We start from the raw sequence: 461,373 nt of genomic DNA, 5'->3' as shown, positions 1-461,373 counted from the left end.
CTGCTGCGCGTCCCGCAGCTGGCCGTGCACCTGGACCGGTCGGCCAACACCGACGGCCTCAAGCTCGACCGCCAGAAGCACATGCAGCCGATCTGGGGCCTGGGCGACGACGTCGCGGAGGGCGACCTCATCCGGTTCGTCGCGCAGGAGGCGGAGGTCGACGCCGAGGACATCACCGGCTGGGACCTGATGCCGCACCCCGTCGAGGCGCCCTCCTACCTGGGCCGTGACCGCGAGCTGGTGGCCGGGCCCCGGATGGACAACCTGCTCTCGGTGCACGCGGGGGTCGCCGCGCTCGCCGCCGTCGCCGGACAGCCCGACGCGGAGATCCCGTACATCCCGGTGCTGGCCGCCTTCGACCACGAGGAGAACGGCTCGCAGTCCGACACCGGAGCGGACGGACCGCTGCTCGGCACGGTCCTGGAGCGCTCGGTGTTCGCCCGCGGCGGTACGTACGAGGACCGGGCCCGCGCCTTCGCCGGAACCGTCTGCCTCTCCTCCGACACCGGCCACGCGATCCACCCCAACTACGCCGAGCGGCACGACCCGACGCACCACCCCGTCATCAACGGCGGACCGATCCTCAAGACCAACGTCAACATGCGGTACGCGACCGACGGCAGCGGACGGGCCGTGTTCGCGGCCGCCTGCGAGAAGGCGGGCGTGCCGTGGCAGACGTTCGTCTCCAACAACGCGATGCCGTGCGGCACCACGATCGGGCCGATCACCGCCGCCCGGCACGGCATCCAGACCGTCGACATCGGCGTCGCCATCCTGTCGATGCACAGCGCCCGTGAGCTGTGCGGCGCCGACGACCCGCACCTGCTGGCGACCGCCCTCGCGTCGTTCCTGGCGGGCTGACGGAACATCAACCGTCTTCTCGGACATGGGCGTTGCCGGGCGGGGTATCCGCTCCATACACGGCCCGGATCTTCCGGGGCGTCGAGGAGGCGGAACTCATGGGACTCGGAGGATGCATCCTTCTCATCGGTGCAGGGGCGATACTCGCCTTCGCGACCGACTGGGAGATGGACAGCGTCAACGTCGACATGGTCGGCTGGATCATGATGATCGTCGGCATCATCGGCGTGTTCGTCTACGCGAGTGTCATGCGGCGCCGCCGCATGGTCGTACCCCCCACCACCACAGTGGTTTCCGAGGACGAACGCCACCTGTGACCCGGGCGGGTGCGCCCCCTGAACCGGGCGCACCCCCTCCCCGTCACCGGGCGGCGCCGGATATTCTGGGCCCCTGTCCGTGACCCGGCACCGGGCGCGTCACACCCGGAAGGGGAGCCGCTCGTGGAGTTCCGGCTGCTCGGCACCGTCTGCGTCGACACGCTGACGGGTCCGCTGCCACTCGGCCCCGCCAAACGCCGCAGCCTGCTCGCCGCGCTGCTGCTGCGCGCCAACACCCCCGTGTCCGTGGCCCGGTTGACGGGCTCCCTGTGGGACGACGCCCCGCCGCTGCACGCCCGTACGGTCATCCAGGGCCATGTGTCGCGGCTGCGCGCCCTGCTGACGGGCGCGGACGCGGAGGCCTACGGGGTCGAGCTGACCACGCTCGGGGACGCGTACCTGCTGCGGATACCGGAAACCCTGCTGGACTCCCAGCGGTTCGAGGAACTGCTGATGCTGGCACGGGAGCAGCGCAGCCCAGCCGACAGCGTGCTGATGCTGAAGGAGGCCCTGTCCCTGTGGGAGGGGCCCGCGCTGACCGGTACGTACCCCAGCGCACCGCTCCAGGCCGCCGCGCAGGCGCTGGAGGAGTCCCGGCTCACGACGGTCGAGCAACTGGCCCACGCCTACGCCGAGCTGGGCGAGCACCACCGGGCGGCGGCGGTGCTGCGGGACGAGGCCGTGGCCCATCCGATGCGGGAGTCCCTCGCCGCGGCCCTGATGTCGGCGCTGTACGGCTCCGGCCGCCAGTCGGAGGCGCTGGACTGGTTCCACCGCACCCGGCGGCTGCTCGCGGACGAGCTGGGCATCGACCCCGGCCGCGAGCTGGCGGACACCTACACCCGGATCCTGCGCGGCGACCCGCAGCCGGAACCGCAGCGGGACGGGTCCGGTGGTGCGACGGGTACGGGTACGGGGGGCGGCCCTGCGACAGGGGCTCCTGCCGCAGGGGTATCCGCTGCCGGGCTGTCCGCCTCAGGTCCAACGGCCGCGGGCGTGCCGGGCGGCCTCCGGGGCGCCGAACCCCACCCCGTCGATCTGCTGCCCCGCGCCCCACGGGGCTTCCAGGGCCGGGCCGCCGAGCTGGCCGCGCTCTCCCGGGCGGCGGCCGGCGAGGCGCCCATCTGCCTGGTCACCGGACCGGCCGGGGTGGGCAAGACCGCGCTGGCCCTGCACTGGGCGCGTCGCGCCCCCGCCGCGTTCCCGGACGGGCGGCTCTTCGCCGATCTGCGCGGGTTCGGTGACACCGGACAGCCGACGCCGCTGGAGGTGCTGCGGGAGTTCCTGCTCGCGCTCGGTGTCGCGCCCCGCCGGGTCCCGGAGTCCGTCCAGGGCGCCGCCGCGCTCTTCCGCTCGCTGACCGACCGGCGCAGCCTGCTCGTCGTCCTGGACAACGCCCGCGACTCGGCCCAGGTCAGGCCGTTGCTGCCGGGCGGCACCGACTGCGTCACGCTGGTCACCAGCAGGCACCGGCTGGACGGTCTCGTCGCCTCCGACGCCGCCCGCCCGGTACCGCTGGACGTGCTCGAACCGCCGGACGGCACCGCGCTGCTGGCCGGGGTGCTGGGCGAGGAGCGGGTGCTCGCGGAACCGGTGGCGGCCCGTCGGCTGGCCGAGCTGTGCGGCGGGCTGCCGCTCGCCCTGCGGGTCACGGCGGCCCGGCTGGCGGGCCGCCCGCACCGGACACTCGCCGGGACGGCCGGCGAACTGGCCGACGAGCGCAGCCGGCTGGCCTATCTCGACGTGGAGGACACCGGGGTCTCCGCGGCCCTGCGGCTGACGGTGCAGCAGCTGCCGCCGGACGCCGTCCACCACTTCGCCCGGCTCGGCCACCACCCCGGCAGCCACTTCGACCGGTACACCGCCGCCGCGCTGGCCGGCAGCGATCCGGTCGTCGCGGCGGCGGCGCTGGAGCGGCTCGCGGCAGCCCACCTGGTCAGCGAGACGTGCCCCGGGCGGTGGGAGCTGCACGATCTGGTGCGCCTCTACGCCCGGGGCATCGACCCCGAGTCCGGCCCCGACGCCCTGCTCGGCGTGCTCGACCACTGCATCGCGACCGCGCTCGCCGCCGCCGACACGGCGGAACCGGGCGGCGAGCCCTGCTTCGTCCTGCCGGCGGACTACCGCAGGCCGGCCGCCGTGCGGGACTTCACCGACCGGGCAGAGGCGATGAGCTGGCTGGCCACCGAGCGCGAGGACCTGTCCCTGGCGGCAGCCGCCGCGCGGGGTGCGGGTCTCGACGACCGCGCCTGGCGGATCATCCTGCTCCAGTGGCCGCACGTGGTGTGGCGGGTCCGGGACGGCTGGGCCCCGGCCCTGGGACTGGCGCTGGACGCGGCGGTCGCGCGGGACGACCCGTACGCCCAGTCGCGGGTGCGCAACCTGCTGGGCTGGGTGCTGTCGGAGGAGGGCAGAACCACGGAGGCCGCCGCGCTGCTGGAGCCCTCGCCCGGTCTGGCGCGGCGGGCCGGGGACCGGCTGGGCGAGGCGACGGCGCTGATCAACCTGGCGGTCGTCCAGGCAGAGCAGGGCGGTCTCGACGAGGCGCTGGAGGGCTGTGAGCGGGCGGTCGCGCTGGCCCGGCAGGAGCGCGACGCGCACACCGAGATGCTCGCCCTCCAGCACCTGGCCCGGCTGCGGCTGGTGGCCGGGCGGCCGCAGGAAGCGCTGGACTGCGCCCGGACCGCGTTCGACCTGGGCCCCGAGCACGAGGAGGCCGCCCGTCGCGTCCTCCTGCTGACCGTCAGCGGCGAGGCGCACCTGGCCCTGGGTACGGAGGGCGAGGGCGTCCGGCTGCTGGACCTGGCGGCGGCGGAGGCGGAGCGCGCCGGGTACGACGAGGGCGCGGTGCGGGCGCTGGAGGCGTTGCTGCGGGTGGCCTCGGGCACGGAGTACGTACGCCGGTACGAGCAGGCGGTACGGCGGCTCGCCGAGGACGGCTGAACCCGGCGCCCGGCGGGGTGCGGGCCACGTCAGCGGGACGTTAGCCGCACGTCAGCGGGACGTGAGCGGCGCCCGGAAGACTCATGGATGTCAGCACGCCGGGGCGACTCACCACCGCACCGGGCTCTCGTCTCACCGTCTCACTCGGGGGAAAATTCCATGTCTGCCTTCCGGACCCGCAGCCGCGCCACGGCCCTGGCCGCCACGACCACCGCTGTACTCGCCCTGGCCCTGACCGCCTGCGGCGGCAGTGACAGCGGCACCGGCACCAGGTCGGAGGGCCCGGCGAACAGCGCACCGGCCGCCGCCGCGAAGTCCGCCACCGGCTCCGGCTCCACATCCGGCTCGGGGGACGGCACCACCGCCAAGACCTCCGTGGCCGCGAAGGGCACCACCACCGGGGGCAGCGGGACCGGAGGCACCACCGCCGGAGGCAGCACCGGCGGCGCGGCGAAGGCCGCCTCCGGGTCCGCGGGCACCCCGGCCTGCACCACCAAGGACGTCAGGATCAGTGCCGCCACCCAGGACGGGCCGCCCTACACCCACATCGTCCTGACGGCCAAGAACACCTCGGGCCGCACGTGCGAGATGAAGGGCTTCCCGCAGATCCAGTTCCTGGAGAGCCACAAGCAGAACATCCCGTCGGTCGCCAGGAGCAAGCCGGCGGCCCCCGTCGTACTCGGTGCGGGCGCACCGGCCTACGCGCTGGTCAAGCTGTCGGACGGGGGGGTCGACGAGAACGTCGAGCCCGTGAAGGCGTTCGCCGTGTGGCTCCAGGGCGGCAGCGGCCAGGCCGTCGTGGGAGCACCCGGTCCCGATGGCATCGCGGTCGACCCGGCGACGTACAAGACGGGCTACTGGACGTACGAGCTGCGCAACGGCGCCGACGACTTCTGAGCCGTCCGCACCCGAACCGCTCCCCCGTCCCCCGGTACGGCTGTCAGCCCTGCTCGTCCATCCCCGCGAGGACGAGCGGCAGCCGGGGCGTCCCCTCCGCGACCACGCGGACGGGGACGCCCCAGTCCTGCTGGTGGACATGGCAGGCCGGGTACTCGTTCGCGGGGTCGTCGTCGCAGGACGCGGCCATCGCGGAGACGTGCAGGACGCCCTCGGTCACGCCGTCCGCGAGGACCAGGTCGCGGAACAGGTCGGTGCCCGCGCCCTCTCCCCCGGCCAGCAGCTCCGGCGGGGTCGAGGAGACCAGCAGCCGGGTCGAGGGCCCGTACCGGGTGTCCAGCTTCTGACCGGCGGGCGCCTGGAAGACGACGTCGAGCCGGAGTGTGCCCGGGGCGATCTCGGTGGCGGCGCGCTGGGTGCGGTGCGCGGAGTCGGCGACGCGTACCGCCTCCTCGGGCAGCCGCAGCCGGGTCAGCCGGTGCCGGGCGGACTCGACGACCACGAGATCGCCGTCCACCAGCACGGCGTCGCTGGGCTCGCGCAGATCCGTGGCGAGCGTGCTGACCTCACCGCTCGCCGGGTCGTAGCGGCGCAGGGCGTGGTTGTACGTGTCGCAGACGGCGACCGATCCGTCGGGCAGCGCGGTGACGCCCAGCGGGTGCTGGAACAACGCCTGCTCCGCGGCCCCGTCGCGGTGGCCGAAGTCGAAGAGCCCGGTGCCGACTGCGGTGTGCACGACGCCCTCCAGGTCGACGTAGCGCAGCGAGGACGTCTCCGAGTCCGCGACCCAGAGCCGCTCCGCGGTGGCGGCGAGCCCGGACGGCTGGGCGAACCAGGCCTCCGCGCCCGGACCGTCGACCAGCCCCTCGTTCGTCGTCCCGGCCGCGACCCGGACGGTGCCGTCCTGCGCGTCGTACGTCCACAGCTGGTGGACGCCCGCCATGGCGATCCAGAGCCGGCCGTCGAACCAGGCGACGTCCCACGGCGAGGAGAGGTCCACCTCACGCCCTGCACCACTGGTGGGCGCCCCCTGCCACCACTGGCGGCCGGTGCCCGCGAGGGTGGTCGTCGCACCGGTCGTGAGGTCGAGCGCCCGGATGGCGTGGTTGACCGTGTCCGCGACGGCGATCCGGCCGTCGGGCAGCACGGTCAGCCCCTGCGGCTCGCTGAACCGGACCTCCTCGGGCCCGCCGTCGGTGAAGCCCCGGTCGCCGGTGCCGAAGTGGCGCCGGACGGTTTCGCCGTCCGCCTCCAGCTCGACCAGCCGGTGGCGGGTGGTGTCGGAGACCAGGAAGCCGCCGTCGTCCAGCAGCAGCGCCTTGCCGGGGAACCGCAGATGCGTCGCCACCGGCTCCGGCGCCACGTACGGACCGTCACCGCGCCGCAGGGTGCCCTTCGCGGCGTGCTCGGCCTCCAGCTCCTCGACCAGCTTCTCGATGGCGTGGGCGTGGCCCTCGCCCGCGTGCTGGGCGACGACATAGCCCTCGGGGTCGACGACGACGAGCGTCGGCCAGGCGCGTACGGCGTACTGCTTCCAGGTCGCCAGCTCGGGATCGTCGAGCACCGGGTGGTGCACCTCGTACCGCTCGACGGCGTCGACCACGGCCTGGTGCTCCGCCTCGTGGACGAACTTCGGCGAGTGGACGCCGATGATCACCACGGTGTCGCGGTGCTTCTCCTCCAGCTCGCGCAGCTCGTCGAGGACATGCAGGCAGTTCACACAGCAGAACGTCCAGAAATCCAAGATCACAATGCGCCCTCGCAGGTCAGCGAGGGTGTACTGCTGGTCGCCTGTATTGAGCCAGCCGCCCTTGCCGATCAGTTCGGGGGCCCTGACGCGCGCACGTGTTGCCATGTCAACAGTCAACATCACCGTGGCGCGCACGCATTCCGCAGGTACCTCGGGGAACCTGTGAGCCATGAGACTTCTCGTGCGAGAGCGCCTGTTCGGCATCGGCGACGACTACTGGATCGAGGACGCGGACGGCCACAAGGTCTTCCTCGTCGACGGCAAGGCCATGCGGGTGCGCGACACCTTCGAGCTGAAGGACGCGCAGGGCCGGATCGTCGTCGAGATCAAGCAGAAACTGATCAGCCTGCGCGACACGATGCTCATCGAGCGGGACGGCGAGCAGCTGGCCAAGGTCAAGCGGAAGCATCTGTCGCTGCTCCGCAACCACTACCGGGTGACGCTGGTGGACGGCACCGAGCTGGACGTCAGCGGCAAGATCCTGGACCGCGAGTTCGCGATCGACTACGACGGGGAGCTGCTGGCCCAGATCTCGCGCCGCTGGCTGACCGTCCGGGACACCTACGGAATCGACATCGTGCGGGAGGACGCCGACACGCCCCTGATGATCGCGGTGGCGGTGTGCGTGATCGTGCTCGCGGAGAAGGAGCACGAGGACTGAGCCGGGGCCGACCGCCGGTGCCTGTTTCAGGTGAAAGCGGTGCCTGTTTCACGTGAAACAGGCACCGGCCGGAAAGGGGGTCCCGGTTCAAGGCCCCGGCTCTCCGAGAACGGTCGGCGGCGCGAGTCCCAGCCGGCGGTCCTTGAGGGCCGGGAACTGCTCCCGGGTGGCGGCCACCCGGGACGGGTCGAACTCCACGCTCAGCACCTCCTCGTCCGCGCCCGCCTCCGCGAGCACCTCGCCCCAAGGGTCCACGACGATGCTGTGCCCGGCCTGCGGGACTCCGGCGTGGGTACCGGCGCAGCCGACGGCCAGCACGTACGCCTGGTTCTCGACGGCCCGCGCCCGGGCGAGCAGCGTCCAGTGCGCGCGGCGGCGCTCCGGCCAGCCCGCCGCGACGACCAGGGTCTCGGCGCCCGCGTCGACCAGCCCGCGGAACATCTCCGGGAAGCGCAGGTCGTAGCAGGTGGCGAGGCCGATCACGGTCTGCGGCAGAGCGAGCGTGACCAGCTCCTCTCCGGCACCCATCATGACCGCCTCGCCCTGGTCGAAGCCGAAGCGGTGGATCTTGCGGTAGGCGGCGGCCCGCTCACCCTCGGGGGTGAAGACGAGCGTGGTGTTGTAGAGAGTGCCGTCGTCGGCCCGCTCGACGAAGGAGCCCGCGTGCAGCCAGACCCCGGCGTCGGCCGCGGCCTTGGACATCGCCTCGTGCGTGGAGCCGAGCAGCGGTTCGGCCTCGGTCTCGAACACCTGGTAGGCGAAGGCTCCGACCGGCCAGAGCTCGGGCAGGACCACCAGATCCGCGCCCCGCTGGGCCGCGACCAGCGACGCCGCACGCTCTCTGCGCGCGTCGATGGATTCGTCCGGGTCTACTGCGATCTGGATGAGAGAGGCGCGCACACTACCACCGTCCTGGCATCTGAGCCGTCAACACGGGCCTACGATCGTCACACGAAAGCACTGCCGGGGTGCCTGCTCGCAGCGTAACTTGGACCGACCGAACCTCATCGCAGCCCGCAGCCCGCAGCCCGCCGTCCGCCGTCCGCGCCCAGTTCTCCAGCCCATGCACCGCAGAACCGCCCGAGGGGTCCCGTGACCGTCCATCCCAGCCTCCAGACCTACGCCGATGCCTGGACCCACTCCATCGAGTCGATAGCCGAGCTGGTGAGCCCGCTCACCGAGGGGGAGTGGAACGGCCGTACTCCATGCCCCAACTGGTCGGTGCGTGACATCGTGTCGCACATCATCGGCATGGAGTGTGAGCAGCTCGGTGACCCGCGCCCCATCCACACCCTGCCGCGCGATCTCTACCATGTGCAGAGCGACTTCGCCCGCTACATGGAGATGCAGGTCGATGTGCGGCGCCACCACACCGCACCGGAGATGACCTCCGAGCTGGAGTACACGATCATCCGGCGGTCCCGTCAGCTGCGCAACGAGACGCGTGACCCGGAGACCATGACGCGTGCGCCGCTCGGCGCCGAGCAGACCCTCGAACTGGCGCTGCAGATGCGCGCCTTCGACGTCTGGGTGCACGAGCAGGATCTGCGGACGACGCTGGGGAAGCCCGGCAACCTGGACTCCCCCGGTGCCGTGATCGTCCGGGACACGCTGCTGGCCGCCCTGCCGAAGGTGGTCGCCAAGGACGCGGGCGCACCGGCCAACTCGGCCGTCGTGCTGGATGTGCACGGTCCGGTGGAGTTCCTGCGGACCGTCCGGGTCGACGCGGAGGGCCGCGGCTCCGTGGACGGTGCGCCGTCGCTTGGTCCGGCGGTGACGCTGGCGATGGACTGGGAGACGTACGTACGGCTGGCCTGCGGCCGGGTGCGGGCGAGCGCGGTCGCGGACGGCATCAAGACCGAGGGCGACCAGGAGCTGGCCGCCGCCATCCTGCGGAACTTCGCCGTGACCCCGTAGCGCGTTGGTCCGTAGCCCCGAATCCCGTCCCCGCACTGCGCAGTCATGGCAATCGGCGCGCCCGCCCCGCAGGGGGGACGGGCGCGCCGCCGTTTTCGCGGTCGCACCGGGCGGTCACACGGGTACGTGCACGGCCTCCACGCGGCTGATCACATGGTGCTCGCGCTCCCGGTGCGCGGCCCTGCCCCGCAGCCGCAGGATCTGCGTGATGCCGAGGGCCTCCAGGACGAAGACCGAGGCGAACGCGACTCGGTAGTTGTCGCCGGTCGCGTCCAGCAGCACCCCGACGGCGAACAGCGTGGTCATCGACGCGATGAAGCCGCCCATGTTGACGATCCCCGACGCGGTGCCCTGGCGCTCCGGCGGGTTGGCCGGGCGGGCGAAGTCGAAGCCGATCATCGACGCGGGCCCACAGGCGCCGAGCACCACGCACAGCGTGACCAGCAGCCACATCGGCGCATGGTCGCCGGGGTGCAGGATGGCCGACGCCCACAGCAGAGCCGTCGCCGCGACCGTGCCCAGCGCGAGCGGCAGCCGGGCCGCGTGGTGCCGGGCGATGATCTGCCCGTAGACCAGGCCGACGGCCATGTTGGAGAGCACCACCAGGGTGAGCAGTTCTCCCGCCGTCCCCCGGCTCAGCCCCTGCGCCTCGACCAGGAACGGCATGCCCCACAGCAGCAGGAACACCATGGCCGGGAACTGCGTGGTGAAGTGCACCCACATCCCGAGCCGGGTGCCGGGTTCCCGCCAGGCGGCGGCGATCTGCTTGCGCACGTAGGCCGCTCCGGCGTGCTCCGCGGGCGGCGGTTCGTGGCCCTCGGGGTGGTCCTTCAGGAAGAGCAGCAGCAGGACCAGCACCACGACCCCGGCCAGCGAGCTGCCGACGAAGGTGGTGGTCCAGCCGAGGCCGTGCAGCGAGCGGGCGATCACCAGCGTGGAGACGAGGTTGCCCGCCATCCCGAAGAGGGCGGCGACCTGGCCGATCATCGGGCCGCGCCGGGCCGGGAACCAGCGCGTCCCCAGCCGCAGCACGCTGATGAACGTCATCGCGTCGCCGCAGCCCAGCAGGGCTCGGGAGGCCAGCGCGGCACCGTACGACGGGGAGAGCGCGAAGCCGAGCTGTCCGAGGGTGAACAGGACGGCGCCGATGGCGAGCACCTTCTTGGTGCCCAGCCGGTCCACCATCAGGCCCACGGGTATCTGCATGCCCGCGTAGACGAGCAGCTGGAGGATGGAGAAGGTGGAGAGGGCGGAGGCGTTGACGTGGAACCGGTCGGCTGCGTCGAGTCCGGCGACGCCCAGGCTGGTGCGGAAGATGATGGCGACGAAGTAGACGGCGACCCCGATGCCCCAGACCCGGGCGGCACGCCGGCCGCCGGGCGGATCGCCGGGCAGGGAGAGGGTGGGGGAGGCGGCGGAGCTCACCGGTCCTCACCCCTGACCAGCACCTTGACCCGGCTCACATGACGGCGCACGACGTGCGCGGCACCGTCCGCGTCACCGGACCTGATCGCCTCCAGCAGCTCACCGTGCTCGGTGATGTTCGCGGCGACCCTGCCGGGGTGGGCCTCCATGACGGCGACGCCCATCCGCAGCTGCCGGTCGCGCAGCTGGTCGTAGAGGCGGGACAGGATCTCGTTCCCGGCGTGCCGGACGATCTCGGCGTGGAAACAGCGGTCCTTCACGGAGACGGCCGCCAGGTCACCCGCCTCCGACATCTGCCGCTGCTCGTCGAGGAGCTCCTCCAGCCGGGCGATCAGCTTCGCCGAGGCGGGCACGGCCCGGCGCACGGCGAACTCCTCGACCAGCAGCCGGGTCTCCACGACGTCCGCGATCTCCTGGGCGGAGACGGCGAGCACCAGGGCGCCCTTCTTCGGGTAGAGCTTGATCAGCCCCTCCACCTCCAGCCGCAGCAGCGCCTCGCGCACGGGCGTGCGGGAGACCCCGACGGCGTCCGCGAGATCGCCCTCGGTGAGGAGCGTCCCGCCCTCGTAACGGCGGTCCAGGACCGCTTCCTTGATGTGGGTGTAGACGCGCTCGGCGGCAGGGGGCTGCTTCACCGGCGGACGGACGGGCGACGAGGCTGGGGCAGGCATGCGCACAGCATAGATACAACATGGATGCAGACAACGGCGCGTCCGGATGATGGACTGCGCCGTGCGCGCCGCCAAGGGCCGCGCGGACGGCGCACGGCACCCGGCGCACGACACCCGTCACCCCGCACCCCGCACCTGGCACCTGGCACCTGGCACCTGGCACCTGGCACATGATCCATCTGGCGCCACCTGTTGGAGCCCGGCCGCTTCGAGCCGCTCGACGCCACTCAGGCCGGTCTGCCGGACCTGGTGACCTCCCGCTGGAGTCGGTTCGCCGTCACGGGACAGACGAACAGACATGACGGCACCGCACGGAAACCGTTCACGACGCGCACCCCCTGCGTACGGCGGCCCGCGTCCGACCGCACCGGGCCCGCCGGCCTCGCGGCCGACCACCACCAGGCCTTCCGGAAGGCGCTCGCCCCCTCACGGTGAGGCGACAGCGCACACCGGAGAATTCACCCCCCTTTCCCTACAACCCTTCATCCGACTCATACGTCTCACAACGCGCGGCACCCTCATGTGGCCGCATTCCAGGGGCATTTGGAGCGTTCAAGTTGAATATCGGCATTAAGGACATAAGGCGCGTATCGGCCACCACCACGGTCGCCCTCACCGCAGGTGCCGTCATCGCGGGAGGCGCGTTCGCCACCCAGGCCCAGGCCGCCGCGCCGAAGCCGCCGACGATCGTCGCCAAGGGCGGCTACGTGATGAACAACGGCACCGGGAAGTCCCTGTTCAGCAAGGCCGCGGACACCCGCCGGTCCACCGGCTCCACGACGAAGATCATGACCGCCCGGGTGGTGCTGGCCACGAAGGGCCTCAACCTGGACTCCAAGGTCACGATCCAGAAGGCGTACAGCGACTACATCGTCTCCAAGGGCGCGTCCTCGGCCCGCCTCATCGTGGGCGACAAGGTCACGGTCCGTCAGCTGCTGTACGGCCTGATGCTGCCGTCCGGCTGCGACGCCGCGTACGCCCTGGCCGACAAGTTCGGCTCCGGCTCCACGCGGGCGGCCCGGGTGAAGTCGTTCATCGGCAAGATGAACAGCACGGCCAAGACCCTCGGCCTGAAGAACACGCACTTCGACTCCTTCGACGGCATAGGGAACGGGTCCAACTACTCGACCCCGAAGGACCTCACGAAGATCGCCAGCAGCGCGATGAAGTACTCCACCTTCCGCAGCGTCGTCAAGACGAAGTCGACCAAGCAGAAGGTCACGACGAAGACCGGTGGCTACCGCTACATGTCGTGGACCAACACCAACAAGCTGCTGGGTACGTACAGCGGCGCGATCGGTGTGAAGACGGGCTCCGGCCCGTCGGCCAAGTACTGCCTGGTCTTCGCCGCGACCCGCAAGGGCAAGACGGTCATCGGCACGGTCCTGACGGCCACGTCCGAGTCCACCCGGACCTCGGACGCGAAGAAGCTCATGGACTACGGCTTCAAGAAGTAGTCATGCCGGGCTCTGCCCGACGTCATAAGAGAGGGGCCCCGCGGACAGTCCGCGGGGCCCCTCTTGTGAGCCCGGCATGATCCAGCCGAGAGGCCCTGAGGCCTGTCGGCGGATCATGGCCGGGGGCCCTGATCCGCCGGACAGGCCCTAGCTGTCCTGCCGTTCCTCGGACTCCGTCGCACGCGGGCGACGGCTGCGGAAGCGTTCCAGTACGGCCGCGCCGAGAATCACCAGCCCGATGGCGATGACTCTGCTCGTCTGGTAGCCGGCCGTCGTGTCGTCCGCCGCGTCGGACCACACGAACACCCACAGCGTTCCGGCGATCCCGGCGACGATGAGGAGGACGGCCCCTACCGGGCCGATGCCCCACCACCACGGCGCCTCGGGGTGTGCTTCGGACCGGTCGTGTTCGTCGTTCGCCAAGACGTTCTCCTGCTGATGAAGCGGTAGCGGCCCCCGGCGCCGTCACGGGCCGGGAACATGGAAGGACGCACAAGGCGGGCCCTCGGGTTGCCCGCGGCATGACACCGGTCGGCGCCTGCCCGGAACTCCAGGGCGCGGTAACCCGTTTCGGGGGCATCGGCGCCGGGCCCTCCGACCGGGCCGGCTTGTCAGAGGCGCGCAGTACGGTCGCCCCATGGCAGCCACCATCGACCTGACACTGGACGCCGCGGACGCGCAGGCCCTCGCAGCCTTCTGGAGGACCGCCCTCGGCTACATCGACGAGCCACCGCCCGCCCCCTTCCGGACCCGCGAGGAGTGGCACGCGTCCTTCGACCCGCCGGAGGACGACTCCGTGGACGACGGCGCATGGCTCTGCGATCCCGACGGCAACGGCCCCCGCCTGGCCATCCTCAAGGTCCCCGAGCCCAAGACCGCGAAGAACCGGCTCCACATGGACGTCCGGGTGCCGGGACACGGCACGCCCGACGAACGCTGGGCCCGGATCAGAGCGGAGTCCGAACGCCTGGTGCGGGCGGGCGGCACCGCCCTGGAGACGTTCGACGGGCACCACATCATGATGGCGGACCCGGAGGGCAACGAATTCTGCGTGGCGGCCTCGTCCGCCTGAGGCCCGCCGCCCTGGCCGGTCCGGGCGGGGCCGGCCGGGTCGCGGAAGAGCCTCAACGCCGTAGTGCCGCCACCGCCGCGTCGAACGCCGAGTCGCGGTTCTTCGCGAACTCCTCCTCGGTGAAGACCGGCGTACGGATGTGCGGCGGGATGCCCGCCCCGTCGAAGGTCCGGCCGGAACGGGTCAGGAACTCCTCGTTCGGCAGCCACAGCGCCATGCCGTTCGGCAGCACCCGGTCCAGCGTGTCCGAGAAGACGCCCTGGGTGGGCTCCCCGATCCGGATCGTCCGGCCGGGCCGGTCGATGAGCGCCTGCGTGAAGGTCTCACCCGCGCTGTACGTCGTCCCGGAGGTCAGTACGGCGACGGGGCCGGTGTAACGCGGCCTGCCCTTCGCGGGCTGCACGGGGACGGGCCGGGGCCGGGTGTACTGGGTGCGCTTGCGGTAGGCGACGTACGGGGTGTCCGTCAGGCGCTCCGCGATGTGCACGCCGAGCGCGTCGGAGCCGCCGCCGTTGATCCGTACGTCGATGACCAGCCCCTGGAGCGACGCCGTGCGCCCGGTGGTGAGGACGGCGTCCAGCGCCTTGTCGAGCTGGGCCAGCTGGGCGGCGTACGCCGGGTCCTCCGTGTCGTACCCGGCGAACCCGGAGATCCGCAGATAGCCGAGCCCTTCCGGCAGGTCCGCGTAGCTGATCCGCCCGCTCGCGAACTCCCTGGGCTTCTTTCCGTTGAGGTCGCGCGCCACGATGTGGTTCTTGACCCTCGCGTCCAGCTCCGGCCCCGGCACCGCCGTTCCCGGCCGGTTCCCGGCGAAGTAGCGGTCTCCGTCGAAAACGGCCACATGCGCGTCGTACAGCGGCTTCACCATGTCGCTGAACAGTGCGAACAGTTCGTCGCGCGTCGTGTCCGCGTGCACCTTCGGCCGGTACGTCTCGCGTACGGCGTGCCAGTCGATGCCCTTGGCCCCGAAGAACGGGTAGTTCTCCTCGAAGGACTGCCAGAAGACGTCGAACGTCGTCACCGGGTCCGTGGCGGTGAGGCGCTCGCACGCCTCCGGCAGCCGCCCGATCCGCCGCAGCTCCCTGCGCCCCGCCGAACCGGACAGCTCCAGCGACCCGGCGTCCGGCCGCACGGTGAGGACCGTCCCGTCACCGGCCCTGAACACGCCCTGCCCCGTCTGCTCGGCGGACTCGCCCTCCAGGCAGCTCACCGAGGTCGTCTGGTACTCCTGCAACCGCCCGTCCGCGATGCGCAGGACGGTGCCGTACCCGTTCACCCGCCAGGTGCCGTCGGCCGGCCCCGGCTGCGCCGCCGCGGCCGGCGCGACCGCCCCGCCGGCGAGGGCCAGCGCCACGAGTGCCGTCGCGGCCCTGGATCTCCGAAGTCGCACAGTCTCCACCTCTCCCCGTACGCGATCTGCGTCACAGGTCCGACGATCGCGCATGGCCCGCCGGGGCGACATCGGGCAGGCAGGCGGATCGACAGGGGGGATACCCCCTCACCCCCGGGGGCCGGGGGTGAGCGGTCACACCTCATCCCCCGAGGGCCGGGGTGAGCGATCACGCACCCCCGAGGGCGGGGTGAGCGATCACGCACCCTCCGCCTCGAAGGCCTGTGCCACCGCGAGGCTGTCCTCGTAGACGTGGTGCCGGGTGACGAGACCGTCCGCGAAGGTGAGGTGCAGGGCGAACCGTGCGCGGTAGGCACGTCCGGTGGACCGGGCGGTCTGCCGGATCTCCCCGAACACGACCGCGTCGTCGCCGTCCACCAGGATCCGCTCGATCTCGGTGGCCGCGGCCCCGGGCACGTGGTGCTCGCCCAGCTCGCGGTAGTGCGCGGCGGCGTCGGCCCGGGTGGAACGGTGGCGGATCCACGGGGTGGCGGCCCGGCCGTGCTCGGCCTGTGGCCAGTCCAGCTTCCAGTCACCCCGCTCGGCGTACAGCTCGGCGACGCGCTCGGGGTCCCCCGCCCCGATCCGGCGCAGCAGCTCCTCCACGGCGGCGCGGGTGGTCGTGGGCGGGGACGCTTCAACTGCCATGGACGGTCATCCAGTTCGTGGGCAGCCCCGATCGGAGCGGCGATCGCCATCCTGGCCCGCACCGGCCGCCACCGCGATTACCTCCCGGGTAAGGGCGGTTCCGCGCCGCGGCGCGGAAAACCACTGGATCGCCGCCCTCGCACGCCGCTACCGTGCTGCCGGTCCCCGTCGTCCAGGCAAGGGCGTTCCGTTGTACACCGTTTGAGACCTCCCACGAGCTGATCTGTCGCGCGTCGCACGCACCTGTGCGCCGTGCTGATTCCTGCTGCGGATTTCTCACCCTGAAAACGGTGTACCCCTGTGCTCAACAACTGGGTCGTCATGCCCACTTGCCTTCCGCTCGTCCTGCGCCGCTGCCACGCGTGCGCGTCCGGGACCTTCCGGGCCAACGGCAAGTTCCGCGTCAACGCCAACCACAAGCTCCTCGATGCGTGGCTCCTCGCGCTCTGCACCACGTGCGGGGAGACCACCAAGCTCACGGTCCTGGAGCGGGCGCACGTACGCTCCATCCGGCCCGGACTGCTGGACCGGATGCACGACAACGATCCCGGTCTGGCGGCCGAGTTGCTCCAGGACCCGGCCCTGCGGCGCCGCAACCGCATCGCCCTCGACTGGACCGGTGCCTGGCGCCTGGACACGGGCGAACCGGCCGAACCGGCCGCCGTCACGGACGTCGAGGTGATCGAGGTATCGGTCCGCTTCGCGGCGCGGATTCCGGTCCGGCCGCTGCGGCTGATCGCTGAAGGGTGCGGTCTCTCCCGGGCGGAGGCGGAACGGCTGCTCACCGAGGGCAACCTCGTGTCGGCGGCCAGGCTGAGCGGAAAGCTCTCCGGCGGCTTCACGTTCCTGCTGAAGCGCTGAACGCGGAGATCCCACACCCAGAGGAGACGGAAGCCTGCCGGATCGTCGGCACCGACCGCCGCACCGGCGAACGGTGGCCACGGCCGGCAGGCATCCGGGAACGGCTCCTCCCCGGAGACGGCCGACCATGATCCGAACGGGAGACCGGACAGGCCTAGGGTGTGCGGATGCCTGAGACCTTCGATCTCCGCGTCGAACTTCCCGCCGCCCTCACGGGCCCCGCAGGGGCCTGGCAGTTCGTCGAACGGTTTGCCGCGCGTCTCGGCGCGCCGACCGGGCCGGACGACGGATACCCGGAAGCTGAGCTCGCCGCTGCGGAACTGCGGCTCGGACTGCGGCTTCCGCCGGCGGTGCGGGAGCTGTACGCCAGGTTCGGCCGCCGCCACGACCTGCTGCACGGGACGAGGTCGCTGCTGCCCCCCGAGGAGTTGGAGGTGTCCGGCGACGCCCTGATCTGGCAGGTGGAGAAGTTCTGGCTGTACCAGCTCGCCGTACCGCTCGACCGGTTCGCGGAGACCGACCCGCCCGTGCTGATCGACGGGAGTTCGCAGGCGTACGAAGACTGGGAGCCGTTCGCCGACCGCTTCTCCGCCGTGTGCGTGGAGACGGTGATGTCGGAGAACGCACTCTGCGGAGACTGGGGCGGGTGGCGCCGCGAGTGCCTGGCGTCCGACGCCGCGTACCTGGAGCGGTCACTCACCCGCATGCCGCCGCTGCTCTCCCCCGACGGTCGGGACAACGCGGACCGCTGGTACGCGGGCGCGGATGTCCTGGTGCACGAAGACCGCTCGGACGACCGGTCGGAGCTGGGATGGCTGTACGTCCGCGCGCTGACGCGGGAGGCGCTGGACGGCGTCCGGGCGGCGCTGCCGGGGCCGTGGACCGAGACCGTGGACCACTGAGGGCCACGCGGGTGCTCCGAGCCCGCCGGGCCCGGTCCTGTACGCCGGACCGGGCCCGGGGGCACGCGTCGTCAGCGGGAGCGGATTCCCAGCGCGACGAACTGAGTGACCGCGTCGTCCGCGAAGTTGTCGTCACTGACCAGTACCAGCGAACGTTCGCCGCCGCGCAGCGCCGGACCCCACGTCATGCCCTCGGTGTTGTCGACCGTGGACAGGCCCAGATCGTCGAAGTCCGCGACCAGCTTCTTCCGCATCGGCTGGATTCGCTGTCCGGCCAGCGAGTCGACGTTCCGCACGTCGGTCGCGCCCCGGGTGGTGGCGTCGTAGAGCCGGATCTTGTAGCCGGAGCCCGCGACCCAGCTGCGTTCGAGCACGAGGTAGCGGCTGGGGTCGTCGGGGAACGCGAGGATCGAGGACACCCCGGTGTCCGGACCCCACGGGCTGGTCGGGTCCGACGCGGCGAAGATCTTCTCCAGCGGGTAGGCGAACTGCCCGAGGACGTCGCCCCGGCGGCTCTGCTGCGTGACGCGGACCAGGGCGCCGTGCTCCAGGGTCGGCTCCGGGCCGTCCTGGAGCAGCGGACCCTCGACCGCGCTGGTCAGCACGCGGCCCCGGTCCCCGAACGTGATCGCCTCGACGGCCTTGTTCCGCCGCAGCCCCCGATCGGTCATCGTGTTCTCGTAGTCGGCCGGCAGCGGCAGCTGTCCCCGGTAGGCACCGTGGCGCCCGGCGAACTGGATGGACGGCTGGATCAGCGGTTCACCGGCCGACTTGGGCCGGTCGCCCTCCTGGGCCCACCAGTACCGGCAGCTGCGCGGGTCCACCCGCACCTCCTCCGGGTCCACCGCCTTGCCGTCCCCGGCGCTCGCCGGCGGGTAGACCGAACCGTCCGGCTGACGGAACGGGTGCGTGCCGGTGAAGTCGACGGAGTGCACCCCGGCACCGTCCACCGCGATCCTCGCGGTGTAGAAGCGGGCGGGCTGGAGCACCGAGCGGTCGTCGCTGATCGCGACGTACTCACCCGTGCACGGGTTCCGGTCGAGGCCGGACAGACCGCCGACCGTCGTGCCCTCAAAGGCAAGCTTGTGCGGAACGATCTTCTCGCCCAGCAGCCGGGCCTGCGCCCCGATGCGGGACTTCACAGCGGTGCCCGTCCGCGCGGCGGCGCCGTCCGACTGGGCCGCCACGGCGGGCGCCACCGTCGCCACCAGCACCAGGGCCGCGAGAGAGGCGCGGCGGAACAAGGAAGATTTCATGTAAGCGATCTTGTCCCGGTGCGCCCGGTGCTCGCAGTCACCCATAAGCGTGATGGGGTCACGCAACGGAGTGACGTGAGGGTTGAAACGGTACCGCCCGTGTCCCGCAGACGAGTTGACCTGTCCGGCAGCCTTGCGCGGCGACCGTCAGCCGCTGTGCTCGCGGTCGTAGGCCGCCTGGGCGGCGGCGACCGAGCCGCCGTGCCGCTTGGCCCAGTCGGTGAGCTCCAGCAGCGACGTGTGGAGCTCACGGGCCATTTCCGTCAGCGTGTACTCGACCCTGGGCGGAACGACCGGATGGACGGTGCGTACGAGCAGTCCGTCCCGCTCCAGCCTGCGCAGATTGAGCGTGAGCATGCGTCTGCTGATCCCCGTGATCGACCGCTCCAGCTCCGTGAACCGGACCGGGCCCTGCGCGGCGGCCACCAGGATGCCGATGCTCCACTTCCCGGAGACGTGATCGAGAACCTCCGAGACCGGGCACGCCTCGCTGGCCAGGGCCGTCACATCGATGTGCCTCTGGGACATGAAAGTGCCTTCTTCCGCCCGGTCCGACCGTTACCAATCATGTACTCGGTATCAAATCGTGCACCGAACCGGAAGGCGGCCCAATGCTCCAGGAACTCACAGACCGCGCTGCGATCGTGGACGCCGTCATCGCGTACGCGACGGCCCTGGACACCAGGGACTGGGAGGCGCTGGGCGCACTGTTCACGGACGACGCCTGCTGGGAGTACAGCGGTTCGGGAGAGCGGCTCCGCGGGCCCGACGCGATCGTTGCCAGGATCAGCACCAGCCTGGAGCGGATCGACGCCACCCAGCACCTGAACGGCAACCACGTCGCCGCGGTGCACGGCGACCAGGCCGAGCACACGTGCTACTACCAGGCCCAGCATGTCCGCCACGGCCTGCCCGACGGCGAGAAGTTCCTCGGCGGAGGCCGCTACGAAGACCGACTCCGCCGCACCCCGGACGGCTGGCGATTCACCCACCGCAGGATCACCAACATCTGGAGCGACGGAAACCCCGCCGTGCTCGCGCCCTGACATCAGGCCGCGCAACGGAAGCCGGGGCCGGCTACGTGGTGTACCGCGCCTGCCCCAGGGTCTCCCGGAAGGCGTCCCACGCGGCGGGGGCGAGCAGGAGGACGGGGCCGTCCAGCCGCTTGGAGTCGCGGACGGCGACGGTGTGCGGGATGTTGCGGGCGACCTCGACGCACTCACTGGCCGTCGCGCTGTAGCTGGACTTACGGAAGCGGAACACCTTCACCTGCTCATTTCCTTCGCAATGCTGTCGATGAACTGGACTGAGTCGTAGGGAGCCAAGCTCATTCGTGACGCCTGGTTGAAGAGGTCGACGAACACCTGGCTCTCAGCAGCATCCTCTACCCACATGGTGGACCGAGGAAGGTCCATGTGCACGACGTCCACCGCTTCATCTTCGCCGAACGACAGCACGTTGAACGGGCCACCGATGCAGGGATGGCCACCAGCCCAGAAGGGCAGAACCTGAATGTGTACATTCGGCAGGTCAGCCAGCTGGCACAGATGCTCAAGCTGACGTGACATCACCTGTGGCCCGCCCATAAGTTGCCGGAACGCCGCTTCCCAGATGACCGCATGGATACGAAGCGGCGTATCGCCGTGCAACCTGGTCTGACGCCTGGCCCGTCCAGCGACGACATCCTCGATCCGGTCGATGTTGTCCCAAGACATGTCCGCAACACCCATGGCCCGGGTGTACTCGGCAGTTTGAAACAGGCCTGGAATGATGGCCATCTGCCACTGCCGCACCTTGACAGCGGCATCCTCCATCGCGATGTACTCCACCTGCGTGGCCAACGTGGGGGTGTCGTTCCACCACCCCTTCACCTTGCGGCGCTCCCGGTCGGTCTTGGCGAGCTCCAGCAGATGCGTGACCGCCCTCGGTTCACCGACTCCGTACAGGGCGCACAGAGCGACAATGTCGGGGTCACGCATGGGGACCCAGCCGCTCTCCATCTTGACCACCTTGGTCTGGGTCGCACTGAGTGCTGCAGCCGCTTCGCGCTGGGTCATGCTCGCCGCCACTCGCAGACGCTGAAGCTCTCCACCCAGCCGTCGCCCCAGAACGGTCGAGACCCGATTGTCCATCGCTCTCTTGCCAGACGTCTGCACATCAACCTCCCTGTGAACGTGACCAGTGTGGCAGCTAGTTGAGCGCAGAGAATCGCCCATCACTCATATGGGGAATATATGTCCCGAACCCTTGAGTCCGAGATAGCAGGCCACTACGTTCGGCACCACGCCGCTCACCCAGCGGCACCGCCCGGCGGAAGTGCACCGCCCTGCCCTGCTCAGGAACAGGTCCGGCATCGCCACCGCCTCCCCCTCACCGAGAGGCACGCGTCCATGACCGCAGCCCAGGAGAAGGTCCCTGTCCCCGAGCCCGTCCTCCAGGAGGACCGGCTCGACTACACGCCCACCGCGCGCAGCGTCCACCTCTGCCGGCTCCGGGCCGTGCGGCTGGTGTCCGAGTGGGGGTATCCCAATCACGTGGCGGAAGTGGCGCTACTGGTCAGCGAGTTGGCGACCAACGCCCTGCTGCACGGCTCCGTGCGCGGGCGGCTCTTCCGCGTGCACCTCATCCTCACGGCCGCCACCCTCCGCATCGAGGTCAGCGACCCGCGCGGTGAGCGGTTGCCCGCGGTGCGCGAGGCGCAGGAGGACGACTGCTACGGGCGCGGGCTGTTCATCGTCGACCGGCTGGCCGACCGCTGGGGCGTCGAGCCGCGCATCGTCGGCAAGACCGTCTTCGCCGAACTCGCCCTGCGCAGGCGGGCGGACGGGGAAGCCTCCGCCCGGAACGTCCCATAACCGAAGAAGCGGGCCCGCGCACACCTCGCACGGGCCCACCTCATACACGTAACCGATCAGCCGCCCTGGCCGGCGCTGCCGATCGGGCCGACCAGCACCTGGTCACCGTTGCCGCTGTCGCCCGCGGGCAGCGAGCTCTCGCCCGGCCAGGCGAGGGTGACCGACTTCGTCTCGTTCGGCGGGGTCACCACGAGACCCGTGATGCGGATGCCGGAGCCACCCGTCTTGTTGAGCGGGTAGCTGACGTTGGAGTCGATCTCCTTGCCGCTCTTGAGGGTGTACGGGTCGCCGGGGTCACCCTTGCGCGTGGCGGAGATCGTCCCCGCGTTCGTCTTCAGGTCGACGCCCACGAACCCGGAGATCACGCAGTCCGCGCCGCTGGTGTTCGTCAGCGCCACCGCGATGCTGCCATCGCGGTCGCCGTCGATGAAGGTGTCCAGCGCCGTGATCTTCAGCCCGTCGGTGGTGCACTTGCCGCCCTTGGCGTCGGAGCCGCTCCCGCCGGACGTGGAACCGCCGGACGTGGAACCGCCGGAGGCGGAACCGTTGGAGGCCGGGGCGGACGACTCCTTGCCACCGGCCTCGTCCGTACCGCCCGAGTCCGAGCCACCGCCGGAGGAGGACGCGGCGGACGCGGACGACCCCGATGACGGGTCGGTCTGCCCCGCGGCGTCGTCGTCGTTCTGGCAGGCCGTGAGCGAGAGACCCGCAGCGAGGGCCAGGGCCGCGAAGGTGAGCTTACGAGCGCGCATGGTTTCGTCCTCAGCATCGGTTGGTCAGTACCGGCCCACTCGGTACGGGTCGGTACCAGCGAGCGCTTCTGATCAACAGGACCGGCTGGGAGGGTTCGGCCGTTCCCCCGGCAACCGGCTACTACATGCCTGTTACAAGCGCGCCGAGCCGGGACGGGCCGATGGGTGCGCCAGGAAAAGCCGTCTGACCTGCCGTCATGCCCGGCGGGCGGACATGGCAGTGGGCCCGCGCGCACCTCGCGCGGGCCCACCTGACACACCTGTCTCCGGGGCGGCTACGCCCAGGTGATCAGCCGCTTCGGCTGTTCCAGGATCGCGGCGACGTCCGCCAGGACCTTCGAGCCGAGCTCGCCGTCGACCAGGCGGTGGTCGAAGGAGAGGGCCAGCGTGGTGACCTGACGGGGCTTCACCTTGCCCTTGTGCACCCACGGCTGGAGCTTGATCGCGCCGACCGCGAGGATCGCGGACTCACCGGGGTTGAGGATCGGCGTGCCCGTGTCGACGCCGAAGACGCCGACGTTGGTGATGGTCACCGTGCCGCCCGCCATCGCCGCCGGGGACGTCTTGCCCTCGCGGGCCGTGGAGACCAGCTCGCCCAGGGACGCGGCCAGCTGCGGGAGCGTCTGCTCCTGCGCGTCCTTGATGTTCGGCACGATCAGCCCGCGCGGGGTGGCCGCCGCGATGCCCAGGTTCACGTAGTGCTTCTGCACGATCTCCTGGTTCGCCTCGTCCCACGCGGCGTTGACCTCGGGGTGGCGCTTGATCGCGACCAGCAGGGCCTTGGCGATGATCAGGAGCGGATTGACCCGCACCCCGGCCATCTCCTTGTCCTCCTTCAGCTCCGCGACGAGCTTCATCGTGCGCGTCACGTCGACCGTCACGAACTCGGTGACGTGCGGCGCGGTGAACGCGCTGCCCACCATCGCCTGCGCGATCGCCTTCCGCACGCCCTTGACGGGGATACGCGTCTCGCGCGCACCCGTCGAGGCGACCACGGCCGGGGCCGAGTCCGGGGCCGGGGCGGAGGCCGGCGCCGGGATCTGCGCCTGCACCGGCTCGGGGGCCGGGGCCGGGTTCGCCGCCGCGTGCACGTCCTCGCGGGTGATGACGCCGCCCTCGCCGGTCGGGCTGACCGTCGCGAGGTCGATGCCCAGGTCCTTCGCCAGCTTGCGCACCGGAGGCTTCGCGAGCGGGCGGGCCTCGGGCACGACGGCGCCCGTGCCGTGGCCGTTCATCTCGCCCTGGATCGCGGCGGAAGCGGCTGCGGGCGGAGCGGTCTCCGTGCCCTTGCGGGCGCGCCGCTTCGTGGAGGACTCGGCCACGCCGTAGCCGACCAGGACCGGGGTACGGCCCTTCGGCGCCTCGGCCTCGGCCTCCGGCTCGGCGGCGGGCGCGGGGGCCTCGGCCGCCGGAGCCGGGTCCGGGGCGGCGTCGCCGCTGCCCGGTGCCACGTCCACGACGATGATCACCTGGCCGACGTCCACGGTGGTGCCCTCGTCGAAGCGCAGCTCGTGCACCACCCCGTCGAACGGGATCGGCAGCTCGACGGCCGCCTTCGCCGTCTCGACCTCGCAGACGACCTGGCCGTCGGTGACGGTGTCGCCGGGCTGGACGAACCACTTGAGGATCTCGGCCTCGGTCAGTCCCTCGCCCACGTCGGGCATCTTGAACTCACGGAAGCGAGCGGCGTTCGTAGTTTCGGTCATCGTTGTCACGCCCCAGTCCTCAGTACGCCAGCGAGCGGTCGACGGCGTCGAGCACACGGTCCAGACCCGGCAGGTACTCGTCCTCCAGCCGGGCCGGCGGGTACGGCACGTGGTAGCCGCCGACCCTCAGCACGGGTGCCTCCAGGTGGTAGAAGCACCGCTCCGTGATGCGGGCGGCGATCTCCGCGCCGGAACCGTAGAACACCGGCGCCTCGTGCACCACGACCAGGCGGCGGGTCTTCTCGACCGAGGCCTGGATGGCGTCGAAGTCGATCGGGGACATCGAGCGCAGGTCCACGACCTCGACCGACTTGCCCTCCTCCTGAGCGGCCGCGGCGGCCTCCAGACAGACCTTCACCATCGGGCCGTAGGCGACCAGCGTGAGATCCGTGCCGGTGCGGGCGACCGCGGCGCGGTGCAGCTGGCCGGGGATGGACTCGGTGTCCAGCTCCCCCTTGTCCCAGTAGCGCCGCTTCGGCTCGAAGAAGATGATCGGGTCGTCGCTCTGCACGGCCTGCTGCATCATCCAGTACGCGTCGGACGCGTTGGACGGGGAGACCACCTTCAACCCCGCGACGTGCGCGAACAGCGCCTCGGGCGACTCGCTGTGGTGCTCCACCGCGCCGATGCCGCCGCCGTACGGAATCCGTACGACGACCGGCAGCTTGATCTTGCCGAGCGAGCGGGCGTGCATCTTCGCGAGCTGCGTGACGATCTGGTCGTACGCGGGGAAGACGAAGCCGTCGAACTGGATCTCCACGACCGGCCGGTAGCCGCGCAGCGCCAGGCCGATCGCCGTGCCGACGATGCCGGACTCCGCGAGCGGGGTGTCGATGACGCGGTCCTCGCCGAAGTCCTTCTGGAGGCCGTCGGTGATCCGGAAGACGCCGCCGAGCTTTCCGACGTCCTCACCCATGATGAGGACCTTGGGGTCGGTGTCGAGGGCCTTGCGCAGCGACTCGTTGAGCGCCTTCGCGATGGACATCTTTTCCATGGCCATGGCTACTTGCCCTCCTCGGCGAACGATGCCTGGTACGCGGCGAACTGGGCACGCTCCTCGTCGACGAGGGCGCTCCCGTCGGCGTAGGCGTGGTCGAAGATCGCCATCCGGTCCGGTTGCGGCATGGACCGTACCGCCTCGCGGACCCGCTTGCCGAGGGTCTCGCTCTCCTCTTCGAGGGCGGTGAAGAACGCCTCGTCGGCGGCGCCCTCGTTCTCCAGGTAGCTGCGCAGGCGCAGGATCGGGTCCTTGGCCTCCCAGGAGGCGCGCTCCTCGTCGGCCCGGTACTTCGTCGGGTCGTCGGAGGTGGTGTGCGCGCCCATCCGGTAGGTGAACGCCTCCACCAGGGTGGGGCCCTCGCCCCGGCGGGCCCGCTCCAGGGCGGACCGGGTGACGGCCAGGCAGGCCAGTACGTCGTTGCCGTCGACCCGGACGCCGGGGAAGCCGAAGCCCTGGGCGCGCTGGTAGAGCGGCACCCGGGTCTGCTTCTCGGTCGGCTCCGAGATCGCCCACTGGTTGTTCTGGCAGAAGAACACGACCGGCGCGTTGTAGACCGCCGAGAAGGTGAAAGCCTCCGCCACATCGCCCTGGCTGGAGGCGCCGTCACCGAAGTACGCGATCACGGCCGAGTCCGCGCCGTCCTTGGCGACGCCCATGGCGTAGCCGGTGGCGTGCAGGGTCTGCGAGCCGATGACGATCGTGTAGAGGTGGAAGTTGTTGGTGTTCGGGTCCCAGCCGCCGTGGTTCACACCGCGGAACATCCCGAGCAGGTTGGTCGGGTCGACGCCCCGGCACCAGGCCACACCGTGCTCGCGGTAGGTCGGGAAGACGTAGTCGTCGTCGCGCAGGGCCCGGCCGGAGCCGATCTGGGCGGCCTCCTGGCCCAGCAGCGAGGCCCACAGGCCCAGCTCGCCCTGGCGCTGGAGGGCGGTGGCCTCCGCGTCGAAGCGGCGGGTCAGGACCATGTCCCGGTACAGGCCGCGCAGCTCGTCCGCGGTCAGGTCGATCGAGTAGTCCGGGTGCTCGACGCGCTCGCCCTCGGGCGTCAGCAGCTGTACGAGTTCGGGTCCGGAACTCATGGGCGCCTTCGCGGGCGTCTTCGCGGCGCTGGTCCGCTTGCTGCTGCGTCGCGGTTTACGCGCGGCAGCAGTGCTCTCCACGGTCACGTGCGTGCTCCTCCGTCGGTCCGGCCCCCGGGGTCTGCCGGGAGACCAGTGCGGCTCGCCTGTGTCCGTACCCGTGCACGGGGTGGGGTGCCGCTCGGTCCGGGAACAGGCGTGACAGGTGCCCCGGCGAGCGCCCTGTTATTAGGCACGTTACCCAGTGCCTCGCGTAACTGCGAAACCCTATCTGACCTGCGATTTTGCTTGGATATCCAAGTAAATCGAGGAATTCGGGAACTCTCGCTGGTCACAGCACTGGTAACAGCCTTGCAGGCTGCCGGAACAACGGCACGTTATCCCGCCGGACAGCGGCAGGGAAGGGGGGAGTGTGTGAGACTGCGTTTGTGCGCAAAGAAGGAAAAATCACGGTTTTTCTGCTGGATGACCATGAAGTCGTCCGCCGCGGAGTTCATGAGCTGCTCTCTGTGGAGGACGATATCGAGGTGGTCGGTGAGGCCGGCACCGCCGAGGACGCGCTGGTCCGTATCCCCGCGACCCGGCCCGATGTCGCCGTCCTCGACGTACGGCTGCCGGACGGCAGCGGGGTGGAGGTCTGCCGGGAGATCCGGTCCCGGGACGAGTCCATCAACTGCCTGATGCTGACCTCGTACGCCGATGACGAGGCGCTTTTCGACGCGATCATGGCGGGCGCCTCCGGATACGTGCTCAAGGCGATCCGGGGCAACGAGCTGCTGAACGCCGTACGGGACGTGGCGGCCGGGAAGTCGCTGCTCGACCCGGTGGCCACCGCGCGGGTGCTGGAGCGGCTGCGCGACGGCAAGAAGGGGCGCGGCGACGACAAACTCGCGGGCCTGACCGAGCAGGAACGCAAGATCCTGGATCTGATCGGTGAGGGGCTGACGAACCGGGTGATCGGGGAGCGGCTGCACCTCGCGGAGAAGACGATCAAGAATTACGTCTCCAGCCTGCTCTCCAAACTCGGTATGGAGCGCCGCTCGCAGGCCGCCGCCTATGTCGCGCGGCTCCAGGCGGAGAAGCGCTGAGCCCGTACGGGGCCCGGGGGGCCGATTAGGGACTTTGGTCCCCCGGCACCCGGGGCCGCGGCCTCTTTTTACGTGCATCGCGGTCACGCACAGTGGAGGTCATGTCCACCGAGGAAGAACTCCACGCAATCGACCTGCTCGGCCGGGTCCCCTACGGCCGACTGGCGACGAGCATGCGCGCTCTTCCCTTTCTGACGGTGGCCCGCCATGTGGTGATCGACGGCCGGGTGGTCCTGCGGATGCACGGCGGACTCGGCTACCACGACGCCTGCAACGGCACCGTCGTCGCGTACGGGGCGGACAACTTCAACGTGGCCGCCGCGGCCGGCAGCCGGGATCTGTGGTCCGTGGAGTTCACCGGGCCCGCGCAGACCGTCGAGCCGACCTGCGCCCAGCGCGAGCTCTTCGGTCCCGCCCCCGTCGAGGTGAACGGGGAGCCCTTCACCCCGGCGTTCCTCCGTCTCGACCCGCACTTCGTCCAAGTGCACACTCTGGACTTCCACGCAACTCGCCACAGCCTGCAACACAGCGTGATCTAACATCTGGCGAGTGCCGCGCTCATCTGTAACCCTTACGCCTGTTCCCCCGGTCCGTGAAGTGCTCCGCCGCTACCCGCACGCAGGTGAGCCGCTCACCTGCGAACCGCTGGACCAGGGACTGCTCAACCACGGATACCGGGTCTCCACGACCCGGGGCTCCTACTTCCTCAAGCACCATCTGGACGATTCCACCGGCGACCGCGCCACGATCCTCCGCCAGCACCGGGCCACCCAGCGGCTCCAGTCACTCGGAGTGCCCGTCGCCCCGCCGGTCGAGGACACCGAGGGCGGCACGGTCACCGAGATCGGCGGCCGCTGCTACGCCCTGCACCCCTGGGTCGACGGGCTGCACCGGGCCGGCGCCCAGCTCACCGTGGCCCAGTCGGTACGGCTCGGGGCGCTCCTCGGAGCCGTACACACAGGTCTTGAACAGGTGATGGAGGCCGGCGCGGGGGGTGCGGGCGGTGCGGACACGCCGCCCGGTCATGCCAGCCCCGATCCCGCAGACACCTTCGCGGTGATCGACGAGCTGCTGGCCGCCGCCCGCGGCCGGCGGCCCCGGGACTCCTTCGACGAACTGGCCGAGCACCGGCTCCTGGAGCGGCGCACCCTGCTGGACCAGCACGCGGACCGCCGGCCGCCCGCGCCCGGGGTGCCGGCGACCGGCTGGGTGCACGGCGACTTCCACCCGCTGAACGTGCTCTACCGGGGCGCCGACCCGGTGGCGATCCTCGACTGGGACCGGCTCGGCGTGCAGCCCCGGGCGGAGGAGGCGGTACGGGCCGCCGCGATCTTCTTCGTCCAGCCGGCCGGTGAGCTGGAGCTGGCGAAGGTACGGGCCTACGCACGCGCCTACCGGCGGGCGGCCGGGGCCGGGGCGGCCGAGCTGGCCGCCGCGGTGCACCGGGTGTGGTGGGAGCGGCTCAACGACTTCTGGATACTGCGCTGGCGGTACTGCCTGAACGACCGAAGGGCCGACCCGCAGTTTCCCGCGGTGTCGGCCCTGGCGGTGTGGTGGACCCGTGAGTACGACGCGGTGTGCGAGGCCTTCACGGGGTGAGACGGATGGCGGATGACGGCTACCGGTTGGTGGCTGCCTGGTTGGGTGGCCGTTGCGGTGGCCGGTCACCCGGTGGTGCCGACCGTGCCCTCCGCGGTGCCGACACTGGCACCGTCCGCGGTGCCGCCCGGCTCGCCGCCCGCGCCGCCGGCCGGCGTCGTACCGCCGTCCTGCTCGCCGTTGGCGTTGCCGTCGGTCGTCGTGCCGTCCGTGTCGCCACCCGTGCTGTTGCCGCCGCCGTCCGTCGTCGTGCCGCCCGTGTCGGTGCTCGCGCCGCCGTCCGTCGTGGTGCCCGAGTCCGTGTCGGACGGGGTGGGCGAGGGAGGCGCGTCCGATTTGCTCGGCGGGTTGGACGGGGTGTAGGAGGGCCTGCGGGGCGTCTCCTGCTGGTCGCCGGAGGAGCTCCCGGGCTGCTCGGTATCCTGGGTGTGCTCCTCCGTCGGCGAGGCCGAACTCTTCGTCGGGGACGGGGAGCTGGACGTCGGCGTCGGATCCTTCTTGGGCTTCTCGCCGTCGCTCTTCGTCGCGTTCAGCGCGATGGCGACGCCCGCGCCGATCGCGATCAGTGCCAGCACGACGAACAGCCACAGCTTGCCCCGGCCCCGGCCGCCCCCGGCCTGGTGGCTGCCGTTGGCGTCGTAGCCGCCGTATCCGCCGTCGTCCGGGTTCATCGGCGGCAGGATCGGGCCCTGCGAGGTGTCCCCGTGCTGCGGGTGCCCCATCGCGCGGGTGGCGCCGGTCATGCCCCGGGGCGGGGTGGCGCCGCCCTCGTTCAGCACGACCGGCCCGGTGTTCCACGTGCCGGTGTGGCCGCCCTGGACCTGGAGCATCTGCAGGCTGTACTGGACGAGCCCGCGCATCTCCTCCGCGCTCTGGAACCGGTCGTCCGGGTCCTTCGCGAGCGAGCGCATGACAAGCCCGTCCAGCTCCGGGGGCACCCCGTCGGAGACCTCGGACGGCGGGACCGGGATGTCCTGAACGTGCTGGTACACGACGGAGAGCGGCGTCTCACCCGTGAACGGGGGCCGCAGCGCCAGGAGTTCGTACAGCAGGCAGCCGGTGGCGTAGAGGTCGGAGCGGTGGTCGACGGCCTTGCCCAGCGCCTGCTCGGGGGAGAGGTACTGCGGCGTCCCCATGACCATGCCGGTCTGGGTCATCGTCGACTGCGCGCCGTGCAGCGCGCGGGCGATGCCGAAGTCCATCACCTTGACCGCACCGGAGTGCGTGATGATCACGTTGGCGGGCTTGATGTCCCGGTGCACGATGCCGTGCTGGTGCGAGTAGGCGAGCGCCTCAAGTACCCCGGAGACAATGATCAACGCCTGCTCCGGCGGCGGCGGCTCGGCGTTGAGCAGCAGGTCACGGATGGTGTGACCCTCGACGATCTCCATCACGATGTACGGGACGGTCTGCCCGCCCACGGTGTCCTCGCCGGAGTCGTACACCGCCACGACCGCATGGTGGTTGAGCCCTGCCACCGACTGGGCCTCGCGCGTGAACCGCGCCTTGGAGACCGGGTCCTCCGCGAGGTCGGAGCGCAGCAGCTTCACCGCGACCGTGCGCCCGAGCCGGACGTCCTCGGCCGCGAAGACCTCGGCCATACCGCCCCGGCCGAGCCGGTGGGTCAGCCGGTAACGCCCGTCGCCGACAACACCGCCGATGCCCCAGGAGTCGGTGCCATCCGGAACTCCGCCGCCGTTTGCTTCGGGTTCGGGTGCCATCAGTCCTCGCCGTCGTATCTGTCCGCGCGTCCGCGGTTCTCACGGTGTCCGAGGCCTTTCGTCCGAAAGGCCCCTGCTGCCCTGCCGCATTGCCGCGTGTGCATTGCCACGTCACGCTACAGCCTTCGTCGGACACACCGATTTCGAGAGGGACGGGCCATCCAACCGGCTGGCTGGCCGCCCGCGCAAATTGCATCCGGTTACATCCGGTTCCTGTAACGCTTCCGAGACGCTTCTTGTGCGTAGGGTCACGGAACGGGCAGCTGGCTTGACGTGTCGTACCCCTCGGGCAGACTTGGCCCGTAATACGGATCTTCGCGTGAGTCACGCGCCCGAGGGGGAAGTCAAGTCATGAGCCAGGACGGCGCACAAGGGGCCCAGGGTCGCTACGCGGGCGGTTCGGTCGCCGGCGGCCGCTACCAGCTGCGTGACCTGCTCGGCGAAGGCGGGATGGCGTCCGTATACCTGGCGTACGACTCCGCGCTGGACCGACAGGTCGCGATCAAGACGCTTCACACCGAACTCGGCCGTGAGCAGTCCTTCCGCGAGCGGTTCCGGCGCGAGGCCCAGGCGGTCGCGAAGCTCCAGCACACCAACATCGTCTCCGTCTTCGACACCGGCGAGGACGAGCTCGGTGGCGCGCTGATGCCGTACATCGTCATGGAGTACGTCGAGGGGCAGCCGCTCGGCTCCGTCCTCCAGGCGGACATCCGCAGCTACGGCGCGATGCCCGCCGACAAGGCGCTCAAGGTGACGGCCGACGTGCTGGCCGCCCTGGACACCAGCCACGAAATGGGCCTGGTCCACCGCGACATCAAGCCGGGCAACGTCATGGTGACCAAGCGCGGCATCGTGAAGGTCATGGACTTCGGCATCGCCCGCGCCATGCAGTCCGGCGTCACCTCGATGACGCAGACCGGCATGGTCGTCGGCACCCCGCAGTACCTCTCCCCGGAACAGGCCCTGGGCCGCGGGGTGGACGCGCGCTCCGACCTGTACTCGGTCGGCATCATGCTGTTCCAGCTGCTGACCGGCCGCATCCCGTTCGACGCCGACTCTCCGCTGGCCATCGCGTACGCGCATGTGCAGGAGGAGCCGGTCGCGCCGTCCACCGTCAACCGGTCGATCACCCCGGCGATGGACGCGCTCGTCGCCCGCGCGCTGAAGAAGAACCCGAACGAGCGCTTCCCGAGCGCCGCCGCGATGCAGGACGAGATCCACCGGGTGCTGAGCGCCGGCGGCCGGACGGGCGCCCCGGTGATCGTCGGGGACGCCGGCGCTCCGGCGAACAGCGGCTCCGGCGTCGGTTCCGCCGTCTTCCCGCCGGTCGACCAGTCCACCCCGGCTCCGCAGAACGTCCAGACGCCGTACCAGCCCGGCCCGTACCAGTCGCAGCAGCAGCCCGGCCCCTACGGCACACCGACGCCCGCGCCGTCCTACGGCTACCCCCAGTCGGCCCCGGCCTACCAGAGCCAGGCGCCGATGCAGCCGATGCAGCAGACCCCGCCGCCGTACTCGGTGTCGCCGCAGACGGCGGCCGCCCCCGCGGGTGGCGGCGGTTCCAAGCGAAACGTTCCGGTGATCGTGGGCTCGATCGTGGTGGCGCTGATCGCGATCGGCGGTCTGATCACGGTGCTCTCGATGAAGGGCGGCGACGAGGACAAGCCCACGACGAGCCAGTCGGACCCGGCCGCCGACCACAAGGGTCCGGAGCGGAACCGGACGATGGACACCGACAAGTGCACGGACGCGATGGAGGACAACGACGACCCGAACAAGGTCGACGCCCCGAGCTTCCTGTACAAGGACATCATCTCGGCGCGGCAGTGCGCGGACGCGGCCGGCTGGACGATCAAGCCGATCAAGGTGCCGGGTAACGCCTACGCGGAGGACCAGGTCGTCGACCAGTTCCCGACCGCCGGGACCGCGGTGCCGAAGACCGGCGCCCACTTCGAGCTGCGCATCGCCACTGGGGACCCGGCGTAGGGGGACCCGGCGTAGGGGGACCCGGCGTAGGGGACCCGGCGTAGGGGACCCGGCGTAGGGGACCCGGCGTAGTACGTCCTCGGGCCGGTGAGGGGCTCGGGGGGGCTTCGGTGATGGGCTTCAGTAAGGGGGGCTTCAGCGGGGGGCTTCAGCGGGGGAGCTTCAGCGAGGGAGCTTCAGCGGGTCGGTTCCGCTCGGGCCATCCGTCCGCACCACCTGAGATGCCGGACATATCGCCACATGTGACGCTGACCACATGGCTTCCGGACGCTCCCCCTCGCGGCCCGCACGGCGCGCGGCCTGCCTCGCACTGACGGCGGCCGCGGCCCTGGGGGCCATGACGGGCGGCGAGGCGCGGGCGGCGGGGCCTTCGATGACCGCGCACTCCCCTTCCGCCGCGCCGGGACCGGCCGGACCGTCGCCAGAACGGGCCGGACCGTCGTCGAAATCGGTCGGAACGTCGTCAGAGCGGGCCGGACCGCCGTCAGGACGAGCCGGACCGTCGTCAAGGCAGGCCGGGCCGTCGTCGGGACCGGGCGGGCCGTCGTCTTCGCAGTCGCCCGGGTCCGCCTCCGGGTCGTCTCAGGGTTCCTCGCCGGGCGGGACGCCGTCCGCGACGCCCACCGTGCCGCCCCAGGAGTCCACGCCCGCCCCGCAGGGACCGGGCGCGCCCTCCGGCCCCTCGGCCGCACCCGCACCGCCCGCACCACCGCCCTCCTCCGCGTCCCTGCCGTCCGGGCCCCCCGGCACCCTGTCCGACGCCTCCGGATCGCCCTCGCCGGGCGCCGGATCGCCGCGGCCCGACGGCGGGCAGCCACCGCTGGCCGGGCTGCCCGCCGGGGAGGGGCGGCAGCGCCCCGGGCGACAGCTGACGCCCCAGGAGATCGCGCGGGCCGACGACGCCATCGAGGCCGAGGAGGACCGGTCCAGCGCGACGGACCCCGCCGCCGTACCGGCCGTCACCCCGGACGCCGGCGAGTCGCCGGGGGCCGGCCGGCTCGCGCGTCAGGCCCTCGACGGACAGGCCGTACAGCAGGTCAAGGAGATGTCGCTCGGCGTGGGAATCTGCCTGGTCGGGCTGGGTCTCGGGTTCCTCGCGCTGCGCATGCGGCGCGCCGACTGACCGCCACACCCGGACCACCCCACCCGCTTCGCACCAGGTCACAGACTTGCGTTCGCCAACATACTCGGTATACATACTCAGTATGTCGATCCGCCACGGGCTGCTTGCCCTGCTGGAACGGGGGCCGCGTTACGGCTCCCAGCTCCGCACCGAATTCGAGTCCCGCACCGGCTCCACCTGGCCGCTGAACGTCGGGCAGGTGTACACGACGCTGAGCCGGCTGGAGCGTGACGGCCTGGTCCTCCAGGACGGTGAGGACGACCAGGGACACTCCCTGTACTCGATCAGCGACGAGGGGCGCTCCGAGCTGCGCAGCTGGTTCGAGACCCCCGTGGACCGGAGCAGTCCGCCCCGCGACGAGCTGGCCATCAAGCTCGCCATGGCCGTCGGCGCACCCGGCGTGGACATCAGGGCCGTCATCCAGTCCCAGCGCCATCACACCGTGAAGGCGATGCAGGACTACACGCGCCTCAAGGCACAGGCCCTCACCGATGTGCCCGCCAACCGCGACGAGGTCGCCTGGCTGCTCGTACTGGAACAGCTGATCTTCCAGGCCGAGGCCGAGGCCCGCTGGCTGGACCACTGCGAGGCCCGGCTGGTCCGGCTGGCAGAGGCCGCCGCCACGGAGCCGGAGACCGGCACGCCCGCTCCCGGCCCCGCCCGCACCGCCAAGGCCCGCACCCGCCGCTGAGCCCCGGCCCAGGCCGCCCACAGCCGGAGACCGCCTCACCGGCCCAGGGCGCTGAGTCTCACCGGACCGCGCTGAGACTCACCGGCCCAGTGAGCTGAGGCTCACCGGCCCAGGGCGCGAAGTCTCACCGGCCCGTACGCGAAGCCCCACCGGCCCAGGGCGCGAAGCCCCGGACCAGGGCGCGAAGCCTCACCGACCACAGAACCGCCTTTGTCCCGAGGGGGAACCACCCGTCATGTCACTGCACGCCCCGTCCCCGACCGCTCCGCCCCTGTCGGTGGACGCGCCGGTGCTCGAACTCCGCTCACTCACCCGCACCCACGGCACCGGCGTCGCCGAGGTGCACGCCCTGCGCGGCATCAACCTGTCGGTGCACGCCGGTGAGCTCGTCGCCGTGATGGGCCCGTCCGGCTCGGGCAAGTCCACCCTGCTGACCATCGCCGGCGGCCTGGACACCGCGACCGCCGGCCAGGTCGTCATCGAGGGCCAGGACATCGCCGCGCTCGGCCGCAAGGGCGTGGCCGCGCTGCGCCGCCGCAGCGTCGGCTACGTCTTCCAGGACTACAACCTGATCCCCGCCCTGACCGCCGCCGAGAACATCGCCCTGCCGCGCGAGCTGGACGGCGTCCCCGTCCGCAAGGCGCGCAAGGAGGCCCGTGCCGCGCTGGAGGAGATGAACCTCCTGGAGATCGGTGACCGCTTCCCGGACGAGATGTCCGGCGGCCAGCAGCAGCGCGTCGCGATTGCCCGCGCGCTGGTGGGGGACCGGCGCCTGGTGCTCGCCGACGAGCCGACCGGGGCGCTCGACTCCGAGACCGGTGAGACCGTCCTCGCGCTGCTGCGCAACCGCTGCGACCAGGGCGCGGCCGGGGTGATGGTGACGCACGAACCGCGCTACGCCGCCTGGGCGGACCGGGTCGTCTTCCTGCGGGACGGCTCGATCGTCGACCAGACGCTGAGCGTCGGCGCGGACTCGCTGCTCGCCGCCGGGGGCACCGAGTGAGCGTCTTCACGGGGTGGCGCGCCGCCCTGCGGATAGCCCGGCGCGACGCCATGCGCGCCAAGGGCCGCAGCGCGCTGGTGGTCGCGATGATCGCGATACCGGTGCTCGGCGTCACCGCCCTCGACGTGACGTACCGCAGTGTGGAGACCTCCACCGCCGAGAAGCTGGCGGCTCAGGTGGGGTCGGCCGACGCGCTGTTCAGGGACCCCCAGGCCGGTCCGCTGGACCAGTCGGTCAGCGGGGACGACTACAGCCCCCTCAGCGACGACCCGCCGCCGTCCGAGGACATCCCGGCGATCGACCTGAGGACCACGTTCCCGAAGGGTTCGCGCGCCATCAGCATCCAGTCGGTGCCCGCGAACGTCACCACCGGGTACGGCGTCGCGGACGTCGACATCGTCGAGTTCCGGACCTCGGACGCGATGGCGCGCGGCATGCTCGACCTGGTCGACGGCGCCTTCCCGAAGGGCACCGGCGAGATGGTCGCCACCGAGGCGTTCCTGAAGTCGGCCGGACTGCACGTCGGCTCGGACATCACGGTGCGCGGACCGAACCGGAAATACACCGTCACCGGCACGGTCGAACAGCCGGGCAACCTGTCGGCCAAGGCGCTGTACGCGGACCCGGGCGCGGTCATCGCCCCGTGGAAGGCCAACGCCGGCCGCGACAAGAAGGTGCTGCCGCCGAACCCCCAAGACCTGAGCTGGCTGGTGAAGGCGGGCAACGGAACAGGGGTCACCTGGTCCGACGTGATGGCGGCCAACAAGAAGGGCGCGCTCGTCGTCTCGCGCCGGGTCGTCCTCGACCCGCCGCCGGACTCCGAGGTTCCGCTGGTCAAGAAGCACGGCAGCAACCCGGCGCCCGAGTCCTCCGACGAGCTGAGCGCGGCCCTCATCACCGTCGTCGCCATGGCGGTGCTGGAGATCGTGCTGCTCGCCGGACCGGCCTTCGCCGTCGGCGCGCGCCGCTCACGCCGTCAGCTCGGCCTCCTCGGCACCTGCGGCGGGGACCGGCGCCACGTACGGGCGGTGGTCCTCTCCGGCGGGCTGGTGCTCGGCGGCGCCGGAGCCGTGGTGGGGGTGGCGGCCGGACTGGTGCTCACGGCGGTGTTCCGGCCGCTGATCGAGGAGCAGGCCGAACACCGCTTCGGCTCACTCGTCCTGGAGCCGAAGGAACTGCTGGCCATCGCCGTGATCGGAATGATCACCGGGGTGCTGGCGGCGCTGGCTCCGGCGATCGTGGCGGGCCGCCAGTCGGTACTGGAATCGCTCACCGGACACCGCGGTGTCCGGCGCGGCTCCCGGGTCCTCCCCATCGTGGGCGCCTGCGCCCTGGCCCTCGGCGTCGCGATCGCCGTCCTGGGCGGCACCACCGGCAACTCCACCGAGGTCGCCGCCGGTTCGGTGATCGCCGAGCTGGGACTCCTGTGCTGCATCCCGGTGATCGTCGGGTTCCTCGGACGGCTCGGCCGGGGACTGCCGCTCTCGCCCCGGATGGCGCTGCGCGACGCGGCCCGCAACCGCGGCAGGACCGCTCCGGCGGTCGCGGCGGTGATGGCCGCGGTCGCGGGCTCCGTGGCCATCGCCACGTTCATGTCCAGCAAGGACGCCCAGGGTGAGTACGACTACGTGCCGATGCTCAGCGCGCAGTCGGTCGTGCTGTACAGCCCGGACGGGGAGAACTCCACGGCGGCCGATCAACTGGCACGGGCGGCGGTGGAGCGGAACATGAACCCCATCGGCAAACCCGCGCGGATCTCCCGGGGCTGGGCCGGCAGCGACTGCAACACCTACTACGAGGACGAGAACGCCTGCGGCTCGCTCGAACTGGTCAAGCCCACCGGCCGGGGGCACACCTGCCCGCTCAACACCAAGGGTGCCAAGGAGCTCGCCCTCCGGCTGAGCGACGAGGAGCACCGCAGCATGATGCACTCCCCCGAGTGCGTCGACGAGCGCTACACCATCGACGCGTTCAACACCGGCGGGAGCAACATCGTCGTCGGTGACGCCTCGCTGCTCAAGACGTACGTGAAGCTCGACGACCCGGCCGCCGTCAAGGCGCTGGAGGCGGGCACCCCCGTACTGCTCAACCGGGCGTTCGCGAAGGACGGGCAGGTCACGGTCAAGGCCGTCCACCAGTACAGCGACAAGGACAAGAAGAACCACGCCCTGCATCCGGGCCCGGCCAGGAAGACGACGGACCGGCTGAAGGTGTACGTCGCGGACGCGAAGTACGCCGAGACGCCCGGAATCCGCATGATCATGCCGGAGAAGACCGCCCAGCGGCTCGGACTGCACACCGCGGCGTACGGCAGCGTGTACAACGTCGCCCGCCCGCCGACGGACGCGGAGTCGCAGCGGACCGAGGCGGCGATCCAGCAGGCCGGTGCGAACGTCTACGTGCAGTCCGGAACGGAACCCGGTGACAAAGAGGACATCATGCTGCTGGTGCTGACGCTGTTCGCCGGAGTGGTGACGTTGGGTGCGGCCGCGATCACGACCGGCCTGTCCAAGGCCGACGCGGAGGCCGACCTCACCACGCTCAGCGCGGTGGGCGCGCCTCCGCGGGTACGGCGGACGCTTTCCGGGTTCCAGTGCCTGGTGGTGGCGCTCACCGGGGTGCTGCTCGGGACGGTCGCGGGGCTGGTGCCCGCGGTGGCGCTGCGCCTGATCGACCTCCGCGACGCGCTGGAGACGATGCGGGAGGACCCGATGGAGTCCGCGTACACCCCGATCGTGCTGCCCTGGGTGACCATCGGCTTGCTGGCCGTGGCGGTACCGCTGCTGGCCGGCCTGCTGGCGGCGCTGTTCACCCGCTCCCGGCTGACGCTGTCACGGCGGGCCGGATGACCGGGCGGCAGGCTCCGGCAGCGGGCTGACCGGCCGCTCCGGCGTTGTTCCGGTGCCCCCGAAAACGGTGGATCTCACGTTTCCGGGGGCACCACAGTGCTGTACCGCAGGTGTGCGAGACAATGGACGACATGGAGATGCCGAGGAATGAACGGTCGCAGGAGCACCCCCAAGTCCTCGTGGTGGGACAGGACGGAATGGCGATCGGCGGCGGTGGCACTGACGACGAGTCGCGCGAGATCCCGGTGACGGAGATGGTCGAGCAGCCCGCGAAGGTGATGCGCATCGGCAGCATGATCAAGCAGCTCCTGGAGGAGGTCAGGGCGGCTCCTCTCGACGAGGCCAGCCGCGTCCGCCTCAAGGAGATCCACGCCAGCTCGGTCAAGGAGCTGGAGGACGGCCTCGCGCCGGAGCTGGTGGAGGAGCTGGAGCGGCTCTCGCTGCCGTTCACCGAGGAGTCGGTTCCCTCGGAGGCGGAGCTGCGGATCGCGCAGGCCCAGTTGGTGGGCTGGCTGGAGGGCCTCTTCCACGGCATCCAGACGGCGCTGTTCGCCCAGCAGATGGCGGCCCGCGCACAGCTGGAGCAGATGCGCCGCGCCCTGCCCCCGGGCACGGTCCACGAGGAGGAGGAAGGCGGCGGGGACCCGCACGGAGCGATCCGCTCGGGCCCGTACCTGTAAACCCGGACACCCGCTTGACCCCGTGACCCCGTACCCGTATCCGTACCGGTACCCGTACTGATCAGCCAGGACGTCCGAAGGGCCCGGCACACGTTCTCCGTGTGCCGGGCCCTTCGATGCGGGTGCGGGGTGCGGTGGCGGGGGTGTCGTGGCGGGGTGCGGTGGCGGGCTCAGGCCGCCGCGGGTGAGCGGAGGAGCACCTTGCCGATGTGGGTGCTGGACTCCATCACCCGGTGCGCCTCCGCCGCGTCCGCCATCGGCAGGACGCGGTCCACCACCGGCTTCACGACGCCGTCGGCGATGAGCGGCCAGACGTGCTCCCGTACGGCCGCGACGATCGCCGCCTTCTCGGCGAGCGGGCGGCCGCGCAGCGAGGTCGCGGTGACGGCGGCCCGCTTGCTCAACAGGGCGCCGAGGTTCAGTTCGCCCTTGGCGCCGCCCTGGAGGCCGATGATCGCGAGCCGGCCGTTGACGGCGAGCGCCTGCACGTTCCGGTCCAGGTACTTCGCGCCGATGATGTCGAGGATGACGTCGGCGCCCGCCCCGTCGGTCGCCCTGCCGATCTCCTCGACGAAGTCCTGCTCCCGGTAGTCGATCAGGATGTCGGCGCCCAGTTCCGCGCAGCGCTCCAGCTTCTCCGGCCCGCCCGCGGTCACCGCGACCCGCGCGCCGACCGCCTTGGCCAGCTGGATCGCCATCGTGCCGATGCCGCTGGACCCGCCGTGCACCAGCAGCGTCTCGGCCGGGCGCAGGTGGGCCACCATGAACACGTTCGACCAGACGGTCGCGGTCACCTCGGGCAGCGCCGCGGCGAGGACGAGGTCCAGCCCGGCCGGTACGGGGAGCAGCTGCCCGACCGGCACGGCGACCTTCTCCGCGTACCCGCCGCCCGCCAGCAGCCCGCACACCTCGTCGCCGACCGACCAGCCGGTGACACCGGCACCGATGGCGGAGATCCGGCCCGCGCACTCCAGCCCCGGGTAGGGCGAGGCGCCGGGCGGCGGGTTGTAGAAGCCCTGCCGCTGGAGCACATCCGCACGGTTGACCGCGCTGGAGACGACATCGACGAGGACCTCGCCCTCACCGGGTACGGGATCGGGCACCTCGGCCCACACGAGCGCCTCGGGGCCACCGGGTTCGGGGATCGTGATCGCATGCATGGCCGCGAGGCTACTCCGTGCCGTGCGGACGAGCGCTGCGAGGCGCGGCGGAGCGGGGCTGGACGGGGTGGAGTGGGGCCGGACGGGACGAGGGGGGGCTTGAGCGGGGCTGGACGGGGTGAAGCGGGGCGAGGGGGGCCGAGCGGGGCTGGACGGGGTGGAGCGGGGCTGAGCAGGCCGGGCGGGGCCGAGCGGGGCTGGGCCGGGCCGGGCGACGAGCAAGGCGGGGCCGGGCGGGGCCCATGGGGTGAGGCGGTGGCCGGGCCTGTCGGGTCGGTCAGGGGCGGGGGGCCGTCGGCGGGGTGTGGTTCGTGGGCGCTTCGTTCGTAACCCGCACGATGGTGATCAGCCGGTCCGTCAACTGGAGGGGGCTGGCTGCCGGATCGTCGTAACCGAGCAGCCGGTGGCCGCGCAGAACGCTCACGACGAGATCGTCGGTCTCCCGGACGTTCTTGCCCACCTCGGCCTTTATCACCGGCCGTTCGACCAGATCGAGCCCGCTGCCCTGCTGGATCAGATCCTCCATCACCGTGCCCGCGCTGGGGCTGAGCACGGAGAGGCCGAGCAGCCGTCCGGCCGCGCTGGCACTGGTGATCACGGCGTCGGCACCGGACTGCCGCAGCAGCGGGGCGTTCTCCTCCTCGCGCACCGCGGCGACGATCTTCGCCCCGCGGTTGAGCTGGCGGGCGGTCAGCGCGACCAGTACCGCCGTGTCATCGCGCTGGGTGGCGATGATGATCTGACGCGCCTTCTGCACCTCGGCCCGCAGCAGCACATCGCTGCGCGTCGCGTCCCCGAGTACCCCGGTGAACCCCTCGGCGTTGGCGACCTCTATCACCTTGGACGCCGGGTCGACGATGACGATCTGGTCGTTCCGCAGCCCGGTGGCGCACAGGGTCTGGATGGCCGAGCGGCCCTTCGTGCCGAAGCCGACAACGACGGTGTGGTCACGCAAGTTGGTTCTCCAACGCTTCAGCCGGAAGTCCTCCCGGGTCCGCTCCGTGAGGACCTCAAGGGTGGTGCCGACCAGGATGATGAGGAAGAGCACGCGCAGTGGTGTCACGAACACCACATTGATGAGCCGGGCTCCGTCGCTGTACGGGGTGATGTCGCCGTACCCGGTGGTCGAGAGCGTGACCGTCGCGTAGTAGACCGCGTCCAGCAGGTCGACGCTGTCGTCCGCCGCGTCGTGGTAACCGCCGCGGTCGACCCAGACGATCAGCACCGTGGTGGCGAGCACCATCAGAGCCATCATCAGCCGTTTGGCGACCTGGCGTGCCGGGCCGTCGACGACCCTGCGGGGGAGCATCACCCTGGTGGGGACGACATGCTCCTCGGCGCGCCTGGCCATCGCGTCATGGCCGGGAAGTTTCACGTGAAACACCCTTCAGTCCACGGCGTCGCCGGGGCCCACGGTAGATCGAGGATCTCCACCTCGGTGCCGGACCGTACCCCGCCCGGCTCCACGACGGCCAGCCCGTCCGCGGCGGCGATCCCGCGCAGCATGGCAGGACCGTTGTAATGCAGGGGTACGACGTGATCTGTCCCACCGCCGGTTCCGGCTTGTGCGGACGCCCGGGATGCTTCGACGCGATAGCAGGGTGCTTCGTCGCGATAGACGACCGGGACCAGCCGGGTGTCGTGCGGGTGGCCGTGCACGTCGTCACGGACCGCGGCGCGGTAGAGGCCCTGCGACGTCCGGCCGGCCAGCCCGTTGAGCAGCGGCTCGGCAAGCGTGAGGAGCCCGGACACGGCGGCCAGCGGGTTGCCGGGCAGCCCCACGAGATACGGCCCGCCGGCCCGCAGCCGGGCCAGCAGCATGGGGTGACCGGGGCGGACGGCGACACCGTCGACGAGCAGTTCGGCCCCCAGATCGTCGAGTACGGGGTGCACATGGTCGACCGGCCCCGCGGCGGTGCCGCCGGTGGTGATGACCAGATCGGCCTCGGAGAGGACGAGCGCCTGACGGAGTGCCTCGGCGTCGTCTTCGAGGCGGCGGGGTGCGGAGACCTCGGCGCCCAGCGTGTGCAGCCAGGGGCCGATCATCGGGCCGAGTGCGTCACGGATCAGTCCGTCGTGGGGCAGCCCGGCCGTCAGCAGTTCGTCGCCCAGGACGAGGACGTCGACGCGCGGCCTGGGGCGGGTGAGCAGTCCGTCGTACCCGGCGGCGGCGGCCAGCCCGAGGACGGCGGGCGTCACCAGCGTTCCGGCGGGGAGGAGCTGCTCCCCGGACCGGCACTCCTGGCCGCGCGGCCGGATGTCCTGACCGGGGCTCACCTGCCGATGCGCGTACAGCAGCCCCTTCGACTCGTCGGCCTCGGCGTGTTCGCTGCGGATGACGGCGGTCGCGTCCGCCGGGATACGGGCGCCGGTGGCGATCCGTACGGCGTCGCCGTCCGGGAGCGGGGCGGGGGAGGCGTGGCCCGCGAGGACGCCTTCGTGCTGCCGGATGTGCCACGGGCCCGGTCCCGCGACGGCCCAGCCGTCCATGGCGGAGGTGTCGAAGGACGGGAGATCGGTGAGCGCGGCAAGCGGTTCGGCCAGCACGTGCCCGAGCGCGTGACCGAGGGGGACGCGTGCGGTGCGGGGAGGAGCCCCCTGCCCGGCACGGGCCGCGACGGCACGCGCCTCACCCCACTGCGTCGCGCGGACACGCCGGGGTGCGGGGGCGCTCGGGCCAGGACGCGGGTCGGAGGCGGTGTCGGGGGTGCGCAGGCCAGGACGCCGGTCGGGGGCGGGGGCGCTCGAACCGGGACGCGAGCCGGAGGCCGGGGCGGGGGCGCTCGGGCCAGGACGCCGGTCGGGGGCGGGGCCGCCGGCAGGCGCGGTACCTGGGTCTGGGTCGCGGGACGAGTCGGTGCCCGGGTCGCGGTACGGGTCGCGGTACGGGTCGGTGCCCGGGTCGCGGGACGGCTGTCGGCCGACCAGCGCGAGGGCCTGCGCGACCGCCCGCTCCTCGTCGGCCTCAGCCTCCTCCCTGGCCACCCGCCGGGCTTCGGCATCGGCGGAGTCGGGTGGCTCGGGGGAGTGGAGGGGTTCAGTGGATTCGGCGGACTCGGCACCTCCGGCCGGGCTCTTCGCGGCAGCCGGGGGGCGCCCGGTACTGCCGCCGCGGCCCGTCATGGCGTCCCGGTCTCGTCCGCCCAGCGGAGAGCGAGCGCGGCGGCCTTGCGGGCGGCCTCTGCCACTGCCTCGGCCCCGCCGCCGTCACTGCTCGCCTTCGCCGCCGCGTACCCGACCAGGAAGGTCGTCAGGGGCGCGGCGGGCCTGGCGACGCCGTGGGCGGCGTCACGGGCGAGATCGAGCAGGACGGCGGTGTCGACGTCGAGTTCGATGGCCAGTTCGTTCTTGACTGCGGTGATCCATTCGTCCAGCACGCTCCCATGTTCTCTGATGCGGGCCCGGGCCGAAGCGATGTCCTCCCAGGTGTCGCAGTCGAACGAGGCGAGCGGATCCGCCGCCACCCGGGAAAGCCGGAGCTCGTGCGTCAGCAACCGCAGCGGCAGTCCGGCGAGTCCACCGTGCTCCGCGGCGAGCAGCGCCAGCTCCCGGCGCAACGGCTCAGCCCGGTAGACGGCCACCAGCGGCTGGTCACGGCCGTCCCCGTCGGTACAGACGGCGCCCTCCGTGTCGCCGCGGTCGGCGGCCGCCAGCAGGGACCCGACCGTCTCCGTCCCCAAGAAGGGCAGATCTGCCGAGAGCACCAGAAGGTGCTCCGCCCCGGTGTGCCGCACCCCGGCGCCGAGCGCGGCCAGCGGGCCTCCGCCCCGAGGCTCTTCGCGTGCCCAGGTCACCGCACGCACGGTGGGCCGTCTGCCCCCGACCACCACCGTGGTCCCGGCGTCGGAGCAGGCCGCGAGCACCCGGTCGAGCAGCGCACGGCCGCCGACCCGGAGCCCCGGCTTGTCAGCACCGCCGAGCCGCTTCGCGGCGCCTCCGGCGAGGACGATGGCGTCATACGCGGTCATGCCCCGAGTATGCGTGCCGACCGGGCCCGAGTGCCCGCCCCGGACCGGGATGCCACCGCAGACCCCGGGGCGCCGTCCCAGGTCGGTGCGCTCCCCCGGACCGGGGCGTCGTCCCACACCCCGGGGCGCCGTCCCAGACCGGGGCGCCGTCCCAGACCCGGGGCGCCGTCCCGGACCCGGGGACCTACAACGTCCGCAGGAGCACCGCCGGCTGCTCCACGCAGTCGGCCACGTAGCGCAGGAAGCCTCCCGCCGTACCGCCGTCGCAGACCCGGTGGTCGAAGGTCAGCGAGAGCTGGACGACCCGTCGCACGGCCAGTTCGCCCTCGTGCACCCACGGCTTGGGGACGATGCGGCCGACACCGAGCATCGCCGCCTCCGGGTGGTTGATGATCGGCGTGGACCCGTCCACCCCGAACACCCCGTAGTTGTTGAGCGTGAACGTGCCTCCGGTCAGCTCGGCCGGCTTCAGCGTTCCGGTCCTGGCGGCCTCGGTCAGCCTGGTGATCTCGGCCCCGATCGACTCCGTGCTGCGCGCGTGCGCGTCCCGGACGACCGGAACGACGAGCCCCCGCTCGGTCTGGGCCGCGAACCCGAGGTTCACACCGGGGAGCCGCACGATCTCCCGCGCTTCCTGGTCCACCGTGGAGTTGAGTTCCGGGTACCGGGCCAGCGCGGCGGTACAGATCCGGGCGAGCAGCGCGAGCACCGACACCTTCGGCCCGGCGCCGGGCCCACCGGCGCCGTTCATCGCCGCTCTTGCCGCCATCAGCTCGGTGGCATCGGCGTCCACCCAGCAGGTGGCGTCGGGGATCTCGCGCCGGCTGCGCGCCAGCTTGTCCGCGACCGCGCCCCGCACGCCCCGCAGCGGAACCCGCTCACCGGCGGGGTGTACGGCTGCCTGGTCCGTCGTTGCGGCCTCCTGCGGGGTCTCGGCCCCGGACCGGATGGCGGACTCCACATCGGCCCGCAGGATCAGCCCGTCGGGCCCGGAGCCGGCGAGCCGGCGCAGATCGAGGTCGTGCTGCCGCGCGAGCTTGCGCACCAGCGGGGAGACGACGGCGACCGGCCCCCGTACCCCGTCCGAAACGCCAGAAGCAGCAGAAGCAGCAGCGCCAGAAGCAGCGGGAACAACGCCGGCAGCGGGAGCAACAGGAGCTGTGGGAGCACCAGACGCGGCAGGAGCAACAGGAGCGACAGGAGCAACGGCAGGTGCCGAGAGCCCCTCCGGCCGGACCCGCCTCCGACGCACCGGCGGTGCTCCGGTCCCGTACCCCACCAGCACATTGCCGGACCCGGACGGCTCCGCCTCCGCCTCCCCCGTACTCCCGGTCGGCTCCAGCTCCACGGACCCGACCGCGACCGTCAGCAACGGTGCTCCGACCGGCAGTTCCGCACCCTCCTCACCGAAGCGAGCGGTGACCACGCCTCCGTACGGACACGGCACCTCCACCATCGCCTTGGCCGTCTCGACCTCGACGACCGGCTGATCGATGGCGACGACATCGCCGATCTCCACCAGCCAGCGCACGATCTCGGCCTCGGTCAGCCCCTCACCGAGATCCGGAAGCTTGAATTCGAGTACCTGCGGCATCAGTGCTCCGCCTCCCACTGCAGTCGCGCGACGGCGTCGAGCACCCGGTCCACGCCCGGCAGGTGGTGCCGTTCCTGCATGGGCGGCGGATACGGGATGTCGAAACCGGCGACGCGCAGCACCGGCGCCTCCAGGTGGTGGAAGCAGCGCTCGGTGATCCGGGCCGCGATCTCGCCGCCCGGACCGCCGAAACCGGTGGATTCGTGGACGACGACCGCACGGCCGGTACGCCGCACGGACGCGGCCACCGTCTCGTCGTCGAACGGCACCAGCGAGCGCAGATCGACGACTTCGAGGTCCCAGCCCTCCGCGACCGCTGCCTCCGCGGCTTCCATGCAGACGGGCAGCGACGGCCCGTACGTGATCAGGGTCGCGCTGCGTCCGCTCCGGCGCACGACGGCCCGTCCGATGGGCTCCACGGCGGCGGGCGCCTGCGGCGACCAGTCCGCCTTCGACCAGTAGAGCCGCTTGGGCTCCAGGAAGACCACCGGGTCGTCGGAGGCGATCGACGCCCTCAGCAGCCCGTAGGCGTCATCGACCGTGGCGGGTGTGACGACATGGAGTCCGGGGGTCGCCATGTAGTACGCCTCGGAGGAGTCGCTGTGGTGCTCGACGCCACCGATGCCGCCGCCGTAGGGCACCCGGACGGTGATCGGCAGCGGCATGGCGCCTCCGGTCCGGTTCCGCATCTTGGCGACATGGCTGATGAGCTGCTCGAACGCCGGATAGGCGAAGGCGTCGAACTGCATCTCGACGACAGGACGCAGCCCGTACATCGCCATGCCGACGGCCGCCCCGAGGATGCCGGCCTCGGCCAGCGGGGTATCCGTGCAGCGGTCCTCGCCGAACTCCTTCGCCAGGCCGTCGGTGATCCGGAAGACGCCACCGAGCGTCCCGACGTCCTCCCCGAGGACGTGCACGGAGGGGTCCTCCGCCATCGAGTCACGCAGCGCGCGCCCGAGGGCCTGCGCCATGGTGGCGGGTTTGGCCTTCGCTGTCCGCTCGGTGGCCGTGGCCGCTGCGGTGGTCATCGCCCTGCTCCCCCGTCGTCCGTGCCGTGCTGCTCGTTCTCCGCGTCCAGCTCGACCCGCAGGCGGGCGGCCTGCTCGCGCAGCTGCGTGGTCTGCTCCGCGTACACCTGGGCGAAGAGATCCATCGGGTCGAGCACCGGATCCGCGTTCATCCGCTCGCGCAGTGCCGCCGCCATCCGCTCCGCGGCCGACCGCGCCTCCTCGATGCCGTCGTCCCCGAGCAGACCGCGAGCGGTCAGCTCACGCTCCATGAGCCGGACCGGATCGTGCGCCCGCCAGGCCTCGACCTCGCTGTCGCCGCGGTAGCGGGTCGCGTCATCGGCGTTCGTATGCGCGTCCATGCGGTAGGTGATGGCCTCGACGAGCGTCGGGCCGCCGCCGCTCCTGGCCCGCTCGACCGCCTCGGAGAGCACCTGGTGCACGGCCGCCGCGTCGTTCCCGTCGACCAGCCGGCCAGGCATCCCGTAGCCCACGGCCTTGTGCGCCAGGGAGGGTGCCGCGGTCTGCTTGGCCAGCGGCACGGAGATGGCGAAGCCGTTGTTCTGCACAAGGAAGACGACCGGGGCCTTCCACACGGCGGCGAAATTCAGCGCCTCGTGGAAATCGCCCTCGCTGGTGCCGCCGTCGCCCACCATGGCGAGCGCGACCACGTCGTCGCCCTTGAGCCGCGCCGCGTGCGCCAGACCCACCGCGTGCGGCAGCTGGGTGGCGAGCGGGGTGCAGAGCGGGGCGATGCGGTGCTCGCGCGGGTCGTAGCCGGTGTGCCGGTCACCGCGGAGCAGCGTCAGCGCCTCGACCGGGTCCAGCCCGCGTGCCACGGCCGCGAGCGTGTCGCGGTAGCTGGGGAAGAGCCAGTCCCGCTCCTGGAGCACCAGTGCGGCCGCGATCTCGCAGGCCTCCTGGCCGGTGCTCGACGGGTAGACCGCGAGCCGCCCCTGCTTGGTGAGGGCGGTCGCCTGGGCGTTGTACCGCCGGCCGCGCACCAGCTCGGCGTAGAGCCGCAGCAGCAGCTCGGGGTCTGCGTCGGCCGCGGCGTCCGTACCGAGCACGCGGTACGGCTCGGGGTCCGGGAGCAGCGGTGCCGGGTCGGTGAGCGGCTTCCACGCCGGGGGCGGTGTGGGCCGGTAGGCGGCCGCGCCGGGCAGCTCTTGGACCGTCATGACAAGCACCTCCTGGCATCGAGGGGTGTCGAAATATGTCGAAATATCAATGACTGCGCGAGGCGCGACTGTGGCGCGTCTCACCTACCGATTGTTCGGTCGCGAGCGCATTTTGGCTACAGGCACCATCAGCCTGTGGACAAACGGTTCTCCACAGCCTGGGATGGAGACAGCTCGTCCAGGACAGGGAGGCGCGGGAACATGGCAGCTGAACAAATGGCCGACGGGGGCGAGGACCCCGGCCGGACCCCTCCGGCACGGCCGCTCGACTCCACCGACCGCGCCATCGTCCGGTTGCTCCAGACGGACGGCCGGGCCTCGATACGGTCGGTGGCCGATCGCGTTCACGTGTCGCGCGCCAACGCCTACGCCCGGATCAACCGGCTCATGGACGACGGGGTGATCCGCGGCTTCAGCGCGCGGGTCAACCACGAGAGGGCGGGGCAGGGGGCCTCCGCCTACATCACGCTCAAGATCGTCCAGAACTCCTGGCGCACCGTCCGCGAGCAGCTCCAGGCGCTGCCGGGAGCCACCCACATCGCGCTGGTCAGCGGAGATTTCGATGTCCTGCTGCTGGTGCACACGCAGGACAACCAGTCACTGCGCGATCTGGTGCTGACCAGGATCCAGTCCATCCCGGAGGTGCTTTCCACCCGTACCCTGCTGGTGTTCGAGGAGACGGACCTGGCCCCCGGACCGGACCGCCCCACAGAGCTCACCTGAGGCGCGGCACCCCCGGCCTCGGATGCTCCGGCCTCGGATGCTCCGGCGTCCGAGGCTCCGGCGTCCGAGGCTCCGGCCTTGTTACGACTTCATCCCGTCGAAGGCGAGACGCACGACGGTGTCCGCCAGCTGGTCCTGCTCCGCACCACCGTCCGGCAACGGCCGGTACCACTCCACCAGCGAGTTGACCATGCCGAAGAGCAGCCGGGTCGCAAGGCGTATGTCCACGTCGGAGCGGAGATCGCCGTCCGCGACCGCGGCCTTCAGCAGATCGCCCACGCGCTGGTCGAACTCGCGCCGCCGCTCCAGCGCCCAGCGCTCCGTCTTCGTATTGCCCCGCACCCGGAGCAGCAGTGTGACGTAGGGCAGTTCGGCTATCAGCACCTCGACCGTACGGCGGGTGACGTACTCGACGCGTGCGATCGCGCGCCCCCTCGTCGCACCCGGTTCGTCCAGGATTCCGAAGAGCCCGTCCAGCGCCCGGCTGACCGCTCGCCGCAGCAGCTCCTCCTTGCCGGACACATGGTGGTAGATGGACGACTTGGAGATCCCCGCCGCCTTCGAGAGGTGCTCCATGGACGTGCCGTCGTAGCCGCGCTCGTTGAAGACACGGACGGCGACGGTGAGCAGAGTCTCCGGGGTGTACGTGTCCCGCTTGGCCGTGGTCATGCCAGCGATCCTCCCCTACGAGTTATCCACAGGTTTCGTGGGGCCCCTTGTCCCGACCGATCGTTCGGTTACTCTAACTCTGTCCGCCCGTCCCTGCCCAGCTCGATGAGGAGTTGGTCCGTCATGGCCGCCGAGCTCTCCCCGCACCTGCTGACCGAGAAGCACCGCCCCACGCTCGACCGGGCCCTCGACGCGATCCGCTCGCGTGCGTACTGGTCCCCGCACCCCGAGCACCCCAAGGCGTACGGCGAGGGCGGCGCCCCCGGCAGCCTGGGCGCCGCCGAGGGAAAGTCCGCCTTCGACGCCGTGCTGAACACCCGTATCGACCTCGGTCAGCCGGGCACCGACGGGTGGACGGGCGGGGAGACCTCCCCGTACGGACCGGAGCTCGGCGTCGAGTATCCGCACGCCGATCCGGATGTCCTGATCCCGGCGATGCGCGCCGCAATGCCGGCCTGGCGCGAGGCGGGGCCAGAGACCAGGGCCCTGGTCTGTCTGGAGATCCTGGCCCGGATCAGCGCCCGCACCCATGAGTTCGGCCACGCGGTGATGCACACCAGCGGTCAGGCCTTCATGATGGCGTTCCAGGCCGGTGGCCCGCACGCCCAGGACCGCGGCCTGGAGGCGGTGGCGTACGCCTACGAGGAGCAGACCCGCGCGCCGCAGACGGCGGACTGGTCCAAACCGCAGGGCAAGCGCGATCCGATCGAGCTGCACAAGACGTTCACCGCGGCGGGACGTGGTGTCTCGCTGCTGATCGGCTGCAACACCTTCCCCACGTGGAACGGCTACCCGGGTCTCTTCGCCTCCCTCGCCACCGGCAATCCCGTCCTGGTCAAGCCGCACCCCCGGGCTGTGCTTCCGCTGGCCCTCACGGTCCAGCTGGCGCGCGAGGTGCTCACCGAGGCGGGCTTCGATCCCAACCTGGTCGCGCTGGCCGCCGAGCGGCCCGGCGAGGGCATCGCCAAGTCCCTGGCGCTCCGCCCGGAGATCCGGATCATCGACTACACCGGGTCCACCGCGTTCGGTGACTGGCTGGAGGCCAACGCCCTTCAGGCGCAGGTCTACACGGAGAAGGCCGGGGTCAACACGATCGTCCTCGACTCCACGGACGACTACCGGGGCATGCTCTCCAACCTGGCGTTCTCGCTCTCCCTCTACAGCGGCCAGATGTGTACCACCCCGCAGAACCTGCTGATTCCCCGCAACGGCATCACGACGGACATCGGCGACAAGACGTACGACGACGTGGTCGTCGACATCGCCGCCGCGGTCACCGGTCTCCTCGGTGACGACGCGCGGGCCAACGCCCTCCTCGGCGCCCTGGTCAACCCGGAGGTGCGGGCGCGTCTGGAGTCGGCCGCGCAGCTGGGCGAAGTCGCCCTGCCCTCAAGGGAGGTGGCCAACCCCGACTTCCCGGAGGCGGTGGTCCGTACCCCGCTGATCGTCAAGCTGGACGGCGCCAAGCCGGACGAGGACTCCCCCTACCTGTCGGAGTGCTTCGGTCCGGTCTCGTTCGCCGTCGCGGTCAACTCGACGGCCGACGCCGTGGAGCTCCTGCGCCGGACGGTCCGCGACAAGGGCGCGATGACGGTGGGTGCGTACACCACGTCACCGGAGGTCGAGAGCGCGCTGGTGGACGTCTGCCTGGACGAGTCGGCCCAGCTTTCGCTGAACCTGACGAGCGGGGTGTACGTGAACCAGACCGCGGCGTTCTCCGACTTCCACGGCTCGGGCGGCAACCCTGCGGCCAACGCGGCCCTGTGCGACGGCGCTTTCGTCTCTAACCGCTTCCGCACCCTGGAAGTCCGCCGCCAACGCTGACACCCGCGCCACCCCCTCCCAACCGCCCCGCACCCTCAGCCGACCCCGACCCGCTCTCAGGCGGCCGCACCCTCAGCCGACCCCGGCCCCGTCCCCGCCGGCCGGCACCCTCACCCGACCCTGCTCCCTCCGGACCGACCCGCACCCTCAGCCCGACCCCGGCCCCCTCCCGGTCGGCCGGCCCGCTCCCAGCCGACCCTGCTCACCCCTCCCCGCCGGCCGGCACCTCCACCCGACCCTGCTCCCTCCGGACCGGCCCGCACCCTCGGCCCGTCCGCTCCTGACCGGCCCGCGTCCCCGACCCGTCCGACCTCCACCCGCTCCCGACCGGCCCGCGCCTCCAACCCGTCCAGCCCCCGCTCGCCCCGCTCCCCCCAGCCCGCTCCCCTCCCGGCTCGCCCGCCCCCTCAGCCCGTCCGGCGTTTGAGGACCGGGGGTCCGGGGGCAGAGCCCCCGGTTACGGGAAGGGGCGGGTAGGGGAAGGCCGGCCGCAGGCCCACCCGCACCCGCCCCGGCGCCCGAACCCGCCCTCAGACCCCGCCCCGTCCCTACGCCCCCGCCACAGGAATATCCGCATGCCTCTGCACCCACGCATGCATCGCAATCGCCGCAGCCGCCCCCGCGTTGATCGACCGCGTCGACCCGAACTGCGCGATCGAGCACACCATCGAGGCGTGCTCCCGCGCCTCCTCGGTCAGCCCCGGCCCCTCCTGCCCGAACAGCAGCACGCACCGCCGCGGCAGCGCGGTCCGCTCCAGCGGCACGGCACCCGGCAGATTGTCGATACCGATGATCGGCAGCCCCTCGGCCGCGGCCCAGGCGGTCAGGTCCGCGGTGTCGGGGTGGTGGCGGACATGCTGGTAGCGGTCGGTGACCATCGCCCCGCGCCGGTTCCAGCGCCGCCGCCCCACGATGTGGATCTCCTTGGCGAGGAAGGCGTTCGCGGTGCGCACGACCGAGCCGATATTGAAGTCGTGGCCCCAGTTCTCCACCGCCACATGGAAGTCGTGCCGCCGCAGATCCAGATCGGCGACGATCGCTTCCCGGGTCCAGTACCGGTACGCGTCGCCCACATTGCGCCGGTCGCCGTGAGCGAGCAGCTCGGGGTCGTAACGCTCGCCCACGGGCCAGGGCAGGGGGTGCGGCCCGACACCGATCTCCGTCCCGAACCCGTCGTCGTACTGAGCCGGTTCGCCCACCGCGGACGGCTCGTCCACCACGGCCGACTCGTCCACCACAGACGGCTCGCCCACCACAGGCGACCCCGCCGCCGCGGACTCAACGGTCGACGGATTCCTACTGGTACCGCTGGTACCACTGGTACTGCCGGTGCTACCGGTCTCGCTGCTCACCCGACGAGCGTATGGCCCCCACTGCCGCTGTGCTCCGGTGCCTCCCGGTCCTCGGCCCCGTCCCGGGGTCGCGGGACCTCGCCGCGCCCCTTGGACAGCAGCTCCCGTCCGAGGGCCGCCCGGCCCCCCAGCCACACCAGGAAGACGGTCGGCAGGAAGACGGCGTCCGCGGCGATCATGGCCATCGAGAAGAAGGGCAGCCCCAGCAGCAGGGCGATACCGGCGTGCTCCCCGATCATCACGACGAGCAGGACGTTCTTGACCCGCCGGTTGAACAGGGTGAACGGGAACGCGACCTGCACGATCACCGTGGCGTACGTCAGCACCATCACCATCACCCCGCTTGAGGCGAGGAGGTCCGAGAGCGCGGGCCACGGCGTGAAGTAGTCGAGCTGAAGCGGGAAGTACAGCGCCGTGCCGTCCTGCCACCTCGACCCCTGGATCTTGTACCAGCCGGCGGTGGAGTAGATCAGGCAGACCTCGGCCATGATCACGACGAGGGTGGCGTTGTGCGCGAGGTTGGCGACGACGTCGAGCAGGGTGCGCGGCTCACTGTGCGGCGCGTACCGGTTCACGGCCCACCAGACGCCGTGCCCGGTCCACAGAATCCAGAACAGCACCGGCAGCCATACGGTTCCGCCCAGGTTGTCCGTCCCCGTGGCCCAGACCAGCACGGCCCCGAACGCCACCCACAGCAGCGGACCGGCCATATCCCCACGCGGCGAGCGCCCGCTCTTGTCAGCCTCCACGCCCCCGTCCACTCCCCCTTCCGCGGTCAGCGCCGCCCGCGCTCGGCGCGCCGCACGGCGGGCGTCCAGCGACCAGACCTGGCCGCACCGGGTCAGCACCAGGTAGATCGCCATCAGGTGCAGGACGTTGTCGCCGCCGTCGCCCATGAAGATGCTGCGGTTCTGCAGCGACAGCACTCCGGCCATGAACAGGACGGACATGGCGCGGGTGTGCCAGCCCACCAGCAGCAGCGCGGCGGCGATCAGCGCCAGCGCGTACACGATCTCGAACCAGACGGTGCTGTCCGTCCACATGAGGGTGGTGAAGGCCTGGTTGTTCGAGATCAGCTGTTCCGCCATGTCCCAGCGCCATGGGGCGTCGGGGCCGTACATCTCATGCCGGTGCGGCAGCTCCCGCAGCAGGAACAGCAGGTACGTGGCCGAGAAGCCGATCCGGATGACGGCACTCTGGTACGGGCCGAGGGACGAGGCGGTGATGCGCTGGATGCCACGGGCGAGCCCACGCGTGCGGCGGGACGGGCTCACTGGTCCGGGCATGCTCCTGGGTCCAGGTGTGCTCACTGGTCCGAGCGTGCTCACTGGTCCGTCTCCTTCGGGTCCGCCGAGCCCTCGGGGAGGTCGGCTGCGGTGACGTTCCACCACGGCAGCACCCGGTAGGACGGTTTCGTACTGATCTTCTCGTCGCTCCACGGAGGCGCCGCGACGGACCGCACCTCGGAGCGGACCTGGATCCGTTCGACGGTGCCGCCGTAGTCGTGCTCACCGAGACGCAGCATGACTATCCGGCGGATGTACTGCTCGGAGAGGGTGCCGCGCAGCCCGTTGGCCCGGTTCTTGCTGTCGTGGGACCCGAGGTAGAAGTCCCAGCCCCGGCGGAGTTCGTTCTGCTGGACGTGGCTGGGCAGCGGATTGCCGCGTATCGCCTTGCCGTCCTCGCCCGAGAGGCTCATCCAGGGGGTTGTACGACGGCCGTCGGACCCTGCGATCTCAGCACGCACGTGTACGGCGACGTTCTGCTGCAGCGGATTGGGGGCGAACAGCTTCCAGTTCTGCTCGAACTCCGGATAGATCCATTCGTCCACCCCCTTGCCGTGCTGCTTGGTCAGGGTGTTGGAGGGGGCGACGTGCAGAAACACCATCACCAGCTGCGTGCAGGTGACCAGCCCGATCACCGCGAGCGCCACAGCTGCGGCGACCTGGTACGGAAACGACAGCCCGGCCATTCCGGAACGGGACTCCGGACCAGGGTCCGTACCCGGGACCGGACCGGGTATCGGATTCGGACTCGGACTCGGCTCCGGATCGGCCCGGGGGTCCGGCTCCGCACGGGGGTCGGGAACCGTTGGATGTGCCCCCGAATCGGGACCGGCCAGGCGTCCGTCACTGCCGCCGACGCCCCTGTCGTCGTACGAATCCATCCCGCCCCGATCCCCGTCGATCCCGGTCAGTTATCCACAGGGTTGACACCCTACGGGCCGCAGACTCACCATTGAAGACATTGAACCGAACGATCGGTCGGTAGGGAGTCCGGGATGGCGGCATTGACTGCGGGCCAGGCAGCGCAGGCGACAGCGGGCAGCACCGATGGGGCGGACGGAGCCCCGGCGGCGGCCTTCGCCGCCGCGGTGGCCGCCGACGAGCGCATCGAGCCGCGGGACTGGATGCCCGATGCCTACCGCGCCTCGCTGGTCAGGCAAATGGCCCAGCACGCCCACTCCGAGATCATCGGCATGCAGCCCGAGGCCAACTGGATCACCCGCGCGCCCTCGCTGCGCCGTAAGGCGATCCTGATCGCCAAGGTGCAGGACGAGGCGGGGCACGGCCTCTACCTCTACAGCGCGGCCGAGACCCTCGGCACCGGTCGTGAGGAGCTGCTCGACAAGCTCCACGCGGGCCGCCAGCGCTACTCGTCGATCTTCAACTACCCCACCCTGACCTGGGCGGACGTCGGCGCGATCGGCTGGCTCGTGGACGGCGCGGCGATCACCAACCAGGTGCCCCTGTGCCGCTGCTCCTACGGCCCCTACGCCCGCGCGATGGTCCGCATCTGCAAGGAGGAGTCCTTCCACCAGCGCCAGGGCTACGAGCTGCTGCTGGCCCTCAGCGGCGGCACCGCTGCCCAGCACGAGATGGCCCAGGACGCGGTGAACCGCTGGTGGTGGCCGTCCCTGATGATGTTCGGCCCGCCGGACGATGCCTCGTCGCACTCCGCCCAGTCGATGGCCTGGAAGATCAAGCGCCATTCCAACGACGAGCTGCGGCAGCGCTTCGTCGACATCTGCGTCCCGCAGGCGGAGGTGCTGGGCCTCACCCTCCCCGACCCGGACCTCCGGTGGAACGAGGAGCGCGGTCAGCACGATTTCGGGGCGATCGACTGGACGGAGTTCCAGGAGGTCCTGAAGGGCAACGGCCCGTGCAACGAGGAGCGCCTCACCCAGCGCCGCCGGGCACACGAGGAAGGCGCCTGGGTCCGCGAGGCAGCCGCCGCCTACGCACAGAAGCAACAGAACCAACACGACCAACAGAGCGAGCGCAAGCAGCGCACGCAACAAACGCAGCACAAGCAGCACACGCAGACGACGGTCGTACCGAACGGGGAGGCGACAGCATGAGCAGCTCGACGGAATGGCCGCTGTGGGAGGTGTTCGTGCGCTCGCGGCGTGGCCTCTCCCACACCCACGCCGGCAGCCTGCACGCCCCGGACGCCGAGATGGCGCTGCGCAACGCACGCGATCTGTACACGCGCCGGTCGGAAGGGGTCTCCGTCTGGGTGGTGCCGTCCACCCAGATCACGGCGTCCTCGCCGGACGAGAAGGACACGTTCTTCGAACCGGCCGGTGACAAGCCCTACCGGCACCCCACGTTCTACAAGATCCCGGAAGGGGTGAAGCACCTGTGACCGCGGCCCTCGCCCTGGGCGACGACGCGCTGGTGCTGTCGCACCGGCTGGGGGAGTGGGCGGGCCACGCCCCCGTGCTGGAGGAGGAGGTGGCCCTCGCCAACATCGCCCTGGACCTGCTGGGCCAGGCCCGCCTGCTGCTCTCCCTCGTCAGGGACGAGGACGAGCTGGCGTATCTGCGCGAGGAGCGCGCCTTCCGCAACGTCCAGCTGGTCGAGCAGCCGAACGGCGACTTCGCCCACACCATCGCCCGCCAGCTCTACTTCTCCGTCCACCAGCACGGACTGTACGAGCGGCTGGCGGCCGGTGACGGCGAGTTCGCGGGCATCGCGGCGAAGGCCGTCAAGGAGGTCGCCTACCACCGGGACCACGCCGAGCAGTGGACCCTGCGCCTGGGGGACGGCACGCCGGAGAGCCACGACCGGATGCAGCGCGCGGTGGACGCGCTGTGGCGTTTCACCGGTGAGCTGTCCCAGCCGGTCGAAGGCGTCGAGGTGGACTGGAACGCCCTGCGGAGCGACTGGCTGGCGTCCGTCACCACCGTTCTGGAGCGTGCCACGCTGACCGTGCCGACCGGCCCGCAGACCGGCGCCTGGACGGCTGGAGCGGGCCGTCAGGGCATCCACACGGAGCCCTTCGGCCGGATGATCGCCGAGATGCAGCACCTGCACCGCAGCCACCCGGGGGCGTCATGGTGACCCGCACGGCGCTGGAGGATGAGCTGCGCGGCCTCGCCGGCTCCGTCCCGGACCCGGAGCTGCCGGTGCTGACCCTGGAGGAGCTGGGCGTGCTCCGGGGCGTGGAGGTGCTGGCGCCGGGCCGCGTCACGGTCCGGCTCACCCCCACCTACACCGGCTGTCCCGCGATAGAGACGATGTCCACGGACATCGAGCGCGTGCTGCTCGACCACGGCATGACCGAGGTCTCCGTGGTCACCGTCCTCACCCCGGCCTGGTCCACGGACGACATCAGCGCGGAAGGGCGCCGCAAGCTCACCGAGTTCGGCATAGCGCCGCCTCGGTCGCACGACGCGGCCTCGTCCGCAGCCGGCCCCGTGCCGCTCGCCCTGTCGGTGCGCTGTCCGCACTGCGGCTCCACCGATACGGAGCTGCTGAGCCGGTTCTCGTCCACCGCCTGCAAGGCACTGCGCAGGTGTGTTTCTTGCCGCGAACCGTTCGACCACTTCAAGGAGTTGTAGATGTTCCATCCGCTCCGGGTCAGCGCGATCGAACGGCTCACGGACGATTCGGTCGCTGTCGACTTCGCCGTGCCGCCGGATCTGCGCGAGACCTTCCGCCACAGGCCCGGCCAGCACCTCAATGTCCGCTACACCGTCGACGGTGAGGAGGTCCGCCGCTCGTACTCGATCTGCGCACCGGCCACCGAGCAGCCGGCCGGCCCGAGCCTGCGGGTGGGCATCCGGCTCGTCGACGGCGGCGTGTTCTCCACCTACGCGCTGAAGGAACTCGCGGTCGGCGACCAGGTCGAGGCGATGCCCCCGATGGGCCGCTTCGTACTCACCCCGCGCCCCGGGCAGTTCGCGGCGATCGTGGGCGGCAGCGGGATCACCCCGGTGCTGTCCATCGCGGCGACGCTGCTGTCGCGGGAACCCGACGCCTCGTTCTGCCTGATCCGCAGTGACCGGACCGCGGCGTCGACGATGTTCCTGGACGAGGTCGCCGACCTCAAGGACCGCTACCCGGACCGGTTCCAGCTGGTCACCGCGCTCTCCAGGGAGGAGCAGCAGGCCGGTCTCCCCTCGGGCAGGCTGGACGTCGACCGGCTCACCGACCTGCTGCCCGCGCTGCTGCCGGTGGCCGATGTGGACGGCTGGTATCTGTGTGGCCCGCTCGGCCTGGTCCGGGCCGCCGAGGGCGCGCTGCACGGCCTGGGGGTCGAGCGGGCCCGGATCCACCAGGAGATCTTCCACGTCGACGACGGGCCCGGCGCCGCCGTCCGCCCCCGGATCGAGGCCCCGGCGGACAGCATGCTCACGGCGACCCTGGACGGCCGCTCGGGCAAGTGGCCCGTGCGGGAGGGCGAATCGCTGCTGGAGACGGTGCTCCGCAGCCGCTCGGACGCGCCGTACGCCTGCAAGGGGGGCGTGTGCGGTACGTGCAGGGCCTTCCTGGTCTCGGGCGAGGTACGGATGGACCGCAACTTCGCGCTCGAACCGGAAGAGACGGGGGCCGGCTATGTACTGGCCTGCCAGTCCCATCCGGTGACCGGGGAGGTGGAGCTCGACTTCGACCGGTGAGCGCGCCGCTCGGCGAAGCCGCACCGCACCGCACCTGTTCCCTTCTTGTAGAACCTGTTCTATCTTGACGCTCCGTCAGGTCCGGTACGGGCACAGCGGTTCGCGGGAGGCCAGGACAGTGGACTTCACCTACACCGAGGAACAGCAGGCAGCCGCAGAGGCGGCACGGGCGGTCTTCTCCGGCGTCGCGCCCGACGGGGTTCCCAGCCCCGCACTCGTACCGGGTGCGGTGGCCGAGGACATCGACAGGCCGCTGTGGGCCGGGCTCGCCGCCGGGGATCTGCTGAGCCTGACGCTTTCGCCCGAGCACGGCGGGGCCGGCCTCGACCTGATCGCGCTGTGCCTGGTGCTGCGCGAGTCCGCGAAGGTCCTCGCCCGGGTGCCGCTGCTGGAGACGTGCGCGGTCGCGATGGCGCTCCAGCGGTACGGAGACCAAGGGCTGGCCGCCGAGTTGCTGCCCGGCGTCGGCCGCGGCGAGCTCGTCCTCACCGTCGGTGCCAATGGGCGCACCGGCCACGATCCGGCCGAACTCGCCGTCACCGCCCGCCCGGACGACACCGGGGACAAGGGCGACAGCTCGGAAGCCGGCTGGGTGCTGGACGGTGTGCAGTCGGCCGTGCCGTGGGCGCGGACAGCGGACTGGATCGCGGTGCCCGCCCACACCGGGGACGGCCGCGCCGTTGTGGCCATGGTCCGTCGCGGCCACGACGGCCTCACCATCGCGGAGCAGGTCTCCACCAGCGGCGAACCATTCGGCGAGGTACGGCTGGACGCGGTACGGATCGCGCCCCGCGAGCTGATCGACGCCGCAGGCGCCTGGGAGTGGCTGCGCGCACTGCTCACCACCGGCACCTGCGCGCTCGCGCTGGGGCTGGGCGAGGCGGTGCTGGCCATGACGAGCGAATACACCGGGAAGCGCGAGCAGTTCGGCTTCCCGGTGGCGACCTTCCAAGCCGTCGCCGTACAGGCCGCTGACCGCTACATAGACCTGCGGGCCATGGAGGTGACCCTCTGGCAGGCCGCCTGGCGGATCGCCACCGGCGGGAGTGGCGCGCTGCCCCCGACGGGCGATGTCGCCGTGGCGAAGATCTGGGCGTCGGACGGGGTCCGCCGGGTCGTGCAGACAGCACAGCACCTGCACGGCGGCTTCGGCGCGGACACCGACTACCCCTTGCACCGCTTCCACGCCTGGGCGAAGCAGATCGAGCTCTCCCTCGGCCCGGCCGCCGCCCACGAGGAGACTCTGGGCGACCTGCTGGCCGCACACTCCCTGGACTGACCCGCACCGCCGCCGGGGAGCCGGAAGAGCCGTCCTGGCCGGAGACAGCCAGGAGACACCCAAGCCCCAGTCTCCCGGGCCCAGACCCCGGGCTACGGATCCCAGTCCCCCGGCCCAGCCTCCGGGCGGCAGTTCCCAGGCCGCGGACGCCAAGCCCCAAGCCCCAGGCCCAGACCCCGGCAGCGGGTCCCAAGCCCCCAGACCCCAAGCCCAGCCCCCGAGCGGCGGGTCCCAGGCCCCAGGCACAAAGCCCCAGACCCCGGCCGACGGGTCCCAAGCCCCGGGCGCAAAGCCCCAGACCCCCGGGCAGCGGGCGATTCAGGCCACGAAGGCGGGGTTTCCGCTGTCGGTGACCATCGGGCGACCGGCGGCATCCCAGGCGAGCATTCCGCCGTCGATGTTCACGGCGTCGATGCCCTGCTGCACCAGGTACTGGGTGACCTGGGCGGACCGGCCGCCGACCCGGCACATCACATACACGCGCCGACCGTCCTCCGCCGCCTCCGTCAGCTCACCGAAGCGGCCCACGAAGCCGCTCATCGGGATGTGCAGGGCGCCGTCGACGTGCCCGGCCGCCCATTCCTCGTCCTCCCGTACGTCCAGCACGAGGCCGTCCGCCGGCACCGCCGTCACATCGACCGTGGGAAGCGGGCCGAAATTCATGGGTCATGCCTTCTCTCGTTGGTTACGCTCCGAAATCCCCGGAAACGCTACTGCACCAGGGCTGCCAGCTCCGCCTCACGCCGCGACACCTCGCCCAGCAGTTGATCCGCGATCTCTTCGAGCAAGTGGTCCGGATCATCCGGGGCCATCCGCAGCATGGCGCCGATCGCGCTCTGCTCCAGCTCCTGGGCGAGCACCGTCAGGAGTTCCTTGCGCTGGGTCAGCCAGTTCAGCCGGGCGTAGAGCTCATCGGCCTCACCCAGCTCCGGCTCCGGAGCGGCCGGCCCGGCCGCCCACTCCTGGGCCAGCTCCTTGAGCAGTTCCTCGTCCCCGCGCCCGTAGGCGGCGTTGACGCGGGTGATGAACTCGTCCCGGCGGGCCCGCTCCTCCTCGTCCTGGGCCAGATCCGGATGGGCCTTGCGCGCCAGCTCGCGGTACAGCTTGCGGGCCTCCTCGGTCGGCCGGACCCGCTTCGGCGGCCGGACGGGCTGCTCGGTCAGCATCGCGCTCGCCTCGGGGGACAGCCCGTCGGAGTCCATCCAGTCGTGGAACAGCTCGTCCACACCCGGCATGGGCATCACGACCGCCCGCGCCTCCTGCGCCTTGCGCAGATCCTCGGGGTCGCCGGTCATCGCGGCCCGTGCCTCTGCGATCTGCGCATCGAGCTCGTCGAGACGCGCGTACATCGGACCCAGCCGCTGGTGATGCAGCCGGGAGAAGTTCTCCACCTCCACCCGGAAGGTCTCCACCGCGATCTCGAACTCGATCAGGGCCTGCTCGGCGACCCGCACGGCATGCGCGAGACGCGCCTCGGGCCGCGGCTGCCCGGCGGGCCCGCCGCCGACGCCCTCGGCCGGGACCCCGGCGGGGGGAGCGGTCTCGGCGCCCGCGTCGTCCGGGCGCCCGGCCCGCTCGTCCTGCCGGTTCTGGTCCTGGTCCTGGTCCTGCGAACCGTGGCCCTGCACGTCCTGGTCCTGCACGTCCTGGTCCTGCCGGTCGTCGTCCTGCCGGTCATCGTCGTTCCGGGTGGTCGGCACCCCGGCGGCTTCGTGGGTCACCCGTCCAGCGTATGGCCACGGCCAACGCCCCGGAGACGCGCGGTCCGCGCAACGGGTGTCACATCCCCGGCTCGGCTGCTGTCCGGCCCGCGCCTATCGCCCGCACGAGCTCGGCGTGATCCGCCTCCGTACGGTCCGCGTAGGTCACCGCGAACGCGGCCACCGCCTCGTCCAGCTCGTCGTTCTTGCCGCAGTAGCCCGAGATGAGCCTCGGGTCGGCGGAGTGTGCGTGCGCCCTGGCCAGCAGCGCGCCGGTCATCCGGCCGTAGTCGTCGACCTGGTCGGCGGCCAGGGCCGCCGGGTCGACGCTGCCCTTGCGGTTCCTGAACTGCCTCACCTGGAAGGGCCGCCCGTCCACGGTCGTCCAGCCGAGCAGGATGTCGCTGACGACCTGCATCCGCTTCTGCCCGAGCACCACCCGGCGTCCCTCGTGCTCCACCTCCGGCACCTCGAACCCGGCAGCGGGCAGGTACGGGGCCAGCACCGAGGGCCTGGCCTCCTTCACCTGAAGCACCAGCGGCTCACCCCGGTGATCCAGCAGCAGCACCACATAGGACCGGGTCCCCACGCTCCCCGTGCCGACCACCCGGAACGCCACATCGTGGATCGCGTACCGGGCGAGCAGCGGCACCCGGTCCGGCGAGACGGTGCCCAGGTAGTCACCGAGCCCCGCCGCCACGGCCGCGGCCTCCGCGTCCGGCACCCGGCGCAGCACCGGCGGCGCGTCGACGAAGCGGCGTCCGCCGTCCCCCGACTCCTCGGTGGACTTCGCGGCGAAGCGGGCGCTGGTGTTGTTGCGGGCCTTCTCGGAGACCCGCTCCAGCGTGCCGAGCAGATCACGCGCGTCCGTGTGCGAGACGAGCTCCTCGTCCGCGATGGCGTTCCAGGCGTCGAGCGCGGGCAGCTTGGCCAGCAGCCGCATCGTCCGCCGGTAGGCACCCACCGTGTCGTAGGCACCCCTGCGGCACGTCTCCTCGTCCGCGCCCGCCTCACGGCCCGCGAGCACCAGCGAGGTGGCCAGACGCTTGAGATCCCACTCCCACGGCCCGGTCACGGTCTCGTCGAAGTCGTTCAGGTCGATGACCAGGTTGCCGCGCGCATCGCCGTACAGACCGAAGTTGGCCGCGTGGGCGTCGCCGCAGAGCTGGGCCGCCACACCCGTGACAGGGGTGCCCACCAGATCGTGGGCCATCAGCCCGGCCGAACCCCGGAGGAAGGCGAACGGGGTGGCGGCCATTCGCCCCACCCGGATCGGCGTGAGCTCGGGCACCCGGCCCCGGTTCGACTCCTCGACCGCCCGCACCGCGTCGGGCCTGCCCCCGGGCAGGGCCAGCGACGCGTGCGAGGACCGGGGCACACGCTCACGCAGCGCCTTGCCCGCGTCCCGCGGCGACTGCGGCCCGCCGGGCCCCTCCGGATACGCGCGGCGGGCGAACCCGGGCACGACCGGAATGCGCGGCTCCCCCTCCACGGCCCGCTGTACCGGCACCGCCGCTTCGATCTCACCCATGGCGCACAGCTCCCCCGGCCTCGCCCGAAGCCGCCGTCCGGCGACCCGGTCCAACATCAACTGCCGACGAAGGTACCGCCGTTCACCGGCAGCCGTCTCCCCCTGTGGATGACCGCTCCGAGCACCTGTGGACAACCTCCGGCACAGCCGGTCCCGGTGTTCCTCCCGGCAAGCTCTGCCGGGAGGAACACCAGCGACTAGCAGCCGCCCCCGCCGTCCGTCAGATGCGTCTCCGCCCAGCGCCCCAGCTCCTTGAGCGCGGGCTCCATCGCGGCCCCGGCCTGGGTCAGGCGGTACGAAACCCGCAGCGGCGGCCCCTCGTCGACCTCCCGGACCACCAGACCCGCCGTCCCCAGTTCGGACAGCCGGTCCGAGAGCATGCGCTCACTGATGCCGGGAATCGCTCGCCGCAGATCGGCGAAGTGCACGGGCTGCTGCATCAGCACGGAGACGATCGGCCCCGTCCAACGCTTGCCGAACAGCTCGAAGACGCGGCTGATGCTCACGTCGACCCGTCGGCACGCCTGCTCGCTGTGATCCGCCATACGCCCAGGGTACTGCGCCATCACCAGGGACTTACGATTAGTAAGCCACTATGCTATTACTAGGTACATACGAAAACTAGGCCCGCCTCACCAGCCCGCCTGGCTACTGACCCCCTGGAGACACCCATGGCCACCCTTCTGCACCTCGACTCCGCCGTCTTCCCGCAGGGATCCGCGTCGCGCGAGGTCACCGCCGCGTTCGTGGAGGCCTGGCGCGAGCAGCACCCCGACGGGCAGGTCGTCTACCGCGATCTCGCCGCCGACCCACTGCCGCACCTGGACGCCGCGGCCGCCGCCGCGGGCGCCGAGCACCCGCTGCGCAGCGAACTGGCCGCCGAGCTGATCGCCGCCGACGCGGTGCTGATCGGGGCACCGATGTACAACTTCTCGATTCCGTCGACCCTGAAGGCGTGGCTCGACCACGTGATCATCGCGGGCCACAACACCGGCCCCGACAGCCCGCTTGCCGGTACCCCGATCACGGTCGTCGCCAGCCGCGGCGGTTCCTACGCCGCCGGCACCCCGCGCGAGGGCGCCGAGTTCGTCCAGAACTATCTGGCGACGCTGCTGACCTCCATGTTTGCCGCCGAGGTCGACTTCATCGTCCCGGAGCTCACCCTGGCCCACAGCAATCCGGCGATGGCCGAGCTGATCCCGCTCGCCGAGGTCTCCCGCGCGAAGGCGCTCACCGACGCCACGGAGAAGGCCAAGAGCCTCGCATCCCGGCTCGCCGCCTGAAACGCCGAAACACCCGAAACACCCGAAACACCTGAGGCCGCCTGAGAGATCCCAGGCGCCCGCATGCGTACGGAGGGCCGGGGCCCCATGGGGCCCCGGCCCTCCGTATAACGATCCCAGCACTCCTGCCCCGGCCGACTCCCGCCGCCCTCCCCATCGGCGGACGACAACCGTCAGGCATCAGTCGGCAGGCATCAATCGGGCGTTTCACGTGAAACCAAGACCGGCCAACACCCACACCGGAACGCCCCACAGCGGGGCGGGAGTCGGGCCGGAGCCGGGCGGCGGGGGCCAAACCGAAGAAGCCCCGCAGACCGTGGTCTGCGGGGCTTCTCTCTTGTGCGCGAGGGGGGATTTGAACCCCCACGTCCCAAAGGACACTGGCACCTGAAGCCAGCGCGTCTGCCGTTCCGCCACTCGCGCATGAGTGGTGTTTCCAGAATCTCTCACTTTTCGGTGCGAGCTCCTGGCGACATCTGGAAGATTAGCACGCTGGACAGGGCGGATTCACATCCCTTTGTTTCGTCGAACGCCTGACGGGAACCGGGAACCCGGACCCGGCGCCCCCCACTCCTCCTGAGTGCACCCAAGGTGCGGGACACTGTGAGGAGACCGCCTCTACGATCCGTGTGAGGGGGGACACTCATCCGCAGTGCAGACAAGGGGAACCAGCCGATTTCCCGACGCGTGGATACGATCAGTAAGCAGTACAGGGACGACGACACCGGAGGAGGTGCCCCATGGGAGTCATGAAGCGTTTCGAGCAACGTCTCGAAGGTCTCGTCAATGGCACTTTCGCCAAGGTCTTCAAGTCCGAGGTGCAGCCGGTCGAGATCGCTGGAGCCCTCCAGCGGGAGTGCGACAACAACGCCACCATCTGGAACCGCGAGCGGACCGTCGTCCCCAACGACTTCATCGTCGAACTCAGCGCACCCGACTACGAGCGGCTCAGCCCGTACTCGGGCCAGCTGGGCGACGAGCTCTCGGGCCTGGTCCGGGACTACGCCAAGCAGCAGCGGTACACCTTCATGGGCCCCATCAAGGTCCACCTGGAGAAGGCCGACGACCTCGACACCGGGCTCTACCGGGTACGCAGTCGCACGCTGGCATCGAGTTCGTCACAGCAGGGCCAGCCCGAGCAGCACGGCCTCCAGAGCCAGTCCGGACAGCCCTCCGCCCCGCCCCGTCCCGGCCACGGGCGCTCCGCCGCCCCGCAGGCACCCGGCGGGTACGGCTACCCGCCCTCCTCCGCCCCGCCCATGCCCGCGGCGCCGCCGCCGGGCGCGGGGCGTCCCGCAGCATCCGCATCCGACCGGCGCCCGCCGGCCAATCCCAGCCCCCTGTCGAACACGCAGGTGCGACGCTGGATCGAGATCAACGGCACCCGCCATCAGATCTCCCGCCCGACGTTGGTGATGGGCCGCAGCACCGACGCCGACGTGCGGATCGACGACCCCGGCGTTTCCCGCCGGCACTGTGAGATCCGGACCGGAACGCCCTCGACGATCCAGGATCTCGGGTCTACCAACGGCATCGTGGTAGACGGGCAGCACACAACCCGCGCTACGCTCCGCGACGGCTCGCGGATCGTCGTGGGCAACACCACCATCGTTTACCGGCAAGCCGAAGGGTGAAGCGGGGGCAATGTCAGAGCTGACCCTTACGGTCATGCGGCTAGGTTTCCTGGCTGTTCTGTGGCTGTTCGTGATCGTGGCCGTCCAGGTCATCCGCAGCGACCTGTTCGGAACGCGCGTAACGCAGCGCGGCTCACGCCGCACTGCGAACGACGCACGTCCGGCACAGGCACGCCAAACCGCCGCGGCACCACCGCAGCAACGCCAGCAGCCCGGCCGCCAGCGCCGGGGAGCGCCGACCAAGCTGGTCGTGTCCGAGGGCACCCTCACCGGCACCACGGTGGCGCTCCAGGGGCAGACCATCTCGCTGGGCCGGGCCCATGATTCAACGATCGTGCTGGACGACGACTACGCGTCCAGCCGGCATGCCAGGATCTACCCCGACCGTGACGGCCAGTGGATCGTCGAGGATCTCGGGTCCACCAACGGCACGTATCTGGACCGGACCCGTCTCACCACCCCGACGCCCGTTCCGCTGGGCGCGCCGATCCGGATCGGCAAGACCGTCATCGAGCTGCGGAAGTAGTACGACAATGAGCGAGCGGAGCGAGCGAGCCGCGGCGGCCCGGACATCGGACCCGGCCGGGCTCCCGACCGGAGGGTGGGCAGTGTGGCGCGAGACCGGCTGTACCCCGAACCGACGGGCGAGGTGCGCATGAGTCTTTCCCTGCGCTTCGCCGCCGGATCGCACAAGGGCATGATCCGGGAAGGCAACGAGGACTCCGGCTACGCCGGACCCCGCCTTCTCGCCATCGCCGACGGAATGGGCGGACAGGCGGCGGGTGAGGTCGCCAGTTCCGAGGTGATCTCCACACTCGTCCAGCTGGACGACGACGTACCCGGTTCCGACATCCTCACCTCGCTCGGTACGGCGGTCCAGCGGGCCAACGACCAGCTGCGCATGATGGTCGAGGAGGACCCGCAGCTGGAGGGCATGGGCACCACGCTCACCGCCCTCCTGTGGACCGGGCAGCGGCTCGGCCTCGTACACGTCGGTGACTCACGCGCCTACCTGCTGCGTGACGGCGTACTGACCCAGATCACGCAGGACCACACCTGGGTCCAGCGGCTGGTCGACGAGGGCCGGATCACCGAGGAGGAGGCCACCACCCACCCGCAGCGCTCCCTGCTGATGCGCGCGCTGGGCAGTGGCGACCACGTCGAACCCGACCTCTCCATCCGCGAGGTCCGGGCCGGCGACCGTTATCTGATCTGCTCCGACGGCCTCTCCGGCGTCGTCTCCCACCAGACGATGGAGGAGACGCTCGCCAGCTACCAGGGGCCGCAGGAGACCATCCAGGACCTGATCCAGCTCGCTCTGCGCGGCGGTGGCCCGGACAACATCACCTGCATCGTCGCGGACGTCTTCGACGTCGACGGCAACGACACCCTGGCCGGGCAGCTCAACGACACCCCCGTCATCGTCGGCGCGGTGGCGGAGAACCAGGCCGCCCAGCTCAACGACGGCGGCGCGATGCAGACCCCCGCCGGACGGGCCGCAGGCCTCGGCCGTCCCGTCCCGCCGCCCTCGGGCGGCTTCGGTCCGCCCGGCAGCGGTGACGACTCCGGGTACGACGGGATGCCGGAGGGGTCCTTCGGGTCCTACTCCGACGAGGACTTCGTCAAGCCCGGCGGCCGCAAGTGGCTCAAGAGGTCGCTGTACGTCGTGCTCGCGCTGGCGGTCATCGGCGGCGGTCTGTACGGCGGCTACCGCTGGACGCAGACCCAGTTCTACGTGGGCGCGAAGAACGACAACGTCGCGCTGTACCGGGGCATCAGCCAGGACCTCGCCTGGGTCTCGCTCTCGAAGGTGGAGAACGACCACCCCGAGATCGAACTCAAGTACCTGCCGCCCTACCAGCGCAAGCAGGTCGAGGCGACCATCACCGAGGGCAACCTCGCGGACGCCCGCGAGAAGATCAGCGAACTCTCCGTCCAGGCGACTGCCTGCAAGAAGAACGCACAGCGCCGCGCAGCCGAGAAGAACGCCCCCAGTGACGAGGGCCAGGCCGGCGGTACGGACACGGACACCAACAAGTCGTCCGGAAAGTCCGGCGCCACCAAGACCAACCAGACTTCAGCGACTCCCACTCCTGGTCCCAGCCTCTCGGAGGAAGAGAAGAAGCTGGTCCCGCAGTGCGGTAAGCAGTAAAGCCGTAGGGGGCCTTCAGCACTATGAGCGTTGTCACCAACACGACCACGATCGGCGCGATCGACGCACCGAGCCGGCGCAACACCGAACTGATGATGATGGTCTTCGCCATCGCCATCTCGGTGTTCGCCTACGCCAACGTGGGCCTCGCCATCGACGGGAACCTCCCGTCCGGCATGTTCGGATACAGCCTCGGCCTGATCCTGCTCGGCGGCGTGGCCCACCTCGTGGTGCGCAAGTTCGCCCCGTACGCGGATCCGCTGCTGCTGCCATTGGCCACGCTGCTGAACGGCCTTGGACTGGTACTGATCTGGCGGCTGGACCAGTCGCAGCGGCTGATCGACCGTGCCGAGGGCGCGTGGGGCAAGTTCACCCCTGACGCCCCCAAACAGCTGATGTACTCCGCTGTCGGCGTCGCCCTGCTGGTGGCGGTACTGGTCATTCTCAAGGACCATCGCATCCTGCAGCGCTACACCTACATCTCCATGGTGGCGGCACTGGTCCTGCTGGTCCTGCCGATGTTCTTCCCAGCGGTTAACGGTGCCAAGATCTGGGTCAGTCTCGGCCCCTTCCACATCCAGCCCGGCGAGTTCGCGAAGATCATCATCGCGATCTTCTTCTCCGGCTATCTCATGGTGAAACGTGATGCCCTGGCCCTGGCCAGCCGCCGGTTCATGGGGCTCTACCTGCCCCGCGGCCGTGACCTCGGTCCGATTCTGGTCATCTGGGCGGTATCGATCCTGATCCTGGTCTTCGAGACCGACCTCGGGACCTCGCTGCTGTTCTTCGGTCTCTTCGTGATCATGCTGTACGTCGCAACGGAGCGGACCAGCTGGATCGTCTTCGGCCTGCTGATGTCGGCGGCCGGCGCCGCGGGTGTCGCCACCTTCGAGCCGCACGTGCAGTCACGAGTGACCGCCTGGCAGGATCCGTTCGCCTGCTACACGACCGACGTGAGTGGCGCCTGCGAGCAGATCTCCAACGCCATCATGTCCTTCGGTTCCGGAGGAACCCTGGGCACCGGCTGGGGCCAGGGCCACTCCGACCTGATCGGTTTCGCCGCCAACGCCGACTTCATCCTCTCCACGGTCGGTGAAGAACTCGGACTCGCCGGAATGATGGCCTTCCTGCTGATCTACGGCCTCATCGTCGAGCGCGGCGTCCGGACGGCACTCGCCGCACGTGACCCCTTCGGCAAGCTCCTCGCCATCGGCCTCTCCGGCGCCTTCGCCATCCAGGTCTTCGTCGTCGCCGGCGGTGTGATGGGCCTCATCCCGCTGACCGGCATGACGATGCCCTTCCTCGCCGCCGGTGGATCCTCCGTGATCGCCAACTGGGCCCTGATCGGGATCCTCATCCGGATCAGCGACACCGCCCGCCGCCCCGCCCCGACCCCCGCGCCTACCTCCGACGCCGAGATGACCCAGGTGGTCCGACCGTGAACAAGCCCCTGCGCCGGATCGCGATCTTCTGCGGCGTCCTCATCTTCGCCCTGCTCGCGCGGACCAACTACCTCCAGTACGTGAAGGCCGACGAGCTCAACACCCGCGACGAGAACCGCCGCGTCCGTATCGAGCGGTACGCCCACGAGCGCGGCGACATCATCGTCGACGGCGGCAAGGCCGTCACCGGGTCCAAGGAGACCGAGGACAGCGACTTCAAGTACAAGCGGGTCTGGCAGGACGGCCCCATGTGGGCCCCGGTCACCGGCTACTCCTCGCAGGCGTTCGACGCCTCTCAGCTGGAGAAGCTGGAGGACGGCATCCTCACCGGCAACGACGACCAGCTGTTCTTCGACCGCACCATGTCGATGTTCACCGGCGACAAGAAGCAGGGCGGCAACGTCGTCACCACGCTCAACTCCGCCGCGCAGAAGGCCGCCTTCACGGGGCTCGGTGACAAGAAGGGCGCCGTCGCCGCCCTCGACCCGCAGACCGGCGCCATCCTGGCACTCGCCAGCACGCCCTCGTACGACCCCTCGACCTTCGCGGGCAACTCCAACAAGGACTCCAAGGCCTGGCAGGCGCTCCAGAAGGACAAGGACAAGCCGATGCTCAACCGGGCATTGCGCGAGACCTACCCGCCCGGTTCGACCTTCAAGATCGTCACCGCGGCCGCCGCGCTGGAGAACGGGCTCTACACCGACATCGACGCCAAGACGAAGTCGCCGGTGCCCTTCCGCCTGCCCCAGACCACCCAGGACCTGCCGAACGAGGGCAGCATCCAGTGCGAGAACGTCTCGCTCCGGGAAGCGCTGCGGATTTCCTGCAACACCGTCTTCGGCAAGATCAGCGATGACCTCGGCAACCAGAAGATGATCGACCAGGCCGACAAGTTCGGCTTCAACAAGGACGTCTTCACCCCGGTCCGCGCCACCGAGAGCGTCTACCCCAAGGACAACCCGCCGCAGAACGCGATGGCCGGCATCGGTCAGGCCTCCAACCGCGCCACCCCGCTCCAGATGGCCATGGTCGCCTCCGCGGTCGCCAACGACGGCAAGCTGATGCAGCCGTACATGGTCGCCAAGCGGCAGTCGCCCAGCCTGGACGACATCTACACCCACGAGCCGGAGCAGCTCAGCCAGCCCCTGTCGGGTGAGAACGCCCAGAAGATCCAGGAAATGATGAAGACCGTCGTCGAGTCGGGAACGGGCAGTAACGCCAAGATCCCCGGTGTCACCGTCGGCGGCAAGACGGGTACGGCCCAGCACGGTCTCGGCAACAGCGAGAATCCCTACGCCTGGTTCGTCTCGTACGCGAAGACCGACAGCGGCTCCCCCGTCGCCGTCGCCGTGGTCGTCGAGGACAGCAAGGCCACCCGCGACGACATCTCCGGTGGCGGCCTGGCGGCCCCCATCGCGAAGAAGGTCATGCAGGCGGTCATCGACAGCAAGAAGTGACGCCCGTCACGCCTGATGCCATATCCGCACGTTGGGATACCGGTCGGATATCAGGTAGGGGCTGCGGGCCGATCACGTAGGGCGCGGCCGGTAGCGTATGCGCGAACAGCACACCGCCGGACCGCACACCGGTGCGGTCAGGACTGACGGAGAGGGCTGGAACAGTTATGGAAGAGCCGCGTCGCCTCGGCGGCCGGTACGAGCTGGGCTCGGTGCTCGGCCGTGGTGGCATGGCCGAGGTATACCTCGCCCACGACACCCGGCTCGGCCGCACCGTAGCTGTGAAGACGCTGCGGGCGGACCTCGCCCGCGACCCGTCCTTCCAGGCCCGGTTCCGCCGTGAGGCCCAGTCCGCCGCCTCCCTGAACCATCCGGCGATCGTCGCGGTGTACGACACGGGTGAGGACTACGTCGACGGGGTCTCGATCCCGTACATCGTCATGGAGTACGTGGACGGCTCGACGCTCAGAGAGCTGCTGCACTCGGGCCGCAGGCTGCTGCCGGAGCGCACCCTCGAGATGACGGTCGGCATCCTCCAGGCGCTGGAGTACTCGCACCGCGCGGGCATCGTCCACCGTGACATCAAGCCGGCCAACGTCATGCTGACGCGCACCGGCCAGGTCAAGGTCATGGACTTCGGCATCGCCCGCGCCATGGGCGACTCCGGTATGACGATGACCCAGACCTCGGCCGTCATCGGCACCGCCCAGTACCTCTCCCCGGAGCAGGCCAAGGGCGAGCAGGTCGACGCCAGGTCGGACCTTTATTCGACGGGTTGCCTGCTCTACGAGCTGCTGACGGTCCGGCCGCCGTTCATCGGTGACTCCCCCGTCGCGGTCGCCTACCAGCACGTACGGGAAGAGCCGCAGACCCCGAGCAACTTCGACCCCGAGATCACGCCCGAGATGGACGCGATCGTGTTGAAGGCCCTGGTCAAGGACCCGGACTACCGCTACCAGTCGGCCGACGAGATGCGCGCCGACATCGAGGCCTGCCTCGACGGCCAGCCGGTCGCCGCCACCGCGGCGATGGGCGCGGCCGGCTACGGCGGCTACGACGGGTACGGCAGCGACCAGCCCACCACCGCCCTGCGCCCCGCGGACCAGAACGGCGCCCAGACCTCGATGCTGCCCCCGGTCAACCCGGACGACGGCGGCTACGGCTACGACGACCGGCCCGACCGCCGCCGTCAGAAGAAGAGCAACACCTCGACGATCCTGCTGATCGTCGCCGGCGTCCTGGTGCTGATCGGGGCGGTCCTGATCGGCAAGTCGGTCTTCGGTGAAACCGGCGGCGGCGACAGCAAGTTCGACGCGCCCAACATGGTCGGCAGCACCGTCAAGGAAGCGCAGAGGCTCGCCGACAACGCCACCATCGTGCTCAAGCAGGGCCCGAAGGAAGCGTGCAAGGACCAGCCGAAGAACAAGATCTGCCGGCAGACCCCGACGCCCGACGAGCAGATGTCGGAGAACGAGACCCTGACGGTCTTCGTCTCCACCGGCGCGCCGAAGGTCAGCGTCCCGGACGTCACGGAGAAGTCCGAGGAGAGCGCGCGCAAGCTCCTTGAGGACCAGGGCTTCACGGTCAACGTCAAGTCGGTGGAGTCCGCCGACGCCCAGCCGGGCACCGTCCTGGACCAGTCGCCCAAGGGCAACGCCAAGGCCGAGAAGAACTCCGAAGTCGAGATCTCGGTCGCGACGGAGAAGCTGGTTCTGGTGCCCGATGTGAGTGGCCGTATGTACGAGGACGCGGTCGCGCAGCTCACCGGCAACGGCTTCACAAACATCGGCAAGTCCGAGGTCGACAACGACGAGAAGCCCGCGGGCGAGGTCGTCGGCCAGACCCCGGCGGCCAACGAGAAGGTCGGCAAGGACACCGCGATCCTCCTCAAGGTCTCCAAGGGCCCGCCGCAGCCGACGACGAAGCCCGTTCCCGAGGTCAGGATGAAGAAGGTCTCCGAGGCCAAGCAGATCCTGAACGATGCCGGCTTCACGAACATCCAGTTCGCGGAGGGCAGCTCCGACGACGACAACGCCATCGTCAGCGGCATCGACCCGCAGCCGAACAGCCAGGCCGACCCGGCCAACACCCCTGTCACCCTCACCACGATGGGCGGAGGCGGAGGCGGAGACGGGGACGGGGACGGGAACGGTTTCCTGGGCGGGAACAACGGCCACTAGCCGATAGCCGTCGCGACACAGCACGGGGCCCCGATCACCTCAACGGTGATCGGGGCCCCGTGCTTGTCGGTGCTCGGCTCAGCGCAGCTCCGCCGGCTTCGTACGGTCGCGGTCGACCTTCTCCGTGCGGACCAGCTCGCCCCACACGATGTAGCGGTACTTCGACGTGAAGACGGGCGTGCACGTCGTCAGCGTGATGTAGCGGCCGGGCTTCTTCTTGCCAGAGCCCTTCGGGACCCCCTGGAGCACGTCGACGTTGTACTTCGACGTCTCCGGAAGCTCCTTGAAGACCTTGTAGACGTACCAGGTGTCCTTGGTCTCGAAGACGACCGCGTCCCCGGTCCGCACCTTGTCGATGTTGTGGAACTTCGCCCCGTGGCCGTCCCGGTGGGCGGCCAGGGCGAAGTTGCCCTTCTCGGCCGAGGGGAGCGCTGACTTCACCGGTTCGGTGTAGTAGCCGGCGATGCCGTCGTTGAGGTTCTCGGTGTCGGTGCCCTTCTTGACGAGCACCTCGCCGTTCTTCATCGACGGGACGTGCAGGAAGCCGATGCCGTCCTTGGTGTCCAGCGCCCCCGGGCCGTCGGCCCAGCGGTCGCGGACGGTGTGCCCCTGCTTGGCGGCCTCGCGGTCGGCGAGCACGTTGGTCCACCAGAGGGAGTAGACGACGAAGAGACCGAGCACCAGTCCCGCCGTGATCAGGACTTCACCGAAGACGCTGACCGCGGTCGCGACGGGATGGCGGCGCGTGCGCCGCACCACGGGTGCGGAGTCGCCGATCCGCTCTTGGTCCTCGGTCCTCGCTGCCACCGCACCGCCCCTGTTCTGATGATGTCCGGCCCGTTCAGTCCACGAGCACGTCGGGCTTCCCCTTGCTGCGCGGGCGTTCGTCGACCATCTTGCCCCAGACGATCATTCGGTACGTACTCGTGAATTCGGGCGTACAGGTCGTCAGTGTGATGTACCGACCGGGCTTGGTGAACCCCGACTGCGGCGGCACCGGGCCGATCACCGACACATTGGACGGCGAGGTCTGGGGCAGCACACTCGTCATCTCGTAGGTGTAGTACGCGTCCTGCGTCTCGACCACGATCGGGTCACCGGGCTTCAGCCGGTTGATGTAGCGGAACGGCTCACCGTGGGTGTTGCGGTGGCCGGCCAGCGCGAAGTTGCCCTGCTTGTCCGACGGCATCGCCGTGCGCAGCGGCTTCTCGCTGTAGTGGCCGACCATGCCGCGGTCCAGGACCTTCTCCTTGCTGGTGCCCTCGGCGACCGGCGTGACCACGTCCAGCTTCGGGATGTGGATGATGGCGAAGCCCTGACCGGCCTCGAACACGCCGGGGGCACGCTTTCCGCTGGCCCAGTTGTCCTGGATCTTGTGCGTCTCGTTGCCGGCGATCTGGTCGGCGCGCACGTTGGTCCACCACAGCTGGTACGTGACGAACAGCAGCATCAGCACGCCGAGCGAGATGAACAGCTCACCGACCACCCGGCTGACCACGACGGCCGGGCTGTCCTTGGCCGCCCGCGCGGCCCGTCGTGCCTCGACGCGCGACATCGGCTTCGCGGGGGCGGCGGGCCCGGACGCGGGCGCCGGACGCTGGTCGCCGCGCCTGCGGCCGCGGCCCTTGGCCGCACGCCGCCGCTCGGCCCGGCCGCCCGTGCTGTTCGACTCCTGGTCCGGGGCATCCGTGACGTCCGGGGCATCCACGCGCCCGGCGGCCGGTACCACCGTCATGACTTCCGTGGCGTCCTCGGCCGCCGGCCCGCGCTGCGGCTCCGGGCGGTGCGGCGCCTGCGCTTGCGGCCGCGGCTGCACGTGAGGCGCTATTCGCCGGGGGCCCGGCGTCCGCAGTGCGACCGTCTCGTCGTGGGCGGGTGGCACCGGGGCCGGAGCAGCCGGAGCGGTCGGGGCAGCCGGGACGGGCTCCCGGTGGCCGTACCAGTCCCGTTCGTATCCCTCGGGGTCGTACCACTCACGCGGGGGTTCCTGAGCCGCCTGCGGCCCGTGTGGCGCCTGCGGCGACGGCGTACCGGGGGCTCCCGGACCGGCCGCGCTCGCGGGGGCGTTCTCCGCGCGGAACCAGGGGGAGGCGTGCTCCCCGGGCAACGGGTCGTTCAGCGGGTCCGCCAGCTGGCCGACCGCCGCCTCGAAAGCGCCCGCGGCCCCGTCCGTCCCCTCTTCGTGCGGGCCGGCGTCGCGACCGTGGCGCGGTGGGGTCACGCGACGGCCTTGCCCACCACCGGCGCGAGCCCTGCCGACCTCTCGACGGCTCCGGCGTCACCGCACTGCGCCAGCCAGTTCGCCAGCATCAGATGGCCGTGCTCGGTGAGCACCGACTCCGGATGGAACTGCACTCCCTCGACCGCCAGCTCCCGGTGCCGCAGCCCCATGATGATGCCGTCGGCCGTGCGCGCGGTGACCTCCAGCTCTCCGGGAACCGTGTCCGGCTCCGCGGCGAGCGAGTGGTAGCGGGTCGCGGTGAAGGGCGAGGGCAGACCGGCGAACACGCCCTTGCCCTGATGGATCACCGCGGACGTCTTGCCGTGCAGCAGTTCGGGGGCGCGGTCCACGACACCGCCGTACGCCACCGCCATCGACTGCATCCCGAGGCAGACCCCGAAGACCGGGACGCCGGTCCGCGCGCAGTGCCGGACCATGTCGACGCAGACGCCCGCGTGCTCCGGGGTGCCGGGGCCCGGCGAGAGCAGGACGCCGTCGAAGCCGTCCTGGGCGTGCGCCGTGGTCACCTCGTCGTTGCGCAGCACCTCGCACTCGGCGCCGAGTTGGTAGAGGTACTGGACGAGGTTGAAGACGAAGCTGTCGTAGTTGTCGACGACCAGGATGCGGGCGCTCATCGGCCGGCCCCCGTCGCGGCCGCGCCGTCGACCGTCACATCGCCGAACGGAAGCAGCGGCTCCGCCCACGGGAAGACGTACTGGAACAGCACGTAGACAACCGCCAGGGCGAGCACGAGTGAGATGAACCCGCGCACCCACGCGTTGCCCGGCAGATGACGCCAGATCCAGCCGTACATGCTGACCCCTCCGTATTCGATACGGGACCAGAGTAAAGGTCGGGGGCAGAGCCGTGGGTCAGCTGTGGAAAGCCGCGGGCCTTCCGTCGGTGACGGGCTGGGTCGCGTCCAGGTGCGCCCAGGCGATCAGCCGGTGGCTGCTGCCCCATTCCGGGTCGCACGTCGTCAGCGTCAGATAGCGGCCGGGCCCGTCGAAGCCGGACTTGCGCGGGACGGGGTCGATGACGCCGATATCGCTCGGCACGGTGCGGTAGGGCTTCTTGTCGATGCGGTACGTGAACCACGTCGTCCCGTCCGTCACCAGCACCGGGTCCCCCGGACGCAGCTTCGGGAAGTCCTTGAAGGGGTCGCCGTAGGTGCGGCGGTGGCCGGCCACCGCGAAGTTGCCGGTGGCTCCTGGGCGGGCGGTGCCGCGGTAGTGCCCCAGCCCCTTCTGCAAGGTCTTCACCTCGGTGTTCTCCAGGATGGGCCAGTCCCACCCCTTCCCGAAGCGCGGTATGTAGAGCATCGCGAACGGCTTCCCGTCGCGGTACGCCTTCGGGGCCGGGTTCGTCGGAGTCTTCGGGTTCTGGGTCTTCGGGTTCTTCGGGTCCGGCGATGACGGCGACTTCGGCGAGGGGGATACCGAGGGGGCCGGGGCGGGTGCGGAGATCGTCCCCGAGGCCCACTGGCGTTGCAGGTCGTCGATCTGTCCCTCGGTCGCACCGGCGGCCTTCACCCCGGTCCAGAACAGCACGTACACCACAAAGAGCACGATCAGGGCACCGATGGTGATGCACAGTTCGCTGAACGTCCTGACGATCAGTCGCACCGACACCGGTCGGCCTCCCCGCAGCTGTCGCTACTTCACCGGCTCCGCATAGTGGAGATCCACTGTGCCCGAGTAGCCGGGAAGAGTCACCGCCTGGCGCTCATCGACTTTCCAGCCGAGCCCGTACGCCTTCACGTAGAGCAGATAGTTCTGGATCGCCGGGGAGGCGTTCAGTGCCTGCTTGAGCTTTCCGGGGTCACCCACGGCCGTGATCTTGTACGGCGGTGAGTAGACCCGGCCCTGGAGGATCAGGGTGTTGCCGACGCAGCGCACCGCGCTGGTGGAGATCAGCCGCTGGTCCATGACCTCGATGCCACCGGCCCCGCCCTGCCACAGGGCGTTGACGACCGCTTGCAGGTCCTGCTGGTGGATGACCAGGTCGTTGGGTTGCGGATCGGGGTAGCCGGGGCTGGCAGTGGCGTTCGGCGGGGCGTCGTCGAGGGTGACGGACACGGCCCGGCCGGAGAGCTTCGCGGTGCCGGCCGACCGCTCCAGCGCCTTGAGCCGGGCGTCCTCCGCCTTGGTGCTGCCGTCGTCGCGCTGGGCGAGGGCATCGATGTCCCCGCGCACGGACGCGGCGGATTCCTCCAGGCCGGCGTTCTTCCCGCTGCGCTGCTGGATGAGGTCGGAGAGCTTCAGCAGCGAGGAGTCCGTGCGGATGTCGGTGCCCTTGGCCGTGTTCGCGCTGGTGACGAAGATCAGACCGGCCAGGGCGAAAACGGCAGCGGTGAGCACTCTGACCGGATTCCGGAGGGAGCGCCGGACCGGCCCTGGGGGAGAGTCGGCAGAATTGCTCAACGTACCCTTATCTCCTTCGGCGCCACGGAAGCACTACGCTAACGGACGCCCGGGGGAGGCAGGATTTCCCCCTCGCGCCACGCCCGGCGTCAGCCAACAGTTCCCTGCGCGGTAACGCAGCGCATCGACAGGAGAGTTCCTCGTGCCGAAGTCACGTATCCGCAAGAAGGCCGATTTCACGCCCCCTCCGGCGAAGCAGGCGACGGCCATAAAGCTGACCAACCGCAGTTGGGTGGCGCCGGTCATGCTGGCGCTGTTCCTGATCGGTCTGGCCTGGATCGTCGTTTTCTACGTGACCGACGGCGACCTGCCGATCAAGGCACTGGGGAACTGGAACATCGTCGTCGGCTTCGGCTTCATCGCCGGCGGCTTCGGCGTCTCCACCCAGTGGAAGTAGCTCCACCGAGCGCGTAGCACCACAGCGGCGAGCGCGCAGCACCACAGCGGACCCCGGTTCCGCAAGCCTTGCCCTGAGTTACCCACAGCGTTATCCACAGGCGGGGGAAAAGGTCAGACGATCTGTGGATAACTCCCCGGCCGTTGACGCCGGTGTGACTGCAGCCGCCGCTCGATCGGGCGGTACGCCCCTTGTCCCTGCTGGAAAAACCCAGCTCAGCGACAAGGGGCACAGTTGTACCCACTGAATGCACAAGATCAGGTGGACACTGTGGACAACTTCGATCACAAACGGTCTGCATCGAGCTGACGGCGCACTTTCTACGTCAGCGAGGCCGTTCTGAGGACCACGACCAGGATCACCACGACCAGGGCCACGGCACAGGTGCCGTACTGCACCAGATTCCGCCGCTCGCGTGGAGCGTGCACCATGCCGATCGCGATCAGCGTGCCCGCGACCAGCCCGCCGACATGTGCCTGCCAGGCGATTCCGCCCCAGGGGTTGAAGGTGATGACCAGGTTGATCGCGAGGAGCGCGAAGACCGGGCGCATGTTGTAGTTCAGCCGGCGCATGAGCACCGCGGTGGCGCCCAGCAGACCGAAGATGGCGCCGGAGGCACCCAGCGAGGGCTGGTTCGGCGCGGCGAGCCAGTAGGTCAGGGCGCTGCCCGCCAGCCCGGAGAGCATGTAGAGCGCGAGGAAACGGGCGCGGCCCAGCGCCGCCTCCAGCGGACCGCCGAGCCACCACAGCCCCAGCATGTTGAAGGCGATGTGCCACACCTCCTGGTGCAGGAACATCGACGTGACCAGCCGGTACCACTGGCCCTCCGCGATTCCCTCCAGCGGACCGCCGTAGTAGAAGTTGGCGCGGCCCAGCAGCACCAGATCGTCGACCAGCGCGCCGTTGGCCAGCACCGCGACGAACACCGCGATGTTGATCCCGAGGAGGATCTTGGTGATCAGGCGGGGGTCCGCCGCGACCGAGCCGCCGGCGATCGTGCGCGGCCGATTCGCGGCCGGGCTGTGTCCCGTACCGGATCCCTGCCGGACGCAGTCCGGGCACTGGAAGCCGACCGAGGCGCTGACCATGCAGTCCGGGCAGATCGGGCGGTCGCAGCGGGTGCAGCGGACCCCCGTCTCCCGGCCCGGGTGGCGGTAGCAGGTGACCGGACCGTCCACGGGAGCGGACGCGTTCTGCTCGCCCGGCGGCTGCTGGTCCATCGGTCCCATCGCTTCCCGGTCCCCTCGGTCCTCGTCATCGCGGCGCGGCACACCGAGCCGCCCCGCACGTCCGTTCTGTCATCAAGTACGGACGAGCGGGGCAGTTGGTTCCCGGACGGACCGGAGAGTGAGCGGCCGACTACGTTCGGCGCTTAGCGACGACGCTCAGCGCTTCTCGAACACGACGCTCAGCGCTTCTCGACGACGACCTGTTCGATGACCACGTCCTGCACCGGGCGGTCGGTGCGCGGGTTGGTCGGGGCGGCCGCGATGGCGTCGACGACCTTCTGGCTCGCCGGGTCCACGACCTCACCGAAGATGGTGTGCTTGCCGGTCAGCCAGGCGGTCGGCGACACCGTCACGAAGAACTGCGAGCCGTTGGTCCCCGGGCCGGCGTTCGCCATGGCCAGCAGGTACGGCTTGGTGAAGGCCAGATCGGGGTGGAACTCGTCACCGAACTCGTACCCCGGGCCGCCCGTGCCGTTGCCCAGCGGGTCGCCGCCCTGGATCATGAACCCGCTGATGACGCGGTGGAAGACGGTGCCGTCGTACAGCCGGTCCGTGGACTTCTTCCCGGTCGCGGGGTGGGTCCACTCGCGCTCACCGTTGGCGAGCTCGACGAAGTTCCTGACCGTCTTGGGCGCGTGGTTCGGCAGAAGCCGGATCTCGATGTCGCCCTGATTGGTCTTCAAGGTGGCGTAAAGCTGCTCGGCCACGATCTGCCTTCCGTAAGTCTGCTCTGACGTCCACCGATCCTCGCACGGTCCGCACCCCGCGGCGCCCGTCCCACGCACCCCGCGTCGCCGGACCCGCACACACCGCGCGGGCGCCCCGCGCCGGCCTCCGGCGAAACGAATGCGGCCAAGTGCGTGACGAACCGGCGCGGGCCGGGCCGAACCATGGCATTGTCGTCGACAGGCTCCCCTTGCACCTCATTGCCCGAGGGTGTCCCTCATGACCTGAATAACCCGGATGCCCGCCCCGCGTGCCGCGCAGGCCCCGAGTAGGCATGATCTCGAATTGGGTGGACAGGCGGAGTACCAACCCGCCATCAAGGAGGAGGATCCCGTGACCCGCATCGACAGCGTGCGCGCCGCAACCGACTCGGCGAGGGACAGCGTGCAGCACGCCGCGGTAGCGGCGGCCCCCTACGCCGATACGGCCAGGGAACAGGCCGTTCACTACGCGCACGAGGCCCGCACGCTGCTCGCGCCGAAGGTTTCGAAGGCAGCTCATCAGGCCCGCGTCCAGTACGGCGCGCACCTCGCACCACGTATCGAACTCGCCCGTACGCATGTGCCCCCCAAGGTCGACGAGGCCGCGCAGCGCGCCGCGGTCCGTACCCGTCAGGCCGCCCGGACCGCGGCGGACTACACCGTGCCCCGCGTCGAGCACGCGATGGCCGCGGCCCAGCCGGTCGCCCAGGAGGCCAGTGCCCGCAGCGCCGCCGCACTGGCCGCTCTGCGGGGGCAGGTCACGGCGAAGGAGATCAGGAAGCTGGCCCGTAAGCACGAGCGGCGGGCCAGGGCGGGCCGGACGTTCAAGGGGCTGGCCGTGGTCTCCGTCCTCGCGGGCGGCGCCTACGTCGCCTGGCGCTGGTGGGACAAGCAGGCCAACCCCGACTGGCTGGTCGAGCCGCCCGCCCCCACCGAGGTCGACGACCGTGCCCCGCTGACCTCGGTCGACGGAAGCGGCTCGACGGTCCTCGACCCCGATGTCCAGGCCAAGCAGGCCGACGCGGAGGCGGACGGACCGGACGCCGTGGACGGCACGGACCTGGACGACCGCCCCTGACCTGCGGCTGAACAGCAGCAGCTGGAGCGACAGCGGAACGGTGCGGAACGACGAGCGGGCGCCGGGAGACCTTGAGGTCTTCCGGCGCCCGTCAGTCGTCCTGGTCCGCGACGGGCACGTGCTGCGCGGCGGCCCAGGAGGCCAGGATGCGCAGCCGCTCGTGCGTGGGGGAGCCGGCCTCCGCCGTCCACACGACCAGCCGCTGGTCGGGATCGGTGCTGGCGGTCAGGGTGTCCCAGTCCAGGCTGAGCTCGCCGACGACGGGGTGGTCCAGCACCTTGGTGCCCACGCTCAGCGTGGCGACATGGTGAGCCGCCCACCACTGGCGGAAGTCCGCGTCCCGCACGGAGAGTTCCCCGACCAGGGCCGTCAGCCGGGGATCGTCCGGATACTTCGCCGCCTCCATGCGCAATTGCGCGACGGCCGTGCGGGCAACGCTTTTCCAGTCGGCGTAGAGGGTGCGCATCACCGGATCGGTGAAAAGAATGTGCACGTAGTTTCTGCGCTTCTCCGGAACGGCGCCGAAGTCGGTGACCAGTGCCCCTGCCAGAGAATTCCAGGCAATGACGTCCATTCGCCGTCCCATGACGATCGCCGGGGTGGACGTGAGGTCGTCCAGGACCCTGCGCAATTGCGGCTGGACCCTCTGCATGGCCCGGCGGCGCGGCCGGACGACTTCCTTCCCGGCCAGACCGAACAGGTAGCGCCGCTGGTCCTCGTCCAGCTGCAGCGCCTCGGCAACCGCCTTCAGGACGGGCGCCGAAGCCGGCATCCGGCCCTGTTCCAACCGGGTGTAGTAGTCGGTGGAGATCGCCGCGAGCTGCGCGACCTCTTCCCTTCGCAGCCCGCTCACCCTGCGCGGCCGTCCGCTCTCGGGCAGCCCCGCCGCGCGGGGGGTCAGCTCGGCGCGACGGGACTTGAGGAACTCGCCCAGCTCGTTGAGATGCGGCTGTGGACTCATGCACCCATTCTGGCAGGAAGGGCGCCGCGCCTGAGGGGGAGGAATCTGTCCCAGGATGTTTTCCGCCCAGGAGGAAAGTCTCCTCTTTTCCGGCACACACGCGGATGCCAAGGTGAATGACGTCACCGGATGACACACGTCCGAGTCCTTCGCCGCACGGCCCGCCCTTTGTCGCACGCTGTGCCGTACGGGACTCCTTCTTCCCGAGCCCTTCAAGGAAGCACTTCCCATGAGCAAGGTCATTTTCCTTACCGGTGCCGGACGCGGCCTGGGCACCGAAATCGCCCGCCGGGCCCTGAAAGCCGGCCACCGGGTCGTGGCCACCGGCCGCGACCCGCAGAAGGTCCTCGACGCCCTCGGCGGCGAGCGCGACAGCCTCCTCACCGTCGCCCTGGACATCACGGACCCGGACGCCGCCCGTGCCGCGGTCGAGGCCGCCACCGCGGGGTTCGGCCGGATCGACGTACTCGTCAACAACGCCGCGATGTTCCAGGCCGGCTACTTCGAGGAGATCTCGGACGCCCAGATGCGGGCACAGATCGAGACGAACCTGTTCGGTCCGATGAACGTCACCCGCGCCGTCCTGCCCGTCATGCGCGCCCAGCGCTCGGGGCACGTCATGACCGTCTCCTCGATCGCCGGTCTGGTCGGCCAGGAGTTCTGCGTCGCCTACGCCGCCTCCAAGTTCGGCCTCGAAGGCTGGATGGAGTCGCTGCGCCACGACCTCGAACCGTTCGGCATCGGCACCACGATCGTCGAGCCCGGCTTCTTCCGGACCGAGCTGCTGGTGGACGCCTCCACCAGCTGGGCCGAGCTGTCCCTCGACGACTACGCCGAGCGCACCGCCGAGACCAAGAAGATGTGGCAGTCGATGAACGGCAGGCAGGACGGTGACCCCGGCAAGCTCGCCGACGCCCTGATCGAGGTCATCGGCCTGGAGCAGCCGCCGCTGCGATTCGTCGCCGGGGACGACGCCATCCCCACCGCAGAGGCCAAGGGCAGGGAGATCACCGCCCAGGCCACCGCCTCCCGTGCCCTGGGATCCGGCCTCTCCCACGACGAGAGCGTCTGACCCGCCCCGCCCGTCCCACCAGGGAGCACCGCATGGAATTCGTGACACCGCAGCCCACCGGCAAGGGCCCGGAGGCCTCGTTCAACGGCGACGTCTGGTTCGACGTCATCCACGCCGGCCAGGAACCCTCCCGGCTGCGCGCCAACATGGTCCGCTTCGCCCCCGGAGCCCGCACCGCATGGCACCATCACGCCGTCGGCCAGACCCTCCACGTCGTCGCCGGTATCGCCCTGATCGGCACCCGCGACGGCACCGTCCTCGAAACCCGCCCCGGCGAGACCGTGACCTGTCCGCCCGGTGAGGAGCACTGGCACGGCGCCACCGAGGACCGCTTCATGGAGCACCTCGCCCTGTGGGAGGGCACTTCGGCCGGCGACGACCGGCCGGAGACCACGTGGCTTGAGCACGTCACCGCCGAGCAGTACAACGGCCCGCGCACCCGCAGCAGCTGACCGGCCGGCGCACGGCGAAGGAGCGCAGCGCGCACCACGCACCGGTCCGCGCACCCGTCACGACATCCCGTCCCCGCCCCCAGCCCTGACCAGCCCGGTCTCGTAGGCGAGGACCACCGCCTGGACCCGGTCGCGCAGTTGGCCGCCACCCTCGCCACGTACACCGCGGTCCTCCTCCCAACACCGCTGTGGATCCGGGCGCACCTGGCCCCCGCCACCACTGTCACGGTCCCGTTCACCCATGACCGGACGGCGAACCACCTCCTCGGCTCCGTCTCCCACGTCGACATCGGCAGACCCGGCACCTGGACCGTCGCGGAGCAGGCCCTCGACGCCACCGGCCACCCCGCCCGGTCCCCGCCACCCGCATACGCCGGCTGCGACTCGGTCAAGGACCGCGTCGACGCCCTCGCCGATGCCGGATACGGGCACGGGCAGAAGTCCGGGTACGGGTACGAAAAAAACACCCCTCTGACCGCGTATTCGCAGGTCAGAGGGGTGTTTGCGGGTGGAGCCTAGGAGATTCGAACTCCTGACATCTGCCTTGCAAAGGCAGCGCTCTACCAACTGAGCTAAGGCCCCGGATAGCGGGCACCACCGGACGCACCGGCATTGTGGTCACCGCCGCAGACCAGAGTACCCGCTGATCCCCCGAATCCTCCAAAAATTGGGGCTCCCGGTCGACGACCACGCTCCGTAAGATGCTCGTCGGGGTTCGCAGCAGCGAAGCCTCAGCGAAGGGGAGACGCTATGGACGCGGCACAGCAAGAGGCGACAGCCAGAGCCAGGGAACTTCAGCGCAGTTGGTACGGGGAACCGCTGGGGGCGCTCTTCCGTCGGCTGATCGATGATCTGGGCCTGAACCAGGCACGGCTGGCGGCGGTACTCGGACTGTCCGCTCCCATGCTCTCCCAGCTCATGAGCGGTCAGCGGGCGAAGATCGGCAACCCGGCAGTGGTGCAGCGCGTCCAGGCGCTCCAGGAGCTGGCCAGTCAGGTCGCGGACGGCAGTGTCAGCGCGGGAGAGGCCACCGACCGGATGGAAGAGATCAAGAAGTCCCAGGGCGGCTCCGTGCTCACCGGGACGGGCCAGACGTCTTCGACCAGCGGGGCGCCCACCGTACGTCGCGTGGTCCGCGAGATCCAGTCGCTGCTGCGGTCCGTCGCGGCGGCCGGTGACATCATCGATGCTGCGGACTCCCTCGCCCCGACCCACCCGGAACTGGCAGAGTTCCTCAAGGTGTACGGAGCGGGACGCACCGCGGACGCGGTGGCGCACTACGAGGGACACCAGAGCTAGTCCGGGCAACCGGCCGGGCGACGGCAGGATCCGGGCACGGGGCACACGCGCCGGCCGAGAGCAGGAACGGGGAGCGAGCGCAGCGCAATGGGTGAGGTCTTCGCTGGTCGGTACGAGCTGATCGATCCGATCGGACGTGGTGGGGTCGGGGCCGTCTGGCGTGCCTGGGACCACCGGCGCCGCCGCTATGTGGCGGCCAAGGTCCTCCAGCAGAGCGACGCGCACACGCTGCTGCGCTTCGTCCGCGAACAGGCCCTGCGGATCGAGCATCCGCATGTACTCGCTCCGGCCAGCTGGGCCGCGGACGACGACAAGGTCCTGTTCACCATGGACCTCGTCACCGGCGGTTCGCTGGCCCATGTCATCGGTGACTACGGCCCGCTCCCCCCTCGGTTCGTCTGCACCCTGCTCGACCAGTTGCTGTCCGGGCTGTCGACGGTGCATGCCGAGGGGGTCGTGCACCGGGACATCAAGCCCGCCAACATCCTCATGGAGGCCACCGGCACCGGCCGGCCGCACCTGCGGCTGTCCGACTTCGGCATCTCCATGCGCAAGGGTGAACCGCGCCTCACCGAGACCAACTACGTGGTGGGGACGCCGGGTTACTTCGCCCCCGAGCAGATGATGGGCGCGGAGCCGGACTTCCCCGCGGACCTCTTCGCGGTCGGCCTCGTCGCCCTGTACCTGCTCCAGGGGAAGAAGCCCGACGCGCAGGCGCTCATCGAGCACTTCGCCGCGCACGGCACACCCAGCGCCCCGCAGGGCATCCCCGAGCCTCTCTGGCAGGTGCTCGCGGGGCTGCTGCAGCCGGACCCGCAGGCCCGCTTCCGTACGGCCACGGGCGCGCGCAAGGCGCTGACCGCCGCCGTCGAGATGCTGCCCGAGCCCGGCGCGGAGGACGAGCCGGTGGAGGTCTTCGACCAGATCGGCCCACTGCCCGATGGCTTCGGCCCCACTGGCCCGGCACCCGCCCCGCAGCAGCCCGGCAGCCCCGACTCCCCGACCGGACAGGCTCAGGGACAGGGACAGGGACAGGGACAGGGACAGGCAGCGCAGGTACCGGGGCAGGGGACAGGTCGGCAGGAGGCAGGCCAACAGCACACGGGCCGGCAGCACCCGGAGCAGTCGTACGCGCCGTCTCCGACCTCGATGTCGGAGACGGGCAGCTTCCACCTCCCGCCACCCCCGCAGCACCCCAACTCCGCGCCCCAGGCGCCGCAGCACGCCGCTCCCGCCGCTCACCAAGCGGTGCGGCCCGGCGCTCCGGCCGTCCCTCCCGGCATCCCCGCCCCGCAGCATCCGGCGCATGCGGCATCCCCCTTCCCCGCCGCGCCGAACCCCTCACAGGCGCCCACGGCAGCGGTGCGGCACGAACAAGCTCTCACTCGTCCGTACACCGCTCAGCCGTCGCAGGTTCCCGCTCCCGGACCGGGAGTTGCCGGTGCGGGGGCGCCGCCGCACTACGCGCAGTCGCCGTCGTCGCGGCTCATGCCCCCTGCGCACATCGCGCCACCCGCCCCGCGAAAGCGGCCGGGACCGCCCACGAAGGTGGCGGTCCCGGTGTTGCTGGTGGCGCTGATCTGCTTCGCCGTGGGGATCTGGGCCCTGACCCAGGCCTGACGGTCGGCTCGGCTCCGACTGCCGGACGGGGCGCGGCGGGCGCCGCGCCCCGTCCCCGCTACCAGGCCTGCGGCGGGCCTCCGTACGGATGCTGCTGCCCGCCGTCGGCCGGCCCGGCCGGCGCCGCGGCCGCTGCCTGCCCGCGCCGGGCGAGCAGCATCCACGCGCCGAGCCCGAGCACCAGCACAGCGCCCGCGCCGATGCCGGCCGCGCCGAGCAGCTTCATGTTGCCGCTCTTGCTCTCGGCGGCCTGGGCGCCGCTCTGGCCACTCCTCGCCATGTCCTTGTCGCCCTGCGAGACACCGAAGATCCCGGCGTCGCCCGCGTACGGCGTCTTCCCGGCGTCGCCCTTGACGTTGACCGTGAGAGTCAGCGGGAACGGCTTGGAACCGTAGGCCTTGGCGACCTCCGGGCTCAGCGTGACGGACAGGTAGTACCAGCCCGCGAAGCGCATCGCGCTGACGCCGGTGTCGGAGGCGAGCCTGTTCTCGTACGCCACCGGAGGCACCGGGTCCAGGGAGACCGAGGCCGGTTTGCCCGAGTAGGACATCGGGGACGCGTCGTCGACATGGCCGTGCGCCGGATTGTCCAGGGACAGGGCGAGCGCGCCGCTGACGTACTCGTCCGCGTCCGGGACGGTGCTGTTGCCGAGCGCGGCGGTGGCGAAGATCTGCTGCCCCCAGTCCACCGGAACCCGGTAGAAGAGCGTCTGGCCGGGCTTGACCTGGTCCTTCCACTCACCGGTCTGCAGGCTCGTCGCTTCGTAGTAACTGCTGCCGCCGTGCCTGCGGTTGTCCTTCGCCACCTCGGGCGGCTCCGGTGACGCGGACGGCCAGTCCTCCGGCGCCTCGGTCGGCGTCGCGCTGTTCTTCGCGGGCTCCGGCTCCGAGGCGTACCGGATCTCCAGCTCCCACTCCCCGCGCCCCGAGGTGTCCTTGCTCTCGCGCTCGATCAGGACGTTGTACACACCGGCGCCCTGGCAGCTGCTGCTGTCCTTGTCCACGTTGCGGTAGGCGTAGGCGGCGATGGGGCGCGGGTACTCCGCGGAACCGAAGCGGGCGCTCTCCGAGCTGCACGCCAGGTCCGACTTGTCCCTGACGCTGATCGAGATGCCGTCCCCGTAGGCGACCTTGCCGCCGTCCTTGGGCACGACGACGGCCGAGACGTACGCGTTCGTCGTCGCCTTCAGGTTCAGCCGGTAGTACAGCTTCTGGCCGAACCCGATCGAACTCCGGTAGACCGAACCGGCCGTGAGCTCGTTCGCATCGGTATTGACCTCGGTGCCGCTGACCGCCTTAGCCTCCGGTTCGAAGGCGTACGAGGCTGCCGCGCCGGCTCCGTACGCCTGCCCCGGCAGCGCTGCCACCGCGCACACCGCCGCGACCGCGGCCAGTAGCGCCCGGCCCCTGCTGCGCTGCCTCATCACGCGCTTCCCCTCGTCGTCCGTGCGGCTGCCCCGCGGCGGTTGCGTACATATACGAACACGGCGATGAGCACAGCCATGACGGCCGCCCCGGCAGCAGCCGCGATGCCGGTCCATCCTGCCCCTCCAGCACCACCGCTGTCTGCGGAGGCGGCCGACTCGCCCTTCCTGTGCGGGTCGTTGCCGGTACCGCCGCCGGGTCCGGCGGCCACGGGCGCCCCGTGCTGCGGACCGGTCCGTTCCGCACCGAGCACCGACACCCGCAGCACCAGGCCGATCCGCGGGTTCTCCGCGATCTCGGCGGCCCGCGCGCCCAGCGTCACCGAGATGTAGAAGCCGCCTCCGGCGTGCACCGGCTGGACATTGCCCCGGTCCTCGTAGCGGTTGGTCCAGGAGACCGGGACACCGCCCATCGCAAGCGCCGAGGGCCGCCCGTCGTACATCGTGGCCGAGGTGAACTCGCCTCCTCCGGCAAGGGGATGACGTGCCGGGGTGTAGAGCTGCGTCGCCCCGTAGGAGTACGTGGCGGCGGCCCCCTTCACGGTGGGCTCGTTGGCGAACTCCACGTCGTAGCGCACCTGCTGGCCCCAGCCGGCCGGGACCTTGTACCAGAGCGTCTGGGACGGCAGGATCCGGTCGCGCCAGACGCCCTGCCCGATCCTCCGGGCGTCGTTGAAGCCGGTGCCGCCCCGCACATCGCGGGGATCGTCCGTCGGCAGCACGGCCTCCCTGCCGCCCCGGCCGTACTCCGCCTGCGACTGGGCGGGCGTCACGCCCTGGTCGAGCGGCGCCTCGACCCCGTACACGAGCTCCAGCGGCCAGCGCGCGGCGTCGGAGCCCTTCTTGCTCTGCCGCTCCACCACCAGCCGGTAGCGGCCCGCACGGTCACAGGTGCGGGTTCCCTCCTCCGAGCGGATCCGGGCGACCGCCGACGTCAGCGGGGCCGCCCCCTCCTTCTGCAGGAAGCGCGCGGTGTCAGTCCCGCAGGAGCCGTGCTCGTCGTACTCGATCCTGGTGCTCAGCGCGTCGAACGTGTCGACGGCCGCGCCCGGCTGCGGCACCGCCGTCGCCGCGAAGTCCGCCGTGGACACCGCGTCCAGATCCACCGAGTAGTACCGCTTCTCGCCCGGCCCGATGGTGTCCAGGTACTGGCCCGGTACCAGCGCGGGGGCCCGGCCCGCCGTGGCCGCGCCCGTCACCCGCTCGCCCCGGAAGCGGTACCCGTCGGCGGAGAGCTGCGCGGCGCGCTGGAGCTGACGGGCCAGCGCCTCGGCGTCCGGGGCGTCGTAGTAACGCCCGTTGCCCGCCTGCGCGACGCATTCGAGCTGCTCGCGGGCCGCGCCCCTCACCTGGAAGCCGACGGTGTCGATCCGCAGCCCGACGCCCTCCTTGCCGAGCTGCCCGGCGGCCTCGCAGGGCTGCGGCGTACCGCAGTTGTCCTCTCCGTCGGAGATCAGCAGGACGGTGCGTGTGCCGACGGCGCCGGCCGCGGGCCGCGGCAGATCCCGCGCCGCCTTCCGCAGCGACAGGCCGATGGGGGTGTCGCCCCTGGGGCGTACGGCTGCGACCGCCCGCTTCAGCGCGGTCCGGTCGAGCTTCCGCACGGGGCGCACGAGGCGGGTGTCCGTGCAGCCCTGCGACCGGTCGGCGCCGTACACCCGCAGGCCCGTCGGATGACCCTCGGGAAGGGCGTCCACGACCGTGCCGACGGCCGCGCGGGCGCTCTCCATCCGGGTCCGGCCCGTACCGTCGTCGTCCCCCATGGAACCGGACGAGTCGAGCACCATGACCAGGCTGCCGCTCCCGCCGGATGCGGCCACATCCGCGGCCCTGGTCTCCCCGGGCGCCGCCACGGCCGGCAGCGCACCCGCCACCAGGGCGAACAGCGCCCCGCCGATCAATGTCCCCGCCCGTACCGTGCGGCGGTGGCTGCCAGCCCTCATCCGTTCCCCCAGACCGAATTCCCGGCTTCTTTGCTCAAGCAACCTATTGATTTGCGTAGGTGAACTCAAGAGCACAGGTGTCACGGTCCCGCAACAGCACGAAGCCCCGGCCGCTCAGGCGACCGGGGCTCGCAAACAGGCTGTTCTGTCTCACACACCCGAACCTGCGGGTACGGAGTCAGTCGCCTCCGTCCACAGATCCTGCTCGGCGCGATCCGCCTGGATCTGGCGGTACACGAGGAGCCCGCCGATGGCGGCCAGTGCGACCAGGAGAAGCTTCTTCACCGCGCGACCTCGTCTTTCGTTGGCGTAGGGGACTTCTGCCGCCCGACTATACACACCGGCCGATATCGACCGGTGACCTCCCCGCAACCCAACTGGGGCCTGCGGAAAAGCGATCGTCTGAGGATCGGGTCACCCCCGCCGACACCCTGTCACCACCCCGCCGTCGCACCGTCACCGACGGCCGGAAAAGGGCCCGGCCCCGGCCGATCGGGGCCGGTTGCACCATACGAGTGGTGTTCATCTGAACATCGGCACATCGGCGGCGTCGGTCCGTGAAATCGCGCTCCGGATCCACATCATCAGGAAGGTAAGCAAAACGGACCACCTGAAAGTGAGTGAGGGGCCATGAGCACCTACCGGGCCAAGAACATCTGGACTGCCTTCATCACCGCGTTCTTCGCACTTCTCGCGGCACTGGGCCTCGCGGGTTCCACCGCTTCGGCCACGGAAGCCACGGTCACGGAGCCGGCGACCACGACCCACAAGCACACGGGTGCGACCGCGGCAACCGCGACCACCCCGTCGGTGCGATGGACCCTTCCGCGTGACCGGTCGCTGCCACCCACGATGAAGCAGCGCATCCGCGCCGAGGCACACGGCTCCTCACCCGCCACCCGCCATCTGTCCGCCGACACCACGGACACCACGAACACGACGAACACCACCAGCACCGCTCGCGCCTCACACGGAGCCCCGGCGGGGGACGCGTCCCTGCTGCCCCCCTGAGAGCGGCGCACCTGACTCCCAGAGCCCCCGGGCCGGTTCACACCGGACGGGGGCTTTCCCGTGCGCCCGCCCCACAGCCGGTCACCCCACAGCAGTCACCTCCGTACCGGACCGGCGCACCTGGCGCACCCGGCACGCCCGCCCCGACGACGCGACCGGAGCGGAGCGGCACGCGGACCGACACCACCGGAGCGGGCCGCTACCGCCGGAGCACGCCCGCACCACCGGAGCGAGCCCCCTACTACCGGAACAAGCCCCGCACAACCGGAGCGAGCCCGCACCTCCGTAGCGCCCCCGGCCCTCCGGCCCCTTCGACCCCCAACACCGCACCCTGCCCACGCAGAAGGCCCGGTCTCTCCGAAGAGAGACCGGGCCTTCTGTTTGTCGCTGTGGGGCTAACAGGATTTGAACCTGTGGCCTCATCCTTATCAGGACCCGGCCCTATACAGAGGAGACCCCCAGGTCACCGCCGGTACCCGCCCCACCAGGCCCTACATGGATCTACATCCACAAGCGTTCACAGGCCCTCCCCCGGCTTACTCGGCTGCTGGGGTACTTCTGGGGTAGTCACGGCGTGCTCCGCCGTAGCAGCCGACCGCAAGGGCGCTCAGAGTCGCGCGTCCACACCCTCATCCGGCTCATCATCTTCTTCCTCAAAGTCCGGGTCGGGTTCGAACTCGCCGTAGTAGTCCTCGACCTCAATCTCCAAATCGACGTCGCCTCCAAGAGGCTCTGGCAGTAAAGCGAGCTCTCCGGACTCGACACGCAGTTCGCAGACGAAGCACCGAAAGATCTGCGGCGTCAGCATGACGGTCCACTTCTCGCGGTCCACGAAGCTTCTACCCATCAAGTAGCCCTGCGACGAGCACGCCTGACAGACTTCGTGCGCCGAGAAAGTGTCGAGGTGTCCTGGACCGACCGTGCGAATGACAGTGGTCAGCACGAGCTTCCGATCCCTCTCATTGAAGTGCCCATACCGTTCAAGGAAGACTCGCCGGGCCCTGGCGAGCTTCTGCTCCAGCCGAACCCGAGCCGCCTCTCCCTCCTCCTGAAGCAGCTTGTCGTGCATCGCCTCGTGAGGGTGCCAGTAGCCAGCGCTGATGCCGAGCTCGACGAGCAGGGGGTCAATCACCTTGATGCAGCTGACGAAGACCGCAATGACCTCCCCTCGGTCGTGGTACCCGGCGTGGGCGACGCCGTTGCGCGCATCGGCGAGAGGCCACGGCTCCCTGCTCTGAGGGCGTGGAGGAATCTTGCCCGGCAGGATCCTGGTCACCCGCTCGTACGCCTCACCGAGCTGAATGGTCTTGACGCGTGAGCCTCGTACCTGGACAAGCCCGCCCTGTCCCGCCGCGTAGAGGAGTGAGTTGAAATCCTTCCCTTCGACGATCAACGACGGATGGATCCTCGCCAGGAACGCCTTCAGCAAATGCTCCGTGGCCACCCCAGCGTGATGGACCGCCATCCCTTCCGACGACGGGCCATCAGCGAAGGCTGTGAACGCTGCGTCCATCCACTTACGTGAGGAGAGCACTAGGTGTTCAGCGTCAAGGTGCATGAGTTGGACCGTAGAGGCCAACACCTTTCACCGAACGGCAGTTTCGGAAATCGCGCGACCAGGCGCAGCGGCTTCCTCGTGCCTGTCCGGCCCGGCTTCTTGTCCTCCAAGGCTGCGAGGACCTGGCCCGCGTAGTCGGCCGCGGCGTGGGTGTAGAGCCAGGTGACCTTGCCAGCCCGCTCGTGCCCGAGGATCTCCTGCGCGATCACCTCCGGAACACCGCGATCGTGCAGCCGGGACGCGAACGAGTGGCGCTGGTCGTGGAAGGCCGGCCACCAATCCGTCCGCTCCTTCTCTACCTTCCGCGTGCGGCCGGTCTCCGCGTCCCTCTCTTCGGCCGTGACCTTCTTCGTCTTCATCCGGCCGACACCGGACTGGGTGAGGGCGTCCGTACACAGCCGCCGGAATGCGGAGCGGCGGAGCGGCGCCCGGTACGGCTCGCCCGCGGTCCCGGCCTTCTTCGATCCGCGCCGGACCTTGTTCCTCCCGTGGAACACGAGCTCGTTCTCGCAGAGACCGGCCTCGGGTTCGGATCGTTCGGTACTGGCCTCGGGCTCGTCGGCCAAGAGCTCGCGGAGCACGCGTAGGGCGAGGCCGGTGATCGGCACCGTGCGCAGTCCGGCGTCCGACTTCGGGTTCCGGCACAACTTCTGTGGACTGGTCGCAGACAGTGAACGAAAGGCTCGGGAAACGGCTGGCAGGGACCGTGCTGGTTCTGGCAGGGTCGGAACGTATGGACTGTACCTTCTGCCACCTGATCCGGGGCGATGCCGCACGGTGGGTGGCGCGCGGGCCCGTGGCCAGTGCGTTCGCTCCGCTGAATTCCCTCGCGCCAGGTCACACCCTGGTGATTCCCACCGCCCACTGGGCGGACATCTTCGACGTTCCTCCGGAGGACTTGGCACACACGATGGCACTGGTCCAGCAGGTTGCCGCGGCAATGCGGACCGCGTTGAAGGCCGGAGGCGTCAACGTCCTGAACGCCAGCGGACCGGGATCTGAGCAGTCAGTACCCCACCTGCACTTCCACGTAGTCCCGCGCTGGCCGGACGACGCGTTCTCCACCTGGCCCACCCAGCGGTCCCGTCACCAGATCGCCGATGACCCTGTCACACAGCTCGCCGACGCCATGACTGCCACTCACGCGCGGTGACCCCACCACAGAAGTTGTGCCAGAACCCGACTTCGGGCAGGCCTTCCGCCTGATCTTCCCCCCTCACCTCTGTCAGCCTCGCGAACAGGGATGACCCGGCGGCCGAAGTCGACGTTGCACCAGCGCAGGCCTGCGAGCTCGCCCCAGCGGAGACCGGTCTCCTGGGCCACGATCTGCAAGGTGTGCATGTAGCCGGGCAGGTGGGCTCGGATCAGTCACAGCTGCGCGTGCGACGGAGGCCGCCTATCCTCGGGGCTTCTTCTTCCCCTTCGGCAGCTTGACCCCCTCGGCCGGGTTGAAGGGGACGCGCCGGTCCCGCTTCGCCGCTTCGAGCATCCGGTCGAGGATCTGGAACACCTTCATTACGGAGGAGGCGGCGAGCGGTCCGCCGTTCTTGTCGTGCAGCTGGTTGACCCAGGTCTGGATGCCGAGCCGGCGTCTCCCAGTCCGAGCACGAGTCCTCTTCGCCCTACCACCTGACCGTCGTCGTTCGTGAGACGCAGTGCCCCCTGCCCCGGCTTCGGCCGGCGGCAGGGGGCACTGTTGTGTCCGGGGTCAGCCACGCCGTGTGGCCCCCTGCGGCCAGACCACGTCCACCGCCAGCCCCGCCTCCTGGGCCTGCACCACGGTGTCCGCCGTGCCTCCGCCCTTGCCGGATGGAGGCGTACCGTCCCACACGGCGACGAGGCGGTCGACACGGCGCAGGAGCTCACTGTTCGCCGCCTCGTAGGCCGCCCGATTCGCGGTCTCGTGCGGCAGCGTCACGACGTCTTCGGCTGCCTCTACCAGGTGATCGAAGACGGCTGCGTGCTCCGGCTTCACTTTCGCGGCGCGGTAGTCGCTGGAGGGGATCACAGCAATGAGGCGGCCTCCGAGCGCGGTGACCTCCTCCGCGAAGAGACTGTCAGCCCCGGCCGCGATGCACGAGATCCCAGTCAGGTCCTCGCTGTACGCGGAGAGCAGCTCGCGCAGCGCGGCGCGCACCAGGGGCACGCTCTCGTCGGTCAGGTCCATGTGCCCGGTCACGGCAAGTGTCGTCATCCGCCCGTCCCTCAGCTCGACAGCAAGTCGCGGATACCATCCCGCGCCTCACGCACCGGGCGCGAGGCGCTGTGTCACACGGTGTAGGGGTACAGCTGCCCGAGCTGCGTCCGGAGACGCCCCGACTGTGTTCCCCGCGCGGCCTGCACCGCGAGGGTTGTTTCGGCGGCGGCCGACCGGATGTCGCCGGCGAGGAACTGGCATTCGGCCAGGCCGATGCGGTCGAGGGCATGGGAGCGCCCGGCCTCGGGGCCGCGCGATGCCAAGGCAGTCCGGATTTCGTTGGCTGCCTGGTGGCATGTCGGCGTGGGTCGGTGCGGGCGAGGTCGAGGAGACGGCCCCCGGTGACGCCCGCGAGTTCGGCCTCGTCGAAGTAGGCGATCCAGTAAGGCTCGTCGTCCGTGCTCGCGATGGCGATGTCCTCGGCTGCTTTCGCGGTGGCCCTGCGGAATCCGGCGATGCGGCCCTGCGCGGCGTAGGCCCATGCCTCGCGGGTGTGGAGCATGGCGCGGGCCCGGGGGCCGATGACGTCGCGGGCGCCCTCCTGGGCGAGGTGGATCAGCTGGAGCGCGTCGTGAGCCCGGTCTCGGTAGAGCATCTGGCGAGCCATCCCGGCCAGGACGTTGGCCCCGAAGACGGAAGCGTCCGTCCTCGACCTGGGCTGCGGCAAGGGCGGGAATCTCGCCCACATCACTGCCCTCGGCGCTCGCGCCGTTGGTGTCGACATCTCACTCGCCCAGATCAAGGCCGCCGAAGCACGCTGGTCCGACACCGGCATGGTTCTCCACCGCACGGACGCGACCCGGTACCTCAAGGAGGGTGGCGAGCAATTCGACGCCGTGTTCTCCGTGTTCGGGGCCGCATGGTTCACCGACCCGGCCGTGCTGCTGCCCGCGATCCGTCGGCGCCTTCGGCCGGGCGGGGTCTTCGCCTTCTCCCATCGCCCTCCGATCGAGGGCTGCTATGGGTGCCAGGCCTCGTACATCAACCGGTCCGAGGACGAGGACCCGCTGGTCGTGAAGCGCTGGGACTACGAGCCGGATCGCTGGGTGGAGACCCTCACCGAGCACGGCTTCACCGCGGCGGGCGCGCGCCTCGTGCCGGCGCCGTCCGGCCGCCGCAAGATCGGCACGCTGGTCGTCCGCGCCCACGGCTGACCTCCTCGTGTCGCGGGGCGCGTCAAGCCCGCGAGAGGTCAGGAAGCGACATGTCGCGTCCATGACTACCGTTGCCCTAGATTCGATAACTCGTTCGATATATGAGCTAGATCCACTCACCCTTGGCGGGAGGGTGGAGGGAAGCTACGGAGCAGTAGCGGGGTAACAGGATCAACAAAAGCAGAAGGCCGGTAGATCCTGGGATCTACCGGCCTTCTGAACTGCTGTCTACTGCTGTGGGGCTAACAGGATTTGAACCTGTGGCCTCATCCTTATCAGGGATGCGCTCTAACCAACTGAGCTATAGCCCCGCCGCGCTTTTGTGTCGCGCTGACGTGAAGAAGATTAGCGCACGTCGGGGCCAGTCCCAAAATCGATAGATGCGCCGCTACTCGTCCTCGGCCAGCGTGAGCTCGACACCGCCCACGAAGCCGGCCGACAAGTTGTAGATGAAGGCGCCCAGCGTCGCCAGCGCGGTCGCCAGCACCACATCGATCACGGCGATGACCGACGTGAAGATGAGGACCCTGGGCAGCGAGAGGAACGACTGCAGGTCGAAGCCGCTGCCCTCGTTGGAGCCGGTCGCCTCGCTGATCGTGCCGCCCACGGTGGAGAAGACGCCCATCGCGTCCATCACCATCCACAGGACCGCCGATGCCACCACCGTGCAGATGCCGAGTGCGATGGACAGCAGGAAGCTGACCTTCATCACCGACCACGGATCGGCCTTGGCCACCCGCAGACGCGCCTTACGGGTACGCGGAGTGGTCCGCGCCCCCGTCCGCGGCTTGCGGGCCGCCTGAGCCGGGCCCGCGCCCTGCTGGGCCCCCTGGGGGCGGCCCCCGTGCGTCCCGCCCGGAGGCGAGGGGTAGGCCTGCGGCGGGTGGTAAGGCCCCGCCTGGCCCGTTGCGGGCTCACGCTCGCCGGGCAGGGGCCCGGCCGCGTAGCCCTCGTACTGGGGTTGAGGACCCCGGGTATCCGTCACAGTGCCCCCTTGGGAGTCCGTGGCAGGGCCACGGGCACCGTTCGCGCCGGCTCCGGAAGCGGCCGAACCGGCGCCCGTGGCTCCACTCACGCTCTACTCCTCGTGCTCCCCGGTCGAGGACGTCGTGCCCTCGACAGTGCTCTCACCAGTCGCGTCGGCCGTCTCGGCCTCAGCTGTCACTGCCTCGGCCGTATCGCCGTCGGCGTCGACGGGACCGTCGACCTCTTCGGCCTCACGACCCGCCTCGGCGTTACGAGCGATGCCGACGACGGCATCACGCTTGCCCAGGTTGATCAGTTGGACGCCCATGGTGTCACGGCCCGTCTCCCTGACTTCATTGACTCGCGTACGAATCACACCACCGCCGAGCGTGATGGCAAGGATCTCATCCGTAGCCTCGACCACCAGCGCACCGACCAGCGAGCCCCGGTCCTCCACGATCTTGGCGGCCTTGATGCCCAGGCCGCCGCGACCCTGGACGCGGTACTCGTCGACGGGGGTCCGCTTCGCGTACCCGCCGTCAGTGGCAGTGAACACGAAAGTACCGGGCCTGACGACATTCATCGAGAGGAGTTCGTCTCCCTCGCGGAAACTCATGCCCTTGACGCCCGAGGTGGCACGGCCCATCGGGCGCAGCGCGTCGTCCGTCGCGGTGAACCTGATCGACTGGGCCTTCTTGCTGATGAGCAGCAGATCGTCCTCGGACGACACCAGCTCCGCGCCGATCAGCTCGTCGTCCGAGCCGTCCGGCGTCTCGCGCAGGTTGATGGCGATGACGCCACCGGAGCGCGGGGAGTCGTAGTCCTTGAGCGCGGTCTTCTTCACGAGACCGCCCTTCGTGGCGAGGATCAGGTAGGGCGCGGCGTCGTAGTCGCGGATCGCCAGGATCTGCGCGATCTGTTCGTCCGGCTGGAAAGCCAGCAGGTTGGCGACGTGCTGACCGCGTGCGTCACGGCCCGCGTCCGGGAGCTCGTACGCCTTCGCCCGGTAGACCCGGCCCTTGTTCGTGAAGAACAGCAGCCAGTGGTGCGTCGTCGACACGAAGAAGTGGTCGACGATGTCGTCCTGCTTCAGCTTCGTGCCGCGTACGCCCTTGCCGCCGCGCTTCTGCGAGCGGTAGTCCTCGGTCTTCGTGCGCTTCACATAGCCGCCGCGGGAGATCGTGACGACGATGTCCTCCTCGGCGATCAGGTCCTCCACGGACATGTCACCGTCGAAGGGCACCAGCTTGGAGCGCCGGTCGTCGCCGAACTTGTCGACGATCGCCGCCAGCTCCTCGCTGACGATCTGCCGCTGCCGCTCGGGCGAGGACAGGATCGCGTTGTACTCGTTGATCTTCGCCTGGAGCTCGTCGTGCTCGGCGGTGATCTTCTGGTGCTCCAGCGCGGCCAGCCGGCGCAGCTGCATCTCCAGGATCGCGTTCGCCTGGATCTCGTCGATCTCCAGGAGGCCCATCAGGCCCTCCCGCGCGATCTCCACGGTGTTGCTGCGCCGGATGAGGGCGATGACCTCGTCGATGGCGTCCAGGGCCTTGAGCAGGCCGCGCAGGATGTGCGCCCGCTCCTCCGCCTTGCGCAGCCGGAACCGCGTGCGCCGGACGATGACCTCGATCTGGTGCGTCACCCAGTGGCGGATGAACGCGTCGATCGACAGGGTGCGCGGCACCCCGTCCACCAGCGCCAGCATGTTGGCGCCGAAGTTGGACTGCAGGTCGGTGTGCTTGTACAGGTTGTTCAGGACGACCTTGGCGACCGCGTCCCGCTTGAGCACGACGACCAGGCGCTGCCCGGTGCGCGACGAGGTCTCGTCACGGACGTCGGCGATCCCGCCGACCTTGCCGTCCTTGACCAGGTCGGCGATCTTCTGCGCGAGGTTGTCGGGGTTGGTCTGGTACGGAAGCTCCGTGACCACCAGGCACTGGCGGTTCTGGATCTCCTCGACCGCCACGACCGCGCGCATCGTGATCGAGCCACGGCCCGTGCGGTACGCCTCCTCGATGCCCTTGCGGCCCACGACGAGGGCGCCGGTCGGGAAGTCCGGGCCCTTGATCCGCTCGATCAGGGCTTCCAGGAGCTCCTCCTGCGAGGCCTCCGGGTGCTCCAGGTACCACTGCGCACCGGAGGCGACCTCGCGCAGGTTGTGCGGCGGGATGTTGGTCGCCATGCCGACCGCGATGCCCGCGGAACCGTTCACCAGCAGGTTCGGGAAGCGCGCCGGCAGGACCGTCGGCTCCTGGTTGCGGCCGTCGTAGTTGTCCTGGAAGTCGACGGTCTCCTCGTCGATGTCGCGGACCATCTCCATGGACAGCGGCATCATCTTGCACTCGGTGTACCGCATGGCGGCGGCCGGGTCGTTGCCCGGGGAACCGAAGTTGCCGTTGGAGTCGACCAGCGGCATGCGCATCGACCAGTGCTGCGCCAGGCGCACCAGGGCGTCGTAGATCGAGGAGTCGCCGTGCGGGTGGTACGTACCCATGACGTCACCGACGACGCGGGCGCACTTGTAGAAGCCCTTCTCGGGCCGGTAGCCGCCGTCGTACATCGCGTACAGCACCCGGCGGTGGACGGGCTTGAGGCCGTCCCGCACGTCGGGCAGGGCACGCGACACGATGACGGACATCGCGTAGTCGAGGTAGGAGCGCTGCATCTCCGTCTCGAGCCCGACGGGCTCGACACGCATGCCCACGCCCTCGACGGGCGGAACCTCTTCCGGTGTCACGGGGGCAGGGGTGTTCTCGTCGGCCATTGCTGGTCAAAGTCCTTTCGCGCTGCGGCTGCGGCTCGCTTGTACGGCCGACTCAGATGTCGAGGAAGCGGACGTCCTTGGCGTTGCGCTGGATGAACGAGCGCCGCGCCTCGACGTCCTCACCCATCAGCACCGAGAACAGGTCGTCGGCCTGCGCCGCGTCGTCGAGCGTGACCTGGCCGAGCACGCGGTGGTCGACGTCCATCGTGGTGACACGCAGCTCCTCGGCGTTCATCTCGCCGAGGCCCTTGAAGCGCTGGATCGAGTCTTCCTTGATCCGCTTGCCGTTCTGCTTGCCGAGCGCCACGAGGGCGTCGCGCTCGCGGTCCGAGTACGCGTACTCGAAGTCGTCCCGGCCCCACTTGATCTTGTAGAGCGGCGGGCGCGAGAGGTAGACGTGCCCGGCCTCGACCAGCGGCCGCATGAAACGGAAGAGGAACGTGAGCAGCAGGGTGTTGATGTGCTGCCCGTCGACGTCGGCGTCCGCCATCAGGATGATCTTGTGATAGCGGAGCTTCTCGATGTCGAAGTCCTCGTGGACTCCGGTGCCGAAGGCCGAGATCAGCGCCTGGACCTCGGTGTTCTGGAGGATCTTGTCGATCCGGGCCTTCTCGACGTTCAGGATCTTGCCGCGGATCGGCAGGATGGCCTGGTACATCGGGTTACGGCCGGACTTCGCCGAACCACCGGCGGAGTCACCCTCGACGATGAAGATCTCGCACTTCGTCGGGTCGTTGGACTGGCAGTCGCTCAGCTTGCCCGGCAGCGAGGCGCTCTCCAGGAGCCCCTTGCGGCGGGTCAGGTCACGCGCCTTGCGGGCGGCCACCCGGGCGGTCGACGCGGCGATGCCCTTGCGGATGATGTCGGCGGCCTCGTTGGGGTTCCGGTCGAACCAGTCCGTGAGCTGCTCGTGGACGACCTTCTGCACGAAGGTCTTGGCCTCCGTGTTGCCCAGCTTGGTCTTCGTCTGGCCCTCGAACTGCGGCTCGCCCAGCTTCACCGAGATGATCGCCGTCAGGCCCTCGCGGACGTCCTCGCCGGTGAGGTTGTCGTCCTTCTCGCGCAGCAGCTTCTTGTCGCGGGCGTACCGGTTGACCAGCGAGGTCAGCGCCGCGCGGAAGCCCTCCTCGTGCGTACCGCCCTCGTGCGTGTGGATCGCGTTGGCGAAGGAGTAGACACCCTCGCTGTACTGCGTGTTCCACTGCATGGCGATCTCGGCCGAGAGGAGCCGGTCCTTGTCCTCGGCCTCGATGTCGATCACCGACTGGTGGATGACGTCGCCCTTGCGGGAGTTGAGGTACTTGACGAAGTCGACGATGCCGTTCTCGTAGTGGTACGTGACCGTGCGGGTCGTCTCGTCCTCGGGGACCTCGGTCGCCTCGGCGCTGTCCGCGCCGGCCGTGGCCTTCGCGGACTCCCGCTCGTCCGTCAGCTTGAGGGTGAGGCCCTTGTTGAGGAAGGCCATCTCCTGGAAGCGGCGCGAGAGCGTCTCGAAGGAGTACTCGGTCGTCTCGAAGATGTCGCCGTCGGCCCAGAAGGTGACGGACGTGCCCGTCTCGACAGTCTCCTCGTTCTGCTTCAGCGGGGCGGTCGGGACGCCGAACTTGTAGTCCTGGGTCCAGCGGTAGCCGTCGGTCTTGACCTCGACCGCGACCCGGGTGGACAGGGCGTTGACGACGGACACACCGACGCCGTGCAGACCGCCGGAGACCGCGTAGCCGCCGCCGCCGAACTTTCCGCCCGCGTGCAGCACGGTGAGCACGACCTCGACGGCCGGCTTGCCTTCGGACGGCACGATGCCGACCGGGATGCCACGGCCGTTGTCGATCACGCGCACCCCGCCGTCGGCGAGGATCGTGACGTCGATCGTGTCCGCGTGACCGGCCATCGCCTCGTCGACGGAGTTGTCGACGACCTCTTGGACGAGGTGGTGGAGACCGCGGTCACCGGTCGAGCCGATGTACATGCCGGGTCGCTTGCGGACCGCGTCCAGGCCCTCCAGCACGGTGATCGCGCTGGCGTCGTACGAGGCGGTGACCTCGCCCGGGGCGGGAGCGGCGGTGCTCCCGTCGGGGATGGACGGAATGTTCTCGTTGGGGTTGCCGGAATCGGCCACGAAGCGCCCTTTCTGGCACAGCACAGGCCGTTCTCCGGGCAGGCGGGAGCGGCTGCGTCGTTCGGCTTGTATCGACGAATCCCGCAAGGACGCGGGATTGTCCACCAGTCTACCGGTAGCGCCGACCCGAATGGGGGTTTGCCGGTACCTGAGTCCGCATGTGCCGCCCTGAATCCACGCCTGACGACTCCCCATATCCGGGAAGGGGCCTCAAGGGGCTCACACGGGCGTTGAGCGCTTCGGCCTGTCAACCTCCCGCTACGGTGAGGGACGCCCGCTCCGCACCCCGCGGTTTCCACCACCGCACACCCGTGCGGCACGGAGTCCGCGGGCATCGGGAGCAGGAGGGTCACACCTCGCCGCCGCCCTCTCGGGCAGCACGGTCGCACTGACCTTCAGAACGGGTAAAAGCGCAGGTCAGCCGTAGGTGTCGCCCGGTCCCACGCTGCCCGGCGCACGCAGCGGACCGAACCTCCGCTGCGGCCCTCCCGGCCCCAGGACCTTGATCATCCGTACGGTGCCGTGCCCCAGATCCGCGTTCAGCCGGGCCACCAGCTGAGGCGCCAGCAGCCGCAGCTGGGTCGCCCACGCCGTCGAGTCGCACTGCACCGTCAGCACCCGCTCATCGGGATCCTCGTCATAACGCAGCGGCACACAATGATTGGCCAGATCATCACCTACGATCTGCGGCCAGCGGCCCATCACACCGCCCACCGCCGCGGGCGCCTCCCAGCCGCGTTCGGTGATCAGCCGGTTGATCGCCGCACCCAGCGGCAGCGGATCCCGGCCGTCCGCCCGCGCCCCGGACCGCAGCCCGCCGCCCCGCCGGGCCTGCTTCTTCTGCTGCGCCGCCGCACCGCGGGCCCGCGCCTGCTCCTTCGCCGCGCGCAGAGCCACCCGGGCCAGGTCCACCCCCGAGGGCTCCGGCTGCTTCGAGGCCCCGGAGGACGGTTCCCGCGGTGTCCCGGCCGGACCGCCCTCCGGAAGCTGCTCCGGGCCGCTCACAACCGCTCCACCTCGCCCGCGGAGACCGCGTACCGCGTCCCCGCGAGCACCCCCGGGACGTCGTCGTCCACCGCGGCCGTCACCAGCACCTGCTCGCCCGGCGCCACCAGCTCGGCAAGGCGCTCACGCCGCCGCGCGTCCAGCTCGGCGAAGACGTCGTCCAGGACCAGCACGGGCTCGTTGCCCTCGCTGCGCAGCAGCTCGTACGAGGCCAGCCGCAGGGCCAGCGCGTACGACCACGACTCCCCGTGGCTCGCGTATCCCTTGGCCGGCATCCCGCGCAGCCCGAGCACCAGGTCGTCGCGGTGCGGGCCGACCAGCGTCACGCCCCGCTCGATCTCCTGCTTGCGCACCTCGGCCAGGGCCGCGATGAGCTGCCCGTACAGCTCCTCGCGGGTCCGGGCGGGACCGACGTCCGCGCCGACCGAGCTGCGGTACTCCAGCGTCACCGGGCCGCCGCCGGGCGCCACGTCCGCGTACGCCTTGTCCGTGAGCGGCTGCATCGTCGCGATCAGGTCCAGCCGCTGTGCCAGCAGCTCGGCGCCCACTCGGCCCAGGTGCTGGTCCCAGACGTCGAGCGTCGACAGGTCCATCGAACGGCCACCGTGCCTGCGCGCCATCGCCGCCGACTTCAGGAGCGTGTTGCGCTGCTTCAGCACCCGCTCGTAGTCGGACCGGACCCCGGCCATCCGCGGCGACCGCGCCGTGACCAGCTCGTCCAGGAACCGGCGGCGCTCGCCCGGATCGCCCTTCACCAGCGCCAGGTCCTCCGGAGCGAACAGCACCGTCCGTACGATGCCGAGCACGTCACGGGGCCTGACCTGCGAGGATCTATTGATCCGGGCGCGATTGGCCTTGCCCGGATTCAGTTCGAGCTCGACCAGCTGCGAACGCTCGCCCTGGGTGACGGCGGCCCTGATGACGGCCCGCTCCGCGCCCACGCGCACCAGCGGCGCGTCCGAGGAGACCCGGTGGCTGCCGAGCGAGGCGAGATAGCCGACGGCCTCGACCAGATTGGTCTTGCCCTGGCCGTTGGCCCCCACGAACGCGGTGACGCCCGGGTCGAGAGGCACCTCGACCCGGGCGTACGAGCGGAAGTCGGCCAGCGACAGATGCGTGACATGCATGGTGTACGCCGACCTTCCCGGCTTCCTGCTCCGTGCTGTGTGGTGCGGGCGGACACCAGTTCCGGCCCGCTCCCCTTCGCTGCTACTTCTTGTTCTCGACCGCGTGGCCGCCGAACTGGTTGCGCAGCGCGGCGATCATCTTCATCTGCGGGGAGTCGTCCTGCCGCGAGGCGAACCGGGCGAAGAGCGACGCGGTGATCGCGGGCAGCGGGACGGCGTTGTCGATCGCGGCCTCCACCGTCCACCGGCCCTCGCCGGAGTCGGCGGCGAAACCGCGGAGCTGGTCCAGGTGCTCGTCGTCGTCCAGCGCGTTGACCGCCAGGTCGAGCAGCCAGGAACGGATGACCGTGCCCTCCTGCCAGGAGCGGAAGACCTCGCGCACATCGGTGACGGAGTCGACCTTCTCCAGGAGCTCCCAGCCCTCGGCGTAGGCCTGCATCATGGCGTACTCGATGCCGTTGTGAACCATCTTCGCGAAGTGGCCGGCACCGACCTTGCCCGCGTGGACGGAACCGAAGTCGCCCTCGGGCTTCAGGGCGTCGAAGACCGGCTGGACCTTCGCGACGTTCTCGGCGTCGCCGCCGTACATCAGCGCGTAGCCGTTCTCCAGGCCCCAGACACCGCCGGAGACGCCGCAGTCGACGAAGCCGATGCCCTTGATGCCGAGCTCGACCGCGTGCTTCTCGTCGTCGGTCCAACGGGAGTTCCCGCCGTCCACGACGACATCTCCGGCCGACAGCAGCTCGGCCAGCTCGTCGATCGTGGACTGGGTCGCGGCGCCGGCCGGGACCATCACCCACACGACCCGGGGGCCCTTCAGCTTGCCCACGAGCTCTTCGAGGCTGTGGACATCGGCGACGTCCGGGTTGCGGTCGTAACCGATGACGGTGTGGCCTGCGCGGCGGATGCGCTCGCGCATGTTGCCGCCCATCTTGCCGAGGCCGACGAGACCGATCTCCATCAGAGATTCCTTAAGCGTTGTGCCGATTCGTACCCAGGACCGAGCCTACGCCCGGCCGGGGACAGGGCGACGGGCATGCTCGGCGCTGAGCGTGCCCGTCGGGGCCTGCCGTGACAGGACCGGTGACCGGATCAGCCGGAGAGGCGGACCGGCATGATCAGGTACTTGTACGCGTCGTCCGCCTCGGCATCCACGGCGGCGCGGCCGCTGAGCAGCGCGGGCTTGGTGGACGTCGTGAAGGAGAGCTGGGCGACGGGGGAGTCGATCGCGCTCAGGCCGTCCAGCAGGAAGGTCGGGTTGAAGGCGATCGAGATGTCGTCGCCCTCCAGGACCGCGTCCACGCGCTCCACAGCCTGTGCGTCGTCGCTGGAACCGGCCTCCAGGATCAGCACACCCTGCTCGAAGCTGAGCCGGACCGGGGTGTTCCGCTCGGCCACCAGCGCGACGCGCTTGACGGCCTCGACGAACGGGGCGGTCTCGATGACCGCGACCGTGTTGAACTCGGTCGGGAAGAGCGTGCGGTACTTGGGCAGGTCGCCTTCGAGCAGCCGGGTGGTCGTCCGCCGGCCCGCGCCCTCGAAGCCGATGAGCCCCTCACCCGCGCCGGAACCCGACAGCGCCAGCGTGACCGTGTCACCGCTGGTGAGCGCCTTGGCGGTGTCCAGCAGCGTCTTGGCGGGGACCAGGGCGACGGCGGAGGCGTCGGCGTTCTCCGGCTTCCAGAGGAACTCGCGGACCGCGAAGCGGTAGCGGTCGGTGGAGGCCAGGGTGACGGTGTCGCCCTCGATCTCGATGCGCACACCGGTGAGGACGGGCAGCGTGTCGTCGCGGCCCGCCGCGATGGCCACCTGAGCGGCGGCGGAGGCGAAGACCTCGCCGGGGACCGTCCCGGTCGCCGTCGGCATCTCGGGCAGTGCGGGGTACTCCTCCACAGGAAGGGTGTGGAGTGTGAACCGCGAGGAGCCGCAGGCCACCGTCGCCCGTACACCGTCTGTGGAAATCTCCACCGGCCGGTTGGGCAGCGCACGGCAGATGTCGGCGAGCAGCCGGCCGGAGACCAGCACCGTGCCGTCCTCCTCGATCTCGGCATCCACCGAGACCCGGGCCGAGACCTCGTAGTCGAAGCTGGAGAAGCTGAGGGCGCCGTCCTCGGCCTTCAGCAGCAGCCCCGCAAGAACGGGCGCCGGCGGCCGGGCCGGGAGGCTACGGGCCACCCAGGCCACAGCCTCCGCGAGTACATCGCGCTCCACCCGGATCTTCACCGGAACCGCCTCCTGCTGTTGCTCGCTCGCCCTGCTGGCCTTCGTCGTCTGGTCGGGTCGCTCCACCGATGGGACGGGGAGGACGCCGGGGTCCAGTCTGACGTACGGCACCGACACTCGGTGCTGCTCGGGGTCAAGTCGCGACAAGCGGTCCGCGGAGCTCCGGCGCCGAGTTGTGCACAGGCCCCACTTCGAAGCGGATTCCGGGCTAACTAGAGGTAGTAGTAGTAGTAGGGCCTGTGGAAACCGTGGATAACGTCGTTTCCGCAGGTCAGGCCCTGTTTTTTGTCCACCGGTCCTGTGGGCGGCACCGGTGGACAACCCGGGGTTTCTGTGGACACCCGAAAGTTCTGCACAACCGGTACACAGGGCAGGGGGGTTTCTCCCCAGGTCTGTCCCCAGCTTTACCCAGCTTCCCCACAGCCCAACCGCCCCTCTTGGTGTGACGCCTTTCACTCGGGACGGTGAGAGCCGGTGTCGTGTTGCCGAACAGTGGACAGAGGTGTGGAGAAGCCCGCAGAAGCTGGGGACAAGAAGGCCCGTCCTGTGGGCCGCCGGTGGACAACACTGACGCGACCCTGTGGACGAAAAACTTGTCCACAGGCTGTGGATCATTGTTGACCACAAATCCCCAGGCCTCTGAGCTGGCCTGATGGTGTATCGGCTGCCGTGCCTGTGGAAGCAGTATGGACAACTTTTCAATCCCCAGGCTGTGGAGGGGGGATTGTGCCCAGATCTGTGGAGAACAGCCCCTCCACGGCAGGTATTCGAACAGCGGGGACGGGCCCGCGTCCCGAGAACCCCGTGCACAGCGGTCCCGGACCCAACTGAAGAGGGCGCTCCGGGACCCGATTCGGGTCCCGGAGCGCCCTCTTGGTGCTCGTGGAAGCGTGGTCGTGTGACGAGGTGGTGGTCCGTCAGCCGTTCTTGATGCGGTTGGTGAGCTCGGTGACCTGGTTGTAGATGGAGCGCCGCTCCGCCATCAGCGCGCGGATCTTGCGGTCGGCGTGCATCACGGTCGTATGGTCGCGGCCGCCGAACTGGGCGCCGATCTTGGGCAGCGAGAGGTCCGTCAGCTCACGGCACAGGTACATCGCGATCTGGCGCGCCGTCACGAGCACGCGGCTGCGCGAGGATCCGCAGAGATCCTCCACCGTCAGCCCGAAGTAGTCGGCGGTCGCCGCCATGATGGCCGGCGCCGTGATCTCCGGGGCGGCGTCCTCGCCGCCCGGGATCAGGTCCTTCAGCACGATCTCGGTCAGCCCGAGGTCCACCGGCTGGCGGTTGAGACTGGCGAAGGCCGTCACCCGGATGAGGGCGCCCTCCAGCTCCCGGATGTTGCGGGAGATACGGGAGGCGATGAACTCCAGCACCTCCGGCGGAGCGTTGAGCTGCTCCTGTACCGCCTTCTTACGGAGGATCGCGATGCGCGTCTCCAGCTCCGGCGGCTGCACATCGGTGGTGAGACCCCACTCGAACCGGTTCCGCAGCCGGTCCTCCAGGGTCACCAGCTGCTTGGGCGGCCGGTCGGAGGACAGCACGATCTGCTTGTTGGCGTTGTGGAGCGTATTGAAGGTGTGGAAGAACTCCTCCTGCGTCGACTCCTTGCTCGCCAGGAACTGGATGTCGTCGACCAGCAGGATGTCGACATCGCGGTACCGCTTGCGGAAGGTGTCGCCCTTGCCGTCGCGGATCGAGTTGATGAACTCGTTGGTGAACTCCTCCGAGCTCACGTACCGCACCCGGGTCCCGGGGTAGAGGCTGCGGGCGTAGTGCCCGATGGCGTGCAGCAGGTGGGTCTTGCCGAGCCCCGACTCCCCGTAGATGAAGAGCGGGTTGTACGCCTTGGCGGGCGCCTCGGCGACGGCGACGGCCGCGGCGTGCGCGAAGCGGTTCGAGGCCCCGATGACGAAGGTGTCGAAGAGGTACTTCGGGTTCAGCCGGGCGTGCGGCTCACCGGGGCCCGGTGCGGGTGCGGGCTGTGCGCCCATCGGTCCCGGGACGCCGCCGGGCCGGCCCGTTCCGCCGCCCTGCCGGTGCTGGGGCTCCTGTATGTCGCGCCGCTCGGACCGCTGGGACTCGTAGCCCTGGTGCTCGGGGGGCTGCTGGCGGTAGTCGTGCTGGGGCTGCTGCTGGGAGCGGCCGCCGCCGTACGGCTCGCGCCAGTGCTCGCCGGAGGTGTCGCGGTCCTGGTATCCGCCGAGCCGGGGCTGCTGCCAGGAGAGGTCCTCCTGGGTGCGCGGCCAGGCGCCGGGCTCCGGGCGCTGCTGCTGGTAGTCGGGGTAGGCGGGACGGGCGGTCGGCATGCCGTCGTCCGAGGGGCGGTGCCCGTAACCGTCGTAGGCGTCGTTGTGCTGCCGCTCGTCGTGCTGCGGTCCCTGGTAGCGGTGCTGCTGCTGGGACTGGTGCTGCTGCGACTGGTGCATCGGGGGCGCCGGTGGGTTCGGCGGCTCGCCCGCGGAGTCGTCGACCGTGATCGCGATCCGGATCGGGCGGCCGCACTCACGGGTCAGCGTCTCGCTGATGAGCGGAGCGAGCCGGCCCTCCAGTACGCGCTTGCCCCATTCATTGGGGACGGCGAGCAGCGCGGTGTCGGCGACCAGGGCGAGCGGCTGGCAGCGCTCGATCCACTGTTTGTCCTTCGGCTCGATGCCCTGCTGGCCCTCCCCGAGGAGTTGCTCCAGCACTCGTGGCCACACTGCGGCAAGATCGGCAGGTACGTCAGCCACAAGGCACGCTCTCTCGCTGGTCCCACGAATGTGTATTTCTCGGGACGTATGGGTCGGGATGGGTGAGGACCGGCAGGCGGGAAGAAAAAGAACCGGGGTTCAGCCACGGTAGGTCGGCCGACCCATGCGGTTCAAGTCGTTGTCCACAGGCTGTGCACAATGGGAGGTCCGACAGGGTCGGTTTGACCGGATGGCGTAGCCGCGCGTACCGTGACCAGGTCGAGTTGTCGATGGCTGCTGCCGCCTGCCTCCGATGGGCAAAGATCACGATCTGTGATTGTGAAGCGGTGCACTAGGGCGTTTACGCGAGTCTCTCGTGGGCGCACGGTGACAGCCAGGCGATGTCCCGCCAACACACGATCATTTCTGGAGCCCCCGAGTGAGCAAGCGCACCTTCCAGCCGAACAACCGTCGTCGCGCGAAGACCCACGGTTTCCGCCTGCGTATGCGGACCCGTGCCGGCCGCGCGATTCTCGCGTCCCGCCGTGGCAAGGGCCGCGCCAGCCTGTCCGCCTGATCGCGTACAGGTCGTCATGACGTGCTGCCTACCGAGAATCGGCTGAGGCGGCGCGAGGACTTCGCGACCGCGGTACGACGAGGACGCAGGGCCGGCCGCCCGCTACTCGTCGTCCATCTGCGTAGCGGTGCAACGGACCCGCACGTGACTGGGGAGACTGTTCCCCCGCCGCGTGCGGGTTTCGTTGTCAGCAAAGCCGTGGGTGGGGCGGTCGTCCGCACAGCGGTGAAGCGAAGGCTTCGCCATCTGGTCCGAGAGCGACTGGCCCTGCTGCCCCCCGGTAGCCTGGTTGTCGTACGAGCGTTGCCCGGTGCGGGCGACGCCGACCATGAACAGCTGGCCCGAGACCTGGATGCCGCCCTGGAGCGGCTGCTGGGAGGGGGCGCGCGATGAAGTACCCGCTGCTGGCTCTCATCAAGCTGTACCAGTGGACGATCAGCCCACTTCTCGGGCCTGTCTGCCGTTACTACCCGTCGTGTTCCCACTATGGATATACGGCGATCGACCGGCACGGAGCGATCAAGGGAACGGCGCTGACAGCCTGGCGCATCCTGCGATGCAATCCGTGGTCACCCGGCGGCGTGGATTACGTACCACCACGCAAACGTCCGCGTTGGCACGAACTGCTGCGAGATCTCTTCCGCGGCGGTAAGGGCGGGGACTCCGCCGCTGGTGTGCCTCCCGGGGGATCGGCCACCGATCTTCCGAGCTCGGCCGCAGAGACTTCGCCCAATGCTCAAGGAGCCTGATTAGTGGACACGATTGCCAGTCTGTTCAGCTTCATCACATGGCCTGTTTCCTGGGTCATCGTCCAGTTCCACAAGTTGTACGGGGCGATCTTCGGCCCCGACACGGGATGGGCCTGGGGTCTGTCCATCGTGTCCCTCGTGGTGCTGATCCGTATCTGTCTCGTTCCGCTGTTCGTCAAGCAGATCAAGTCGACGCGGAACATGCAGGTGCTCCAGCCGAAGATGAAGGCGATCCAGGAGCGCTACAAGAGCGACAAGCAGCGTCAGTCCGAAGAGATGATGAAGCTGTACAAGGAGACGGGTACCAACCCGTTGTCCTCGTGCCTTCCCATCCTGGCGCAGTCGCCGTTCTTCTTCGCTCTGTACCACGTGCTCTCGGCCATCGCGTCGAACAAGAAGATCGGTGTGATCGACCAGTCGCTGCTGGACAGCGCGCGTCAGGCACACATCTTCGGTGCTCCGCTGGCCGCCAAGTTCATGGACAGCGCGGACAAGGTCCAGGCACTCGGCGCCTCGCTGGTGGATGTCCGGGTCGTCACCGCGGTCATGATCGTGATGATGTCGGCCTCGCAGTTCTTCACCCAGCGCCAGCTGATGACGAAGAACGTGGACCTGACGGTCAAGACGCCGTACATGCAGCAGCAGAAGATGCTGATGTACATCTTCCCGCTGATCTTCGCCGTCATGGGCATCAACTTCCCCGTCGGTGTCCTCGTCTACTGGCTGACCACCAACGTCTGGACCATGGGTCAGCAGATGTACGTGATCAACCAGAACCCGACGCCGGGCAGCAAGGCGCAGGACCAGTACCTGGGACGTCTGCTGAAGAGCGTCACCGCCCACGGTGAGGTGCGCGGCAGGACCAAGCGCAATACGGTCAAGCGGATCGTGTCCAAGGGCCCGGACCGCAATGACATCGAGCGGAAGTTCATCACCGGACTGGCCAAGCTCGGTCTCGCCGCGCAGGAGGACGGCACGGTGGTGAAGAGCGAGACCGCCGAGGCCGAGGCCGAGGCCGGAGCCGCACAGCGCCGTCAGCAGCCCAAGCGCCAGACCAAGGCAAAGCGTCAGACCGCCGCGGGTCAGCAGGGCGGGGCGAAGGACGCCGACTCCAGCGAGTCGGGGACCGCGACCTCCCTGCAGAAGAAGGCACCGCAGGACGACAAGCCCAAGCCGGCGGGCGGCAAGTCCGCGTCCGGCTCCTCACGCCAAGCCAAGTCCGGACAGCGCAAGGGCCCGCAGCGGCCCAAGCACCCGTCCAAGAAGTAAGAAGGAGTCCATCCGTGACGGAAGGCACCACCTCCACGGCCGCTGAGGGCAGCGACACCTTGACCCGCCTTGAGCAGGAAGGGGAGATCGCAGCGGACTACCTTGAGGGCCTGCTCGACATCGCCGATCTCGACGGCGACATCGACATGGACGTCGAGGCGGATCGGGCCGCGGTCTCGATCATCAGTGAGTCGGCACGTGAACTGCAGAAGCTCGTGGGCCGCGACGGTGAGGTGCTGGAGGCGCTCCAGGAGCTGACGCGGCTGGCCGTGCACCGGGAGACCGGTGACCGGAGCCGTCTGATGCTCGACATCGGGGGTTTCCGGGCGCAGAAGCGTACGGAGCTGGCCGAGCTGGGTGCCAAGGCCGCGGACGAGGTCAAGAGCTCCGGTGAACCGGTGAAGCTGGATCCGATGACGCCGTTCGAGCGCAAGGTCGTGCACGACGCGGTCGCGGCCGCCGGTCTGCGCAGCGAATCGGAGGGCGAGGAGCCGCAGCGCTTCGTCGTCGTCCTGCCGGCCTGACCGGCTCTTCTCCTGTCGGCCCCGTCTGTTCGCAGGCGGGGCCGATCTTTGTCAGCCTGATAGTCAGCCACCATGGTGCGGTAATGCGGTATGGAAGGACGGTTCCCGTGACGGAGGAAGTAGAGCTTCCCCAGGCGCCCGACGAGGCCCGGGAGGTGTTCGGTGAGTGCTTTCCCGAGGCTGTCCGGTACGCGGAACTGCTGGCCGACGCGGGGGTCAAGCGCGGGCTGATCGGTCCGCGCGAGGTGCCGCGGCTCTGGGAGCGGCACCTGCTGAACTGTGCGGTGCTCTCCGAGGTCGTCCCCGATGGCGTCACGGTCTGCGATGTGGGCTCGGGTGCGGGGCTTCCGGGTATTCCGCTGGCGCTCGTGCGGCCGGATCTGAAGATCACCCTGCTGGAGCCCTTGCTGCGGCGGACGAACTTCCTCCAGGAGGTCGTCGAGCTCCTGGGGCTCGATCATGTGACGGTCGTCCGCGGCCGGGCCGAGGAGGTACTGGGAACCCTTCAGCCGGTCCACGTGGTGACAGCTCGGGCAGTGGCTCCGCTGGACCGCTTGGCGGGCTGGGGAGTGCCACTGCTTCGCCCGTACGGCGAGATGCTGGCGCTCAAGGGCGATACCGCCGAGGAAGAGATCAACGGCGCGCGGGCGGCCCTGAGCAAGCTCGGCGTGCTGGAGACCGAGGTGCTTCAGGTGGGTGAGGGCATCGTTGATCCGATGTCCACCGTGGTGCGTGTGGTGGTGGGCGAGAGTCCCGGTGGTGTGAGGTTCGCCGCAAAGAGGGCCAAGGCCGCGAGAGTCAGCCGGACACGCCGTCGTCGCTGATCTGTCCGATCACGCTGTGCGCATGACCGTTACGCACCGTTTGGTGGGCGTATCGGAGATACCTCGCACGGGGAGGTGGACGTACCCCGCGCGGAGTGTCGTGCCCCTGTAGCTACGCTGCAGGGGCATCGTGTTTCACGTGAAACGTCGCTCTCTGCTGCATGGAATTATCAGCCGCGGTCGTGCGGCTGCCACGCCTCGCCATCGCAGGCCCGTTAGGGCTACGGAGTTGTCCACAGAAGTGGATTCGTCCACAGAAGAGCGGGCCTCGCTGGTTCGCGACCCCGAAAGCATGGCAGGCTCTGCTCATTGCGAGCCTGAAGTCGAGGAGAGTGAATCCTTGCGGTCCGACGCCAACATCGCGGGACCGATGACCGACCCGGTCCCCGGTCCCCGATCCGAATCGGCGGTGGACGGTGTTTCACGTGAAACACCGCCACCGATGGACGACACACCCATCGGCCGCGCGGCACAGCTGGCGGTCGAGGCCCTTGGCCGCGCCGGCGAGGGGCTGCCGCGACCTGACCAGACACGCGTCATGGTGGTGGCCAACCAGAAGGGCGGGGTGGGCAAGACCACCTCGACGGTCAACCTTGCCGCGTCACTAGCCCTCCACGGTGCTCGTGTCCTGGTGGTCGACCTTGACCCGCAGGGGAACGCCTCCACGGCACTGGGTATCGACCACCACGCCGAGGTCCCCTCGATCTATGACGTCCTGGTGGAGAGCAAGCCGCTCTCCGACGTGGTTCAGCCCGTCCCGGACGTCGAAGGTCTCTTCTGCGCCCCAGCGACCATCGATCTCGCCGGTGCGGAGATCGAGCTGGTGTCGCTGGTGGCGCGGGAGAGTCGACTCCAGCGGGCGATCCAGGCCTACGAACAGCCGCTGGACTACATCCTCATCGACTGCCCGCCCTCACTCGGTCTCCTGACCGTCAACGCCCTGGTGGCCGGTGCCGAGGTGCTGATCCCGATCCAGTGCGAGTACTACGCGCTGGAAGGGCTTGGCCAGCTGCTGCGCAATGTCGACCTCGTACGGGGGCACCTCAACCCCGAGCTCCATGTGTCGACGATCCTGCTCACCATGTACGACGGCCGGACCAGGCTCGCGTCGCAGGTCGCGGAGGAGGTGCGCACCCACTTCGGCAAGGAGGTGCTGCGCACCAGCATTCCGCGCTCAGTCCGGATCTCCGAGGCGCCGAGCTACGGGCAGACCGTGCTCACCTACGATCCCGGGTCCAGCGGGTCCTTGTCGTATCTTGAGGCGGCACGTGAGATCGCTCTGCGCGGGGTGGGGCTGCATTACGAGGCGCAGCAGGCCCACACGGGCAGTCGGAACAGTCAGCAGAACACTTCGGAGGGGATCCAGTGAGTGAGCGTCGTAGAGGGTTGGGGCGAGGGCTCGGTGCCCTGATTCCCGCCGCTCCGCAGGAGAAGCCGGTCTCGTCTACCCGGTCCGATGTGTCCTCTGCCGGAGCGGGTCCGGTCATGACGGCCGAGCGGGGAGTCGCTGCCGCCAAGGTGACGTCGCTCGCCGCGGTGCCGGAGCCGAGTGCTCCTGTTTCGGATTCGTCCGGAGCCGGCGGACCGGGCGAGGTGGCAGGGGCGTACTTCGCCGAGATCCTGCTCGACTCCATCACGCCGAACCCGCGTCAGCCCCGTGAGGTCTTCGACGAGGACGCGCTTGCCGAGCTGGTGACCTCCATCAAGGAGGTCGGTCTCCTCCAGCCGGTCGTCGTACGGCAGACCGGTGCTGACCGCTTCGAGCTCATCATGGGCGAGCGGCGCTGGAGGGCCTGCCGCGAGGCGGGTCTGGAGCGAATCCCCTCCATCGTCCGGGCCACGGATGACGAGAAGCTCCTCCTGGACGCGCTCCTGGAGAACCTTCACCGGGCTCAGCTCAACCCCTTGGAGGAGGCGGCTGCGTACGACCAGCTGCTCAAGGAGTTCAAGTGCACGCATGACCAGCTGGCCGACCGCATCGGGCGTTCCCGCCCGCAGGTGTCCAACACCCTGCGTCTGCTGAGGCTGTCGCCTCCGGTGCAGCGAAGGGTCGCTGCCGGGGTGCTCTCGGCGGGACACGCACGTGCGCTGCTCTCGGTGGACGACTCCGAGGAGCAGGACAAGCTGGCACATCGCATCGTGGCCGAGGGTCTGTCGGTGCGTGCGGTCGAGGAGATCGTGACGCTCATGGGCTCCAGGCCCACGAGCGCCTCCAAGGCCAAGGGGCCGCGAGCCGGCGGCCGGCTGTCACCGGCGCTGTCCGATCTGGCATCCAGGCTCTCGGACCGCTTCGAGACCCGGGTGAAGGTGGACCTCGGCCAGAAGAAGGGGAAGATCGTCGTCGAGTTCGCCTCGATGGAGGACCTGGACCGCATCCTCGGCAGCCTCGCTCCCGGTGAAGGCCGTGTGCTGGACCGCAGCCCGGCGGAGGAGCCGGCCGAGGACGACGAGAGCTGACGTCTGAACGACGCTGGGCGGGCTGTGTTCCGGTAGAACGGAACTCAGCCCGCCCTTTGCTTTCTCTCGGTGTCAGCTTGATCCCGTCGTGGATACGATGCGTTGAGGTAGGCCACATCCGGTTGATCCGTTTCCGCGAACGGAGCGCACCGTCCGTCGCATGCGATGCGGTGGACGAGGGAAGTGAGGAACAGCCTTCATGGGGCGTCGGCTCGCACCGCTCACGCTGGACAACCTCTCTGATCTGCCCGAGCGCTGTCGTTCCTGTGTGTTCTGGGAACTCGATCCGGTGCGCGGAGCGGCTGCGGTCAAGGCCGGCAGGCCGGAGGTGGAGAAGGAGGCCTGGATCTCCGGTGTCCTGCTGGAGTGGGGATCCTGCGGCCGCGTTGTCTACGTCGATGACGTTCCGGTCGGCTTCGTCCTCTACGCACCGCCGGCCTACGTCCCGCGGGCTGCGTCCTTTCCGACCAGTCCGGTCTCCCCCGATGCCGTTCAGCTGATGACCGCCCTGATCCTGCCGGGATACCAGGGGCAAGGCCTGGGCCGGGTCATGGTGCAGACCGTTGCCAAGGATCTGCTCAGTCGTGGATTCAAGGCGATCGAGGCGTTCGCGGACGCCCGTTGGAAAGAACCGGCCTGTGTGCTGCCTGCGGATCATCTGCTGGCAGTGGGGTTCAAGACCGTACGAACACATCCGTCTCATCCGCGGCTGAGGCTGGAACTGCGCACGACCCTTTCGTGGAAAGAGGATGTAGAGCTGGCTCTGGACCGGCTACTGGGTGCGGTCCAGAAGGAGCCGGTGCTGCGACCGCTGTGATTTCGCGCGGCGCGGGTTCCGCAGGCGCCGTAGAACGTGAAACGGGCCCACCCTCAGAGGGTGGGCCCGTTTCACGTGAAACATCGGGCAGCGGTTCTGCCTTATCAGGCGATGAAGCCTTCGAGGTCGCGAAGGATCGCGGCCTTCGGCTTGGCACCGACGATGGTCTTGGCGACCTCGCCGCCCTGGTAGACGTTCAGCGTCGGGATGGACATGACGCCGTACTTGGCAGCGGTGGCCGGGTTCTCGTCGATGTTGAGCTTGACGATCTCGATCTCGCCGTGCTCAGCCGCGATGGCCTCCAGGGAGGGGGCGATCTGACGGCACGGTCCGCACCAGGCAGCCCAGAAGTCCACCAGTACGGGCTTGTCGCTCTTCAGGACGACCTCGTCGAACGAGTCGTCAGTCACGTTCTTCAGCGCGCCGGCCACGGCGGCCTCCTTAACTTCGCGGGGGTGTGGGTGAGGCTTGGATCAGACGGTGGCTGCGGCGGCGTTCTCTTCGTCGGCGAGCGCGGCAAGGAAGCGCTCGGCGTCGAGTGCGGCGGAGCAGCCGGTGCCGGCAGCGGTGATGGCCTGCCGGTAGGTGTGGTCGACGACATCGCCTGCGCCGAAGACACCGGTGAGGTTCGTGCGCGTCGAGGGGGCCTGGACCTTGAGGTAGCCCTCGTCGTCGAGGTCGAGCTGACCCTTGAAAAGCTCGGTGCGCGGGTCATGGCCGACTGCGATGAACAGGCCGGTGACGGGGAGCTCGGAGGTCTCACCGGTCTTGGTGTTGCGCAGGGTCAGACCGGACAGCTTCTGCTCGCCGTGCACTCCGGCGACCTCGCTGTCCCAGGCGAACTTGATCTTCGGGTCTGCGAAGGCGCGGTCCTGCATGGCCTTGGAGGCTCGCAGCGAGTCGCGGCGGTGGACGATGGTGACCGACTTGGCGAAGCGGGAGAGGAACGTTGCCTCCTCCATCGCGGTGTCGCCGCCGCCGACCACGGCGATGTCCTGGTCCTTGAAGAAGAACCCGTCGCAGGTCGCGCACCAGGAGACGCCGCGTCCGGAGAGGGCGTCCTCGTTGGGCAGACCGAGCTTGCGGTGCTGCGACCCAGTGGTGACGATGACGGCCTTGGCGCGGTGCACCGTGCCCGCGGTGTCGGTCACGGTCTTGATGTCACCCGTGAGGTCCACGGACACCACGTCGTCGGGGATCAGCTCGGCACCGAACCGCTCGGCCTGGGCGCGCATGTTGTCCATGAGCTCCGGGCCCATGACTCCGTCCTGGAATCCGGGGAAGTTCTCCACGTCGGTCGTGTTCATCAGCGCGCCACCGGCGGTGACGGCACCCTCGAAGACCAGCGGCTTCAGAGAGGCGCGCGCGGTGTACAGCGCGGCCGTGTAACCCGCTGGGCCGGAGCCGATGATGATCACATTACGCACGTCGCTCACGGGTTTCTTCCTCGTCTCTGCAGACTGCCTACTGTCCACGCCTACTGGGGCCGGTTCAACGACTCTCACCCCACCCAACGGATCCTACGGGGGATGCATTCCCGACGTTCCAGGGCGGCATCCTGCGTGATGCTCAGGGGCGGGCGTAGGCGTGGGTCAGCAGGAGCTTCCCCTTGACCGCGGGGTCCGCGCCGACGCATCCGGCATCGACGACGTAGGCCTCGACCCGGGTCGTGTCGGTGGGGTGCGGAAGGACGACGAGGAACGCCTCAGCACCTTGGTAGGTGCCCTTCTCTACAGCGAGGACGGCAGCGTCACGCCCTATCCCCTGTTCCACACAGGAAGGGACCGACACCACGGGAGCGCGGAGCGGCGCCTGAGGGGACGCCGAGCCGGCAGGCTCGGTCTCCGGCGAGGACTTCGTGTCGATCGATGGCGCCTGGTTCCGGCCGGGTGACTTGTCTGGGGCCGACGGAGCCGAGCCGGTGCTCAGAAGGCTGTGGACACGCTCTTGGACCGTGGACTGCGAGAACGCCTGAGAGTCGGATTTCTCGGCGCTGGTTCCGTGGTCCGAGGCGCTGACGTCGGCGGAGTTATGCGACGTGGGGACGTTCTGCAGCAGGAAGACGCTCACACCTACTACAGCGGCGCCCAGTGTGGCGCCGAACACCGCCCTGCGGCGGCGTCGGCGTACCGGGCGGCGGCCGGGACCGGTGGCGGCACGTGCGTGCCCGGCGGGGCGGTCCGCGAGCTCCTGCCCGGTGGCGGCCGGCTCTGTTTCACGTGAAACATCTGCCTTCGCGGCACGTGAAACATCTGCCTTGGCGCGTGAACCTTCCGCCTCCGCGGCGGAGGCGGAGGCAACAGCACGGGCCTCGTCGGCGAGCGCGGCATCGATGCGGTCCGCTATGTCGATGGGCATGGTCTGCGGGGCGGGCATGGAGCCCAGCAGGCTGCGGATCTCCTCCAGCGAGGCCCGGACATCGGAGCAGAGCTCGCAGCTGTCCACGTGGCGGCGGACATCGGTGGTGCGAGGCGCGGAGAGCACGCCTTCGGTGAGGTCGGAGATCTCTGAGACGTCCGGGTGCCGGCTCGTGTCGGTTGTCGATGTCATGTTCGCCCACCTCCGCCCTTCACTCCAGCTGGATCGCTTGTTCCCGCGTCTCTTGGCCCTGCTGCCGGTGGGACGGATGCTCTCGCCGTCCGGTTCCTTCCCGCCTCCCGCTCACCGCTGTCCCCGGCTTCGCCGCGGAGATGGGTGAGCAGCGGGGCCAGTCTGGCGCGGCCCCGGGCGCAGCGGCTCTTCACGGTGCCGACCGGCACGTCGAGGATGCGACCCGCCTCGGCCACCGGATACCCCTGCATATCGACGAGGACGAGGGCCGCACGCTGTTCGGCGGGGAGGGTGGCGAGGGCTGCGAACAGTTCGCGGTGCAGATCCTGCCGCTCGGCCGGTGCCTCGGCGGACTCGTGCGGCTCCAGAAGCTGGTCGAGCCGCTCCGGGTCGTTGACGGGCGAGGTCTTCCGGGAGGAGGCCTTGCGGACCCGGTCGAGACAGGCGTTGACGGTGATGCGGTGCAGCCAGGTGGTCACGGCGGACTGGCCGCGGAAGGTGTGCGCGGCGCGGAAGGCGGAGACGAGGGCGTCCTGCACGGCGTCGGCGGCTTCCTCCCGGTCACCCAGGGTGCGCAGAGCAACGGCCCACAGCCGGTCGCGATGACGTCGTGCGAGCTCACCGAAGGCGTCCGGCTCACCGGCTACGTGGCCGGCCAGAAGGTCCTGATCAGTCGAGTCGGCGAATCTGGTGTCTTCCAACAGTGAGCCCCCTCCCTCGTTACTGTCAGCCGGTGACCTTGATGTCCGAGACCTTGCCCCGGAACGTCCCCTCGCTCGGCGGCAGCTTGGTGAGCCAGACCAGAAGGTACCGCGCCTGGACGGACTCACTGGGCTTGAGCGACACGTTTGTGCCTGAACCTTCGGCAACCTTTGTGAAGTTGTTGGGCATCGTCGGTGCCGTGGCGTCGCTGGAGGTGCGCAACTCGACTGATGTGGTGCCGCCCAGGAAGGTCACGTCCACCGTGCGGACCCGCTGGACCTCGCCGAGATCGAGTACGACCCCGACGCCCTCCTTCAGCTTCCCGAAGTCGGCGGAGTAGTAGCCGTCGGTGTGCCAGTACGTGTTCGGGTCTCCGTCGTAGACGTGATCTATGTCCTGGGGCTTCTCGGTCCCGTCGCCGAGCGGGTCGAAGTCCTTGGCGCTGACGATCCGGACGGGCTTGCTCTTCTCGACCGGCGGGGTGTCGCCGTTCTGCGGGTTGCTCTGCGTGGTACCCGGGTCACCCGATTTGCTGTCGTGGTCCAGGAGGGTTTCCGCGAGCTGCCAGCTGCCGAGGCCCAGTGCCGCGATGAGCAGCGCGGAGACGGCCCACTTGAGTGCCCTGCCCGTGCGGCTCTGGAGCGGGGCAGGCGGTACGACGTGCACGGACTGGGTCGGTGCGACGCCGGGTCCGGCGGGACGACCGTAGGTGCCCTGCTGGTACGTGGTCCGCTGGTACTCGGGCGGTGCGGTGAACGTGGGCTCGGGCGGGCGGATGCGCGGCATCGCCGCGACGGCCTTGGCCAGTTCGTCGGGGGTGGTGCACGGCTGCTCCTGGCGGGAGGCCGTGGCGCCGTCGTTGGCGAGTGCCCGCATGGCGATCTCGGAGAGGCCGCGGTGGACGCCGGCCCGTACCTGGTCGGGCGGGATCAGGCCCACGCCCTTGGGGAGCCCGGTGAGACCGTAGGCGTCGCTCTCGTACGGCCAGCGCTGGGTCAGCGCGGCGTAGAGGAGGGCGCCGATCGCCTCGGTGTCGGCACGCTGCGGGCCTTCGGAGGTGATGCCGCGCAGTGCCGCGTTCACCGCGAGGCCGCGGATCCGGTACTGACCGGAGGAGCTGCGGAGCACCGCGCCGGGAGTGAGCCGCAGATGGGCCAGTCCCTCGCGGTGCGCGGCGGCCATGGCCTGGGAGATCTGGCTGACGAGCTGGTAGGCGTCGTGGGCCTCCATCGGCCCCGCGCCCAGCAGTGCGGTGAGCTCCGTCGCGTCCGGAAGCCATTCGTGGACGACGTAGACGAGGTCGTTCTCCTCCACCGCATCGAGGACCTGCACGAAGCGGGGGTCGCCGAGCAGCGCGGAGGAACGGGCCGCGGCCAGCACGGAGCGGGCTCTCGGGTGGTCGGCGGGGAGGAGGTGGACGCCCACCGCGCGGCGCAGTTTCTCGTCGACGGCGCGCCAGCTGCTGAAGCCGTCCAGACGGGTGACGCACTCCTCCAGCCGGTAGCGCCCGGCGAGTTTGTGACCGCTGTGCAGATCGGGGGAGGAAACGGTGACCTCGGAGTCCGCCGGTTCGTCCACCCCTTCCTGGGGGCCTGCGCCCGTTGAGTCCTGGGCTTCTGCCGTGCCGTCGCTCGTGGCCTCGTCCGCCTTGGCGGACAGCGGCTTGTCGCCGCTGTTGTCGGCCACGTCAACGGCAGCCGTGCTACGTTCCGCCACCGTCGTTCCTGCCTCCCCATCCGTTGCGCGATGCCAGCCAGCTCTGCACAGTCACGCCAATTGTGCCCACACTCCGGCACCATGCACGACACGCAGGTGCCGGAGATGGTTGTGCGGGCCGGTGATCTTCAGCGGCCGAGCCGTCCCCGGATCATGCCGACCATGCCGTTGATCTCTTCGATCCGCATCCGCTTCGCCGCGACGACGAAGACACCCAGCAGCACGATCCCACCGCAGACCAGCGCGAGAAGCGAGCCCGATGCGCCGTCGCCGAGCGCGTGGAGAAGGGCGAATCCCACACCGCCGCCGAGCACTGCCGCGGGGATGGCGGCGAGGCAGAGCCGGGCGTAGGTACGCAGCACGTGGGCGCCGTCCAGGTCGCCGCCCAGACGGTCGCGGAGCCGGCGCCACGCGATACCGACGCCGACGGCGTAGGCGAGGCCGTACGAGGCGGCCATGCCGACCACCGCCCACTGGGCGGGCAGGGCGATGTAGCAGATGGCCGAGGCGGCCGCGTTGACCAGGGCGACGATGACGGTGTTGTAGAAGGGGGTGCGGGTGTCCTCGTAGGCGTAGAACCCTCGCAGCACCACGTACTGCACCGAGTAGGGGATCAGTCCGAGGCCGAAGGCCATCAGGATGTAGCCCATGGAACGGGCGGCCTCCGGGCCGGTGGAGGCGTACAGCAGGGTGGAGATCGGAACGCCCAGGGCGAGGAAGGTGAAGGCGACCGGCACGATGGCCACGGCGGAGTTGCGCAGGCCCTGCGAGATGTCGTCGCGGACCGCGCCCGGGTCGTTGTCGTGGGCGGCACGGGAGATGCGGGGCAGCAGGGCGGCCATGACCGAGACGGTGATGATCGCCTGTGGCATGCCCCAGATCAGCTGGGCGTTGGAGTAGGCCAGGAAACCGGCGCCGTTCCTGCCGGACTCCTTGCCCGCGGAGGTCGCGAGCTGTGTGACGACGAGGACACCGGCCTGGTTGGCCAGGACGAACAGGACCGTCCACTTGGCCAGCTTGACCGTCTTGCCGAGCCCGTGACCCCTCCAGTCGAAGCGCGGGCGGAACCGGAATCCGGCCTCGCGCAGGTACGGGATCATGGCGAGGGCCTGGACGATGAGGCCGAGCAGTGTGCCGATGCCCAGCAGCCGGACGCCCTCCGGCGGGATCGTCTGGACGCCCATGTGGGATTCGTGGGAGGTGCCGTAGACCCAGATGAACATGCCGAAGGTGAAGATCATGACGATGTTGTTGAGGACCGGGGTCCACATCATCGCGCCGAACTTCCCGCGGGCGTTCAGGATCTGGCCCATCACGACGTGCACACCCATGAAGAAGATGGTGGGCAGGCAGTACCTGGCGAAGGTGATGGCCACGTTGTTGGCGGCCGGGTCACTGGCGATCGTGTCCGACATCAGCCGGATGAGCCAGGGCGCCGCGAAGACCGCCAGGGCGACGATCACGCCGAGCGCGACCATCACCAGGGTCAGCAGCCGGTTCGCGTAGGCCTCGCCGCCGTCCTCGTCGTCCTTCATGGAGCGGACGAGCTGCGGGACGAACACCGAGTTGAGGCCGCCGCCCACGGTGAGGATGTAGATCATCGTCGGCAGCGTGTAGGCGATGGTGAAGCTGTCGCCGAGCAGGGCCGCGCCGAGGGCCGCGGTGATCACCAGGCTGCGTACGAACCCGGTGAGCCGTGAGACGAGGGTGCCGGCCGCCATGACCGCACTGGACTTCAGCAGCCCGGAGGCCCGTCCGCCGGACTTGGGCGGTACGGGCGCGGGGGCCGGCTCGGGCCGGTGCGGGACGGGGGAGCCCGCCGGCCCCTCCTGGTCCCGGAAGAGGTGGGCGAACGCGTCGGGTTCGTCGCGCCCCGCCGAGGCCTGGGTGACGAGATCGTCCACGCCGACGAACTGGGTGGTTGCCGCGTCGTCGCCGTACGGCAGGTGCCGGGACGGGCCGTCGGGCTCGGGCGGCGGAGTCTGTGCCCAGATCCGCGGGTCGGGGGCGTACGGGGCGGCAGGCGGCTGCTGGTAGAGCGGCTGCGGCTGCTGGTAGGTGCCGGGGGGCGGCGGCGGATGCGCCGCACGGTCGTACAGGGCCTCGTTCACCGGATCCTGCGCCGAGAGGTCCTGCGCCCGGTAGGGGTCGTAGTCGTACGCGGACTGCAGGTACGGATCGGGCGCCGGTGGCACCTCCTCCGGACCAGGGGGCACCGGAGGACCACCGGAAGACCCAGCTCCGCCCGTACCCTGACCGCGATCACCGTCGTACGGCGCGTTCATCGAAACCCCACCTCATCGTCCCCGGCCGACCGGCCACGACAGACATCGCTCAACGGTCCACTTTCTCACCCGTGCCCGACGGCTCCGTGCTTTCAGGACCGGTGTCCGGCGTCGGGTCACTCGGCTGCTCGGGTTCACTGCCGTCGTCGCCCGCCGCGCCGCCCGCGTTCGCCCGCTTGCGATGTGCATACATCCTGATGCCTGCGAGGACCAGCAGCAGCAGTCCGCCGGCGATCACGAGAAGGACGGTCGGCGTCAGCTCGGACACCTTCACGGTGAAGTTCATCTCCGCGCCGTACGGTGTGCCGTCCTCCGTGTACAGCTGGGCGGTCATCTGGACCTGGCCGTTGATGTTGGCCGCGGCGTCGAACTTCACGGACTGGCTGTGACCGCCGGCGATCTGGATCGGCTGCTCGGCCACGGCACCGCCGTCGTTCAGCTTGAGCCGCGTCGCGTTCTCCGACCTCAGCCGCAGCACCAGGTGGTCGACGTCCTGCAACAGCCTGTTCTGCACCGTCACCGGGATCGTGGCGCTCCGCCCGGACAGGGTGACATCCGACTTCGAGATGAGCTGGACCTCGTTGACGAGGCCCTGCAGGTAGGTGCGCACCGAATCCCGGTACTGCTGGGCCTCCAGCGGCCTGCCCCGCCACGACGTCGACATGGAGCGGTTGACCGCGTTGCCGAAGGGGGTCACCACGCGCTCGGGCTGGGTGAGGATGACCTGGAAGTTGTTGAGCGAGGCCTGGGTGGACTTGATGTCCTGGAAGGCTTGGGTGGGCAGCTCCTGGCTGCGCAGCTTCTTCGGGTAGCGGGACGTCCGGGGGACCTGCGTGGTCGCCTTCGCGTCGGGCTTCCCTTCGGCCGCCTGGATCAGTCCCTGGGACTGCGTCCAGCGATCGTCGTCGAGGGCGTGCAGGGCGCGGGCCATCGTCTGGGCCTGGGCGACGGTCGGCATGCGCTGGGGCGCGACAACGACGCTCCGGTCCTTGTCCGTGTCCTGCTCGGCCAGGGAGAGCGTGAGGGCGAGGAACTTCTGCACGGCGAGCGTGGATTCCCCGGCCTTCGTCATGTTGCCCTGGAAGGCGGTGGAGAGCCGGGAGTCGGAGACCACGGCAGTGGTGCCGCCGCCGATCGGCCGGGCGGCGGTGGGCGTGTAGACCAGGCCGCCGTTCTCCTGGAGGCTGTCGCTGCGGGAGATCACGTTGTGGGCGCCGGCCGATGTGGCGACGTCCACGATCGACGGGTCGATGGCACCGTCGACCGGCCACGCGAAGTCCGTCGAGGGCTTCAGGTGCAGGATCGTCTGCACCGTCGTCACGGCCACCTCGCTGGCGTTCTGGAGGTGGCTCAGGGTGCCCGACACGTTCTTGCCGCGGTGCGCGATCGATGCCAGATCGGGATCTCCGAACGGCAGCGCGATGACCTTGCCCTCGGTCACCGCCGCTTCCAGCGAGCTCAGCCACTGCTTGGCCACGTTCTGATTCGTACCGGCGATCGTGGTGTCGCCGGACTTGACCCGGTAGTCCCGGGTCATCGCGTCGACGCTGGCCAGCAGGTCCGGGTCGATGACCCAGGTCACGGGCAGCTGCCTGCCCAGCGACACCATCTGTTCCAGACGGCCGCCCGGCGCGATCTCGGCGGCCAGCTCGTCATCGGCGAACACCGGGGTCTGCTGGGAGTCGGAGCCGGTCTCCGCGGTGAGGTGCGCCGGTGCGATCAGGGGCCAGACGTAACTGATCCGGGGCTTGGCGTCGCGGTCCTCGCTCTGCCACGGGAGGAACGTCCGCTCGATCCCGAGCACCTGGTCGTACAGGGCATGGGACGTTTGGCCCGACAGGGTCACGCCGAGCTGGTACACGCCGTCGTCGCCGAGCCCCAGCTTGCTGACGGGCACGGAGAGGGTGAAGTCCTGGCTGATCCCGGACGGCAGCTTGGCGACCTTGACCGTGTACTTGCCGCCGATCGGTGACGGGTCGGCACCGGGCAGATATCCCGTGCGCTGGTTGGCCGCGTCGATCGACGTCCTGCTGTAGAGCCGGGGGCCTACGCGCAGATCGACCTGAGCCGCGGTGACGGTCTCCTTGCTCTTGTTGGTCAGGGTGCCGGAGACGGTGAGGGTGTCCCCCTTCACCGGGGCACTCGGAGTCACCGTGTCCAGGGACACCGCGACCGTGCCGGAGCCCGTCGGGGCCTTGTCCGGCACGCCCGCCTGCGCTGCCGGAGCGGCCGCCCCGGCCAGCAGGGCGGCGAAGAGGGGAGCCCCGGCAAGCACGGCGGCTGTGCGCCGCAGCCACCGGCGGGCAGGAGAGGGACTCATCCCCTGGAAGTCTGCCGCCTCGGCCACGCGCCTACCCGTCCCTCGTCGTCATGAGCTGCTGTCGATCGTCGTCCGTTGCTGCGTCCACGCATGGTAACGATGTGCGCGGCGGCTAAGTGCTGGGGTGTACAGCACATGATCGGGAGAGTCTCGCAGGGCTGAAGGAAACCATGACGTCCGGGCCGGTCCGGGCACGTACCCTTTTCTGTTGTGCCGAATGCCAATGAAGACAACGCCAGTGTCCTGACCCAGGTGCAGCACCGCGCAGTCAGTGAACTGCTCCGGGTGTCCCCGGTCGCCGACGATCTCGCCCGCCGATTCCAGGATGCCGGATTCAGTCTCGCCCTGGTCGGCGGCTCGGTCCGGGACGCACTTCTGGGCAGGCTGGGGAACGACCTGGACTTCACGACCGACGCCCGTCCCGAGGACGTTCTGAAGATCGTCCGGCCCTGGGCGGACTCGGTGTGGGAGGTCGGGATCGCCTTTGGCACGGTGGGCGCCCAGAAGGACGGCTACCAGATCGAAGTCACCACATACCGGTCCGAGGCGTACGACCGAACCTCGCGCAAGCCGGAGGTTTCCTACGGCGACTCCATCGAGGACGACCTCGTCCGACGTGATTTCACGGTCAACGCGATGGCTGTCGCGCTGCCGCAGAAGGACTTCATCGACCCCCACGGCGGCATCGAGGATCTGTCGGAGCGCGTCCTGCGCACCCCCGGAACCCCCGAGGAATCGTTCTCCGACGACCCGCTGCGCATGCTGCGAGCCGCACGCTTCGCCGCCCAGCTGGACTTCGAAGTGGCTCCCGACGTGGTCGAGGCGATGACGGAAATGGCGGGGCGGATTGAGATCGTCTCCGCCGAGCGGGTCCGTGAGGAGCTCAACAAGCTCCTTCTCTCCGCACACCCTCGGAAGGGACTGGCGCTCCTTGTCGACACGGGGCTGGCGCAGGAGGTCCTTCCCGAGCTCCCCGCGCTCCGGCTCGAAAGTGACGAGCATCACCGTCACAAGGACGTGTACGAGCACTCCCTGACCGTTCTGGAGCAGGCGATCGATCTGGAAGAGGACGGCCCGGACCTCGTTCTGCGTCTTGCCGCGCTTCTCCATGACATCGGCAAGCCGAGGACCCGGCGCTTCGAGAAGGACGGCCGGGTCTCGTTCCATCACCACGAGGTGGTGGGCGCCAAGATGGTCAAGAAGCGGATGACCGAGCTCAAGTACTCCAACGACATGGTCAAGGACGTCTCGAAGCTGGTGGAGCTGCATCTGCGCTTCCACGGATACGGCGACGGGGAGTGGACCGATTCGGCGGTCCGCCGCTATGTGCGGGACGCCGGGCCGCTGCTGGAGCGACTGCACAAGCTCACCCGCTCGGACTGCACCACGCGCAACAAGCGCAAGGCATCCGCCCTCTCGCGGACCTACGACGCGCTGGAAGAACGCATCGCGCAGCTACAGGACAAGGAAGAGCTCGACGCGATCCGGCCGGACCTGGACGGCAACGAGATCATGCGGATCCTGAGCGTCGGCCCCGGACCGGTCATCGGCAAGGCGTATGCGTTCCTGCTGGAACTACGCCTGGAGAACGGCCCGATGGAGCACGACGAGGCAGTGGCAGAGCTCAAGAAGTGGTGGGAATCGCAGGGCTGAGTCCCGCCAGGCGGCACGGGCGGGACGGCTGCCGGTCATGTTTCACGTGAAACACGACCGGCAGCCCGCACGGCGAGGGCGCTGTTTCACGTGAAACAGCGCCCTCGCCCGGTCCTGCTTCCGTTCCTGAGGGTCAGCCGCCGGGCCTGACCGGCATGAGGCAGAGCGCCACGCTGCTCCGGCTGCCGAAGGTCCCGGTATACGCGATGCACTTCTTCGCGTCCCAGACGTGACGAGGTTGCGCACCGCGAGGAAGCCCTTCTTGCCGTCCGGCACGTTCTGCTGCGGGCCCTGCGGAGCATTCGCTGCGAGGCATCCCCGCGCGCACGCTATACGGACTCGCGGATTCGGCTCCAGCGGTACAGGGCCATGGCCACCAGGGCGTAGAGCGCGGCCACTCCGATTACCACCGCGGCCGACCTGCCGTCAGGCGGCAGCATGAGAGCCGCGACACCGGCCGCGCCCACGAAGGCCACGTTGAACAGCACGTCGTAAAGCGAGAACACCCGGCCGCGGAAGGCGTCATCCACCGAGGTCTGCACCACCGTGTCCGTCGCGATCTTCGCCCCCTGGGTGACGAGGCCGAGCACGAACGCGGCGACGAGCATCGGAGTGGGAGTGAACCACAGCCCCAGCGCCGGTACGAGGGCGGCTGCGGCGGCCGTGCACACCGTCATCCAGCGGAACCGCCCGAGCCGCGCCACGGCCCACGGGGACAGCACCGCCGCGGCGAAGAACCCCGCCCCGGACACCCCCACCGCCAGACCGAGCAGCGCCAGCCCATGGGCCTCGGTGTCCGCCCAGGCGTACCGGCACAGCATCAGAACCGTCACCGTCAGCGCCCCGTAGCAGAAGCGGATCACCGTCATGGCGGCCAGCGCCCGTGCGGCGTGCCTGCGTTCCGACAGATGGCGCAGCCCGTCACCGAGACCGCGGGCGGTCGTGGCCAGAGCCCGGCGCAGGGGGAGCCGGCCGCTGCCCCGCTCCGGGCCGAGGAGCCCGGCGGCAAGGGTCAGGGACGCCACCGCGGAGGCGAGGTAGAGCCCCGCGCCCAGCAGCACCACCGCCGCGTCGGAGTCGGACAGCAGCAGCCGTACGACGAAGGCGAGGCCACCGCCTGCCGTCGCGGCGAGCGTGCCCGCGGTCGGGGAGAGGGAGTTGGCCAACACCAGCCGCTCCTGGTCGACGACGCGCGGCAGCGCGGCGGAGAGGCCGGCCAGCACGAAGCGGTTGACGGCGGTGACGCACAGGGCCGAGGCGTAGAAGAGCCAGTCCGGAGCGGAGCCCAGGATCAGGAGTGCGGTGCAGCAGGCGAGCCCGGCGCGCAGCAGATTGCCGTAGAGGAAGACCTGGCGGCGGGGCCAGCGGTCCAGCAGCACTCCGGCGAACGGGCCGATGAGCGAGTAGGGCAGCAGGAGCACGGCCATGGCGGAGGCGATGGCGGCCGCGGATGTCTGTTTCTCCGGAGAGAAGACCACATGCGCCGCGAGCGCCACCTGATAGACGCCGTCGGCCGACTGGGACAGCACCCGTACGGCCAGCAGGCGGCGGAAGTTCCGAAGGCGCAGGAGAACGCGCAGGTCGCGCACGACGGGCATGGGAGCAAGGGTCACATACGTTGAGGGTCCCCGGGCGGATTGCCCGGGGACCCTCAACGGTGCGGGAGCTCAGGAGCGTGACCGCTCCCGGCTGTGCCGCGCCGACATACCTGGGGCCGATCGTCCGGATTCGGTCTGAACCGGACAGCAGACCCTGTTCAGGTGGCGTCAGTTGGAGACGTCGCCCCTGATGAACTTCTCGACGTTCTCGCGGGCCTCGTCGTCGAAGTACTGAACCGGCGGGGACTTCATGAAGTACGAGGACGCGGAGAGGATCGGGCCACCGATGCCGCGGTCCTTGGCGATCTTCGCGGCACGGACGGCGTCGATGATGACACCGGCCGAGTTCGGGGAGTCCCAGACTTCGAGCTTGTACTCAAGGTTCAGCGGAACGTCACCGAAGGCGCGGCCCTCAAGGCGCACGTACGCCCACTTGCGGTCGTCCAGCCAGGCCACGTAGTCCGACGGACCGATGTGGACGTTGTCCGCACCGAGGTCGCGGTCGCGGATCTGCGAGGTGACGGCCTGCGTCTTGGAGATCTTCTTGGACTCGAGGCGCTCGCGCTCAAGCATGTTCTTGAAGTCCATGTTGCCGCCGACGTTCAGCTGCATCGTGCGGTCCAGGACGACGCCCCGGTCCTCGAAGAGCTTCGCCATCACGCGGTGCGTGATGGTGGCGCCGACCTGCGACTTGATGTCGTCGCCGACGATCGGGACACCGGCCTCGGTGAACTTGTCCGCCCACTCCTTGGTGCCGGCGATGAAGACCGGGAGGGCGTTGACGAACGCGACCTTGGCGTCGATGGCGCACTGCGCGTAGAACTTCGCAGCGACCTCGGAGCCGACGGGCAGGTAGCAGACCAGAACGTCGACCTTGCGGTCCTTGAGGACCTGGACGATGTCGACCGGGGCCTCGGCCGACTCCTCGATGGTCTCGCGGTAGTACTTGCCGAGACCGTCGTGGGTGTGGCCGCGCTGGACGGTCACACCGGCGTTCGGCACGTCGCAGAGCTTGATGGTGTTGTTCTCGCTGGCGCCGATGGCGTCCGAGAGGTCGAGGCCGACCTTCTTCGCGTCGACGTCGAAGGCGGCGACGAACTCGACGTCCCGAACGTGGTACTCGCCGAACTGGACGTGCATCAGACCGGGCACCTTGCCGGCCGGATCGGCGTCCTTGTAGTACTCGACGCCCTGGACCAGCGAGGCGGCGCAGTTGCCCACGCCGACGATGGCTACGCGAACCGAACCCATTCCGGTTGCTCCCTGTGTGTAATGGATGTTCCTGATGAGGGCCCCGCGGATCTGCGGAGATCTCACTTGGCGGTGTCGCCGGACGGATCCGGCGGGTTGTTACCCCGCCGGGGCAGGCCGTCCGGCTCTCCTGCGGTGTTCTGCTGAGCTGAGCCCTCGGGCGAGGATCGTCGCTGATCCCGTCCCGACCGCTCGCTCTCGATGAGCTCGTTCAGCCAGCGCACTTCGCGCTCCACGGACTCCATGCCGTGTCGCTGAAGCTCAAGTGTGTAGTCGTCGAGACGCTCGCGGGTGCGGGCCAGAGAGGCGCTCATCTTCTCAAGACGCTCCTCCAGCCGGCTGCGACGGCCTTCCAGCACCCGCATCCGCACCTCGTGCTCCGTCTGTCCGAAGAAGGCGAAACGAGCAGCGAAGTGCTCGTCCTCCCAGGAGTCCGGGCCGGTGTGCGAGAGCAGCTCTTCGAAGTGCTCCTTACCTTCCGCCGTCAATCTGTAGACGATCTTGGCGCGGCGCCCTGCCAGAGAAGAGGAAGGGGCCACCGCGCGGCCGGAGCCGGGCGGAAGTTCTGGCGGAGCGTTTCCCGGCTCCTCGATCAACCAGCCGGTGGCGACCAGCGTCTTGAGGCACGGGTAAAGGGTTCCGTAGCTGAAGGCGCGGAAGATCCCCAGCGATGTGTTGAGACGTTTACGCAGCTCGTAGCCGTGCATCGGGGACTCGCGGAGCAGCCCGAGGACAGCGAACTCAAGGATGCCGGAGCGTCTGCTCAACCTCGCCTCCCCCTTCTCCGAGTGCTCTCGTCCGTCCCTGCGCCGGGCTGTTATGCCGAGGCGATGTACCGAGCTGATGTATCGACTCGATACATCAGCACGATAGATCGGAGTGTCCGCTGGGGCAAGGGGGGCCTTAGTGAACGGCGTCACATAACTAATTCTTGGGAACCGACTTGCGTAATTTGAGGTGAAGTTCGGTCCTAGGAGGGTTTTGACCGTGCGTAGTCTGTCCGGCATGCAGACCACCGGGAACCGCGCGACGCCCGACCGCGTCAGTCTCCGCGGACTGGCCGGATGTGCTGCGGACGTGCCCGTCGCAGGGCTGGTCCGTAATGCGGGGGGACCGGATCTCAACTGCCGCTTCCAGGCGTTCTCGCCTGCCCGAGGAGTAGTCGTTCGATGAGCGAGCACCGTCGCAAAACGCCGCAGCCGCAAGGTGGCGGGCGCGCAGCGACCAGACGAGCCACCCAGCAGTCCTCAGGACGCCGAGCGGCGCCGTCACATAGCGTGACTTCTGAATCACCTTCCGGTCCGCAGGGCGGGGAAGCCCCGTACGGCGGGCGAGCCGCCGCGCGTCGGGCCGCCCAGCGCGGCTCCGGCGGCCGTGGCGGTTCCGACGGCGGAGGACGGCGCCGGGGCGGCGGTGGCGACGACGGGGCCGAGGGCCCCGGCCGGGGCCGAGGGCGCGGGAACCAGCGCCCGGCCAAGAAGCGCTTCATCGACTACCCGCGCGCCGGTAAGCACGGCGTGCGGCGATGGGTGCCGTCGTGGAAGCTCGTCTCCGGCCTGTGCATCGGCTTCGTGGGCCTTCTGATGGGCGTTGCCAGCATCGCGTACGCGATGGTGACGATGCCCAAGGTGAACGACGCCGCGAAGGCGGAGAACAACGTCTACTACTGGTCCGACAACACGCAGATGGTCGCGACCGGTGGCGCGGCCAACCGCCAGGTCATCGCCTACGAGCAGATCCCCGAGGCGATGCGCAACGCCGTCATCTCGGCGGAGAACAAGTCCTTCGAGCACGACAAGGGCATCGACCCGATGGGCATCGGCCGCGCCGTGTGGAACATGGCCAAGGGCGGCCAGACGCAGGGTGGCTCGACCATCACGCAGCAGTACGTGAAGAACTCGCGGCTCTCCCAGGAACAGACCCTGAGCCGGAAGGTCGAGGAGCTCTTCATCACGCTGAAGGTCGGGGAGCAGGGGAACAAGAAGGAGGTCATGGCCGGGTACCTCAACGTCTCGTACTACGGTCGGGGCGCTTCGGGTATCCAGGCGGCCGCCCGTACGTACTACGGCAAGGACGCCACGGACCTGGACCCGAGCGAGTGCGCCTTCCTGGCGACCCTGCTCAAGGGCGCCAGCTACTACGACCCGGCGGGGGCTCCGGACGTCGACCCGGAGCAGGCGACTCCGGCGAAGAACCTGGACCGGGCGAAGAAGCGCTGGCGGTGGATCCTCGACGAGGAGTTCAAGGACGGCCGGCTGTCGAAGGCCGATCACGACAAGTACCGGACGTTCCCGGCGCCCAAGCCGCTGAAGAAGGACGCCCAGCTGGGCGGACAGACGGGCTACCTGGTCGAGCTCGCCCGGAAGTACTTCCTCGCGAACAACGACCAGGGTGTCACCGCGGAGATGCTCAACCAGGGCGGGTACGAGATCCACACGACCTTTGACAGGGAGAAGGTCGAGCAGCTCAACAAGGCCGTCAAGAAGGTCTACGACAAGAGGATCGACCCCAAGAAGCGCCCCGACAAGGACACCCACGTCCAGTTCGGTGGCGGCTCGGTCGACCCGGAGACCGGCGCCATCAAGGCGATCTACGGCGGCAAGGACGCGACCCAGCACTACACCAACAACGCCGACCCGACCGGCGCCGCGGTGGGTTCGACCTTCAAGCCCTTCGTGCTGGCCGCCGCGATGGAACACGGAAGACGGGACCCCGAGCTCGGCGCGGATCAGAACGATTCGCAGCGCGAGAAGGTCTCGCCGCTGAGCATCTACAACGGCAACAACAAGCTGAAGATCAAGAAGTACAACGGCGAGGTCTGGACGAACGAGAAGGGCGAGGAGTGGCTGCAGACCAACGACGGCAACAAGTCCGAGGGCAACATCACGCTTCGTAAGGCGATGGAGGTCTCCGCCAACTCCCCCTACGTCCAGCTGGGTATGGACGTGGGCACGGACAAGGTGAAGGAGGCGGCGATTGCCGCCGGCCTGAAGGACGACGACAACATGGCGAACTCGACCGTTCCGTCGTTCTCCATCGGTACGTCCTCGCCGAGCGTGATCCGGATGGCCGGCGCGTACGCCACGTTCGCGGCCAGCGGCCAGCAGCGCGAGCCGTTCTCGGTCACCCAGGTGAAGAAGCTCGGCAAGGTGATCTACCAGCACGAGACGGTCACCAAGCGCGCCTTCGACAACGCCGTGGCCGACAACGTGACCGACGTGCTCAAGAACGTCGTCGAGCACGGTACGGGTACGCCCGCCAGACTCCCGGGCCGCGATGTGGCGGGCAAGACGGGTACGACGGACGACAACCTCTCCGCCTGGTTCGTCGGCTACACCCCGCAGCTCTCGACGGCGATCAGCATGTACCGGCTGGACGACAACGAGAAGCACAAGAACCGCAAGTTCGAGAAGATGTACGGCACCGGCAATGAGGAGAAGATCCACGGCGCCTCGTTCCCGGCCCAGATCTGGCACGACTACATGGCCGATGCCATGAAGGGCCAGAAGGTCGTGGAATTCCCGAAGCCGGAGCCGATCGGCGAGAAGGTCTACGGCGGCGGCGCGAGCAGCCCCAAGCCGACGCCCAGCTACACGCCCCCGCCGAGCCCGTCCACGACCCCGTCCGACACGCCCCCGCCGAGCGCCCCGGCCTCGCCGCCGTCGCCGCCCGACCCGACGGAGAGCTGCGGCACCTGGGACTGGAACTGCCAGAACGACAACGGTGGTACGTCCGACGGCGGGGACAACGGCGGCGCCGACGCCGGCACGACCGGCGGGGACGACGGCGGCACACCCGGGACCACGGACGGGACAACGGCCGGCGACGGCGATCCCGGCGGCTCCAGCCCACCCGCCGGCGACGGAGGGAACGGCAACGGCAACGGTGGGAACGGCAACAACGGCATCTTCGGAGGTACGACCGGGTAGCGGCCTCCGACCGGCCGGCAGGCCGGCGCGGGGCAGTCCGACAGCCGTGGCGAGGGCCGCCGCACCACAGGTGCGGCGGCCCTCGCCGTTCGCACAGTCCGGTACGGCAGGATGTGCGGCATGCCAAGTGCAGAGGACACGAGTGTGCAGCAGGAACGGTCCGTCGTACGGCCCACGCATGAGGACGAGGTCGCCGCGGCCGGCAGCGAGCTGATCGGCGGGAGGTCGGGCCGCTGGTCGCGGCTCGGCAGTACCGCACTCACCCCCGTGGGCGCCGTGGCGCTGGTCGCGCTGGGGATGTTCGCGCTCGGCATGGTGCAGAAGCTGCCCTGCTACAACTGGGCCTGGTTCCAGGGCGCGGGCTCCCAGTACACCCACGCCTGCTACTCCGATATTCCGCATCTGTACGCCGGGCGCGGCTTCTCCGAAGGCCTGGTGCCCTACTTCGACCGGCTGCCCGGCGATATGCAGTACCTGGAGTACCCCGTGCTCACGGGGGTGTTCATGCAGATCGCGTCCTGGCTGACCCCGGGCGGTTCGATCCAGCACCAGGAGCAGGTGTACTGGCTGGTCAACGCGGGCATGCTGATGATCTGCACCGCGATCATCGCCGTCTGTGTCGCGCGCACGCACCGGCGCCGCCCCTGGGACGGCCTCCTGGTGGCTCTCGCACCCGCCTTCGCCCTCACCGCCACGATCAACTGGGACCTGCTGGCCGTCGCCCTCACGGCCGCCGCGATGCTCATGTGGTCCAGGAGCCGGCCGCTGGCGTTCGGCATCCTGGTCGGGCTGGCCACGGCCGCCAAGCTGTACCCCGTGCTGCTGCTGGGCCCGGCCTTCGTGTTGTGCTGGCGGGCCGGGAAGTGGCGGGCGTTCTGGGTGGCGACGCTCGGTGCCGCGGCCTCCTGGCTGGTCGTCAACCTGCCGGTGATGGTGTTCGCCCCCGACGGGTGGAAGAAGTTCTACACCTTCAGCGAGGAACGCTCGATCGACTTCGGCTCGTTCTGGCTGATCATCACGCAGCGCACCGGTGAGTCCATCGAGGTAAGCACGGTCAACACCGTCTCGACCCTGGCGACGTTCGTGCTGTGCGCCGCCATCGGCGCGCTGACGCTGACGGCGCCGCGCAGGCCCCGGTTCGCGCAGCTCGTCTTCCTCGTCGTCGCGGTGTTCATCCTCGTCAACAAGGTCTACTCACCGCAGTACGTGCTGTGGCTGATCCCCCTCGCCGCACTGGCCCGGCCGCGCTGGCGGGACTTCCTGATCTGGCAGGCGTGCGAGGTCATGTACTTCCTGGGGATCTGGATGTACCTCGCCTACACGACGAGCGGCGACAAGCACCAGGGACTGCCGACGGAGGGCTATCAGCTCGCCATCGCGCTGCATCTGCTGGGCACGCTGTACCTCTGCGCCGTGGTCGTGCGGGACATCCTGATGCCGGAGCGGGACGGCGTACGGGGCGACGGTTCGGACGATCCCTCGGGCGGGGTGCTCGACGGGGCGCCGGACGCCTTCGTGCTGGGCCGTGCGGCCGCGCATCCGCCACGCCATGCCGCGCTCACGGTCGAGGGGCCACGAGTGGAGTGGGGCGCCGGGGGCACGCCGGCCGCCGACTGAGCGACGGGACGGGAGAGGCGCTCCGGGGCCGTCGCGATGCGGCGGCCCCGGGCGGCTCAGCGGTCCACGAGGCGGTCGAACTGCGTGGTGGTGTGGCGCAGGTGGGCCACCAGCTCGTCGCCGACCCTCGGCTCCTCCGCGTCCGAGGGCACGAACAGGATCGACACCTGCATGTGCGGCGGTTCGGCGAACCAGCGCTGCTTGCCGGCCCAGACGAACGGCGACAGGTTGCGGTTGACGGTCGCCAGACCGGCGCGGGCGACGCCCTTGGCGCGCGGCATCACGCCGTGCAGCGCCTTCGGAGCCTCCAGGCCCACCCCGTGCGAGGTGCCGCCCGCGACGACCACCAGCCAGCCGTCGGACGCGGCCTTCTGCTGCCGGTAGCCGAACCGGTCGCCCTTGGCGACGCGCGTGACGTCGAGCACCGCGCCCCGGTACTCCGTCGCCTCGTGGTCGCCGAGCCAGAGCCGGGTCCCGATGCGGGCGCGGAAACGGGTCTGCGGGAACTGCTGCTGGAGCCGGCCCAGCTCCTCGGCCCGCAGGTGGCTGACGAACATCGTGTGCAGCGGCAGCCGGGCCGCCCGCAGGCGGTCCATCCAGGCGATGACCTCCTCGACCGCGTCCGAGCCGTCCGTGCGGTCCAGCGGCAGGTGCAGGGCGAAGCCTTCGAGACGTACGTCCTCGATGGCGGCGTGCAGCTGCCCGAGCTCCTCCTCCTTGACGCCGTGTCGCCTCATCGAGCTCATGCACTCGATGACGACCCGGGCGCCCACCAGGGCGTGCACCCCGTCCACCGACGACACGGAACGGATGACCCGGTCGGGCAGGGGCACCGGCTCCTCACCCCGCCGGAACGGCGTGAGCACCAGCAGATCGCCGCTGAACCAGTCCTTGATCCGGGCTGCTTCGTAGGTGGTGCCGACCGCGAGCGTGTCGGAACCGAAGCGGATCGCCTCGTCGGCCAGCCGCTCGTGGCCGAAGCCGTACCCGTTGCCCTTGCAGACCGGTACGAGTCCGGGGAACTGATCGAGCACGGATTTCTGGTGCGCCCGCCAGCGCGCGGTGTCGACGTACAGGGAGAGCGCCATGGCCGGTCCGGAACCTTTCTGGTGGCTGCGGTGTATCGGAGGTGTGAAGAGCTACTTGAAGAGCCCATTGAAACGAATGAAGCCGGTTTCGTCAGCCTTGCGCCACGGATCCTTGTGTCGCGTATCCGTGCGCCACGGGTACGCGTGCCCCGGATCAGCGGCGGGACATGTAGATGTCGAGCGCCTTGTGCAGCAGCTTGTTGAGTGGGAAGTCCCACTCACCGAGGTACTCCGCCGCCTGACCGCCGGTGCCGACCTTGAACTGGATCAGGCCGAAGAGGTGGTCGGTCTCGTCCAGCGAATCGGAGATGCCGCGCAGGTCGTAGACGGTGGCGCCCATGGCGTACGAGTCGCGGAGCATCCGCCACTGCATCGCGTTCGAGGGCCTGACCTCACGCTTGTGGTTGGCCGACGCACCGTAGGAGTACCAGACGTGACCGCCGACGATCAGCATGGTCGCGGCAGCGACGTTCTCGCCCTCGTGACGGGCGAAGTACAGCCGCATCCGGTTGGGGTCCTCGTTGTTGAGGGCCGTCCACATGCGCTGGAAGTAGCCGAGCGGGCGCGGCCGGAAGTGGTCGCGCTCGGCCGTGATCTCGTACAGCCGCTGCCACTCGGCGAGTTCGGCATAGCTGCCCTGGACGACCTCGACGCCGGCCTTCTCGGCCTTCTTGATGTTGCGCCGCCAGAGCTGGTTGAAGCCCTTGTGGACGTCTTCGAGCGAACGGTTCGCCAGCGGTACCTGGAAGACGTAGCGGGGCTGGACGTCACCGAAGCCGGCGCCGCCGTCCTCGCCCTGCTGCCATCCCATCTTCCGCAGCCGGTCCGCGACTTCGAAGGCGCGGGGTTCGATGTGGGTTGCCTCGACGTCGCGCAGGCGCTTCACGTCGGGGTCCTGGATACCGGCCTTGATCGCGTGGGCGTCCCAGCGGCGGATGACGACGGGCGGGCCCATCTTCACCGAGAAGGCGCCCTGCTGCTTGAGATGCGTCAGCATCGGCTGCAGCCATTCGCTCAGGTTCGGGGCGTACCAGTTGATGACCGGGCCCTCGGGAAGATAAGCGAGGTATCGCTTGATCTTGGGCAGCTGCCGGTAGAGCACCAGGCCGGCGCCGACGAGCTCGCCGCTCTTGTCGAACCAGCCCAGGCTCTCCGAGCGCCACTCGGCCTTCACATCCGCCCATGCCGGCACCTGCATGTGACTCGCCGCGGGCAGACTCTGGATGTACGCCAGATGCTGCTCTCGGCTGATGGTCCTCAGGGTCAGGCTCATGCGGGGCGCTCCTCGGCAGGTGTGTCCCCATCGGTCAGGGGCTCCGGCTCTCGCGCCGAAGCCTACTGTGACCGGGAAGCGCGCGGTCTGGCCCTGTCGTACCCGGACGGTTCCGGCAGGTGGTGCGGAGGGCGGCGCCGGGCTGCGACGCCGCCCCGGGCCCCTGCCGGGACCGCCGGCCGGCGGCGCGCTCAGCCCACCACGCCGCCGAAGAGCCCGCCGTGGGCCATACCGAGGAAGAACCCGATGGCGGAGGCTCCGATACCGAGGATCAGCGGGAACCGCTCCCGCGTCGTCACGGAGATGTACTGCCCGTACGCGCCTACGAGGATTCCGATGAGCCCGGCCCACGAGCTGATCAGATGCAGGCCGTGGAACCACGCCGTTACGAAGGCGAGGATGCCGAGGGCCACTGTGACCGCCACCAGGGCGTCCTGGAGCGGATGAGCCTTTCCGTCCGTGGCGAAGAGGGAGACGGACGAGCGGGGTCGCACTGCGTGTGCCATGGAGTACCTCCTGGCCGAAAGGCGGCGCATCGTGGCGCCGCTCACACCCGATGTGTACAGATTGCGTCTCCTGACCACCGGATTTCAACCGGAAGCCCGTCTACAGGTACTCTGGACGGTCTGCACCGGTGTCTGCCCGGCCACCCCACCTCAGCCCCCTCTCAACCGAGGGCGTTGTCAGTGGCGGCTGTTTTACTCGGAGACACTGTTGCTTACGCATCACGACCCTCCTGCCACGGAACGACCGTGGCCGCTGAGTCCAAAGGAGGTGGGTTCCACATGCGTCACTACGAGGTGATGGTCATCCTCGACCCCGATCTCGAGGAGCGAGCAGTCTCCCCGCTGATCGAGAACTTCCTCTCCGTCGTCCGTGAGGGCGAAGGAAAGGTTGAGAAGGTCGACACCTGGGGCCGTCGTCGGCTCGCTTACGAGATCAAGAAGAAGCCCGAGGGCATCTACTCGGTCATCGACCTGCAGGCCGAGCCTGCGGTCGTCAAGGAGCTCGACCGCCAGATGAACCTGAACGAGTCGGTCCTCCGGACCAAGGTCCTCCGTCCCGAGATCCACTGAGCTTCTAGCTCAGTGGTCATCGGGTTCGAGTAGCAGCAAGCAGCCAGAAGCAATCCCCGCCGAGAGGTTCATCCATGGCAGGCGAGACCGTCATCACGGTCGTCGGCAATCTCGTCGACGACCCCGAGCTGCGCTTCACCCCGTCCGGTGCGGCGGTCGCGAAGTTCCGCGTCGCGTCCACTCCCCGCATCTTCGACCGGCAGACCAATGAGTGGAAGGACGGCGAAGGCCTGTTCCTCACCTGCTCGGTCTGGCGGCAGGCGGCGGAGAACGTCGCCGAGTCGCTCACGCGAGGCATGCGCGTTGTCGTGCAGGGCCGGCTGAAGCAGCGGTCGTACGAAGACCGCGAGGGCGTCAAGCGCACGGTCTACGAGCTGGACGTCGAGGAAGTCGGCCCCAGTCTCAAGAACGCCACGGCCAAGGTCACCAAGACCACCGGTCGCGGTGGCCAGGGCGGTCAGGGCCAGGGTGGATACGGCGGCGGTCAGCAGGGCGGCGGTAACTGGGGCGGCGGTCCCGGTGCTGGTGGCCAGCAGGGTGGTGGCGGCGCTCCCGCCGACGACCCGTGGGCCACGAGCGCGCCGGCCGGCGGCCAGCAGGGCGGGGGTCAGCAGGGTGGCGGAGGCGGCTGGGGCGGAAGCTCCGGCGGTTCCGGCGGCTCTTCTGGAACGTCTGGCGGCGGCTACTCGGACGAGCCTCCCTTCTAAGGGCAGCTCGTACCCCCACTTCTTGATCACACAGGAGAAACACCATGGCGAAGCCGCCTGTGCGCAAGCCTAAGAAGAAGGTCTGCGCGTTCTGCAAGGACAAGACCCAGTACGTGGACTACAAGGACACGAACATGCTGCGGAAGTTCATTTCCGACCGTGGCAAGATCCGTGCCCGCCGCGTCACCGGCAACTGCACGCAGCATCAGCGTGACGTCGCCACGGCTGTCAAGAACAGCCGTGAGATGGCGCTGCTGCCCTACACGTCCACCGCGCGATAAGGGAAGGGTGACCGAATCATGAAGATCATCCTCACCCACGAGGTCTCCGGCCTCGGTGCTGCTGGCGACGTCGTTGACGTCAAGGACGGGTACGCCCGTAACTACCTGGTTCCGCGTGGCTTCGCCATTCGCTGGACCAAGGGTGGCGAGAAGGACGTGGCGCAGATCCGCCGCGCCCGCAAGATCCACGAGATCGCCACGATCGAGCAGGCCAACGAGATCAAGTCCAAGCTTGAGGCCGTGAAGGTCCGTCTGGCCGTTCGCTCCGGCGACGCCGGCCGTCTCTTCGGCTCCGTCACCCCGGCCGACATCGCCTCGGCGATCAAGGCTGCCGGTGGTCCGGACGTCGACAAGCGTCGTGTCGAGCTCGGCTCGCCGATCAAGACGCTCGGCGGACACCAGGTGTCCGTGCGTCTGCACCCCGAGGTCGCTGCGAAGCTCGGCGTCGAGGTCGTTGCTGCCTGATTCAGGCCGCATCTCAGCAGAACAGTGAAGGGCCGCACCTCTTGAGGTGCGGCCCTTCGCCGTTTCCCGGTGGACCCCTGCCTGTTTCACGTGAAACAGGCAGTTTCACGTGAAACAGGCAGGGGTCCACCGGCGGCGGCTCAGCGAGCGGCGCCGGTGACCAGCCACTTGCCCGACCGGGTCCGCAGCCAGAGCGTCGCCATGCGGACGGCCATCATCAGCGTCATCGCGCACCACAGTGCCGTCAGCCCGCCGCCGAGGGTGGGAACCAGCAGGGCCACCGGGGCGAAGACGGCCAGAGTGACGAGCATGGCCCAGGCCAGATACGGACCGTCGCCGGCGCCCATCAGCACGCCGTCCAGAATGAAGACGACCCCGGCGATCGGCTGGGTCAGGGCCACCACCAGCAAGGCGGGGAAGAGGGTGTCCTGGACGGACTGGTCGCTGGTGAACAGCGGCACGAACAGCGGCCGGGCGAGAACGATCAGTAGCCCGAACAGCACGCCGGACGCGATGCCCCACTGCACCATGCGGCGGCAGGCCTCGCGCGCGCCCTTGGCGTCATCGGCCCCCAGATAGCGTCCGATGATGGCCTGCCCGGCGATGGCGATGGCGTCCAGCGCGAAGGCCATCAGGCTCCAGAGCGAGAGGATGATCTGGTGCGCGGCTATGTCGGTGTCTCCGAGCCGGGCGGCGACGGCGGTGGCGATGAGCAGGACGGCGCGCAGCGACATCGTCCGGACCAGGAGGGGGACGCCGGCCTGGGCGCTGGCCTTGATGCCGGCGACGTCGGGCCGCAGGGAGGCGCCGTGGAGTCGGGCGCCGCGGACCACCACGACGAGATAGGCCGCGGCCATCGAGAACTGAGCGATGACCGTGCCCCAGGCCGATCCGGCGATGCCGAGGCCGGCGCCGTAGACGAGGGCTACGTTGAGGGCCCCGTTGGCAGTGAAACCGCCGATGGCGACATAGAGCGGGGTGCGGGTGTTCTGCAGGCCCCGGAGCACCCCGGTCGCGGCCATCACGACGAGCATGGCGGGGATGCCGAGGCTGGAGATCCGCAGATAGGTGGTGGCGTAGGGGGCCGCGGTGTCGGACGCGCCGAAGATCTCCACGAGCCAGGGGGACAGGGGGAGCGTCAGGGCGATGACCGCGAGGCCGAGCAGGATCGCCAGCCAGATGCCGTCCATGCCCTGACGGATCGCGGAGGACAGGTCCCCGGCCCCGACCCGGCGGGCGACCGCTGCTGTGGTGGCGTACGCGAGGAAGACGAAGATGCTGACGCCGGTCGTCAGGAGGGCCGCCGCGACGGCCAGGCCGGCCAGTTGCGGGGTCCCGAGATGGCCGACGATGGCGCTGTCGACCATGACGAACAGGGGCTCGGCCACGAGCGCGCCGAAGGCGGGAACCGCGAGTGCGATGATCTCGCGGTCGTGCCGACGGCGACTGGGTGGCGGGCTCGCCGGTGCCTGGGTCATAGGGGCCAATCTAATCTTCCACAGGTAACAGATGCAATCCCTTATTGATCCTTACATATGGAGGAGTTCGGCGTTCTGCTGCGGGTGTGTTGCCGTGATCTTGAGCCGACTCGGAAAGTTTTTCTCCCCCACAGTCGGTGGATGAGAAAAACGCAGGTCAGACGGGTGATGGTGGAGGTGCTATGAGTTTGTCCACAGTGCTGTCCCCCGGTCCGTGCACAGGTTCTGCGTGGTTCTCCACAGCATCTGGTCCGTCGTCCACATGCCCTGTGGATAACCAGATTGGCTGACGGTGCTCGGAGGCCTAACGTGGTGCGGCGCCCCCACCCCGTTTCGGCCTGGAAACCCGGCAGAACCCGACACACCGCAACCGGAGTCGGGCGTCTTGTTTGTCGGTGCCGTGCCGTAAGAAAGAGTGGCACGGCTAGGTCCGCGGAGCGGACGGGAGGAGGTGGCCGGATGAGTATCCCCGAGCCCTTGGACGACCCCTGGGCCGACACCGGCCCCAGCGACCGGCTGCCCGTCTCCCGTCAGCGCCGGGGCGAGAGCCGTGACCGCGGTGAGCAGCACGACCGCGGCCGGGAGAGCAGCGGCTGGGAGGGCGGTTCCCGGGAGTTCGAGCGGGTGCCGCCCCAGGACCTCGACGCGGAACAGTCGGTCCTCGGCGGCATGCTCCTGTCCAAGGACGCCATCGCCGATGTCGTGGAGATCATCAAGGGCCACGATTTCTACCGGCCCGCCCACGAGACCGTCTTCCAGGCGATCCTCGACCTCTACGCCAAGGGCGAGCCGGCCGACCCGATCACCGTGGCGGCCGAGCTCGTCAAGCGCGGCGAGATCACCAAGGTGGGCGGAGCCCCGTATCTGCACACCCTGGTCCAGTCGGTGCCGACCGCGGCCAACGCCTCGTACTACGCGGAGATCGTTCACGAGCGCGCCGTCCTGCGGCGGCTCGTCGAGGCGGGCACGAAGATCACGCAGATGGGATACGCGGCCGACGGCGATGTGGACGACATCGTCAACTCCGCGCAGGCCGAGATCTACGCCGTCACCGAGCAGCGGACCAGCGAGGACTATCTGCCGCTCGGCGACATCATGGAGGGCGCGCTCGACGAGATCGAGGCGATCGGGTCCCGCAGCGGAGAGATGACCGGTGTGCCGACCGGCTTCACCGATCTCGACGCCCTGACCAACGGCCTCCACCCGGGCCAGATGGTCGTCATCGCGGCCCGGCCCGCCATGGGTAAGTCCACGCTCGCCCTGGACTTCGCACGGGCCTGCTCGATCAAGAGCAATCTGCCCAGCGTGATCTTCTCGCTGGAAATGGGCCGCAACGAGATCGCGATGCGACTGCTGTCCGCCGAGGCGCGGGTAGCGCTCCACCACATGCGCTCCGGCACCATGACCGACGAGGACTGGACCCGGCTGGCGCGACGGATGCCGGACGTCTCCGCCGCCCCGCTCTACATCGACGACTCCCCGAACCTCTCCATGATGGAGATCCGCGCGAAGTGCCGTCGCCTCAAGCAGCGCAACGATCTCAAGCTGGTGGTCATCGACTATCTGCAGCTCATGCAGTCCGGTGGCTCGAAGCGCGCCGAGAGCCGTCAGCAAGAGGTCTCGGACATGTCCCGAAACCTCAAGCTCCTCGCCAAGGAGCTGCAGCTTCCGGTCATCGCGCTCTCCCAGCTGAACCGTGGCCCGGAGCAGCGGACGGACAAGAAGCCGATGGTCTCCGACCTCCGTGAGTCCGGTTCCATCGAGCAGGACGCCGACATGGTGATCCTGCTGCACCGTGAGGACGCCTACGAGAAGGAGTCACCGCGGGCGGGCGAGGCGGACCTGATCGTGGCCAAGCACCGTAACGGTCCGACGGCGACGATCACCGTGGCCTTCCAGGGGCACTACTCGCGCTTCGTGGACATGGCGCAGACCTGACCGGCGAGCGGTGGGACGGACCCTTTGCCCCGTCCAGCGACAAGGCCGCGGGGCAATGGGTGCGGCCACGCGTCGTCGGGGTCCGCCACGGTATCGGTTCGGCCGTCACCTGCCCTTCTCAGCGAATACCGTTCCTGGCCAGCTGATTCAGCAGAGCGTCCACTATGGGGGGCTTCAGACCCAGCGCCAGGAACGCCAGGGGCCTGAGGCCGTGCCGTGCGATCTCGAACCGGTGGAAGGCCATGAAGACCGACGCGCCGATGGACCGGTTCAGCACGGTCACCTCGCTCCACGCCACCGTGTCCTGCACGCCGCCGAAGAGATTGGTGACGACCAGGCCGTCCGCGTGGACATAGCATCGCCTGAGTCCGAACCTGGCGGACATACGACGCCATGCCAGCGTGAGGCCGAACAGGACGAACACCACCGCTGTCAGGACGGAGCCCTTGGCGAACGCCGCCGGGGGCCTGATGGCGATCAAGCCGATGATCAGGATGACGTACAGGACCACGCCGGCCCGCCGCGCCATCTGCGTCAGGCCACCTGCCACTCCCGCGATGGGATAGCTGTCGAGCTTCTCGCCGAGGCCGAGCCCGTTCAGGCCCCCTCGCACGGCGAATCGTCTTCTCTGGAACAGAGCCATGATCTCCCCATGGATTCGGACCGGCCGTCAGCCGTCCCGGTGCGGCTGACGGGACGGCGGCACCAGCGGTAGCGGTTTCACCGGGTTCGAGAGGCTGGGAGAACGTCCCAGCCGTGTTTCACACTGAGTCACGCCGGTCACGGTCGGGACCGCGCCGTGTCCGCATGATGAGTTGAGCGAGCAGACGGGTGCGGGGGACCATCCGCACGACCTTGACGTACTCGGTGCTCGCGTGGGCGCCGGCGCCCACGGCGCCCAGGCCGTCCAGCGTCGGACAGCCCGCAGCCGCGGTGTAGTTGCCGTCCGAGGCGCCGCCGACGGCGATCCCCCGCAGCGGTGCCTCGCCCAGTTCCGCGGCGAGTTGGAAGGCGAGGGCGAACAGTCCGGCGGAGGACCCCGGCTCCATGGGCGGTCGTTGGCTGCCGCCCAGCACCTCCAGCCGGGCGCCGGGCGTCCGCGGCGTGAGCCCCCGTATGAGGGCGTCGACCCGGTCCTGTGCCACCTGGGTCGGCACGCGCACGTCCACCGACACCCGTGCCAGCGCGGGCACCGTGTTGCGCGCGCTGCCGGCCGACAACAGGGTGGGCGTGACGGTGGCGGAGCCCAGGACGGAGTCGGTGCCGTCGCCCGGGACGGGGCCGGTGCGGCCGACGCCACCCATCGCGGCCCCGAGACCGGCGATGGACAGCACCTGGTGAGCGGCCTCGACCGCGGCGTTGATCCCCTTCTGCGGTTCCAGACCCGCGTGCGCCGCCCTGCCGTGTACGACGACCTCGTACCGCGAAGTTCCCTTGCGGGCGGTCTTGAGCGCACCCTCGTCGTCCGCGGACGGTTCCAGAACAAGGGCGGCCGCGCACCCCCGCACGGATTCCTCGATCAGTTGCCGGGAGGTCGCCGAGCCGACCTCCTCGTCCCCGTTGACCAGCACGCCCACCCCGTCCAAGGACGGAAGCGAGGCCAGGGCATGGAACATCTGCACCAGGCCCGCCTTCATGTCCAGGACCCCGGGGCCGCGGGCGATCCCGTCGGTCACCGACCAGGGGTGGCTCTCGATCGACCCCATGGGCCACACCGTGTCGTGGTGCCCTATCAGCAGGACCCGGGGGGTGCCGAACGTCCACCGCAGATGGGTCACACCGTCGATCACGATCGTCTCCGGCCGGGCCCCCAGCAGTCTCGTCCCGAGCGCGCCCACGACCTCTGCGCTCCGCGCCACCGCCGCGTGGTCGGCCGAGAAGGACTCGCAGCGCACGAGTTCCTCCAGATCGGCCAGCATCGCCGGCAACAGGACGGCGGCCTCCCGGGTCATCGGTCCCCTCCCCTGACAACTCCCGCTCGTGATAACCGTCGTGACCACACATTTCCCCCTCGGGCTTCCTGGGCAGCGGTGCGGCGGGGCCGATCCCCTGCGAAGCCCCGCCGTGCGAACGACGTTAGGGCGAGCCGAGCCATTCCACCAGCGACTGGATTGCATAGGACCCATGCGTATGGAGAATGGGTTGGGAAGACGGGCGACGCCCGGAGGATCGTGAAGGGGGAGGGGCGTGTTCGAGGTCGACGCACTGCGGCTGCTCGTGGCCGTGGCCAGGACCGGATCGTTCACCAAAGCGGCAGTTCAGCTCAACTACACACAGTCCGCGGTGTCCCGGCGGATCGCCGCGCTGGAACAGCAGGCGGGCGGGCCCCTGTTCGAACGGCTTCCTCGGGGCGTACGGCTCAATCCCCTCGGCCGGACACTGCACCGGCACGCCGTGGAGGTGCTCGACCGGCTGTCCCGGGCGGCACGGGAGCTGGCCGTCTTGAACGCGGGGAACGGCGGACTGCTGCACACGGGAGCCTTCGCCACCGCCAACATCTCGCTGGTGCCCGCCGCTCTGCGGGCACTCCAGCTCGCCAAGCCGGATGTCGAGGTCATCGCGGTCGAGGGCTGGACCGACACGCTGATGGAGCGCCTCGGGGAAGGGGCGTTGGACCTCGCTGTCGTCAGCGACTACCCGTCCGGCCTGCCGTCGGCCACCGGTGTCACGACGACCGTGCTGTGCGAGGACGAACTGTTCGTGGCGCTCCCGCGCACGCACCGGCTGGCCGGGGTCCCCACGGTCGACCTGCGTGAACTGCAGGACGAGGCATGGCTTCACAGTGCGTACGGCGACCGTCCGACGATGCTCGCCGATGCCTGCGCACGGGCGGGCTTCACCCCCAGGAAGATCATCCGGATCGCGGAATGGACCGGGAAGTTCGGCTACGCGGCCGCCGGGCTGGGGGTGGCGCTGGTGCCCTCGCTGGCCGCCCGGGCGGTCCCCGACGAACTCGTCCTGCGCCCCCTCACCGACCCGGCCCTGCGCCGGACCGTCCATGTGGCGCTGCCTGCGGCCCCGCTGCCGGCGGCACTGACACTGAGGGATCTGCTGCACCGAGCCGTTGACTGAACCAACGGCTCCGGGCTGCTTGAGCTGACCCGCTCCGAGCTCGTCGCCCAGCGGGCTCTACGGCCTGGAGGCCCCGGTGAGTGGGCTGCTGCGTTTGCTTCACGGCTTCTGCGACGGCTCCTGTGCGTGTGGCCGGCCGGCGGTCGGAGCCGGCCACGCCACGTCGTCGAACCCGAGCCACGGCGCGGCGGCGACGGCGGTGGGCGTCACCCCGGTGAACGCCCTGACCTCGCGGTGGAGGTGGGACTGGTCGGCGTAGCCGGTCGCGGCCGCCACCGTAGCGGCGGCCTCACCGGCCGCGAGCAGGTGAGCGGCGTGGTCGAAGCGCACCAGCCGGGCGGCCGGCTTGGGGGCGAGGCCGACCTGGGACCGGAAGCGGGACCAGAGGCGTTCACGGCTCCATCCCACCTCGCTCGCCAGGTCGTCGACCCGGACCCGGCCGCGGCCGGTGAGTATCCGCGACCAGGCGGCAGCGACCTCCGGGTCGTGCGGAGGGCGGGCGTCCAGTCGTCGGCCGAGGACGTCCGCGGCGATCGCGAACCGCTCGTCCCAGGACGTGGCGGCACGCAGTCTGTCCTCGGTCCGTCCGGCGTCGCGGCCCCAGACGTCTGCCAGCGAGGCCACCGAGCCGACGAGTTCGGCGGATGCGCCGAGCACCGCGCCGGCCACGACCGGCGACAGCCGGATCTGGAGGCACCGGCATCGTTCGGACTCCGGACCGCTGACCCGGAGTACGCCCGGGGTCAGTCCGACGACGACGCTGCCGCGTTCACGTCTGCCGTGCACGTCGTAGGCGGGGCCTTCCCCCTCGCTCAGGTCCACGAACAGGGTGACCGAGGGGTGGGCGACCATGGTGATGTCCACGAGCGCGGGGACACGCTGGGCGAACCCGGCCATGGTGATACCGGGAAGCCGCTCCGGCTTCCGCGGGACGGCGACTTCCACTGATGTCCGGTCGGGTGACCCGGTGGTCCACACGGCGCCAGGGTAGCGATCGGCGTCAGCGGGGGGCAGCCGCGAAGGCCAGCAGCAAGGCGACGGTCTTCTCCGGTGCCTCGAACATGGGGAGGTGCCCGACGCCGGGCAGCTGCTCGACGCGCGCGTTCGGCACCGTGCCGTACCGGTGTGCCGAAGCCGGGTCCCAGCGGCGGTCGGCCGCGCCGAAGATCACCAGGACCGGGACGTCGAGGGCGGCGAGGCGCTCGGGAACGCTCCGCTCGGCGATGTACGCGGTGTTCCGGCGCAGCACGGTCCTGAACGTGCGGTAGCCGATGCCCCGGGCCTCGGTGATCAGGTCGTCCGGGATGTCCACCGGGCGGTTGCACACAGAGGCCATCCCCTTGCGGAGCATCGAGTCCGAGCGGATCGGCCAGAGGAGCGGGCCCAGCGGCGGGGCGGTCAGGGCCCGGAGGACGGCGGGCTGCGGAAGGAGCGCTTCGGGACTCGGGCCGCTGCTGATCAGCGCGAGCGAACCGACCAGGTCCGGGCGTTGCCCGGCGAGCGCGGTGGCGATGTACCCCCCGCTGGAGTGCCCGACCGCGGTGACCCGGCCGAGGGCGAGTTCGTCGACTGCCGCGGCCAGGCGGCCCGCCTGCTCGGCCACGTCGTACGACGGAGCGGGCGGGGAGTGGCCGTGACCCGGCAGGTCGATCCGGATGACGTGATGCCGCTCGGAGAGGGCCGGCACCACCGGGCTCCAGGAGCCGCCGGAGAATCCCGATCCGTGGATGAGCAGCAGCGGCGGGGCCTGCCGCGGGCCGCAGCGGACCACGTGCATCCCGTGCGAGTGCGTGACGTCTTCATGTCCCATGTACGGGACGATGCCTGTGCGTACGGCGATCGGTCTTGTACGAATGTCGCCGCTGAGGGCGGTCCCGCCCTCAGCCGGGCCGGAAGAACTTGAGCATCCTCCGGCCGGCGTCCGGCGACATCAACAGGTCCTGCATCTTCGCGGACATCCGGGCGGCGGCGCCGGTGCGTTCGAACATCTCGCGCTCGTACTCCTTGACGGCGGCGGGTACGTCGTCCGGGTGCGCGGCCAGCGCGAGGCCGAGCAGTGCGCCGTCGACCAGTGCCATGTTGGCGCCCTCACCCACCGGCGGCATCAGATGCGCGGCATCACCGAGCAGCGTCACGTCCGGCGCCGAGGGCCAGGTCAGGCCGGCCGGGAGCGTGCTGATCGAGCGCGGTACGACCGTGTCGTCGCAGGCCGCGATCAGTGCGGTGAACCGCTCGTCCCAGCCGGGGAGCAGCTCGATCAGCCGTGCACGGGCGGCGGCCGGGTCGTCGAACGGGATACCGCTGGCGGCGAACCAGTCCTCGGCGGTGTTGTAGAAGCTGATGCCGATGCGAACGCGGCCGTCGCCGTTGCGCTGGGCCGCCAGGGAGATTCCGCCGCCGAGCACCCAGTAGTTGCCGCGACCGACCATCGCCGCGAGGTGGGGATGGGTGCGGTCGATGTCGGGAATGCCGATCTCGACGACGTTCTGGCCTATGTGCGCCGGGCGGGCGTCGGTGAGCAGGGGGCGGACCCGGGAGCGTGCGCCGTCCGCGCCCACCAGCAGGTCATACGGTGCGCTGCCGCCGCCGGCGAAGCGCAGCAGGCCGTTGTCGGCGGACTCGAAGGCGTGCCCCCAGCGCACCGTGCCCTCGGGGAGGGAGTCCAGCAGCAGGTCGCGCAGATCGGCACGGTCGATCTCGGGCCGCTCGGACGGGGCGTCGTCGGGCGTGTCCTCCTGGAGGAGCAGGGTGCCGTCCGGCTCCAGGAGGCGCATGTCCTGCCCCTCGCCCCGGGCGAGCGCGTGGAACCGGTCGATCAGACCCGCCTCACGCAGCGCCCGCTGGCCGGAGTGGATGTCGAGCATGCCGCCCTGACCGCGTGCGTCCCGGGACGATTCCCGTTCGTAGACGGTGGCGTCGATCCCGTTCACATGCAGCACCCGGGCAAGGGCCAGGCCGCCTGGACCGGCTCCGACGATGGCGATGGTCATGGGCATGTACTTTCCCTTCGGCACGGTCATACACCGTATTGACCGATACACTGTATCGCTCGATGCTCTGTAGTGTGAGCGGCATGTTGGTGTGGGAGAGGCCGGAGCCCCAGAATCGCCCGGTACCGGTGCCCTTGAGCCGGGAGGACATCGTGCGAGCGGCGATCCGGCTGGCCGACGCGGACGGTCTGGACGCGGTGTCGCTGCGCAAGGTCGCCACCGCACTGGATGTCCGTCCGATGCGGCTGTACAGCTACATCGCCGGCAAGGATGAGCTGCTCGACCTGATGGTCGACGCCGCCCACGCCGAGATCCGGCCGGTCGGAGACGGCTGGCGCGAGGTGCTCCGCTCTCTCGCCGAAGCCACTCGGCACGCCGCTCACGAGCACGAATGGCTCGCGGACCTGCTGGGCGGCCGGCCCCAGCTCGGGCCAAACGCGCTGGCCAGCGGGGAGACCGTGGTGGCCGCTCTGGGCGACATCGGCCTGGACGCCACCATGCCGGTGGTCGCCGCGGTCAACGCGTACGTGATCGGGGCGGTGCGCCGGGAGAACGCAGAGCGGCGCGCGGAACGGGCCACCGGGATGGACGAGAGGCGCTGGCAGGCATCGCTCGGGCCCTATCTGGAGCGGACCTTCGCCACCGGCCGGTTCCCCGCGCTGGCCACGGTGGTGCGCGATGCCGCCCACCTGGACGCCGACCAGACCTTCCGGCTCGGCCTCGACTTCCTGCTCGACGGCATCGAGGCCCGCCTCTCACGGTGACGCGAAGGGCCCGCCTCCCATGGTGACGCGAAGGGCCCGCTTCTCAGGGTGACGCGCAGCCGGAGGACACGACGGCCTCGCCCCGCACTCTGCCCCTTCCCCGCTGCCTGCCCTGTCCCCGCTGTCCGCTCTGTCAGCTGTGTCGGCTCTGTCGGTTCTGTACGCCGTCGGCAAACACCCCTGGGGCGGCGGCAGTTCCCTGCCAGCATGACCGGATGAACAACAACACGGCGGTTCGTCGCCTCGACCTGGGGTACTTCGTCCGGCCCGCGTCAGAGACCGGTGGCCCTCAGCCGCGAGTTGAATCCGTACTCGCCTACCTGGTCCGGCGTGACGAGGGGCTGATCCTCTTCGACACCGGTATCGGAGACGCCGGTCCTGACACCGAAGCCCACTACCGCCCACAGCGCCGAGAACTCCGGAGGGCGCTCGCGGCCTCCGGAGTCTCCCTCTCCGATGTGTCCCTGGTGGTGAACTGCCATCTTCACTTCGACCACTGCGGGGGCAATCCGCTGCTGGCCGGCAGGCCGATCGTGGTGCAGGACGTGGAACTGGCCACCGCCCGTCGAGGCGACTACACCGTGGACGAACTCGTCGACTTCCCCGGTGCGACCTATGAGGAGATCTCCGGAGAAGCGGAGATCTGGCCAGGAGTATGGATCGTTCCCACCCCCGGCCACACCGACGGTCATCAGTCACTGGTCGTCCGGCAGAGCGACGGCACCGTCATCCTCGCCGGACAGGCACATGATTTCGCGTCCCACTTCGCAGCCGACCAGCTGGCTCACCACGCCGGACTCCAAGGTCTGGAACAGCCGCTTCCCCCCTGCCGGCCATGGCTGGGGCGGCTCCTGGAGTTCGACCCACAGCGCGTGCTGTTCGCGCACGACTGCTCGGTCTGGGAACCGCCTCGCTGAGCAATAAGGGGGGCCCGGGGCTCAGTCGAGTACGGCGGCGACGGCTTCGATCTCGACGAGCTGGTCCTTGTAGCCGAGCACGGTGACACCCATCAAGGTGCTGGGGACGTCATGGTCGGCGAACGAGTCGCGGACTACCTGCCAGGCGGTCACCAGGTCCTCCTGACGGGCTGACGCGACGAGGACCCGGGTGCTGATCACGTCCTGGAGCGACGCGCCCGCGGCGGCGAGAGCGGTCCGCATGTTGTCGATCGCTTTCGCCGCCTGGCCCGCGTAGTCCCCGATCGCCGCCGTGGAGCCGTCATCGTTCAGCGGGCACGACCCGGCCAGGAAGATCAGGCGGGACTCGGCGGGCGCCGTCGCCGCGTAGGCGTACTCGGCGACGTCGGAGAGGGAGTCGGAGCGGATCAGAGTGATGGCACGAGCCATGGTTGTGCGGTCCTTTCCTGGTCGGTACGGAGGGCCGGACGCCCCGCCCGCCGCGTCATGCCGCCGGCCGTCCCGCCGCCGTGGCCGGCTCCCCCAGCGGCAGGCATTCGGCGAGCAGGTCGAGGACGTCACGCCAGGCCCGCCGCGCGTGAAGCGGATGGTGGCCGACGCCGGGCAGCACGGTGTGGGCGACCGTCGGATGGTGGAAGGCGTGCTGGGCTCCGCCGTAGACGGCGAGGCGCCAGTCGACGCCCGCAGCCTGCATCTCGGTGACGAACGCTTCGCGTTGGGCGGGCGCCATGATGGGGTCTTCCGAACCGACGGCGGCCCATACCGGGCAGCGAATACGCGCGGCCTCGCCCGGCCGGCCCGTGTTGAATCCGTTGATCGTCCCGATCGCGCGGAGGTCGACTCCGTCGCGTCCGAGTTCCAGCGCGATGATGCCTCCGGTGCCGTAGCCGATGGCGGCGATCCGGTCGGGATCGGTCCGTGGTTCGGCGCGCAGCACATCCAGCGCCGCGTGCCCGATGTCCCGCAACCGGTCGTGGGAGGCGAGCAGCGGGGTCACATGCGCCAGCATCTGCTGGGGGTCTTCGAAACAGCGCCCGCCGTTGATGTCGAAGGCCAGCGCCACGTAACCCAGCTCGGCCAGGGCGTCGGCCCGGCGGCGCTCGATATCGGTCAGGCCGAGTCCCTCGGGCCCGAGCAGGACCGCGGGCGCGCGGTCGGTGCCGGCCGGGAGCGCGAGGTATCCGATCATCGTCAGTCCGTCGGCCCGGTACTCGACCGTGCGCGTGGTAACCGTCGTCATGTGACTGGACTGTAGTGATCCCCGGCCCCGGACGGGTGGTACTTCACCCTCGGCGGAACACCGCCGGATGCCTTTCGCCGAAGAGCTCAAAGACTGTTGACGGCTGGCCGGGCCGGATCCCCTCCAGTGCCCGGGAAATGAGCTGGCCCCGGCGCGGGCCGGGGCGGTAGTTGTGGACGATGACCACTCCTGCTGAACAGTTGCTTCCGGCTACGCGGCGCGCCCTGCTGCACCGCATCGCCACCGCCCAGTCCGACGGGCGCTCACCTTCGGTTGTCGCCGCTGTCCGGCGGCAGGGGCAGACCGTCTGGAACGGCGCCCGCACCTGTGTCGAGGGCCATGCCCCGGATGACGACACGCAGTTCAGGATCGGATCCCTCACCAAGACGTTCACCGCGGTGCTGGTCCTGCGGTTGCGTGACGAGGGGCTGCTGGATCTGGCCGATCCGCTGGAGAGGCATCTGCCCGGAACGGGGCTGGGTGAGGTCACCGTTCATCAGCTGCTGGGTCACAGCGCGGGACTCGGGGCGGAGTCGCCCGCTCCGTGGTGGGAACGGACGCCGGGCAGTCTGCGGCCCGAGCTCGCGGATGTGCTCGGTGAGCAGACCCGGATGCATACGCCCGGCCGCCGTCATCACTACTCCAACCCCGGGTACACCGTGCTCGGAGCGCTGATCGAGGCCGTGCGCGGAGCGTCCTGGGCGCAGGTTCTGAAGCGTGAGCTCCTGGAGCCGCTGGGCATGCACCGTACGAGTACCGGGCCGGAGGCGCCGCATGCCGGTGGCTGGGCCGTCCATCCGTGGGCGGACGCCATGCTGCCCGAGCCGGCCGAGGACCTCGGACTGATGGCTCCGGCCGGCCAGCTCTGGTCGACCACCGCGGATCTCCTCCGGTTCGCCGCCTTCCTCGCCGAGGGAGACGACCGGGTGCTCTGCGCCGCCTCCGTGGCGGAGATGAAGGTGCCGTCCGCACCCCCTGAGCAGGGGGACTGGGAAGGGAACTACGGTCTGGGGCTCCAGGTGATCCACAGCAAGGGCCGCACGCTCGTCGGGCACACCGGGTCGCTCCCCGGATTCCTGGCCACCCTCTGGTTCTGCGCCGAGGAGGACGTGGCCGCGGTGGTGTTCGCCAACGCCACCTCCGGGGTGCCGATCGGTGAGGTGGCCGCTGACCTCGTGGACATCGTCGCGGAGGCGGAGCCGCGTATCCCGGAGCCCTGGCGCCCGCTGCCCGAGGTGGACGGGGAGCTGCTCGCGCTGACCGGCCCCTGGTACTGGGGTACGCGTCCCAACATCCTTCGCCTGAAAGCCGATCGCGGACTGGAACTCCGAGGCCTCCGCGGCGACGGCCGCGGCGCCCGCTTCACCGCCCGGCCGGACGGCACCTGGATCGGGCTGGACGGCTATTACGCGGGGGAGACGCTGCGGATCGTCCGGAACGACGACGGCAGCGTGAACCATCTGGACCTGGGCTCGTTCGTCTTCACTCGTGAACCGTACGATCCCGCAGCGGCTGTTCCGGGCGGCGTGGACGAGAACGGGTGGCGTGGCCTGGAAAGTTGAGCGTCCCGTTTCACGTGAAACATGGCAGCGGGGGACGGCTCAGGCAGTCAACTCCCGCTCCAGCGGGGTGCGGAAGCGCGGTGTGATCCGTGCTTCCCCCACCCAGCCCGCCAGCCGGGATGCCTCTTCCTCGATGGCCGAGGCGGCATCCCGGCCGGTGTCGGTCAGGAGCCGCCACACGGGTTCGCCGTCGGCGCGCTGTGCCCAGCCTCCGACGATGCGACCGCCCCACCACACCGTGGGGCCGATGTTGCCGGAGTGGTCGAAGAGGGCTGCCCGGTGTTCGGCGGGGAGGTGGAAACCGCGGTCGGCCCAGCCCATCGCGCTCGGGTCGAGCGCGGGCAGCAGCGCCGCCCAGGGTTCCGGCGCCGGTTCGGACACCGTGTCTCCGGGGGCGACCCACCCGGTTGAGCCGTTGTCGAGCCGGACCTCCTCGGCTCCGACGGCTGCCAGCGCCTTGCGGACCTGGCCGAGCCCCCAGCCCGTCCACCACTTGAGGTCGGCCTCGGAGGCGGGGCCGTAGGAGCGGAGCCAGTGCAGGGCCAGCTCCGCCTGCGCCTCGGCGGTCGCCGGAACCGGACGCGGCTCGGCCGCCGTCCAGCGGAACTGGCTGGATGTCCAGGATCCCCGGGGCCGGTCCCGGCGGATCCGGCCTTCGGCGGCCATGATGCGGATGACCCGGGTCGTCACGCCCTGCACCGCTTCGTACTTCTTGCCGGGGAAGACCGTGATCTTCGTACGCAGGGCCGGTACGGCGGCGGACAGTTCGCTGCCCGTGGCTGTCCCGCGGGCGGTGAGGGCTGCCAGGGTGGACTGCTCCGTGGCGTCGAGCCAGCGCTCGTCCAGGCCCTGGCCGTCCTCCGCGAGGTGCTTCAGGAACGTCCGGCGTTCCTTGGCCGCGACCGCCCGGGCGTTCGTCGCCTCGATCCGCGGGGCCAGCGCTTCCGGCACGACGAAGAGGGTGTTGCGCATGGAGAGGAGCCGGACCAGCGAGACGTCCTCGTACAGTGCCTGCTCCACCGCGGTGACGTCCGGCGTGCGGAGCCGGGCGCACACGGACAGGAAGACGGTGGCCGCGTCGGTGGCGTGCAGGGCCACGAGGGCGTCGGCCACGGCCACCGGGGAACCGGTCCGCGTGGCGGGTGCCAGGAGATGGCGCCTGGCCAGCCTGATGCGGCGTTGCCCGTCGCTGATGCGGTGCATCGTCGGCCCCTCGGATGCCGGGTGCGGTCAGAGCGCGAGCTTGAAGCCCACATGGCTGGCGACGAAGCCGAGCCGTTCGTAGAAGCGGTGCGCGTCGCCCCGGCTCGCATCCGATGTCAGCTGGACCAGCCGGCACTCCTGGCGCCGGGATTCGTCCACCGCCCACCGCATCAGCAGGGTGCCGAGTCCGCTGCCGCGTTCGTCCTTGTGGACGCGGACGCCCTCGACGACGGAGCGCGTGGAGCCGCGCCGGGAGAGGCCGGGGATCACCGTCAGCTGGAGGGTGCCGACGACCCGGTCCGCGCGCACGGCGACCATCAGGTGCTGGTTCGGGTCCCCGGCCAGTCGCCGGAAGGCCGCCAGGTAGGGCGTGAGGTCGTCCGGTGACTCGCGTTCGGCGCCCAGCGGATCGTCGGCCAGCATGGCCACGATCTCGGGGAGGTCGTCGATGCCTGCCGCACGTATGTCCAGATCGCTCATGATCAGCAGCCTACGCAGTGGCCTCGGGCCGTGCGGCGGCAATCGGCCTACACGGGGAGCTTGAGCTCCTCGACCGCCCGCACGAGCGGCCTCAGCTCGGGGTCCTTGGCGGCCTCGTCGAGTGCGGCGCGCAGGGCGGTGTCATTGGTCGGCCTGGCCTCGGAGAGCAGGGTGAGGCCGGTCTCGGTGACATCGGTGTAGATGCCCCTGCGGTCGGTGTCGCAGAGGTACCGGGTCAGCAGACCGCGGTCCTCAAGGCGGGTGACCAGGCGGGTGGTGGCGCTCTGGCTGAGTACGACGGCGTCGGCCACCTGCTTCATCTGCAGATGTCCGCCCGGTCCGTTGTGCTGCCGGCTCAGCACGTCCAGCAGTGAGTACTCGCGCACGCTGAGGTCGTGCCGGCTCTGCAGGGCACGCTCGATATGGGCCTCGATCTTCCCGTGGAGCAGGGAGAGCGCGCACCAGCCCTGGGAGAGGGCGGTCAGTGCCGGGTCCGTCGCTGTCATGGGTGTCTCTCCTCCGTGCTGGAGCTGCTTACGTACAGGATAGGCGACCCGCGCAATAGCCCGCGCTTGCAATTAATCAGCGCTTGCAATTATTGTGACCGCTTGTAAGGCGCATACGCAATCTCCAGGGAAGGTGAACCCCATGCCGCTCGCGCTCCTCGCCCTCGCCATCGGGGCGTTCGGTATCGGAACCACCGAGTTCGTGATCATGGGGCTGCTCCCCGAGGTGGCCGCGGACTTCCAGGTCTCCATCCCGACCGCCGGCTATCTCGTCTCGGGCTACGCGATGGGGGTTGTCCTCGGCGCCCCGCTGATGTCCGTGCTCGGTACCCGGATCACCCGCAAACGCATGCTGATGATCCTCATGGGGCTGTTCGTCATCGGCAACGTGGTCTCCGCGACCGCCCCCGTCTTCGGTGTCATGCTCGCCGGCCGCGTGATCGCCTCGCTCGCTCACGGAGCCTTCTTCGGCATCGGATCGGTCGTGGCGGCCGACCTGGTCGCCCCGCACAAGAGGGCCGGGGCCATCGCCATGATGTTCACGGGCCTCACCGTCGCCAACGTCGTCGGCGTACCACTGGGCACCTACATCGGACAGACCGCCGGCTGGCGCACCACGTTCCTCCTCGTCGCCGCCCTCGGTGTCATCGGCCTGCTCGGCGTCGCCAAGCTCGTTCCGGAGCAGCCCCGGCCCCAAGGAGTCCGGCTGCGCCACGAGTTCGCCGCCTTCCGCAACGTGCAGGTACTCCTCGCCATGGCGATGACGGTGCTGGGCTTCGGCGGTGTCTTCGCCGCGATCACCTACATCACGCCGATGATGACCGACATCGCCGGCTACTCGGCCTCGTCCGTCACCTGGCTGCTGGTCCTGTTCGGCCTCGGCATGGTCGGAGGCAACCTGCTCGGCGGCAGATTCGCCGACCGCCACCTGATGCCCCTGCTGTACGTGTCCCTGGGCGCTCTCACCGTGGTCCTGGCGCTGTTCACCCTGACCGCCCACAACAAGATCGCGGCAGCCGTCACCCTCGTCCTGATCGGCGGCTTCGGTTTCGCGACCGTGCCCCCGCTGCAGAAGAGGGTGCTCGACCAGGCGGCCGGTGCTCCGACCCTCGCCTCCGCCGTGAACATCGGCGCCTTCAACCTCGGCAACGCGCTGTCGTCGTGGATCGGCGGCATCGTCATCGCCGCCGGTCTCGGCTACACCGCCCCCAACTGGGTCGGCGCGGTCCTGGCCGCCTCCGCCCTGGTCCTCGCCGTCGTCTCCAGCACCCTGGAGCGTCGCACGGCCGCCCGGAGCCGTTCCGTCGCCGCTCACCTCGCGGAGCCGGCCGCCGCGCCCGCGGCCCGGCGCTGACCCCAGCGCGGGCTTCGCTCCGCTCTCGGCGGACCGCGGACTGCCGTCAGCCGGTCGCCACGCTCAGCGGTGCGAAGCACTGGGTCCAGTCGCCCGGCTGCCGGTCCCCGAGGACCATCACCGTGGTCTCGGAGCCGGGCTGAAGCCCGCGTTCTCCGAGCCAGTCCAGGAGCTCCTGCTGACGGGCGTCGATGTCGGCACGCAGCGGCCGGTCGGTCGCACCGGCCAGCGAGGCCACGAGCAGTTTCGCGGTGGCCGTGTCCCGCGCGACCAGCGGACCGACGACATGGCTGTCCGCGCACGGCCAGAGCGCGGCGTACCCGATCAGCTCACCGCCGTCCTCGGCCACCCGCAGATGGTCGGCGAAGGCGGGGAGGCGGGTCAGGAGGTGTGTCCGGTCGAGCCCGAAGGCGTCCCCGTCCAGCCGGAGCATGGCCTGGAGATCGCCGGCCGAGGCAGGGCGGACCGTGCGTCCCGGCCGAGCCGTCGCGTCCGGACCGCCGGTTCCGGCAGTCGGCCGGAAATGCCCGCTCACGCGCTGGGCGCTGCCCACCGCGGTGAATCCGAGCTTCTCGTAGAGCGGCCGGCCCGAGGCCGTCGCGTAGAGGCTGAGCGGGGCGCCGCCGGTCGTCCCGATCGTCTCGCGCATGAGGTGCCGGGCGACCCCCTGACCGGCGTACCGCTCGGCGACCAGCATCATGCCGATGGCGGCCATGCGGGGGCCGTAGGAGGTCACCACACAGGTGGCCATCAGGCCCTTGCCATCCGGATCGTCGATGCCCAGAGCCGTACCCGCGGTCAGGAGCAGCCCCCAGCGGTGCTCATCACGCGGCCAGCCGCGGTCCTCGCTGAGATCGGCGCAGGGGACCAGATCGTCCCGGGTGAGACGCCGGACGGGTAGGTCGGCGAGCGGGCGGGGCAGTGAGCTGGGCATGAGGGTCAGGCTGTCCGACGCGATGATCGCGCGTCCACCGCTTTAACGGAACTGGCCGAGATCCGCAGCCTCCGGCCCCGCCGGGTCGGGCCCCACGGCTTCAGTACGGAGATTGCCGTGATGAAGAGGTAGGTCGCCGTGGCCACCGACGGGGCGACGACCAGGTTGATGCCGGCCTGGCCGAGCTCCGCCGCCTCGTTGATGCCGGGGCGCAGGGAGAGGACGGACAGCGCTGTCGTGATCAGGGTGAGCCAGAACTTCGTCCAGACCCAGCGGTGGAGCGCCAGCCCCCACGGGGTGCGGAGCGACAGCACCAGGCCGCTGATGAGGGAGAGCAGCGCGACCGGTACGACGAGCCAGTCGCTGAAGATCTTCATGGCGCGGGTGGCGGCCTGCGCGGTGGCCGGGTCCCCGGTCGAGAAGGCGGAGATGGCCAGCGTCAGCAGACCGACGGTGAGTCCGAGCCAGCTGACGGAGATTGCGACGTGTGCGACAAGGAGGCTTCTGCGGGGGCGCCGCTTGAGTGGTTTCACGTGAAACACGGTGCCGGGGGCGGTCCGGCCGGTCATCTGCCCAGGGGAGTATCCGTCCGTACCAGCCTCGGCGTAGCCGGCCGCACGGGGACTCCGCCCGCACCGATCAGCCCAGGTCGGTCGCGTGCATCGCCCGGACACCCTCGATGTTGCCGTCCAGGTAATGCCGCAGAGACAGGGGTACGAGGTGCACGGCGGCGATGCCGACCCGGCTGAACGGCACCCGGACGACGTCGTACTCCCCGCAGGGGGCGTCGATCTCGGGTCCATGGCGCAGGGAGAGGTCCATCGAGTCGAGCCGGCAGACGAAGAAGTGCTGGACCTTGACGCCCTTCACCCCGCTGCCCTCGATGTGTTCCACGGTGTCGACGAAACACGGGACCACATCGGTGATCTTGGCGCCGAGTTCCTCGTCCACCTCGCGGTGCAGGGCGTCGACCACGGTCGCGTCCTCGGGTTCGACCCCGCCGCCCGGCGTGACCCAGTAGGGATCGACCCCCGGCTTGGTGCGCTTGATCAGGATGAGGTCGTCGCCGTCGAGCAGGATGGCGCGTGCGGTGCGCTTGACCACGGGGCGTTCGGTCATGGCAAGAGAGTGGCCCGTTGGACCCCTTCTGAAACACCTGAGGGCTGCCGGACCGTTCTGCGGTCACCAGTCGGCCGCGGCGCGCAGCAGCCACTCGTGCGCGCGAGCGAGATGCGGCAGCGCGAGCGTGCCGGTCCGTGCGGCGAGGAAGTAGGTGCGCAGCGGCGGTACCGGCGGGTCGAGGAGTGCCACCACCTCACCCCGTTCCAGCGCGCCCTCGCAGAGATAGCGGGGCAGGACGGCCAGCCCGGCGCCCGCTGCCGTGCATTCCAGGACGGCCCGGAGATCCGGTGCGATAACGGCCCCGGCGGCTGCGGGCCGGGTGTCGAAGACCGCGGCCCAGTACTGGGAGACCAGCGGGAGGCTCTCGTGCACCTCCACGACCGGCAGCTGTTCCAGGACCACCGGGCCGTTTCGTCGCAGGGTTCCCGGGCCGAGCCGTCCGGCCCAGCGGGGCGCGGCGATCAGTACGTGCTCCTCGTCGCAGAGCGGGGTCGCGGTGAGCAGCCCGCCGCGCGGGCGGGCCGTCACGATGGCCAGGTCGTGGTGTCCGGCGGCCAGCCCCTCCAGCGTCTCGTCGGTGTCAGCGGAGAACGAGCTGCGCAGGGCGAGCCCCTGCGCGATCAGCGGGGTGAGCGCGGGCAGCGCCCGTAGCGAGGTGAACTCCGGCGGACCCGCCAGATGAAGTGTCCGGACGCCCGACTTCTCGTCCAGTTCCGTCTCGGCGATCTCCACCAGCGCGTCCAGATGGGGAGCGGCGCGGTGTGCGAGCTCGTCCCCGATCGTGGTGGGGGTCACGCCGCGGGCCCGGCGCAGGAAGAGGGGGCGGCCCAGCTGGCGCTCCAGTGTGCGTATCTGCGAGGTCACGGCGGGCTGGGAGAGGCCGAGGAGAGCGGCGGCCCGGGTGAACGAACCGGCCCGGTGCACGGTGACGAACGTGCGCAGCAGGGCCAGGTCCATGTCCTGTCCCCTTCCACCGCTGCGACGTGTCGGGCCCGACAACCATAAATATGTCGATAGGCCGCTGCGGCTACTGTGATTGGACACTGACTCAGAGTCAACTAGCCTTGTCATGGCGGTGCTTCGCGTGGGAACGCGGAGGGCCGGGACGGCCCGAGCCACGAGGGGGGAGGCTCGGGCCGTCCGTACCGCACCGGCTGCCGCCGGTACGGCCGCTCAGTGTCCGGCGACCGCCTCGGCCAGCGCCCGTTCCACGTCGGCCAGCAGGTCCGCCGGGTTCTCGGCGCCCACCGAGAAGCGGATGAAGCCCTCCGGCACCGCGTCGCCGCCCCAGCGGGCCCGGCGCTCGGCGGTGGAGCGCACCCCGCCGAAGCTGGTCGCGTCCTCGGCCAGCCGGAGCGCCGAGAGGAAGCGCTCGGCGGTCCCCCGGTCGGCCAGCACGAACGAGACCACGGATCCGAAGCGCCGCATCTGCCGCACGGCCGTCGGGTGCGAGGGGTCGGTGGGCAGTCCGGGGTAACGCAGCCCGGTCACCTCCGGGCGCTCGGTGAGTGCCTCGGCCAGCGCGAGGGCGTTCGCGCACTGCCGCTCGATCCGCAGTTCCAGGGTGGCCAGCGAGCGGTGTGCGAGCCAGGCCTCCATCGGCCCGGGGATCGCGCCGGCCACCTTGCGCCAGCGCCGCACCCCGGCCGCCAGCTCGGGATCGAGGCAGGCCACGTGGCCGAGCAGGATGTCGCCGTGTCCGGTCATGCCCTTGGTGTCGCTGGCCACCGAGAAGTCCGCGCCCAGCTCCAGCGGGCGCTGGCCGAGCGGGGTGGCGAGCGTGTTGTCCACGGCCACCAGCGTCCCGCCCGCGTGCGCGGCCTCCACGAGCCGCCGCACGTCACAGACGTCGAGGCCGGGGTTGGACGGGGTCTCGAGCCACAGGAGCCTGGCGCCCTCCAGGGCGGCCAGCTGGGCATCGCCGCCGGTCGGGGCGGTCCGCACCTCGACCCCGTACGCCTCCAGCTGCGCCCGTACCAACGGGAGTGCCTGGTAACCGTCGTCGGGCAGCACGATCACGTCACCGCTGCGCGCCTGGGACAGCAGTACGGCCGAGACCGCCGCCATCCCGGAGGCGAAGACCGTGGTCTCGACACTCTCCCCCGGCGCTTCCAGCTCACCGATGGCCCGTTCCAGATGGGTCCAGGTCGGGTTGGTGTCGCGGCCGTAGGTGTACGGGCCGGTCGGCTCGCCGGAGAGGTGGAAGTGCGCGGCGAAGACCGGACCGGGGAGAGTCGGCTCGTACTGCTCCGGTTCCGGCAGGCCGGCCCGTACCGCGCGGGTTCCGTCGCCCATGGTGCTCATACTGCGTCCTCGCTTCTCTCCCCGGTCCGTCACCGGTACTGCCTGCACTGTTCCAGGTGCCCGCGGATCAGTCCTCGTCGGGCAGGACTACGTTCAGCGCCCAGGAAACGATCGAGATGATCAGGCCGCCGAGGACGGCGGTCCAGAAGCCGTCGACGTGGAAGCTCAGATCGAACTGGCCGGCCAGCCAGGAGGTGAGCATCAGCATCAGCGCGTTCACCACCAGGGTGAACAGTCCCAGGGTGAGGAGGAAGAGCGGCAGGGTGAGCAGCTTCAGGATCGGCTTTACACAGAAGTTGACCAGGCCGAAGATCAGAGCGACCACGATCAGGGTCAGGACCTTGCGGCCGGTGCTGCCGCCGGTCAGCGTGATGTCCTGGAGCAGCCAGATGGCCACTGCCAGCGCACCCGCGTTGGCGATCGTCTTGACTACGAAATTCTTCATGTGTCTGATCGTGGCAGACACTGATCGGTGGCGGACACCGGCTGGGCAGAGGCAAGGGACGGACAGGCTATGAAGGCATTCAGACTGGACGAGCTGGAGGCGGAGCGGGCCGCCAACGACGGCGCGTATCTGCAGTTCGTCCGTGAACGGAACATGTCTGTCGGCCTGTACGCGCTGAACGCCGGCGAGCTCGATCCGCAGCAGCCGCACAAGCAGGACGAGGTCTACCTGGTCGTCAGCGGGCGCGCGTCGATCACCGTGGGCATGGAAACCACGCAGGTCGGCAGAGGAAGTGTCGTGTATGTGCCTGCCGGGACGGCTCATAAGTTCCACCACATCACCGAGGACCTGCGGGTGATGGTGGTCTTCTCGCCGCCCGAGGGCTGAGAGGACCGGGATACGGAGAGGTCTCTGGGGGGTTCCTGTCTGGGGGATCCCTAAGGGTTCGATCAGGGGAGTTCAAGGGATGCGAGGCCCCCGCCGGCCACCCCTGCCCCTCTAGCATCGAGGCAGGAACTCACAGAGACGAGGTAGGACAGATGGCCGTGCGGGAGATATTCGCGGGAATGCCCTGGTGGGTGAAGTGGATCGCGGTGCCCGTCATCGCGATCATCGTCTTCGGCGGTCTGATCGCCAGCGTGGTCGGCTTCGTCGTCTGGCTGCTCTTCAAGGTCCTGATCATCGTGGTGCTGGTCGGCGGCATCGTCTTCCTCGTGCGGAAGTTCATGTCGTCCTCGTCCTCGTCCTCGTCCTCGTCCTCGTCCTCGTCCTCGCGCGGCGACTGGTAGGCGACCGGCGGACGACCGGTGGCCGCACCACCGGTCGCACGGTTAGCCCAGGTGAGCTAAGCGGAAGACGAAACCGCAACCCTTCAGGACGCTGCGGATAGAGTGGAAATCCGCTGCCGCCGCCTGGGAGAGCACCGTCAGTCACCACCTGACCAGTGGTGGACAGGGCATCCGGCCTCCGGAACCGAACCTGCGGCAGACATGTGGGGGCGGCCTCCACAGGCGGGCTGACCGCCCGTCACCATGCCTGGGGGTGACCGTTGACCACGGCATCGAGTACCGCTGTGCCGACGTTGATCGGATCGGTACAGCGGGCGCTGAGGCTGCTGGAGGCCGTGGGCGCCCATCGCGACGGGGCGCCGGCCAAGCAGCTCGCACGTGAGGCGGGGCTCCCGCTGCCCACCGCCTACCACCTGCTGCGCACCCTCACCCACGAGGGATATCTGCGCCGGGAGAACGGTGTCTTCCTCTTCGGCGAGGCGGCCGAGCGGCTGGTGGGCGACGGCGCTCTGCAGAACCGGCGCAGCCGGATGACCCAGTCCCTGGACCGCTGGCGGGACATCATCGGGGCCCCGGTGTACTGCGCCGTCTACCGCGAAGGCGAGATCGAACTCGTCGCGGTCGCCGACAGTCCGGCCAAACCCGCGGTGGACGAATGGGCCGCCTTCCAGGAGACCGGGCACGCCCACGCGATCGGCCAGTGCCTGCTGAGCCAGCTGGACGAGAAGGCCCGCGAGGACCACCTCGACCGGCACCCGGTGCGTCCGCTGACCCGGTACTCCGTACGCGACCGCTCCGCACTTCTTGAACGGCTGCGGTCCCTGGAGCGGACGGAACCCGTCATCGAGCGGCAGGAATACGCCCTCGGGACGGTGTGCGCGGCCATCCCGATCGCGGCCGGTTTCACGGCTGCGGCGATGGCCATTTCGGTACCTCTCGACCAGGAAGAACGGTTGCTCCCCGCAGTCGAACGACTACGTGGCGAAGTGGCCAGCCTCTTGCGTTCGTTCGTGTTCTCTATCAGTATCTGAAAAATCACTCCTTGTGATCTGCTATCGCGTGCACCACGATGGCGTCAATAGGGCCATGGGGGATCATTCCTGGCCAGATTCATCTACTGCGGGGTTGAACGATGCGCGAGTCGGTTCAAGCTGAGGTCATGATGAGCTTCCTCGTCTCCGAGGAGCTCTCATTCCGTATCCCGGTGGAGCTCCGGTACGAAGTGTGCGATCCGTACGCGATCCGGATGACCTTCCATCTCCCCGGCGATGCCCCGGTCACCTGGGCTTTTGGCCGCGAGCTGCTGCTCGATGGCCTCAATAGCCCCAGTGGCGACGGGGACGTACACATCGGGCCGACCGAGCCCGAAGGACTGTGCGACGTCCACATCCGGCTCCAGGTGGGGGCGGACCGCGCTCTCTTCAGGGCGGGTACGGCACCCCTTGTGGCGTTTCTCGACCGGACGGACAAGCTCGTCCCGCTCGGCCAGGAGTGCACGCTGGGTGACTTCGAGGGCAATCTGGAAGAGGCATTGGGGCGAATTCTGGCCGAGGAGCAGAACGCCGGCTGAGGGGAACCGCCCTCTTGGGTCCCGGGTGCCGGTCGAACACCACACCCGCCGAACGGGTGAATCACTCTCCGTGTGTGACCGTCAGGCCTTCGCCCGTCGCCGTCGTCCTCTGCCACTCCGTACGGGTGCCGAAGCCCCGGCTTCCGCGCCGACCCCCGTACGGTCCGCGGAGACGACCAGTGCCGCGAGCGCGGTGGTCACCGGCACCGAGGCGACCAGCCCGATGGATCCGACCAGCGTCCGCACGATCTCCTCCGCCACCAGCTCGCTGTTGGCCACCGTGCCCACGCCGCTCTGGGCGATCGAGAACAGCAGCAGCAACGGCAGCGCCGCGCCCGCATAGGCGAGCACCAGGGTGTTGACCACCGAGGCGATGTGATCCCTTCCGATTCTGATACCTGCCCGGTAAAGCTGCTTCGCACTCATCGTCGGGTCCGCCTGGTGCAGTTCCCAGACGGCCGATGTCTGGGTGACCGTCACATCGTCGAGCACCCCAAGGGAGCCGATGATGACGCCGGCCAGAAGCAGACCGCTCATGTCGATGTGCGGATACAGGCCGTGGATGAGGCCGGTGCTGTCATCGGTGTTCCCGCTCAGGCCGGCCCAGCCGATGAAGAGCGAGCCGAGCAGCCCGATCAGCAGGAGCGAGATCAGGGTGCCGACGACGGCGACCGAGGTGCGGGCGGTCAGCCCGTGGCAGATGTAGAGGGCGATCAGCATGATGGCGCTGGCCCCGACCACCGCCACGAGCAGCGGATTCGAGCCCTGCAGGATGGCCGGGAGGATGAACAGGGTCAGCACGGCGAACGACAGGGCGAGCGCCACCAGCGCCATGACCCCGCGCAGTCTCCCCACGACGACCACCGCCACGGCGAAGATCCCGGCCAGCAGCGCCATCGGGAACTTCCGGTTCACATCCGTCACGGAGTACTGGAGGTCATGGGGCGCGTCGGGGGCGTACGCGACCACCACGTCCTGTCCCTTCCGCAGCTGTCGCGGTGCGCCGGGCTGGACCACCTCGATGAAGGTGCGCCCCTTGTCCTTGCCGCTCGTGACCTCGACCGTGGCCTTCTCGCAGAGTGCGGCCCCGCCGCCACCGGCCGCCGGGTCCTTCGCCGGCGGGGTCTCGCCATCGACCGGCAGCTGGGCCGCGTTCACGTCCTTGCAGTCGACCTTGTCGATGTTCACCACCTTCGCCTGCTGGGTCTGCCGGTCGAAGCCGACACCGGTCCGTTCGTGCGCCGGCGCACCACCGGGCCAGAGCACCACGAGCCCGACGGCGACCGCGGCCGCGAACGGGATCAGTACGGCTGCGATCACCTTGCGCAGGTGCCTGGACACGGGTGCGGCGGGGCCGTGCGCGTGGGAGTGGGTGTGCTGAGGGGACGGCTGCTCGGGAACGATATGGGGGGACGTCACCGGCCGATCATCGCAAGACGAGCAGGGCCCACTGTTCAGCGCACCCGTGCGGGCGTTAGCGTGGTGGCACCTTTGCACACGCGGGAGCTCGGAGCACCGGGCTGAGAGGGCGCTGATCTCCGTACATCCGTACGGGACAAGCTGCGCCGACCGCCGAACCTGTTACCGGGTAATGCCGGCGTAGGGAGTAGGTCTCATGACCACAGCGGATGCACGCATGCCTGCCTCCAGTCAGAACGACGAGGGCGGTCGGAGCGACGGGGCCGGCCAGAACGACGGGGTGGGCCAGAACAGCGGGGCCGGCCGGAACAACGGGGCCGGTCCGAGCGACAGGTCCGGGAAGTCCATCGGCTGGCACAAGGGGTACGTCCAGGGCTCGCGCCCGGACCTCCGGGTGCCGGTCCGTCAGGTGCACCTCACCAACGGCAAGGACGTGTCGCTGTACGACACGTCGGGGCCGTACACCGATCCCGCCGTCGACACCGATGTGCGGCGCGGACTCGCGCCGCTGCGGGAGAACTGGATCATCGCCCGCGGCGACACCGAGGAGTACGCGGGCCGGGCCGCCCGCCCCGAGGACGACGGGCTCAAGCACACCTCGCCGCGCGGGGGGCTGCGCAATCTGGACGCGGTCTTCCCCGGCCGCCCGCGCCAGCCGCGGCGCAGCCGGGACGGGCGCCCGGTGACCCAGCTCGGGTACGCCCGGCGCGGCGAGATCACCCCGGAGATGGAGTACGTGGCGATCCGGGAGAACGTCACGCCCGAGGTGGTGCGCGAGGAGATCGCCGCGGGCCGGGCCGTGCTGCCGGCCAACGTCAACCACCCGGAGATCGAGCCGATGATCATCGGTAAGCGGTTCCTGGTGAAGGTGAACGCCAACATCGGCAACTCCGCGGTGACGTCCTCCATCGAGGAGGAGGTGGACAAGATGACCTGGGCGACCAAGTGGGGCGCCGACACGGTCATGGACCTTTCCACCGGCCGCAACATCCACACCACCCGTGAGTGGGTACTTCGCAACTCCCCGGTGCCGATCGGCACCGTGCCCCTCTACCAGGCCCTCGAAAAGGTCGACGGCAGGGCGGAGGAGCTGACCTGGGAGATCTACAAGGACACCGTCATCGAGCAGGCCGAGCAGGGCGTCGACTACATGACGGTCCACGCCGGCGTACGCCTCCCGTACGTGCCGCTGACGGCCCGTCGCAAGACCGGCATCGTCTCCCGGGGCGGCTCGATCATGGCCGCCTGGTGCCTCGCGCACCACAAGGAGTCGTTCCTGTACGAGCACTTCGAGGAGCTCTGCACGATCCTCGCCTCCTATGACGTGACGTACTCGCTGGGCGACGGGCTGCGCCCCGGCTCGATCGCGGACGCCAACGACGAGGCCCAGTTCGCCGAACTGCGCACGCTCGGCGAACTGAACGCCGTCGCCAAACGGCTCGGCGTCCAGACGATGATCGAGGGCCCGGGGCACGTCCCGATGCACAAGATCAAGGAGAACATCGACCTCCAGCAGGAGATCTGTGAGGAGGCGCCGTTCTACACGCTCGGCCCGCTGACCACCGATGTCGCTCCGGCGTACGACCACATCACCTCGGGCATCGGCGCCGCGATGATCGCCTGGTGGGGCACGGCGATGCTCTGCTACGTCACGCCCAAGGAGCACCTCGGCCTGCCCAATCGGGACGACGTGAAGACCGGCGTGATCACGTACCGGATCGCTGCCCATGCGGCGGACCTCGCCAAGGGGCACCCGGGGGCGCAGGAGTGGGACGACGCGCTGTCGGACGCCCGCTTCGAGTTCCGGTGGGAGGACCAGTTCAATCTGGCGCTCGACCCGGACACGGCACGGGAGTTCCATGACGAGACGCTGCCGGCCGAGCCGGCGAAGACGGCGCACTTCTGCTCGATGTGCGGTCCGAAGTTCTGCTCGATGAAGATCTCGCACGACATCCGGCGTGAGCACGGTGGCTCGCGGGCGGAGATCGAGGCGGGCATGGCGGAGAAGTCCAAGGAGTTCGCGGCCGCGGGCAACCGGGTCTACCTGCCGATCGCGGACTGAGGCACGGCGCGTCGTACCGGCAGGCTCGCGCCCGGCCGGTACGACGCGCCCGGACCCCCGCCCGGTCAGTCCATCTCGTGTTCCGGTCCGCCGAAATCGGGGCTGGTGAAGTCCGGGCTGGTGAAGGTCGGCCGGGGCGCGGCCGCCGGGCCGTCGTCCGGGCTGGAGAAGTCCGGCCTGCTGTAGCCGATCTTCGGGATCCGGTTGGCCGAGGGGTACGGGGTACGGGCGGCGGGAGCGGCGCCCGGGTCGGCCAGCGCGTCCCGCAGGAACGGCAGGATGCCGCGTTCCAGCAGCGCGTGCCGCCAGGCCTCTCTGGCGCGCGCCACGTCCTCGGGCAGTTCCTCGCCGGGATCGTCGGCGGCCAGCGACGTGGAGCCGTTGCGCAGGGCGGCGACGAGGAGGCCGATGGCGGCGGCGAGCATGGCTGCCGCGGTGAGCGCCACGAACACCCAGCCGACGCCGACCATGGTCCCCGCGAAGGACGGCGGCGGGCTGAGCATCTTCAGGATGTAGCCGACCAGCAGGAAGATCACCGCGGCCGTGCCGGCCAGCACCGGGGCCAGCACGGTGACGACAGCTCCCAGGCCGGCCCCCGACCCGTTGGGGTCGTCGGCGCCGATGAGGCCGGCGGCGTCCTGATCGGGATCGGCCGTGGCGGCCCGCAGCTCCTCGCGGGCCTTCACGTAGTGCTCGTACTCGGTGGCGGCCGTGGCGGTGATCAGGGCGGTGGCGGCCATCGCCATGGTGCGCAGCTGGACCGGGTTGAGCCGTTCACCGATTGCGGCCAGATCTGGTCGTTCATGGGCGTGACGCAGCGCGTCGTCGAGGATCCGCTCGTACTCGGGGCGGTCCTCGGTCAGCAGGTGCGGAGCGCTGTTCATGTGCATCCCCCGATGCTCCGTAGGGCCTGTGTGCCCGATTCAACCGGGCAGTCGGGCGGAAACGGAGGAGAGCCTGCTACTGGTACGCCGATGGTAGAGCGCCCACGGCACAGGGTGACAGGGGGTTTCCGGAAATAGGCCCAGTCGTCGGCACGGTCAGGTCGTTGATGCTCTTCCCCGAGGAGCGTCAGTCATGCAGGGGGAGTTGGACGACCAGTAGCTTTCCGGCCATGGTCACTCCGCCGTCCATGGCGATGGCGAGCCCGTCCGCGTACACGTGCGGGCCGTCCACCAGCGGTCCGGCACTGTCCTCGCCGTCCTCGGAACCGACCTCACCGAGCAGATAGGGAATGGGGCTGTGGCCATGGACGACGCGCCGGCCGCCGTAGGCGGCCATCAGCTGCTGCACGGCCTGCGGGCCCGATTCGTCGCGGAAGGCGAAGCGCTTGGTGAGCTTGCGGAAGAGGTCCCAGCACTCGTCGGCGTCGTTCCGCGTCAGGATGGCGTGCACTGTGTCGTTGACGTCCTCGATGGTGGTGCCGTAGTCGAGGTACGCCGTGGTGTCCGAGTGCATCAGCAGATGCCCGTCCTCCTCGACGACCGCGTCGAGCCGGGACATCCACTGGAGGTGGACGTCCTGGAGCCGCTCCATGTCGCTCTTCTGGCCGCCGTTGAGCAGCCAGGCGGCCTGGAAGGTGGCGGTGCCGGCGCCCGAGTTCACCGGGGTGTCGGAGAACCGCTTGGCGCCGAGGAGCAGCAGCTCGTGGTTGCCCATCAGGGCCTTGCAGTAGCCGCCGGCCGCCGCGGCCTCCGCGGACAGCCGCATCACGAGGTCGATGACGCCGATGCCGTCGGGTCCCCGGTCGGTGAAGTCACCGAGGAACCAGAGCCGCGCGTTGCCCGCGGACCAGTTGCCGTCGCCGTCGATCAGGCCCTGTTCGGTGAGGGCGGCGTACAGCTCGTCCAGATAGCCGTGGACGTCACCGACCACGTACAGGGGACCGAGCTCCGGATCCTGGGCGGGCCGCGGTTCGGGAACGGCCCGCACCTGGACGGTGGCCTCGCGGGTGATCACCGGAAGGTCGCGTGCGGTGGGGGTGTACCCCTCCGGCGTCTCGCCCTCCGGGAAAGCGTTGCCCGGGTGCGGAGACGCCGGCGGTGCCGGGGACTGCGCATAGGGCGGTACGCGGAAGTCGCGCAACGTCGCCGTCCGCACCGCGGGTTCCTGACCGGCCCCCTGTGTCATCGACCCCTCCACCACCGTCGCGCCGCCGTACACCTGACGGGCCCTGCTGGTCGGGGCGGTCCGCGGTGTCGTCCGCCCATCATAGGAATGCGAATCGTGCTCTGTGACGCACCAGGGGTGGTGAATCCGAACGCACGCCGGGTTCGCCGGTCGATTGATCCCAATTGGTCTGATCAATCCCCTGCCGGAGAGCGCGGCGCGCTGACCGTGGTGCGGGGCGGACGGCGCTGGGAGGAGGTGCGGACGATGAGTTCCGTCGGTATCACCTGCTCCACCGGGCCGTCGTGCTCGACGCCTTCGATGGCGTCGATGAGCAGCTGCACGACCGCCGTGCCGATCCTGCGCGGTTTGAGCGAGAGGGTGGTGATGGGCGGTTCGGTCGTCGCGTAGACGGTGGACTCGCTGCAGCAGACCAGCAGCAGGTCCTCAGGGACGCGCAGGCCGTACCGGCGGGCCGCCGCGAGCAGATCGGTGCCGTTGGGGTCGAAGAGCCCGTAGACGGCGTCAGGGCGGTCCGGACGGGCCAGCAGGCGGTCGGCGGCCACCGCGCCCGCGCACGGGTCGTGGGCCGGGTAGGACTCGTACACCGGGTCCTGGCCGACCCGCTCGCACCAGTGGAGGTACGCGGTGGTGGACAGCCGGGTGTACGTGTCCGTGGTGGTGCCGGTGAGCAGCCCGATACGGCGGGCCCCGGCGGCGGCGAGATGGTCGAGGAGGTCGAGCACGGCGGCCCGGTGGTCGTTGTCCACCCAGGCGGTGACCGGGAGGGTCCCGGCCGGCCTGCCGTCGGAGACGACGGGCAGCCCCTGGCGGACGAGTTCGGTGACGACCGGGTCCTGGTCGGAGGGGTCGATGACGACGGTGCCGTCGAGGGCGACGTTCGACCAGACGTCGTGGCGTGAGGTGGCGGGCAGGATGACGAGGGCGTAGCCGCGGGCCAGCGCGGCGGAGGTGGCCGCTCTGGCCATCTCCGCGAAGTACGCGAATTCGGTGAAGGTGAAGGGTTCGTCCCCGTAGGTCGTCACGGTCAGGCCGATCAGGCCGGACTTGCCGGTACGGAGGGTTCGGGCCGCGGCGGAAGGGCGGTAGCCCAGGCGCTCGGCGACCTCGCGGACATGGCGGCGGGTGGCGTCCGGGAGCCTGCCCTTGCCGTTGAGCGCGTCGGAGACGGTCGTGATGGAGACTCCGGCGGCGGCGGCCACATCCCGGATGCCTGCTCGTCCCCGCCTGCCGCCGCGCCGGGGGGTCTCCGTCCGGCTCACCTGGTGCTTCCCTGCTGCTGTCATGGCGAGCCGATAGTAGGGCTCGCACGGGCAGTTGGTCCGATCGCATATGCACGCGTTGACAGGCACGTTTCTGCATGATCATTTAATGCCAATGGCCTTGGTAATCAAGGGTGTTGTCCGTTGAGACCATCATGTGTCGGGCGTCGGACCGGATGGGCCTGTCGTAGGTGTGATGTCTCGAAGAGGTCTCAACTCACCTCTTCGGGGGACGCGCGCTACGGAGTGAGCCACCGGCGCGCGCCAGGGCGAGGAGCGCTCCCCCTCATTCCGGGGCCCACCGGACGAATCCCCGGTCCTGCCATTCGCAGCGGCGCCCAATCCTCTTAAGGTGAGCAGTATTGATGTGTACGGACGGTCGAGGAGGACCCGCGGTGAGCGAGACGAGCCCCAAGTTGCGTGCCGAGCTGGACGGCGTTCCCGCCTACGTGCCGGGCAAGCCGGCCGCGGCGGACGGACCGGCCGCGTTCAAGCTGTCCTCCAACGAGAACCCGTATCCGCCGCTGCCGGGGGTGATGGAGTCCGCGATGGCCGCTGCCGCGCACTTCAACCGCTACCCGGACATGGCGTGCACCGGTCTGATGAACGAACTGTCCGACCGTTTCGGTGTGCCGGTCTCGCACCTGGCCACCGGCACCGGCTCTGTCGGGGTGGCGCAGCAGCTGCTCCAGGCCACCTCCGGGCCGGGCGACGAGGTCATCTACGCCTGGCGCTCCTTCGAGGCGTACCCGATCATCACCCAGGTCAGCGGCGCGACGTCGGTGAAGGTGCCGCTGACCGGCGGTGAGGTGCACGACCTGGACGCGATGGCGGACGCGATCACGGACCGGACCCGGATGATCCTCGTCTGCAATCCGAACAACCCGACCGGCACCGTGGTGCGCCGGGCCGAGCTGGAGCGCTTCCTGGACCGGGTGCCGGGCGATGTGCTCGTGGTGCTGGACGAGGCGTACAAGGAGTTCATCCGCGACGCGGACGTGCCGGACGGCATCGAGATCTACCGGGACCGGCCCAATGTCGCGGTGCTGCGGACGTTCTCCAAGGCCTACGGGCTGGCGGGGCTGCGGGTCGGCTTCGCGGTGGCCCACGAGCCGGTGGCGGCCGCGCTGCGCAAGACGGCGGTGCCGTTCGGGGTGAGCCAGCTCGCCCAGGACGCGGCGGTCGCCTCGCTGCGCGCCGAGGACGAACTGCTGGGCCGGGTGGGGTCTTTGGTGTGCGAGCGGGAGCGGGTGCACAAGGCGCTGGTGGGGCAGGGGTGGACAGTGCCGGAGTCCCAGGCGAACTTCGTCTGGCTGCGGCTGGGGGACCGTACCGTCGACTTCGCCGCGGTCTGCGAGAAGGCCGGTGTGGTGGTCCGGCCGTTCGCGGGCGAGGGCGTGCGGGTCACGATCGGTGAGGACGAGGCGAACGACCTGTTCCTGAAGGTGGCGGAGTCGTACCGCAAGGAGCTGTAGCTCCAGGAGATCCAGGGCTGTGGTCCCGGGCCCCAGGGCTTGGTCCCGGGAGACCCGGGGCTGTGGTGCCAGGAGAGCCAGCCCCCGGAACCGGCCTGTCGGGCCCCGTATCTCGTGCGCGAGGCGCGGGGCCCGTTCGCGTGTCCGGCCCGGCGGTGTGGACGGGGCCGGACCGATGCGGGGCTGTCTGCTTCGAGGGGGAATGGCCGCTGCCTTCCGAAGGGGGTACCCCCCGCGAAGATCCCGAAAGTCTGTGCGCCATAATTGCTTGTGAATGTGAACGCGTTCACAAGCGTGTCCTGGTTCCTCCCATGATCAGTCGGATTCAAAGGACAAAATGCCGGTGCAACTACGGCGACGTAAGGAGAAGACGACGTGGAGCTAGCTCTGGCGCCGGAGACCCTGGCGCGATGGCAGTTCGGAACGACCACCGTCTACCACTTCCTCTTCGTTCCCCTGACGATCTCGCTCGCCGCGCTCACCGCGGGCCTGCAGACCGCATGGGTGCGGACGGACAACGAGAAGTACCTCAGGGCCACGAAGTTCTGGGGGAAGCTCTTCCTGATCAACATCGCCATGGGCGTCGTCACCGGCATCGTCCAGGAGTTCCAGTTCGGTATGAACTGGTCGGACTACTCGCGGTTCGTCGGGGACATCTTCGGAGCCCCACTGGCGTTCGAGGCGCTGATCGCGTTCTTCTTCGAGTCGACCTTCATCGGTCTGTGGATCTTCGGCTGGGACAAGCTGCCGAAGAAGATCCACCTCGCCTGTATCTGGATGGTCTCGCTCGGCACCGTCCTCTCCGCGTACTTCATCCTGGCGGCCAACTCCTGGATGCAGCACCCGGTCGGCTACCGCATCAACAAGGAACGCGGACGCGCCGAGCTCACCGACTTCTGGCACGTGCTCACGCAGAACACCGCGCTCGCCCAGTTCTTCCACACCATCACGGCGGCCTTCCTGGTCGGCGGCGCGTTCATGGTCGGCATCGCCGCCTTCCACCTGGCCCGCAAGAAGCACATCCCGGTGATGCGGACCTCGCTGCGGCTGGGGCTGATCACCGTGGTGGTCGCCGGTCTGCTCACCGCCGTCAGCGGTGACCAGCTGGGCAAGGTGATGTTCAAGCAGCAGCCGATGAAGATGGCGGCGGCCGAGGCGCTGTGGGACGGCCAGAACTCCGCGCCCTTCTCGATCTTCGCGTACGGAGATGTCAGCAAGGGACACAACTCCGTCGAGATCTCGGTCCCCGGAATACTGTCCTTCCTCGCCGACGACAACTTCAACTCCTACGTCCCCGGCATCAACGACATCAACAAGGCCGAGCAGGAGAAGTACGGGCCCGGCGACTACCGGCCCAACATCCCGGTCGCCTTCTGGAGCTTCCGCTGGATGATCGGCTTCGGGATGGCGTCCTTCGCCCTCGGCATCCTGGGACTGTGGCTGACCCGGAAGAAGTTCATGCTGCCACCGGGGATGCGGACGGGTGAGGACGAAGTGCCGCATCTGGTCCTGTTCAAGAACAAGGCGCTGAGCCCCAAGCTCGCCAAGTGCTACTGGATCGTCGCCCTGTGGACCCTGCTCTTCCCGCTGATCGCCAACTCCTGGGGCTGGATCTTCACCGAGATGGGCCGTCAGCCCTGGGTCGTCTACGGCGTGCTCCAGACCCGCAACGCGGTCTCCCCCGGCGTCTCGCAGGGCGAGGTGCTCACCTCGATGATCCTCTTCACACTGCTCTACGCGGCGCTCGCCGTGGTCGAGGTCAGGCTGCTCGTGAAGTACATCAAGGCCGGGCCCCCGGAGCTCACGGACGACGACCTCAACCCGCCCACCAGGATCGGCGGCGACCATGACGACGCCGACCGGCCCATGGCCTTCTCCTACTGAGAGCGCAGGAGCCGAGAGATGGAACTCCACGACGTCTGGTTCGTGCTCATCGCCGTCCTCTGGACCGGCTACTTCTTCCTGGAGGGATTCGACTTCGGGATCGGTGTGCTCACCAAGCTGCTGGCCCGCGACCGCAAGGAACGACGGGTCCTGATCAACACGATCGGGCCCGTCTGGGACGGCAACGAGGTCTGGCTGCTCAGCGCGGGCGGAGCGACCTTCGCCGCGTTCCCCGAGTGGTACGCCACGCTGTTCTCCGGGTTCTACCTGCCGCTGCTGATCATCCTGCTCTGCCTGATCGTGCGCGGTGTCGCCTTCGAGTACCGCGCGAAGCGGCCCGAGGAGAAGTGGCAGAACAACTGGGAGAACGCGATCTTCTGGACCTCGCTGATCCCCGCCTTGCTCTGGGGCGTGGCCTTCGGGAACATCGTGCGCGGCGTGAAGATCGACGCGGACATGGAGTACGTGGGCAACTTCTGGGATCTGCTCAATCCGTACTCGATCCTCGGCGGGCTGGTCACGCTCTCCCTGTTCACCTTCCACGGGACGGTGTTCGCGGGGCTCAAGACGGTCGGCGACATCCGGGTCAGGGCTCGCGCGCTGGCCCTGAAGCTGGGCGCGGTCACCGCGGTGCTGGCCCTGGGCTTCCTGATCTGGACCCAGGCCGACAACGGCGACGGCTGGAGCCTGATCGCGATGATCATCGCCGTGGTCTCCCTGGTCGGGGCGATCGGCGCCGTCGCGGCGGGTCGCGAGGGATGGTCCTTCGCCTTCTCCGGTGTGACCATCACGGCCGCGGTCGCGATGCTCTTCCTGACGCTCTTCCCGAACGTCATGCCGTCCTCGCTGAACGATGCCTGGAGCCTCACGGTCACCAACGCCTCGTCCACTCCCTACACCCTGAAGATCATGACCTGGTGCGCGGGGATCGCCACACCCGTGGTGCTGCTGTACCAGGGCTGGACCTACTGGGTGTTCCGCAAGCGGATCGGTACGCACCACATCGCCGACGCGCACTGAACGCGCAACCACATCGATGCGCGTGTGGAGCGCACCACATCGCTGACGCGAACTCGAACGCGCTGAACGCGGTGCACGCACGCAACGCAGTGAATGCCTTCCTGACCGAGCCGAGTCCCCTGGGGTGTTTCACGTGAAACCGATCGACCCGCGTCTGCTCCGCCACGCCCGTGCCACCCGCCTCTTCCTGGTGGCCGTGGTGGTACTCGGACTGGCCGGAGCGGCGCTGGTCATCGCCCAGGCGATGCTCGTCGCCGAAGTGGTGGTGGGCGGCTTCGAGGACGGGCTCACCGGGTCCGGACTGCGTACGCCGCTCCTGCTGCTCGCGGCGGTCGCGCTCGGCCGGGCCCTGGTCTCCTGGCTCACCGAACTGGCCGCCCACCGGGCCGGTGCGGCCGTCAAGTCGGAGCTGCGCGGCCGGCTGCTCGACCGGGCGGCGGCGCTGGGACCGGAATGGCTGAGCGGGCAGCGCACCGGCTCGCTGGTGACGCTCGCCACCCGGGGCATCGACGCGCTGGACGACTACTTCGCGCGGTATCTGCCGCAGCTCGGGCTCGCCGTGGTGGTGCCGGTGGCGGTGCTCGCCAGGGTGGTCACGGAGGACTGGATCTCGGCGGCGATCATCGTCGTCACCCTGCCACTCATCCCGCTCTTCATGATCCTGATCGGCTGGGCGACCCAGTCGCGGATGGACCGCCAGTGGCGACTGCTCTCGCGGCTCTCCGGCCACTTCCTCGACGTGGTCGCCGGGCTGCCGACGCTGAAGGTCTTCGGCCGGGCCAAGGCCCAGGCCGAGTCCATCCGCACCATCACCTCGCAGTACCGGCTGGCGACCGTACGCACGCTGCGGATCGCCTTCCTGTCGTCCTTCGCCCTGGAGCTGCTGGCGACCCTCTCGGTGGCCCTCGTCGCCGTCACCATCGGCATGCGGCTGGTCCACGGCGAACTGGACCTCTACACCGGCCTGGTGGTGCTGATCCTCGCGCCGGAGGCCTATCTGCCGCTCCGGCAGGTCGGGGCGCAGTACCACGCCGCGGCCGAGGGCCTCTCGGCCGCGGAGGAGATCTTCTCGGTCCTGGAGACCGAGCCGCCTACCGGCGGTACACGGGAGGTTCCGCCGTCACCGCGACTGGAGCTCCAGGGCGTGACCGTCCGGCACCCGGGGCGCACCGAGCCCTCGCTCGCCGGGGCCTCGCTGGTGGTGGAGGAGGGGGAGACCGTCGCCCTGGTCGGCCCGAGCGGCGTGGGCAAGTCCACCCTGCTGAACGTGGTGCTGGGATTCGCCGCACCGGACGAGGGGCGGGTACGGGTCGGCGGAACCGATCTGGCGGACCTCTCCCCCGAACGCTGGCGTGAGCGGATCGCGTGGGTCCCGCAGCGCCCGCACCTCTTCGCCGGCACGATCGCGGAGAACGTCCGGCTGGCCCGGCCGGAGGCGGACGACAGTGCGGTGACGGCCGCACTGCGCGACGCCGGGGCGTACGACTTCGTGGCGGCCCTGCCGGACGGCGCCGCCACCCTGCTCGGTGAGGACGGCGCGGGCCTCTCCGCGGGACAGCGGCAGCGTCTGGCGCTCGCCCGCGCGTTCCTCGCCGACCGGCCGGTGCTGCTGCTCGACGAGCCGACCGCGAGCCTGGACGGTGAGACGGAGGCGGGCATCGTCGAGGCGGTACGCCGACTGGCGGCCGGGCGGACCGTGCTGCTGGTGGTGCACCGGCCGGCGCTCCTCTCGGTCGCCGACCGGGTGGTGACGCTGGAGCCGGGACCGGCGGACGGACCGGCCGGGCCCGCTGTCGCCGCCGTGGTACCGCGCCAGGCAGCGGCCCCCGGCGACCTCATCGGCGGCGAGGCGGCGCGGGAGCCCGAGGTGCCGCGGGACACCGCGGCCCGGACCGGGCACGTGCTGGCCCGGGTCAGGGAGGCCGCCGGGGCACAGCGCGGCCGGCTCGCGCTCGCCCTGCTGCTGGGCAGCCTCGCGCTGGGCTCCGCGGTCGGCCTCATGGCCGTTTCCGGCTGGCTGATCTCCCGCGCCTCCGAACAGCCCCCGGTGCTGTACCTGATGGTCGCGGTGACGGCGACCCGCGCCTTCGGCATCGGACGGGCGGTCTTCCGCTACGCCGAACGCCTCGTCTCGCACGACGCGGTGCTCAGGATGCTCGCCGCGCTGCGCGTCGACGTCTACCGGGGCCTGGAGCGCATCGCGCCCGCGGGACTGCGCCGGACCCGGCGCGGGGATCTGCTCTCGCGGCTCGTCGCTGATGTGGACGCCCTCCAGGACTACTGGCTCCGCTGGCTGCTGCCCGCCGGAACCGCGCTCTTCGTCGGCGCGGCCGCCGCCGGATTCACCGGCTGGCTGCTGCCCGAGGCGGGCGTCGTGCTCGCCGCCGGACTGCTGCTCGCCGGGGTCGGCGTCCCGCTGATCAGCGGCGCCTGTGCCCGGCGCACCGAACGCCGGCTGGCGCCCGCCCGCGCCGAGCTGGCGACCCGGATCACCGACCTGCTGGGCGGGACCGCCGAACTGACCGTCGCGGGCGCGCTGCCCGCACGCTCGGCCCGGACCCGGGAGGCCGACGGCGTCCTCACCCGGATCGCCTCCCGGGCGGCGACCGCCACCGCGCTCGGCGGCGGACTCACCGCGCTGATCGGCGGCCTCACCGTGGTCGCCGCCGCGCTCGTCGCCCTCCCCGCGGTGGCCGACGGCCGGCTGGCCGGGGTGGAGCTCGCCGTCGTCGTCCTCACCCCGTTGGCCGCCTTCGAGGCCGTCACCGGTCTCCCGCTCGCCGTCCAGTACCGGCAACGGGTCAAGCGCAGCGCGGAGCGGGTGTACGAGGTGCTCGACGCCCCGGTGCCGGTGCGCGAACCCGCCGTCCCGGCCGAGGCGCCTGCGTCGCCCTTCCCGCTGGAGGTACGGGGTCTGTCCGCCCGGTACGCGGGAGCGGAGCACGACGCCCTGGGCCGCGTGGACCTCACGCTGGAGGCCGGAAAGCGCATCGCGGTCGTGGGTCCCTCGGGTTCCGGGAAGACCACGCTCGCCCAGGTGCTGCTCCGCTTCCTGGACGCGCGGGCGGGGACGTACCGGATCGGAGGCGTGGAGGCCTCCGCGCTGGACGGGGACACGGTCAGGCGTTTCGTCGGGCTGTGCGCGCAGGACGCCCACATCTTCGACAGTTCCATCCGGGAGAACCTGCGTCTCGCCCGTACCGGAGCGAGCGACGCGGAGCTGTGCGACGCGCTCGCACGGGCCCGGCTGCTCGACTGGGCCCAGGCGCTGCCGGACGGGCTGGACACCCTGGTCGGTGAGCACGGCGCCCGCCTCTCCGGCGGCCAGCGCCAGCGGCTCGCGCTGGCCAGAGCGCTGCTGGCGGACTTCCCCGTGCTCGTTCTGGACGAGCCCGCGGAGCACCTCGACCTGCCGACCGCCGACGCGCTGACGGCCGACCTGCTGGCGGCCACCCGGGGGCGCACGACGGTGCTGATCACCCACCGGCTCGAAGGCCTGGACGCGGTCGACGAGGTGGTGGTCCTGGACGCGGGAGCGGTGGTGCAGCGAGGCCCGTACGCGGCTCTCGTGGCGGTGGACGGTCCGCTGAGCCGGATGCTGGCGCGCGAGCGCGAGACGGTACGGGAGCCGGAGGGGGCGTCGCCGGGCGTGCGGGTCTGAGGGGCTGAGGATCTGCGGGCCTGCGGGCCTGCGGGCCCGCGGGCCCGCGGGCCTGCGGGTCTAAGGGTCTGAGGGGCTGAGGGGCCCCGCCGGGCTTCGGCTTCCCCTGACAACCCGGCTTCGACTTTCCCCAATAAAAGGGACTAACTACGCTCTGGGTATGTCAGAGCAGGGTCCGAAGGACTCGAAGGATTCGAAGCACCGGGAGCAGCCGAAGGAATCGGCGCGTCCCGGGGATCCCGAGCACACCGCGCGCCCGGAGGGGCCGCTCGAAGCCGCGACGGAGGCGACCCGCAGTCTGCGGGGGCTGTCCACCGAACTCACCGCCCGCGTACCGCAGCTGCTGGAAGCCATGCGGTCCGTCGGCACCGGGCTCGAACTGCACACCACCCTCGACCGGATCTGCGAGACGGCGGCCGAACTGGCCCACGCCCGCTACGCGGCCATCGGCGTCGTGGACGAAGAGGGCAGGGGCCTCTCCGACTTCGTCACCCATGGAGTCCCGGAGTCGGTGGCGCGCGAGATCGGCCACCGGCCGGACGGACACCGGGGGCTGCTCGGCGCGCTGATCCACGACCCCCGCCCTGTGCGGCTCGCCGATCTGACGGCCGATCCGCGGTTCGCCGGATTCCCGCCGGGCCACCCCCCGATGCGGACGTTCCTCGGCGTTCCGATCCGGGTGCAGGGCGAGATCTTCGGCAATCTCTATCTGTCCGAGAAGGAAGGCGGGGGCGAGTTCACCGACTACGACCTGCACATGGTGCGGGTGCTGGCCACCGAGGCGGGCATCGCCATCGGCAATGCCCGGCTGTACGAGGCCGCCCGGCAGCGAGAGCGGTGGATCGACGGCTCGGTGGCCGTGACCACCGCCCTGCTCTCCGGCGGGGACGCCGACGACGCGCTCGCGGTCGTGGCCGAACAGGCCCGCCACCTCGCCGCCTCGGCCGCCGGGATCGTGCTGCTGCCCGCCGAGGACGGCGGCCTGGAGATCGTCGCCGTGTCCGAGACGGAGCCGACCGGGGCGCTCGGGGTGATCATCCCGGCGCAGAGTCCGGTGGTGGGGATGCTGCTGGGCGGCGAGGCCGTCTTCGTGGACGACTCGGCCACCGACTCCCGCATGATCACCACGCTGGCGGACCGGTTCGGGCCGAGCATGCTGCTTCCGCTGCACAGCGGTGGCCGGGTGCTCGGGGCGCTCGCCACCCCGCGCGCCCGGGGCGGCCGGCCGTTCACGGAGACGGAGCGGACCCTCGCCGCCCAGTTCGCCTCGCAGGCGGCGCTGGCGCTGATGATGGCGGAGGCGCAGCGGGACCGGGAGCGGCTCGCGGTCTACGAGGACCGCGACCGGATCGCCCGCGACCTGCACGACCTGGTCATCCAGCGGCTGTTCGCCACCGGGATGATGCTGGAGAGCGCTCAGCGCCGGTCGCAGGTGCCGGAGGTGCAGACCGGCGTCGGCCGTGCGGTCGACGAGCTGGACGTGACCATCCAGGAGATCCGTACCGCCATCTTCGCGCTGCAGCAGGAACCGGCCGAGGCACCGTCCGGGCTGCGCACCCGGGTGCTGCGTGAGATCAACATGGCGGCGGTCCCCCTGGGCTTCAAGCCTTCGCACCGGTTCGTCGGTCCGGTCGACGCGCTGGTCGGCGAGCTGGCCGGGAAGAACCTGATCGCGGCGTTGCGGGAGGCTCTCTCCAATGCCTTCCGGCATGCCGTGGCGTCCCGGATCGATGTGGTCGTGGACGCGACCGCCACGCTTCCCGACGGGCGGGACGCGGTGCGGCTCACGGTCGCGGACGACGGCGTGGGCATCCCGCCGGGCGGCCGGCGCAGCGGACTGCGGAATCTGGCCCGCCGGGCGGAGTCGCTGGGCGGGGCCAGCTGGTTCGGACCCGGCCTGGGGGAGGACGGCGGCGGTACGGCGGTGGTGTGGCAGGCACCGCTGTGACGGCCCGGTGCGCACCGCCATGCGGGCGCGCTCGCGCTTGCTCGGCGGTCACTGCCGTGCGTGCGGGCTTGCGCTCGATCGGTGGTTACTGGCGTGCGTGCGGGCTCGTGCTTGCTCGGCGGTCACTGCCGTGGGTGCGTGCGGGCTCGCGCTTGCTCGCCGGTTACTGCCGTGCGTGCGGGCTTGCGCTCGATCGGTGGTTACTGGCGTGCGGGAGGTCGCGCTTGTTCGATGGTCCACTGTCGTGCAGGGGGTCGCGCTTGTTCGGTGGTCACTGTCGTGCGGGGAGTTCGCGCTCGTTCAGTGGTCACTGCGGGAGAGCGCCCGCTGCGCGATGATGCGCTCGATGACGACCGCGACGCCGTCCTCGTTGTTGGTGGCCGTGCGGCCGGTGGCCGCCGCCAGAGCGGCCGGATGGGCGTTGCCCATCGCGTAGGAGGTGCCGGCCCAGCTCAGCATCTCCACGTCGTTGGGCATGTCACCGAACGCGACGACCTCGGCGGGCGAGACGCCACGCTCGGCGCAGCACAGCTCCAGCGTGCTGGCCTTGGAGACGCCGGGACCGCTCACCTCCAGGAGCGCGCTCGGGCTGGACCGGGTGAACGAAGCCCGGTCGCCCGCGGTGTCACGGGCCAGGGCGAGGAAGTCGTCCGGGGCCAGCTCGCCGTGGTGGGCGAGGAGCTTCAGCACGGGTGCGCCGGTGCCGGGCGTCTCCTCGCGGAGCAGCTTCTCCGCGAGGGCCACGGTGGCGCCGGGGTGGAGGTGGAAGGCCGGGTAGGCGGGCTCGTAGTGGATACCGGTGGTCAGCTCGACGGCGAAGGAGGTGCCGGGGGCGGCCGTGCGCAGCGTGTGCACGACGTCGAGGGCGGCCTCCCGCTCCAGGGCGCGGACCTTCAGCAGCCGGCCGCCGTCGTGCAGGTCCGCGACGGCGGCGCCGTTGGCGCAGATCGCCAGCCCGTGGCCGTGGACGTGGTCGCTGACGACACCCATCCAGCGGGCCGGGCGGCCGGTGACGAAGAAGACCTCGATCCCGGCCTCCTCCGCGGCGGCGAGCGCCGCGACCGTACGGTCCGAGACGGTCTTGTCGTCGCGCAGGAGGGTGCCGTCCAGGTCGGTGGCGATCAGCCGGGGAGCGGCGGGGAGAGGGTGATCGGTAGCTGAGGTCACCGTTCCATTCTCACGTACCGGGGTGCACGGGCGTGCGTAGGGGCGCACATCTGAGTGAGCGCGCCTCTGAGCAGGAGGTATTCCTCCGGCATATGCCCTTCGTTCCACTTGCGCCACGGCGGCCGGACTGGACATCCTGCCGGGGCGATCCGCGTGGCTGTTTCCGAGGACCTGATGGGGAGAGCGAAAGTGCGACTGTCTTTGACGGAGCTGCGGTCCAGGGGCGCCGCGTTCCGGGAACTGCACAACGGGCCCGACCCCTTCGTGATCCCGAACCCGTGGAACGCGGGCACCGCCCGGATTCTGGCCGGGCTCGGGTTCTCGGCGCTCGCGACGACCAGTGCCGGTCTCGCCGTCGCTCTCGGCCTGCCGGACGGCGCGAATCTGCTGGACCGCGACCTGGTGCTCGCGAACGCCGGTGAGATCGCCGCCGCGACGCCGCTGCCGGTCTCCGCCGACCTGGAGAGCGGCTTCGCGCAGACCCCGGACGGCGTTGCCGAGACCATTCGCGCCGCGGCGGAGGCGGGGCTGGTGGGCGGCTCGGTCGAGGACGCCACCGGGCTGCCCGGTGATCCGGTCCGTCCGCTCGCGGAGGCGGTGGACCGGGTGGCGGCGGCGGTGGAGGCGGCGCGCGGACTGCCCTTCCCCTTCACCGTCACCGCACGCGCCGAGAACTTCCTCTACGGGCGCCCCGACCTCGACGACACGGTCCGTCGTCTGCAGGCGTACGAGGAGGCGGGTGCCGACGTCCTGTACGCGCCAGGACTGCCGTCGGCCGAGGCGGTGCGCACCGTGTGCACCTCGGTCGGGCGGCCGGTCAACGTCCTTGCGGGGAGCCAGCAGCCGGCGTTGGACGTGGCAGCGCTCGCGGCCTGCGGAGTGCGCCGGATCAGCCTCGGTTCGACCCTGTCCCGGGCCGCGCTGGGCGGATTCGTCCGGGCGGCCCGCGAGGTGCTCGACCACGGGACCTTCGACTTCGCCGCACAGGCCCCGCCGTACGGAGACGTGAACCGGTGGATGACAGGTCCGCGCGACGTCCGGTGACCGGCGGCCGGGCTCCGGCGGCAAGCTTCCCCGGGCGGCCCGGCCGGTCCCCGGCACGTAGGCTCGGATCATGAGTCTGCGCCTGAGCACCGTGATCCTCCCCGTCGACCGCTGGCACGAGGGAGGCCGGGCGAAGTGGCAGCGCGCCGAGGAGCTCGGCTTTCACACGGCGTATACCTACGACCACCTCTCCTGGCGCACCTTCCGGGACGGCCCCTGGTTCGGCGCCCTGCCCACCCTCACCGCCGCCGCGACGGCCACCACCCGTCTCCGGGTGGGAACCCTCGTCACATCCCCGAACTTCCGTCATCCGGTTCCGCTCGCCAAGGAGCTGATCTCCCTCGACGACATTTCCGGCGGACGGCTCACGCTGGGGATCGGGGCGGGCGGGGACGGCTTCGACGCCACAGCGATGGGGCAGAAGGCGTGGACGCCGCGCGAGCGCGCCGACCGCTTCGGGGAGTTCGTGCCGCTGCTCGACCGGCTGCTCACCGAGGACGCGGTGACGCAGGAGGGGGCCTTCTACTCGGCGGTCGAGGCCCGGAACATCCCGGGCTGCGTACAGCGTCCCCGGCTGCCCTTCGCCGTCGCCGCCACCGGCCCGCGCGGGCTCGGGCTCGCCGCCCGGTACGGGCAGGCGTGGGTGACCACGGGCGACCCGAAGCTGTACGAGGAGGGCACACCGGCGCAGTCGGACGAGGCGCTGCGCGGGCAGGTACTGAGGCTCGGGGCGGCGTGCGGGAAGGCCGGGCGGGACGTGGCCGAGCTGGACAAGGTGCTGCTCACGGCGTTCACCCCGGACCGCTCCAGGATGCTTGATTCGGTGGACGCCTTCGTGGACTTCGCGGGCCGGCACCGGGAGATCGGCTTCACCGAGATCGTGGTCCACTGGCCGATCCCGGACTCCGGCTTCGCCGCCGATCAGGGCGTCTTCGAGCGCATCGCGACGGAAGCCGTCCAGCAGCTGGGCTGAACTGCCGCTGTCCCGTTTCCGAGGGGATGAGGAGACGGCTCCGGACCACCGGGGCCCTCCCGCCGCCCCGGGTCAGCCGGGCAGCCGCAGGTACTCCGGGGGCACCGCGTCGGTGAGCCAGACCCCGTTGGCGCTGACGCGGAAGGTGTGACCGGCCAGGTGCATCGCGCCGGTGTCCACGGACAGCACGACGGGCCGGCCGCGCCGGGCTCCGACGCGGTGCGCCGTCTCACGGTCCGGCGAGAGGTGTACGTGGGTGCGGTTCATCGGACGCAGCCCCTCGCTGCGGATCGCGTCCAGGAACCGGCCGACCGTGCCGTGATGGAGGTACGCGGGCGGTTCGGCCGGCGGCAGGTCCAGGTCCACGTCGACGGTGTGCCCCTGGCTCGCCCGGATGCGGCCGCCCTCCACGGCGAAGCGCTGCTTGTCGTTCGTGGCGACCACGTGGTCGAGCTCGGCCCTGGTGAGCGGGAACCGGTGGCGGGCCGTGGCCCGGAGCAGCTCTTCGATGGCCACCCAGCCATGTGCGTCGAGCTGGAGTCCGATCCGTTCCGGCTGATGCCGGAGGTGCTTGGAGAGGTACTTCGACACCTTCACGGTGCGTCTTTCATCCATCCGTCCAGGGTGCCCGCGGAGCCTTCTCCGGCGCATCCGGATTTCGTTCCGGATCCACAGGGGCAAATCTTGTGCACAGGTTTGATCCACAGCCAACTCAAGTTATCCACAGGGAATTTGGCGTTTCTGTGGACAAGTGCCGTACGCTTTAGTCTATTTGGTGAAGTTTCTTTGTTTTTGCGTGAGATGACGTAAGTGTGTCCAATGTCCTGGCCTGTAGCTCGCGTTCGGTGGCCGCGGTGATGAAGGCTGCGGCCTGATCACGGCCAACCAGCCTTTCCACAGCCGTGATTGTTCCGGGCGGCAGCGCCACCGGCACCGGCGGATGTGCGGTGGCTCCCGAGGTGAAGGGCTCCTCCGTGGTGAGGTGGTGTTCCAGATGCCGGGTGGCGAACGTCCGCATCGCCCGCGCGAGTTCGGCGTCCACCGTCTGCTGGGCGAGCGGGCGGAGCCTGCGTACCAGTGACGCGGCCTCGGCGGCGTCCGCGTCGGTCGGCGGCCGATGGCCGAGATAGCGGGCGAAGACGTGCTCGGTCGTGAACTCCAGGAAACGGGAGGCTATCTGCTCGACCTGGCCCCGAAGTTCCCTCAGGTGCCCGGAGATCGCGCTGAGCGGAACGCCCGCGGCGTGCAACTCCACCGCCACCGACAGTTCCTGGGGGCTCGGCACCAGGAACTCGTCTTCGCGGCCGGGGATCGGCTCCAGCACTCCGAGGTCCACCGCCTCCGCGACAGCCTGCTCGTCCTGGGTGCCGCCGAACCTCACGTCCAGCTCGGCCCTGGTGATCCGGTCCGCACGCTCGTCGGTCCACGGCCCGTGGACCTCCGCGACGAGCCCGAGCACCCCGCCGAGGCCGCGCCCGGTGTCCCATGCCTCCAGCAACTCCTTGATGCTGGCCAGGGTGTAGCCACGGTCGAGCAGGTCGGCGATCTGCCGAAGCCGGGCGAGATGGGTGTCCCGGTACACATTGGCCCGGCCCCGCCGTTCCGGCGTCGGCAGCAGCCCGCGGTCCTGATAGGCGCGGATCGTGCGGACCGTGGCGCCGCTGGCATGCGCCAGGTCCTCGATCCGGTACTCCGCGACCGCCCGTCCGGCCGACGGTCCCGGGCCGGTCACAGCGGCGGCTTCAGCCGGGCGATGCCGCGCAGCGTTCCGGGGCTGAGCCGGGACAGGAACCGGGCGGCGTGCGACTCCGGCGTCACCGGGACGACGGCCTGATTGCGGACGACCGCCCGCAGGACCGCCTCTGCGACCTTCTCCGGCGGGTAGTTGCGGGTTCCGTACAGCTTGCTCGTCCGCTTCCGCAGCCGCTGCTCCTCCGCCGCGTCGGCCCCGGCGAAACGGGCGGTCGCGGTGATGTTCGTGTTCACGATGCCGGGGCAGACCGCGCTGACCCCGATCGACTTCTCGGCGAGCTCGGCGCGCAGGCATTCGCTGAGCATCAGGACAGCGGCCTTCGACGTGCTGTACGCCGGGAGCGCGCGCGACGGCTGATACGCGGCCGCGGAGGCCGTGTTGACGATATGGCCGCCCTGTCCGCGCTCGGCCATCTGCTTGCCGAAGAGCCGGCAGCCGTGGATGACGCCCCAGAGGTTGACGTCGAGGACCTGTTTCCAGTCCTCGACGGTCGTGTCCAGGAACGAGCCGGACAGGCCGATCCCGGCGTTGTTGACCAGCACGTCGACGATCCCGTACTCGGCGGCGACCTTCTCGGCCAGCTTCTCCATGGCCGCCTCGTCACTGACGTCGACCGTTTCCGCCCAGGCGGCCGGGGCGCCGATCAGCCTGGCCAGTTCGGCCGTCCGGGCCGCCCCGTCCGCGTCCCGGTCCACGGCCACCACCCGGGCACCCGCCTCCGCGAAGGCGAACGCGGTGGCCCGCCCGATCCCGCCGGCCGCGCCCGTCACCAGGACGAGCTGCCCGCCGAACCGCTCCGCGTGCGCACCCTTCGGGGCGGTGTCCCGCACCGGGACGCCGCCCTGAGACGCGGACTCGTTGGCGGCGGCGAACTCGTTGATCCAGGAGGCCAGCTGGTCGGGCCTGGTGCGCGGCACCCAGTGCTTGGCCGGCAGCGAGCGGCGGATCAACTGCGGCACCCACGCGTCGAGTCCGTCGTAGAGCTGCTCCGAGAGGAAGATGTCACCCGTCGGGGTGATCAGCTGGACCGGCACGTGCGCGTAGGCGTCGGCGCGGGGCCTGCGCAGCCGGGCCCGGACGTTGTCGCGGTAGAGCCAGGCCCCGTGCGCCGCGTCCTCGGGCAGGGAGGCCGTCGGGTAGTCGCCCGGCGGCACCTTCTCCAGCCGCTCCAGGATGCCGGGCCACCGCTTGCCGAGCGGCCCGCGCCAGGCGAGCTCCGGCAGGACCGGGGTATGCAGCATGTACACGTACCAGGACTTGGCGCCCTGGCCCAGCAGCTGGCCGACCCGGCGGGGAGTGGGCCGGGCCATCCGCTGCTTGATCCAGTGCCCGAAGTGATCCAGGGAGGGGCCGGACATCGAGGTGAAGGACGCGATCCTGCCCTCGGTTCGGCTGACCGTCGCGAACTCCCAGGCCTGGACCGAACCCCAGTCGTGCCCGACCACGTGCACCGGCCGGTCCGGGCTCACCGCGTCGGCGACGGCCAGGAAGTCGTCGGTCAGCTTCTCCAGGGTGAAACCGCCGCGCAGCGGAAGGGGCGCCGTCGAGCTGCCGTGGCCGCGCACGTCGTACAGCACGACGTGCCACCGCTCGGCCAGTTGCCGCGCGACCTGCGTCCAGACCTCCTTGCTGTCCGGGTAGCCGTGCACGAGCACGATCGTCGGACGCGCCGCCTCGCCCAGCTCGACGACGCACAGCTCGATGCCGCCCGTGGCCACCCGGCGCTCGCGCGCCCCCGGCAGATCCAGCAGACTCATGCCGCCACCCTCTCCTCGGCCCAGCGCCGCACATGCGGCAGATCGTCGTCCAGCCAGAAGGCGCTCTGTCCGGGGTCCCGTGAGTCGGTGACGACCAGGATCTCCTCGAACTTCGCGCCGGTACCCCGGAATCCGAGATGGGGCTCGACCGCCCACAGCCCCGGCCGCGGCGGATGGCCGGAGAAGCGGTACGGACTCCAGAGCGGCGACCAGCCCTCCCGGTGCCCGTGTACCGCGTCGCTCAGCAGCCCCTTGAGCGACTGGCTGCCGAATCCGAACACCCTTGGCGACCAGCGTCGTTCGGTGACGCGGTCGACCTTGTGGGCGATGACGCCGAACGGATACGCGCGGTGCCGGTTGGCGTAGCCCTGCCTGACCATCAGGCGGTCGACGTCCTCGTATATCTCGCGCAACGGGCGCCGTTCGCGCACCTCGCGCAGGATCAGCTCGCGGTGGACCTCCAGGTCGGCGAGCAGCCTGTCGTGCAGCGGGTTCAGCCCCAGGCAGCCCGAGTAGCCGACGTCGGCGGTGAATCCTTTGTACACAGGCGCCATGTCGAGTATGAACGGCATCCCCGGCTCCAGCCGCCGGTCGGTCGGGAAGAACTGCAGCGGCACCTTGAAGCCGGTGAACGCCGTGCGGTCCCCGAACCAGGCGAAGGGGAGATGGAACCAGTCCCGCACCCCGCGCCGGCTCAGCCACTCGCGCTGCATCCGGGCGGCGTCCCGCTCGGTCACCCCCGGCCGCAGGCGGGCGGCGACCGCTTCCGCGCAGGCGTAAGCGAGACGTTGCACTTCTCTGAACCCCTGGAGCTCCGGGGCCTGTTGGGCGATCACTCGCGAAGCCATGCCACCGTCCGTTCCCTGCCGTGTGCGGTACGTGCCCGTAACGTGACACTGATGAATGTGACAATGTCCGGCGGCTACGTCAAGAGGTCCGCCGGACCTGTGGACAACTCACCCCGCACCCGACGGCGGCCGAACCGGACCGCCGGTCGCGGCAGCCGGAACCGGAGCTCCGGCCTCCTTCTTTCCGGGGTCCCCCTACGGGTCCGTACATCTGGAGTCTGATGAGAAACCAGCCGCCAGGTCTGACGACTGATGTGGCCCGCGCCACTACCGTCGATGACGTGACAGTCATTGCGACCGAAAGCCTGAGCAAGCGGTTCCCACGGGTGACCGCTCTTGACCGGCTCTCCTTGGACATCGGCCCCGGTGTGACCGGGCTGGTGGGCGCCAACGGAGCCGGCAAGTCCACGTTGATCAAGATCCTGCTGGGTCTGTCTCCCGCCACCGAGGGCCGGGCCGCGGTGCTCGGGCTCGACGTCTCGACCAGCGGCGCCGCCATCCGGGAACGGGTCGGCTACATGCCCGAGCACGACTGCCTGCCGCCCGACGTCTCGGCCACCGAGTTCGTCGTCCACATGGCGCGGATGTCCGGGCTGCCGCCCACCGCGGCACGCGAACGCACCGCGGACACCCTGCGCCACGTCGGGCTGTACGAGGAGCGCTACCGCCCCATCGGGGGCTACTCGACCGGCATGAAGCAGCGGGTGAAGCTGGCCCAGGCGCTGGTCCACGACCCGCAGCTGGTCCTCCTCGACGAGCCGACCAACGGGCTGGACCCGGTCGGCCGCGACGAGATGCTCGGCCTGATCCGGCGGGTGCACACCGACTTCGGCATCTCGGTCCTGGTCACCTCGCACCTGCTGGGCGAACTGGAACGCACCTGCGACCACGTCGTCGTCATCGACGGCGGAGCCCTGCTGCGCTCCAGCTCCACCAGCGACTTCACCCAGACCACCACGACCCTCGCGGTCGAGGTCACCGACAGCGACACCCACCCCGACGGCACCGACGCGCTGCGCCGGGCCCTCACGGACACGGGGATCAAGCTGGTGGGCCTCGACGGCCTGGACGCGGAGGGGCTGCCGGGTGCCGGCCACATCCTGCTGATCGAGGCGACCGGCGAGGAGACGTACGACATCGTCCGCGACAGCGTCGCCGCCCTCGGCCTCGGCCTCGTCCGGATGGAACAGCGCCGCCACCACATCGCCGAGGTCTTCCGTACCGAACAGGCTCCGGCAGCGCAGGCCGTGGCGCAGCACGCGTCCGTGGCCGCCGGAGCCGTACAGCAGAAGGGGAGCGGTAGCGATGAGCACTGAGACCGGCGCCGCGATCGGGAGCGAGACCTCCCGGATCCACAACATCGGCTACCGCGCCTACGACGGCCCCCGCCTCGGCCGGGCCTACGCGCGCCGCTCCCTCTTCTCGCAGTCCCTGCGCGGTTCCTTCGGGCTCGGCCGGTCGGCCAAGTCGAAGGTGCTGCCGATGCTGCTGTCCGGCGTGATGTGCCTGGTCGCCGCGATCATCGTGGCGGTGGCCATCAACATCCCCGACTCGACGAAGCTGCCGATCAAGTACACCTCCTACGCGATCTTCCTCCAGGCGGTCATCGGGCTGTTCCTGGCCTCGCAGGCACCGCAGTCGGTCTCCAGGGACCTCCGTTTCAAGAGCGTGCCGCTGTACTTCTCCCGGCCGATCGAACGGGGCGACTACGTCATCGCCAAGTTCGCCGCCATGGCCTCCGCGCTCTTCGTCCTCACCGGAGCGCCGCTCGTCATCCTCTACGCGGGCGCACTGCTGGCGAAGTTCGACTTCGGCGACCAGACCAAGTGGTTCGCCCAGGGGATGGTCTCGGTGGCGCTGCTCTCCGTGCTCTTCGCCGGTCTCGGCCTCGTGATGGCCGCGCTCACCCCGCGCCGGGGCTTCGGCGTCGCCGCGGTGATCGCCGTACTCACCATCTCCTACGGCGCTGTCTCCACCATCCAGGGCATCGCCTGGTCGACGGGGTCCGGGGGAGCCGTCCCGTGGCTGGGGCTCTTCTCGCCGATCACGCTGGTCGACGGGGTACAGACCGCCTTCCTCGGAGCCGACTCCGCCTTCCCCGGAGGGGAAGGTCCCGGGGCCGGTGCCGGAGTGGTCTATCTGATCGTTGTTCTCGCGCTCGTCGCCGGCTCGTACGCCGTACTGATGCGCCGCTACCGGAGGGTCGGGCTGTGACCACCATCGAGATCGACCACACCTCCCGCTGGTTCGGCAACGTGGTCGCCGTCAACGACGTGAGCATGACCGTGGGGCCCGGCGTCACCGGTCTGCTGGGCCCCAACGGTGCCGGCAAGTCCACGCTGATCAACATGATGGCCGGATTCCTCGCCCCGTCCACAGGCACCGTCACGCTCGACGGAAAGGCGATCTGGCGCAACGAGGCGGTCTACCGGGACATCGGCATCGTGCCCGAGCGGGAGGGCATGTACGACTTCCTGACCGGCCGCGAGTTCGTGGTGGCCAACGCCGAACTGCACGGTCTGGGCGACGCCGAGGCGGCCGCCGCGCTGGCCACGGTCCAGATGGAGTACGCGCAGGACCGCAAGATCTCGACGTACAGCAAGGGCATGCGCCAGCGCGTGAAGATGGCCTCCGCGCTGGTTCACGACCCGTCCGTGCTGCTGCTCGACGAGCCGTTCAACGGAATGGACCCGCGCCAGCGGATGCAGCTGATGGAGCTGCTGCGACGGATGGGGGCGGAGGGCCGCACGGTCCTCTTCTCCTCCCACATCCTCGAAGAGGTCGAGCAACTGGCCTCGCACATCGAGGTGATCGTGGCCGGCCGGCACGCCGCGTCCGGTGACTTCCGGAAGATCCGCCGCCTGATGACGGACCGCCCGCACCGCTATCTCGTACGCTCCAGCGACGACCGCGCGCTCGCCGCCGCACTCATCGCGGACCCGTCGACAGCGGGTATCGAGGTGGACCTGGGCGAGAAAGCCCTGCGCATCCAGGCGGTCGACTTCGGACGGTTCACCACGCTGCTGCCGAAGGTGGCACGCGAGCAGGGCATTCGGCTGCTGACCGTTTCGCCGTCCGACGAATCCCTCGAATCGGTCTTTTCCTATCTCGTAGCGGCCTGAGTAGTGGCCTGAAAGGAGCTGTGACGTCATGTACGACCCCACAGTCGCCCGGCTCACCTACCGGGCCCTGCTCGGCCGGCGCCGGGCCGCCATCCTCTTCATCCTGCCCGCACTGCTGGTGGTCATCGCGGTGGCGGTACGGATGTTCGCGGGGGCCGATGACCAGGTCGCCTCGGATGTGCTGGGCGGCTTCGCCATCGCCACCATGGTGCCGCTGATCGGCGTGATCGCCGGAACCGGAGCCATCGGGCCGGAGATCGACGACGGCTCGATCGTCTACCTGCTGGCCAAGCCGGTGACCCGGCCGACGATCATCTTCACCAAGCTGATCGTGGCGATCGCCGTGACGATGGTCTTCTCGGCGGTGCCCACCATGATCGCCGGCCTGATCCTCAACGGCAACGGCCAGCAGATCGCGGTGGCCTACACGGTCGCCGCCCTGGTCGCCTCGATCGCCTACAGCGCGCTGTTCCTCCTGCTGGGCACGGTCAGCCGGCACGCGGTGGTCCTCGGTCTCGTCTACGCCCTGGTCTGGGAAGCCCTCTTCGGCAGCCTGGTCTCCGGTGCGCGCACGCTCAGCGTCCAGCAGTGGTCCCTCGCGCTGGCCGAGAAGGTCGGCGGGGGCGGCGCCATCACCTCCGACGTCGGGCTGCCGCTCGCGACCGTGCTGCTGATCGCGGTCACCGTGGTGGCGACCTGGTACGCGGGCCAGAAGCTGCGCACCCTGAAGCTCGCCGGCGAGGAGTGAGCACGGACAACCTGCGATGCGACAACCCCCGTCCGATGGACGGGGGTTGTCGCATTTCGGACCATATTACGCGTAACTGTACGGATATCGGTTCGTTGTTCCGGATGCGTGGAGGCAACTGGAATCTGAGACGTCGAGCTTTCGTGAATTCGGGGATGGCCGATGCCGGCGGGACACGCCTACGGGCGACACCCATCGGGTCGGCCGTAGAGCAAGTGGCAACCGTGAGCGTCCTCCGCCCCTGAAGCCCGGGGAGAGGGCTGTCCCCGTAGCTCTCACCATCGGAAGGCATGCCCATGCCCACGGACATCGCCCTGCTCGAATCACGCGCGCTGCGCGTCGAGCAGATGGGGCGCGTCGACGCCCTGGACAAGGTGAAGAGCCTTGTCATGCTCCCGGACGGAATTCACGTTCGCACCGAGGACGTGGCTCGGTACTTCGAAGTATCCACAGAGGTCGTCAAGAAGGTGGCCCAGCGGCACCGTGCGGAGATGGAGGAGAATGGGCTGAGGCTGCTGCGCGGCTCTGACCTGCGTGTTTTCAATAGGGACATGATGTCCCTATTGGGCGGGGGGCGGGGAGAAAGTTATCCACAGGCGCCCGCGCAGCTCACGCTCTACACCCGCAGGACCGTCCTCAACGTCGCGATGCTTCTTCGCGACAGCGACATCGCGCGCTGCGTCCGTACGTACCTCCTCGACGCCGAGCAGGACCTGCGGGCGGGATACGCCTCGCTCGAACACCGCGTCACCCGCGTCGAGAGCTGCCTGGCCGGTGTCGGCACCGCCCTCCAGGAGCTGGGACCGGTCCTCAACCGGATGTCGCTCCGGCTCGACAGCCTCGACCGGAGGCTGGAGGTCACCCAGCAGGTGATCGGTGCCCTGAGCGTGCGGCTGGGCGGAGTGTCGGAGGACATCGCGCGGCTGGACGGTCGGATGGACGAGCTCGCGCGGAACCTGAAGGATCTCAGCCGCCGCAACAGGAACCGCTGAGCAGGCTGAGCAGCCCCGGCAGGCTGTTGAAGAGGCTCTGAGGGCTGAGGGCTGAGGGCTGAGGGCTGAGGGCTCCGAGGTTCTGAGGGGCTCCGGGAAAGCCCTGATGTCCGGTGCCACCCGGCGCGAAACCGGCAACACCCGCCGCCCGTAAATGAGTGGCACCGGACATCGGGTGCGCGGCACAGTAGGCGTCACGGCACCCGCCGGGAACGGCACCGCAGACCGGGAGAGGAGCGCGGCGATGACCGAGAGTCCGAGTCCGTCGAGCTCCCCGCGAGGCGTGCCCGAGCGGGCCGCGGAGTAGTCAGCGACTGCTTCGACAGGCCGCTTCGAGCAGCACGCCGGGGCGGTCGTTCACGCGCATCGCGTGCGGCCGCCCTTCCCCTGGAGGATTGGCCGAGTGGTAAGGCAGCGGCTTGCTAAGCCGTCGTCGGGGTGCGAACCCCGCGCGCGTTCGATCCGCGCATCCTCCGCGTCAGGCAGCGAACCCCTCAGGCAGGCGGCCCGTGAAGCACGGCCTCCAAGGCTGCCGGCCCCTAAGACTGCTGGAGCAGCCGCTCCAGCACCACGGCGATCCCGTCGTTCTCGTTGGACACGGTGACCTCGTCGGCCACTGCCTTCAGGTCCTCGTGCGCGTTGGCCATCGCCACACCGTGCCGCGACCAGGCGAACATCGGGATGTCGTTCGGCATGTCACCGAAGGCGATCGTGTCCGCCGCCTTCACACCCAGCCGGCGCGCGGCCAGCGAGAGGCCGGTGGCCTTGCTGAGCCCGAGCGGCAGGATCTCCACGACTCCCGGCCCTGCCATGATCACGTCGACCAGATTGCCGACCGCCGCCCGCGCGGCCTTCGCCAGCGCGTCGTCGTCCAGATCCGGGTGCTGTATGTAGACCTTGTTGAGCGGGGCCGCCCACATCTCGGCCGGGTCCTGGACGTACTGGGCCGGCAGCGGGCCCTCCTGCACGCGGTAGCCCGGACCGACCAGCACCTCGCCGTCCAGCCCGTCGCGGCTGGCCGCCAGCGCCAGCGGACCGATCTCCGCCTCCACCTTGGACAGCGCGAGACCGGCGAGCTGCCGGTCCAGCGTCAGTGAGGTCAGCAGCTTGTGCTCGCCGGCGTGGTAGACCTGCGCGCCCTGACCGCAGACGGCCAGGCCCTCGTAGCCCAGGTCGTCCAGGATGTGCCGGGTCCACGGAACGGCGCGGCCGGTGACGATGATGTGCGCCGCACCGGCCGCGGTGACCGCGGCCAGTGCGTCGCGGGTGCGCCCGGAGACCGTGTCGTCGTCACGCAGCAACGTGCCGTCGAGGTCGGTCGCGACGAGCTTGTAGGGGAAGGTCACTTGGCGACCGGCTCCAGGACCTCGCGCCCGCCCAGGTACGGACGGAGTACCTCGGGCACCCGTACCGAACCGTCGGCCAGCTGGTGGTTCTCCAGGATCGCCACGATGGTCCGCGGGACGGCGCAGAGCGTGCCGTTCAGCGTGGACAGCGGCTGGAGCACCTTCTTGCCGTCGCGGTTGTCACGCATCCTGACGGACAGCCGGCGCGCCTGGAAACCGTCGCAGTTGGACGCCGAGGTCAGCTCGCGGTACTTGCCCTGGGTCGGGATCCACGCCTCGCAGTCGAACTTCCTGGAGGCCGAGGAGCCCAGGTCGCCGGTGGCGACGTCGATCACCTGGAAGGGCAGTCCGAGAGCGGTGAGCCACTGCTTCTCCCAGTCCAGCAGGCGCTGGTGCTCGGCCTGCGCGTCCGCCGGGTCGACGTACGAGAACATCTCGACCTTGTTGAACTGGTGGACCCGGAAGATGCCGCGGGTGTCCTTGCCGTACGTACCGGCCTCGCGGCGGAAGCACGGCGAGAAGCCGGCGTAGCGCAGCGGCAGCTTGTCCGCGTCGATGATCTCGTCCATGTGGTACGCCGCGAGCGGTACCTCTGAGGTGCCGACCAGGTAGTGGTCGTCCTTCTCCAGGTGGTACACGTTCTCCGCGGCCTGGCCGAGGAAGCCGGTGCCCTCCATGGCGCGCGGGCGGACCAGCGCCGGGGTGAGCATCGGGATGAAACCGGCCTCGGTGGCCTGGGCGATCGCCGCGTTGACGAGGGCGAGCTCCAGCAGTGCGCCGACGCCCGTCATGTAGTAGAAGCGCGAGCCGGACACCTTGGCGCCGCGCTCCACGTCGATCGCACCGAGCGCCTCGCCGAGCTCCAGGTGGTCCTTGGGCTCGAAGCCCTCCGCGCCGAAGTCGCGGATGGTGCCGTGCGTCTCCAGGACGACGAAGTCCTCCTCGCCGCCGACCGGCACGTCCTCGTGGACGATGTTGCCGAGCCGCAGCAGCAGGCTCTTGGTCTCCTCGTCGGCCTCGCCCTGCGCCGCGTCGGCCGCCTTGACGTCGACCTTGAGCTGCTCGGCCTTCTTCAGGAGTTCGGCGCGCTCTTCCGGAGACGCCTTGGGGATGAGCTTGCCGAGCGATTTCTGCTCGGAACGGAGCTCGTCGAACCGCACCCCGGACGACCTGCGCCGTTCGTCGGCGGAGAGAAGGGCGTCGACGAGCGCGACGTCCTCTCCACGGGCGCGCTGGGAGGCGCGAACACGGTCGGGGTCCTCACGAAGCAGGCGAAGGTCAATCACCCCTCCAGGCTACCGGTGTCGGCTTCCGTAGCTCGAACCGATATGGACAAGCGTGTCACTTTGCCCGAATTGCCGGTATTGGTAATGCTGGAGGGGAATCCACCGCGCGTGCGTGAGTGGAGTCGTCAATGAAAAGGCCCTATTCCCCTAAATGGGGCAGATGGGTTCATGGACCTTGACGTATCGGCCTTGTCTGGAAGGGGAGTTGGCGCTCGCTTGTCCACAGGCGTGGACAGCTCCCGAAAGTTATCCACAGGCTGTGAAGAAGATCTGTGGACACGAGGGAGATCATTCCGGAAGGGGCCCGAAGGCTCGCGGAATCGCTCTTCAAACCCACCCTGCACGCTCGTTCGGGTGGGAATTCCTCGCCTAAAGAGTTGATCAATGGAATTGAGGTGACACCGGGCGTCCTGCCGGTCTGTGGACGGTTCTGGGTCGACTGGGGAGATTTGTCGACCATGTCGCATTGCGGTGTCGACTTGTCCCCAGGCCGAGCCGCGCGCCTGTGGATAACTTTTCGGGTGATGACAATCCGCTGATCGCATCGGAACCGTGGGTGTGCGAAAGCATCGACGCACGGGACCGACGGCCGGGGAGCACACCGACGAGCGGCGGGAGTGTCAGGCCCGCCCGTCCAGGTTCCGGGCCAGCCAGTCCGAGGCCACCGTGAACTCCGCGTCCGACGTGCCCGCACGCAACGGGCCGACGTCCGCGGGCGTCACACCGGCCCGCGGATACGAGCCGAGGAAGCGGACGTTCGGGCAGATCCGCTTCAGCCCCATCAGCGCCTCGCCCACCCGGCGGTCGGAGATATGGCCCTCGGCGTCCACCGCGAAGCAGTAGTTGCCGATCCCCGCGCCCGTCGGCCGGGACTGGATCAGCATCAGGTTCACCCCGCGTACCGCGAACTCCTGGAGCAGTTCGAGCAGCGCACCGGGGTGGTCGTCGCCCAGCCAGATGACCACCGAGGTCTTGTCCGCACCGGTCGGCGCCGCCGGCCGGGCCGGGCGCCCCACCAGGACGAAGCGGGTCTGGGCGTTCTCCGCGTCGTGGATCTCGGTCACCAGCGGTTCGAGCCCGTACGTCGCCGCGGCGAACTCACCGGCGAACGCGGCGTCGTACCGGCCCTCCTGCACGAGCCGGGCACCGTCCGCGTTGGACGCCGCCGACTCCCACACGGCCTGCGGGAGATGGGCGGCCATCCAGTTGCGGACCTGCGGCTGCGCGGCCGGGTGAGCGGTGACCGTCTTGACGTCGGACAGCTTGGTGCCGGGGCGCACGAGCAGCGCGAAGGTGATGGAGAGCAGCACCTCGCGGTAGATCATCAGCGGTTCACCGCTGGTGAGCTGGTCGAGGGTGGTGGTGATGCCGCCCTCGACGGAGTTCTCGATCGGTACGAGTGCCGCGGCGGCCGTGCCGTTGCGCACCGCGTCCAGGGCCGCCGGCACGGAGACCATCGGGACGAGTTCGCGGGTGGCGGCTTCCGGGAGCGTACGGAGGGCGACCTCGGTGAAGGTGCCCTCAGGGCCGAGATAGGCGTAGCGCGTGGCGGACATACCGTCACCCTAATGCGCCGTGACGGCTCGAAAGCCCAGGACTGTTGAGCCGCTCCTGCTCAGGACTCCAGAAGCCGCTGCCCCACGTACTCCCCGGCCGCCGCCCCGCCCGGCACGGCGAACAGCCCGCTCGCCTCATGGCGCAGGAAGGGGGAGAGCGCGTCTCCCCGGTCGAGTTTGCGCTGCACCGGGACGAAGCCCCGCAGCGGATCCGCCTGCCAGCAGATGAACAGCAGCCCCGCGTCCGGAGTGCCGTCCGTGGCGATGCCGTCGTGGTACGAGAACGGGCGGCGGAGCATGGCCGCTCCGCTGTTGCGCTCGGGGGAGGAGATCCGGGCGTGCGCGTTGGCGGGGATCAGGAGTTTCCCGTCGGGACCGGCCTTGTCGAGATCCATGGCGGTGGTCTCGGTTCCGCCGCTCAGCGGGGCGCCGTCCGCCTTGCGCCTGCCGATGACCCGTTCCTGACGTTCCACCGGGAGCTTCTCCCAGTCGTCGAGCAGCATCCTGATCCGGCGGACGACCGCGTACGAGCCGCCGGCCAGCCATTCGTACGTCGCGTCGCCGCCGCCGGACGGGACGAAGACGCGCCGGTCGAAGTCGTTGTCGGCCGGTTTCGGATTGCCGGTGCCGTCGATCTGACCCATCAGATTGCGGGCGGTCATCGGCTCGGCGGTGGCGCCGGGTGTGCGGTTGAAGCCGTTCATCTGCCAGCGCACGGTGGCCGTCGAAGCGGCCTCCTTCTGTACGGCTCGCAGCGCGTGGAACGCGACGAGCGCGTCGTCGGCGCCGATCTGCACCCAGAGGTCGCCGTTGGAGCGGGCCCCGTCGAGGTGGTCGGCGGAGAACGGCGGCAGCGGGTCGAGCCCCGGCGGCCTGCGGTCGGCCAGGCCCGTGCGTTCGAAGAAGGTGGCGCCGAAGCCGAAGGTGACGGTCAGCGAGGACGGCCCGGCATCCAGCGCGATGCCGGTGTCGTGCCCCGTGCCGTCCGCCGCGCCACCGGCGGTGGGCTCGCCGGCCATCAGCCGCTGTGCGGCGGCTGACCAGCGGCGCATCAGGGCGGCCGCCTCCTTCCGGCCGGCGCCGGCGGCCAGGTCGAAGGCGATGAGATGGCCGCTCGACTGGAGCGGGGTGGTGATTCCCGGCTGATGTTTCCCGTGAAACATCACCTCGGAGGAGCCGACGGAGGTCAGCGCGGTCGGTGCGTCGTCCCGCGTCGCGGCGTAGCCGGCCGCGCCTCCGGCCGCCCCGAGCACCAGCCCGGTGGCCCCGGCCGCTCCGGCGGTGCCGAGCAGCCGACGCCGCGAGAGGGCGCCGGGGCCGTGTGAACCGGCGCCCCCTGATCCGCCGCTTCCCTTCGCCGTCCTGCCTGTCCCCGAGCTGCCTGTGCTGCCCGTGCTGCCTGTGTTGTTCGAACTTTTTCCGCTCACGGTCCTGCTCAGCCGATCTTCACGTTCTTGTCGACGGTCGTCTGGTCGATGTCCGACGTCCGCACCGTCGCCGCGACGGTCCAGTCGCCCGCCATCGGGATCTGCAGGCCGCTGGATGTCCAGTGCCCCTCGGTCAGCCGGACCGGGACCACGGGGAGGGGGCCGATGTCCTTGGACTTCAGGGTGAGGGCGAGTTTCACCTCGGGGACGTCCATGGCCTTCCCCTGGCTGTCCTCGATCCAGAGGTGGAGCGCGTTGGTCCCGGTACGGCCCGGGTCGATGTCCATCCGGACCGTGCCCTTGCCGTTCTGGCCGCCGGTGTCGAACGGCAGCGTGAGGTTGACGGGGCCGCTCACGGCGGGAGCGGCGGCCGCGTTCGACGCACGGGCAGCCTCCTCCTCGGTGCGGCCGGGCTCGGTCGACGTCAGGATGGTGGTCACCGCCAGCAGGGCCACCGCGACACCGACTTCGGCCAGCACCGAGCGGCGGAGGCCGGAGCGGTCGGGGTCGGCGTCACGTACCCGCTTCTTCTCCGCGGTGGCCACGGCGGCCTTCTGCCGGGCGAGCTGGGCGGCCCGTGCGGGGTCCTGCGCCGTGGAATCGCCCGACGACGAAGCCGTTGCGACGTCGGCTTCCATTCCGGCCCCGGCCCCGGTTTCGGCCCCGGTTTCGGCCCCGGCTTCCGCCCCGGTTTCGGCAGCCCGGGTCTCCGTCACCGCGCCGCCGCCGGCCGCCAGCCTTCCCGTCCACCGGCGGGAGAACGACGCGACCCCGACCAGCACCGCGACGAGCCCCACCTTCACGAGCAGCAGCTGCCCGTACCCCGTACCGGTCAGCGCGGACCAGGAGCCGAGCTGGCGCCAGGACTGGTAGATCCCGGTGGCGACGACCACGAGCACAGCGCAGAACGCGATCCGGGAGAAGCGCCGCACGGCGTCGGGGGTGACGTCGGGCGTGCGGTACAGCGCGACCAGCAGGGCCGCGAGCCCGCCCAGCCAGGTCGCCACGGCCAGCAGGTGGAGCACGTCGACCGGCATCGCGATGCCCGGCTGGATACCGGTCGACGCGTGCTCGGCGAGCGCCCAGGTCCCGGCGATCCCGGCGGCGATGACCGCGCCCCCGGCGGCGAGGCCGAAGGTGAGGTCCTTCTTCTCGCGCTCGTCCTCGCGCTTCGCGTACGCCCCGAACAGCACGGCGATGAACAGCGCGCTCGCACCGAGCAGCAGCAGCCGTGAGACGAGCGCGGCGCCGGGCTTGGTGTCGAGGACCGCCTGCAGCCCGTCGAGGTCGAAGGCGTCCGCGAGCTTCCCGGACCCGGTGTAGGGGTTGCGCAGCAGCAGCATGGCGAGGGTGGCCACGGTCAGGGTCATCCAGCCGCGCACCACGAGGCGTTGCAGCGGGCGCGCCCCCGCCCCGCGCTGCCAGCAGGCCAGGACGAAGGCGGCGCCGCCCGCGAGCACGATGAATCCGGCGTACGCGGCGTAGCGCGCGATGCCGTAGAGCGTGCCGACGAGCCCGCCCCCGGCCTCGTTGTCCGGGAGGGCGACGGTCGTCTCCGAGGGAGCGCCGATGGAGAAGGTGAAGGCGCCGGAGACCGGATGGCTGTCGGCGGAGACGGCCTGCCAGGCGACGGTGTACGTACCGTCCGGCAGGCCGGTGTGCAGGGCGACGCCGTATTTCACGGTGGAGCCGCTGTGCAGATCGAGCGGGGCGGCCTCGGTGTCGGCGCGCTTGCCGTTGGGGTCCAGGATCCGGATGGACCCCTTGTCCACGGCCACCTGCTCGGAGAAGGTCAGCGTGACCTGCTTGGGGGCGGTGGCGACCACCGCCCCGTCCTGTGGATCGCTCCCGGTGAGTGCGGCGTGGGCCGACGCGGGACCCGCGACCGCCAGCAGCAGACCGAAAACCACGCCGAGCAGAGCGGCGAGGAGTCCGGCCGCTGCGAGCGGCCTGCGTATGGCGGGTACGGACGGGGGCGGCCCGAAGGGCGGGGCGGTGGCTGTCATGGTCTGTCAGTCCCTCACTGCTTCTTCGGGTTGTGGGTGGTCTCCTTCACGGGAAGGTCGACCTTGATCGGGTCGGCCTTCTCGAAGTGCAGCTCCATGGACACCTTCTCGCCCTGCTTCGGCTGCTGTTTGAGCTTCATGAACATGATGTGGTTCCCCCCGCGTTCCAGGTCCAGCTCGCCGCCCGCGGGCACCGCGAAGGACGTCACCATGCGCATCGCCTGGTTCTTCGTCTCGTGGATCGTGACGTCGTCCGAGAGCGGGCTGGTGACGGAGGTGAGCCGGTCGGAGGTGCCGCCGCTGTTCTGCACGACGAGGAAGGCGGCCGCCATGTCGCTGACGGGCTGCGGCATGAACGCGCCGGTGACCTTCAGTTCCGGCTTGCCGCCGGTGGCGGAACACCCCGCCAGCGCCAGACCCGTCGAGAGGGCCAGGACGCCGGCGAGGGCGGTGCGGCGGGTCACGGAGTCTCCCCCTTGAGGAGCTTGGGGAGGTCCTTGGTGTAGTCGTCGGGCGTGGTGTCCTCGCTGTACAGCACGTACCCCTTGTCGGTCTTCGGGGAGAACGCCAGGACCTGCGAGCCGTGCATCGAGACGATCGTGCCGTCCTTCTCCTTCTTCGGCGCGTCGATGCCGATGCCGATCTGCCGGGCGCCCGCCTGGATGGCCGGGAAATCGCCGGTGAGCCCGATGAAGGAGGGGTCCTGGGCCTTGAGCCAGCTGCCCAGCGAGGACGGGGTGTCGCGTTCCGGGTCGGTGGTGACGAAGACGACCTGGAGCTTGTCCCGCTCGGCCTGCGGGAGGGACTTCTTGGCGATCGCGATGTTGCTCATGATGAGCGGGCAGACGTCGGGGCAGTTGGTGTAGCCGAAGTAGATGAGCGTCGGCTTGCCCTTGGTCTTCTCGCGCAGGTCGTACTTCTTGCCGTGGGTGTCGGTGAGGACGAGGTCCGGCTTGGTGAACGGGTCGTCGAGCACCGTCGCGGCCTTGGTCTTCGCCTCCACAGAGACGTCGGCGATCGGCTTCTTGCTGTCGTTGTCACTGCCGCCGCAGGCGGACAGGGTGAGTGCGGCCGCGGCGACGAGCGCCGCGGCCAGCACAGACTTCTTAACCATGGAGCACTGATTCCTGATGGGTCGGTGTTGCGGGTGGGGCCAGGTCGTGTTCAGAAACACGACCTGGTGGAGGGTCAGGCGGTGCGCCGCCGGCCGGCCAGGACGCCGAAGGCGACACCTGCGACGCCGATGACGATGCCGACGATGCCGAGAACACGGGCCGTGTTGTCGCTGGAGGAGGAAGAGGACTCCGATGCCGTCGTCTTCTCTTCCTCCGACTGGTCCGCGGCGGCGTTCTTGTCGTCGGAGCCGGTGGCCGCCGCGCCGTGCGCCTCGTCGGCGGCGGCCGTCAGCTTGAGGACGGGAGCGGGGCTCTCGGGCTCCTCGGCCCCGTCCTTCTGCTCCTCGATCCAGCGGACGACTTCCTTGTTGTCGTACGTCTGGATGGCCTTGAACACCAGCTGGTCGGCGTCCTCGGGGAGCTGGCCGACGGAGAGCGGGAACTGCTGGAAGCGGCCGGGCTCGATCTTGCCGCCGTCGGCGGTCCAGGTGACCTTGGAGACGGCCTCGTTGATCTTCTTGCCGTGCATGTCGAGCGGCTTGGCCAGCTTGCTCGTGGTCACCTTGATGTCCCAGCCGGGTACGGGCTGCGGCATGACGGAGGCCAGCGGGTGATCGGTCGGGAAGTTGACCTCGACCTTGGTCGTCGCGGCGTCGTCGCGCTCGTTGGGGACCTTGAAGTTGATGACGGCGTAACCGCCCTTGGCGGCCTCGCCCTCCGGCTGGACGCTGACGTGGGCGGAGGCCGTACCGGCGAGGATCAGCACGGTGGACGCGGCGACGCCGCCGGCGAGGGCGATGCGGGAAACGTTCATGTCAGGGATCACTCCACAAAGCACGAAGGAAAGGTGCTCCGCCGCGCGGGTGCGCGACGGCATCGCGACACCTCTTCCCCTCACGAGCGGTGCGTGTGCGCAGCCCGGCGCCCGCACCGGTGAGGTGCCTGCGGGGGTCGTGCGCGCATCGTGTGGAGGGTGTCGCGTCAGGCTGCGAGAGCGAACGCGGACGGCGGCCCGCGCCTGATCACCATGTGCTGGAGGGGGTCCCCGGTGGCCGGGGCCGGTGCGTCGACCGCCGTACGGAGCGTGCGCGGCCCGGTAGCCGGACCGCCCGGAAGGCCGGCCCGCAGGGCGGATACGAGGACGAGCGCCGCGCGCAGCGCCCGCAGCCGGGCTCCGGCCGCGATCTGCTGGGCGCCGTGCGCCGACAGCCGGGCGAGCCGGAACAGGGCGATCTCGCCGCGCCGCAGCAGCCAGCCGGTGGCCAGCGCAGCCAGCAGGTGGCCGAGCAGCATCGGCAGGCTGGGGAACATTCCGGCGAGGCCGGCCGCTCCGGAGCCGGCCATGCCGCCGGAGGGGGCGGCAGCCATGTGCTGATGCGCCTGCGCGGTCACCGACGCGGGGTCGATGCCCGCGGTGGTGACGATGCGACGGGCGTCCGCGGTGTTCAACCGGTCGGGGCCCGCGCCGCAGACGAGGCTCGCCGCGAACCGGATCAGCGAGTCGTCACCGGCTGCGGGCCGCGGCGTCGCGGTGTGCGTGCCGACACCGAAGAGCGTGTGCAGGGCGATCTGTCCGCCGGCCAGGGCCGCGGCGATCGACGGCAGTGAGCGTTCGCGGCCGGCCAGCGCCACCGCCACCGCCAGGATCCCGAGGAATCCGGCGAGCAGGGTCCACCCGGGCACCGCCGCGCAGGCCGCCATCGCGTGTCCGGCCGCGGACAGCGCGACGCAGACCGCGGCGAACACCGCGGCCCTCAAGAGCCGTAGACCGGCTCCGGCGCGTCCCACAGACGTAGACATGGCCGGGTCATCATCGCACTGCGGCCCCGGCCGCCGTACGGCAGGTCCGGAAGGTCACCTTCCGCCCGATTGGCTGCGTGCCGGGCCGTTGGGGATGGTTGCGGACGGGTAGGAGACGTCCTGTGGGCCGGGCATGCACAGTTGCGGCGAGCCCGGGTATCCGCCGAATGAGCGGTCTCACATCCCGTCCGTGCTTACGAACGGCATCGGGCGGCAATACGTATCGGTATGTCGAGCCGCAGCCAGGAGGCTGGAGCATGAGCATGTGGTGGTCACTCCATCTGCGGCGCGAAGCTGCGAGCGTTCCGCTCGCCCGTCGATTCCTGCTGGGCAGCATGGAATCCGCGGGCGTGGACCCGGATATCTCCTTCGACCTGTCGGTCGCGCTCAGCGAGGCCTGCGCGAACGCCGTCGAGCACGGCGGGACCGGCGGAGGCCCGGACGGCGCAGGGGAACACCGGGACACGACGGATGCTCCGGACGCGTGGGAGGAGCCGTCCGGTACGGCCTGCGGGCAGTACCGGGTCACCGCCTATCTGGACGGCGAGAAGTGCCGTATCGAAGTCGCCGATTCAGGCCCCGGCTTCCCCACCCGACGCACGCTTCGCGATGCCGCACAACAAGAGCAGCATCAGCAGTATCAACAGCAACCGCATTATCAGAAGCACTCGCAGTATCAACAGCAGTACCAACTGCAGCAGTCTCAGTCGAAGCAGGCCGGACACCCGCCGCTGGCCGCCGAGGGCGGGCGCGGCCTCTGCCTGATCGAGGAGCTCTCCGACCATGTGCACTTCGGCAACCGGCCGGGGCGCGGCGGCGCGGTGGTGAGCTTCGACAAGATCCTGAAATGGCGGGAGGGCGCCCTGCTCATGGTGTCCTGAGCGGGGCGCCCTCCGGCGGGGCGGAAGGTCAGCCCTTGATCCGGGCCATCCAGGCCTCGACCTCGTCGGCCTGACGCGGCAGCTTGTCCGAGAGGTTCCGGTTGCCGTCCTCGGTGACGAGGATGTCGTCCTCGATCCGGACGCCGATGCCGCGGTACTCCTCGGGGACGGTCAGATCGTCGGCCTGGAAGTAGAGACCGGGCTCGACGGTGAGGCACACGCCGGGCACCAGCGTTCCGTTGACGTACGACTCCGTGCGCGCGGCGGCGCAGTCGTGGACGTCCATGCCGAGCATGTGACCGGTGCCGTGCAGGGTCCAGCGGCGCTGCAGCCCCAGCTCCAGGACCTCGTCCACGGTCCGGTCGCCGAGCAGGCCCCACTCGACGAGCTTCTCGGTCAGGACGCGCTGCGCGGCGTCGTGGAAGTCCCGGAAGCCCGCGCCGGGCTTGACCGCCGCGATGCCGGCGACCTGGGCCTCGTACACCGCGTCGTAGATCTTCCGCTGCAGCGGTGTGAACGTGCCGCTGATGGGAAGGGTGCGGGTCACGTCGGCGGTGTAGAGGTCGGTGGTCTCCACACCGGCGTCGAGCAGCAGCAGCTCGCCGGAGCGCACCGCGCCGTCGTTGCGCACCCAGTGCAGGGTGGTGGCGTGCGGGCCGGCGGCGCAGATCGAGCCGTAGCCGATGTCGTTGCCCTCGATGCGGGCGCGCAGGAAGAACGTCCCCTCGATGTAGCGCTCGCTCGTCGCCTCCGCCTTGTCGAGGACCTTCACGACGTCCTCGAAACCGCGTGCGGTGATGTCGCAGGCCTTCGCCAGCTCGGAGATCTCGAAGGCGTCCTTGACCAGGCGTGCCTCGGAGAGGAAGACGCGCAGTTCCTCGTCGCGCTCCGCGGTTACCTTGTCGGTCAGCGCGGCCTCGATGACGGCGTCGTGGCCGCGGACGTTACGGACCGGGCCGGTGGCCTCGGCCAGCGCGGCGGGCAGCTCCCGCACGTCCTTCGCCGGGATGCCGAGCAGCTGTTCGGCCTCGGTGAGGGAGTGGCGGCGGCCGACCCACAGCTCGCCCTGGCCGTCGAGCCAGAACTCGCCGTTCTCCCGGTCGGAGCGGGGCAGCAGGTAGACGGTCGCCTCGTGGCCGCCGTCCGCCGGCTCCAGGACCAGGACGCCGTCCTGGGTCTGGTCGCCGGTGAGGTACGCGTACTCGGTGGAGGCGCGGAAGGCGTACTCGGTGTCATTGGAACGGGTCTTCAGCCGGCCGGCCGGGATGACCAGCCGCTCGCCGGGGAAGCGCGCGGAGAGCGCGGCGCGGCGCTCCGCGGTGTGCCCGGCCTGCGCGATCGGCTCCAGCCCGTGCAGCTCGGTGTCGGCCCAGCCGGACTTCATGCTCGCGGCGAGCTCGTCGGAGACGCCCGGGTACAGGCCGTTCTTCCGCTGCTTGACCGGCTCTGCCTCTTCGGTCTCCGGGTTCTCCGGGGTGAGCTCCTCAGACACGACTCTGTCTCTCCTTGATACGACACTGGACCCCCTCCATCGTACGGGCGTACGGAAGGGGGCCCAGGGCCGGAAGACCTCTTACCGGAAGACCTCGTACCGGGACACGGTCCGGATCGTGGGGAGCCGGGCGGTTCAGTCGAACCGTGCCGCCAGCAGGACCACGTCCTCGGTGTCGTCGCCCTGCTCGGGCCCGTCGGGCAGCACGGTGCGCATGACGTGGTCGGCCACCGCAGAGGCGTCGTGGCGCAGCGCCTTCGGGACGCTCGCCGCCGCCGAGTGGAGCCGGGTGAACGCCCGGTCCATCGAGTCCCCGGCCCGGCGCAGCAGGCCGTCGGTGTACAGCAGCACGGTCTCGCCGGGGGCCGGTTCGATCTCCACGCTCGGCGCCTCCCAGCAGGCGAGCATGCCCAGCGGCGCGGACAGGGTGGTCTCGACGTACTCGGTCCGCCGGTCACCGATGATCAGCGGCGGGGTGTGTCCGGCCCCGGCCAGCAGGATCTTGCGACGGGCGGGTTCGCAGTAGGCGAAGAGGGCGGTCGCGGAGCGGGCCGGCTCGGTCAGCCGGAGCAGGAGCTCAAGATCGGAGAGCACGGCGACCGGGTCCTCGCCCTCCATCACCGCGTATGCCCGCAGACCGGCCCGCAGCCGGCCCATCGCGGCCAGGGCGCTCGGCCCGGAGCCGCTCACCGAGCCGACGGCGAGGCCGAGCGCCCCCTCGGGCAGGGCGAGCGCGTCGTACCAGTCGTTGCCGCCCTGCGGTGCGGCGTGGTGGCGTACGGCCAGCTCCACGCCGGGGATCCGGGGCATCCGGCTGGGCAGCAGCTCTTCGGTGACGGTGGCGACATCGGTCCTGGCCCGTTCCAGCTCCAGCAGCCGGGCCAGGTGCTCGGCGGCGTACCCGGTGTACAGACCGGCCAGGTGGCGCTGACGCTCCAGCGGCTCGGCGGGTTCGTCGTAGAGCCAGACGGCGGCGGCGAGCCGGCCGGTCCGGTCGGTGCTGATCGGCAGCGCGTAACTGGCGGCGTAGCCGAGCCGGGCGGCTACCTCGCGCCTGCGGGGGTCCAGGCTGGTGTCGCCGAGCAGATCGGGGGTGGTCAGCGAGTTCTCGGAGCCGGGCAGACCTTCAAGGATGCGGCCGTAGGACGTGGCGCTGCGCGGCACCGTCTCGATCTGGCCGAGCTCCGCGTGGGCCAGTCCGAGACCGATGGTGCTGACGGGGCCACGGCGGTCGGAGGGTTCGAACACGATCAGCCCGCGGCGGGCGCCCAGCAGAGCGGCTCCGGCTTCGAGCAGCTCGTGGAGCGCGTCGTCCAGGGTGCTCGTTCTGGCCAGCCGCTCGGTGAGTTCGTGCAGCGTGGTGAGGTCGGAGACCCAGCCCGCCAGACGGTCCTGGATGAAGGCGCTGGGGGCGGCGGGTACCTCGGTGAGAGGCCCGTCAGTGTGCGTCGAAACCGGAACTGAGGGGTTGATTCCAGCCACTTTCGGCAGGTGCGGGGCGCTCATGGTTGTCGGCTCTCCGACTGGTGTGTTTCGTCGAATAGCATCGCAAACCCCCATGTCATTCTGCGCCGCTATCAGTGCATCCACATGTACACGTACAAGTAACGTGATGTCCAGCATTGTCCGCACGGGATTTGTGGTGTCCAAGTGATAACTAACTTGGCCAAAAAATGCACCCAGCGGAAGCTATTTGCGGTCGACTGGGTCTGCTCGGCAGGGGGTGCTCACGGGGTGAAGTCCCGAGAGGAGCGTCATCGCGGGCATGCTGGGTACGTAACCGATGGATGGCCAGGGGTGGTTCCGACCGCCCCCGGAACCTGGCAGCGGGCCCGGACGTCCTCATCTGTGACGGCCACGCCCCACCCCCGAGTGGCGAGGTTGTACGTACGGACGGCAGGCGCGATACGCGCTCCGCGCCTCGCCACGATCTCGACTGGAACCGGCTCGATTCGGCTCAGCACGGCTCACGCTCGGTAGCGACGACCAACCCGTACCGCAGGCTCGACGAGCATGTACACACAGTGAAATTCCGCACACGCGATGTGACGCACGCGTGGTGTGATGTGGACCCTCGGCGTTCAACGGAAAGGAACGAGCGCTCATGCGCGAGATCCTCGGAAGGCGACGCAGGCTCCGGTTCCGGGACAGGCCCGCCCAGCTCGACGCGGCCCTGACCTGTGCTACCGAGTGGCAGTGGCCCGTACTCCCCGGAGTGGGACTGCTGGCGGCCGACGGCCGCGGTGAGCGCGGCTGCGCCTGCCCCGATCCCGAGTGCGCCGTGCCCGGCGCACACCCCTTCGATCCCGGACTGCTCGCGGCGACCACGGACCCGCGGATGGTGCGCTGGTGGTGGACGAGCCGGCCCACCGCGCCGGTGGTACTGGCCACCGGCGGGCGGGCGCCGTGCGCGCTGAGCCTGCCGGCGGCGGCCGGCGCCGGAGCACTGGCCGAACTCGACCGGATGGGGGTGCGGCTGGGCCCCGTGGTGGCGTCGCCGACCCGGTGGTCGCTGCTGGTCGCCCCGTACACCCTCGAACGGCTCGGTGAACTGCTGCACGCGCAGGACTGGGTGCCCAGCTCGCTGCGGTTCCACGGCGAGGGGGGTTACCTCGTCCTTCCGCCGTCCGGTACCGGCGCTGGGCAGGTGCGCTGGGTACGGGCGCCGGCCCGGGTGCCCAGGGTGCGGCTGGCGGGCGGAGCGCCCGTCGCGGCGGCCGCCTCGCCCTGGCTGCCGGATGTGGGGGCGGTCCTGGACGCGCTGGTCGAGGCGAGCAACAGCGCTCCGGACGGTGGAAGCCGGCTCGCCTACTGACGGGGAGGCCGGCTCGCCTACGGGGTGGGGGAAGAGCGGCTCACGTGCGGGGCGGGAGAGCGGCTCGCCCGCGGTGCGGCCCGTCTGCTGGCGAGGGGGAAGGGGTAGCGCCAGGGGCGGTGTGCGGAATTCCGGCGCCCTGTCGGGAATTTCCGCACGCCTGGAAGCGCGCATCCACCAGGAAATGCCTGGCATCCGCAACGGTGTGACCACCGGATCTCCCGGCTCCGTCGGCCGCGCGCCGCGGCCCGTACCGGTCGCGCGCAAAGCCGGTCGCTACAAAGGCGTTCGGCAGTCGGTTTCCTGATGCCTCATACGAAACTCGTTCGAAGAATGTTCGAGTTGTTCTTTAGGGGATCGCCCCCGGTGGCCGTCCGGGTGCCGGTCGGAACCGCTCGGGTCGCCGTGAGACGCCAGGGAGCCGGGGGAGGCAGGGCGATACGGGGAAAGCCAGGGGGGATTGAGGAGACGGAGCCGGTGTCGGCGGGGGCTCGTCCGAGGACCTGCGTCAGGTCTGTGCGCGGTGCGCGCGCCCTGCGGTGCGCGAGTGGGCCCCGCATCCGGAAATGAGGATGCCCGATCGCTGGCGACGGGGGATGCACCAGCGACCGGGCTTCTAGAACGGTAACAAGAGATCTGCCGTTCGCAAATTCGATCTCGCGTATTCGGACAGCGATTTACCTGTCAGTACGGGGAGTTGTGACGCGAGTCACCGTACGGTCCGGGTAGTGGTCACTGTCAGCTGAGTGTCACCTGGCGGTTGGTGAGCCCGCCGCGCGCCCGGCGCTCCTCGGGGGTGAGGGGCGCGTCAGAGGCGAGCGCCGTGGCCAGCCGCTCCGCGAACACCGCTGCGGGCTTCTCGCACTCCTCGGCCCCCATCGCGCTCGGCAGATCCCAGACCGGGACCATCAGGCCGTGCGCGCGGAAGGAGCCGACCAGCCGGGTCCCCTCGCCGAGCGAGGAGACACCCGCCGCGTGCAGCCGGGCGAGGGCGTCGAGGAGCTGCTCCTCGGGGTGCGGCATGACCCACCGCAGGTGGTTCTTGTCCGGCGTCTCGCACCAGTACGCGGCGTCCACCCCGGTGAGCAGGACGGTCGGGATCGCGGCCTCGTTCGCCCGCTCCAGAGAGGCGGACACCTCGGCCGTGGCGTTCTCCGAGTCCGGTACCCAGAACTCGAAGCCGGAGTGCACGACGGGCGCGAACGGCGCATCCGGGTCCAGGACATCCTGCAGCCGGGGACCGTCGGCCGGAACCCGCCGGGCGGCGACGGGCGAGCCGGACTCGGTCCCCAGCGCGCGCTGCAGGGTGTCGGCGAGGTCCCGGCTGAGGTCGCCGGAAGAGGTGTCGTTCTGCAGGGCGAGCAGGACCGAGCCGTCGTCACGCCGCAGCGCGGGCCAGGCCATCGGGAGCACGGTCGCGAGCGTCACGGACGGCACGCCCTCGGGCAGCCCGCCCTTCAGCGTCAGCTCGACCGTGGCGGCGGGGACCAGCTCGCGCAGCGCGACCCAGTCGCATTCGCCGGCCAGTCCCTCGAAGGGGCGCTGGACGAGCTCGGTCACGGCCTGGGCGGCGGCGCGGCCGTGGCAGGCCTTGTATCGGCGGCCAGAACCGCACGGGCAGGGCTCGCGAGCCCCGACCACCGGAATCTCGCCGTCCTTGAGCTGCGGCTTCCCGGCCTTGGTCTGAGGGCGCTTCTTGGCCATGGTGGGCTTTCTCCCGGTTGCGACGGTTGCGACAGTGCGGTCTGGGCCGCGAGCCTAGCCGTCCTTGCGGTGCCCGGTGCGCAGCTGCCCCCGCCGCGGGCAGGCGCGAGCGTGGGAAGGCGGCCTGCTGAGGGCGTCTTCCCGCCGGAGCGTTCCCGGTTGCCGCAGCGCCCGCTTACCGGTGGGGCTCTGTCCCCTCACCCACGGATCACCGACGGATCACCCAGGGATCACCAACGGACCGGCCACAGATCACCGACGGACCGGCCGGTGAGACATGGTCGGGGTCGTCAGCCGGCGTCGTCGAAGGCGTCGGCGAGGCTCAGCCCGTCGGTGAGACCCAGCCCGTTGAGGCCCGGTACGACGGGGACGGGTACTCCGATCGCGTCCGTCGGTCCGATCGCGTCCGCCGGTCCGATCGCGTCCGCCGGTCCGATCGCACCCGTGGCCCGGCCGTTGCCCTGTCCGCCCGGCCGGCCGTCGGGGTGCTGCGGCCCTTCGTCGACCAGCACCCAGACCGTGACCTCGCCGGACGAGTCGTCGCGTACGCCCCACTTCTCGGCGAGCGCGCTGATGATGTTGAGCCCCCGGCCACCGCGAGCCGTGACCGATGGAGTGGCCGGAACCGGTCGGGTCGGACCGCCTCCGTCCGTCACCTCGACCGTCAGCCCGCCTGTTCGGTCGACGTGCCAGGCGGCGCGCACGTCGCCCTCCCCCACGTCGCTGTGCCGGCCCAGCGGCCTACCGTGACGGCAGGCGTTGCTGAGCAGTTCGGAAAGGATCAATACAGCATCGTCGACGACCGAATCCGACACCCCGCGACTGCGCAACTGCTCACGCATCCGGCGTCGTGCCTGACCCACGCCCGCAGGGCCATGGGGTACGGCCATGCTCGACGACGTGGGCACTTCCTGTGCCACCACCAACGCCACCCCCGAGACCTCCTTTGCCCCACGCCAGGTGTGGATGCCCCCCTGGGCTGGGCCGGAAACCGGCCAGTGGTCTGACAGTGACGCACTCGCAACGATCAAATACAGCCCGAATGCGCCGGTGTACTCCCCGTCACTGATATGAAGAGCGGCCCAACTGGGACAAGACCTGCTTCGGGCGGTTCGTGATGATCGCCTCCACCCCGAGCCGGACACACAGCTCGACGTCCTCCGGTTCGTTGACCGTCCAGACGTGGGCCCGGTGGCCGGCGCGGTGCAGGCGGTCGATGTATCCCGGGTGGCTGCGCACGATCCGCATCCCGGGGCCGGCGATCCGGGCGCCGGCCGGCAGCCGTCCGTCCCGCAGCCGGGGCGAGACGAACTGCATCAGGTAGACGGTGGGCAGCTCCGGTGAGGCGTCCTGGATGCGGTGCAGGGAACGGGCCGAGAAGCTCATGACGCGGACCGGTGAGGGGCCCCCGGCCGGCGGCGCGTCGAGCTCGAAGCGCTTCAGCAGCTGCAGCAGCCGCTCCTCGACCTGGCCCGCCCAGCGGGTCGGGTGCTTGGTCTCGATGGCGAGCTGGAGCGGACGCCCGGCGGCGCGCGTCTCGACGAGCAGTTCGAGCAGTCGTTCCAGGGTGAGTACGGAGGTGAGCTCGCCCGGCACCGGGTCCCAGTCGGGGGACTCCGACTCGTCCCGGTCCTTCCACGAGCCGAAGTCGAGCGCGGCGAGCTCGGAGAGCTCCAGGGCGGAGACCGCCCCGCGGCCGTTGGACGTACGGTTCACCCGACGGTCGTGCACGCATACGAGGTGGCCGTCGGCGGTGAGCCGCACGTCGCACTCCAGGGCGTCGGCGCCGTCCTCGATCGCTTTCCGGTACGCGGCCAGGGTGTGCTCGGGGGCGTCGTCGGACGCGCCTCGGTGTGCGATGACCTGGATGGGATGCTGCGTGGTGTGCTGCTGCCGTGCTTGGGTCACCGCGTCATGGTGTCACCGGGAGGCCCGGCTGCGCGAACCTTGCGAAGCAGCGTCGTTTTGTCCGGTGTAAAGGGCCGTGCGCGGATGCACAGGTCCTGCTTACAGTGGTCTGACGTGCTGTGGGAAAAGCTGACTCCAGACACGTACACAGCGGATCTCTTGCCGAACGATGATGTGGAACCGAGGAGTATAGAGCTGTGAGCACAGAGAACGAGGGCAACGAGGGCAACGCGGCCGAGGCCGCCCCGTCCGTTCCGTCCGCACCTCCAGTGCCGGCCGATGCTCCCCAGGGGCCTCCTGGAAGCACGCCCCCGGCCCCTCCGCAGCCGGACGTGACCGCCGCGCAGCCGCAGGTGCCGCCGGCGCACGACCCGGCGACCACGCCCCTGGCCCAGGTCCCCCCGGCGCCGCAGCCCCACACGCCTCCCCCCGTACCGCAGTCGGCGGCGGATGCCGGCTGGCCCCCGCCTCCGCCCGCGGTCCCCGCGTACGCGCACGGCGGCCACGGTGCGCACGGCGCACACGGCGCACACGGCGCACACGGCGCACACGGCGGCGGCCCGGTGTGGGGCCCGCCCGGCCAGCCGCAGACGCACGACGCCCCCCGCAAGCGGGGCGCGGGCGGTCTGGTGGCCGCGGCGGTCGTGGCAGCGCTCGTGGCGGGCGGCGTCGGCGGCGCCCTCGGCTACTGGGCTGCCGACAGCAACGACAGCGCAGGCTCCTCCGGTTCGACCACCGTCGCGGCGTCGGCCAACCCGCAGGACCTCAAGCGCGACCCGGGCACGGTCGCGGGCGTGGCGGCCAAGGCGCTGCCGAGCGTGGTCACCATCGACGCGCAGGGCGGCGACGGCGAGGGCGGTACGGGCACGGGCTTCGTGTACGACAAGGAGGGCCACATCCTCACGAACAACCACGTGGTGGCCTCCGCGGCGGACAACGGCCAGCTCACGGCGACGTTCTCGAACGGCAAGAAGTACGGCGCAGAGGTGGTCGGCCGGGCCGAGGGCTACGACGTCGCGGTCCTGAAGCTGAAGGACCCGCCGAAGGGGCTCACGCCCCTGTCGCTGGGCAACTCGGAACAGGTGGCGGTGGGCGATTCGACGATCGCGATCGGTGCCCCGTTCGGCCTGTCCAACACGGTCACCACGGGCATCATCAGCGCGAAGAACCGCCCGGTCGCCTCCGGTGACGGCTCCGGCGGCAGCAACTCGTACATGAGCGCCCTGCAGACCGACGCCTCGATCAACCCGGGCAACTCCGGCGGCCCGCTGCTGAGCGCCGGTGGCGCGGTCATCGGGATCAACTCGGCGATCCAGTCCACCGGCAGCAGTACCGGCCAGAGCCAGGCCGGCTCCATCGGCCTCGGCTTCGCGATCCCGATCAACCAGGCGAAGAACGTCGCCGAGCAGCTGATCAGGACCGGCCAGCCGGTCTACCCGGTCATCGGAGCCACGGTGACCATGGACGAGAAGACCGGCGGCGCGGTCATCTCGGACCAGGGCGCGAGCGGCACGGAAGCGGTGACGAAGGGCGGCCCCGCGGCCCAGGCGGGCCTGAAGCCGGGCGACGTCATCACGAAGTTCAACGACACGGTGGTCGACAGCGGCCCGACCCTGATCGGTGAGATCTGGACCCACAAGCCGGGCGACAAGGTCACGCTGACGTACAAGCGCGGCGGCAAGACGTCGACCGCTGAAGTCACCCTGGGCGAGCGCAAGGGCGACAGCTGACCGGCTAGGCTGTCCTCGCGTCGAAGCGGGCCGCTGCCCGCCGGCGCGAGGTGGGTTGCCCGAGCGGCCTAAGGGAACGGTCTTGAAAACCGTCGTGGCAGCGATGTCACCGTGGGTTCAAATCCCACACCCACCGCCAGGTGAGAGAAGTAGCAGGTCAGAGGGCGGGTCTCCGAAACGGGGGCCCGCCCTCTGCGTTCACCTTGTTTCACTCTGTGCCCCTGTTTCCCGGTGCCGACCAGGGCGTGTGGGCCATGCGCGGGCCAGGGTGGGGCCTACTCCTCGGCGCGAAGTCCCAGCTCAACGAGCCGGTTGGCCGCAGCCGATCCGCCCTTGAGGAGCTTGGCGTAGAACCGGTACAGCACCGCGAGGCTGTGGCCGGCGCGGTAGGCGGCCTCCACCGGGTCCATGCCGGACTGTGATCCACAGCGAGATGGCCGCGTGCCGCAGGGAGTACGGGACCTCTGCCAACGCGGTCCGAAGTTCCTGTTCGCTGAGCTCTGCCTTCCGTGCCTCGCTCCAGACGTCGGAGTATTCGTTCGACGTCAGACGGCCACCGCGCACTGCCCGAAACAGCCGGCCGTCCGGTGCGACACCGAAGCGCGCGACGTGGGCGCGGACCATCCGCACGTATACCGGCGGGACGGGAACCGCCCGTACGGCCTTCCGCGCCCGGTGCTTCAGGCCGCGCTCGTCATGGGACTTCCCGCTATCGGTCCAGCCGCCCCCGACTTCCGGGTGGCTCTCCGACACGAGCACTTCGCCTCCCGCCTCCGGCTCGCTCTCCGGCGGCAGGATGAAGTCCGATGGCGGTGACCCATCCGGCGGCGACGGCCGCGATCAGGTTCTCCTCGTCCTTCGGGGCCCGGCGCAGGTCCCCGCTCATGCCCTCTACGATCCGCACCAGCATCCGGCCTCCGGTCGACTCCCCGCGCCCTGCGGGCCGGTGAGGAACGGTGCTGGGACGGCCACGCCGGGGCCGAGGCAGCCGATGAGCCTGGCGATGGCGAGATATTCGGTTTCCGCGTTGGCGACGTTGCACAGCCGCATCAGGAGGTCGATGCCCTTGCCGTCGGTGTCCTTGGCCGGCCACGCCGCTCGTAGCGACAGCGCACGGCCTCCCGGAAGGTTCCGAGGTATATGCGCGGGCTCGTCTCGTCAAAGAGGGGGAGAGCAGGCACTAGAACTAGGTGTTCCCGCATCAGCGATCCTCATCGATTCGGTTCACTCCGCTCCGGAGCGCGGGCCCAGCCCAGGTCCGGGTCTGCGCTCTCTCAGAGCCACGATCACCCTCGGGGGGAAAGCGTCCTCAATCCGCTACGTCTATCGCACCGCCAGTCCGCTCAGTTCCTGGCAGGCTCTTCAATAACAAACGACCGGGTTCCCATGCACCACGACTGAAACCAGGATGGGACCATTCCGCCCCGGACAAGAGCATTCAGCTCAGATTGCGAAAAGGGTGATGGGGCATCCAGGGACAGCTGCCCCACTCCATTCATTCGTGTTGAAGCAGCACGCTCGAACCAGTCCTTTCCATGCACGTAATCGACAAGCTCATGAAACTCGTGGAAACTGGGAGAAATGGCCTCATAAAGGAAGCAGCTGACCCACAGGATGAAGTCGCGATCGCTTTGCTTGAACTCCGAACCAGAGATGACTGAGTTATCCAGAGAGGGAAGGCTCGAAGCGAAAATCTTGCAAGAAGAGTGAAAGTCTCCTGCATATAGCATGGCTGGAATATGCTCTCGTGCTAGCGCTCTGGACACCAGTGTCTCCCCGGAGGATTCCTCTGCCCCCCAAACCCGCCACCTAAGATCCATGAACAATGGTCCGGGGGTAGGTTCGCCGAAAGCGCGTGCGTAGAGTAGCCATGGACTTGGAACCTTGGAGAACTGATCAATCGAAACGATCCGGGTATCCAATAGATACCCGAACAAGGCCGGATCATCTACCTTTTCGAAGGTAGCCTCCGAGGCAACATTGAGCAAATCCTCGGCCCAAGCGGGATCAAACATAGAGGTCTTATTTCTGCAATGGAACCTCGCCCATCGAAGTAGCGCCGATTTTGCCCTTTCGGGATGCTCCCGAAGCGTAGAGATGAATCTGTTTCGAGGGTCCCTGTAAAGATCGAACGTAGCTATGGCGGTGACGTAGTCAGACTCCGGTGATCCGTCTCCCCAATGCTGAAAAAGCGCGTCGAAGATGAGTTTTGTCGAGTCCGGTGGAAGTGGGGCAGCGTTCATTATGCGCAAGCACAATGAGATGTATTTCGGTGCGTTTTTCCACCCAATACCACGAGCCTTTTCCATGAGCCCCGCTACGACTTCACGAGCACCACCGTCGTATTTATCATCAGCGCACTGGAAAATGACGTCAGCGAGGACGGAGCTAGAGTCTGCCTCGTAGGCACGCGTTATCTCCGTCACGATCTCGTCGATTGATCGCGCTCGCCTTACAATGGCCTCAGCAGCGAAATACTCCATGAAGGTACGGTGCGTAAAGCCGAAAAGGCGCTGATCTCGATCGTCAGTTCCTTGGTAGGTCAACAACCAGGCGCGATCGGCGCAGAAGTCAAGGAAGCCTTGGGCGCGAGTACTAGCATCTACCTCGTCTACGGATGCCGTCGCAGTGAAGAACTGTGCAATGATTTTTCGTAGCTGCTTCTCTTGGACCCCGGCTTGTGCGCTCTGACTCTTGTAGAAAAAGAGAGCCAGTTCCTGCATAAGCCGCGTGCCGTATTGTCGATGATCTACCGGTTGTTCGATGTGCCGCATTGCGTCCCAGCGCTGGAACAATAGGTCTGCACACGCTTTGTAGACTTCACGTCGGTTTCGTGGGATATAGCCGCGGGCTCGATAAAGTGCACACAACAGAGAAAGCATAAGCGGATTCGTGCGCACATCTGGAACATTCTCAGTCTCCCGCAGGAAGGAATCTTTCTCCGCTTGACTTCGCCCAGTAGCCTCAAACCACTTACTCGTATATTCAACAACTTGATCATCCGAGAAGTCATCCAACTCATAGACCGAGAATTCGCCGCTGAAGGGCGCTTTCCCATAACCAACGCGACGCGCGGTAATTAGCACTGGAATGAGTGGATATCGTGCAGCAAAGGATTCAATGACCCTAACGAACTGCTTGCGACGAACTATGTCAATAATTTCGTCGATTCCATCGAAAATAACAAAGCAACGACCCAATGTGGCCAAGTCATTTAGGGCTTGGTCGCCGATGTCCAGTTGTAGATTTTCTTTAACTGATTTGCTAATGGCACCCAGAATGTAGGCGCCTCCGTCAGTCTTGGCTACTTCCTTGCAGGCCACAACAACAGCAGCGTAGGCGTCATCTGAAGCTTCGTCTTTTGACAACTGGTGAACAAGATGTTGAGTCATTGTGCTCTTACCCACGCCAGGACTCCCGACTACGACACATCGAGGCCGACCTATAGGTGAGGTCAGAAAGGAGTCTTCGCGCTGAACCTGAGAGTTTTGTACCCGCAATGTTCTAGAAACATAGAGGGCGCCATAGTCGAAGCGGAAGTTTTCTACAGAATGACTGATGGCGTGAGCCAAATTGAGTTCCGCGTAGTGGCGCTCGGACGCGGCTCGGATATCGGCCAGATGATTTCTTGCATTTGCGAAACGTGCTGGATCGCCAAGGATATCGACGATCTCACGAAAGGCGATATTGGCCGGGCGTGACTTTCCTTCAATCTTCTCCGTAGAGCCAATATAGGCAGTGATTCTCTCCAGTTCTCCCCTACTGATATGCGATAGGGCTTTGTCGCTCGGAAACACGCTTTCCATGTGAGCAGAGATAATCCCCCAAAGATCTCCTGCAAGATTCGCCCAGATGTAACCCTTGGCGGCGCAAAATTCATCGACTTGGATGATGAATGTTTCACGGTATTCGTTGGAAATTTCTTCGAATGCCTTCCTTTCTCTCACTCCTAGCCTTGCAATCAGCATGAACTGAAATAGGGCTACCGACTCAGGCAATTCAACGAAGGTTCGAATCTGTCCGACCTGATCTTGAGTCAGCAATGTCAGCGGATTTCCATCGAGGCTGTTTAGAAGGAGACCGCCCCGCTCATCTGTTTCCTCTGACCACTCCTCAACTACTGCCCCAGTATCGCGGACAGGGGCGGAGGACCTCTGTACCGCCGCCGCTGCAATCCGCCCAACCGCACCAATGACTACCGGATCCACCATCTCGTCTCCCCTCGAACTGACCACATTTTGGCACTGCTGAGCTATGTAGCGCAGCCAGAAGCCCCAACGCCGCAAGGAGGACGACGCCAATGCCCCAGGGGCGGAGCAGTGGAGCACCCCCAGAGTCAAGCGTCGAGCGAGGTTGCTCGGTTCGACTGCGTGCCATGTGCGGGCCACGGGGGGTGCCCAGACGTCGCTGTGGGCCTTCGGAGCAGGTCAGCGCGGCTCGAACTTGCTGGTGCAGCGGTCTTGAAAACCGTCGTGGCAGCGATGTCACCGTGGGTTCAAATCCCACACCCACCGCAGGTGAACGGCCCCCGGCCAGTACGTATGGTCGGGGGCCTCTGCCATGCCTGCTCCCCGCCGGGCACCGCTGTTCCCGCGGGTTTCCCGCTGTCGGGCACGGGAGGGGCACGCGGGTGGACGGAGGCAATCGCCGGCCGGCTCCCGTTCGGGGCATTGACGTTGGTCGATAGGGTCGTGGCCATGGGGGATGGGAAGGCTCGCAGGTGTGTGTGGTGCGAGAAGCAATTCACGCGGCGTTCGCTGTGGCGGGCCAAGCGCTACTGCAAGCGGTGGCACCAATGCGTGCACTACGGCGCGATCCTCGTGGGCGCCTTGTTCTCCTGAACTGTCAGGTAGTGCACAGACCGGCGGAGTAGCCGCGGAGCACGCCACCGGGCTCCCGTCATGCCGTGGGGCACGTAGCGGGCACGATGACGATGACGACGGGCTCCACCGGCTCCGGCGCGCGGCCCGTCTTCGGGGAGGACGCTCCACTCGGGTGGTCAAGTCGCCCCCTGCGGGCCTCAACAGCGAAGCGGAGGGGCGTTGACGGCTTCCCCGCCGCCGGGCTCCCCGGATGTGTGCAGTCAACCGGCCTTGGCCGGGTCGATGCCGTACAGGGGTGCGGCGGCCACCGCCTGGTCCGCGCCGCAGGTCTCCTGCTCGTCGGCGGGGGCGAGCCACAGCGGTATCAGGCGCGACGCGGAGGGCGCGGCGTCCATGCGCAGGTAGTGGCAGCCGCTGTTGATGCGCAGTGCGAGGACGTAGACGCCGTTGCCGGCGGATTTGCCCGCGACCACGTCCACGGTGTCGTCGTCGGAGACCAGCCGCTTGTCCTTCAGCAAGTCCACTGCGCCTGCGGGGGTGTGAGGGTGTCCCGCGGTCGGTGTCTGCCGGTACATGTTCGTCCCGGTGGGCTGCCGCAGGAGCAGGGCGCCCAGTTGCGCCACGAGGCTGCCGGGATGGTTGTCGGTGCGTGTGGTGGGGCAGTCCGTCGTGGACTGATGCACGCTGTGAGCGCCGAAAGCGAAGGTGTAGCGGTAGCAGCGAACCGGGTACGCCTTTGCGGCCACGGTCTCGGTGCCGGGCGGCAGCAGGCCCAGCATCACCTGTGCTGTGTGGACGCTCCCGCCGGACTTCTCCCGTTCCGTGCCCGCGCTCAGCAGTACTCCGCCGTGTGCTTCGGCGTGGGAGACGAGCGTGCCCTCGGTGAACTGACCTCCGAAGGTCCTGCCCGGCGACCAGAAGCCCACGTTCAGGTCGTGGCGCAGGTCCTCGGCGAGCTCGGCGGCCTGGGCGTCGACGGCCGAGGTGTCCGGAGCGGAGAGCCGTTGCTGGAGCAGGGTGCCCGCCACTCCCGCGGCGCCGGCAACGAGCGCTGTCACCGTGAGAAGCAGGATCTGCCGCCCGATGCCGGGTTTCCCCGTCTGCCCGGCAGGACTGGCCGACCGGTCCTGTTGGGTCTCCACGGTGGGCGTCGTCATGTCATGTCCCCCGTCGGCAGGAGGCCTCGACCGAAGGCCTCGTCGTCGACGTATATTGCCAGCCCCAGCCCCAGCCCCAGCCGTGCCCGGCCGTCCCCCGGCCGGGGCACGGCAGGGACGCCGACCGGAATCACCCCGGAGGTTCGCAGCGGGTCGTGGTGAGGCGGGATGCCGAGGCGATGGTCGCGCGGGCCTCGTGTTCGGGGAGGCCGGTGCGGACGGCGGCCTCGGTGAGGGCGTCCGCCAGGCTGTCCCCGAAGCCGTGTTCGTAGGCGCGGCAGGCAGCCCAGAAGAGCCGGGTGTTGCGCTGGCCCTCCGCTGCCGCGAGGACGAACCGGATCAGTCCCCGGCCCCGGTCGTCGGGGTGGCTGTGCCGGCGACGCGTGGCGGCCGGGGGCGTCAGCAACTGGAGGAGGGCGTCGGGGCAGGGGGCCGGCGGGAGGCTGCCGGTGCCCGGCACCAGCCGGTAGGAGCCGTGGGTGGTGGACGAGCCGGGGCCGACCAGGTAGCCGCCCGTGCCGCGGATGTCGATGCCGGGGGCGAGGCGTCCCGCGGAGTTCGGTACGGCCACTCCCGGCGGTCCGGACAGCCAGATGTGTCGGCCGCCGCTGGGGGTGAGCACCGTGACGGTCTGCGGGATGGTGAACAGGTGGTGCAGCGCCAGCTGTCGCAGGGCGGCCGCGGAGTCGTTGCGGCCGGTGGGGTCGATGTCGAGGTCGATACCGATGAGGTGGTGCGGGGCGCGGCCGCACGCGATGCCGTAACCACTGGCCCAGGGGGCGGCGGCGAAGAGGCGGCGGACGGCGGCAGGGTCGGTGGTGGCGTCGTGGACGCCGTGTCCGGGCAGGCCGCAGGCGCCCCGGCAGTGGCTCGGCCGCTCCTCGTCGCGGTGCGGGGAGCGCAGGGCGGGAAGCTTGGTGGCGGACAACGGGATGACGGGGAGCCCGTGTTCGGCCGCGGACAGCGCGTGGGCCAGGGCCAGGGCGAAGGTTCGGCGGGCATGGATGGCCATGCCTCTATGTTCGTACTAACGTTCGAATAAAGGAAGAGGGGGAGGGGCTGGCGGGTGAGGTGCGAGGTGTCCTGCCGGAACGGTTCTTCCCCTGCGGGGCAAGGGTCGTCGCTGCGTGCCGGACTGACCTGGGAGTTTGTGTCGTCTGGGGGTTTATCAGCTCTTCATCACGCTTGCGAGGGAATCGAAAAGTGTGGGTGGTTCGCCGGAGCGGCGATGGGAAACCTTGATCTCGCGACGTCGCGACCATCACCCGGGCGGTCGGCCAACCGGCCCGGGGCCGGCCTTATTTTCGGTTCCTGGAGGAATAGACATGGCAAGCATCCGTACCGCTCGTGCCCTCGCTGTTGTTGCCGCTCTGCCCCTCGCCGCCGCGTTCTTCGGCGGTGTGGCCCAGGCCGACAACGGTTCGTTCGCGAACGAGGGGTCGAACGCGGGTGTGGCCACGATCAGTGGCAGTGGCGTCGGCGGGGCCAACCTGGGCAATTCGTCCACCTCGCAGCAGCAGGCCATCGGGGACGGAGCGTCGAACCACAGCAACTCCGCTCAGGTGAACGGTTCGGCGTTCACCGCCATCGACCAGTCCAGTCACACCCTCGCGGTGAACTTCACCAATCTCTGGTGATCCGGTACCTGCCGCGTGCCGGGCGGGGGGCCGGATCGCGGTCGGGGGGAACGGCGGCCCGCGTGGCGTCACTTCGGTGGCGGCACGCGGGCCGTTCGTCGTTCCGCCGGGGTGAACCGGCGGCTGGGCCGATGTTCGGCGGCGGACGGGCGGACGGACGGGCTGACCGGCTGACCGGCTGACGGGGCGTGAGGCCGGGGCGTGGGCCGCAGGGTGAACCGTGGGTGGAAGGGGTGGGGAGGGAAGGGGTGAAAAGGGGAGGGCCGGTGACGGCCCGCTGTCGGGTGCCTTGACAGGTGAACGGAATCTGACGGACAGTCAGAAACCCTGATCCGCAGGCTTTTCCCGGGAGGCAGCCGCCGTGCATCTGGCCCCTACGGACCGCCAGCTCCAGCTGCGCGCCGAACTCCGTGCGTACTTCCGCGATGTGATGCCGGAGCCCGGCGCTCGGACCGGCCCCGTGGGCGGGAGTCCGGCCGATCAGCGGCTGCTGCGCCGTATCGGTGCGGACGGAATGCTGGGGCTCGGCTGGCCCGTCGAGTACGGCGGCCAGGGCCGTGGTGCGGACGAACAGTTCGTGTTCTTCGATGAGGCCTACCGGGCGGGCGCACCGGTTTCGATGGTCACCCTCAACACGGTGGGCCCCACGCTGATGAAGTACGGGACCGAGGCGCAGAAGGAGTACTTCCTGCCGCGGATCCTGGCCGGGGAGATCGTCTTCGCCATCGGCTACAGCGAACCCGAGGCCGGTACCGATCTGGCGGCGCTGCGGACCAGGGCGGTACGTCAGGGTGACTCGTGGGTCATCGACGGTCAGAAGATCTTCACCAGCAACGCGCAGAACGCGGACTGGATCTGGCTCGCCTGCCGTACGGATCCGGAGGCGCCCAAGCACCGGGGCATCTCGATCATCCTGGTGCCGACGGACGCGCCCGGCTTCTCCTGGACGCCCATCGAGACCGTCGGCGGGCTGACCACGACCGCCACGTACTACGACGGCGTCCAGGTGCCCGCCACCGGGCTGGTCGGCGCGGAGAACGGCGGCTGGGGGCTGATCACCAACCAGCTGAACCACGAACGGGTCGCCCTGGCCGCGATCGGGATGCAGGCCGAGGACTTCTACGATGCGGCGCTCAGCTTCGCCCGTACGCCCGATCCGGTGACTGGACGGCGCCCGGTTGACGAGCCCTGGATTCGGTCCAGGCTGGCCGAGGCCTATGCCCGGCTGGCGGCAACACGCCTGCTCAACTGGCGTTTGGTGGGAGATGTCGGGGCCGGTGCGCTGGCCCCCGGCGACGCGAGCGGCGTGAAATTCGTGGGAACCGAAAGCGCCGTGGAGGTGTATCGCATGTGCCAGGAAATCACGGGGCACGCCGGAACGATCCGGGGCGGTTCGCCCGGCTCCTTCGGGGACGGGGAGCTGGAACGGATGAACAGGGCGGCGCAGATCAACACCTTCGGGGGCGGGGTGAGCGAGGTGCAGCGGGAGATCGTCGCGACGATGCGGCTCGGCATGAAGAGGGGGAAACGGTGATGGAGGGGCAGGACGGGCAGGGCGGACGGGACGTGCGGGACGGGCAGGGCGTGCGGGACGCGCCGGAAGGGCAGGACGCGCGGGACGCGCCGGAAGGGCAGGCCGGGCAGGACGTGCGGGAAGGGCAGGACGTGCCAGATGCGCGGGATGCGCGGCCCGTGCGGGACGGACTGTACGAGCGGCTCAGGGCGTACGAGGGGCGGGCCGCCGCCGTCGCCGGCAGCGGCAAGGATCCGGTCAACGAGCCCATGATCAGGCACTGGTGCGAGGCCATGGGGGATACGAACCCCGCGTACACCGGCCCCGATGCCGTGGCCCCTCCGGCCATGCTGCAGGCGTGGACGATGGGCGGGCTGTCGGGGCACACGGACCGGGGCGAGGCCTACGACGAGCTCTTCGGCCTGCTCGACGCGGAGGGGTACGTCTCGGTGGTCGCGACCGACTGCGAGCAGGAGTATCTGCGGCCGCTGCGGCCCGGAGACCGGATCACCTTCGACGCGGTGATCGAGGCGGTGTCGGAGCGGAAGACGACGAAGCTGGGGACGGGCTACTTCATCACCACGCGTATGGACGTCCGGGCGCAGGACGAGCCGGCGGGGACGCACCGCTTCCGGATCCTCAAGTACCGCCCTGCGGTGAAGGGAAAGGCGGAGAGCCCGGCGGCGTCGGACAAGTCGGAGAAGGCGACAGAGCGGTCCGGGGAGCGGCTGCGCGGCCGGAGCCTGCGACCGAGGCCGGTCATCAACAGGGACAACGCCGGATTCTGGCAGGGCATCTCCGCGCGCCGGCTGCTGATCCAGCGCTGCGGGGCATGCGGCACCCTGCGCTTCCCCTGGCTGCCCGGCTGCAATGCCTGCGGGTCCTCCGAGTGGGAGACGGTCGAGGCCTCGGGCGAGGGCACCGTCTTCTCGTACGTGGTGATGCATCACCCGCCTTTCCCCGCGTTCAGCACGTCCGGGGAGGCCGGGCCGTACGCCGTGGCACTGGTGGAGCTCGCCGAGGGGGTCCGGATGATCAGCAACGTGATCGGGGTGCCGTACGACAAGGTGCGGGTGGGAATGCTGGTGCGGCTCGAATTCCTGCGCACGGACCCCGAGTTGGAGCTGCCGGTCTTCCGGGGGAGTGAGGGCTGACATGGATTTCACACCCACCGAGGAACAGACCGCCGCGCAGGAGCTCGCCGCCCGGATCTTCGGCGACCTGTCGACGCACGAGCGTCTGGTCGCGGCCGGTACCGGTACGGACGCCGAGCTGTGGAAAGAACTCTGTGCGGCCGGGCTGCCGGGGGCGGTCGAGGAGATCGGACTCCTCGGGCTGGTTCTCCTCCTGGAGGAACAGGGCCGCACGACGGCGCAGGTGCCCTTGGCGTCGAGTTGTGTGTACGGGCTCCTCGCCGTCGCCGGACACGGCACGGACGAACAGCGCGAGCGGCTGCTGCCACGGTTCCGGGACGGCGCGGCCGTGGCGGCGGGGGCCTTTCCGGCAGCCGGCGGCGTACGGGCCGGTTCCGACGGGGAGTTGAGCGGCACGGTGCCGCTGGTGCCGTGGCTGAGGGAGGCCACCCATGTCCTGGTCGCGGCCGCGGACCGGTCGCTGTGGGTCGTCAGGACCGCGGACGCCGGGGTGCTGACCGAGCCCGTGGAGACCACGGCCCCGTGGTCGGCGGGGCGGCTCGTGCTCGACGGGGCGCCCGGCGAACCGCTCGGCGGGGCAGGGGCGTACGAGGAGGTTCTGGCGACGGCCCGGACGGCGTTCGCGGGACTGCAGGCGGGGGTGTGCGCGGGGGCGGTGGCGCGCGCCGTCGAGCACACCGGCACGCGGGAGCAGTTCGGGCGGCCGCTCTCGACCAACCAGGGTGTGCTGCTGCGCGCCGCCGACGCCCATATGGACACCGAGGCGATACGGGTCACGGCGTACGAGGCCGCCTGGCGGCACGACCGGTCGCTGCCCTGTGCCGCGCAGGCGCTGGCCGCCGCGTGGTGGGCGTCAGAGGGGGGAAAGCGGGTCGTGCACGCGGTCCAGCATCTGCACGGAGGTACGGGCGCCGACCTCGACCATCCCGTGCACCGGCACTTCCTCTGGGGGCGCCAGCTCGACGCCTATCTCGGCTGCGGCAGCGAAGTGCTTCAGGAACTGGGCGGACTGCTCGTGGAGGAGGGATCGCAATGAACGTCGGAGAAGAGCTGGCACCGCTGGAGATCGCGGTGACCCGCACCCTGATCGTGGCGGGTGCCGTCGCCTCCCGCGACTACCAGGACGTGCACCATGACGCCGAGCTGGCCCGGGAGAAGGGGTCCCCGGACATCTTCATGAACATCCTGACGACCAACGGCCTGGTCGGACGGTACGTCACCGATCACTTCGGGCCCGAGGCAGTGCTCAGAAGGGTCGCCATCAGGCTGGGCGCTCCGAACTATCCCGGCGACACGATGGTGCTGAGCGGCAAGGTGACCGCAATCGGCGGCGACGGGACGGCCGAGGTGTCGATCGTCGGTGCCAACGGGCTCGGCAGGCATGTCACCGGCACGGTGACCATCAGCGTCCCGGGGGAATCCGCATGAGCGTGCGCAGGGCCGATTCACTCGGCGGACGGGCGGCCGTGGCCGGGATCGGTGCGACCGAGTTCTCCAAGGACTCGGGCCGCAGCGAGCTGAAGCTGGCCGTCGAGGCCGTGCGGGCGGCGCTCGACGACGCGGGGCTGAGCCCTGCCGACGTCGACGGGATGGTCACCTTCACCATGGACACCAGCCCCGAGATCACCGTCGCCCAGGCGGCCGGGATCGGCGAGCTGTCGTTCTTCTCCCGTATCCACTACGGCGGCGGGGCGGCCTGCGCCACGGTCCAGCAGGCGGCGCTCGCCGTCGCCTGCGGGGTGGCCGACGTGGTCGTCTGCTACCGGGCGTTCAACGAGAGGTCGGGGCGGCGCTTCGGCTCCGGGGTGCAGCAGCGGGAGCCCACCGCCGAGGGGGCGGCGCTCGGCTGGAACCTGCCCTTCGGGCTGCTCACCCCGGCCTCCTGGGTGGCCATGGCGGCTCAGCGGTATCTGCACACGTACGGGCTGACCCCGGAGGCCTTCGGCCATGTCGCGGTCACCGACCGGCGCCATGCCGCGCGCAACCCGGCGGCGTACTTCTACGGGAAGCCGATCACCCTTGCCGAGCATGCCGCCTCCCGCTGGATCGTCGAGCCCCTCCGGCTGCTCGACTGCTGTCAGGAGACCGACGGCGGCCAGGCGATCGTCGTCACCAGCGCGGAACGGGCCAGGGATCTGCGGCAGCCGCCCGCGGTGATCGTCGCCGCCGCCCAGGGTGCCGGGCGGGCGCAGGAGCAGATGACCAGCTTCTACCGTGACGGGCTGACCGGGCTGCCGGAGATGGATGTCGTCGCCCGCCAGCTCTGGCGGAACTCCGGCCTGTCCCCCTCCGACATCGACGTGGCGATCCTGTACGACCACTTCACCCCGTTCGTGCTGATGCAGCTGGAGGAGTTCGGTTTCTGCGGACCCGGCGAGGCCGCCGATTTCGTGGCCGCGGACGCACTGCCCCTGAACACCCATGGCGGCCAGCTGGGGGAGGCGTACCTGCACGGTATGAACGGCATCGCGGAGGCGGTCCGGCAGATCCGCGGCACCTCGGTGAACCAGATATCCGGCGCGGCCCGGTCCCTGGTCACGGCCGGAACGGGGGTGCCCACCTCGGGGCTGATCCTGGGCCGGGGGGAGTGAGCGGCGCGGCCGGCCGGCTCGGCGCCGGTCCGGGGGGCGCGGTCTCCGGGGCGACCCTGAGTCCCGCCGTGCGGCCCCTCCACCTACAGGAGGTGGAGGGGGGACCGGCCCTACACCCTGAGGCGGACCCGGTTTCGGGACCTGGGGGCGATCCCCGGGGCAGCGCCCGCTCCTAGCGTGGAGGCATGACCACGCCAGTCTGCACGGACACCTCCAGGGGAGCCGCTGCCAACGCCGGACGCACGCCGCACCACCCGCATGCGCCGCTCGCCGGACACCCGCCGGCGAACGTATCGCCGCTCGCCGGACACCCGCCGCACGCGTCGGCGAACGTATCGCCGCACGCGTCGACACAGATGACGCCGCTCGTGCCGCCGCTCGTGTCGCCGTTCGTACCGGCGGCCCCGCGCGCATCGCACGGGTCCGTCGCCCCGTACGCGGCGCCGCGGACACCGGCCGGTGCGCGCACACCGTACGGGGCGGGCGCTCCGTACGTCCCGTACGCGTCGTTCACGTCGTTCGTGAAGGCCCGCGGCCCGGTGCTGTTGCGCGCTGCCCGCTCACTCACCGCGAACCCCAGCGATGCCGAGGACCTGCTGCAGACGGCCCTCACCAAGACGTACGTGGCCTGGGAGCGGATCGAGGACCACCGGGCCCTCGACGGTTATGTCCGCCGGGCCCTGCTGAACACCAGGACCTCGCAGTGGCGCAAGCGCAAGGTCGATGAGTTCGCGTGCGACGAGGTGCCCGAGCAGGAGACGGTTCCGGGACCCGACCCCGCGGAGCAGCAGTCCCTGCACGATGCCATGTGGCGGGCGGTGCTGAAACTTCCCGACCGGCAGCGGGCGATGGTCGTCCTGCGCTACTACGAGGACCTCAGCGAGGCGCAGACGGCCGAGGTGCTGGGAGTCTCCATCGGCACGGTGAAGAGCGCCGTGTCCCGGGCGCTCGGCAAACTGCGCCAGGATCCGGAGCTGACACCGGTCAGGTGAGGTGCCGGCGCCGCCCGCGAACCGCTCGCCGAGGGCGGTACGGCCGGGTATGCGGGCTGGCCGACGAGGGTGCGGTCATTGCATACGGATGGTGTGATTTTGTCGCACGGTACCGATCCGTACCTCCTGGAGTAGTGACATACCGCTCGGTATGTGCGCAGAATCAGCGGAACCTTACTGCCGCGTAGCGCCCACCGGGAGGACGCAGTGCTCAGCACCATGCAGGACGTACCGCTGACTGTCACCCGCATCCTGCACCACGGGATGACCATCCACGGGAAGTCACAGGTAACGACCTGGACCGGAGAGCCCGAGCCGCAGCGGCGCAGTTTCGCCGAGATCGGCCGGCGGGCCACCCAGCTCGCCCACGCCCTGCGTGACGAGCTCGGTATCGACGGGGACCAGCGCGTCGCCACGCTGATGTGGAACAACGCCGAACACGTGGAGGCGTACCTCGCCGTCCCGTCCATGGGTGCCGTGCTCCACACCCTCAACCTGCGGCTCCCCGCCGAACAGCTGGTCTGGATCGTCCAGCACGCCGACGACAAGGTCCTCATCGTCAACGGCTCCGTGCTGCCTCTCATCGCGCCGCTGCTCCCCCGGCTGACGTCGCTGGAGCACGTGGTCGTGACGGGGGCGGGTGACCGCTCCGTGCTGGACGGTGCCGTGCCCCGGGTGCACGAGTACGAGGAGCTGATCGCCGGCCGCCCCACCAGCTTCGACTGGCCCGAGCTGGACGAACTCCAGGCCGCCGCCATGTGCTACACCTCCGGCACCACCGGGGACCCGAAGGGCGTCGTCTACTCCCACCGCTCGGTCTACCTGCACTCCATGCAGGTCAACATGTCCGAGTCGATGGGCCTGACCGACCGCGACACCACCCTGGTGGTCGTCCCCCAGTTCCATGTGAACGCCTGGGGCCTGCCGCACGCGACGTTCATGTCCGGCGTCAACATGCTGATGCCGGACCGCTTCCTGCAGCCCGCCCCGCTCGCCGACATGATCGAGCGCGAGAGGCCGACCCACGCCGCCGCCGTCCCCACCATCTGGCAGGGGCTGCTGGCCGAGGTCACCGCCAATCCGCGCGACCTCACCTCCATGGCGCGCGTCACCATCGGCGGCGCCGCCTGCCCGCCCTCCCTCATGGAGGCGTACGACAAGCTCGGCGTCCGGCTCTGCCACGCCTGGGGCATGACGGAGACCTCGCCGCTCGGCACCATGGCCAACCCGCCCGGCGGGCTGACCGAGGAGCAGGAGTGGCCGTACCGCATCACGCAGGGCCGGTTCCCGGCCGGTGTCGAGGCCCGGCTGGTCGGGCCCGGCGGCGAGCACCTGCCGTGGGACGGCGAATCGGCCGGTGAGCTGGAGGTGCGGGGCGCCTGGATCGCGGGCGCGTACTACGGCGGTGCGGACGGCGAGGCGCTGCGGCCGGAGGACAAGTTCAGCGAGGACGGCTGGCTGAAGACCGGCGACGTCGGGGTGATCAGCGACGACGGCTTCCTCACGCTGACCGACCGCACGAAGGACGTCATCAAGTCCGGCGGTGAATGGATCTCCAGTATCGAGCTGGAGAACGCCCTGATGGCGCACCCGGATGTGGCGGAGGCGGCGGTCGTGGCGGTCCCGGACGCCAAGTGGGGCGAGCGCCCGCTGGCCACCGTCGTCCTCAAGGAGGGCGCGAGCGCCGACTACCTGGCGCTGAAGGCGTTCCTCGCGGAGCAGGGCATCGCCAAGTGGCAGCTGCCCGAGCGCTGGTCGGTCGTCGCGTCCGTACCGAAGACGAGCGTCGGGAAGTTCGACAAGAAGGTGATCCGCAAGCAGTACGCGGAAGGGGAGCTGGACATCACACAGCTCTGAACCACGCGCCCGTGGAGACGAAGAGGGCGGTACGGGAGTGCACTCCCGTACCGCCCTCTTCCTGTCCTGTCCGTGCGTCGCCGTCGCCGTGTCCGTGCACCGCCCGTGCCGTGTCCGTACCGCTGTGGTCATCGCAGCCGCGCGGCGGTCACAGCAGCGGTACGACGGTCACAGCAGGTACGACGGTCAGTTCGTGCCGATCTTCGCGAGCAGGTCGACGATACGGGCCTGCACCTCGTCGCTCGTCGAACGCTCGGCGAGGAAGAGCACGGTCTCGCCCGAGCTCAGCTTCGGCAGGTCGGACTGGCTCATGTCGGCCGAGGTGTAGACGACCAACGGGGTGCGGTTCAGCTGGCCGTTGGCGCGCAGCCAGTCGACGATCCCGGCCCGGCGGCGGCGTACCTGCATCAGGTCCATCACCACCAGGTTCGGCCGCATCCGGGTCGCGAGCGAGACCGCCTCGCTGTCCGTGGCGGCGCAGGCGACCTGCATGCCCCGGCGCTCCAGCGTCTGCGTCAGCGCGTCCGCGATGTCCTCGTGCTCCTCGATCAGGAGGACCCGGGGCGGGTGCTGCTCGCTGTCGCGCGGGGCGAGCGCCTTCAGGAGCACGGCCGGGTCGGCGCCGTAGGCCGCTTCCCGCGAGGCCTGCCCCAGACCGGCCGTCACCAGGACCGGCACCTCGGCGGCCACCGCCGCCTGGCGCAGCGACTGGAGTGCCTTACGGGTGATGGGACCGGTCAGCGGGTCCACGAAGAGCGCGGCGGGGAACGCCGCGATCTGCGCGTCGACTTCCTCGCGCGAGTGCACGATCACCGGACGGTAGCCGCGGTCGCTCAGCGCCTGCTGGGTGGACACGTCGGGTGCCGGCCAGACGAGCAGCCGACGCGGGTTGTCCAGCGGCTCCGGGGGCAGCTCGTCGTCCACGGGCTGCGGGGAGGGGCGGTTGGCGACCTCGACCGCGCCACCGGGGCCGTCCAGCGGCTCCGGCCCCTCGGCGGCACCCTCGTCGGGGGCGCCTATGGCGTACGCGCGTCCTTCGGCCGCTTGAGCGGGCAGCAGCGTTCCCGAGCCCGGACCCTGCACCGTGCCACCGGGGCCACCCGTGCCGCCGGGGCCGGGACCGCCCGCGCCGGGCTGCGGGTTCGCCTGCTGCGGTGCTGCGGCGGGTGTCGGCGGGGCGGTCCGGCCGGTCTGCTCGGACGGGTCGCTCTCGGGCGGTGCGGCGAGCTTGCGGCGCCGGCCGGCGCCGCCGAGCGTCTGGTTCTGCTGGTGCGCGATGTGCTGGGCGAACGGCACACCCTGCCCGAGCGTCCGCACGCTGAACGCGCGCCCGTGCGTCGAGTCCGAGGACCCCCCGGGCATGGGCGCCTCGGCCGGCAGCGGCTGCCTCCGCGCGTCCGGACCGGGTACGAGGGTCCGCGGACGGGTCTCGTCGGGTCCGGGGAGGCCGTCGGGGTCCGCGGGCCCTGTGGGGACACCGGTACGGCCGTCGGAGCCGCGGGCGTTGCCGCCGGCCGCGCCTGTGGTCCCGGCGGCCGTGCCGGTGGTGTGCGTGGTGTGTCCTGTCCCGGGCCACTCCGCGTCGCTTTCGGGCTGTTCCCCGGGGGCGCCGGGAGCAGCGGCCGCAGCCGCAGCGGAAGCCGTCGGGGCAGCCGCCGCAGCCGGGCCCTGGCCGAGGGCCTGGCTCTGGGCCTGCGCCTGGGACTGGCTCTGCGCCTGGGACTGGCTCTGCGCCTGGGGCTGGCTCTGGGTCTGGGGCTGGCTCTGGGCCGGTAGGCCGTCCTGCTCCCAGTCACCGTCCTGCTCCCAGTCATGGGCCGGTGCGGTGGAGGGGTCCGGCTGGGCGGCCGGAGGAGCGGGTACGGCAGGGACAGCGTGGGCTGCTGCTGCGTCGGCGGTGGCGGGGTTCGCGTCCGAGTGCCGGGCTCGGCGCCGTCCGGTCGGGAGCGGGTGGGGCTGCGGCGGGGTGTGGTCGTGGTCCGCCGGGCCGGACACGGCGTCGTGCCGCCCCGGCGGGGAGGCGTCGGGCTCGGCCGACGACATCCGGTCTGCGGCGGCGGGCGGCAGCGCGAAGGGGACCCGGGGGCCCGTCGGTTCGGCCTGAGCGGCCCGGTCCTGTGCGGCGGAGAGCGCGCGCCGGGCCCGTCGCCCGGTCGGCTGCTGCCGTGCGGGTACGGGCGCGGATTCCGGATCGGGCGGCGCGGGACGGGGCTCCTGTGCCGGGGCCCGCATCCGGGAGGCGTCGTCGGGATCGGAGTACGCCATGGAGCCCTCGGACTCGATGGCGTTCCCCGGCGGAGTGGCGGCCGGAAGAGCCAGCCGGCCCTCTCCGCCCTGGTTCACGCCGCCCCGGCGCGCTCGGTGGCCGCCGGCCGGCACCGGTGTCGGAGCCTCGGCCGGAACGCCCTGCGGCGGCACGGTCTGCCCGCGCTGCGGACGGCCCCCGCCCCCCTGAGCGCCCTCGGCAGCCGTCACCACGGACCCCTCGGACGGGGCCCCGGGAGCAGCGGGCAGCGCCAGGGCCTGCCCCGGTCCCTGCTGCGCGTCGGCGGCCCGAGCGCCGGTCTCCGCCGGACTGGGCCGCCCGCGCCTGCGCCCGGAGCCGCCACTCCGCTCGGCCGGGCTCAGCCCGTCCGGGGTCGCCCCGCCGTGCTCAACGGCACCCGCACCCGCGTCAGCAGTCCCAGCAGCACCCGCGGCGCCGGCGGCGTACGGGTCCACGGACGAGCCCACTGACGGGTCGACCGGGTCGCCGTACGGCGCCGGGGACGCCTCCACGCCTTCGGCCGGCGGCCGGCGGCGGGCCCGCCTTCGGCCGGTCGGCTCGGCCGCCCCGGTGTCCCCGGTCGCGGCTCCGGGCATGCCCACGCCCTCGGAATCGCCCACAGGGCTCTCCAGGAAGGCATCGGTGGAGGCCCTGCGCGCCCGGCGCCGCCCCCCGCCGCCCGTGCTCCCCGCGGCCCCGGGAGCCGCCTCAGCCGGAGAGACCGGAGAAACCGGAGGTGCCTGAGGCGCCTGAGAAACCTGAGGCGCCTGAGAAACCTGAGGCGCCACAGGTGCCTGAGGAACCTGCGGGACGTCCAGACCCTGACCCTGTCCCTGACTCTGCCCCTCCGGACCGGCCAGATCCACCGCCGGACCCATCGACGGGTCCACCGCCGGACCCATCGCCGGAGCCATCGCCGGGTCCACCGCCGGAGCCATGGGAGGCGGCACTGTCCCCGAGCCCGCGCCCAGCGGTACTTCGAGCACGTACGCGCTGCCGCTCATGCCCGGCATCTCGTGTGTCTGGAGCACGCCGCCGTGCGCCCGCACGATCCCGCGCACGATCGGCTCGTGCACCGGGTCTCCCCCGGCGAACGGTCCGCGCACCTCGATCCGTACGACGTCACCGCGCTGTGCGGCCGCGACGACGACCGTGGAGTCGACGTAGCCGCCGCCCGGCACCAGCCGGGCCTTGCCGGTCGAGTCGACCCCGGCGACGTCCGCGACGAGGTGCGCGAGCGCGGTCACCAGCCGCCCCGCGTCGACCTCGGCCTCGATCGGCGGAGCGTGCACCGCGAACTGGGCGCGGCCGGGGCCGATCAGCTCGACCGCGGCGTCGATACCGGCGGTCACCACGCCGTCGAGCAGCACGTTCGTCTTGACGAGCGCCTCCGAGCCGGCGTCCAGACGCTGGTAGCTCAGTACGTTGTCGACGAGCGTCGTCATCCGCGCGTAGCCGGCGGCCAGGTGGTGCAGGATCTGGTTGGCCTCGGGCCACAGCTGGCCCGCGGGGTCGGCGGCGAGTGCGGACAGTTCGCCGCGCAGCTCCTCAAGGGGCCCGCGCAGCGACTCGCCCAGGACGGCGGTCAGCTGGGCGTGACGGGCGGACAGCTCCGCCAGCCGCCCGGCCTGTTCCTGCATCCGGTCGGCCTGCTCCTCCAGCGCGGAGGCGTGGCGCTCGGCCCGGTCGGCCAGCTCGGCCGCGTGCTGTTCCGTCAGACCGGTGGTCTCGGCGGCGTGGCCCGCGGTCAGCTCGGCGACGGCGGCGGTATGGCGTGCGGCAAGCTCGCTGACCTCGGCCGCGTGCTGCTCGCCGAGCTCCTCGTAAGGCCTGCGGTCGGTGAACGTCATCACCGCGCCGACCAGCTGGTCGCCGTCCCGCACGGGCGCCGTGGTCAGGTCGACCGGCACCTGCGCGCCGCTCTTGGACCACAGCACCTGCCCGCGCACCCGGTGCTTGCGACCCGACCTGAGGGTGTCGGCCAGCGGCGATTCCTCGTACGGGAACGGCTCGCCCTCGGCCCGCGAGTGCAGGATCAGCGGATGCAGCTCCTGGCCGCCGAGGTCGGTGGCGCGGAAGCCGAGGATCTGGGCGGCGGCGGGGTTGACCAGGACGACCCGGCCGTCCGTGTCGGTGCCGACGACGCCCTCGGACGCGGCCCGCAGGATCATCTCGGTCTGCCGCTGCGAGCGGGCCAGCTCGGCCTCGGTGTCGACGGTGCCCGAGAGGTCGCGCACGACGAGCATCAGCAGCTCGTCACCCGTATAAGTGCCGTTGTAATTCGTCTGGACGTCGTTGTAGGCGGCCTGCCCGTCCTCCAGGCTGGCGCTCGTCACCTCGACGGGGTACTCGTTGCCGTCGGTCCGCCGCGCGGTCATCCGCGTGGGCTTGGTACGGCCCCGCTCGTCCGCAGCCTCCGGCCTCCGCATCGACCCCGGGATCAGCTTGGAGTCGAACTCCGGCAGCAGATCCAGCAGTCCGCGTCCGACGAGCGCGGTGCCCGGCGTCTCGAACATTTCGAGGGCGATGGTGTTGGCGTTGACGACCGTACCGTTGCAGTTGACGAGCAGAAGCCCGTCCGGAAGGGCGTCGAGTATGGCTGCGAGGCGAGCAGCGCCTCGGGATGGCCTGCTGCTCACGACGACGCTTCCTCCCTGATTACTGCACCTTGCCGACAGCGGCCCCATCTTGCCCCTCGGGCCTCAGGCTGTCACTGGAGGAGTCTAAAGGCAGGGGAGCGGCAAGGGGCGGCGGATGAGGGGGAGCTCTCACCAAGGTTCTGTGCAAGAGGTGCACGACTCTGGCCCATTACGCGCCCCGCACGCGCCCCGCGCGCCCTGTGCAGCCGCTGCTCAGCGGACGTTCGGGAGCACCGGACGCAGGCTGTTCCAGCGCCCGATCTCGCACCCGTTGGCCCGGTCGAACGCGGCATCGATGCTTCGTCCGCGCCAGCTACCGGTGATCCGTGCGGTGGCCGGTCCGCCGAACTGCTGCGTGCACATCGCGTCCCGGGAGACCGGCGAGAACGGGTCCGTGCTCTCGCCGGGCAGCTGCGCCAGCCGCTCGCAGGCCTGCTGCGCCACGGGGTGGCTGCCGCCCGCCGGCTCGCACTCCAGCTCGTAGCTGCCGTCCGCCGCCGGGTCCCCGGAGCCGGAGACGACCACGGTCAGATGCGTCGGGCCGCCCCCGCTCTGGAGCAGGTGCAGCGGCAGCAACGGACGCGGCAGCGGACCGTCCGAAGCCGCGGCGCCGGGCGCGGCGGCGGACAGTACGGCGAGGGACACGACAGTGGTGAGGGTGAGGCGACGCAGCATGCGGGCTCCTGTGGTCGTGCGCGTCGGCGTCAGCGGCCGGCGACCGAGAAGAACGGCGGGGGCGGCGCCCCCGCATGACTAACGCGCGGCACGCCACGGGGTTGCGCGACCGAAGGCGCTTTGCCCTCGCGCCCGACTGCCTAGTACCGTAGGCACCGATTGGTGACGCGGCTCGCTGCTGTGACATCATCTGCACGCACCACCCGCGCTCGCGTGGGTGTGCTGGAGGCGTCGCCTAGTCCGGTCTATGGCGCCGCACTGCTAATGCGGTTTGGGTCTTAAAGCCCATCGAGGGTTCAAATCCCTCCGCCTCCGCGTGATCACCGAAGCCCCGTGCCACTGGCCGGGGCTTCGGTCGTTTCCGGGACGGACCCATCCGGGACGGGCCTGCGCCCGGACGCCGCCGAACGGGTGTTTCCCCAGCTCAGCAGCAGTGCGGCTAATGGATTTCGCGTGACGCCGCAGGTCATGTAATGTTGTTCTCGCAACGCCGACGGGGCAGAAAAGCCCAGGACGCCAAGCACTCGTAGCTTAACGGATAGAGCATCTGACTACGGATCAGAAGGTTGCAGGTTCGAATCCTGCCGAGTGCACAGCAGGCCAGAGGCCCCCAGGAGAAATCCTGGGGGCCTCTCGCGTTGCCCGTACAGCAGCGAAGTGCACCAGCGGGCTCGAAGCGGCCTGAGTCCCGACCCGTGGATACGGTGTCCGCTCATGTCGCGTCGGCTGTGATGCCGGGGCGGCGCGTACGGCCGGAGGGGGCTATATGCGGTTCAGGGTTGGGGCGGTGGGCCTGACAGCGGTAGTGCTGGCGGGCATGGCGGGGTGTGGGGCGCGGGCTGACCGGGGCTCGGGCGACACGGAGGGGCCGGCACCGACGCGTAGCGCGCCGGTGGCGGAGAACGGACACCTTTCTTCCGCGGAGCTGCAGAGCCGATGGTGGACATGGGCTGCCTCGGAGCCTGGAGCAACCAACCCTGTCACTGACCCGGACGGGAGCATGTGTGGACGCAATCAGCCGCCCGACGTGTGGTTCCTGGCCGGCACCGACGGCGGTCGGGCTGTACGCGCGTGCGACATTCCCCACGGTCGTCCGATCGTTGTGCCTGTCGTCAATCTCGTCGGAGACGACCAGAGCTGTGCGGCCTTCATGGGGAGTGCGCGAGGGACCGTGGCACTCGACGGCAAGCCGGTGAAACCGGAGACCTACGAAGGTGACTCGATCATGGTGGAAGGCGTACAGGACAATCAGGTCACCGCGGAGGAAGGGCGCTTCACGGGTACGGGGTGCGGTCTTTGGGCGCAGCTGCCGTCCCTGGCACCCGGCGCGCACTCACTGAAGGTCCACGGGCAGTCGGGCGACTTCTCTGTCGATGTGGACTACGTGCTGACCGTCGCCGCCGCCGCGTCGGCCTAGGCGAGCCGTATCCGCGTGGAGAGGACCCAGGGGTGAATCCCCTGGGTCTTCCGCGCATCGACGCCCCGTGTCACGGCAACCCCCGCTCCCCGCCGGCTCTCGCGCTGTCCGCGTGACAGCCAACCGCACGTGCGCCCTGTGTGCCGGTGTTTGACGGTCAAGAGGGTGGCGGAGCTTGGTGGCCGCAGCTCGTCCGCAGGGGGGCGGCCGAGTGGGGGCTGTCCCGATGGCGGGGTGGGCCGCCTCAGCCCTTCCGGTGAGAGGCGACGGCGTCCTCCCCGAAGGACGCGGTGAGCGCCTGCGCGGTCAGGCCGGGCGGCTTGGTGCGTCCGTCGTCCTCGACCCAGCGGGTCAGGCCTCGGCGTTGACGGCCGAGGGTTCCTGGGCGTTCCCCCGTACGACCGGGCGCCTGCGGGTCGGCATGCCGAAGGTCGGGTTGGCGACGCCCCAGGCCGCGCCCTTGCAGACCAGTTCCTTGTAGAGGGCGGCGAGCCGTCCCGTCAGGGCCGCCCGGACCGCGCGGTCGTCGGCGGTGACGTACTGGATCAGGCCCTCCTTGCGGCCCAGCGAGATGCACTGGTTGAAGTAGCGCAACGGTGTGCGCGGAGGCTTCGTGCCCGTCAGGCGGGCCGCGATGCTGTCGGCGGCCTGCCAGGCCATGGGGATGCCCGAGGCGCAGGACATGCGCAGGGGCTTGTCGCCGGGGCCCGTCGCCAGGGCCGCGTCGCCCACGGCGTACACGTCCGGGTGGGAGACCGAGCGCATGGCTCCGTCGACCACGATCCGGCCGGTGCCGGTGACTTCCAGGGCGGTGGCCTGCGCGACCGGGTGGACGGCGAAGCCCGCGGTCCACACGGTGACCTCGGCCGGGATGGACGTGCCGTCGGCGGTGGTGACGTGGTCGGTCCCGACGCCCGTGACGTCGGTGTTCTCGTGCACCGTGATGCCGAGTCCGTCGGCCACGCGGCGCAGGTGCAGGCGGCCCTTGGGCGAGAGCCAGTCGCCCAGGGTGCCCCGGGCCGCGAGGGCGACGTCGAGGTCGGGGCGGGTCTCCGCGATCTCGGTCGCCGCCTCCAGTCCGGTCAGGCCGCCGCCGACGACGACCACGGGACGGCCGGACTCCAGGCGGGCCAGCCGTTCGCGCAGCCGGAGCGCTCCGGGGCGGCCGGAGATGTCGTGGGCGTGCTCCGCGGTGCCGGGGACGCCGTGGGTGTTCCAGCCGCTGCCCAGGGCGTACACGAGGGTGTCGTAGGCCAGTTCCTGCCGGGCGCCGGCCGCGTCCGTGACGGCGACCGTCCTGCGGTCGACGTCGATGCCGGTGACCTCCGCGAGCTTCGGCTCGACCCCGGTCCCCGCGAGCATCTCGCCGAAGGGCCTGGGGCGGAGGTGCTGGCCGGTCGCCAGCTGGTGCATCCGGACCCGCTCGACGAAGTCGGGCTCGGCGTTGACGAGGGTGATGGCGACGTCTTCGCGGCGCAGGCGCTTGGCGAGGCGCCCGGCGGCGGTGGCTCCGGCGTAACCGGCTCCCAGAACGATGATTCGGTGCTGCATTTCCCTGCTCCTGTCTCGCGCGGGTTCGCCCCTTGAACCGGGCGGCCCGTCGTTCCCTGACAGGGGTGGGGTGTGACGTGGGTCACGTGGGTTTGGTCAGAAGGCGGCGAACAGGGGGTCCCCGTGGTCGCCGGTGGCCGCCCAGTGCCGGGTCGCGCGTTCGAGTTTGTCGGGGTTGACCTGGTTGAGGATCGCGGTGATGCCCTCTGTGGTGATCTCCAGGCACATGATCCCGACGATCCGGCCCTCGAAGACCGCCACGATGGCGGGGGCGCCGTTGGCGGTCGTGACGTGGACGCCGGGCGAGCCGCCGACCAGGGCGCGCTTGGCCTTGCCGGGTTTGAACAGTCCCCGCATGAACGTGGCGACCGCGACGGCACCCTCGAACGCCTTGGCGCGGGCCGGGACCTTTCCGCCGCCGTCGCCGACGGAGACGGCGTCCTGGGTGAGCAGCCGTACGAGCGGTTCGGTCCGGCCGCTGGTGGCGGCGGCGAGGAACTCCCCGACGATCCGCCGGGCGGTCGCCTCGTCGACCTCGGTGCGGGTCCTGCCGTCCGCGACGTGCTTCCTGGCGCGGTGCAGGATCTGCTGGCAGGAGGCCTCGGTGATGTCCAGGATCTCCGCGATCTCGCGGTGCCGGTAGCCGAAGGCCTCCCGGAGCACGTACACGGCCCGCTCGTTGGGGGAGAGGCGCTCCATGAGGACGAGCACCGCGTACGAGACCGATTCGCGCTGTTCCGCGGTGGCGGCGGGACCGAGCATCGGGTCCCCGGCGAGCAGCGGTTCGGGCAGCCACTGGCCCACGTAGGTCTCGCGCCGGGCGCGGGCCGAGGTGAGCTGGTTGAGGCACAGGTTGGTGAGGACCTTCGTCAGCCAGGCCTCGGGGACCTCGATGCGGCCGACGTCGGCGGCCTGCCAGCGCAGGAACGTGTCCTGTACGGCGTCCTCCGCCTCGCTCGCGGAACCGAGCAGGCGGTAGGCGATGGCCTCCAGCCGGGGCATGGAGGCCTCGAACCGTGCCACGTCGTTCGCGCTCAGGGGCATGGCCCGAATCCTAGTCCGGCGCCGTTGTCGGTGTCCGGTCGTAGGGTTCCCCGCATGGAATGGCAGTGCACCGGGCTCCGGTGGCCCGAGGAACGGGGCGGTCCCGTGCTCGGGTGGCGGAAGGGGCGCGAGGTCCGGGGGAGCGCGCTGGCGTACGGGAGCGCGTTCGGGTTCCGCGCCGAGGGGGTGCGGGGCTGCGCAGGGGCGCGGGGGAACGTCTGTCCGGTGGGGGCCGAGGTGCCCGCGCGGAGCACCGGGGGCCGGTGTCCCGAGTGCGGGCGGCTGGACCGGGCGCATTCGGTGGCGGCCGACACGATCCCCGATGACCCGCGCACCTACCGCGTGTACCTGGCCTGGTTCGGGCCCGGGATGGTGAAGGTGGGGATCACCGCGGAGGAGCGCGGCGCGGCCCGGCTGCGGGAGCAGGGGGCGGTGGTCTTCAGCTGGCTGGGGCGCGGTCCGCTGATGGCGGCGCGCCGGGCCGAGGAGCTGCTGCGGGCCGCGCTCGGGGTGCCGGACCGGATTCCGTACGCCCGGAAGCGGGCGGTGCGGGCGCGGCTCCCGGGGGCGCGGGAGCGGGCCGGTGAGGTGGCCGAGCTGTACGGGCGGGCCGTGGCGCTCGACGGGGGCGGCTGGCCGGAGGCGCTGGAGCGGCTGCCGTTCGAGGCCGTCGACCATGCGGGGATCTTCGGGATCGGGACCGGGACCGGAACGGGGACGGGGGCAGAGGGCGTGGTGCGGGTGGTGACCGGGCTGGTGGACGGAGGCGCGGTCGCGGGGCGGCTGGTCGCGGCGGCCGGGCCGGATCTGCGGCTGGACACCGGTGCGGACGGTTTCGTCGTGGTGGACACCCGGCTGATGACCGGCTGGGCGCTGGCGGCGGCCGGCCCGGAGGCCGGGGTGAGTGTGCCGACCGCCGGCATCGGGGGCGGTGTCTCGCAGGACGGGCTGTTCTGAGATCGTCGGGGCGACCGGTGGAGGAGCGGATGGGGGGAAGCGGATGGAGGAGCGTATGGGTGACGAACGTGACGACGTCGTCCGGTTCTGGGAACGGCTCGGGCTGCCCGGACTCATCGACGTCCACACGCACTTCATGCCGGAGAACGTGCTGCGCAAGGTCTGGGCCTACTTCGACTCCGCCGGTCCGCTGACCGGGATGGAGTGGCCGATCACCTACCGGCAGGACGAGGACGAACGGCTCGCGCTGCTGCGTTCGTTCGGCGTACTCCGGTTCACCTCGATGCTCTACCCGCACAAGGCGGGGATGGCGGCCTGGCTGAACGGCTGGGCCGCCGGGTTCGCGGACCGGGTGCCCGACTGTCTGCACACCGCCACGTTCTTCCCGGAGGAGGGCGTGGAGGCGTACGTGACGCAGGCCCTCGAAGGGGGTGCGCGGGTCTTCAAGTCGCACCTCCAGGTCGGGGCGTACGACCCGAACGATCCGCTGCTGGACCCCGTGTGGGGGCTGCTCGCGGAGGCGGGCGTCCCGGTCGTCACGCACTGCGGATCCGGGCCCGCCCCGGGGAAGCACACCGGGCCGGAGCCGATCGGCCGGCTGCTCGCCAGACATCCCCGGCTGCCGCTGATCGTGGCGCACATGGGGATGCCGGAGTACGCGGAGTTCCTGGCGCTCGCGGAGGCGTACCCGCAGGTGCGGCTCGACACGACGATGGCGTTCACCGACTTCACCGAGGGCTTCACCCCGTTCCCGGCGGCGGAACGGGGACGGCTCGCGGCGCTCGGGGACCGGATCCTGCTGGGGACGGACTTCCCGAACATCCCGTACCCGTACGCCCACCAGCTGCACGCCCTGGAGCGGCTGGAGCTCGGGGACGACTGGCTGCGGGCGGTCTGCCACGACAACGCGAAGGCCCTGTTCGACCGCTGAGGCGGTGCGGCCACGCGTTCGCGTCGCTTCACGCGGTCGCGCGTCTTTCTCAGGAAATTCACAGAATCGGAAAAGAACTCTCTCAGGGGCGTCTCACAGGGTGGGGCCATGACGACGACGACCTCGCCCCAGGGGCGTACCGAACTGCTCAGGCCGGACCACAGCCCCGTCCGGGTCCTGGTCGTGGACGACGAGGCACCGCTGGCCGAGCTGCTCTCGATGGCGTTGCGCTACGAGGGCTGGGAGGTGCGCAGCGCCGGGGACGGTGCCGGTGCCATGCGTACCGCGCGTGACTTCCGGCCCGACGCGGTGGTCCTTGATGTGATGCTGCCCGACACGGACGGGCTCTCCGTCCTCGGCAGGCTGCGCCGGGAGCTCTCGGACGTACCGGTGCTGTTCCTGACCGCGCGGGACTCCGTCGAGGACCGGATCGCCGGGCTCACGGCGGGCGGCGACGACTACGTCACGAAGCCGTTCAGCCTGGAGGAGGTCGTGGCCCGGCTGCGCGGGCTGATCCGGCGCTCCGGCACGGCGGCGGTGCGCAGCGAGTCGACGCTCGCCGTCGGGGACCTGCTGCTGGACGAGGACAGCCACGACGTGAGCCGGGGCGGGACCAACATCCACCTCACGGCGACCGAGTTCGAGCTGCTGCGCTTCCTGATGCGCAATCCGCGCCGGGTGCTGAGCAAGGCGCAGATCCTGGACCGGGTCTGGAACTACGACTTCGGCGGCCAGGCCAATGTCGTCGAGCTGTACATCTCGTACCTGCGCAAGAAGATCGACGCGGGCCGGACGCCGATGATCCACACCCGGCGCGGGGCGGGGTATCTCATCAAGCCCGGTGAGTAGCCGGACGGGACGGCCGCGGAAGGGGCCGTGGACGCTGCGGACCCGGCTCGTCGTCTCCGCGGTGTCGCTGATCGCGGTCGTCGCGGCCGTCATCGGCTCGGTCACCGCCATCGCCTTCCACAGCTACATGTACGGGAAGCTCGACGACCAGCTGCGCGACATCGCGGTCCGCGCCGAGCACCTGCCCGGGGCGCCCGTCCCCGGAGGGCTGAAGAACAAGCAGCCGCTCGGCTTCATAGGAGGCGGCGGCCAGCCGTTCAAGACCTTCGGCGCCGTCCTCACGGACGGTGCCGTCACCTCCTCCCTGGTCGTGAAGGCGGGGCGGCCGACGGCGCAGCCGAGCAACGAGCCGCTGACCGGCGCCCAGAGGCACGTCCTGGAGTCGGCCGGGATCCGCGCGGACCGGCACGCGCACGATGTCGAACTGCCCGGACTCGGCGGCTACCGGGCGGAGGCCGTCGCCATGAGCGACGGCACGACCGTGCTCGTCGGCATCCCCACCGCCGAGGTGAGCAAGGCGCTCAGCACCCTGATCCTCGTCGAGGTCTGCGTGACCGCGGCCGGGCTCATCGCCGCCGGGATCGCGGGCGCCGCCATGGTCACGGTCGCCCTGCGCCCGCTGCGCCGGGTGGCCGCCACCGCGACCCGGGTCTCCGAGATACCGCTGCACAGCGGCGAGGTCGCCCTGTTCGAGCGGGTTCCGGACGCCGAGGCCGATCCGCGTACCGAGGTCGGCCAGGTCGGTGCGGCCCTCAACCGGATGCTGGGCCATGTCGGTTCGGCCCTGGACGCGCGGCAGAAGAGCGAGATGCGGGTCCGCCAGTTCGTCGCGGACGCCAGCCACGAGCTGCGCACCCCGCTCGCCTCGATCCGCGGGTACGCCGAACTGACCCGGCGCGGCCGGGAGGACACCGGACCCGACACCCGGCACGCGCTGGGCCGGATCGAGTCGGAGGCGGAACGCATGACGGGCATGGTGGAGGATCTGCTGCTGCTCGCCCGGCTGGACGCCGGACGGCCGCTCTCGTACGAGAGCACTGATCTGTCACCGCTCGTCGTAGACGCGGTGAGCGATGCCAGGGTCGCGGGGCCCTCCAGCCACCCCGGCTCCCCCGGCTCTCCGGGCTCCCCCGGCTCCCAGGACGGGCCGGGGCACACCCACCACTGGCGACTCGATCTGCCGGAGGCGCCGGCCGCCGTCCGGGCCGATCCGACCAGGATCCAGCAGGTGCTGGTCAACCTGCTGGCCAACGCCCGTACGCACACCCCGCCCGGGACCACGGTCACCGCCCGGGTGCGTGCGGGGGCCGGGCACCCGTGGGTCACGCTGGAGGTCCAGGACGACGGGCCGGGCATTCCACCTGAGTTGCTGCCGCACGTCTTCGAACGGTTCGCACGCGGGGACGCCTCGCGCTCCCGGCACGCCGGGTCGACGGGGCTCGGTCTCGCCATCGTGCGGGCCGTGGTCGCCGCGCACGGCGGTGTCGTCGAGGTGCGTTCGGTGCCGGGCGAAACGGTGTTCGCCGTCCATCTGCCGGCGGACCCGGCGGGCCAGTCGCACGCGGACGGGAACCCGTCGCACGCGGACGGGAACCCGTCGCACGCGGACGGGAACCCGTCGCACGCGGACGGGAACCAGCCGCACTCACAGCGGGACCACAGGCTCAGCACACAGGCGTGACAGGGCGGTTGGCGAGTGTCGGTGTCATGCGAACCGACACTCCCTGGAGCGCCCTGCCGGCCCGGGACCACCTCCTGGCCGGTGAGGCCGATGCGGCAGGTGCTCCCGTCCTCGATGTGGTGGTACCCGTCTACAACGAGGAGAAGGACCTCGAACCGTGTGTGCTGCGGCTGCACGACCATCTCGCGCGCACCTTCCCGTACGCCTTCCGGATCACCGTCGCGGACAACGCGAGCACCGACCGGACGCCCGAGGTGGCGCGGCGGCTCGCGCAGGCGCTTCCCGGGGTGCGGTCGTACCGGCTGGAGGAGAAGGGCCGGGGGCGGGCCCTGCGGACCGTCTGGTCGCACTCCGACGCGCCGGTCCTCGCCTACATGGACGTGGACCTCTCCACCGACCTGAACGCGCTGCTCCCGCTGGTCGCCCCGCTCATCTCCGGCCACTCGGACCTGGCCATCGGCTCGCGTCTCGCCCGCAGTTCGCGGGTGGTGCGGGGGACCAAGCGGGAGTTCATCTCGCGGGCGTACAACATCATCCTGCGTTCGTCGCTCGCCGCCCGGTTCAGCGACGCGCAGTGCGGCTTCAAGGCGATCCGCCGCGAGGTCGCGCAGCGGCTGCTGCCGATGGTCGAGGACACCGGCTGGTTCTTCGACACCGAACTGCTGGTGCTCGCGGAGCGGGCCGGGCTGCGCATCCACGAGGTGCCGGTCGACTGGGTGGACGACCCCGATTCGACCGTCCACATCGTGCGGACCGCGACCGAGGACCTGAAGGGCGTCTGGCGCGTCGGGCGGGCGCTGGCCGTCGGCGCGCTCCCGCTGGACCGGCTGGCCCGGCCCTTCGGTGACGATCCGCGCGACCGGGGGATCGGCGGGGTGCCGCGCGGACTGGCCCGGCAACTGGTCGGGTTCTGTGTGGTGGGCGCCCTGTCGACGCTCTGCTATCTGGCCCTGTACTCGCTCTTCCGGCTGGGCGTCGGCCCGCAGCTGGCCAACGGAGGCGCGCTGCTGGTCTCCGCCGTCGCCAATACGTCGGCCAACCGGAGGCTCACCTTCGGCGTACGCGGCCGGGGCGGGGCGGTACGCCATCAGGCGCAGGGGCTCGTGGTCTTCGCCATCGGTCTCGCCCTGACCAGCGGCTCGCTGGCCGCCCTGGGCGCGGCTTCCGGATCGCCGTCCCACGGCACTGAACTCGCCGTGCTGATCGCGGCCAACCTCGCAGCGACCGTCCTGCGCTTCCTGCTCTTCCGCGCCTGGGTCTTCCCGGACCGGGACCGGGACCGGAACGGCGACCGCGACCGGGACGGCGACCGCGGCGGTGACCGCGACCGCGACCGGGACGGCGACCTCGGCGGTGACCGCGACCGCGACCGGGGCGGTGACCGCCACCCCGGCGGTGACCCGGGCGGCCCGGTGCACGCCCCGCCGCCCCGCCCGTCCGCCGAGCCGGCCGGCACCATCCACGCCGAGCCGGCCGACGACACCCACCACGAACTGAGGAACGCCCGATGACCACGCTCGACCACCTCCCGGCACCGCCCCAGAGCGCGGCGGGCCATCCACGCCCCGGCCTCTCGCTGCTGCGCCGCGCCTGGCGGGGCAGGCCGGAGGACCCCGGCTGGGCGCGGCCGGCCTTCCTCTGCGTGCTGCTGGCCATCACGGCGGCCTACCTGTGGAACCTCAGCGCCTCCGGCTACGCCAACTCCTTCTACTCCGCCGCCGCGCAGGCCGGCAGCCGGAGCTGGAAGGCCTTCTTCTTCGGCTCGCTGGACTCGGCCAACGCCATCACCGTCGACAAGCCCCCGGCGACCCTGTGGCCGATGGCCCTGTCGGTACGGGTGTTCGGCCTCAGCTCCTGGGCGATCCTGCTGCCGCAGGTGCTGATGGGCGTCGCGACGGCCGGGGTGCTGTACGCCTCCGTACGGCGCCGCTTCAGTGCCGCCGCAGGGCTGATCACCATGGCGGTGTTCGCGCTGACGCCCGTCGCCGCGCTGATGTTCCGCTTCAACAACCCGGACGCGCTGCTCGCGCTGCTGATGACCGCGACCGTCTACTGCGTGCTGCGCGCGATGGAGGACGGCCGCACCAAGTGGCTGGTGTGGGCGGGTGTCGCGGTCGGTCTGGCGTTCCTGTCCAAGACGCTCCAGGCGTTCCTGATCCTGCCGCCGCTGGCGGTGCTGTACGCGGTGTCCGCACCGGTCTCCGTACGCCGGAGGTTCGGCCAGCTGGGGCTCTCGGCCCTGGCGACGCTGGTCGCGGGCGGCTGGTGGGTGGCGATCGTCGAGCTGTGGCCCGCCTCCTCGCGCCCGTACATCGGCGGCTCGCAGAACAACTCGTTCCTTGAGCTGACCTTCGGCTACAACGGGCTCGGCCGGATCAACGGCGACGAGACCGGCAGCGTCGGCGGCGGGGGCGGTCCCGGTGGCGGCGCGGGCGGCCAGTGGGGCGAGACCGGGATCGGCCGGATGTTCAACTCCGAGATCGGCAGCCAGATCTCCTGGCTGCTGCCCGCCGCGCTGATCCTGCTGGTCGCGGGAGTGTGGCTGACCTGGCGGGCAGGGGAGCACCTCCCGGGCACCACGCGCTGGGGGAGGACCAACACGGCCCGTGCGGCCTTCCTCGCCTGGGGCAGCTCGCTGCTGATGACGGCGGGCGTGTTCAGCTTCATGGCCGGGATCTTCCACCAGTACTACACGGTGGCCCTGGTCCCCTACATCGCGGCGCTGATCGGCATGGGCGTCTCGGTCCTGTGGGAGGAGCGGTCCCGCTGGTGGGCGGGGGCCGCGCTCGCGCTGACGGTGGCGGTGACGGCGTGGTGGGCGTACGTGCTGCTGGGGCGGACCCCGGACTACCTGCCGTGGCTGCGTACGGCGGTCCTGGCCGCCGGGCTGCTGGGCGCGGTGGGCCTGCTGCTCGTGGCCCGGCTGGGGCGTCAACTGACGCTCCTCGCCGTGGGGCTCGGGTTCGCCGCCGCGCTGGCCGGGCCGGTCGCGTACACCCTGAACACCCTGAACACCGGGCACCAGGGCTCGATCGTGACGGCCGGTCCGTCCGCCGGCGGGATGGGCGGATTCGGCGGCGGCCGGGGCGGACCGGGCGGCGGCCCCGGCGGCGGCCCCGGCGGCGGCATGCGGCCCCCGACCGGCAACCAGCAGGGCATGGGCGCGGGAATGCCGCCCACGGGCGGGCAGCAGGGGCAGACCCAACCCCAGCCCGGCACCTCGCAACAGGGCCGGCAGCAAGGGCAGCAGCAAGGGCAGCAGCAAGGGCAGCAGCAAGGCCGGGGGCCCGGTGGGATGCCCGGTATGCCCGGCGCGGGGGAACGCTTCGGCGGAGGCCGTGGCGGTGGCGGCGGCATGGGCGGGCTGCTCAACGGCGCGTCCGTCGACGCGGCGGCCAAGAAGCTGCTGGCGGCGAACGCCGACGACTACACCTGGAGCGCCGCGGCCATCGGATCGCAGAACGCCGCCAGCTACCAGCTCGCCACCGGCGACCCGGTGATGGCGATCGGCGGCTTCAACGGCAGCGACCCGTCCCCGACGCTCTCCCAGTTCGAGAAGTACGTCGAGGACGGCCGCATCCACTACTTCATCTCCAGTGGGGAGGGGGGCGGCATGGGCGGCAACAGCGGCACCTCGTCGAAGATCTCCACCTGGGTGGAGGCCAACTTCGAGAAGGTCACGGCGGGCAGCGCCACGTTCTACGACCTGACCCGGCCGAAGGCGCAGAGCAGCGGCTGAGGCTCAGCGCCGCAGCAGCAGGTCGGCGACGACGGGGCGGTGGTCAGAGGCGAGGGTCTCGGCCACCGCCGCGTCGCGTACCCGGACGGTGTCCTTGGACACCGCCACGTAGTCGATCCGCTGCACCGGGTCCTGGGCCGGGAAGGTGGGGGCGCCCGGCTCGGCGTCCGTCAGCTCCTCCCACAGCGGGGCCAGCTCCGGAGCGGCCGGGGCCGCGTTGAAGTCGCCGAGCAGGATCTGCCGCACCGGACCCCGCTCCTCCTCCCGGTCCTCGGCCATGATCCGGCGGGTGTCGGCCACCTGGGCGATCCGTACGGACGGGTCGCCGCGGTAGTCGAGGTGCGTCGCGTAGACGTGCACGGGCAGCCCCTTCACCCGCAGCACCACCTCACCGAAGCCGGGACCGGGGGCCGGTACGGGGTTCGGGTCCTGGGTGGAGAGCCGGGTGATGGCGTGGTTCTCGGCGCCGACGACGCGGTACCGGGACAGCACCGCGACCCCGAACTCGCGGGGCGGCGCCCCCGGTGTCGCCGGATCGAGGCGGTATATCGGGGCGAACGACACCCGCATGCCGAGCCGCCGGCCCAGCTCGCCCGCCAGGTCCCGCCACTCGCTGCGCGCGTCCCAGTGGACGTCCACCTCCTGGAGCCCGATGACGTCCGCGTGCAGCGAGCGGAGCTCGGCCACCTGCCGGTCGAGATCGAATACGTTGTCCATGCCCGCACCCGCGTGGATGTTGTACGTGGCGACACGCAGGGGCACCGGCCGCTCCCGGCCATGCCCGGCGGCCGTCGCCGGGGGCGCGAGAGCCGCTCCCAACAGGCCCGCGGCAAGCAGGACTTCCACCGTACGGCGACGCAGTGACATACCACTCCAGCCCTTGTCGGATCTCAGCGATCGGCACCGTACCGCGGGAAAGTCGGTTGTAGGCCGCGAAAGGGTAGCTATACGGTGTACAACCGTTTCCCTGTACACCGTATAGGGCTCAGGTGCACGCACCTGACCGCACGCACCTGACCGCACGCACCTGACCGCACGCACCTGACCGCACACACCTGACCGCACGTCCCTGACCGAACGCCCGGGAGTCCGAATGACGGCGTCCGCCGCCGAGCAGAACCACCTCTCGCAGTCGAGTCATCCGCAGCGTTGGCTGATCCTCGGAGTCATCTGCCTCGCCCAGCTCACCGTCGTGCTCGACAACACCGTCCTCAACATCGCGATCCCCTCGCTCACCCGCGAACTGGACGCCTCCACCGCCGATGTGCAGTGGATGATCAACGCCTACTCGCTCGTCCAGTCGGGTCTGCTGCTGACCGCCGGGAGTTCGGCCGACCGCTACGGCCGCAAGAAGATGCTGATCGCCGGGCTGGCCCTCTTCGGCATCGGCTCCCTGGTGGCCGGGCTCGCCCAGACCTCCGCGCAACTGATCGCCGCACGGGCCGGGATGGGCATCGGCGGCGCACTCCTGATGACCACCACGCTGGCCGTCGTCGTCCAGATCTTCGACGACACCGAGCGGGTGAAGGCGATCGGTGTCTGGTCCACCGTCGGTTCGCTCGGATTCGCGGTCGGCCCGCTGATCGGCGGGGTCATGCTCGACCACTTCTGGTGGGGCGCGATCTTCCTGGTCAACATCCCGGTCGCGGTGCTCGGCCTGGTGGCCGTGGCTCGGCTGGTGCCGGAGTCCAGGAGCGGGGCCGGCGACCGCCCCGACCTGCTCGGCGCGCTGCTCTCCACCATCGGTATGGCCGCGGTCGTCTACGCGATCATCTCCGGCCCCGGGCACGGCTGGACCTCCGGCCAGGTGCTGCTGACCGCGTTCACCGGGGTCGCCGTCCTCACCGGATTCGTGCTGTGGGAGCTGCACATCCCGTATCCGATGCTGGACATGCACTTCTTCCGGAACCAGCGGTTCGTCGGCGCGGTCGCGGGCGCGATCCTGGTCGCGTTCGGGATGGGCGGCTCGCTGTTCCTGCTCACCCAGCAGCTCCAGTTCGTCCTCGGCTACGGCCCGCTGGAGGCCGGTCTGCGGACGGCCCCACTGGCGGTGAGCGTCATCGTGCTCAACCTCGCCGGGCTGGGCGCCCGGCTGCTGCCCAGGCTCGGCACGCCCGTCACCATCGCCTCCGGGATGGCGCTGCTCGCCGCCGGGCTGGCCTCGATCGCGCTGCTCGGCGGAAGCGGTTACGGGGGCATGCTGCTCGGGCTGGTCGTGATGGGCGCGGGCATCTCGCTCGCCGCGCCCGCCATGGCCAACGCGATCATGAGCGCGATCCCCCCGGAGAAGGCGGGCGTCGGCGCCGGGGTCAACGGCACCCTCGCCGAATGCGGCAACGGCCTCGGGGTCGCGGTGCTCGGCGCGGTGCTGAACTCCCGGTTCTCCGCGCTCGTCCCGACGGCCGTGGGCGCCGCCTCGCTGCCCGCCGCGCTGGCCGCCGCGAGCGGCGCGGGGGAGCGGCAGCGCATCACGGACGCCTTCGCCTCGGGCCTTGAGGCGAGCCAGCTGACCGGCGCGGTGGCGGTGCTGGTGGGCGGACTGCTGGCCGCGGTGCTGCTGCGCCGTGCGGAGCGGGGAGAATCGGCGCAGGCTGATACCGCCGCGGCGGCGGCATAGCATCAGGCGGGACGTACCGGACCGTACTGCTCCGTTTTTTGGGCGCGGAGCAGGCAGCCACGGGGTAGGTGAGTCCGGAGTACGTGAGCCGGGATCACATATCCGGTCCGTCCCGCCGGTGAGACGAGGAGTGCGCCATGGTGTCCGCGGCCGACCGCGCGAAGGACCCTGCCCGGACGAGTGTGTGGCTGAACCACCGGCCACCGTCGCGCGCCCGGAAATCGGACCAGCCCGCAGGGCTCGACCGGGACCGGATCACCGCCGCCACGGTCCGGCTGCTGGACGCCGAGGGGCTCGCGAAGTTCTCCATGCGCCGGCTCGCCGCCGAGCTGAACGTCACCGCGATGTCCCTCTACTGGTACGTCGACACCAAGGACGACCTGCTGGAACTGGCCCTCGACTCGGTCTACAGCGAGATCGCCCCCCCGCGGCAGGAGGGGCCCTGGGAGGCCCGGCTGCGCGCGCTGGCGAGCGCGTACCGGGAGCTGCTCGTCCGGCACGTCTGGGTCTCCCCGCTGGTGGGCAAGTTCCTCAACACGGGCCCGCACGCGATGCTCATGGCGTACGCGATCCAGGACGTGATCCGGGCGACCGGCCTTCCGCAGGGACGGCAGACCGGTGCGCTGTCCGCGGTCTTCCAGTTCGTGTACGGATTCAGCACCGTCGAGGGCCAGTTCGCCCAGCGCAGCGCGGAGGCGGGGCTCACCCAGGACGAGTACTTCCAGCAGGCGATGTCGGCCATCCAGGAGCAGCCGCAGCTGGGGCCGCTCGTGGCGGAGTCGCAGGACCTCATCGAGGCCCGCGGAGCCGACACCGTGCACGAGATGCACGAGCGTGACTTCGCTTTCGCGCTCGACCTGCTGATCGCGGGGATCGAGGCGATGCGTGAGCGGGAGCGGTCCCCGGGCGCCGAGGAGGGCCGGGCCCGCCCCCCTCAGTAGCCGCGTGCCGGGTCCACGGCGAGCGCCGGAAGGCGTCCCGCGGCGAGGTCGCGCAGGCAGGACGTGAAGTCCGTGACCACGTCCTCCTCGGCCGTGATGCCCGCCGAGTGCGAGGTGACGACCGTACGGGGCAGCCGCCAGCAGGGGTCGTCCGGTGCGGCGGGCTCGTCCGCGAGCACGTCGAGCACCGCCCGTCCCACCGTCCCCGCGCGCAGCGCTGTCTCCAGCGCCGCCAGGTCCACGGTCGCGCCCCGCCCCACGTTGATGAACGAGGCGCCGCCCATCGCCGCGAACCGGTCCGCCCCGAAGCAGCCCTCCGTCGCCCGGGTCAGCGGAAGCGCGGCGACCACCCAGCGGGCGTCCACCGGCTCGTCCGGTCCGGCGATCGCGTCGAAGCCGGGCGGGAGCTCGCGCGGGGTGCGCGCCACGCCCACCGTCCGGATGCCGCAGGCCCGCAGCAGCCCGGCGACGGCCGAGCCGATCCGGCCGGTTCCGTGGATCAACGCGGTCTGCCCGGCGACGAGTTCGGAGGGGATACGGCGCCATTCGGCCCGCTCGTGCTGGGCGGCGAACTCCGGTACGGACTGGCACTCGGCCAGCACCCAGGCCAGCACGTACTGCGCGATCCGCTCGCCCATCCGGCCCACCGTCCGGGTGAGCAGCGCCCCCGGTGGCCACGGCCCGGCGTCCAGCAGGGCGTCGGTGCCGGCGTTCACGCTGTGGAACCAGAGCAGCCCGTCCCCGCGCAGGGCCTCGGGCAGTGCGGCCCCCACGTACACGCAGGGGCCGCCGCCGGTGCTCGCGCCGCGCTCCACGGGACGCCCGGCGGCCCGCGCCAGGGCGTCCGCCGCGGTGTCGGCCACCTCGGGCCCGGCCAGCAGCCGGGCGCGGGCCAGCTCCTCCGGCCGGGGCGGCGACGGGACGGTCACGGGATCAGGCCCTCCGGGCGGGGCGGCGGGACGGGCACGGGGCCGGGTCTCCGGGGCGGCGTGGTGGTCACGGGGTCAGGCCTCCTCGGCGGGCCGGGCCGGGAAGCCGCCCGTCGCGACCGGGCCCCAGCGCTCGGGGGTGATCCGGATGATGGACTTGCCCTGCTTGACCATCGCCGCCCGGTACTCGTCCCAGTCGGGGTGCTCGCCGGAGATGTTGCGGAAGTACTCGACGAGCGGCTCGACCGAGTCCGGCGAGTCGATCACCTCGGCCGAGCCGTCGATCTGTACCCAGGGCCCGTCCCACTCGTCGGACAGCACGATCACGCTGACCCGCTCGTCCCGCTTGGCGTTGCGGGTCTTGGCCCGTTCGGGATACGTCGAGACGACGATCCGGCCCGAGTCGTCGACGCCGCAGGTGAGCGGGGAGCCCTGGGGACGGCCGTCGGACCGGGTGGTCAGCAGGACCGCCCGGTGCCGGGGCCGTACGAAGGCCAGCAGTTCGTCGAGTTCCACGGCGGTGTTGGTCGCGATGTTGGATGCCATGGAACAGACCCTAGGCGGCCGGGACGGAATCGCCCTGCACGGCCTGGATGTCGAGTTCCACCCGGAGCGTCGTGCCGATCGCGGAGATGCCGGCCTGGACCACCTGGTTGTAGTTCATGGCGAAGTCCTCGCGGCGCAGCTCGGCCGTCGCCCGGAACGCCGCGCGCACGCCGCCCCACGGGTCGGGGCCGGTGCCGAGGTAGCTCAGGTCGAGGTCGATGGGGCGCGCGACCCCGTGCAGCGACAGCTCGCCGTGCACGGTCCACCGGTCGGGACCGGCCGGGGTCAGCCCGCTGGAGCGGTAGGTGATCTCCGGGAACCGGTCCGTGTCGAGGAAGTCCGGGGACCGCAGGTGCTTGTCCCGCATGCCGTTGCCGGTGTCGATGCTGGTCGCGCTGATGACCGCGTCCACCCGGGACCGCTGTACGTCCTCCGCGATCTCGATCCGGCCGCCGAACTCGGTGAACCGGCCGTGCACGCTGGAGATGCCCAGGTGCTGGGCGACCGCGCCCACCGAGGAGTGCGCCGGGTCCAGCGACCAGACGCCCGGCGGCGGCAGCTCCACTCCGCCCTGGCGGGCCAGCACCACCGTGCCGGCCTCGACCCGGCCGCTCGCCGTGACGAGGGCGGTCGAGGCGGCGGGGGCGTACCCGACCGCCGTCACGATGACCGTGTACGCGCCCGCGGACAGCGGTTCCTCGGCCCGCACGGCCCCGTCCTCGTCGGCGGCGGCCCGCAGCACCTGCGTACCGGTCATGTCGGTGACCGTCACGACCGCGTGCTGGACGGCCCAGCCGTCCCGCGTCCGTACCTGTGCGCGAAGTCCCATCCCGTTTTCTCTCCTTGCCCGTTGCACAATGGCCCATCCGCTTGACGGAACGGGTCACTCAATGAGTCGGGCCCCGGGGCGGGGACGGCAGGCCGTCCCCTGCCTGCCCTCCCCGCCTCCGGGGCCCATTTCCACCCGGCCCGGACGGCCTCTCCGCTCGAAGCGCCGTCCTGCCGGGGGTCTTGACCTACTCGCCGGGGTGGGCGAGCTCGATGTCGTGGCCGTCGACCCCGTGACCGGCCACGGTCAGGGCGCCCGCCACCGGCGGGTAGCCGGTCGCGATGACCGAGTACTCGCCCGCGTCCAGGTCGGTGAAGGCGTACGCCCCGTCCTCCCCGGTCGTCGAGTTGGCGATGACGTTGCCCGCCGCGTCGATCAGCGTGACGCGGGCGTCCGGCAGCGGCCGCAGAGCCGAACCGGCCCGCACGACGCCCTGGACCAGCGCGCCGGCCCGCAGCGCGGCGTCGACCCGGGTGACACCCTGGCCGCCGACCTCCACGGGCAGCGCCATCGGGCGGAACCCGGCCGCGTTCACCGCGACGGTCACCGATCCGGGGACCAGCTCACCGAAGGCGAACTCGCCCGCCTCGCCGGACTTGCCGGTGGCCAGCACGTCGCCGCGGACATCGGTCACGATGATCATGGCGCCCTCGACCGGCGCGCCGCCCTCGGCGGACCGCACGGTTCCGGCCAGCCCGCTCGTACCGGCGAGCAGGATGTCGTACGTGAGCGGCTCATCGCCGACGACCACGGTGGACGCCTGCGGCTGGAAGCCGTCGGCGGACGCGATCAGCACGTACGAGCCGGCGCCCGGGGCGTCCAGACCGTAGGAACCGTCGGCCTGCGCGGCCGAGATGCCCAGCTGCCGGCCGCCCAGCGAGATCAGCGTGACGGCGGCGTGCCCGACGGGCGCGCCCTCGGCGCCGCGCACCACACCGCGTACCGCGGTGCCCTGCGCGGTCGCCACCGGAGCGGCCTGGAGGGTGTCGGCCGAGGAGGTGACCCCGGCCGTTCCCCCGGAGACCTCGGAGACGGGTGCGGCGGAACCGGACGGGACGCCGGCGAGGACCGCCGCGTCGGCCGGGGCCGCTGCCTCGGCCGTCGCTGCCTCGGCCGGAGCCGGGGCGTCGTTCGCCGCGTTCGTCCGCAGCGCGACCTCCTTGATGAAGATCGTGATGAGGAAGGCGAGCAGCGCGGCCGGGGCCGCGTAGAGGAAGACGTCACCGACGCCGTGTCCGTAGGCGGCCTCGACGACCGTGCGGAGCGGCGCGGGCAGCGTGTCCAGGTTGGGGATGCCCCCGCCGCCGGTGCCCATGGACGCGCCCTGCGGACCGAGGTCGGTCAGGCCGTCCTTGACGTAGTGGGTGACGCGGTTCGCCAGCACGGCGCCCAGTGCCGAGACACCGATGGCACCACCGAGGGAACGGAAGAACGTCACGACGGAGCTGGCCGAACCGAGGTCCTTGGGATCGACCTGGTTCTGGGTGGCGAGCACCAGGTTCTGCATCATCATGCCGATGCCGAGACCCATCACGAACATGTAGACCGCGATGTGCCAGTACGTGGTGTCGTACCGGATGGTGCCGAGCATCCCGAGACCGGCGGTGAGCAGGAAGCCACCGCTGACCAGCCAGACCTTCCAGCGGCCCGTCTTGGTGATGATCTGGCCTGAGACGGTCGAGGAGAGGAACAGACCCGTGATCATCGGGATCGTCATCACACCGGACATCGTCGGCGACTTGCCGCGCGCCAGCTGGAAGTACTGGCTGAAGAAGACGGTGCCCGCGAACATCCCGATACCGACGAACAGCGAGGCCAGCGAGGCCAGCGTGATGGTGCGGTTGCGGAACAGCCGCAGCGGGATGATCGGCTCGCTGGCCCGGGACTCGGTGAAGACGAAGAGCAGCGCGAGGACCAGGGAGCCGGCCAGCATCACGCCGGTCTGCCAGGACATCCAGTTGTACTTGTCGCCCGCGAAGGTCACCCAGAGCAGCAGCAGCGAGACCGCGGCGCTGATGAAGAAGGCGCCGGTCCAGTCGACCTTGACCTCGCGCTTGACGACCGGGAGCTTCAGGGTCTTCTGGAGCACGATGAGGGCGATGACCGCGAACGGCACGCCGACGTAGAAGCACCAGCGCCAGCCCATCCAGCTGGTGTCGGTGATGACACCGCCGAGCAGCGGGCCGCCGACGGTGGCGACGGCGAAGACCGCGCCGAGGTAGCCGCTGTAGCGACCGCGCTCGCGCGGGGCGATCATCGCGGCCATCACGATCTGGGCGAGGGCGGAGAGACCGCCGACGCCTATGCCCTGCACGACACGGCAGGCGATCAGCATGCCGCTGCTGGTCGACAGACCGGCGACGACCGAGCCGAGTACGTAGATGATCAGGGCTATCTGGACCAGCAGCTTCTTGCTGAACAGGTCGGAGAGCTTGCCCCACAGGGGGGTGGTCGCCGTCATGGCCAGCAGCGAGGCCGTGACGACCCAGGTGTACGAGCTCTGGCTGCCGCCGAGGTCGGAGATGATCTCCGGCAGGGCGTTGGAGACGACGGTGGACGACAGAATCGCGACGAACATGCCGAGCAGCAGCCCGGTGAGTGCTTCCATGATCTGCCGGTGTGTCATCGGCGTGCCGTCGGAGGAGTCGTGCCCTCCGTGCTTGGCGTGGCCGCCCCGCACACCGGTTGGTGTGGTCGTAGCCATTTAAATCCTTGTCTTTGCTTCTGTTACACGGGTGTACGGGTGTACGAGCCGTCGTCGCTGTCGGCCGGCCGGGTGCGGCAGTCGCCGCTGTGCCGTCCGGGGGCGCACCCGCCGGATCCGCGACAGGAGAAACTGTCGCGCAGCCGGGCCAACAACGTGTTGAGCTGTCCGACCTCTTCGTCGGACCAATCCTGGAGGTGGTGGGCGAACATTTCGGTGGTCCGGCGGTTCAGGTCCGAGAGCACGTCCTCGCCCGCGGGGGTCAGCCGCAGGATCCGGGAACGCTTGTCCGCCGGGTCCGGGGACCGTTCGATCCAGCCGCGCTCCGCTACGTGGGCGACATGGCGGCTGGTAACCGACATATCGACGTCGAGCAGTTCGGCCAGCCTGCTGATCCGCATTTCGCCGTGCCGGCTCAGCAGAGCCAGTACGGCCGCGGAGCCCGCCGGGCATTCGGCCGGCAGGATGCGCGCGAGCCCTCGTTTCACGGCGCCGATGGCGCTCAGCTGCCGGGCCAGTTCTTCGTACTGACTCCGCGCGGCCACGGGACCCCCAGACATCATCACACCGGTCATCTTGTTGCTTAGGGCAACCATAGAAGCCGTTGGTTGCTGCAGGCAAACGAAATAGGGCTTGCATAAGTAAAGGAACGCAAAAGGCTCGGTAGGGGTGAAGTCAAAGCCCCAGCGTCTGCCGTGCGTAAGTGGTGGATGTGTCTCCTGCCACACTTGAGGCGCCCGCGAGGCCGTCCGGAGCCCGGCTTCCCGCCGGACGGGCCCGGCCCCGCCCCGAGGCCGCCCCGCCCGCGAGCGGTGCGCGATCGCCCCTCGCGCGTATATACGGGAGGGCGGCCGGGCGGAGGCGGCAGTGATTCCCAACTTGCCTGGGCCACAGCGGTGTTGTGCGTCAGCCGGGAGGCCGGGCCCGGAGCCGGGACCGGTGCGGGGCCCGGCGGGCCCGGCGGATCGCGCACCGACCACCCCTGCCGTCCCCGCCCCTCGCCCGGCGCTCCCCCGGCGCTCGCGCACCGTTCGCCCCGCCGCGCCCTCGCGCCTTCAGCGCCCCGGGGGTTGGGCGCCCGCGCCGAGTTCGCTAGGGTCCTGCGACATGGCACACAACCCCCACGCCCCGCAGGGTCCCGAGGGCACAAGCGACCCGGCAGGCAACACGCAGATGTTCCGCGCCTTCGTCGACGAGGGCGAGCCGCAGCGCCGGCAGCAGCCCGCTGCCGTGTCGTCCGGCCCGAGGACCGGACTGATCGCCGCGGTCGTCGCGGTGATCGTCGTCCTCGGCGCGGTCGCCTGGCTCGCGCTCGGCTGACCGGCCCCGGCCACCCCGTCCCCGTCCGCCGATCTCAGTCCGCCACTTCCGCTCCGTCACTTCCAGACGGCGGTGACGTCCCGGGTCTCGACATGCATGCCCAGGGGCACCCGCCAGTCGTCCACACAGACGGTGTACGTCTTCTTCCGCGCCGCTCCCGCGTCGATCGGCGCGGGCAGCGGCGCTGTCGATTCCCGGGTCGCCCAGTCGATGCCCAGCCCGCCGATGATGTGTGTGGCGAAGGTGACGGTGCCCGAACGCAGCGGTGATCCACCGGTGTTGCGGAACTCCACGGTGACCTTCTCGCACCAGCGCTTGTCCGCCGCCGCCCGGACGGGCGCGCCGACCTTCAGCACGGCCGGCCCCGCGGGGGCGCTGGAGCCGGGCGCGGACGGGGTCGCGGGGGCGGTGGAGCCCCCTGGGCCGCCGGAACCCCCCGAACCGCCGGAACCCCCGGAGCCGTTGGTGCCGCTTGAGGGGGTGCGGGACGCGGGGCCGGTGCCGCCTCCGTCGCTGCTGCCGTCCGCCGTATGGCCCGGCGTACCGGGCCGCGCGCCACCGGCGCCACCTGAGCCACCTGCGCCACCTGAGCCACCTGCGCCACCTGCGCCGCCCGTGCCGCCGTCCTTCGCGCCGCCGCCCGAGCCGCTCCCCGCAGCCGGGGAACCCGGCGCGGCCGAGGCGGGTCTCCCGGCTCCACCGCCGCTGCCGGCCCCCTCACCGCCCCCGCGCCTGTCCCCGTCCAGCGGGACCAGCGTGACCTTCCCCGAGGGCGCCACCGCGCCCGAGGGGGTCTTGCCGGGGTTCGCCTGTGCCGCGCCGACCGCCGTGTAGCCGTCGCCGCCCGTTCCGTCGCCGCAGCCTGCCAGGGTTCCGCCCAGGCACAGCACGGCCGCCGAGGCGGCGATCATGGTGCCCCGGCGGCCGTGCGGGCCGGATGTCTGACGTCGCATGGCGCCAGTGTGGCTGACGGTCCGTCAAATCGGAACCCGTACGCGGCCGCACGCGGATCAGTCGGCGATGAGCCCTTCCCTGAGCTGGGCGAGCGTGCGGGTCAGCAGGCGCGAGACGTGCATCTGCGAGATGCCGACCTCCTCGCCGATCTGCGACTGGGTCATGTTGGCGAAGAACCGCAGCATGATGATCTGCCGTTCCCTGGCCGGGAGTTTGGCCAGCAGCGGCTTGAGGGACTCGCGGTACTCGACGCCTTCGAGCGCCGAGTCCTCGTATCCCAGCCGGTCGGCCAGTGAGCCCTCGCCGCCGTCGTCCTCCGGCGAGGGCGAGTCCAGCGAGGAGGCGGTGTAGGCGTTGCCGACGGCCAGGCCGTCGACGACATCCTCCTCGGAGACCCCGAGCGCCTTGGCCAGCTCCGGCACGGTCGGAGAGCGGTCGAGCTTCTGGGCGAGCTCGTCGCTGGTCTTGGTGAGGGCGAGCCGCAGCTCCTGGAGCCGGCGGGGCACCCGCACGGACCAGGAGGTGTCCCGGAAGAAGCGCTTGATCTCGCCCACGACGGTCGGCATCGCGAACGTCGGGAACTCCACGCCGCGTTCGCAGTCGAACCGGTCGATCGCCTTGATCAGGCCGATCGTGCCGACCTGGACGATGTCCTCCATGGGTTCGTTGCGGCTGCGGAACCGCGCCGCGGCGTAACGCACCAGCGGCAGGTTGAGCTCGATGAGTGTGTCCCGCACATAGGCCCGCTCCGGGCTGTCCGTTCCATCTGGCCCCGGTGCGGGACCCAGTGCGGCGAGCCGCACGAACAGTGAGCGGGACAGCGTGCGGGTGTCGATGGCTTCCGACGAGCTGGTGAGCACAACGGGTGCGGGTGCGCTCTTGGTGAGCGTGAGCACCTTCGAGCTGCCCTGTTCTGCGGACATGCCACCCCCTTGAGGTCGCGGACGGTCGCGGTGACCGCGACCATCGGAGGAACGCAGCCTCCACCTGAATACCGGAAGCGAGGCGGCGGCAAACGCGGTTCCCGCAGAATGTCACATGTCGGCAACGCGCTGTAGTGACTTGTCGACAAGTCTTGGGTGAGTCTGTGCAGTTAACAAGGGGTATGCGGTAGGTGGTCCGGCGGGAATTCTCAAGGAGCGTTCTACCCGTTCCGGTTACGCCTCGATCCTGTTTGCGGATCGCAGCCGGGCGAAACTTCTGGCGAGAAGCCTTGACACATGCATCTGTGAGACGCCCAGTTCCGCGCTGATCTGGGACTGCGTCAGATTGCTGTAGTAGCGCAGCAGCAGGATCCGCTGCTCGCGCTCGGGCAGCTGTACGAGCAGGTGCCGGACGAGGTCGCGGTGTTCGACACCGGCCAGGGCCGGGTCCTCGTAGCCGAGCCGGTCCAGCAGTCCCGGCAGCCCGTCACCCTCCTGGGCCGCTTCCAGTGAGGTCGCGTGGTACGAGCGCCCCGCCTCGATGCAGGCCAGCACCTCGTCCTCGGAGATCTTCAGCCGGGCGGCGATCTCCGCGGTGGTGGGTGAGCGGCCGTGGGCCGTCGTCAGGTCCTCGGTGGCGCCGGTGACCTGGACCCAGAGCTCGTGCAGCCGGCGCGGTACGTGGACGGTCCGCACGTTGTCCCGGAAGTACCGCTTGATCTCTCCGACCACGGTCGGCATCGCGAAGGTCGGGAACTGGACACCCCGTTCGGGGTCGAACCGGTCGATGGCGTTGATCAGGCCGATCGTGCCGACCTGGACGACGTCCTCCATCGGCTCGTTACGGCTCCGGAACCGCGCCGCGGCGTACCGCACGAGGGGGAGGTTGGCCTCGATCAGTGCCGTCCGGACCCGGCCGTGCTCCGCGGTGCCCGGCTCCAGCCCCTTGAGCTGCCCGAAGAGGACCTGGGTGAGCGCCCTGGTGTCCGCGCCCCGGGTCCTGGCGGGGGTGGCGGTGTCGTCGGGCGTCTCGGTCTCGATCGTCGGCGCAGCCTGCTGCGATGTCTGCTGAGGCGCTTGTTGCAGCTGTTGCTGTTGCTGCTGCTGTGGAGGCTGGGCTGTCTGCGGCGGCTGGGCGGTCTGGGGAGGCACTTGAGGCGCTGTACTGGCCGGCACGGTGACGCCACCCCTTTGCGGTCAACTTCGGTCAACTCATCCGTCAAAAGCGGTCATAGCATCACAAGACATGTCCACTATGTGCAAGCACCCTATTGCGCCGTGTTGACCGTGTTGGCTTCGAATCGGTTTAAACACAAAGAAAAGCCCCTCACCGCTGTGGTGAGGGGCTCGCAGGGCCGAAGGGGTCAGAACGGGTAGTCGGCGATCACCCAGCTGGCGAATTCACGCCACTGACCGGCGGCCGCCTGGTGGGCCGGATGCTCGATGTAGCTCTTCAGCGCGGCCTCGTCGGCGACGGCGGAGTTGATGGCGAAGTCGTACGCGATCGGCCGGTCCGTGATGTTCCAGGCGCACTCCCAGAACTCCAGCCCGGGAACCTTGTCCGCCAGTTCCTGGAAGGCCCTGGCCCCCGCGACGACCCGTGGTTCGTCGCGCTCGACGCCATCGTTCAGCTTGAACAGGACCAGATGGCGGATCATGGGGTACTCCTAGTTCACGAGCTCGGACATGAAGTCACCGACGCTCTGCGCGGCACTCGAAACGCCCTCGAAGCCTACTTGGACGAGATCGGCGGCTCGGGCCGGGGACGTGATGATCGTGTAGAGCACGAAGACGACTATCAAGTAGAGAGCGATCTTCTTCGCTTGCACCATCGGCCCCTGACTCCCCTTCGATCCCCTGCGCGGTCGGGCGAGTCTATCCGCACGAATGGCCGTATCAGCCTGGTGTTTCCGATCACTCATCCGGACTTTAGGGACCAAGGACCCGGCGACCGGGGTCCTTCGCCCGCCCGCTCGGCTCCCGCCCCGGGGCAGGATGGATGACGAGCCCGGCGGAGGTGGCAGAAACTCCGCGGGGCGAGGAACCGGACCTCACTGTGGGGTCCTCGCCGCGGCACCCCCCGATCGCGGCAAGGACCGGCAGGTCCCGTTCCCATCGGGGGGAGCGGCTTGTCCCCCCGATGCCGTTCCCCCCGACCTGACTCTTCCCGGCCTGGCTCTCTCCGGGCTGACTCTCTCCGGCCCGGCTCTCTCCGGGCTGCCGCTCTCCGCCCGGGACCGCCCGCCCGCTCAGCGCAGTGTGCCGGCGGTCTCGGGCGGCAGGTCCTCCGGGAGCAGCAGGCGCAGGTCGTCCAGGCCGGGCGCGGCCATCGCGCCGATCCGGCCCGCCTGCCGGGTCATCATCGTCTCCAGGATCTGCCGGGCCGCCCGCGCGTTGCCGAAGGCCTGGTCGCGGGGCAGGCCTTCCAGGTAGCCGCGCAGCGCGGTGAGCGCCTCCGGGCCGCAGTCGTAGCCGTAGCCGGCGGCCTGCTTGGACAGGATCTCCACCAGTTCGTCCGTGGAGTAGTTCTCGAACTCCACCGTCCGCGAGAACCGCGAGGCCAGACCCGTGTTGGAGTCGAGGAAGCGGCGCATCTCCCGCGTGTAGCCGGCCGCGATGACGACGACCTCGTCGCGGTGGTCCTCCATCAGCTTCAGCAGCGTGTCGACGGCCTCCCGGCCGAAGTCGGAGGTCGCGCCCTCCGGGGTGAGCGTGTACGCCTCGTCGATGAACAGCACACCGCCCAGCGCCCTCTCGAACGCCTCCTTGGTGAGCTGGGCGGTGTGGCCGACGTAGCGGCCCACCAGGTCGGCGCGGGCCACCTCGATGAGCTGGCCCTTGGGCAGGACGCCCAGGGAGCGCAGCAGGTCGGCGTAGAGCCGGGCGACCGTGGTCTTGCCGGTGCCGGGCGGGCCGGAGAAGATGAGGTGCTGGCTGATCTTCGGCGTGGGCAGTCCGGCGGCCCGGCGCTGTCGGGTCGCGCTGAGCAGGTTGACCAGGGCGGTCACCTCGTTCTTGACCGCTGTCAGGCCGATCATGGCGTGGAGCTGTTCGAGCAGTTCCTCCGAGCCCGGCCCGGTGTCCGCCGGGGTCCCGGCGTCCGGCGCCACGTCCTCGGGCAGCAGGAGCGTCAGGTCGCTCTCCGCCGGGTTCTTCATGGAGCTCAGCCGCAGCGCCTGCCGGTCCACCATCTCCTCGAACACCTGACGCGCGGCGCGGCCGTTGCCGAACGACGCGTCGCGCGGCATCCGCTCGTAGTGCGAGGCGAGGGTGTCCAGGGTCCGCGGGTCCAGCGCGTAGTGGTGGGCCGCGCAGAGGTTCTCGGTGATCGTCACCAGCTCGCCGACCTCGTAGTTGGCGAACTCGATGGTGCGGGTGAAGCGGGAGGCCAGTCCCGGGTTGGAGGAGAGGAAGGCGGCCATCTCGCTCGTGTAGCCGGCGGCGATGACGGCCACCTCGTCGCGGTGGTCCTCCATGAGTTTCAGCAGTGTGTCGACGGCCTCCCGGCCGAAGTCGGCGCCGGAGCCCTTGCTGTCGGAGAGGAGCGTGTACGCCTCGTCGATGAACAGGACCCCGCCGATGGCCTCGTTGAACGCCTCGGTCGTCTTGATGGCCGTACCGCCGATGACCTGCGCGACCAGATCGGCCCGGGAGACCTCCACCAGGTGACCGGAGCGCAGGACGCCCAGATCCGCCAGGATGCCGCCGTACAGCCGGGCCACCGTGGTCTTGCCGGTGCCGGGCGGTCCGGAGAAGACCAGGTGGCGGCTCATCTGCGGCACCGGCATGCCCAGGTGGGCGCGGCGCTCGTTGAGCTGGGTGAGGTTGACGAGCGTGCGCACCTGGCTCTTGACCTCGGCGAGGCCGACCAGCGACTCCAGCTCCTCCAGCGGGCCCTTGGGCTTCTTGGCCGACTCGCCGGGCCCGCCGCTCGCCGCGTCCGGCGGGAGGGTGTCGCCCCACGCGTCCGGGGCCACGTTGCCGGCGCTGTTGAGGTCCTCCACCGTGAGCCGCTCGCTCACCCTCGTCTGCCTGAGACCCGCGCCTCGGTTGTCGCGGACGGTGCAGCCGGTGACGGTGACGGATTCGGCGCTGTCGATCCGGATGCCGTCACCGACACTGCCGATGACCTGGGAGGAGGTGAGGGTGGCGCGGGAGCCGTTGGAGAGCATGACGCCGTGGGCGCCGCAGTCGGTGATGTGGGCGCGTACGACGGTGAGTTCACCGTCGGCGTCCACCGTGATGCCACCGGCCGCGGCGGACTCGATGCGGCAGTCCCGCAGCGCGCCCAGCCCGGCCGCGCCGACGGACACGGTGGTGTCGGTCGCCGCCCGCATGACCGTGTCGCGGATCTCGGGGCTGCCGCCCGAGGCGATCCGTACGGCGGAGCCGCCCGCCCGGTCGATCTCGCAGTGTTCCAGCCGGCCGCGCCCGTCCTCGGCCACCTCGACGCCGTTGCCGCCCGGCGAGCTGATCCGGGCGCGGCGGAGCAGCGGGTTGGCGCCGGTGAGTATCCGGATGCCGGCCCCGGCCGCGTCCGCGACCAGCAGGTCCTCGAACTCCGCCGACGAGTCCTCCTCCAGCAGCACGGCGCCGTTCGGGTCCGCGCAGTCGCGTACCGCGCAGCCGGTCAGGGTCGGCGCGCTGGAGTTGATCACCCGGATCGCGGGCGCGGCGGCGGAGTCGAACTCGCAGTCCCGGAAGGTGCCCCGGGAACGTTCGGTGACGGCGAGACCGCCGCCGTTGGTGCGTGCGGTACGGCAGTTGAGGAACTCGGGGTCGGCGCTCGCGGCCAGCATGATGCCGGGGCCCGAGGTGTCGGACACGGCGACGTGTTCCAGGAACGGGCGGGCGGAGCTGGTGATGTAGACGCCGACGGAGGTGTCGTGCACCGAGGTCCGCGCGACCCTGGTGCCGCTGCTGCCCTCCAGGGCGATGGACGGCTTGTCCGTGCCGGAGATGTCGCAGTCCTCCACCACGCCCTGCGCGTCGTCGGAGGTCAGTACGCCGTTGGCGCGGGCGTCGCGGATCCGGCAGTCCCGTACGGTCGTTCGCGCATCGGCGCCGATCACGACGCCGGAGGTGCCGAGGTTCTCGATGAGGCAGCCGGCGATGACGCTGCCCGTGGGCGCGGAGTCCACGACTCCGGCGCCCTTCGGGTTGCTGACCCGGCAGTCGCGCATGGCGAGCGAGCCCTCCTCGCGGGCCAGGACGGCCGTCCAGCCGGAGCCGATGACCGTGCAGCCGTCCATCGCGACCTGGCCGCGCGGCACGTCGACCACCGGCAGGTCCTCGCTCCCGCCGCGCAGGGTCAGGTCGGTGAGCATGACGGCGTCGGCGACGAGGACCACGGCGGTGCCCCGGCGCGGGCAGATCTCGACGCTGCCCGGATCGCCGTCGGCGACGATGGTGACCCGGGTCCTGACCACGAGGTTCTCCGGATAGCGGCCGGGGTGGACCCGGATCACCGCACCCGTGCGCGCCTTGTCCAGGGCATCACCGATCGTCCGGAAGCCGTCCGGCTGTTCCGACCCGACCCTGAGCAACTGCCGTGACACGCTGGGTCCTCCTCGCTGTGGTGCCGCCGCCGCGTGCCTCTCCCACCCAGGGGACCGGCCGGGGACTGGTTCGCGTCCGGATACGTACGGCTGTGCGCACGCGGTGAAGGCTACGGGAACGGTGGCGCGATGTTCCAGGAGGGACAGCGTGGTTCGGGCCGGATCCGCCGGTACCGGGACTCGCCCGTGCTCCCGGTGGCCGGCCGTGCGCCACGTCCCGCTCCGCGCGACCCGGCGTCCGGCGCCTATCATGCGCGCCATGCCCCGTGCCCGAGTTCGTCCCCGCCGTCACCCCCGCGTCCCGGCCGTGGCCGCCACTCTGCTGATGGCCGTGGCCCCGGTCGCGCTGGGCGTGGTCGGCGCCGTGCCGGCCGTCCCCGCCGCGGCCGATTCGGTGGGGCTGCCCGTCGTGCGGTCCGTCCTGGCGGAGGACGACACCTGCGCCCCGGCCTCCGGCAGGAAGGCCGAGGCCGAGCCCTGGACGCTGGGGGCCCTGGGCGCGTCCCGTGCCCGGCCGCTCTCGCAGGGCGCGGGGACGACGGTCGCGGTCGTGGACACGGGTGTCGCCAAGGGGGCGCCGGCGCTGTCGGGGCGGGTGACCGCGCTCGGGGCGGCCGGCGAGGACTGCGTCGGGCACGGCACCTTCGCGGCCGGCCTGATCGCGGCGGAGCCCGGCGGGGGCGGCGGCCCGGCGGGGCTGGCGCCGAGGGCCCGGATCCTGGCCGTTCGGGGCACGGACGAGCGCGGCGGAACCACGGCCGCCCAGGTCGCAGAGGCGATACGCCGGGCCGCGGACGAGGACGTCTCCGTGATCTACGTGGCCGTGGCCCTGGACGGCGGCAAGTCGCAGCTGACGGACGCCGTCGCGTACGCGAGCGGCAAGGACGCGCTGGTGGTGGCCCCGGCGGCGCCGGACGCGCTGCCGAGGAACACGGAGCCGAGGCCCTGGTACTGGCCCGCGGCGGCGCCGGGGGCGCTGTCCGTGACGGATTACGGCCCGGATGGCGGGCGGCCCGCCAACGCGCCGGTGGTGAGCGGGGTGGACCTGGCGGCGCCCGGCGATGTGGTGGTGAGCATCGGGCCGAAGGGCTCGGGCCATTTCATCGGCTCGGGCGCCTCGTTCGCCGCCGCGCACGTCGCGGGCGCGGCGGCACAGGTACGCGCCCGGTACCCGCAGCTGACGGCCGCCCAGGTCTCCCGCCGGCTGACGGAGGCGGCCTACCCGGCGTCGCCGCCCCGGCTCGACCCGTACGCCGCGCTGACGGCCGTACGGACGGACGCCAGGGGTGCGACGCCCAAGCAGCCCAGGGCGGTGCTCCCGCCCCCGCCTCCGACAGAGCCCCGCACGCGGGCCCTGGTGGTGGCGGGTGTGGGCGGCGGACTGGTGCTGCTGGTGGCGGCCGGTGCGGTGGTCATCCCGCGCGGCCGGGCCCGGAACTGGCGCCCGGCGGGCAGCTGACGGCGGCGCGGCCGGGCAGCTGACGGCGGAGGCCGGCCGGGGAGCCGTGCCGCGGGGCGGCACACTGGCGAGCGCGGGGCAGCGGGGCGGGGGCCGGCCGCCCCGGCCGCCCCGGCCGGCCCCCGCCGTCGCCGTGCCGCTACGAGGCGGTGTCGTCCTCCAGCACCGCCGTCTGCACCTGGATCTGCTTGCGGCGCGTTACCCGCGTACCCCGGCCCGGCGGCAGGTTGCGGCCCTTGACGCTGCCCATGATGAAGCCCTCCGACGGGGGGCACGACAGCAGCAGCGTCGGGGTGTTGACCTCCTGCATACGGCGCAGCATCTGTTCGTTCAGGCCCCGGCCCGCGCCGGCGGCGGAGCGGGCGACGACCAGGTGCAGGCCGACCTCGTAGCCGAGGGCGAGGTGGTTCAGCAGCGGGTCGAAGGGGGCGTTCATCGCGCTGGTGCCCAGCATGTCGTAGTCGTCCACGAGGATGAACAGCCTGGGGCCGTCCCACCAGTCGCAGGTGCGCATCCGGGCCGGTTTGATCTCCGGACCCGGTACGCGGGCCGCGACCGCGCGGGCGGCGCCCGCGATCAGCTCCTTCAGGGCGTCCATCGACACCGCGTGGCCGAGGCGGTACTCGTCCGGGATCGCCTCCACCAGCTCGCGGCGGTAGTCCACGATCATGATCCGTGCCTCTGCCGGGCTGTACCGGTCCATGATGGCCTTGGCCGTCAGCCGCAGCATGTTGGTCTTGCCGCTCTCGGTGTCGCCGACCACGATCATGTGCGGCGTCTCGGAGAAGTCGTGCCACACCGTGGACAGCCGCTCCTCCTCCAGCCCGATGGGCATCTTGAAGTCGCCCTTGGGCGCCGGGAGTTCGGACAGCGGAAGCTTGGCCGGCAGCATCCGCACCGGCGGGGCCGGCGGGCCCGGCCAGCTCTCGCGGACGGCCGCCACCAGACCCGCCACTCCGTCGGACAGGTCGTCCGCCGACTCCGCGCCGTCGATCCTCGGCAGCGCGGTGAGGTAGTGCAGCTTGGTGTCCCGCGTCAGGCCGCGGCCCGGCAGCCGGGGAACGGTCGAGGCGCGCCGCATGTCGATCTCGGAGTCCATCGGGTCACCCATCCGCAGCTCCAGGTGCGTGGCGGCCTGGTCCCGGATGGACGAGGTCAGCTCCACCCAGCGGGCGGTGGTGACGATCAGATGGATGCCGTAGTTGAGGCCCCGGGCGGCGATGGCGCCGAACGTCTGGATGTGGCGGTCGAAGTCCTGCCGCACGGTCGACCAGCCGTCGATCACGAGGAACACGTCGCCGTGCCGGTGCCCGGGGAACTCCCCGGCGGCCCGGCGGCGCCGGAAGTTCGCCATGGAGTCGATGCCGTTGTCCAGGAAGAACCGCTCGCGCTCCGCCAGCAGCGTGGTGACCTCGGCGATCGTACGGCCGACCCGCTCGGTGTCCAGGCGTGCGGCGACCCCGCTGACGTGCGGCAGTCCGGCCAGCCCGGCGAGTGCGCCACCGCCGAAGTCGAGGCAGTAGAACTGCACCTCGCGGGGGGTGTGGGTGAGCGCCAGCGAGGCCATGATCGTGCGCACCATCGTGCTCTTGCCGCTCTGCGGGCCGCCCGCGATGGCGATGTGCCCGCCCGAGCCCGAGAGGTCGAGGGTCAGCAGGTCGCGGAGCTGGTCGAAGGGGCGGTCGATGATGCCGATGGGGATGGTGAGCCGGCCGCGGTGCTGCGATCCGGCGCACGTGAGCCCGAGTTCGGGGTCCGGGGTGAGCGGCGGCAGCACCTGGTCCAGCGTGGCGGGCAGATCCAGCGGCGGCAGCCACACCTGGTGGGCCGGCGGCCCGGCGGTCAGCAGCCGCTCCACGGCGACGGACAGCAGGGTGTCGGTGGTCTCCTCCTGATCGGGGGCCGGCTCCGGCTCCGGGGTGTCCGGCAGCTGGCGCGGCACGACGTAGGCGCTGGTCCACTGGACGGTCTGGCTGGCCACCCGCGCCTGGTTGGCGCTGCCCCGCCGCTGCTGGTAGGAGCCCGAGACGTACGCGGCGCGGAAGCGGGTCAACGCCTCCACCCCCGACTTCAGGTAGCCGCTGCCGGGCTGCGGCGGAAGCTGGTAGGCGTCCGGCACACCGAGGACGCCGCGGCTCTCCATGGCGGAGAACGTGCGCAGGCCGATCCGGTAGGACAGATGGCTCTCCAGCTGGTGCATCCGGCCCTCGTCCAGGCGCTGGGAGGCGAGCAGCAGGTGCACCCCGAGGGACCGGCCGAGGCGGCCGATCATCACGAACAGCTCCATGAACTCCCGGTGTGCGGCCAGCAGCTCGCTGAACTCGTCGACGACGACGAACAGGCTGGGCAGCGGTTCCAGCGGCACACCCGAGGCGCGGGCCTTCTCGTAGTCCAGCGCCGAGCTGTAGTTGCCCGCCGAGCGCAGCAGTTCCTGGCGGCGCATCAGCTCGCCGTGCAGGGCGTCCTGCATCCGGGAGACGAGCGCGGCCTCACCGGCGAGGTTGGTGATGACGGCCGAGGTGTGCGGGAGTTCGTCCAGGCCCAGGAAGGTGGCACCGCCCTTGAAGTCCACGAGGACGAAGTTGAGCGTCTCCGAGGAGTTCGTGAGGGCGAGCGAGAGGACGAGGGTGCGCAGCAGCTCGCTCTTGCCGGAGCCGGTGGCGCCGATCAGCATGCCGTGCGGTCCGGTGCCGCCCTGGGCGGACTCCTTGATGTCCAGCTCCACCGGCTCGCCGTCCGCGCCGACCGCGATCGGCACCTTCAGCCGGTTGGGACCGGTGTGCTGCTGCCACAGGGTGTCCGGCTCGTGGCGGTGCAGGTCGGGGATGTTCAGCAGCGTGGTCAGTTCGACGTTGGCGGACAGCGGTTCGGACGAGTCCGAGGCCGTGCCCAGGCCCATCCGGTACGGGGCGAGCCGCCGGGCGAGCGACGCGGCGCCCACCGGCCCGAGGCTGTCGGGGCTGCCGAGCGTGGTGGTCTGCTCCTTGCGCTCGCGGTCGGTGCGCACCAGCCCCAGGTCGTCCTCCGCGACGGTGAAGCGCAGCGTGCTGCGGCCGGGCCGCCAGGTGAGCGCACCGCTCAGGTCCAGGACGACGGTGTTGCGGAAGCCGGCGCCGTCCGCGCGGTGACCGGCCGGCACGGTGCCGCCGTCCACCACGATCACGGTGAACGGCTCCTCGCGCCCGGGTACGGCGTCCGGGTCGAACTGCGGCCGCTCCATGAACTCCGGTCCGAGCAGGTCCTCCAGCTCGCCCAGGGCGGAGACGGTCATCCGGGTCGGGCCCGCGCCGTCCGTGTCGTGCGGGTGGAGGCTGTGCGGGAGCCACTTCGTCCACTCCCAGTCCGGGCGCCGCTCGTCTGCGACGCACAGCACGATCCACACGTCGTCCGGCGAGTGGAAGGTGGCCAGCTGGGCGATCAGGGCACGGGCCACGGACCGGGTCCGCTCCTCGTCGCCCCGGAACAGCACCCGGGCCCAGGCCCGCAGGTAGATCGCGATGGGCTGCTCGGGGACCGTCGAGTAGGCGCGGATGAAGCTGCGCAGGGCGTGCGCGCTGAGTGGTTCCAGGTCCTCGACCGGGTTGGTGGAGTTCGGGGTCAGCTTCAGACCGAGCTTCTGCTCGCCGACCGCCACCCGGACCTCCCCGAAGTCCTCGTCGCGCGGGCGGCGTTCCCACAGCCGGGTGGTGCCGACCATCGACCACAGGGCGGCGGGCTCGGGGTGGCGCCAGGCCAGGGCCCGCTGCTGGTCCACGACGGCGCCGCGCACCTTGCGCCGGATCTGGGTGAGGTAGCGCAGGTAGTCCCGGCGCTCGCCCTTCAGCTTCTGCTTGCGTTCGGCGGCCTTGCGCATGAACTGGCCGATGAACATCGCGGCGGCGCCGAGCACCATCATGCCCAGGGCGATGTAGATGAACCCGCCGCTGCCCCGCGTCATACCGGGCCGCATGAACATGAACATCATGGAGGCCGACATCATCGCCATGGGGAGGTACGTCCACACGGCGGAGGTGTCGGGCACCGTCTCGGGGAGGACCGGCGGTTCCTGGAGATTCAGCTCCCCGCCGGGCATCTCCGGGCCCCGGCGTCGGGCCGGTCGGCGGAACAGGACCACACTCAAGGAACCTTCTCCTTACGGGGCAGGGATGGCGAGCCGGCGGCGCGGACCCGGTGCCGTCCGTCGTCGTCGGTGCCGGGCCGGGCACGACCGGCACCCGAGGGGCCGGACCGTCGTCCCGCGGCGGCACTCTGTCACAGTCTCGCCGCAGGCCGTCCGCGCCGGATCACGGCCCTGCCGCGTCACAGGGGCGCCGGCCGGGCGGCCGGTGCCACGTCGTGCCGCGGGCCACCGCACCATCCGTACCACGGTGATTTCCTTATCGGGCGGCGAAGTTGCCATCCGGTCTCCGCGCCACGTCGCCACTCCGAATTCCGCGTCGGACGCATGGTGCGCCGACCGCGGCGGCCCGTCCGGTGCGGCGGGCTCCATCGCCCGCAACAGGCGGCTGATACTACGATCATTACGGCGACCGCCAATAACCGGCCCTTTCCCGGGGCTTCGGGACGCGTCCGGCACGAGTGAATACCGGCGGTCCGTCAGTCCGCGTTCCCCCCGCCCGTTCTCAGCAGTAAACCGGAGAAGCGTGAGCCATCCCGATGACTGACACCCAGGTGGCCGGGCTGTGCCGTCTGACGGTACGAGCCCCGGCCAGGAGCATCGATCTCGCCGTACCCGCCGACGTCCCCGTGTCGGACCTGCTGCCGGCGGTGCTCGGATACGCCGGCGACGACCTCGAAGAGGCCGGCATCGACCACGGCGGCTGGGTTCTCCAGCGGCTGGGCGGCGAACCACTGGACGAGGAACGCACCCTCGACTCCTACGGTCTGCGCGACGGCGACACCCTCTACCTCAGACCGCGCACCGACGCCCTGCCCGAAGTGCACCTGGACGACCTGGTCGACGGCATCTCGACGACGATGCGGGACCACCCCTACGGCTGGACCCCCAAGGTCAGCCGCTGGGTGCTGCTCGGCATCGCGGTCGTGGTGCTCGTCGGCGGCATGGTGGTGATCGCGTGGCCCGGCGGCTCCGCGCTGCCCCGGGCCGTGTTCGCCACCGCGGCGGGCCTGCTGCTGCTCGCGGGCGCCGGCGCGGCGAGCCGGGCGGTCGGGGACGCCGGCGCCGGAGCCGCGCTGGGCTTCATGGTGGCGCCGTACCTGGCGCTGGCCGGCTGGCTGCTGCCGGGCGGCGAGCTCGGCGGACCGCACGCGTACGAGACGCTGGGCGCGCGGCTGCTCGCCGCGGGCGCCGCCGCGGCGGGCGGGGCGGTGCTCGCCCTGGCCGTGGTGGCCGCGTTCGCCGCGCTCTTCCTGGGCGTCGCGGTCGTCTCGGTGTTCGCGTCCCTCGTCGCCGTCCTGCTCATCGTGACGGACCTGGCGCCCGTGCACGCGGCCGGCATCGTCGCCGTCCTGGCGGTGATCCTCGGCGCGTTCGTGCCCTCGCTGGCGTTCCGGATGTCCGGGATGCGGATGCCGCCGCTGCCGACCAACGCCCAGCAGCTGCAGGAGGGCATCGAGCCGCACACCACCTCGGTGGTCTCGGCCCGTGCCGTCCTCGCCGACGGCTGGATGACCTCGCTGTACGGGGCGGTGGGCGTCGTCGCCTTCGGCTGCGTCGTCGTACTGGGCCGGGAGGCCGAACTCGCCGAGGTCATCATGACGGTGGCGCTCTCCCTGCTGCTCATCCTGCACGCCCGGGGGCTGGGCAACATCTGGCAGCGCATGTCGCTGGTGGTCCCGGGAGTGACCGGGCTGATCCTGCTGGTGCTGCTCGCCGCCCCGGCCGCCTCGCCCGCCAACCGGCTGGTGACGGCCGCGGGGCTGCTCGCCGTCACGGCGGCGGTCGCGATCACCGCCTGGACCGTCCCGGGGCGCCGGCTCGTGCCGTACTGGGGCCGTGCGGGGGAGCTGCTGCACTCGGCGCTCGCGATCAGCATGCTGCCGCTCGCGCTCTGGGTGCTCGGCGTGTACAGCGCCCTGCGGTCCATCAACGGCTGACCGGAAGGGAGACACGCTGCGATGCAGTCCAAACGCGACCAGGTCCAGGCACACATGTTCGTCATGGGCCGGCTGACCTCGGGCATGCTGCGCGCTGATCCGGACGCCCCGGAGAGCCCGCAGGGCCGTACCAACCGGGGCGTGGTGATCGGCATCGTGATCGCCGTCCTGCTGTCGGCCGGGTCGTTCGTCCTGGGACTGCTCAAGCCCGCCGGCACGGACTCCTGGCGCACGGCCGGGACCCTCGTGGTGAACAAGGACACCGGCTCCCGCTACCTGTACCTGGACGGCCGGCTGCGCCCGGTGCGCAACTACGCCTCCGCGCGGCTGCTCGGGGGTGCGGACATGAAGGCGACGTCCGTCGGCAGCGGCTCCCTGAGCGGTACGCCGCACGGGGCGCCGATCGGAATCAGCGGTGCGCCGGACGCGCTGCCGGCCGCCACGGACCTGGACACCGGTCCGTGGCAGGTCTGCTCGGGCGGTGCGACGGCCTCGACGGCCACCACCGTCGCGGTGGGCGTGCAGGCCGACGCCGCGGGGCTGCCCACCGACCAGGCGATGCTGGTGACGGGCCCGGACAAGACCGGCTATCTGGTGTGGCGGGGCAGCAAGCTCCGGCTCGACCGGGACGGCCGCGCCCGCGAGGCCCTCGGTTACGGAACCACCCCGAGGATCCCCGTCTCGGCGCCCTTCCTGAACGCCCTGCCGTCAGGACCCGACCTGAGCGCGCCCGAGGTACCCGGCAAGGGGCAGGACGGGCCCTCGCTGGGCGGCCGGAAGACCCGCGTCGGCGAGGTGTTCCGGGTCACCGTGCCGGGCTCCGCCGAGCGCTACTACCTGCTCCGCAAGGAGGGCCTGAGCCCCCTCACCGCGACCGGCGCGGCGCTCGTGCTCGGCGACCCGGAGACCCGGCAGAAGGTCTACGGGGGCGGCGCGGCGAAGGTGACCGCCCTGGGCGCGGACGTGCTGAGCGGCCGGCTGGCCCCGGGCGCGGGCGAGAGCGCGCAGGACCCGGACCTGCCCCCGGCGCCGCCGGAGGCGGTGACCCTCGGCGAGGGCCGCACCGTCTGCGTGCGGGTCGAGCCCGGCGGGAGCGGTCCGCGGATCAGCGTGGCCCTGACCGCGACGGGCGGACTGGGCCCGGCCTCGCAGGCGCCGCCCGAGGGGCTCACCCCGGCGTGCATGCCGGTCGGCACGATCGCCGTGCAGCCGGGTGCCGGGTCCCTGGTGCGCGCGCTCGGGGCGAGCGGGAGCCCGCTCGGCACCACGGTCTACCTGGTGACCGACACCGGGATGAAGTACCGGGTGGGGACGGCGGACGCGCTCAGCTCGCTCGGCTACTCCCAGGACCAGGCGCGCGGGCTGCCCGCACCGCTGCTGGCGATGCTGCCGACGGGCCCGGACCTGACGAAGGAGGCCGCCGCCATGGGCCGGAGCGCGAACACGACGCCCCGCTGCGAGCGGAAGTGAGCACCCGGAAACAGGAACGTCGCACGGCGCACCGCACCATGACGCGCGAGGGGCACATCGTGGTGGCGGGTCAGATGAACACCGTGTGACGGGAGAGAAAGTCACCGGAACCGCGAAACGGGACGTGCGGAACGGGCGTCCTGGTAAGTGAAAGCACAACTACGCCTACGTACAGGGCGCAGCCGAGGACGAGGCCGAATCTCCGTCGTGAATCGGCCTGAACACCGGATTGGAGCGGAAAGGGTGACTCAGGCCATTGAGGTGTCAACTGAGCTTTCCCTAGGCTCCCTTTGTCCACCCCGTCCGGACGCCGGTCTTCCGGCCGCGTCCGTACACGCATCGCGCCGCCCGGATCCGAGCGTCGGCGGCGCGACACTCCAGGAGGCACAGGCATATGGCAGGTACAGGCGGACAGCAGTCACTGGCGTCAGCGACACAGAACGGTGTCACGGCTCTGGAAATGGCCTTCAGCGGCGTCCAGAACAGCCGGCAGGACGTGGAGAACATGAAGCACAACCTGTCCTCCGGGTACGCGGGAAGCGACGGCGGCGCGTTCCAGAACCTCCTCGACCGGTGGGACTCGCAGGCGGAGATCATCTCCAAGAACCTCCGCGACATGATCGGGACGCTGGAGGAGACGATGCGCGCGCAGGGCATCCAGCAGTCCACGGCGAACGAGTCCATCCAGCAGGCGCAGGGCCGCGCCGAGGAGATCTTCAACGCCCTGGCGGGCTCCACGGCAGGCCGCTGACGACCGCTCCCGCACCGGGCGTTGTGACCGGCACCCGGGCTCGGCACGACCCCCATCCCGAAGCAACCGCCGCGAGACGAGGACGACCATGACCCCCCCGCTTGACTTCACCGACGGCCAGATCTACGTCGACTACTCCCACATGCAGAACGCCGCCGACGACATGGTCCACCAGACCAAGGCGATCGACAGCATCCTCACCAACCTGGAGGCGGAGCTCCAGGAGCTCCAGCGCACCTGGGAAGGTGACGACAAGGCGGTGTACGGCGAGAAGCAGGCGTCCTGGAACCACGCGGTCCAGGAGATGAAGCGCATCCTCGCCGAGAACTCGGCCCTGCTGAACGACGTCTCCGACTCCTACCAGTACAGCGAGAAGTCCCTGACCTCGCTGTGGGAGAGCGTGCGCATCGGCAGCTGACCGCGGGCGACACGCCCCTTGGTCTCCTCGGGCGGCCGCTCGCGTGCGCGTCACGCGAGCGGCCGCCCGCTTCCGTGGGAGCGGTGTCCCGCCGCCTCACGCACAGCCGCGGACCGCCCTGAAACCGGCGGAACCCTATGGAAACAGGAGTAGTGCGGAATGGCTGACAAACCCCCAGTCAATCTCAACAAGGCCTGGATGCAGAGCTTTCTCGACAAGGACGTCGTTCCGTTCCTCGCCAAGATCAAGAAGATCAGGGAGGACGGGAACGCCCCGGACGGGGTGCTGGTACCGGGGATTCCCAACCTCCAGGGCGGGGACGACGGCTCGAAGAAGGCGCACGGCTTCTACGACGGGCAGAAGGTGCCGCTGGCGATCGGTGTGATGGCGGGTGACAAGGACGGCCGGACCAACGGCGGCTACCTGGTCAAGTCCCTGAACGCGATGGTGGATCAGATCGACGAGATCCTCAAGTTCCAGGTCGAGCTCTTCGAGGAGATCGAGGACAACCTTGAGGACTCCATCGAGGAGATGTTCAAGGCCCAGGGCGACAACCTGGAGAAGATCGACGGGAAGAAGTTCGTCAACTTCTTCGAGGGCGTGGACGACATTCTCTCCGAAGGCACCGGCGACTCGAAGGGCGGCGGCGGGGACGGCGATGACGACGACTGAGCCCGCACGTGCCCGCCGCGGATTCCCCGTGAGGGCGTCATGACCGCGTGATGCCCGGGGCCATTCCGGCGTGCTGCCCCAAGGACAGCCCCGCAGGGCGGAATCGCCCGGCCCGTTCTCCTCATCATCCGCCCTGACCGAAAAGGCATCCTGGCATGGCACTCGATTCCAGCAAGATCACCAACAAGCTCACCAGTGCCAACGACAAGTGGGCGGAGGCGGCGCACTTCTTCACGGGATACAAGGCGCCGGCCAGGAGCGACCTCTTCGACACCCTGGTCGGCAACGAGGGCATTCCGATGATGAAGGTGGAGATATCCGACGTCGGCTATGTCGACTACGTCGACACCGAGGACATGAACTGGCTCACGGACAACGCCGGTTACAAGATCGAGAACACCGACTTCGTCATTCCCTTCTACCACTCCTCGGGTGGTGAGGGATCCGATGTGACGATGCACAAGGCGCGGATCTCGATGCTCGGCAACACGGGCGGCGGAAAGAGCCCGAGCCAGGGGTACTACGAGGGCGGGCAGTTCTCCAGCCACATCGACGGCCACCTGGGGATGGACGGCAAGCCCACCTGGGACACCACGCCGCTCACCCAGTACGCCTTCGGCACCGGACTGGCGCTGGAGGAGCTGCGCAACAACGAGCAGTACGGCACCTACGGCTTCAGCTGGGGCGGCAAGCCCGTGGACGACGGCGACTCCGTCACCCTCGGCAACTTCGACGTGGTGGCCGGCTCCTTCGACCGGGTCGCCCAGTTCTTCGCCAGTCAGCAGAAGCTGGTCGAGGAGTGGCAGAGCAGGGTCGGCACGGAGAAGAACGACGCCTGGCGCGGCAAGGCCGCAGGTGTCTTCTGGGACCTGGTCCACAAGGTGAACAAGCAGTACTCGGACTACGCCGAGGACATGACCTCGGGTACCGGATATTCGAAGCAGGGCAATGAGATCAGGGCGGCGAAGAAGGACTTCGCGGACGCCGTGGCAGATCTGCACAACGCGTGGATCAAATGGGAATGGCGGTACGGGAACCCGCTGATCCTGTTGAACACACTGCTGACCGCGGTGATGGACCACGTGTGGCACAACAACATCACGAAGATCACCTACGAGATCGAGCCCGCCGGGGAGTCCTACTACACGAACTACATCGCGGAGGCGAACTTCGACAACGAGGCCGCCATCGAGAAGATCTCGTCCTACGACGGGGAAATGGTCGTCCAGCCGCAGAAGTTCGGCGAGCTCAAGGAGCTCGGGACCTGGCTGAACATCGGGAACAAGGCTGTCGAGATGTGGCAGCAGACGGTCATCGACCAGCTCGACAAGGCCGCGATCGCCGCCATGGAGAAGGTGCGCAACAGCTGGAGCAACAGCAAGTTCGACCTGGGGGAAGTGAAGTCCCGGGGCACCAGCGGCACCCTTGAGTCGGACTACAAGGACGACAAGGCCGATGTGGCCGAGGAGAAGGCGGCGAAGGACGAGGCCGATGCCAAGGCCGCCGCCGCCGACGCCGCGGCCAAGCAGGCGGCGTTCATCCAGTGGCAGAAGGACCAGGCCGAAAAGGCCGAGGCGCAGCGGCTGAAGGACAAGGCGGAGCAGGAGGCCAAGGAAGCCAAGGCCAAGGCCGAGCAGGAGGCCAAGGAGAAGGCGGCCAAGGAGGAGCAGGAGCGCAAGGAGAAGGAGGCCGAGGAGAAGGAGGCCAAGGCCAAGGCCGAGCAGGAGGCGAAGGAGAAGGCGGCCAAGGCGGAGCAGGACGCCAAGGAGAAGGAGGCCGAGCAGAAGCAGGCCGAGCAGGAGGCCAAGCAGGAGGCCAAGGAGAAGGAACAGGAGGCCAAGCAGGAGGCGAAGGAACAGGAACAGGAGGCCAAGCAGGAGGCGAAGGAGAAGGAGCAGGAGGCCAAGCAGGCCGAGCAGGAGAAGAAGCAGGAGGAGATCCGCAAGGAGCAGGAGGCCAAGCAGGCTGCGGCCCAGGCTCGTTCGGAGAACATGCAGATTCTCCAGATGAAGCAGGCCAAGGACGAGCAGGAGAAGGCGAAGAAGGAGCAGGACGCCAAGGAGGCCCAGGCCAAGGCGGAGCAGGAGGCGAAGGAGAAGGAGCAGGAGAAGAAGGCGGCCGAGGCGGAGGCCAAGCAGGAGGCGAAGCAGGCCGAGCAGGAGGCCAAGCAGGAGGCGAAGGAGAAGGAGGCCGAGCAGAAGCAGGCCGAGGCGGAGAAGAAGCAGGACCGCATCCGCACCGAGCAGGAGGAGCGCCAGGAGCAGCAGCAGGAGGAGCAGGAGAAGAAGCAGGCGGAGCAGGAGGCCAAGCAGGAGGCGAAGGAGAAGGAGGCCGAGCAGAAGCAGGCCGAGGCCCAGGCCGAGCAGGAGGCCAAGCAGGAGGAGCAGGAGGCCAAGCAGGACCAGATCCGCAAGGAGCAGGAGGCCAAGGAGGACCAGTACCGGTCCGAGCAGGAGCAGCGGCAGAAGGAGGCCGAGGCCAAGCAGGACGAGGTCCGGCAGGAGCAGGAGAAGAAGCAGGCCGAGGCGGAGGCCAAGTACGACAGCACCCGCCGGGAAGCCCTGAACGGCGGCGATCTGCCCGATCTTTCGCCCACCCACATCTCCGGCCCCGTCAACGACGGCGCGCTGGACATCCCCGGCGGCGGCGAGTCGCACATCGACTCCAGCGGCCGGGTGGTCACCGAGTTCCCGGACGGCTCCACCACCACGATCGACCCGGTCACCCACTCCTCGACCTTGACGGGCCCCGACGGTTCGACCAGCTCGGGACCGCTCAACACCGGTGACCTGCTGACCAACCCCGGCGGCAGCACCACGCACCTGGACGCGGGCGGCAACGTGGTCACGGACTACCCGGACGGCTCCACCCAGACGATCAACCCGGACACCGGCACCACCACGGTGACCCATCCGGACGGCTCGACGACCTCCGGATACCTCGACGACGCCACCTCGTCCTTCGGCTCCGGCCACCTCAACAACGGCTCGCTCGACTTCACGGCCCCCTCGTACGACTCCCACTCCTACGAGGAGGAGCTGTTCGACGAGAACCCCTACGAATCGCCCCTGGGCGGCAGCGGGGGCGCCGACGCGGCGGCCGCACCGAGCCACAACCGCCCGTTCCTGAACAGCGGCCCGTTCCCGGGTCCCACCGCCGACGGCATGGGCGGCGCGGGTGCGGCGGCCGGCGGCACGGGTGCGGCCGGCTCGCCGACAGGCGGCGGTGGCGGCATGGGTGGCGGCATGGGCGGCGGCATGGGTGGCATGGGCGGCAAGGGCGGCGGCCAGTCGGACTCCGGCGAGCGCGTCCGTAACGTGATCGACGGCGAAGTGGTCAACAACCGCCGTCCCCGCCCCGGCGTTCCCGGCGGCGGCCGGTACGCGGACGACGAGGTGCGGGTGGCGGCGGGCGGCCCCACCGCGGGCCGCACCCCCTTCCTCGCGCCGATGGGCGGTGGCGCCGGAGCAGGCGGCGACACCGGCCGGACCCAGACGGAGAGCGGTGAGCGTGCCCGTGACTCGTGGGTGCCGGAGGACGAGGACGTATGGGGCACGGACGAGGGCGGCGCGCCCGCGGTGATCGGACGATGACCGGTACGGGGGCGGCCCCCCGGCGCGCACGTATCCACAGGAGCAGTCGGAGGGGTGTCCGTTGAGCGAGTCGATGGAAGCGAAGCTGGCCCAGGCCATGGCCGAACTGACGGCGGTGCAGGAGGCCGTGGCGCGGGCCGAGGGCGAACTCGGCCAGGCCTCGGCCACCGTCCGTTCACGGGACCGCGCGGTCGAGGCCACCGTGGGGCCGCAGGGTGAGCTGACGGCGCTGAAGTTCCCGGACAACAAGTACCTCAACATGACGGGTCCTCAACTGGCGGCCTCCGTCATGGAGGCGGTCCAGGAGGGGCGCTCCCGGATGGCCCGTAGAGTGATCGAGGTCTTCGAGCCGTTGACGCGGGCGGGCGGCGGCGCGACGGGCCTCAGGGGCGTGGACATCGACTGGGACCGGGCCTTCGGCTCGGCACTGGACGATCCCGCCGGCGGGCGGAGGCGTCCCACGGCCCGGCTGCACGACGAGATCCACGAAGACACCGACTGACTCCAGGAAGCGAACCAGGGAGGTATTCATGGCAACGGGCAAGTACGTGGCGAACCCCGGTGGTCTGCGACGGAGCGACGAGATGATGGAGTCGCTGCCGGAGCGGACGAAGAAGATCCGGGAGGACTTCATCCGCGACTCGCAGACCTACCGCGGCTGGGCCGGATACACGGATGACTTCGCCCACGGGGTCCTGCCGAAGTACGAGGCGAACAACGCCTCGTGCCTGGAGCTGGTCATGGCCCTGGATTCCGCGTTCGTAGGGCTCCGGGAAGCGGTCTGGGCCAACGGGCAGCACATCGAGGGCGTCCAGTCCTACGCGAAGGACCAGATCGGGCGGCAGATGTCGAGCCTGGACGGTCCCGGCGAGGACTCCAGCGGAGGCGGCAAGCACTAAGTGGACGAGATCGACTTTCCACCTGACGTCAAGACGATGCTCTGGATCCTGCTCGGGGAGATGCCCCTGCAGGCCAGGGAGAATCTGGCGTGGGAAAGCCGTCATCTCTACCTCGCCCTGCAGAAGGGGCTGATGGACCTGCGCTCCGCCGCGCGGGAGACCATCCAGCTGGTCGAGGAGTCGTTGCCGCCGGAGGTGGCCCAGCCGTACATCGAGAGCGTACGCATGCTCACCGATGAGCCCGGCGGCAACGATCCCGTGCAGAAACTGCTCTTCCAGCTGGACGAGCTCGCCAACGGCCAGGTCACCTACTCGCAGTCGATCCAGGGCTCGAAGTGGGAGATCATCTCCGAGATCATCATGCTGCTCGCCGAACTGGCGCTGCTGGCAGCACTGATGGCGTTCACCGGCGGTGCGTCGGTGTCGCAGATGTTCCTGGCCAGGGCCCGCAGCAAGCTCGCCATTCTGATGATCATCGACCGGCTGCTGCGGATGACGCACATCGCGCCGAGCCTGAGCGAGGCGATCGAGGAGGCCATCCAGACGCTGGCGGTCCGCCTCGCGCAGATCGGTCTGAACACCGGTGGCCGCAGGCCCGGCGGCATCGACTGGAAGGACGTCGGGGTCGCGGGGGCTTTCGGTGCGCTCACCGGTGCGTTCATGGGGATCTTCGACATGTTCCTGAAGCCGTTCACGAACTACTTCAAGAACCTGCTCGACGACGTGTTCAACAAGTTCAAGTTCAAGCCGGACAGCCTGCTGTTCAAGGGGCTGGTGAACGGTCCGCCGACCGTGGTCACCGTCTTCGTGGTCTCGGGCGCCGCCGAGGGCACGGCCGAGGTGATCATCAACGGCGCCTTCTACGACAACTGGAGCTTCAAGTGGGAGACCTTCGTCGGGTCGGGCACCAGTGGCCTGTTCGACGTGGGTGCGGGGCTGGCCGTCGGCGGCGGGGCCGCGATCGTCTTCGACAAGTACTTCAACAACAGCAATCAGTTCACCGATCTCAACAACCCGCCCGCGCCTGACAGTCCACTGGGCGGCGGATCGGGCCCGTCCGGGACCACGGGCCCCCAGGCGCGGCCGGCCGCCGGTCCGAACGTCAACGGCCCGTCGACGGTGAGGAACGTCGTCCCGTTCACCCCCGGTCCGGCGGTCCCCCTCCCCGGCACGACCGTCTCGTCCGCCTTCCCGGACGGGATCGGCAGCGGTATCAACCTGGCCCCGTCGCCGTCGTACAAGCCTCCGAGCACACTGCACCCGACGCCCACCGGGGGCTCCGGCACCACCACGCGGTCGCCGGGCGGCACGGGTACCACGGGAGGCACCGGCGGCGTCAACGGTCCGGGGGTTCTCGACGGCGTGACCGGTGTGACCGGTGTGACCGGCTCGCAGGTTCCGTATCTGCCGCCGCCCGCCCCGTCGGGCTCCCCGTCGACAACCTCCTCCTCGACGCCTCCGTCCTCGTTCCAGCCCGACATCACACCGCTGCCGTCCGGGGCGACGGCCGGGCCTGCGTCGGGGCGCACATCCGGGTCCCCGTACGGCATGGACACCGACTTCACCACGCCGGACCTGTCGCCGGATCTGGCTCCCGGTACGGCACCTGACGGGACTTCCGGTCTGCCGGGTTCGCAGGGGGACCTCCCGCAGGGACTCACGACGCCGAAGGGTGCGCCCGCCGCGTCGGAGGGCGCACCGTCGCCCTCGGACGTCGATACCGATGGCGATAGCGACGTGGCCGCCGATGCCGACGCCGACGTCGATGCGGACGCCGATCCGGGCTCCGCCCCGCAGGGGACGCCCGTGGGTACGCCGCCAGGATCGAGCGCGTCCGCGCCGCCGCCCGGTGCCTCGCAGGGCGCGTCCGGTACGGGGAACCAGTCGCAGCGGTCGGCCGGTCCGCCGGACCAGAACGGTCAGCAGCGCGGCACGGACCTGACGGAGCAGGACGGCAGCAGCACCGAGCAGGACGGCGGCTCCCAGCAGGACGGCCGTGCCGGGCAGGACGGCCGGCCGGGCCTCGCCGACGGCCCCGAGCAGCCGGGCACACCGCCGCGGACCGGTGCCGAACCGCTGTCCACCGATGCCGACGGGGACGCGGCCATCGCGCCCGGGACGTCCGTGCCGGAGCCCCTGCCCGCGCGGCCGGACGGCTTCCGCACCTCCTCCGGCGCTCCCGCGGCAGCCAGTGGGCCGGTCACGCCCCCGGCGACGACCCCGCCCGCGACGCCGGCTCCGAACGCGACGCCGGCTCCGAACGCGACGCCGGCTCCGAACGCACAGACGGCCGCCCCCGCGCAGCCGCCGTCGACCGGCCGGGCCGGTCCCGATGCCGGCACCGACGCGGGTCCCGGGCGGGCCGACCGCCCGGCCCGGGGCGTTCCGGGCGCACCCGGCCCGATCGCGCCGCCCGCCCCGGTCCGGACGACCTCGGGCACGGACATCCCGTCCGTGGCGGCCGGGCAGAACGGCGGACGGCCGGAGACGGCCTCGTCGTCGGCTCCCGATGGGACCAGGACCGAGACCGAGACCGGGACCCAGACCGGGACCCAGACCCAGACCGGGACCGGGACCCAGACCGGGACCGGGACCCAGACCGGGACCGGGACCCAGACCGGGACCGAGACCGAGACCGGGACCGGGACCCAGACCCAGACCGGGACCGCTCCGGCCCAGGAGCCCGGCCCCAAGGGCAAGAGCGCGGACCGGGGTACGGACGCCGTCGGCGATCAAACCCCGGACGGCATCAGCGACATCTTCCCGGTCGCCCTCGCCATCGACGAGGCGCACCGGGAGTTCGACGACGCCCTCACCGCCTTCAACCGGGCCGCCCGGAACGTGGACCAGCTCGCGCGACGGGTCGGCAGCGGCCGGGGCGGCAACGACGACGTGGTGAGGTTCCACGAGGCCCGGCAGGACGTCGAGCGGACCCAGCGGCGGGTCGACGCGGCCGTGGACCGGCTGCGCGACCTCGGCGCGGACGCCGCCGCCGACGCCGCGCTCGCCGCGATCGTGCCCAGGGTCCGCCGTACGGACGCCGAACGGCGGCGCACCGCCGCCCTGATCACCGCCGACGACCTGACCGAGGGCGCCCCCAGGCTGCCGTCCGACAGCACCGTCACCACCGCGGAGCTGACCGCCGGCGGTGTGACGCTGGGCGAGGGCCCCGCACTCCAGGCCGCGCTGAACGGATCCGTGCAGGTCCAGGACAGCGGGCTGGACCCCGTCGGCCACGTCCGGGTGCTGATGAACCGGCCCGGCCCCTGGAGCGAGGGGCTCGACGCCGTCGCGGCCCGCGCCGCACGCCGTACCTGGCGCTCCGCCTACGAGGACTTCGCGCTCGCGACGTCCCGGGCATCCGGCGTCCCGGCCGGCACGGACCCGGCCGACGCCTGGCGGCGGGCGGTGTCGCTGGTGCTGCCGCTGGAACTGCACCCCGTACTCGCCGACTCCCGCCACGCCCACGCCGGAGTCCGGTCCGCCGTGCGGCAGGTGGCCGAACACCTCGCCGTACACGGCACGGACGCCGTCTCGGGCGCGGACCTGGCGCGTCGGGTGCGGCGTGAGCTGGGGCTCGCGCCGCGGCTGCCCGGCGGTGCGCCCGGCTTCTCCCCGGCGGCGCCGGACCACTCGCGGGCCGCCGCCGAGCTGGAGCGGCTGGCGCTGCTGGACGATCCCCGCGGTGACTTCGACGCGGACGGCCTGGTCCGGCGCGTGCTGCATCTCCCGGCGGCCGTCCAGGTGTCCCCCGACCTCCACGCCGAGCTGCTCACGCTGGTGGAGAACGCGATGGCCGCCGGATGGTCCTCCAGCGTCGCGTCGTTGGGCGCGTACCACCTGGCGGCCGGGGGCGCCTTGGACCACGGGCGGCACATCGTCCTGGCAGACGGCTCGTACCAGGGTCTGAACCTGACGGACCGGCCGGTGGGCGTCGTGAACACCTCGGAGGTGTGGCAGCGGCGCGACGGCCGGTTCCAGGGGCCCATCGACCCGTTGTGGGACACGGATTCGGGTGCCTACGTGGTCGCGGCGACGGGTGACCACGAACAGGTGCTGATCCCCTGGGGCCAGGGTGAGCTGGCGGTCCCGTGGGGCGAGTTCGTGGAGCTGGTGGCCCGTGATCCGGGGCTGGCCGGGCTTCCGGCCGGTGTTCCGGTGGTGCTGGTGCTGAACCGCGGCGGTGACCAGGGGCTGGTCATGCCGAGGTCGTTGGCCTTCAGGACCGGCCGGAACGGGATCTGGGCGCACAGCGGCCAGGTGGCACTGGTCCATGACGCGGAGACCGGGTTCAGCAGGATCGTCGTCGAGAACCAGCGGGCGCGGAACGTGCCGCTGGGCGGCTGGTTCGGCAGTGACGCGGACGACCTCGGCCCGGACGGCGTCGTGGACGAGGGCTTCGTGACCGCTCTGGACGGGACGGTGATCCCGGACAGCGCGATCAAGTCGCGGACGATCGCGGACGAGGGCCGGTCGGTCGGCCGCGTCACGATGTCGGATACCGACCTCGTGATCAACGAGCCGGTCCTCGAAGCCCTCGACGAGGTCTCCGGGTTCTCGCAGTTCGATCCGGTCACCGCACGGGAGATCGGCAGCGCCGTGCCGCTCCTGGAGGACGGGCGGCCGGTCTACCGCTTCTCGCAGCACGGCATGCCGATGCGGGGCCTCATGGAGGTGGTGGACGGCCGTCCGCCCGTCCAGGTGGCGGGCGTGGAGACGGGCCGCTTCATCAGCCGCCGCCCGAGCATGCGCAAGCTCGGCGCCGGCGCGGTCATCGATCTCGGCTCGTGCTGGGCCGACGCGCAGGCGGAGGACCTGCCGTACCTGACGGACGCGGCGACACCGCCCTACGTCTTCGACGTGCTGGGCACGACGTCGTACGCCCAGGGGGTGGCGAACGGCTCGACCGCCGGGGTGCTGGCGGTGGACCGTGTCCACGCGTACCAGCGGACCGCCGCGGGCCCGAAGGCGGGCGCGATGGCCGGGCCCTCGGGCGAGCAGGGGACGCAGGTGCTGCTGCCCCCGGAGCCCCGGGGGGCCGATCTGGCGCGGACGGCGCGGTGGACGGGGCTGCACTCCGGGACGGGACCCGTGTCGCCGGAGGACGCGGACGCGACGACGCGCCTTGTGCGGGCGCTGCGCCGGTCGTTCGGCGGGCAGGTGGCGGCCGACCCGGAGTTCCGGACGCTGCTGCGGGGTGCGGGCGCGCTGGAGAACATGCGGCGGGCCGACCCGCATCTGCGGGTGGCGGGCCCGTTCACCCTGCACCATCTGCACCTGACCGTGCACGCGCGCCATCAGCGCACCGGCAACGACGCGCCCACGCCCGACGAGATCCGTGCCGTGCTCCACGACGCGGCCCGCAGGGCGGACGAGGCCGCGGCCGGACAGCTGACGCTGCACGGGTACACGCAGCTGCCGTCCTTCGACTGGGTCCTGAGACGGCTGGACGGCCAGGACCTCTCCGCCCTCGCCGCCGACGTGCTGCGGCTGCCTCCCGGGCAGGCCGTGACACAGGCGGACGTGAGCCGGCTGGTGTGGGGCACGGTCAAGGGCGCGGAGGCGCTGCGCGGTGTGCCGGACCCGGTGGCGTACGCGAGGAAGGTGCTGCACCTGCCGGCGTCGGCCGAGCTGTCGGCGGACGAGGCCGGGGACCGGCTGCTGTGGCTGATGGCGGGGGCGGCCGTCACGGGGTTCGATCCCTCGGACCCGGCGGATCTGGCCGCGTGGGACCTCGTGCGCCAGGGCGCGCTGGACGACGGCACCCGGCTCATGACCCGCGGTGTGGCGATGGGCCGCAACTGGACCCGCCGGCCGGTCGACGGCGACGTCTCCACCCGGGGCTATGTGGTCTCGCCGGACGGTTCGGTGCACAACGGCACCGCGTACGAACCGGGTTGGCCGGGCGCCCCGGCCGGTTCCCCGGCGGCCGCGTACGTGATCTACGCGGACAGCGTGAACGGGCACGTGTCGATGCCGTTCCCGGACGGTTCGAGCCGGTGGGTGCCGGGCAGCGAGATCGCCGCGCTGCTGCGCCACGACCGGGTGCACCGGCAGCTCGCGCTGGCCGTCCCGCTGCTCATGGTCGGTACCCACACCAACCCCGTCGGGCTGGCGCGGCACGTCGCGGGCCGGTCGGGCACGGCGCGCACGACGGTGCTCTCCGAGCTCGCGAGCGCCCCGGTCTTCGACGCGGCGCGCAACGAGAACGTCATCGTCCTGGCGGGCGACCCGGCGCATCCGGCGGCGCACTGGCAGACCGGGCAGCCCGCCGTCCTGCCCGGCACCTCCGCCGAACAGGGCACCATGCACACCTTCTCGGGCCGGGCGCCGGTGCCCGCTGCCGTCGCCGAGGGCTCGCGCACCGCCGGGACGGTCGCGCCCGCGCCGGCGGTGGCACCGCCGGCCGGGGCGAACGTGGACCGTGAGCTGTCGGAGTACCTGCGCGCACACGGCACCCGGCACGACGGGCACATCGGTCTCGTCATCCACGAGCCCACCCCGGACGCCGTCCTGGACGGCCTGCACCGGCAGGTCGTCCGGGCTCTGGGGGCCGACCCGGACAGCGCGGCGGGCCAGGAGCTGCTGACCGGGCTGAGCGATGTGCTGAGCGCGGAGGAGGTCGAGCTGAACCGGCCCTACCTGCGCAGCCGGCAGGGCCACCGGATCACCGTCCGGCACGACGGCCGCGACCGGTCGGTGGACGTACGGCTCGCCTACGCCGGTGCCGTACGGTCGGCGAAGTACGGGCACAACGGCGACCAGCTCCCCGCGACGCTGCCCGGCATGCAGGTCGAGTACCGGGCCTCGGGCGGACAGATGTCCTCCGACGCGGAGGGCTCGGGCACCTTCCGTACCGGCTCCGTCCCCTGGACCGCGGTCCTGCCGACCGACGGAACCGGCCCGCTGCGCTGGCTGGACGGCACCTTCAACCTGACCGCGACGCACAACCAGCTGGCCGAGTCCGTCACCGTCGGCGAGACGTTCCTCGTCCTGAACAAGCAGCAGGCCGAGGACCCGGCCCACCCGATCGACGTCGACGGGCGGTGGCAGGTCCAGGTGGACACGGACCGCGAGGACGCGGTCGGCAACTGGCAGCCCGAGCAGTCGCACGGCGCCCTCACCATCTGGTTCCACGAGCACCTCGCGTTCGACGGCTCCGACACCGGCGACCTTCCGGAGCCCGGGGACCTGGACGACCTGCCGCTGTGGGGTGTCGACAGCGTCGCCGAACCGCGCCGGCTGCTGACCGAGGTCCTGGCCGACGACAACTTCGCCGATCTGCGCGACCTGCCCGCGGACTCCGAGCGGGCGCTGGAGAACTTCCTGCACGAGCAGATGCTGCGCGGCACTCCGCAGCTCCAGATCGACGGCGGGGTGTCCTCCTCGACGTTGCTGGACAAGGACGGCAACGCGATCGGCATGCTCCAGCTCACCGCGCGGATCGAACCGGGTGAGCCGCTGCGCAAGAGCCCCGAGGGCAAGGCCCTGCTGGAGACGTGGCTCACGCACACCTCCACCCTGGACCGGTCGGCGAAGTTCACCTCGGGCCTGGGGGCCGAGATCTCGGGCGGGCCGATGTTCACCGCCGACCGAGGCGCTGGACACCCCCGTGCCACGGAGTCGTTCGGCGGGAACTTCCTCGGCAGGGCCGGGGTCGCCTGGCAGGTGAACGAGGCGCTCAACACCGTCGAGAGCACGACGATGACGCACGGGCTGCGCTCCAAGAGCAGTCATGTGCTCACCTCGGGCCGCGTCACCTACTACGTGACGCTGCACCGGGCCGGCGGCGGGCGGGTCACCGGCACGTTCGGGCCGTGGGACGACGGCCTGCGGCTGCGGATCGCCCAGCGGACGACGATGCGCGGAACCGTGCCGTCGGCCGACGAACTCCGGGAACCTCCCGAGCACCTGGAGAACCTGGAGAACCTCGGATACGCCGAGACGCCCCTGAGGGTCGAGGGGGCGGATCAGATGTTCGCGCGGGCGGAGGCCTGGCTGCGCCAGGAAGGGTTCCTGCCGCCCGCCGAACCCCGCAGCAGGACGAACCCGTTCCGGCTGGACGAGCCGCTGGTCCTGGCGCAGCTGGAGAACGTGCGGCGGCTGGCGCAGATGCGGTCACGGTTCGGCCTGGCCTCGGCCCTGGCGGACGCGGTGGACGGCGGGCAGCCGGTGTGGTTCGAGCGGCCGAACACGCTGACCGGCACCCGGCGGGTGCAGCTGCGGTTCTCCGCCACCGGGGACACCGCCCGCCCCTCGGTCCACGAGCGCAGGCTGCCCGAGGTCCACCACGTCGGACTCACTTCGCACGAGGCGTCCGGCGGGCGGCAGCGCGGCACCGCGCTGAGCGGCTCGCTGGGCGGCGGCGGAGCGCTCGGCATCCCCGTGGCGGGCGGCTCCTGGGCGCTGAACCCGGGCCCGGAATACCTGGGCACCAAGCAGCTCACGGACGCGTCGAACACCGGTGACTCGGTTGCGTACGACCAGTTCATCCTCACCAGCGCGAACGGAAGCGAGCTCTTCCGTATACCGGCCAGGCTCGCCCTCGACCTGTACGAGGGCCCCGGTGACGATCCGCTCGTCCGGTTCGCCGACGACGCGGACGCGGACGCGGAGGACGGCGCCGAGGACGCGGAGGGGATCGTGCTGCCGGTCGCGGGCGCCATCCCGCACACCGTGCCGGGCACCGTCACCGTGCTGGTCCCGAACTACCGCACCCGCGTCCCGGACCGGAACCCGGCGCCCGCCGCGCCCCGGGCGGGACACGTGATCCGGCAACCGGTCACCGACGGCGGGGCGAGCGACGACTTCCGCCGCCTGGACCGGGTCGACAACGAGGGACACCCGCTGCCGGGGCTGACCAAGCTGCCGGTGGGCGCGCTCGTCGACACCTTCCGGGGCACCGCCGCCCTGACCGAGGCGCTGGGGCAGATCATCGCGGGTACCTACCCGGGCCACCCCGAGCAGGGGGCGGTGGGGCGTGCGGTACGGCGTGCCTCCGCGCAGCTGAACGACCTCGCCACGGAGACCGCCAGGCGGGGATCGGCGGTCAAGGAGGCGCTGCCCGCGAGCCTGACCGGTGCCGTCAACCGGGTCGGCGCGGCGGTCGGCTGGGCCGCGACGCCGGTGACCTGGGCGGCCAAGACCTCCGCCGACGGGGCGGTGGCGACCTACAAGTGGACGTCCGTCGCCGTGGCGGGAGCCTCGCTGAACGACCAGGGCACCCTGGCGACCGAGGCCCGGCAGGGCGCGATCCGGCCGTCCCAGCTCATCGCCCGCGCCACGCAGATCCTGGACGGCGTGCAGGTGGTGGAGGGCCTGACCCTGCCGGGCATGGCGGCGGACCGGACCATGACGCTGGAGATCAGGGGCTATCTGACCAACCCCCGGGTGCAGGGCTCCGGGTCGCTCTACTCCGAGCAGGACGTCAACTCCGGTGACACCGCCGGCCGGCAGCGCGCCGTCGGGCGCGTCCACCAGGGAACCTTCCAGCTCACCGCGGTGCAGGCGCCGCCTCCGCCGCCCCAGCGGCTGGTCCACCAGGCCAACCCGATCGGCCGCTACGTCCAATCCCGCCGAGTCGACGAGACCAGCACGGTGAGTTCCACCACGAAGGTCACGCACGCCGTGGAGGAGACGGGCGACAAGCTGTGGATCGTCAACGACGTGACGCTGCTGGTGACGGTCAAGTGGGGCGTGCGCAACATGGCCGGGAACGCCGTGGGCCTGGGCAGCTTCGCCCCGGTGACGGTCGCGATCGACCTCGCCCGCGGCGTGACGTACGTGGCTCCCGCGCAGAGCGTGGCCCGCGCGGCGCAGTGGTTCCAGGGCATGGCGGGCATCCCGGCCCTGACACCGCCGGGGCCCGGCGTCCCCCTTCCCGCCCGCTTCGTCCGGAGCCGGCAGCTGGGCAAGGCGGGCGTGCTCTCCGTGACCCAGCTCGACGACACGACGAACCGCAGGGAGCGGCGCGACCGGCTGGGCCGGGAGCTGACCGTGCTGGCGGACGAAGAGGCGCCGGGCTCCCTCCAGCCGGGACACAGCGCCCACCTGCCCGGTGTGCAGAGCCAGATCGCCCGCCGCACCGGCCCCGTGGGGCTGAGCGCCCTGTTCGGACGCGGCCCCGGCGGCCACTCGCGCCTGCACTTCCTGCACAGCGCGTTCGGCGGGCTGCGGCTGGTCGAGGTGACCCTGCGCTCCGAGTCGATCCTGCAGACGCCCGCCCTGCGCGCCGTACGCGGCCGGCCGGCCGGTGAGGGCGGCGGCCTGGAGCAGGTCGACACGCACATCCCGCAGGCGAGGTCCACGACCTCGGCCGTCACCAGGACACGTCAGGTCGCGGTCAACGTCAACTCCCGCTACCCGAGGCCCGGCACCACCGGGCGCACCGACCGCGAGGGCCCGGCCGTCGCACTGACCAACGTCAGGGCCCGCACCGCCCGGAACGATACGGCGACGGAGGACCGGTACTGGACGCGTACGGCACTCGGCGCCGACTTCGAACTCGACTACCGCGTCATCGGGACGGTCCGCTCCGAGCTCGTGATGGAGTGGCCGGCCAACATCCCCGGCGGCATCTTCCAGGGCGGGCTCCTGAACCTGTCCGGCCTCGAAGGCGATGTGGCCCAGCGGGTGCGCACCTGGATCGACCGGCTGCTGAACGGCCGGCCGGAGCGCACGGTCACGGTTCCGGTCGCGATCGAGGTACGGTTCGTCGGCTCCGAGGCCACGGCACCGCGTGAGCACGCCGGGCCGCGGCCGCCGGCCCTGCTCACGCGTCACCCGCTGGGGCTGACGGCGGCCGACGCCGCCGCTCTGGGCACCCTGCCGTTCGCGGGCGACGCGCTCCTGCTGCCGACCGGGCCGACGCCGGTGCACGAGGCCAACGCCGTACCGCAGCTGATGCAGGCGCTGCGCCAGGTCGCCCCGCACCTGGCCGCCTCCTGGGGCCTGCCCGCGAGCGCCTCGGCGGAGGCCGTCGCCGTCCGCCTGGGCGAGCTGATCCAGACCGGGGAGGTCACCCTGGACCCGGCGCGCACGGCGGCCGGGCTGACCACCACGATGCCCGGCAGCTGGCCGCTGCAGGCGCCCGTCACCGCGCCGTCCCTGCGGATCGCCCTGTACAACCCGCGCTCGGCATCGGACTCGGGCGACGGCGCCGTCGACCGGGTCCGCAGGCAGGTCCGCACCTCGGCGACGACCTCGTCGGCCGGCAGCTCCTTCGCCCTGAACCTGAACCACCAGAGCAACTTCGGCCTGCCGAGCGGCAACTCCCAGCTGGTCGGTTTTACCTTCCCGCTGCTGGCGCAGCAGCCCCACACCAACACCTCCGGCGGCAACGCCTCCGCCTCCCGGTTCACCAGCGTGCGGACCGGCACCGCCGCCGAGCCCGCCGACCGGCGCGGCACGCACGCCCACGAGACGCTGGTCGACACCGTCATCACGGTGACCGGCCCCGAGGGCACCCGGTACGTGACCGGGAGCCTCACCGTGCGGCTGTGGGAACGCGATGTGCTGGGCTTCGGTGTCACCCGGCCGAGGCCGGGCCCCCGGATCTACGACGTGCCCGCGATGCTCGCCGGCCAGGACGCGGACGATCTGCGGGACTGGTCGCGGCATCCGGTCAACGAGCTGCCCGGGGTGCTGGCGGACGGCATCGACGAGCAGGACGCGACGGCGGAGCTGTGGCTCGCGCTCGGCCCCGATCCGGACGGCACCCGGCTGGCCCGCGCCCTGTTCGTCGGCTCCCGCACGGCCGCGCTGTCCGGTCGGCCGGTCGAACTGGTCGTCCGTACGGAACAGGGGCTGCGGCACTGGCCGTTCGCCGCCGACGGCTCCCTCGCCGACGCGACCGACGCCACCCGGGATGTCTGGGAGGAGATACAGGACAACGTCGGCGGCTACCTGGACGCGGTGCGGGTCGAGGCGACGGCACGGTACCGGGAAACCGTGGCGGCGGCACGGCGGCCCGGTGCGCTGCGGGCCCTGGAGTCCGTCGGCCGTACCGTGCACACCGCCACCACCGCGCACCGGGCCGCAGAGCTGGCCCGCGCAGAGGCCGTCCGGACGGCTGAGGCCGCCCGCGCGGAGCTCGACGGCGTCCGGGCCCGGATCGCCGAAGCGCGGACGGAGATCGCGCGGCTTGAGCAGGCCGGGCGCGACGCGCGGACACGGCACGACGCCGCCGACGAGGAGGAGCGGGGGCTGCGGGAGCCGTGGCAGCGGGCGCTGGCCGAGGTGGAGCGCCTTGAGGGGCTCGACGAGACCTCCCCGGTGACCGGCCAGGCCGCCGCAGACCGGGAGAGCGCCCTGGAAGCGGCCGAGGAGCGCGCCGACGCCATCCGGGAGCAGGGGATCGCCGCCCGGGACCGGCGCCTGCGGTACGAGCGCGAGTTCACCGCCGCCCGCGAGGCTGCCGCCGAGGCCAAGGTCGCCCTCGACGGCGCCCGCGAGGAGGAGGGCCCCCTGGTATCGGAGCTCGCCCGCGCCGACGGGGACGTGGCCCGGACGGGGCATGCGCTGCTGCGGGCGGACGCCGCCCTGCGGAAGGCGACCGGGGCCCGCGAATCGATCCGTACCCAGGTCGGAGGCATCAGGCAGGACCTGACCGAGGCCCGGCAGGACCTGGCCGAGCAGGCGCGCCGTCACACCCGGGCCTGGCAGCGGCTGCCCGGCCTGGTGAGCACCCTGGAGGCCGGCCGCCGCGCGGAGGGCAGCGGCACGGAGCCGTCGCTGCTCAGCTCCATGTCCTCTGCGCCCGCCCGGCCGACCCGCTCCGGCCGGTTCGGCGGGCAGCCGCTGCCCGCGCCGCCGCCGCAGGAGCGGACGGCGGCCGCTGCCGCCGCGCCCGCCGTGCCGCCGCCGCCCCCGTCCGGGACGACGGCGCGGCCCTCGCTGCCGGCGGCGGAACTGGCCGCCCTGGCCGGTCTGCTGCCCACGATGGCCGGGCCGGAGCGGACGGCCCGGCTGCTGCCGCTGTCGCAGCGGGACCGCGAGGCCCTGGCCGCCGACCGGGAGCTGGTGGCGGCCCTGCGCCGGGGCCTGCCCGCCGACGAGTTCGCGCGCACGGCCGCGCTGCTGATGGTGGATGTCCCGGCCGGTGCCGAGCTGAACGTCTCGGCGGGGATCGAGGCGCGGGCGCAGGTGGCGCGGATGCTGCGCTCCCCCGCGGCGGCGGAGCGGATGCTGAACGAGGGCGCGCGGATGATCGTGGTCCCGAAGGACGCGGCCCTGACCTCGCTGGAGGCGTTCCGCACCCTCCGTGGGGAGTCGACCGAGGACGCGCGCCCCTTCGACACCGAGCGCGGCGTCCAGCTCGACGGCCGGGTCGCGGCCGCCGAGGAGAACCTGCTGGGAGGCACCACGAGCGTGCCGGGCGCGGGCCTCCACCACGACGGCTACTCCACGACGACCCACGAGTTCGCGCACGCCGTCCACCGCTACGGGCTGACCGACGGCCAGCGGCGGCTGATCACAGAGGCGTTCGGCGAGAAGGTGCGAAAGGGCAGCTTCACGGACTGGCCCGACGGCTCGCTGTACGACGAATCCGGCACGCGACGCAACTACTCCTCCCGCGACGAGTTCGAGTACTTCGCCCAGCTCACCAACGTCTACCTCTCGACGAACGCCGGGACGGACCCGTACACCGGCCTGCCCCGCAACAACGGGACCACGTGGGTCCGCACGCACGAGCCGAAGCTGCTGCCGCTGCTGCGGGAGCTGTACGGCCCCGACCCGAAGGGCTTCCACCCCTGGCAGTCCAACCCCCGGCAGGAGGAGGACGTCTGGGCGGGCTTCCGGGCGATGTGGGACGCGGCCGAGGACGCGCTCGTGCCGCAGCCCCACGCTCCTGCCCCGGCGCCCGGCCACCCGGCCGGGCCCGCCGCCGCGACGGCGAGTGCCGGGGCACGGGAGCGTGCCCGCGCGGCCCTGACGGCTCCCCCCGTGCCCCTTCCGGTGCTCAGCCGTGCGGAGCTGACGCGGAAGGTGCGCGAGGTGGCGGGGCGGGAGCCGGCGGGACGCATGTCCTTCGAACGGTGCCTGACGCTGCTGGGGGACCTGCGGGACAGCCTGTATCCGCAGGGTGTGCGCCCGGCTGTCACGCTGGACGACTCGGCGATCCGCCCCGGTGCGGCGTCCTCGCTGGTGGCCGGGCCCGGATGGCGCGGGGTGCGGGCCTGGGGCGAGGTGGCGGACGCGGTCCGCGCGGCCGGGCCGGGGGCCGCGGGCCTCGTCCTGGCGCGCGGTCAGGGCGGGGCGCCGGGCCACGCGTGGGCGGCGTACCACCTCGGCGGGACGGACGGTGTGGTGTGGGTGGACGTGTCGGCCCGCGCCGACCGCCAGGTGTCGGCCTTCCCGCCCAGGGCCGTGCCCTCCGAGGGGCAGGCGCTGGTGATCGACCCCGCCGGGAAGGTCGTGGAGAACGCGCTGCCGGTGTTCGCGCAGTCGTCGTCGACGGCGGCCGCGATGCTCGACCCGGCAGCCGAACGCCGTTACGGCGCCATCGGCCTGGAGGTCGAGAGGCGTCAGGTGTTCCTCATCGTGGGGGGCGGTGACCTGCCCGCCAAGCTGGTGCTGGCCACTGCCCCCGGCTTCAAGATCGTTACTGATCACGGCGGGGTCTGGCGGACCGCCGACGGGCGGCTGCACCTCACCTACCCCGCGACGCCACCGGGAGCGCCGCAGCCCACCCAGAGCTCCTATCTCATCGGCGAGATCGTCATCGAGCCGATGGCGGTGCTGCCGGGCGAGCGGAGGCAGCCCCAGGAGAGTGCGCTGGCGAAGCTGGGGAGGATGGAGCGGGCGCTGGACGCCAGGGACGAGCCCGGCGCGCCCGAGCAGATCCCCCTGGCCAAGCTCTTCCCGGCCGGCGACGGCTGGGCCACCACAGAGCTGGGCGACCGCATCCTGGTCGGGCGGACGCCGGTCAGGTCGAAGCTCTCCTACGTCCAGCCCACCACGGGACTGCCCGCCCTGGGTCTGAGCGTGCTCCAGGACCAGGCGGCGGACCGGCTGCCGCCGGGACCCTTCGGGTCTGTGGACGGTGCGAGCCGGGAATTCGCGATGAAGACCCTCTCGGAGGTCCTGCGCGCCCTCACCGGCCGCCAGGACGTGCCCGATGTGGCCATTCCCATCCTTGCGGTCATACCGGATATCGACGATATGTGGGGGTATCTGCGGTTCGGCTTCGCCCACACCGTGGCCAGGCCGACCGGCGTCATCCTCAACCGGGGCCCGGTCCCGTTCATGGTCAAGAACGCCTTGGCGGTGGCGTCCCGGCCCTCGCTGGACCGTGTCCTGCGGGCTCTGCGGCCGCGCAGCCGGCACGTCCTCGACCTGCACCACGACGGCATCAGCGGAGGTCTCGCGGCCACCCTCGGCAGGCTCATGGAGCTCTACCAGAAGGCCATCATGCCGGGGGAGCCGGTCTTCCCGGGGTTCTTCGACGCGACCATCGGCGACGTGCCCTCCCCCCGCGAGCACCTGACCTCGGTACTGACTGGACGCACCTCCGAGGGGCGGACCGTCACGCAGAAGCAGATGGTCGACATGGACGACGACCAGTACCCGACCCTGGACACCGACGACGGCGGGCTGGCGATCCCGCTGGTCCTCACGGAGCTGCGGCACTTCGCCTACGACGGTCAGTTGATGACGCCCGAGGACATCCGGCGTGCCGTCGCCGAGCTGTCGCGGCTCAGCCGGGAGGCCTATCTGCGGGCACAGAAGTACGCGGCCCCGCTGCCCGAGGACGTCCTGCTCGAATCCGTCGGGCGGATCGTGGACAACCCGGTGGTGCGGGGCCTGGCGGCCTTCGTGCAGATGGCCCTGATGATGGGTCTGCCGCGGCCCAGCGGCGGCGGAGCCAATAGGCTGATGTCCATCGAGGACAGCCAGCGGACCGCCCGCGCGCTGGGCGCCTACGCCCTGGGGACCCCGCTGCCCGCCGACGACCCCGTGCACCGGGCGCTCCGGGCGGCCGTCGATGAGGCGTCCGACGCCATCGACGGTCTTCCGCCGATGCATCAGCCGAGGCTCCGGGGCATGGTCGGCGCGGCCCGGGGCGCCCTCGCCATCCTGGCCGATCCCGGACAGACACCGCCGGTCCTGGAGTGGAAGGCGGAGCTTGTCGCGCTCGACGGGACCCGGGTCCTGCTGGAACGCGTGCTGACGGTCACCCACCGGGACGCCGACGGGCGGTCGGTGGGGCTGTCCTCCCGCCCGGTGCAGGACTGGCAGGACGCTCACCGGCACGCCTACGGGGCGTTGCCGGGAGCGGGCGGGTTCACGCTGGTGCGGCGGGGGCCGGTGCCGCTGGAGAGCCCGCTGCAGCCGCTGCCGTTCGGCAGGGCCCGGCTGGTGGGCCTTCGCGGCGACGCCCGGGGCGCGGTGCTGGCGCTGTCGGACGGCAGCGACGCGGCCTTCGACTACGCGCGGATCGTGGACCTGCTGTTCGCCGTGGACGGCGATCTGACGGCGGCGCTGCCCGAGACGGCGGTGGTGGTGGCGGGGGCCGACCTGGCGGGTCCGCCGGTGGCCGACCCGCTGGAGGTTCCGCTGCCGGGCCAGGTGCTCTCCACCGGCTTCGACCGGTGGGTGTGGGGAACGGGAAGCGGGCGGGAGCCGGTCCTCGTTCCGGGTGAGGGAGGTGCGCCGGCGCGCTGGCAGCTGGCCGAGGGGGACTGGTGGGTCGGCTTCCGGCGTGAGCCGTCCACCGCTGAGCTGGGCCGGCTCGCGGAGCGGGTGACCGGCGATCGCGGGCGCGCTCCGGCCGTACGGCGCTGGGTGCGGGCGATCCGGCTGGTCTACGGTCCGCTGCTGGAGGACGACCGGGCGGCGTTCGAGGCGCTGTTGGGCGGGTTCTGGGCGCTGGACCGGGTGCGGGCGGCCCATGGCTCGGAGTCCCTGCTGACCTGGAGCGCGCTGCGCTCCGCGGCCGGCGCGTACTTCGCCGACCGCGGGCAGCCGATGCCGCCGTTGCCGGTGGCACTGCAGTTCCTGCTGGTCGACGCGGCGGGTTCGGTGGGCGCCGATCTGGAGCTGTCCGGGCTCCAGCTCACTCCTCGGTACCAGAGCGTGCGGGCCTGGGACGGGCCCGCCACCCCGGACACCGTCGGCGGCGGGGCGGCGCCGGACGCGGAGATGTCCCTCTTCGGGCCGGCGCCGGGACCCGCGGTGCAGACGCCCGCGGTGACCGCCGCCGGGCCCCCGGCCGCGACGGGAGGTTTCACGGGGCCGAACGACGACATCCTTTCGGCGCGGACCATGATCGGCGGGCCTGCCGGGTCCGCCGGGCCTGCCGGGTCCGCCGCGTCGTCCGGCCCTTCGCGGGGCCGCAGCTGGAAGACGGCGTCCGTGAGCCGGGTGCTGCCGGAGGTACGGGTCATCGAGACCCGGGCCGGCGCCGTCCCCAGGCAGGTGTCGAGCGAGGCGGCGCCGTGGCCGCAGGACGCGTACGTGGTCTCCGCGGCCGGCGAGAGCGGGCACGTGCGCCTGCCGGACGGCCGGGTGCTGGACGCCGAGGGGCTGGCCGACGCGCTTGAGGCCGATCCCGAGCTGACGAAGCTGGCGAAGGACGTGCCGGTGGTGCTGGCCGTTCCGTTCGCGGGGGCGCAGTACCAGCGGACGCTGCGGACGGTGGCCGACCGGCTGGGGCGGACCGTGTGGGGGCCCAGCGGTGACGGGCGCCTGATAGCCGACAGCTCGGGGGACGCGCATGTGATGGTGATGGTCGACGGCGATCCGGACGCGCCGGTCGGCCTGTGGGTCTCGGTCGACCCGTCCGCCAACACGTCGTACGAGGACCGCCAGTGGACCGCGCTGGACGGGACGGTGTTCCGCGACAGCGACGTGGACACGCGGCCGCTGGCGGACGAGAGCCATGAGCGGTACGGCCGGCTGGCGGTGGCGCAGGGGGACGCGCTGCGGGCGCGGGAGCAGCGCTTCCGGATCTTCCGCCAGATGCGCCGGCTGGTGCACCGGACCCACGCCGACACCGGATACCAGGACACCGGTACGGAGCCGGTGTCGATGGCTTCGGCGGTGTACCTCTTCGCCGCGCACGGCTATCCGGGCCGGATGCGGCTGCCGCTCCTCGACGGCCGGACGGTGCTGCTGGACAAGCGGGACGCCGCCGCGTACATCGCGGGGCTGCGCGAGGTGCGGGAGTTGCCGCCGGGGCACCGGATGCATCTGGAGGTCTGCTGGAGCGCGTCGGACGGCGACCCGAGGCAGCAGCAGCGCTCGTACGCGCCCGCGCCGCACATCGACGATCCGCTGGACGACCTCCCGCTCATCGGGCACGTCGCGAATCTGAGCCGGATGGAGACGGAGGGCAGCACCAGGCAGACCGGCATGGACAACACCATGCGGGTGGCGCTGGAGGGTGCCGACGGTGAACGCGGCCGCCGGGTCGTCGCCCGTCCCGAGCCGCTGGTTCACGAGCTGGACCAGTTGGCGCGGGAGGCGGGACTGCACCGGGGCACGGGTGAGGCCTCGCCGGAGGTCCGGGCCACGACGCTGCGGTTGGTACGGGCTCTGCGGGAGGTGTTCGGCAACCGGATCGAGGACCACCGCGGCGTGCCGGGGGGCCGGTACGAACGGGTGCTGAAGGGGATCGGCGCGCTGGAGCGGATGCGGGCGAACGATCCGGCGATCAGCGGGCTCACGCCGTTCCGGCTGGACATGTGGGCCTTCTTCGTCCAGGAGCACAGCGGGACGGCTCCGGCTCCGGCCGGGTACGTGGCGTTGCTCGACTTCGCCGCGGCCCGGATCGCGGCCGACCCGGACGCGAAGCTGACGGAGGAGATACCCGCGCCGGTGGTCGAGCTCACCCTCAAGCACATGAGTGAGAACGGCATGGACAAGATGCGGTACGTGCAGTCGCTGCCGCCCGGCGCGCCGTTCACTCCGAGGCATGCGGCCTCCACGCTCTGGGCCATGACCCGTGCGGCCCAGATCTTCCGGTCGATGTCGCACGCCGACCGGGAGACGATGGGCCGCAAGGTTCTCCATCTGGACGTGAACGCCGGGTGGGACCGGGCCGGGCAGGAGACCCTGTGGAAGCTGACGGCCAAGGCGATCGCGGAGGGCGCGGACGCCTCCGATCACGATCTGCTGGCCGCGCGTCACCTGGAGGAGAGCGGCGCCTTCGCCCCGGCGGCTCTGCTGCGGCAGGGGCCGAACGTCCAGGGGGTGAACTGGTCGGGCACGCCCGCGCCCGCCGGGGTCGACTGGGGCAGGGTGCGGCGGATCGCGCACGGGCCCAACGGGACGGTCACACAGCCGGTCCAGCCGGTCTGGACGGGTCCGGACCGGCCCATGCCGCTGCTGAACGTGGTCGAGATCGACTGGGCCGGTTCCATCGTGCTGCATCTGCCGGACCGGGCTCCCGTCGAGGTCTCGGAGGGTGAGTTCCTGGCGCTGATGGCGATGGACCCGGCGTTGCGTACGGTCCCGCTGAACACCCCGGTGCTGTTCCTGACCACCGGGCCCGGGGCGCTGCCCGACGGGTTGCCGCAGCGGTTCTCCCAGCGCACCGGACGTCCGGCCTTCGGCTACGACGCGCCGATGATGCTGAACGCGCCCGATTCCGCCACCCCTCTCGTGATCCTCGCTCTCCTCGACCCGGCCACCAAGCGTCCGGGCCAGTGGACCGGGACCGTCCGGCAGTTCGCCGTCCCCGGCACCACCACCGACGCCGCTCTCACCGTCTTCGGCACCGAGGCAGCCGCCTCCGCCGCCTCCGCCCCGCGGGCGTCGGAGCCGCTCCCGGACGCCGACGGCGCGGCCCCCGACCCGTCCCGCCCGTCCTGGCCGACGCCGCGGGCCCGGCGGGAATCCGGTGTCGGTACGTTCCACTTCGCTTCCGGAACCGTCCCGGGCGGCGCCGTCCGCACGGGCGCCGGTCCCGGCGGGAGGGACGAGCGGTCCGGGATCGGCTATCCGTCCCCCGCCCGGATCAACACCACCCCGGTGTCCCCGGCCGGACCACGGAACGTCACGGAGAACGTTCCGGACAACACACCGGAGAACGCCCCGGACAACATCCCCGAGGCGGACACCGGGACCGCTTCCGACACCGGTCCCGGCTGGGCGGTGCGGTCCTGGCGGCCCGCCGGATCGCCCGGCACGGTGCGGTTCGCGCGCATGTACCGGGACCGTGAGTGGCGACGTCTCGGGGTGGCCCTGGAGTTCGCGTTCGCCGGGCACCTGGGCCGGACCGCCGGGGCCACCGAGTCCGTCCGCGACGCGGTGCGCCGTATGCACGGGGAACTCGCCGAGCGCCACGGCGAGGACGCTGCCCGGCGGGCCTTCTCCGCCCCGGACGCGGTCGCCGGGAACCCGGCCGCAGAGCTGGAGCGGCTGCTCGCGCTGCCCCCGGGGCCGCTCGCCGTCGACGAACTGATGAGCGCGCTCGCGTACGCCTCGTACGCGGGTGCGGGGCTGCCGCGCGAGGTGGCCGAAGCCCTGTCCCGGCCGGCAGGCCGGCGGGCGCGGTTCGCGCCGGGCAGCGCGTACCGGCAGGTGCACGACAGCCGGGGCCTGCGCCGGGTGGGCGGTGACCGGGGGCCCGCGCTGCGACTGTTGCGGACCTACGCCGCGCTCGGCGCCTCGCCCGCACAGCTGCTCGCGTTCCGCGACGCGGTCATCGCCTGGGCGGTCCCGGCCGATCTGCAGTCGCTGCCGGAGATCCTGAGCGCCTCCCACCGGCTCGGCCTGGGAACCGACGAGGAACGCGGCCTCGCGCTGCGCGACGGGGCCGGGCTCCACAACTGGGCCGCGGACACCGTGGCGACGTCCGACGCGCCCCGGACCGGCCCGGACACCCCGCCCGCCGAGCCGCTCGTACCGCCGCACCGCGCCCTGTACGCCGAGCGGATGACGTTCGGCCAGGACATCACGCGCAGCAGACTGGCCCTCCCCGACGGCCTCGTGGCCCTGACGGACGCCGCGCTCGCCGGGGACCCGCTCCCCGACACCGACCGGGGCCGGGCGCTCGGCACCTGGCTGAACCGCTACGGCGACGAGGGCAGGAAGGCCCTGGAGCGGCTGCACCCGGCCCACCTGACGGCCGTGCACCTCTACAGCGGCGCCGACTACCGGCAGATGAAGGCGTTCCTCAACGGCGAGCGGTTCGGCCCCGGCATGGGCCGCCGGCTGGTGCGCCTCAACACCTGGACGATGACCCGGAAGATGGCCGAGGTCGGCGCCGCCGACCTGCTGCCGATGACGCTCCGCAAGCAGCCCGGCTTCACCGCCCTGTTCGACGCGATGTGGGACGTGGACGACCTCCAGGACCCGACCCCCGAGGTGGCCGGCCTGCGGCGGCGCCTGGACGCGATGGCCGACGCGCTCTACGAGGACCTGCCGCTGCACGTCGACATGGCGATCGAGGCTCTGGAGCTGCTGCCCCCGCTGAACCAGGACGTCTGGTGGGGCGACCGGGGGATGCCGGGCCCGCTGGGCGAGCCGCCGGCGGACGGGCCGGTGTACGGCAGGACCGGGATCACGATGCCGTTCTTCCGCAGCACGGCGCTGGTGCGCGAGGAAGCACTCGGCTTCATGCACCGCAGCAAGGGCGTTCCCGGGGACGCGCACCGCGGGCTGGTGCACGTGGCGGGCTCGACGGCGCGGGAGGTGAGCCCGTTCGTGGTGCTGCCGCTGGAGACGGAGGCCCTGTACCCGCCGGGCGCCTCCTTCGGCATCTCCAACCGGACGGTCGTCCCGGGCGGCCCGCGCACCGAGCCCTACGAGTCCGTCGAGGCAACGGAGGTGACCCCGCGTCACCGGACCCCGGACGCCGCCCGGCGGATCGCGGGAGCCGGACCGGCGGACGGGCTGTTCGGCATCGGCCCCTCGACCGGCGCCGCCGGGTCGGGGGAGCGGGCCGCGCCGGTGCTGCGGCCCGTCCACGGGCAGGACGGCGAGCTCATCGGGGTGGCGTCGTTCGACGACGCGGACTGGGCGGTGCGGCAGGAGCAGTACGCCCGGCTGGGCGGCGCACGGGGCTTCGTGTCGTGGGAGCGGGACGGCGGGGACCGGCCGGTCGCGACCGAGCGGACGCTGCCGGGCGGCGGTACGGCCGACGGCACCTTCTTCTTCGCGTCCCACGGAGGCCCCGGCGGACTCGCCCTGGTCACGGAGGACGGCGGGGTACGGCGGGACGACGGTACGTACGCGGGGCGGCTGCTGCGGCCGGCGCGAGAGCGTGGCGCGCGCAGCGTGACGGTGCTCGCGTGCGGTCCCGGCGACGTACCGAGGAGCGAGGCCGAGGCCCGCGCGCGGGCCAGGCGGATGGCGGACGGGTCCGGGCTGCCGGTCCATCTGCCGGTGGGCCGCGCGGCGGTGTCCGACGGGCTGCCGCACCTGCTGGAGGACGCCGAGGGGGAAGCCACGGTATGGGTGACCGAGTACCCGGGCGGCCGGCCGGGCCCCCGGACACCGGCCCCGGACGCGGGCACCGGCGGGCGCTCCGCGTTCGGCCGTCCGGCGCCGGACCACGTCAACACCACGGACGGTACGCCGGACACCGGCCCGGAGCAGCCGGCCGAAGCGCCCTGGGCGGTGTCGTCCTGGCAGCCGGCCGGGGCACCGGAGACCCCGCGGTTCACCGGCCTGTACCGGGAGCGCGAGTGGCGGCAGGCCGCCGTCGACTGGGAGGACTCCCTCGCCGAGTCGCTGAGCGAGGCCCCCGAACTCGCCGAGGCGGTCGGGGACGTGGTGCGCGAGGTGTACGCGGAGCTCGTCGAGCGGCACGGGGAGGAGCCAGCACAGCTCGCCTTCTTCGCGCCGGGGGAGGCGCCGCAGGACCCGGTCGCCGAGCTGGAGCGGCTGCTCGGCACGCCTGCGGGCCCGGAGGCGCTGGACGGCCTGATGCGGGTCCTCCTGCGCGCCGCGTACGCCGGCCGGGGGCTGCCCCGCCAGGTCGAGGAGGCCCTCGCCGGATTCGGCCGGTTCACGGCGGACAGCGCCTACCGCGCCGTGCACGACAGCCGTGGCTTCCGCCGGGTGGGCGGCGAGCGCGGCCCCGCGCTGCGCCTGCTGCGGATGGCCGCCGCGCTCGACCTGCCGCCCACCGTGCTGCCGGCGTTCCGCACCGCCCTGGCCGCCTGGATGATCCCGGGCGATCTGCAGTCGCTGCACGAGGTGCTGCGCGCCTCCCACCTGATCGGCATGGGCACCGAGGACGAACGCGCCGCCGCCACTCGGGACGGCGCCTCGCTGCACACCTGGGCGGTGGGCCACTTCCTGGCGAGCGGGCTGCTGCCGGCCGGCCCCGACAGCGGCGCGCTCGACGCCCTGGCCCCGCCGCACCAGGTCATGTACCAGCAGCGGATGTCGTTCCCGTTCGAGATCACCGGGACGATGGACGTGCCCGACGCCCTGGTCGCGATGGCCGACGCCGCGCTCGACGGCGCGCTCCCGCCCCGGCCCACCGGCAGGCTCCTCGCCATGTCCGCCTGGCTGAACCGGCACGGGGCGCGCGGTGCGGAGGCGCTCGGACGGCTCACCCCGGCCCATATGACGGCCCTGTACCTCTACAGCTCCTACGACTACCGGCTGATGAAGGCGCTGCTCAACGGCGAGCGGCTCGGACAGGGCGTCAGCCGTCATCTGGTGCGCTTCCAGGCCTGGCGCTACATCCTCGATTCGGCGCGCGAGGAGGAGCTGGACATGCCGCCGCTCACCCTGGTGAGCCAACCGGACTTCACCGAGCTGTACGAAGCACTGAGCGAACTGCCCGATCTCGATGCGCCGAGCCCCGAGCTGGCCCGGCTGCGCCGCCGGGTCGACATGATGGCGGACCGGCTGCACGGTGAGCTGAAGCTGCACATCGACATGGCCATGGAGGCGCTGGACATCCTGCCGCCCGTCGGGCGGACCGCCTGGTGGGGCGAGCGCGGGGCGCCGGGACCCGTGGACGCGCCGGACGTGAACGGCCCCGTGTACGGCGAAGACACGATCGACGTGGCGTTCTTCCGCAGCGCTTCCCTCGTGGTCGGCGAGGCGGTCGAGTTCGCACTCGGCGACAAGCGCGTTCCCGCGCGTTCGCACCGCAAGCTGATCGAGATCAGGGACTCGACGGCGCGCGACGGCGCGCCGTTCTTCAAGCACCTGTCGGAGGGGGAGGCGCTGTATCCGCCGGGCATGCGGTTCAACGTGATCGGTCGGCGGCTCGTCCACACCGAGAAGCGGCCCCCGATGCTGAGCGAGGTGGTGGAGGAGGCGACCCCGCTGCCGGACGGCCCCGCCGCGCTGCCGCAGGCCGGCCCGCTCCCCTTCAACCCCGCCGGGTTCGCGGACCCGGCCGGGGCACTGTTCGACCTCGGCGCCGGGCAGCGGTCCGCGGAGGAAGCGCTCCGGGCCCCGGCGCGGCCGCACGACGAGGACACCTCCGACGCCGGTACGGCGGCAGGACAGGCGGCCCCGTCGGACGGTCCCGCGCCCCGCGGCTACCGGCGCACCGGACCGGACGCCGCCGAGTTCGGCGGCACCGTGTTCGCGCTCCACGAGTCGCCCGGAGAGGGCGACCGGAGCGTCGACACCCTGCTGTTCGCCGTCCGTTACGTGGCCACCGACGCGCTCCGGGCGGCGGGCGTCGAGACCGCCGACGACTTCCGCGACTGGCTGGACCGCGCCATCACCGCCGACGACGTGGCCGGGGTGCCGGTGCCGCCGCTCGACGGGAGCCGGAGCCTTCCCCTGGCTCTCCTCGACAGGATCGGGGTGGCTCTTCCGACCGACCAGCGTGCGGAGGCGATGCTCCTCGGCGACCGGTTCCCGGCCGCACGGATCTCCCCGGACCCCGTTCAGCGTCTCCGGGCGCTGCTCAGCGACCCCTCCTACGGGGACGACGGCGCGGACGTGCCGATGGGGCCGCTCGCGGCGGCGGCGGCTCGCGGGCTCGGGGTGGCGGTGGCCGTGGCGGATCCGGACGGCACGGCGACGCTGCACGGCGAACCCACCGCGAGCGCACCGGCCACCCTGCTGGTCCGGGACGGGGACCGCCTGCTCGCCGGACTGCCGGACGGGCCGGACGCCACCGCCACCGCCACCGAGAGCGAGGCACGGCTGCGCCGGGTGGCGGACGCCCTGTCCGGCGCGCCGCTGTCGGTGCGGACCCTGCTGACGGACCGGCAGGCGCCCCAGTGGGTCCGGTCCCGCATCCGCTACGCGCGGGAGGCGAAGCGCTTCGAGCAGCGCCTCGGCCGGTATCTCGGCGGGCACGAAGCGGCGAACGCCCAGCTCGGCGCGATGGTGCGCGAGCTGTGGGAGCGGGCCGTGGCGGTGGACCGCTGGCCGGAGCTGGGCTCGGAGGACCCCACCGTCGACGGTGCGGTGGGCACCGGCAGGGAGCGGCTCCTGGCGGTGGTGGAGTCGGGCAACCTGCGGGAGCGGATGGGAATGCTGTGGATCGGTGCCCAGTCACCGGACGGGCACGGCGGACTGATCTCGGACCTGCTGGGCAGCCCCGACCCGAACCCCGAGGTGATCACCGCCGAATACAGGTCGTCGAGGCCGCGGTCGGAGGCGATGACCGCCTACGCGGCGCTGAGCGGGCGGCCGGACAGGACGCCCGGCGAGCAGACCCTGATGGACGCGGCCGAGCGGACGCTGCGCACACCGCTGCGCCCCGAGGACCTGTCGCCGCCGCTGAGCGAGGCCGAGCGGGCCCTGATGGGGCAGGAGGCCGTCCCGTGGATTCCGGGGGCGAACCGCTACGACATCGCGATGAGCACCCGTCCGCAGTCCGACGCCGAAGCGGACGGCAGCCTGGTCCTGGCCGGCACCTCCGGCTCGGCCCACCGGCTGATGTCGCAGGCCGCGAAGATGCGCGAGGCATGGGGCATGGACATCGACCTGGGCCTGGTGCGGCTCGGGGTGCTGGCCGAGATGCTGCAGGCGGAGCACCACTCCCTGGACGAGATCATGCGCGGCTCCCAGCTCGTCCTCGACCGCCTGCGGCCGAGCGGCAGCGCGGAGCCGGCCGAGCTCGACTACACCGGCAACTGGGGCCGTTACTGGCGCATCGCCCCGCTGACCGAGGCGGAGCTGCGGGCACACGTGGCCACGGACGGCCTGTTCCCCGACGAACACGCGCTGGGGACGACGGGCGGACCGGCCGGCACGGCGCCGGACCTCCCGCGGGACCCGGAGGCACCGGATCCGCCGGGCGATCCGGCCGTGATCGCGTGGCTGGTGGCCCATCAGAACTCCGTCGAGGACGTCCTCCACGTACTGGAGGCGCTGAGTCCGGACATCCTGTCGGGCCCCGACGACGGGGTCCTGGCCGACGACCGGCTGGAGCAGTTGATCGACGCCTGGCTCCGCGCACGGGGCCTGGACACGTCCGGCTCCCTGGCCGGAAAGCTCCGCCGCATACTGGATGACCGCGCATAACTTCCCAGCGAGGAGCTCATGAACGAGAACACCGCCGCCGGTGCGCCCACCGCGGGACCCGGGCCCGTCGGCGACGGCGCGCCGCCGGTCCCCGCGGAGATCGAGGAAGCCGCCCGGCTCGCTCCCGACCACTGGCTGGGCATGGTCGACCCCGCGTGGTCCGGGAAGGGCGAACCGCCGGACTGGGCGGTGGTGGGCCAGTGGCGGTCCGGTCCGGACGGTGAGATCGAGGAGTGGCGCGCCAACGAGGAGTACCGCCCCTCGCCCCAGGCGCTCGGCTGGCCCGCGCCGGCCGACCCGGTGGACGAGGCGGTCCAGCTCGCGGCCACCGGTTACGGCCCGGGTGAGGCGGTGCCGAGGGTGCTGGCAGAGGCGGAGGTCGCCGTCCTGCTCGGCCCCGGCGGCAGCCCGCTGTCGGCCACCTCTCCCGACGGGGCGTCGGTGGTGCCGGTCTTCACGTCCCCCGGATATCTGCGGGCGGCCGGGCGCTTCGGTTACGAACTGACGCCCGTGGCCGAGGTGGTCGACCGGATACCGGACGGCCATGTGCTCTACCTCAACCCGTCGGGTCCGGTCGGTATGACGGTGGAGACCGACGCCCTGCGGCGGGCGGTCGACGCGGCGGCGCGCGGGGCGGACGGTTCGCGGGACGGGACGGACTCCGCATGACGCGCCCTTCCGGCACCCGGGACGGGGGCGAGGACGCGGGCCTCTCGGGGACCCTGGGCGGTCCGGCCGCCGTGCCGAGGGGCCGGCCGGGGTTCCGTGAGCCGTCCGAGGACTACGTCAGGGCGGCCAGGGAGGCCCCCGGCCACTGGTTGTCCGTGGTCGACCGGCACTGGAACGGTGACGAGGACGAGCCGCCGCCCGCGTGGGCGAGGCTCGGACGCTGGCGGAGCGACGAGAACGGGGAGATCGTCGAGTGGGAGGAGAACCCCGACTACCGCCCCTCGCCCGACGCGCACGGCTGGCCCCCGCCGGTCAGCCCCGTGGACGCCGTCCTGCAACTGGTCGCCACCGGCTACGCGTCGCAGGAGCTGTTCGCCCTGATGCTCGCCGACGCCGAGTTGGCCGTGTGCGTCGACGGGAACGGCGGCCTGACGGTGACCTCGGCGCGGGACGGCACGGAGGCGGTGCCCGTCTTCTCGGCGCCGCCGCGGTCGGAGGAGGCGGGCGAACTACCCCCGCACGAGACGATGTTCGTGCCCGAACTCCTGGACCGGCTGCCGCCCGGGAAGGAGGTGCTGTTCCTCAGCTCGTCCGCCCCGGTGGGGCAGCTCGTCACGGTGGCCGAACTGCGTGCGGGCAGGGCCGAACTGGAGGAGTACGAGGCGCGGGAGTCTTCCGACGAGTGGCCGGCCTGACTGGTTGTACGGGTACGGTTGACCATTGAACGGTGGAACGCGGGGGCGGAGCACGGCGTCTCTCCAGGAGTACGAACCGGGCATCAGCGTGCCGTTGGATAGGCCGGGAACAACGTTGTCGTCGGGGTGGAGGCCATGGTCCTGTCGGGTCGCGTCCCGCGATGTCATGGGGGGTTCACACTTCGGACCCCGGTATGTCATCGCGGGGAAACCGGATTTCGGGGTCGGCACCACCAGACTGTCAAGCGATGAGGGTGAGTTCGAAGGGATGGACCGTGTCTTCTGTGTCGGGAGGGCCCGCCGGTGACTGAGCACGACAACGGGCCCCTTCCCACGGTGCCCCCCGCGCCCGAGCCCTTCCCCGCCGACGAGGACGCCGGGGTGATACCGGTGTACGGCCGACTCGTCACCGAGTCCGCGGACATCACCGAGCCCACCGGCGACACCGAGCCCACTGACGTCATCGAATCCGCCGACGTCACCGAGCCCTTCCCCGAACCGCCCCCCGAAGTGACCGAGGCCGCCCTGGGCCTTCCCGACCAGTGGCTGAGCGTGCCCGATCCCGCCTGGCCGGGTACGGGCGTGCCGCCGGACTGGGCGGTTCCGGGCCGTTGGCGTACGGACTCCACGGGCACGATCGTGGCGTGGGAGGACAACGCGGAGTACCGCCCCTCCCCTCAGGCGCGCGGCTGGCCCAGGGCCACCGACCCGGTCGAGTCCGCCGTCCAGCGCGCCGTGACCGGCTACGGTCCGCCCGGCGAGGTGCTCCGTACGCTGGCCGCCGCGAAGGTCGCGGTGCTCCTCGGCCCCGACGGCGAGCCGCTGGCCGTGCGGTCGGCGGAGGGCGAGCCCGTGGTCCCCGTCTTCACCGCACCCGCGTACTACCGCGTCGTCGGGGCGTTCGCGGCCCGGGTGGTCCCGGTGGCCGACGTGGTCGAGGGCCTGCCGGAGGGCCACTCGCTCTACGTCAACCCGACCGGTCCGGCCGGGATGGTCATGGAGACCGGGGCGCTGACCGAGGAGATCGCGGCCCAGGAGCGCGGCGGGGCCAGTCCGGCGCGGCCCGAGGAGCCGGGCGGTGCGGGAACGCCGCGCATCCACGCGACACGGGTGGGGGACCCGGCGGCTGCCCCGGCCGCCGCGACGACCGGTACGCCGGCCGGCGGAAGGCCCCAGGAGTGACTCGCTGGGGTGGTCCCTTCGCGCGGCGCCGGGGCGACCGCTCACCGGCCCCCGTCGAACGGGCCGGCACGCGCCTGCCGGAAGAAGCCCCCGAGGGGCTTGTGGTGGAGGACCACGACGGCCTGCTGCTGCTCCGGACCCCGTCGGACGGCACCCTCACCCCCGCGGATGTCGCCGATCTGGCGCGCGCCATGCGCACGGACGACGGGACGGTGACCGTCATCGCGGGCGCCGAGGGGACGGAGGCCCGCTCCTTCTGGCCGAGGCTGAGTGAACTGCTCGACTCACTGCGCGACTCGGGCACCGAATCGGTCCAGCTGGTCATGGCCGGTGCCGGGCACGACACCGAGGCCCGGCCCGCCACCGCCCGCCGGATCGCCGACGCTTGGGGGTTCGAGGTGAGGGCCCCGGACGGGCCGCCCCTCGTCGTGCCGGGCGGTTCGCTCTTCGTCCCCGTCGTATCCACCGCCAACGGGGTCCCGGCCGCGGGCGGCTGGTGGCGGTTCGCCCCGGGTGCGAAGCCGCAGCCGCTGGGCCCGCGCAGCCCGGAGCCGTCCTGGCAGTTCGCGCTGCGGGACGTGCCTTCGGGTACGGCCGGCGGCTGCGTGGTGGAACAGATCCCGGCCGGGCTGCTGGTGCGGCCCGCCGGGGCGGCTCCGGCCGAGCCGGGCGATCTCTACCACGCGGTGCCGGTCGACCCCTGGCGGGCGGCCGTGGTGGTCGGAGTGCCGTACGGGGAGGACGTCTCGGCCGAGGAGGTCGCCGAGGTGCTCGACTCCCTGCCGCAGGAGGCCAGGTCCGGTGCGCGGCTGGTCCCTGGCGGCCGGCGTGACGTGCTGTCACTGGCGCAGTCGGTGTCCGACCGGACGGACGCCGATGTGGAGGTCCTGACCGGCCTGCCGCTCGTCGCGGCGGGCGGCCCGCTGGGGACGTACTCCGTGCGGTCGGTGCTCTCCGCACCGGACGGTACGCCGACGTGGATGCCGTTCGTGGACGCCGTCGTGTGCCGGCCGCCCGACGAGAACGGCCGTGCGCGGCCGCCCCGGGTGCTGCGCTGGACCCCGCCGCTGCCGGGCCCCGCGCGTCCGGAGGAGGGCGTGGTCGGCCTGACCGACCGCTGGCAGGTCACCGTCACCAGGGCGGGCCTGTGGGTCGGCCCGCGCGGCGGCCCCTCGCTGTCCCCCACGGCACGTCAGGTGGACCCGGGCGGCCCGGTGATCGAGCTGGGCATGCCGGGCGAAGTCATGGACGCGTCGCTGTGGCCGGCCCTGTCGGGCCTGCTGGGTGCCCTGGCACCGGCCCTGCGTGCGCGTGCGACGTTGCACGTGCACGGCGTGTCCCTGGACGGCGGCCTCGAACTGCGCAGGCTCTCCGCCCAGCACGGCCTGCGCACCCTGCGCTACGCCGCCCCGGCGCCGGGCCCGGCGCGTGCCAGGCCGACGGCTCCGGCCCGGCCCGCCCCCGTACCGGTGAGCCGGCCCGGCGTGGTGCCGGGACCGCGGACGCAGTCGTCGAGGCCCGGTCTGCCGCCCCAGCCGTCGCGACCGGGACAACCGGGGCGGACCGCGGGATCGGCTCCCGTCCGGCCGGCGGAGGACCCCGGGCGGGCAGCGCGGGCCGAACGCGCCGGGCAGCTGCGCGAAGCCATGGCCACGGGGGCGGCGGCGACCGCAGGAGCAGGAGCACCCGGACGGCCCGCCGGTCCCGGTACCCCCGGAAGGCCCGCAGCCCAGCAGGCGACCGGGAAGCCGGGGACGCCCCGGAGGACCGGCGCAGGCTCGGCGGCCGAGGAGCTCGACGGATCGGACGACGGCGTCCCGACCGGCTCGCTGGGACGCGCCAGAAGGCGGGCCGAAGCGGCTGGGGAAGCGGCGCCGGGCACCGCACCTGGCCCCGCCGCGCCCGTGGCGGAACAGGGCGAGCCCGCCGAACCGCCGACAACCGAGCCGGGCCGGTCCGAGGGACCCGATGGTTCCGGTTCCGGTTCCGTTTCCGGTTCTGGTGGTTCCGGTTCGGATGAACCGCGGGAAGCCGCGGCCGCCCCGGGCGAAGCAGATGCCGCGGCCGAGCCGGATGAAGCAGATGTCGCAGCCGACGGAAGCGACGACCGCGACGCCCGCGACGGAGACGACGCGGCCGACGGAAGCGACGACCGGGCCGAGCCCGCGGCTGAGGAGACCCCGGCAGCGGTGGACGGCGCGGAGCCACTCGCCGAGCGGAGCCCGTCCGAAGAGTCCGTGAGCGGGCGCAGGCCGGGCGTGACCGAGTCGTCGGGGCGCCCCGACGACGTACTCCCGGCGAAACCGGTGCGCGTGGAATCCGGCGCACCGGCCGCCCCGCCCCCCGCATCCCCGGGGATCACGGCATCCCGGGACGTGACGGCCGAGGAGCCGACGGAACCGGACGGAACGGGGACCGCAGCGGACGAGGCGGCCCAGCCCCCGGGCGTCTCATCGACCCCGGGCGCCTCGGCGGCTCCGGACACCTCAACGACTCCGGGCCCTTCGGCTACCCCGGACACCTCAACGACCCCGGGCATCTCATCGACTCCGGGCGCCTCGGCGGCTCCCGGCGCCCCGGAGGGACCGGACCCGGCCGGGGTTCCCGACACCCCGCTGCCGCCCATCCCGCTGGATCCCGGGCACCGCAGCACCGAAGCGGAACGGACCGCCTTCCGCGTGCTCGCGGACCGCGGGTGGGACCGGCACGGTGCGGCCGTCGCCAGGTCCCTCGCCCGGCTGCCCGCGCTGCGCGGCAGGGAACAGGAGGCGGCCCGCGCCGATCTGATCGCGCTGCGGATGTATCTGCTGACCTCCGAAGGCCCGTTGAGCCATGGTGCGGTGGCCCGTGCCCTGCGCGAGTACGAGCCCGACATGCTTCCGTACGCCGCGTGTGTGACCTCGGCGCTGAACAGGCTGCCGTCCTACCGGGGCCCCGTGCTGCGCGGCACGGGCACCGGCCCGGCGGCCGGCGCCCCCGCCCTGCCCCGTCCCGGCACGCTGCTGCGGGATGCCGCCCTGCTGAGCACCACGCCGCTCGATTCCACCCGTCCGGCCATGACGCCGGGCGGGAGCTATGTCATCTGGTCGGTGGCGGGTCGGCGCGTCCGGCAGTTGGCCGACCAGAGCCGCGGGCCCGAGGAGGTGGTGTTCGCCCCGGGAACCTTGTTCCGGGTACTGGACGTCCGCCGCGACGGCCCGTCCGTACAGATCTTCCTGCGTGAACTGACCGGTCCTGTCACGGCGGCCACGCCCGATCCCGACGCGGATCGGGCGGTGCTCGGCCGGCTGGACGAAGCCGTACGCGGGCGCCCCACGGCACCCGAGGGCACCGGCCACTGGCCGGAACGCTGCATCGGCGCCGTGGGCACCGGGCCGTGACGCGACACCCCACCCAAGACGAGTAAGGAAATTGCATGGCGCGTGAGCATGATCCTTCCAACGAAATACCGCCGCGGTCCGGCCCGTCCGCCGGTGCATCCGGCAACGCGCCGGTGTCGGTCCGCCGGGCGGTGACGATGCGGGGAGCCGCCGGGGACCCGGGCGGCGCGCTGGCCCCCGGTGGCGCCCTGACACCGGGCAAGGGGAGCGCCCGTACGCACGAGCCGTCCCCGGCCCCGTCGTCCCCGTCCCCGTCGTCCCCGTCATCCGAGGGCACCGGCGCGGACGAGGCGACGAGCGGCACCGGCGAAGCAGGTGCCGGCGCCGTCATCGGCGCCCCGGTTCCGTCGGCCACCGCCACCCCCGAGGCAGCCTCGGCCGCTTCCCCCGAGCCCGCCGCTTCCCCCGAGCCCGCTGCTTCCCCCGAGTCCTCGGAGACGTCCGCGTCCTCCTCCGCGTCCTCCGCGTCGGCGTCGTCCGCGTCCACCTCGGAGACCGGCACGCCGCCGGCCGTCAGAACGGTCGGCGCGGTGCCCGACGCGCCCGACGCACCGGACGCGGCCGCGGCGGCGGCAGGGGCCGGCAGCGGTGGTGCGGGTGCGAACTCGCACGCGGAGGGTGAACCGCCCGGCCGCCGCCCCAAGAAGCCGATGCTGGCGGCTGCGGCGATCGCCGGGGCGATCCTGATCGCGGTCCCGTTCCTCGTGGCCGGACAGAACGACCGTGAGCCCGAGCGGACCCGGACGCAGAACGCGGCCGGCACGATCCTGGGCAGCGAGCGCTCAGCCGTTCCGGACACGTACACGAGCGAGTCACCGAGCCCCTCCGTCAAGCCGAGCAAGAAGGTGAAGGAGAAGGAGAAGGCGAAGGAGAAGCAGGTCCTGCCGCCGGCCCCGCAGCGGACGCTCTCACCGTCGCCGAGCGCGTCCGAGAAGCCCGAGACCAAGACCGAGACCAAGACCGAGTCCAAGCCCAAACCCAAGTCGAAGCCCAAGGAGCTGACGGGGGCGGAGAAGCTCCGCCAGTGGGCCAACGGCCGTTCGGGTGTGCAGAACACGGTGCTCAGGAACGCGTCGACCTCCCAGTGCGTGGACATCGCGAACTTCGGCAAGGGCAAGCCGACCGATCCGGTCAACCAGTTCCCGTGCAACGGATCGACCGCCGACAACCAGCTGTGGAGCCTGGACATCGTGCACAAGAGCGGCGGGCCCCAGAACGCCCCCGTCTTCCTGATCCGCAACGCCAAGGACGGGCTCTGCCTGGACGTCGGCTACTACGACGCGAGGCCGGCGGGCTCGAAGGTCAGCGAGTTCAACTGCCGCGCGACCGGCGACAACCAGCTCTGGTGGCTCGACCCCCGCGGGGACGGGACCAACTGGATCCGTAACGTCGTCAGCAACGACCTGTGCCTGCGCCCGACCGGCGGCGCCTCCGCCGGCAACGACGCCCGGCTCGAAATCGCCCCGTGCGGTTCCGGCGACCACTGGATCGTCTGAGAACCTGTTCCGCCACCGCGACGGCAGACCGCCCCTACCTGCGCACAGGTAGGGGCGGTCTGCCGTCGCGGTGGCGGAGGGAACCGAACCCGCTCAGGCGACCCGCTCACCTGCGGTTCTTCTCCGGCCACTCGCCGGACACGGCCGTCACCCTTCCCGGCCGCCGTACGCGGGAGCGCCCCGGTGGCCGGGGGACCGTCCCGGCTCCGGGGGAGAAGCCGGGACAGCCGCCGAGTCACCGGGGCGCCTCGCGTCAACCGAACGAGCCGCCCGGAAGGGTGTTCCTCGGCGGGGTCAGGATGACCACGTCCAGGCCGTCGTTGCCGTGCGACCTGAGAACGTGGGACACCACGTTGACCGGCTCCGGCGTCACGTGGGGCAGGTCGAAGGTGAAGTGGTGCCCCTCCCTCGAATCAACCTCGACGATCTCCCCTTTTCCGATGCGGGGGCGCTGCGGGTGCCTGGTCAGTTCCGCCTTGAGGGATCTGAGGGACGCATCCTCGGGCATGGCCCTCAGCGTCCTTTCCAGCATCCCCAGGAAGACGGCTGCGTGATCTTCCCAGTCGTGCAGGCACGAACGAGCCGCCGGGTCCGTGAGAACCCATCTCATCAGGTTGGCGTTCTCCTTCGCGAGCCAGGGGAACCAGCGGAACAGCGCCTGATTGCCGTGCAGGATGTTCCAGCTCCTGTCCGATACGTACGCGGGGTTGGGCTCCTGTCCTCGCAGGAGGTCGATGATCCACGGCGGTACCGCTCCCGGCGCCTTTCTTTTGGTTCGTGGAACGTGTGATTCTTTCGGGACTGCCCGGTGCGGACCCGGCTGGGACATCGGGGGTGCCCCGCGAACGGACCGCTCGAGTCCCAGCTGGAGGCTTCGTATGCGAGAGGATGGTGAAACGCCGAGAGAATCGGCCAGTGCCTTGCTGAGGCGGACGCATTCTTCCAGGGCTTCCAAAGATCGTCCGGAGGACGAAAGTTCTCTAATCAACATTTCCCACAGGCGCTCTTGTAATGGATATCTAGTGATCTCCCGCCGTAGCCTGGCGATCACTTCGGACGGTCCCAGCTCCTTCGACGCGAGTCGGCACCAGGCCTCCAGAGCGGCGTGCCGCTCCTCGTGCAGTGCGACCGTCTCCGCCGCGAAGGGATGGCCGTTGAGACCCTCCAGCGCGGGTCCCCGCCACAGCGCCAGCCCGTCCGACAGGGTCTCCATGGCCGCGTGGCGATGTCCTCCTCTCATGAGAATGCGAGCACGTTCGTTGGAGTCACGCCATGTCTTGAGGTCGATGTGGACGGCGCCCGACGGTATTCGGTACCCTCCCGCTTCTGTAGATATGAGGTTTCTTCCGTTCGGAAGATCCCTGCGGAGTCTTGAGATGATTTTGCGGATCTGTTCCGTGGCGCTTTCCGGCTCGCCGTCCTCCCAGGCGGCCTCGATCAGACGGTGGTTCGGAACCACGTGAGGGGAGGCCAGCAGCAGAAATGCGAGAACACGTCTGGCCGCTTCACCCCGGACACGTGCGGGCTCATGGTTTATGTGGATTTCTGGAATCCCGAGAAGCTTGACATGGAAACTCGGCGCCCCTTCCGGGCGGGTGTAGTCATTCCGGGAGAGTGTCTCGAGCATGCTCCTGGCCTTCCGTAGTGGTTGGCCAGGGCGGGCGACGTCGATCCCCTGGCTTTCTTCTCTTCCTTCTAGAGTTTCCCGCCTCACGTCGCCGAGATCAGGCAGATGGCGGATAATTTGATAGAAATTTATGAACCGGAGGGGGAGAGCGTGGGCGCGAAACATCAATTTCGCGCCCACCCCCGGTGACTACTGGAGCTGAGCCTCGAAAATCGACCGGTTGAAGTAGGCCTTGGCCTCGCGGATCAGGCCCGTGTCGCCGATTTCGTAGATGTTGATGCCGGACCAGTTGACCGATTTACCGTCGAGCGAGACGGCGGCTCCGCGCCAGGAGACGGCCACGGAGTCGCCGACGCTGTGGGCCTCGGTGGGGGTCAGGCCGAGGAAGGGGTCGAAGTTGGGGATCACGGACTTCACGAAGGCCCGGATCGCCTCGCGGCCTTCGATGGGGGCCGCGCCGACCGGGTCGTGGAACGTCGCGTGCTCCTCGAACGCGTCGGCCCAGGCGTCCGCGTCCCCCTTCTGCGATGCGGTGAAGAACTGCAGGACGGACTTGGGCATGGCGGGGAATGTCATGAGGTTCCTTGTCTCTTGCCAGGGTTGGCAGGGTTGGCGGGATGGGCCGGGTTGGCCGGTGGATGCGGGGTGCCGTGACCCGGCGGGTCAGCCGGCGACCTTCGCGTTCTGCTGGTCGTAGCGGCGGGCGGCGGGAAGGACGGCGAGGCCGGCCAGCACCAGCACGCCCTGGACCGCGCAGACTCCGCTCCAGCCGTAGGCGCCGTAGCAGGCGCTGGCGAGGGCCGCCGAGACGGCCCCGCTGAGGAACACCGCGACCATGTAGACGGTGTTGGCGCGGCTGCGGGCCTCGGGGAGGTAAGCGAAGATGCGGGCCTGGTTGGCGATCTGGCTCCACTGCACGGCCACGTTCACCAGCACGATGGCCGCGATCATGAAGGCCAGGGTGCTGCCCCCCAACGCGTACGCCCCGGTGGAGACGAGGGCGAGCACCAGCGAGGCGCCGATGATGGGAGTGGCGCCACGGCGGTCGATGAACCGGCCGGCCCAGGGAGCGGCGAACGCTCCGGCGAGGCCGAGCAGTCCGAAGAGGCCGGCTGTCGCGCTGCTGTATCCGTACGGGTCGTTGGTGAGGACCAGGACCAGCGTGGCCCACGTGGCGGTGTACGCGCCGAACAGCGCACCGTGCAGCAGGCAGGCGTGGCGCAGCGAGGGCTCCTGCCGGAGCAGGCGGGGCAGCGAGACCAGCAGGCCGCGGTAGGGCATGGCCGGCCTGGCCGACTCGCGCGGCAGCAGCAACAGGGTGACCAGACCGGTCAGGGCGGTCAGGACGGCGGCGAGCATGTACACCGCGCGCCAGCCGAACGCCTCGCCCACGAGACCCCCGATGACCCGGGAGCCGATGATGCCGGTCATCAGGCCGATCTGGACGTTGGCGACGATGGAGGCCCGCTTCTCGGGCGGTGCGAGCTCGGAGGCGAGGGGCACCAGGACCTGCGGCACCACGGTGGCGGCGCCGATCAGGGCGGCCGCCGCGGCGAGTACCGACAGGCCGGGTGCGGCGGCGGCCAGCAGCAGCATGAGGACGGTGGCCGCGAGCATCGCGGTCAGCAGCGGACGCCGGCGGCGCACGTCGCCGAGCGGGACGAGGAACAGAATGCCCGCGGCGTACCCGAACTGCGCGCAGGTGACCACGATGCCGGCGGCGGAGTCCGAGACGCCCAGGTTGTGGGCGAACAGGTTGAGCAGTGGCTGCGCCAGGTAGACGTTGGCGACGGTGGCGCCGCTGCACACCGCCATCACCAGGAAGAGAGCGGGGTGCACGGCGGGGCCCGGCGCGTCCTTGGCGTGAGAGCCCGTTGCCGGAGCGGCCGGTGCCGGAGCGGTGTCCGAGTCGGACATGGGAATCCCTAGGGGTCGAGATCGGCTGGGGACGGAGGGCCGGTGGTTCTGCCCGCCCTGTCAGTCGTAGTGGGCGGCGATGGCGGATCTCTCCGCGTTGGACATCGGGGGCGCGGCGCCCGCCGTGATGTTGGCCATGAGGTGCGTGGGGTCGAGCGTGGCCGGCAGAGTGACATGGACACGCTGGTCGGAAAGTCCCCAGCGCAGCAGGGACTCGGCCGACGGCTTGCCGTGTGCGGCGCCCTGCCGTCCCCGGCCGGTCAGCAGGTCCCCCTCGGCGTAGGGGCGCATGACCAGGACGCCGAGGCCCAGCTCTTGCGCGAGCGGGAGGATGCGTTCCTCCATCGCCCGCTCCAGTGGGTTCAGCGGGATCTGGATGACGTCGAGGATGCCCGAGCGCATGGCCGCCTCAAGGTCGGCGGCCGTGCCACCGCCGAAGGCGCCGTCGCGCCAGAAAGTGGCCCCGATCAGCCCGATCCGGCCTCGTTCGCGCTCCTGCTGGAGCCACTGCGCGTGGGCGCGCCAGCCGATGAGGTGGTGGAGCTGCAACAGCTCGACGTGCCCGTCGAAGAGACGGAGCTGCCGCTCGAACTGGCGGCGGCCGCCCTCCCGCTCCTCGGACCAGATCTTCGTGGCGACGAAGGCGCGGGAACGGTCACTGCCCAGTGCCCGGCCGAGGACCTCCTCGGAGCGCCCGTAGACCGGGGCGGTGTCGAAGACGCGTACCCCGTTGTCCAGGGCCCGGACGACCACCTGTCGCGCCAGGTGGACCTTCTGCGGGGGCAGATCGAACCTGCGCCAGGTGCCGAGCCCGACGCACGGCAGGAGTGGTCCTGTGCTGCCGAGGCGGCGCCGTTGCATCGCTGGTGTCTCCGTTCCCGGAGACTCTGGGAAGCTCATGGGTATCATTTAACTCAACCAGTTGGTTTAAATCAACCAGATAGTTTAGTTAGTGTCCAAGTGTGACCTGTGTCACATGCTCCCGCTCGCTGTGGGTGGGCACTATGTGACATCTGCTGTCCAAGGAGGATTCGTCGGGTGAGCTCACGCTCGGAGCAGACGAGGAACCGGATCTACGAGGCCGCCCTGGAGGAGTTCGCCCAGTTCGGTGTCGCGGGCGCGCGCGTCGACCGCATCGCGCAGGCGGCCCAGGCCAACAAGCAGGCCATCTACCTCTACTACGGGGACAAGGACAAGCTCTTCTCCACCGTTCTGGGCCGCGCCCTCGACGAGCTGGCCGAGGCCGTGCCGCCGTCGTCCGAGACCTGGGATGTCGCCGACTACATCGACCGGCTCTTCACCTACCACCAGGAACATCCGTCGATCCTCCGGCTGCTGCTGTGGGAGGCGCTGGAGTACAACCAGGTGCCCGTGCCCGATGAGGACTCGCGCACGGCCCACTACCAGGAGAAGGCGCGGGCGGTCGGCGGGGCAGGGGCACTCACGGGGCCGGACGGGAAGGACCTGGGTTCACAGGCCGTGCTGCTCCTTTTCACCGGGCTCGTCGGCTGGCCGTTGGCCGTTCCGCAGGTCACCCGCATGATCATGGGCGACGAGCCGGACGCCCTGGACCGGGTCAAGAGCGCGGCTGTCGCCGCCGCGCAGGCGATCGCCGGTCAGCCCTGAGGCCGCGACCGGCGGCGGGCGCGCCGGAAGGGCGGCCGGAGATCTCCGGCCGCCCTTCCGGCGTTCAGGCCCGGCGTTCAGGCCCGGCGTCAGCCGCCGGCCAGTCCGAGCAGCTCGGCGAGGTTCTCTCCCATGACCCGGGCGCGGGCCGAGGGATCCGGCACCATGCGCTCGATCAGGACCCGGTTGCTGTACATGTCCGCGAACGGTGTGTTGGAGCCGAACAGGCAGCGCTCGGGTATCTCCGCGGCTGCCAGCCGGGGTGCCAGCGACACGAATGACGAGGCCAGGTCCAGGTACAGGTTCGGGATCTCCTTCACGAGCTCGATGGTCTCCAGCCAGTTGAGGCCCCCCAGCACCCCCACGATCACCGGCACCGAGGGGAACTTCCGAGCCAGGGCCGCTGTGGTGCGGATGTCCTCCGCCGTCTGCGGGGCGAAGCCGTGGACCAGCAGCGGCAGGGCGCGGGCCCCGTCCTTCGCGTCACTGACCGCCTGGAAGACGGGCTCCAGCCCGGCAGCTCCGTCGGCTCCGAACGTCAGCTCCCCCACCCCGGCGTATCCCGGGTCCAGGACCTCCTGCTGGAGCGCCTTGACGGTCTCCTCGGACCCCAGGCCGACCGGGACCTTACCGAAGGCGATGAACCGGTCGCCGCCCTCGGCGAGGGCCGAGCGCAGCTCCCGGGACGGGGCCTCGCGGCCGTCCGCGTCACCGTTCAGGACTTTGCCCAGGACCGACATCTCCTTCTTGAACGAGGCGAGGTCGGTGGACCGCTCGATGTGCGGGAGCGTCGACAGCAGGACCGTGCGGTCGATGCCCGCCTCGTCCATCGCGGCTATCTGCGTTCCGGTCGGCAGAACGACGTGCTGGTGGCAGTCGATGATCATAGGTTTCTCCGTGAAGGTATGCGGATGCACGTCCCGGACGGACGGTGCCATCGGGGTGTTGGTGGCCGGTGCCGGGAGATCAGGTCATGATCACGGCCCAGTAAGGGTTCAGCTTCCCTTCGAGCATGTGGAGGGCCTGGATGGCGATGAAGCCCTCGTCCGTGGTCTCGGACGGCCCTCCGGGAGTCCGGCCGAAGCCGCCGTCGGTGCTCTGCCGTGCCGCGATCCAGGAGCGGCATGCGGCGATGTCGGCGGGCTCGGATCCCATGACGTAGAGCGATGCGATGGCGTGGTACGAACCGACGAAACTCTCGGGGCCCCCTTCCCGGTAGCGGAAGCCGCCGGCCTCGGTCTGGAGTCCGCGCAGCCAGGCGACGGTCTGCTCCAGGTTCGGGGGCCGCAGACCGAGCGCGATGAGGGTGTCCACGACGCGGAAGGTGGCGAAGGTGTCCGAGGGGTGTCCCGGTTGGTTGCCGTAACCGCCGTCGGTGTTGCGGCAACTGACGAAGTAGGCGACGAGGTCGTCCTCCCGGAGCGGGCGGCGGCCGAGAGCCAGCAGGGCCAGCGTCGCGAGGTTGGAGTGCCAGGCGTCCCCGGGGTAGCCCGGCGCGTTGCCGAAGGCACCTTCCGGGTGCTGGCAGGCCTCCAGGAAGTCCGCGCACCGCTGGGTGTCGTATCCCTCGCCCTCAAGGACCGTGGCAGTGAGGACGGCGCAGTACGTGGTGAACGCCTCGGAGAGCAGACCGGGCTGTTCACCGAAGCCCCCGTCCGGGTTCTGGGTCGCGTATATCCCGGCGAGGAGCTTCTCCCGGTGGGGTATGGGCTCGTTGAGCGCCATCAGGTCGGAGACCACATGCAGCACGGAGAAGGTCTGCGCGGTGCGGTCGGAGCGGAGCCCCAGCGGGGCCGGGTAGGGGGTCAGCCCGTAACCGAGGCCGGATTCGGTGGAGCGCAGCCAGGCCAGGTAGGCGGGGATGTCGATGTCCCGCGCGGTGAGGGGTGCGCGCGACACGTAACTCAGGTCCCGCTCCAGCGGCCAGGGCTCCAGCCGGGCGGGGGCCGTGGGCGCGGTGGCCGGCTCCGGCCTGCGGTCTCCCAGCGCGAGCAGTGCCAGCAGCTGGGTCTCGGCGTGCTTCTCGTGGAAGGGGACATAGGCGGTGTTGCCGACCGAGAAGGCGCCGGCGGAGCGCGGCGGAACCATCACATGACGGGCCAGCGGCACGGTCGCGTCGACCGGCGTGGAGAACCAGCTCCCCTGGCCCTGGAAGACACCACCGACCGCGGTGTCGGTGTAGCGGTGCAGTTCGTCCTCGGCCAGTTCCGACAACTCACTGAACTCGGCCTCGTCGGTGAGGCCGGCCAGTGTGCGGGCCGCCAGTGCGAGCAGGGCGTGGTCCCCCATCAGCTTGGCGGGGAAGGGCGAGTCGGGACGGCCGTACTGCGCTGCCAGGGCATCCACTCTCGGTTGGGAGGCCGCGTCCGCGCGGTCCCAGAATCCGCGGCCGCGGGCGTGGAGGTGGCTGGAGCGGGCGTGCCGGAGCACCTTGCGCGCCTGCTCCAGCGCCTTCCCGTGGCCCCGCTCGTGCAGGGAGCACCAGGCGAGGGCGGCCAGCGAGCTGGAGCGGAGCCGGTAGCCGTGGAAGCGGTCCGGGGCTCCTCGCGGCGTGAGGTGGGACCAGGCGCCGTCGGCGGACCCGAAGCTCTCCAGATGCTCCGCGGCCGCGCTCAGGAAGGTGTCGAAGAAGTCGGATCCGTCGTCCGTCGCTCGGGCGGCGAGCGTCAGCACCGCGACTTGGGCGAGGGAGCTCGCACTGTCCAGGACCGTTGTGCCGTCCCGGTGGAGGCGGGCCGGCCAAGCCTCGCGCACGACTGCTTCGGCCAGCTCGCGCAGCCCCTGGACCGCCCGCTCGACGAGAGCCGCGTCGGCCAGCAGGGTGCCCGCGTGGTGGTATGCCCAGTACGCCAGGGCCTGCCAGGCCGGCGTCCGTACGTCACCCACGGGGTGCGGGGTGCCGGTGACGTCCAGCAGTTCGTGGAACCCCGCGGTCGTGCTGTCCTCGAAGCCGCGCAGCGCGTCCAGAAGCGCGCCGGTGAGCTTCTCGTCCTCGGTACGGGGCAGCGCCAGCAGGGCCAGTGCCGCGTCTCGCAGGGTGCGGTCGGGGGTGACCAGGTCGTCGGCGCCCCGGCCGAGTACGGCTACGACTCCGGAACTGTCGTCCAGGAAGTTCTGGGTGATGAAGGTACGCAGAGAGGGATGGTCGGTCACGGAAACTCCTTTTTGCCAGCAGGGTTGGAGGGGCGAAGGCGTGGTCGCGGCTCTCCGCGGAGAGCCCGTCGTGGTGCGGTCAGGCCGACGCGCCGACCGGTGCGGCCACCGGCACCGCGCGGGCCCGAGGCGGCGGGATGTGACGCGGATTGAAGCGCTCGTGCACGTAAAGGAGCCGTCCGTCCTCGCAGTGAATGAGGTACTCCTTGTAGGCGCACGGCGATTCCTGTCCCTCGTCGGGCCAGTTGGCGCGGCCGGACGACAGGAGCGTGCGGTGCTGCAGCGTCCGCGCGGCGCGCAGCCGGTGGCCGAGCGGCACGGCGTCGTCGGCGTCGGCCGACCAGCCGCGTGGGGGGACGACGAAGACGACGGTGTTGCGGCTCATCACCTCGCCGTCGTCGGTGACCAGGGCCGAGGACCGCTCGATCACGGTGCAGCTGGGGGTGAGGTTCAGTGCCCGGACGGCCCGTTCGGGGGCCCGGTGCGTCGGCAGCGGGCGCTGTCGGGCCACGGAGACCGTCAACGAGCGGTCGAGCAGGGCTTCGAGCAGCAGCGTGGTGGAACCGTCGGCGGCGAGCAGCATGCGGGTAGACCCGTCGGTCACGTCCGAGGTGGCGGGCCGGCTCACTCCGGTTCCCCGCCGCCGTCATCCCGGATGTCGCCGCCGGCCGTCGGCCGTGTGTGTGCCGCGCGGCCGGCGGCGGAGAGCAGGTGGCGGGCGGCCACCGCGGTCCCGGAACCCTCCGGGGCGACGGCGAGCTGCCCGGGAGTCGGCTCGGAGCGGTCGGCCTTCCGGTCGAGCATCGGCTTCACCGTGCCGGCCAGGGCGTCCGGCGTGGGGGCGGTCAGCGTGGGGAAACCCAGCAGTTCGAGTCGCCGGACGGCCTCCACCTCGTGGTACTCGCTCAGGCTGCCGAGGACGAAGACGGTCGGGATGCGCAGGGCGGCCACCTCGGTGACGGTGATCCACCCGGGGGCGGACAGCAGCACGTTGGCCTCACGCAGCAGGGGCATCCACTCCGGCAGGTAGTCCAGCTGCAGCACCTCGTCCGGGGCCTCGACCTTCTCCCGGCCGAGCAGGACGAACTGCAGGTCCGGATACTGCTGCTTCAGCGTGCGGTACGCCGCCAGGTAGCAGTCGATGACCTGCTGCTTGTTGTCCAGGAACATGGTGGTGCCGCCGACCGACCCCACCATGACGGGGCCCGCGGGAATCCCGAGCTCGGCGCGTACGGCGGCGCCGTCGTGCTCCGGCGGGGCGTCCCGCACCATCGGTCCGGTGAAGAAGGCGCGGCCTTCGTCCAGTGCGCGCGCCACAGGGGTCCCCTTGTCGAGCTCGTCGAGGCGCGGCTTGTCGGTGACGACCACCTCCGCGGTGCTCACGATCCAGTCGAAGACCGCGTGCAGGGCGCTCCGACCCCGCCGCAGGTCGTCCCGGTCGATGTCGAAACCGCCGGAGACGAGCGTCTCGTCGTCGAGCTGGCACAACGTGAAGTCGTACCGTTCGGTCACCAGCGCGTGCGGGACACCGAGGATGGCCGCGGCCATGCTGGCCGACATGTTGTAGTCGCTGACCACCAGGTCGGGGCGGTGCTCCTGGTAGAGCGCGAGGTAGTGCAGGATGCGCTCTCCGTTGACGAAAGCGGGGGCGAGGTAGCCGCCGATGTACCCCTCCCAGTCCATCCGGCGGCCGAGGTTGCTCTTGGTGGCGTAGTTCACCTGGGTCCTGGCGAGGTCCACCACCTCCACACCGGCCTGCGCGAAGAGCGGGGCGAAGGTCGCCTGCAGCGATGCGAGGAGGACCGTCAGCTCGGTCCCGGGTTGCTGGGCCAGCATTTCGCGGGCCAGCGACAGCGTCCGCATGTTGTGTCCGGAGCCGGTCGCGTTGGGGGCAAGGAGGATCTTCACAGGTGTTTCCCTTCCAGGATTCCGGACGTGGTCCCGCCCGCTTCAACGCTGCTCACGACCACGGCGCCGTCCGTGACGACAGCCCGGTCCCCGAGGTGGCAGGGGCCCACGAGCGTGACGTCGTCTCCGATGCGGACGTGTGCGCCGATCGACACGGCCCCCGACTGCCAGGGAAGGGAACGGCGTGCGAGGTCGTGACCGCTGGACAGGATCTGGACCCGGGCGCCGAGCGCCGAGTGGTCCCCGATCCGAATCCCCCCGCCCGCCTCCAGGATCGCCAGGTCCCCGATTCGGACGCCGTCACCGATGCGGATGCCACCGTCGGGGGAGGGGCCGTCGGCGCGTCCCAGCGCGATCAGCCCGGAGCCGATGACCACCCCGGTCCCGCCGGAGAACTCCGCGTTCAGCAGTGCGGCGGCGCCCATGGTCCAGCCGGTGGGAAGAGACGGCGGGCCGTTGTCGGCGCGTGCCCGTACGAGGGACAGGACGGGGCTGATGTCGGGGAGTCCGTCCTCCACGACCTGCCGGAGACGCAGGATCCGCGCGGGCGAGCCCACCACGATCGCGTCGGCCGGTACATCGGCGGTGACGTGGGCGCCCGCGGCGACCACGGCGCCGTCGCCGATGTGGACTCCGGGTTCGATGACGCTGCGGGCGGCGATCCACGCACCGCGGCCGATGGTGGTCGGCGGTCCGTCCGCCGCGCCGATCCGGGCCAGAGAGGCGACGAGGGTGCTCGCTCCGATGCGGGTCCGGTCGACGCGGCTGCGGAAGCCGACGAACACCCCCGGCCCGATGGTGCTCTCTGCGACCTCGGCACCGTGCCGCACCCAGCTCCCGGCGGCCACGTCGGAGGTGCTCGTGCGGGAGCCGGCTTCCAGCAGCGCGGGAGGCGTCTCCAGCGCCAGGTTCCGTGGTTCGGGGGCGGAGGAGTCAGGCACCGGCCAGCTCCATGACGTAGCGGCCGTAACTGGACGAGCTGGACAGCTCGATTCCGTTGAGGGCCAGTTGGTCCCGGTCGATGAAGCCCATCCGGAAGGCGACTTCCTCAAGGCAGGAGATGCGGATGCCCTGGCGCTTCTCCAGGAGCTGGACGAACGTCGCCGCCTCCAGCAGGCTGTCGTGCGTTCCGGTGTCGAACCAGGCCGAGCCACGGCCCAGGTTGACGAGCCGGGCCCGCTTCTCCTGGACGAACGTGAGGTTGAGGTCGGTGATCTCCAGCTCGCCCCGGTCCGAAGGAGTGAGGCCGGCCGCCCGGTCTATGGCCTCGTTGTCGTACATGTACAGGCCCGTGACCGCCAGGTTGGACCGGGGGTGGGCAGGCTTCTCCTCCAGCGAGACGATGTTGCTGCCCGCGTCCAGCTCGGCCACGCCGTACCGCTCGGGGTCGCTGACCGGATATCCGAAGAGGGTGCAGCCGTCGAGCCGTTCGGCCTCGGCGCGGAGCATGTCGGGGAAGCGGTGGCCGTAGAAGATGTTGTCGCCGAGCACCAGGCAGAGCGTCTCCTCGCCGACGAACTCGCGGCCGATCAACAGCGCCTGGGCAAGCCCCTTGGGTTCGTCCTGGACCGCGTACTCCAACGTGATGCCGAGTTTGCTCCCGTCTCCCAGGAGCTCCCGGTAGACGTCCAGGTGGTTCGGCGTGGAGATGATGAGGATCTCCCGGATATCCGCCTGCATGAGCACGGCGAGCGGATAGTAGATCATGGGTTTGTCGTAGACCGGGAGCAGCTGTTTGGAATGGACACTGGTCAGCGGACGCAGACGGGTTCCTGACCCGCCGGCGAGAATGATGCCGCGCATGCTGGTTCCTCTATTCTGGGATTCGCTGTGCTTGGCTTGTGTGTGCGGGCGAATCGTTCCGGAGCGGGTGGATCAGGCCGTTCGCTGCAGCAGGGACTGCCACCAGGAACGGTTTTTCTGGTACCAGGCGATGGTCCGCTCGATTCCCTCTTCGAAGCCGATCTGCGGTTCGTACCCCAGGGTGCGGAGCTTTCCGTCGTCGATGGAGTAGCGGCGATCATGGCCCTTGCGGTCGGCGACCGGGCGTACGGAGTCCCAGTCCGCCCCGAATGCCTTCAACAGCACCTCGGTGAGCTCCCTGTTGGAGAGTTCGCGTCCACCGCCGATGTTGTAGACCTCGCCGGGGGCGCCCTGTTCGAGGACCAGTTGGATTCCTCGGCAGTGGTCGTCGACGTGCAGCCAGTCCCGTACGTTCAGCCCGTCTCCGTAGAGCGGGACCTTGCCGCCCTCCATCAGGGAGGTGACGAACAGCGGGATGACCTTCTCGGGGAACTGGTAGGGGCCGTAGTTGTTGCTGCACCGGGTGATGCTCACATTCAGACCGTGGGTCTGCGCGTAGGAGCGGACGACAAGATCCGATGCTGCTTTGGAGGCGGCGTAGGGGGAGTTGGGAAGGAGCGGCCACTCCTCGGTCCAGGACCCTGCGGCGATGGAGCCGTAGACCTCGTCGGTGGAAACATGAACGAAACGAGAGACCCCGGTGTGGAGCGCGGCCTGCAGAAGGCTGTGTGTGCCGAGGACGTTCGTCGTGATGAATTCCGCGGAGTCACCGATGGAGCGGTCCACATGGGATTCGGCGGCGAAATGCACCACCGCGTCAACCGACGCCATCAGTTCGCGGACCAGCGTCACCTCGTTGATGTCGCCCTGGACGAACCGCAGCCTGTCGTCGTCGTATACGGGGGACAGATTGGCCAGATTGCCGGCGTAGGTGAGTTTGTCGAGAACGGTGACGCGCGAAACGCCCGCACCGAGCTTTCCTTCCAGCAGGCGGCGTACGTAGTTGCTGCCGATGAACCCGGCGCCGCCGGTAACCAGAACGTGCATGAGCGGACTCCCTGCTCTGTGGTCGCTGACGCGGACCTCATGACAACAGGTGCACCTTCCAATTCCGTACCCTCCGCATACCCGGCTGCCGTGGAGGTCCGGCCCCGGGTACGAGGGCCTGGCATGGTGGGCCGGGTCCGAACGAGCGGGGCGGGCCGGCGGAATCCACCCGTCCGGGAATCGGGTCCACCGACCGGTTGAACTAAACCAACTGGTTGATGTATGAATGGGGAGCCGTCACGCCAAAGCGCGATGACCATGCTCGTGGCATGTGCGCGTCGATACGGAGTTCCTTCCGGGAATCCCTCCCGAGAACGCTTCGGCGTGCCCGTTCAGCGCGGGATCTGCGTTCGTTCTAGTAATTCACGTCAGCGCACCAAGTCCTGGCAGGAGAATCTCGATGAATGACGCACAACGTTTGCTCATGGCACGCCGTAAGGCCCTTGGGGTAGGTGCCGCCCTGGGTTCCGGAACCATTCTCTCCGCGCTCTCCGCTCCCCCGGCGGTGGCGGCGGAGAAGACAGTCCTGCGGAGCCACGCGGGATTTCCGGCAATGCCCCGCTCGGTGCTCAACTTCTTTCTCGCGTCCCAACGTGCCGACGCGGGCGCCTGGGCCGAGAGTTTCGCCGTCGACGGCCTCTTCTTCGACCCGGTGGGCACGGAACCGCTCAGGGGCAGGGAAGCGATACGCCGCCACATCGCGTCCGTGCTCCCGGAATTCCGTCCCTTCCTGGGAATCACTCCGGTCGAGGCCCATACGGTCGCCGGTTCCGTCGCGGTGTCCTGGCGGGCGGCCGCTGTCACGAAGTCCAACCGGCCCGTCAACTGGTCAGGGATCAACATCTACGACCTTGACGGCCATGGGTTGATCAAGGTGGCCCGCGCCTATTTCAGCCAGGCCGTCTTCCAGGCTCAGCTCGATCCGGATGCGGCCTGAGAACCGACCGGATCACCGGCCGGCGTCCGGCGGACGCGCACGGCCGCACGAGAACGCCCGGGATCGCGGTCGTGCCGCACCGGGCGTGGAAGGGCTCGGTAGCCGATGACGAGAAACAAACCGGAATTCAGTGTGCTTCTGGGAAGCGATTTCGCCGGAAAGTCCTCGGCGCTGGCCGAGCTGCGGGCTGCCGAGCCCGGATGGCTCGTCATCTCAAGCGACGCGGAGTTCCTCGGACCACAGCACTCCGTGGTCGGTGATCTGAGGAACCTGACCGGCCAGGTGCTGTCCTCGGCCGATTCCGCGTACACGCCGGAATTCCTCACAGGACTCCTCCAGATGGCCGTGCTGCATCTCAAGGACGAGGTGATGCGGGCCGATTCGGGCACTCCCGTGCTGGTTGATTCGTACTACTACAAGATCCTGGCCAAGTGCCGGCTCGCCGGCGTGCGGGACAACCCCATGTTCACGTGGTGGCGTTCTTTTCCGCAGCCCCGCCGCATCGTCCACCTGGAGGTTTCCGGGGACAGCGCATGGCGGCGGTGCCGTGAGGGGGCCGACCTCAATCCTCTGGAGTACTACGGCCGTCGGCCGGCCCGTGCGGGGTTCGACCTCTATCAGCGTGATCTGCGCAGGCTGATGCGGGAGGAGACGCGCGACGTCCCGCTCGCCCGCATCGCGGAGTGCGCCACCCCGGCCGAGACCGCCCAGAACATACGAGAGGTGCTGGCCCATGAACTCGTCGGAGAACCGCTCAGGCCCTGAGCACAACAGCCGTTACCGCGAACGGGTTTTCAGCGAACGGGCGCGGCTGCGGGCCGCGTGCGCCGATCCCGCCCGCGCCCAGCAGCAGGTGCTGGAGGACCTGGTGCGGTTCAACGCGGACACCGCATTCGGGAAGGCCCACGGGTTCGCGGGGATTCGTACGCTGGGGGACTTCCGCAAGGCCGTCCCCCTGCAGGACTACACGGCACACGAGCCGTGGATCGAGCGCGCCGCGGCGGGCGAACAGAACGTGCTCACCGCGGACCAGCCGCGCGTGTACTTCACGAGCAGCGGCACCACCGGCGCGCACAAGAAGATCCCGGTGACCGCCCGCTTCATGGAGACCACCTTCTTCCCCTTCTACTACGCGGCCTGGGCGCCGCTGATCGAGCACTTCCCGGACGTGCTGGAGCGGCCCGACGCGGTGCTCAACCTGAAGCACGACCCCCTGCCCGCCCCACCGGTGACCGCCTCCGGCCGCCCCCATGCCGGCGCCAGCCAGGTCGACTTCGGGGTGCAGTTCGGCGAGCCGCTGTCCGCGGAGCCGGGGACGCGCGCCCCGTGGTCCACGCTGCCGGTGCCCGTCGCCGCGGACCAGCACATGGAGAAGACGTATCTGCGGTTGCGGATGGCGGTGGAGAGCGATGTGCGGCTCGTCATCGGAATCAACCCGGCCATGGTCGCCGCACTGCCTCACCAGCTGCGCCTGTGGTGGGACCGGATCGTCAAGGACGTGGCGGACGGAACGCTGGACGGCCAGGCCTTCGGCCGTCCCAATCCGGTGCGGGCCCGGGAACTCGACCGGCTCGCCCGCCGCTCGGACCCGGTCCGGCCGGCGCATGTCTGGCCGAACATGCGCGCGCTGTTCTGCTGGACCACCGGCCTCGCCACGCTCTACCTTCCGCGCCTGCGCGAGGAGTACGGGACAGGGGTCACCGCCCTGCCCGCCCCCGTGGCGGCATCCGAGGGACCGGTCGCCGTGGCCCTGGACCGGCACCCGAGAGCGGGCACCGTGGTGGTCACCTCGTCCGTCCACGAGTTCGTCGACGCCGAGGAGGACCTGGGCCCCTCCACCCCCACCCTGGGGATGCGGGAACTGGAGGCCGGGCGCGACTACCACGTCGTGTTCAGCCACATCGGTGGCCTCTACCGCTACGCGGTCGGCGACGTGGTCCGGGTGCTGGACCGGGTGGACGGTGTTCCCCGGGTGGAGTACGCGGGCCGCAGCGCCCGCTCGGACGCGGCCGGCGAGCGGCTGCGGGACGCTCAGGTGATCAGGGCCCTGGGGGCGACGGCGGCTGCCGCCGGCCTGGAACTGCGCAACGCCGCATGCCGGGTGGAGGAGCCGGCCGGCAGCGGGCCGCCGGCCTACCGGTTCGCGCTGGCGTCCTGGACGGCCTGGTCCGCGGAGGAGACCCGGGTCTTCACCGAGCGGCTCGATGCCGCTCTGGGAAGGGAGTCCGCCGGGTACCGCACGGCCCGCAGCGAGGGGCGGCTGGGCCCTGCCGCGTCGGTGACGCTCGACGCCGACGCCTTCCAGCGCGACTGGCACGAGACCGTGGCCGGCGGCGTCCGCCCCACCCAGGTCAAGGACCGGCTCTTTCGACAGGACCCCGCGCTGTGGCAGCGGCTGACCGCCCACGCGCCGACCCCAGGACGGGACGCATGACCGAACTGCTTGACGCTGTCGAACGCACCGCACTGCTGACCGCCGCTCTGAGGGCGGCCGAGACCCGGCGCGAGGACCGCATATACGAGGACCCTTTCGCCGGCGCCTTATGCGGCGAGATCGGCGACGAACTCCTGGCCGAGGTGCGCGCCGCGACCTTCCCGACGCAGGGCCCCCGGACTCTGCCGAGTACCCCCGACTACAACGCGATCCGTACCCGGTACTTCGACGACTACCTCCAACAGGCCGCGCGGGAACCCGGAATGAACCAGATAGTGGTGGCGCCCGCCGGCATGGACTCCCGTGCCTACCGTCTCGACTGGCACCGGCATACCCGTTACTTCGAGGTCGACCGGCCGGCCGTACTCGCCTATAAGCAGAGTCGGCTCGCGGGAGTCGCCCCGCGGGTGGACCACCGCACCGCGGCCGTGGACCTCACGTCACCGGACTGGGAAGAGGGACTGCTCGCGGTGGGATACGACCCCGGGCTGCCCTCGACCTGGCTCCTCGAAGGACTGCTCTACTACATTCCGGAGGCGGACGGGCACCGCATCCTGGAACGGGTGGCCGCGTTCTCCGCACCCGACAGCCGTATCGCCGCCGATGTCGTCAACGCCGCGGCACTGACTCTGCCCACCATGCGCGGCCTGCTGGACGTCTTCGCGGGCTGGGGCTGCCCCTGGGTGTTCGGGACGGACGAGCCGGAATCCCTTTTCGACCGGTACGGCTTCAGCGTCCGGGCGATCCAGCCCGGCGAGTCGGGGGCGGACTTCGGGCGCTGGCCCGACCCGGTGCCGCCCCGGGACGAGACGAATGTGCGCAGGGTGTTCTTCGTCGACGGCAGGCGGCGCTGACATGGCCGCGGTGATCGTGGCCGGGGGCAGTGTCGCGGGACTCTGCGCGGCGCTGGCCCTCGCCCGGCCCGGTGCGGACGTCCTGGTGCTGGAGAGCTCGCCGCCGCCGCCCGAGGGGCCGGTGACCGAGGCGGCGCCGCGGTGGCTCCGTCCGGCGGTGCCGCAGGCACAGCACTCGCACACGCTGACCTCGCTCGGGATGCGGGTCCTGCGCGAGCGGGCACCGCTGGTGCTCGAAGCGCTGATGGCTGAGGGCGCGGTGCGGTTCGACCTGCTGCGGTCAATGCCGTCAGGAGTCACCGACCGGACACCGGAGGCGGCCGACGGCGACCTGGTGGCCCTCGGCTGCCGTCGCACCGTGCTTGAACTGGTGCTGTACCGGTTCGTACGAGCCCTGCCGGGGGTCCGGATACGGCACGGGGTGAAGGTCGCGGGGCTGTTGACGGACCCGGAGCGCGGGGCCGTCCAGGGCGTGACCGCGGTCGGCGGTGAGCGGATCCCGGGCGACATCGTGGTGGACGCGACCGGCCGCCGGGCCGAAGGCCGCAGGTGGCTCGCCGCGGCCGGAGTGCCCCTCGGCGAGGACCGGACCGCCCCGTCGGGCCTGGCCGGCTTCAGCCGCTTCTACCGCATCAGCGGTCGGGGGCCGGATGCGGACCTTCCCGGACCGCTCAACCGGGGTCACGCCGCGGGCGACATCTTCGAGCGGTACGCGGGAGTCCTGCATCCCGGTGATCGCGGGACCTTCGCTGTCGCGCTCGGCGTTCTGCCCGGGTACCGGAAACTGGGCCGGCTGTCGCAGGCCCCGGTGTTCACTGCCGTCGCCCGCGCCACTGCGGGCCTCGGGGGCTGGCTCGCAGACGGTGTCAGCGAGCCCATCTCGCCCGTGTACGCGATGACCAGCCCGCCCAACGCGCTGCGCGCCACCGCCACCCGGGCACCGGTGGCCGGCCTCTTTCCCGTCGGGGACGCGGCATGCGTCACCAACCCGCTCTTCGGCCGCGGGATGTCGCTCGCCCTGGACCACGCCTTCCGCCTGGCCGACCTGCTGTCCGCCCGCCCTGTGGTCGATCGGGCCCAGGCGGTTGCGGCGGCCCGGCTGGCGCGGGACACCTTCGAGCCGTGGTTCGACCATGCGGTGGCCGGCGACCGGGACCGCATCGCCCGCTGGGGCGGTGCGCGGGCCGCCGTACCGCCGCCCCACACGCCGTCGATGCGGGCGGTGGCGACCGCGGCGGCCACCGACGGGCATGTGTGGCGCGGGCTCACCCGGATGCTCATGGGCCTGAGTACGCCGGCCGAGGTGTTCGGGGACGAGGCTTTCGGGCTGCGGGTCTCCAGGGCCGCCGAGGGCGGTCGGCGACAGGCCGGCCCACCGATGCGCACCTGCCTCGCCCCGGCTGCCGCGGCCGCGACAGGAGACCGGCCATGACCGCACCGGCAGTCACCCGCGCGGCGGAGCCGGCCCCGGGCGCCGCGCGTTCCGGGCGGCCCCGGGTGCTGATCGCGCCGATCACCGTCACCCCCTCCAAGCCACTGACCCCGTCCCATCTCAAGGGCCTGCTGTGGGCCGACGTGATGTACCGGGCCACCGGCCTGCTCGCGGACACCACCTTCCGCTACAGCCACACCACCTACCACCTCACCGAACAGACCCTGGGCTTCTGGGAGTTCCTGGACCGCACCGAGGCCGGACGCGACTACGCGGACCTCGGCGAGGAGGAGATCGGCGCGCTCTACGTCCGCTACCGGGCGGCGGACGAGCGGGTCCCTGCCGCAGCTCTGCGTCCGTACACCGACGCCGTCGAGGAGGACGGCTGGGTGCATCCCGCGGCCCGCCGCGTCCTGGACCTGTGGAGCGGGCACTACGCCCGGCTCGGCATGCACGATCCCGGCCTCGTCCGCCATCAGCCGCCCCGCCTCGGCCAGGAGGAGATGCTCGCCCGGCTGGAATCCCTCGGTATGTGCCTGCAGCAGCGGGAGCTCGGCGGCCCCTGCTACCTGGACCTGACGGAGTCCGGCCTGCCACTGAGACAGATCGTCACCGCCGACGGACGCCCCAACTACCTCGCGTGCGCCCTGCGCGAGCTCATCCCGCTCGCTTCGCACAACGATGAGGTGGTGCTGCTCTACGACCGCGAGCTGGACGCCGACTACCAGCTCCTGGAGCGGGTCCTCTCGGCCTGCGGACCGGTCGTCCGCAGGGTCCCGGTCGGGCGGGTGCCCATCGACGGACGCATCCGGTCCGCACGCCACGGCGACTGGCGCGGCCTGGACGCCGCGACCCTGCTGGACACGGCGGCGACGGACCACGGCCCGGCAGCGACACGGCTGGGGATGCGGCTGTACTTCATCGCGACCCTCGGCCCCGGGCAGCAGCAGTCCTTCCGCCCCGATCTGTTGCGCCAGTGCCTCAACCGGGCCGAGCGGCTGCTGGCGTCCCACCGCCCCGAAGCCGCCGAGGAGCTGGCCGCGCGGATTGGCGGACACCGGCGCGAGCACCTCTACGCCGATCCCTACAGGCTGACGTCCGGTCTCCTCGCCAGACACCGGCCGGCTCCCTCTGACGACCTGCTCAAGGCGGTGTTCCTGTGACCCTCACCCAACAGCGGCTGCACGAAGAAGCACTGGGACGGCTCCGAGCCGGCCGGCCCGACCTCGCCGCGGCACATGCGGGCGCCGACGGAGCCTCGCTGCTCGCCCTGCGGGAGGCAGTGGCGGCCTCCGGCGCCGACGAGGACGCGGTGCAGGCGGTGGTGGTGCTGCGTGCCTGTGACCTCGACACCTGGATAGCGGAAACCTGTCTCTTCGCGCTGGCCCTGGCGGAGGAACCCGCGGCGGCCTGGCGCAGGTCGTTCACCCGCACCGTCTTTCTCGCCGGGAACCCCCGCAACCTGGCCGGCCGGTTCGCCTTCGACCACGTCGCCGCCGACGGCTCCGCCGCGTGGTGCGCACCGGCACCGGCTGCCGCGACCGTGGGGCTGCGCCGCCTGCTGAAGACCTTCAGCGCCTCCGCTCCGCTTGAGGTCCGGCCACCACGGACCATCAGGATTCCCGGGCGTCCCGAAGGCCGGGGCACCTCGGGGGTCTCCCGTGACCTGTATGTCTCCACGGCCGGTATACGTCTTCCGCAGGCGCTCGTGCACCTCGGCCATTTACTGGTCGAGGCGGTCATGGACGGACTGATCGGTCCCGGCGACCGGCTGACCCTGCGCTGTGTGACACGGGTGACCGGTGTCGCCGCCCCGCTCTCGAAACTGCGTGTCGACTTCGACCCCACCCACCCCAGCCAACTCCGGGCGTTCGCCGGGCTGAGCGAGGAGATCCCCTGTGCCCATGCCTGACCACCTCCCTGCCACGCACCCCGCCCCGTCGTTCCTGCCGGTCCGCCTCGGCATCCACGGTTCGCCCGGACTGGCGAGGCGCATCGTCGCCCAGGCAGGCCTGAGGGACGAGGACGTGCACTGGGTGCCGTACGACGTTTCCGCGCCGTTCCGTGAACTGAGCGCGGGCGAGGCCGACGTCATGGTCATCAAGTACGAGGTGAGAGAGCCCGGTCTCGCCGTCAGCCGGCCGGTGCTCCACGACGGGCGTGCCGCGATCGTCGGAGCCCACCACCCGCTGGCCCGGCGCGCGTCGGTGTCGCTCGACGAACTCGCCGACTACGACGGCTTCCGCTGCCCCGGCTCCTTCCCCGGCTACGTCTGGGACCGGGTGGTGCCGCCGCACACTCCGTCCGGTCGGCCCATCCGGCGTATCCACCCCATGACCACGGTGGACGGAATGGCCGCTGTGCTCGCCCGCACCGACGCCGTGCACATCTCCTTCCAGTCGCTCGACGCCCTCGTCCCACCGGGTATCGCGGTCGTGCCGGTACACGACATGCCACCGGCCCCGGTGGCCCTGTGCTGGCTGCGGAACGCCGGGCTCCCCCCTCATGCGGCGCGGTTCGTCGCAGCCGCCGAGGCCGGGGCCCTTCCGTGCTGAGCCGCCCGGGGCGTGTCCCGGTGGTGCTGTTGCACGCCCTCTCGATGAACGCGTCGATGTGGGACGCACAGCGCGCGGCGCTGGAGGAACGCGGCCACCGGGTGCTCGCCCCCCACCAGCGCGGCTTCGGCGGGGCGCCGCTGGGGGTGGAGCCGCCGTCGCTCGACGTGGTCGCCGACGACGTGGCGCGCCTGCTCGATGACCACGGGATCCGCAGGGCCGCGATCGTCGGCTCGTCGATGGGCGGGTACGTCGCGATGGCCTTCCTGCGGCGCCACCCCGGCCGCGCTCTCGGCCTGGGGCTGTTGTCCTGCCGGGCGACGGCGGACGACGACCGGGCACGCGCCGACCGCGAGAGGTTCGCCTCCGGCATGGAGGAGGCGCAGACCGCCCGGCAGCTGATCGAGGCCACCACCCCGATGCTGGTCGGCAGCACCACCCGGACACAGCGCCCCGGCGTGCTCGCACGGGTGCGGGCGCTCGCCGCCGAGGCGGACCCCCCGTCCCTGGCCTGGGCCCAGCGGGCCATCGCGGCCCGCGTCGACTCCGCGGACGTGCTGCGGTTCACCCGGGTGCCCGCGGTGGTCGTCGCCGGCGCGCAGGATCCGCTCGTCTCCCCCCAGGAGTCGCTCGACACGGCCCGGCTCCTCCCCGGCGGCGAGCTCGTCACCGTTCCCGGGACGGGCCACCTCCAGCCGGTGGAAAGCCCCGGCCCGGTCACGGACATCCTCATCGCACTGCTCGACAGGCTCGACACAGCGGAACGAAGGGAAGCCGACGCGTGCTGACCCAAGATCACTCCTCCTGGGGCCTCAGCGCCTCCACCGGACTCGGCTTCACGCACGAGGCGATAGTCGACGCTCACTTCCTGGCCTGCGCCGAGCACTATCAGGCGGTTCTCGACCAGGTGGGCATCAGATCCGGCTGGCATGTCCTGGACGCCGGCTGCGGAAGCGGCGCCTTCCTGCCCCGGCTGTCCGAGCTGGTGGGCGCCGAGGGCCGCATATCGGGCATCGACCTCGCCCCGGAGAACGCCGCACTCGCGGCGGAGCGGATGCGCGCCTGCCGGCCCGGGACCCACCCGGACATCCAGCAGGGCGACATCCTCGGCCTTCCGTACGAGGACGACACCTTCGACGCCGTCTGGTGCGCCAACACCACGCAGTACTTGGACGACGAGGAGATCGTCCGGGCATTGGCGGAGCTGCGCCGGGTGGTGCGGCCCGGCGGACTCGTCGCGGTGAAGGACCTGGACGCCGGCCTGATCACCGCGCGGCCGGCGGATCCGTTTCTGTTCACCGACTTCTTCCGCGCGGCCGCGGCGACCCCTGGCTACGCGCGCCAGCTGCTGCGCACGCGCGAGCTCTACCAGTGGCTGGACCGCGCGGGCCTCGAAGAGGTACGCCAGCAGACGGTGCTGATCGAGCACCGAGCGCCGTTGCGGCCCGCGGCAGCGGAGTTCTACGGACTCGCGTGCGCCCGGATCGCCCAGCAGGCGTCGGACCTGGGCCTCGGAGAGCAGTGGACGGCATTCATCGACCAGGACGACCCCGCGCATCCGCTGCGCTCGCGGCACGGCTACATCAGCGAGGGCAACACCCTGGCCGTCGGCACCGTCCCGGGGAAGGCTCGGCAGGCCTGACGGGGCCCGAACGCGCCACACCCCCTGAACCAGTTGCCCGGATCAGGGGGTGTGAGAAGCGGTAGCGGTGGGATTTGAACCCACGGTGACGGGTTACGCCACACTCGCTTTCGAGGCGAGCTCCTTCGGCCGCTCGGACACGCTACCGAGAGAGAGCTTAGACCATCCCGGCCGTCCGTCGAAATCCGATTCCCGGTGGCACCGCCCCCGGGCGGGGACGCCAGGTCAGCGGTGGCGGAAGAAGGCGGTGAGACGGGCCGCGCAGTCGGCCTCCAGCACTCCGGGGATCACCTCGGGGCGGTGGTTGAGCCGGCGGTCGCGGACGACGTCCCAGAGCGAGCCGGCCGCGCCCGCCTTCTCGTCCCGGGCCCCGTAGACGACCCGGGCCACCCGGGACTGCACCAGGGCGCCCGCGCACATGGTGCAGGGCTCCAGCGTGACCACCAGGGTGCATCCGGACAGCCGCCATTCGCCGAGCGCGGCGGCGGCCCGGCGCAGCGCGAGGATCTCGGCGTGGGCGGTCGGGTCGCCGGTCGCCTCGCGTTCGTTGTGTCCCGCGGCGAGCCGCGCGCCGTCCGGGCCGAGGACGACGGCGCCGACCGGCACATCGCCGGCCGCCGCCGCCCGGTCGGCCTCGTCCAGGGCACGGCGCATGGCCGCCCGCCACGGGTCCCGGACGGGATCGTGGGGTGCGTCGGGCGGTCGGGGCGGGTCCTGCGGGTGCGGTGCTTCGGTCACCCGCGGACCTTAACGGACGGTCTCCAGGACCTCGGCCGCTCCCAGCGCGTCCGCGATCTCCGCCAGTGCGTCCGTACGCAGCATCAGCAGCTCGGCCTCGGGGAGCCCGAGGTCGGACAGGAGCCCGGTGTCACCGAGCGGGCCTGCCGGTACGGCGTCGATTCCGTCGTCGTCATCGGTGTGGTCGGTGTGGTCGGCGTCGTTGTCGTTGTCGTTGTCGGGGGCGTTGTCCGGCTCGCCGTCCTCGGTACCGTCGAGGCCGACGAGCTCTTCGAGAGCGGCGATGGAGTCCTCGGCCCCGGGTTCGCGGCCGAGCAGTTCATCGGTGAGCAGGATCTCCCCGTACGAGGAGCGGGTGGCGGCGGAGGCGTTCGAGACGTAGATACGCGGGTCCTCCTCACCGTCCACCCGGATGACGCCGAACCAGGCGTCCTCCTGCTCGATGAACACGAGCACCGTGTCCTCGTCCACCGAGGCTTCACGGGCCAGATCAGTCAGATCGGACAGGGTCTCCACGTCGTCGAGATCCGTGTCGCTCGCTTCCCACCCGTCTTCGGTGCGCGCGAGCAGTGCGGCGAAGTACACCGTGACTCTCCCACTGGTCTAGGGGCCTCTCGGCCGGATCAGGCCGGGCTCGCGGGGGCCAGGGCGTGTTCTGAAGTCCCGCCCGCCGCGTGACGCCTGGCACGGGTATCTGACCCCGCTCCCCGATCCGAACGAAAGACCCTAGGTGTGTCGGTCCGACGGGAGGGCAGTCGGTGGTCCGGCTGCCCTGCGTCCCGCCCATCGGAATCGTGGCAGAAACGAGGGCCTCGCGAGAGCAGTTCGGACGTTGCGTCGGCCATCAGTTCTGTCCGGGGCGGCCACCAGGGGGTTCTTCCGCAGGCCGGACGGCTACCAGCGAAACGTCCGCATCCGCATGGCCTGGCGCATTCGGGCGGCCTTGACCCGCCGGGGCTGGACCCGGTCGCGCAGCGCCTTGGCCTCGTGAAGCTCGCGGAGGAACTGGGCGCGGCGCCTGCGGCGCTGCGCGTCGGTCTCCTGCGCGTCGGTCTCCCGGGTGTCCCCCGTGTCCTGGGTGTCCCGTGCGTCACGCGCATCCCCGAGGCCGGGAGGGTCCGCCCCGTCCCGCTTGCGCTGTGCCCCGTCCGGCATCGGCTCATCACCCCAAGGCTGGGTCCGTATGTCCCCACCTTCCCCCCGAACGTGTGGTTGATGCCAGCGCACGGGTACGGGAGGCGCGGCTACTGTGGGTCCCATGCGGATCCACGTCGTCGACCACCCGCTGGTCGCGCACAAACTCACCACCCTGCGCGACAAGCGCACCGACTCCCCGACCTTCCGGCGCCTCGCCGACGAGCTGGTCACCCTGCTCGCGTACGAGGCCACCCGCGATGTGCGCACCGAGCAGGTCGACATCGAGACCCCGGTGACACCCACCACCGGAGTGAAGCTCTCGTACCCCCGGCCCCTGGTCGTGCCGATCCTGCGGGCCGGCCTCGGCATGCTCGACGGCATGGTGCGGCTGCTGCCGACCGCGGAGGTGGGCTTCCTGGGGATGATCCGTGACGAGGAGACGCTCCAGGCGTCCACGTACGCGTCCCGGATGCCCGAGGACCTCTCGGGACGCCAGGTGTACGTCCTGGACCCGATGCTGGCCACCGGCGGCACCCTGGTCGCGGCCATCCGGGAGCTGATCAAGCGCGGTGCGGACGACGTCACCGCCGTCGTGCTGCTCGCCGCGCCCGAGGGCGTCGAGGTGATGGAGCGCGAGCTGGCGGGTACGCCGGTCACCGTGGTCACCGCCTCGGTCGACGAGCGCCTCAACGAGAACGGCTACATCGTGCCGGGCCTGGGCGACGCGGGTGACCGGATGTACGGCACCGCCGACTAGGTCCTGTCGGCGCGGCCCCCCCGCCCGTCCCTCAGCAGGAGGACGGTGCGGGGGAGGGCTTGAGCAGGGCCGTCAGGGCGGTGGAGGCCGCCCGGGGCGTGCTGAACGCCTTGAACTTCGTACCGATGATCAGATCGACGTCCGCGGTCTTGCGGGCGTCGGTCTTCGTCGCGGCCCCCGGCAGCTGCGTGCCGAGCACCGGGAAGGTGCCGTTGACCGCGGTGGGGGCGCCCAGCAGTATGCCGGTCCCGGCGACCTTCTTGTCGTACGCGGCCGGGGCGTTGCCGACCTTGCCGATCGCGAACCCGCGCTTCTTCAGCTCGTCGGCCGCCGCCTTCGCGAGCCCGCCGCGCGGGGTCGCGTTGTAGACGTTCACCTTGATCTTCGCGGGCTTCGGCAGCGCCACGGCGTGCGCGGACGGCTCGGCGGACGGGCAGTCCGCCTTGCGGTCGGCCGCGCTGGCCGTCTTGTCGCCGCCCGTGAAGACGTCGATGAGCTGCAGCGTGCCCCATCCGGCCACGCCCAGCGCGGCCACGGAGGCGACGGTCGCGAGGACCAGTTTGGTGCGGCGGCGGGGGCGCCGCATGCGCGGGTACTTGTCACCCGTGATGCGGTACTTTCCGCCCATGCCTGGGGGAGTGAGCATGCTCATGGGCGCAGCGTAGTGCGACCCGGTGATGATGCCTACTAAATGATCAATGGATCGCACCCGTCCGAGTGGGAATGCACCCGAACGAACCCCGGACGGCGGGGGAGTGTGTGGTGTCTCAGCCGAGTTCGAGTACGCGGGCGTGCAGTACCTGACGCTGCTGGAGCGCGGCCCGGACCGCGCGGTGCAGCCCGTCCTCCAGGTAGAGGTCGCCCTGCCACTTCACGACGTGCGCGAACAGATCGCCGTAGAAGGTGGAGTCCTCGGCGAGGAGGGTTTCGAGATCCAGCTGGCCCTTGGTGGTCACGAGCTGGTCGAGGCGGACCGGGCGCGGCGCGACGTCCGCCCACTGCCGGGTGCTTTCCCGGCCGTGGTCGGGATAAGGCTGCCCATTTCCGATGCGCTTGAAGATCACACGGAAAGCCTACCGGCCTGGACCCTCCGGGCGCAGCCATGGGACCGGACTGCACCGCCGGCCGCAAGGGCATATAAGCGGCTATACCGGAATTCCGTGAGCCGGGCCGCCGCGCTCATCTGCCCTTCGCGGCGGCCTTCGCTGCCTTGGCGGCCTGTTTGGCCTCCTGCTTGTACGCCCGGACCTCGGCGAGCGACTCGGGGCCGGTGATGTCGGCGACCGAGCGGTGCGAGCCGTCCTCCCCGTACGGTCCCGCCGCCTCGCGCCAGCCCGGTGGCCGGACGCCGAACTGCTTGCCCAGCAGCGCCAGGAAGATCTGCGACTTCTGGGTGCCGTACCCGGGCAGCGCGTTCAGCCGCTTCCGCAGCTCGGCCCCGGTGGCGGCGTCGTCCCACACCGCGCTCGCCGCACCGTCGTACTGCGCCACCAGGTACTGGCACAGCTGCTGCACCCGCTTGGCCATGGAGCCCGGGTAGCGGTGCAACGCGGGTTTGGCGGTGAACAGCTCGATGAACGCCTCGGGGTCGTACGTCGCGATCTCATGGGCGTCCAGATCGTCCCCGCCCATCCGCTGCGCCAGGGCGTACGGGCCGGAGAAGGCCCACTCCATCGGCACCTGCTGGTCCAGCAGCATGCCCACGAGGGCGGCGAGCGGACTGCGCGCGAGGAACTCGTCCGCCTCCGGCTGCTGGGCGATCCGGAGGGTGATGTCTCGTCCGTTGTCGCTCTTGGTCATGGCCCGATCATCGCGAGAGCGGGGTGCGACGGCCAGCACCACCACCGTGGGCGGAGCGGTTCGCCGCCGATTGCAGCCGTTTGCCGCCGTTTCTCCGTCCGTTCTCGTCACCGCGCCCCTCGGTGGGCCCGCCCGGCCACTGTGCCGCCGGGGGCAGGAGCGTGGCATCGGCACCGGCACGGGAAGCCGCCGGTCACCCGCCGAGCCGGTCCGCGCGTCCGTGCAGGTAGCGGGATTCGGGAAGGCTCAGGGTGGCGGCGGCCGCCGCGCGATAGGCGGCGCGGGCGCCCGCCGGGTCGCCGGCCCGTTCGAGCAGGTGGGCGCGGACGGCGTCCAGCCGGTGGTTGCCCGCGAGCCGGTCCCGGAGCGCGTCGGCCTCGGCCAGTCCGGCCCGCGGCCCGTGCACCATCGCGACGGCGACGGCCCGGCCCAGTTCGGCCATCGGCTCGGGGGTGAGGCGGACGAGGACGTCGTACAGCGCGAGGATCTGCGGCCAGTCGGTGTCCTCGGCGCGGGGTGCCTCGTCGTGCAGTGCCGCGATGGCCGCCTGCACCTGGTAGGGGCCGGCCGGGCCCTCGCGCAGCGCTTCCTCGACAAGGGCGATGCCCTCGGTGACGGCCGCGCGGTCCCAGCGGGTGCGGTCCTGCTCGTCGAGCGGGACCAGCTCACCGTCCGGCCCGGTGCGCGCGGCGCTCCGTGCCTCGGTCAGCAGCATCAGTGCCAGGAGCCCCGCCACCGCGCCGTCCCGGGGCAGCAGCCGGCGCACGGAGCGGGTCAGCCGGATCGCTTCCCGCGCCAGTTCGGCGCGGTGCAGAGCGCGCCCGGAGGTCGCGGTGTAGCCCTCGTTGAAGATCAGGTAGAGCACCTGGAGCACGGCCCCGAGCCGCCCGTCACGGTCGGCCGGGCCCGGCTGGACGAAGGCCGCGCCCCGGACCCTCCGCTTCGCCCGGCTGATCCGCTGGGCCATCGTCGCCTCGGGGACGAGATGGGCGCGGGCGATCTCGGCGGTGGTGAGCCCGCCGACCGCCCGCAGTGTCAGCGCGATCTGCGCGGCCGGGGCCAGCTCCGGATGGCAGCACAGGAAGAGCAGGGTGAGGGTGTCGTCGTCGGACGGCGCCCGGCTGCCGCCCGGCGCGGTCTCGTCGGGCGGCGGCGCGGTGAACGCGTCCCGGGGCGTGAGCGCGGCCGCCGTCTCCTCGCGCGCCCGCCGGGCCTCGTCGCTGCGCAGCCGGTCCACCAGCCGCCGGGAGGCCACCCGGATCAGCCAGCCGCGCGGGTTGTCCGGCACCCCCTGCTCCGGCCACTGCCGGGCCGCGGCGAGCAGTGCCTCCTGCACCGCGTCCTCGGCCGGGTCGAAGTGCCCGTACCGGCGCACCAGCGCGCCGAGGACCTGCGGCGCGTGCAGCCGCAGCAGGTCCTCGACCTCGCTCGTACGTCTCACACATCGCCTCCGAGGTCGTCGATCGGCCGGATGACCACCGCGCTGTCGGGTGAACCGGCGGGCACCGGGCACCGCGCGACGCGTGCGGCGATCTCGGTGACCCGTTCCAGGCTCTCGCAGTCGAGCACCCAGTACCCGGCGAGCACCTCCTTGGTCTCCCCGTACGGACCGTCGGTGATCACCGGACGGCCGTCCTCGCCCGCCCGGACGAACCGGGTCCTGGCCGGTTCGGTCAGGCCGTTGGCGTCGATGAGCTCACCGCTCTCGGCGAGATCGTCGTTGACCGAGCCCATGAACGTGAACATGGCCCGCACGTCCTTCTCGCTCCAGGCCGGTACCCCGTCGCTCGCGTTGCCGCGCATCGCCTCGTAGCCGGCCTGCGAGCCCTGCACCATCACCAGGTACTTCATGGTTCCGCTCCCTGTGTCCCGCCGCCCCGCGTGGGCGGCTTTCACAGGGGACGTCGGAACCGCCGGACGGTCCTCGACACCGCGCCGGAGATTTCTCGCGAGAATCCGAAAGGCTCCCGGAACAGCCCACACGGCGCCCGCCGTCCCGGCCCGGCGAGCACCGTCACACGAAGACGACCACGACCGCGATCAGCACGGCGAGCAGTCCGAGGGTGCACCCGACCACGCAGCCGGCCTGGTTCGTCCGTTCGGTGATGCGGCTCCGCCAGCCCGGGGACTCCTGAGGAGCCGACGGGGAAACCGGTGCGGGGGTGAGCGGGGACAGGGGCGGTTGCGGGGTCCGTGGTGCCTGGTACGGCGACGTGGTCCGGGTGGCCGTGTCCCGCAGGAGCTGCTGCCACAGGGCGGGCGGAAGATCGGGTGCGACGCCGCTGGGAGGGTCGGTGATGCTCTGCCGGAGCCAGCTGCCCGCGCTGAGGTCGCGGTCCCGGCTCATGCGGTGCAGCAGCTCCTGGAGATCGAGCAGATAGCGCCCGTCCCGGGCCAGCGGAGCGACCGCCCAGCTGAACAGCCTGGCCGACTGTGCGGCCAGGGACATCCGCGTGACGGCCTCCGAGCCCGGCCTGTTCGGTGTGAAGTACAGGCCGTGGCGGAGCACTTCCCCGCACAGCTCGTGGCGCATCGGCTCCGGTCGCGTCGAAGTCCGGCCGACGCTCCCCAGCTCGTTCAGCAGCAGCTCCAGGGGCGCCTGCGGCAGCCCCTCGGAGCGTAGTTCGGCCAGCAGCCGCTCGTCGGAGACGCCGCGCAGGCGTTCCGCGAGCGCATCGTGTCCGGCGGTGTCGCCGCGCCGGAGGCCGTGGAGAGCCTCGCGGAGCGGCGTTTCGCGGGCGGCCGGTGCGGGTGTGTAGCCGCCCGGGAGACGCGGATACCCGGATACGGGCGGCTCGGCGTGGTGCGGGGGCGGCGCCGTGGCCGGGTGCGGGGTCTGGGCCGAGTGCGTCGGTGGCGTGCCGGGGGGCGGCGGAGCGAAGGGTTCCGGCAGCGGCTCGGGGCGTTCGGCCGGGGCGGTGGCGGCGCGCTCCGCCCAGGGGGTCGCCGGGCGTCCGGGCGGTGTCCGCGAGTCGTACTCCGCCTCGGGGGCGCGGGGCAGCGGTCCTTCCGCGGTGTAGTCCGGTTCCGGGGCGCGAGAACGTTCCGGTTCGGGGACGCGGTCCGGCCGATCCGGTCGTTCCGGTTCCGGGATGCGTTCCGGCCGTTCCCGTCGTTCCGGTTCCGGGATGCGTTCCGGCCGTTCCCGTCGTTGCGGTTCCGGGGTGCGGTCCGGCCGTTCCGGTTCCGGTTCCGGGGCTCGGGAGGGCTTCCGGTAGCGGTCCGTCTCCTCCGGCGAGAGGGCGGGCTCCGGGAAGCGGCCCGGTTCCTCCGGGGCGGGGTCCGCCTCCCGGCCGAGGCGGGGAGAGGCGGCGGTGCGCGCGCCGCGGCGGTGCTCGGGGAACAGGATCTCCTGGAGCCGGGCGCGCCGCCGCTGCCGGCCCAGTGCCGCGCCGTCCCTGAGCAGTTCGGTCAGCTGAGGCACCCCCGGGGCGGCGGCCGGGTGGGCGAGGAGGTGGTCCACCAGCCGGGCGGCCGCCGCGTGTTCGAACGTCGCCTCGCCCGCCATCCGCCCGGTGACCCGGGCCAGCGGACCGGAGCCGCCCGCGTCCGGCTCCCAGCGCGACACGCACATCAGGCGCAGCTGGTGGGTGTCGGAGGTGTCGTAGGTGGCGAACGTCCAGTCCTGGCCCAGCCAGGAACCGAACAGCCGGTACAGCCCCAGGTACACCAGCGGCACCTCGGCCGGGTCGAGCCCGCCGCCCGGGTCCACCTCGTTCGTCAGGAGCGACACCCGCTGCTCCGGATCGCGCAGCCACTCCGCGGCGACCAGGACCAGCGTGCTCCGTACGCTCGCCAGCTGGTTCGTCATGCCGGGCAGCCGCTGGGACACCAGAGGTGTGAGCTGGGAGAACGCCACCGGTTTCCGCTCTCCGGAGGCCTGTTCCGCGGACTCCCGGGTGCTGCCCCAGCCGCCGTGCGCGAGACCGAGGCAGTTCTCGGTGCCCAGGGTCCGCGCGTCACCGATCAGGGCGTGGCTGACCGTGCTGGGCCGGCCGCCCCGGTCCGTGGTGGGCCAGCGGCGGACGAGCATGATCCGGCCGTCGGCCGTCCGGGTGCGCACGACGCTCGGATACGGGGCCGCCGTGCCGGACACCCACAGCAACGGACCCAGTTCCCGGCCCAGTTCGTCGGCGAGCTCGGCCGGGCACGAGTAGGCGACGGCCTTCATGCCGGTGCCCTGGCGGCCCTGGTTGCCCTCCCAGCGGAAGACCGCCTGGTGCACCGGGCCCGGCTCTTCGCCGCGCCGCCGGGGCCGCTGCCCGCCCGGTCCGCGCGATCCGGCCGGGTCCCGGTGAGCGGGCCTCCGGTCCTGGAAGTCGCTCACATCGTTTCCTCTCTCGGGGAATCACTCGCTTCCGACAGCGGCACCGCTTCCAGCGCGGGCGCCTTTCCCACCGCGAACGCCTCCGCGCCGCCGGGCACTTCGATCAGTCCGTGCATCGCGAGCAGCGACAGCAGCGGTTCCAGCACCCGGCGCGGCCCCGTCCCGGCCGGGTAGTGGCCCTCGGCCTCCTGGCCACCGGTGGCGGAGGAGATGTGCAGGGTGCACCGGCGGATCGTGTCGAACGGGCGCAGCCACGCCTGCCCGGCGAGCCGGCGCAGCAGCGCGTAGACGTCCCCGCTCTCCTCGCGGGTCAGCGCGGGGTCGAGCGCGGTGGGCGGGGCCTCGCCCAGCCAGCGGTCGACGGGCGGCTGGAAGCGCAGCAGATCGGCCTTGCCGAGCACCATCGCGGCCGCCACGTCCAGGTACGGGCCGTTCTTCGGCAGCCGGTCCAGGACGGTGGCGAAGGCGAGATCGCCGTCCCGGTTCACCTCAAGGCCCAAGTGCTGCCTGGCGTGGTCCAGTTGCGGCAGCGGGAGCGCGAGCGCCGGGTCGACGACGAAGACCATGGCGTCGACCCCGAGCAGGAAGCGGAGCGCGGAGTCGGTCCGTACGAGGTCCTCGCCGCCCAGGTCGAAGAAGGCGACCGGCCGCACCCGCCCCTGCGCGTCGGTGATCAGCAGGGACTCCACGAAGCGGGCGAAGCCGTCCAGGCCGACGCCGCTGGTGTGGTCGAGGACCTGGCCGTCGCGCAGCGGCTGGACCCGTTCCCGTACGAACCGCGCGTGCTGCGCCGGGTTGACGGACTGCCACTGGAGGCCGAACGGCTCAAGGCCGCCGTCGGTGATCGCCGCGATCATCTGGGTCAGCAGATGGCTCTTGCCGGTGGAGGACTGGCCGACCATCGCGATGGTCAGCGGCTTTCCGTACGTCAGATAGGGCACCGGGATGAAGTGTTCGGGGAAGTCCGGATCGGCCGTGCACTTCTGGACGGCGCCGCGCATGATGTCCTGGCGCCGCAGCGGGTTGGCGATGCCCGAGGGGTTGAGCGGCTGGTACTGCATCCTGCTGTCGGTGACGAACAGCGAGCCGAGGTCGAGCCGGATGTTCTCCAGGCAGTACGGGCAGACGACCTCGCCAGCCCCCGCCCCGTCCCGCTCGTCGTCCGGTTCGGCGGCGGGCGCCTGCCGTTTCAGGCGCAGCGTCTGCTCGAACGCCTCCCGGTGGGGGCGCGATTCGTCGGCGGGCGCGTCGAGCGCGAGGCGCCGGGACGCGCCGGGTTCCAGCAGGTCGAGCAGGGCGGCGGGCGTCGGCCGGTCGCGGGCGATCGGGGCGAAGGCGCCCCGCAGCGTCTCGGCCAGCACCCGGTGCGAGGCGAGGTCGGCGGGTGCCCGGTCCGCGGGCCCCGGCCGTCCGGTGACCAGCTGGTAGAGCACCTGGGCGGCGCTCCACACCCCGTCGCGCGGGTCGGTCAGCCCCTCCGCCCGGCGCTGTTCGGGCGAGCAGTAGGGCGTCCGGCCCCACCGGGTCCTCGGCCGTCCGGCGCGGACCACCGCCTCCAGCCCCCAGAGCTGGAGCGAGGTGCCGTCCCACAGCACGGTGGCCGGCGAGATACCGAGGGGCACCAGGCCCTGGCCGTCCAGCAGGGACATGGCCCGCATCAGTCCGTGGGCGAGGGGGCGCAGATCGGTCGCGGACATCACGTGCGTGCGGGCGGCGGGGAGGCCGCGCGGCGGCTCGTACAGCAGGTACGGCTCCGGCGTGTCCAGCTCGTGGCCGATGATCCTGGGGAAGAGCGACTTGTCCGGCGGTTCGCGGAAGGTCCGGTACAGCCGCAGGGCGGTGCCCGTCTCCCTGTCCAGCAGGGCGCGCGCCGCCGGGTTCTTGGCGTCGGCGGGGGCCAGCCACACCTGGACGCAGCTCTGGCTCTCGTCGTCGAGGATGCCGCTGCGGATCCGCTGGGGCAGCTGCGGATCGCGGCGGGACTCGCGCGGGGCCAGGCGGGCGGGCGTAGTGCGGCGCCCGCCCTCGGGCGTGTTGAACGAGAGCGTGGTCCGCCGCGGGCTCCCCGGCTCCGCCAGGTGTGGGTGAGAGGTGCTGGTCACCAGCGGTCGCCGTCCTTCTCCTCGTACTCCAGCCAGTCGCCCGCGGGGTTCCGGGGGCTCTGGTAGGGCCGGACGTTCTCCACCACGCCCATGCGCAGCGGGGTGAGCCGGATGAGGCCGGCGTAGCGGCCCGACGAGGTCCACAGCACGTCCTGCGGATGCGGTGAGCCGATGGCCCGCCAGGCCGTCTCGACCTCGCCCCGGACGGCCTGCGGTGCGAAGCGGATCCATACCGCGGCCTCGGGGTCGCGGCTGAGCAGTGTCCCCTGCTCGGGCGAGGACAGCTGCACCACGGCCCGCCGGTCGGTCTCGGCGCCGACCAGTTCGGCGACCCCGTGCGGATCGGTGCCCAGCAGGTTCGCGGAGCTGGTGCGGGCGCGGTGGCCGGCGGCGAACGGCGGCGGCGCCAGTACCCCGTTGCGCCGGAGGTGGTGGCGGGCGGAGGAGAGCAGCCTGCGCACCCGCTCCTGCGTGTTGTGGACGGCGTGGGTGCCGGCCTGGCCGCGTTCCACGGCGCCCCAGTACGGGGTCATCGCGACTGTCGCGGCGTCGTTGAGGTCGTCGGTCAGGGTGGCGACCAGCTCGGAGCCGCCCTCCCCGGTCTCGCGGTCCAGCCAGCGCGGGGTCGCGGCCGTGCGGTCCTGCCACGGGTCGGCGGGCATGGCGGCGGCGTCCGGGCCGCCCGCCGGCTCTTCCCAGGAGGGCTCTTCCCAGGACGGCTCGTCCTGCCAGGTGTACGCGTTCGCCCAGTCGGCGTTCTCGTCTTCGGGCGCGGCGAACGCGTCGCCCTCCAGGGCCGACGAGCTGTCCAGCCAGTCCCGCACGGCCGGCGGACCGGACGGGGACCCCGCGTGCGCCGGGGCCTGCCCGGGGGCGGATACCGCCTCGGCGTCCGCGGCGGCCGCCGTGGCCCGCAGCATCCCGGCCACGGACCGTGCCGCGTCCGCGCAGTACAGCCGCTCCTCGGCCGCCCAGTGCTCACGGACCACGTCGGCCAGCAGCCCGTCGAGCCCGTCCAGGGCCCGGCGCAGCGCGGTCGCCCCCTGGCCCGCGGCCCAGTAGGCGGCCGCCGCGTCCCAGAGTCTGCGGGCCGTCTCCACCGCGAGGACGGCCCCCACCAGCAGCCCGGCGGTGGACAGCCAGAGCGGCGGGTCCGTGAGGTACGCGATGACCAGCCCGGCGGCGGCGCCGCAGAGCGCCCCGGCCCGGGGGCCGGCCGAGCGGTGGGCGGCGGGCTCGTCGCGGAGCCGGGACGCGCCGAGCCCCGCCACGCCGAAGAACACCGCCGGAACGATGACCGCGAGCAGCGCGAGGGGCCACTGCCACAGCGCGCCGAGCGCCCCCGCCACGGCCGCCAGGGCGGTCGCCGCCGGACCGGTGACGAATTCGGGCAGCGGTCCGCCACGGCTCCCGGACCGCCGGGCCACGGCCTGCGCGGAGTGGTCGGCCAGCTTCGGCAGCAGCGCGGAGCCGGGGACCGGTTCCACCTGCCCGGCCAGCCCGGTGAATCGCTGGGCCACCGCGCGCAGGGGCAGCTTCTGGCCCATCAGCTTCGCTGCGAACTCCCGCAGCCCCTCGCCGATCCGCTCGCCCACCCCCTCGGCGGACGGCACCCGCAGTCCGAGGGCCGAGAGCCGGGCCGCCGCCTCCGCGGCCGAGGGCGCGGTGCCGGAACCGCCGTCGCTGTGCAGGGCGTTGGTGACGAGCTCCCGGTACTGGTCGAGCGCCTCGCGGGCCTGGTCGAGATCCGCCTCGAACGCCTCCCGGTGCGAGGCCCGCAGCAGCCCGGTCAGCGCCCGCAGTTCGGACAGGGTGCCCCGGGCCTGGTCCAGGGCCCGCGCGCACGTGCCGTACGCGCTGTCCGCCATCCCGCCGGGCTCCCGGTGCCGCTGGTCGCGGCCCGGCCTGCCCGTGGCGAGCCCCCGCAGCGGCTCCGGCAGATCGGCGCCGGACCACGCGGCGAGCGGCAGCTCCGTACCCGGCTCGGTATCCTCGCCCGCGAACCGCCGCAGCGCGTCGCGCCAGGCCCTGTCCCGTACGTCCGGGGGCAGGTCCTGCTCCAGCAGCCGCACCCCGGGCGTCCCGACGGCCTCCGGCAGCGAGCCGAGGTCTTCGAGCACCCGCAGGAAGACGTCCGGGACCGACAGCAGGTCCACCAGGACGGCCAGGGCGTCCGGGTCGTCGGGCGCGGGCTGCTCCAGCGCGGTGCGGGCGGAGCGCAGGTCCCCCGCCCACAGCAGGGCGACGCCGGAGGACCGCAGTATCGAGGGCCGGTCCAGCCGCCGGTCCGGCTGGAACGCCTCGTCCTCGCCGGCGTACGAACCGGGCGCGCTGCCCACCAGCAGGACCAGCATCCTGACCTCGCCCACGGCGCGGTAGGCGGTGAGCAGCTCGTACTGGCGCTGGTGGTCGAGCAGTCCGGCCGGGGTGTCGACCACCAGGAACAGCGGATCGTCGGGCTCCGGCAGCCCGGCGAGGCCCAGCTGCCGGGCGACCTTGGCCCGCAGCGGTTCGGCGGCGTCGAGTGCGGCGGCGCCGCTGCGCAGGTCCAGGTGGATGACCGTGGCGACGTCCTCGTGTGTGATCACTCCGCGTCACCGTCCAGGAACCCGCGCCGGTAGCGGTCACCGTCGTCGTCGTGGTCCCGGTGTGTGCTCCGGCCGGGGGAGTCCTTGTCCCAGGGGGCCGGCCTGTCGGCGCGGTCCTGCGGCGTGGCGCGCCAGGAGCCGCCGCCGGACCCCTCGTCGTCCGGGTCCTCCGCCAGCGGATCGTACGGCGCGCGGTCCCGGTGGGCCTCGCGCTCCGGCCGTGCGGAGGGCTCGGGCTCGGGGTACGGCTCGCGTGTCTCGTACGCGTCGCGCTCGCGCCGGGTGTCGCGTTCCGGTTCCACGTAGGTGTCGCGGGGACGGTACGCGCCGCCACCGCCACCACCACCGCCGTCGCCCTTGGCAGCCGCGTAGACGCCGGAGGCACCCGGCGAGGTGCCCCAGTCGTCGTCATCGGCGACCGGGCGCCGGGGCTCCGGGAACTCCTTGCGGGCCCGGGGCTTCGGCGTACCGCCGCGCACGTGCTCCAGCAGGGTCCGCAGGGTCGGCTGCACCGCGCGCTGGTCCCCGAACTCGGCGTCCAGCGCGGCCGGCAGCGTCTCCGCCCAGAACTCCCACAGCGGCCGGACCCAGCCCTCGACCCGCTCGCCGCCCCGCTCCCGGCGCTCGGCCAGCAGCTCCAGCTGGCGCGGGGCGATCTTCTCGACCAGCTCGACGAAGAGCGGATGCGGATCGCTGCCGGTCCTGGCCAGCCCCAGCGGCTGGGTGCCCATCAGCCCCTGGCAGTAGTCCTCGACGGTCCGCTCGTCGTCGAGCACGGTCCATCGCTCGTACGCCCGCAGCAGCTCCGCCCAGCTCGACACCCCGCCCGGGAAGTCACCGAGCCGGAGCCGCACCCCGGGCACGCTCGGGCCCGTCTCCGGGAACAGCCGCAGCCGCACCCGTTCCGGCGACGCGGAGTCGCCGGACACGACGTCCACCTGGCCGTTCCACATGCAGCACAGCAACCGGTGCAGGATCGTGCGGCGGTCCTCCTCGCAGCTCACCATCCAGCTGTCGCCGTAACCGAGCCGCTGACGCCAGCGCAGCACGTCCTGGGCCTGCTCGGACTCCTTCGCCCTGGCCCACTGCCGCAGCACCTTGCGGGCCTCCGGCACCTGGGTGAGGCTCATCTCGCTGCGGAACAGGACAACCGTGATCGAGTCGCTCTCCACGCCCCGGTAGTCCACGGAGTTCTTCGCGTCCGGCGGCAGCCGCAGCGTCTTGCCGAGGTACTCCCTGACCTCGTCCACGGCCTGCACCCGGGGGTGGGTGACCAGGACCCTCAGCGGTCCGGTCCCCTCCGGGGTGAAGCCCACCGGCAGCAGCCCGGTGAGTTTCCGGCCGAACAGGTCGAGGGCCTCCTTGCTGACCTGGTCCGTGGCGTCCGCGTCACCCGCGGCGGCGGCCAGCAGGGTGCCCATCGGGGGCAACAGCGGCCGCTCCTCCAGCTGTTCGCCGCTCTCCGCGAACAGCCGGGTGATCCGGCCCTCCAACTGCGCCTTGACGACGGAGACGGCTCTCTCCGGGCTGCGCCGGCTCAGCGTGTGCACCTGGCGCCAGGTGTCGCCGTCGATCATCTTGAGCAGCAGCGCGGCCTCGTCGTCGTGCTCCCGCAGCCCCTCCCGGCGGATCAGCCGGGTGACCAGGTCCTCGTAGAAGTGGTTGAGGGTGCGCTGCGGCGGCAGCAGGTACGAGATGCCGGTGCGGTCCTCGTACAGTTCGTGGCCCTTGCGCTCCGATTCCTTGCGCTCCTGGTCGGAGTGTTTGCGGAAGGCGTTCACCAGGCGGCCCAGATCGGTGCCCGCGGTGTCCGCGTGGGGCTGCCAGCGCTGCTGCTGCTCGCGCCAGGCCTCGTGCCAGACGGTGCGGCTGCGCCACTGGTACCACCTGTCCTGCGCCCGGAGCGCGTCCTGCACGTCGTCGTCGCCCCAGCGGGCCGGGGACATCCCCGCCAGCCGGCCCCTGATCCGGGGGTTCTTGGGCGGCTGCTCCGTCACCCCCTGCGGGCGCGGGGGTGCGCCGGCCCGGCTGTTGAGCATGCCCAGGAAGCCGAGCCGGGCGATCCGCTCGTCGCTGCCGGGGACGCCCCGCACGACGCGTTCGGCCAGGAACGGGTCCACGGTCTGGAGGAGTTTGTCGATGGCGGGGCGCGGCGAGAACCGGTCGGCCATCGAGGCGGCCTGCCGGTCGGCCTTGAACTGGAGGTCGGAGAGCAGCCGCTGCATGTCCGCACTGCGTTCGGCCAGCGCCTGCTCGATGGCCTTGCTGCCGCGCGGCAGCGGATCGGGCTCCGGCACGTCCAACTGCTTCCGCTCCCACAGCTCTTCGAGCTGGGAGTCGGTGAACAGCTGCCGGATCATCGGTACGGCGCTCTCCCGCAGCGTGGCGCGCGGCCGTTCCACCAGGTCCGTGACCGCCCTGCGCAGCAGCCGGCCGGCCACCAGATCGGCCAGCTGGTCCATCGGCGCGGTCATCGAGGCCACCAGGCTGGTGGAGACGCCCTGTCTGCCGATCCCGGTCGGGGACACGGCGCTGCGCTGCACCCCCCGGTTGATGAAGCTCGCGGCGAACGTCTGGAAGTCGTCGTCCGCCGTCGTGGACCTGCCCCGGGAGCGCCCGTCGCCCAGTTCGGTGCCGACCAGCGACATCACCAGGGAGACGATGGAGCGGCGCAGGTCGTCCTGGCGGAGGCCCGCGGTCGGGCTGAACAGGAACGCGGTGGGCAGGATGCCGGTGCGCAGCCGGATCGGTGTCATGCCGGGGTAGCGGATGCCGATCCCGGGGCTGTGGTCCAGGTCGCCGATCTCCTCGCCCTCGGTCGGCGCGTTCTGCCCGTCCACCAGCCGGAACAGGTCGACCAGGGCGCGGGCCGCGTTGAGTTCCGCCTCCCGGCCGCCACCGCCGGACGCGGAGAAGGAGGACGGCATCACGACCAGCGGGTAGATCTTCACCCCGTCGAAACGGCGCAGCTGGAAGGCGTAGTTGATCAGGTGCAGGTAGTCCAGGAAGATCCCGGCGCCGGTGCCCCCGGCCACCGAGAAGGCGACGAACACATCGCAGCCGGTGGCCTTGCCGCCGCCCAGTTCGGCCAGCTCACCGGCGGCCCTGGCGATCGCGTCGATCGCCTGGAGCAGCGGTTCCAGTACCGGGGCGAGGCTGTGCCGGAGCGTGGCGAAGAGCGCCGCCCGGCCGACGGTGGGCAGCTGGCCCGCACCGTTGTGCAGCGGGGTGACCTTCGGTTCGTCGATGCGCGGCGGCAGCCAGTCGGCGACCTCCTCGCGCAGGCTGGCCCGCAGCATCTTGGTCACTTCGGGCGAGCTGTCGAAGTTGGGCAGCAGGTTGTGGGTGGCCCGGGAGGTGCGGGCGTACGCGGCCCGCAGCGACGGATCCACATTGAACTGCGGCAGCCGCTGGAGGTCGGACTCGCTGTAGTCCGCGTACACGAACTGCAGGCAGTCCGGCAGCTGGTAGGGGGCGTGGCCGCCCAGGTGGCTGAGCGCGACACCGTCCGGACCGCAGAGTTCGGCGCGCAGCTTGCGCTCCAGTTCCGCGCCGATCAGACCACCGGTGCCGCCCAGTCCGACGAAGAGCATCGGCTGGAAGATCTTCATGTTTTCCTCCCCGCTTCCGGCCGGTGTGACAGCCGGTTCGTCCTCGGTACGTCCTCGTTGCGTCCATGGGCCCGTGCGCGGGGGGCGGGTTTCCGGCGCACCGGTCCGCCCCCGCGCGTCACAGGTACGTGTCGTCGTAGCTGTTCGGGCCCCCGTCCGCGGGGTTCGGCGCGGACGGGCCCGTGGCCGGGCCGCCCGGCGGGGTGCCGAGGGCCAGGCTCAGGTTGTCCGTGAGCTCGACCCGGCCCTGGACGGGCAGCCTGGTGCGCCCGCTGCCGCGCTTGCGCAGTACGGCCCCGCCCTCGGGGCTGCGCTGGACGGCGTACTGGCCGTGGGTGCGCCGCTCGATGCGCGGGCTGCGGTGGGGTTCCACGACGGTGAACTCGTACCACTGCTTGTGCCCGTGACCGGCCGGGTGCTCGCTGAGGACCTCGCCCTCCGGGGAGACGAGCTGCAGCAGCAGGCCGAACGGGTCCCGGCGGCGGCGGCGCTGCCCGCGCCAGGCGATGACCGCCACGGCGACGAGTACCAGCAGCACGGCGCCCGCCATGAACGCCCACCAGTACCTGGCCCAGATCCCCGGCTCCGGCGTCACCCGCACCGACAGCGGGGACTGCACCAGCGTGCGGCGGGAGTCCGTGTCGTCGACGACGGTCAGGGTGCCGCCCAGCGACAGCCCGTCGTCGCCGAGCCGGGCCCCGAAGACGTCCGCGGGGGCGACCTCGACGCTCACCTTCCGGGTCCCGGTCTCGCCGGGCTTCAGCACGATCCGCGCCGGGCCGACCGTGAGCATGTCGCGGCCGATGTCGGCGACGGACAGCCGCAGGGTGTGCGGGGCGTCGCTGGTGTTGTGCACCGACAGGGTGCCCTCGACGGTGGCGCCCGGATGGACGTCGGCGGTGGGCATGGTGAGCCCGGCGACGACCGCCGGTTCGCCCGGCGGAACCTCACCGCTCTCGCTGCGGACGTCGGCTGTGAGCCCGGAGGCGGTCAGGGTGCCGGTCACCTTCAGCGCGCCGTCGGCCTTCGCCGGGACCCGCACGGTCCCGGTGAAGGAGCCGTCGCCCTTCTCCGGGTCGGCTCCCGTGCCGTCGTCGTTGAGCGTGAGCTCCACCGGCTCGAAGCCGTCACCGGTCAGCTCGCTGCGGACCTGGAGGCCCTCGTAGTCGCGCGGGTCCTTGATCTCGTAGCCCTCGCGGGTCTGGAGCCGGATGGCCACCTTCGTCTTCTGCCCGGCCTGCGGGGACGGCGGGTCCATCGCGATGGACCCGCGCAGCTCGCCGTGCCAGAGCACGCTGACGCCGACGGGCAGCGAACGGTGCCCCTCCGGTGCCTCGACCTTCACCTTCCAGACGCCGGGCACCGGGTCGGTGATCTTCAGCGCCTCGACGGTGGAGCCGGACCCCGCCAGCTCGAACTCCGACTTGCGGTAGGTGCCCGTGGTGGGCACCTTGTGGCCGCTCGGGTCGAAGTAGGTCGCCGTCACCTCGGGGTCGCCCTTGTCGACCACGATGCTGCCCACGGTCGCCAGCGGCGAGACGCCGATCTCCAGCGTGGTGGGCGGCCGGTCACTGGGGCCCCGGCTGTAGCGCAGGCAGTGGGCCGCGGCGAAGATCTTCTCCAGCATCGGGCCGACGTCCTTCGCCCCGGAGACCTTGCCGGCCTTCGGGCGGGCGGAGGGCAGTTCGACGCAGCCCTTCTGGTAGCCGCCCGCCGCGATCCGGTCGAGCTGCGCCTTGTCCGGGGCCGAGCCGAAGCCCAGCGGCCAGATCTGGACCTGCTGGGCGGCGGCCTCCTTGAGCGCCGCGGTCAGCTGCCGCTCGCCCTCGGCCGCGCGGTGCGCCTCGCCGCCGTACTTCTCGCTGTCCGTGACGTCCATCCGGCCGTCCGTGAGGAGGAACAGCACCCGGGGGACCGACGGGTCGGTGCCGGTGCTCAGATCGTGCACCCCCTGGCGTATGGCGCTCGGGAAGTCCGTGCCGGTGCCCTCGCTCTTCTTGCGGCTGCGCAGCTTGCCGACGCACGCGCCGATCGACTCGCGCCCCGCCGCGTCCAGTTGGGTGCGCGGGCACACCGGGTCCACCGCCCGCTGGTCACCGGTCTCGGCGGCGGCGAAGCCGAACACGGTGACGTTCGAGGACGCGGAGACGTCACCGATCGCGATCCGCGCGGCGGCGGCCTTCTCCGCCTTCATGTCCGCGGCCGCCAGGCTGGCGGACTCGTCCACGCCGACCGCGTAGTTGACCGCGGCGGAGGCCGGTTCGGACGCGGCCGCCGGCACCGGATCATGACCGGTGGGTGACAACAGGGACGCGAGCACGGCGGCGCCGCCCAGCACGCAGCACACGCCCCGGCGCAGCCGGCCCCTTCCTGTCCGCCGTCCTGCCCTGACTCTTCCCACGGCCGTCCCCTTATTTCAGTCCCTGTGGTTCTGCGTGATGTGCGTCGCGCGGTGGCACGCACCCGGCTGGAGCCCGGTCAGCGTGCGATCAGGCTCCAGCCCATGGCGAGCGCCGCCGCCGGCGCCAGCGTGCCGACGCCCCAGCGGATCGCCCGGTACTTCGCGGCGAGGATCGAGCTGACGTCCACGGCCTGGACGAGCAGCCACCGGGCCGGATCGCGCCCGGCCTCCGCGACCTCCGCGGACAGCCGCACCAGGTCGTAGGGGGCGAGCAGATCGCCGAAGTACGTCACCCCGTGCCCGCTGCGCACCGTGCCGGTACGCGGCATGAGCGCCCGGACCAGCGCGGTCACCGCGATGATCCAGAGCACCCCTGCCGCGACCAGCGCGGCGTCCGCCGGCCCCCGCCAGTCGGGCGCCCCGTGACGTCCGATCAGGAAGGCCGGCAGCGCCAGGGCCCCGGAGAGGAGCACCGCCGCCTTGGAGTCGGCCCGGCCGAGGTCCTCCCGGACCGTGCCGAGCAGCCGTTCGGCGATGCGCTCCCCCGTCCGGTCGTCGCCGTGCGGCCCCCCGCCCTGCACGGTGACGACCGGATCGGGGGAGGTCCGTGCCCCGCCGTCGGCAGTCATCAGTCCTCCTCCGCCCAGGACCATCCGTCTTCCGCGTCCCGGCTGCGGCGGCGCGGAGGCTCCGGTGCCCGGTCCTCGGGTTCCAGCGGGCCGGGCCGCCGTCCTCGCGGAGCGGGCGGCTCCTCCTCCGCCAGCCAGTCGGGGGAGTACGGTTCCGCGTCCCCGGACTCCAGCTCCGGGGGCCGGCGGTGGGCGGGCAGCGAGCCGACCGGCCCCTGCACGGGCCGGCGGCCCCGGTTGAGGAGGGCGAGCGCCTGCGTCTCCAGCTCGTTGGACTGGATCTGGCCGCTGTCGACCATGTCGAAGAGGCGGTCGACGCGCTCCTTCTCGTCCTGCCGGCCCTCCTGGCGGATCTTCTCCAGGAAGTCCTTGGCGGCCTCCGGCTCGGCCGCCAGCATGTAGCTGAGCTGGTCCAGTTCGCCGCCCTGGAGCATGGCCCGGAACTTCTCCTGGTGCACCCGGGTCACCTCGGCGGAGGCGTGCGCCTCCCGGATGTCGTCCATGTGCGTGATGGTCCGGTCGTCCATCCGCATCCTGACGTACAGCCGCACCCGCAGGCCCAGGTCGGAGCCCAGATCGTCCCAGCGCCCGCCGGCGCAGTGGCCGGTGATGGCGCGGTTGGCCTGCTCGGCCTCGGCCACCCGGAAGTCGGACGACACCTCGCGCAGCCGCTCCAGGATCGGGGCGGTGAGCCGTTCGGCGACATCGGTGACCACCTCGGTGGCGGCCAGGTGCGGATCGGTCACGGTCCAGTGGATGTCGATCTCGACCTTGAAGAACGCGGCGCCGCCCTTGGCGGGCAGCTCCATCTTCAGCTTCGTCCCGTAGGTGCCGAGCGCGATCTCGCACACGGTGTGCGGCCGGGCCAGCGGCCGTTTGTCGAAGTGCTCGATCCCGGAGGCGGTGGCCACGCTGTAGCCGCCCTTCCGGTAGAACAGCACCGATGCGGTGCGGGCACTCGTCTGCCGGAACACTCCGCTGGGCGTGTACTCCCGCAGCAGCGGGCCCGCCGGTGCCGGGCCGCCCTTCTTCTCAGCCATTCCTCTCCTCCTCGCCCGTCCGGCCCCGCGGCGGCGCGGCGAGCCACCACAGCTCGCGCGCCTGGGTGTCGGGGAGCCGGTTCTCGGGGTCGTTCATCATCCGGCGCAGCAGCCAGTCCAGCCGCCGCCTGTCCTGCTCCCCGGCCATGAGCTCGGGCAGCAGTGCCGCCAGTCCCGGCCGTGCCCGTTCGGAGCCGTTCTCGCGGAAGGCCGAGCGCAGCAGGGACTCCAGGGCGTCCATCGCCACGTCGCTCGACCGCGCGGTGTTCAGGGCGGTCCACATCAAGTCGGCCATCGGGCGGACCAGTTCGGGGCGCGAGGCGGCGAGGGCGAGCGCCAGCGGCCGGTCGCCCCGGTCCCGGAGGTCCCCGAGCGGGGAACCGGCGGCGTCGAACAGCACCTCGTCGACCGAGGTGAGCATCAGCCGGACGGACGTCACCAGACCGAGGTCCTGGTACGTCACCAGCTTGTGGCGGGTCCAGTCGGTCATCCGCCGCAGCACCCGGGCCCCGTCCGGGAGCGCCAGCAGCCGCACGACGTTGAGCGAGGCGACCGCCATCTGCTCGCCCTCGTCCCGGACCCCGATGCGGGCCAGGGCGTCCAGGGTGTCGTCCGTGGTGGCCGCGGCGTTGCCGTACCCGAGGGCCATCGCCGCGGACCAGCGCAGCGAATCCGGCCCGTGCCTGACCCAGTCGTCGACGAGCCTGCGGACCGCCTTGCGGTGCGAGGCGTGCCCGGCCGCCTGGTCCATCATGGTGGCCGCGAAGAACCTGCGGCGCGCGGTGGACGCCTCGGCCAGCGGCCGGACCAGCTCCGCGTAACCGTGGTCGAAGTCCTGCACGCACAGCTCCCCGGCGGCGACCGCCGCGCGCATCCACACCTGCGGCCGGGGGTCGTCCGCCAGCAGCCGCAGCCAGCGCACGATCGGTGCGCGGGCCGGGAAGTGCCGGTCCCAGACCTCGGTCAGCACCGCGCCGGGCAGGGCGGAACCCCGGTACCGGATCAGCCGGGCCGTCACCTCCGCACCGGCCACCTCCACCTTGCCGTTCTTCAGCCTGGCGCGGGAGAGCGCCAGATCGGAGTCCGGGTCGTCGCAGAACAGCGGCCTGGCCGGGGTGTTGTCCGGATCGCTCTGGACGGACAGCTCCCAGGTCAGCAGATGGGCCGCGGCGGACACGGCACTGTGCGAGGCCCCGCCCAGCACGGCGAGTGCGATACGGAACGCCACCGGGTGGAACAGCGCCGCGGCCCGCCCGGTGGTCCCCTCCGCGTCGTCCGGCAGCGCGGCGAGTGCCCGGTCCACCCCGGCGAACCACTCCTGGGCCTGCTCGGCGGCCAGGCTCCGGCAGCCGGCCAGCAACTCCTCGTAGGAGACGCTCCCCAGCACGTGGCCGGCCAGCAGCGCGGCGTACAGCTCGGCCTCCGCGGGGCGCAGGTCGTCCAGTCCGACCGCCTCGCTCACCGCCTCGCGCTCCGCCAGTTCCTCGGCCCGCGCCAGGAGTTCGGCGGTGGACGGGGTGCCTTCCGCAGCCGCCTCCGCGCGGTCCTCAAGCCGTTCCCGGAGCCGGGTGGTCAGGAGTTCCTGGGTGGGCGCGGGCGGGCAGAGCATCCCGTAGCGGCCGGCCAGCAGCGGGTTCGCGGCGGAGCCGACCGTCACCACGACGACCGCGAAGGACCGGCAGCCGGCCAGGGCCGCGGCCAGCCGGTCGAGGTCGATCTCGTCGGGCGGCAGCACACCGGGCCGGATGAGGGAGAGCTCCAGCAGGTATCCGGTGCCGGGACGCGCCTCCTCGCCGCCCAGGGAGCCGGCCAGCTGCCGCACCCCGCCGTCCGGGTCGACCCGGTGCACCCGGGCGTCGGCCGCGGCCCCGGTGTCCGGGCCGGAGCCCGCATCCGCGTCCGTCACCGCGGAGTTGGTGATGTCGTCGAGCAGCGAGAGCGCCGTACTGGTACGGCCCGTGCCGGGCGCGGCGCCCAGGACCAGCAGCCGCCGCGCGGTGAGCGCGTTGCGCAGCCGCCGGTATCCGTCGGGCGCCACATGGGCCCGGCGGAGCCTGCGCAGTTCCTCCGCGGGCACGGGCCCGCTGCGCATGCCCGCACGACGCGGGTCCAACTGGACATAGGTGTCGCCGATATGGGCGCGGCCGATGTGCGTACGGTCGAAGGTGTGCAGGTCCCGGCCGCTGCTGAACATCTGCCGGGCGTCGCCGTGGGTCCGAGAGGCGGCGGCGAGGCTGGTGGGCCCGCCGTCGCCCTGCTCCTCCGCGAGGGGGTTGCGGGTGTGCTCCCTGAACCGCCCGGCGGCCCGCTCCCGTTCCGACTCCTTCTCGTCCGCGTCGTCGTCGGACTCCCCGTCGCCGGCGTCCTTCGGCTCGTCGGAGGAGGGCTTGCCGTCCTTGCCCTTCTCCTTCTCCCCGCGCTTCTCCCGGTCCCGTTCCCGGTCCCCGCCCTTCTCCTTCTCCCTGTCCCTGTCCCTCTCCTTGCCCCGGCCGCCGTCCCTGTCCCTCTCCTTGCCCCGGCCGCCGTCCCGGTCGGCGGCTTCGGGGGAGGCGCTGTCCGCGGGGCCGTCCGACTGTTCCTCGTCGCTCATGGGTTTCAGCCCTTCCGACGGCCGGCGTCGCCGGTGGTACGGCCGATGTGCACGGGCTGCTGGTAGACGTTGCCGGTGTGCTGGGACATGTCGCCCTGTACGTGGTAGCGAGCACCGGAGTCACCGGAGTCACCGGAGTCACCGGCATCGCCGGAGTCACCGGAGCGGTCTGCGTAAGCCGCGCCGTCCGCAGGGGCCGCGCCGTCCGCGCCGGCTTCCTCGGCCCGGGCATCCGGGCGGGTGCCCGGGGCGGCGGGCATGGCCGGGGCGGCTCGTCCGGGAAGGTGGAACCAGGCGGTGACCGGACCCTCCTTGAGCTCCAGCCGGGCGGCGGAGTAGCGGGCGGGCTCGATGAACTTGCCGCCGCCGCTGACCACGTCCTCGTACAGCGAACCGGAGACGGCCAGCACGAGATCGGCCCGCTCGGCGTCCAGCAACTGCCGGGCGACGGTGGAGTCGGCGAGGCGGCAGGCGAGGTCCACGGCGCGTCCGGCGATGCCCCGGTCGTCGTGCCGGACCGGCCCGACGTGCATGCCCACCCGCAGCCCCAGCGGTACGCGCAGGGCGCGGTTCTCGTCCCGCAGCTTCTCGTGGACCTCCACCATCCACAGGCCGAGCAGCCTGGCGACCGGGACCTGTCCGGAGACCGAGACGAGCACGCCGTCGCCCCGGTCCTCCAGGTGCAGGGAGTCCCGCGCGACCTTGGTGTGGGTGAACGCCGTCTCCAGGACCCGGTAGATGCGGGCGCGCATCCGGGTCTTCTCGATGTCGTCGTACTCGCCGGAACGTCTGGCGTCCACGCTGATCACCAGCTCGTAGCGCGCTTCGGCGACATCCGTCACGTCGTGGTCCACCTCGTGCCCCTGTTCTGGTCGCTGTGCCGTCCCCCATCAGCCTCGGGCCCGGGACGAGGGCCGTCTGTAGTCGTTTACACACGACGGGCGGGGAGTTACTCCTGATGACCGTCCGGATGGCTGTCCGCGTGACCGTCCGCGAGCAGCGCGAGCAGTTCGGGATCGAGGATCTCCACCAGCCGGGTCCCGGTCCGCACGATGCGCTGGTCCCGCAGCAGCCGCAGTGCCTTGGCGACGGCTTCCCGGGTGGCTCCGACGGTGGCGGCCAGCTCGTCCTGGGCCAGGTGGACGACGGTGCCGGTGGGCAGTGGCCGTGGCGCGGACGGCGTGTAGGGGCCGGCGGGTTCGGCCCGGGAGAGTTCGGTGAGCCGCACGGCCAGGCGCTGCAGAACGGTGAGCGAGGCGAGTGCGGACCGCTCCTGGTCGGCGCTGCGGAGCCGGAAGGTGAGCTGACGTATCACCAGTCCGCTGACCCGCGGGTGCTGGGCGAGGAAGCGGCGGAACGCGTCCCCCGGGATGACCTGCGCCGCCGCGGGGCCCAGCGCCCGCACGGTGGCGCTCCGGGGGTGGCTGTCCAACGCGGCCATTTCGCCCAGGAGTTCGCCGGGTCCGCGCAGGCCGAGTATCAGCCGGGGGGCGCCACGGTCCGTAGCCACGGAAACGGTCACCCACCCCTGAAGTATGATCATGACGTGGCCGGACCGGTCCCCCTCCGACAGGAGATGGGTATCGGCCGCGTAGAGCTTGCGGTTGCCGAGGGCCATGACGCTCTCGTGCTCGTGGGCCGTCAGGGCGCGTGCGAACGCCAGATCGTTGCCGAGCAGCCCCATGGCCCCTCCCCCCGCGGCAGGTCCGGACGGCTGATTTTGATAGGCGTTGATGCTCCCAGAGCGCCGTCTTCAAGGGTGTGGTTCACGCCACATCGTGGTTACCGGGCGGTAATCACAGAAGTGCCAGCTGGACGGCGTGGGTGTCGCCACTCTCTGTCGTGTCCCTCTCACTCACCCGGTGGGCCGGGTGTGCGCGACGGGCCCCCGGTGTCCTGCGCTCCCCGTGGACCATGAGGTCAGGGGCCACATACGGGCAGGGCGGGGCTCATTGGTGCGCGAAGGGGCGCGAGAGGCGGACTTGGCGAAAACTCGGGTTTCTGCCGGGAGCGGAGGGTTGGACCCGGTACGAAGAGAGGTCGCCCACGCGCTCCCGGCTCGGGGTCCCGCCCGCCTCGGGGGCGGGTCGGCGCGTCCTCGCCCGCGTTCAGGGGCGGGTGGGTGAGTCCTCGCCCGCGTTCAGGGGTGGGTGGGTGAGTCGCCGGCGTCAGGGGTGGGTGGGTGAGTCGCCCGCGTCAGGGGCGGGGTGGCGCGTCCTCGCCCAGCCGTGCGCGCAGGGTGCCGGCGAACTCCTCGGCCCGCCCCAGCTGCTTGCGCAGGTCGGCGACGCGCTCGGCGGCGGCCTGCTCGAAGTGGCGTACGCGCCCCAGGAGTTCCTCGCGCTCGGCGCCGGCCGGGGGCGGGACCGCGTCGAGGTGATCGGTCGCGTCGAGGAGGTCCCGCATCTGGTCGAGGGTGAAGCCGAGGGGCTTCATCCGGCGGATCACCATCAGGCGGGCGACGTCGGTCTCGGTGTAGAGGCGGAAGCCGCCCCGGGAGCGGGCCGAGGGGATGACCAGGCCGGTCTCCTCGTAGTGCCGGATGGTGCGCAGCGACAGCTCGGTCCGCGCGGCGACCTCGCCGATCTGCATGTGCTCGCTGCTCACGCGGGCGCCTTCCTCGTCTGGCGATCTCTACCGTAACGTTAGAGTAGAGTGTGCGGCTGTCAGGGTTGATCCACCGCTGTCGCCTGTTCATGGTGCGGGACGGGTGCACCCGTAACCAAAAGCCGTTCCGGGACCGACGCCGCCCCCGGAAACACCGGCACTCCACCCCGGCACTCCGTCGGGTCTCCGTACCGGGTCTCCGTACCGCTTCGCACGCCCCTTGCCGTTCCCTTCGCACCCCTTGCCGTTCCGCACGCCCCTTGGTGACTCCGGGCGGGCCCGAGCACGACAGGTTCCGCTTCTCTTGACTTCCTCCGTACTGTCCCCGGCCGCGCGGCTGCGCGGTCTGCGCCGCCCCGAGTGGATGTCGGACCCGAAGGTCTGGCGCACCGAGATCCTGGCCGGACTGGTGGTCGCGCTCGCGTTGATCCCCGAGGCGATCTCGTTCTCCGTCATCGCCGGGGTCGACCCCGCGATCGGCCTGTTCGCGTCCTTCACCATGGCCGTGACGATCTCGGTCGTCGGCGGCCGCCGCGCGATGATCTCCGCCGCGACCGGCGCCGTCGCCCTGGTGATCGCCCCGCTCAACCGGGAGCACGGCTTCGGCTACCTGGTCGCGGCGGTGATCCTGGCCGGCGCCTTCCAGATCGTCCTGGGCGCGCTCGGTATCGCGAAGCTGATGCGGTTCGTGCCCCGCAGCGTGATGGTCGGGTTCGTCAACTCCCTCGCCATCCTCATCTTCACGGCCCAGGTCCCCGAGATGCACGACGTGCCCTGGCCCGTCTATCCGCTGCTCGCCGGCGGCCTCGCCCTGATGGTGTTCTTCCCGAAGGTCACCAGGGTGATCCCGGCGCCGCTCGTGTCCATCGTCATCCTCACCGTGATCACGGTCGCCGCGGGGATCGCGGTGCCGACCGTGGGCGACAAGGGTGAGCTGCCGTCCGCACTGCCCGTACCGGGACTGCCCGATGTGCCCTTCACCCTGGACACGCTGACCACCATCGCCCCCTACGCGCTCGCGATGGCGCTGGTCGGGCTGATGGAGTCGCTGATGACGGCCAAGCTGGTCGACGACATCACCGACACCCACTCCTCCAAGACCCGGGAGTCGGTCGGCCAGGGCATCGCCAACATCGTCACGGGCTTCCTCGGCGGCATGGGCGGTTGCGCCATGATCGGCCAGACGATGATCAACGTGAAGGTCTCCGGCGCCCGCACCCGCCTGTCGACGTTCCTGGCGGGCTCGTTCCTGATGGTGCTGTGCATCGTCTTCGGCCCGGTCGTCTCCGACATCCCCATGGCCGCGCTGGTCGCCGTCATGGTCATGGTGTCCTTCGCGACCTTCGACTGGCACTCCATCGCCCCGAAGACCCTGAAGCGGATGCCCGCCGGGGAGATCGCCGTCATGGCCGTCACCGTGGCCTGCGTCGTCGCCACCCACAACCTCGCGATCGGCGTCGTCGTCGGCACCGTCACCGCCATGGTCGTCTTCGCCAGGCGCGTCGCCCACCTGGCCGACGTCACCGCCGTCGTCGACCCCGACGGCACCCAGGTCGTCTACTCGGTCACCGGAGAGCTCTTCTTCGCCTCCTCCAACGACCTGGTCACCCGGTTCGCGTACGCCACCGACCCCGACAGGGTCGTCATCGACCTGACGGCCACCCACATCTGGGACGCCTCCTCCGTCGCGGCGCTCGACGCCATCGAGACCAAGTACGCCCAGCGCGGCAAGAGCGTCGAGATCATCGGCCTCAATCCGCCCAGCGCCCTGATCCACGATCGGCTCAGCGGCGAACTCACCGGCGGCCACTGACCCCGCGGGGGCCCGCCGCGCGGCTGGAAAGCGTGCTCGACGCGCCGTCGCGGACCGGCCCGGGGTCGGGGCCCGGACCCGGACGCGAGCCGGACGCGGCCCGGCCCGGTCCGGACCGGCCCCCGACCCGGACCAGGACCGGACCCGACTCAGGACCCGACCAGGACCCGGCGCTCCGTACGACGCCCGGAACGAACGGTACGACGCTCCGCTACCCGGCTGTCGGTGTGCAGCCCGAGCGCAGGGTCAGCAGCGTGATCTCGCTCGGGGCGAAGACCCGGAAGGGCGGGCCCCAGAAGCCGGCGCCCCGGCTGGTGTAGAGCTGGGTGCGCTCCCCGTGCCGGCTCAGGCCGCTCACCACGGGCTGGTCGATCCGGACGAGGAAGTTGAACGGCCAGATCTGACCGCCGTGGGTGTGCCCGGAGATCTGCAGGTCGATGCCGGCGGCGGCGGCCTGCGGGACGAACTTCGGCTGGTGGGCGACGAGCAGGACCGGCTGGTCCGGGTCCGTCCCGGCCAGCGCGCCGAGCAGGTTCGCGCTGTGACCGGCCAGGCCGGAGGACTCCGCGGTCACGTCGTCCACGCCCGCCAGTACCAGGGAGTCCCCGCCGCGCTCCACCACGACATGGCGGTTGTGCAGCGGCTCCCAGCCCAGTTCCGCCATCCGGTCCAGCCAGCCCTGGGCCTCGCTGCCGTACTCGTGGTTCCCGGTGACGTAGACCCTGGCCAGCCGCGACCGGACCGCTCCGAGCGGCGCGGACTGCTCCCGGCGCTGGACCGGGGTGCCGTCGGCGATGTCACCGGCGTGGACCACGACGTCCGCGTCGAGCGCGTTGACCGCCTCGGTCACCCGGGCCGACCAGCCCGCCCGGTCGATCGGCCCGTAGTGCGTATCGGCCAGCACGACGACCCGCGTCCCGTCCAGGCCGCCGCCGAGCCGCGGGACGCGGACGTCCAGCCGCTTCACCCGCGGGACCCGCATGGCCTCGTAGTGGCCCCAGGCCAGCAGCCCGGCCGAGGCCGCGGCGACGGCCACGGAAACGGTCCTGGCCCGGCCGGTGCCGCCGACGCCGAGCCCCATCAGCACGAGGTCCACCAAGCCGCCCAGCACGGACCAGGTGAAGAGCACCCAGATCATCCCGAGACTGGTGTCAGCGATCCGGGCGGCCCGGTCGGAGTGCCGTCGCCCGTGGCCCGCGACCATCAGGAACGGGAACGAGACCATCCAGGCGGCCAGGACGACCGTGCCGGCCAGGAAGACCGGGAACGGCCAGTCCGCCCCGGAGGCGAACAGCGACCACCAGGGCGGCAGACACAGGACGAGCAGGACGAGCAGGACCACCCCCACCCGCCGGACCGAGGAGCGCCGCCGCCGGCTCGCACCCTCGCCGGGGCCGTCGGCACCCGCCCCGGCCTGCGCCCCGTCACCCGCCCGGCGACGCGCCGTGCCCGGCTCCCCGGCCCGGAGCCGGGCGCCGTCCCCGTCACTCTCCGGCCTGTCGGAGTGCGGTCTGTCGGAGTGTGGCGTGCCGGAACGCGGCCTGCGGGAGTCCGGTCTGCCGGAATGCGGCCTGCCGGAGTCCGGCCGAAGGCCCGGCTCGGAGTCGATGGATCCACTGTCTGTCACTGCGTTGCCCCTCACGTCCGCTCCTCCCATCATCCGGCACGCGCCGGCCACCGGGCCAGGGCGGGCCGCTCGCGCTCTGCCCGCCCCTGGCGGACCCCTTCCACCGATAGTTCGCGGCATAGTTCGCGGCGCGAATTGTGAGGATTGTCGATGCTACTCTGGCGGAGTGGACAAGCGTGATAGTGACCGGATCGGGATTGTGGCCGCACTGGTGCGATCGTCGTTCCTGGTGAACTCGGTGTATGCGGAGTCGGGCCGGGAGCACGGATTGACCCCGCAGCAGGGTCAGTTGCTGTGCGTGCTGATGCCGCGGCCGTACGGCATGGGCGAGTTGGGCGCGATGCTGGGCCTGGCCAAGTCGAGCCTCACCGGCCTGGTGGACCGCACCGAGCGCAACGGCCTGGTCCGACGCGAGGCGGACGCGCGGGACACGCGCTCCGTGCGTGTCGCGCTCACCGCCCAAGGTGCCTCGCTGGCAAGGGAGTTCTACGACGGGACCTGCCGAAGGGTCGAGGGGCTGCTCACCGGCCTGGGGCCGGCCGAGCGGGACGTGCTCGCCGGCCTGCTCGCCCGTGTCGTGCTGGACAACGAGGTTCCGGTGGTCTTCGCGGCGCAGGAGGAGCAGGCCCCGGGTGACCGCGAGAGCTGAGGCGGGCGGCTTCGCATTCCATCGAAAAGGATTGCAGTTCGTGTCACGAACTAATATTGTTCGTGACACGAACTGCAATCCCTATTTCCTGTGGAGTGTGCCGTCATGAGTCGTACTGTCGCGGTTATCGGTGGAGGCTACGGAGGCGCTGCGGTCGCCAAGGCGCTGGAGTCCGAGGCGGATGTCGTCCTGATCGATCCCCGGGACGCGTTCGTCAACGCGGCCGCGTCGCTGCGGGCGCTGACCCGGCCCGACTGGGCGGGCAACATGTTCTTCCCCTTCGAGACGCTGCTCACGAGGGGCAAGGTGATACGCGGGCGAGCGGCCTCGGTCGACCGCGGCGGCGTCACCCTGGACTCGGGTGAGCGTGTCGCCGCGGACTACGTGGTGCTGGCCACCGGCTCCAGCTACTCCTACCCCGCCAAGCCCGCCTCCGACTCGATCGGTGAGGCCCTCGGTGACCTGCGGCGCACACACGAGGAACTGCGCGGGGCCGACAGGGTGCTGGTTCTCGGCGCGGGTCCGGTCGGGCTCGAACTGGCCGCGGAGATCAGGGAGGTCTGGCCGGACAAGCGGGTGACCATCACCGACCCGGCCGAGGAGCTGCTCCCCGGCCTTGAGCCGGAGGTGGTCGAGGACCTGCGCGGCCAGCTGGAGGCGTTGGACATCGGCTTGCGTCTCGGGACCGCCCTCAAGACGTCGCCGGGAACCGAGCCGGGCGTGGCCGGGGCCTTCACCGTCACCACCACCGGTGGCGAGGAGATCGCCGCCGACATCTGGTTCCGCGCCTACGGGACGCGCACCAACAGCGACTACCTCGCGGACGGCAGGCTCACCACCCGTACGCCGCAGGGCCAGGTCCCCGTGACCGGACTCCTCAACGTCGAGGGGCACGGGAACGTCTACGCGGTCGGCGACATCACCGACGTCGCGGAGGCCAAGATGGCCGGCTACGCGATGCGGCACGCCGAGGTGGTCGTCAAGAACATCACCGCCCAGCTGAAGGGTGAGCGGCCCACCGCCACGTACCGGCCGCTGCCCTTCCCCACGATCCTGATCCCGCTCGGCACGAAGGGCGGTGTCGGCCAACTGCCTTCTCCCGGCGGACCGGTTGCCGCGGCGCCCGGGATGGTCTCCGAATACAAGGGCGCGGACCTGTTCACCGGCCGCTTCACGGCCCAGTTCGGCCCCACCGCCTGACCGGTCCGGCCCGGGGAGCGGTGCAGGCCGCGTTCAAGCATGCGATGTTCAAATGTCTGATGTTTGTGTACGGTGCCTGCATGAAACGCATCAGCGCACCGCGGCGGGCGGCCAGCCTGTCCGCCCAGCTCGTGGACAGCCTCCGCTCGCACATCGAGTCGGGCGGCTGGCCGGTGGGGACACGTATCCCGCCGGAGCAGGCCCTCATCGAGGAGCTAGGGGTCGGACGCAGCACGCTGCGGGAGGCGATCGGCGCGCTGGTGCACCTGGGCCTGCTGGAGCCCAGGGCGGGGGACGGCACCTACGTCCGTTCATCGAGCGAGCTCCAGTCGGTCATGGTGCGGCGGGCGAGTTCCGCGCAGCGGGACAACGTGCTGGAGCTGCGGACCGTCCTGGAGGAGTACGCCTCGGGAACCGCGGCCCTGCGCCGCAGCGAGAGCCAGTTGCGCCAGCTGCGGGAGCTGCTGGCCGACGCGGACGCGGCCTGCGCCGGCGAGGACACGTCAGCGGCCACGAGCGTCGACGCGCTGTTCCACCGGGCCGTGGTCCGGGCGAGCGGCAACGACCTGCTGATCGAGGTGTACGACCACCTCGGTACGGCGCTCACCTCGTCCCTGGGGGGTCTGCCGTGGGACGCCGCCCACGCCGAGGAGCACGCCCGGCTGCACCGGCGGCTCGTGGACGCGATCGAGTCCCGGGAGCAGGGCGACGCCCGCGACGCGGCGGCCGCGATCGTCCAGCTCACCCGCGACCACGAGCCCCGTACGCCACCAGCGGCGGAGGACCGGTGAGCACGCGGCCTGCTTCGACGCCCCGTCGGCGCGCCGCCACCGGATCACCGGCGGCCGAGCCCGTCCGGCCCGCCGTGCCGGTCGGGTTCGTCATCGCCATCTGCCTCGTGGCGGCGAACCTGCGCACCACCCTCACCGGTGTCGGCGCGCTGCTGCCGGAGATCGAGCGCGGCAGCGGCCTGACATCGAGCTGGGGCGGGCTGCTGAGCACCCTGCCGCTGCTCACGTTCGCCGCGACGTCGCCCCTGGTCGCCCGCGCCTCGCACCGGCTGGGCAGCGCCCGCCTGCTCGTGGCGGCGCTCGGTGTGCTGGCCGTCGGGACGGTGGTCCGCTCCCTTCCCTCCACCGTCTGCCTGTTCGCCGGAACGGTGATCCTTTCCGCGGCCATCGCGTTCGGCAACGTGCTGCTTCCCGCGCTGATCAGGCGGAACGTGCCCGCACACCGCATCCAGGGCATCAGCGCCCTCTACGTGACCGTCATGGGCCTCATGGCCGCGGTCTCCTCCGGGGTATCCGCGCCGCTGGCCCACACGGTGCCGGGTTCCTGGCGCACCGCGCTGGCCTGGGGCGTCGCCTTCACCGTCGCGGCCTTCCTCGCCTGGCTGCCCCGGATGCGGGGTGACAAGCCGCAGGAGTCCACCGCCGCGGCCCACAGCCCGGTGCCGTGGCGGTCGCGGCTCGCCTGGCAGGTCACCCTCTTCATGGGCCTCCAGTCCCTGGCCTTCTACACCGCCGTGGCGTGGCTGCCCAGCATCCTGACCGACCGCGGCACGAGCAGCACCACGGCCGGATGGATGCTCTTCTACTACCAGGTGGTGTCCCTGGCGGCCAGCAGCCTGCTGCCCCTGCTCACCCGGGGCCGGCACGACCAGCGCTGGACCGCGGCCGGGGCCTCGGTCCTCGTGGCAGGCGGCTTCGCCGTACTGGTCGCCGCCCCCGCGCTGTCCGTGCTGGCCTGCACCCTGCTCGGACTCGGCGGCGGCGCGTGCCTCGTGCTCGCGCTGACCTTCCAGAGCCAGCGCGCCGGCAGCTCCGGCGAGGCCGCCGCGCTGGCGGGCATGGCACAGTCCATCGGCTACCTCGTGGCGGCGGCCGGGCCCCTCCTCCTGGGCATCCTGCACGACACCACGCACAGCTGGACGCTCCCGCTCACCGCCCTGGCCGCCCTCGGCCTCGCCACGGCGGTCGCCGGCCACGGCGCGGGCCGGGACCGCCACCTGCATCAGCCCTCCCGCTGACCCGACCGCGACACCGGGCCGCGCCCGTCCGACTTCTATTTCCTCCCCCCGCAGCGAGCTGCGGGGGGAGGAAATACGAGGGTGATACGAGGGTCTCCCCTGCGAGCGTGGGGGAGAGGGCGGTTCACTTCACGGCGACCAACTGCCACTGCTGGTTCGTTCCACCGTTGCGGGGCCACTGCGTGACGGTCGCTCCGTCCGCTTCCGAGGCCCCGCTGACGTCCATCGGGTCGCCGCTGGATCGGGCTTCGATGGTGTAAGTGCCCTGGTCGGAGGGGGCGATGAGCCACTGCTGGTTGGTGCCGCCGTTGGCCGACCACAGGTGGAGTGCGGTACCGGGCAGCTTGGCCGCCTTCGGTACGTCCAGAACTCTGCCGCTGCCGACGCCGGTCAACGTGTAGAAGCCGTCGCCCGTCCCGGTCAGCCGCCACTGCTGGTTGGTGCCGCCGTTCGCGGACCACTGGACGACGGGTGTGCCGTCCGCGGTGCCGGCGCCGGAGGCGTCCAACACCTTGCCGCTCTTCTTGTTGACCAGCCGGTAGGTCCCGGACAGGTCGGCGGAGGTCCCCGGGGTGATGGACAGCCGGGAGAACTGGGCGGGAAGGAAGCCGTCCGTGCCGAGTCCGACCAGTCCGCCCCCGTAGTCGGGATCGCTGACCCGTCCCACCTCCTTGCCGTCGACGAGCGCCGTGATGGTGCCGCCCGCGAAGGCCATCGAGAGCCGGTGCCAGGTCCCGGTGCCGGGCGCGGTGACCGTGCCACTGGCCAGGGTGGTGAACTTCCACGTGACGTCGCTCTTCAGCACCGACCAGGTACCCGTGTCGCTCAGCCGCAGCCGGTAGGCGTTCAGCCCGTTGTTGTTACGGCCCTGAGTGCCGACGCGCCCCAGCAGGTCCACCGAACCGGGCTTCTCCAGCAGGACGTCGGTGGCCACCGTGTAGTTCGACCAGCTCGGATCGCCCATCATCGTGTAAGGCTGCGGCGCGCTCTCGTCCGTCCAGCGGATCGGGGTGGTGGACGCCATCTGCCGCAGGCACCTTCCCGCGCGGCCGCCTGCGCACGTGGCCGTCTCGAAGGCGCCGTTCATCGATGCGAAGTACCTCGCCTCCCGGCCCGCCCCGTACGTGGCGAAGGTGTCGGAGTAGGGCAGGCCGAGCGGCTTCCGGTCCGGTCCGGTGGCCGTGCCCGCACCCTGACCGGAGGTAGTCGTGACCGTGTAGACCCGGCCCGGCCGCAGGGTGAGGGTGTACGTGCCGTCGGCCGACGCCGTCAGGTCCGGGCCCGGGGACATGCTCGGTGACGTCGCGGTCAGGTCCGTGGACCACAGCCCGCCGGCGGTGCCGAGGCGGGCCGTCTGCGGGGCGTCGGCCCCGGTCGTCTCAAGGACGGTGCTCCACGACTTCCGGTCGGGGGAGGCGTAGCTGACGTAACTGCCGTTGCCGCGGTCCCCCGCGAGATAGCCCGACGAGGTGTCCAGGTACTGCCAGCCGGGCGCGGTGAACTGTGTGGTCTGCGCCGTAGCCCACGCGCTCGTGCTGACCGTGTAGGCACCTGACGCGGGCTCGTCGGCGCGGAAGTGCGGCGACACCGACGAGTGGTAGCCGGTATCCACCTCACGAAGCCGGGCAACGGGAATCCATCGCTCGGCTTCGCGCTGCTTGCCATGTCCCCCTGAGGGGAACCCTGTTGCGCTACGTGCCAGCCCAGCGGGAGCGGTGCTGCCGGATGTACTCAAGGCGGATCCCGTGCTGAGCATGAACCGTGAGAGGTCGGAGATCAGAGTGCAGGACGACTCTGTCAGTGGGTGCTGTCTCTCCTCTGTGGCCGGCCTGGGCGGCTTCGCGGGCTGCCGACTCCACAGCATGATCTCGTGTGATGGTCCGTAGATCATGGGAACTGTAACCGCCAACGTCGAAGGCCCCCGCAGCAAGCTGCGGGGGCCTTCGACGTATTGCCCGGTGAGAGCAATGGCGGAGGATACGAGATTCGAACTCGTGAGGGGTTGCCCCCAACACGCTTTCCAAGCGTGCGCCCTAGGCCACTAGGCGAATCCTCCGGGGCAAACAATACAAGACGTTGAGGAGTGCTCGCGAACCCGTTCGCCGTCGGCGGTCCCGAGGGAGTCCCGGCGGGGTCGTGAGGGGTGGGGAGGTGGACGCGCGGGGGCGGGGATCGGCTAAGGTGGGCGTCAGCCCCTCACGTGGCGCTATCTGACTGAACTCCCCCAGGGCCGGAAGGCAGCAAGGGTAGGTTGGCTCTGGCGGGTGCGTGGGGGGTCCTTACATTTCCGGGGCCGTCGGGTACGTGTCCGGGGCGCCGGGTTTCCGGGGTGGTTGTGCCCTCGGAGCCGGTGGTGTGCCCGGCCCGGGGCCGGTTGTCGGTCCTCCCCTATAGCCTCGTATGTGTGTCGTCCCTTGCGCTGTACCGCCGCTACCGCCCCGAGTCGTTCGCCGAGGTCATCGGTCAGGAGCATGTCACTGAGCCGTTGATGCAGGCCCTGCGGAACAACCGGGTCAATCACGCGTACCTGTTCAGCGGCCCGCGCGGCTGCGGCAAGACGACCAGCGCGCGCATCCTCGCCCGCTGCCTGAACTGCGAGCAGGGACCCACGCCCACGCCCTGCGGGGAGTGCCAGTCCTGCCAGGACCTCGCGCGCAACGGGCCGGGATCGATCGATGTGATCGAGATCGACGCCGCGTCGCACGGTGGTGTGGACGATGCCCGCGATCTGCGGGAGAAGGCGTTCTTCGGGCCCGCGTCGAGTCGTTACAAGATCTACATCATCGACGAGGCGCACATGGTCACCTCCGCGGGGTTCAACGCCCTGCTGAAGGTGGTCGAGGAGCCGCCGGAGCACCTCAAGTTCATCTTCGCGACCACGGAGCCCGAGAAGGTCATCGGGACCATCCGGTCGCGCACCCACCACTATCCGTTCCGGCTGGTGCCGCCGGGAACGCTGCGCGACTACCTCGCGGAGGTGTGTGCCAAGGAGGACAGCTTCGTCGAGGACGGGGTGTTCCCGCTGGTGGTGCGGGCCGGTGCCGGCTCCGTGCGTGACTCGATGTCGGTCATGGACCAGCTGCTGGCCGGCGCCGCCGACGACGGTGTGACATACGCCATGGCGACGTCGCTGCTCGGTTATACGGACGGCTCGCTGCTCGACTCCGTCGTGGACGCCTTCGCGTCGGGCGACGGGGCTGCGGCCTTCGAGGTCGTGGACCGGGTGGTCGAGGGCGGCAACGACCCTCGGCGCTTCGTCGCCGACCTGCTGGAGCGGCTGCGCGACCTGGTGATCCTGGCCGCGGTGCCGGACGCAGGGGAGAAGGGGCTCATCGATGCCCCCGCCGATGTCGTCGAGCGGATGCAGGCCCAGGCCTCCGTCTTCGGGGCCGCCGAGCTGAGCCGCGCCGCCGACCTGGTCAACGAGGGGCTCACCGAGATGCGCGGGGCGACCTCGCCCCGTCTCCAGGTCGAGCTGATCTGTGCCCGGGTCCTGCTGCCCGCGGCCTTCGACGACGAGCGCTCGCTGCAGGCGCGGCTGGACCGGCTGGAGCGCGGCGCGTCCTTCGCCACCACCGGACCTGGGCCCGCCATGGGGTACGTCCCCGGGCCCGAGGCGCTCGCCCACGCCCCCGTCGCACCACAGCCCGCACAGGCACCACAGGCGCAGCAGCCCCCCGCTGCCGCCCCGTACCCCGCCGCAGCGCAGCCGGACCCCGGGTCGGGACCCGCCGCCGCTCGCGCCGCCGCCCGCGGGGACGCGCCGCCGCCCGCCCCCGTGCAGCCCGCCCCGGCCGGCGAGCCCGTACAGCCGCCGCCCGCAGCGGCCCCCGCTGCCGGTCAGCGGCCCGGCGCCTGGCCCGCCGCGGCCGCGCCCGAGCAGGGGCGCCGGCCCGGAGGCTGGCCGACCGCCTCCACTCCCGGCCAGGCACCGGCCCCGCAGGCCTCCTCCGCTCCCGCACCGGCCGCGCCGACGGCACCCGCTCCGGGGCCCGCCGCCCCGGAACCGGCCCCGGGCATGACGCAGGGCGCCGGGCAGGTGCGCAACATGTGGCCCGACATCCTGGAGGCGGTCAAGGGCCGCCGCCGGTTCACCTGGATCCTGCTCAGCCAGAACGCCCAGGTGACCGGCTTCGACGGCACCACCCTCCAGATCGGCTTCCTCAACTCGGGCGCCCGCGACAACTTCACGAGCAGCGGCAGCGAGGACGTGCTGAAGCAGGCACTGGCCGAGCGGTTCAACGCCCAGTGGAAGATCGAGGCGATCGTCGACCCGTCGGGCGGCGCCGGACAGCCCCCGCCCACCGGTGGCGGCCGCCCCATGTCCCCGCCCGCACCGCAGCGCCCGGCACCGGCCGCGCCCCAGCAGCAGTACGAGCCCCGGCCGGCCCAGGAGCGGCCGCAGCAGTCGGGGGGCGGTGAGACGGCCGTGTCGCCGCCCGCGTCGCCTTCGTACAACGCCCCCGAACCGCCCCGTTCGGTCGCCCCGGAGGACGACACCGCCGAGGCCGACGACCCGGACCTGGTCGACTCCGCCCTCTCCGGCCACGAGCTGATCGTCCGCGAGCTGGGCGCCACGGTGGTGGAGGAGTTCACCAACGAGTAGGGCGCGTGTCCGGGGGAGCCGACGCGTGGGGCGCGTGACCGGGGGCCTGCTCGCGTGCTCCGGATCTGGACGTGTGCTCTGGACCTGGACGTGTGCTCTGGTCCCGGGTGTGTGCTCTGGTCCTGGACGTGTGCTCTGGTCCCGGGTGTGTGCTCTGGTCCTGGACGCGTGCTCTGGACCTGGACGTGTGCTCCGGTCCCGGGCGCGTGCTTCGGACCTGGATGCATGCTCCGGTCCCGGACGCGGGGACTGGTGCCCCCGATGTCCCCAGTGCCCCGGTGTCCGTCAGGGCCGCCCTGCCCCGTCCTCCCCGGTGTCCACAACCCGGCGTCCGTCGAGGCCGCCCCGTCCCGGCGGCTAGGCTCCACCCCGTGAAGGTTCTCGTCATCGGCGGCGGCGCCCGCGAACACGCCCTGTGCCGCTCTCTCTCCCTCGACCCGGATGTCACCGCTCTGCACTGCGCCCCCGGCAACGCCGGCATCGCAGAGGTGGCCGAACTGCACCCGGTCGACGCACTCGACGGCGCCGCCGTCGCGCGCCTCGCCACTGAACTGGGCGCCGAGCTGGTGGTCGTCGGTCCGGAGGCACCGCTTGTCGCCGGGGTCGCCGACGCCGTGCGCGCCGCGGGCATCCCCTGCTTCGGCCCCTCCGGTGAGGCGGCCCGGCTGGAGGGCTCCAAGGCGTTCGCCAAGGACGTGATGGCCGGGGCCGGCGTCCCGACCGCCCGTAGCTACGTCTGCACCACCGCCGCCGAGATCGACACGGCGCTGGACGCGTTCGGCGCTCCGTACGTCGTCAAGGACGACGGTCTCGCCGCCGGCAAGGGCGTCGTCGTCACCGATGACGTCGACGTGGCCCGCGCCCACGCGCTGGCCTGCGACCGCGTGGTCATCGAGGAGTTCCTCGACGGCCCCGAGGTGAGCCTCTTCGCGATCACCGACGGCACCACCGTGCTGCCACTCCAGCCCGCCCAGGACTTCAAGCGCGCTCTCGACAACGACGAGGGCCCGAACACCGGCGGCATGGGCGCGTACTCCCCGCTGCCGTGGGCCGAGCCCAAGCTGGTCGACGAGGTCATGCAGTCGGTCCTGCAGCCGACCGTCGACGAGCTCCGCCGCCGCGGTACGCCCTTCTCCGGGCTGCTGTACGCGGGGCTCGCGATCACCTCGCGCGGGGTACGGGTCATCGAGTTCAACGCCCGCTTCGGCGACCCGGAGACCCAGGTGGTCCTGGCCCGGCTGAAGACCCCGCTGGCCGGTGTCCTGCTGGGTTCCGCCAACGGCACCCTGGACGAGCTGCCGCCGCTGAAGTGGCGCGACGACGCCGCGGTCACCGTGGTCATCGCCTCCCACAACTACCCGGACACCCCGCGAACGGGTGACCCGATCGAGGGCCTCGACGAGGTCGCGGCACAGGATGCGCCGCATGCGTACGTCCTGCACGCCGGAACCCGGCGGGACGGCGACGCGGTCGTCAGCGCGGGCGGCCGGGTGCTCTCGGTGACCGCGACCGCCAAGGACCTCGCGGGTGCCCGCGAGCGCGCCTACGCGGCGGCGGCCCGGATCCGGCTCGACGGCTCCCAGCTCCGTACGGACATCGCGAAGAAGGCGGCGGAGGAGGCCTGAGCCGCTCTCCGTCGTAGTGGGGCCCGTCCACCGTCATGCGGCGGGCCGTCCGCCGTCGTAGCGGGCGCGGGGCGGGCGAGGGGGTACGCACCAGGACCCGCACCAGGACCGCACCAGGCCCCGCAACAGGACCCGCACCCTGCCGCTCGATCGCGGTACCGCTTCCGCCGACGCGCCGCTGCCCCATGGACAGCGGCGCGTCAGCAGCTTTACCCAAAGCCATTCCATCGAGTGACGGCTGAGCCATCCGGATGACGCCCGCCGAAGCCCCAACTAGGGTGCGGCGCAAGCTTTCCGGCACATGGCCCACCGGCATTGCGATGTCAGTGACGGGTGCCACAGTGGGGGAGTGAGCAACACCGTCGCGAGGGCAGAGGGGGTGACATCCAGCCGTGTCCGATACCGGTGCAGGTGAGGAGTTGGGTGCGCAGGCCGCACGCGGCCGTGCGCTTGCCCTGCTGCGCATCCGCAGCAGGGCAACGGCAGTGGCGCTGCTGCCCGCGGCCGTCGCCGTCGTGCTGTTCGCCGCAGGCGCGCAGGGATTCGTCGAAGGCGGTGGCTGGGACGCGGTGCGCTGGGCCGTGACGGCCTGCGCCGTCGTCACCCTGCTGGTCGCGGCGGCCGTCGCCATCGCCGTCGTACGGGCCGAGCCGGCCGTCAGCCCGACCGTCCCGCTCAGCGAGAAGGCCGCCCCGGACCTCTACCGGCTGGTCCGTGATCTCGCCGATCGCCTCGACGTGCCCGCGCCCTCGGCCATAGCGCTGACACCCGACTGCGACAGCTGGCTGGAGGACCGCACCCACCCGGCCGCAGAGCGTGCGGCCAAGGACGCCGCCCGCCGGGATCCGGGCGGGCCCGGCGCGGGTCCGGGACGCCGCAGGGCGCAGGCCGCGCCCGTGCTGGTGATCGGCTCACCGTTCCTCTGGTGGATGCGGGTCGCGGAGCTGCGCGCGGTGCTCGCCCCGGTCGTCGCGGGCACCGGCCCCTCCGCCCATCCGGACATAGCCGCCGCCCGGCGCTTCGTCCGGGGACTCGACGGGGCCGTCGCCGACGCGGCGGCCCCTGCCGAGGGAGCGGTACGCAGGGTTCTGCGGCTGCCGCACGCCCTCATCGGCCGGATCGCCAGGCTGCTGCTGCGCAGCTGTCACAGCCACGCCGCGGAGATGGAGCGCGGCGTCGCCGCCGCCGCGTCCACCCGCGCCCAGGCGGTGGACTACGGGCTGCGGATCGTCGCCCAGGAGCAGGTCGGGCTCGCCTACGCGGGCTGGGACCGACTGCTCACCCGGGTCGCGCTGCCCGCCTGGCGGATGGGACGCTGGCCCTCCCGGCTGGACGCCGGAGTCGTCTCCGCCCTCACCGAGCTGTCCCGGCGCGACCGGCTGGCCGACGGGTTCACCTCCCGGCTGGGCGAACGGCCCGCCTGCGATCTCCTGGAGGAGCCGGGAGCGGCCGACGAGGCGGCGTCCCTGCTGGCCGCCCGGCTCTTCCACGGCGGCCCGGCGCAGGCGGGGCCCGGCTGGTCCCCGGTGGACTGGCAGCAGTACCCGGAAGAGGTCGTCGACCGGAAGTGGCGCACAGAGGCGGCCCGCCTGCACCGCGTCCTGGACGACATGGGTGTACCGCCCGCCGCCTCCGCCGGCGGGTCCGACGTCGCCGGTGCCGCGGTGCCCACCCTGGCCCGGGTCGTCGAGCATCTCGTCGCGGGCAACGGCAGCGGTGAGGAGCTCGCGGCGGGCATCAGCGCCGCGGTGGCCCGCGACGAGGCCCAGGCAGAGGCAGAGGCCCAGAACCCTCAACCGGTAGCCGGCGGAACCACCGGCTCCGACGGCTCCACCGGCTTCAACGACCCCGGCAGCTCCGCCAACGTCAACGGCTCCGGCAACGTCAACGGCTCCAACGGCCCCGGCAACATCAACGGCCCCGGCAACGACTCCGGCAATTCCGCCGGTCCAGGCAGTTCCGTCGGCTCAGGCAGTTCCGTCGACTCCGGCAGTTCCTCCGGTCCAGGCAGTTCCGTCGGCTCCGGTGGGGACGTGCTGGAGTTCTGGGGGCCCGACCCCCTCCCGCTGTTCCCGCTCCAGCCGCCCCGTACGGGCACCGAGCTGCTCGCGGACCATGTCGCGGCGATGGTCTGCTGCGCCGCCGTCGACACGGCGGGCGCGGCCCCCGGGCTCGACTGGCTCGACGGGCCCACGCTGCTGGTCGACGGGGAACGCCGGTCCGACCTCGGCACTCCGGTGCTCAGCCTCGTCGAGGACGGCGACGCGGGGCCCCTGCGTTCCTGGCTCTCCTCGGTCGGCGTGAGCACCGACAAACCCGTCCGTCTCGCCTGAAACAGGCAAGAATCAAGGGTGCGGCCGCAGCGTTCCGCGATGTGTCTGGGATGCCCTTGGACGGTCCCGGATGTGCCGGGATGTTCTGGGAATTCCGGAGCGCTCCGGCCCGATTTCGCGGTCTACTCGTGCGCAACTCGGCTGATATTGCGGCATATCACCGGTCTGTCCCGCTCAATACCCGGAAGCAGGAGTTCCGTTAACGTTAATTCGCGACGAACGGTGACGGAGTGGATGCGTTATGTGATGTGCTGGGGACCGGCGCTGACAGCCAGCGCACCACATGTTGTTCCGGGGGCCGAGAGAGGGAAGCGCGTTATGGGGGCGGAGCAGATTCGTCGTTGGGAATCAGGTGCCCTCGCGCACGCGGTCACCGACCCCTTCGGGCAGGGGCCGCTGCCCTGGCTTCGCGGCAGCGAGAACTACTTCGACGACACCGGCCAGGTCGTGCCCTGGTACGCCGATCCGACGCTGCCCCGCGGCTCCACCGGCGGCGGCACCCGTACCGCCGACGACGTGCACCGGCAGATCAAGGGTTTCAGCTCCACCGGCGCGGCGGCCCCCGGCGAGGCGATCGACTTCCACATCACCGTGGACCCGCCCCAGCAGTTCTCCGTGGACATCTACCGCATCGGCCACTACGGGGGCGACGGCGCCGCCAAGATCACCACGAGCCCGCGGCTCTCCGGCATCGTCCAGCCCGCCCCGCTCACCGCCGACCGCACGGTGTCCTGCCACCACTGGTGGCAGTCCTGGCGGCTCCAGATCCCCGCCTACTGGTCGATCGGCGCCTATGTCGCCGTGCTCACGACGATCGACGGTTACCGCTCCCACATCCCGTTCACGGTCCGCGACGACCAGCCGGCCGACCTGCTCCTGATCCTCCCGGACATCACCTGGCAGGCGTACAACCTCTACCCGGAGGACGGCCGCACCGGCGCCAGCCTCTACCACGCCTGGGACGAGCAGGGCCGGCTGCTGGGCGAGGAGGACGCCGCGGTCACCGTCTCCTTCGACCGCCCCTACGCGGGCGCGGGCCTCCCGCTGCACGTCGGCCACGCCTACGACTTCATCCGCTGGGCCGAGCGCTACGGCTACGACATCGCCTACGCCGACACCCGCGACCTGCACGCGGGCCGGATCGACCCAACGCGCTACCGGGGCCTGGTCTTCCCGGGCCACGACGAGTACTGGTCGATCCCCATGCGGCGCACCACCGAACGCGCTCGCGACAACGGCACCTCCCTGGTCTTCCTCTCCGCCAACACCATGTACTGGCAGGTCAGCCTCACCCCGTCGGCGTCCGGCGTGCCGGACCGGCTGCTCACCTGCCGCAAGCGGCGCGGCCCCGGAAAGCCCGCCCTCTGGCGTGAGGTCGACCGCGCCGAGCAGCAGCTCCTCGGCATCCAGTACGCGGGCCGGGTCCCCGACCCCCACCCCCTGGTCGTGCGGAACGCGGAGCACTGGCTCTGGGACGCGACCGGCGCGGGCGAGGGCGACGAGATCGACGGGCTGGTCGCCGGCGAGGCCGACCGCTACTTCCCGCGCACCACGCTTCCCGAGCACGACAACCGCATCCTGCTCGCCCACTCCCCGTACCAGGACACCGAGGGCGTGACGCGGCATCAGGAGACGTCCCTCTACCGGGCCCCGTCCGGCGCGCTCGTCTTCGCCTCCGGCACCTTCGCCTGGTCCCCGGCACTGGACCGCCCCGGCCATGTGGACCCGCGCATCCAGAAGGCCACCGCCAACCTCCTCGACCGCATCTGCAAGCGCGACTGAGGATCTCAGCAGGCCCGGAGCACCACACGCCTCCCGGAGCACCGCACACGGCACCCCGCACGCCCTCCCTGAGCAACCGCACGCCTCCCGAAGCACCGCACGCCTCCCGGAGCACCGGCACGCCTCCCGGAGCACCGGCACGCCTCCCGAAGCACCGCACGCCTCCCGGAGCACCGCCACGCCTCCCGGAGCACCGGCGCGCCCGTCGCACCCCTCCGCAGCCGTCCTTACCCGGATACGCGACAATCGGAACGACTCCTGGATCAACCTACGCGGAGGCAGCGTGTCCGGATTTGTAGAAAAGCCCGAGCCCGTACAGGTCCCGGGCCTCACCCACCTGCACACGGGCAAGGTGCGCGACCTGTACCGGAACGAGGCCGGTGACCTCGTCATGGTCGCCAGCGACCGGATCTCCGCGTACGACTGGGTGCTCCCCACCGAGATCCCGGACAAGGGCCGCGTGCTGACGAGGCTCTCGCTGTGGTGGTTCGACCAGCTCGCCGATCTCGTACCGAACCACGTGCTGTCCACGGAGCTGCCGCCCGGCGCCCCCGACGACTGGGCCGGCCGCACCACGATCTGCAGGTCGCTGCGGATGGTTCCGGTCGAGTGCGTCGCACGCGGCTATCTGACCGGCTCCGGCCTGGTCGAGTACAACGCCTCGCGCACCGTCTGCGGTCTCGGCCTCCCCGAGGGCCTCACCGACGGCTCCGAGCTGCCGGGAGCGATCTTCACCCCGGCCACCAAGGCGGCCGTCGGTGACCACGACGAGAACGTGAGCTACGAGGAAGTGGCCCACCAGGTCGGCGCCGAGACCGCCGCTGCACTGCGCCGCACGACGCTGGACGTGTACGGCCGGGCCCGTGACATCGCACGCGAGCGCGGCATCATCCTCGCGGACACGAAGTTCGAGTTCGGCTTCGCGCCCACCGCCGACGGCGGCGAGGAGCTGATCATCGCGGACGAGGTGCTGACCCCGGACTCCTCGCGCTTCTGGCCGGCCGCCACCTGGGAGCCGGGCCACGCGCAGCCTTCGTACGACAAGCAGTTCGTGCGTGACTGGCTGACGTCCCCGGCGTCCGGCTGGGACCGCAAGAGCGAGCAGCCGCCGCCGGCGCTCCCGCAGGAGATCGTGGACGCGACCCGGGCCAAGTACCTGGAGGCGTACGAACTCCTCACCGGCACTCCCTGGAAGTAGCCGCCCCCGGCGCACGAAGAAGCCCCCGGCGCACGAAGAAGCCCGCGGCGTACGAAGAGGCCCGGCACACGAAAAGCCCCGGCGTACGAAGAAGCCCCCGGCCGAAAGGTCGGGGGCTTCCTGCTTCTACGAGCGGACGACCAGGTTCGAACTGGCGACCTCAACCTTGGCAAGGTTGCGCTCTACCAACTGAGCTACGTCCGCAAGCGCCAAAGCGCGAGGACCACTATACCCAACCCCGCTCCCGCGCGAGACGCACCGCGGCATGACGGTTCTCGGCCCCGAGCTTCGAGGCCGCGGAGGAGAGGTAGTTCCGTACCGTTCCCTGCGACAGCGAGGCCCGCTCCGCGATCTCCGCGACCGGCGCCCCGTCCGCCGCCAGTTCCAGCACCTCGGCCTCGCGCACGGTCAGCGGGGAGTCCCCGGCCGCGATCGCGTCGGCCGCCAACTCCGGGTCCACGTAACGGTTGCCGGCGTGCACCGTGCGGATGATGCCGGCCAGTTGGCGGGCGCTGACGGTCTTCGGTACGAACGCCCGCACGCCCGCCGCCAGGGCCCGCTTCAGATGGCCCGGCCGGCCGTGGCTGGTCACGATCATGGTGCGGCAGCCCGGGAGTTCGGACCGCAGGGATGTGGCGACGCTCACACCGTCCGCACCCGGCATCTCCAGGTCCAGGACCGCCACATCGGGGCGGTGCGCACGGGCCATGGCGAGCGCCTCCGGCCCGGTCGCCGCCTCCGCGACCACCACCAGGTCGTCCTCCAGCGCGAGCAGCGCGGCGAGCGCGCCCCGGATCAGATGCTCGTCGTCGGCGAGCAGCACCCGCACCGCGGTCATCGTCTCTCCTCCAGAAGGTCGGTACGGGCCTCCGAATGCGGAGTAGGCGGGGTACGCGGGGCACGTGGGGTACTCGGGGCACGTGGGGTACGCGGGGTGCGCGGGATTCTCGCCGTCAGCCGGAAGAGCCCGTCGCCCGCCGTTCCCGCGTCCAGCGAGCCGTCGAGCGAGCCGAGCCGTTCGCGCAGTCCGGGCAGCCCGGTACCGCTTCCGCCCGAACCGCTCCCGCCGGAGCCGTGCTCCCCGGAACCGCTGTCCGGGGACGCGGGGGTCGTCGGCGCGCCGTCGTTCTCCACGTCCAGCACCACCTCGTCGGCGGCGGTGGTGAGCCGGATCGTGCAGCGTCGGGGGTCGCCGTGCCGCAGCACGTTGGTGGCCGCCTCGCGCACCACCCAGCCGAGGGCGGCCTGGACGGGCGCGGCCAGCTCCGCGCCGCTGTCGCCCACCACCGCGCATTCGATGCCGGCCGCCCGCAACACGCCCGTGGCCCCGGCCAGTTCCGTACTCAGATCGGCCTCCCGGTATCCCCGTACGACATCGCGCACCTCCTGCTGGGAGGCGCGGGCGATCCGTTGCACCTCGACCATCTGGTCCACGGCCTGGGGCCTGCCGCGCTGGGCGAGCTCCACCGCCAGCTCGCTCTTGAGCGCGATCACGGCGAGATTGCGGCCCAGCACGTCGTGCATGTCCCGCCCGAACCGCAGCCGCTCCTCCGCGACCGCCAGCCGGGCCTGTACGTCCCGGGCCTCCTCCGCCTGCCACATCACACTCAGGCTCCAGGCGCTCGGCCGGATCGAGATCAGCACCAGCACACAGCCGAAGAGCGTGGCGGGCAGCACTCCGGCCAGGACTCCGCCCCGTACCCCCGCCGCGGCGAGGGCGCCGGTGGTCAGGGCGGCGAGGGCGAGCGACTGGACCATGAACGTACGGACCGGAACCAGCAGCACCTGCGTCATCACCAGGGCCAGCGGTACGTTCATCGCCATCATCAGCAGCCCCGGCCGGCCGACGCCGTCCACGGCGGTCAGCGCCGCGAGCAGTCCCAGCGCGACCAGCAGCAGGGCCAGCGGTGCCATCATCCGCCGCCGGGGAAACGCGGCGGTGCCGCGGTAATCGGCGTACGACGGCCGCACGTTGCGGTTGCTGAGCACGCACTGGGCCAAGCAGACCACGAGCAGGGCCAGTGCCAGCGCCAGCGGGACCGGCGCGCGGCGGATGTCCGACGCGAACGGGGCCAGCTGCCACGACAGGGTGAAGATCCAGGGGATCATCGCCATGGTCAGCCGCGTGTAGAGGTCGATCCGTTCCAGTTTGCTGCGTTCCTGCCAGCCGCGGCGCCAGCCACGTACGCGCGTCAACACGCCACCACATCCCTCAGCGTCGCGGATCCCAGCGGAACCACCGCTTGACAGCAAACACCGCGAGCACGGTCCAGACCAACCCGGTCAGCGCGGCCCCCAGCAGGTCGGTGCCCTGGGCGCCGCCCAGCCAACCTGCCCGTACGAGGGTCATCACTCCGGTCAGCGGCAGCAGCTCGCACACCGACGCGAGCCGGTCCGGCAGCACTTCCAGCGGTACGAAGAGGCCCGAGCCCATCAGCGAGGCGAAGAACAGCGGGAGAGTGGTGAGCTGAGCGGTCTGCACGGTGCGGGTGATCACCGAGGTGGCCGCGCCCAGCGCCGTCAGCAGCACCAGGCCCATCACCAGCCCCAGCAGGAGCAGCTCGGGGCGTCGGGGTGCGCCGAGTCCGAAGAAGGCGGTACCGGCCGCGACGATCACCGCCGTCTGCGCCAGGGCCAGCGCGCCCGCGGGCAGCGCGGTTCCGGTCAGGATCTCCCCGTCGGTGACCTCGCCGGTACGCAGCCGCTTCAGCACCAGCTCCTCGCGTCGCGCCACATAGGTGGCGACCATGTTCATGTAAACGGCCTGGATCAGGACCGTACCGATGCCGCCGGTGAGTGCCGCTCCGGCGACGGTCAGCCCGGTCCCGCCGAGATCCATCTGCTCGAACGTCGACCTCATCGCCGTGACCATGGCCGCGGGCATCAGCAGGGCGACGAAGACGGCCGTCCGGTTGCGCAGCAGCAGGGTCAGTTCGGCCCGGCCGAGGGCGGTCAGCCGGCCCCGGACGGTGGTGGTGGCCGGGGATCCGGTCGTCACGGTGTTCGCACGCGTTGTGGCGGTCGTCATGCCGCGGTCACCTCTTCCGTCGCGTTGTCGTTGCCGGTTGCGTTCACGGTCCCGCGGCCGGACCTGGTCCCGTTCCGGGCACCATTCCGGGCCTCGGTCCCGTTCCCGTCACCGTTCCCGTCCCCGTTCCCGTTCCTGTTCTCATTCCGGGTCTCGTTCTCCGCCGCGGACCGCGCGATGTCGAGGAAGGCCTCTTCGAGCGAGGCGGACCGGGCGTCGAGGCCGGTGAGCCGGACGTCGGACTCCGTGGCCCAGCGCAGCAGTTCGGCCAGCGAGTCCTGGAGGTGACGGGTGCGGATCTCGATCCGCGGTCCGTCGGCTGCGGCGCGCAGGCTCAGCGGCAGCTGCGCTGCCCCGGTTCCGGCGGGGAGCTCGAACCGGATGCGGGACGGGCGCTCGGCGGTCACCTCCGCGGTGGTGCCCGAGGTCACGATCCGCCCCCGGTGCATGATGGCCAGCCGGTCGGCGAGCGCCTCGGCCTCCTCCAGGTAGTGCGTGGTGAGCAGCACGGTGATGCCGCCCTCCTGGAGCCGGCGCACCAGCGCCCAGGTGTCGCGCCGCCCCTCGGCGTCGAGGCCGGTGGTCGGCTCGTCGAGGAAGAGCACCTCCGGCCGGCCGAGCAGGGCCAGCGCCAGGTCCAGCCGCCGCCGCTCACCGCCGGAGAGCTGCTTGACCCGGACGCGCGCCCGGTGGCCGAGCCCGACCAGCTCCAGGGCCTCGCCGATGGGCCGGGCCCCGCTGGTGCAACCGGCCCACATCCTTACGGTCTCCGTGGCCGTCAGATCGGAGGGGAAACCGCCCTCCTGGAGCATCACCCCGATGCGCGGGCGGACAACGGCGCGTTCCTCGAACGGGTCGTGGCCGAGGACCCGTACCGTGCCGCCGTCGGGGCGGGCCAGCCCTTCCAGCAGTTCGACGGTCGAGGTCTTGCCGGCGCCGTTCGTGCCGAGCAGGGCGAACAGCTCGCCGCGCGCCACGGAGAAGGAGACGCCTGTCACAGCCTCGAAGCCGCCCGCATAACTGCGTCGGACACCGTCCGCCTCGATCACGCACTCATGGGGAATTTCGTCGAAGGTCATGGCTTCAGGCTTCCTCCCGGACGGCGTCGGGAGCAGTGCGAGCTGTCATCGCAGTGCATGACAAACGTCATGAGGGGAGGGAGGGAGCGGATACGGCGGGGCCGAGGCCGAATACGAACACGCCCCGCGAGACACGAAGAAGCCCCCGGCCGAAAGGCCGGGGGCTTCTTGCTTCTACGAGCGGACGACCAGGTTCGAACTGGCGACCTCAACCTTGGCAAGGTTGCGCTCTACCAACTGAGCTACGTCCGCATGGCAACCACTCGGCTTTCACCGGTGGAGCGAGCACTACTCTACCCGATCCACCGGAGTGGCTGAGGAAGAGTGATGCAGAGCGGGTGACAGGAATTGCACACTGCGCCTTCCCCCTGGAAGGGGGATGTTCTACTACTGAACTACACCCGCACGCTGCTTGAGGCCCGGCCTTTCGGCCTTGCCCTTCGGCGTGCTCCAGACTCTAGCCGACCTGCGGGGGTGTCGCGCAAGTCGGCTCCCCCGAGGTGCCGTCGAAGCGGCCGGTGCCGGGTGGCGTGAGGCCCGGACCAGGCCTGTGTGAGGCCCGGCTCAGGCCCGTGTGGGGCCCGCTTCGGGCACCGGCCGCCCGGCGTCTGCGCTCAACTGGCTTCCTGGAACGCCTCGTAGACCTTCTTGGGAATCCGGCCGCGGGCCGGCACCTCCATCCGGTGCGACCGGGCCCAGGCGCGTACGGCCGCCGGGTCGGGCGCGAGCGAGGTGTGCCGGTACGAGACGGGAACCTTGCCGTGCTTGCTGGCATTTGTCTGCTTTCGGCCGGCCGCCACATACGGGGCCAGGGCCTTGCGCAGTTTCTTTGCATTGGACGGATTGAGGTCGATCTCGTACGACTTCCCGTCCAGCGCGAAGGTGACCGTTTCCGCTGCCGCTCCCCCGTCGATGTCGTCGGAGAGTGTGACCACTACGCGCTGAGCCACGGATATAGGTCCTTTCCTGCGGCATCTGCGCGTCTGACATGCGCGGATGCCGGCCTTCCGGCTGTGAGCGCGGATGAGGGCCGACTGTTGCCGGCCGTTTCGGGGCAATGCTGCTTTCCCCGCCAATCATTTGTACAGCGGTGAGTGCCGCATTGTGAAGCCCACCCAATTACGTGCGCGTGTCAGTCTGCTATCTGTGCGGCTGGTGGGGATTTTTGTCGCAGGATTTTCCGCATCGGCCACGACATCCGCTGCCGCATGCACCGCGAGATCTGCCGTGAGATCCACCGCGAGATCGCCGTGAGATCCATCGCGAGATCTGCCGCCCATATACCGACGCGATCCCGGCGTGTTCCGGGCGCGATCCGTGCGCGATCCGGGCCGTCCGATATCTACCCGCGTAGAATTTCGGGACAGGTACGCTGAGGGGACCCGCGGGGGTCCTGGGGAACCCCCCGGAGAAACAGCCGCACCACACCACCACACCGGGAGTGCCAGTGGCACGCGTCGTAGTCGACGTCATGCTCAAGCCCGAGATCCTCGACCCGCAGGGACAGGCTGTGCAGCGTGCGCTGCCCCGTCTCGGCTTCGAGGGAATCGCGGACGTACGTCAGGGAAAGCGTTTCGAGCTGGAGGTCGAGGGGCCGGTCGACGAGGCCGCCCTCAGCCGTATTCACGAGATGGCCGAGACGTTCCTCGCCAACACCGTCATCGAGGACTTCACCGTGAAGGTGGAGAAGGCCGAGGAGTCGAAGTGACTGCTCGTATCGGAGTCGTCACCTTTCCGGGCACCCTCGACGACCAGGACAGCCTGCGGGCCGTACGGGTCGCAGGCGCCGAACCCGTATCGCTGTGGCACCGCGACAAGGATCTGCACCAGGTCGACGCGGTCATCCTGGCGGGCGGTTTCTCCTACGGCGACTATCTGCGGGCCGGAGCCATCTCCCGCTTCTCGCCGGTCATGGAGACGGTGATCGAGCAGGCGAAGGCGGGCATGCCGGTTCTCGGTATCTGCAACGGCTTTCAGATTCTGACCGAGGCGCACCTGCTGCCCGGCGCGATGCTGCGGAACAACCACCTGCACTTCATCTGCCGCGATCAGAAGCTGCGCGTCGAGAACGCCGGTACCGCCTGGACCTCCGACTACTCCGAGGGCCAGGAGATCTCCGTACCGCTCAAGAACATGGACGGCCGCTACACCGCCGACGAGCACACGCTCGACGAGCTGGAGGCCGAGGGCCGTGTCGCGTTCCGTTACGTGGACGTCAACCCCAACGGCTCGCTGCGCGACATCGCCGGCATCACCAACGCCGCAGGCAACGTCGTCGGTCTGATGCCGCACCCGGAGCACGCCGTCGAGCCGCTGATCGGCACCGGTCGCACCGACGGTCTCGGTTTCTTCACCTCGATCATCAAGAAGCTGGTCAACGCATGAGCCTGGACACGGTCAAGCACGCGGCCGAAACCCCGGACACCGAGCAGCCCTGGAAGGAGCTCGGCCTCAAGGAGGACGAGTACGCCCGGGTCCGCGAGATCCTGGGCCGCCGCCCCACCGGCGCCGAGCTCGCCATGTACTCCGTGATGTGGTCCGAGCACTGCTCCTACAAGAGCAGCAAGGTCCACCTCAAGCAGTTCGGCGAGAAGGTGCCGGAGAACGACGCGATGCTCGTCGGCATCGGCGAGAACGCCGGTGTGGTCGACGTCGGCCAGGGCTACGCGGTCACCTTCAAGGTCGAGTCGCACAACCACCCCTCGTACATCGAGCCCTACCAGGGCGCGGCCACCGGCGTCGGCGGCATCGTCCGCGACATCCTTGCCATGGGTGCCCGCCCGGTCGCGGTCGTCGACCCGCTGCGCTTCGGCGTGGCCGACCACCCCGACACCAGGCGGGTACTGCCGGGTGTCGTCGCGGGCATCGGCGGTTACGGCAACTGCCTGGGCCTGCCGAACATCGGCGGCGAGGTCGTCTTCGACGCCTGCTACCAGGGCAACCCGCTCGTCAACGCCGGCTGCATCGGCGTCATGAAGCACGAGGACATCCACCTGGCCCAGGCCTCGGGCCCCGGCAACAAGGTGATCCTCTACGGTGCCCGCACCGGCGGTGACGGCATCGGCGGCGTCTCGGTGCTCGCCTCGGAGACCTTCGACTCGACCGGTCCGGCCAAGCGTCCGGCCGTCCAGGTCGGTGACCCCTTCCAGGAGAAGCTCCTCATCGAGTGCACCCTGGAGATCTTCAAGGAGAAGCTCGTCGCGGGCATCCAGGACCTCGGCGGCGCCGGGCTCTCCTGTGCCACCTCCGAGCTGGCCTCGGCCGGTTCGGGCGGTATGCGCGTCGAGCTGGACACCGTGCCGCTGCGCGACTCCTCCCTCTCGCCCGAGGAAATCCTCATGAGCGAGTCGCAGGAGCGCATGTGCGCGATCGTCGAGCCGCAGCACGTGGACCGCTTCCTGGAGATCTGCGAGAAGTGGGACGTCATCGCCACCGTCATCGGTGAGGTGACCGAGGGCTCGCAGCTGGAGATCTTCTGGCACGGCGAGCAGATCGTGGACGTGCCGCCGCGGTCCGTCGCCCACGAGGGCCCGACGTACCACCGCCCGTTCGCCCGCCCGTCCTGGCAGGACGCGCTGCAGGCCGACGATGCCGGAAAGCTGGCCCGTCCGGCCAACGGCGCCGAGCTGCGCGAGCAGGTGCTCGCGCTGGTCTCCTCCCCGAACCAGGCCTCGAAGTCCTGGATCACGGACCAGTACGACCGGTTCGTGCAGGGCAACACCGTGCTCGCGATGCCCGAGGACGCCGGCATGGTCCGCATCGACGAGGAGTCCAACCTCGGCGTGGCCATGGCGACCGACGGCAACGGCCGGTACGCGAAGCTCGACCCGTACACCGGCGCGCAGCTCGCGCTGGCGGAGTCGTACCGCAACGTCGCCGCCTCCGGCGCCAAGCCGCTCGCCATCTCGGACTGCCTGAACTTCGGCTCGCCCGAGGACCCGGACGTCATGTGGCAGTTCGCCGAGGCCACCCGTGGTCTGGCGGACGGCTGCCTGGAGCTGGGCACCCCGGTCACCGGCGGCAACGTCTCGCTGTACAACCAGACCGGCGAGACGGCGATCCACCCGACGCCGGTCGTGGCCGTGCTCGGCGTGATCGACGATGTCACCCGGCGCACGCCGGTCGCGTTCAAGGAAGAGGGCCAGCTCCTCTACCTGCTGGGCGATACGCACGAGGAGTTCGGCGGCTCGGCCTGGTCCGAGGTCGTCCACAACCACCTCGGCGGCATGCCGCCCAAGGTCGACCTCGGCCGCGAGAAGCTGCTCGGCGAGATCCTGATCTCGGCCTCCCGCGACGGCATGATCGACGCGGCGCACGACCTGTCCGACGGCGGTCTCGTCCAGGCGGTGACCGAGTCCTGCCTGCGCGGCGGGAAGGGCGCCCGGCTGGTCGTGCCGGACGGCCTGGACGCGTTCACCTTCCTGTTCTCCGAGTCGGCGGGACGCGCGGTCGTCTCGATTCCGCGCAGCGAGGAGCTCCGCTTCAACGACATGTGCGGGGCGCGGGGTCTGCCCGTGACCCGGATCGGTGTCGTGGACGGCGAGGAGATCGAGATCCAGGGCGAGTTCAGCATCCCGCTGAGCGAGCTGCGTACGGCGCACGAGGGGACGATCCCCGCGCTGCTTGCCTGATCCCACCGCAGTTCATCGCTGTTCATCGCTGCGCACCGCTGCTCACAGTGCGCGCAGAAGCCCCCTCCCGGTCTGCCGGGCGGGGGCTTCTGCGGTTTCTGCGTGTTCTGCGTGTGCGGGTTTGCCGTGCCTTCTTGACGGGGATTACGTAGTTACGTAATTTGGAAGAATGGAGCTGGAGGAGCGGGTCTCGGAGCTTGAGCGGCGGCTTGAGGCACTCGTGGGTGACCGCAGGGATGTGCCGCGTCCGACGGGGGCCGATTTCTGGGCTCTGGAGGGGCTCAAGCAGGAGCTTTCCGGGATCGGGGCGGCGGAGGGCGGTGTGCTGTACACGGGAGCGGTCCGACTGCCGACGGGCGAGCGGTACGAGTGGCAGTACGGCGCGCTCACGGAGCAGCTGCTGGGGGCCGGGGTGGGCGGCTCGGGCGAGGGGCCGGGAGAGGACGGTGATTCCGGTTCCGGCTGGTCGGACGCCGCCGAGTCGCTCGCCGCGCTCGGGCATCCGGTGCGGTTGCGGTTGCTGCGGGAGATCCTCGGCGGTCGGCGCACGGCCGCAGAGCTCGCCGCGCTCGACGAGACCGGTACGACGGGGCAGATCTACCACCATCTCCGGCAGCTGACCGGCGCGGGCTGGCTGCACACGACGGGACGGGGGCGGTACGAGGTCCCCGGCGTCCGGGTGGTGCCACTGCTGGTGGTCCTTACGGCGGCGAGGCCCTGAGGGGGGCGCGAGGGGCCACGAGAGAGACCACGAGGCAGGCGGAGGACGCGGAAACGGAAACGGAAACGGAGACGGAAGCTGAGCAATCCGAGGAACGCGTAGCCGGAACAGGCACTCCGGCAGAACAGGCAATCCGGCAGAACAGGCAATCCGGCGAAACAGACACTCCAGGGGGAAGTCGTGTCCGTCCGTAAAGCTGTCATGGTGTTGTACCGGGTGTGCTGGATCGCCTTTTTCGTGATGGTGGTCATCAGCCTCCTTCCCCGGCCACCGTTCCCGTACTGGCTGACCTGGGTGCCGGCGGCCGCCGCGGTCACCCTGAGTCTGACGGCGGGGCGCAGGGGCCGGGCCGCGGTCGCGGACCCGCCGCCCGCGGTGGAGGTCGAGCCGCCGGTGACGGGCCGCTGGACGGCGCTGAACAGCCCGGCGGACAAGGTGCCCAGCCATGGGGTGCACGCGTACGGGCAGACGTACGCGATCGACATCGTGGCGGAGCCCGGGACGGAGGGGACGGAGTCCGGGACGGAGGCGGAGCCCGGGGCCGAGCCGGTGTTGTCCCGGCCGAAGTTCCGCGCCCTGTGGCCCGTCGCCCGGCGGAACCACCACTTCCCGGCCTTCGGGGCGCCGCTTCTCGCGGTGGCCGACGGCACGGTGGTGCACGCCTCGCACGGCAGCCGCGACCACCTCAGCCGCAATTCCCTCCCCGCGCTCGTCTACTTGACGCTGATCGAGGCATCCGTACGGGACATGCGCGGTGCGGGCGCCATCGTCGGGAACCACATCGTGCTCGACCTGGGCGGCGGTACTTATGCCATGTACGCCCACCTGCGGCAGGGGTCGCTCCGGGTGCGGGCGGGGGAGAGGGTCCGGGCCGGACAGCCTCTCGCCGAGTGCGGAAACTCCGGAAATTCCACCGAACCGCATGTGCATTTCCAGTTGATGGACGACCCGGACCTGGACGTGGCGGTCGGAATTCCATTCACCTGGCGCGGTGCGGGCGTTCCTGCCAACGGCGAGATATTCATGGTCGGGGCAGCCGCGCACGGAACTCCCGCCAGGGAACCGGTCCGGGAGTCGGCCGGGGAATCGGGAGGGGCTCAGGCCTCCTGAGCCCGGACGGCCCCGGGCAGCCGGGTGGCCAGGAACACCGCGACGATCATCACGCCGGTGGCGCAGCAGAACACCACGTCGGTCGACGAGGTGAAGGCGTGCAGTGCCTGCTGGTGGGCGGCTCCCGTCAGCTCGCTGATCCCGCCGGCCGGGCCGCCCGGTCCGCGGGACGCGTACACCCGGCTCAGTACGGTGCCGAAGACGGCAGCCCCCAGGGCGCTGCCGAGGGTCTGGAAGAAGCGGACTCCGGTGGTGGCCACGCCCAGTTGGTGAGCCGGGGCGGTGTCCTGGACCAGTTGGATGAGCTGTCCGACAAGCTGGCCGAAGCCCAGTCCCATCAACAGCATCGCGCCGCGCACCGTCCACAGGCTGGTGTCCGTGGTGAGGGTGGCGAGCAGGCCGAGGGCTGCGGAGGCCACGACCGTGCCACTGACGACGAAGGTCTTCTGTGACCAGCCGGCCGCGACGAGACGTCCAGAGACGAGACCGACCACCGCCATGCCGACGGCCATCGGGATCAGGAAGAGCCCGGCCGACGACGCGGCGACACCCCGTACCACCTGGAGGTAGATCATGACGTAGACGATCGAGCCCATCATCGCGGCGCCGACCAGCCCCTGGATGGCGAAGCCGTTCCGCATGGCCCGGACGGTGAACAGGGAGAGCGGGAGGATCGGTTCGGCCGCGGTCGCCTGGCGCCACAGGAAGAGCCCGAGGGAGAGGGCAGTCGTGGCGAGCAGGCCCGCGATCAGCGGCGAGGACCAGGCGTACTGCTGACCGCCCCACTCGGTGACCAGGAGCAGTGTGGTGGAGAAAGCGGCGGCGAGTCCGGCGCCGAGGAAGTCGATGCGGCGACGCGTGGTGCGGGCGGGGAGCTTCAGCAGGGCGAAGGCCGCGACCAGCACCGCGATGCCGACCGGAAGGTTGACGTAGAAGATCCACCGCCACCCGGCGTGGTCGGAGAGGGTTCCGCCGATCCAGGGCCCGAGCGCCATCCCCGCGCCGGCGATGACCCCGCCGATGTTGCCGCCCCGGTCGCTCCCGTCACCCTTGCCGCCCGGGTCGCCTTTCCCGCTCTCGCGCTTGGCCTCGCGGCCGCGGTCGCGGTTGCCGTTGCTGTCGTTGTCGCCGTCAGCCTTCGGTGCTCCCGCGAGTTCGCGCAGGACGACCATGGTGACGCTCATCAGGCCCCCGCCACCGATGCCCTGGAGGGCGCGGGCGGCGATCAGTTCTCCCATGGACTGGGCCATCCCGCACACGGCCGATCCGGCCAGAAAGGTAGCGAGGGCACCGATGAAGACGTTCTTCGAGCCGAGTGAGTCGCAGAGCTTCCCGTACAGGGGGAGCGCGGCGGTCGCGGCGAGTTGGTAGCTGGCGATCAACCACGCGATCCGGTCGACGCCGTGGACCGGATCGAGGTCGCGGACGATCGGCACGGTCGCTGAGGAAACGATGTTCGAGTCGAGCACGGCCAGCAGGATCGTGGTGATGCAGAGGACGAAACCGATTGTGCGGTTCCGGCCGGTGGACCGCCGACTGCTCGTCCGGGACCCTCCGCCGGCCCCAACGGCCCCAACGGCCCCAACGGCCCCGTCGGACCTTCCAGGTGTGTCGGCTGTGCCGGCCGTCGTCCCGGCCCCGGCGATCGTTTCGGGCATGGCGGTGCTCCCCTCCGGAGCGGCTGGGCGCCGCTGTGGTCGAACCACTCTCACGCTCTAAATGTACTGAGTCAAGTTTTCGCCCTGGATTAAGTTTCATCCTGGTACACTCATGCCATGACCGAGGGGCTGAGCCTGCGCGAGCGCAAGAAGATCCAGACGCGACGCCGTCTGCTGAGCGAGGCCACGAAGCTCTTCACCGAGCGCGGCTTCGATCAGGTCTCGGTCGCGGAGATCGCTGAAGCGGCCGACGTGTCGAAGATGACGGTCTTCAACTACTTCGACAGCAAAGAGCACCTGGTCTTCGCGCCGATGGAGGAACACATCGGTGATGTCGCTCAGGTGGTGCGGGACCGGGAGCCCGGCGAGTCCGCGGTGGCCGCCGTGCGCCGCCACTTCCTGACCGCCCTCGGGAACCGGGACGCCTCGGTGGGGATGAGCGATTCGCCGGTGGCGCTCGGGATCCTTCAGCTGATCCAGCAGACGCCCGCACTGCTCACCCGGGCCCATGCCTTCTTCGTCCTCTCCTTCGACCAGCTGACCGATGTCCTGGTCGAGGAGGGCGAGGAGCCGGCGATCGCGTGCATCGTGGCTTCCCAGCTCATCGGCACCCGCAACGCCCTGATCACCGAGAACCACCGGCGGCTGCTGGCCGGGGAGTCGGTCGACGAGATCGCCGCGGACGCCGTGGCGATCGCCGGGCGCGGGTTCGACCTGCTGGAAAAGGGGCTGGGCGACTACGCGACCCGGTCCCAGAGCGACATCTGAGCCCCGCGCCGGGTCCCGGCTGGGCCCCGCGCCGGGTTCCTGCTGGGGTCCCGCGCCAGGTCGTCCCTGCTGGGGTCCCGCGCCAGGTCGTCCCTGCTGGGGTCCCACGCCAGGTCCCGGCTGGCCCCGCCCCACGTTCCGGACCCAGTCCCGCGCGAGGTCCCGGCAGGTTCCGGCAGGTTCCGGCAGGTTCCGGGCCCGGCCACGGCGGGGCCCGGGGGTGAAGCCGTAGGCTCCTCGTCATGCCGCCGTCCCAGAAGCGCGCCCGCCGCTACGACCCTGTCAGGTCCCGTACCGCGGTCCTGGCGCAGTTCGCCCATGTCCGAGCAGCCGTCGGCGCCCTGACGGTCCAGCAGCTGGAGGGTCCGAGCGGCCTCGGCGGCTGGACGGTGCGTGAGCTGGCCGTCCATCTGACCATGGCGCTCTCGCACGTCAGCCGGAATCTGGAGCTCCCCGAGCCGGCCCTCGCCAAGCCCGAGGTCACGCTCCTGGAGTGGCCGTTCTCCACCGCCGGGCGGGCCGAGCGGATCGCCCACGACACGGCGGAGTCGGCCGCGGACCACCCGGATCTGGACGCGCTGTACGGGGAGACGGTGGACCGCTTCGAGGCCCTCCTGGCCGCCGCCTCCGACGACCGCTTGCTGCCCACCCGGGTCGGGGTCATGCGGCTCGGGGACTTCCTGGTCACCCGGACCGTGGAGCTGGTCGTCCACACGTACGACCTCAACGAGGCGGCCGGGCTCGACATCCCCTATGACCGCCAGGCCCTGGCAGCCTGCACCCGGTTGCTCGCCGACGCCCTGGCGGAGAAGGCGCCGGGCGGCTCGGTCGAGGTGCGGGTCCCGCCGTTCGCCGTCGTCCAGTGCGTCCAGGGCCCGAAGCACACCCGGGGCACCCCGCCCAACGTCGTCGAGACCGATCCGGTCACCTGGTTCCGACTGGCCACCGGCCGGACGGAGTGGGCGCAGGCCCTCGACACCGCGAAGGTCAGCGCCAGCGGGGAACGGGCCGACCTCGCCGCACTGCTGCCGCTGATGGGCTGACGATCTGGCGGCCCGGAAGAGGCCAGGCCGGGGCAACCGGACGGCCTGAAGGCCGGACGACCTGAAGGCCGGACGGCCGGACGACCGGCCGGTCCGACCGGCTGACGTGAACCGGATCAGTCAGGCCGACCGCGACCGGTTCAAGACCGACCGTCCGGTCTGCGACATCACGACATCAGAGGCTTTCCCGGAGCCCCCGGAGCCCCCGGAGCCCCCGGAGTCCCGGATTTCGGAGCCCCGGACTCCCAGCGCCCGCCCCCGGACTTCCAGCGCCCGCCCCCGGACTTCCAGCGCCCGCCCCCGAGCCGCACCCCGTCCCCGCCCCCCAACCGTCAGATGCCACATACCGGTCTCCGTGCAAGCTCCGCGAGGTTCAGGCCGGGCTCCGTACGGGCTTAGGCCGGGCTCCGTACAAGCTCCGCGCAGGCTCCATACGGACTCCGCGGAGGCGCCGCGGTGTGAGGCTCACCACGAAACGAGCGTTCGGCCACCCCCTCGAACGGCGCCGGGGGCCGGTTAACGGAGTGCCACGATCCGGTCCGCCGGGTCCCGGGGCGGCTGGCCGGAACCGGTCGGTAATCCGCCGCTGATCCGGGCGACGACTGTCCTGCGGCCCTCGCCGCCCGCCGCCCGCCCTCACGTGGCGATCACCCTGTGTGACCGGACCTGTGGTACTCGGAGGCGGCCGCGAGGGCGCTCGCGCCGGGATCCGGCCGGGTGTCCCCATTCGGACCAGTGGTCGATCTCGCCTACACTCGGTGGCGTGCCTCGTGGTGATGGACGACTCAACCACGACCTGCTCCCCGGAGAGAAAGGCCCCCAGGACGCTTGCGGCGTCTTCGGTGTCTGGGCTCCGGGCGAAGAGGTCGCCAAGCTCACCTATTTCGGACTGTATGCCCTGCAGCACCGTGGACAGGAGTCCGCGGGCATCGCAGTGAGCAACGGGTCCCAGATCCTGGTCTTCAAGGACATGGGACTGGTCTCGCAGGTCTTCGACGAAACTTCCCTGGGATCGCTCCAGGGCCATATCGCGGTCGGCCATGCCCGCTACTCCACCACCGGTGCCTCGGTGTGGGAGAACGCGCAGCCGACGTTCCGTGCGACCGCGCACGGCTCGATCGCCCTGGGTCACAACGGCAACCTGGTGAATACGGCCCAGCTCGCCGAGATGGTCGCGGACCTCCCGCGCAAGGACGGCCGGGCCACTCAGGTCGCCGCGACCAACGACACCGATCTGGTGACCGCGCTGCTCGCCGGCCAGACCGACGACGACGGCAAGCCGCTCACCATCGAGGACGCAGCCACCAAGGTGCTTCCCGAGGTGAAGGGCGCCTTCTCCCTCGTCTTCATGGACGAGCACACCCTCTACGCCGCCCGTGACCCGCAGGGCATCCGCCCGCTGGTGCTCGGCAGGCTGGAGCGCGGCTGGGTGGTGGCCTCCGAGTCCGCCGCCCTCGACATCTGCGGTGCCAGTTTCGTCCGCGAGATCGAGCCCGGCGAGCTCGTCGCCATCGACGAGAACGGCCTGCGCACCTCCCGGTTCGCGGAAGCGAAGCCGAAGGGCTGCGTCTTCGAGTACGTGTATCTGGCCCGCCCCGACACCGACATCGCCGGGCGGAACGTCTACCTCTCCCGCGTGGAGATGGGCCGCAAGCTGGCGGCGGAGGCCCCGGTCGAGGCCGATCTGGTCATAGCGACGCCGGAATCCGGCACCCCCGCCGCAGTCGGTTACGCGGAGGCCAGCGGAATCCCGTTCGGCGTCGGGCTGGTCAAGAACGCCTACGTCGGCCGGACGTTCATCCAGCCGTCGCAGACCATCCGGCAGCTGGGCATCCGGCTCAAGCTGAACCCGCTCAAGGAAGTCATCAAGGGCAAGCGCCTGGTCGTCGTCGACGACTCGATCGTGCGCGGCAACACCCAGCGCGCGCTGGTCCGGATGCTCCGCGAGGCGGGCGCCGCCGAGATCCACATCCGGATCTCGTCCCCGCCGGTGAAGTGGCCGTGCTTCTTCGGCATCGACTTCGCGACCCGCGCGGAGCTCATCGCCAACGGCATGTCGGTCGACGAGATCGCCACGTCGATGGGGGCCGACTCGCTCTCGTACATCTCGATCGACGCGATGATCGAGGCGACGACGATCGACAAGCCGAACCTCTGCCGCGCCTGTTTCGACGGCGAGTACCCGATGGAGCTTCCGGACCCGGAGCTGCTCGGCAAGCAGCTGCTGGAGACGGAGCTGGCGGCAGGCCCTGCGGCGACCGCCGCGGCCGACGCGTTGCGCCGTCCGTGACCCGGAGCGTCCGGCAGCCTTCCCACCAGCCCCGTATCTCCACACGAAAGATCCCAGGCAATGTCTGAGACAACAGGTGCTTCCTACGCGGCAGCGGGCGTCGACATCGAGGCCGGCGACCGTGCCGTCGAGCTGATGAAGGAGTGGGTGAAGAAGACCCAGCGCCCCGAGGTCGCGGGCCTCGGCGGCCTCGGCGGCTTCGCCGGACTCTTCGACGCCTCGGCCCTCAAGCGCTACGAGCGTCCGCTGCTCGCCTCCGCCACCGACGGTGTCGGCACCAAGGTCGACCTCGCCCGCCAGATGGGCGTGTACGACACGATCGGCCACGACCTCGTCGGCATGGTCGTGGACGACCTGGTCGTCTGCGGCGCGGAACCGCTCTTCATGACCGACTACATCTGCGTCGGCAAGGTGCACCCCGAGCGTGTCGCGGCCATCGTGAAGGGCATCGCCGAAGGCTGTGTGCTGGCGGGCTGCGCCCTGGTCGGCGGCGAGACCGCCGAGCACCCCGGTCTGCTCGGCCCGGACGACTTCGACGTCGCCGGTGCCGGTACCGGAGTGGTGGAGGCCGAGCTGCTGCTCGGGCCGGAGCGCATCCGCAAGGGTGACGCCGTCATCGCGATGGCGTCGTCCGGGCTTCACTCCAACGGGTACTCGCTCGTCCGCCACGTCGTCTTCGACCGGGCCGGCTGGACGCTGGACCGCGAGGTCGAGGAGTTCGGCCGGACGCTCGGCGAGGAGCTGCTGGAGCCGACCAGGATCTACTCGCTGGACTGCCTGGCCCTCACCCGCACCACCGAGGTGCACGGCTTCAGCCACGTCACCGGCGGTGGCCTGGCCAACAACCTGGCCCGGGTCATCCCGGACGGACTGCACGCCACGGTGGACCGCTCCACCTGGACGCCCGGCGCGGTCTTCGACCTCGTCGGCAAGGCCGGTCAGGTCGAGCGGCTGGAGCTGGAGAAGACGCTCAACATGGGCGTCGGCATGATCGCGATCGTCCCGGCGGAGTCGGCCGACGCGGCCCTGACCACCCTGGCCGACCGAGGCGTCGACTCCTGGATCGCCGGCGAGATCACCGACCGCGGCGCACACGCGACGGGCGCGGAGCTCGTGGGCGGGTACGCGCGCTGAGGCGCGAGCACGGCAGCCGGTCCCGGACACCGGGCGGGTCGACACGGCCCGTCCGCCGTCCGGAGACGGCGGGCGCACCGGATCGGGACAGCACAGAACCCGGTCCGGGACAGGCCCGGACCGGGTTGATGTGTCAGCGCGAGGTCAAGCGCCGCGGCGCTGTGACGACGGACCGGACTGGTCGTCCTCGTCCTCGTCATCGTCGTTGTACTGATCCGCGTACTGTGCGTACGGGTCATCTTCCTCGTCGTCGTCCTCGAACGGCTCTGCGTTCGGTGGTTGACTCGAAGGTGATGCGCCCAGCTCATTGGCCAGACGCGACAGGTCAGTCCCGCCGCTGCTGTACTTCAGCTGACGGGCGACCTTGGTCTGCTTGGCCTTTGCCCGGCCGCGCCCCATGGCTCGACCCCCTCGGTGACGGGGCTCGATGGCCCCAGAGTCTTGACACGCGTTCATGTTTCAGGACGGACTCTCGGCAGAGAGACCGCGCCTGTAGAGCTTTAACGGTACCTGCTTCCGCGGCCATACGGTACGCCGCCGGCGTCACACGCCCCGGAAGAGGACCCGCGAGGAGCTCCGTCCTCGCTGGTCAACTGCGATTTTAACCTCTTCTGGGCACGCGACCCGCCGACCGGGGTGAGGCATGTCTCCCTGACCGGCGGGTACAGCGGGCTGTGCGCAGGGAATGACGCCCTGTAGGGCCCCGGCGCGGTCGTACGCTCGGCCGGACGGTCAGCGACGGGCGGCGTCCGCCATCCGCTGCTCGGCGATCCGGTCGGCCGCCGCGGCCGGCGGGATGCCATCGCTCTTCGCACGTGCGAATATGGCCAGCGTCGTGTCGAAGATCTTCGCTGCCTTCGCCCGGCACCGGTCGAAGTCGAAGCCGTGCAGCTCGTCCGCGACCTGGATGACGCCGCCGGCGTTCACCACGTAGTCGGGTGCGTAGAGGATCGAGCGGTCCGCCAGATCCTTCTCCACGCCCGGGTGCGCGAGCTGGTTGTTGGCCGCGCCGCACACTACGGAGGCGGTGAGCACCGGGACGGTGTCGTCGTTCAGCGCGCCGCCGAGCGCGCACGGGGCGTAGATGTCCAGGCTCTCGGTACGGATCAGCGCCTCGGTGTCCGCCGCCACGGCGATCCCGGGATGCCGCTCGGTGATCCGGCGCACGGACTCCTCGCGGACATCGGTGATCATGACCTCCGCGCCGTCCGCCAGCAGGTGCTCGACCAGGTGGTGGCCGACCTTGCCGACTCCGGCGACCCCCACTTTCCGGCCACGCAGCGTCGGGTCGCCCCAGAGGTGCTGGGCCGAGGCCCGCATGCCCTGGAAGACGCCGAACGCGGTGAGCACGGAGGAGTCGCCGGCGCCGCCGTTCTCGGGGGACCGGCCGGTGGTCCAGCGGCACTCGCGGGCCACGACGTCCATGTCGGCGACGTACGTGCCGACATCGCAGGCCGTCACGTAGCGGCCACCGAGCGAGGCCACGGCCCTGCCGTAGGCCAGCAGCAGTTCGGTCCGCCGGTCGCCCTCGAAGGCTTCCGGGTCCCCGATGATGACGGCCTTGCCGCCACCGTGGCCGAGCCCGGCCAGGGCGTTCTTGTACGACATGCCGCGGGCGAGGTTCAGCGCGTCCGCGACGGCCGCCTGCTCGGAGGCGTACGGATAGAAGCGGGTACCGCCCAAGGCCGGGCCCAGAGCGGTGGAGTGGATGGCGATCACGGCCTTGAGGCCGCTGGCACGGTCCTGACAGAGCACGACTTGTTCGTGGCCCCCCTGATCCGAGTGGAACAGGGTGTGCAGTGCGTCTACAGGCTCGCCGGTCACATCGGTCACTGTGGTGACTCCCAATTACGAAGCGGCGGAAAGGCCCTCCTGAAGGTGGGGAGAGCCCCGGACCGCCCGGCGCGGACAGTCCGTGGCAAGAGCTTAAGGCCGCCCGTCCCGCACCGGCGGAGATCTGATCCAGTGCCGCGGATCACCCACGACCGGAGTACGGGCGTGACACGATCACTGCATGTCGGTGGTGTCTTCGGTGCTCGTCCCATACGCGTCCTACCTCCGGGTCTACGAGCCGCTGGCCGCCTTCCCGGAGGCCGAACGCGCCCACTGGGCGCGCTACGCGAGCCGTGATCCGATCCCCACGGCCCAGGACGAACTACGCCGTTCGCTGGCCGACTTGGTGGCGACCCCGCCGGTCGGTGTGCCGGCCCACGAGAGTGCCGACGCGTTCGTCGCGGAGGTGGACGGGGTGGTGTGCGTCTGTCCGTGGCGGACCAGGCTGCGCGGCTGGCTGGCGCTGGACGGTCTCGTGGACATGTTCCCCGGGCCGGTGCTCGACGCGGTGCTGCCGCCGGTGGTGCGCGGGCAGGCCGTCGCCGATCACGAGCGCTGGTCGGAGCGCAATCCGGACGCCCGGCCGTGGATCAGGACGGCGGTGTGGCAGGTCCCGGTGCGCTGGTTCGTCCTGGTCTCGGACGAGGAGCGCGAGTACCGGGCGGCGGGCGAGGACGGTGAGCCGGCCGTGCTGCGGTACCGGACGCCGATGGTCCAGGCGCGCCGCAGGCTGGCGCGGGCGCTGAAGACGCTGCGCGAGACGATGGACGAGGGGCCGCTCACCGAGGGCCTGGTGGACGTCGGCCGCTGGCTGGAGGAGTTCCATCCGCGCGCACTGGTCGAGCTGGACTACGGCGGGCTGGTGCACGCCCTGCCGGCGAAGCAGCTGGCGGAGGACCGGAGCGCCGCCGATGTGGCCGAGAGCATCGCGGCGCTGCGGGCCGGTGACGGCGAGGGGGCGAGCGAGGCGTACTCCCGTCTCTCGGAGCGCTGGAGGTCCGTCAGGGATCGTCAGTTCGCGAACTGACGGCCGGCCCGAGAGCGGACTGGCAACGGCCTGGCAACGGTCTGAGACCGAACTGACGGCGAACCGGCGATCGATGAACCTGCGTCCTGTGTGACACGTGAGGGTGAAGAGGCGGAAGCATACTTCCGTTGTCTTGGGACCTACGTCCCGAACCGGGCCTTTGCCTCAACCGTGATGGATAGCACTTACGGGGCCCTTGCGCCCTTACCTACTCCTCGTGCCAAAATAGGACAAGGAGTCCGGGGAGGGCTCTGTTCGTCCAATTACGGGCGAAGTGCTCTGCATTGCACTCTATGGGGGGTCTGACGACTCCTGATCGCTCTGTGACTGATCGTCACGGTGGTGTGACTGTCCGCTATGGCATGGTCCATCGGCTTCCGTCGCTGATGAACACCTGGGAGGGCAATTCCATCGGTTTGGCCGACGTGGCTGGACGGATGGTGTAGTTGTAGTGCCGAGGACAAGCCGTTCGTCCTATAACCGACTCGGCCCGCGTCCGCCATTTCGGGCAACGTGGGTCAAGGTGCAGAATTTAGAGGAAAGAACCGAGATGGTTCGGTTCTCCCGAGGAGGCCGCTCATGACCGCTCGCACCCCTGATGCCGAGCCGCTGCTGACCCCGGCTGAGGTTGCCACGATGTTCCGCGTGGACCCGAAGACGGTTACCCGTTGGGCCAAGGCCGGCAAGCTCACGTCCATCCGCACGCTCGGTGGACATCGCCGGTACCGCGAGGCAGAGGTCCGCGCACTGCTTGCGGGTATTCCGCAGCAGCGCAGCGAGGCCTGAAAAACCCCTGTCGCCGCAGCACAACTGGGCTTTTGGGTCCCCCAACCCGCATAGCCCACCCATAGCTCCATATGACGGGCGCCCGCCCCAACGGGCGCCATACCTGTGCGACGCAGGTCACGTCGTCAGATCGCGCTGGACTCCGCCGGGTCCAGCGCGATCTTTTTTTGTGCCTGTGCGACCGGCCGCGAATCGGGCCCCGGTCCGCGATGTCCTGCCCGTTCGGGCGCGGGGAAACCGGACGCCCGGTTGGCTCCCGATGGGTCTCGTGCGGGCTTGCTCGGGTCTGTGCGGGACTGTGCACCCTCGTCCCGGGAAGGCCGGGCCGGGACGGTTCGGGGGCTCCTGGGCGGCTCCCGTCGGAGTGGTGCAATTGCACATATTAAATTCGCCAGTTGTAGGAAGGGTGTAAAGCCACCCCTTCTCAAAACTGATGCGGTGACTCCCGTCACATGGCAGGACTCTTGCCAAGTACGAGCCTGCCATTGCATAGGGGCGCGGGAGCGCGCCATTGGTCACGTGGCGGGAGGACTTTCGTCCTCTGCCCGCCGGACGGAGGGCCGGCCGCCACGGACCGGTGCCGGAGCTCCCGCTGACGGTGCGTCGAGGCGCTGCGGTGGCGGGGCATCGCCAGGGAACGCCCCGGCGGCCCGCGACGGGCCCTCCTAGGGCCCCATGGGCGGTCCGGGCGGACCGGCTGGCTCCCCGGCCGCTCCGGCCGTCGGAGGGGCCGTCAGGGGCTCCATGGCGAGCCGCAGCAGCCGGGCGCAGACCGCGCAGTGCCGGGTGAGGTGGCGGTAGCCGGTGGCGGCCGCCAGATGGGCGCGCAGCAGGGCGCGGATCTCGTGCCGGGGCGTGCTCCGCGAGGCCGTCCGGCGCCGGGCCGGTTCGCGGGCGCCCGCAGCGGTCGCCGTGCCCGCCTTGGCCGTCGTGCCTGCCGTGGTCGCGCCCGCAGTGGTCACCGTGCCCGCAGCGGTCGCCGCGCCTGCCGTCACCGCCGTGCCCGCGGTCGTCACCGTGCCTGCCGCGCTCACCGTGCCCGCCGTGGCTGTCCTGGGTGCGTCGCTCCGGAACCCCTCGTCCGTGGATGCCGCCATCCGCGCCACCTCCCGGTGGATGCGCGCTGCCCCGCGCCGAGAAAACAGGGGCAGCCCCTGTTTTCTGAGTACTCGTCGGCGGCCACCGGAGTCAATACGCGCGAAAGCCCGGATCCAGGGGATCCGGGCTTTCGTTACTGCGGTCCTGACGGGATTTGAACCCGCGGCCTCCACCTTGACAGGGTGGCGAGCACTCCAAACTGCTCCACAGGACCAGGTTTTCGCTGCTGCCTCGCGGCTGGCTGCGAAGACAGACTGTACAGGAGGTCAGAGGGTGCGGTCGACCTCACTTCCGGTGGCCGGCCGGTCACCCGGCCACCGGCGGGCGGGCTACGGGGCCGCGGCGTCGATCGCCTTCACGATCCGCTTGTCGGAGACCGGGAACGCGGTGCCCAGCGCGTGCGCGAAATAGCTCACCCGCAGCTCCTCGATCATCCAGCGGATGTCCAGGACCTCCTGCGGGACCGGCCTGCCCTGCGGCAGCTGTTCGAGCAGCCAGGCGTACTCGTCCTGCATCTCGTGGACCTTCTCCATGCGCGCGGTGTCGCGCTGGACGTTGGTCGGCATCTGCTGGAGCCGGCGGTCCTCCGCGACCAGGTAGCGCATCAGGTCGGGCAGCCTGCGCAGCCCGGTCGCGGTGACGAACCCGGGCGGGACGAGACGGGCGAGGTGCTCCCGTACGTCGGTGACGTTGTTGATCAGGACCAGGCTGCTGGTCGCCTTCAGCCGGCGTTCGCACGCCTGCCAGGCCGCCAGGACCTGCTGCACCTGGCCGACCGTGCGGACGGTCAGGTCCACCAGGTCGGCGCGCACCTTGTCGTACAGCTTCCGGAACGACGCCTCGTCCCAGGCGGGGCCGCCGTGCGCGGCGATCAGCCGGTCCGCGGCGGCGGTCGCGCAGTCGTCGAAGAGCGCCTGGATGGAGCCGTGCGGGTTACGGGACAGGGCCAGCTTCTGCTGGTTGGTCAGCTTCTCGGACGCGAACTTCGCCGGGTTCACCGGGATGTTCAGCAGGATCAGCTTCCGGGTGCCGCGCCACATCGCCTGCTGCTGCTCGGCCTCGGTGTCGAAGAGCCGTACGGCGACTGTGCCCGCCGCGGCTCCCTCCTGGTCGACGAGTGCCGGGTACGCCTTGACCGGCTGCCCCGCCCGCCGCGTCTCGAAGACCCGGTCCAGCGTGCCGATCGTCCAGTCGGTGAGGCCGGAACGCTCGATGGACTCACCGGTGGGGCCCGCGGTCGCCGCGGCGGCCTTGGAGAGCGCCTGCCGGGCCTTGGGGCGTAGCTGGACGCGCAGCGCCTCCAGGTCCTTGTCCTCCGCGACCTTGCGGCGCCGCTCGTCGACGATCCGGAAGGTGATCTTCAGGTGGTCCGGGATCCGGGTCAGGTCGAAGTCGTCGGCGGTGACCGGGACGCCGACCATCCGCTGGAGCTCGCGGGCCAGCGTGAACGGCAGCGGCTCCTGGAGCGGAACGGCCCGGTCCAGGAACTTGTCCGCGTAGTTCGGGGCGGGGACGTAGTGCCGGCGGATCGGCTTGGGCAGCGAGCGGATCAGTTCGGTGACCACTTCCTCGCGCAGCCCCGGGATCTGCCAGTCGAAGCCCTCCGAGGTGACCTGGTTCAGCACCTGGAGCGGGATGTGGACGGTCACGCCGTCGGCGTCCGCGCCGGGCTCGAACTGGTACGTCACCCGGAACTTGAGCTTCCCCTGCCGCCAGGAGTCCGGGTAGTCGTCCTTGGTGACGTTCCCGGCCTTCTCGTTGATGAGCATCGAGCGCTCGAAGTCCAGCGCGTCCGGCTCGTCCCGGCGCTTGTGCTTCCACCAGGAGTCGAAGTGCGCACCCGAGACGACGTGCTCCGGGATCCGCTGGTCGTAGAAGTCGAACAGCGTCTCGTCGTCCACGAGGATGTCGCGGCGCCGGGCGCGGTGCTCCAGCTCCTCGACCTCGCCCAGCAGCTTGCGGTTGTCGTGGAAGAACTGGTGGTGGGTGCGCCAGTCGCCCTCGACCAGGGCGTTGCGGATGAACAGGTCCCGCGAGGCCTCCTGGTCGATACGGCCGAAATTGATCTTGCGCTGGGCCACGATCGGTACGCCGTACAGCGTGACCCGCTCGTATGCCATCACCGCGGCCTGGTCCTTCTCCCAGTGCGGCTCGCTGTAGGTGCGCTTCAGCAGGTGCTGGGCCAGCGGCTCGATCCACTCGGGCTCGACCCGGGCATTGACCCGCGCCCACAGCCGGGACGTCTCCACCAGCTCCGCCGACATCACGAACCGCGGCTGCTTCTTGAAGAGCGCGGAGCCCGGGAAGATCGCGAACTTGGCGTTGCGGGCACCGACGTACTCGTTCTTCTCGGTGTCCTTGAGCCCGATGTGCGACAGCAGACCGGCCAGCAGCGAGGTGTGCACCGACTGCTCGGGCGCGGCCGCGTCGGAGGAGTCATCGATCTCCAGCCCCATCTGCTTGGCGACCGTCCGCAGCTGGGCGTAGATGTCCTGCCATTCGCGGATGCGCAGGAAGTTCAGGTACTCCTGCTTGCACATCCGGCGGAAGCTGGAGGAGCCGCGCTCCTTCTGCTGCTCGCGGATGTAGCGCCACAGGTTCAGGAACGCCAGGAAGTCCGACGTCTCGTCCTTGAACCGGGCGTGCTGCTGATCGGCCTGCGTCTGCTTCTCGGACGGGCGTTCGCGCGGGTCCTGGATGGAGAGCGCGGCGGCGATGACCATGACCTCGCGGACACAGCCGTTGCGGTCGGCCTCGATGACCATCCGGGCCAGGCGCGGGTCCACCGGCAGCTGGGAGAGCTTGCGCCCCAGCGGGGTGAGCCGCTGACCCTTCTTTCCCTCTCCGGGGGTCTTCTCCTCCTGGTCCAGCGCACCCAGCTCCTGGAGGAGCTGCACACCGTCGCGGATGTTGCGGTGGTCCGGCGGGTCGATGAAGGGGAACTTCTCGATGTCGCCCAGTCCGGCCGCGGTCATCTGGAGGATGACGGAGGCCAGGTTCGTCCGCAGGATCTCCGGGTCGGTGAACTCCGGCCGGGTCAGGAAGTCGTCCTCCGAGTACAGCCGGATGCAGATGCCGTCCGACGTACGGCCGCAGCGGCCCTTGCGCTGGTTGGCGCTGGCCTGCGAGATCCGCTCGATGGGCAGCCGCTGGACCTTGGTGCGGTGGCTGTAGCGGGAGATACGGGCGTTGCCCGGGTCGATCACGTACTTGATGCCGGGGACGGTCAGCGAGGTCTCGGCGACGTTCGTCGCGAGGACGACCCTGCGTCCGGTGTGGCGCTGGAACACGCGGTGCTGCTCGGCGTGCGACAGACGTGCGTAGAGGGGGAGCACCTCGGTGTGTCTGAGGTTGCGTTTGCCCAGCGCGTCCGCCGTGTCGCGGATCTCCCGTTCGCCGGAGAGGAAGACCAGGACGTCGCCCGGCCCCTCGTCCTGGAGCTCGTCGACGGCGTCGCAGATCGCGGTGATCTGGTCGCGGTCGGCGTCCTCGCTCTCCTCTTCCAGCAGCGGGCGGTACCGCACCTCCACCGGATACGTACGCCCGCTGACCTCGACGATCGGCGCCTCGCCGAAGTGGCGCGCGAAGCGCTCCGGGTCGATGGTCGCGGAGGTGATGACGACCTTCAGGTCCGGGCGCTTGGGCAGCAGCCGGGCCAGATAGCCGAGCAGGAAGTCGATGTTCAGCGACCGCTCGTGGGCCTCGTCGATGATGATCGTGTCGTACGCGAGCAGCTCGCGGTCCGTCTGGATCTCGGCCAGCAGGATGCCGTCCGTCATCAGCTTGACGAAGGTCGCGTCCTGGTTGACCTGGTCGGTGAACCGGACCTTCCAGCCGACCGCCTCGCCCAGCGGCGTCTTCAGCTCCTCCGCGATCCGCTCGGCCACCGTGCGGGCGGCGATCCGGCGGGGCTGGGTGTGCCCGATCATGCCGCGGACGCCACGGCCCAGCTCCATGCAGATCTTGGGGATCTGGGTGGTCTTGCCCGAGCCGGTCTCACCCGCGACGATCACGACCTGGTGGTCGCGTATCGCCTCCAGGATCTCGTCCTTCTTCTGGCTGACCGGAAGCTGTTCGGGGTACGTGAGGGCAGGCAGCCGCCCGGCCCGCAGCGCGAGCCGCTCCGCTGCCTTGGTCGCCTGGGCGGCGATCTCGTCCAGCACGCCTTGCTGGGCCTCTGGCTTACGAATGCGGCGCGCGCCTTCGAGACGTCGGCCGAGCCGGTGGGCGTCGCGCAGCGAGAGCTGCCCGAGCTGGGACTGGAGATCGGCAAAGGAAGTAGACATACGGGTCCCAGGATCTCACCCGGGCCCGGGGAACGGCGAACCTATTTCGCGCGGACTCCGTCACGGGGCCCGCGCGATGGGGGTGGTGACGGTCACAGCACGTACCATTCCGGACAGTTGATCTCCCTCTGATCTCCTTCTGAATCCCCGCTTCCGGAAGGCCCGTCGTGTCCCGTTCGCAGTGGTGCTGCCTGGTGGCGGCGCTGGCGGTGGTGCTCGGGCTGTTCTGCGGACCGTCCACGACGGTCGCCGCGGCGGCTCCGGCTTCGGCGGCGGGTCCGGCGGGTCCGGAGGCTTCGGCCGCGGTGCCGGACCGGGTGCCGGTCGTGGCCGAGGCCGGGGACGACGGACACGGGGTTCCCGGCTGCGGCAGGAACGGAAAGCGCGACGGCACCGAGCCCGCCGTTCCCGGCCGGGCCCGGACGGCCCACGACCAGGCGCCGGGCCTCGCCGAATGGGGCCTGCCCGCCGCCACCGGACCCGAGCCGGTGCGGGCGCCCGCGCCGATATCGCCACGGGGGCCCGACGCGTCGGCGCCGGGCCCGGTGGAGCTCTCCGTACTGAGGGTGTAGACGGGCCGCCCGCCCCGCGCCGGCCGTCCCTCTCCCTCTTCCCGCACCACCAGTCCGGAGTTCCGCATGCCCGTTTCCACGTCCGAGCCGTCCCCTGAACCGTCCCCCAAGCCGTCCCGAAAGCCGACTGCGAAGTCCGTTAAACCGACCGCGAGGTCCCGTAAGCCGCTCGTCTACGGCGCCGGGATCGTCGTGGCCGCCGCCCTGCTCGGCTACGTCTCCTACCGGGCCACCGCCCCCGACCCCGCGGAGTCCGGCTCCTCCGCCGTCGCTGACGTCACCGCGGAGCCGGAGGCCGGCGTCTACCCCGAGCTGGCGAAGCTGGCCCGGCGCGACGCCGGTGACAAGCTGGCGCAGGGCCGGGCGGACGCACCCGTCGTCCTCATCGAGTACGCCGACTTCAAGTGCGGCTACTGCGCGAAGTTCGCCCGGGACACCGAACCCGCCCTGGTGAAGAAGTACGTCGACGACGGCACCCTGCGCATCGAGTGGCGCAACTTCCCGATCTTCGGTGCCGAGTCCGAGGCCGCGGCGCGCGCCTCCTGGGCCGCCGGGCAGCAGGGCCGCTTCTGGCAGTTCCACCGTGCCGCCTACGCCGAAGGGGCCAAGGAGAAGGGGTTCGGCAAGGACCGGCTGAAGGCGCTCGCCCAGCAGGCCGGGGTGGCCGATCTGGACCGCTTCCAGGCCGACGCGGACGGTGCGGCGGCCGCCGCCGCGGTGCGCAAGGACCAGGAGCAGGGATACGGGATCGGCGCGACGTCCACCCCCTCGTTCCTGATCAACGGCCGCCCGATCGCCGGGGCCCAGCCGGCCCGGACCTTCACCCGGGCCGTCGAGCAGGCGGCGGAACGGGCGAAGCAGACCGGTGGCGCGGGCGAGGACGCCAAGGGCGCCGCGAAGTGACCGCCGGGATCGGCTACTTCGCCGCGCTCCTCGGCGGGCTGCTGGCCCTGCTCAGCCCGTGCAGCGCCCTGCTGCTCCCCGCCTTCTTCGCGTACTCCATCAACTCCGCCTCACGGCTGCTCGCCCGGACCGGGATCTTCTACGCGGGGCTGGCCACCACTCTGGTCCCGCTGGGCGCGGCGGGTTCGTACGCCGGACGGCTCTTCTACGGCCATCGCGACGCCCTCGTCCTCGGCGCCGGCTGGCTGATCATCGTCCTCGGCGCCGCCCAGATCGTCGGGCTCGGCTTCGCCTCGCGGCGGATCGCCGCGCTGAGCGGCCGTATCCGGCCCACGACCGCCGTATCGGTCTACGCGCTCGGCGCGGTCTACGGGCTGGCCGGTTTCTGCGCGGGACCGATCCTCGGGAGCGTGCTCACCGTGGCGGCCGTCAGCGGCAGCCCGGCGTACGGCGGACTGCTGCTCGCCGTCTACGCCCTGGGCATGGCGGTGCCGCTCTTCCTGCTGGCGCTGGTCTGGGAACGGTTGGAGCTGGGCCGCCGGGCCTGGCTGCGCGGACGCGTCCTGCGGCTCGGCCGCTTCGAACTGCACACGACGTCGCTGCTGTCGGGGCTCTTCTTCATCGGGCTCGGTGCCGTGTTCCTGGTGTACGACGGGACGACCGCGCTCCCCGGGCTGCTGGACGTGGACCAGTCGTTCGCCGTGGAGCAGTGGGCCCAGGGCGTCGGTGAACAGGTGCCGGACGGGGTGCTGCTGGGCGCGGTGGTGGCCGTGGTCCTGCTGGTGCTCGCGGTACGGACTGCGCGCCGCCGGGCCGCTGCCGGTGCTGACGCCGACGCCGGCGCTGACGCCGACGAGGCGAACACCGCCGACCGGGAGGGTGTCTGACACGACGAAGGCCCCGTCCATCGGACGGGGCCTTCGGGTGGTGGCTGGGGCCGGGATCGAACCGGCGACCTATCGCTTTTCAGGCGATCGCTCGTACCAACTGAGCTACCCAGCCACGCAGCTCATACGGGCTGCAGCGGTCCTGACGGGATTTGAACCCGCGGCCTCCACCTTGACAGGGTGGCGAGCACTCCAAACTGCTCCACAGGACCAAGCAATGTGCGAGACAAGTCTCGCACACGTTGAAGCGTGCCCCCAACGGGATTCGAACCCGTGCTACCGCCTTGAAAGGGCGGCGTCCTGGGCCACTAGACGATGAGGGCTAAGGGCCCACCTGCGCGCTTCCCAGCGCGTCGGGGACGTGAGAAGCATATGGGATGCCGGCAGGTATCGCCAAAACGGTTTAGCGGGAGGCCTTGGGGGCCGTCGGGAGCGGGCTCGGGAGGGCCGGGTTCGCCTCCGGCAGATGGCGGCTGACCTCGGCCGTCGTCAGGCCGAGCCCGCCCAGCGTGATCTCGTCCCAGGCCTGTAGCCGCCGGGTGGAGCGGTCCAGATAGAGCACCGACGCGAGCACCTGTTCCGGCTTCTTGTTCTGTACGGCGCGCAGCCCGCCGCCGCCCGTGGAGCCCTCGACCTTCAGCCGGGTGCCGAGCTTCATCACCTCGTTCTGCCGGTGGTGCACATGACCGGCCAGCACGAGGGGGACCGTGCCGTCCGCCTCCCGGGCCGCCGCCGGTTCATGGGTGACGGCGATGTCGACCGGGGTGCCGGCCCGCTGCTGCTCGCGCAGGGCGGCCGCCAGCCGCAGGCCCGCCGTCCGCTCGACGTCCTCGGCCTGTTCCGGCCCGGTGCGGTCCGGGGTGAACTCCGGGTCCCCGATGCCGGCCACCCGCAGCCCGCCGGCGTTCACCGCCCGGCCGTCGTCCAGCACGTGCACGTTCTTGAACCGCCCGGCGTCGCGCAGGTACTTCTGGGTGGTCGCGGAGTCGTGGTTCCCCCGGACCCAGACATAGGGGGCGCCCAGATCGCTGACCGGGTCCAGGAAGCTGTTCTCGACGGCTGCGCCGTGGTCCATCGTGTCGCCCGAATCGATGATCACGTCGATGTCGTACTGCTCGACGAGCGAACCGATGATGTGCCAGGCCGCCGGGTTCAGATGGATGTCGGAGACGTGCAGGACGCGCAGCGTGGCGGGGTCCGGACGGTAGACGGGGAGCGTCGAGGTGGCGTCGTACAGCTTGGTGACGTTGGTGACCAGCCGGGCCAGCTCCTGCTGGTAGACGTCGAAGTCGGTGACGATCGAGCGGGCGTCCCCGACGACGGAGGGGGCGCTGGAGAGCAGTCCGGAGAACCTGGGCTCCAGGACCGACTTCGGGTTCCAGGTGGCGTACGCGCTGACGCCGGAGGCGGCCAGCAGCGCGAGTGCGAGGCCACCGGCCGCGAGGGCGCGGCGGGGCCTGCGGTATACCGCGAGGCCCAGTGCGGTGGCCCCGGAGACGACCGCGACGCAGGAGCGCAGGGCGAGCTCGCGGGTGCCGGCGCTGACGTCGCCGGTGACCTCCTCCTCCAGCCCGGACAGCCGCTCGGGGTGCTGGACGAGGGCCTCGGAACGGACCGGGTCGAGGCGGTCGACATCGACGTCGAGCCGGACCGGGGCATGGTGCGAATCCAGTTCCAGGGCGCCGAGCGGGGACACGTTGATCTTGGTGCCGCCGGTGAGCGAGGGGCGCAGGGTCATCGTCGTGTCCATCGGGCCGACGGACGTACGGACACTGCCGACGGCCAGCAGTCCGAGCCAGGCGCCGAAGAGCACGACGGTGACCAGGCCCAGCGCGCGGCCGAACGGACGCGCCGGGACGGCCGGCGAGCCACCGGGGCCACGGACGCGGCGGCCGGTGCGCGGCCGGGGACGGAGGCGGTGCCGGACACGGGCTGCTGCGGCACGGAACGGGTCGCGGGCCATTGGGCGACTGTGCCCCGGTCCGCGGGCAGGTATGCGCTCCGGGTGCTTCCGGGATACCTGCGGGCGTTCCCGGGCTCTTCGGCGCGCTTCCGGCGGCGGTACGTGACAATGACGGGGTGCTGGAGATGACGCGGGAAGAGTTCGAGGAACTGGTGGGCGAGGCCCTGGACCGGATCCCGCCGGAGCTGACCCGGCTGATGGACAACGTCGCGGTCTTCGTCGAGGACGAGCCGGAGGGCGATGATCCGGATCTGCTCGGGCTCTACGAGGGCACGCCGCTGACCGAGCGCGGTGAGTGGTACGCGGGCGTGCTGCCGGACCGGATCACCATCTACCGGGGACCGACGCTGCGGATGTGCGAGTCCCGCGAACAGGTGGTGGCCGAGACGGAGATCACCGTCGTGCACGAGATCGCCCACCACTTCGGCATCGACGACGAGAGGCTGCACGCGCTCGGTTACGGCTGAGGCTCCGGTTCACGGGTTGTGCGGGCTCCGGGGCGGGGCCCCGGGCGGGCCCCGGGTGTGAATGAGGTGTGCGGGCCGGGGTCCGGGGCGTGTCCCCGGCGGGGCGGCGGGAGTTGGGCACAGCGCTCCCCGGCTCGTTTCCGTACCGCCACGTCCTTCCTCGCGCCCCCGGAGGTGCCCCCGTGCGCCAACTGTCCGTACCCGCTCCCGTCCGCTGGGCGGCCGTCACCGTTGTGACGATCGCCGCGTCCACAGGCTGTATGAGCGTCGGTGACGGCGGCGGGAAGCCGGCGCCCTCGCGCCCGGCCGCGTCGAAGGGGGCGGTGACCGGCCCCGACGGTTCCACGGTGACCGGTACCGGCCGGTCGGCCCGTACCGGCGGCGCCGAGGCGCACTCCGACCGGGAGGCCGCGGAGACCGGCGCCCCGAGCGCCTCCGCCGGCCCCTCGCGCAGTCCCGGCGCGAAGTCCGCCGAGCCCGGCCGGATCCGGGGCGGCCGGCTGTCGGCCCCGCCGCTCCCGCAGACGGGGCCCGGGGTTCCGGAGCGGCCGGAGCCCCCGGCGCCCTCGGACCCGCAGACGCCCGAGCCGCCGGCCCCGCCGGAGGAGCCCGAGCCGGAGCCGTCCGAGCCGCCGGAGGTGCCTTCGGCGTCGCCCGCGGCCCAGCTGCGCAATGAGGCGATGGGGGCGCCGGGCCAGGTGGAGGAGTTGCGGACCCCGGAGGCATCGCCGCAGGTGGGACCGGCCTGACGGGGAGGTCGTGCGGGGTCGGTTTGCACAATGGCGGGGTGAGTGCGTATGGTAGTAGATCGTTTGATCCATTGCCCGGCGCCGACACAGAAGAGCGCCGTGTGGCGCGTACTCTCCCTTGCCGTGGCTGGACCGCATTGAGGCGGTCGAAATTGCGAAAACACGGAGTTACGGGCGCGTGCCGAGACTCCGGAAGGTTTCGCATTTCGCATGTCAATTTCCAGTTCTGACCACACCGTGCTGCCCGAGAACATCGAGAACGACGAGCTCGTCCAGGCGGCTGAGGCCGTTGTCGCCGAGTCCGCCGTCTCCGTCGAGGACTACATCAAGGCCCCTCAGACGGAGCAGACCGAGGTTCCCGAGCAGGCCGGCACCGAGGCGCCCCAGGCCGAGCAGGCCGACGCCGACTCCGCCGACGAGGCGGACGCCGAGCCGACCATCACCTTCGCGGAGCTGGGCCTGCCGGACGGCATCGTCCGCAAGCTCGCGCAGAACGGTGTGACCGCGCCCTTCCCGATCCAGGCGGCGACCATCCCGGACGCCCTGGCCGGAAAGGACATCCTCGGCCGAGGCCGTACCGGCTCCGGCAAGACCCTCTCCTTCGGTCTGCCGACGCTGGCCTCGCTGGCCGGTGGGCACACCGAGAAGAAGAAGCCCCGCGCGATCATCCTCACCCCGACGCGTGAGCTCGCGATGCAGGTCGCGGACGCGCTTCAGCCGTACGGCGACGTCCTCGGCCTGAAGATGAAGGTCGTCTGCGGCGGTACGTCGATGGGCAACCAGATCTACGCGCTGGAGCGCGGTGTCGACGTCCTCGTCGCCACCCCGGGCCGGCTGCGCGACATCATCAACCGGGGTGCCTGCTCCCTGGAGAACGTCCAGGTCGCCGTCCTCGACGAGGCCGACCAGATGTCCGACCTGGGCTTCCTGCCCGAGGTCACCGAGCTGCTCGACCAGATCCCCGGCGGCGGCCAGCGCATGCTCTTCTCCGCCACCATGGAGAACGAGATCGGCACCCTGGTCAAGCGCTACCTGAGCAACCCGGTCACCCACGAGGTCGACTCCGCCCAGGGCAACGTCTCGACCATGTCGCACCACGTCCTCGTCGTGAAGCCGAAGGACAAGGCGCCGGTCACCTCCGCCATCGCCGCCCGCAAGGGCCGCACCATCATCTTCGTCCGCACCCAGCTGGGCGCCGACCGCATCGCCGAGCAGCTCGTCGAGGCGGGCGTGAAGGCGGACGCGCTGCACGGCGGCATGACCCAGGGCGCCCGTACCCGCGTTCTCGAGGACTTCAAGAAGGGCTACGTCAACGCGCTGGTCGCGACCGACGTCGCCGCCCGCGGCATCCACGTCGACGGCATCGACCTGGTCCTGAACGTGGACCCGGCCGGTGACCACAAGGACTACCTGCACCGCTCGGGCCGTACCGCCCGTGCCGGCAAGTCCGGTGTCGTCGTCTCGCTGGCGCTGCCGCACCAGCGCCGTCAGATCTTCCGCCTGATGGAGGACGCGGGCGTCGACGCCTCGCGCCACATCGTGCAGGGCGCGGGCGTCTTCGAGCCGGAGGTCGCCGAGATCACCGGTGCCCGTTCGCTCACCGAGGTCCAGGCCGACTCCGCGAACAACGCCGCCAAGCAGGCCGAGCGCGAGGCCGCCGACCTGACGAAGCAGCTGGAGCGCATCCAGCGCCGCGCCGTCGAGCTGCGCGAGGAGGCCGACCGCCTGGTCGCCCGTGCCGCCCGCGAGCGGGGCGACGACCCCGAGGCAGCGGTGGCCGAGGTCGCCGCGGAGGCGGAGGCCGCTCTTCTGGCCGCCGCTTCCGTGCCGGAGCAGCCGGCCGCACGCGAAGAGCGCCGCGACGACCGCGGCAACTACGAGCGCCGGGACAGCCGAGGCGGCGACCGCGGTGGATACCGCGGCGGCAACGACCGCACCGGCGAGCGCAGTGGCCGTCCGGCCGGCAGCAGCGGCTACCGCGGCAGCAGCGACCGCCCGTCCTTCCGCGGCAGCAACGACCGTCGTGAGGACCGTCCCGTCGGTGGCGGTTTCCGCTCGGGCGGCGACCGTCGTGACGACCGCGGCGGCCGTTCTTTCGAGCGTCGTGACAACGACCGCCCGTCGTTCAACCGGGACCGTCGTGACGAGCGTCCCTCGGGCGGTTTCCGCTCCGGCGGCGACCGTCGTGACGACCGCGGCGGCCGCTCCTTCGAGCGTCGCGACAACGACCGCCCGGCGGGCGGCTTCAACCGTGACAACGACCGTCCGTCGTTCAACCGCGACCGTCGTGACGAGCGCCCGTCCGGTGGCTTCCGCTCCGGTGGCGGCGACCGCCCGTTCAACCGCGACCGTCGTGACGACCGTCCCTCCGGCGGCTTCCGCTCGGGCGGCAACGACCGTCCGACCGGCCGCCGTGACGACCACCGCTCCACGGGAACCGGCACGAGCACCGGCTCCTTCGGTCGCCGCGACGACAAGCCGCGCTGGAAGCGCAACGGCTGATCGTCCGATCGCCTGACTGCTGATCAGGGCCCGCACATCACTCCGGTGTTGTGCGGGCCCTGTTTCTTTGAACGGGTTCGAATCTCCCTGTCGTCACCTGTGCGGTTGCTGTTAAAGTCGGCCCATTCGCATGAGGGGTCAGGGCCGGGGGGCTTTCACACTTCGCACAGACCGCGGCGCTCCGCCGCGTCCTCCTCATGCTCTTCGGTAGTTCCCGGGAGGGTCTGGGCGTGAGACGCCACACTGTTGTACGCGGTGCTGTCGCGATGACGGCGGCACTTGGAATCGGGGCGGGATTCGTGCCCCTGGCGGCCGGCGCCGGGGCTCCGGCCACCGTGGCGACCACCGGGGTCCGCGGTCTCGACTTCGCCGGTGGGCGGCTGGTCACGACCGAGCAGAGCCCCAGTGGTGACGCGATGATCTACGAGCGCCGGGTGTCCGCCGACGGCACGACCGTGGGGGCGCGGGAGAGCCGGGCGTACGCCGGGACCCTGGCCAACGGCGCGCACTTCAGGACGGTGCCCTGCGACATGGGCTCCTGCGTGGAGCTGGTGGCCTCGGGGCACGGGCACTACGGTGTCGTGTTCGTCAACGGCGACAACGCCGGCACCGAGAGCGTCCAGTTCTGGGGGCCGGGGAACTCGTACCGCGGGGGCGATGTCCGCTACCCCGAGGGCACCGCGAAGATCGTGGACCTGACAGCCCGCGCCTGGGTCGTCAACGGCGGCTCGCCCGTCAAGCAGCGGGCCGGCATGCACCCGAGCTACTACGCGACCCCCGCCCCCCTCGTCCGCAACGCCACCGCCGCCTCCGTCTGGGGCACGTCGCTGTGGGCGGCGACTTCCGCCAAGGGCGCGCTCACCGCGACCGACATCGCGAAGAACAAGGTCGTGGAGACGGCCGCCACCGGCGCCGCCTGCGTGATCAAGGAGGTGCGCGCGGTCGGGCACTGGGTCTACTGGAACTGCGGGACGACCGGTGCGGCCGGGGTGTACGACCGGACGGCGAAGAAGTCGTTCGCCGTGCCGTCGGGGCCCGCGCTCGTCGGTGACGGATACCTCGTCCGGCACGACAGGACCGCCGGGAAGCTGCTGCTGACCGACTTCCACACCGGCAAGGCCGCGGCTCCCCGTGCGGTGGCCGATCTGGCGGCGGGGAAGACAACCGACCAGCGCCGGCTGACCTGGGCGGTGGACAGGTTCGGCGGGGACATCGCGTACGTCGATGGAGCGAACTCCGTCCACATCGTGCCCAGCGGCGTGCCCGCGCAGCCCCTCGCGAAGATCGCCTCCGACATCGGCGACACCTCTATCGACCTCAAGAGCGTGAACGGCCTGGAGGCGTGGCTCAGCACCTGGCAGTTCAACAAGCCCGTCACCTGGACGTACACCGTCAAGGACTGGACCGGCCGCACGGTACGCACCCTCAAGGGCACCGGATCCGGCACCGAGGCGGACGTCGCCTGGGACGGCCGGACGGACGCGGGCGGATACACAGGCAACGGCCGGCACACCTGGACCCTGAACGCGAGGGCCGAGGACGGGTCGGGGACGTACACCACCAGCGGCTCCATCGGCGTGGGCGGCGGCAAGGCGGGCTTCCACGACCAGGGCCGGTACAGCATCGGAGACCTGGTCACCCTCAACTCCTCCGGTGGGCTGACCGTCCAGTTCGGGAAGGGGTCCCCGGGCACGTTCGACGGGAAGACCACCGGGACCGGCTGGCCCGCCGGCACGCTCGCCGTGCCGCTCGCGGACACCGGCAGCGACCGCTGCTCCGAACTGCTCGTGCGGATGCCGGGCGGCGAACTGCGCAAGTACTCCGGCCGCTGCGGCAACTCGGGGTACACGCCGGGCGGCAGCCACACCGTGATCGGCGGGGGCTGGCAGCAGTACGACGTGCTGACCTCGCCCGGCGATCTGAACGGGGACGGCCGGGCCGACCTCGTGGCCCGGCAGACGTCCACCGGCGACATGTACTTCTACGCGGGCATGGCCGGCGGGAAGTTCGCGCCGAAGGCCAGGATCTTCAAGAACTGGAAGACGTACGCCCGGATCACGGGTGTCGGCGACATCACGGGTGACGGCCGTCCCGACCTGCTCGGCCATGACCGCAAGGGCGGCCTGTGGCGTTACAACGGCCTGGGCAACGGCAGCTTCGCGCCGAGGGTGAAGGTGTTCTCGGACTGGGGGAGCTCGTACAACCTGATGGTGGGCGTCGGCGACCTGAGCGGCGACGGCAGGAACGACATCGTCGTACGCGACAAGGCCGGGAAGCTGTACCGCAACAACGGCAACGGCAAGGGCTCGTTCGGGTCCCGTACGCAGATCGCCACGGGGTGGACGTACAAGGGGATCTTCTGAGGGGCTGACGGGCTCCAGCCCCGAGGGGGCGGCGACCGGTGCATGTCGTGCCCCCGGCGAGGGAATCGCTGGGGGCATGACAAATAATCCCCGTGGTGCCCCGTCCGGAGATCCCGGCCCGACCGAGCCCCCAACCGCTTCCGGGCCTCCCGTGTCCGCCGTGTCCGCCGCGCACTCTGGTCCGTCCGGTCCGTCTGGGCCGTCCGGTCCATCCGCGCCCTCCGGGCCGTCCACGCCCTCCGGCTCGGACGAGGAGCGGCTGGCCGAGCTCGGCTACACGCAAGTACTCGCCCGCCGGATGTCGGCGTTCTCCAACTACGCGGTCTCGTTCACGATCATCTCGGTGCTCTCCGGCTGCCTGACGCTGTACCTGTTCGGCATGAACACCGGCGGCCCGGTCCTGATCACCTGGGGCTGGGTCGGCGTCGGGCTGATGACGTTGTTCGTCGGGCTCGCGATGGCCGAGATCTGTTCGGCCTACCCGACCTCCGCCGGTCTCTACTTCTGGGCCCACCGGCTGGCCCCGCCGCGCTCGGCGGCGGCATGGGCGTGGTTCACCGGCTGGTTCAACGTGCTCGGCCAGGTCGCGGTGACCGCCGGGATCGACTTCGGGGCGGCGTCGTTCCTGGGCGCCTACCTGAACCTCCAGTTCGACTTCCGGGTCACGCCCGGACGCACGATCCTCCTCTTCGCCGCGATCCTGTTCCTGCACGGTCTGCTGAACACCTTCGGGGTGCGGATCGTCGCGATCCTGAACAGCGTCAGCGTGTGGTGGCACGTGCTCGGCGTCGCGGTCATCGTCGGCGCGCTCACCTTCGTACCGGACCACCACCAGTCGGCGTCGTTCGTCTTCACGGAGTTCGTGAACAACACCGGCTGGGGCAGCGGGTTCTACGTGGTGATGATCGGGCTGCTGATGGCCCAGTACACCTTCACCGGATACGACGCCTCCGCCCACATGACCGAGGAGACCCACGACGCGGCGACCGCCGGGCCGCGCGGCATCGTCCAGTCCATCTGGACCTCCTGGATCGCCGGCTTCGTCCTCCTTCTCGGCTTCACCTTCGCCATCCAGTCCTACGACGGAGCCCTCGCCTCCCCCACCGGCGCCCCGCCCGCCCAGATCCTCCTGGACGCCCTGGGCGCCACCACCGGCAAGCTGCTCCTCCTGGTGGTGATCGGCGCACAGCTCTTCTGCGGAATGGCGTCCGTGACCGCCAACAGCCGCATGATCTACGCGTTCTCCCGGGACGGCGCCCTCCCGTTCTCCCGCGTCTGGCACACGGTCAGCCCCCGCACCCGCACCCCCGTGGCGGCGGTCTGGCTGGCCGCCGCCGGAGCACTGGTCCTCGGCCTGCCGTATCTGATCAACGACACCGCGTACGCGGCCGTCACCTCCATCGCGGTGATCGGCCTCTACATCGCGTACGTCATCCCCACCCTGCTCCGCCTCCTGCGCGGCGACGACTTCCGGCGCGGCCCCTGGCACCTGGGCCGCTGGTCCCGGCCCATCGGCATCGTCGCGGTGGTGTGGGTGGCCGTCATCACGGTGCTCTTCATGCTGCCCCAGGTCTCACCCGTCACCTGGGAGACCTTCAACTACGCCCCGATCGCCGTCCTGGTGGTCCTCGGCTTCGCCGCCACCTGGTGGCTGGCCTCGGCCCGTCACTGGTTCCTCAATCCGGATCACAAGCGCACGATCGCCCGCAATACGCCTCGCTGACCGAAACGCCTCCACGACGACGGGGCCCGGCAACCGATACCCGATCGGCGGCCGGGTCGCGGCGGGCTATGCTCGTGGGGTGATTGCCGGGGGCCGTTAGCTCAATTGGTCAGAGCAGCGGACTTTTAATCCGTTGGTTGTGGGTTCGAGTCCCACACGGCCTACACGAAGCAGGGCGGGGATACCTCCTCTGACCTGCTACTCAGCGCCTCGACTGGTTTTGTCCGGTCGGGGCGCTGAGTCGTTCCGGAGGCACCTGGGCCGTGCGCGGCCCGGCGGTTCACAGGGACGTCAGGGCGGTCCGTGCCTTGGGCGCGTGCAGTGGGTTGAAGTGCGGGTTGATCGCGAGGGCCTCGGTGAGGTCGTCGCGGGCGGCGTCGGTGTTGCCGAGGGACTGCTGGATCATCCCGCGGTGGTAGTGGAAGAGCGCGTTGCGGGTGCCCAGTGTGAGTGCCTTGGCAGAGACGGCGAGGGCCTCCCGGTCCCGGCCGTTGACGTGGAGGGCCCAGGCCAGGGCGTCCTGGGAGTCGAGGAAGGGCCGGCTCCTCACGGCCTTGCGCGCGAGGGCGAGGGCTTGTCCGTGGTCTCCGTGGTCGGCTTCGAACAGGGCCGCGTCGGAGTCGAGTGCGACGCCGTTGGCCGCGAAGAGTCTCTGCTCGGCGCGGAAGATCCCGTACTGCTGGTCGGCTTCCTTCGTGCGGCCGAGCGACTGGTAGAGCTCGCCGAGCTGGAGCACGTATTCGGGAAGCGGCAGGCGTTCTCCGGCGCGGGTGAGGTCGGTGACGGCTGCGGTGTTCTTCCCGAGGGCGGCCTCGGCCCTGGCTCTGATCTGGAGCAGGGGGGCGTCGTCGGGGACGGTGCGCAGACCCTCTTCCGCGTCGGTGAGCGCCTGGTGTGCGTCGCCGTCGTTGAACGCCATTTCGCTGAGGTAGTAGCGGGCGAACGCCTGATCCGCGGGGCTGCCCGCGGTCTGCAGGGCTCGTCGCATGTCGGTGCGCGCGGTGGTGAGGTCGCCTCGCAGCTCCGCGGCGTAGGAGGCGCGGGCCAGTGACGGGGTGCCGGGTTTGAGGTCGACCATCTTCTGCACGGCGTCGGCGGCCTCGGAGTAGCGGCCCAGCTGTGTGCAGGCGTCGGCAAGCGTCCCGTAGAGGGTGGCGTTGTACGGGTTGACGGCGATGGCGCGCTCGGCCCAGTCCAGTCCCTGGGAGAAGTTGTGCCGGGCCGCTTCGAGAGCGGCCATGCCGCCCATCGCGGCGAAGTTGTCCGTGCTGTCGAGAGCCAGTGAGCGCTTGAGGACTGCTTCGGCCTTGGGGTAGTACGTCGGGTCGGCGGTGATCTTCGCCTGCTGGACGTAGTTCAGGCCGAGCGTGCCCAGTGCGACCGGGTCGCGCGGATTGCGCCGTGCGCGGTCCTGAAGCGTGGTGATGCCGGCAGTCAGCGGGTCGGCGCCGGTGGCGGGGCCGTGTCCGGCGTTGGCTTCAGGGGTGCCGGGATCGCCGGGCGATGCGGGCCACGGGGTCAGCCCCAGTCCGCCGGCGAGGAAGAGCGCCATGGCGAGAACGGTGGCCACGGCGGCGGACAGCAGGATGCGTCGGTACGTGGGCAGTCGGCGGAGGCGCATGGTCTGTTCCCGCTCTGGAGGGTGTGGAGAGCCCGGTGGCCGGCTCTTTCGGCTGGATCGGGCCGGATCAGGGGAGTGGGGTGCCGGGTCCCGTGCCCCGGGCCTGGTCCAGCCGGGAGGCCTGGGGCCTAACCGGCGAGGGTGGCGTAGACGACGAGATTGGCGAGGTACTCGCCCTGGGTCCGGTCGTAGGTCCCGCCGCAGGTGATGAGCCTCAGTGCCGGTGGACCGTTGGTTGCGTAGACCTGGCTGTCGGGGAAGGCGTCCTTCTCGTAACTCCGCAGCGCTCGGACCGTGAAGGCGAGATCCGTGTGGTCGTCGCGGCTGACGGTTATCCGGTCGCCCGGCCGGAGGGAGGACAGCCCGTAGAAGGCCGCGGGTCCAGTGGCGGAATCGACGTGTCCGACGAAGACCGCGGCACCCGGGTCGCCGGGCCGCGGGCCGTCGCTCCACCATCCGACGTCTGCGGGATCCCCGGGCGCCGCGAGCGTTCCGTCCTGCTGGACGCGGAGGCCGGTGAGGGCCTTGTCCAGTCCGATCGAGGCTATGCGTATGCGCCGGGGCGGCGCCGCCGGTGAGGCCTCGGTGGGGGTGTCGTCCCCGCCCGGCTGGACCGGGACCACACCTATGTCGACGTCCCTGACGCCGGGGGTCGCCGGTGCGAGGAGCGCCCATGTTCCGGCGCCGCCGAGCGCGATGCCCCCGACGACGGCCGCCGTCGCGATGATCAGGCGGCGGCGCTTGGGGTGCTGCCTCCGGTCGCGCCGCGGTCGCCCGCTCTCGGATGCCGAGGGCGGGCGACCTGTGCCGGTGCGGCCGGTCATGCCTGGTTGGCGCGCCGCCGGCGCAGGGCCAGCGCTCCCGCACAGGCGAGGAGGGCTCCGCCGCCGACCGCGGTGACGGCCACGACAGGGAATCCGTCGCCGAAGGCGGTGCCGCCGAGGCCCGCCCCGACGCCGCCGTCGGGGTGCAGGGAGTCGGCCTGGTTGACGGCCGCGGTGTTGGGCAGCGCGACGTAGGGGAACGAGGCGCCGGGCTGGCGGTAGGGGGTGTCGACCGCGTCGCCCGCCGCGAGTCCGGTCACGATCTTTCCGGTCTGCGCGGCGCCTTCGAGCGCCTGCAGCTCGATGTCGACGACATCGTCGTTCAGCCGGCGGCCGTTGGGGAAGCCGCCCAGGTCCTGGGCGAGAACACCGAGGCGGTTGGGCTTGGCCGTGACCGGTACGGACATGTTCAGCCGCAGTTCCTCGGCCGGGACGAATGCGGCCTTGTCGACGTCCGCGTTCAGCAGCTGGGAGTTCAGGTCCGCCTTGATCGGTCCGCACGCCTTGCAGACGCCGGTGAGGAAGATCTCGACCAGGTCGTCGCGTGGCGTCGCCGGAGCCGGAATCCCGTAGATGCTCTGGATCAGCTTGGGCACGATCGGGTCCTTGACCTTGTCCACGACCGGCGTGACGGTGTGATCCAGGTCCGGACTCAGCGCGTTGAAGGCGTCCTTGTACTTCAGCGGGACGACCACCTCGTTGACCAGCGGGTTGCCGAGGCGTGAGACCTGACGCCAGTCGGACTCGCCGCCCTTGTCGGGTGCGGAGCCCCTGTCGGTTCCCTTGGCGTCCCCGGCCGAGGACGACGACTCTCCGCCCTTGCCGCCGGCCCCGGCGACCGTCGCGCCCTTGCGGTCGGTGGTGGACCAGATGCCGATGACCGGGTTGCGCTTGGCGTCGCCCTTGAGCGCCAGATCCTTCTTGGGCACCTGGAGGGCGATGGTGTTGACGTTGTAGCCGGCGAGCGTGTTGTGCCCGGTCTCCTTGAGATTGCCTCCGTACAGGAGGTCGAAGATCCGCAGGTCCAGGAAGAACGGGTCGGATGCCTGCCCCGCGAACGTCTGGCCTCCGCCCGGCACGTCGAGGACGGCCTGCTTGCGGAGCGAGGCGTAGTCGGGCATCGAGGCCCTGCCCACGTTCGACGGCGCCGCGGGGGCGTCCTTGAGGAGCGTCTTGGTGTTCCCGTGCGCGTCGGTCGCCGTCAGGGTGTACGTCTGGCGGAAGTTGAGCGTCGGGTCGTCCAAGGTCTTCACGACACCGGTGTTGTAGAGGAACTGATCGGCGTCGTCCCGGATGTGGTCGGTGAACGCCCAGGTGTACGTGGTGTCGGGCTTGCCGTCACCGTTCCCGTCGATCTTGATGTTGTAGCGGGCGTCGTTGGCGAACGGGTAGAAGTTCGGCCCGCCGTTGGGTTCCTGGAACGGGATCCAGTTGGCCACCAGCGTGACCGTGTCCGGCTTGTCGGGGCTGGTGAAGGCGTAGACGTCGGTGTTGTCGGCCTTCGGGTCCCCCGATGTCAGGGGCGCCTCGCGGTGACTGGAGGCGGAGCTGGTGCCGGGCGCCAGGCCGGTGAGCGCCATGGCACTCACCAGGGCGAGGGTGCCGGAGGCTGCGAGGGCCCGTTCGAGGCTGCGAGCCGGGCGTTTGGATCGTGAGGGGCGGCAGGACTGCATGGGCCATCCGTTTCCGGTGAGAGCCGCGGCCTTCCGGAAGGCGGAGGGAGGCGGCTGGGAGCTGCGCTCGAAGCGCCACCTGGGAGTACGCCGGGCCCGGCCCGGAGGTGAGACCCACATGGCAAGCGTCACATGAGGTGACTAAGAGCTACATAAAGAGCACCACAGGTGATGGTGTGCCGCACGACGGCAGAGCCGAACGGGGACCAAGTGGCGGTGCCCCCGCCGCGCCAGCGGAGGAGGTGAGCCGCGCGGGTGACGGGGCGGCCAAGACGGGCGCGCGGGAGAGCGAACGGGTACCACTGTGGTCCGCCCTCTCAGGTGGACCACCCATCAGACCGCGGGCCGCGCCGACCATCCGGGCGTCCCCTGCGCCCCTCGCCGGAGGCGAAACGGATGAATTCCCTGCTCGGACGTCGCACTGCCGTGACGGCAAGGCGTGTTCTCACGCGGCGTGCGGCCCTGGTCGCCACCGCCGTGCTCTGGCTGTTCGCCCTGGCCGCACCCGCCGCCGAGGCGCATCCTCTCGGCAACTTCTCGATCAACGAGTACGCCGGACTCACCCTCCACCCCGGCCACGTCGATGTGCTGACGGTCACCGACACCGCCGAGATCCCCACCCTCCAGGCCACACCGGCGATCGACACGGACGGTGACGGCAACGCCAGCGGCAGCGAACTCTCCGCCTGGGCCACCACTCGGTGCGCCGCAACGTCCGGGAAGCTCAGTGTCACCGCCCCGGAGCGACTGGTCTGGACGACCCGGTCGGCGGCCTTCCGCCTCCAGCCGGGCCAGGGTGGTCTGCGCACCGGCCGACTGGAGTGCCGACTGCGCGCCCCGCTGGACCTGGCAGCGGGGCCGGTGACCCTGCGGGTCGACACCGGCGCGGACAGGAAGCGGGTCGGCTGGCACGAGATCACCGCGACCGGAATCGGAACCCGGCTTGAGCATTCGACCGTGCCGCGGACCTCACCCACCCACGAGCTCCGCACCTACCCGCGCGACCTTCTCTCCACCCCGCGCGGTGACACCACGGCACAGTTCACGGTGAGCGTGGGTGGCCAGACAGCAGACACCCCCCTCGGCAACTCTACGGAGGCGGGAGAAGGAGGCGGACTCACAGGCCGCGTCGAAGCCCTCTCGCAGCACCTCACCTCGATGACCGGGGCACGCGACCTCACCCTCCCGATCGGCCTGCTGGCCGTGCTGCTCTCCCTCGTCCTGGGTGCGGGTCACGCACTGCTGCCCGGCCACGGCAAGACGGTGATGGCGGCCTACCTCGCCGGCCGTCGCGGCAGCGTACGGGACGCGGTCACCGTCGGGGCGACCGTGACCGTCACCCACACCGCGGGCGTCATCGTCATCGGCCTCTGCCTCACCACCTTCTCCTCCCTGGCCGGCGAAACGGTCCTGAACTGGCTCGGCGTCATCAGCGGCGCACTTGTCACCCTCGTCGGCGCCACGCTCCTCCGTGACGCCGCCCGCCGCTCCAGCCGCAACGTGCCTTCTGCCACGCACCCGGTCGAAGTGACATCCCTGGCCATGGCCGGGGCCGGTGCGCGTGGCCACCTGTCCGTGCCCGGCGAGATGCCCCACACGCACGCCCCCGTGGTCCACTCACACGGACCTCATGAGTCCCTCCACAGCCACGGACAGGACAATGAAAAGCCTCACAGCCACGGCCTGTTCGGACACAGCCACCACCATGCGCACACGCACGCCCACTCACCGGCCGAGGACGGCACACAGCCCTTCTCCACGCGCGGACTCATCGGTCTGGGGGTAGCCGGCGGACTGGTGCCCAGCCCTTCCGCGCTCGTAGTGCTGCTCGGCGCCATCGCGTTGGGCCGTACCGGCTTCGGCGCGGCGCTCGTCCTCGCCTACGGCGTCGGCATGGCGGCCACCCTCACCGCCGTCGGGATCCTCCTCGTCAAGCTGGGCAACCGAGCCGAATCCCTCACCTCCCGACCGGCGTTCGCACTCATCCGCAGGGTCGCGCCCTACACCGCTCTCCTGACCGCGGCACTCGTCCTCGTCGTCGGAATCAGCCTGATCGCCCGCAGCCTGCCAGTGGCGTTGTAGCCAACGGCCATGCACCCGCGCCGTCAGCTCCGACCCGGCGGATTCCCGTCCACGCCGACCGTTCGGCGTGGGAGCCGGGTGCCATGGGGGCGTTGTGTGCGGGCCAAGGGATCAGCAGGGCGGGTAGGTGTACGTCCTCGGCCGGGGCGGTGGTGTGCACAGCTCGCGGTGGACGGTGACCGTCACGCCGGGGCCGGTCGCTCCGGGGATGTCGTACGCAGATGATTCGTCGGCGGTCATCGGCCGGCCGCAGCGGTCGCAGATCATCGGGCCTCCTTCGGGGCGGCGACGAGCCGGCGGCGGGCCACCTCTTCGTACGCGGTGTCGCCCGTCCGCCCGGCGTGGTTCAGGGCCCAGTGGTCGGGGCCGATGAAGGAGGGGCACGGTCCGGACGTCGCGGTGCAGTCGGGTTCGAGGCAGCGGATCACGATGACGGTCTGCGGCAGCTCGCCGCGGGGGCGCCGATCGTCCACTCCACGAACCGCATGACTGCGCGGGGGCTCATCGGCGGGTCTGTCGCCAGGCCCGGCCGAGGCGGGCGGCCGTGGGCAGGGGGCTCCGGCGCGGCAGGCGGCGCACTGCGTGGTGTGCCCGAGGAACAAGCGGTACGCGGCGTCACCCCGGAGACGGTGGCGGGGGCACTCGCACTCCGGAAACGCCGCGGACGGGTCCGCCCACGTGACCGGTACGACCTCCGCCGTTGGCCGTAGCACGCGGACGGTGGTCCCCGCCCTGTTCACCTCGTACACCTTGATCGTCATCACGGGCGCTCGTCCCCCCCGGTCGTCTCCTCGGCAGTTCCCCGACGGTACGAGCGGGCACGGCGAGCGAGGGGCAGGATTCCTGCCCCTCGCTCAGTGGTTCGAACTACGCCGCAAGCAAATCCAGTTGGACGGCGAGAGCCGCCGCGCGCTGCCGGTGCGCGGGCACCTTCGACTCGGTCTCCTCCAGCACGATGCGCCTGGCGTAGCCGTTGTACTTGATCGTTTCCGGAGCCGCCGCGTGCGCCTTCTCCAGCGTGGCCAACGCCGTCTCGGCCTGCCCGTCCAGCTGGTACGCGCGGGCTTCCTCGATCCGGTGCCGAGCCAGCCTCGGCCGCGACGGGATCGCAGTCGAATCTGCGGCCACCGCCTGCCGCACCGACTCCCCGCCCGCCCGCAGCTCCACGGCGACCGTCACCGCGTGGGCCCCCATGATGGCTTGTGAGAACGACGTGATCGGGTGGTAATACATGGCGGGCAGGCGGCGGGCGGTCGCCCGCGCCTTGTCCCACCACCCCCATGCCGCCCCGGACTCCCCGCGCCTGGCCGCCGTGTACCCGGCTTCGAACTGGAGCGCCCCGGTAATTGCCGTGGTGCGCTCGTCGGCGTCGGGCAGGAACCGTTCGAGGTGGCCGAGCGCCTCCAGCGTCATGGCGTCCGCCGCGTCGAAGTGGTCCGGGCCCGTATCGCGGTGAGCCTGCGCGGCCAACCACGCGGCCACCCCGATCGCGTGCGGGTCCTCGGATTCCTGCGCGGCGACCATGCCGCGCTCGGCCACCCTCCACAGCAGGGCACTGTCCGGCTGGTACGCCACGAAGAACTGGCTGAGGCTGTAAACCTCGGACAGGACGGCCTGCCCCGCCCGCCGCTCCCCGGCCGTGTTCGCCTGCCGCACCGTCAGCTGAGCGTCCCGGATCAGGTCGGGCAACAGCTCCCCGAGGACCTGGCGGTGATTCGCCGCCCGGTGCCGCGCCGCCCACGCCTTCGTCAACCGCGCCGCCACGTGCTCAGCCGTCGGCGCCCGCCGGTCTCCACCCCACGACAGCGCGTTCACCGCGTCCCGGACCGCCGGCAGCCGCGAGTGCCCAGGACCGATGAACAGATCCACCGGCGCCGACTGGTCCCCGGTGAGATCCGACAGCTTCCGCACGCGCAGCAATTCAGCGATGCGCAGCACCACAGGCAGCCGTGGCATGCCGATCTCTCCGCGTTCCACCTGCTTCACCCACGAGGGCGACATGCCCAGGAGTCCGGCCACAACCGGCCGCGACATTCCCCGCTTTGTGCGGAGGATCTGCATGCGGTGTCCGAAGGTGATCGGGTCGGCGTACGGGTCCGGGGTAGCGTCATCTGGCATGGCCGTGCCCCTCTCTGAACAGCTCGTCACAGTCAGGGTATGAGGCGCGGCCCCTTCTGTGTGCCTCGTCACATGATCCCGAACACGAAAGAAGCGGCCCCGGCCCGGACCGCTCGGCTACTCGCCCGTGACGCCGTCGATGGCCTCGCGGAGGAGATCCGCGTGGCCGACGTGGCGGGCGTACTCCTCGATCATGTGCTCCAGGATGAACCGCACATCGGTGTCACCGAACTCCGGGTTCGGCACGACGCGTGCGAGGTCGGCGGTCACCTTCGCGAACAGCTGCCGCGACTCCTCGTACGCCCTGAGGTGGTCCTCGTGCACGTCCCTGGCAGGCGTGGCGTCCGACTCGTCGTACCACTCGCCACCGTCGGCGGTCACGTAGGTCCGATAGGGCGGGAAGTGGGGAGTCGCTCCGGCCAACGCCCTCTGGAACCAGGCACGTTCGGCACCCTGCAGGTGGCGCATGAGCCCCAGCAGGGTCAATGCGGGGGAACGCACGGGACGCAGCCTCAGTTGCTGGTCCGAGAGGCCCTCGCACTTCCACAGGAAGGTCGCCCGGTGGTGGGCGAGATTCGGGGCGATCACCTCCAGCCACGGGCCCGACAGTGCGCGCTCGGGCCGGACGATCTTCTGGACCACGATGTCGCTCACTCCGGAGGCCCCTCCTGGGTCATCAAGCTCGGTCGAGTTCGGACGTGCCCGGCGAGCACGTCCCCGGATAGGACCCCGCTTCGTATCGCAACTCATCGCTCGCCGCGGCCCCGCCCGGGGGCAATCCCCCGGCCCGCCCTGGGGGCAGCGCGTCGGCACATCGGGGGGAACGCCGGATGTGCCGTTCCCCGCAGCGCTGCTGGGATGGTCTTCCGCCACCCGTTCGAGACCGAAGAGGTCATCATGTTCACGTTACGCAGGAGCCGACGAGGCAGGCTCGTCCTGACCGGCTCGGCGGCCGTCCTCCTCGCCGTCTCGACCGGGCTGACGGCGACGGCGAGTGAGCGGCGCGCCGAACCGCTCCCACCCGCCGAACAGCTCCGAGCGGCCGGTTCCCTCCAGCGGGAGGTGGACGCGGTCCACGCCTCCGGGGCCGTTGGCGCGATGGCCGAGGTGACGTCACCGGGCGCACACGGCACCGCGCGTGCCGGGACTTCCGCGTCGGGGACCGGGAAGCCGATGCCGCAGGACGGCAGGTTCCGGATCGGCAGCGCCACCAAGACCTTCACCGCCACGGTCGTACTGCAACTCGTCGGCGAGGGGCGGATGTCGCTGGAGGACACTGTCGAGCGCTGGCTGCCGGGCGTGGTGCGGGGCAACGGCAACGACGGCAGACAGGTCACCGTGCGGCAGTTGCTGCAGCACACCAGCGGCATCCCCGACGTACTGCCGCAGATAGCGGCGTTGAACAGTGCGGCCGGCTACCGGGCCGAGCGGTTCCGCACCTACACGCCGGAGGAGTTGGTCGGGCTGGCCATGCGGGATTCGCGCAAGTTCCAGCCCGGCAAGGACTGGTCGTACTCCAACACCAACTACGTGCTCGCCGCGATGATCATCCGTGAGGTGACGGGCCACAGCTGGGCGCACGAGCTGAACGCCCGCATCATCCGTCCGCTGGGCCTCACGGGCACCAGTACGCCCGGCTCGTCCCCCTTCATCCCCGGACCGCACGCCCGGAGCTACGCCTCGTACGACACAGGCACAGGCACCGGCACAGGCACCGGCACAGGCACCGGCACCGGCACAAGCACCGGCACCGATGTCACGGTGCTCAATCCGAGCATGGCGGTCGGCTCCGGTTCGCTCATCAGTACCACTCACGATCTGAACCGGTTCTATGCCGCACTGCTCGGCGGCCGTCTGCTGGCTCCGGCGCAGCTCGACGCCATGACGACCACCGTGGACGCGCCCGAGCTGGGTGTCCGGTACGGGCTCGGCCTCGGCGAGCTCCCGCTGCCCTGCGGCGGCAGCTACTTCGGGCACCCGGGCGAACTGCTCGGCTACCACACCTGGAGCGGCGTGACCCGGGACGGCACCCGGACCGCCGTCGTGTACGTCACCAGTGACGGCGGCCCGCACACGCAGAAGGCGATGAGCACCCTGGTGGAGAAGGAGCTCTGCCGGACCCGTCCCTGAGAAGGGACCGGGCCGGCCACGGACGACAGGACGCGCCGGTGCGGGCGCCGGCATCCGCGCCGGCGCCCGCACCGTGCTGCGTGCCCGGTCAGACGAGGAGCTTCGTCTTCGCCTGCCGGTACTCCTCGTCCGTGATCGCGCCCTTGTCCTTGAGGTCGGCCAGTTTCGCCAGGTCCTCCACGTGGTTGCTCTTCGTCGAGCCGCCGCCCGCGTCCGTTCCCGCGGCGTCTCTCACGTACGCCTTGAAGGCGGCATCCCGTTCCTTCGCCTCTTTCGCGTCACGCGCCCCCATGGACCGGCCGCGGGCGATCACGTAGACCAGGACGCCCAGATACGGCAGCACGAGGGCCAGGACCAGCCATCCCGCCTTGGCCCATCCGCCCAGGTCGTGGCTGCGGAAGATGTCCATGATCACGCGGAAGAGGAGGAACAGCCACATGATCCAGAGGAAGAACCAGAGCATGGTCCAGAAGAGGTTGAGCAAGGGGTAGTCGTCCATCGTCCACTCCAGGGAGCCGCGCCGAATGGGTGAATACGGAATAATTCATACCACCGCATTTCGGACTTCGCGCGGCGGGTTCCACGCGCGGCCCCGGCGGGGGAACGGTGAGTACCGTGGACGTGTCGAGGGAGGCGTGGGCCTCCGGGAGGCGGTTCGCCTCGTGACTGTGATGACGTGTCACAGCAAGAATCCGCGGCGGTGTGCGCGTGTGCCCGGCGGATGACTCCGACCGCAGCCCGGTCGGAGCGGTCGGACGGGTCACTGTGCCGATCCCGCCGGACGGGGCGGGCGAAGTGCTGGTCGCCGTACGGGGCGGATCCGAGGCCTGTACCGCGTGGTCGTCGATGCCGATCGGCAGGGATGTACGCGATGGCGGCGGGCGTCGTCGGCCAGGGGCTGGCGATCCTTCAGTCGCTCCAGCGCGGTACGGAAGCGGGGTCGGGCCCGGCGGACCGCGGCGACACGGGGACCGGGACCAGGGCCAGGACCGGGACCAGGGCCAGGACCGGGACCAGGGCCAGGACCGGGACCAGGGCCAGGACCGGGACCAGGGCCAGGACCGGAGGCCCCGCTTCACCGGCGCGGAGTGAGGCGGCGGGCTACTTCTCCGGTACGGAGGCGGGGACCGGTACAGCCGCGGGCGCGGATGCGGGCGCAGGTACGGCTGCCTTGCTCGCGTGAGTCGTCTCAACCATCTCAACCGTCTCGGCGGGTGCGGCACCCGTTGACGTCGAGAGCGCGGCAGCTGCCGTTGTCGTTGCCGTCGTCGCCGCAGCCTCCGCGCGGGCGGTCGAGGAGACCTTGCGGTGGTGCGCCAGGATTCCTATGAAACCTGCGAGGAAGCCGCTGACCAGGCCGGATACCGCGTGGTTGACCGCGTTGACGGATTCGCTGTCCGGCACTCCGATGATCGCGTAGTTGACTCCCGCGCTCATCACCGCCCCGATCACTCCGCCGATCACGCCACTGATGACGGCACCGCGCAGCGGTGACGCCGGAGTGGCCGCAGACGCGGAAGTGGAGGAAGGGGCGGAAGCGAGCGGTGCGGTCATCGGCGGAGGCCCTCCAGACAGGCTGCGATGAGAGACCGGGAGCAGCTTTCGGGCACGGTGAAACGCGCGCTCCGGGGCTGCTCGCACGGGCAGCCCACCGGTCCGGGGGATGCAGCAGATACCTTGCGGCAGAACACGGGTTCCCCGCAATACCTTCTCGATTTCGCCATGTTGAGGATTCCGGCGGGTCGGTGGGCAACCGGGCCGGGTGCCGGGAGGGCGACGGGTGCCGGGAAGGGCGCCGGGGGTCGAGAGGCCCGGGGTGGTCATGAGTGCGTCGAACATGCCGTAGAGTTGTGTTTACCGACGCGGGGTGGAGCAGCTCGGTAGCTCGCTGGGCTCATAACCCAGAGGTCGCAGGTTCAAATCCTGTCCCCGCTACTGAAGAATCAGACCCGGCACGCATAGCGCGTGCCGGGTCTGATTCGTTTCCGTACGAGCCGCGCCGCGCGTCATCCCATTGGCCGTCGAGCACTCGCCCCGCGACCGTGCTCCGGGAAATCTGGGAGTGGTGCGCGGTACCGTCCGCGGCCCTGAGCGCACCGGGCAGGAGAGCAAAGGTGGGGAAGCGGGAGCAGCGGCGGGGGAGGCGCACCTACGAGGTCCGGAACCGCCGGCTCGTCCGGGTACTGCCCGGGGTGATGCTCGTCGGCGGGTTGCTGTTCGACTTCTTCACCCCGCCCGCCTTCACCGCCGTACCGCTGTTCGCCGCGGCCCCGCTGATCGCCGCGCCGTTCTTCTCGCGGGCCGGCACGATCCGGGTCGGGGCCGGTGCGCTGCTGTGCGTGGCCGCGCTGCGGCTCCACAGCGGAACGCTGATCCGGGTCGTGCCGTTCATCGAGCTGCTCACCGTCCTCACCGTCTCGGTCCTCGCGGTCTTCATCAACGGGGTCGTACGGCGCAGCAACGAGCAGCTGGCCTCCGCCCGGGTCATCGCGGCGACCGCCATGCGCGCGGTGCTGCCGACACCGTCCGACCGGATCGGCGGGCTGTACGTGGCCGCGCGGTACGAGGCGGCGCAGGCGGACGAGTTCGTCGGCGGTGACCTGTTCTCGGTCACGGACACCCCGTACGGGGTACGGCTGGTGGTCGGGGACGTGCGCGGCAAGGGCCTGGACGCGGTGGAGGCGGTGGCGGTGATCATCGGGGCGTTCCGGGAGGCCGCCGAGCAGGAGCGGTCACTGGAGGGGGTGGCCCAGCGGCTGGAGCGTGCGCTGGCGCGGGAATCGAGCAGGCGCGGCGGGCTCGACGCGGTGGAGGGTTTCGTCACCGCCGCGCTGGCGGAGATCCCGCAGGGCTCCAGCAGGGTGCGCGTCGTCAACCGCGGCCATCCCGAACCGCTGCTGCTGCACTCGGACGGGGCGCTGGAGCAGCTGCGGCCCACGCTGCCCGCGCTGCCCCTGGGGATGGACCTGGGTGTGTGGCCGGACCGCTCCGACGAGTGGGAGCTGCCCGCCGGGTCGACGCTGCTCCTTTATACGGACGGCCTCTCCGAGGCCCGTGATGCCGACGGGGTCTTCTACGACCCGGCCGAGCGGCTGCGCGGACGGATCTTCCCGGGGCCCGAGGAGCTGCTGTCGGCGCTGACCGATGACGTACGGCTGCACACCGGTGGGGTGACGACCGACGACATGGCCCTGCTCGCGGTCGTGCGCCCGACCGAGGGGCAGCCGGACCGGCGTACGACCGTGAAGATCGTGGGCCTGGACGGCGGAGCCGGGTGAAGGCGGGTGAAGCCGGTGAAGGCGAGGGGCCGGACGCGGGGGAGTGCGGATGGATGTGGGGGAGAGGCGCGGTCGATGCCACCGTGCGTAACCGTAAGGAATCCCTCCGCATAACATTTGACGCAACGTCAGAAAACGGCTAACGGTTGAGGGTTGTTCAACTCGCCCGATTCCACCCGGTTGTGTCCCGTAAAGTCCAGGCCAAGGATCGGAACGATCAGTGGGAACGGCTTGGAATCGGGCCCGTGTGTCTATTAACGTTCGATAACGCAGCGCGGTTGTCCCAGCCGCCGTCAGTGGCGGCACCGTGCGCGAGCGCCGAATTCCGCAAGGGAACCGGGGAACCACCTACATGGGGTGAATCGGGCATCTCTGTCTCGTTGAGAGGCGGAGGGACCCGTAGGAGACCTTCCTGCTCCGAACCCGTCAGCTAACCCGGTAGGCGAGAAGGAAGGAAAGGAGCGCGCCCCAGTGGCGTCCAACAAGCCTGCCCCCGAAGCCCCCTCCTGGTTCGCACCCGAACACGGAAACGACTTTGGACCCGGGCCCGGTGCCGCTTACGGCGCCAACCACGGAACCGCTTACGGAACCGGTCACGGGGCCGACTACGGAACCGCTTACGGAACCGATCGGGGCAGCGAGTTCGGGAGTGAGTTCGGCACCGGCCTCCGCGCCGAGGAGGCCGAATCCGGCAGGGCGTGGGAGGAATGGAACCCCACGGAGGAGTCCATCCGCCCCGTGCGCGGCAAGCACCGCGTCGCCAAGCAGCGCAACGGCCTCGCCCGCAGCTCCACCGTTCTCGGCGTCGGTGTCATCGCCGCCGTCGGCGCGGGTGGCATGGCCTCCGCCCAGAGCAAGCCGCCCGTGTCTATCTCTCTTCCCGACGCCATCTCCGACAAACTTCCCGAGGCCAAGTCCCTTCCTGGCGTCGGCGCGTTGTTCTCGGGTGAGTCCGAGGCGGAGAAGGCCGAGGTCGTGACCGCCGCCGCCCCGCTGACGACGGCCGGCATCACCACCACAGAGGCCGAGCAGGGCACGACGGACGCCGGCGAGGCGCTCCGCGCCCGCATCCTCCAGCAGGCCGAGCAGCAGCAGGACTCCGCCGACGCCGAGGCCAGGGCGGCCGAGGAGAAGGCCGCGGCGGAGAAGGCGGCCGCAGAGGCGAAGAAGCAGCAGGACGCGGCGGAGGCCAAGGCCGCCGCCGCTAAGAAGAAGGCCGCGGAGGAGGCGAAGAAGAAGGCGGAAGCGGTACGGCTCGCGAAGCTCGCCGCCAGCTACGCCATCCCCACCTCCTCGTACACGATCACCTCGACCTTCGGCGAGGCCGGTTCGATGTGGTCCTCCGGCTACCACACGGGCCTCGACTTCGCGGCGCCGACCGGTACCCCGATCAAGGCCATCCACAGCGGCACCATCAAGTCCGCCGGCTGGTCCGGCGCGTACGGCTACCGCACGGTCCTGGAGCTTGAGGACGGCACGGAGCTGTGGTTCTGCCACCAGTCCTCGATCGGCGTCGGCGTCGGCCAGCAGGTCACCACCGGGGACACCATCGGACGCGTGGGCGCGACCGGCAACGTGACCGGCCCGCACCTCCACCTTGAGGTCCACACCCCGGACGGCACCGGCATCGATCCGATGCCGTGGCTGCGCGCCCGTGGCCTGACGGTCTGAGCCCACCGAAGTCCGTGTCCACGGAACCCCGGCAGTCCTGACGCTCACCCCCCGACGTCAGGGCTGCCGGTCCCGGCTCCTGGCCGGTCCTGATAGTTCTGCTGGTCTTGCCCGTTCTGCTGGTCCTGCTGGTCCTGCCGGTTCTGGCTGGGGCATACGGGTGTAGCTGTAGCGGCCATGGAATAGCGCGTGCCGTGCGGTGGGTTGCTCCATCCATGACTTCTCTTCACAAGCTCGGTTCCTCCGGCCTCCAGGTCTCCACGCTCTCCCTCGGCGGCAACGTCTTCGGCTGGACCGCCGACGAGGCGCAGTCCTTCGCCGTCCTCGACGCGTACACGGCGGGCGGGGGCAACTTCGTGGACACGGCCGACACGTACTCCTCCTGGATCCCCGGCAACGTGGGCGGCGAGTCGGAGACCCTCATCGGTAAGTGGTTCGCCGCTCGGGGCAACCGCTCCGACGTCGTCCTGGCCACCAAGGTCGGCTCCCACCCCGAGTACAAGGGGCTCGCCGCCGCCACCATCAGGGCCGGGGCCGAGGAGTCGCTGCGCCGGCTCGGTACGGACTACATCGACCTCTACTACACGCACCACGACGACGAGACCGTCCCCGTCGAGGAGATCATCACCGCTCTCGACCAGCTGGTGAAGGAGGGCAAGGTCCGCGAGATCGCCGCCTCCAACATCAGCCCGGCGCGGCTCCGCGCCTCGCTGGACTTCTCCGAGCGCGAGGGCCTGGCCCGCTACGTGGCGCTCCAGCCGCACTACAACCTCGTCTCGCGTGACACCTACGAGGGCGAGCTCCAGGACCTGAGCGCCGAGGCCGGACTGGCCGCAGTCCCGTACTCCGCCCTCGCCTCCGGATTCCTGACCGGCAAGTACCGTGCCGGTCAGACCGTGGACAGCGCCCGCGCCGGTGGCGCCGCCCAGCACCTGGAGACGGAGCGCGGCCAGAAGGTCCTCACCGCGCTCGACACGATCGCGCGGGAGCGGGACGCCGAGATCGCCACGGTGGCGCTGGCCTGGCTGGCCTCCCGGCCGACCGTGGTCTCCCCGATCGCCTCCGCCCGAACGGTCGAACAGCTTCCCGCGCTGCTGGCCGTCGACGATCTGCGGCTGACGGACCAGGAGCTGACCGCGCTCACCGAGGCGTCCGCCTAGGACTGCGGCCCGCCGCCGTACTGCTGCTGTCCGTGCGGCTGCTGCCCGTACTGCTGTTGTCCGTACTGCGGCGGGCTGTAGGGCTGCGGGTTGTAGGGCTGTTGCGCGTACGGGTATGCGGGGTACGGCTGTTGACCGTAGGGGGCCGGGCCCGGGTGCGGGGCGGGGCCGCCGTACGGCTGGTACGGGCTGTACCCCGGGTACGCGCCGGGCCCGGCCCCGTACGGCTGGTGCGCCCGGCGCGTGTGCCGGTGGCGCAGGCGGCCCGTCGCCTGCGCCGCGTACGCCAGGGCGGGTCCGGCGACCTCTCGGCGCTGCCACAGGTGGTGCAGCAGCTCCAGCTCGCGTTCGGCCAGATCCGGGCCGGCCGTGCCACGACGGGCCTGCCGGCGCAGAAACGCCAGTGACGTCGCGAACGACTCGTACTCGGCGACCGCACGCGCCGCCGCCTTCCCCCTGGCCTTGCCCTCGGCCTTCGCCTGTGCGCGCACCACGCCGTTGACCTGAGCGGTGACGTGGGCGTGGGCGGCGACCGGGGCCGGTAGGTGGCCCTGGAGGCCGTACGGGCTGTACGGGCCGCTCCCCGCCGCCGTCGCCTGCCACCGCCGTGCCGTGTCCCTGGCCATGCCGCGGGCCCGCATCGACGACAGGGCGAGCGGCTCCGTGGGGGAGAGCCAGCCGGCCGCGGCGTAGGCGGGCAGTTCGATGGCCAGGGTGCGCAGCTCGCGCTGCCGGGACCAGATCGCCAGCCAGGTCACCAGACCGAAGGCGGGCACCATGAACACGCCGTACACCACGTAGAAGCCGTACGGGCCGAACGTCGCGGAGCCGTTCCACAGGGCGTGCATGCCCATCGCGAGGACCAGGCCGAGCAACGGCAGCGCCATACGGCGGAATCGGTGGTGGCGGGCGCTGCTCGCGGCGATTCCGAAGCCGATTCCGGTCATGACGGTGAAGAGCGGATGCGCGAACGGCGACATCACCGCCCGGACGAAGAACGTCGCGACGGTCACCGAGGCGAACCCCGAGCCCATCTGCTGGTCCTCGCCGAAGGCGTTGCCCAGATAGAGGATGTTCTCGGTGAAGGCGAAGCCCGTCGCGGCGAATCCGGCGACGACCAGACCGTCGACGATCCCGTTGAAGTCCCGTCTTCGGAAGAGGAAGAGCAGCAGCACGGCCGCGCCCTTGGCGCTCTCCTCGACGACGGGAGCTATGACGGTGGCGCCCAGCGTGTCCGCGCTGCCCGGGTCGGCGGTGGCCGTGGCGATCCACTGGGTCGCGAAGGAGTTCGCGAGGATCGCGACGAGCGCGGCCGCGCAGGCACCCCAGGCGAAGGCGAACAGCATGTTGCGCCACGGGCCCGGTTCGACCCGGTCCAGCCAGCGGAACGCCGTTATCAGCAGCGGGACCGGCAGCACGGCGAGACCCAGCCCGACGAGGAACCCCTGAGTGCCCGTCTGGTCCCGCACCAGCGCGAGGATCACCAGGCCGCAGAGGGCCAGCACGGTGAAGACGGCGACGACGCGGAGCGTCCTGCTCCGCCACAGCATGCCGACGCGGCGCGGCCGGTAACGCCACTGGCCCCGCTCCGGCACGGCAGCCAGGATCTCGCCGACCCGCTGCTCCTCAAGCACCGGGACGGCCGGCTGAGACTGCCGCTGCTGCGGAACAGAACCGTCGGACACCCCATGACCCTAACGAGGAGGACTGACAACGGCCATGGCGTATCGGCCCCCCGGAAGCGGCCGGCGCGGGGTCGCCGGGCGGTGGAGCAAGGGATCAGTGGCGGGCGAAGAGCAGGTCGTGCACGACATGGCCCTTGTCCAGGCCCTGTCCCTCGAACCGGGTCAGCGGCCGGAACTCGGGCCGTGGCGCGTAGCCGCCGTCCGCCGCGGTGTTCTCGAAGCGGGGGTGCGCGGTCAGCACCTCCAGCATCTGCTCGGCGTACGGCTCCCAGTCGGTCGCGCAGTGCAGGACCGCTCCGGGCTTCAGCCGCTGTGCCACCAGGTCGAGGAACTCCGGCTGGATCAGCCTGCGCTTGTGGTGGCGGGACTTGGGCCACGGGTCGGGGAAGTAGACCCGGAGCCCGTCCAGCGAGTCCGGCGTCAGCATCTCGCGCAGCAGGATGATCGCGTCACCGTTGGCGACCCGGATGTTGGACATGCCGTTCCGGTCCGCGAGACGGAGCAGGTTGCCCTGGCCCGGGGTGTGCACGTCGACGGCGAGGATGCCGGTCCCCGGGTCGTCGGCGGCCATCTGCGCGGTGGCCTCGCCCATGCCGAAGCCGATCTCCAGGACCACCGGCAGCCCGTCGAACAGCTCGGGCAGATCGAGGACGTCCAGCCCGTCGATGTCCAGGCCCCACTTCGGCCAGAGCCGCTCCAGGGCGTCCTGCTGGCCGGGCGAGACCCGGCTGCGGCGCGGCTGGAAACTGCGGATCCGGCGCTCGTGGTGCGAACCCGCGGGATCGGCCGCCGGGCCGCCGGGGAAGCGGGGCGCCTGACGCAGCCTGCGCTGGCGGTCCAGGGCCGCCGCGCGCAGTTCGTCCGGGATTCCGGCGGTGGCGGATGCGCCGGGCGCGGTCGCCGTCGGCTCTGCTCCGGGCGCGTCAGCTGTCGGTTCGGCTCCGGGCGCGGCGCCGCCGGGCGTCGTGGGGGAGGGGTTCATGGGCTCAGACACAATGCCCTGATTCTACGGCGGGCGGCTTCCACCCCGTCCCCTGTGCCCGTAGGAGCGCCCTGCGCGCCACCTCGCGCCCGATGGGCAGCGATGCCGTGGCGGCGGGAGACGGCGCGTTCAGCACATGCACGGTGTGCGGGGCCTCGCGGATCAGGAAATCGTCCACCAGGGTGCCGTCCCTGAGGACGGCCTGGGCCCTGACCCCGGCCGGGGAGGGCCGCAGATCGGCCTCCGTGACCTCGGGCAGCAGCCGCCGTACCGCCGTCGTGAAGGCGTGCTTCGACAGCGACCGGTGCACCTCGCCCGCCCCGTACCGCCAGTGTCTGCGCGCTATCCGCCAGGAGCCGGGCCAGCTCAGCGTGTCCACCAGCTCGCGGGGGCGCACGACCGGCCAGCCGTAGCCCTCGCGGGCCAGCGCGGGCACCGCGTTCGGCCCGACGTGCACACCGCCGTCGTGGCCGCGGGTGAGATGCACGCCGAGGAACGGGAACGCCGGATCCGGCACCGGATAGACCAGGCCGCGCACCAGATCGGGCCGGGCCAGCTCGTAGTACTCCCCCCGGAACGGCACGATCCGCATCCCCGGCTCGTCGCCCGCCAGCCGCGCCACCCGGTCGCAGTGCAGCCCCGCGCAGTTGACCAGCACCCGGGCCCGCACCACCAGCCCGTCCGCCGTCCGCACCGCTACGCCCCACGGCCGCCGGTCGATCGCGGTCACCTCGGCGCCGAACCTGATCTGTCCGCCGCCCGCCCGCACCTCGGCGGCGAACCGCTCGGTGACCGCCGCGAAATCGCACACCCCCGTCGTGCCCACCCGGATCGCGGCGAGACCGCGCACCCGGGGTTCGTACTCCGCGATCTGCGCCGGTCCCAGCTCGGCCACCGGCAGCCCGTGCTCGCGGCCGCGCTGCACCAGCGCGTGCAGCCGGGGCAGCTCGGAGCGCCCGGTCGCGACGATCAGCTTGCCGGTCACCGCGTGCGCGATGCCGTGCTCCCGGCAGAAGTCGACCATCTCGGCACTGCCGCGCAGCGCGTAGCGCGCCTTGAGCGAACCCGGGCGGTAGTAGATGCCGCTGTGGATCACCCCGCTGTTGCGGCCCGTCTGGTGGCGCGCCGGGCCGCACTCCTTCTCCAGCACGGTCACCCTGGTGCCCGGAGCGCTCCGCGTGATCGCATACGCGGTCGACAGACCGACGATCCCGCCGCCGATCACCAGCACATCGCAGTCGTACGCCGCGTGCGTCATCATCACGCCACCTCCCACCCCGATAGTGCACTGACCCACTGACAGCGCACTCAAACCTGAGCGGGCCAGCGAGCCGCCCGCGACCCGGGCGGCTCGGGACGCCGGACGGGACGCCCGACCGGGGTGACCGGCCCGGCGGCGCCCCGGCCGCGCGCCCCGGTCAGGCCGGGGCGACCAGCAGCGGGCGGGCGCGTTCCCGCAGCTCCGCGACGCGCGGCTCGTCCCCGTACGGCTCCAGCCGGTGCAGCAGATCACGTACGTACTCGGTGGTACGGGCCGACGAGATGCGGCCCGCCACCTCCACCGCACGGGTGCCGGCCGCACAGGCCGCGTCCAGATTTCCGGACTCCAGCTCGGCGACGGCCGAGACCACGAGCCTCAGCCCGTGCGAGCGGACGAACTCCTCGGTCGGTCTGGACAGCGCCTGCTCGGTGAACCTCCGCACCTGCCGGGGCGCCTTCAGATCGAGGTGGCACTCCGCCGCGTCGGCCGCGAACCGGTCGTACGAGTAGAAGCCCAGCCACGACGGGTCGGCGTCCCCGTCCCGGGAACGCTCCAGCCACCCCTCCGCGGCCTTCAGCGCGGCCCCCGCGGCCGGTGCGTCGCTCGCCTTGGCGTGGGCCCGCGCCTCCACCAGACGGAAGAAGCTCATCGTGCGCGCCGTCGCGAGCCCGCGGTTGCGCTCCACGGCCGCCTGCGCGAGGTCGACCCCCTCGTCGGCGAAGCCGCGATAGGTGGCCTGGAGCGACATGGAGGCGAGGACGTAGCCGCCGAGCGGTACGTCGGCCGCGGCGCGCGCCAGGCGCAGGGCCTGGATGTAGTAGCGCTGCGCGGCCTCCTGCTGGCCGGTGTCGAAGGCCATCCAGCCGGCCAGCCTGGTCAGTTCGGCCGCGGCTCCGAAGAGCGCCCGGCCCACCTCGTCGCTGTACGAACCCAGCAGCAGGGGTGCGGCGTCGACCCGTAAGCACTCCGGGACCATGGACGAACGCCAGTCCCCGCCGCCGTACTTCGAGTCCCAGCGCCGTGCGTCCTGGGCGGCCTCGCGGAGCTTGGACACATCGCTGTGGCCGACCCGCAGCGGCGAGACACCGTGCGCGGAATCCGGGCCCGGCTGGACCGGAATCGACACGCTGTGGCCCGGCACCGGCGGCGCACCGTGCCCGTGCACCGGCGGCGCCCCCGCCCGACCGGGTACGAGCGGTGTTCCGGAGAGGAGGCGCTGCCCGGGTACGCCGGGCGGCGCACCAGGCGCAGCCTGCGCGCCCACTGCGCCCCGTGCGCCCTGAGTGCCGAGCACCGCAGCCTCCGCGGCGGCCGACGCGCGGGCGACCGACGGGTCGGCGGGGGATATCAGCCAGCGGGACGCGGGAGTTGCGTACGCACTCACCGAGAACGAGCCCGCGAGCGACTGCCAGATGCCGCCGCTGCCGGCCCGCCGCCCAGCCAGATCCAGCCGGTACAGCTCGGTCGCGGAACGCACCGCCTCACCCACATCGCGCGGGAACGTCAGACCGACCTCCGGCGCGGGATCGGCGTCGGCGAGCCCGATCTCGTGCAGCGGGACCGGCCGGCCGAGCTTGGCCCCGATCGCCGCCGCGATGAGATGGGGCGCGGCGCCCTGCGGCACCATGCCCTTGGAGACCCACCTGGCCACCGAGGTCTTGTCGTACCGAAGTGTCAGTCCGCGCTGCGCCCCGAGGTCGTTGACCCGCCGGGCGAGCCCGGCGTTGCTGATTCCCGCGAGGGCGAGAACGGTTCCGAGCTTGTCGTTCGGTCCGCGTTGCTCCCTGGACATGCGCCACCCCTCGACACACAGACGGCAGCCGCGACACCGTTGAGGCGCGCGGCATTCGTACCGTGTTCTCCCCAGGGACGAACCCTCGCACTCCGACCGCACACGCATTTGGCCGAGCCCCGAGGAATATGCCGCTCTGCTGAGAACATCAGTAAACCCAGCGTAGTTCGCCGCATCCCTACCGTTAAGGGGCGGACGTCCGTATGGCGGGATTGTTGTCCGCCCGGAGCGATCTGGTGGCGAAGCGCGTCGAGCGGCCGGCGGTGGCCGCCAACGGCGTCGGACCGTGGCGAGCCAACGGGGCCCCTGAGGTCTGAGTGGTCCGCGTGACGGACGTGTCGGGCGGCGGGGGAGGAGGCGTGAAGGCGGGGCGGAGGACCGGTGGAAAGGGCGTGGGCGGGGAGTGCCGGGCCGGCGCGGGCGGGGCGCTCGGGCCGAGCGCGGGACCGCCGGCCGTCCCTCCTCGACTACCCCGCTGACCAGGCCGGGTCCGGTTTCCGGGTGGCGCGGAACCTCGTGGTTCGCGGGGTCCGGAAGGCCCTTGCGCGGGCCCTGTTCCGGGTGTCCGGGCGTGCTCCTCACGTGTGGCCGTGCGCCCGGCCGTGCGCTCTGGCCCGGTCCGGACGGAAGCGCTTCCATGGGTGCTGCGTGGGTCGGCCCGCCGCATTGGAACCTGCGGGCTGGGGGAACCGCCGCCTCATTCCCCGCAGGCGGTGGACCGGTCCGGGAGGCCAACCGCGTCTCCCGGACCGTACGTCGGGCCGTGGACCGGGGCGGGCGAGGGGGACGGGCCGGTCCTGCGGCCCGGCGGAGCCGCCTCCGCGCGGGCGTCGCGCGGAAGGTCCTGGGGCAGGCCCCCCGGAAGGTGCGCGTGTGTTCGTGTGGGAGTTCGTGCGAAAGATGGCGCGGGAGCCGGGGCGGGAGGACCCGCCGCCCGGCCGAACCGGTCCAGGGTCTTGAGGCGGTCCGGGGCGGCCCGTGCCCTTGTCCGGAGCGGCGTCCGATGTGGCGCGGAGCGAAACGGCGGAAATACGGATGAAGGCAGTCGCGTATTTCTGGTGATCCGGTTCCAAGGCGCCCCGAGAATGGCCGAATGTCGCCGGTCGGACGGGGTTGGGCCGACGGGTTCACGGACATCTGGTCGGCTGTCCGGGCGAGGGTGCGCACGGTGGCCGGATCGGGGTCGTGGAGGTGGTGCGCACGGGAGGGGCAACACGCGCGATCCGTAACTCCGTTGCTGCCGGGAACGACGCGCGCGGGCGACTCACCCGTCGAGGCGCCGGCAGTCCCGCTCCGGCCTTTGCCAGGGGCGCATGCGCTCACGACGTGCGCCGTCCGTAGCCACTCCTGCACGCCGTTGTCGTGGCAGCATGTCCGCAACGGCGCCGCGCGTTACCGGAGTTCTCCCGATACCGCCCTGCCGCGCCGTTTTGTCCACAGCCTGTGGAGGCGGCGATGCGTTGGTTGGTGGGATGGAGCAGTATCGCCGCGAGCTTCGGCACGGCCGGAGCGGTCGGCGCGAACGACGAGGGGCGCACGATGCACCCCGTGGGCTCCCAACTCCTGTGGGGAGACCCGGATCCGCTCTGGGCGGTCGGGGACTGGCGGCCCGACGAGATCCGCACCGTCCGGGTGGACACGGCCGAGGGAGCTCCCACGGTCCGGCTCGCCGTACTCGGCTGCTGCGGCGCCACCGACGAACAACTGCGCGTCGGGCTGCTCGCCGCCCGCGGCGGAGCCCTGCGCCACCTCACCGCCTGGACCGGCAGCTACACGGTGGTCGTCCAGATAGGCCGCCGGATCACCGTGGTGGGCGACCTCGCAGGCGCCCGCCCCGTCTTCTACACGCCCTGGGCCGGAGGGACGGCGTACGCCACCGCCGCGCTGCCGCTCGCCGACCTCATCGAGGCGCAGCTCGACATCGGCCACCTCGCCGCGCTGCTCGCCTGCCCCGAGACCCCGGAGGCGCTGCGCGACGGCACTCCGTACGCCGGGGTGAAGCGCATCCCGCCCGGACACGCGCTGATCCTCCGCGAGGGTTCGCGGGAGATCACCGGGTACGAGGCGGTGGCCTCCCTCGCGGTGGCCGCACCCGAGCTCGATCCGGTGAGCGCGGTCGACGGGGTGCGCGACGCCCTGGTCGAGGCCGTGCGCGCCAGGCTGCTCGCGCCCCGCCACGCCCCGGAGACCGCGCCACCCGATCCGGGGCCCGTCCCCGGCATGGGCCCCGCAGAACGCCGGGCCGCACGGGGGGCGCCCGTACCCGGCATCGGCTCGGACCTCTCCGGAGGCAGCGCGTCCGCCACCCTCGCCCTGCTCGCCGCCGGACTCCCCGGCCTGCCCGGCACCCTCCTGGGCCACGGCACGGGGGCGGGCGAGCGGCTCCTCGCCGTCACGTTCAACGACCTGACCACCCGCGCCCACGAGGACGAACTCGAACGCGCCCGCGTCATCGCCGCCAACCCGCGACTGCACCACGTCGTCGTCGCGGCCGGCGAGGAGGCGCTGCCGTACGCGGAACTGGCGAACGGCCCCCTGACCGACGAGCCGGCCCCGTCCCTCGTCGTCGTCGAACGCCACCGCCGCCGGCTCGCCGCGGGCAGCGCCGACCACTTCGTGGGCGACGGCGCCCGGCAGGTGCTCGACGCCCACCCCGCCCGGCTGGCCGACCTGCTGATCGACCGCCGCCGACGCCATCTGCTGCGCCCGGTCGCCGCGCTCGCCAAGGCCGAAGGCCCCTCCGCGCACTCCCTGTTCGTCCCGCTGACCGTCTACCGGGCGGCCCGCCGCCTGGCCCGTACGTCGTACCGCACCGGACTCGAAGCGGCGGCGGAGCGCCTTCCCGACGCCAACCGCCTCACCCCGGACCTCGACACCCCCGCCGATGCCTCGCTGGCGGCCCTGACCTGGTCGCGCCCGGGACCCGCCGCCCGCTGGCTGACCGGGGAGGCGCTCGCTGAAGTATCGGTTCGCCTTCAGGAGGCGGCCATCCGCCCCACCTCCGTCCAACGCCCCGGCGAGGCCCGCGCCAGGGCCGCGCTCGCCCGCAACGCCGCAGACCACCGGATCCTGGAGCAGGCCGCCGAGATCCGCAGCCAGCGCCTGCACGCCCCCTTCCTCGACAACCAGGTGGTGCGCGCCGCCCGCGCGCTCCCCGAGTCCCTACGGGTCCAGCCGGGCGCCCGCGCGGCGGTCCTGCGCCGGGTCCTGGCGGGCACCGGCATCCACGAGCTGCCGCCCGGCTGGGGCGCGCCCTCCCAGGCCACCTCGACCAAGGTCACCCGTACCGGCCTGCGCGCCGCGCTGCCCGAGCTCATCGCCCTCTTCGACGCCCCGCTGCTCGCCGACGCGGGCCTGGTCGAGGCCCGCGTCGTACGCAAGGCCCTGCGCGCGGCCGCGGAGGGCGAACCCCTCCCGCTGGACGGTCTCGCGGACCTCGCCTCCACCGAACTGTGGCTGCGCCGCCTCGTCTCGCGCCGCGGCACCTGCTGGACGGGCACGGCGGCACCGCGCCAGCGAGCCGTCGCCGGCGGGGTGGTCCCGGCACGACGGACGCTCCAGCCTTAGGCGGGACCGGGGAACAGGAACCGGGGAACGGGGAACGGGGAACGGGGGGAGCGCGTCGCGCCGCCCGCGTCCCATTGTCGTACCGGCGGGCCACAATGACGGGGTGCGGTATCTGATCCTGGGCGTTACGGAGGCGCGAGACGAGAAGGGCGATGACCTGCCCCTCGGCGGCCTGCGCCTGCGCGCCCTCCTCGCGTCCCTGGCGCTGCGGCCCGGCCGGTCCGTGCCGATCACCGAGCTCGTCGACGACGTGTGGGCGGACGGTCCCCCGGCGGACGCCCCCGCCGCGCTCCAGGCCCTGGTGGGCCGCCTGCGCCGGGCGCTGGGACGGGACGCGCTCGCGAGCACCCCGGGCGGCTACCGGCTGGCGGCCACCCCGGCGGACGTGGACCTGCACGTGTTCGAGCGGCTCGCCCGGCAGGGCGCGGCCGAGCTGGCGGCGGACGCGCCGCAGGACGCCGCCCGCACGCTCCGTACGGCACTCGCCCTGTGGCGCGGACCCGCCCTGGCCGACCTGCCCGACCGCGACCACGGCCACGCGCTGCGTCCGGAGGCCCACCGGCTGGCCGCTCTGGAGCACCGCATCGAGGCCGACCTGCGATGCGCGGCGGCCGACGGACCCAGGGGGCCGATGGCGGCTCTCGTGCCCGAGCTGGTGGAGCTGACCGCGGCGCACCCGTACGACGAGCGCTTCCGCGCCCAGCTCATCCGTGCCCTGCGCGCCGCCGGACGGCAGGCCGAAGCGCTCGCGGCGTACGAGGACGCGCGCCGCGCCCTCGCCGAGGGGCTCGGCACCGACCCCGGGCCCGAGCTGGCCGCCCTCCACCGCGCACTGCTCAACCCCGAACCACTCGCGTCTTCCGGCCCACTCGTGTCATCCGGACCACCCGCATCATCTGCGTCTTCCGGTCCACTCGTGGCATCAGAATCACCCGCACCATCTGCGTCATCCGGACCACCCGCACCATCCGCGTCATCCGAACCATCCACCTCATTTGGATCGCCCGCATCATCCGCACCTTTCGCACCTTCCGCACCTTCCGCACTCGGGACCGAGGCGCCGGAACCCCGGGGCAACCTCCGCCCCCGGCTCACCTCCTTCGTCGGGCGCGGGCCCGAACTCCGCGCCATCCGGGACGATCTGACCCGCTCCCGGCTGGTCACCCTCACCGGTCCGGGAGGCTCGGGGAAGACCCGGCTGGCCGAGGAGTCCGCGGCAAACGGGGGCCGCGCCGCCGGTGACGTCTGGCTCGCGGAACTCGCCCCGGTGGAGGACCCCGCAGCCGTCCCGGGAGCCGTGCTCTCCGCGCTCGGGCTGCGCGAGACGGCCCTGCTGCGGGACACCGGCCACGAAGGAACGCATCCGCGCACCGATCCGGTCGAACTGCTCGCGGATCACCTCGCGCACTGGTCCAGGTCCCGCCCCTTCCTCCTCATCCTCGACAACTGCGAGCACGTCATCGGCGCGGCGGCCACGCTTGCCGAGACCCTGCTGACCCGCTGCCCCCGGCTGCGCATCCTCGCCACCAGCCGCGAACCGCTCGGCGTGCCCGGTGAATCCGTACGTCCGGTGGACCCGCTCCCGGCCGATCTCGCCCACCGCCTCTTCACCGAGCGGGCCCGAGCCGTGCGGCCCGGGTTCGACCCCGGGCGGGAGTCCGCACACGACGCGGCCGCCGTCGCCGAGATCTGCCGCCGGCTGGACGGGCTGCCGCTCGCCATCGAGCTGGCCGCGGCCCGGCTGCGGATGCTGAGCCCGCGCCAGATCGCCGACCGGCTGGACGACCGGTTCCGCCTGCTGACCAGCGGCAGCCGGACCGTACTGCCGCGCCAGCAGACCCTGCGCGCGGTCGTCGACTGGTCCTGGGACCTGCTGGACGAGGACGAACGCACCGCCCTGCGCCAGGTCTCGGTCTTCGCGGGCGGCTGGGACCTGCCCGCCGCCGAGGCGGTGATCACGATGCCGGACAGGTCTGCCGGGCACCCCGCCGCCGGCACCGCGGACCTCGCTCCGGACGCCACGAGCCCCGCCGCCGGCACCGCGGACCTCATCGGGGCGCTCATCGACAAGTCCCTCGTCGTCGCCACCCCGGCCACCGACGGCGGCATGCGCTACCGCCTGCTGGAGACCATCCACGAGTACGCGATCGAGCGCTGTGCCGAGACCCCGGGCGTACGGGCCGAGGCAGGGCGGGCACACACCGCGTACTTCCTCTCGTTCGTCGAGGAGGCGGAGCCGAAGCTGCGCTCCGCGGAGCAGCTGCCCTGGATCCAGCGCCTGGAGACGGACCTCGACAACATCCGGGCCGCGCTCCACCGCACCACCGCTCCCGCCGGCCGGTCCGGTCCGTCGTCCGGTTCCGCCGAATCGGACGCCGCACGTCTGGTGCTGGGCATGGGCTGGTTCTGGTGGCTGCGCAACTACCGTACCGAGGGCCTCGACTGGACCGCGCGGGCGCTGTCGTTCGGCCCGGAGCCCGCCGACGCCACCGACCCCCGTTACTGGCCCTGGATGAATCTGCGCATGCTCCGGTTCTTCCTGGAGGCGGAGAGCGGTCCGTCGGACGCGGGCCGCGACGGTCAGCCGGACGCGGCGTTGGTGCGGCGGCTGGCCGACGCGTTCATGTCGTCCGGGCCCCAGGCGGCCCGCTTCCCCGGGCTGCTCTGGCCGATGACCTCGTTCATCACGCTGGGCACGACGGACATGGGGGACGTGCAGCGGAAGATCGACGCCGTCGTCGACAACGCCCGCGTCCACGGGAACGACTGGGGGTACGGCGTCTCGCTGATGTTCCGTACGCACATGGTCGTCGACATGCCGGGCGGCATGCCGGGGGTCGACGACGACCTGGTGGAACTGCGTGAACTGAGCCGCCGCGTCGGGGACCGCTGGATGCGCGCCCAGGTCGAGAGCGCTGCGGCGGAGGCGGCCATGATGCGGGGCAGGTACGAGGAGGCGCGTCCGGCCTACGAGGCGGCTCTGCTGCTCGCCCGTGAGGTCGGCGCCCACGCCGAGGCCCCGTTCCTCCTGGCCCGGCTGGCCGAACTCGCCTACCGCACCGGCGACGTGGCCGCCGCCGAACGGGGCCTGGACCGCTCGGCGGCCGAGGCGGAGCGCTACCAGACGTACGACGCGATCGCGTACGTCCACTACCTGCGCGCCACCATGGCCCTGGACCGGGGCGACATCGCGGTCGCCCGACGCAGGCTCACCGAGGCGCGGGGGACGGACGACGAGAAGAGCCCGCCCACGCAGATGCCCGCGCTGCTGGACGGACTCTCCGCCCGCATCGCCGTGTACGAGCCGGAGCCCCACGGCGGTCCGGCCTTCGCCCTGCGCGGGCTGGCGGCTGCCCTGGTGGCGGCGCGGGACGGGCAGTACGCCGAGTCCATCACCGGATACCTGGCGGACGCCCTCGCCACCGTGCTGCCGAAGCTGGGCCACCACGCGGCCGCCGTACGCGTACTGGCCGCCGCCGACAGCTGGCGGCTCTGCGGTCCCAGGACCGCGGTGGAGCAGGCGGCGGTCGACGAGGCCGGGCAGCTGGCCCGCGAGGCGCTGGGGGAGCGGAGCTACGAGAGGGAGCGCGCGGCGGGCAACGCCCTGACCATCGACGACGTCGCCGGACTGCTCGCGGAGATCATCGGCCCGGTGGCGGCGGGCGATCGGGTGGCGGGCCATTCGGTGGTCGGTGATCCGGCGGCCGGTGATCCGGTGGCCGGTGATGCGGTGGCGGGCGGTCCGGCGGTCTGCGGCCCGGAGACCACTGACCTCGGGGCCACCGGCCCTGCGGTCAGCGGCAACTGATCCGGGAGTCGGCCCAGTTGGCGAGGGCCACCGCGCCGAACGATGTGGTCGGCTCCACGACGAGCCGGATCCGGTCCTGGCCCTCGATGCCGACGCCGACCGGTACGGCCGGATCGTCACCGTTCATCACGGGCGACTGCCACAGCAGCGCCCCGTCACCGTTGAACACGGAGAAGCGCACGGATCCGAGCCCCATGGTCAGGTCGTCGACGCCGACCATCGCCTCGTAACGGGTGCACGTGCGGTTCAGCTGGATGACGACCGACGAGCGGCTGTGGACGGTCACCCCGTGGGCGTACCGCGTGCCGCCGATCGACAACCCGGACCGCTGCCACACCCAGCTGCTCTCCCCGAGCACCACCTCGGGGCCGGAGTGGTCCCCGAGGAGGCTGTAGCTCAACTCGTTGACCTGGTAGACCTCCGGCGCCGGAGCGGGCGGAGGAGTCGGAGTCGGTGTGGGCGTGGGGGTGGGGGTCGGCTTCGGCGCGGGCGGCGGGGCCGGTGTCGGCGGGGTGGGCTTCGGAGTCGGTGTGGGTGTGGGCGTGGGAGTCGGGGTGGGCTCCGGCTCCGGCGGTACGGGAGCGGGCGGCGCCGGCTTCGGGGGCGGAGTGGGCTTCGGCTTCGGCGGTGCGGGCGACGGCACCGCGGGCGCCACGGCCGGCGGCCTGGCCACCGGCTTCGCCTCCGGCCGCGGCTGGTCGTCGCCGACCAGCGCCCACACCAGCCCGGCCGCGGCCGCGACGGCGACCGCCGCCGCGATACCGGCCTTCGCCGGAGCGCCGAGCCCCTCGGAGGCGGCGGCGCCACCGGCCGAGCCGGCGGACGAACCCCCGCCGGTCGCCGCGGCCGCGGCACCCGCGCCCGCCGCACCGGCCGCTCCGCCCGCCGCGATCCCCGCGGCCTTGAGCGCGTATCCGGCGGCGAACCAGCCGATGACCGCGACCGGGAGCAGCGCGGGAATCCCGGCATTCACATGGGCCAGTTCGCCCGCGGCCAGCCGGCATTTCGCGCACTCGTCCAGGTGTCCGCGCAGCCCGCGCTCGGCACGCATCCGCAGCCCGCCACGGGCGTAGGCGCCGAGCCGGTCCGCGTAGCGGGCGCAGTCGCCGCCGGAGGTCAGTGCCTGGCTCACATGGGCCTGCAGGTACGCCTGCTTGAGCCCTTCGCGGGCCCGGCTGGCCAGTACCGAGGTGGCGTTGGCGGTGAGCCCGAAGAGCGGGGCGATGTCGCTGGGCGACTCCTCCTCGACGGTGGTGTGCCACAGGACCGCCTGCCAGCGCTCCGGGAGGCTGCGGAATGCCTGCATCGCCATCGACTGCTCGGCCTCGTGCATCGCCAGCACATCGGCGCCGAGATCGAGGGTGTCCGCTTCAGAGACCTCGGAGGAGCGCGAGGCCTGGGCGGCGAACGCCGCGAAGTCGTCGACCAGTTGCTCCCGCCTGGCGGTCTTCGTCCATGCGGCGCCGACGTGCCGGACCGCTGTCATCAGGTACGCGCGCACCGCCTCCTGCGGACCCTTGCCGCCCCGTACGGCCTGCAGCGTCCGGGCGAAGACCTCGGCCGTCAGGTCGTCGGCGGTGTGCGTGTCCCGGCAGCAGGTGCGCGCGTACCGGCGCACCGCGTCCGAGTGCCGCCGGAACAGTTCGTCGTACGCGAAGTCGTCGCCGTCCCGCATCCGCTGGATCAACTCGGCGTCGGACAGGGCCGTCCCGGCACCATCGGCGGTGTTCAGGCCGCCGCCCACCCGCTGCATGGGAACCGAGTCCGTGCCCGCCGGTGCCGGACTCTCGACCGGTGCGGGGGGCCACGGTCCGGGCAGGACCGTGCCGCCGTCCTCCTCGCCGGAGCTCCGGCGCCCGGGTCCGGCCTGGCTCGGCACCTGCTCGGAGGGCCGGCCGTCCGTGCCGGAGCCGCCGCTCGTGGTGGAGACACCGTCGAACGACTCTTCCTGCTGCCCGTCACCGCTCATCACGGTCGCCCCCGTTATGCGCTTTCGGACCCGAATACCGGGCAAGCGTGCCACAGAGGGCGGCGGCGAAGACCCCTCAGCCCCGCCAACCACTCATCCGGGGCGTTCTCCCGAATATGAGCGCTAGCGGACACTCGTTCGGGGAAGGGGTAACAGGTTGTGCGGAGAGAGCAGTTGAGCGCCATGAGTACGGCCGAGTCGGCAGCGATCCCCGAGCCCACGGCGGGCCGGGGACGGCCGGCCGACCCGACCGACAGCCCCCGCATCCCCGTTCAAGCAGGCTGTGGCTCAGCCGCATCGCCGCTCACGCAGGCTGTGAACGCAGCCGCGCCCCCGTTCAAGCAGGCTGTGACGCAGCCGCATCGCCGCTCACGCAGGCTGTGACGCAGCCGCGCCCCCGCTCAAGCAGGCTGTGGCGCAGCCGCATCGCCGCTCACGCAGGCCGTGAACGCAGCCCCTCCAGCAGGATGTCCAGCAGCCGGGCGGAGGCCGCAGCCTGCTGAGCCGCGTCCGGCAGCGAGGGGGCCGCCGTCGCGATGACCAGCAGCACATCGGCCACCGTCACATCGCGGCGCAGCTCACCCGACGTCCGTGCCCGGTCGACCAGCCGGCCCACGACCTCCAGCAGCTCGACCGCTCCGCTGCCGACGCCGTCGATCTCCGACTCCGCCGACTCGGGCTCCTGCCGGGGCTCCGCGACCCGCAGGCCACCGCCCTGGCCGGTCTCCTGCCGCTGATGCGGCACCCGGGGCTCGTCCCGGGCGGAGCCGGGATCGCCGACCACCGTCGAGTCGTCGCTGTCCACCCCGACCCGCAGTATCTGCGGAGGCAGCAGCCGTCCCGCGCCGGAGGCGACCGAGGTCCGCAGGAAGCGCGACAGCGCCGACCACGGCTCCTCCTCCTGCCCCAGCGCGGACCGGGCCTGGTCGGTCAGCCGGGAGGTCTCCTCCTCGGCTATCCGCCGCACCAGCACGTCCTTGCTGGGGAAGCGCCGGTACACCGTGCCGACACCGACCCGGGCGCGGCGCGCCACGTCCTCCATCGGAGCGCCGTACCCGAGCTCACCGAACACTTCGCGGGCGGCCCGCAGCACGTGCTCCAGATTGCGCTGCGCGTCCACCCGCAGCGGCGCCGAGCGGCCGTGCGCTCCCGCGCCGACGGTGCCCGAGCCGAGCGCGGCACTCAGCGTGCTCACCGCTCCCGGTGAAACGGGGGTCCCTGATGACCCGATGCCGTTCACCGTTCCGACTGCACCGACCGCGCCTACCGTGCCGATGCGCCCGTTGCCTTCCGGCGCGACAGCAGCAGTTGGCCAATGCGATTCCTGAATATGCATAACTGATCCCCCGGTTATGACGTCTCCCCCCGGAGACTCCCGCCGTGTCTGCCGGGTTGAGCGATGGTCCCATCCGTCACCCCGACGACACACGAACATAGTTGAGCCAGGGGCAATTCAGAAGGGGGCAGTTCCGCCCGGAGCGCCCCCCGATCGGAACAAGGACCGGTTGATCACCGATTCGCCCTCAGCGCGTACCCCCCACCGCGACCTCTGACCTGCGGGGCGTCCGTATTGCCGCGACGATCAACCGGAGCGGCCCGTTCGGAAGCTCCGGTCACACAATTTGCCGGGGCTGTGGACAAACTCCGGAGCGCGTTGCGTCATGGGGTGGTGATGGCTTCAGATTCCGGGGGAACACCCCCCGGCCCCCCGCCCGGCGTGCGGATTCTCGTCGTCGGCGGCGGCTACGTCGGGATGTACACCGCGCTGCGTCTCCAGCGGAAGCTCAAACAGCGGCTGAGAAGCGGCGAAGCGGAGATTGTCGTCGTCACCCCCGACCCCTATATGACGTATCAGCCGTTCCTCCCGGAAGCCGCAGCCGGTTCGATCTCACCGCGCCATGTGGTCGTCCCGCTGCGCCGGGTCCTGCCCGACTGCACGATCGTCATCGGTGAGGCGCGGCGGATCGATCCGGTCAAACGCGTCGCGACCGTCACCACACTGGCCACGGGCGAGGACGGCACCGGTGCCGTCGAGATCCCGTACGACGAGATCGTCATCGCGCCCGGCTCCGTCTCGCGCACCCTCCCCGTCCCCGGTCTCGCCGACCACGGCTTCGGCTTCAAGACCATCGAGGAGGCCATCGGGCTGCGCAACCACGTGATCGAGCAGATGGACATCGCCTCCGCCACCCGCGACCCCGCCATCCGCGACGCAGCCCTCACCTTCGTCTTCGTCGGCGGCGGCTACGCGGGGGTGGAGGCGCTGGCCGAGCTGGAGGACATGGCCCGCTACACCGCGCGGTACTACCACAACATCAAGGCCGAGGACCTGAAGTGGATCCTCGTGGAGGCCACCGGCCGCATCCTGCCCGAGGTCGGTGAGTCGATGGGCACGTACGCGGTCCGGGAGCTGCGCGGCCGCAATATCGACGTACGGCTCGAAACCCGGCTGGAGTCCTGCGAGGACCGGGTGGCCGTACTCAGCGACGGTTCCCGCTTCCCGACCCGCACACTCGTGTGGACGGCCGGCGTGAAGCCCGCGCCGCTGCTCGCCGCCACCGGCCTCCCGCTCAACGAACGCGGCAGGCTCAGCTGCACGGCGAAGCTCACCGTCGAGGGCGCGGAGCACGCCTGGGCCGCCGGTGACGCCGCCGCCGTCCCCGACCTGACCTCCGACGAGCCCGGACGGGAAACCGCGCCCAACGCCCAGCACGCGGTCCGCCAGGCCAAGGTCCTCGCGGAGAACATCGTCGCGTCCATGAACGGCGAACCGCTCACGGACTACCGGCACAGCTATGCGGGCTCCGTGGCCTCGCTCGGCCTGCACAAGGGTGTCGCGCATGTCTACGGACGCAGGCTCAAGGGCTACCCTGCGTGGCTGATGCACCGCGTCTACCACCTGAGCCGGGTCCCGACGTTCAACCGCAAGGCCCGCGTCCTCGCCGAATGGACCCTCGCGGGCCTGTTCAAGCGGGAGATCGTCTCCCTCGGCTCGCTGGAACACCCCCGCGCCGAGTTCGAACTCGCCGCGGGAAGGCGTCCCGGCGGCGACGGCGACGACTGTCAGTAGGGTCCGACACACTGGACGTGTGACCATAGGTTGGCTCACATCTGCACAGAGTGACCCGGCAGGCGGCGACCGACAGTAACCAGCAGCGGCGGGCTCCGGCCGCGCCCTCCCGCCGTTCCGGCCCCGGACCGGCGGGAAGAACAGCCCGGCAGGAGAACAGGCAGAGGACCCGGCAGCGGAAGCAGCCCGGCAGAGGAAGCAGCCCGCCCGAGCGGACCAGACCGACACACGAGGCCAGAAATTCCGTGAACTTCACGCGCTGGAGCGCCCGCCTACCCGGTACGCAGCGTCGAGCCGCCCGGGACGACCACAGTGCCGTACCGGCGGCCCGCGCCGAGTACGCACAGGACGAAACCGGATCCGGCCCGCCGCAGGACGGACCGGACGCCCAGGCGACCCGGCCCCCGGCGCCCGCCCTGGAGGATCTCTCCGCCCGCGACATCCTCGGCCAGCTGCCGGCCCTCGTCGCCCTGCTGCACGGACCGGAGCACCGCGTCGCGTACGTCAACGACGCCTACGCCGCGGCCTTCGGCCCCCGCCCCTTGGGTGTCCCGGCCGCCGAGGCGATGCCCGAGCTGACCGAGCTGAGCCTGCTCCCCCTGATGGACCAGGTCCTGCGCAGCGGCACACCCCGCACGGTCAAGTCCCGCAAGGTGGCAGGCGGCAGCTCGTACACCGTGACCTGCACCCCGGTCCAGCACGACAAGGACAAGGGGCACGAGGGCGGAGTGCTCGTGTACGCCGCGGATGTCACCGACCACGCGGAGGCGGCGGAGCGGCTGCGCACCAGCGAGCGGCGCCACCGCGAAACGGCCGTCACCCTCCAGCGCTCGCTCCTCCCGCAGGAGCTGGAACAGCCCGACGACCTCCGGATCGCCGCCACCTACCAGCCCGGTGGCACGGACGCCGCGGTCGGCGGCGACTGGTACGACGTCATCACCCTCGGCGCGGGCCGCACCGCCCTGGTCATCGGGGACGTGATGGGGCGCGGGGTGCGCGCCGCCGCCGTGATGGGCCAGCTGCGCACCGCGGTCCGGGCCTACGCCCGCCTCGACCTCCCGCCGCACGAGGTGCTCCAGCTGCTCGACGGACTGGCCGCCGAGATCGACGCCAGCCAGATCGCCACCTGCGCCTACGCCGTCCACGACCCCAACGAGGGCCTGCTCGTCTACTCCTCCGCCGGACACCTGCCGATCCTGGTGCGCGACGAGGACGGCACGGTGCACCGCGCCGAGGGCCCGACCGGCCCTCCGCTCGGCACCGGCGGCTGGATCCACACCTCCGGCACGATCGCGCTGCCGCCGGGTTCCACCGCCGTCCTGTACACCGACGGCCTGGTCGAGCGCCGCAGCGAGGACATCGACGAGGGCGTGGCCTCCCTTGAGCGGGCGCTCTCCGGCGCGAAGGGCGCGCCGCAGGTGGTGTGCGACCGCCTGATGCGCTCCCTCAACATCACCGCGGAACACGACGACGACGTCGCGGTCCTGGTGGTCCAGCACCCCGCCCGCACCGGACCGGTCGCGGAGCTGTTCCACAACGCCTCGCTCGATCTGCTCGGCGGCATCGAGGCGGCCCCGCGCGCCCGCGCCTTCGCGACGGGCGTGCTGACGTCGTGGCGGTTTCCGGTGGAGCTGTGCGACCTGGGTGTCCTCGCCGCCGGTGAGCTGGTCGCCAACTCCCTCCAGCACGGCACCCCGCCGATGCGGTTGGGCCTGCGGCGCACCGACCGGCGGCTGATCATCGAGGTCACCGACGGCGACGACCACCTGCCGCGCCGCCGCCGCGCCGAACCGGCGGACGAGGCGGGCCGGGGCATCTCCATCGTCGCGACGATCGCCACCTCCTGGGGCAGCCGCCGCACGCCGGGCGGCGGCAAAGCGGTCTGGTGCGAATTCGCCCTGCCCCGGTAGGACAGACAGACCCGGGAGGCCCGGTGGAGGGTGGAGCGGTCCCGGCCCTCAGCGCACGGCGGCGACCGGGGCCGGCGCCTCGGCCGCCGCGCTCTCCGGCAACGACACCGCCACCACCCGCGACGGCACCGCCGCGAGCGAGGGCTGGTCCTGTACGGGGGAGAGCCGCCGGCCGAGCCGCAGCGCGAGCACCGTGATCCCGAGCGAGAACAGGACGAACGTCACGATGTACGGCCCGTGCAGCGACGCCCCCATGGGCCCGCCCACGGCGGGACCGACCGCCAGCGCCAGCTGCTTGCACAGGGCGAAGGCGGAGTTGTACTGCCCGACCATCGACTCCGGCGCCAGATCGGCGACCAGCGGTGCGACGGTCGGCGAGAGCATCGACTCACCGAGCCCGAACAGCGCGTACGTGGAGATCATCGCGGCCGTCGCCATGGTCTGGCTGCCGTGCCCGAGCCCGGCGTACCCCGCCACGATCCAGGCGAAGGCCCAGATCAGCCCGACCGCCGCGATCACCCGGCTGCGCCGGCGGCGCTCCACCAGCCGCAGCACCACGAACTGGGCGACGACGATGACCGCGGTGTTGGCGGCCAGCGCGATCCCGAGCGTGGAGGGCTCGATCCCGGCGGCCTCCGTGCCGTAGGCGGCAAGCCCGGACTCGAACTGTCCGTAGCAGGCGAAGAACACCACGAACCCCAGCACACACAGCTGCACCATGGCCCGGTGCGAGAGCAGCGCCCGCATCCCGCCGCCCCGCGCGCCACCACCGGCACCGGACACCGCAGCCGCGACGGCGGGCGTACGAGGCATCCGCACGGTCGCCGTGATGGCGCCGAGCACGAGGAACATCACCGCTTCGATCAGGAACAGCAGGGTGAAGGTCGCGGGCCGCTCCGTGTCGACGATCTGCCCGCCGACCAGTCCGCCAATGCCGAGGCCCAGGTTCTGCAGGAAGAACTGCATGGCGAAGGCCCGGGTGCGGGTGCCGGTGTCGGAGCACCGCACGAGCATCGTGGCGAGGGCCGGCTGCATGACGGCGGTCCCCGCGCCGAGGACCGCGGCCGACAGGACGGAAGCGGTCACCTGCGAGGAGAAGCCGAGCGCGGCCGCGCCCAGTGAGGCGAGGACCGAGGCGACGAGCAGGACCGGCAGCGGACCGCGACGGTCGATGACCCGCCCGGTGAACGGCAGGACGGCGAGCGCTGCCATGGCGAAGACCGCCAGCACGACTCCCGCCGTACCGGCACCCAGATCCCGTACCTGCGCCACGTAGACGTACAGATACGGAACGGTGAACCCGAGCCCGAACGCGCTCAGCGCGCTCCCCAGCTGGATCCTCCGCAGTGCTGCACCCATTTCCCTGGTCACACTCACCTACCTCAAGATCTCGAAGCCATGTGATCGAGCGAACGGAACGACTCGAACCCGAAGACTTTAGCACTAAAGTTAGAGGGTCAACAATACAGATTGAAGGACTTCGACGGCTATGAGGTGGCGTGCCATACTGCGCGCCATGTCTGACACCACCGAGCCCGGTCTCCAGGAGCCGAGCCTCGACGAGCAGATCGCCGCCTACCAGCGCGAGTTCCGGGACCTGGACCCACAGGTCGAGCAGGTCGTCTCGGCGCTCGGCCGGCTGAACCGCCGGATGAACGTGGCGTACGGACGCCAGCTCGCCGCGCTCGGCATCAGCAACGCCGAGTGGGAGGTCCTCAAGACCCTCGTGCTGGCCGGCACCCCGTACCGGCTGGGCCCCGGGGAGCTGGCCAAGCGGCTCGGACTCACCCCGGCCGCGATGACGCACCGCATCGACCGCATGGCGGGCGAGGGCCTCGTCACCCGCGACCGCGACGAGAACAACCGGGTCCGCGTCATCGTCGAGCTGACGGACGAGGGCCGGGCGAAGTGGCTGGAGGCCATGCGGATGGCCACCGACTTCGAGGAGGAGCTGCTCCAGGACCTCTCGGGCGATGAGCGCGGGGTCCTCGGCGAGATGCTGATCCGGCTGCTGCGCCGGGTGGAGCACGCCCAGCCGGACGCCGGCGGCCGCCTCACCGACCTGGACTGAACCGCCCCTGCTGGGCGGAGTCCAGGGAGGGGTTGACACGCCCCACCGCGATCCGTAAGGTTCTTCGAGTTGTCACGGAGCCGGAACGGTTCTGTGGCGACCGATCCCGCCGCGAATGCGGCAACCAAAACTCAGCACGATCTCCCACTCGGGAGAATTTCGGTATGCCGAAATTAATTTCGAAGGCTCGATTATGAGCCGCCGGGAGGATCCGCTAGAGTTTGGAACGTCGGAACGGCCCAACAGCCGGGAAGACAAACCCCGCTGACTGGGAATCAGGCCCGAAAGGATCTGATAGAGTCGGACTCGCCGGAAAGGGAAACGCGAAAGCGAAGAACTGGAAAGCGAAAATGCGAGGCCCGCTTCGACCGGGAATCGGACACGAAAGAGTCTGATAGAGTCGGAAACGCAAGACCGAAGGGAAGCGCCCGGAGGAAAGTCGCAGAAAATGTTCTGCGGTGAGTACAAAGGAA

The 461,373-nt window shown here is 71.0% G+C and carries 359 protein-coding genes, 19 tRNA genes, 1 other RNA gene, 4 pseudogenes, 2 riboswitches and 1 other annotated feature (1 of these 386 only partly in view); of the genes and pseudogenes, 181 read left to right on the top strand and 202 right to left on the bottom strand.

Features of this window, described 5'->3' with window-relative positions; translation table 11 throughout:
* The 4 genes from ACIP89_RS08825 to ACIP89_RS08810 form a co-directional block, all read left to right on the top strand.
* A protein-coding gene (locus ACIP89_RS08825; RefSeq protein ID WP_401924783.1) for a M18 family aminopeptidase crosses the window boundary here: on the top strand, nucleotides 1-861 show its 3' portion. Its footprint begins 441 nt before the window's first position; only the last 861 of its 1,302 coding nucleotides appear in the window; the start codon falls outside the window, past its left edge; the stop codon is at nucleotides 859-861.
* A 98-nt stretch (nucleotides 862-959) separates the two neighbouring features.
* Nucleotides 960-1,178 carry a DUF6458 family protein gene (locus tag ACIP89_RS08820; RefSeq protein WP_073733335.1) on the top strand — a complete coding sequence of 73 codons (219 nt, stop codon included), beginning with the start codon at nucleotides 960-962 and terminating at the stop codon, nucleotides 1,176-1,178.
* 123 nt (nucleotides 1,179-1,301) lie between these two features.
* Nucleotides 1,302-4,121: a BTAD domain-containing putative transcriptional regulator gene (locus tag ACIP89_RS08815; protein WP_402113881.1), complete on the top strand. Its 2,820-nt coding sequence runs from the start codon at nucleotides 1,302-1,304 to the stop codon at nucleotides 4,119-4,121.
* 159 nt (nucleotides 4,122-4,280) lie between these two features.
* Nucleotides 4,281-5,018 (top strand): DUF4232 domain-containing protein, encoded by a 738-nt coding sequence (locus ACIP89_RS08810; RefSeq protein ID WP_401924788.1) that lies wholly within the window; start codon nucleotides 4,281-4,283, stop codon nucleotides 5,016-5,018.
* 43 nt (nucleotides 5,019-5,061) lie between these two features.
* Here the strand turns inward: ACIP89_RS08810 and ACIP89_RS08805 are convergent, their stop codons facing one another.
* Nucleotides 5,062-6,873: an NHL domain-containing thioredoxin family protein gene (locus ACIP89_RS08805; RefSeq protein WP_402113878.1), complete on the bottom strand. Its 1,812-nt coding sequence runs from the start codon at nucleotides 6,871-6,873 to the stop codon at nucleotides 5,062-5,064.
* 64 nt (nucleotides 6,874-6,937) lie between these two features.
* Here ACIP89_RS08805 and ACIP89_RS08800 point away from each other — a divergent pair, with 64 nt between their 5' ends.
* Nucleotides 6,938-7,429 (top strand): LURP-one-related/scramblase family protein, encoded by a 492-nt coding sequence (locus ACIP89_RS08800; RefSeq protein ID WP_401924793.1) that lies wholly within the window; start codon nucleotides 6,938-6,940, stop codon nucleotides 7,427-7,429.
* A gap of 87 nt (nucleotides 7,430-7,516) precedes the next feature.
* Here ACIP89_RS08800 and ACIP89_RS08795 read toward each other — a convergent pair whose 3' ends face one another.
* On the bottom strand, nucleotides 7,517-8,329 hold the full coding sequence (locus tag ACIP89_RS08795) for a carbon-nitrogen family hydrolase (RefSeq protein WP_402113875.1): 813 nt from the start codon (nucleotides 8,327-8,329) through the stop codon (nucleotides 7,517-7,519).
* A gap of 192 nt (nucleotides 8,330-8,521) precedes the next feature.
* On the opposite strand from ACIP89_RS08795, the gene ACIP89_RS08790 reads away from it, so the two are divergent.
* Nucleotides 8,522-9,346, top strand: a complete 825-nt coding sequence (locus ACIP89_RS08790; RefSeq protein ID WP_401926182.1) for a maleylpyruvate isomerase family mycothiol-dependent enzyme — start codon at nucleotides 8,522-8,524, stop codon at nucleotides 9,344-9,346.
* Nucleotides 9,347-9,460: 114 nt separating this feature from the next.
* Here ACIP89_RS08790 and ACIP89_RS08785 read toward each other — a convergent pair whose 3' ends face one another.
* Together ACIP89_RS08785 and ACIP89_RS08780 are read right to left on the bottom strand one after the other, a co-directional pair.
* The gene (locus tag ACIP89_RS08785) at nucleotides 9,461-10,771 is read right to left on the bottom strand and encodes a nitrate/nitrite transporter (protein WP_401924800.1); all 1,311 of its coding nucleotides are present in this window, start codon (nucleotides 10,769-10,771) and stop codon (nucleotides 9,461-9,463) included.
* Nucleotides 10,768-11,442, bottom strand: a complete 675-nt coding sequence (locus tag ACIP89_RS08780) for a GntR family transcriptional regulator (protein WP_401924802.1) — start codon at nucleotides 11,440-11,442, stop codon at nucleotides 10,768-10,770. The genes ACIP89_RS08785 and ACIP89_RS08780 overlap by 4 nt, the downstream gene beginning before the upstream one ends.
* Nucleotides 11,443-11,999: 557 nt before the next feature.
* Between ACIP89_RS08780 and ACIP89_RS08775 the strand changes: the two genes are divergently transcribed.
* Nucleotides 12,000-12,899, top strand: a complete 900-nt coding sequence (locus ACIP89_RS08775; RefSeq protein WP_401924804.1) for a D-alanyl-D-alanine carboxypeptidase family protein — start codon at nucleotides 12,000-12,002, stop codon at nucleotides 12,897-12,899.
* Nucleotides 12,900-13,046: 147 nt separating this feature from the next.
* Here the strand turns inward: ACIP89_RS08775 and ACIP89_RS08770 are convergent, their stop codons facing one another.
* The gene (locus tag ACIP89_RS08770; RefSeq protein WP_401924806.1) at nucleotides 13,047-13,322 is read right to left on the bottom strand and encodes a hypothetical protein; all 276 of its coding nucleotides are present in this window, start codon (nucleotides 13,320-13,322) and stop codon (nucleotides 13,047-13,049) included.
* Between the two features lie 214 nt (nucleotides 13,323-13,536).
* On the opposite strand from ACIP89_RS08770, the gene ACIP89_RS08765 reads away from it, so the two are divergent.
* Nucleotides 13,537-13,971: a VOC family protein gene (locus ACIP89_RS08765; protein WP_402113872.1), complete on the top strand. Its 435-nt coding sequence runs from the start codon at nucleotides 13,537-13,539 to the stop codon at nucleotides 13,969-13,971.
* 52 nt (nucleotides 13,972-14,023) lie between these two features.
* Here ACIP89_RS08765 and ACIP89_RS08760 read toward each other — a convergent pair whose 3' ends face one another.
* Nucleotides 14,024-15,361: a S41 family peptidase gene (locus tag ACIP89_RS08760; protein ID WP_402113869.1), complete on the bottom strand. Its 1,338-nt coding sequence runs from the start codon at nucleotides 15,359-15,361 to the stop codon at nucleotides 14,024-14,026.
* A gap of 198 nt (nucleotides 15,362-15,559) precedes the next feature.
* Nucleotides 15,560-16,009: a nuclear transport factor 2 family protein gene (locus ACIP89_RS08755; RefSeq protein WP_401926175.1), complete on the bottom strand. Its 450-nt coding sequence runs from the start codon at nucleotides 16,007-16,009 to the stop codon at nucleotides 15,560-15,562.
* A gap of 300 nt (nucleotides 16,010-16,309) precedes the next feature.
* Between ACIP89_RS08755 and ACIP89_RS08750 the strand changes: the two genes are divergently transcribed.
* Entirely contained in the window at nucleotides 16,310-16,870 is a 561-nt protein-coding gene (locus ACIP89_RS08750) for a DUF1062 domain-containing protein (RefSeq protein WP_402113867.1), read from the top strand.
* 167 nt (nucleotides 16,871-17,037) lie between these two features.
* Complete coding sequence (locus ACIP89_RS08745) at nucleotides 17,038-17,772, top strand: SMI1/KNR4 family protein (protein WP_401926170.1); 735 nt, start codon at nucleotides 17,038-17,040, stop codon at nucleotides 17,770-17,772.
* 71 nt (nucleotides 17,773-17,843) lie between these two features.
* On the opposite strand, the gene ACIP89_RS08740 is transcribed toward ACIP89_RS08745, so the two are convergent.
* Nucleotides 17,844-19,028: an esterase-like activity of phytase family protein gene (locus ACIP89_RS08740; protein ID WP_402113865.1), complete on the bottom strand. Its 1,185-nt coding sequence runs from the start codon at nucleotides 19,026-19,028 to the stop codon at nucleotides 17,844-17,846.
* A gap of 147 nt (nucleotides 19,029-19,175) precedes the next feature.
* Nucleotides 19,176-19,556, bottom strand: coding sequence for a winged helix-turn-helix transcriptional regulator (locus tag ACIP89_RS08735; protein WP_401924823.1), 381 nt, complete (start codon nucleotides 19,554-19,556; stop codon nucleotides 19,176-19,178).
* Nucleotides 19,557-19,639: 83 nt separating this feature from the next.
* Here ACIP89_RS08735 and ACIP89_RS08730 point away from each other — a divergent pair, with 83 nt between their 5' ends.
* On the top strand, nucleotides 19,640-20,074 hold the full coding sequence (locus tag ACIP89_RS08730; protein WP_402113864.1) for a nuclear transport factor 2 family protein: 435 nt from the start codon (nucleotides 19,640-19,642) through the stop codon (nucleotides 20,072-20,074).
* Between the two features lie 31 nt (nucleotides 20,075-20,105).
* Here ACIP89_RS08730 and ACIP89_RS08725 read toward each other — a convergent pair whose 3' ends face one another.
* Entirely contained in the window at nucleotides 20,106-20,297 is a 192-nt protein-coding gene (locus tag ACIP89_RS08725) for a DUF397 domain-containing protein (protein ID WP_401924828.1), read from the bottom strand.
* Nucleotides 20,294-21,160 (bottom strand): helix-turn-helix domain-containing protein, encoded by an 867-nt coding sequence (locus tag ACIP89_RS08720; RefSeq protein WP_402114567.1) that lies wholly within the window; start codon nucleotides 21,158-21,160, stop codon nucleotides 20,294-20,296. The genes ACIP89_RS08725 and ACIP89_RS08720 overlap by 4 nt, the downstream gene beginning before the upstream one ends.
* Before the next feature lie 258 nt (nucleotides 21,161-21,418).
* Between ACIP89_RS08720 and ACIP89_RS08715 the strand changes: the two genes are divergently transcribed.
* Entirely contained in the window at nucleotides 21,419-21,883 is a 465-nt protein-coding gene (locus tag ACIP89_RS08715) for an ATP-binding protein (RefSeq protein WP_402113863.1), read from the top strand.
* Nucleotides 21,884-21,939: 56 nt separating this feature from the next.
* Here the strand turns inward: ACIP89_RS08715 and ACIP89_RS08710 are convergent, their stop codons facing one another.
* The 4 genes from ACIP89_RS08710 to pdhA (ACIP89_RS08695) all read right to left on the bottom strand — a co-directional run bounded on the left by ACIP89_RS08710 (nucleotide 21,940) and on the right by pdhA (ACIP89_RS08695) (nucleotide 26,507).
* Complete coding sequence (locus tag ACIP89_RS08710; RefSeq protein ID WP_401926160.1) at nucleotides 21,940-22,635, bottom strand: DUF4232 domain-containing protein; 696 nt, start codon at nucleotides 22,633-22,635, stop codon at nucleotides 21,940-21,942.
* Between the two features lie 275 nt (nucleotides 22,636-22,910).
* Nucleotides 22,911-24,350 carry a dihydrolipoamide acetyltransferase family protein gene (locus tag ACIP89_RS08705; protein WP_402113861.1) on the bottom strand — a complete coding sequence of 480 codons (1,440 nt, stop codon included), beginning with the start codon at nucleotides 24,348-24,350 and terminating at the stop codon, nucleotides 22,911-22,913.
* A gap of 10 nt (nucleotides 24,351-24,360) precedes the next feature.
* Nucleotides 24,361-25,341: an alpha-ketoacid dehydrogenase subunit beta gene (locus ACIP89_RS08700; RefSeq protein ID WP_401924843.1), complete on the bottom strand. Its 981-nt coding sequence runs from the start codon at nucleotides 25,339-25,341 to the stop codon at nucleotides 24,361-24,363.
* A 2-nt stretch (nucleotides 25,342-25,343) separates the two neighbouring features.
* Entirely contained in the window at nucleotides 25,344-26,507 is a 1,164-nt protein-coding gene (pdhA, locus tag ACIP89_RS08695) for a pyruvate dehydrogenase (acetyl-transferring) E1 component subunit alpha (protein ID WP_402113859.1), read from the bottom strand.
* A 341-nt stretch (nucleotides 26,508-26,848) separates the two neighbouring features.
* Here pdhA (ACIP89_RS08695) and ACIP89_RS08690 point away from each other — a divergent pair, with 341 nt between their 5' ends.
* The 3 genes from ACIP89_RS08690 (at nucleotide 26,849) to ACIP89_RS08680 (ending at nucleotide 29,107) form a co-directional block, all read left to right on the top strand.
* On the top strand, nucleotides 26,849-27,508 hold the full coding sequence (locus ACIP89_RS08690; RefSeq protein ID WP_389690595.1) for a response regulator: 660 nt from the start codon (nucleotides 26,849-26,851) through the stop codon (nucleotides 27,506-27,508).
* Between the two features lie 101 nt (nucleotides 27,509-27,609).
* Nucleotides 27,610-28,047, top strand: coding sequence for a pyridoxamine 5'-phosphate oxidase family protein (locus tag ACIP89_RS08685; RefSeq protein ID WP_401924847.1), 438 nt, complete (start codon nucleotides 27,610-27,612; stop codon nucleotides 28,045-28,047).
* 58 nt (nucleotides 28,048-28,105) lie between these two features.
* Nucleotides 28,106-29,107: a phosphotransferase enzyme family protein gene (locus ACIP89_RS08680; protein WP_401924850.1), complete on the top strand. Its 1,002-nt coding sequence runs from the start codon at nucleotides 28,106-28,108 to the stop codon at nucleotides 29,105-29,107.
* Nucleotides 29,108-29,172: 65 nt separating this feature from the next.
* Here ACIP89_RS08680 and ACIP89_RS08675 read toward each other — a convergent pair whose 3' ends face one another.
* Nucleotides 29,173-30,828, bottom strand: coding sequence for a protein kinase (locus tag ACIP89_RS08675; protein ID WP_401924852.1), 1,656 nt, complete (start codon nucleotides 30,826-30,828; stop codon nucleotides 29,173-29,175).
* Between the two features lie 351 nt (nucleotides 30,829-31,179).
* Between ACIP89_RS08675 and ACIP89_RS08670 the strand changes: the two genes are divergently transcribed.
* The 6 genes from ACIP89_RS08670 to ACIP89_RS08645 all read left to right on the top strand — a co-directional run bounded on the left by ACIP89_RS08670 (nucleotide 31,180) and on the right by ACIP89_RS08645 (nucleotide 39,160).
* Nucleotides 31,180-32,814 carry a protein kinase gene (locus tag ACIP89_RS08670; RefSeq protein WP_401924855.1) on the top strand — a complete coding sequence of 545 codons (1,635 nt, stop codon included), beginning with the start codon at nucleotides 31,180-31,182 and terminating at the stop codon, nucleotides 32,812-32,814.
* A 625-nt stretch (nucleotides 32,815-33,439) separates the two neighbouring features.
* Nucleotides 33,440-33,937, top strand: a complete 498-nt coding sequence (locus ACIP89_RS08665) for a hypothetical protein (protein WP_402113858.1) — start codon at nucleotides 33,440-33,442, stop codon at nucleotides 33,935-33,937.
* A gap of 82 nt (nucleotides 33,938-34,019) precedes the next feature.
* Nucleotides 34,020-34,628 carry a PadR family transcriptional regulator gene (locus tag ACIP89_RS08660; protein ID WP_401924859.1) on the top strand — a complete coding sequence of 203 codons (609 nt, stop codon included), beginning with the start codon at nucleotides 34,020-34,022 and terminating at the stop codon, nucleotides 34,626-34,628.
* A 235-nt stretch (nucleotides 34,629-34,863) separates the two neighbouring features.
* Nucleotides 34,864-35,631, top strand: coding sequence for an ABC transporter ATP-binding protein (locus ACIP89_RS08655; RefSeq protein WP_401924862.1), 768 nt, complete (start codon nucleotides 34,864-34,866; stop codon nucleotides 35,629-35,631).
* Nucleotides 35,628-38,480 carry an FtsX-like permease family protein gene (locus ACIP89_RS08650; protein ID WP_402113857.1) on the top strand — a complete coding sequence of 951 codons (2,853 nt, stop codon included), beginning with the start codon at nucleotides 35,628-35,630 and terminating at the stop codon, nucleotides 38,478-38,480. The genes ACIP89_RS08655 and ACIP89_RS08650 overlap by 4 nt, the downstream gene beginning before the upstream one ends.
* Before the next feature lie 131 nt (nucleotides 38,481-38,611).
* Nucleotides 38,612-39,160 (top strand): bacterial proteasome activator family protein, encoded by a 549-nt coding sequence (locus tag ACIP89_RS08645; protein ID WP_073733723.1) that lies wholly within the window; start codon nucleotides 38,612-38,614, stop codon nucleotides 39,158-39,160.
* A gap of 170 nt (nucleotides 39,161-39,330) precedes the next feature.
* On the opposite strand, the gene ACIP89_RS08640 is transcribed toward ACIP89_RS08645, so the two are convergent.
* From ACIP89_RS08640 to pdhA (ACIP89_RS08610), 7 genes are all read right to left on the bottom strand, one after another.
* Nucleotides 39,331-40,320 (bottom strand): NAD(P)H-quinone oxidoreductase, encoded by a 990-nt coding sequence (locus tag ACIP89_RS08640; protein ID WP_401924867.1) that lies wholly within the window; start codon nucleotides 40,318-40,320, stop codon nucleotides 39,331-39,333.
* 277 nt (nucleotides 40,321-40,597) lie between these two features.
* Nucleotides 40,598-41,671: a potassium channel family protein gene (locus tag ACIP89_RS08635; RefSeq protein ID WP_401925195.1), complete on the bottom strand. Its 1,074-nt coding sequence runs from the start codon at nucleotides 41,669-41,671 to the stop codon at nucleotides 40,598-40,600.
* Between the two features lie 20 nt (nucleotides 41,672-41,691).
* The gene (locus ACIP89_RS08630; protein WP_402113856.1) at nucleotides 41,692-43,443 is read right to left on the bottom strand and encodes a molybdopterin-binding protein; all 1,752 of its coding nucleotides are present in this window, start codon (nucleotides 43,441-43,443) and stop codon (nucleotides 41,692-41,694) included.
* Nucleotides 43,440-44,288 (bottom strand): NTP transferase domain-containing protein, encoded by an 849-nt coding sequence (locus ACIP89_RS08625; protein ID WP_402113855.1) that lies wholly within the window; start codon nucleotides 44,286-44,288, stop codon nucleotides 43,440-43,442. The genes ACIP89_RS08630 and ACIP89_RS08625 overlap by 4 nt, the downstream gene beginning before the upstream one ends.
* A 184-nt stretch (nucleotides 44,289-44,472) precedes the next feature.
* Nucleotides 44,473-45,882 carry a dihydrolipoamide acetyltransferase family protein gene (locus tag ACIP89_RS08620; protein ID WP_402113854.1) on the bottom strand — a complete coding sequence of 470 codons (1,410 nt, stop codon included), beginning with the start codon at nucleotides 45,880-45,882 and terminating at the stop codon, nucleotides 44,473-44,475.
* Entirely contained in the window at nucleotides 45,882-46,913 is a 1,032-nt protein-coding gene (locus ACIP89_RS08615; RefSeq protein WP_024494275.1) for an alpha-ketoacid dehydrogenase subunit beta, read from the bottom strand. The genes ACIP89_RS08620 and ACIP89_RS08615 overlap by 1 nt, the downstream gene beginning before the upstream one ends.
* Nucleotides 46,910-48,073: a pyruvate dehydrogenase (acetyl-transferring) E1 component subunit alpha gene (pdhA, locus tag ACIP89_RS08610; RefSeq protein WP_401924878.1), complete on the bottom strand. Its 1,164-nt coding sequence runs from the start codon at nucleotides 48,071-48,073 to the stop codon at nucleotides 46,910-46,912. Before pdhA (ACIP89_RS08610) ends, ACIP89_RS08615 begins: the two co-directional genes overlap by 4 nt.
* 216 nt (nucleotides 48,074-48,289) lie before the next feature.
* On the opposite strand from pdhA (ACIP89_RS08610), the gene ACIP89_RS08605 reads away from it, so the two are divergent.
* The gene (locus tag ACIP89_RS08605; protein ID WP_390088865.1) at nucleotides 48,290-48,796 is read left to right on the top strand and encodes an Lrp/AsnC family transcriptional regulator; all 507 of its coding nucleotides are present in this window, start codon (nucleotides 48,290-48,292) and stop codon (nucleotides 48,794-48,796) included.
* Nucleotides 48,797-48,877: 81 nt separating this feature from the next.
* On the opposite strand, the gene ACIP89_RS08600 is transcribed toward ACIP89_RS08605, so the two are convergent.
* Nucleotides 48,878-49,465, bottom strand: coding sequence for a TetR/AcrR family transcriptional regulator (locus ACIP89_RS08600; protein ID WP_401924880.1), 588 nt, complete (start codon nucleotides 49,463-49,465; stop codon nucleotides 48,878-48,880).
* A 123-nt stretch (nucleotides 49,466-49,588) separates the two neighbouring features.
* Between ACIP89_RS08600 and paaN the strand changes: the two genes are divergently transcribed.
* On the top strand, nucleotides 49,589-51,289 hold the full coding sequence (paaN, locus tag ACIP89_RS08595) for a phenylacetic acid degradation protein PaaN (RefSeq protein ID WP_402113853.1): 1,701 nt from the start codon (nucleotides 49,589-49,591) through the stop codon (nucleotides 51,287-51,289).
* 548 nt (nucleotides 51,290-51,837) lie between these two features.
* On the opposite strand, the gene ACIP89_RS08590 is transcribed toward paaN, so the two are convergent.
* Genes ACIP89_RS08590 through ACIP89_RS08580 form a run of 3 tightly spaced genes read right to left on the bottom strand, consistent with a single transcriptional unit; the run spans nucleotide 51,838 to nucleotide 54,808 of the window.
* On the bottom strand, nucleotides 51,838-52,641 hold the full coding sequence (locus ACIP89_RS08590; RefSeq protein WP_402113852.1) for a TrmH family RNA methyltransferase: 804 nt from the start codon (nucleotides 52,639-52,641) through the stop codon (nucleotides 51,838-51,840).
* Nucleotides 52,638-53,927, bottom strand: a complete 1,290-nt coding sequence (locus tag ACIP89_RS08585; protein WP_402113850.1) for an HTTM domain-containing protein — start codon at nucleotides 53,925-53,927, stop codon at nucleotides 52,638-52,640. The genes ACIP89_RS08590 and ACIP89_RS08585 overlap by 4 nt, the downstream gene beginning before the upstream one ends.
* A 38-nt stretch (nucleotides 53,928-53,965) precedes the next feature.
* Complete coding sequence (locus ACIP89_RS08580; RefSeq protein WP_401926122.1) at nucleotides 53,966-54,808, bottom strand: DUF5819 family protein; 843 nt, start codon at nucleotides 54,806-54,808, stop codon at nucleotides 53,966-53,968.
* 114 nt (nucleotides 54,809-54,922) lie between these two features.
* Here ACIP89_RS08580 and paaA point away from each other — a divergent pair, with 114 nt between their 5' ends.
* The 6 genes from paaA (at nucleotide 54,923) to ACIP89_RS08550 (ending at nucleotide 59,825) form a co-directional block, all read left to right on the top strand.
* On the top strand, nucleotides 54,923-56,002 hold the full coding sequence (gene paaA / locus ACIP89_RS08575) for a 1,2-phenylacetyl-CoA epoxidase subunit PaaA (RefSeq protein WP_402113849.1): 1,080 nt from the start codon (nucleotides 54,923-54,925) through the stop codon (nucleotides 56,000-56,002).
* Nucleotides 55,999-56,289, top strand: a complete 291-nt coding sequence (gene paaB, locus ACIP89_RS08570) for a 1,2-phenylacetyl-CoA epoxidase subunit PaaB (RefSeq protein WP_311304484.1) — start codon at nucleotides 55,999-56,001, stop codon at nucleotides 56,287-56,289. The genes paaA and paaB overlap by 4 nt, the downstream gene beginning before the upstream one ends.
* Complete coding sequence (gene paaC / locus ACIP89_RS08565; RefSeq protein WP_402113848.1) at nucleotides 56,286-56,987, top strand: 1,2-phenylacetyl-CoA epoxidase subunit PaaC; 702 nt, start codon at nucleotides 56,286-56,288, stop codon at nucleotides 56,985-56,987. The genes paaB and paaC overlap by 4 nt, the downstream gene beginning before the upstream one ends.
* Nucleotides 56,981-57,487, top strand: a complete 507-nt coding sequence (gene paaD / locus ACIP89_RS08560) for a 1,2-phenylacetyl-CoA epoxidase subunit PaaD (protein WP_401924896.1) — start codon at nucleotides 56,981-56,983, stop codon at nucleotides 57,485-57,487. The genes paaC and paaD overlap by 7 nt, the downstream gene beginning before the upstream one ends.
* Nucleotides 57,488-58,546, top strand: a complete 1,059-nt coding sequence (locus ACIP89_RS08555; RefSeq protein WP_402113847.1) for a 2Fe-2S iron-sulfur cluster-binding protein — start codon at nucleotides 57,488-57,490, stop codon at nucleotides 58,544-58,546.
* 118 nt (nucleotides 58,547-58,664) lie between these two features.
* Entirely contained in the window at nucleotides 58,665-59,825 is a 1,161-nt protein-coding gene (locus ACIP89_RS08550; protein WP_402114564.1) for an acyl-CoA dehydrogenase family protein, read from the top strand.
* Nucleotides 59,826-60,143: 318 nt separating this feature from the next.
* Here the strand turns inward: ACIP89_RS08550 and ACIP89_RS08545 are convergent, their stop codons facing one another.
* The 4 genes from ACIP89_RS08545 to ACIP89_RS08530 form a co-directional block, all read right to left on the bottom strand.
* The gene (locus ACIP89_RS08545; RefSeq protein ID WP_401924901.1) at nucleotides 60,144-60,488 is read right to left on the bottom strand and encodes a rhodanese-like domain-containing protein; all 345 of its coding nucleotides are present in this window, start codon (nucleotides 60,486-60,488) and stop codon (nucleotides 60,144-60,146) included.
* 47 nt (nucleotides 60,489-60,535) lie between these two features.
* On the bottom strand, nucleotides 60,536-61,546 hold the full coding sequence (locus ACIP89_RS08540) for a J domain-containing protein (RefSeq protein ID WP_402113845.1): 1,011 nt from the start codon (nucleotides 61,544-61,546) through the stop codon (nucleotides 60,536-60,538).
* Between the two features lie 58 nt (nucleotides 61,547-61,604).
* Entirely contained in the window at nucleotides 61,605-63,056 is a 1,452-nt protein-coding gene (locus ACIP89_RS08535; protein ID WP_402113844.1) for a DUF2252 domain-containing protein, read from the bottom strand.
* A 197-nt stretch (nucleotides 63,057-63,253) separates the two neighbouring features.
* Nucleotides 63,254-63,601, bottom strand: coding sequence for a winged helix-turn-helix transcriptional regulator (locus ACIP89_RS08530; protein ID WP_390088369.1), 348 nt, complete (start codon nucleotides 63,599-63,601; stop codon nucleotides 63,254-63,256).
* Nucleotides 63,602-63,727: 126 nt separating this feature from the next.
* On the opposite strand from ACIP89_RS08530, the gene ACIP89_RS08525 reads away from it, so the two are divergent.
* On the top strand, nucleotides 63,728-64,339 hold the full coding sequence (locus ACIP89_RS08525; protein WP_401924908.1) for an FMN-dependent NADH-azoreductase: 612 nt from the start codon (nucleotides 63,728-63,730) through the stop codon (nucleotides 64,337-64,339).
* Between the two features lie 340 nt (nucleotides 64,340-64,679).
* Here ACIP89_RS08525 and ACIP89_RS08520 read toward each other — a convergent pair.
* A tRNA-Leu gene (locus tag ACIP89_RS08520) sits at nucleotides 64,680-64,762 on the bottom strand.
* Nucleotides 64,763-65,079: 317 nt separating this feature from the next.
* On the opposite strand from ACIP89_RS08520, the gene ACIP89_RS08515 reads away from it, so the two are divergent.
* The 6 genes from ACIP89_RS08515 (at nucleotide 65,080) to pknB (ending at nucleotide 73,204) form a co-directional block, all read left to right on the top strand.
* On the top strand, nucleotides 65,080-65,973 hold the full coding sequence (locus ACIP89_RS08515; RefSeq protein ID WP_402113842.1) for an FhaA domain-containing protein: 894 nt from the start codon (nucleotides 65,080-65,082) through the stop codon (nucleotides 65,971-65,973).
* 10 nt (nucleotides 65,974-65,983) lie between these two features.
* On the top strand, nucleotides 65,984-66,499 hold the full coding sequence (locus tag ACIP89_RS08510) for an FHA domain-containing protein (RefSeq protein ID WP_401924911.1): 516 nt from the start codon (nucleotides 65,984-65,986) through the stop codon (nucleotides 66,497-66,499).
* Nucleotides 66,500-66,628: 129 nt separating this feature from the next.
* Nucleotides 66,629-68,125 (top strand): Stp1/IreP family PP2C-type Ser/Thr phosphatase, encoded by a 1,497-nt coding sequence (locus ACIP89_RS08505; RefSeq protein ID WP_401924913.1) that lies wholly within the window; start codon nucleotides 66,629-66,631, stop codon nucleotides 68,123-68,125.
* Between the two features lie 23 nt (nucleotides 68,126-68,148).
* Complete coding sequence (locus ACIP89_RS08500; RefSeq protein ID WP_401926103.1) at nucleotides 68,149-69,567, top strand: FtsW/RodA/SpoVE family cell cycle protein; 1,419 nt, start codon at nucleotides 68,149-68,151, stop codon at nucleotides 69,565-69,567.
* Nucleotides 69,564-71,024 (top strand): peptidoglycan D,D-transpeptidase FtsI family protein, encoded by a 1,461-nt coding sequence (locus tag ACIP89_RS08495; RefSeq protein WP_401924918.1) that lies wholly within the window; start codon nucleotides 69,564-69,566, stop codon nucleotides 71,022-71,024. Before ACIP89_RS08500 ends, ACIP89_RS08495 begins: the two co-directional genes overlap by 4 nt.
* A gap of 167 nt (nucleotides 71,025-71,191) precedes the next feature.
* Nucleotides 71,192-73,204: a Stk1 family PASTA domain-containing Ser/Thr kinase gene (gene pknB / locus ACIP89_RS08490; RefSeq protein ID WP_402113839.1), complete on the top strand. Its 2,013-nt coding sequence runs from the start codon at nucleotides 71,192-71,194 to the stop codon at nucleotides 73,202-73,204.
* A 78-nt stretch (nucleotides 73,205-73,282) separates the two neighbouring features.
* Here the strand turns inward: pknB and ACIP89_RS08485 are convergent, their stop codons facing one another.
* The 6 genes from ACIP89_RS08485 to ACIP89_RS08460 are packed head-to-tail and all read right to left on the bottom strand — an operon-like array spanning nucleotide 73,283 to nucleotide 77,848.
* Complete coding sequence (locus tag ACIP89_RS08485; RefSeq protein ID WP_401924922.1) at nucleotides 73,283-74,011, bottom strand: class E sortase; 729 nt, start codon at nucleotides 74,009-74,011, stop codon at nucleotides 73,283-73,285.
* A 34-nt stretch (nucleotides 74,012-74,045) separates the two neighbouring features.
* On the bottom strand, nucleotides 74,046-75,425 hold the full coding sequence (locus tag ACIP89_RS08480; RefSeq protein ID WP_402113837.1) for a class E sortase: 1,380 nt from the start codon (nucleotides 75,423-75,425) through the stop codon (nucleotides 74,046-74,048).
* Nucleotides 75,422-76,060, bottom strand: a complete 639-nt coding sequence (locus tag ACIP89_RS08475; RefSeq protein ID WP_401924927.1) for an aminodeoxychorismate/anthranilate synthase component II — start codon at nucleotides 76,058-76,060, stop codon at nucleotides 75,422-75,424. The genes ACIP89_RS08480 and ACIP89_RS08475 overlap by 4 nt, the downstream gene beginning before the upstream one ends.
* Nucleotides 76,057-76,239 (bottom strand): hypothetical protein, encoded by a 183-nt coding sequence (locus ACIP89_RS08470; protein WP_371777322.1) that lies wholly within the window; start codon nucleotides 76,237-76,239, stop codon nucleotides 76,057-76,059. The genes ACIP89_RS08475 and ACIP89_RS08470 overlap by 4 nt, the downstream gene beginning before the upstream one ends.
* Nucleotides 76,240-76,297: 58 nt before the next feature.
* Nucleotides 76,298-77,056, bottom strand: a complete 759-nt coding sequence (locus ACIP89_RS08465) for a class E sortase (protein WP_401924930.1) — start codon at nucleotides 77,054-77,056, stop codon at nucleotides 76,298-76,300.
* A 24-nt stretch (nucleotides 77,057-77,080) separates the two neighbouring features.
* Complete coding sequence (locus tag ACIP89_RS08460; protein ID WP_401924932.1) at nucleotides 77,081-77,848, bottom strand: DUF881 domain-containing protein; 768 nt, start codon at nucleotides 77,846-77,848, stop codon at nucleotides 77,081-77,083.
* Nucleotides 77,849-77,990: 142 nt separating this feature from the next.
* Here ACIP89_RS08460 and crgA point away from each other — a divergent pair, with 142 nt between their 5' ends.
* Nucleotides 77,991-78,245: a cell division protein CrgA gene (gene crgA, locus ACIP89_RS08455; protein ID WP_250968724.1), complete on the top strand. Its 255-nt coding sequence runs from the start codon at nucleotides 77,991-77,993 to the stop codon at nucleotides 78,243-78,245.
* A gap of 320 nt (nucleotides 78,246-78,565) precedes the next feature.
* Here the strand turns inward: crgA and ACIP89_RS08450 are convergent, their stop codons facing one another.
* Together ACIP89_RS08450 and ACIP89_RS08445 are read right to left on the bottom strand one after the other, a co-directional pair.
* Nucleotides 78,566-79,465, bottom strand: a complete 900-nt coding sequence (locus ACIP89_RS08450) for a rhomboid family intramembrane serine protease (RefSeq protein ID WP_401925203.1) — start codon at nucleotides 79,463-79,465, stop codon at nucleotides 78,566-78,568.
* A gap of 188 nt (nucleotides 79,466-79,653) precedes the next feature.
* Complete coding sequence (locus tag ACIP89_RS08445; RefSeq protein WP_401924935.1) at nucleotides 79,654-80,181, bottom strand: peptidylprolyl isomerase; 528 nt, start codon at nucleotides 80,179-80,181, stop codon at nucleotides 79,654-79,656.
* A gap of 352 nt (nucleotides 80,182-80,533) precedes the next feature.
* On the opposite strand from ACIP89_RS08445, the gene ACIP89_RS08440 reads away from it, so the two are divergent.
* Nucleotides 80,534-81,259: a DUF5324 family protein gene (locus ACIP89_RS08440; protein ID WP_401924937.1), complete on the top strand. Its 726-nt coding sequence runs from the start codon at nucleotides 80,534-80,536 to the stop codon at nucleotides 81,257-81,259.
* A gap of 91 nt (nucleotides 81,260-81,350) precedes the next feature.
* Here the strand turns inward: ACIP89_RS08440 and ACIP89_RS08435 are convergent, their stop codons facing one another.
* Nucleotides 81,351-82,220, bottom strand: a complete 870-nt coding sequence (locus ACIP89_RS08435) for a helix-turn-helix domain-containing protein (RefSeq protein WP_402113834.1) — start codon at nucleotides 82,218-82,220, stop codon at nucleotides 81,351-81,353.
* Nucleotides 82,221-82,449: 229 nt separating this feature from the next.
* On the opposite strand from ACIP89_RS08435, the gene ACIP89_RS08430 reads away from it, so the two are divergent.
* Both ACIP89_RS08430 and ACIP89_RS08425 read left to right on the top strand, forming a co-directional pair.
* A complete protein-coding gene (locus ACIP89_RS08430) occupies nucleotides 82,450-83,292 on the top strand; it encodes an SDR family oxidoreductase (protein ID WP_402113833.1) in 843 nt (280 codons plus the stop codon).
* A 32-nt stretch (nucleotides 83,293-83,324) separates the two neighbouring features.
* Nucleotides 83,325-83,744 (top strand): cupin domain-containing protein, encoded by a 420-nt coding sequence (locus tag ACIP89_RS08425; RefSeq protein ID WP_402113830.1) that lies wholly within the window; start codon nucleotides 83,325-83,327, stop codon nucleotides 83,742-83,744.
* Nucleotides 83,745-83,801: 57 nt separating this feature from the next.
* Here the strand turns inward: ACIP89_RS08425 and ACIP89_RS08420 are convergent.
* Nucleotides 83,802-83,882: pseudogene (locus ACIP89_RS08420) on the bottom strand (DNA-binding response regulator); the annotation flags it as partial.
* Between ACIP89_RS08420 and ACIP89_RS08415 the strand changes: the two are divergent.
* Nucleotides 83,883-84,263, top strand: coding sequence for a hypothetical protein (locus ACIP89_RS08415; protein ID WP_402114601.1), 381 nt, complete (start codon nucleotides 83,883-83,885; stop codon nucleotides 84,261-84,263).
* On the opposite strand, the gene ACIP89_RS08410 is transcribed toward ACIP89_RS08415, so the two are convergent.
* Nucleotides 84,254-84,326 (bottom strand) — tRNA-Ala (locus tag ACIP89_RS08410). The two genes, ACIP89_RS08415 and ACIP89_RS08410, sit on opposite strands and share 10 nt — an antisense overlap.
* A gap of 168 nt (nucleotides 84,327-84,494) precedes the next feature.
* Between ACIP89_RS08410 and ACIP89_RS08405 the strand changes: the two genes are divergently transcribed.
* Both ACIP89_RS08405 and ACIP89_RS08400 read left to right on the top strand, forming a co-directional pair.
* Nucleotides 84,495-85,043 carry a transcriptional regulator gene (locus ACIP89_RS08405; RefSeq protein WP_024489493.1) on the top strand — a complete coding sequence of 183 codons (549 nt, stop codon included), beginning with the start codon at nucleotides 84,495-84,497 and terminating at the stop codon, nucleotides 85,041-85,043.
* 87 nt (nucleotides 85,044-85,130) lie between these two features.
* Entirely contained in the window at nucleotides 85,131-86,663 is a 1,533-nt protein-coding gene (locus ACIP89_RS08400; RefSeq protein ID WP_402113828.1) for a serine/threonine protein kinase, read from the top strand.
* A 58-nt stretch (nucleotides 86,664-86,721) separates the two neighbouring features.
* Here ACIP89_RS08400 and ACIP89_RS08395 read toward each other — a convergent pair whose 3' ends face one another.
* The 3 genes from ACIP89_RS08395 to ACIP89_RS08385 form a co-directional block, all read right to left on the bottom strand.
* The gene (locus tag ACIP89_RS08395; protein WP_402113826.1) at nucleotides 86,722-88,086 is read right to left on the bottom strand and encodes a hypothetical protein; all 1,365 of its coding nucleotides are present in this window, start codon (nucleotides 88,084-88,086) and stop codon (nucleotides 86,722-86,724) included.
* Nucleotides 88,086-90,029 (bottom strand): VWA domain-containing protein, encoded by a 1,944-nt coding sequence (locus tag ACIP89_RS08390; protein ID WP_402113823.1) that lies wholly within the window; start codon nucleotides 90,027-90,029, stop codon nucleotides 88,086-88,088. Before ACIP89_RS08390 ends, ACIP89_RS08395 begins: the two co-directional genes overlap by 1 nt.
* A 150-nt stretch (nucleotides 90,030-90,179) precedes the next feature.
* Nucleotides 90,180-90,314, bottom strand: a complete 135-nt coding sequence (locus ACIP89_RS08385; RefSeq protein WP_003958712.1) for a DLW-39 family protein — start codon at nucleotides 90,312-90,314, stop codon at nucleotides 90,180-90,182.
* Between the two features lie 345 nt (nucleotides 90,315-90,659).
* Between ACIP89_RS08385 and ACIP89_RS08380 the strand changes: the two genes are divergently transcribed.
* A complete protein-coding gene (locus tag ACIP89_RS08380; RefSeq protein ID WP_401924958.1) occupies nucleotides 90,660-91,040 on the top strand; it encodes a DUF6344 domain-containing protein in 381 nt (126 codons plus the stop codon).
* Nucleotides 91,041-91,647: 607 nt separating this feature from the next.
* Here the strand turns inward: ACIP89_RS08380 and ACIP89_RS08375 are convergent.
* Both ACIP89_RS08375 and ACIP89_RS08370 read right to left on the bottom strand, forming a co-directional pair.
* The gene (locus ACIP89_RS08375; RefSeq protein WP_402113821.1) at nucleotides 91,648-92,598 is read right to left on the bottom strand and encodes a hypothetical protein; all 951 of its coding nucleotides are present in this window, start codon (nucleotides 92,596-92,598) and stop codon (nucleotides 91,648-91,650) included.
* On the bottom strand, nucleotides 92,574-93,245 hold the full coding sequence (locus ACIP89_RS08370; RefSeq protein WP_402113820.1) for a tyrosine-type recombinase/integrase: 672 nt from the start codon (nucleotides 93,243-93,245) through the stop codon (nucleotides 92,574-92,576). Before ACIP89_RS08370 ends, ACIP89_RS08375 begins: the two co-directional genes overlap by 25 nt.
* Before the next feature lie 86 nt (nucleotides 93,246-93,331).
* On the opposite strand from ACIP89_RS08370, the gene ACIP89_RS08365 reads away from it, so the two are divergent.
* Entirely contained in the window at nucleotides 93,332-93,751 is a 420-nt protein-coding gene (locus ACIP89_RS08365) for an HIT domain-containing protein (protein WP_327336316.1), read from the top strand.
* A 555-nt stretch (nucleotides 93,752-94,306) separates the two neighbouring features.
* Here the strand turns inward: ACIP89_RS08365 and ACIP89_RS08360 are convergent.
* Entirely contained in the window at nucleotides 94,307-94,792 is a 486-nt protein-coding gene (locus ACIP89_RS08360; RefSeq protein ID WP_402113818.1) for a hypothetical protein, read from the bottom strand.
* A gap of 74 nt (nucleotides 94,793-94,866) precedes the next feature.
* Complete coding sequence (locus tag ACIP89_RS08355; RefSeq protein WP_402113816.1) at nucleotides 94,867-95,058, bottom strand: hypothetical protein; 192 nt, start codon at nucleotides 95,056-95,058, stop codon at nucleotides 94,867-94,869.
* Nucleotides 95,059-95,415: 357 nt separating this feature from the next.
* Here ACIP89_RS08355 and ACIP89_RS08350 point away from each other — a divergent pair, with 357 nt between their 5' ends.
* On the top strand, nucleotides 95,416-95,949 hold the full coding sequence (locus ACIP89_RS08350) for a class I SAM-dependent methyltransferase (protein WP_402113814.1): 534 nt from the start codon (nucleotides 95,416-95,418) through the stop codon (nucleotides 95,947-95,949).
* 237 nt (nucleotides 95,950-96,186) lie between these two features.
* On the opposite strand, the gene ACIP89_RS08345 is transcribed toward ACIP89_RS08350, so the two are convergent.
* From ACIP89_RS08345 to dnaA, 9 genes are all read right to left on the bottom strand, one after another.
* Nucleotides 96,187-96,260: transfer RNA gene (locus ACIP89_RS08345), tRNA-Ile, on the bottom strand.
* Between the two features lie 77 nt (nucleotides 96,261-96,337).
* The gene (locus ACIP89_RS08340) at nucleotides 96,338-96,934 is read right to left on the bottom strand and encodes a DUF3566 domain-containing protein (RefSeq protein WP_402113811.1); all 597 of its coding nucleotides are present in this window, start codon (nucleotides 96,932-96,934) and stop codon (nucleotides 96,338-96,340) included.
* 93 nt (nucleotides 96,935-97,027) lie between these two features.
* Nucleotides 97,028-99,679 (bottom strand): DNA gyrase subunit A, encoded by a 2,652-nt coding sequence (gene gyrA / locus ACIP89_RS08335; RefSeq protein ID WP_401924976.1) that lies wholly within the window; start codon nucleotides 99,677-99,679, stop codon nucleotides 97,028-97,030.
* 52 nt (nucleotides 99,680-99,731) lie between these two features.
* Nucleotides 99,732-101,819, bottom strand: coding sequence for a DNA topoisomerase (ATP-hydrolyzing) subunit B (gene gyrB, locus ACIP89_RS08330; RefSeq protein WP_401924978.1), 2,088 nt, complete (start codon nucleotides 101,817-101,819; stop codon nucleotides 99,732-99,734).
* A gap of 393 nt (nucleotides 101,820-102,212) precedes the next feature.
* Complete coding sequence (locus ACIP89_RS08325) at nucleotides 102,213-102,800, bottom strand: DUF721 domain-containing protein (RefSeq protein WP_401924981.1); 588 nt, start codon at nucleotides 102,798-102,800, stop codon at nucleotides 102,213-102,215.
* The gene (gene recF, locus ACIP89_RS08320) at nucleotides 102,797-103,927 is read right to left on the bottom strand and encodes a DNA replication/repair protein RecF (protein ID WP_401924984.1); all 1,131 of its coding nucleotides are present in this window, start codon (nucleotides 103,925-103,927) and stop codon (nucleotides 102,797-102,799) included. Before recF ends, ACIP89_RS08325 begins: the two co-directional genes overlap by 4 nt.
* Before the next feature lie 82 nt (nucleotides 103,928-104,009).
* Complete coding sequence (gnd, locus tag ACIP89_RS08315; protein WP_073733247.1) at nucleotides 104,010-104,888, bottom strand: phosphogluconate dehydrogenase (NAD(+)-dependent, decarboxylating); 879 nt, start codon at nucleotides 104,886-104,888, stop codon at nucleotides 104,010-104,012.
* Between the two features lie 131 nt (nucleotides 104,889-105,019).
* Nucleotides 105,020-106,150, bottom strand: a complete 1,131-nt coding sequence (gene dnaN, locus ACIP89_RS08310) for a DNA polymerase III subunit beta (protein WP_024489504.1) — start codon at nucleotides 106,148-106,150, stop codon at nucleotides 105,020-105,022.
* Between the two features lie 917 nt (nucleotides 106,151-107,067).
* Nucleotides 107,068-108,879 (bottom strand): chromosomal replication initiator protein DnaA, encoded by a 1,812-nt coding sequence (dnaA, locus tag ACIP89_RS08305; protein WP_401924987.1) that lies wholly within the window; start codon nucleotides 108,877-108,879, stop codon nucleotides 107,068-107,070.
* Nucleotides 108,880-109,258: 379 nt separating this feature from the next.
* On the opposite strand from dnaA, the gene rpmH reads away from it, so the two are divergent.
* From rpmH to ACIP89_RS08260, 9 genes are all read left to right on the top strand, one after another.
* Complete coding sequence (gene rpmH, locus ACIP89_RS08300) at nucleotides 109,259-109,396, top strand: 50S ribosomal protein L34 (protein ID WP_010985740.1); 138 nt, start codon at nucleotides 109,259-109,261, stop codon at nucleotides 109,394-109,396.
* Between the two features lie 21 nt (nucleotides 109,397-109,417).
* The gene (gene rnpA, locus ACIP89_RS08295) at nucleotides 109,418-109,789 is read left to right on the top strand and encodes a ribonuclease P protein component (protein WP_401924990.1); all 372 of its coding nucleotides are present in this window, start codon (nucleotides 109,418-109,420) and stop codon (nucleotides 109,787-109,789) included.
* Nucleotides 109,786-110,145 carry a membrane protein insertion efficiency factor YidD gene (gene yidD, locus ACIP89_RS08290; protein ID WP_402113808.1) on the top strand — a complete coding sequence of 120 codons (360 nt, stop codon included), beginning with the start codon at nucleotides 109,786-109,788 and terminating at the stop codon, nucleotides 110,143-110,145. Before rnpA ends, yidD begins: the two co-directional genes overlap by 4 nt.
* Before the next feature lie 3 nt (nucleotides 110,146-110,148).
* On the top strand, nucleotides 110,149-111,414 hold the full coding sequence (yidC, locus tag ACIP89_RS08285; RefSeq protein WP_402113805.1) for a membrane protein insertase YidC: 1,266 nt from the start codon (nucleotides 110,149-110,151) through the stop codon (nucleotides 111,412-111,414).
* Nucleotides 111,415-111,428: 14 nt separating this feature from the next.
* Nucleotides 111,429-111,938 (top strand): R3H domain-containing nucleic acid-binding protein, encoded by a 510-nt coding sequence (locus tag ACIP89_RS08280; protein ID WP_073733240.1) that lies wholly within the window; start codon nucleotides 111,429-111,431, stop codon nucleotides 111,936-111,938.
* A 107-nt stretch (nucleotides 111,939-112,045) separates the two neighbouring features.
* Entirely contained in the window at nucleotides 112,046-112,762 is a 717-nt protein-coding gene (rsmG, locus tag ACIP89_RS08275) for a 16S rRNA (guanine(527)-N(7))-methyltransferase RsmG (protein ID WP_024489509.1), read from the top strand.
* A gap of 292 nt (nucleotides 112,763-113,054) precedes the next feature.
* Complete coding sequence (locus tag ACIP89_RS08270) at nucleotides 113,055-114,131, top strand: ParA family protein (RefSeq protein ID WP_078617613.1); 1,077 nt, start codon at nucleotides 113,055-113,057, stop codon at nucleotides 114,129-114,131.
* Nucleotides 114,128-115,219, top strand: coding sequence for a ParB/RepB/Spo0J family partition protein (locus tag ACIP89_RS08265; RefSeq protein ID WP_401926058.1), 1,092 nt, complete (start codon nucleotides 114,128-114,130; stop codon nucleotides 115,217-115,219). The genes ACIP89_RS08270 and ACIP89_RS08265 overlap by 4 nt, the downstream gene beginning before the upstream one ends.
* A 199-nt stretch (nucleotides 115,220-115,418) precedes the next feature.
* Complete coding sequence (locus tag ACIP89_RS08260; protein WP_401924999.1) at nucleotides 115,419-116,036, top strand: GNAT family N-acetyltransferase; 618 nt, start codon at nucleotides 115,419-115,421, stop codon at nucleotides 116,034-116,036.
* Between the two features lie 104 nt (nucleotides 116,037-116,140).
* Here ACIP89_RS08260 and trxA read toward each other — a convergent pair whose 3' ends face one another.
* The 7 genes from trxA to ACIP89_RS08225 all read right to left on the bottom strand — a co-directional run bounded on the left by trxA (nucleotide 116,141) and on the right by ACIP89_RS08225 (nucleotide 125,636).
* Nucleotides 116,141-116,467, bottom strand: coding sequence for a thioredoxin (trxA, locus tag ACIP89_RS08255; protein ID WP_371777300.1), 327 nt, complete (start codon nucleotides 116,465-116,467; stop codon nucleotides 116,141-116,143).
* Between the two features lie 42 nt (nucleotides 116,468-116,509).
* The gene (trxB, locus tag ACIP89_RS08250; RefSeq protein ID WP_402113802.1) at nucleotides 116,510-117,472 is read right to left on the bottom strand and encodes a thioredoxin-disulfide reductase; all 963 of its coding nucleotides are present in this window, start codon (nucleotides 117,470-117,472) and stop codon (nucleotides 116,510-116,512) included.
* A gap of 133 nt (nucleotides 117,473-117,605) precedes the next feature.
* Entirely contained in the window at nucleotides 117,606-118,586 is a 981-nt protein-coding gene (locus tag ACIP89_RS08245; protein WP_402113799.1) for a hypothetical protein, read from the bottom strand.
* On the bottom strand, nucleotides 118,583-119,287 hold the full coding sequence (sigM, locus tag ACIP89_RS08240; RefSeq protein WP_401925008.1) for an RNA polymerase sigma factor SigM: 705 nt from the start codon (nucleotides 119,285-119,287) through the stop codon (nucleotides 118,583-118,585). Before sigM ends, ACIP89_RS08245 begins: the two co-directional genes overlap by 4 nt.
* Before the next feature lie 25 nt (nucleotides 119,288-119,312).
* Nucleotides 119,313-121,004, bottom strand: a complete 1,692-nt coding sequence (locus tag ACIP89_RS08235) for a serine/threonine protein kinase (protein ID WP_401925010.1) — start codon at nucleotides 121,002-121,004, stop codon at nucleotides 119,313-119,315.
* Nucleotides 121,005-121,132: 128 nt separating this feature from the next.
* Nucleotides 121,133-123,289 carry a murein biosynthesis integral membrane protein MurJ gene (gene murJ / locus ACIP89_RS08230; protein ID WP_402113796.1) on the bottom strand — a complete coding sequence of 719 codons (2,157 nt, stop codon included), beginning with the start codon at nucleotides 123,287-123,289 and terminating at the stop codon, nucleotides 121,133-121,135.
* A 49-nt stretch (nucleotides 123,290-123,338) separates the two neighbouring features.
* Entirely contained in the window at nucleotides 123,339-125,636 is a 2,298-nt protein-coding gene (locus ACIP89_RS08225; protein WP_402113793.1) for a DUF6049 family protein, read from the bottom strand.
* A gap of 183 nt (nucleotides 125,637-125,819) precedes the next feature.
* On the opposite strand from ACIP89_RS08225, the gene ACIP89_RS08220 reads away from it, so the two are divergent.
* Nucleotides 125,820-127,262 carry a CCA tRNA nucleotidyltransferase gene (locus ACIP89_RS08220; protein WP_402113792.1) on the top strand — a complete coding sequence of 481 codons (1,443 nt, stop codon included), beginning with the start codon at nucleotides 125,820-125,822 and terminating at the stop codon, nucleotides 127,260-127,262.
* Nucleotides 127,263-127,591: 329 nt separating this feature from the next.
* Here the strand turns inward: ACIP89_RS08220 and ACIP89_RS08215 are convergent, their stop codons facing one another.
* The 3 genes from ACIP89_RS08215 to ACIP89_RS08205 all read right to left on the bottom strand — a co-directional run bounded on the left by ACIP89_RS08215 (nucleotide 127,592) and on the right by ACIP89_RS08205 (nucleotide 130,878).
* Nucleotides 127,592-128,860 (bottom strand): MFS transporter, encoded by a 1,269-nt coding sequence (locus ACIP89_RS08215; protein WP_402113789.1) that lies wholly within the window; start codon nucleotides 128,858-128,860, stop codon nucleotides 127,592-127,594.
* A 168-nt stretch (nucleotides 128,861-129,028) separates the two neighbouring features.
* Nucleotides 129,029-130,111 (bottom strand): inositol-3-phosphate synthase, encoded by a 1,083-nt coding sequence (locus ACIP89_RS08210; RefSeq protein ID WP_401925023.1) that lies wholly within the window; start codon nucleotides 130,109-130,111, stop codon nucleotides 129,029-129,031.
* Nucleotides 130,112-130,173: 62 nt separating this feature from the next.
* The gene (locus ACIP89_RS08205; protein WP_401925026.1) at nucleotides 130,174-130,878 is read right to left on the bottom strand and encodes a PadR family transcriptional regulator; all 705 of its coding nucleotides are present in this window, start codon (nucleotides 130,876-130,878) and stop codon (nucleotides 130,174-130,176) included.
* 402 nt (nucleotides 130,879-131,280) lie between these two features.
* On the opposite strand from ACIP89_RS08205, the gene ACIP89_RS08200 reads away from it, so the two are divergent.
* The gene (locus ACIP89_RS08200; protein ID WP_402113786.1) at nucleotides 131,281-134,040 is read left to right on the top strand and encodes a transglycosylase domain-containing protein; all 2,760 of its coding nucleotides are present in this window, start codon (nucleotides 131,281-131,283) and stop codon (nucleotides 134,038-134,040) included.
* A gap of 120 nt (nucleotides 134,041-134,160) precedes the next feature.
* Nucleotides 134,161-135,657 (top strand): glycosyltransferase family 87 protein, encoded by a 1,497-nt coding sequence (locus ACIP89_RS08195; protein ID WP_401925031.1) that lies wholly within the window; start codon nucleotides 134,161-134,163, stop codon nucleotides 135,655-135,657.
* A 56-nt stretch (nucleotides 135,658-135,713) separates the two neighbouring features.
* Here ACIP89_RS08195 and ACIP89_RS08190 read toward each other — a convergent pair whose 3' ends face one another.
* The 3 genes from ACIP89_RS08190 to ACIP89_RS08180 form a co-directional block, all read right to left on the bottom strand.
* On the bottom strand, nucleotides 135,714-136,745 hold the full coding sequence (locus ACIP89_RS08190; RefSeq protein WP_311304430.1) for an alanine racemase: 1,032 nt from the start codon (nucleotides 136,743-136,745) through the stop codon (nucleotides 135,714-135,716).
* Between the two features lie 154 nt (nucleotides 136,746-136,899).
* Nucleotides 136,900-138,018 (bottom strand): lipid II:glycine glycyltransferase FemX, encoded by a 1,119-nt coding sequence (locus ACIP89_RS08185; RefSeq protein WP_401925034.1) that lies wholly within the window; start codon nucleotides 138,016-138,018, stop codon nucleotides 136,900-136,902.
* A 191-nt stretch (nucleotides 138,019-138,209) separates the two neighbouring features.
* Nucleotides 138,210-138,524: a hypothetical protein gene (locus ACIP89_RS08180; protein WP_401925036.1), complete on the bottom strand. Its 315-nt coding sequence runs from the start codon at nucleotides 138,522-138,524 to the stop codon at nucleotides 138,210-138,212.
* 279 nt (nucleotides 138,525-138,803) lie between these two features.
* On the opposite strand from ACIP89_RS08180, the gene rpsF reads away from it, so the two are divergent.
* The 4 genes from rpsF (at nucleotide 138,804) to rplI (ending at nucleotide 140,547) form a co-directional block, all read left to right on the top strand.
* Entirely contained in the window at nucleotides 138,804-139,094 is a 291-nt protein-coding gene (gene rpsF, locus ACIP89_RS08175) for a 30S ribosomal protein S6 (RefSeq protein WP_018101872.1), read from the top strand.
* 74 nt (nucleotides 139,095-139,168) lie between these two features.
* Complete coding sequence (locus ACIP89_RS08170; protein ID WP_401925038.1) at nucleotides 139,169-139,801, top strand: single-stranded DNA-binding protein; 633 nt, start codon at nucleotides 139,169-139,171, stop codon at nucleotides 139,799-139,801.
* Between the two features lie 44 nt (nucleotides 139,802-139,845).
* Nucleotides 139,846-140,082, top strand: coding sequence for a 30S ribosomal protein S18 (rpsR, locus tag ACIP89_RS08165; RefSeq protein ID WP_003967857.1), 237 nt, complete (start codon nucleotides 139,846-139,848; stop codon nucleotides 140,080-140,082).
* Nucleotides 140,083-140,100: 18 nt separating this feature from the next.
* Nucleotides 140,101-140,547: a 50S ribosomal protein L9 gene (gene rplI / locus ACIP89_RS08160; protein WP_073733221.1), complete on the top strand. Its 447-nt coding sequence runs from the start codon at nucleotides 140,101-140,103 to the stop codon at nucleotides 140,545-140,547.
* 140 nt (nucleotides 140,548-140,687) lie between these two features.
* Here the strand turns inward: rplI and ACIP89_RS08155 are convergent, their stop codons facing one another.
* Nucleotides 140,688-142,025 (bottom strand): MATE family efflux transporter, encoded by a 1,338-nt coding sequence (locus tag ACIP89_RS08155; RefSeq protein ID WP_402113784.1) that lies wholly within the window; start codon nucleotides 142,023-142,025, stop codon nucleotides 140,688-140,690.
* 459 nt (nucleotides 142,026-142,484) lie between these two features.
* Here ACIP89_RS08155 and dnaB point away from each other — a divergent pair, with 459 nt between their 5' ends.
* Entirely contained in the window at nucleotides 142,485-143,963 is a 1,479-nt protein-coding gene (gene dnaB, locus ACIP89_RS08150; RefSeq protein ID WP_401925043.1) for a replicative DNA helicase, read from the top strand.
* Nucleotides 143,964-144,081: 118 nt separating this feature from the next.
* Here the strand turns inward: dnaB and ACIP89_RS08145 are convergent, their stop codons facing one another.
* Together ACIP89_RS08145 and ACIP89_RS08140 are read right to left on the bottom strand one after the other, a co-directional pair.
* Nucleotides 144,082-144,606: a hypothetical protein gene (locus ACIP89_RS08145; protein ID WP_402113782.1), complete on the bottom strand. Its 525-nt coding sequence runs from the start codon at nucleotides 144,604-144,606 to the stop codon at nucleotides 144,082-144,084.
* Nucleotides 144,607-144,724: 118 nt separating this feature from the next.
* Nucleotides 144,725-145,882 (bottom strand): M20 family metallopeptidase, encoded by a 1,158-nt coding sequence (locus ACIP89_RS08140; protein WP_402114562.1) that lies wholly within the window; start codon nucleotides 145,880-145,882, stop codon nucleotides 144,725-144,727.
* Between the two features lie 268 nt (nucleotides 145,883-146,150).
* On the opposite strand from ACIP89_RS08140, the gene ACIP89_RS08135 reads away from it, so the two are divergent.
* A complete protein-coding gene (locus ACIP89_RS08135) occupies nucleotides 146,151-147,035 on the top strand; it encodes a LysR family transcriptional regulator (protein ID WP_401925048.1) in 885 nt (294 codons plus the stop codon).
* A 99-nt stretch (nucleotides 147,036-147,134) separates the two neighbouring features.
* Here the strand turns inward: ACIP89_RS08135 and ACIP89_RS08130 are convergent, their stop codons facing one another.
* The 3 genes from ACIP89_RS08130 to ACIP89_RS08120 form a co-directional block, all read right to left on the bottom strand.
* The gene (locus ACIP89_RS08130) at nucleotides 147,135-147,932 is read right to left on the bottom strand and encodes a helix-turn-helix domain-containing protein (protein ID WP_402114559.1); all 798 of its coding nucleotides are present in this window, start codon (nucleotides 147,930-147,932) and stop codon (nucleotides 147,135-147,137) included.
* A gap of 103 nt (nucleotides 147,933-148,035) precedes the next feature.
* Entirely contained in the window at nucleotides 148,036-148,845 is an 810-nt protein-coding gene (locus ACIP89_RS08125) for an alpha/beta fold hydrolase (RefSeq protein ID WP_401926042.1), read from the bottom strand.
* Between the two features lie 70 nt (nucleotides 148,846-148,915).
* Nucleotides 148,916-150,025, bottom strand: a complete 1,110-nt coding sequence (locus ACIP89_RS08120; protein WP_402114556.1) for an FAD-dependent oxidoreductase — start codon at nucleotides 150,023-150,025, stop codon at nucleotides 148,916-148,918.
* A gap of 83 nt (nucleotides 150,026-150,108) precedes the next feature.
* Here ACIP89_RS08120 and ACIP89_RS08115 point away from each other — a divergent pair, with 83 nt between their 5' ends.
* The gene (locus tag ACIP89_RS08115) at nucleotides 150,109-150,789 is read left to right on the top strand and encodes a TetR/AcrR family transcriptional regulator (protein WP_401925211.1); all 681 of its coding nucleotides are present in this window, start codon (nucleotides 150,109-150,111) and stop codon (nucleotides 150,787-150,789) included.
* 215 nt (nucleotides 150,790-151,004) lie between these two features.
* The gene (locus ACIP89_RS08110; RefSeq protein ID WP_401925057.1) at nucleotides 151,005-151,706 is read left to right on the top strand and encodes an N-acyl homoserine lactonase family protein; all 702 of its coding nucleotides are present in this window, start codon (nucleotides 151,005-151,007) and stop codon (nucleotides 151,704-151,706) included.
* Between the two features lie 21 nt (nucleotides 151,707-151,727).
* Here the strand turns inward: ACIP89_RS08110 and ACIP89_RS08105 are convergent, their stop codons facing one another.
* Nucleotides 151,728-152,135, bottom strand: a complete 408-nt coding sequence (locus ACIP89_RS08105; RefSeq protein ID WP_402113780.1) for a RidA family protein — start codon at nucleotides 152,133-152,135, stop codon at nucleotides 151,728-151,730.
* A gap of 55 nt (nucleotides 152,136-152,190) precedes the next feature.
* A complete protein-coding gene (locus ACIP89_RS08100) occupies nucleotides 152,191-152,946 on the bottom strand; it encodes a dienelactone hydrolase family protein (RefSeq protein ID WP_401926034.1) in 756 nt (251 codons plus the stop codon).
* Between the two features lie 179 nt (nucleotides 152,947-153,125).
* Here ACIP89_RS08100 and ACIP89_RS08095 point away from each other — a divergent pair, with 179 nt between their 5' ends.
* A complete protein-coding gene (locus ACIP89_RS08095; protein WP_401925064.1) occupies nucleotides 153,126-154,508 on the top strand; it encodes a serine hydrolase domain-containing protein in 1,383 nt (460 codons plus the stop codon).
* A 39-nt stretch (nucleotides 154,509-154,547) separates the two neighbouring features.
* On the opposite strand, the gene ACIP89_RS08090 is transcribed toward ACIP89_RS08095, so the two are convergent.
* The 3 genes from ACIP89_RS08090 to ACIP89_RS08080 are packed head-to-tail and all read right to left on the bottom strand — an operon-like array spanning nucleotide 154,548 to nucleotide 156,697.
* Nucleotides 154,548-155,711 carry a winged helix DNA-binding domain-containing protein gene (locus tag ACIP89_RS08090; protein ID WP_401925066.1) on the bottom strand — a complete coding sequence of 388 codons (1,164 nt, stop codon included), beginning with the start codon at nucleotides 155,709-155,711 and terminating at the stop codon, nucleotides 154,548-154,550.
* 27 nt (nucleotides 155,712-155,738) lie between these two features.
* Nucleotides 155,739-156,191, bottom strand: coding sequence for a GNAT family N-acetyltransferase (locus ACIP89_RS08085; RefSeq protein ID WP_401926026.1), 453 nt, complete (start codon nucleotides 156,189-156,191; stop codon nucleotides 155,739-155,741).
* 47 nt (nucleotides 156,192-156,238) lie between these two features.
* Complete coding sequence (locus ACIP89_RS08080; RefSeq protein ID WP_401926024.1) at nucleotides 156,239-156,697, bottom strand: MarR family winged helix-turn-helix transcriptional regulator; 459 nt, start codon at nucleotides 156,695-156,697, stop codon at nucleotides 156,239-156,241.
* Nucleotides 156,698-156,839: 142 nt separating this feature from the next.
* Between ACIP89_RS08080 and ACIP89_RS08075 the strand changes: the two genes are divergently transcribed.
* Nucleotides 156,840-158,051: an MFS transporter gene (locus tag ACIP89_RS08075; protein ID WP_402113776.1), complete on the top strand. Its 1,212-nt coding sequence runs from the start codon at nucleotides 156,840-156,842 to the stop codon at nucleotides 158,049-158,051.
* 46 nt (nucleotides 158,052-158,097) lie between these two features.
* Here ACIP89_RS08075 and ACIP89_RS08070 read toward each other — a convergent pair whose 3' ends face one another.
* The 6 genes from ACIP89_RS08070 to ACIP89_RS08045 form a co-directional block, all read right to left on the bottom strand.
* Complete coding sequence (locus ACIP89_RS08070) at nucleotides 158,098-158,985, bottom strand: GNAT family N-acetyltransferase (RefSeq protein ID WP_402113774.1); 888 nt, start codon at nucleotides 158,983-158,985, stop codon at nucleotides 158,098-158,100.
* Nucleotides 158,986-158,990: 5 nt separating this feature from the next.
* Nucleotides 158,991-159,518: a DUF2269 domain-containing protein gene (locus tag ACIP89_RS08065; protein ID WP_402113771.1), complete on the bottom strand. Its 528-nt coding sequence runs from the start codon at nucleotides 159,516-159,518 to the stop codon at nucleotides 158,991-158,993.
* A gap of 106 nt (nucleotides 159,519-159,624) precedes the next feature.
* Nucleotides 159,625-160,104: an NUDIX domain-containing protein gene (locus ACIP89_RS08060; protein ID WP_401925081.1), complete on the bottom strand. Its 480-nt coding sequence runs from the start codon at nucleotides 160,102-160,104 to the stop codon at nucleotides 159,625-159,627.
* 63 nt (nucleotides 160,105-160,167) lie between these two features.
* On the bottom strand, nucleotides 160,168-161,064 hold the full coding sequence (locus ACIP89_RS08055) for a LysR family transcriptional regulator (RefSeq protein WP_402113768.1): 897 nt from the start codon (nucleotides 161,062-161,064) through the stop codon (nucleotides 160,168-160,170).
* 216 nt (nucleotides 161,065-161,280) lie between these two features.
* Nucleotides 161,281-162,411: a cystathionine gamma-lyase gene (locus ACIP89_RS08050; protein ID WP_401925086.1), complete on the bottom strand. Its 1,131-nt coding sequence runs from the start codon at nucleotides 162,409-162,411 to the stop codon at nucleotides 161,281-161,283.
* A 67-nt stretch (nucleotides 162,412-162,478) separates the two neighbouring features.
* Nucleotides 162,479-162,856: a phage holin family protein gene (locus ACIP89_RS08045; RefSeq protein WP_024489554.1), complete on the bottom strand. Its 378-nt coding sequence runs from the start codon at nucleotides 162,854-162,856 to the stop codon at nucleotides 162,479-162,481.
* A gap of 69 nt (nucleotides 162,857-162,925) precedes the next feature.
* Between ACIP89_RS08045 and ACIP89_RS08040 the strand changes: the two genes are divergently transcribed.
* From ACIP89_RS08040 to ACIP89_RS08025, 4 genes are all read left to right on the top strand, one after another.
* Nucleotides 162,926-163,243 carry a cupin domain-containing protein gene (locus ACIP89_RS08040; RefSeq protein WP_073736338.1) on the top strand — a complete coding sequence of 106 codons (318 nt, stop codon included), beginning with the start codon at nucleotides 162,926-162,928 and terminating at the stop codon, nucleotides 163,241-163,243.
* Between the two features lie 152 nt (nucleotides 163,244-163,395).
* Nucleotides 163,396-163,644 (top strand): DUF5326 family protein, encoded by a 249-nt coding sequence (locus tag ACIP89_RS08035; protein ID WP_402113765.1) that lies wholly within the window; start codon nucleotides 163,396-163,398, stop codon nucleotides 163,642-163,644.
* A 260-nt stretch (nucleotides 163,645-163,904) separates the two neighbouring features.
* Nucleotides 163,905-164,675, top strand: coding sequence for an IclR family transcriptional regulator (locus tag ACIP89_RS08030; protein WP_402113762.1), 771 nt, complete (start codon nucleotides 163,905-163,907; stop codon nucleotides 164,673-164,675).
* A gap of 101 nt (nucleotides 164,676-164,776) precedes the next feature.
* Nucleotides 164,777-165,214 carry an SsgA family sporulation/cell division regulator gene (locus ACIP89_RS08025; RefSeq protein WP_024489558.1) on the top strand — a complete coding sequence of 146 codons (438 nt, stop codon included), beginning with the start codon at nucleotides 164,777-164,779 and terminating at the stop codon, nucleotides 165,212-165,214.
* Nucleotides 165,215-165,295: 81 nt separating this feature from the next.
* Here the strand turns inward: ACIP89_RS08025 and ACIP89_RS08020 are convergent, their stop codons facing one another.
* The gene (locus ACIP89_RS08020) at nucleotides 165,296-166,633 is read right to left on the bottom strand and encodes a YibE/F family protein (protein WP_401926012.1); all 1,338 of its coding nucleotides are present in this window, start codon (nucleotides 166,631-166,633) and stop codon (nucleotides 165,296-165,298) included.
* Nucleotides 166,634-166,703: 70 nt separating this feature from the next.
* Nucleotides 166,704-166,837, top strand: a riboswitch (TPP riboswitch).
* Here ACIP89_RS08020 and thiC point away from each other — a divergent pair.
* Complete coding sequence (thiC, locus tag ACIP89_RS08015) at nucleotides 166,830-168,695, top strand: phosphomethylpyrimidine synthase ThiC (RefSeq protein ID WP_402113760.1); 1,866 nt, start codon at nucleotides 166,830-166,832, stop codon at nucleotides 168,693-168,695. It overlaps the preceding riboswitch by 8 nt.
* 65 nt (nucleotides 168,696-168,760) lie before the next feature.
* Here the strand turns inward: thiC and ACIP89_RS08010 are convergent, their stop codons facing one another.
* From ACIP89_RS08010 to ACIP89_RS08000, 3 genes are all read right to left on the bottom strand, one after another.
* Nucleotides 168,761-169,585, bottom strand: a complete 825-nt coding sequence (locus ACIP89_RS08010) for a hypothetical protein (protein WP_401925098.1) — start codon at nucleotides 169,583-169,585, stop codon at nucleotides 168,761-168,763.
* Nucleotides 169,586-169,766: 181 nt separating this feature from the next.
* A complete protein-coding gene (locus ACIP89_RS08005; protein ID WP_401925101.1) occupies nucleotides 169,767-170,825 on the bottom strand; it encodes a metallophosphoesterase in 1,059 nt (352 codons plus the stop codon).
* A gap of 173 nt (nucleotides 170,826-170,998) precedes the next feature.
* The gene (locus tag ACIP89_RS08000; RefSeq protein ID WP_073736343.1) at nucleotides 170,999-172,111 is read right to left on the bottom strand and encodes a LacI family DNA-binding transcriptional regulator; all 1,113 of its coding nucleotides are present in this window, start codon (nucleotides 172,109-172,111) and stop codon (nucleotides 170,999-171,001) included.
* 371 nt (nucleotides 172,112-172,482) lie between these two features.
* Between ACIP89_RS08000 and hisC the strand changes: the two genes are divergently transcribed.
* The 5 genes from hisC (at nucleotide 172,483) to ACIP89_RS07975 (ending at nucleotide 182,075) form a co-directional block, all read left to right on the top strand.
* A complete protein-coding gene (gene hisC, locus ACIP89_RS07995) occupies nucleotides 172,483-173,562 on the top strand; it encodes a histidinol-phosphate transaminase (protein WP_401925103.1) in 1,080 nt (359 codons plus the stop codon).
* 375 nt (nucleotides 173,563-173,937) lie between these two features.
* Nucleotides 173,938-175,446: a cytochrome ubiquinol oxidase subunit I gene (locus ACIP89_RS07990; protein WP_402113757.1), complete on the top strand. Its 1,509-nt coding sequence runs from the start codon at nucleotides 173,938-173,940 to the stop codon at nucleotides 175,444-175,446.
* An 18-nt stretch (nucleotides 175,447-175,464) separates the two neighbouring features.
* Nucleotides 175,465-176,466 carry a cytochrome d ubiquinol oxidase subunit II gene (gene cydB, locus ACIP89_RS07985; protein WP_393334365.1) on the top strand — a complete coding sequence of 334 codons (1,002 nt, stop codon included), beginning with the start codon at nucleotides 175,465-175,467 and terminating at the stop codon, nucleotides 176,464-176,466.
* 133 nt (nucleotides 176,467-176,599) lie between these two features.
* The gene (cydD, locus tag ACIP89_RS07980) at nucleotides 176,600-180,127 is read left to right on the top strand and encodes a thiol reductant ABC exporter subunit CydD (RefSeq protein ID WP_402113755.1); all 3,528 of its coding nucleotides are present in this window, start codon (nucleotides 176,600-176,602) and stop codon (nucleotides 180,125-180,127) included.
* Between the two features lie 160 nt (nucleotides 180,128-180,287).
* Entirely contained in the window at nucleotides 180,288-182,075 is a 1,788-nt protein-coding gene (locus tag ACIP89_RS07975; RefSeq protein ID WP_401926002.1) for a GAF domain-containing sensor histidine kinase, read from the top strand.
* Nucleotides 182,076-182,375: 300 nt separating this feature from the next.
* On the opposite strand, the gene ACIP89_RS07970 is transcribed toward ACIP89_RS07975, so the two are convergent.
* Complete coding sequence (locus ACIP89_RS07970) at nucleotides 182,376-183,242, bottom strand: Cof-type HAD-IIB family hydrolase (RefSeq protein WP_402113752.1); 867 nt, start codon at nucleotides 183,240-183,242, stop codon at nucleotides 182,376-182,378.
* A 189-nt stretch (nucleotides 183,243-183,431) separates the two neighbouring features.
* On the opposite strand from ACIP89_RS07970, the gene ACIP89_RS07965 reads away from it, so the two are divergent.
* On the top strand, nucleotides 183,432-184,286 hold the full coding sequence (locus tag ACIP89_RS07965) for an isocitrate lyase/phosphoenolpyruvate mutase family protein (protein ID WP_402113749.1): 855 nt from the start codon (nucleotides 183,432-183,434) through the stop codon (nucleotides 184,284-184,286).
* Between the two features lie 70 nt (nucleotides 184,287-184,356).
* On the top strand, nucleotides 184,357-185,259 hold the full coding sequence (locus ACIP89_RS07960; protein ID WP_402113747.1) for an LLM class flavin-dependent oxidoreductase: 903 nt from the start codon (nucleotides 184,357-184,359) through the stop codon (nucleotides 185,257-185,259).
* A 72-nt stretch (nucleotides 185,260-185,331) separates the two neighbouring features.
* On the opposite strand, the gene ACIP89_RS07955 is transcribed toward ACIP89_RS07960, so the two are convergent.
* From ACIP89_RS07955 to ACIP89_RS07940, 4 genes are all read right to left on the bottom strand, one after another.
* The gene (locus ACIP89_RS07955; protein ID WP_402113744.1) at nucleotides 185,332-185,874 is read right to left on the bottom strand and encodes an RNA 2'-phosphotransferase; all 543 of its coding nucleotides are present in this window, start codon (nucleotides 185,872-185,874) and stop codon (nucleotides 185,332-185,334) included.
* Nucleotides 185,875-186,022: 148 nt separating this feature from the next.
* Nucleotides 186,023-186,991, bottom strand: coding sequence for a MerR family transcriptional regulator (locus ACIP89_RS07950; RefSeq protein WP_402113741.1), 969 nt, complete (start codon nucleotides 186,989-186,991; stop codon nucleotides 186,023-186,025).
* Nucleotides 186,988-188,769, bottom strand: a complete 1,782-nt coding sequence (locus ACIP89_RS07945) for an SDR family oxidoreductase (RefSeq protein WP_401925128.1) — start codon at nucleotides 188,767-188,769, stop codon at nucleotides 186,988-186,990. The genes ACIP89_RS07950 and ACIP89_RS07945 overlap by 4 nt, the downstream gene beginning before the upstream one ends.
* Nucleotides 188,766-189,617 (bottom strand): M24 family metallopeptidase, encoded by an 852-nt coding sequence (locus ACIP89_RS07940; RefSeq protein ID WP_401925986.1) that lies wholly within the window; start codon nucleotides 189,615-189,617, stop codon nucleotides 188,766-188,768. The genes ACIP89_RS07945 and ACIP89_RS07940 overlap by 4 nt, the downstream gene beginning before the upstream one ends.
* A gap of 326 nt (nucleotides 189,618-189,943) precedes the next feature.
* Between ACIP89_RS07940 and ACIP89_RS07935 the strand changes: the two genes are divergently transcribed.
* From ACIP89_RS07935 to ACIP89_RS07910, 6 genes are all read left to right on the top strand, one after another.
* The gene (locus ACIP89_RS07935; protein WP_402114553.1) at nucleotides 189,944-190,933 is read left to right on the top strand and encodes an ABC transporter ATP-binding protein; all 990 of its coding nucleotides are present in this window, start codon (nucleotides 189,944-189,946) and stop codon (nucleotides 190,931-190,933) included.
* Complete coding sequence (locus ACIP89_RS07930) at nucleotides 190,923-191,831, top strand: ABC transporter permease (RefSeq protein WP_401925132.1); 909 nt, start codon at nucleotides 190,923-190,925, stop codon at nucleotides 191,829-191,831. Before ACIP89_RS07935 ends, ACIP89_RS07930 begins: the two co-directional genes overlap by 11 nt.
* Nucleotides 191,828-192,739 (top strand): ABC transporter ATP-binding protein, encoded by a 912-nt coding sequence (locus ACIP89_RS07925; RefSeq protein WP_401925135.1) that lies wholly within the window; start codon nucleotides 191,828-191,830, stop codon nucleotides 192,737-192,739. The genes ACIP89_RS07930 and ACIP89_RS07925 overlap by 4 nt, the downstream gene beginning before the upstream one ends.
* 28 nt (nucleotides 192,740-192,767) lie before the next feature.
* A complete protein-coding gene (locus ACIP89_RS07920; protein WP_401925137.1) occupies nucleotides 192,768-193,487 on the top strand; it encodes an ABC transporter permease in 720 nt (239 codons plus the stop codon).
* A gap of 296 nt (nucleotides 193,488-193,783) precedes the next feature.
* Complete coding sequence (locus tag ACIP89_RS07915) at nucleotides 193,784-194,479, top strand: hypothetical protein (RefSeq protein WP_402114550.1); 696 nt, start codon at nucleotides 193,784-193,786, stop codon at nucleotides 194,477-194,479.
* Between the two features lie 389 nt (nucleotides 194,480-194,868).
* Nucleotides 194,869-194,955, top strand: a tRNA-Ser gene (locus ACIP89_RS07910).
* Nucleotides 194,956-195,018: 63 nt separating this feature from the next.
* On the opposite strand, the gene ACIP89_RS07905 is transcribed toward ACIP89_RS07910, so the two are convergent.
* From ACIP89_RS07905 to ACIP89_RS07865, 9 genes are all read right to left on the bottom strand, one after another.
* Entirely contained in the window at nucleotides 195,019-195,825 is an 807-nt protein-coding gene (locus ACIP89_RS07905) for an HAD family hydrolase (RefSeq protein WP_402113738.1), read from the bottom strand.
* On the bottom strand, nucleotides 195,822-197,111 hold the full coding sequence (gene serS, locus ACIP89_RS07900; protein WP_328866241.1) for a serine--tRNA ligase: 1,290 nt from the start codon (nucleotides 197,109-197,111) through the stop codon (nucleotides 195,822-195,824). The genes ACIP89_RS07905 and serS overlap by 4 nt, the downstream gene beginning before the upstream one ends.
* Nucleotides 197,112-197,731: 620 nt before the next feature.
* A complete protein-coding gene (gene pheA, locus ACIP89_RS07895; protein WP_024492880.1) occupies nucleotides 197,732-198,667 on the bottom strand; it encodes a prephenate dehydratase in 936 nt (311 codons plus the stop codon).
* Nucleotides 198,668-198,726: 59 nt separating this feature from the next.
* Nucleotides 198,727-200,094 (bottom strand): iron uptake transporter deferrochelatase/peroxidase subunit, encoded by a 1,368-nt coding sequence (gene efeB, locus ACIP89_RS07890; protein ID WP_402113736.1) that lies wholly within the window; start codon nucleotides 200,092-200,094, stop codon nucleotides 198,727-198,729.
* Nucleotides 200,095-200,102: 8 nt separating this feature from the next.
* Nucleotides 200,103-202,100 carry a copper resistance CopC/CopD family protein gene (locus tag ACIP89_RS07885; protein WP_402113733.1) on the bottom strand — a complete coding sequence of 666 codons (1,998 nt, stop codon included), beginning with the start codon at nucleotides 202,098-202,100 and terminating at the stop codon, nucleotides 200,103-200,105.
* Nucleotides 202,101-202,114: 14 nt separating this feature from the next.
* A complete protein-coding gene (locus ACIP89_RS07880; protein WP_401925977.1) occupies nucleotides 202,115-202,564 on the bottom strand; it encodes a copper chaperone PCu(A)C in 450 nt (149 codons plus the stop codon).
* Nucleotides 202,561-203,214 carry an SCO family protein gene (locus ACIP89_RS07875; protein WP_401925974.1) on the bottom strand — a complete coding sequence of 218 codons (654 nt, stop codon included), beginning with the start codon at nucleotides 203,212-203,214 and terminating at the stop codon, nucleotides 202,561-202,563. The genes ACIP89_RS07880 and ACIP89_RS07875 overlap by 4 nt, the downstream gene beginning before the upstream one ends.
* A 74-nt stretch (nucleotides 203,215-203,288) precedes the next feature.
* Complete coding sequence (locus ACIP89_RS07870; RefSeq protein WP_402113731.1) at nucleotides 203,289-204,029, bottom strand: YcnI family protein; 741 nt, start codon at nucleotides 204,027-204,029, stop codon at nucleotides 203,289-203,291.
* Nucleotides 204,030-204,196: 167 nt separating this feature from the next.
* Entirely contained in the window at nucleotides 204,197-205,015 is an 819-nt protein-coding gene (locus tag ACIP89_RS07865) for a hypothetical protein (protein WP_402113728.1), read from the bottom strand.
* Nucleotides 205,016-205,272: 257 nt separating this feature from the next.
* Here ACIP89_RS07865 and ACIP89_RS07860 point away from each other — a divergent pair, with 257 nt between their 5' ends.
* On the top strand, nucleotides 205,273-205,896 hold the full coding sequence (locus tag ACIP89_RS07860; RefSeq protein ID WP_401929521.1) for an ATP-binding protein: 624 nt from the start codon (nucleotides 205,273-205,275) through the stop codon (nucleotides 205,894-205,896).
* 28 nt (nucleotides 205,897-205,924) lie between these two features.
* Here ACIP89_RS07860 and ACIP89_RS07855 read toward each other — a convergent pair whose 3' ends face one another.
* Both ACIP89_RS07855 and ACIP89_RS07850 read right to left on the bottom strand, forming a co-directional pair.
* Nucleotides 205,925-207,388, bottom strand: a complete 1,464-nt coding sequence (locus tag ACIP89_RS07855) for an aminopeptidase P family protein (protein WP_402113726.1) — start codon at nucleotides 207,386-207,388, stop codon at nucleotides 205,925-205,927.
* A 135-nt stretch (nucleotides 207,389-207,523) separates the two neighbouring features.
* The gene (locus ACIP89_RS07850; RefSeq protein WP_402113723.1) at nucleotides 207,524-208,894 is read right to left on the bottom strand and encodes a PP2C family protein-serine/threonine phosphatase; all 1,371 of its coding nucleotides are present in this window, start codon (nucleotides 208,892-208,894) and stop codon (nucleotides 207,524-207,526) included.
* Nucleotides 208,895-209,492: 598 nt separating this feature from the next.
* On the opposite strand from ACIP89_RS07850, the gene ACIP89_RS07845 reads away from it, so the two are divergent.
* Nucleotides 209,493-210,203 carry a bifunctional DNA primase/polymerase gene (locus tag ACIP89_RS07845; protein WP_401929526.1) on the top strand — a complete coding sequence of 237 codons (711 nt, stop codon included), beginning with the start codon at nucleotides 209,493-209,495 and terminating at the stop codon, nucleotides 210,201-210,203.
* Nucleotides 210,204-210,941: 738 nt separating this feature from the next.
* Here ACIP89_RS07845 and ACIP89_RS07840 read toward each other — a convergent pair.
* From ACIP89_RS07840 to ACIP89_RS07830, 3 genes and pseudogenes are all read right to left on the bottom strand, one after another.
* Nucleotides 210,942-211,907, bottom strand: coding sequence for a DUF5926 family protein (locus ACIP89_RS07840; RefSeq protein WP_402113720.1), 966 nt, complete (start codon nucleotides 211,905-211,907; stop codon nucleotides 210,942-210,944).
* Between the two features lie 290 nt (nucleotides 211,908-212,197).
* Nucleotides 212,198-212,925: pseudogene (locus tag ACIP89_RS07835) on the bottom strand (ATP-binding protein).
* A 44-nt stretch (nucleotides 212,926-212,969) separates the two neighbouring features.
* On the bottom strand, nucleotides 212,970-213,815 hold the full coding sequence (locus ACIP89_RS07830; protein WP_401925957.1) for a glycerophosphodiester phosphodiesterase: 846 nt from the start codon (nucleotides 213,813-213,815) through the stop codon (nucleotides 212,970-212,972).
* 197 nt (nucleotides 213,816-214,012) lie between these two features.
* Here ACIP89_RS07830 and ACIP89_RS07825 point away from each other — a divergent pair, with 197 nt between their 5' ends.
* Nucleotides 214,013-215,545, top strand: a complete 1,533-nt coding sequence (locus ACIP89_RS07825) for a S1C family serine protease (protein ID WP_402113719.1) — start codon at nucleotides 214,013-214,015, stop codon at nucleotides 215,543-215,545.
* A 49-nt stretch (nucleotides 215,546-215,594) separates the two neighbouring features.
* A tRNA-Ser gene (locus tag ACIP89_RS07820) sits at nucleotides 215,595-215,684 on the top strand.
* A 136-nt stretch (nucleotides 215,685-215,820) separates the two neighbouring features.
* On the opposite strand, the gene ACIP89_RS07815 is transcribed toward ACIP89_RS07820, so the two are convergent.
* Both ACIP89_RS07815 and ACIP89_RS07810 read right to left on the bottom strand, forming a co-directional pair.
* Nucleotides 215,821-215,955, bottom strand: a complete 135-nt coding sequence (locus tag ACIP89_RS07815; RefSeq protein ID WP_382133931.1) for a hypothetical protein — start codon at nucleotides 215,953-215,955, stop codon at nucleotides 215,821-215,823.
* Between the two features lie 395 nt (nucleotides 215,956-216,350).
* Nucleotides 216,351-216,634 (bottom strand): annotated as a pseudogene (locus ACIP89_RS07810) (ATP-binding protein); the annotation flags it as partial.
* Between ACIP89_RS07810 and ACIP89_RS07805 the strand changes: the two are divergent.
* Nucleotides 216,634-216,717: pseudogene (locus ACIP89_RS07805) on the top strand (GntR family transcriptional regulator); the annotation flags it as partial. The pseudogenes ACIP89_RS07810 and ACIP89_RS07805 sit on opposite strands and share 1 nt — an antisense overlap.
* Before the next feature lie 171 nt (nucleotides 216,718-216,888).
* Here ACIP89_RS07805 and ACIP89_RS07800 read toward each other — a convergent pair.
* The gene (locus tag ACIP89_RS07800) at nucleotides 216,889-219,756 is read right to left on the bottom strand and encodes an NACHT domain-containing protein (RefSeq protein WP_402113712.1); all 2,868 of its coding nucleotides are present in this window, start codon (nucleotides 219,754-219,756) and stop codon (nucleotides 216,889-216,891) included.
* Between the two features lie 214 nt (nucleotides 219,757-219,970).
* Here ACIP89_RS07800 and ACIP89_RS07795 point away from each other — a divergent pair.
* Nucleotides 219,971-220,059 (top strand) — tRNA-Ser (locus ACIP89_RS07795).
* Nucleotides 220,060-220,628: 569 nt separating this feature from the next.
* On the opposite strand, the gene ACIP89_RS07790 is transcribed toward ACIP89_RS07795, so the two are convergent.
* Together ACIP89_RS07790 and ACIP89_RS07785 are read right to left on the bottom strand one after the other, a co-directional pair.
* A complete protein-coding gene (locus ACIP89_RS07790) occupies nucleotides 220,629-221,525 on the bottom strand; it encodes a hypothetical protein (protein WP_402113708.1) in 897 nt (298 codons plus the stop codon).
* 130 nt (nucleotides 221,526-221,655) lie between these two features.
* The gene (locus ACIP89_RS07785) at nucleotides 221,656-222,537 is read right to left on the bottom strand and encodes a bifunctional DNA primase/polymerase (protein ID WP_401925948.1); all 882 of its coding nucleotides are present in this window, start codon (nucleotides 222,535-222,537) and stop codon (nucleotides 221,656-221,658) included.
* Nucleotides 222,538-222,850: 313 nt separating this feature from the next.
* Between ACIP89_RS07785 and ACIP89_RS07780 the strand changes: the two genes are divergently transcribed.
* The 8 genes from ACIP89_RS07780 to ACIP89_RS07745 all read left to right on the top strand — a co-directional run bounded on the left by ACIP89_RS07780 (nucleotide 222,851) and on the right by ACIP89_RS07745 (nucleotide 231,269).
* On the top strand, nucleotides 222,851-223,162 hold the full coding sequence (locus tag ACIP89_RS07780; protein WP_401925945.1) for a hypothetical protein: 312 nt from the start codon (nucleotides 222,851-222,853) through the stop codon (nucleotides 223,160-223,162).
* A gap of 361 nt (nucleotides 223,163-223,523) precedes the next feature.
* The gene (locus ACIP89_RS07775) at nucleotides 223,524-224,696 is read left to right on the top strand and encodes an acyl-CoA dehydrogenase family protein (RefSeq protein WP_402113705.1); all 1,173 of its coding nucleotides are present in this window, start codon (nucleotides 223,524-223,526) and stop codon (nucleotides 224,694-224,696) included.
* On the top strand, nucleotides 224,696-225,829 hold the full coding sequence (locus ACIP89_RS07770) for an OB-fold domain-containing protein (protein WP_402113703.1): 1,134 nt from the start codon (nucleotides 224,696-224,698) through the stop codon (nucleotides 225,827-225,829). Before ACIP89_RS07775 ends, ACIP89_RS07770 begins: the two co-directional genes overlap by 1 nt.
* A gap of 1 nt (nucleotide 225,830) precedes the next feature.
* Nucleotides 225,831-226,865: an acyl-CoA dehydrogenase family protein gene (locus tag ACIP89_RS07765; RefSeq protein WP_401925937.1), complete on the top strand. Its 1,035-nt coding sequence runs from the start codon at nucleotides 225,831-225,833 to the stop codon at nucleotides 226,863-226,865.
* Nucleotides 226,862-227,257 carry a MaoC family dehydratase gene (locus tag ACIP89_RS07760; protein WP_401925935.1) on the top strand — a complete coding sequence of 132 codons (396 nt, stop codon included), beginning with the start codon at nucleotides 226,862-226,864 and terminating at the stop codon, nucleotides 227,255-227,257. The genes ACIP89_RS07765 and ACIP89_RS07760 overlap by 4 nt, the downstream gene beginning before the upstream one ends.
* Nucleotides 227,254-228,420, top strand: a complete 1,167-nt coding sequence (locus tag ACIP89_RS07755; RefSeq protein WP_401925933.1) for a lipid-transfer protein — start codon at nucleotides 227,254-227,256, stop codon at nucleotides 228,418-228,420. Before ACIP89_RS07760 ends, ACIP89_RS07755 begins: the two co-directional genes overlap by 4 nt.
* Before the next feature lie 380 nt (nucleotides 228,421-228,800).
* Nucleotides 228,801-229,412: a SigE family RNA polymerase sigma factor gene (locus ACIP89_RS07750; protein WP_401926738.1), complete on the top strand. Its 612-nt coding sequence runs from the start codon at nucleotides 228,801-228,803 to the stop codon at nucleotides 229,410-229,412.
* Between the two features lie 207 nt (nucleotides 229,413-229,619).
* Nucleotides 229,620-231,269: a long-chain fatty acid--CoA ligase gene (locus ACIP89_RS07745; RefSeq protein ID WP_401925931.1), complete on the top strand. Its 1,650-nt coding sequence runs from the start codon at nucleotides 229,620-229,622 to the stop codon at nucleotides 231,267-231,269.
* A 186-nt stretch (nucleotides 231,270-231,455) separates the two neighbouring features.
* Here the strand turns inward: ACIP89_RS07745 and ACIP89_RS07740 are convergent, their stop codons facing one another.
* A complete protein-coding gene (locus ACIP89_RS07740; protein ID WP_402113701.1) occupies nucleotides 231,456-236,174 on the bottom strand; it encodes a PAS domain-containing protein in 4,719 nt (1,572 codons plus the stop codon).
* Nucleotides 233,555-233,613 (bottom strand) — a sequence feature (sul1 is cis-regulatory element that is thought to sense ions involved in sulfur or methionine metabolism; They are found in Alphaproteobacteria). Its footprint overlaps the gene before it by 59 nt.
* Before the next feature lie 213 nt (nucleotides 236,175-236,387).
* On the bottom strand, nucleotides 236,388-236,849 hold the full coding sequence (locus ACIP89_RS07735) for an SSI family serine proteinase inhibitor (protein WP_402113698.1): 462 nt from the start codon (nucleotides 236,847-236,849) through the stop codon (nucleotides 236,388-236,390).
* 224 nt (nucleotides 236,850-237,073) lie between these two features.
* On the opposite strand from ACIP89_RS07735, the gene ACIP89_RS07730 reads away from it, so the two are divergent.
* The 3 genes from ACIP89_RS07730 (at nucleotide 237,074) to ACIP89_RS07720 (ending at nucleotide 238,266) form a co-directional block, all read left to right on the top strand.
* Nucleotides 237,074-237,164 (top strand) — tRNA-Ser (locus ACIP89_RS07730).
* A gap of 205 nt (nucleotides 237,165-237,369) precedes the next feature.
* A tRNA-Arg gene (locus tag ACIP89_RS07725) sits at nucleotides 237,370-237,442 on the top strand.
* A gap of 578 nt (nucleotides 237,443-238,020) precedes the next feature.
* Complete coding sequence (locus ACIP89_RS07720) at nucleotides 238,021-238,266, top strand: hypothetical protein (RefSeq protein ID WP_402113697.1); 246 nt, start codon at nucleotides 238,021-238,023, stop codon at nucleotides 238,264-238,266.
* Between the two features lie 351 nt (nucleotides 238,267-238,617).
* On the opposite strand, the gene ACIP89_RS07715 is transcribed toward ACIP89_RS07720, so the two are convergent.
* Entirely contained in the window at nucleotides 238,618-239,817 is a 1,200-nt protein-coding gene (locus tag ACIP89_RS07715) for an NAD(P)/FAD-dependent oxidoreductase (protein WP_402113695.1), read from the bottom strand.
* Nucleotides 239,818-239,913: 96 nt separating this feature from the next.
* Nucleotides 239,914-240,861: an RNA polymerase sigma-70 factor gene (locus ACIP89_RS07710; protein WP_401929572.1), complete on the bottom strand. Its 948-nt coding sequence runs from the start codon at nucleotides 240,859-240,861 to the stop codon at nucleotides 239,914-239,916.
* Between the two features lie 54 nt (nucleotides 240,862-240,915).
* Between ACIP89_RS07710 and ACIP89_RS07705 the strand changes: the two genes are divergently transcribed.
* From ACIP89_RS07705 to ACIP89_RS07680, 6 genes are all read left to right on the top strand, one after another.
* Nucleotides 240,916-241,818, top strand: a complete 903-nt coding sequence (locus tag ACIP89_RS07705; RefSeq protein WP_401929574.1) for a DUF2797 domain-containing protein — start codon at nucleotides 240,916-240,918, stop codon at nucleotides 241,816-241,818.
* 55 nt (nucleotides 241,819-241,873) lie between these two features.
* Nucleotides 241,874-242,749 carry an amidohydrolase family protein gene (locus ACIP89_RS07700; RefSeq protein ID WP_401929575.1) on the top strand — a complete coding sequence of 292 codons (876 nt, stop codon included), beginning with the start codon at nucleotides 241,874-241,876 and terminating at the stop codon, nucleotides 242,747-242,749.
* Nucleotides 242,750-242,857: 108 nt separating this feature from the next.
* Entirely contained in the window at nucleotides 242,858-243,598 is a 741-nt protein-coding gene (locus ACIP89_RS07695; RefSeq protein ID WP_402113693.1) for a response regulator transcription factor, read from the top strand.
* Nucleotides 243,591-245,279, top strand: a complete 1,689-nt coding sequence (locus ACIP89_RS07690; RefSeq protein WP_402113691.1) for an ATP-binding protein — start codon at nucleotides 243,591-243,593, stop codon at nucleotides 245,277-245,279. Before ACIP89_RS07695 ends, ACIP89_RS07690 begins: the two co-directional genes overlap by 8 nt.
* Nucleotides 245,280-245,305: 26 nt before the next feature.
* Nucleotides 245,306-246,790: a glycosyltransferase gene (locus ACIP89_RS07685; protein WP_402113688.1), complete on the top strand. Its 1,485-nt coding sequence runs from the start codon at nucleotides 245,306-245,308 to the stop codon at nucleotides 246,788-246,790.
* Nucleotides 246,787-249,018: an ArnT family glycosyltransferase gene (locus tag ACIP89_RS07680; protein WP_402113687.1), complete on the top strand. Its 2,232-nt coding sequence runs from the start codon at nucleotides 246,787-246,789 to the stop codon at nucleotides 249,016-249,018. The genes ACIP89_RS07685 and ACIP89_RS07680 overlap by 4 nt, the downstream gene beginning before the upstream one ends.
* A gap of 3 nt (nucleotides 249,019-249,021) precedes the next feature.
* Here ACIP89_RS07680 and ACIP89_RS07675 read toward each other — a convergent pair whose 3' ends face one another.
* Nucleotides 249,022-249,885, bottom strand: coding sequence for an endonuclease/exonuclease/phosphatase family protein (locus tag ACIP89_RS07675; RefSeq protein ID WP_402113685.1), 864 nt, complete (start codon nucleotides 249,883-249,885; stop codon nucleotides 249,022-249,024).
* Between the two features lie 226 nt (nucleotides 249,886-250,111).
* Between ACIP89_RS07675 and ACIP89_RS07670 the strand changes: the two genes are divergently transcribed.
* Nucleotides 250,112-251,635 (top strand): MFS transporter, encoded by a 1,524-nt coding sequence (locus ACIP89_RS07670; protein ID WP_401929584.1) that lies wholly within the window; start codon nucleotides 250,112-250,114, stop codon nucleotides 251,633-251,635.
* Nucleotides 251,636-251,772: 137 nt separating this feature from the next.
* Nucleotides 251,773-252,576 (top strand): TetR/AcrR family transcriptional regulator, encoded by an 804-nt coding sequence (locus tag ACIP89_RS07665; protein WP_401925898.1) that lies wholly within the window; start codon nucleotides 251,773-251,775, stop codon nucleotides 252,574-252,576.
* Here the strand turns inward: ACIP89_RS07665 and ACIP89_RS07660 are convergent.
* The 5 genes from ACIP89_RS07660 to ACIP89_RS07640 form a co-directional block, all read right to left on the bottom strand.
* Entirely contained in the window at nucleotides 252,570-253,505 is a 936-nt protein-coding gene (locus ACIP89_RS07660) for an NAD(P)-dependent oxidoreductase (protein ID WP_402113684.1), read from the bottom strand. The genes ACIP89_RS07665 and ACIP89_RS07660 overlap by 7 nt on opposite strands.
* Before the next feature lie 75 nt (nucleotides 253,506-253,580).
* Nucleotides 253,581-254,051, bottom strand: a complete 471-nt coding sequence (locus ACIP89_RS07655; protein ID WP_401925893.1) for a PPOX class F420-dependent oxidoreductase — start codon at nucleotides 254,049-254,051, stop codon at nucleotides 253,581-253,583.
* A gap of 10 nt (nucleotides 254,052-254,061) precedes the next feature.
* Nucleotides 254,062-254,880, bottom strand: a complete 819-nt coding sequence (locus ACIP89_RS07650) for a YceI family protein (RefSeq protein ID WP_401925891.1) — start codon at nucleotides 254,878-254,880, stop codon at nucleotides 254,062-254,064.
* A 187-nt stretch (nucleotides 254,881-255,067) separates the two neighbouring features.
* On the bottom strand, nucleotides 255,068-257,584 hold the full coding sequence (locus ACIP89_RS07645) for an MFS transporter (protein ID WP_401925888.1): 2,517 nt from the start codon (nucleotides 257,582-257,584) through the stop codon (nucleotides 255,068-255,070).
* 23 nt (nucleotides 257,585-257,607) lie between these two features.
* Entirely contained in the window at nucleotides 257,608-258,129 is a 522-nt protein-coding gene (locus ACIP89_RS07640; RefSeq protein WP_401925886.1) for a MarR family winged helix-turn-helix transcriptional regulator, read from the bottom strand.
* Between the two features lie 562 nt (nucleotides 258,130-258,691).
* Between ACIP89_RS07640 and ACIP89_RS07635 the strand changes: the two genes are divergently transcribed.
* Nucleotides 258,692-258,904: a hypothetical protein gene (locus ACIP89_RS07635; protein ID WP_073736404.1), complete on the top strand. Its 213-nt coding sequence runs from the start codon at nucleotides 258,692-258,694 to the stop codon at nucleotides 258,902-258,904.
* A 56-nt stretch (nucleotides 258,905-258,960) separates the two neighbouring features.
* Here ACIP89_RS07635 and ACIP89_RS07630 read toward each other — a convergent pair whose 3' ends face one another.
* From ACIP89_RS07630 to ACIP89_RS07605, 6 genes are all read right to left on the bottom strand, one after another.
* Nucleotides 258,961-259,857 carry a hypothetical protein gene (locus ACIP89_RS07630; RefSeq protein ID WP_402113683.1) on the bottom strand — a complete coding sequence of 299 codons (897 nt, stop codon included), beginning with the start codon at nucleotides 259,855-259,857 and terminating at the stop codon, nucleotides 258,961-258,963.
* Nucleotides 259,858-259,914: 57 nt separating this feature from the next.
* Entirely contained in the window at nucleotides 259,915-260,781 is an 867-nt protein-coding gene (locus tag ACIP89_RS07625; RefSeq protein WP_402113681.1) for an RNA polymerase sigma factor SigF, read from the bottom strand.
* 234 nt (nucleotides 260,782-261,015) lie between these two features.
* On the bottom strand, nucleotides 261,016-261,867 hold the full coding sequence (locus tag ACIP89_RS07620) for an RNA polymerase sigma factor SigF (protein ID WP_402114547.1): 852 nt from the start codon (nucleotides 261,865-261,867) through the stop codon (nucleotides 261,016-261,018).
* Between the two features lie 278 nt (nucleotides 261,868-262,145).
* Nucleotides 262,146-262,439, bottom strand: coding sequence for a Dabb family protein (locus tag ACIP89_RS07615; protein WP_401925880.1), 294 nt, complete (start codon nucleotides 262,437-262,439; stop codon nucleotides 262,146-262,148).
* A 9-nt stretch (nucleotides 262,440-262,448) separates the two neighbouring features.
* The gene (locus ACIP89_RS07610; RefSeq protein WP_199884435.1) at nucleotides 262,449-262,613 is read right to left on the bottom strand and encodes a hypothetical protein; all 165 of its coding nucleotides are present in this window, start codon (nucleotides 262,611-262,613) and stop codon (nucleotides 262,449-262,451) included.
* Nucleotides 262,614-263,030: 417 nt separating this feature from the next.
* On the bottom strand, nucleotides 263,031-266,339 hold the full coding sequence (locus ACIP89_RS07605; RefSeq protein WP_401925877.1) for a right-handed parallel beta-helix repeat-containing protein: 3,309 nt from the start codon (nucleotides 266,337-266,339) through the stop codon (nucleotides 263,031-263,033).
* 307 nt (nucleotides 266,340-266,646) lie between these two features.
* On the opposite strand from ACIP89_RS07605, the gene ACIP89_RS07600 reads away from it, so the two are divergent.
* Complete coding sequence (locus ACIP89_RS07600) at nucleotides 266,647-267,798, top strand: S8 family serine peptidase (RefSeq protein ID WP_402113679.1); 1,152 nt, start codon at nucleotides 266,647-266,649, stop codon at nucleotides 267,796-267,798.
* 139 nt (nucleotides 267,799-267,937) lie between these two features.
* Here ACIP89_RS07600 and eccCa read toward each other — a convergent pair whose 3' ends face one another.
* Nucleotides 267,938-271,912 carry a type VII secretion protein EccCa gene (eccCa, locus tag ACIP89_RS07595; protein WP_401926735.1) on the bottom strand — a complete coding sequence of 1,325 codons (3,975 nt, stop codon included), beginning with the start codon at nucleotides 271,910-271,912 and terminating at the stop codon, nucleotides 267,938-267,940.
* Nucleotides 271,913-272,454: 542 nt separating this feature from the next.
* Here eccCa and eccD point away from each other — a divergent pair.
* From eccD to ACIP89_RS07525, 14 genes are all read left to right on the top strand, one after another.
* Nucleotides 272,455-273,855 (top strand): type VII secretion integral membrane protein EccD, encoded by a 1,401-nt coding sequence (gene eccD / locus ACIP89_RS07590; RefSeq protein ID WP_401925873.1) that lies wholly within the window; start codon nucleotides 272,455-272,457, stop codon nucleotides 273,853-273,855.
* A gap of 21 nt (nucleotides 273,856-273,876) precedes the next feature.
* Nucleotides 273,877-275,325: a type VII secretion protein EccB gene (gene eccB, locus ACIP89_RS07585; RefSeq protein ID WP_402113676.1), complete on the top strand. Its 1,449-nt coding sequence runs from the start codon at nucleotides 273,877-273,879 to the stop codon at nucleotides 275,323-275,325.
* Between the two features lie 394 nt (nucleotides 275,326-275,719).
* A complete protein-coding gene (locus tag ACIP89_RS07580) occupies nucleotides 275,720-276,076 on the top strand; it encodes a hypothetical protein (RefSeq protein ID WP_401925868.1) in 357 nt (118 codons plus the stop codon).
* Between the two features lie 88 nt (nucleotides 276,077-276,164).
* The gene (locus tag ACIP89_RS07575) at nucleotides 276,165-276,494 is read left to right on the top strand and encodes a WXG100 family type VII secretion target (protein WP_401925866.1); all 330 of its coding nucleotides are present in this window, start codon (nucleotides 276,165-276,167) and stop codon (nucleotides 276,492-276,494) included.
* Between the two features lie 159 nt (nucleotides 276,495-276,653).
* Nucleotides 276,654-277,166: a type VII secretion system-associated protein gene (locus tag ACIP89_RS07570; RefSeq protein ID WP_371777202.1), complete on the top strand. Its 513-nt coding sequence runs from the start codon at nucleotides 276,654-276,656 to the stop codon at nucleotides 277,164-277,166.
* 155 nt (nucleotides 277,167-277,321) lie between these two features.
* On the top strand, nucleotides 277,322-280,759 hold the full coding sequence (locus ACIP89_RS07565) for an AAWKG family protein (RefSeq protein ID WP_402113673.1): 3,438 nt from the start codon (nucleotides 277,322-277,324) through the stop codon (nucleotides 280,757-280,759).
* 61 nt (nucleotides 280,760-280,820) lie between these two features.
* A complete protein-coding gene (locus tag ACIP89_RS07560; protein ID WP_401925860.1) occupies nucleotides 280,821-281,261 on the top strand; it encodes a YbaB/EbfC family nucleoid-associated protein in 441 nt (146 codons plus the stop codon).
* A gap of 28 nt (nucleotides 281,262-281,289) precedes the next feature.
* Nucleotides 281,290-281,658, top strand: coding sequence for a hypothetical protein (locus ACIP89_RS07555; protein ID WP_401925857.1), 369 nt, complete (start codon nucleotides 281,290-281,292; stop codon nucleotides 281,656-281,658).
* Nucleotides 281,659-308,061, top strand: coding sequence for a lonely Cys domain-containing protein (locus ACIP89_RS07550; RefSeq protein ID WP_402113670.1), 26,403 nt, complete (start codon nucleotides 281,659-281,661; stop codon nucleotides 308,059-308,061).
* An 18-nt stretch (nucleotides 308,062-308,079) separates the two neighbouring features.
* On the top strand, nucleotides 308,080-308,730 hold the full coding sequence (locus ACIP89_RS07545) for a type VII secretion system-associated protein (RefSeq protein ID WP_401925853.1): 651 nt from the start codon (nucleotides 308,080-308,082) through the stop codon (nucleotides 308,728-308,730).
* Nucleotides 308,727-309,425 (top strand): type VII secretion system-associated protein, encoded by a 699-nt coding sequence (locus ACIP89_RS07540; protein ID WP_401925850.1) that lies wholly within the window; start codon nucleotides 308,727-308,729, stop codon nucleotides 309,423-309,425. Before ACIP89_RS07545 ends, ACIP89_RS07540 begins: the two co-directional genes overlap by 4 nt.
* Before the next feature lie 303 nt (nucleotides 309,426-309,728).
* On the top strand, nucleotides 309,729-310,607 hold the full coding sequence (locus ACIP89_RS07535) for a type VII secretion system-associated protein (RefSeq protein WP_402113667.1): 879 nt from the start codon (nucleotides 309,729-309,731) through the stop codon (nucleotides 310,605-310,607).
* A 104-nt stretch (nucleotides 310,608-310,711) separates the two neighbouring features.
* Entirely contained in the window at nucleotides 310,712-313,987 is a 3,276-nt protein-coding gene (locus ACIP89_RS07530; protein ID WP_402113664.1) for a hypothetical protein, read from the top strand.
* A gap of 35 nt (nucleotides 313,988-314,022) precedes the next feature.
* On the top strand, nucleotides 314,023-315,483 hold the full coding sequence (locus ACIP89_RS07525; RefSeq protein ID WP_402113662.1) for an RICIN domain-containing protein: 1,461 nt from the start codon (nucleotides 314,023-314,025) through the stop codon (nucleotides 315,481-315,483).
* A gap of 253 nt (nucleotides 315,484-315,736) precedes the next feature.
* On the opposite strand, the gene ACIP89_RS07520 is transcribed toward ACIP89_RS07525, so the two are convergent.
* The 4 genes from ACIP89_RS07520 to ACIP89_RS07505 form a co-directional block, all read right to left on the bottom strand.
* The gene (locus ACIP89_RS07520; protein ID WP_401925843.1) at nucleotides 315,737-317,110 is read right to left on the bottom strand and encodes a BTAD domain-containing putative transcriptional regulator; all 1,374 of its coding nucleotides are present in this window, start codon (nucleotides 317,108-317,110) and stop codon (nucleotides 315,737-315,739) included.
* Nucleotides 317,111-317,299: 189 nt separating this feature from the next.
* Nucleotides 317,300-317,686, bottom strand: a complete 387-nt coding sequence (locus ACIP89_RS07515) for a nuclear transport factor 2 family protein (RefSeq protein ID WP_401925841.1) — start codon at nucleotides 317,684-317,686, stop codon at nucleotides 317,300-317,302.
* An 87-nt stretch (nucleotides 317,687-317,773) separates the two neighbouring features.
* On the bottom strand, nucleotides 317,774-319,027 hold the full coding sequence (locus ACIP89_RS07510) for an MFS transporter (RefSeq protein ID WP_401925839.1): 1,254 nt from the start codon (nucleotides 319,025-319,027) through the stop codon (nucleotides 317,774-317,776).
* Nucleotides 319,028-319,087: 60 nt separating this feature from the next.
* On the bottom strand, nucleotides 319,088-319,888 hold the full coding sequence (locus ACIP89_RS07505) for an aldo/keto reductase (protein WP_402113659.1): 801 nt from the start codon (nucleotides 319,886-319,888) through the stop codon (nucleotides 319,088-319,090).
* 177 nt (nucleotides 319,889-320,065) lie between these two features.
* Here ACIP89_RS07505 and ACIP89_RS07500 point away from each other — a divergent pair, with 177 nt between their 5' ends.
* Nucleotides 320,066-320,653, top strand: coding sequence for a TetR family transcriptional regulator (locus ACIP89_RS07500; protein WP_401925834.1), 588 nt, complete (start codon nucleotides 320,066-320,068; stop codon nucleotides 320,651-320,653).
* Nucleotides 320,654-320,742: 89 nt separating this feature from the next.
* On the opposite strand, the gene ACIP89_RS07495 is transcribed toward ACIP89_RS07500, so the two are convergent.
* The 7 genes from ACIP89_RS07495 to rfbB all read right to left on the bottom strand — a co-directional run bounded on the left by ACIP89_RS07495 (nucleotide 320,743) and on the right by rfbB (nucleotide 328,564).
* Entirely contained in the window at nucleotides 320,743-321,540 is a 798-nt protein-coding gene (locus ACIP89_RS07495; protein ID WP_401925832.1) for an amidohydrolase family protein, read from the bottom strand.
* A gap of 79 nt (nucleotides 321,541-321,619) precedes the next feature.
* Nucleotides 321,620-323,806 carry a prenyltransferase/squalene oxidase repeat-containing protein gene (locus ACIP89_RS07490; protein ID WP_402113657.1) on the bottom strand — a complete coding sequence of 729 codons (2,187 nt, stop codon included), beginning with the start codon at nucleotides 323,804-323,806 and terminating at the stop codon, nucleotides 321,620-321,622.
* Nucleotides 323,807-323,885: 79 nt separating this feature from the next.
* Complete coding sequence (locus ACIP89_RS07485) at nucleotides 323,886-324,434, bottom strand: hypothetical protein (RefSeq protein ID WP_402113654.1); 549 nt, start codon at nucleotides 324,432-324,434, stop codon at nucleotides 323,886-323,888.
* Nucleotides 324,431-325,714, bottom strand: a complete 1,284-nt coding sequence (locus ACIP89_RS07480; protein WP_402113652.1) for a hypothetical protein — start codon at nucleotides 325,712-325,714, stop codon at nucleotides 324,431-324,433. Before ACIP89_RS07480 ends, ACIP89_RS07485 begins: the two co-directional genes overlap by 4 nt.
* Nucleotides 325,711-326,655, bottom strand: a complete 945-nt coding sequence (locus ACIP89_RS07475; RefSeq protein WP_402113649.1) for an acyltransferase — start codon at nucleotides 326,653-326,655, stop codon at nucleotides 325,711-325,713. The genes ACIP89_RS07480 and ACIP89_RS07475 overlap by 4 nt, the downstream gene beginning before the upstream one ends.
* Nucleotides 326,648-327,517, bottom strand: a complete 870-nt coding sequence (gene rfbA, locus ACIP89_RS07470) for a glucose-1-phosphate thymidylyltransferase RfbA (RefSeq protein WP_401925821.1) — start codon at nucleotides 327,515-327,517, stop codon at nucleotides 326,648-326,650. Before rfbA ends, ACIP89_RS07475 begins: the two co-directional genes overlap by 8 nt.
* A 72-nt stretch (nucleotides 327,518-327,589) precedes the next feature.
* Nucleotides 327,590-328,564, bottom strand: coding sequence for a dTDP-glucose 4,6-dehydratase (rfbB, locus tag ACIP89_RS07465; protein ID WP_401925819.1), 975 nt, complete (start codon nucleotides 328,562-328,564; stop codon nucleotides 327,590-327,592).
* 400 nt (nucleotides 328,565-328,964) lie between these two features.
* Between rfbB and ACIP89_RS07460 the strand changes: the two genes are divergently transcribed.
* The 10 genes from ACIP89_RS07460 (at nucleotide 328,965) to ACIP89_RS07415 (ending at nucleotide 338,418) form a co-directional block, all read left to right on the top strand.
* The gene (locus ACIP89_RS07460) at nucleotides 328,965-329,501 is read left to right on the top strand and encodes a nuclear transport factor 2 family protein (protein ID WP_401929620.1); all 537 of its coding nucleotides are present in this window, start codon (nucleotides 328,965-328,967) and stop codon (nucleotides 329,499-329,501) included.
* A gap of 132 nt (nucleotides 329,502-329,633) precedes the next feature.
* On the top strand, nucleotides 329,634-330,266 hold the full coding sequence (locus ACIP89_RS07455) for a hypothetical protein (protein ID WP_401925815.1): 633 nt from the start codon (nucleotides 329,634-329,636) through the stop codon (nucleotides 330,264-330,266).
* Nucleotides 330,235-331,935 carry a GH3 auxin-responsive promoter family protein gene (locus tag ACIP89_RS07450; RefSeq protein ID WP_402113646.1) on the top strand — a complete coding sequence of 567 codons (1,701 nt, stop codon included), beginning with the start codon at nucleotides 330,235-330,237 and terminating at the stop codon, nucleotides 331,933-331,935. Before ACIP89_RS07455 ends, ACIP89_RS07450 begins: the two co-directional genes overlap by 32 nt.
* Nucleotides 331,932-332,789, top strand: a complete 858-nt coding sequence (locus ACIP89_RS07445) for a class I SAM-dependent methyltransferase (RefSeq protein WP_401925809.1) — start codon at nucleotides 331,932-331,934, stop codon at nucleotides 332,787-332,789. Before ACIP89_RS07450 ends, ACIP89_RS07445 begins: the two co-directional genes overlap by 4 nt.
* Before the next feature lies 1 nt (nucleotide 332,790).
* The gene (locus tag ACIP89_RS07440; RefSeq protein ID WP_402113643.1) at nucleotides 332,791-334,221 is read left to right on the top strand and encodes an FAD-dependent oxidoreductase; all 1,431 of its coding nucleotides are present in this window, start codon (nucleotides 332,791-332,793) and stop codon (nucleotides 334,219-334,221) included.
* Entirely contained in the window at nucleotides 334,218-335,384 is a 1,167-nt protein-coding gene (locus ACIP89_RS07435; protein ID WP_401925807.1) for a hypothetical protein, read from the top strand. The genes ACIP89_RS07440 and ACIP89_RS07435 overlap by 4 nt, the downstream gene beginning before the upstream one ends.
* Nucleotides 335,381-336,133: a DUF6182 family protein gene (locus ACIP89_RS07430; RefSeq protein WP_402113640.1), complete on the top strand. Its 753-nt coding sequence runs from the start codon at nucleotides 335,381-335,383 to the stop codon at nucleotides 336,131-336,133. Before ACIP89_RS07435 ends, ACIP89_RS07430 begins: the two co-directional genes overlap by 4 nt.
* Nucleotides 336,126-336,776 (top strand): LysR substrate-binding domain-containing protein, encoded by a 651-nt coding sequence (locus tag ACIP89_RS07425; protein ID WP_401929632.1) that lies wholly within the window; start codon nucleotides 336,126-336,128, stop codon nucleotides 336,774-336,776. Before ACIP89_RS07430 ends, ACIP89_RS07425 begins: the two co-directional genes overlap by 8 nt.
* A gap of 20 nt (nucleotides 336,777-336,796) precedes the next feature.
* Nucleotides 336,797-337,564: an alpha/beta fold hydrolase gene (locus ACIP89_RS07420; RefSeq protein ID WP_402113637.1), complete on the top strand. Its 768-nt coding sequence runs from the start codon at nucleotides 336,797-336,799 to the stop codon at nucleotides 337,562-337,564.
* Nucleotides 337,558-338,418: a class I SAM-dependent methyltransferase gene (locus ACIP89_RS07415; protein WP_402113635.1), complete on the top strand. Its 861-nt coding sequence runs from the start codon at nucleotides 337,558-337,560 to the stop codon at nucleotides 338,416-338,418. Before ACIP89_RS07420 ends, ACIP89_RS07415 begins: the two co-directional genes overlap by 7 nt.
* Nucleotides 338,419-338,477: 59 nt before the next feature.
* Here ACIP89_RS07415 and ACIP89_RS07410 read toward each other — a convergent pair.
* The 4 genes from ACIP89_RS07410 to ACIP89_RS07395 all read right to left on the bottom strand — a co-directional run bounded on the left by ACIP89_RS07410 (nucleotide 338,478) and on the right by ACIP89_RS07395 (nucleotide 340,311).
* A tRNA-Ser gene (locus ACIP89_RS07410) sits at nucleotides 338,478-338,565 on the bottom strand.
* Between the two features lie 78 nt (nucleotides 338,566-338,643).
* Nucleotides 338,644-339,072: a tRNA adenosine(34) deaminase TadA gene (tadA, locus tag ACIP89_RS07405; protein ID WP_401926732.1), complete on the bottom strand. Its 429-nt coding sequence runs from the start codon at nucleotides 339,070-339,072 to the stop codon at nucleotides 338,644-338,646.
* Between the two features lie 93 nt (nucleotides 339,073-339,165).
* On the bottom strand, nucleotides 339,166-339,741 hold the full coding sequence (locus tag ACIP89_RS07400; RefSeq protein WP_401929638.1) for a hypothetical protein: 576 nt from the start codon (nucleotides 339,739-339,741) through the stop codon (nucleotides 339,166-339,168).
* Between the two features lie 309 nt (nucleotides 339,742-340,050).
* Complete coding sequence (locus ACIP89_RS07395; RefSeq protein WP_401925790.1) at nucleotides 340,051-340,311, bottom strand: hypothetical protein; 261 nt, start codon at nucleotides 340,309-340,311, stop codon at nucleotides 340,051-340,053.
* A 103-nt stretch (nucleotides 340,312-340,414) separates the two neighbouring features.
* On the opposite strand from ACIP89_RS07395, the gene upp reads away from it, so the two are divergent.
* Nucleotides 340,415-341,050, top strand: coding sequence for a uracil phosphoribosyltransferase (gene upp, locus ACIP89_RS07390; protein ID WP_390088694.1), 636 nt, complete (start codon nucleotides 340,415-340,417; stop codon nucleotides 341,048-341,050).
* A gap of 31 nt (nucleotides 341,051-341,081) precedes the next feature.
* Here the strand turns inward: upp and ACIP89_RS07385 are convergent, their stop codons facing one another.
* The 16 genes from ACIP89_RS07385 to ACIP89_RS07310 all read right to left on the bottom strand — a co-directional run bounded on the left by ACIP89_RS07385 (nucleotide 341,082) and on the right by ACIP89_RS07310 (nucleotide 364,745).
* Complete coding sequence (locus tag ACIP89_RS07385; RefSeq protein WP_401926730.1) at nucleotides 341,082-341,678, bottom strand: LytR C-terminal domain-containing protein; 597 nt, start codon at nucleotides 341,676-341,678, stop codon at nucleotides 341,082-341,084.
* Nucleotides 341,679-341,817: 139 nt separating this feature from the next.
* Nucleotides 341,818-342,114: a type II toxin-antitoxin system VapB family antitoxin gene (locus ACIP89_RS07380; protein ID WP_073736427.1), complete on the bottom strand. Its 297-nt coding sequence runs from the start codon at nucleotides 342,112-342,114 to the stop codon at nucleotides 341,818-341,820.
* Between the two features lie 115 nt (nucleotides 342,115-342,229).
* A complete protein-coding gene (locus tag ACIP89_RS07375) occupies nucleotides 342,230-342,850 on the bottom strand; it encodes an HhH-GPD-type base excision DNA repair protein (protein ID WP_401925787.1) in 621 nt (206 codons plus the stop codon).
* 193 nt (nucleotides 342,851-343,043) lie between these two features.
* Complete coding sequence (locus ACIP89_RS07370) at nucleotides 343,044-344,291, bottom strand: RNA polymerase sigma factor (protein WP_401925784.1); 1,248 nt, start codon at nucleotides 344,289-344,291, stop codon at nucleotides 343,044-343,046.
* A complete protein-coding gene (locus ACIP89_RS07365; RefSeq protein WP_401925782.1) occupies nucleotides 344,288-344,701 on the bottom strand; it encodes a YciI family protein in 414 nt (137 codons plus the stop codon). The genes ACIP89_RS07370 and ACIP89_RS07365 overlap by 4 nt, the downstream gene beginning before the upstream one ends.
* Before the next feature lie 163 nt (nucleotides 344,702-344,864).
* Nucleotides 344,865-347,177, bottom strand: coding sequence for a hypothetical protein (locus tag ACIP89_RS07360; RefSeq protein WP_402113632.1), 2,313 nt, complete (start codon nucleotides 347,175-347,177; stop codon nucleotides 344,865-344,867).
* A complete protein-coding gene (locus tag ACIP89_RS07355) occupies nucleotides 347,174-349,279 on the bottom strand; it encodes a hypothetical protein (protein ID WP_401925778.1) in 2,106 nt (701 codons plus the stop codon). The genes ACIP89_RS07360 and ACIP89_RS07355 overlap by 4 nt, the downstream gene beginning before the upstream one ends.
* On the bottom strand, nucleotides 349,276-351,867 hold the full coding sequence (locus tag ACIP89_RS07350; RefSeq protein WP_402113630.1) for a hypothetical protein: 2,592 nt from the start codon (nucleotides 351,865-351,867) through the stop codon (nucleotides 349,276-349,278). The genes ACIP89_RS07355 and ACIP89_RS07350 overlap by 4 nt, the downstream gene beginning before the upstream one ends.
* Nucleotides 351,864-355,478, bottom strand: a complete 3,615-nt coding sequence (locus ACIP89_RS07345; protein WP_402113628.1) for a tubulin-like doman-containing protein — start codon at nucleotides 355,476-355,478, stop codon at nucleotides 351,864-351,866. The genes ACIP89_RS07350 and ACIP89_RS07345 overlap by 4 nt, the downstream gene beginning before the upstream one ends.
* Before the next feature lie 118 nt (nucleotides 355,479-355,596).
* Nucleotides 355,597-357,879 (bottom strand): VWA domain-containing protein, encoded by a 2,283-nt coding sequence (locus ACIP89_RS07340; RefSeq protein WP_402113625.1) that lies wholly within the window; start codon nucleotides 357,877-357,879, stop codon nucleotides 355,597-355,599.
* Nucleotides 357,880-357,956: 77 nt separating this feature from the next.
* Entirely contained in the window at nucleotides 357,957-358,508 is a 552-nt protein-coding gene (locus ACIP89_RS07335; RefSeq protein ID WP_401925769.1) for a Pycsar system effector family protein, read from the bottom strand.
* On the bottom strand, nucleotides 358,508-359,548 hold the full coding sequence (locus ACIP89_RS07330) for a hypothetical protein (RefSeq protein WP_401925766.1): 1,041 nt from the start codon (nucleotides 359,546-359,548) through the stop codon (nucleotides 358,508-358,510). Before ACIP89_RS07330 ends, ACIP89_RS07335 begins: the two co-directional genes overlap by 1 nt.
* Complete coding sequence (locus ACIP89_RS07325) at nucleotides 359,541-362,138, bottom strand: hypothetical protein (RefSeq protein ID WP_402113623.1); 2,598 nt, start codon at nucleotides 362,136-362,138, stop codon at nucleotides 359,541-359,543. The genes ACIP89_RS07330 and ACIP89_RS07325 overlap by 8 nt, the downstream gene beginning before the upstream one ends.
* A 5-nt stretch (nucleotides 362,139-362,143) precedes the next feature.
* A complete protein-coding gene (locus ACIP89_RS07320) occupies nucleotides 362,144-362,980 on the bottom strand; it encodes a hypothetical protein (RefSeq protein WP_402113620.1) in 837 nt (278 codons plus the stop codon).
* Nucleotides 362,981-363,087: 107 nt separating this feature from the next.
* On the bottom strand, nucleotides 363,088-363,822 hold the full coding sequence (locus ACIP89_RS07315; protein ID WP_402113617.1) for a Crp/Fnr family transcriptional regulator: 735 nt from the start codon (nucleotides 363,820-363,822) through the stop codon (nucleotides 363,088-363,090).
* 512 nt (nucleotides 363,823-364,334) lie between these two features.
* The gene (locus tag ACIP89_RS07310; RefSeq protein ID WP_401925757.1) at nucleotides 364,335-364,745 is read right to left on the bottom strand and encodes a MerR family transcriptional regulator; all 411 of its coding nucleotides are present in this window, start codon (nucleotides 364,743-364,745) and stop codon (nucleotides 364,335-364,337) included.
* A 364-nt stretch (nucleotides 364,746-365,109) separates the two neighbouring features.
* Here ACIP89_RS07310 and ACIP89_RS07305 point away from each other — a divergent pair, with 364 nt between their 5' ends.
* Complete coding sequence (locus ACIP89_RS07305; protein ID WP_401929819.1) at nucleotides 365,110-366,558, top strand: SulP family inorganic anion transporter; 1,449 nt, start codon at nucleotides 365,110-365,112, stop codon at nucleotides 366,556-366,558.
* Between the two features lie 211 nt (nucleotides 366,559-366,769).
* Here the strand turns inward: ACIP89_RS07305 and ACIP89_RS07300 are convergent, their stop codons facing one another.
* Entirely contained in the window at nucleotides 366,770-367,900 is a 1,131-nt protein-coding gene (locus ACIP89_RS07300; protein WP_401929821.1) for a metallophosphoesterase, read from the bottom strand.
* A gap of 475 nt (nucleotides 367,901-368,375) precedes the next feature.
* On the opposite strand from ACIP89_RS07300, the gene ACIP89_RS07295 reads away from it, so the two are divergent.
* From ACIP89_RS07295 to ACIP89_RS07280, 4 genes are all read left to right on the top strand, one after another.
* The gene (locus ACIP89_RS07295) at nucleotides 368,376-368,834 is read left to right on the top strand and encodes a MarR family winged helix-turn-helix transcriptional regulator (RefSeq protein ID WP_401926722.1); all 459 of its coding nucleotides are present in this window, start codon (nucleotides 368,376-368,378) and stop codon (nucleotides 368,832-368,834) included.
* Between the two features lie 105 nt (nucleotides 368,835-368,939).
* Nucleotides 368,940-370,034, top strand: a complete 1,095-nt coding sequence (locus ACIP89_RS07290; protein ID WP_401929653.1) for an NAD(P)/FAD-dependent oxidoreductase — start codon at nucleotides 368,940-368,942, stop codon at nucleotides 370,032-370,034.
* An 80-nt stretch (nucleotides 370,035-370,114) separates the two neighbouring features.
* On the top strand, nucleotides 370,115-370,825 hold the full coding sequence (locus tag ACIP89_RS07285) for a FadR/GntR family transcriptional regulator (RefSeq protein ID WP_401929655.1): 711 nt from the start codon (nucleotides 370,115-370,117) through the stop codon (nucleotides 370,823-370,825).
* Nucleotides 370,822-372,063 (top strand): CynX/NimT family MFS transporter, encoded by a 1,242-nt coding sequence (locus ACIP89_RS07280; RefSeq protein ID WP_402113614.1) that lies wholly within the window; start codon nucleotides 370,822-370,824, stop codon nucleotides 372,061-372,063. The genes ACIP89_RS07285 and ACIP89_RS07280 overlap by 4 nt, the downstream gene beginning before the upstream one ends.
* Nucleotides 372,064-372,187: 124 nt before the next feature.
* Here ACIP89_RS07280 and ACIP89_RS07275 read toward each other — a convergent pair whose 3' ends face one another.
* Nucleotides 372,188-373,651 carry an RICIN domain-containing protein gene (locus ACIP89_RS07275; RefSeq protein WP_402113611.1) on the bottom strand — a complete coding sequence of 488 codons (1,464 nt, stop codon included), beginning with the start codon at nucleotides 373,649-373,651 and terminating at the stop codon, nucleotides 372,188-372,190.
* Nucleotides 373,652-374,031: 380 nt separating this feature from the next.
* A tRNA-Ser gene (locus tag ACIP89_RS07270) sits at nucleotides 374,032-374,119 on the bottom strand.
* Nucleotides 374,120-374,250: 131 nt separating this feature from the next.
* Between ACIP89_RS07270 and ffs the strand changes: the two genes are divergently transcribed.
* From ffs to ACIP89_RS07240, 6 genes are all read left to right on the top strand, one after another.
* An RNA gene (gene ffs, locus ACIP89_RS07265) (signal recognition particle sRNA small type) lies at nucleotides 374,251-374,347 on the top strand.
* A 120-nt stretch (nucleotides 374,348-374,467) separates the two neighbouring features.
* Complete coding sequence (locus ACIP89_RS07260) at nucleotides 374,468-376,669, top strand: DNA polymerase III subunit gamma and tau (protein WP_402113608.1); 2,202 nt, start codon at nucleotides 374,468-374,470, stop codon at nucleotides 376,667-376,669.
* 371 nt (nucleotides 376,670-377,040) lie between these two features.
* The gene (gene purD / locus ACIP89_RS07255) at nucleotides 377,041-378,294 is read left to right on the top strand and encodes a phosphoribosylamine--glycine ligase (RefSeq protein ID WP_402113605.1); all 1,254 of its coding nucleotides are present in this window, start codon (nucleotides 377,041-377,043) and stop codon (nucleotides 378,292-378,294) included.
* A 392-nt stretch (nucleotides 378,295-378,686) separates the two neighbouring features.
* The gene (locus ACIP89_RS07250; RefSeq protein WP_402113603.1) at nucleotides 378,687-380,627 is read left to right on the top strand and encodes a hypothetical protein; all 1,941 of its coding nucleotides are present in this window, start codon (nucleotides 378,687-378,689) and stop codon (nucleotides 380,625-380,627) included.
* 318 nt (nucleotides 380,628-380,945) lie between these two features.
* The gene (locus ACIP89_RS07245) at nucleotides 380,946-382,409 is read left to right on the top strand and encodes a N,N-dimethylformamidase beta subunit family domain-containing protein (RefSeq protein ID WP_401925723.1); all 1,464 of its coding nucleotides are present in this window, start codon (nucleotides 380,946-380,948) and stop codon (nucleotides 382,407-382,409) included.
* Nucleotides 382,410-382,692: 283 nt separating this feature from the next.
* Complete coding sequence (locus tag ACIP89_RS07240) at nucleotides 382,693-383,607, top strand: phosphoribosylaminoimidazolesuccinocarboxamide synthase (RefSeq protein WP_401925721.1); 915 nt, start codon at nucleotides 382,693-382,695, stop codon at nucleotides 383,605-383,607.
* Nucleotides 383,608-383,738: 131 nt separating this feature from the next.
* Here ACIP89_RS07240 and ACIP89_RS07235 read toward each other — a convergent pair.
* From ACIP89_RS07235 to ACIP89_RS07200, 8 genes are all read right to left on the bottom strand, one after another.
* A tRNA-Gly gene (locus ACIP89_RS07235) sits at nucleotides 383,739-383,811 on the bottom strand.
* Nucleotides 383,812-383,833: 22 nt separating this feature from the next.
* Nucleotides 383,834-384,445, bottom strand: coding sequence for a response regulator transcription factor (locus ACIP89_RS07230; RefSeq protein WP_123524697.1), 612 nt, complete (start codon nucleotides 384,443-384,445; stop codon nucleotides 383,834-383,836).
* Nucleotides 384,442-385,806: a sensor histidine kinase gene (locus ACIP89_RS07225; RefSeq protein WP_402113600.1), complete on the bottom strand. Its 1,365-nt coding sequence runs from the start codon at nucleotides 385,804-385,806 to the stop codon at nucleotides 384,442-384,444. Before ACIP89_RS07225 ends, ACIP89_RS07230 begins: the two co-directional genes overlap by 4 nt.
* A gap of 13 nt (nucleotides 385,807-385,819) precedes the next feature.
* Complete coding sequence (locus tag ACIP89_RS07220) at nucleotides 385,820-386,635, bottom strand: ABC transporter permease (protein WP_402113598.1); 816 nt, start codon at nucleotides 386,633-386,635, stop codon at nucleotides 385,820-385,822.
* Nucleotides 386,632-387,714: an ABC transporter ATP-binding protein gene (locus ACIP89_RS07215; RefSeq protein WP_402113596.1), complete on the bottom strand. Its 1,083-nt coding sequence runs from the start codon at nucleotides 387,712-387,714 to the stop codon at nucleotides 386,632-386,634. Before ACIP89_RS07215 ends, ACIP89_RS07220 begins: the two co-directional genes overlap by 4 nt.
* A gap of 179 nt (nucleotides 387,715-387,893) precedes the next feature.
* Nucleotides 387,894-387,966 (bottom strand) — tRNA-Gly (locus tag ACIP89_RS07210).
* 81 nt (nucleotides 387,967-388,047) lie between these two features.
* Nucleotides 388,048-388,119: transfer RNA gene (locus tag ACIP89_RS07205), tRNA-Gly, on the bottom strand.
* Between the two features lie 209 nt (nucleotides 388,120-388,328).
* Nucleotides 388,329-388,664: an Lsr2 family protein gene (locus ACIP89_RS07200; protein WP_199884437.1), complete on the bottom strand. Its 336-nt coding sequence runs from the start codon at nucleotides 388,662-388,664 to the stop codon at nucleotides 388,329-388,331.
* 491 nt (nucleotides 388,665-389,155) lie between these two features.
* Between ACIP89_RS07200 and purS the strand changes: the two genes are divergently transcribed.
* The 5 genes from purS (at nucleotide 389,156) to ACIP89_RS07175 (ending at nucleotide 394,176) form a co-directional block, all read left to right on the top strand.
* Complete coding sequence (gene purS, locus ACIP89_RS07195; protein WP_073736460.1) at nucleotides 389,156-389,422, top strand: phosphoribosylformylglycinamidine synthase subunit PurS; 267 nt, start codon at nucleotides 389,156-389,158, stop codon at nucleotides 389,420-389,422.
* Complete coding sequence (gene purQ, locus ACIP89_RS07190; RefSeq protein ID WP_073736461.1) at nucleotides 389,419-390,099, top strand: phosphoribosylformylglycinamidine synthase subunit PurQ; 681 nt, start codon at nucleotides 389,419-389,421, stop codon at nucleotides 390,097-390,099. The genes purS and purQ overlap by 4 nt, the downstream gene beginning before the upstream one ends.
* The gene (gene purL / locus ACIP89_RS07185) at nucleotides 390,096-392,345 is read left to right on the top strand and encodes a phosphoribosylformylglycinamidine synthase subunit PurL (RefSeq protein WP_402113593.1); all 2,250 of its coding nucleotides are present in this window, start codon (nucleotides 390,096-390,098) and stop codon (nucleotides 392,343-392,345) included. Before purQ ends, purL begins: the two co-directional genes overlap by 4 nt.
* 169 nt (nucleotides 392,346-392,514) lie before the next feature.
* A complete protein-coding gene (locus tag ACIP89_RS07180) occupies nucleotides 392,515-393,066 on the top strand; it encodes an ArsR/SmtB family transcription factor (RefSeq protein WP_402113590.1) in 552 nt (183 codons plus the stop codon).
* A gap of 180 nt (nucleotides 393,067-393,246) precedes the next feature.
* Complete coding sequence (locus ACIP89_RS07175) at nucleotides 393,247-394,176, top strand: M23 family metallopeptidase (protein ID WP_402113587.1); 930 nt, start codon at nucleotides 393,247-393,249, stop codon at nucleotides 394,174-394,176.
* Here ACIP89_RS07175 and ACIP89_RS07170 read toward each other — a convergent pair.
* On the bottom strand, nucleotides 394,164-395,684 hold the full coding sequence (locus ACIP89_RS07170) for an MFS transporter (protein ID WP_402114544.1): 1,521 nt from the start codon (nucleotides 395,682-395,684) through the stop codon (nucleotides 394,164-394,166). The two genes, ACIP89_RS07175 and ACIP89_RS07170, sit on opposite strands and share 13 nt — an antisense overlap.
* Before the next feature lie 267 nt (nucleotides 395,685-395,951).
* Here ACIP89_RS07170 and ACIP89_RS07165 point away from each other — a divergent pair, with 267 nt between their 5' ends.
* From ACIP89_RS07165 to purM, 4 genes are all read left to right on the top strand, one after another.
* The gene (locus ACIP89_RS07165; RefSeq protein ID WP_401925705.1) at nucleotides 395,952-396,602 is read left to right on the top strand and encodes a TetR/AcrR family transcriptional regulator; all 651 of its coding nucleotides are present in this window, start codon (nucleotides 395,952-395,954) and stop codon (nucleotides 396,600-396,602) included.
* Nucleotides 396,603-396,844: 242 nt separating this feature from the next.
* Nucleotides 396,845-397,645: a sterol carrier family protein gene (locus ACIP89_RS07160; RefSeq protein WP_402113584.1), complete on the top strand. Its 801-nt coding sequence runs from the start codon at nucleotides 396,845-396,847 to the stop codon at nucleotides 397,643-397,645.
* Nucleotides 397,646-398,408: 763 nt separating this feature from the next.
* Complete coding sequence (purF, locus tag ACIP89_RS07155) at nucleotides 398,409-399,935, top strand: amidophosphoribosyltransferase (RefSeq protein WP_401925701.1); 1,527 nt, start codon at nucleotides 398,409-398,411, stop codon at nucleotides 399,933-399,935.
* Nucleotides 399,936-399,995: 60 nt separating this feature from the next.
* Entirely contained in the window at nucleotides 399,996-401,069 is a 1,074-nt protein-coding gene (purM, locus tag ACIP89_RS07150; protein ID WP_402113582.1) for a phosphoribosylformylglycinamidine cyclo-ligase, read from the top strand.
* Nucleotides 401,070-401,213: 144 nt separating this feature from the next.
* Here the strand turns inward: purM and ACIP89_RS07145 are convergent, their stop codons facing one another.
* On the bottom strand, nucleotides 401,214-401,468 hold the full coding sequence (locus ACIP89_RS07145; RefSeq protein ID WP_266780548.1) for a DUF3073 domain-containing protein: 255 nt from the start codon (nucleotides 401,466-401,468) through the stop codon (nucleotides 401,214-401,216).
* Between the two features lie 333 nt (nucleotides 401,469-401,801).
* Nucleotides 401,802-402,902: a Leu/Phe/Val dehydrogenase gene (locus ACIP89_RS07140; RefSeq protein WP_402113580.1), complete on the bottom strand. Its 1,101-nt coding sequence runs from the start codon at nucleotides 402,900-402,902 to the stop codon at nucleotides 401,802-401,804.
* Between the two features lie 181 nt (nucleotides 402,903-403,083).
* Between ACIP89_RS07140 and ACIP89_RS07135 the strand changes: the two genes are divergently transcribed.
* Both ACIP89_RS07135 and bldC read left to right on the top strand, forming a co-directional pair.
* The gene (locus tag ACIP89_RS07135) at nucleotides 403,084-403,929 is read left to right on the top strand and encodes a hypothetical protein (RefSeq protein ID WP_401929699.1); all 846 of its coding nucleotides are present in this window, start codon (nucleotides 403,084-403,086) and stop codon (nucleotides 403,927-403,929) included.
* Nucleotides 403,930-404,508: 579 nt separating this feature from the next.
* Nucleotides 404,509-404,715 carry a developmental transcriptional regulator BldC gene (gene bldC / locus ACIP89_RS07130; protein WP_003949541.1) on the top strand — a complete coding sequence of 69 codons (207 nt, stop codon included), beginning with the start codon at nucleotides 404,509-404,511 and terminating at the stop codon, nucleotides 404,713-404,715.
* 665 nt (nucleotides 404,716-405,380) lie between these two features.
* Here the strand turns inward: bldC and ACIP89_RS07125 are convergent.
* The 3 genes from ACIP89_RS07125 to hrpA form a co-directional block, all read right to left on the bottom strand.
* Nucleotides 405,381-405,812: a DUF6274 family protein gene (locus ACIP89_RS07125; protein WP_402113578.1), complete on the bottom strand. Its 432-nt coding sequence runs from the start codon at nucleotides 405,810-405,812 to the stop codon at nucleotides 405,381-405,383.
* A 140-nt stretch (nucleotides 405,813-405,952) separates the two neighbouring features.
* Nucleotides 405,953-406,027, bottom strand: a tRNA-Asp gene (locus ACIP89_RS07120).
* 115 nt (nucleotides 406,028-406,142) lie between these two features.
* Nucleotides 406,143-410,099: an ATP-dependent RNA helicase HrpA gene (hrpA, locus tag ACIP89_RS07115; protein WP_401925689.1), complete on the bottom strand. Its 3,957-nt coding sequence runs from the start codon at nucleotides 410,097-410,099 to the stop codon at nucleotides 406,143-406,145.
* 167 nt (nucleotides 410,100-410,266) lie between these two features.
* On the opposite strand from hrpA, the gene ACIP89_RS07110 reads away from it, so the two are divergent.
* From ACIP89_RS07110 to ACIP89_RS07100, 3 genes are all read left to right on the top strand, one after another.
* A complete protein-coding gene (locus ACIP89_RS07110) occupies nucleotides 410,267-410,671 on the top strand; it encodes a hypothetical protein (protein ID WP_401925687.1) in 405 nt (134 codons plus the stop codon).
* A gap of 66 nt (nucleotides 410,672-410,737) precedes the next feature.
* Entirely contained in the window at nucleotides 410,738-411,574 is an 837-nt protein-coding gene (locus ACIP89_RS07105) for a DsbA family protein (protein WP_401925685.1), read from the top strand.
* On the top strand, nucleotides 411,571-412,461 hold the full coding sequence (locus tag ACIP89_RS07100) for a cytochrome c biogenesis CcdA family protein (protein ID WP_402113575.1): 891 nt from the start codon (nucleotides 411,571-411,573) through the stop codon (nucleotides 412,459-412,461). The genes ACIP89_RS07105 and ACIP89_RS07100 overlap by 4 nt, the downstream gene beginning before the upstream one ends.
* A 38-nt stretch (nucleotides 412,462-412,499) precedes the next feature.
* Here ACIP89_RS07100 and ACIP89_RS07095 read toward each other — a convergent pair.
* The 4 genes from ACIP89_RS07095 to ACIP89_RS07080 form a co-directional block, all read right to left on the bottom strand.
* A tRNA-Phe gene (locus ACIP89_RS07095) sits at nucleotides 412,500-412,576 on the bottom strand.
* 22 nt (nucleotides 412,577-412,598) lie between these two features.
* Nucleotides 412,599-412,673: transfer RNA gene (locus ACIP89_RS07090), tRNA-Asp, on the bottom strand.
* Between the two features lie 38 nt (nucleotides 412,674-412,711).
* Nucleotides 412,712-412,784, bottom strand: a tRNA-Glu gene (locus ACIP89_RS07085).
* Between the two features lie 80 nt (nucleotides 412,785-412,864).
* Nucleotides 412,865-414,424 carry a metallophosphoesterase gene (locus ACIP89_RS07080; protein WP_402113572.1) on the bottom strand — a complete coding sequence of 520 codons (1,560 nt, stop codon included), beginning with the start codon at nucleotides 414,422-414,424 and terminating at the stop codon, nucleotides 412,865-412,867.
* Between the two features lie 116 nt (nucleotides 414,425-414,540).
* Here ACIP89_RS07080 and ACIP89_RS07075 point away from each other — a divergent pair, with 116 nt between their 5' ends.
* From ACIP89_RS07075 to ACIP89_RS07050, 6 genes are all read left to right on the top strand, one after another.
* Nucleotides 414,541-414,891, top strand: coding sequence for a metallopeptidase family protein (locus ACIP89_RS07075; protein ID WP_401925679.1), 351 nt, complete (start codon nucleotides 414,541-414,543; stop codon nucleotides 414,889-414,891).
* A gap of 182 nt (nucleotides 414,892-415,073) precedes the next feature.
* A complete protein-coding gene (locus ACIP89_RS07070) occupies nucleotides 415,074-415,640 on the top strand; it encodes a hypothetical protein (protein WP_401925677.1) in 567 nt (188 codons plus the stop codon).
* Between the two features lie 210 nt (nucleotides 415,641-415,850).
* Complete coding sequence (locus ACIP89_RS07065) at nucleotides 415,851-418,142, top strand: DEAD/DEAH box helicase (protein ID WP_401925676.1); 2,292 nt, start codon at nucleotides 415,851-415,853, stop codon at nucleotides 418,140-418,142.
* Between the two features lie 266 nt (nucleotides 418,143-418,408).
* The gene (locus ACIP89_RS07060) at nucleotides 418,409-420,505 is read left to right on the top strand and encodes an FG-GAP repeat domain-containing protein (protein ID WP_402113570.1); all 2,097 of its coding nucleotides are present in this window, start codon (nucleotides 418,409-418,411) and stop codon (nucleotides 420,503-420,505) included.
* Nucleotides 420,506-420,764: 259 nt separating this feature from the next.
* Complete coding sequence (locus ACIP89_RS07055; protein WP_402114541.1) at nucleotides 420,765-422,228, top strand: amino acid permease; 1,464 nt, start codon at nucleotides 420,765-420,767, stop codon at nucleotides 422,226-422,228.
* Between the two features lie 90 nt (nucleotides 422,229-422,318).
* A tRNA-Lys gene (locus tag ACIP89_RS07050) sits at nucleotides 422,319-422,392 on the top strand.
* Nucleotides 422,393-422,508: 116 nt separating this feature from the next.
* On the opposite strand, the gene ACIP89_RS07045 is transcribed toward ACIP89_RS07050, so the two are convergent.
* From ACIP89_RS07045 to ACIP89_RS07035, 3 genes are all read right to left on the bottom strand, one after another.
* Nucleotides 422,509-423,849 carry a hypothetical protein gene (locus ACIP89_RS07045; RefSeq protein ID WP_402113568.1) on the bottom strand — a complete coding sequence of 447 codons (1,341 nt, stop codon included), beginning with the start codon at nucleotides 423,847-423,849 and terminating at the stop codon, nucleotides 422,509-422,511.
* A 128-nt stretch (nucleotides 423,850-423,977) separates the two neighbouring features.
* A complete protein-coding gene (locus tag ACIP89_RS07040; RefSeq protein ID WP_402113565.1) occupies nucleotides 423,978-424,673 on the bottom strand; it encodes a class F sortase in 696 nt (231 codons plus the stop codon).
* Entirely contained in the window at nucleotides 424,670-426,346 is a 1,677-nt protein-coding gene (locus ACIP89_RS07035; RefSeq protein ID WP_402113562.1) for a DUF4331 domain-containing protein, read from the bottom strand. Before ACIP89_RS07035 ends, ACIP89_RS07040 begins: the two co-directional genes overlap by 4 nt.
* Nucleotides 426,347-426,772: 426 nt before the next feature.
* Between ACIP89_RS07035 and ACIP89_RS07030 the strand changes: the two genes are divergently transcribed.
* Nucleotides 426,773-428,428, top strand: coding sequence for a nickel/cobalt transporter (locus ACIP89_RS07030; protein WP_402113560.1), 1,656 nt, complete (start codon nucleotides 426,773-426,775; stop codon nucleotides 428,426-428,428).
* A gap of 111 nt (nucleotides 428,429-428,539) precedes the next feature.
* Here the strand turns inward: ACIP89_RS07030 and ACIP89_RS07025 are convergent, their stop codons facing one another.
* From ACIP89_RS07025 to ACIP89_RS07010, 4 genes are all read right to left on the bottom strand, one after another.
* The gene (locus tag ACIP89_RS07025; protein ID WP_402113558.1) at nucleotides 428,540-428,695 is read right to left on the bottom strand and encodes a hypothetical protein; all 156 of its coding nucleotides are present in this window, start codon (nucleotides 428,693-428,695) and stop codon (nucleotides 428,540-428,542) included.
* On the bottom strand, nucleotides 428,692-428,901 hold the full coding sequence (locus tag ACIP89_RS07020) for a hypothetical protein (RefSeq protein WP_402113556.1): 210 nt from the start codon (nucleotides 428,899-428,901) through the stop codon (nucleotides 428,692-428,694). The genes ACIP89_RS07025 and ACIP89_RS07020 overlap by 4 nt, the downstream gene beginning before the upstream one ends.
* 394 nt (nucleotides 428,902-429,295) lie before the next feature.
* Nucleotides 429,296-430,546, bottom strand: coding sequence for a helix-turn-helix domain-containing protein (locus tag ACIP89_RS07015; RefSeq protein ID WP_402114539.1), 1,251 nt, complete (start codon nucleotides 430,544-430,546; stop codon nucleotides 429,296-429,298).
* A 117-nt stretch (nucleotides 430,547-430,663) separates the two neighbouring features.
* Entirely contained in the window at nucleotides 430,664-431,200 is a 537-nt protein-coding gene (locus ACIP89_RS07010) for a DinB family protein (RefSeq protein ID WP_402113553.1), read from the bottom strand.
* A 243-nt stretch (nucleotides 431,201-431,443) separates the two neighbouring features.
* On the opposite strand from ACIP89_RS07010, the gene ACIP89_RS07005 reads away from it, so the two are divergent.
* A complete protein-coding gene (locus tag ACIP89_RS07005) occupies nucleotides 431,444-432,676 on the top strand; it encodes a serine hydrolase domain-containing protein (RefSeq protein WP_402113550.1) in 1,233 nt (410 codons plus the stop codon).
* A gap of 88 nt (nucleotides 432,677-432,764) precedes the next feature.
* Here the strand turns inward: ACIP89_RS07005 and ACIP89_RS07000 are convergent, their stop codons facing one another.
* The gene (locus tag ACIP89_RS07000; protein WP_401925667.1) at nucleotides 432,765-433,175 is read right to left on the bottom strand and encodes an SHOCT domain-containing protein; all 411 of its coding nucleotides are present in this window, start codon (nucleotides 433,173-433,175) and stop codon (nucleotides 432,765-432,767) included.
* Between the two features lie 602 nt (nucleotides 433,176-433,777).
* Nucleotides 433,778-434,230 (bottom strand): hypothetical protein, encoded by a 453-nt coding sequence (locus tag ACIP89_RS06995; RefSeq protein ID WP_402113548.1) that lies wholly within the window; start codon nucleotides 434,228-434,230, stop codon nucleotides 433,778-433,780.
* A 307-nt stretch (nucleotides 434,231-434,537) separates the two neighbouring features.
* Between ACIP89_RS06995 and ACIP89_RS06990 the strand changes: the two genes are divergently transcribed.
* From ACIP89_RS06990 to ACIP89_RS06975, 4 genes are all read left to right on the top strand, one after another.
* Nucleotides 434,538-434,611, top strand: a tRNA-Met gene (locus tag ACIP89_RS06990).
* A 179-nt stretch (nucleotides 434,612-434,790) separates the two neighbouring features.
* Nucleotides 434,791-435,954 (top strand): PP2C family protein-serine/threonine phosphatase, encoded by a 1,164-nt coding sequence (locus ACIP89_RS06985; protein ID WP_401933612.1) that lies wholly within the window; start codon nucleotides 434,791-434,793, stop codon nucleotides 435,952-435,954.
* A gap of 306 nt (nucleotides 435,955-436,260) precedes the next feature.
* Nucleotides 436,261-436,414, top strand: a riboswitch (cyclic di-AMP (ydaO/yuaA leader).
* 11 nt (nucleotides 436,415-436,425) lie between these two features.
* A complete protein-coding gene (locus tag ACIP89_RS06980) occupies nucleotides 436,426-437,625 on the top strand; it encodes a M23 family metallopeptidase (RefSeq protein WP_402113545.1) in 1,200 nt (399 codons plus the stop codon).
* Nucleotides 437,626-437,840: 215 nt separating this feature from the next.
* A complete protein-coding gene (locus ACIP89_RS06975; protein WP_402113542.1) occupies nucleotides 437,841-438,785 on the top strand; it encodes an aldo/keto reductase in 945 nt (314 codons plus the stop codon).
* Here ACIP89_RS06975 and ACIP89_RS06970 read toward each other — a convergent pair.
* The 4 genes from ACIP89_RS06970 to ACIP89_RS06955 form a co-directional block, all read right to left on the bottom strand.
* On the bottom strand, nucleotides 438,782-440,470 hold the full coding sequence (locus ACIP89_RS06970) for a PrsW family intramembrane metalloprotease (protein WP_402113539.1): 1,689 nt from the start codon (nucleotides 440,468-440,470) through the stop codon (nucleotides 438,782-438,784). The two genes, ACIP89_RS06975 and ACIP89_RS06970, sit on opposite strands and share 4 nt — an antisense overlap.
* Nucleotides 440,471-440,564: 94 nt before the next feature.
* Nucleotides 440,565-441,452 carry a tRNA (guanosine(46)-N7)-methyltransferase TrmB gene (gene trmB / locus ACIP89_RS06965; RefSeq protein ID WP_401925651.1) on the bottom strand — a complete coding sequence of 296 codons (888 nt, stop codon included), beginning with the start codon at nucleotides 441,450-441,452 and terminating at the stop codon, nucleotides 440,565-440,567.
* Between the two features lie 4 nt (nucleotides 441,453-441,456).
* The gene (lhgO, locus tag ACIP89_RS06960) at nucleotides 441,457-442,713 is read right to left on the bottom strand and encodes an L-2-hydroxyglutarate oxidase (protein ID WP_401925649.1); all 1,257 of its coding nucleotides are present in this window, start codon (nucleotides 442,711-442,713) and stop codon (nucleotides 441,457-441,459) included.
* A 157-nt stretch (nucleotides 442,714-442,870) separates the two neighbouring features.
* Entirely contained in the window at nucleotides 442,871-444,505 is a 1,635-nt protein-coding gene (locus ACIP89_RS06955; RefSeq protein ID WP_402113536.1) for a sporulation protein, read from the bottom strand.
* Nucleotides 444,506-445,960: 1,455 nt separating this feature from the next.
* Between ACIP89_RS06955 and ACIP89_RS06950 the strand changes: the two genes are divergently transcribed.
* On the top strand, nucleotides 445,961-448,072 hold the full coding sequence (locus tag ACIP89_RS06950; protein WP_402113534.1) for an asparagine synthase-related protein: 2,112 nt from the start codon (nucleotides 445,961-445,963) through the stop codon (nucleotides 448,070-448,072).
* A 103-nt stretch (nucleotides 448,073-448,175) separates the two neighbouring features.
* Nucleotides 448,176-451,880 (top strand): AfsR/SARP family transcriptional regulator, encoded by a 3,705-nt coding sequence (locus ACIP89_RS06945; protein WP_402113531.1) that lies wholly within the window; start codon nucleotides 448,176-448,178, stop codon nucleotides 451,878-451,880.
* On the opposite strand, the gene ACIP89_RS06940 is transcribed toward ACIP89_RS06945, so the two are convergent.
* Together ACIP89_RS06940 and ACIP89_RS06935 are read right to left on the bottom strand one after the other, a co-directional pair.
* A complete protein-coding gene (locus tag ACIP89_RS06940; protein ID WP_402113528.1) occupies nucleotides 451,867-453,849 on the bottom strand; it encodes a sigma-70 family RNA polymerase sigma factor in 1,983 nt (660 codons plus the stop codon). The two genes, ACIP89_RS06945 and ACIP89_RS06940, sit on opposite strands and share 14 nt — an antisense overlap.
* 433 nt (nucleotides 453,850-454,282) lie before the next feature.
* Nucleotides 454,283-455,185: a TetR/AcrR family transcriptional regulator gene (locus ACIP89_RS06935; RefSeq protein ID WP_402113525.1), complete on the bottom strand. Its 903-nt coding sequence runs from the start codon at nucleotides 455,183-455,185 to the stop codon at nucleotides 454,283-454,285.
* Between the two features lie 336 nt (nucleotides 455,186-455,521).
* Here ACIP89_RS06935 and ACIP89_RS06930 point away from each other — a divergent pair, with 336 nt between their 5' ends.
* Together ACIP89_RS06930 and ACIP89_RS06925 are read left to right on the top strand one after the other, a co-directional pair.
* On the top strand, nucleotides 455,522-456,919 hold the full coding sequence (locus ACIP89_RS06930) for an NAD(P)/FAD-dependent oxidoreductase (RefSeq protein ID WP_401925636.1): 1,398 nt from the start codon (nucleotides 455,522-455,524) through the stop codon (nucleotides 456,917-456,919).
* 245 nt (nucleotides 456,920-457,164) lie between these two features.
* A complete protein-coding gene (locus ACIP89_RS06925) occupies nucleotides 457,165-458,829 on the top strand; it encodes a SpoIIE family protein phosphatase (RefSeq protein ID WP_401925633.1) in 1,665 nt (554 codons plus the stop codon).
* A gap of 48 nt (nucleotides 458,830-458,877) precedes the next feature.
* Here the strand turns inward: ACIP89_RS06925 and ACIP89_RS06920 are convergent, their stop codons facing one another.
* The gene (locus ACIP89_RS06920; RefSeq protein ID WP_402113522.1) at nucleotides 458,878-460,188 is read right to left on the bottom strand and encodes an MFS transporter; all 1,311 of its coding nucleotides are present in this window, start codon (nucleotides 460,186-460,188) and stop codon (nucleotides 458,878-458,880) included.
* A gap of 157 nt (nucleotides 460,189-460,345) precedes the next feature.
* On the opposite strand from ACIP89_RS06920, the gene ACIP89_RS06915 reads away from it, so the two are divergent.
* Nucleotides 460,346-460,900, top strand: a complete 555-nt coding sequence (locus ACIP89_RS06915) for a MarR family winged helix-turn-helix transcriptional regulator (protein ID WP_401925628.1) — start codon at nucleotides 460,346-460,348, stop codon at nucleotides 460,898-460,900.
* Nucleotides 460,901-461,373 lie beyond the last annotated feature (473 nt).

It is taken from the genome of Streptomyces sp. NPDC088730, from assembly GCF_044751215.1.
Lineage (GTDB): Bacteria > Actinomycetota > Actinomycetes > Streptomycetales > Streptomycetaceae > Streptomyces.
This window is presented reverse-complemented; position numbering and strand designations above follow the sequence as displayed.

What these genes read in the sequence shown, in the direction of transcription:
- ACIP89_RS08820 (WP_073733335.1), top strand. Translation starts at nt 960, where the DNA reads ATGGGACTCGGAGGATGCATCCTTCTCATCGGTGCAGGGGCGATACTC.
- ACIP89_RS08810 (WP_401924788.1), top strand. Translation starts at nt 4,281, where the DNA reads ATGTCTGCCTTCCGGACCCGCAGCCGCGCCACGGCCCTGGCCGCCACG.
- ACIP89_RS08805 (WP_402113878.1), bottom strand. Translation starts at nt 6,873, where the DNA reads ATGGCAACACGTGCGCGCGTCAGGGCCCCCGAACTGATCGGCAAGGGC.
- ACIP89_RS08800 (WP_401924793.1), top strand. Translation starts at nt 6,938, where the DNA reads ATGAGACTTCTCGTGCGAGAGCGCCTGTTCGGCATCGGCGACGACTAC.
- ACIP89_RS08780 (WP_401924802.1), bottom strand. Translation starts at nt 11,442, where the DNA reads ATGCCTGCCCCAGCCTCGTCGCCCGTCCGTCCGCCGGTGAAGCAGCCC.
- ACIP89_RS08765 (WP_402113872.1), top strand. Translation starts at nt 13,537, where the DNA reads ATGGCAGCCACCATCGACCTGACACTGGACGCCGCGGACGCGCAGGCC.
- ACIP89_RS08755 (WP_401926175.1), bottom strand. Translation starts at nt 16,009, where the DNA reads ATGGCAGTTGAAGCGTCCCCGCCCACGACCACCCGCGCCGCCGTGGAG.
- ACIP89_RS08745 (WP_401926170.1), top strand. Translation starts at nt 17,038, where the DNA reads ATGCCTGAGACCTTCGATCTCCGCGTCGAACTTCCCGCCGCCCTCACG.
- ACIP89_RS08740 (WP_402113865.1), bottom strand. Translation starts at nt 19,028, where the DNA reads ATGAAATCTTCCTTGTTCCGCCGCGCCTCTCTCGCGGCCCTGGTGCTG.
- ACIP89_RS08735 (WP_401924823.1), bottom strand. Translation starts at nt 19,556, where the DNA reads ATGTCCCAGAGGCACATCGATGTGACGGCCCTGGCCAGCGAGGCGTGC.
- ACIP89_RS08730 (WP_402113864.1), top strand. Translation starts at nt 19,640, where the DNA reads ATGCTCCAGGAACTCACAGACCGCGCTGCGATCGTGGACGCCGTCATC.
- ACIP89_RS08720 (WP_402114567.1), bottom strand. Translation starts at nt 21,160, where the DNA reads ATGGACAATCGGGTCTCGACCGTTCTGGGGCGACGGCTGGGTGGAGAG.
- ACIP89_RS08715 (WP_402113863.1), top strand. Translation starts at nt 21,419, where the DNA reads ATGACCGCAGCCCAGGAGAAGGTCCCTGTCCCCGAGCCCGTCCTCCAG.
- ACIP89_RS08710 (WP_401926160.1), bottom strand. Translation starts at nt 22,635, where the DNA reads ATGCGCGCTCGTAAGCTCACCTTCGCGGCCCTGGCCCTCGCTGCGGGT.
- ACIP89_RS08700 (WP_401924843.1), bottom strand. Translation starts at nt 25,341, where the DNA reads ATGGCCATGGAAAAGATGTCCATCGCGAAGGCGCTCAACGAGTCGCTG.
- ACIP89_RS08685 (WP_401924847.1), top strand. Translation starts at nt 27,610, where the DNA reads ATGTCCACCGAGGAAGAACTCCACGCAATCGACCTGCTCGGCCGGGTC.
- ACIP89_RS08675 (WP_401924852.1), bottom strand. Translation starts at nt 30,828, where the DNA reads ATGGCACCCGAACCCGAAGCAAACGGCGGCGGAGTTCCGGATGGCACC.
- ACIP89_RS08670 (WP_401924855.1), top strand. Translation starts at nt 31,180, where the DNA reads ATGAGCCAGGACGGCGCACAAGGGGCCCAGGGTCGCTACGCGGGCGGT.
- ACIP89_RS08660 (WP_401924859.1), top strand. Translation starts at nt 34,020, where the DNA reads ATGTCGATCCGCCACGGGCTGCTTGCCCTGCTGGAACGGGGGCCGCGT.
- ACIP89_RS08655 (WP_401924862.1), top strand. Translation starts at nt 34,864, where the DNA reads ATGTCACTGCACGCCCCGTCCCCGACCGCTCCGCCCCTGTCGGTGGAC.
- ACIP89_RS08645 (WP_073733723.1), top strand. Translation starts at nt 38,612, where the DNA reads ATGGAGATGCCGAGGAATGAACGGTCGCAGGAGCACCCCCAAGTCCTC.
- ACIP89_RS08640 (WP_401924867.1), bottom strand. Translation starts at nt 40,320, where the DNA reads ATGCATGCGATCACGATCCCCGAACCCGGTGGCCCCGAGGCGCTCGTG.
- ACIP89_RS08635 (WP_401925195.1), bottom strand. Translation starts at nt 41,671, where the DNA reads ATGGCCAGGCGCGCCGAGGAGCATGTCGTCCCCACCAGGGTGATGCTC.
- ACIP89_RS08630 (WP_402113856.1), bottom strand. Translation starts at nt 43,443, where the DNA reads ATGACGGGCCGCGGCGGCAGTACCGGGCGCCCCCCGGCTGCCGCGAAG.
- ACIP89_RS08625 (WP_402113855.1), bottom strand. Translation starts at nt 44,288, where the DNA reads ATGACCGCGTATGACGCCATCGTCCTCGCCGGAGGCGCCGCGAAGCGG.
- ACIP89_RS08620 (WP_402113854.1), bottom strand. Translation starts at nt 45,882, where the DNA reads ATGCCGCAGGTACTCGAATTCAAGCTTCCGGATCTCGGTGAGGGGCTG.
- ACIP89_RS08615 (WP_024494275.1), bottom strand. Translation starts at nt 46,913, where the DNA reads ATGACCACCGCAGCGGCCACGGCCACCGAGCGGACAGCGAAGGCCAAA.
- pdhA (WP_401924878.1), bottom strand. Translation starts at nt 48,073, where the DNA reads ATGACGGTCCAAGAGCTGCCCGGCGCGGCCGCCTACCGGCCCACACCG.
- ACIP89_RS08605 (WP_390088865.1), top strand. Translation starts at nt 48,290, where the DNA reads ATGGCCGACGGGGGCGAGGACCCCGGCCGGACCCCTCCGGCACGGCCG.
- ACIP89_RS08600 (WP_401924880.1), bottom strand. Translation starts at nt 49,465, where the DNA reads ATGACCACGGCCAAGCGGGACACGTACACCCCGGAGACTCTGCTCACC.
- paaN (WP_402113853.1), top strand. Translation starts at nt 49,589, where the DNA reads ATGGCCGCCGAGCTCTCCCCGCACCTGCTGACCGAGAAGCACCGCCCC.
- ACIP89_RS08585 (WP_402113850.1), bottom strand. Translation starts at nt 53,927, where the DNA reads ATGCCCGGACCAGTGAGCCCGTCCCGCCGCACGCGTGGGCTCGCCCGT.
- ACIP89_RS08580 (WP_401926122.1), bottom strand. Translation starts at nt 54,808, where the DNA reads ATGGATTCGTACGACGACAGGGGCGTCGGCGGCAGTGACGGACGCCTG.
- paaA (WP_402113849.1), top strand. Translation starts at nt 54,923, where the DNA reads ATGGCGGCATTGACTGCGGGCCAGGCAGCGCAGGCGACAGCGGGCAGC.
- paaB (WP_311304484.1), top strand. Translation starts at nt 55,999, where the DNA reads ATGAGCAGCTCGACGGAATGGCCGCTGTGGGAGGTGTTCGTGCGCTCG.
- paaD (WP_401924896.1), top strand. Translation starts at nt 56,981, where the DNA reads ATGGTGACCCGCACGGCGCTGGAGGATGAGCTGCGCGGCCTCGCCGGC.
- ACIP89_RS08555 (WP_402113847.1), top strand. Translation starts at nt 57,488, where the DNA reads ATGTTCCATCCGCTCCGGGTCAGCGCGATCGAACGGCTCACGGACGAT.
- ACIP89_RS08545 (WP_401924901.1), bottom strand. Translation starts at nt 60,488, where the DNA reads ATGAATTTCGGCCCGCTTCCCACGGTCGATGTGACGGCGGTGCCGGCG.
- ACIP89_RS08535 (WP_402113844.1), bottom strand. Translation starts at nt 63,056, where the DNA reads ATGGGTGAGATCGAAGCGGCGGTGCCGGTACAGCGGGCCGTGGAGGGG.
- ACIP89_RS08530 (WP_390088369.1), bottom strand. Translation starts at nt 63,601, where the DNA reads ATGGCGGATCACAGCGAGCAGGCGTGCCGACGGGTCGACGTGAGCATC.
- ACIP89_RS08525 (WP_401924908.1), top strand. Translation starts at nt 63,728, where the DNA reads ATGGCCACCCTTCTGCACCTCGACTCCGCCGTCTTCCCGCAGGGATCC.
- ACIP89_RS08515 (WP_402113842.1), top strand. Translation starts at nt 65,080, where the DNA reads ATGGGAGTCATGAAGCGTTTCGAGCAACGTCTCGAAGGTCTCGTCAAT.
- ACIP89_RS08510 (WP_401924911.1), top strand. Translation starts at nt 65,984, where the DNA reads ATGTCAGAGCTGACCCTTACGGTCATGCGGCTAGGTTTCCTGGCTGTT.
- ACIP89_RS08505 (WP_401924913.1), top strand. Translation starts at nt 66,629, where the DNA reads ATGAGTCTTTCCCTGCGCTTCGCCGCCGGATCGCACAAGGGCATGATC.
- ACIP89_RS08500 (WP_401926103.1), top strand. Translation starts at nt 68,149, where the DNA reads ATGAGCGTTGTCACCAACACGACCACGATCGGCGCGATCGACGCACCG.
- pknB (WP_402113839.1), top strand. Translation starts at nt 71,192, where the DNA reads ATGGAAGAGCCGCGTCGCCTCGGCGGCCGGTACGAGCTGGGCTCGGTG.
- ACIP89_RS08475 (WP_401924927.1), bottom strand. Translation starts at nt 76,060, where the DNA reads ATGAGCGCCCGCATCCTGGTCGTCGACAACTACGACAGCTTCGTCTTC.
- ACIP89_RS08470 (WP_371777322.1), bottom strand. Translation starts at nt 76,239, where the DNA reads ATGTACGGCTGGATCTGGCGTCATCTGCCGGGCAACGCGTGGGTGCGC.
- ACIP89_RS08450 (WP_401925203.1), bottom strand. Translation starts at nt 79,465, where the DNA reads ATGGACCAGCAGCCGCCGGGCGAGCAGAACGCGTCCGCTCCCGTGGAC.
- ACIP89_RS08435 (WP_402113834.1), bottom strand. Translation starts at nt 82,220, where the DNA reads ATGAGTCCACAGCCGCATCTCAACGAGCTGGGCGAGTTCCTCAAGTCC.
- ACIP89_RS08430 (WP_402113833.1), top strand. Translation starts at nt 82,450, where the DNA reads ATGAGCAAGGTCATTTTCCTTACCGGTGCCGGACGCGGCCTGGGCACC.
- ACIP89_RS08425 (WP_402113830.1), top strand. Translation starts at nt 83,325, where the DNA reads ATGGAATTCGTGACACCGCAGCCCACCGGCAAGGGCCCGGAGGCCTCG.
- ACIP89_RS08405 (WP_024489493.1), top strand. Translation starts at nt 84,495, where the DNA reads ATGGACGCGGCACAGCAAGAGGCGACAGCCAGAGCCAGGGAACTTCAG.
- ACIP89_RS08400 (WP_402113828.1), top strand. Translation starts at nt 85,131, where the DNA reads ATGGGTGAGGTCTTCGCTGGTCGGTACGAGCTGATCGATCCGATCGGA.
- ACIP89_RS08395 (WP_402113826.1), bottom strand. Translation starts at nt 88,086, where the DNA reads ATGAGGCAGCGCAGCAGGGGCCGGGCGCTACTGGCCGCGGTCGCGGCG.
- ACIP89_RS08390 (WP_402113823.1), bottom strand. Translation starts at nt 90,029, where the DNA reads ATGAGGGCTGGCAGCCACCGCCGCACGGTACGGGCGGGGACATTGATC.
- ACIP89_RS08380 (WP_401924958.1), top strand. Translation starts at nt 90,660, where the DNA reads ATGAGCACCTACCGGGCCAAGAACATCTGGACTGCCTTCATCACCGCG.
- ACIP89_RS08375 (WP_402113821.1), bottom strand. Translation starts at nt 92,598, where the DNA reads ATGCACCTTGACGCTGAACACCTAGTGCTCTCCTCACGTAAGTGGATG.
- ACIP89_RS08365 (WP_327336316.1), top strand. Translation starts at nt 93,332, where the DNA reads ATGGACTGTACCTTCTGCCACCTGATCCGGGGCGATGCCGCACGGTGG.
- ACIP89_RS08360 (WP_402113818.1), bottom strand. Translation starts at nt 94,792, where the DNA reads ATGACGACACTTGCCGTGACCGGGCACATGGACCTGACCGACGAGAGC.
- gyrA (WP_401924976.1), bottom strand. Translation starts at nt 99,679, where the DNA reads ATGGCCGACGAGAACACCCCTGCCCCCGTGACACCGGAAGAGGTTCCG.
- recF (WP_401924984.1), bottom strand. Translation starts at nt 103,927, where the DNA reads ATGCATGTCACGCATCTGTCGCTGGCCGACTTCCGCTCGTACGCCCGG.
- gnd (WP_073733247.1), bottom strand. Translation starts at nt 104,888, where the DNA reads ATGGAGATCGGTCTCGTCGGCCTCGGCAAGATGGGCGGCAACATGCGC.
- yidD (WP_402113808.1), top strand. Translation starts at nt 109,786, where the DNA reads ATGAAGTACCCGCTGCTGGCTCTCATCAAGCTGTACCAGTGGACGATC.
- ACIP89_RS08270 (WP_078617613.1), top strand. Translation starts at nt 113,055, where the DNA reads ATGGCAGGCTCTGCTCATTGCGAGCCTGAAGTCGAGGAGAGTGAATCC.
- ACIP89_RS08260 (WP_401924999.1), top strand. Translation starts at nt 115,419, where the DNA reads ATGGGGCGTCGGCTCGCACCGCTCACGCTGGACAACCTCTCTGATCTG.
- ACIP89_RS08245 (WP_402113799.1), bottom strand. Translation starts at nt 118,586, where the DNA reads ATGACATCGACAACCGACACGAGCCGGCACCCGGACGTCTCAGAGATC.
- murJ (WP_402113796.1), bottom strand. Translation starts at nt 123,289, where the DNA reads ATGAACGCGCCGTACGACGGTGATCGCGGTCAGGGTACGGGCGGAGCT.
- ACIP89_RS08215 (WP_402113789.1), bottom strand. Translation starts at nt 128,860, where the DNA reads ATGCCCGTCGTGCGCGACCTGCGCGTTCTCCTGCGCCTTCGGAACTTC.
- ACIP89_RS08210 (WP_401925023.1), bottom strand. Translation starts at nt 130,111, where the DNA reads ATGGGTTCGGTTCGCGTAGCCATCGTCGGCGTGGGCAACTGCGCCGCC.
- ACIP89_RS08200 (WP_402113786.1), top strand. Translation starts at nt 131,281, where the DNA reads ATGAGCGAGCACCGTCGCAAAACGCCGCAGCCGCAAGGTGGCGGGCGC.
- ACIP89_RS08195 (WP_401925031.1), top strand. Translation starts at nt 134,161, where the DNA reads ATGCCAAGTGCAGAGGACACGAGTGTGCAGCAGGAACGGTCCGTCGTA.
- ACIP89_RS08190 (WP_311304430.1), bottom strand. Translation starts at nt 136,745, where the DNA reads ATGGCGCTCTCCCTGTACGTCGACACCGCGCGCTGGCGGGCGCACCAG.
- ACIP89_RS08185 (WP_401925034.1), bottom strand. Translation starts at nt 138,018, where the DNA reads ATGAGCCTGACCCTGAGGACCATCAGCCGAGAGCAGCATCTGGCGTAC.
- ACIP89_RS08180 (WP_401925036.1), bottom strand. Translation starts at nt 138,524, where the DNA reads ATGGCACACGCAGTGCGACCCCGCTCGTCCGTCTCCCTCTTCGCCACG.
- rpsF (WP_018101872.1), top strand. Translation starts at nt 138,804, where the DNA reads ATGCGTCACTACGAGGTGATGGTCATCCTCGACCCCGATCTCGAGGAG.
- ACIP89_RS08170 (WP_401925038.1), top strand. Translation starts at nt 139,169, where the DNA reads ATGGCAGGCGAGACCGTCATCACGGTCGTCGGCAATCTCGTCGACGAC.
- rpsR (WP_003967857.1), top strand. Translation starts at nt 139,846, where the DNA reads ATGGCGAAGCCGCCTGTGCGCAAGCCTAAGAAGAAGGTCTGCGCGTTC.
- rplI (WP_073733221.1), top strand. Translation starts at nt 140,101, where the DNA reads ATGAAGATCATCCTCACCCACGAGGTCTCCGGCCTCGGTGCTGCTGGC.
- ACIP89_RS08155 (WP_402113784.1), bottom strand. Translation starts at nt 142,025, where the DNA reads ATGACCCAGGCACCGGCGAGCCCGCCACCCAGTCGCCGTCGGCACGAC.
- dnaB (WP_401925043.1), top strand. Translation starts at nt 142,485, where the DNA reads ATGAGTATCCCCGAGCCCTTGGACGACCCCTGGGCCGACACCGGCCCC.
- ACIP89_RS08145 (WP_402113782.1), bottom strand. Translation starts at nt 144,606, where the DNA reads ATGGCTCTGTTCCAGAGAAGACGATTCGCCGTGCGAGGGGGCCTGAAC.
- ACIP89_RS08140 (WP_402114562.1), bottom strand. Translation starts at nt 145,882, where the DNA reads ATGCTGGCCGATCTGGAGGAACTCGTGCGCTGCGAGTCCTTCTCGGCC.
- ACIP89_RS08130 (WP_402114559.1), bottom strand. Translation starts at nt 147,932, where the DNA reads ATGGCCGGGTTCGCCCAGCGTGTCCCCGCGCTCGTGGACATCACCATG.
- ACIP89_RS08125 (WP_401926042.1), bottom strand. Translation starts at nt 148,845, where the DNA reads ATGGGACATGAAGACGTCACGCACTCGCACGGGATGCACGTGGTCCGC.
- ACIP89_RS08120 (WP_402114556.1), bottom strand. Translation starts at nt 150,025, where the DNA reads ATGACCATCGCCATCGTCGGAGCCGGTCCAGGCGGCCTGGCCCTTGCC.
- ACIP89_RS08115 (WP_401925211.1), top strand. Translation starts at nt 150,109, where the DNA reads ATGTTGGTGTGGGAGAGGCCGGAGCCCCAGAATCGCCCGGTACCGGTG.
- ACIP89_RS08110 (WP_401925057.1), top strand. Translation starts at nt 151,005, where the DNA reads ATGAACAACAACACGGCGGTTCGTCGCCTCGACCTGGGGTACTTCGTC.
- ACIP89_RS08105 (WP_402113780.1), bottom strand. Translation starts at nt 152,135, where the DNA reads ATGGCTCGTGCCATCACTCTGATCCGCTCCGACTCCCTCTCCGACGTC.
- ACIP89_RS08100 (WP_401926034.1), bottom strand. Translation starts at nt 152,946, where the DNA reads ATGACGACGGTTACCACGCGCACGGTCGAGTACCGGGCCGACGGACTG.
- ACIP89_RS08095 (WP_401925064.1), top strand. Translation starts at nt 153,126, where the DNA reads ATGACCACTCCTGCTGAACAGTTGCTTCCGGCTACGCGGCGCGCCCTG.
- ACIP89_RS08090 (WP_401925066.1), bottom strand. Translation starts at nt 155,711, where the DNA reads ATGCACCGCATCAGCGACGGGCAACGCCGCATCAGGCTGGCCAGGCGC.
- ACIP89_RS08085 (WP_401926026.1), bottom strand. Translation starts at nt 156,191, where the DNA reads ATGAGCGATCTGGACATACGTGCGGCAGGCATCGACGACCTCCCCGAG.
- ACIP89_RS08080 (WP_401926024.1), bottom strand. Translation starts at nt 156,697, where the DNA reads ATGACAGCGACGGACCCGGCACTGACCGCCCTCTCCCAGGGCTGGTGC.
- ACIP89_RS08075 (WP_402113776.1), top strand. Translation starts at nt 156,840, where the DNA reads ATGCCGCTCGCGCTCCTCGCCCTCGCCATCGGGGCGTTCGGTATCGGA.
- ACIP89_RS08070 (WP_402113774.1), bottom strand. Translation starts at nt 158,985, where the DNA reads ATGCCCAGCTCACTGCCCCGCCCGCTCGCCGACCTACCCGTCCGGCGT.
- ACIP89_RS08060 (WP_401925081.1), bottom strand. Translation starts at nt 160,104, where the DNA reads ATGACCGAACGCCCCGTGGTCAAGCGCACCGCACGCGCCATCCTGCTC.
- ACIP89_RS08055 (WP_402113768.1), bottom strand. Translation starts at nt 161,064, where the DNA reads ATGGACCTGGCCCTGCTGCGCACGTTCGTCACCGTGCACCGGGCCGGT.
- ACIP89_RS08050 (WP_401925086.1), bottom strand. Translation starts at nt 162,411, where the DNA reads ATGAGCACCATGGGCGACGGAACCCGCGCGGTACGGGCCGGCCTGCCG.
- ACIP89_RS08045 (WP_024489554.1), bottom strand. Translation starts at nt 162,856, where the DNA reads ATGAAGAATTTCGTAGTCAAGACGATCGCCAACGCGGGTGCGCTGGCA.
- ACIP89_RS08040 (WP_073736338.1), top strand. Translation starts at nt 162,926, where the DNA reads ATGAAGGCATTCAGACTGGACGAGCTGGAGGCGGAGCGGGCCGCCAAC.
- ACIP89_RS08035 (WP_402113765.1), top strand. Translation starts at nt 163,396, where the DNA reads ATGGCCGTGCGGGAGATATTCGCGGGAATGCCCTGGTGGGTGAAGTGG.
- ACIP89_RS08025 (WP_024489558.1), top strand. Translation starts at nt 164,777, where the DNA reads ATGCGCGAGTCGGTTCAAGCTGAGGTCATGATGAGCTTCCTCGTCTCC.
- thiC (WP_402113760.1), top strand. Translation starts at nt 166,830, where the DNA reads ATGACCACAGCGGATGCACGCATGCCTGCCTCCAGTCAGAACGACGAG.
- ACIP89_RS08010 (WP_401925098.1), bottom strand. Translation starts at nt 169,585, where the DNA reads ATGCACATGAACAGCGCTCCGCACCTGCTGACCGAGGACCGCCCCGAG.
- ACIP89_RS08005 (WP_401925101.1), bottom strand. Translation starts at nt 170,825, where the DNA reads ATGACACAGGGGGCCGGTCAGGAACCCGCGGTGCGGACGGCGACGTTG.
- ACIP89_RS08000 (WP_073736343.1), bottom strand. Translation starts at nt 172,111, where the DNA reads ATGACAGCAGCAGGGAAGCACCAGGTGAGCCGGACGGAGACCCCCCGG.
- cydB (WP_393334365.1), top strand. Translation starts at nt 175,465, where the DNA reads ATGGAACTCCACGACGTCTGGTTCGTGCTCATCGCCGTCCTCTGGACC.
- ACIP89_RS07975 (WP_401926002.1), top strand. Translation starts at nt 180,288, where the DNA reads ATGTCAGAGCAGGGTCCGAAGGACTCGAAGGATTCGAAGCACCGGGAG.
- ACIP89_RS07960 (WP_402113747.1), top strand. Translation starts at nt 184,357, where the DNA reads ATGAGTCTGCGCCTGAGCACCGTGATCCTCCCCGTCGACCGCTGGCAC.
- ACIP89_RS07955 (WP_402113744.1), bottom strand. Translation starts at nt 185,874, where the DNA reads ATGGATGAAAGACGCACCGTGAAGGTGTCGAAGTACCTCTCCAAGCAC.
- ACIP89_RS07945 (WP_401925128.1), bottom strand. Translation starts at nt 188,769, where the DNA reads ATGAGTCTGCTGGATCTGCCGGGGGCGCGCGAGCGCCGGGTGGCCACG.
- ACIP89_RS07940 (WP_401925986.1), bottom strand. Translation starts at nt 189,617, where the DNA reads ATGGCTTCGCGAGTGATCGCCCAACAGGCCCCGGAGCTCCAGGGGTTC.
- ACIP89_RS07930 (WP_401925132.1), top strand. Translation starts at nt 190,923, where the DNA reads ATGAGCACTGAGACCGGCGCCGCGATCGGGAGCGAGACCTCCCGGATC.
- ACIP89_RS07920 (WP_401925137.1), top strand. Translation starts at nt 192,768, where the DNA reads ATGTACGACCCCACAGTCGCCCGGCTCACCTACCGGGCCCTGCTCGGC.
- ACIP89_RS07915 (WP_402114550.1), top strand. Translation starts at nt 193,784, where the DNA reads ATGCCCACGGACATCGCCCTGCTCGAATCACGCGCGCTGCGCGTCGAG.
- pheA (WP_024492880.1), bottom strand. Translation starts at nt 198,667, where the DNA reads ATGTCCGCCACGCGCTACGCCTATCTCGGCCCTGAGGGCACCTTCACC.
- ACIP89_RS07885 (WP_402113733.1), bottom strand. Translation starts at nt 202,100, where the DNA reads ATGACAGCCACCGCCCCGCCCTTCGGGCCGCCCCCGTCCGTACCCGCC.
- ACIP89_RS07875 (WP_401925974.1), bottom strand. Translation starts at nt 203,214, where the DNA reads ATGGTTAAGAAGTCTGTGCTGGCCGCGGCGCTCGTCGCCGCGGCCGCA.
- ACIP89_RS07870 (WP_402113731.1), bottom strand. Translation starts at nt 204,029, where the DNA reads ATGAACGTTTCCCGCATCGCCCTCGCCGGCGGCGTCGCCGCGTCCACC.
- ACIP89_RS07865 (WP_402113728.1), bottom strand. Translation starts at nt 205,015, where the DNA reads ATGTCTACGTCTGTGGGACGCGCCGGAGCCGGTCTACGGCTCTTGAGG.
- ACIP89_RS07860 (WP_401929521.1), top strand. Translation starts at nt 205,273, where the DNA reads ATGAGCATGTGGTGGTCACTCCATCTGCGGCGCGAAGCTGCGAGCGTT.
- ACIP89_RS07850 (WP_402113723.1), bottom strand. Translation starts at nt 208,894, where the DNA reads ATGAGCGCCCCGCACCTGCCGAAAGTGGCTGGAATCAACCCCTCAGTT.
- ACIP89_RS07845 (WP_401929526.1), top strand. Translation starts at nt 209,493, where the DNA reads ATGCGCGAGATCCTCGGAAGGCGACGCAGGCTCCGGTTCCGGGACAGG.
- ACIP89_RS07840 (WP_402113720.1), bottom strand. Translation starts at nt 211,907, where the DNA reads ATGGCCAAGAAGCGCCCTCAGACCAAGGCCGGGAAGCCGCAGCTCAAG.
- ACIP89_RS07815 (WP_382133931.1), bottom strand. Translation starts at nt 215,955, where the DNA reads ATGGACCCGGTGGAGGCCGCCTACCGCGCCGGCCACAGCCTCGCGGTG.
- ACIP89_RS07800 (WP_402113712.1), bottom strand. Translation starts at nt 219,756, where the DNA reads ATGGTGGATCCGGTAGTCATTGGTGCGGTTGGGCGGATTGCAGCGGCG.
- ACIP89_RS07790 (WP_402113708.1), bottom strand. Translation starts at nt 221,525, where the DNA reads ATGACGACGCCCACCGTGGAGACCCAACAGGACCGGTCGGCCAGTCCT.
- ACIP89_RS07785 (WP_401925948.1), bottom strand. Translation starts at nt 222,537, where the DNA reads ATGGCCATCCATGCCCGCCGAACCTTCGCCCTGGCCCTGGCCCACGCG.
- ACIP89_RS07780 (WP_401925945.1), top strand. Translation starts at nt 222,851, where the DNA reads ATGGCAAGCATCCGTACCGCTCGTGCCCTCGCTGTTGTTGCCGCTCTG.
- ACIP89_RS07770 (WP_402113703.1), top strand. Translation starts at nt 224,696, where the DNA reads ATGGAGGGGCAGGACGGGCAGGGCGGACGGGACGTGCGGGACGGGCAG.
- ACIP89_RS07765 (WP_401925937.1), top strand. Translation starts at nt 225,831, where the DNA reads ATGGATTTCACACCCACCGAGGAACAGACCGCCGCGCAGGAGCTCGCC.
- ACIP89_RS07760 (WP_401925935.1), top strand. Translation starts at nt 226,862, where the DNA reads ATGAACGTCGGAGAAGAGCTGGCACCGCTGGAGATCGCGGTGACCCGC.
- ACIP89_RS07755 (WP_401925933.1), top strand. Translation starts at nt 227,254, where the DNA reads ATGAGCGTGCGCAGGGCCGATTCACTCGGCGGACGGGCGGCCGTGGCC.
- ACIP89_RS07735 (WP_402113698.1), bottom strand. Translation starts at nt 236,849, where the DNA reads ATGCTGCGTCGCCTCACCCTCACCACTGTCGTGTCCCTCGCCGTACTG.
- ACIP89_RS07715 (WP_402113695.1), bottom strand. Translation starts at nt 239,817, where the DNA reads ATGCAGCACCGAATCATCGTTCTGGGAGCCGGTTACGCCGGAGCCACC.
- ACIP89_RS07710 (WP_401929572.1), bottom strand. Translation starts at nt 240,861, where the DNA reads ATGCCCCTGAGCGCGAACGACGTGGCACGGTTCGAGGCCTCCATGCCC.
- ACIP89_RS07705 (WP_401929574.1), top strand. Translation starts at nt 240,916, where the DNA reads ATGGAATGGCAGTGCACCGGGCTCCGGTGGCCCGAGGAACGGGGCGGT.
- ACIP89_RS07700 (WP_401929575.1), top strand. Translation starts at nt 241,874, where the DNA reads ATGGGTGACGAACGTGACGACGTCGTCCGGTTCTGGGAACGGCTCGGG.
- ACIP89_RS07695 (WP_402113693.1), top strand. Translation starts at nt 242,858, where the DNA reads ATGACGACGACGACCTCGCCCCAGGGGCGTACCGAACTGCTCAGGCCG.
- ACIP89_RS07685 (WP_402113688.1), top strand. Translation starts at nt 245,306, where the DNA reads ATGCGAACCGACACTCCCTGGAGCGCCCTGCCGGCCCGGGACCACCTC.
- ACIP89_RS07680 (WP_402113687.1), top strand. Translation starts at nt 246,787, where the DNA reads ATGACCACGCTCGACCACCTCCCGGCACCGCCCCAGAGCGCGGCGGGC.
- ACIP89_RS07675 (WP_402113685.1), bottom strand. Translation starts at nt 249,885, where the DNA reads ATGTCACTGCGTCGCCGTACGGTGGAAGTCCTGCTTGCCGCGGGCCTG.
- ACIP89_RS07670 (WP_401929584.1), top strand. Translation starts at nt 250,112, where the DNA reads ATGACGGCGTCCGCCGCCGAGCAGAACCACCTCTCGCAGTCGAGTCAT.
- ACIP89_RS07665 (WP_401925898.1), top strand. Translation starts at nt 251,773, where the DNA reads ATGGTGTCCGCGGCCGACCGCGCGAAGGACCCTGCCCGGACGAGTGTG.
- ACIP89_RS07655 (WP_401925893.1), bottom strand. Translation starts at nt 254,051, where the DNA reads ATGGCATCCAACATCGCGACCAACACCGCCGTGGAACTCGACGAACTG.
- ACIP89_RS07650 (WP_401925891.1), bottom strand. Translation starts at nt 254,880, where the DNA reads ATGGGACTTCGCGCACAGGTACGGACGCGGGACGGCTGGGCCGTCCAG.
- ACIP89_RS07645 (WP_401925888.1), bottom strand. Translation starts at nt 257,584, where the DNA reads ATGGCTACGACCACACCAACCGGTGTGCGGGGCGGCCACGCCAAGCAC.
- ACIP89_RS07635 (WP_073736404.1), top strand. Translation starts at nt 258,692, where the DNA reads ATGGCACACAACCCCCACGCCCCGCAGGGTCCCGAGGGCACAAGCGAC.
- ACIP89_RS07630 (WP_402113683.1), bottom strand. Translation starts at nt 259,857, where the DNA reads ATGCGACGTCAGACATCCGGCCCGCACGGCCGCCGGGGCACCATGATC.
- ACIP89_RS07625 (WP_402113681.1), bottom strand. Translation starts at nt 260,781, where the DNA reads ATGTCCGCAGAACAGGGCAGCTCGAAGGTGCTCACGCTCACCAAGAGC.
- ACIP89_RS07615 (WP_401925880.1), bottom strand. Translation starts at nt 262,439, where the DNA reads ATGATCCGCCATCTGGTCCTGTTCAAGCTGAACGATGGCGTCGAGCGC.
- ACIP89_RS07610 (WP_199884435.1), bottom strand. Translation starts at nt 262,613, where the DNA reads ATGGTGCAAGCGAAGAAGATCGCTCTCTACTTGATAGTCGTCTTCGTG.
- eccD (WP_401925873.1), top strand. Translation starts at nt 272,455, where the DNA reads ATGACTGACACCCAGGTGGCCGGGCTGTGCCGTCTGACGGTACGAGCC.
- eccB (WP_402113676.1), top strand. Translation starts at nt 273,877, where the DNA reads ATGCAGTCCAAACGCGACCAGGTCCAGGCACACATGTTCGTCATGGGC.
- ACIP89_RS07580 (WP_401925868.1), top strand. Translation starts at nt 275,720, where the DNA reads ATGGCAGGTACAGGCGGACAGCAGTCACTGGCGTCAGCGACACAGAAC.
- ACIP89_RS07575 (WP_401925866.1), top strand. Translation starts at nt 276,165, where the DNA reads ATGACCCCCCCGCTTGACTTCACCGACGGCCAGATCTACGTCGACTAC.
- ACIP89_RS07570 (WP_371777202.1), top strand. Translation starts at nt 276,654, where the DNA reads ATGGCTGACAAACCCCCAGTCAATCTCAACAAGGCCTGGATGCAGAGC.
- ACIP89_RS07565 (WP_402113673.1), top strand. Translation starts at nt 277,322, where the DNA reads ATGGCACTCGATTCCAGCAAGATCACCAACAAGCTCACCAGTGCCAAC.
- ACIP89_RS07555 (WP_401925857.1), top strand. Translation starts at nt 281,290, where the DNA reads ATGGCAACGGGCAAGTACGTGGCGAACCCCGGTGGTCTGCGACGGAGC.
- ACIP89_RS07545 (WP_401925853.1), top strand. Translation starts at nt 308,080, where the DNA reads ATGAACGAGAACACCGCCGCCGGTGCGCCCACCGCGGGACCCGGGCCC.
- ACIP89_RS07540 (WP_401925850.1), top strand. Translation starts at nt 308,727, where the DNA reads ATGACGCGCCCTTCCGGCACCCGGGACGGGGGCGAGGACGCGGGCCTC.
- ACIP89_RS07525 (WP_402113662.1), top strand. Translation starts at nt 314,023, where the DNA reads ATGGCGCGTGAGCATGATCCTTCCAACGAAATACCGCCGCGGTCCGGC.
- ACIP89_RS07520 (WP_401925843.1), bottom strand. Translation starts at nt 317,110, where the DNA reads ATGCTCGAGACACTCTCCCGGAATGACTACACCCGCCCGGAAGGGGCG.
- ACIP89_RS07515 (WP_401925841.1), bottom strand. Translation starts at nt 317,686, where the DNA reads ATGACATTCCCCGCCATGCCCAAGTCCGTCCTGCAGTTCTTCACCGCA.
- ACIP89_RS07510 (WP_401925839.1), bottom strand. Translation starts at nt 319,027, where the DNA reads ATGTCCGACTCGGACACCGCTCCGGCACCGGCCGCTCCGGCAACGGGC.
- ACIP89_RS07505 (WP_402113659.1), bottom strand. Translation starts at nt 319,888, where the DNA reads ATGCAACGGCGCCGCCTCGGCAGCACAGGACCACTCCTGCCGTGCGTC.
- ACIP89_RS07495 (WP_401925832.1), bottom strand. Translation starts at nt 321,540, where the DNA reads ATGATCATCGACTGCCACCAGCACGTCGTTCTGCCGACCGGAACGCAG.
- rfbA (WP_401925821.1), bottom strand. Translation starts at nt 327,517, where the DNA reads ATGCGCGGCATCATTCTCGCCGGCGGGTCAGGAACCCGTCTGCGTCCG.
- rfbB (WP_401925819.1), bottom strand. Translation starts at nt 328,564, where the DNA reads ATGCACGTTCTGGTTACCGGCGGCGCCGGGTTCATCGGCAGCAACTAC.
- ACIP89_RS07460 (WP_401929620.1), top strand. Translation starts at nt 328,965, where the DNA reads ATGAATGACGCACAACGTTTGCTCATGGCACGCCGTAAGGCCCTTGGG.
- ACIP89_RS07450 (WP_402113646.1), top strand. Translation starts at nt 330,235, where the DNA reads ATGAACTCGTCGGAGAACCGCTCAGGCCCTGAGCACAACAGCCGTTAC.
- ACIP89_RS07445 (WP_401925809.1), top strand. Translation starts at nt 331,932, where the DNA reads ATGACCGAACTGCTTGACGCTGTCGAACGCACCGCACTGCTGACCGCC.
- ACIP89_RS07440 (WP_402113643.1), top strand. Translation starts at nt 332,791, where the DNA reads ATGGCCGCGGTGATCGTGGCCGGGGGCAGTGTCGCGGGACTCTGCGCG.
- ACIP89_RS07435 (WP_401925807.1), top strand. Translation starts at nt 334,218, where the DNA reads ATGACCGCACCGGCAGTCACCCGCGCGGCGGAGCCGGCCCCGGGCGCC.
- ACIP89_RS07425 (WP_401929632.1), top strand. Translation starts at nt 336,126, where the DNA reads ATGCCTGACCACCTCCCTGCCACGCACCCCGCCCCGTCGTTCCTGCCG.
- tadA (WP_401926732.1), bottom strand. Translation starts at nt 339,072, where the DNA reads ATGCGCCGTGCCCTGGACGAGGCCGACCGGGCGGCGGCGGCCGGCGAT.
- ACIP89_RS07395 (WP_401925790.1), bottom strand. Translation starts at nt 340,311, where the DNA reads ATGCCGGACGGGGCACAGCGCAAGCGGGACGGGGCGGACCCTCCCGGC.
- upp (WP_390088694.1), top strand. Translation starts at nt 340,415, where the DNA reads ATGCGGATCCACGTCGTCGACCACCCGCTGGTCGCGCACAAACTCACC.
- ACIP89_RS07385 (WP_401926730.1), bottom strand. Translation starts at nt 341,678, where the DNA reads ATGGGCGGAAAGTACCGCATCACGGGTGACAAGTACCCGCGCATGCGG.
- ACIP89_RS07375 (WP_401925787.1), bottom strand. Translation starts at nt 342,850, where the DNA reads ATGACCAAGAGCGACAACGGACGAGACATCACCCTCCGGATCGCCCAG.
- ACIP89_RS07365 (WP_401925782.1), bottom strand. Translation starts at nt 344,701, where the DNA reads ATGAAGTACCTGGTGATGGTGCAGGGCTCGCAGGCCGGCTACGAGGCG.
- ACIP89_RS07345 (WP_402113628.1), bottom strand. Translation starts at nt 355,478, where the DNA reads ATGAAGATCTTCCAGCCGATGCTCTTCGTCGGACTGGGCGGCACCGGT.
- ACIP89_RS07335 (WP_401925769.1), bottom strand. Translation starts at nt 358,508, where the DNA reads ATGACTGCCGACGGCGGGGCACGGACCTCCCCCGATCCGGTCGTCACC.
- ACIP89_RS07330 (WP_401925766.1), bottom strand. Translation starts at nt 359,548, where the DNA reads ATGGCTGAGAAGAAGGGCGGCCCGGCACCGGCGGGCCCGCTGCTGCGG.
- ACIP89_RS07325 (WP_402113623.1), bottom strand. Translation starts at nt 362,138, where the DNA reads ATGAGCGACGAGGAACAGTCGGACGGCCCCGCGGACAGCGCCTCCCCC.
- ACIP89_RS07315 (WP_402113617.1), bottom strand. Translation starts at nt 363,822, where the DNA reads ATGGGGCTGCTCGGCAACGATCTGGCGTTCGCACGCGCCCTGACGGCC.
- ACIP89_RS07305 (WP_401929819.1), top strand. Translation starts at nt 365,110, where the DNA reads ATGTCGGACCCGAAGGTCTGGCGCACCGAGATCCTGGCCGGACTGGTG.
- ACIP89_RS07290 (WP_401929653.1), top strand. Translation starts at nt 368,940, where the DNA reads ATGAGTCGTACTGTCGCGGTTATCGGTGGAGGCTACGGAGGCGCTGCG.
- ACIP89_RS07285 (WP_401929655.1), top strand. Translation starts at nt 370,115, where the DNA reads ATGAAACGCATCAGCGCACCGCGGCGGGCGGCCAGCCTGTCCGCCCAG.
- ACIP89_RS07245 (WP_401925723.1), top strand. Translation starts at nt 380,946, where the DNA reads ATGGGGGCGGAGCAGATTCGTCGTTGGGAATCAGGTGCCCTCGCGCAC.
- ACIP89_RS07230 (WP_123524697.1), bottom strand. Translation starts at nt 384,445, where the DNA reads ATGACCGCGGTGCGGGTGCTGCTCGCCGACGACGAGCATCTGATCCGG.
- ACIP89_RS07220 (WP_402113598.1), bottom strand. Translation starts at nt 386,635, where the DNA reads ATGACGACCGCCACAACGCGTGCGAACACCGTGACGACCGGATCCCCG.
- ACIP89_RS07215 (WP_402113596.1), bottom strand. Translation starts at nt 387,714, where the DNA reads ATGACCTTCGACGAAATTCCCCATGAGTGCGTGATCGAGGCGGACGGT.
- purL (WP_402113593.1), top strand. Translation starts at nt 390,096, where the DNA reads ATGAGCCTGGACACGGTCAAGCACGCGGCCGAAACCCCGGACACCGAG.
- ACIP89_RS07180 (WP_402113590.1), top strand. Translation starts at nt 392,515, where the DNA reads ATGGAGCTGGAGGAGCGGGTCTCGGAGCTTGAGCGGCGGCTTGAGGCA.
- ACIP89_RS07165 (WP_401925705.1), top strand. Translation starts at nt 395,952, where the DNA reads ATGACCGAGGGGCTGAGCCTGCGCGAGCGCAAGAAGATCCAGACGCGA.
- ACIP89_RS07160 (WP_402113584.1), top strand. Translation starts at nt 396,845, where the DNA reads ATGCCGCCGTCCCAGAAGCGCGCCCGCCGCTACGACCCTGTCAGGTCC.
- purM (WP_402113582.1), top strand. Translation starts at nt 399,996, where the DNA reads ATGTCTGAGACAACAGGTGCTTCCTACGCGGCAGCGGGCGTCGACATC.
- ACIP89_RS07145 (WP_266780548.1), bottom strand. Translation starts at nt 401,468, where the DNA reads ATGGGGCGCGGCCGGGCAAAGGCCAAGCAGACCAAGGTCGCCCGTCAG.
- ACIP89_RS07135 (WP_401929699.1), top strand. Translation starts at nt 403,084, where the DNA reads ATGTCGGTGGTGTCTTCGGTGCTCGTCCCATACGCGTCCTACCTCCGG.
- bldC (WP_003949541.1), top strand. Translation starts at nt 404,509, where the DNA reads ATGACCGCTCGCACCCCTGATGCCGAGCCGCTGCTGACCCCGGCTGAG.
- ACIP89_RS07125 (WP_402113578.1), bottom strand. Translation starts at nt 405,812, where the DNA reads ATGGCGGCATCCACGGACGAGGGGTTCCGGAGCGACGCACCCAGGACA.
- hrpA (WP_401925689.1), bottom strand. Translation starts at nt 410,099, where the DNA reads ATGTCTACTTCCTTTGCCGATCTCCAGTCCCAGCTCGGGCAGCTCTCG.
- ACIP89_RS07105 (WP_401925685.1), top strand. Translation starts at nt 410,738, where the DNA reads ATGCCCGTTTCCACGTCCGAGCCGTCCCCTGAACCGTCCCCCAAGCCG.
- ACIP89_RS07080 (WP_402113572.1), bottom strand. Translation starts at nt 414,424, where the DNA reads ATGGCCCGCGACCCGTTCCGTGCCGCAGCAGCCCGTGTCCGGCACCGC.
- ACIP89_RS07065 (WP_401925676.1), top strand. Translation starts at nt 415,851, where the DNA reads ATGTCAATTTCCAGTTCTGACCACACCGTGCTGCCCGAGAACATCGAG.
- ACIP89_RS07060 (WP_402113570.1), top strand. Translation starts at nt 418,409, where the DNA reads ATGACGGCGGCACTTGGAATCGGGGCGGGATTCGTGCCCCTGGCGGCC.
- ACIP89_RS07045 (WP_402113568.1), bottom strand. Translation starts at nt 423,849, where the DNA reads ATGCGCCTCCGCCGACTGCCCACGTACCGACGCATCCTGCTGTCCGCC.
- ACIP89_RS07040 (WP_402113565.1), bottom strand. Translation starts at nt 424,673, where the DNA reads ATGACCGGCCGCACCGGCACAGGTCGCCCGCCCTCGGCATCCGAGAGC.
- ACIP89_RS07035 (WP_402113562.1), bottom strand. Translation starts at nt 426,346, where the DNA reads ATGCAGTCCTGCCGCCCCTCACGATCCAAACGCCCGGCTCGCAGCCTC.
- ACIP89_RS07025 (WP_402113558.1), bottom strand. Translation starts at nt 428,695, where the DNA reads ATGATCTGCGACCGCTGCGGCCGGCCGATGACCGCCGACGAATCATCT.
- ACIP89_RS07015 (WP_402114539.1), bottom strand. Translation starts at nt 430,546, where the DNA reads ATGCCAGATGACGCTACCCCGGACCCGTACGCCGACCCGATCACCTTC.
- ACIP89_RS07005 (WP_402113550.1), top strand. Translation starts at nt 431,444, where the DNA reads ATGTTCACGTTACGCAGGAGCCGACGAGGCAGGCTCGTCCTGACCGGC.
- ACIP89_RS07000 (WP_401925667.1), bottom strand. Translation starts at nt 433,175, where the DNA reads ATGGACGACTACCCCTTGCTCAACCTCTTCTGGACCATGCTCTGGTTC.
- ACIP89_RS06995 (WP_402113548.1), bottom strand. Translation starts at nt 434,230, where the DNA reads ATGACCGCACCGCTCGCTTCCGCCCCTTCCTCCACTTCCGCGTCTGCG.
- ACIP89_RS06975 (WP_402113542.1), top strand. Translation starts at nt 437,841, where the DNA reads ATGACTTCTCTTCACAAGCTCGGTTCCTCCGGCCTCCAGGTCTCCACG.
- trmB (WP_401925651.1), bottom strand. Translation starts at nt 441,452, where the DNA reads ATGAACCCCTCCCCCACGACGCCCGGCGGCGCCGCGCCCGGAGCCGAA.
- lhgO (WP_401925649.1), bottom strand. Translation starts at nt 442,713, where the DNA reads ATGATGACGCACGCGGCGTACGACTGCGATGTGCTGGTGATCGGCGGC.
- ACIP89_RS06955 (WP_402113536.1), bottom strand. Translation starts at nt 444,505, where the DNA reads ATGTCCAGGGAGCAACGCGGACCGAACGACAAGCTCGGAACCGTTCTC.
- ACIP89_RS06950 (WP_402113534.1), top strand. Translation starts at nt 445,961, where the DNA reads ATGCGTTGGTTGGTGGGATGGAGCAGTATCGCCGCGAGCTTCGGCACG.
- ACIP89_RS06940 (WP_402113528.1), bottom strand. Translation starts at nt 453,849, where the DNA reads ATGAGCGGTGACGGGCAGCAGGAAGAGTCGTTCGACGGTGTCTCCACC.
- ACIP89_RS06935 (WP_402113525.1), bottom strand. Translation starts at nt 455,185, where the DNA reads ATGCATATTCAGGAATCGCATTGGCCAACTGCTGCTGTCGCGCCGGAA.
- ACIP89_RS06930 (WP_401925636.1), top strand. Translation starts at nt 455,522, where the DNA reads ATGGCTTCAGATTCCGGGGGAACACCCCCCGGCCCCCCGCCCGGCGTG.
- ACIP89_RS06920 (WP_402113522.1), bottom strand. Translation starts at nt 460,188, where the DNA reads ATGGGTGCAGCACTGCGGAGGATCCAGCTGGGGAGCGCGCTGAGCGCG.
- ACIP89_RS06915 (WP_401925628.1), top strand. Translation starts at nt 460,346, where the DNA reads ATGTCTGACACCACCGAGCCCGGTCTCCAGGAGCCGAGCCTCGACGAG.